Annotated in this window: 410 protein-coding genes, 16 tRNA genes, 9 pseudogenes and 1 riboswitch; of the genes and pseudogenes, 215 read left to right on the top strand and 220 right to left on the bottom strand. The window is 64.9% G+C overall.

Features of this window, described 5'->3' with window-relative positions:
- Positions 1–607 precede the first annotated feature (607 nt).
- Positions 608–4,012 carry an autotransporter outer membrane beta-barrel domain-containing protein gene (locus tag AC1AUD_RS02175; protein ID WP_476571617.1) on the top strand — a complete coding sequence of 1,135 codons (3,405 nt, stop codon included), beginning with the start codon at positions 608–610 and terminating at the stop codon, positions 4,010–4,012.
- An 86-nt stretch (positions 4,013–4,098) separates the two neighbouring features.
- Here AC1AUD_RS02175 and AC1AUD_RS02170 read toward each other — a convergent pair whose 3' ends face one another.
- Positions 4,099–5,982 carry a DUF5696 domain-containing protein gene (locus AC1AUD_RS02170; RefSeq protein WP_476571769.1) on the bottom strand — a complete coding sequence of 628 codons (1,884 nt, stop codon included), beginning with the start codon at positions 5,980–5,982 and terminating at the stop codon, positions 4,099–4,101.
- Positions 5,983–6,186: 204 nt separating this feature from the next.
- Positions 6,187–7,824, bottom strand: a complete 1,638-nt coding sequence (locus AC1AUD_RS02165) for a peptide ABC transporter substrate-binding protein (RefSeq protein ID WP_476571615.1) — start codon at positions 7,822–7,824, stop codon at positions 6,187–6,189.
- A gap of 344 nt (positions 7,825–8,168) precedes the next feature.
- On the opposite strand from AC1AUD_RS02165, the gene hpf reads away from it, so the two are divergent.
- On the top strand, positions 8,169–8,822 hold the full coding sequence (gene hpf, locus AC1AUD_RS02160; RefSeq protein ID WP_476571613.1) for a ribosome hibernation-promoting factor, HPF/YfiA family: 654 nt from the start codon (positions 8,169–8,171) through the stop codon (positions 8,820–8,822).
- A 236-nt stretch (positions 8,823–9,058) separates the two neighbouring features.
- The gene (gene secA, locus AC1AUD_RS02155) at positions 9,059–12,004 is read left to right on the top strand and encodes a preprotein translocase subunit SecA (protein WP_476571611.1); all 2,946 of its coding nucleotides are present in this window, start codon (positions 9,059–9,061) and stop codon (positions 12,002–12,004) included.
- Positions 12,005–12,084: 80 nt separating this feature from the next.
- Here secA and AC1AUD_RS02150 read toward each other — a convergent pair whose 3' ends face one another.
- On the bottom strand, positions 12,085–13,929 hold the full coding sequence (locus tag AC1AUD_RS02150) for an AAA family ATPase (RefSeq protein ID WP_476571609.1): 1,845 nt from the start codon (positions 13,927–13,929) through the stop codon (positions 12,085–12,087).
- Positions 13,930–14,056: 127 nt separating this feature from the next.
- Here AC1AUD_RS02150 and trpD point away from each other — a divergent pair, with 127 nt between their 5' ends.
- The 3 genes from trpD to AC1AUD_RS02135 all read left to right on the top strand — a co-directional run bounded on the left by trpD (position 14,057) and on the right by AC1AUD_RS02135 (position 20,317).
- Positions 14,057–15,112, top strand: a complete 1,056-nt coding sequence (trpD, locus tag AC1AUD_RS02145) for an anthranilate phosphoribosyltransferase (RefSeq protein WP_476571607.1) — start codon at positions 14,057–14,059, stop codon at positions 15,110–15,112.
- Between the two features lie 254 nt (positions 15,113–15,366).
- A complete protein-coding gene (locus tag AC1AUD_RS02140; RefSeq protein ID WP_476571605.1) occupies positions 15,367–18,735 on the top strand; it encodes a DUF5107 domain-containing protein in 3,369 nt (1,122 codons plus the stop codon).
- 250 nt (positions 18,736–18,985) lie between these two features.
- Positions 18,986–20,317 carry an ABC transporter substrate-binding protein gene (locus tag AC1AUD_RS02135; RefSeq protein ID WP_476571604.1) on the top strand — a complete coding sequence of 444 codons (1,332 nt, stop codon included), beginning with the start codon at positions 18,986–18,988 and terminating at the stop codon, positions 20,315–20,317.
- A gap of 421 nt (positions 20,318–20,738) precedes the next feature.
- Here the strand turns inward: AC1AUD_RS02135 and AC1AUD_RS02130 are convergent, their stop codons facing one another.
- Entirely contained in the window at positions 20,739–23,084 is a 2,346-nt protein-coding gene (locus AC1AUD_RS02130) for a beta-galactosidase (RefSeq protein WP_476571603.1), read from the bottom strand.
- A gap of 146 nt (positions 23,085–23,230) precedes the next feature.
- Positions 23,231–24,850 carry an ATP-binding protein gene (locus AC1AUD_RS02125; protein WP_476571601.1) on the bottom strand — a complete coding sequence of 540 codons (1,620 nt, stop codon included), beginning with the start codon at positions 24,848–24,850 and terminating at the stop codon, positions 23,231–23,233.
- Positions 24,851–25,280: 430 nt separating this feature from the next.
- On the opposite strand from AC1AUD_RS02125, the gene AC1AUD_RS02120 reads away from it, so the two are divergent.
- Complete coding sequence (locus AC1AUD_RS02120) at positions 25,281–28,124, top strand: glycoside hydrolase family 2 protein (RefSeq protein WP_476571600.1); 2,844 nt, start codon at positions 25,281–25,283, stop codon at positions 28,122–28,124.
- 112 nt (positions 28,125–28,236) lie between these two features.
- On the opposite strand, the gene AC1AUD_RS02115 is transcribed toward AC1AUD_RS02120, so the two are convergent.
- Together AC1AUD_RS02115 and AC1AUD_RS02110 are read right to left on the bottom strand one after the other, a co-directional pair.
- Positions 28,237–28,785: an aldose epimerase family protein gene (locus tag AC1AUD_RS02115; protein WP_476571599.1), complete on the bottom strand. Its 549-nt coding sequence runs from the start codon at positions 28,783–28,785 to the stop codon at positions 28,237–28,239.
- Positions 28,745–29,395, bottom strand: a complete 651-nt coding sequence (locus AC1AUD_RS02110; protein ID WP_476571597.1) for an aldose epimerase family protein — start codon at positions 29,393–29,395, stop codon at positions 28,745–28,747. Before AC1AUD_RS02110 ends, AC1AUD_RS02115 begins: the two co-directional genes overlap by 41 nt.
- A gap of 226 nt (positions 29,396–29,621) precedes the next feature.
- Between AC1AUD_RS02110 and AC1AUD_RS02105 the strand changes: the two genes are divergently transcribed.
- The 4 genes from AC1AUD_RS02105 (at position 29,622) to AC1AUD_RS02090 (ending at position 32,938) form a co-directional block, all read left to right on the top strand.
- On the top strand, positions 29,622–30,470 hold the full coding sequence (locus tag AC1AUD_RS02105; protein ID WP_476571595.1) for an AraC family transcriptional regulator: 849 nt from the start codon (positions 29,622–29,624) through the stop codon (positions 30,468–30,470).
- Positions 30,467–31,168, top strand: a complete 702-nt coding sequence (locus AC1AUD_RS02100) for an HAD family hydrolase (protein ID WP_476571593.1) — start codon at positions 30,467–30,469, stop codon at positions 31,166–31,168. Before AC1AUD_RS02105 ends, AC1AUD_RS02100 begins: the two co-directional genes overlap by 4 nt.
- Positions 31,169–31,259: 91 nt before the next feature.
- Entirely contained in the window at positions 31,260–32,762 is a 1,503-nt protein-coding gene (locus tag AC1AUD_RS02095) for a glycoside hydrolase domain-containing protein (protein ID WP_476571591.1), read from the top strand.
- Positions 32,741–32,938 (top strand): hypothetical protein, encoded by a 198-nt coding sequence (locus tag AC1AUD_RS02090; RefSeq protein ID WP_476571589.1) that lies wholly within the window; start codon positions 32,741–32,743, stop codon positions 32,936–32,938. Before AC1AUD_RS02095 ends, AC1AUD_RS02090 begins: the two co-directional genes overlap by 22 nt.
- A gap of 90 nt (positions 32,939–33,028) precedes the next feature.
- On the opposite strand, the gene AC1AUD_RS02085 is transcribed toward AC1AUD_RS02090, so the two are convergent.
- On the bottom strand, positions 33,029–33,583 hold the full coding sequence (locus AC1AUD_RS02085; protein WP_476571587.1) for a hypothetical protein: 555 nt from the start codon (positions 33,581–33,583) through the stop codon (positions 33,029–33,031).
- A 55-nt stretch (positions 33,584–33,638) separates the two neighbouring features.
- On the opposite strand from AC1AUD_RS02085, the gene AC1AUD_RS02080 reads away from it, so the two are divergent.
- A complete protein-coding gene (locus AC1AUD_RS02080; RefSeq protein ID WP_476571586.1) occupies positions 33,639–34,349 on the top strand; it encodes a lysophospholipid acyltransferase family protein in 711 nt (236 codons plus the stop codon).
- Positions 34,350–34,572: 223 nt separating this feature from the next.
- On the opposite strand, the gene AC1AUD_RS02075 is transcribed toward AC1AUD_RS02080, so the two are convergent.
- Positions 34,573–36,810 carry a Stk1 family PASTA domain-containing Ser/Thr kinase gene (locus AC1AUD_RS02075; RefSeq protein WP_476571584.1) on the bottom strand — a complete coding sequence of 746 codons (2,238 nt, stop codon included), beginning with the start codon at positions 36,808–36,810 and terminating at the stop codon, positions 34,573–34,575.
- Between the two features lie 127 nt (positions 36,811–36,937).
- The gene (locus tag AC1AUD_RS02070; RefSeq protein ID WP_476571582.1) at positions 36,938–38,026 is read right to left on the bottom strand and encodes a polyprenyl synthetase family protein; all 1,089 of its coding nucleotides are present in this window, start codon (positions 38,024–38,026) and stop codon (positions 36,938–36,940) included.
- 200 nt (positions 38,027–38,226) lie between these two features.
- Here AC1AUD_RS02070 and AC1AUD_RS02065 point away from each other — a divergent pair, with 200 nt between their 5' ends.
- The 9 genes and pseudogenes from AC1AUD_RS02065 to AC1AUD_RS02025 all read left to right on the top strand — a co-directional run bounded on the left by AC1AUD_RS02065 (position 38,227) and on the right by AC1AUD_RS02025 (position 52,452).
- Positions 38,227–38,961 (top strand): DUF4192 domain-containing protein, encoded by a 735-nt coding sequence (locus AC1AUD_RS02065; RefSeq protein ID WP_476571580.1) that lies wholly within the window; start codon positions 38,227–38,229, stop codon positions 38,959–38,961.
- A gap of 148 nt (positions 38,962–39,109) precedes the next feature.
- A complete protein-coding gene (locus AC1AUD_RS02060; protein WP_476571578.1) occupies positions 39,110–40,489 on the top strand; it encodes an RNA polymerase sigma factor in 1,380 nt (459 codons plus the stop codon).
- A 66-nt stretch (positions 40,490–40,555) separates the two neighbouring features.
- Complete coding sequence (locus AC1AUD_RS02055) at positions 40,556–42,928, top strand: DNA gyrase/topoisomerase IV subunit B (RefSeq protein ID WP_476571576.1); 2,373 nt, start codon at positions 40,556–40,558, stop codon at positions 42,926–42,928.
- A gap of 165 nt (positions 42,929–43,093) precedes the next feature.
- Positions 43,094–43,633, top strand: a complete 540-nt coding sequence (locus tag AC1AUD_RS02050) for a DUF2975 domain-containing protein (protein WP_476571574.1) — start codon at positions 43,094–43,096, stop codon at positions 43,631–43,633.
- Positions 43,633–43,857, top strand: a complete 225-nt coding sequence (locus tag AC1AUD_RS02045) for a helix-turn-helix domain-containing protein (protein WP_476571572.1) — start codon at positions 43,633–43,635, stop codon at positions 43,855–43,857. The genes AC1AUD_RS02050 and AC1AUD_RS02045 overlap by 1 nt, the downstream gene beginning before the upstream one ends.
- A 107-nt stretch (positions 43,858–43,964) precedes the next feature.
- Complete coding sequence (locus tag AC1AUD_RS02040; RefSeq protein ID WP_476571570.1) at positions 43,965–45,218, top strand: MFS transporter; 1,254 nt, start codon at positions 43,965–43,967, stop codon at positions 45,216–45,218.
- 263 nt (positions 45,219–45,481) lie between these two features.
- Positions 45,482–50,743: pseudogene (locus AC1AUD_RS02035) on the top strand (Lhr family ATP-dependent helicase); the annotation flags it as partial.
- 741 nt (positions 50,744–51,484) lie between these two features.
- On the top strand, positions 51,485–51,967 hold the full coding sequence (locus AC1AUD_RS02030; RefSeq protein WP_476571568.1) for a LytTR family DNA-binding domain-containing protein: 483 nt from the start codon (positions 51,485–51,487) through the stop codon (positions 51,965–51,967).
- A gap of 44 nt (positions 51,968–52,011) precedes the next feature.
- Positions 52,012–52,452, top strand: coding sequence for a DUF3021 domain-containing protein (locus AC1AUD_RS02025; protein WP_476571566.1), 441 nt, complete (start codon positions 52,012–52,014; stop codon positions 52,450–52,452).
- A gap of 238 nt (positions 52,453–52,690) precedes the next feature.
- Here the strand turns inward: AC1AUD_RS02025 and AC1AUD_RS02020 are convergent, their stop codons facing one another.
- The 8 genes and pseudogenes from AC1AUD_RS02020 to AC1AUD_RS01985 all read right to left on the bottom strand — a co-directional run bounded on the left by AC1AUD_RS02020 (position 52,691) and on the right by AC1AUD_RS01985 (position 59,602).
- Entirely contained in the window at positions 52,691–53,056 is a 366-nt protein-coding gene (locus tag AC1AUD_RS02020) for a VOC family protein (protein ID WP_476571564.1), read from the bottom strand.
- A 109-nt stretch (positions 53,057–53,165) separates the two neighbouring features.
- Complete coding sequence (locus AC1AUD_RS02015) at positions 53,166–54,008, bottom strand: serine hydrolase (RefSeq protein WP_476571767.1); 843 nt, start codon at positions 54,006–54,008, stop codon at positions 53,166–53,168.
- Between the two features lie 59 nt (positions 54,009–54,067).
- A complete protein-coding gene (locus AC1AUD_RS02010) occupies positions 54,068–55,453 on the bottom strand; it encodes a hypothetical protein (RefSeq protein WP_476571562.1) in 1,386 nt (461 codons plus the stop codon).
- A 74-nt stretch (positions 55,454–55,527) separates the two neighbouring features.
- Positions 55,528–58,257, bottom strand: a complete 2,730-nt coding sequence (locus AC1AUD_RS02005) for a DNA gyrase/topoisomerase IV subunit A (RefSeq protein ID WP_476571560.1) — start codon at positions 58,255–58,257, stop codon at positions 55,528–55,530.
- 56 nt (positions 58,258–58,313) lie between these two features.
- Complete coding sequence (locus tag AC1AUD_RS02000; protein WP_476571781.1) at positions 58,314–58,544, bottom strand: hypothetical protein; 231 nt, start codon at positions 58,542–58,544, stop codon at positions 58,314–58,316.
- Between the two features lie 26 nt (positions 58,545–58,570).
- Positions 58,571–58,936, bottom strand: a pseudogene (locus tag AC1AUD_RS01995) (HipA domain-containing protein); the annotation flags it as partial.
- 118 nt (positions 58,937–59,054) lie between these two features.
- A pseudogene (locus AC1AUD_RS01990) lies at positions 59,055–59,318 on the bottom strand (HipA N-terminal domain-containing protein); the annotation flags it as partial.
- Positions 59,315–59,602: a hypothetical protein gene (locus tag AC1AUD_RS01985; protein WP_476571558.1), complete on the bottom strand. Its 288-nt coding sequence runs from the start codon at positions 59,600–59,602 to the stop codon at positions 59,315–59,317. The gene AC1AUD_RS01985 and the pseudogene AC1AUD_RS01990, both read right to left, overlap by 4 nt.
- A gap of 87 nt (positions 59,603–59,689) precedes the next feature.
- On the opposite strand from AC1AUD_RS01985, the gene AC1AUD_RS01980 reads away from it, so the two are divergent.
- Positions 59,690–61,207, top strand: coding sequence for a C69 family dipeptidase (locus tag AC1AUD_RS01980; RefSeq protein ID WP_476571556.1), 1,518 nt, complete (start codon positions 59,690–59,692; stop codon positions 61,205–61,207).
- 144 nt (positions 61,208–61,351) lie between these two features.
- Here the strand turns inward: AC1AUD_RS01980 and AC1AUD_RS01975 are convergent, their stop codons facing one another.
- The 3 genes from AC1AUD_RS01975 to AC1AUD_RS01965 all read right to left on the bottom strand — a co-directional run bounded on the left by AC1AUD_RS01975 (position 61,352) and on the right by AC1AUD_RS01965 (position 64,754).
- The gene (locus AC1AUD_RS01975) at positions 61,352–61,657 is read right to left on the bottom strand and encodes a YhbY family RNA-binding protein (RefSeq protein ID WP_476571554.1); all 306 of its coding nucleotides are present in this window, start codon (positions 61,655–61,657) and stop codon (positions 61,352–61,354) included.
- A gap of 82 nt (positions 61,658–61,739) precedes the next feature.
- Positions 61,740–64,112, bottom strand: coding sequence for an energy-coupling factor transporter ATPase (locus AC1AUD_RS01970; RefSeq protein WP_476571552.1), 2,373 nt, complete (start codon positions 64,110–64,112; stop codon positions 61,740–61,742).
- A gap of 3 nt (positions 64,113–64,115) precedes the next feature.
- Positions 64,116–64,754: an ECF transporter S component gene (locus AC1AUD_RS01965; RefSeq protein WP_476571550.1), complete on the bottom strand. Its 639-nt coding sequence runs from the start codon at positions 64,752–64,754 to the stop codon at positions 64,116–64,118.
- Between the two features lie 4 nt (positions 64,755–64,758).
- A riboswitch (FMN riboswitch) is annotated at positions 64,759–64,896 on the bottom strand.
- A gap of 110 nt (positions 64,897–65,006) precedes the next feature.
- Here AC1AUD_RS01965 and AC1AUD_RS01960 point away from each other — a divergent pair.
- From AC1AUD_RS01960 to AC1AUD_RS01950, 3 genes are all read left to right on the top strand, one after another.
- On the top strand, positions 65,007–66,035 hold the full coding sequence (locus tag AC1AUD_RS01960; RefSeq protein ID WP_476571548.1) for a glycosyltransferase family 2 protein: 1,029 nt from the start codon (positions 65,007–65,009) through the stop codon (positions 66,033–66,035).
- Between the two features lie 188 nt (positions 66,036–66,223).
- Positions 66,224–66,991 carry a polyphosphate--glucose phosphotransferase gene (gene ppgK, locus AC1AUD_RS01955; protein ID WP_476571765.1) on the top strand — a complete coding sequence of 256 codons (768 nt, stop codon included), beginning with the start codon at positions 66,224–66,226 and terminating at the stop codon, positions 66,989–66,991.
- A 128-nt stretch (positions 66,992–67,119) separates the two neighbouring features.
- Positions 67,120–68,298, top strand: a complete 1,179-nt coding sequence (locus AC1AUD_RS01950; protein WP_476571546.1) for a pyridoxal phosphate-dependent aminotransferase — start codon at positions 67,120–67,122, stop codon at positions 68,296–68,298.
- Between the two features lie 93 nt (positions 68,299–68,391).
- Here AC1AUD_RS01950 and AC1AUD_RS01945 read toward each other — a convergent pair whose 3' ends face one another.
- From AC1AUD_RS01945 to AC1AUD_RS01935, 3 genes are all read right to left on the bottom strand, one after another.
- Entirely contained in the window at positions 68,392–69,195 is an 804-nt protein-coding gene (locus AC1AUD_RS01945) for an ATP-binding cassette domain-containing protein (RefSeq protein WP_476571544.1), read from the bottom strand.
- 18 nt (positions 69,196–69,213) lie between these two features.
- Positions 69,214–70,890, bottom strand: a complete 1,677-nt coding sequence (locus tag AC1AUD_RS01940; RefSeq protein WP_476571542.1) for an aryl-sulfate sulfotransferase — start codon at positions 70,888–70,890, stop codon at positions 69,214–69,216.
- A 125-nt stretch (positions 70,891–71,015) separates the two neighbouring features.
- Positions 71,016–73,274, bottom strand: coding sequence for a hypothetical protein (locus tag AC1AUD_RS01935; protein ID WP_476571540.1), 2,259 nt, complete (start codon positions 73,272–73,274; stop codon positions 71,016–71,018).
- 137 nt (positions 73,275–73,411) lie between these two features.
- Here AC1AUD_RS01935 and AC1AUD_RS01930 point away from each other — a divergent pair, with 137 nt between their 5' ends.
- The 3 genes from AC1AUD_RS01930 to AC1AUD_RS01920 all read left to right on the top strand — a co-directional run bounded on the left by AC1AUD_RS01930 (position 73,412) and on the right by AC1AUD_RS01920 (position 80,789).
- The gene (locus tag AC1AUD_RS01930; protein WP_476571763.1) at positions 73,412–76,681 is read left to right on the top strand and encodes a tetratricopeptide repeat protein; all 3,270 of its coding nucleotides are present in this window, start codon (positions 73,412–73,414) and stop codon (positions 76,679–76,681) included.
- Between the two features lie 44 nt (positions 76,682–76,725).
- A complete protein-coding gene (gene ligA / locus AC1AUD_RS01925; RefSeq protein ID WP_476571538.1) occupies positions 76,726–79,461 on the top strand; it encodes an NAD-dependent DNA ligase LigA in 2,736 nt (911 codons plus the stop codon).
- Positions 79,462–79,679: 218 nt separating this feature from the next.
- On the top strand, positions 79,680–80,789 hold the full coding sequence (locus tag AC1AUD_RS01920) for an Mrp/NBP35 family ATP-binding protein (RefSeq protein ID WP_476571536.1): 1,110 nt from the start codon (positions 79,680–79,682) through the stop codon (positions 80,787–80,789).
- Between the two features lie 64 nt (positions 80,790–80,853).
- Here AC1AUD_RS01920 and AC1AUD_RS01915 read toward each other — a convergent pair whose 3' ends face one another.
- The 6 genes from AC1AUD_RS01915 to AC1AUD_RS01890 all read right to left on the bottom strand — a co-directional run bounded on the left by AC1AUD_RS01915 (position 80,854) and on the right by AC1AUD_RS01890 (position 86,203).
- On the bottom strand, positions 80,854–81,831 hold the full coding sequence (locus tag AC1AUD_RS01915; protein ID WP_476571534.1) for a cation diffusion facilitator family transporter: 978 nt from the start codon (positions 81,829–81,831) through the stop codon (positions 80,854–80,856).
- Between the two features lie 71 nt (positions 81,832–81,902).
- Complete coding sequence (locus AC1AUD_RS01910) at positions 81,903–82,565, bottom strand: ABC-2 transporter permease (protein ID WP_476571532.1); 663 nt, start codon at positions 82,563–82,565, stop codon at positions 81,903–81,905.
- Positions 82,566–82,583: 18 nt separating this feature from the next.
- A complete protein-coding gene (locus tag AC1AUD_RS01905) occupies positions 82,584–83,306 on the bottom strand; it encodes an ABC-2 transporter permease (protein WP_476571530.1) in 723 nt (240 codons plus the stop codon).
- Complete coding sequence (locus AC1AUD_RS01900) at positions 83,303–84,214, bottom strand: ABC transporter ATP-binding protein (RefSeq protein WP_476571528.1); 912 nt, start codon at positions 84,212–84,214, stop codon at positions 83,303–83,305. Before AC1AUD_RS01900 ends, AC1AUD_RS01905 begins: the two co-directional genes overlap by 4 nt.
- Positions 84,215–84,279: 65 nt before the next feature.
- On the bottom strand, positions 84,280–84,654 hold the full coding sequence (locus AC1AUD_RS01895) for a GntR family transcriptional regulator (RefSeq protein WP_476571527.1): 375 nt from the start codon (positions 84,652–84,654) through the stop codon (positions 84,280–84,282).
- Between the two features lie 244 nt (positions 84,655–84,898).
- Positions 84,899–86,203 (bottom strand): class I SAM-dependent rRNA methyltransferase, encoded by a 1,305-nt coding sequence (locus tag AC1AUD_RS01890; RefSeq protein ID WP_476571525.1) that lies wholly within the window; start codon positions 86,201–86,203, stop codon positions 84,899–84,901.
- A gap of 137 nt (positions 86,204–86,340) precedes the next feature.
- On the opposite strand from AC1AUD_RS01890, the gene AC1AUD_RS01885 reads away from it, so the two are divergent.
- On the top strand, positions 86,341–87,186 hold the full coding sequence (locus AC1AUD_RS01885) for a Fic family protein (RefSeq protein WP_476571523.1): 846 nt from the start codon (positions 86,341–86,343) through the stop codon (positions 87,184–87,186).
- A gap of 98 nt (positions 87,187–87,284) precedes the next feature.
- Here AC1AUD_RS01885 and AC1AUD_RS01880 read toward each other — a convergent pair whose 3' ends face one another.
- From AC1AUD_RS01880 to AC1AUD_RS01855, 6 genes are all read right to left on the bottom strand, one after another.
- A complete protein-coding gene (locus tag AC1AUD_RS01880; RefSeq protein WP_476571521.1) occupies positions 87,285–87,707 on the bottom strand; it encodes a type II toxin-antitoxin system VapC family toxin in 423 nt (140 codons plus the stop codon).
- Complete coding sequence (locus AC1AUD_RS01875) at positions 87,688–87,984, bottom strand: AbrB/MazE/SpoVT family DNA-binding domain-containing protein (RefSeq protein WP_476571519.1); 297 nt, start codon at positions 87,982–87,984, stop codon at positions 87,688–87,690. Before AC1AUD_RS01875 ends, AC1AUD_RS01880 begins: the two co-directional genes overlap by 20 nt.
- A 260-nt stretch (positions 87,985–88,244) precedes the next feature.
- Positions 88,245–89,702 (bottom strand): type I glutamate--ammonia ligase, encoded by a 1,458-nt coding sequence (gene glnA / locus AC1AUD_RS01870; RefSeq protein ID WP_476571517.1) that lies wholly within the window; start codon positions 89,700–89,702, stop codon positions 88,245–88,247.
- Positions 89,703–89,949: 247 nt separating this feature from the next.
- On the bottom strand, positions 89,950–90,750 hold the full coding sequence (locus tag AC1AUD_RS01865) for a DUF4191 domain-containing protein (protein ID WP_476571516.1): 801 nt from the start codon (positions 90,748–90,750) through the stop codon (positions 89,950–89,952).
- An 83-nt stretch (positions 90,751–90,833) separates the two neighbouring features.
- Positions 90,834–92,318 (bottom strand): FAD-dependent oxidoreductase, encoded by a 1,485-nt coding sequence (locus tag AC1AUD_RS01860; protein ID WP_476571514.1) that lies wholly within the window; start codon positions 92,316–92,318, stop codon positions 90,834–90,836.
- A 188-nt stretch (positions 92,319–92,506) separates the two neighbouring features.
- Positions 92,507–93,112 (bottom strand): DUF3043 domain-containing protein, encoded by a 606-nt coding sequence (locus AC1AUD_RS01855; protein ID WP_476571512.1) that lies wholly within the window; start codon positions 93,110–93,112, stop codon positions 92,507–92,509.
- A 113-nt stretch (positions 93,113–93,225) separates the two neighbouring features.
- On the opposite strand from AC1AUD_RS01855, the gene AC1AUD_RS01850 reads away from it, so the two are divergent.
- Positions 93,226–94,593: a M20/M25/M40 family metallo-hydrolase gene (locus tag AC1AUD_RS01850; protein WP_476571510.1), complete on the top strand. Its 1,368-nt coding sequence runs from the start codon at positions 93,226–93,228 to the stop codon at positions 94,591–94,593.
- 14 nt (positions 94,594–94,607) lie between these two features.
- On the opposite strand, the gene AC1AUD_RS01845 is transcribed toward AC1AUD_RS01850, so the two are convergent.
- The 3 genes from AC1AUD_RS01845 to AC1AUD_RS01835 all read right to left on the bottom strand — a co-directional run bounded on the left by AC1AUD_RS01845 (position 94,608) and on the right by AC1AUD_RS01835 (position 96,752).
- Entirely contained in the window at positions 94,608–95,789 is a 1,182-nt protein-coding gene (locus AC1AUD_RS01845) for a sensor histidine kinase (protein WP_476571508.1), read from the bottom strand.
- The gene (locus AC1AUD_RS01840; protein WP_476571507.1) at positions 95,774–95,935 is read right to left on the bottom strand and encodes a hypothetical protein; all 162 of its coding nucleotides are present in this window, start codon (positions 95,933–95,935) and stop codon (positions 95,774–95,776) included. Before AC1AUD_RS01840 ends, AC1AUD_RS01845 begins: the two co-directional genes overlap by 16 nt.
- Positions 95,936–96,059: 124 nt before the next feature.
- Positions 96,060–96,752 carry a LuxR C-terminal-related transcriptional regulator gene (locus AC1AUD_RS01835; protein WP_476571505.1) on the bottom strand — a complete coding sequence of 231 codons (693 nt, stop codon included), beginning with the start codon at positions 96,750–96,752 and terminating at the stop codon, positions 96,060–96,062.
- 266 nt (positions 96,753–97,018) lie between these two features.
- On the opposite strand from AC1AUD_RS01835, the gene AC1AUD_RS01830 reads away from it, so the two are divergent.
- The 22 genes from AC1AUD_RS01830 (at position 97,019) to AC1AUD_RS01725 (ending at position 120,980) form a co-directional block, all read left to right on the top strand.
- The gene (locus AC1AUD_RS01830) at positions 97,019–97,636 is read left to right on the top strand and encodes an ECF transporter S component (RefSeq protein WP_476571503.1); all 618 of its coding nucleotides are present in this window, start codon (positions 97,019–97,021) and stop codon (positions 97,634–97,636) included.
- Complete coding sequence (locus AC1AUD_RS01825; RefSeq protein ID WP_476571761.1) at positions 97,633–99,210, top strand: ABC transporter ATP-binding protein; 1,578 nt, start codon at positions 97,633–97,635, stop codon at positions 99,208–99,210. Before AC1AUD_RS01830 ends, AC1AUD_RS01825 begins: the two co-directional genes overlap by 4 nt.
- Positions 99,207–100,037 carry an energy-coupling factor transporter transmembrane component T family protein gene (locus AC1AUD_RS01820; protein ID WP_476571501.1) on the top strand — a complete coding sequence of 277 codons (831 nt, stop codon included), beginning with the start codon at positions 99,207–99,209 and terminating at the stop codon, positions 100,035–100,037. The genes AC1AUD_RS01825 and AC1AUD_RS01820 overlap by 4 nt, the downstream gene beginning before the upstream one ends.
- A 162-nt stretch (positions 100,038–100,199) precedes the next feature.
- Positions 100,200–100,844, top strand: coding sequence for a LuxR C-terminal-related transcriptional regulator (locus AC1AUD_RS01815; protein ID WP_476571498.1), 645 nt, complete (start codon positions 100,200–100,202; stop codon positions 100,842–100,844).
- Positions 100,823–102,088 carry a sensor histidine kinase gene (locus AC1AUD_RS01810; RefSeq protein ID WP_476571496.1) on the top strand — a complete coding sequence of 422 codons (1,266 nt, stop codon included), beginning with the start codon at positions 100,823–100,825 and terminating at the stop codon, positions 102,086–102,088. Before AC1AUD_RS01815 ends, AC1AUD_RS01810 begins: the two co-directional genes overlap by 22 nt.
- A 53-nt stretch (positions 102,089–102,141) precedes the next feature.
- Positions 102,142–103,008, top strand: coding sequence for a TrmH family RNA methyltransferase (locus AC1AUD_RS01805; protein WP_476571494.1), 867 nt, complete (start codon positions 102,142–102,144; stop codon positions 103,006–103,008).
- A gap of 107 nt (positions 103,009–103,115) precedes the next feature.
- Complete coding sequence (gene pheS / locus AC1AUD_RS01800; protein ID WP_476571492.1) at positions 103,116–104,183, top strand: phenylalanine--tRNA ligase subunit alpha; 1,068 nt, start codon at positions 103,116–103,118, stop codon at positions 104,181–104,183.
- 6 nt (positions 104,184–104,189) lie between these two features.
- Positions 104,190–106,811 (top strand): phenylalanine--tRNA ligase subunit beta, encoded by a 2,622-nt coding sequence (pheT, locus tag AC1AUD_RS01795; RefSeq protein ID WP_476571490.1) that lies wholly within the window; start codon positions 104,190–104,192, stop codon positions 106,809–106,811.
- Positions 106,812–106,923: 112 nt separating this feature from the next.
- On the top strand, positions 106,924–107,667 hold the full coding sequence (locus AC1AUD_RS01790) for a DUF4190 domain-containing protein (protein ID WP_476571488.1): 744 nt from the start codon (positions 106,924–106,926) through the stop codon (positions 107,665–107,667).
- A gap of 121 nt (positions 107,668–107,788) precedes the next feature.
- A complete protein-coding gene (gene argC / locus AC1AUD_RS01785) occupies positions 107,789–108,880 on the top strand; it encodes an N-acetyl-gamma-glutamyl-phosphate reductase (RefSeq protein ID WP_476571487.1) in 1,092 nt (363 codons plus the stop codon).
- A complete protein-coding gene (argJ, locus tag AC1AUD_RS01780) occupies positions 108,877–110,049 on the top strand; it encodes a bifunctional glutamate N-acetyltransferase/amino-acid acetyltransferase ArgJ (RefSeq protein WP_476571485.1) in 1,173 nt (390 codons plus the stop codon). Before argC ends, argJ begins: the two co-directional genes overlap by 4 nt.
- 269 nt (positions 110,050–110,318) lie before the next feature.
- A complete protein-coding gene (gene argB / locus AC1AUD_RS01775) occupies positions 110,319–111,272 on the top strand; it encodes an acetylglutamate kinase (RefSeq protein ID WP_476571483.1) in 954 nt (317 codons plus the stop codon).
- Positions 111,262–112,566, top strand: coding sequence for an acetylornithine transaminase (locus AC1AUD_RS01770; RefSeq protein ID WP_476571481.1), 1,305 nt, complete (start codon positions 111,262–111,264; stop codon positions 112,564–112,566). The genes argB and AC1AUD_RS01770 overlap by 11 nt, the downstream gene beginning before the upstream one ends.
- Before the next feature lie 32 nt (positions 112,567–112,598).
- Positions 112,599–113,564: an ornithine carbamoyltransferase gene (gene argF, locus AC1AUD_RS01765; RefSeq protein WP_476571479.1), complete on the top strand. Its 966-nt coding sequence runs from the start codon at positions 112,599–112,601 to the stop codon at positions 113,562–113,564.
- Positions 113,561–114,067, top strand: coding sequence for an arginine repressor (locus AC1AUD_RS01760; protein WP_476571477.1), 507 nt, complete (start codon positions 113,561–113,563; stop codon positions 114,065–114,067). Before argF ends, AC1AUD_RS01760 begins: the two co-directional genes overlap by 4 nt.
- 104 nt (positions 114,068–114,171) lie before the next feature.
- A complete protein-coding gene (locus AC1AUD_RS01755; protein ID WP_476571475.1) occupies positions 114,172–115,410 on the top strand; it encodes an argininosuccinate synthase in 1,239 nt (412 codons plus the stop codon).
- Positions 115,411–115,569: 159 nt separating this feature from the next.
- A complete protein-coding gene (gene argH / locus AC1AUD_RS01750) occupies positions 115,570–117,057 on the top strand; it encodes an argininosuccinate lyase (RefSeq protein WP_476571473.1) in 1,488 nt (495 codons plus the stop codon).
- Positions 117,058–117,511: 454 nt separating this feature from the next.
- Positions 117,512–117,706, top strand: a complete 195-nt coding sequence (thiS, locus tag AC1AUD_RS01745; protein WP_476571471.1) for a sulfur carrier protein ThiS — start codon at positions 117,512–117,514, stop codon at positions 117,704–117,706.
- A gap of 55 nt (positions 117,707–117,761) precedes the next feature.
- Positions 117,762–118,643: a thiazole synthase gene (locus tag AC1AUD_RS01740; RefSeq protein WP_476571470.1), complete on the top strand. Its 882-nt coding sequence runs from the start codon at positions 117,762–117,764 to the stop codon at positions 118,641–118,643.
- Positions 118,644–118,656: 13 nt separating this feature from the next.
- A complete protein-coding gene (locus AC1AUD_RS01735) occupies positions 118,657–119,424 on the top strand; it encodes a HesA/MoeB/ThiF family protein (protein ID WP_476571468.1) in 768 nt (255 codons plus the stop codon).
- 157 nt (positions 119,425–119,581) lie between these two features.
- Positions 119,582–120,178 carry an HD domain-containing protein gene (locus tag AC1AUD_RS01730; RefSeq protein WP_476571467.1) on the top strand — a complete coding sequence of 199 codons (597 nt, stop codon included), beginning with the start codon at positions 119,582–119,584 and terminating at the stop codon, positions 120,176–120,178.
- Positions 120,179–120,185: 7 nt separating this feature from the next.
- Complete coding sequence (locus tag AC1AUD_RS01725; RefSeq protein WP_476571466.1) at positions 120,186–120,980, top strand: putative ABC transporter permease; 795 nt, start codon at positions 120,186–120,188, stop codon at positions 120,978–120,980.
- A 19-nt stretch (positions 120,981–120,999) separates the two neighbouring features.
- Here AC1AUD_RS01725 and AC1AUD_RS01720 read toward each other — a convergent pair whose 3' ends face one another.
- Complete coding sequence (locus AC1AUD_RS01720; protein ID WP_476571464.1) at positions 121,000–122,838, bottom strand: DUF975 family protein; 1,839 nt, start codon at positions 122,836–122,838, stop codon at positions 121,000–121,002.
- Positions 122,839–122,991: 153 nt separating this feature from the next.
- Here AC1AUD_RS01720 and tyrS point away from each other — a divergent pair, with 153 nt between their 5' ends.
- From tyrS to AC1AUD_RS01695, 5 genes are all read left to right on the top strand, one after another.
- Complete coding sequence (gene tyrS, locus AC1AUD_RS01715; protein ID WP_476571462.1) at positions 122,992–124,314, top strand: tyrosine--tRNA ligase; 1,323 nt, start codon at positions 122,992–122,994, stop codon at positions 124,312–124,314.
- A 121-nt stretch (positions 124,315–124,435) separates the two neighbouring features.
- A complete protein-coding gene (locus AC1AUD_RS01710) occupies positions 124,436–126,412 on the top strand; it encodes a tetratricopeptide repeat protein (protein ID WP_476571460.1) in 1,977 nt (658 codons plus the stop codon).
- Positions 126,413–126,426: 14 nt separating this feature from the next.
- Complete coding sequence (locus AC1AUD_RS01705; RefSeq protein WP_476571458.1) at positions 126,427–127,458, top strand: HAD-IIA family hydrolase; 1,032 nt, start codon at positions 126,427–126,429, stop codon at positions 127,456–127,458.
- Positions 127,455–127,646, top strand: a complete 192-nt coding sequence (locus tag AC1AUD_RS01700; RefSeq protein WP_476571456.1) for a hypothetical protein — start codon at positions 127,455–127,457, stop codon at positions 127,644–127,646. The genes AC1AUD_RS01705 and AC1AUD_RS01700 overlap by 4 nt, the downstream gene beginning before the upstream one ends.
- A 56-nt stretch (positions 127,647–127,702) precedes the next feature.
- Complete coding sequence (locus AC1AUD_RS01695) at positions 127,703–128,440, top strand: TlyA family RNA methyltransferase (RefSeq protein ID WP_476571759.1); 738 nt, start codon at positions 127,703–127,705, stop codon at positions 128,438–128,440.
- Positions 128,441–128,482: 42 nt separating this feature from the next.
- On the opposite strand, the gene AC1AUD_RS01690 is transcribed toward AC1AUD_RS01695, so the two are convergent.
- The 3 genes from AC1AUD_RS01690 to AC1AUD_RS01680 all read right to left on the bottom strand — a co-directional run bounded on the left by AC1AUD_RS01690 (position 128,483) and on the right by AC1AUD_RS01680 (position 131,487).
- On the bottom strand, positions 128,483–129,157 hold the full coding sequence (locus AC1AUD_RS01690; RefSeq protein ID WP_476571454.1) for a hypothetical protein: 675 nt from the start codon (positions 129,155–129,157) through the stop codon (positions 128,483–128,485).
- 151 nt (positions 129,158–129,308) lie between these two features.
- A complete protein-coding gene (locus tag AC1AUD_RS01685) occupies positions 129,309–129,962 on the bottom strand; it encodes an NAD-binding protein (RefSeq protein WP_476571452.1) in 654 nt (217 codons plus the stop codon).
- Positions 129,963–130,023: 61 nt separating this feature from the next.
- Positions 130,024–131,487, bottom strand: coding sequence for a TrkH family potassium uptake protein (locus AC1AUD_RS01680; protein WP_476571450.1), 1,464 nt, complete (start codon positions 131,485–131,487; stop codon positions 130,024–130,026).
- A gap of 145 nt (positions 131,488–131,632) precedes the next feature.
- Between AC1AUD_RS01680 and AC1AUD_RS01675 the strand changes: the two genes are divergently transcribed.
- From AC1AUD_RS01675 to aroA, 4 genes are all read left to right on the top strand, one after another.
- Positions 131,633–132,559 (top strand): NAD kinase, encoded by a 927-nt coding sequence (locus AC1AUD_RS01675; protein WP_476571448.1) that lies wholly within the window; start codon positions 131,633–131,635, stop codon positions 132,557–132,559.
- 8 nt (positions 132,560–132,567) lie between these two features.
- On the top strand, positions 132,568–134,373 hold the full coding sequence (gene recN / locus AC1AUD_RS01670; RefSeq protein ID WP_476571446.1) for a DNA repair protein RecN: 1,806 nt from the start codon (positions 132,568–132,570) through the stop codon (positions 134,371–134,373).
- On the top strand, positions 134,370–135,056 hold the full coding sequence (locus AC1AUD_RS01665) for an HAD family hydrolase (protein WP_476571444.1): 687 nt from the start codon (positions 134,370–134,372) through the stop codon (positions 135,054–135,056). Before recN ends, AC1AUD_RS01665 begins: the two co-directional genes overlap by 4 nt.
- A 93-nt stretch (positions 135,057–135,149) precedes the next feature.
- Positions 135,150–136,490, top strand: coding sequence for a 3-phosphoshikimate 1-carboxyvinyltransferase (gene aroA, locus AC1AUD_RS01660; protein WP_476571442.1), 1,341 nt, complete (start codon positions 135,150–135,152; stop codon positions 136,488–136,490).
- A gap of 267 nt (positions 136,491–136,757) precedes the next feature.
- On the opposite strand, the gene AC1AUD_RS01655 is transcribed toward aroA, so the two are convergent.
- From AC1AUD_RS01655 to AC1AUD_RS01645, 3 genes are all read right to left on the bottom strand, one after another.
- On the bottom strand, positions 136,758–137,984 hold the full coding sequence (locus AC1AUD_RS01655) for an acetate/propionate family kinase (protein ID WP_476571440.1): 1,227 nt from the start codon (positions 137,982–137,984) through the stop codon (positions 136,758–136,760).
- Positions 137,985–138,119: 135 nt separating this feature from the next.
- Positions 138,120–139,790, bottom strand: coding sequence for a phosphate acetyltransferase (pta, locus tag AC1AUD_RS01650; RefSeq protein ID WP_476571437.1), 1,671 nt, complete (start codon positions 139,788–139,790; stop codon positions 138,120–138,122).
- Positions 139,791–139,925: 135 nt separating this feature from the next.
- Positions 139,926–142,403 (bottom strand): phosphoketolase, encoded by a 2,478-nt coding sequence (locus AC1AUD_RS01645; RefSeq protein WP_476571435.1) that lies wholly within the window; start codon positions 142,401–142,403, stop codon positions 139,926–139,928.
- Between the two features lie 493 nt (positions 142,404–142,896).
- Between AC1AUD_RS01645 and guaA the strand changes: the two genes are divergently transcribed.
- Positions 142,897–144,459, top strand: coding sequence for a glutamine-hydrolyzing GMP synthase (gene guaA / locus AC1AUD_RS01640; protein ID WP_476571433.1), 1,563 nt, complete (start codon positions 142,897–142,899; stop codon positions 144,457–144,459).
- Between the two features lie 617 nt (positions 144,460–145,076).
- Here guaA and AC1AUD_RS01635 read toward each other — a convergent pair.
- Complete coding sequence (locus AC1AUD_RS01635; protein ID WP_042433222.1) at positions 145,077–145,490, bottom strand: helix-turn-helix domain-containing protein; 414 nt, start codon at positions 145,488–145,490, stop codon at positions 145,077–145,079.
- Positions 145,491–145,630: 140 nt separating this feature from the next.
- Between AC1AUD_RS01635 and AC1AUD_RS01630 the strand changes: the two genes are divergently transcribed.
- From AC1AUD_RS01630 to AC1AUD_RS01620, 3 genes are read left to right on the top strand one after another with little or no spacing between them, the layout of a single operon-like run.
- Positions 145,631–145,834 (top strand): hypothetical protein, encoded by a 204-nt coding sequence (locus tag AC1AUD_RS01630; protein WP_042433219.1) that lies wholly within the window; start codon positions 145,631–145,633, stop codon positions 145,832–145,834.
- A 1-nt stretch (position 145,835) separates the two neighbouring features.
- The gene (locus AC1AUD_RS01625) at positions 145,836–146,906 is read left to right on the top strand and encodes a site-specific integrase (protein WP_042433216.1); all 1,071 of its coding nucleotides are present in this window, start codon (positions 145,836–145,838) and stop codon (positions 146,904–146,906) included.
- Positions 146,907–146,911: 5 nt separating this feature from the next.
- Positions 146,912–147,337 (top strand): plasmid mobilization protein, encoded by a 426-nt coding sequence (locus AC1AUD_RS01620; protein ID WP_042433213.1) that lies wholly within the window; start codon positions 146,912–146,914, stop codon positions 147,335–147,337.
- Positions 147,338–147,340: 3 nt separating this feature from the next.
- Here the strand turns inward: AC1AUD_RS01620 and AC1AUD_RS01615 are convergent, their stop codons facing one another.
- The 5 genes from AC1AUD_RS01615 to AC1AUD_RS01595 form a co-directional block, all read right to left on the bottom strand.
- Positions 147,341–148,120, bottom strand: a complete 780-nt coding sequence (locus AC1AUD_RS01615) for an HNH endonuclease family protein (protein WP_052297779.1) — start codon at positions 148,118–148,120, stop codon at positions 147,341–147,343.
- A gap of 63 nt (positions 148,121–148,183) precedes the next feature.
- Positions 148,184–150,103, bottom strand: coding sequence for a tetracycline resistance ribosomal protection protein Tet(W) (gene tet(W), locus AC1AUD_RS01610; RefSeq protein ID WP_476571429.1), 1,920 nt, complete (start codon positions 150,101–150,103; stop codon positions 148,184–148,186).
- Positions 150,104–150,747: 644 nt separating this feature from the next.
- Positions 150,748–150,939, bottom strand: coding sequence for a hypothetical protein (locus AC1AUD_RS01605; protein WP_042433209.1), 192 nt, complete (start codon positions 150,937–150,939; stop codon positions 150,748–150,750).
- 15 nt (positions 150,940–150,954) lie between these two features.
- Positions 150,955–151,167, bottom strand: a complete 213-nt coding sequence (locus AC1AUD_RS01600; RefSeq protein ID WP_172596416.1) for a YlcI/YnfO family protein — start codon at positions 151,165–151,167, stop codon at positions 150,955–150,957.
- A 177-nt stretch (positions 151,168–151,344) separates the two neighbouring features.
- Positions 151,345–151,614, bottom strand: a complete 270-nt coding sequence (locus AC1AUD_RS01595) for a hypothetical protein (RefSeq protein WP_042433205.1) — start codon at positions 151,612–151,614, stop codon at positions 151,345–151,347.
- 545 nt (positions 151,615–152,159) lie between these two features.
- On the opposite strand from AC1AUD_RS01595, the gene AC1AUD_RS01590 reads away from it, so the two are divergent.
- The 6 genes from AC1AUD_RS01590 to AC1AUD_RS01565 all read left to right on the top strand — a co-directional run bounded on the left by AC1AUD_RS01590 (position 152,160) and on the right by AC1AUD_RS01565 (position 156,909).
- Positions 152,160–152,531: a YraN family protein gene (locus AC1AUD_RS01590; RefSeq protein WP_015540326.1), complete on the top strand. Its 372-nt coding sequence runs from the start codon at positions 152,160–152,162 to the stop codon at positions 152,529–152,531.
- Between the two features lie 203 nt (positions 152,532–152,734).
- Positions 152,735–153,499: a ParA family protein gene (locus tag AC1AUD_RS01585; RefSeq protein ID WP_042433200.1), complete on the top strand. Its 765-nt coding sequence runs from the start codon at positions 152,735–152,737 to the stop codon at positions 153,497–153,499.
- Positions 153,486–154,442, top strand: coding sequence for a ParB/RepB/Spo0J family partition protein (locus AC1AUD_RS01580; protein ID WP_042433197.1), 957 nt, complete (start codon positions 153,486–153,488; stop codon positions 154,440–154,442). Before AC1AUD_RS01585 ends, AC1AUD_RS01580 begins: the two co-directional genes overlap by 14 nt.
- Before the next feature lie 210 nt (positions 154,443–154,652).
- A complete protein-coding gene (locus AC1AUD_RS01575) occupies positions 154,653–155,099 on the top strand; it encodes a CopG family transcriptional regulator (protein ID WP_042433194.1) in 447 nt (148 codons plus the stop codon).
- Positions 155,087–156,358, top strand: coding sequence for a relaxase/mobilization nuclease domain-containing protein (locus tag AC1AUD_RS01570; RefSeq protein ID WP_042433191.1), 1,272 nt, complete (start codon positions 155,087–155,089; stop codon positions 156,356–156,358). The genes AC1AUD_RS01575 and AC1AUD_RS01570 overlap by 13 nt, the downstream gene beginning before the upstream one ends.
- Positions 156,355–156,909, top strand: a complete 555-nt coding sequence (locus tag AC1AUD_RS01565) for a hypothetical protein (RefSeq protein ID WP_042433188.1) — start codon at positions 156,355–156,357, stop codon at positions 156,907–156,909. Before AC1AUD_RS01570 ends, AC1AUD_RS01565 begins: the two co-directional genes overlap by 4 nt.
- A 98-nt stretch (positions 156,910–157,007) precedes the next feature.
- On the opposite strand, the gene AC1AUD_RS01560 is transcribed toward AC1AUD_RS01565, so the two are convergent.
- The 21 genes from AC1AUD_RS01560 to AC1AUD_RS01460 all read right to left on the bottom strand — a co-directional run bounded on the left by AC1AUD_RS01560 (position 157,008) and on the right by AC1AUD_RS01460 (position 177,960).
- On the bottom strand, positions 157,008–158,945 hold the full coding sequence (locus AC1AUD_RS01560) for a tellurite resistance TerB family protein (RefSeq protein WP_042433185.1): 1,938 nt from the start codon (positions 158,943–158,945) through the stop codon (positions 157,008–157,010).
- Between the two features lie 246 nt (positions 158,946–159,191).
- Complete coding sequence (locus AC1AUD_RS01555; protein WP_144744822.1) at positions 159,192–159,923, bottom strand: class B sortase; 732 nt, start codon at positions 159,921–159,923, stop codon at positions 159,192–159,194.
- Between the two features lie 72 nt (positions 159,924–159,995).
- Positions 159,996–162,737: a VaFE repeat-containing surface-anchored protein gene (locus tag AC1AUD_RS01550; protein WP_042433180.1), complete on the bottom strand. Its 2,742-nt coding sequence runs from the start codon at positions 162,735–162,737 to the stop codon at positions 159,996–159,998.
- Between the two features lie 12 nt (positions 162,738–162,749).
- The gene (locus AC1AUD_RS01545; RefSeq protein WP_476571423.1) at positions 162,750–163,040 is read right to left on the bottom strand and encodes a hypothetical protein; all 291 of its coding nucleotides are present in this window, start codon (positions 163,038–163,040) and stop codon (positions 162,750–162,752) included.
- A gap of 18 nt (positions 163,041–163,058) precedes the next feature.
- Positions 163,059–163,208: a hypothetical protein gene (locus AC1AUD_RS01540; RefSeq protein WP_476571421.1), complete on the bottom strand. Its 150-nt coding sequence runs from the start codon at positions 163,206–163,208 to the stop codon at positions 163,059–163,061.
- 109 nt (positions 163,209–163,317) lie between these two features.
- Positions 163,318–164,319 (bottom strand): VirB6/TrbL-like conjugal transfer protein, CD1112 family, encoded by a 1,002-nt coding sequence (locus AC1AUD_RS01535; protein WP_238318253.1) that lies wholly within the window; start codon positions 164,317–164,319, stop codon positions 163,318–163,320.
- A gap of 2 nt (positions 164,320–164,321) precedes the next feature.
- Complete coding sequence (locus AC1AUD_RS01530) at positions 164,322–165,041, bottom strand: hypothetical protein (protein WP_476571419.1); 720 nt, start codon at positions 165,039–165,041, stop codon at positions 164,322–164,324.
- 9 nt (positions 165,042–165,050) lie between these two features.
- Positions 165,051–166,652: a C40 family peptidase gene (locus tag AC1AUD_RS01525; protein ID WP_476571417.1), complete on the bottom strand. Its 1,602-nt coding sequence runs from the start codon at positions 166,650–166,652 to the stop codon at positions 165,051–165,053.
- Between the two features lie 2 nt (positions 166,653–166,654).
- A complete protein-coding gene (locus AC1AUD_RS01520) occupies positions 166,655–169,132 on the bottom strand; it encodes a VirB4-like conjugal transfer ATPase, CD1110 family (protein ID WP_042433167.1) in 2,478 nt (825 codons plus the stop codon).
- Entirely contained in the window at positions 169,101–169,508 is a 408-nt protein-coding gene (locus tag AC1AUD_RS01515) for a PrgI family protein (protein WP_258770650.1), read from the bottom strand. The genes AC1AUD_RS01520 and AC1AUD_RS01515 overlap by 32 nt, the downstream gene beginning before the upstream one ends.
- 30 nt (positions 169,509–169,538) lie before the next feature.
- On the bottom strand, positions 169,539–169,754 hold the full coding sequence (locus AC1AUD_RS01510; RefSeq protein ID WP_006234636.1) for a hypothetical protein: 216 nt from the start codon (positions 169,752–169,754) through the stop codon (positions 169,539–169,541).
- 84 nt (positions 169,755–169,838) lie between these two features.
- A complete protein-coding gene (locus AC1AUD_RS01505; RefSeq protein ID WP_476571413.1) occupies positions 169,839–171,656 on the bottom strand; it encodes a VirD4-like conjugal transfer protein, CD1115 family in 1,818 nt (605 codons plus the stop codon).
- Positions 171,653–172,204, bottom strand: a complete 552-nt coding sequence (locus AC1AUD_RS01500; protein ID WP_042433157.1) for a hypothetical protein — start codon at positions 172,202–172,204, stop codon at positions 171,653–171,655. Before AC1AUD_RS01500 ends, AC1AUD_RS01505 begins: the two co-directional genes overlap by 4 nt.
- Positions 172,205–172,260: 56 nt before the next feature.
- On the bottom strand, positions 172,261–172,749 hold the full coding sequence (locus AC1AUD_RS01495) for a hypothetical protein (protein ID WP_476571411.1): 489 nt from the start codon (positions 172,747–172,749) through the stop codon (positions 172,261–172,263).
- 246 nt (positions 172,750–172,995) lie between these two features.
- Positions 172,996–173,784, bottom strand: coding sequence for an ATP-binding protein (locus tag AC1AUD_RS01490; RefSeq protein WP_451918455.1), 789 nt, complete (start codon positions 173,782–173,784; stop codon positions 172,996–172,998).
- Positions 173,785–173,798: 14 nt separating this feature from the next.
- Entirely contained in the window at positions 173,799–174,314 is a 516-nt protein-coding gene (locus AC1AUD_RS01485; RefSeq protein WP_451918454.1) for a hypothetical protein, read from the bottom strand.
- A 5-nt stretch (positions 174,315–174,319) separates the two neighbouring features.
- A complete protein-coding gene (locus AC1AUD_RS01480; protein WP_042433145.1) occupies positions 174,320–174,568 on the bottom strand; it encodes a helix-turn-helix transcriptional regulator in 249 nt (82 codons plus the stop codon).
- 78 nt (positions 174,569–174,646) lie between these two features.
- On the bottom strand, positions 174,647–174,865 hold the full coding sequence (locus tag AC1AUD_RS01475; RefSeq protein ID WP_075844147.1) for a helix-turn-helix domain-containing protein: 219 nt from the start codon (positions 174,863–174,865) through the stop codon (positions 174,647–174,649).
- A gap of 738 nt (positions 174,866–175,603) precedes the next feature.
- Complete coding sequence (locus AC1AUD_RS01470; protein WP_042433139.1) at positions 175,604–176,023, bottom strand: YjdF family protein; 420 nt, start codon at positions 176,021–176,023, stop codon at positions 175,604–175,606.
- A gap of 504 nt (positions 176,024–176,527) precedes the next feature.
- The gene (locus AC1AUD_RS01465; protein WP_476571407.1) at positions 176,528–177,487 is read right to left on the bottom strand and encodes an Abi family protein; all 960 of its coding nucleotides are present in this window, start codon (positions 177,485–177,487) and stop codon (positions 176,528–176,530) included.
- A 113-nt stretch (positions 177,488–177,600) separates the two neighbouring features.
- Positions 177,601–177,960, bottom strand: coding sequence for a hypothetical protein (locus tag AC1AUD_RS01460; protein ID WP_476571405.1), 360 nt, complete (start codon positions 177,958–177,960; stop codon positions 177,601–177,603).
- Positions 177,961–178,109: 149 nt separating this feature from the next.
- Between AC1AUD_RS01460 and AC1AUD_RS01455 the strand changes: the two genes are divergently transcribed.
- From AC1AUD_RS01455 to AC1AUD_RS01420, 8 genes are all read left to right on the top strand, one after another.
- Positions 178,110–179,132, top strand: a complete 1,023-nt coding sequence (locus AC1AUD_RS01455; protein ID WP_476571403.1) for a ribose-phosphate diphosphokinase — start codon at positions 178,110–178,112, stop codon at positions 179,130–179,132.
- Between the two features lie 96 nt (positions 179,133–179,228).
- A tRNA-Gln gene (locus AC1AUD_RS01450) sits at positions 179,229–179,299 on the top strand.
- Between the two features lie 68 nt (positions 179,300–179,367).
- On the top strand, positions 179,368–180,753 hold the full coding sequence (glmU, locus tag AC1AUD_RS01445; protein ID WP_476571401.1) for a bifunctional UDP-N-acetylglucosamine diphosphorylase/glucosamine-1-phosphate N-acetyltransferase GlmU: 1,386 nt from the start codon (positions 179,368–179,370) through the stop codon (positions 180,751–180,753).
- 42 nt (positions 180,754–180,795) lie between these two features.
- Complete coding sequence (rsfS, locus tag AC1AUD_RS01440) at positions 180,796–181,224, top strand: ribosome silencing factor (protein ID WP_476571399.1); 429 nt, start codon at positions 180,796–180,798, stop codon at positions 181,222–181,224.
- Positions 181,221–181,916: a histidine phosphatase family protein gene (locus AC1AUD_RS01435; protein WP_476571397.1), complete on the top strand. Its 696-nt coding sequence runs from the start codon at positions 181,221–181,223 to the stop codon at positions 181,914–181,916. The genes rsfS and AC1AUD_RS01435 overlap by 4 nt, the downstream gene beginning before the upstream one ends.
- A gap of 181 nt (positions 181,917–182,097) precedes the next feature.
- Positions 182,098–182,170: transfer RNA gene (locus tag AC1AUD_RS01430), tRNA-Ala, on the top strand.
- Positions 182,171–182,247: 77 nt separating this feature from the next.
- Positions 182,248–182,323: transfer RNA gene (locus tag AC1AUD_RS01425), tRNA-Ala, on the top strand.
- Between the two features lie 95 nt (positions 182,324–182,418).
- Positions 182,419–182,931 carry a GNAT family N-acetyltransferase gene (locus AC1AUD_RS01420; RefSeq protein ID WP_476571395.1) on the top strand — a complete coding sequence of 171 codons (513 nt, stop codon included), beginning with the start codon at positions 182,419–182,421 and terminating at the stop codon, positions 182,929–182,931.
- 167 nt (positions 182,932–183,098) lie between these two features.
- Here the strand turns inward: AC1AUD_RS01420 and AC1AUD_RS01415 are convergent, their stop codons facing one another.
- Positions 183,099–184,019, bottom strand: a complete 921-nt coding sequence (locus tag AC1AUD_RS01415; protein WP_476571393.1) for a glycosyltransferase family A protein — start codon at positions 184,017–184,019, stop codon at positions 183,099–183,101.
- A gap of 197 nt (positions 184,020–184,216) precedes the next feature.
- Here AC1AUD_RS01415 and AC1AUD_RS01410 point away from each other — a divergent pair, with 197 nt between their 5' ends.
- A complete protein-coding gene (locus AC1AUD_RS01410) occupies positions 184,217–184,819 on the top strand; it encodes a MarR family winged helix-turn-helix transcriptional regulator (protein WP_476571391.1) in 603 nt (200 codons plus the stop codon).
- On the top strand, positions 184,816–186,060 hold the full coding sequence (locus tag AC1AUD_RS01405) for an MFS transporter (RefSeq protein WP_476571389.1): 1,245 nt from the start codon (positions 184,816–184,818) through the stop codon (positions 186,058–186,060). The genes AC1AUD_RS01410 and AC1AUD_RS01405 overlap by 4 nt, the downstream gene beginning before the upstream one ends.
- Before the next feature lie 85 nt (positions 186,061–186,145).
- Here the strand turns inward: AC1AUD_RS01405 and AC1AUD_RS01400 are convergent, their stop codons facing one another.
- Entirely contained in the window at positions 186,146–186,829 is a 684-nt protein-coding gene (locus tag AC1AUD_RS01400; protein ID WP_476571387.1) for a pentapeptide repeat-containing protein, read from the bottom strand.
- Between the two features lie 62 nt (positions 186,830–186,891).
- The gene (locus tag AC1AUD_RS01395) at positions 186,892–187,878 is read right to left on the bottom strand and encodes a hypothetical protein (protein WP_476571385.1); all 987 of its coding nucleotides are present in this window, start codon (positions 187,876–187,878) and stop codon (positions 186,892–186,894) included.
- Between the two features lie 388 nt (positions 187,879–188,266).
- Here AC1AUD_RS01395 and AC1AUD_RS01390 point away from each other — a divergent pair, with 388 nt between their 5' ends.
- From AC1AUD_RS01390 to AC1AUD_RS01365, 6 genes are all read left to right on the top strand, one after another.
- Positions 188,267–188,671: a pyridoxamine 5'-phosphate oxidase family protein gene (locus tag AC1AUD_RS01390; RefSeq protein ID WP_476571383.1), complete on the top strand. Its 405-nt coding sequence runs from the start codon at positions 188,267–188,269 to the stop codon at positions 188,669–188,671.
- 119 nt (positions 188,672–188,790) lie between these two features.
- Positions 188,791–189,150, top strand: coding sequence for a hypothetical protein (locus AC1AUD_RS01385; RefSeq protein WP_476571381.1), 360 nt, complete (start codon positions 188,791–188,793; stop codon positions 189,148–189,150).
- Positions 189,151–189,279: 129 nt separating this feature from the next.
- Positions 189,280–190,854, top strand: a complete 1,575-nt coding sequence (locus AC1AUD_RS01380; protein WP_476571379.1) for a S10 family peptidase — start codon at positions 189,280–189,282, stop codon at positions 190,852–190,854.
- A gap of 127 nt (positions 190,855–190,981) precedes the next feature.
- Positions 190,982–191,998, top strand: coding sequence for a VanZ family protein (locus AC1AUD_RS01375; RefSeq protein ID WP_476571376.1), 1,017 nt, complete (start codon positions 190,982–190,984; stop codon positions 191,996–191,998).
- Positions 191,999–192,065: 67 nt separating this feature from the next.
- Positions 192,066–192,767, top strand: coding sequence for a uracil-DNA glycosylase family protein (locus AC1AUD_RS01370; RefSeq protein WP_476571374.1), 702 nt, complete (start codon positions 192,066–192,068; stop codon positions 192,765–192,767).
- A 72-nt stretch (positions 192,768–192,839) separates the two neighbouring features.
- On the top strand, positions 192,840–193,661 hold the full coding sequence (locus tag AC1AUD_RS01365) for a DUF1287 domain-containing protein (RefSeq protein ID WP_476571372.1): 822 nt from the start codon (positions 192,840–192,842) through the stop codon (positions 193,659–193,661).
- A gap of 69 nt (positions 193,662–193,730) precedes the next feature.
- Here AC1AUD_RS01365 and AC1AUD_RS01360 read toward each other — a convergent pair.
- The 6 genes and pseudogenes from AC1AUD_RS01360 to AC1AUD_RS01335 all read right to left on the bottom strand — a co-directional run.
- A pseudogene (locus tag AC1AUD_RS01360) lies at positions 193,731–194,198 on the bottom strand (excinuclease ABC subunit UvrA); the annotation flags it as partial.
- A gap of 131 nt (positions 194,199–194,329) precedes the next feature.
- Positions 194,330–195,428: pseudogene (locus AC1AUD_RS01355) on the bottom strand (excinuclease ABC subunit UvrA); the annotation flags it as partial.
- A 195-nt stretch (positions 195,429–195,623) separates the two neighbouring features.
- Positions 195,624–196,583: pseudogene (locus AC1AUD_RS01350) on the bottom strand (excinuclease ABC subunit UvrA); the annotation flags it as partial.
- A 2-nt stretch (positions 196,584–196,585) separates the two neighbouring features.
- Positions 196,586–197,812 carry a THUMP-like domain-containing protein gene (locus AC1AUD_RS01345; protein WP_476571370.1) on the bottom strand — a complete coding sequence of 409 codons (1,227 nt, stop codon included), beginning with the start codon at positions 197,810–197,812 and terminating at the stop codon, positions 196,586–196,588.
- 45 nt (positions 197,813–197,857) lie between these two features.
- Positions 197,858–198,364, bottom strand: a complete 507-nt coding sequence (locus AC1AUD_RS01340) for an LURP-one-related/scramblase family protein (protein ID WP_476571368.1) — start codon at positions 198,362–198,364, stop codon at positions 197,858–197,860.
- Between the two features lie 113 nt (positions 198,365–198,477).
- A complete protein-coding gene (locus AC1AUD_RS01335) occupies positions 198,478–199,395 on the bottom strand; it encodes a DMT family transporter (protein WP_476571366.1) in 918 nt (305 codons plus the stop codon).
- A 241-nt stretch (positions 199,396–199,636) separates the two neighbouring features.
- Between AC1AUD_RS01335 and AC1AUD_RS01330 the strand changes: the two genes are divergently transcribed.
- The 28 genes and pseudogenes from AC1AUD_RS01330 to AC1AUD_RS01195 all read left to right on the top strand — a co-directional run bounded on the left by AC1AUD_RS01330 (position 199,637) and on the right by AC1AUD_RS01195 (position 228,703).
- Positions 199,637–200,587, top strand: a complete 951-nt coding sequence (locus AC1AUD_RS01330; RefSeq protein WP_476571364.1) for a magnesium transporter CorA family protein — start codon at positions 199,637–199,639, stop codon at positions 200,585–200,587.
- Positions 200,588–200,738: 151 nt separating this feature from the next.
- Positions 200,739–201,524, top strand: coding sequence for a transporter substrate-binding domain-containing protein (locus tag AC1AUD_RS01325; protein ID WP_476571362.1), 786 nt, complete (start codon positions 200,739–200,741; stop codon positions 201,522–201,524).
- Positions 201,525–201,557: 33 nt separating this feature from the next.
- Positions 201,558–204,521 carry a leucine--tRNA ligase gene (leuS, locus tag AC1AUD_RS01320; protein WP_476571360.1) on the top strand — a complete coding sequence of 988 codons (2,964 nt, stop codon included), beginning with the start codon at positions 201,558–201,560 and terminating at the stop codon, positions 204,519–204,521.
- Between the two features lie 752 nt (positions 204,522–205,273).
- Positions 205,274–205,468: pseudogene (locus AC1AUD_RS01315) on the top strand (ComEA family DNA-binding protein); the annotation flags it as partial.
- Positions 205,469–205,668: 200 nt separating this feature from the next.
- On the top strand, positions 205,669–207,318 hold the full coding sequence (locus tag AC1AUD_RS01310) for a ComEC/Rec2 family competence protein (RefSeq protein ID WP_476571358.1): 1,650 nt from the start codon (positions 205,669–205,671) through the stop codon (positions 207,316–207,318).
- A gap of 36 nt (positions 207,319–207,354) precedes the next feature.
- Positions 207,355–208,356 carry a DNA polymerase III subunit delta gene (gene holA, locus AC1AUD_RS01305; RefSeq protein WP_476571356.1) on the top strand — a complete coding sequence of 334 codons (1,002 nt, stop codon included), beginning with the start codon at positions 207,355–207,357 and terminating at the stop codon, positions 208,354–208,356.
- A gap of 71 nt (positions 208,357–208,427) precedes the next feature.
- Positions 208,428–209,021 carry a tRNA (adenosine(37)-N6)-threonylcarbamoyltransferase complex ATPase subunit type 1 TsaE gene (tsaE, locus tag AC1AUD_RS01300; protein ID WP_476571354.1) on the top strand — a complete coding sequence of 198 codons (594 nt, stop codon included), beginning with the start codon at positions 208,428–208,430 and terminating at the stop codon, positions 209,019–209,021.
- A 47-nt stretch (positions 209,022–209,068) separates the two neighbouring features.
- On the top strand, positions 209,069–209,866 hold the full coding sequence (gene tsaB, locus AC1AUD_RS01295) for a tRNA (adenosine(37)-N6)-threonylcarbamoyltransferase complex dimerization subunit type 1 TsaB (protein ID WP_476571757.1): 798 nt from the start codon (positions 209,069–209,071) through the stop codon (positions 209,864–209,866).
- 19 nt (positions 209,867–209,885) lie between these two features.
- A complete protein-coding gene (gene rimI / locus AC1AUD_RS01290; protein ID WP_476571352.1) occupies positions 209,886–210,563 on the top strand; it encodes a ribosomal protein S18-alanine N-acetyltransferase in 678 nt (225 codons plus the stop codon).
- Positions 210,560–211,603 carry a tRNA (adenosine(37)-N6)-threonylcarbamoyltransferase complex transferase subunit TsaD gene (gene tsaD, locus AC1AUD_RS01285; protein ID WP_476571350.1) on the top strand — a complete coding sequence of 348 codons (1,044 nt, stop codon included), beginning with the start codon at positions 210,560–210,562 and terminating at the stop codon, positions 211,601–211,603. The genes rimI and tsaD overlap by 4 nt, the downstream gene beginning before the upstream one ends.
- A 156-nt stretch (positions 211,604–211,759) precedes the next feature.
- Positions 211,760–211,832, top strand: a tRNA-Asn gene (locus tag AC1AUD_RS01280).
- A 33-nt stretch (positions 211,833–211,865) separates the two neighbouring features.
- A tRNA-Asn gene (locus tag AC1AUD_RS01275) sits at positions 211,866–211,938 on the top strand.
- Between the two features lie 229 nt (positions 211,939–212,167).
- Positions 212,168–213,325: pseudogene (locus tag AC1AUD_RS01270) on the top strand (HipA domain-containing protein); the annotation flags it as partial.
- A gap of 168 nt (positions 213,326–213,493) precedes the next feature.
- Positions 213,494–213,715 (top strand): hypothetical protein, encoded by a 222-nt coding sequence (locus AC1AUD_RS01265; RefSeq protein WP_476571348.1) that lies wholly within the window; start codon positions 213,494–213,496, stop codon positions 213,713–213,715.
- Positions 213,712–214,035: a hypothetical protein gene (locus AC1AUD_RS01260; protein ID WP_476571346.1), complete on the top strand. Its 324-nt coding sequence runs from the start codon at positions 213,712–213,714 to the stop codon at positions 214,033–214,035. Before AC1AUD_RS01265 ends, AC1AUD_RS01260 begins: the two co-directional genes overlap by 4 nt.
- 237 nt (positions 214,036–214,272) lie before the next feature.
- Entirely contained in the window at positions 214,273–214,707 is a 435-nt protein-coding gene (locus tag AC1AUD_RS01255; RefSeq protein ID WP_476571344.1) for a hypothetical protein, read from the top strand.
- Positions 214,708–214,986: 279 nt separating this feature from the next.
- A complete protein-coding gene (locus AC1AUD_RS01250) occupies positions 214,987–215,280 on the top strand; it encodes a type II toxin-antitoxin system Phd/YefM family antitoxin (RefSeq protein WP_476571342.1) in 294 nt (97 codons plus the stop codon).
- Positions 215,270–215,629, top strand: coding sequence for a type II toxin-antitoxin system YafQ family toxin (locus AC1AUD_RS01245; protein WP_476571340.1), 360 nt, complete (start codon positions 215,270–215,272; stop codon positions 215,627–215,629). The genes AC1AUD_RS01250 and AC1AUD_RS01245 overlap by 11 nt, the downstream gene beginning before the upstream one ends.
- A gap of 288 nt (positions 215,630–215,917) precedes the next feature.
- On the top strand, positions 215,918–217,516 hold the full coding sequence (locus tag AC1AUD_RS01240) for a sugar transferase (protein ID WP_476571338.1): 1,599 nt from the start codon (positions 215,918–215,920) through the stop codon (positions 217,514–217,516).
- 227 nt (positions 217,517–217,743) lie between these two features.
- Positions 217,744–218,613, top strand: a complete 870-nt coding sequence (locus AC1AUD_RS01235; RefSeq protein ID WP_476571336.1) for a DUF4422 domain-containing protein — start codon at positions 217,744–217,746, stop codon at positions 218,611–218,613.
- Between the two features lie 125 nt (positions 218,614–218,738).
- Positions 218,739–219,815 (top strand): acyltransferase family protein, encoded by a 1,077-nt coding sequence (locus AC1AUD_RS01230; protein WP_476571334.1) that lies wholly within the window; start codon positions 218,739–218,741, stop codon positions 219,813–219,815.
- 320 nt (positions 219,816–220,135) lie between these two features.
- The gene (locus tag AC1AUD_RS01225; RefSeq protein ID WP_476571332.1) at positions 220,136–221,416 is read left to right on the top strand and encodes an O-antigen polymerase; all 1,281 of its coding nucleotides are present in this window, start codon (positions 220,136–220,138) and stop codon (positions 221,414–221,416) included.
- Complete coding sequence (locus tag AC1AUD_RS01220; protein ID WP_476571330.1) at positions 221,413–222,474, top strand: glycosyltransferase family 2 protein; 1,062 nt, start codon at positions 221,413–221,415, stop codon at positions 222,472–222,474. Before AC1AUD_RS01225 ends, AC1AUD_RS01220 begins: the two co-directional genes overlap by 4 nt.
- On the top strand, positions 222,471–223,580 hold the full coding sequence (locus AC1AUD_RS01215) for a polysaccharide pyruvyl transferase family protein (RefSeq protein WP_476571328.1): 1,110 nt from the start codon (positions 222,471–222,473) through the stop codon (positions 223,578–223,580). The genes AC1AUD_RS01220 and AC1AUD_RS01215 overlap by 4 nt, the downstream gene beginning before the upstream one ends.
- A 181-nt stretch (positions 223,581–223,761) precedes the next feature.
- The gene (locus AC1AUD_RS01210) at positions 223,762–225,027 is read left to right on the top strand and encodes an oligosaccharide flippase family protein (RefSeq protein ID WP_476571326.1); all 1,266 of its coding nucleotides are present in this window, start codon (positions 223,762–223,764) and stop codon (positions 225,025–225,027) included.
- Positions 225,028–225,348: 321 nt separating this feature from the next.
- The gene (locus AC1AUD_RS01205) at positions 225,349–226,344 is read left to right on the top strand and encodes a nitroreductase family protein (RefSeq protein ID WP_476571324.1); all 996 of its coding nucleotides are present in this window, start codon (positions 225,349–225,351) and stop codon (positions 226,342–226,344) included.
- 129 nt (positions 226,345–226,473) lie between these two features.
- Positions 226,474–227,028, top strand: a complete 555-nt coding sequence (locus tag AC1AUD_RS01200) for a hypothetical protein (RefSeq protein WP_476571322.1) — start codon at positions 226,474–226,476, stop codon at positions 227,026–227,028.
- Positions 227,029–227,374: 346 nt separating this feature from the next.
- Positions 227,375–228,703 (top strand): hypothetical protein, encoded by a 1,329-nt coding sequence (locus tag AC1AUD_RS01195; RefSeq protein WP_476571320.1) that lies wholly within the window; start codon positions 227,375–227,377, stop codon positions 228,701–228,703.
- 166 nt (positions 228,704–228,869) lie between these two features.
- Here the strand turns inward: AC1AUD_RS01195 and AC1AUD_RS01190 are convergent, their stop codons facing one another.
- Both AC1AUD_RS01190 and AC1AUD_RS01185 read right to left on the bottom strand, forming a co-directional pair.
- Positions 228,870–229,412 (bottom strand): hypothetical protein, encoded by a 543-nt coding sequence (locus tag AC1AUD_RS01190; RefSeq protein ID WP_476571318.1) that lies wholly within the window; start codon positions 229,410–229,412, stop codon positions 228,870–228,872.
- Positions 229,405–230,598 (bottom strand): AAA family ATPase, encoded by a 1,194-nt coding sequence (locus AC1AUD_RS01185; RefSeq protein ID WP_476571316.1) that lies wholly within the window; start codon positions 230,596–230,598, stop codon positions 229,405–229,407. The genes AC1AUD_RS01190 and AC1AUD_RS01185 overlap by 8 nt, the downstream gene beginning before the upstream one ends.
- A gap of 589 nt (positions 230,599–231,187) precedes the next feature.
- On the opposite strand from AC1AUD_RS01185, the gene AC1AUD_RS01180 reads away from it, so the two are divergent.
- The 3 genes from AC1AUD_RS01180 (at position 231,188) to AC1AUD_RS01170 (ending at position 234,860) form a co-directional block, all read left to right on the top strand.
- Positions 231,188–231,328 carry a hypothetical protein gene (locus tag AC1AUD_RS01180; RefSeq protein ID WP_476571314.1) on the top strand — a complete coding sequence of 47 codons (141 nt, stop codon included), beginning with the start codon at positions 231,188–231,190 and terminating at the stop codon, positions 231,326–231,328.
- Between the two features lie 701 nt (positions 231,329–232,029).
- Positions 232,030–233,031, top strand: coding sequence for an endonuclease/exonuclease/phosphatase family protein (locus tag AC1AUD_RS01175; RefSeq protein WP_476571312.1), 1,002 nt, complete (start codon positions 232,030–232,032; stop codon positions 233,029–233,031).
- A 386-nt stretch (positions 233,032–233,417) separates the two neighbouring features.
- Entirely contained in the window at positions 233,418–234,860 is a 1,443-nt protein-coding gene (locus tag AC1AUD_RS01170; RefSeq protein ID WP_476571755.1) for a tyrosine-protein kinase domain-containing protein, read from the top strand.
- Between the two features lie 6 nt (positions 234,861–234,866).
- Here the strand turns inward: AC1AUD_RS01170 and AC1AUD_RS01165 are convergent, their stop codons facing one another.
- Positions 234,867–235,043 carry a hypothetical protein gene (locus AC1AUD_RS01165; protein ID WP_476571310.1) on the bottom strand — a complete coding sequence of 59 codons (177 nt, stop codon included), beginning with the start codon at positions 235,041–235,043 and terminating at the stop codon, positions 234,867–234,869.
- A 121-nt stretch (positions 235,044–235,164) separates the two neighbouring features.
- Here AC1AUD_RS01165 and AC1AUD_RS01160 point away from each other — a divergent pair, with 121 nt between their 5' ends.
- Positions 235,165–237,027, top strand: coding sequence for a DUF4012 domain-containing protein (locus AC1AUD_RS01160; protein ID WP_476571308.1), 1,863 nt, complete (start codon positions 235,165–235,167; stop codon positions 237,025–237,027).
- Positions 237,028–237,108: 81 nt separating this feature from the next.
- On the opposite strand, the gene AC1AUD_RS01155 is transcribed toward AC1AUD_RS01160, so the two are convergent.
- The 4 genes from AC1AUD_RS01155 to AC1AUD_RS01140 form a co-directional block, all read right to left on the bottom strand.
- Positions 237,109–237,660 (bottom strand): arsenate reductase/protein-tyrosine-phosphatase family protein, encoded by a 552-nt coding sequence (locus AC1AUD_RS01155; RefSeq protein WP_476571306.1) that lies wholly within the window; start codon positions 237,658–237,660, stop codon positions 237,109–237,111.
- An 88-nt stretch (positions 237,661–237,748) separates the two neighbouring features.
- A complete protein-coding gene (locus AC1AUD_RS01150) occupies positions 237,749–238,282 on the bottom strand; it encodes a hypothetical protein (RefSeq protein ID WP_476571304.1) in 534 nt (177 codons plus the stop codon).
- 319 nt (positions 238,283–238,601) lie between these two features.
- Positions 238,602–238,823 (bottom strand): helix-turn-helix transcriptional regulator, encoded by a 222-nt coding sequence (locus tag AC1AUD_RS01145; protein ID WP_476571302.1) that lies wholly within the window; start codon positions 238,821–238,823, stop codon positions 238,602–238,604.
- Entirely contained in the window at positions 238,813–239,238 is a 426-nt protein-coding gene (locus AC1AUD_RS01140; protein ID WP_476571300.1) for a hypothetical protein, read from the bottom strand. Before AC1AUD_RS01140 ends, AC1AUD_RS01145 begins: the two co-directional genes overlap by 11 nt.
- Before the next feature lie 210 nt (positions 239,239–239,448).
- On the opposite strand from AC1AUD_RS01140, the gene AC1AUD_RS01135 reads away from it, so the two are divergent.
- Positions 239,449–240,150, top strand: coding sequence for a M23 family metallopeptidase (locus AC1AUD_RS01135; RefSeq protein ID WP_476571298.1), 702 nt, complete (start codon positions 239,449–239,451; stop codon positions 240,148–240,150).
- A gap of 62 nt (positions 240,151–240,212) precedes the next feature.
- The gene (locus tag AC1AUD_RS01130) at positions 240,213–242,024 is read left to right on the top strand and encodes an AMP-dependent synthetase/ligase (protein WP_476571296.1); all 1,812 of its coding nucleotides are present in this window, start codon (positions 240,213–240,215) and stop codon (positions 242,022–242,024) included.
- A gap of 97 nt (positions 242,025–242,121) precedes the next feature.
- On the opposite strand, the gene AC1AUD_RS01125 is transcribed toward AC1AUD_RS01130, so the two are convergent.
- Positions 242,122–243,777, bottom strand: coding sequence for a substrate-binding domain-containing protein (locus AC1AUD_RS01125; RefSeq protein ID WP_476571294.1), 1,656 nt, complete (start codon positions 243,775–243,777; stop codon positions 242,122–242,124).
- A 145-nt stretch (positions 243,778–243,922) separates the two neighbouring features.
- Entirely contained in the window at positions 243,923–245,143 is a 1,221-nt protein-coding gene (locus tag AC1AUD_RS01120; RefSeq protein ID WP_476571292.1) for an NADP-dependent isocitrate dehydrogenase, read from the bottom strand.
- Positions 245,144–245,284: 141 nt separating this feature from the next.
- Between AC1AUD_RS01120 and AC1AUD_RS01115 the strand changes: the two genes are divergently transcribed.
- The 6 genes from AC1AUD_RS01115 to tsf all read left to right on the top strand — a co-directional run bounded on the left by AC1AUD_RS01115 (position 245,285) and on the right by tsf (position 251,862).
- Positions 245,285–246,403, top strand: coding sequence for a GuaB3 family IMP dehydrogenase-related protein (locus AC1AUD_RS01115; protein WP_476571290.1), 1,119 nt, complete (start codon positions 245,285–245,287; stop codon positions 246,401–246,403).
- A gap of 135 nt (positions 246,404–246,538) precedes the next feature.
- Positions 246,539–247,204 carry a hypothetical protein gene (locus tag AC1AUD_RS01110; RefSeq protein WP_476571288.1) on the top strand — a complete coding sequence of 222 codons (666 nt, stop codon included), beginning with the start codon at positions 246,539–246,541 and terminating at the stop codon, positions 247,202–247,204.
- Between the two features lie 64 nt (positions 247,205–247,268).
- Positions 247,269–249,377 (top strand): AMP-dependent synthetase/ligase, encoded by a 2,109-nt coding sequence (locus tag AC1AUD_RS01105; protein WP_476571286.1) that lies wholly within the window; start codon positions 247,269–247,271, stop codon positions 249,375–249,377.
- A 3-nt stretch (positions 249,378–249,380) separates the two neighbouring features.
- Positions 249,381–249,866, top strand: coding sequence for a peptide deformylase (locus tag AC1AUD_RS01100; RefSeq protein ID WP_476571284.1), 486 nt, complete (start codon positions 249,381–249,383; stop codon positions 249,864–249,866).
- Between the two features lie 238 nt (positions 249,867–250,104).
- The gene (rpsB, locus tag AC1AUD_RS01095; protein WP_476571282.1) at positions 250,105–250,926 is read left to right on the top strand and encodes a 30S ribosomal protein S2; all 822 of its coding nucleotides are present in this window, start codon (positions 250,105–250,107) and stop codon (positions 250,924–250,926) included.
- Between the two features lie 84 nt (positions 250,927–251,010).
- Positions 251,011–251,862: a translation elongation factor Ts gene (tsf, locus tag AC1AUD_RS01090; protein WP_476571280.1), complete on the top strand. Its 852-nt coding sequence runs from the start codon at positions 251,011–251,013 to the stop codon at positions 251,860–251,862.
- Between the two features lie 90 nt (positions 251,863–251,952).
- Here the strand turns inward: tsf and AC1AUD_RS01085 are convergent, their stop codons facing one another.
- Positions 251,953–252,210, bottom strand: a complete 258-nt coding sequence (locus AC1AUD_RS01085; RefSeq protein WP_476571278.1) for a hypothetical protein — start codon at positions 252,208–252,210, stop codon at positions 251,953–251,955.
- Between the two features lie 138 nt (positions 252,211–252,348).
- Here AC1AUD_RS01085 and AC1AUD_RS01080 point away from each other — a divergent pair, with 138 nt between their 5' ends.
- From AC1AUD_RS01080 to AC1AUD_RS01070, 3 genes are read left to right on the top strand one after another with little or no spacing between them, the layout of a single operon-like run.
- Positions 252,349–252,717: a DMT family transporter gene (locus AC1AUD_RS01080; protein ID WP_476571276.1), complete on the top strand. Its 369-nt coding sequence runs from the start codon at positions 252,349–252,351 to the stop codon at positions 252,715–252,717.
- Entirely contained in the window at positions 252,714–253,223 is a 510-nt protein-coding gene (locus tag AC1AUD_RS01075; RefSeq protein WP_476571273.1) for a YbaK/EbsC family protein, read from the top strand. Before AC1AUD_RS01080 ends, AC1AUD_RS01075 begins: the two co-directional genes overlap by 4 nt.
- A 33-nt stretch (positions 253,224–253,256) precedes the next feature.
- Complete coding sequence (locus AC1AUD_RS01070) at positions 253,257–253,862, top strand: pyridoxamine 5'-phosphate oxidase family protein (RefSeq protein WP_476571271.1); 606 nt, start codon at positions 253,257–253,259, stop codon at positions 253,860–253,862.
- A gap of 98 nt (positions 253,863–253,960) precedes the next feature.
- On the opposite strand, the gene AC1AUD_RS01065 is transcribed toward AC1AUD_RS01070, so the two are convergent.
- Positions 253,961–254,647: a nitroreductase family protein gene (locus AC1AUD_RS01065; protein WP_476571269.1), complete on the bottom strand. Its 687-nt coding sequence runs from the start codon at positions 254,645–254,647 to the stop codon at positions 253,961–253,963.
- A gap of 197 nt (positions 254,648–254,844) precedes the next feature.
- On the opposite strand from AC1AUD_RS01065, the gene pyrH reads away from it, so the two are divergent.
- The 22 genes from pyrH to AC1AUD_RS00955 all read left to right on the top strand — a co-directional run bounded on the left by pyrH (position 254,845) and on the right by AC1AUD_RS00955 (position 277,604).
- Positions 254,845–255,594 (top strand): UMP kinase, encoded by a 750-nt coding sequence (gene pyrH / locus AC1AUD_RS01060; protein ID WP_476571267.1) that lies wholly within the window; start codon positions 254,845–254,847, stop codon positions 255,592–255,594.
- Between the two features lie 79 nt (positions 255,595–255,673).
- Positions 255,674–256,228 carry a ribosome recycling factor gene (gene frr / locus AC1AUD_RS01055; protein WP_476571265.1) on the top strand — a complete coding sequence of 185 codons (555 nt, stop codon included), beginning with the start codon at positions 255,674–255,676 and terminating at the stop codon, positions 256,226–256,228.
- 124 nt (positions 256,229–256,352) lie between these two features.
- A complete protein-coding gene (locus tag AC1AUD_RS01050; RefSeq protein ID WP_476571263.1) occupies positions 256,353–257,339 on the top strand; it encodes a phosphatidate cytidylyltransferase in 987 nt (328 codons plus the stop codon).
- A gap of 15 nt (positions 257,340–257,354) precedes the next feature.
- A complete protein-coding gene (gene rlmN / locus AC1AUD_RS01045; protein WP_476571261.1) occupies positions 257,355–258,551 on the top strand; it encodes a dual-specificity RNA methyltransferase RlmN in 1,197 nt (398 codons plus the stop codon).
- A 157-nt stretch (positions 258,552–258,708) separates the two neighbouring features.
- Positions 258,709–259,479 (top strand): imidazole glycerol phosphate synthase subunit HisF, encoded by a 771-nt coding sequence (gene hisF, locus AC1AUD_RS01040; protein WP_476571753.1) that lies wholly within the window; start codon positions 258,709–258,711, stop codon positions 259,477–259,479.
- A 21-nt stretch (positions 259,480–259,500) separates the two neighbouring features.
- Positions 259,501–259,884, top strand: a complete 384-nt coding sequence (gene hisI / locus AC1AUD_RS01035) for a phosphoribosyl-AMP cyclohydrolase (RefSeq protein ID WP_476571259.1) — start codon at positions 259,501–259,503, stop codon at positions 259,882–259,884.
- A 46-nt stretch (positions 259,885–259,930) separates the two neighbouring features.
- Entirely contained in the window at positions 259,931–261,490 is a 1,560-nt protein-coding gene (gene trpE, locus AC1AUD_RS01030; RefSeq protein WP_476571257.1) for an anthranilate synthase component I, read from the top strand.
- 265 nt (positions 261,491–261,755) lie between these two features.
- Positions 261,756–266,243: an immunoglobulin-like domain-containing protein gene (locus tag AC1AUD_RS01025; RefSeq protein ID WP_476571255.1), complete on the top strand. Its 4,488-nt coding sequence runs from the start codon at positions 261,756–261,758 to the stop codon at positions 266,241–266,243.
- 154 nt (positions 266,244–266,397) lie between these two features.
- Positions 266,398–268,488 (top strand): bifunctional indole-3-glycerol phosphate synthase/tryptophan synthase subunit beta, encoded by a 2,091-nt coding sequence (locus tag AC1AUD_RS01020; RefSeq protein WP_476571253.1) that lies wholly within the window; start codon positions 266,398–266,400, stop codon positions 268,486–268,488.
- A 33-nt stretch (positions 268,489–268,521) separates the two neighbouring features.
- Positions 268,522–269,391, top strand: coding sequence for a tryptophan synthase subunit alpha (gene trpA / locus AC1AUD_RS01015; RefSeq protein ID WP_476571251.1), 870 nt, complete (start codon positions 268,522–268,524; stop codon positions 269,389–269,391).
- Between the two features lie 9 nt (positions 269,392–269,400).
- Positions 269,401–270,336 (top strand): prolipoprotein diacylglyceryl transferase, encoded by a 936-nt coding sequence (gene lgt, locus AC1AUD_RS01010; protein ID WP_476571249.1) that lies wholly within the window; start codon positions 269,401–269,403, stop codon positions 270,334–270,336.
- A 72-nt stretch (positions 270,337–270,408) separates the two neighbouring features.
- Complete coding sequence (gene rpe / locus AC1AUD_RS01005) at positions 270,409–271,077, top strand: ribulose-phosphate 3-epimerase (RefSeq protein WP_476571247.1); 669 nt, start codon at positions 270,409–270,411, stop codon at positions 271,075–271,077.
- Positions 271,078–271,152: 75 nt separating this feature from the next.
- Positions 271,153–271,416: a phosphoribosyl-ATP diphosphatase gene (locus tag AC1AUD_RS01000; protein WP_003826436.1), complete on the top strand. Its 264-nt coding sequence runs from the start codon at positions 271,153–271,155 to the stop codon at positions 271,414–271,416.
- 106 nt (positions 271,417–271,522) lie between these two features.
- Positions 271,523–272,374, top strand: coding sequence for an ATP phosphoribosyltransferase (gene hisG / locus AC1AUD_RS00995; protein ID WP_476571244.1), 852 nt, complete (start codon positions 271,523–271,525; stop codon positions 272,372–272,374).
- Between the two features lie 40 nt (positions 272,375–272,414).
- Positions 272,415–273,038, top strand: coding sequence for a CDP-alcohol phosphatidyltransferase family protein (locus AC1AUD_RS00990; RefSeq protein ID WP_476571242.1), 624 nt, complete (start codon positions 272,415–272,417; stop codon positions 273,036–273,038).
- Positions 273,035–274,009: a DUF881 domain-containing protein gene (locus tag AC1AUD_RS00985; RefSeq protein ID WP_476571240.1), complete on the top strand. Its 975-nt coding sequence runs from the start codon at positions 273,035–273,037 to the stop codon at positions 274,007–274,009. Before AC1AUD_RS00990 ends, AC1AUD_RS00985 begins: the two co-directional genes overlap by 4 nt.
- Complete coding sequence (locus AC1AUD_RS00980; RefSeq protein ID WP_476571238.1) at positions 274,010–274,342, top strand: small basic family protein; 333 nt, start codon at positions 274,010–274,012, stop codon at positions 274,340–274,342. It abuts the gene before it with no gap.
- Between the two features lie 93 nt (positions 274,343–274,435).
- Entirely contained in the window at positions 274,436–275,266 is an 831-nt protein-coding gene (locus AC1AUD_RS00975; RefSeq protein ID WP_476571751.1) for a DUF881 domain-containing protein, read from the top strand.
- A gap of 5 nt (positions 275,267–275,271) precedes the next feature.
- Positions 275,272–275,709, top strand: coding sequence for an FHA domain-containing protein (locus tag AC1AUD_RS00970; RefSeq protein WP_476571236.1), 438 nt, complete (start codon positions 275,272–275,274; stop codon positions 275,707–275,709).
- A gap of 89 nt (positions 275,710–275,798) precedes the next feature.
- On the top strand, positions 275,799–276,455 hold the full coding sequence (locus AC1AUD_RS00965; protein ID WP_476571234.1) for a MerR family transcriptional regulator: 657 nt from the start codon (positions 275,799–275,801) through the stop codon (positions 276,453–276,455).
- A complete protein-coding gene (locus AC1AUD_RS00960; protein WP_476571232.1) occupies positions 276,452–276,835 on the top strand; it encodes a hypothetical protein in 384 nt (127 codons plus the stop codon). Before AC1AUD_RS00965 ends, AC1AUD_RS00960 begins: the two co-directional genes overlap by 4 nt.
- A gap of 100 nt (positions 276,836–276,935) precedes the next feature.
- A complete protein-coding gene (locus AC1AUD_RS00955; protein ID WP_476571230.1) occupies positions 276,936–277,604 on the top strand; it encodes a hypothetical protein in 669 nt (222 codons plus the stop codon).
- Between the two features lie 232 nt (positions 277,605–277,836).
- Here the strand turns inward: AC1AUD_RS00955 and AC1AUD_RS00950 are convergent, their stop codons facing one another.
- The 10 genes and pseudogenes from AC1AUD_RS00950 to AC1AUD_RS00905 form a co-directional block, all read right to left on the bottom strand.
- Entirely contained in the window at positions 277,837–278,589 is a 753-nt protein-coding gene (locus AC1AUD_RS00950; RefSeq protein WP_476571228.1) for a gamma-glutamyl-gamma-aminobutyrate hydrolase family protein, read from the bottom strand.
- Positions 278,590–278,740: 151 nt separating this feature from the next.
- Entirely contained in the window at positions 278,741–279,457 is a 717-nt protein-coding gene (locus AC1AUD_RS00945) for an HAD hydrolase-like protein (RefSeq protein ID WP_476571226.1), read from the bottom strand.
- Between the two features lie 60 nt (positions 279,458–279,517).
- Positions 279,518–279,865, bottom strand: a complete 348-nt coding sequence (locus AC1AUD_RS00940) for an RNA polymerase-binding protein RbpA (protein ID WP_476571224.1) — start codon at positions 279,863–279,865, stop codon at positions 279,518–279,520.
- 101 nt (positions 279,866–279,966) lie between these two features.
- Positions 279,967–282,624 (bottom strand): annotated as a pseudogene (locus AC1AUD_RS00935) (DEAD/DEAH box helicase).
- 131 nt (positions 282,625–282,755) lie between these two features.
- The gene (locus tag AC1AUD_RS00930; protein ID WP_476571749.1) at positions 282,756–283,073 is read right to left on the bottom strand and encodes a hypothetical protein; all 318 of its coding nucleotides are present in this window, start codon (positions 283,071–283,073) and stop codon (positions 282,756–282,758) included.
- Between the two features lie 2 nt (positions 283,074–283,075).
- Positions 283,076–285,016, bottom strand: coding sequence for a helix-turn-helix transcriptional regulator (locus AC1AUD_RS00925; protein WP_476571222.1), 1,941 nt, complete (start codon positions 285,014–285,016; stop codon positions 283,076–283,078).
- Positions 285,017–285,172: 156 nt separating this feature from the next.
- On the bottom strand, positions 285,173–286,600 hold the full coding sequence (locus tag AC1AUD_RS00920; protein WP_476571747.1) for a UTP--glucose-1-phosphate uridylyltransferase: 1,428 nt from the start codon (positions 286,598–286,600) through the stop codon (positions 285,173–285,175).
- A gap of 190 nt (positions 286,601–286,790) precedes the next feature.
- A tRNA-Pro gene (locus AC1AUD_RS00915) sits at positions 286,791–286,864 on the bottom strand.
- A 114-nt stretch (positions 286,865–286,978) separates the two neighbouring features.
- Entirely contained in the window at positions 286,979–289,117 is a 2,139-nt protein-coding gene (gene der / locus AC1AUD_RS00910; RefSeq protein ID WP_476571220.1) for a bifunctional cytidylate kinase/GTPase Der, read from the bottom strand.
- Entirely contained in the window at positions 289,114–289,884 is a 771-nt protein-coding gene (locus tag AC1AUD_RS00905; protein ID WP_476571218.1) for a pseudouridine synthase, read from the bottom strand. Before AC1AUD_RS00905 ends, der begins: the two co-directional genes overlap by 4 nt.
- Before the next feature lie 129 nt (positions 289,885–290,013).
- Here AC1AUD_RS00905 and AC1AUD_RS00900 point away from each other — a divergent pair, with 129 nt between their 5' ends.
- Positions 290,014–291,111 carry an MIP/aquaporin family protein gene (locus AC1AUD_RS00900; protein WP_476571216.1) on the top strand — a complete coding sequence of 366 codons (1,098 nt, stop codon included), beginning with the start codon at positions 290,014–290,016 and terminating at the stop codon, positions 291,109–291,111.
- Here AC1AUD_RS00900 and AC1AUD_RS00895 read toward each other — a convergent pair.
- From AC1AUD_RS00895 to AC1AUD_RS00830, 14 genes are all read right to left on the bottom strand, one after another.
- Positions 291,028–291,312, bottom strand: a complete 285-nt coding sequence (locus tag AC1AUD_RS00895) for a DUF3017 domain-containing protein (protein WP_476571214.1) — start codon at positions 291,310–291,312, stop codon at positions 291,028–291,030. The two genes, AC1AUD_RS00900 and AC1AUD_RS00895, sit on opposite strands and share 84 nt — an antisense overlap.
- Positions 291,313–291,444: 132 nt before the next feature.
- Positions 291,445–293,064, bottom strand: a complete 1,620-nt coding sequence (gene purH / locus AC1AUD_RS00890) for a bifunctional phosphoribosylaminoimidazolecarboxamide formyltransferase/IMP cyclohydrolase (RefSeq protein WP_476571212.1) — start codon at positions 293,062–293,064, stop codon at positions 291,445–291,447.
- The gene (locus AC1AUD_RS00885; RefSeq protein ID WP_476571210.1) at positions 293,012–294,457 is read right to left on the bottom strand and encodes a cell division protein PerM; all 1,446 of its coding nucleotides are present in this window, start codon (positions 294,455–294,457) and stop codon (positions 293,012–293,014) included. The genes purH and AC1AUD_RS00885 overlap by 53 nt, the downstream gene beginning before the upstream one ends.
- Complete coding sequence (sucD, locus tag AC1AUD_RS00880; protein ID WP_476571208.1) at positions 294,454–295,380, bottom strand: succinate--CoA ligase subunit alpha; 927 nt, start codon at positions 295,378–295,380, stop codon at positions 294,454–294,456. The genes AC1AUD_RS00885 and sucD overlap by 4 nt, the downstream gene beginning before the upstream one ends.
- On the bottom strand, positions 295,380–296,591 hold the full coding sequence (gene sucC, locus AC1AUD_RS00875) for an ADP-forming succinate--CoA ligase subunit beta (protein ID WP_476571206.1): 1,212 nt from the start codon (positions 296,589–296,591) through the stop codon (positions 295,380–295,382). Before sucC ends, sucD begins: the two co-directional genes overlap by 1 nt.
- Before the next feature lie 103 nt (positions 296,592–296,694).
- Positions 296,695–297,276, bottom strand: a complete 582-nt coding sequence (locus tag AC1AUD_RS00870; protein ID WP_476571745.1) for an adenine phosphoribosyltransferase — start codon at positions 297,274–297,276, stop codon at positions 296,695–296,697.
- Positions 297,276–297,692: a preprotein translocase subunit YajC gene (yajC, locus tag AC1AUD_RS00865; protein ID WP_476571203.1), complete on the bottom strand. Its 417-nt coding sequence runs from the start codon at positions 297,690–297,692 to the stop codon at positions 297,276–297,278. Before yajC ends, AC1AUD_RS00870 begins: the two co-directional genes overlap by 1 nt.
- Before the next feature lie 53 nt (positions 297,693–297,745).
- The gene (ruvB, locus tag AC1AUD_RS00860) at positions 297,746–298,816 is read right to left on the bottom strand and encodes a Holliday junction branch migration DNA helicase RuvB (protein WP_476571743.1); all 1,071 of its coding nucleotides are present in this window, start codon (positions 298,814–298,816) and stop codon (positions 297,746–297,748) included.
- A gap of 54 nt (positions 298,817–298,870) precedes the next feature.
- Positions 298,871–299,497, bottom strand: coding sequence for a Holliday junction branch migration protein RuvA (gene ruvA, locus AC1AUD_RS00855; RefSeq protein WP_476571201.1), 627 nt, complete (start codon positions 299,495–299,497; stop codon positions 298,871–298,873).
- A 50-nt stretch (positions 299,498–299,547) separates the two neighbouring features.
- Positions 299,548–300,132 (bottom strand): crossover junction endodeoxyribonuclease RuvC, encoded by a 585-nt coding sequence (gene ruvC, locus AC1AUD_RS00850; protein WP_476571199.1) that lies wholly within the window; start codon positions 300,130–300,132, stop codon positions 299,548–299,550.
- A gap of 5 nt (positions 300,133–300,137) precedes the next feature.
- A complete protein-coding gene (locus AC1AUD_RS00845; RefSeq protein ID WP_476571197.1) occupies positions 300,138–300,896 on the bottom strand; it encodes a YebC/PmpR family DNA-binding transcriptional regulator in 759 nt (252 codons plus the stop codon).
- Between the two features lie 189 nt (positions 300,897–301,085).
- Complete coding sequence (thrS, locus tag AC1AUD_RS00840) at positions 301,086–303,116, bottom strand: threonine--tRNA ligase (protein WP_476571195.1); 2,031 nt, start codon at positions 303,114–303,116, stop codon at positions 301,086–301,088.
- Positions 303,117–303,266: 150 nt separating this feature from the next.
- A tRNA-Gly gene (locus AC1AUD_RS00835) sits at positions 303,267–303,342 on the bottom strand.
- A gap of 195 nt (positions 303,343–303,537) precedes the next feature.
- The gene (locus AC1AUD_RS00830; RefSeq protein WP_476571192.1) at positions 303,538–303,909 is read right to left on the bottom strand and encodes a VRR-NUC domain-containing protein; all 372 of its coding nucleotides are present in this window, start codon (positions 303,907–303,909) and stop codon (positions 303,538–303,540) included.
- A gap of 99 nt (positions 303,910–304,008) precedes the next feature.
- On the opposite strand from AC1AUD_RS00830, the gene AC1AUD_RS00825 reads away from it, so the two are divergent.
- A complete protein-coding gene (locus AC1AUD_RS00825; protein ID WP_476571189.1) occupies positions 304,009–304,614 on the top strand; it encodes a hypothetical protein in 606 nt (201 codons plus the stop codon).
- Between the two features lie 188 nt (positions 304,615–304,802).
- On the opposite strand, the gene AC1AUD_RS00820 is transcribed toward AC1AUD_RS00825, so the two are convergent.
- The 33 genes from AC1AUD_RS00820 to AC1AUD_RS00660 form a co-directional block, all read right to left on the bottom strand.
- Positions 304,803–305,234: a hypothetical protein gene (locus AC1AUD_RS00820; RefSeq protein WP_476571186.1), complete on the bottom strand. Its 432-nt coding sequence runs from the start codon at positions 305,232–305,234 to the stop codon at positions 304,803–304,805.
- Positions 305,231–305,563 (bottom strand): hypothetical protein, encoded by a 333-nt coding sequence (locus tag AC1AUD_RS00815; RefSeq protein WP_476571184.1) that lies wholly within the window; start codon positions 305,561–305,563, stop codon positions 305,231–305,233. The genes AC1AUD_RS00820 and AC1AUD_RS00815 overlap by 4 nt, the downstream gene beginning before the upstream one ends.
- A gap of 14 nt (positions 305,564–305,577) precedes the next feature.
- Complete coding sequence (locus AC1AUD_RS00810) at positions 305,578–306,138, bottom strand: hypothetical protein (protein ID WP_476571182.1); 561 nt, start codon at positions 306,136–306,138, stop codon at positions 305,578–305,580.
- On the bottom strand, positions 306,135–306,686 hold the full coding sequence (locus AC1AUD_RS00805) for a hypothetical protein (RefSeq protein WP_476571180.1): 552 nt from the start codon (positions 306,684–306,686) through the stop codon (positions 306,135–306,137). Before AC1AUD_RS00805 ends, AC1AUD_RS00810 begins: the two co-directional genes overlap by 4 nt.
- Entirely contained in the window at positions 306,683–306,868 is a 186-nt protein-coding gene (locus tag AC1AUD_RS00800) for a hypothetical protein (protein ID WP_476571178.1), read from the bottom strand. Before AC1AUD_RS00800 ends, AC1AUD_RS00805 begins: the two co-directional genes overlap by 4 nt.
- Before the next feature lie 2 nt (positions 306,869–306,870).
- A complete protein-coding gene (locus tag AC1AUD_RS00795; RefSeq protein ID WP_476571176.1) occupies positions 306,871–307,200 on the bottom strand; it encodes a hypothetical protein in 330 nt (109 codons plus the stop codon).
- Between the two features lie 39 nt (positions 307,201–307,239).
- The gene (locus AC1AUD_RS00790; protein ID WP_476571174.1) at positions 307,240–307,746 is read right to left on the bottom strand and encodes a hypothetical protein; all 507 of its coding nucleotides are present in this window, start codon (positions 307,744–307,746) and stop codon (positions 307,240–307,242) included.
- A gap of 9 nt (positions 307,747–307,755) precedes the next feature.
- A complete protein-coding gene (locus tag AC1AUD_RS00785) occupies positions 307,756–308,403 on the bottom strand; it encodes a hypothetical protein (protein WP_476571172.1) in 648 nt (215 codons plus the stop codon).
- A complete protein-coding gene (locus AC1AUD_RS00780; RefSeq protein ID WP_476571170.1) occupies positions 308,403–308,534 on the bottom strand; it encodes a hypothetical protein in 132 nt (43 codons plus the stop codon). Before AC1AUD_RS00780 ends, AC1AUD_RS00785 begins: the two co-directional genes overlap by 1 nt.
- 65 nt (positions 308,535–308,599) lie before the next feature.
- Positions 308,600–309,046 carry a hypothetical protein gene (locus AC1AUD_RS00775; RefSeq protein WP_476571168.1) on the bottom strand — a complete coding sequence of 149 codons (447 nt, stop codon included), beginning with the start codon at positions 309,044–309,046 and terminating at the stop codon, positions 308,600–308,602.
- Positions 309,047–309,146: 100 nt separating this feature from the next.
- Positions 309,147–311,114 (bottom strand): nuclease-related domain-containing protein, encoded by a 1,968-nt coding sequence (locus AC1AUD_RS00770; protein WP_476571166.1) that lies wholly within the window; start codon positions 311,112–311,114, stop codon positions 309,147–309,149.
- A gap of 15 nt (positions 311,115–311,129) precedes the next feature.
- Positions 311,130–311,486: a hypothetical protein gene (locus AC1AUD_RS00765; RefSeq protein WP_476571164.1), complete on the bottom strand. Its 357-nt coding sequence runs from the start codon at positions 311,484–311,486 to the stop codon at positions 311,130–311,132.
- Between the two features lie 495 nt (positions 311,487–311,981).
- Positions 311,982–312,704 carry a hypothetical protein gene (locus tag AC1AUD_RS00760; protein WP_476571162.1) on the bottom strand — a complete coding sequence of 241 codons (723 nt, stop codon included), beginning with the start codon at positions 312,702–312,704 and terminating at the stop codon, positions 311,982–311,984.
- A 24-nt stretch (positions 312,705–312,728) separates the two neighbouring features.
- Positions 312,729–312,905 carry a hypothetical protein gene (locus AC1AUD_RS00755; protein ID WP_476571160.1) on the bottom strand — a complete coding sequence of 59 codons (177 nt, stop codon included), beginning with the start codon at positions 312,903–312,905 and terminating at the stop codon, positions 312,729–312,731.
- A 54-nt stretch (positions 312,906–312,959) separates the two neighbouring features.
- Positions 312,960–313,190: a hypothetical protein gene (locus tag AC1AUD_RS00750; protein ID WP_476571158.1), complete on the bottom strand. Its 231-nt coding sequence runs from the start codon at positions 313,188–313,190 to the stop codon at positions 312,960–312,962.
- 9 nt (positions 313,191–313,199) lie between these two features.
- Positions 313,200–313,442, bottom strand: a complete 243-nt coding sequence (locus AC1AUD_RS00745) for a helix-turn-helix domain-containing protein (RefSeq protein ID WP_476571156.1) — start codon at positions 313,440–313,442, stop codon at positions 313,200–313,202.
- Positions 313,439–313,963, bottom strand: a complete 525-nt coding sequence (locus AC1AUD_RS00740) for a hypothetical protein (RefSeq protein WP_476571154.1) — start codon at positions 313,961–313,963, stop codon at positions 313,439–313,441. Before AC1AUD_RS00740 ends, AC1AUD_RS00745 begins: the two co-directional genes overlap by 4 nt.
- Positions 313,960–314,229, bottom strand: a complete 270-nt coding sequence (locus AC1AUD_RS00735; protein WP_476571152.1) for a hypothetical protein — start codon at positions 314,227–314,229, stop codon at positions 313,960–313,962. Before AC1AUD_RS00735 ends, AC1AUD_RS00740 begins: the two co-directional genes overlap by 4 nt.
- Entirely contained in the window at positions 314,226–314,462 is a 237-nt protein-coding gene (locus tag AC1AUD_RS00730; RefSeq protein WP_476571150.1) for a hypothetical protein, read from the bottom strand. Before AC1AUD_RS00730 ends, AC1AUD_RS00735 begins: the two co-directional genes overlap by 4 nt.
- Positions 314,459–314,662 carry a hypothetical protein gene (locus AC1AUD_RS00725; protein ID WP_476571148.1) on the bottom strand — a complete coding sequence of 68 codons (204 nt, stop codon included), beginning with the start codon at positions 314,660–314,662 and terminating at the stop codon, positions 314,459–314,461. Before AC1AUD_RS00725 ends, AC1AUD_RS00730 begins: the two co-directional genes overlap by 4 nt.
- Entirely contained in the window at positions 314,655–314,861 is a 207-nt protein-coding gene (locus tag AC1AUD_RS00720; protein WP_476571146.1) for a hypothetical protein, read from the bottom strand. The genes AC1AUD_RS00725 and AC1AUD_RS00720 overlap by 8 nt, the downstream gene beginning before the upstream one ends.
- A 73-nt stretch (positions 314,862–314,934) precedes the next feature.
- Positions 314,935–315,795 carry a hypothetical protein gene (locus AC1AUD_RS00715; RefSeq protein ID WP_476571144.1) on the bottom strand — a complete coding sequence of 287 codons (861 nt, stop codon included), beginning with the start codon at positions 315,793–315,795 and terminating at the stop codon, positions 314,935–314,937.
- A complete protein-coding gene (locus AC1AUD_RS00710) occupies positions 315,780–316,541 on the bottom strand; it encodes a hypothetical protein (RefSeq protein ID WP_476571142.1) in 762 nt (253 codons plus the stop codon). Before AC1AUD_RS00710 ends, AC1AUD_RS00715 begins: the two co-directional genes overlap by 16 nt.
- 3 nt (positions 316,542–316,544) lie before the next feature.
- On the bottom strand, positions 316,545–316,835 hold the full coding sequence (locus AC1AUD_RS00705) for a hypothetical protein (protein ID WP_476571140.1): 291 nt from the start codon (positions 316,833–316,835) through the stop codon (positions 316,545–316,547).
- Positions 316,819–317,676, bottom strand: coding sequence for a hypothetical protein (locus AC1AUD_RS00700; protein WP_476571138.1), 858 nt, complete (start codon positions 317,674–317,676; stop codon positions 316,819–316,821). The genes AC1AUD_RS00705 and AC1AUD_RS00700 overlap by 17 nt, the downstream gene beginning before the upstream one ends.
- A 43-nt stretch (positions 317,677–317,719) precedes the next feature.
- Positions 317,720–319,114 carry a DEAD/DEAH box helicase gene (locus AC1AUD_RS00695; protein WP_476571136.1) on the bottom strand — a complete coding sequence of 465 codons (1,395 nt, stop codon included), beginning with the start codon at positions 319,112–319,114 and terminating at the stop codon, positions 317,720–317,722.
- A 15-nt stretch (positions 319,115–319,129) separates the two neighbouring features.
- Positions 319,130–320,074 carry a DUF6273 domain-containing protein gene (locus AC1AUD_RS00690; protein ID WP_476571134.1) on the bottom strand — a complete coding sequence of 315 codons (945 nt, stop codon included), beginning with the start codon at positions 320,072–320,074 and terminating at the stop codon, positions 319,130–319,132.
- A gap of 74 nt (positions 320,075–320,148) precedes the next feature.
- On the bottom strand, positions 320,149–320,943 hold the full coding sequence (locus AC1AUD_RS00685) for a DsbA family protein (RefSeq protein ID WP_476571132.1): 795 nt from the start codon (positions 320,941–320,943) through the stop codon (positions 320,149–320,151).
- A complete protein-coding gene (locus AC1AUD_RS00680) occupies positions 320,940–321,164 on the bottom strand; it encodes a hypothetical protein (protein ID WP_476571130.1) in 225 nt (74 codons plus the stop codon). Before AC1AUD_RS00680 ends, AC1AUD_RS00685 begins: the two co-directional genes overlap by 4 nt.
- A 163-nt stretch (positions 321,165–321,327) precedes the next feature.
- Positions 321,328–321,633, bottom strand: a complete 306-nt coding sequence (locus AC1AUD_RS00675) for a pyrophosphohydrolase domain-containing protein (RefSeq protein ID WP_476571128.1) — start codon at positions 321,631–321,633, stop codon at positions 321,328–321,330.
- A gap of 2 nt (positions 321,634–321,635) precedes the next feature.
- The gene (locus AC1AUD_RS00670) at positions 321,636–321,938 is read right to left on the bottom strand and encodes a hypothetical protein (protein WP_476571126.1); all 303 of its coding nucleotides are present in this window, start codon (positions 321,936–321,938) and stop codon (positions 321,636–321,638) included.
- Between the two features lies 1 nt (position 321,939).
- Positions 321,940–322,131 carry a hypothetical protein gene (locus AC1AUD_RS00665; protein ID WP_476571124.1) on the bottom strand — a complete coding sequence of 64 codons (192 nt, stop codon included), beginning with the start codon at positions 322,129–322,131 and terminating at the stop codon, positions 321,940–321,942.
- Positions 322,128–322,658 carry a hypothetical protein gene (locus AC1AUD_RS00660; RefSeq protein WP_476571122.1) on the bottom strand — a complete coding sequence of 177 codons (531 nt, stop codon included), beginning with the start codon at positions 322,656–322,658 and terminating at the stop codon, positions 322,128–322,130. The genes AC1AUD_RS00665 and AC1AUD_RS00660 overlap by 4 nt, the downstream gene beginning before the upstream one ends.
- Before the next feature lie 269 nt (positions 322,659–322,927).
- Between AC1AUD_RS00660 and AC1AUD_RS00655 the strand changes: the two genes are divergently transcribed.
- Positions 322,928–323,386 carry an HD domain-containing protein gene (locus AC1AUD_RS00655; protein WP_476571741.1) on the top strand — a complete coding sequence of 153 codons (459 nt, stop codon included), beginning with the start codon at positions 322,928–322,930 and terminating at the stop codon, positions 323,384–323,386.
- A complete protein-coding gene (locus tag AC1AUD_RS00650; protein WP_476571779.1) occupies positions 323,334–323,540 on the top strand; it encodes a hypothetical protein in 207 nt (68 codons plus the stop codon). The genes AC1AUD_RS00655 and AC1AUD_RS00650 overlap by 53 nt, the downstream gene beginning before the upstream one ends.
- Here AC1AUD_RS00650 and AC1AUD_RS00645 read toward each other — a convergent pair.
- The 28 genes from AC1AUD_RS00645 to AC1AUD_RS00510 all read right to left on the bottom strand — a co-directional run bounded on the left by AC1AUD_RS00645 (position 323,513) and on the right by AC1AUD_RS00510 (position 342,993).
- Positions 323,513–323,896: a hypothetical protein gene (locus AC1AUD_RS00645; RefSeq protein WP_476571120.1), complete on the bottom strand. Its 384-nt coding sequence runs from the start codon at positions 323,894–323,896 to the stop codon at positions 323,513–323,515. The two genes, AC1AUD_RS00650 and AC1AUD_RS00645, sit on opposite strands and share 28 nt — an antisense overlap.
- Positions 323,897–323,918: 22 nt before the next feature.
- Positions 323,919–324,809 (bottom strand): hypothetical protein, encoded by an 891-nt coding sequence (locus AC1AUD_RS00640; RefSeq protein WP_476571118.1) that lies wholly within the window; start codon positions 324,807–324,809, stop codon positions 323,919–323,921.
- A gap of 116 nt (positions 324,810–324,925) precedes the next feature.
- Entirely contained in the window at positions 324,926–325,150 is a 225-nt protein-coding gene (locus AC1AUD_RS00635) for a hypothetical protein (RefSeq protein WP_476571116.1), read from the bottom strand.
- Complete coding sequence (locus AC1AUD_RS00630; protein ID WP_476571114.1) at positions 325,147–326,622, bottom strand: hypothetical protein; 1,476 nt, start codon at positions 326,620–326,622, stop codon at positions 325,147–325,149. Before AC1AUD_RS00630 ends, AC1AUD_RS00635 begins: the two co-directional genes overlap by 4 nt.
- Before the next feature lie 4 nt (positions 326,623–326,626).
- Positions 326,627–327,022 carry a hypothetical protein gene (locus AC1AUD_RS00625; protein WP_476571112.1) on the bottom strand — a complete coding sequence of 132 codons (396 nt, stop codon included), beginning with the start codon at positions 327,020–327,022 and terminating at the stop codon, positions 326,627–326,629.
- Positions 327,019–327,222, bottom strand: coding sequence for a hypothetical protein (locus AC1AUD_RS00620; protein WP_476571110.1), 204 nt, complete (start codon positions 327,220–327,222; stop codon positions 327,019–327,021). The genes AC1AUD_RS00625 and AC1AUD_RS00620 overlap by 4 nt, the downstream gene beginning before the upstream one ends.
- The gene (locus AC1AUD_RS00615; RefSeq protein ID WP_476571108.1) at positions 327,219–327,599 is read right to left on the bottom strand and encodes a DUF3310 domain-containing protein; all 381 of its coding nucleotides are present in this window, start codon (positions 327,597–327,599) and stop codon (positions 327,219–327,221) included. The genes AC1AUD_RS00620 and AC1AUD_RS00615 overlap by 4 nt, the downstream gene beginning before the upstream one ends.
- The gene (locus AC1AUD_RS00610; protein WP_476571106.1) at positions 327,596–328,087 is read right to left on the bottom strand and encodes a YpsA SLOG family protein; all 492 of its coding nucleotides are present in this window, start codon (positions 328,085–328,087) and stop codon (positions 327,596–327,598) included. Before AC1AUD_RS00610 ends, AC1AUD_RS00615 begins: the two co-directional genes overlap by 4 nt.
- Complete coding sequence (secE, locus tag AC1AUD_RS00605) at positions 328,084–328,278, bottom strand: preprotein translocase subunit SecE (RefSeq protein ID WP_476571104.1); 195 nt, start codon at positions 328,276–328,278, stop codon at positions 328,084–328,086. The genes AC1AUD_RS00610 and secE overlap by 4 nt, the downstream gene beginning before the upstream one ends.
- Positions 328,275–328,412: a hypothetical protein gene (locus AC1AUD_RS00600; protein ID WP_476571102.1), complete on the bottom strand. Its 138-nt coding sequence runs from the start codon at positions 328,410–328,412 to the stop codon at positions 328,275–328,277. Before AC1AUD_RS00600 ends, secE begins: the two co-directional genes overlap by 4 nt.
- Positions 328,413–328,471: 59 nt before the next feature.
- Positions 328,472–329,566: a sortase gene (locus tag AC1AUD_RS00595; RefSeq protein ID WP_476571100.1), complete on the bottom strand. Its 1,095-nt coding sequence runs from the start codon at positions 329,564–329,566 to the stop codon at positions 328,472–328,474.
- Between the two features lie 23 nt (positions 329,567–329,589).
- Positions 329,590–330,660, bottom strand: a complete 1,071-nt coding sequence (locus AC1AUD_RS00590; RefSeq protein ID WP_476571098.1) for a hypothetical protein — start codon at positions 330,658–330,660, stop codon at positions 329,590–329,592.
- Between the two features lie 124 nt (positions 330,661–330,784).
- Positions 330,785–331,537: a hypothetical protein gene (locus AC1AUD_RS00585; RefSeq protein ID WP_476571096.1), complete on the bottom strand. Its 753-nt coding sequence runs from the start codon at positions 331,535–331,537 to the stop codon at positions 330,785–330,787.
- Positions 331,538–331,566: 29 nt separating this feature from the next.
- Positions 331,567–332,244, bottom strand: a complete 678-nt coding sequence (locus AC1AUD_RS00580; RefSeq protein WP_476571094.1) for a DUF5067 domain-containing protein — start codon at positions 332,242–332,244, stop codon at positions 331,567–331,569.
- 3 nt (positions 332,245–332,247) lie between these two features.
- Positions 332,248–333,576 carry a preprotein translocase subunit SecY gene (gene secY / locus AC1AUD_RS00575; protein WP_476571092.1) on the bottom strand — a complete coding sequence of 443 codons (1,329 nt, stop codon included), beginning with the start codon at positions 333,574–333,576 and terminating at the stop codon, positions 332,248–332,250.
- 115 nt (positions 333,577–333,691) lie between these two features.
- Positions 333,692–333,764: transfer RNA gene (locus AC1AUD_RS00570), tRNA-Arg, on the bottom strand.
- Positions 333,765–333,827: 63 nt separating this feature from the next.
- A tRNA-Gln gene (locus tag AC1AUD_RS00565) sits at positions 333,828–333,900 on the bottom strand.
- Positions 333,901–334,093: 193 nt separating this feature from the next.
- Positions 334,094–334,167, bottom strand: a tRNA-Gln gene (locus AC1AUD_RS00560).
- Positions 334,168–334,517: 350 nt separating this feature from the next.
- Positions 334,518–334,607: transfer RNA gene (locus AC1AUD_RS00555), tRNA-Ser, on the bottom strand.
- Positions 334,608–334,721: 114 nt separating this feature from the next.
- Positions 334,722–334,794: transfer RNA gene (locus AC1AUD_RS00550), tRNA-Thr, on the bottom strand.
- A 160-nt stretch (positions 334,795–334,954) separates the two neighbouring features.
- On the bottom strand, positions 334,955–335,821 hold the full coding sequence (locus tag AC1AUD_RS00545; RefSeq protein ID WP_476571090.1) for a hypothetical protein: 867 nt from the start codon (positions 335,819–335,821) through the stop codon (positions 334,955–334,957).
- A gap of 538 nt (positions 335,822–336,359) precedes the next feature.
- Positions 336,360–336,430 (bottom strand) — tRNA-Gly (locus AC1AUD_RS00540).
- Between the two features lie 95 nt (positions 336,431–336,525).
- Positions 336,526–336,600: transfer RNA gene (locus AC1AUD_RS00535), tRNA-Arg, on the bottom strand.
- Between the two features lie 324 nt (positions 336,601–336,924).
- Positions 336,925–336,997: transfer RNA gene (locus AC1AUD_RS00530), tRNA-Lys, on the bottom strand.
- Between the two features lie 330 nt (positions 336,998–337,327).
- Positions 337,328–337,400, bottom strand: a tRNA-Arg gene (locus AC1AUD_RS00525).
- Positions 337,401–338,243: 843 nt separating this feature from the next.
- Positions 338,244–338,774, bottom strand: a complete 531-nt coding sequence (locus AC1AUD_RS00520) for a hypothetical protein (RefSeq protein WP_476571088.1) — start codon at positions 338,772–338,774, stop codon at positions 338,244–338,246.
- Positions 338,775–338,972: 198 nt separating this feature from the next.
- Entirely contained in the window at positions 338,973–339,731 is a 759-nt protein-coding gene (locus AC1AUD_RS00515; protein WP_476571086.1) for a hypothetical protein, read from the bottom strand.
- The gene (locus tag AC1AUD_RS00510; RefSeq protein WP_476571084.1) at positions 339,715–342,993 is read right to left on the bottom strand and encodes an FtsK/SpoIIIE domain-containing protein; all 3,279 of its coding nucleotides are present in this window, start codon (positions 342,991–342,993) and stop codon (positions 339,715–339,717) included. Before AC1AUD_RS00510 ends, AC1AUD_RS00515 begins: the two co-directional genes overlap by 17 nt.
- A 75-nt stretch (positions 342,994–343,068) precedes the next feature.
- Between AC1AUD_RS00510 and AC1AUD_RS00505 the strand changes: the two genes are divergently transcribed.
- Positions 343,069–344,358 carry a hypothetical protein gene (locus AC1AUD_RS00505; protein ID WP_476571082.1) on the top strand — a complete coding sequence of 430 codons (1,290 nt, stop codon included), beginning with the start codon at positions 343,069–343,071 and terminating at the stop codon, positions 344,356–344,358.
- Between the two features lie 60 nt (positions 344,359–344,418).
- Here AC1AUD_RS00505 and AC1AUD_RS00500 read toward each other — a convergent pair whose 3' ends face one another.
- The 7 genes from AC1AUD_RS00500 to AC1AUD_RS00470 all read right to left on the bottom strand — a co-directional run bounded on the left by AC1AUD_RS00500 (position 344,419) and on the right by AC1AUD_RS00470 (position 349,632).
- A complete protein-coding gene (locus AC1AUD_RS00500; RefSeq protein WP_476571080.1) occupies positions 344,419–345,177 on the bottom strand; it encodes a PIN domain-containing protein in 759 nt (252 codons plus the stop codon).
- On the bottom strand, positions 345,174–345,437 hold the full coding sequence (locus AC1AUD_RS00495; protein ID WP_476571078.1) for a hypothetical protein: 264 nt from the start codon (positions 345,435–345,437) through the stop codon (positions 345,174–345,176). The genes AC1AUD_RS00500 and AC1AUD_RS00495 overlap by 4 nt, the downstream gene beginning before the upstream one ends.
- 83 nt (positions 345,438–345,520) lie before the next feature.
- On the bottom strand, positions 345,521–346,354 hold the full coding sequence (locus tag AC1AUD_RS00490) for a tRNA(His) guanylyltransferase Thg1 family protein (protein WP_476571077.1): 834 nt from the start codon (positions 346,352–346,354) through the stop codon (positions 345,521–345,523).
- A gap of 41 nt (positions 346,355–346,395) precedes the next feature.
- Positions 346,396–346,692, bottom strand: coding sequence for a hypothetical protein (locus AC1AUD_RS00485; RefSeq protein ID WP_476571075.1), 297 nt, complete (start codon positions 346,690–346,692; stop codon positions 346,396–346,398).
- A 128-nt stretch (positions 346,693–346,820) separates the two neighbouring features.
- The gene (locus tag AC1AUD_RS00480; protein WP_476571073.1) at positions 346,821–347,120 is read right to left on the bottom strand and encodes a hypothetical protein; all 300 of its coding nucleotides are present in this window, start codon (positions 347,118–347,120) and stop codon (positions 346,821–346,823) included.
- Positions 347,121–347,160: 40 nt separating this feature from the next.
- Entirely contained in the window at positions 347,161–348,756 is a 1,596-nt protein-coding gene (locus AC1AUD_RS00475) for a PD-(D/E)XK nuclease family protein (protein WP_476571070.1), read from the bottom strand.
- 327 nt (positions 348,757–349,083) lie between these two features.
- Positions 349,084–349,632, bottom strand: a complete 549-nt coding sequence (locus tag AC1AUD_RS00470; RefSeq protein WP_476571068.1) for a hypothetical protein — start codon at positions 349,630–349,632, stop codon at positions 349,084–349,086.
- Positions 349,633–349,755: 123 nt separating this feature from the next.
- Between AC1AUD_RS00470 and AC1AUD_RS00465 the strand changes: the two genes are divergently transcribed.
- Together AC1AUD_RS00465 and AC1AUD_RS00460 are read left to right on the top strand one after the other, a co-directional pair.
- On the top strand, positions 349,756–350,508 hold the full coding sequence (locus AC1AUD_RS00465; RefSeq protein WP_476571066.1) for a MinD/ParA family ATP-binding protein: 753 nt from the start codon (positions 349,756–349,758) through the stop codon (positions 350,506–350,508).
- Positions 350,505–350,966 carry a hypothetical protein gene (locus AC1AUD_RS00460; protein ID WP_476571064.1) on the top strand — a complete coding sequence of 154 codons (462 nt, stop codon included), beginning with the start codon at positions 350,505–350,507 and terminating at the stop codon, positions 350,964–350,966. The genes AC1AUD_RS00465 and AC1AUD_RS00460 overlap by 4 nt, the downstream gene beginning before the upstream one ends.
- Here the strand turns inward: AC1AUD_RS00460 and AC1AUD_RS00455 are convergent.
- Positions 350,910–351,863 (bottom strand): hypothetical protein, encoded by a 954-nt coding sequence (locus tag AC1AUD_RS00455; RefSeq protein ID WP_476571062.1) that lies wholly within the window; start codon positions 351,861–351,863, stop codon positions 350,910–350,912. The genes AC1AUD_RS00460 and AC1AUD_RS00455 overlap by 57 nt on opposite strands.
- A gap of 45 nt (positions 351,864–351,908) precedes the next feature.
- Here AC1AUD_RS00455 and AC1AUD_RS00450 point away from each other — a divergent pair, with 45 nt between their 5' ends.
- Both AC1AUD_RS00450 and AC1AUD_RS00445 read left to right on the top strand, forming a co-directional pair.
- The gene (locus tag AC1AUD_RS00450) at positions 351,909–354,251 is read left to right on the top strand and encodes a hypothetical protein (RefSeq protein ID WP_476571060.1); all 2,343 of its coding nucleotides are present in this window, start codon (positions 351,909–351,911) and stop codon (positions 354,249–354,251) included.
- A 42-nt stretch (positions 354,252–354,293) separates the two neighbouring features.
- Positions 354,294–355,388 (top strand): hypothetical protein, encoded by a 1,095-nt coding sequence (locus AC1AUD_RS00445; protein ID WP_476571058.1) that lies wholly within the window; start codon positions 354,294–354,296, stop codon positions 355,386–355,388.
- A gap of 84 nt (positions 355,389–355,472) precedes the next feature.
- Here the strand turns inward: AC1AUD_RS00445 and AC1AUD_RS00440 are convergent, their stop codons facing one another.
- A complete protein-coding gene (locus AC1AUD_RS00440; RefSeq protein ID WP_476571056.1) occupies positions 355,473–356,573 on the bottom strand; it encodes a DUF2637 domain-containing protein in 1,101 nt (366 codons plus the stop codon).
- Between the two features lie 1,671 nt (positions 356,574–358,244).
- Between AC1AUD_RS00440 and AC1AUD_RS00435 the strand changes: the two genes are divergently transcribed.
- Entirely contained in the window at positions 358,245–360,635 is a 2,391-nt protein-coding gene (locus AC1AUD_RS00435) for a bifunctional DNA primase/polymerase (protein ID WP_476571054.1), read from the top strand.
- Positions 360,636–360,702: 67 nt separating this feature from the next.
- Positions 360,703–361,314, top strand: a complete 612-nt coding sequence (locus tag AC1AUD_RS00430) for a hypothetical protein (protein WP_476571052.1) — start codon at positions 360,703–360,705, stop codon at positions 361,312–361,314.
- Between the two features lie 87 nt (positions 361,315–361,401).
- Here AC1AUD_RS00430 and AC1AUD_RS00425 read toward each other — a convergent pair whose 3' ends face one another.
- From AC1AUD_RS00425 to AC1AUD_RS00410, 4 genes are all read right to left on the bottom strand, one after another.
- Positions 361,402–362,382 (bottom strand): class C sortase, encoded by a 981-nt coding sequence (locus tag AC1AUD_RS00425; protein WP_476571050.1) that lies wholly within the window; start codon positions 362,380–362,382, stop codon positions 361,402–361,404.
- A 4-nt stretch (positions 362,383–362,386) separates the two neighbouring features.
- Complete coding sequence (locus AC1AUD_RS00420) at positions 362,387–364,075, bottom strand: isopeptide-forming domain-containing fimbrial protein (RefSeq protein WP_476571048.1); 1,689 nt, start codon at positions 364,073–364,075, stop codon at positions 362,387–362,389.
- A gap of 129 nt (positions 364,076–364,204) precedes the next feature.
- Entirely contained in the window at positions 364,205–365,101 is an 897-nt protein-coding gene (locus AC1AUD_RS00415) for a DUF6273 domain-containing protein (protein ID WP_476571046.1), read from the bottom strand.
- Between the two features lie 116 nt (positions 365,102–365,217).
- Positions 365,218–366,138, bottom strand: a complete 921-nt coding sequence (locus AC1AUD_RS00410) for a DUF6273 domain-containing protein (protein WP_476571044.1) — start codon at positions 366,136–366,138, stop codon at positions 365,218–365,220.
- Positions 366,139–366,354: 216 nt separating this feature from the next.
- On the opposite strand from AC1AUD_RS00410, the gene AC1AUD_RS00405 reads away from it, so the two are divergent.
- Both AC1AUD_RS00405 and AC1AUD_RS00400 read left to right on the top strand, forming a co-directional pair.
- Positions 366,355–367,275: a hypothetical protein gene (locus AC1AUD_RS00405; RefSeq protein WP_476571042.1), complete on the top strand. Its 921-nt coding sequence runs from the start codon at positions 366,355–366,357 to the stop codon at positions 367,273–367,275.
- A 32-nt stretch (positions 367,276–367,307) separates the two neighbouring features.
- Positions 367,308–368,255: a hypothetical protein gene (locus AC1AUD_RS00400; protein ID WP_476571040.1), complete on the top strand. Its 948-nt coding sequence runs from the start codon at positions 367,308–367,310 to the stop codon at positions 368,253–368,255.
- A gap of 9 nt (positions 368,256–368,264) precedes the next feature.
- Here AC1AUD_RS00400 and AC1AUD_RS00395 read toward each other — a convergent pair whose 3' ends face one another.
- From AC1AUD_RS00395 to AC1AUD_RS00385, 3 genes are all read right to left on the bottom strand, one after another.
- Entirely contained in the window at positions 368,265–369,524 is a 1,260-nt protein-coding gene (locus tag AC1AUD_RS00395) for a phage tail tip lysozyme (RefSeq protein ID WP_476571038.1), read from the bottom strand.
- Positions 369,525–369,605: 81 nt separating this feature from the next.
- Positions 369,606–370,055, bottom strand: coding sequence for a hypothetical protein (locus AC1AUD_RS00390; RefSeq protein ID WP_476571036.1), 450 nt, complete (start codon positions 370,053–370,055; stop codon positions 369,606–369,608).
- A 16-nt stretch (positions 370,056–370,071) separates the two neighbouring features.
- On the bottom strand, positions 370,072–370,869 hold the full coding sequence (locus tag AC1AUD_RS00385) for an ssDNA-binding protein (RefSeq protein ID WP_476571034.1): 798 nt from the start codon (positions 370,867–370,869) through the stop codon (positions 370,072–370,074).
- Positions 370,870–371,023: 154 nt separating this feature from the next.
- On the opposite strand from AC1AUD_RS00385, the gene AC1AUD_RS00380 reads away from it, so the two are divergent.
- Positions 371,024–371,914, top strand: coding sequence for a hypothetical protein (locus AC1AUD_RS00380; protein ID WP_476571032.1), 891 nt, complete (start codon positions 371,024–371,026; stop codon positions 371,912–371,914).
- A 78-nt stretch (positions 371,915–371,992) separates the two neighbouring features.
- Here AC1AUD_RS00380 and AC1AUD_RS00375 read toward each other — a convergent pair whose 3' ends face one another.
- From AC1AUD_RS00375 to AC1AUD_RS00345, 7 genes are read right to left on the bottom strand one after another with little or no spacing between them, the layout of a single operon-like run.
- Positions 371,993–372,322 carry a hypothetical protein gene (locus tag AC1AUD_RS00375; RefSeq protein ID WP_476571030.1) on the bottom strand — a complete coding sequence of 110 codons (330 nt, stop codon included), beginning with the start codon at positions 372,320–372,322 and terminating at the stop codon, positions 371,993–371,995.
- Complete coding sequence (locus tag AC1AUD_RS00370; protein ID WP_476571029.1) at positions 372,298–373,065, bottom strand: HNH endonuclease; 768 nt, start codon at positions 373,063–373,065, stop codon at positions 372,298–372,300. Before AC1AUD_RS00370 ends, AC1AUD_RS00375 begins: the two co-directional genes overlap by 25 nt.
- Before the next feature lies 1 nt (position 373,066).
- Complete coding sequence (locus AC1AUD_RS00365; RefSeq protein ID WP_476571027.1) at positions 373,067–373,198, bottom strand: hypothetical protein; 132 nt, start codon at positions 373,196–373,198, stop codon at positions 373,067–373,069.
- Complete coding sequence (locus tag AC1AUD_RS00360; RefSeq protein WP_476571025.1) at positions 373,195–373,995, bottom strand: hypothetical protein; 801 nt, start codon at positions 373,993–373,995, stop codon at positions 373,195–373,197. The genes AC1AUD_RS00365 and AC1AUD_RS00360 overlap by 4 nt, the downstream gene beginning before the upstream one ends.
- 16 nt (positions 373,996–374,011) lie before the next feature.
- Positions 374,012–377,437: a hypothetical protein gene (locus tag AC1AUD_RS00355; protein ID WP_476571023.1), complete on the bottom strand. Its 3,426-nt coding sequence runs from the start codon at positions 377,435–377,437 to the stop codon at positions 374,012–374,014.
- Between the two features lie 27 nt (positions 377,438–377,464).
- Complete coding sequence (locus AC1AUD_RS00350; RefSeq protein WP_476571021.1) at positions 377,465–377,854, bottom strand: hypothetical protein; 390 nt, start codon at positions 377,852–377,854, stop codon at positions 377,465–377,467.
- 9 nt (positions 377,855–377,863) lie between these two features.
- The gene (locus AC1AUD_RS00345; RefSeq protein ID WP_476571019.1) at positions 377,864–378,229 is read right to left on the bottom strand and encodes a hypothetical protein; all 366 of its coding nucleotides are present in this window, start codon (positions 378,227–378,229) and stop codon (positions 377,864–377,866) included.
- A 93-nt stretch (positions 378,230–378,322) separates the two neighbouring features.
- On the opposite strand from AC1AUD_RS00345, the gene AC1AUD_RS00340 reads away from it, so the two are divergent.
- Genes AC1AUD_RS00340 through AC1AUD_RS00325 form a run of 4 tightly spaced genes read left to right on the top strand, consistent with a single transcriptional unit; the run spans position 378,323 to position 380,748 of the window.
- Positions 378,323–379,333 carry a hypothetical protein gene (locus tag AC1AUD_RS00340; protein WP_476571017.1) on the top strand — a complete coding sequence of 337 codons (1,011 nt, stop codon included), beginning with the start codon at positions 378,323–378,325 and terminating at the stop codon, positions 379,331–379,333.
- On the top strand, positions 379,330–379,629 hold the full coding sequence (locus AC1AUD_RS00335; protein WP_476571015.1) for a hypothetical protein: 300 nt from the start codon (positions 379,330–379,332) through the stop codon (positions 379,627–379,629). Before AC1AUD_RS00340 ends, AC1AUD_RS00335 begins: the two co-directional genes overlap by 4 nt.
- Before the next feature lie 15 nt (positions 379,630–379,644).
- Complete coding sequence (locus tag AC1AUD_RS00330; RefSeq protein WP_476571013.1) at positions 379,645–380,013, top strand: hypothetical protein; 369 nt, start codon at positions 379,645–379,647, stop codon at positions 380,011–380,013.
- A 3-nt stretch (positions 380,014–380,016) separates the two neighbouring features.
- Entirely contained in the window at positions 380,017–380,748 is a 732-nt protein-coding gene (locus tag AC1AUD_RS00325; RefSeq protein WP_476571011.1) for a CHAP domain-containing protein, read from the top strand.
- 122 nt (positions 380,749–380,870) lie between these two features.
- Here AC1AUD_RS00325 and AC1AUD_RS00320 read toward each other — a convergent pair whose 3' ends face one another.
- A complete protein-coding gene (locus AC1AUD_RS00320; protein WP_476571009.1) occupies positions 380,871–386,783 on the bottom strand; it encodes an SdrD B-like domain-containing protein in 5,913 nt (1,970 codons plus the stop codon).
- 84 nt (positions 386,784–386,867) lie between these two features.
- Between AC1AUD_RS00320 and AC1AUD_RS00315 the strand changes: the two genes are divergently transcribed.
- Positions 386,868–387,503, top strand: a complete 636-nt coding sequence (locus AC1AUD_RS00315; RefSeq protein WP_476571007.1) for a C40 family peptidase — start codon at positions 386,868–386,870, stop codon at positions 387,501–387,503.
- 118 nt (positions 387,504–387,621) lie between these two features.
- Here AC1AUD_RS00315 and AC1AUD_RS00310 read toward each other — a convergent pair whose 3' ends face one another.
- The 6 genes from AC1AUD_RS00310 to AC1AUD_RS00285 all read right to left on the bottom strand — a co-directional run bounded on the left by AC1AUD_RS00310 (position 387,622) and on the right by AC1AUD_RS00285 (position 391,326).
- On the bottom strand, positions 387,622–388,518 hold the full coding sequence (locus AC1AUD_RS00310) for an HNH endonuclease family protein (RefSeq protein WP_476571005.1): 897 nt from the start codon (positions 388,516–388,518) through the stop codon (positions 387,622–387,624).
- A gap of 24 nt (positions 388,519–388,542) precedes the next feature.
- The gene (locus AC1AUD_RS00305) at positions 388,543–388,839 is read right to left on the bottom strand and encodes a hypothetical protein (protein WP_476571003.1); all 297 of its coding nucleotides are present in this window, start codon (positions 388,837–388,839) and stop codon (positions 388,543–388,545) included.
- 59 nt (positions 388,840–388,898) lie between these two features.
- Entirely contained in the window at positions 388,899–389,756 is an 858-nt protein-coding gene (locus AC1AUD_RS00300) for a tyrosine-type recombinase/integrase (RefSeq protein ID WP_476571001.1), read from the bottom strand.
- Positions 389,744–390,598, bottom strand: coding sequence for a hypothetical protein (locus tag AC1AUD_RS00295; protein WP_476570999.1), 855 nt, complete (start codon positions 390,596–390,598; stop codon positions 389,744–389,746). Before AC1AUD_RS00295 ends, AC1AUD_RS00300 begins: the two co-directional genes overlap by 13 nt.
- Positions 390,599–390,736: 138 nt before the next feature.
- Positions 390,737–391,099 (bottom strand): helix-turn-helix domain-containing protein, encoded by a 363-nt coding sequence (locus tag AC1AUD_RS00290; RefSeq protein ID WP_476570997.1) that lies wholly within the window; start codon positions 391,097–391,099, stop codon positions 390,737–390,739.
- Between the two features lie 23 nt (positions 391,100–391,122).
- Positions 391,123–391,326 (bottom strand): hypothetical protein, encoded by a 204-nt coding sequence (locus AC1AUD_RS00285; protein ID WP_476570995.1) that lies wholly within the window; start codon positions 391,324–391,326, stop codon positions 391,123–391,125.
- Positions 391,327–391,491: 165 nt separating this feature from the next.
- Between AC1AUD_RS00285 and AC1AUD_RS00280 the strand changes: the two genes are divergently transcribed.
- The 22 genes from AC1AUD_RS00280 (at position 391,492) to AC1AUD_RS00175 (ending at position 412,163) form a co-directional block, all read left to right on the top strand.
- Positions 391,492–391,668, top strand: coding sequence for a hypothetical protein (locus AC1AUD_RS00280; protein WP_476570993.1), 177 nt, complete (start codon positions 391,492–391,494; stop codon positions 391,666–391,668).
- 52 nt (positions 391,669–391,720) lie between these two features.
- The gene (locus AC1AUD_RS00275) at positions 391,721–391,942 is read left to right on the top strand and encodes a hypothetical protein (RefSeq protein ID WP_476570991.1); all 222 of its coding nucleotides are present in this window, start codon (positions 391,721–391,723) and stop codon (positions 391,940–391,942) included.
- A gap of 370 nt (positions 391,943–392,312) precedes the next feature.
- Entirely contained in the window at positions 392,313–393,500 is a 1,188-nt protein-coding gene (locus AC1AUD_RS00270; RefSeq protein WP_476570989.1) for a type I-E CRISPR-associated protein Cse1/CasA, read from the top strand.
- The gene (gene casB / locus AC1AUD_RS00265; protein WP_476570987.1) at positions 393,497–394,033 is read left to right on the top strand and encodes a type I-E CRISPR-associated protein Cse2/CasB; all 537 of its coding nucleotides are present in this window, start codon (positions 393,497–393,499) and stop codon (positions 394,031–394,033) included. Before AC1AUD_RS00270 ends, casB begins: the two co-directional genes overlap by 4 nt.
- A 39-nt stretch (positions 394,034–394,072) precedes the next feature.
- Positions 394,073–395,197 carry a type I-E CRISPR-associated protein Cas7/Cse4/CasC gene (gene cas7e / locus AC1AUD_RS00260; RefSeq protein ID WP_476570985.1) on the top strand — a complete coding sequence of 375 codons (1,125 nt, stop codon included), beginning with the start codon at positions 394,073–394,075 and terminating at the stop codon, positions 395,195–395,197.
- A gap of 4 nt (positions 395,198–395,201) precedes the next feature.
- Positions 395,202–395,819 carry a type I-E CRISPR-associated protein Cas5/CasD gene (gene cas5e / locus AC1AUD_RS00255; RefSeq protein WP_476570983.1) on the top strand — a complete coding sequence of 206 codons (618 nt, stop codon included), beginning with the start codon at positions 395,202–395,204 and terminating at the stop codon, positions 395,817–395,819.
- Entirely contained in the window at positions 395,816–396,403 is a 588-nt protein-coding gene (gene cas6e / locus AC1AUD_RS00250) for a type I-E CRISPR-associated protein Cas6/Cse3/CasE (protein ID WP_476570981.1), read from the top strand. The genes cas5e and cas6e overlap by 4 nt, the downstream gene beginning before the upstream one ends.
- Positions 396,404–396,897: 494 nt before the next feature.
- Entirely contained in the window at positions 396,898–397,821 is a 924-nt protein-coding gene (locus AC1AUD_RS00245) for a hypothetical protein (protein ID WP_476570979.1), read from the top strand.
- 22 nt (positions 397,822–397,843) lie between these two features.
- Positions 397,844–398,800 (top strand): HNH endonuclease family protein, encoded by a 957-nt coding sequence (locus tag AC1AUD_RS00240; RefSeq protein WP_476570977.1) that lies wholly within the window; start codon positions 397,844–397,846, stop codon positions 398,798–398,800.
- Positions 398,801–399,313: 513 nt separating this feature from the next.
- Complete coding sequence (locus tag AC1AUD_RS00235) at positions 399,314–399,988, top strand: hypothetical protein (protein WP_476570975.1); 675 nt, start codon at positions 399,314–399,316, stop codon at positions 399,986–399,988.
- Between the two features lie 25 nt (positions 399,989–400,013).
- Complete coding sequence (locus tag AC1AUD_RS00230) at positions 400,014–401,963, top strand: hypothetical protein (RefSeq protein ID WP_476570973.1); 1,950 nt, start codon at positions 400,014–400,016, stop codon at positions 401,961–401,963.
- Positions 401,950–402,783, top strand: coding sequence for a hypothetical protein (locus tag AC1AUD_RS00225; protein ID WP_476570971.1), 834 nt, complete (start codon positions 401,950–401,952; stop codon positions 402,781–402,783). Before AC1AUD_RS00230 ends, AC1AUD_RS00225 begins: the two co-directional genes overlap by 14 nt.
- 86 nt (positions 402,784–402,869) lie before the next feature.
- Positions 402,870–403,784: a DUF6273 domain-containing protein gene (locus tag AC1AUD_RS00220; protein ID WP_476571739.1), complete on the top strand. Its 915-nt coding sequence runs from the start codon at positions 402,870–402,872 to the stop codon at positions 403,782–403,784.
- Between the two features lie 71 nt (positions 403,785–403,855).
- A complete protein-coding gene (locus AC1AUD_RS00215; RefSeq protein WP_476570966.1) occupies positions 403,856–404,335 on the top strand; it encodes a hypothetical protein in 480 nt (159 codons plus the stop codon).
- A 56-nt stretch (positions 404,336–404,391) separates the two neighbouring features.
- Positions 404,392–405,063 (top strand): hypothetical protein, encoded by a 672-nt coding sequence (locus tag AC1AUD_RS00210; RefSeq protein WP_476570964.1) that lies wholly within the window; start codon positions 404,392–404,394, stop codon positions 405,061–405,063.
- A gap of 86 nt (positions 405,064–405,149) precedes the next feature.
- Positions 405,150–406,031: a DUF6273 domain-containing protein gene (locus AC1AUD_RS00205; protein WP_476570962.1), complete on the top strand. Its 882-nt coding sequence runs from the start codon at positions 405,150–405,152 to the stop codon at positions 406,029–406,031.
- A gap of 61 nt (positions 406,032–406,092) precedes the next feature.
- Complete coding sequence (locus AC1AUD_RS00200; protein WP_476570959.1) at positions 406,093–407,421, top strand: hypothetical protein; 1,329 nt, start codon at positions 406,093–406,095, stop codon at positions 407,419–407,421.
- A 102-nt stretch (positions 407,422–407,523) separates the two neighbouring features.
- Positions 407,524–408,414 carry a DUF6273 domain-containing protein gene (locus AC1AUD_RS00195; RefSeq protein ID WP_476570958.1) on the top strand — a complete coding sequence of 297 codons (891 nt, stop codon included), beginning with the start codon at positions 407,524–407,526 and terminating at the stop codon, positions 408,412–408,414.
- A 44-nt stretch (positions 408,415–408,458) separates the two neighbouring features.
- Complete coding sequence (locus AC1AUD_RS00190) at positions 408,459–409,910, top strand: hypothetical protein (protein WP_476570957.1); 1,452 nt, start codon at positions 408,459–408,461, stop codon at positions 409,908–409,910.
- A gap of 1 nt (position 409,911) precedes the next feature.
- Complete coding sequence (locus AC1AUD_RS00185; protein WP_476570956.1) at positions 409,912–410,229, top strand: hypothetical protein; 318 nt, start codon at positions 409,912–409,914, stop codon at positions 410,227–410,229.
- A gap of 44 nt (positions 410,230–410,273) precedes the next feature.
- On the top strand, positions 410,274–410,984 hold the full coding sequence (locus tag AC1AUD_RS00180; protein WP_476570955.1) for a hypothetical protein: 711 nt from the start codon (positions 410,274–410,276) through the stop codon (positions 410,982–410,984).
- Between the two features lie 36 nt (positions 410,985–411,020).
- Positions 411,021–412,163, top strand: a complete 1,143-nt coding sequence (locus AC1AUD_RS00175; protein WP_476570954.1) for a hypothetical protein — start codon at positions 411,021–411,023, stop codon at positions 412,161–412,163.
- A 10-nt stretch (positions 412,164–412,173) separates the two neighbouring features.
- Here AC1AUD_RS00175 and AC1AUD_RS00170 read toward each other — a convergent pair whose 3' ends face one another.
- A complete protein-coding gene (locus tag AC1AUD_RS00170; RefSeq protein WP_476570953.1) occupies positions 412,174–412,374 on the bottom strand; it encodes a type II toxin-antitoxin system RelB/DinJ family antitoxin in 201 nt (66 codons plus the stop codon).
- An 85-nt stretch (positions 412,375–412,459) separates the two neighbouring features.
- Here AC1AUD_RS00170 and AC1AUD_RS00165 point away from each other — a divergent pair, with 85 nt between their 5' ends.
- From AC1AUD_RS00165 to AC1AUD_RS00155, 3 genes are read left to right on the top strand one after another with little or no spacing between them, the layout of a single operon-like run.
- Entirely contained in the window at positions 412,460–412,945 is a 486-nt protein-coding gene (locus tag AC1AUD_RS00165; protein ID WP_476570951.1) for a type II toxin-antitoxin system RelE/ParE family toxin, read from the top strand.
- Positions 412,942–413,217, top strand: a complete 276-nt coding sequence (locus AC1AUD_RS00160; protein ID WP_476570949.1) for a helix-turn-helix domain-containing protein — start codon at positions 412,942–412,944, stop codon at positions 413,215–413,217. The genes AC1AUD_RS00165 and AC1AUD_RS00160 overlap by 4 nt, the downstream gene beginning before the upstream one ends.
- A 60-nt stretch (positions 413,218–413,277) precedes the next feature.
- Positions 413,278–414,366 (top strand): hypothetical protein, encoded by a 1,089-nt coding sequence (locus AC1AUD_RS00155; protein WP_476570947.1) that lies wholly within the window; start codon positions 413,278–413,280, stop codon positions 414,364–414,366.
- Positions 414,367–414,368: 2 nt separating this feature from the next.
- Here AC1AUD_RS00155 and AC1AUD_RS00150 read toward each other — a convergent pair whose 3' ends face one another.
- Positions 414,369–414,557, bottom strand: a complete 189-nt coding sequence (locus tag AC1AUD_RS00150) for a hypothetical protein (RefSeq protein WP_476570945.1) — start codon at positions 414,555–414,557, stop codon at positions 414,369–414,371.
- Positions 414,558–414,650: 93 nt separating this feature from the next.
- Between AC1AUD_RS00150 and AC1AUD_RS00145 the strand changes: the two genes are divergently transcribed.
- From AC1AUD_RS00145 to AC1AUD_RS00120, 6 genes are all read left to right on the top strand, one after another.
- Positions 414,651–415,136 (top strand): type II toxin-antitoxin system RelE/ParE family toxin, encoded by a 486-nt coding sequence (locus tag AC1AUD_RS00145; protein WP_476570943.1) that lies wholly within the window; start codon positions 414,651–414,653, stop codon positions 415,134–415,136.
- 128 nt (positions 415,137–415,264) lie between these two features.
- Positions 415,265–416,506, top strand: coding sequence for a zinc ribbon domain-containing protein (locus tag AC1AUD_RS00140; RefSeq protein WP_476570941.1), 1,242 nt, complete (start codon positions 415,265–415,267; stop codon positions 416,504–416,506).
- A 201-nt stretch (positions 416,507–416,707) separates the two neighbouring features.
- Positions 416,708–416,977: a helix-turn-helix domain-containing protein gene (locus AC1AUD_RS00135; protein WP_476570939.1), complete on the top strand. Its 270-nt coding sequence runs from the start codon at positions 416,708–416,710 to the stop codon at positions 416,975–416,977.
- Positions 416,978–417,103: 126 nt separating this feature from the next.
- Positions 417,104–417,274: a hypothetical protein gene (locus AC1AUD_RS00130; protein WP_476570937.1), complete on the top strand. Its 171-nt coding sequence runs from the start codon at positions 417,104–417,106 to the stop codon at positions 417,272–417,274.
- 61 nt (positions 417,275–417,335) lie between these two features.
- On the top strand, positions 417,336–419,021 hold the full coding sequence (locus AC1AUD_RS00125) for a hypothetical protein (RefSeq protein ID WP_476570935.1): 1,686 nt from the start codon (positions 417,336–417,338) through the stop codon (positions 419,019–419,021).
- A 42-nt stretch (positions 419,022–419,063) separates the two neighbouring features.
- Positions 419,064–420,254 (top strand): hypothetical protein, encoded by a 1,191-nt coding sequence (locus AC1AUD_RS00120; protein ID WP_476570933.1) that lies wholly within the window; start codon positions 419,064–419,066, stop codon positions 420,252–420,254.
- A gap of 81 nt (positions 420,255–420,335) precedes the next feature.
- On the opposite strand, the gene AC1AUD_RS00115 is transcribed toward AC1AUD_RS00120, so the two are convergent.
- Entirely contained in the window at positions 420,336–422,657 is a 2,322-nt protein-coding gene (locus AC1AUD_RS00115; protein WP_476570931.1) for an RICIN domain-containing protein, read from the bottom strand.
- A gap of 128 nt (positions 422,658–422,785) precedes the next feature.
- On the opposite strand from AC1AUD_RS00115, the gene AC1AUD_RS00110 reads away from it, so the two are divergent.
- The 3 genes from AC1AUD_RS00110 (at position 422,786) to AC1AUD_RS00100 (ending at position 425,123) form a co-directional block, all read left to right on the top strand.
- Positions 422,786–423,364: a hypothetical protein gene (locus AC1AUD_RS00110; protein ID WP_476570929.1), complete on the top strand. Its 579-nt coding sequence runs from the start codon at positions 422,786–422,788 to the stop codon at positions 423,362–423,364.
- Between the two features lie 219 nt (positions 423,365–423,583).
- A complete protein-coding gene (locus AC1AUD_RS00105) occupies positions 423,584–424,114 on the top strand; it encodes a type IV toxin-antitoxin system AbiEi family antitoxin domain-containing protein (RefSeq protein ID WP_476570927.1) in 531 nt (176 codons plus the stop codon).
- Positions 424,095–425,123: a nucleotidyl transferase AbiEii/AbiGii toxin family protein gene (locus tag AC1AUD_RS00100; protein ID WP_476570925.1), complete on the top strand. Its 1,029-nt coding sequence runs from the start codon at positions 424,095–424,097 to the stop codon at positions 425,121–425,123. Before AC1AUD_RS00105 ends, AC1AUD_RS00100 begins: the two co-directional genes overlap by 20 nt.
- 132 nt (positions 425,124–425,255) lie before the next feature.
- Here AC1AUD_RS00100 and AC1AUD_RS00095 read toward each other — a convergent pair whose 3' ends face one another.
- The 3 genes from AC1AUD_RS00095 to AC1AUD_RS00085 are packed head-to-tail and all read right to left on the bottom strand — an operon-like array spanning position 425,256 to position 427,428.
- Positions 425,256–425,645: a hypothetical protein gene (locus tag AC1AUD_RS00095; protein WP_476570923.1), complete on the bottom strand. Its 390-nt coding sequence runs from the start codon at positions 425,643–425,645 to the stop codon at positions 425,256–425,258.
- Complete coding sequence (locus AC1AUD_RS00090; RefSeq protein WP_476570921.1) at positions 425,642–426,109, bottom strand: hypothetical protein; 468 nt, start codon at positions 426,107–426,109, stop codon at positions 425,642–425,644. Before AC1AUD_RS00090 ends, AC1AUD_RS00095 begins: the two co-directional genes overlap by 4 nt.
- Positions 426,110–426,132: 23 nt before the next feature.
- A complete protein-coding gene (locus tag AC1AUD_RS00085; RefSeq protein ID WP_476570919.1) occupies positions 426,133–427,428 on the bottom strand; it encodes a hypothetical protein in 1,296 nt (431 codons plus the stop codon).
- Between the two features lie 112 nt (positions 427,429–427,540).
- On the opposite strand from AC1AUD_RS00085, the gene AC1AUD_RS00080 reads away from it, so the two are divergent.
- From AC1AUD_RS00080 to AC1AUD_RS00070, 3 genes are all read left to right on the top strand, one after another.
- Positions 427,541–429,121 carry a competence protein CoiA family protein gene (locus AC1AUD_RS00080; protein WP_476570917.1) on the top strand — a complete coding sequence of 527 codons (1,581 nt, stop codon included), beginning with the start codon at positions 427,541–427,543 and terminating at the stop codon, positions 429,119–429,121.
- Positions 429,122–429,166: 45 nt separating this feature from the next.
- Positions 429,167–433,660, top strand: coding sequence for a hypothetical protein (locus AC1AUD_RS00075; RefSeq protein ID WP_476570915.1), 4,494 nt, complete (start codon positions 429,167–429,169; stop codon positions 433,658–433,660).
- A gap of 461 nt (positions 433,661–434,121) precedes the next feature.
- The gene (locus tag AC1AUD_RS00070; protein WP_476570913.1) at positions 434,122–434,520 is read left to right on the top strand and encodes a hypothetical protein; all 399 of its coding nucleotides are present in this window, start codon (positions 434,122–434,124) and stop codon (positions 434,518–434,520) included.
- On the opposite strand, the gene AC1AUD_RS00065 is transcribed toward AC1AUD_RS00070, so the two are convergent.
- A complete protein-coding gene (locus tag AC1AUD_RS00065) occupies positions 434,447–434,920 on the bottom strand; it encodes a hypothetical protein (RefSeq protein WP_476570912.1) in 474 nt (157 codons plus the stop codon). The genes AC1AUD_RS00070 and AC1AUD_RS00065 overlap by 74 nt on opposite strands.
- Before the next feature lie 364 nt (positions 434,921–435,284).
- Positions 435,285–435,965 (bottom strand): hypothetical protein, encoded by a 681-nt coding sequence (locus tag AC1AUD_RS00060; RefSeq protein WP_476570910.1) that lies wholly within the window; start codon positions 435,963–435,965, stop codon positions 435,285–435,287.
- A 219-nt stretch (positions 435,966–436,184) separates the two neighbouring features.
- Between AC1AUD_RS00060 and AC1AUD_RS00055 the strand changes: the two genes are divergently transcribed.
- Positions 436,185–438,377 (top strand): RICIN domain-containing protein, encoded by a 2,193-nt coding sequence (locus tag AC1AUD_RS00055; protein WP_476570908.1) that lies wholly within the window; start codon positions 436,185–436,187, stop codon positions 438,375–438,377.
- A gap of 99 nt (positions 438,378–438,476) precedes the next feature.
- Here AC1AUD_RS00055 and AC1AUD_RS00050 read toward each other — a convergent pair whose 3' ends face one another.
- Together AC1AUD_RS00050 and AC1AUD_RS00045 are read right to left on the bottom strand one after the other, a co-directional pair.
- Positions 438,477–438,749, bottom strand: coding sequence for a hypothetical protein (locus AC1AUD_RS00050; protein WP_476570906.1), 273 nt, complete (start codon positions 438,747–438,749; stop codon positions 438,477–438,479).
- 16 nt (positions 438,750–438,765) lie between these two features.
- A complete protein-coding gene (locus AC1AUD_RS00045; RefSeq protein WP_476570904.1) occupies positions 438,766–439,374 on the bottom strand; it encodes a hypothetical protein in 609 nt (202 codons plus the stop codon).
- Between the two features lie 324 nt (positions 439,375–439,698).
- On the opposite strand from AC1AUD_RS00045, the gene AC1AUD_RS00040 reads away from it, so the two are divergent.
- The 4 genes from AC1AUD_RS00040 to AC1AUD_RS00025 all read left to right on the top strand — a co-directional run bounded on the left by AC1AUD_RS00040 (position 439,699) and on the right by AC1AUD_RS00025 (position 452,594).
- Positions 439,699–445,851 carry a hypothetical protein gene (locus AC1AUD_RS00040; protein ID WP_476570902.1) on the top strand — a complete coding sequence of 2,051 codons (6,153 nt, stop codon included), beginning with the start codon at positions 439,699–439,701 and terminating at the stop codon, positions 445,849–445,851.
- Between the two features lie 210 nt (positions 445,852–446,061).
- Positions 446,062–448,413, top strand: a complete 2,352-nt coding sequence (locus AC1AUD_RS00035) for a hypothetical protein (protein WP_476570900.1) — start codon at positions 446,062–446,064, stop codon at positions 448,411–448,413.
- Positions 448,414–448,510: 97 nt separating this feature from the next.
- A complete protein-coding gene (locus AC1AUD_RS00030; RefSeq protein ID WP_476570898.1) occupies positions 448,511–452,107 on the top strand; it encodes a coiled-coil domain-containing protein in 3,597 nt (1,198 codons plus the stop codon).
- A 100-nt stretch (positions 452,108–452,207) separates the two neighbouring features.
- A complete protein-coding gene (locus tag AC1AUD_RS00025) occupies positions 452,208–452,594 on the top strand; it encodes a hypothetical protein (protein WP_476570896.1) in 387 nt (128 codons plus the stop codon).
- On the opposite strand, the gene AC1AUD_RS00020 is transcribed toward AC1AUD_RS00025, so the two are convergent.
- Both AC1AUD_RS00020 and AC1AUD_RS00015 read right to left on the bottom strand, forming a co-directional pair.
- Positions 452,586–452,870, bottom strand: coding sequence for a hypothetical protein (locus AC1AUD_RS00020; protein WP_476570894.1), 285 nt, complete (start codon positions 452,868–452,870; stop codon positions 452,586–452,588). The genes AC1AUD_RS00025 and AC1AUD_RS00020 overlap by 9 nt on opposite strands.
- A 15-nt stretch (positions 452,871–452,885) precedes the next feature.
- Complete coding sequence (locus AC1AUD_RS00015; RefSeq protein ID WP_476570892.1) at positions 452,886–453,875, bottom strand: hypothetical protein; 990 nt, start codon at positions 453,873–453,875, stop codon at positions 452,886–452,888.
- Positions 453,876–454,037: 162 nt separating this feature from the next.
- On the opposite strand from AC1AUD_RS00015, the gene AC1AUD_RS00010 reads away from it, so the two are divergent.
- Both AC1AUD_RS00010 and AC1AUD_RS00005 read left to right on the top strand, forming a co-directional pair.
- Positions 454,038–455,393, top strand: coding sequence for a hypothetical protein (locus tag AC1AUD_RS00010; RefSeq protein WP_476570891.1), 1,356 nt, complete (start codon positions 454,038–454,040; stop codon positions 455,391–455,393).
- A gap of 9 nt (positions 455,394–455,402) precedes the next feature.
- On the top strand, positions 455,403–457,376 hold the full coding sequence (locus AC1AUD_RS00005) for a hypothetical protein (protein WP_476570889.1): 1,974 nt from the start codon (positions 455,403–455,405) through the stop codon (positions 457,374–457,376).
- The last annotated feature ends 478 nt before the right edge of the window (positions 457,377–457,854 follow it).

Genomic DNA, 457,854 nt, shown 5'->3' with positions numbered 1-457,854 from the left:
ACCTCAAGGGCTTCCGCTTCGGCGGAAGCCCTTTTGCGTTCCGGCTTCGCTTGGACCGCGCTGTCGCGATTCCGATTTTTTCACCCGCTTCCCGCACGTTTTGAGCGACCGCGGTGTCGTCACGGCTGTCGATGATGCGCCTCGCCATCCGCTGGCATATGACTGTCTCCGCCTGTTCGTAACTCCACCGGGGCTCGTGCATGACCTTGCCAAGGTTCGTGCGGAACTCCGCCGGGTCCGTACGGAACTCTGTTGGATCCATACGGAACTCTGCCGGGTTTGTGATATCTGGTGTAACAAACCTGACGGAGTTCCGTACGGGTCCATCACGGTTTCGTACGGACCCGGCGGAGTTTCGAACAAATCTCGCGGAGATACGGACAAACCCGATGGTAATTGGGCATACCGCTGCGGAAGGGGTTGGCGCTCGCTGTCTTCGGATCCCGATGTGGGAACGAGGGCATGGCTACTTTTGGGGAGGGGAATGATATATATCGCTGATACGCCGTTCATGCCCGGATTGGCGTTTTCGTGCCCGCTGGTTGCGGGGGGGGGGCAATGGCCCTAGGCTGGGAGCTGTTTGATGGCTTGAGCTGAAGGAGTTGCCATGGCCGGTGTTCGATGGGGATTGGCTCGCAGGGTTGTGGGTGCGTTGGCCGCCGTGGCGACGTTGGCGTCGCTGGCCGTCGGCTCTGTTACGGCGATGGCCGCTCCCGCCGATCCTTCCCTTGCGGGGGAATCGGCATCCAACGCCGAGGCCCAGCCCACTAATCCTTCCCTTACAGGGGAGGTGGCGCACAGCGCCGGAGGGGTAGACCCCACGTCCGGCACGCAATCCACGTCCTCCGCGATCGACTGCACGTCAACAACTCCGGTCCGGATCGGCACGCCGGAGCAGTTCATGGCGTTCGCCGACTGCGTGAACAATAACAAGAACGTATCCCTCAACGCCATGTTGACCGCCGACATCGATCTGACCGGTGGCGCGTATGCGGGTTTCACTGGCGTGGGTACTCGTGTTTGGGCATATTCGGGTGTGTTCGATGGTGCCGGTCATACCGTCACGGTGAATATCGATGCCCCTGACACCAGTAATATTGGTTTGTTCGGCCGGGTCGGTCCGGACGCGCAGATTCGTGATGTGACGGTGACCGGCTCGGTTGTGGGCAGTCGCTATGTGGGTGGCCTAATCGGCGAAGTATCGCCCTACGGCAGGGCCGGGGCTGCCGGCGAGGTCGTTGTGGAGCGTGTGCGTAACATGGCGACGGTGCGGGGAACGCGTGATGTCGGTGGCATTGTTGGTTCGGCCTATGGCAATCCGTCTTCGCCCCTGCGGTTGATGGTGCAGAATTGCTGGAATTCGGGAACCGTCACAAGCACAGGGGAAGACGGAGTCTCTGCCGGCATCGTTATGGCCACAGTGAACGACATGATTGTATTGTCGGTTTCGGGATGTCTGAACACCGGTTCGGGCATGGGGAATGCGATTGCGAATTATGTGTACTCGGGCTTTTTGGAGAAAATGACGTTCGAGCGTAATTATTCGTCGACGGTGGCCCCGTATGAGGGCCAGGGCGCCGCGTTGACCGCCGGCCAGCTGAAGTCCGGCGAGGCGGCGTGGCTGCTCAATGGGGAGAAGTCCGATGGTGTGTGGCGGCAGAACCTTGGTGGCGATGATGCTGATGTGACGCCGACCCTTGACTCTACCCATGGCGTGGTCCACAAGCGAGCGGATGGCACCTTTTCCAACTCTCAGGAGAAGGAGTCAGGTGATTTCGTCGTGTCTCCGGAGGACGGCGGTTGGTCGTTCGTGGATGGCGTGTTGACGTTCACCGGTGCCGGCCCCTACACGGTTTCGATGAAGCCCGACGCGGCGACCACCACGAACCGTATCGTCGCCGACCCGGGGGCCAATGGCACGGTGAATCTGACGATTGACGGCTTGAACAGCGCGCCGTCGGTCGGTGCTCCGATCGGAGTCGCTGCCAAGAGCACGCTCAATCTCACGCTCACGGGTAGCAGCACGTTGCGGGGACCGGGCGATTATATCGGCTCCCACAGTTTCCCCGGTGTCCATGTGCCGGATTCTTCGACGCTGGTGATCTCGGGGACGGGAGAGATGATTGCCGTGGGTGGTGAAAATTGCGCCGGCATTGGCTGGTGTGCCAATGGGGCTAGTGGCTCGGTGATAGTGACCTCGGGCACGGTGACGGCCAAAGGCGGTACGCAAGGTGCTGGCATTGGCACAGGTCAAGATGGCAGAGTGGGGTCAGTCGTAGTCTCCGGTGGCAATGTGACGGCTGTCGGAGGAACGTATGGTGCTGGCATTGGCGGAGGTCTTAGTGCTCCTGGCGGTACGGTAGCGGTACTTGGTGGTGTGGTGACTGCCACTGGCGGGTCTGTGGCTGAAGGCATTGGAGCAGGAGCTGGCAGCGAGCCTCAAGGCTCGTTTGTGACTTCTTCCCAAGAAGGGATGCCGGGCAATGGCGTGGTGTTTGCTTCATCGATCGGTGACCAGTCGCAGAAGGAGGCATGGTCTGGCGTCATTGCCGAGGGTAATGCTGGCAGGGTGTATGGTTCGCCATCGCCGGATTCGTTCGAGATCCCTGCGGGTACGACGCTGACAGTGCCATCCGGTGCGACGTTGGGGCTTAAGTCCGGCGTGACGATCGAGGACAACGGCTCGATTATCGTCGAGGACGGGGCAATCGTGGATGCCGGTGGCGTGTTCGCAGGCGGCGGCAAGTTCCTGTGGAGGATGACGCCGGCTGAGTCGAATATCGTCGTGCCGTCTGGTTGGACGAGTGATGACACGGATCATAACGCGGGCAACGCGTTGACGGAGGCCGCGAGGTTGCCGAAGGGCGCGGATACGGATGCGTTTGAGCGTGGCGGCCAACGGTTCGAGGTTTCGTTCGCGGATGGCTGGTCTGGCCCGGCGTTGGAGTATTCGTCGGATGAAGGCAAGACATGGGCCGATACCTCCGAGGCGAAGCAGAGTGGTTCGTACCGGTTGAGGTTCTCGAAGTCCGGCGTGGATTCGGTGTATTCGACGGTGTTCGTGGTGTCGGAGCAGTCTCCCGACCCCGAACCTGGCCCTGATCCCGATCCCGGCCCGACTCCTGATCCGGGTCCGGAGCCCGGGCCGGAGCCCGAGTCCAAACCTGGTCCCGGTGGCACCACGGTTCCCGGCGGCTCGACCACGAACCCGGATGGTTCGGTGACCATTCCCGGCGGTTCCACGGACAAGGGCGAGGTCACCCTGCCCGGCGGTGGTGGCACGGTCATGGTTCCTGGTGGTTCCGTGGTGAATCCGGATGGGTCGGTCACTGTTCCCGGTGGGGCGGGTGACCGGGTCGAGATCACGTTGCCTGGCGGCGGCACCGTCGTGGTTCCCGGTGGCTCGGTGGTGAACCCGGACGGCACGGTGACGCCTCCGACCTTGGACGCCGGTCCGGTCGTGGCTCCTCCCGCCAAGGGCGAGGTCCTGCGTCTGCACGCCGGTTTGGATGGTTTCGGTTTCCTCAAGAGGCAGGCCAAGGTCGGTGGGCGGATTGATTTCACGGAGCCTCTGGCGACGTGGGGTTATCGTTCGCGTGAGATCACGCGCCATCCATCGAAGGGCCGTGCGTGGTTGTCGTCGGTGCATTACCAAGGTGACGAGCCCGGCACCCATGAGTTCGATGTGTCGTACACGATGCCTTCCGGTGGCACCATTGTCGTGACGTACACGGCTGTGGTGACCGGTGATGACAAGCCTGATGATAACAAGCCCGGCGAGGGCGATAATCCCGGTGGGAACGGTGGCCAAGGTGACAAACCCGGTCAGGACGGCGCTCAGGGTGGACAGACCGGCCGCCCCGGCCAGAACGGCTCCGGCGCCAGCGCGTCGGCTTCGGGGGATAAACCGACCGCCCTGTCCCGCACCGGCGCGTCCGTATCCGCCATCGCGCTGGCCGCGTTCCTGCTGGCCTCCGCCGGTGTCGTCCTGCGTGTGCGTCGCCGTATCTGAGCGGGTTTGTGCTCCCTTTGATGGGCTGAGCCATGAGACAAGCACCTCCGGCGTTTGCTGCACGGCTCAGCCCATCAAAGGGAGCGTCAGGCGATGTCGTAGGTCTGGGCCTTGAAGTCGACGGTCACGGTGGTGCCGTCGGCGAAGGTCGTTTGCTGCACGGTCACGTCGTTGTCGACGAATTCGAAGCCGGTCATCTCCAGCATGCCGACTCGACGGTGCAGATCGCACACCGTCTGGCAGCGGGCGATGTCGTCCTCCAGACGGGCCTTGGCGGCCGCGTCGCCGGTATCGCCGTCGATGCCCGCGTAGGCGGCGTCGCGGATCAGATACGGCGCGCCGCCGTTGAGCAGCGCGTAGAGCATGTAGTCCTCGCCGCCCTCGATGCGGTCCATCATCCACGGCTCGATCACGCAATCGTGCCACACGAGGTTCTGCAACGGCACCGGCACGCCCTCGCGGGGCGCGGCCGGGTCGCGCATCTGGAAGTCATAGGGCGCGTAATGGCAGAACACGAGCGAGCCCATCGCCCAATCCGAAACCTCTTCGGAGGAGGTGAGGATGCCGTGCGCGAGCAGCCATTCGAAGCACTGGGCGCGCATCTCGAGGCATTCGCGACGCGTCATGCGATGCTCCGGGGCGGCGCATTCGTCGCCTTCGTTGCAGGTGAACACGTCGAGGTAGGTGCAGTCGAGTTTGACACCGTTTGCCGCGATCTTGCGGTAGTTGCGCTTGACATAGTCCGGCGCGAAGCGGGCGCACAGATAGGTCTGGTGTCCGCCCGCCCACCTCGCATGCTCGGGAATCGTGCCGTCCGGCAGACGGACCGCGTTGCGCGGGTCGAAGGTCTCGGCGGAGAAATAGTAATCGCGGTATTGGTCGTGCAGGCCGAACATGAAGCCGCAGTCGTGCGCCGTGTCGGCCAGCTCTTTAAGGCCTTCCCAGCCGCCGGCCTCGCGGCAGGCGGGCAGATAATCGGGATGGCTGTTGTCGTAGCCGGGCTGGCCCCAGCCGTCGAGGTGCATGAACAGATTCGTCACGCCCAGCTCCCTCAGATCGCGCAGCTGCCGCGCGCGTTCTGAGAACGTGACGAGATTCTGGTTCTTCTCCGGATGCTCGGCGTCGTAGAGCCCTGAATCGGGTTGCACGAGCGTCTTGGCGCCCACATGCATCCACATGCGCCCGGTGAGGTCCCTGACCGACGGATTGCGCGCGGCCTTCTCGGCCAGCGTGCGCAGATGGCCGTGCTCGTCGGCCCACGCGCGGTAGGTCTTGGCGATGCCGGTCACGTCGGTGTCGCCAAGGAAACGCATGCGCACGACGCGCCGGTAGTCCATGCGTCCCAACGAAGGTTCGAACCATGTGCGCACATGCGTATAGGGGCCGCCGGCCGGATGATCGGCGTGATATCCGGCGTTCCACGGCGTCTCGCAGATCGCGATGTACCCGGCCTTCCCGCGCAGCTGCGCGAACCAAGGCATGTAGCCGCCCTCGGTGCCGTAGCGCCCGTCGAAGGCGATGGGGGAGAGGGCCGTCGGCCAGTCGTTGGGGATCATCGTGCCTTGGCAATGCGTGATCAGCGTGCGCCAGTCGGCGCGCGGCTCCTCGAAGGCGAAGGGGGCGGGCCAATCCACGCGGGTGACAGCCAGTCCGTCCTCGCACAACGGCGCCCATTCGAAGACCACGTCGCCCGACGAGGCCTCGATCCATACGAAGGTCTCGAAGGAATACGCCGTGTTCGCCACGCTGACGAAACGCGAGACGATGCCTTCGCCGGTGCCGAAGGAACGGCGCTCGTGGGTGACGGAGGCGGCCGACCCGACGAAGGACAGCGGCGCGTCGTGGCCGGTGGCCGTGAGCGTGGGCATGGCGCCGGGAAGGGCGTCCCATCGCTCGCCGTCGCGTGTGATGGACAGGGCGAGCGTCGTCTCGTCGTAGTCGAGCGAGGTGCCGGAACAGGTGAGGGAGATCATATGGTTTGCCGCCTTGGGAATGATTGTCGGAAAGGATATGGGGATAGGGGTACATCGTCGCGTGGAAGCCGTGGGATTGGCGAAAGTCCCGCGAACGGACCGGTCCCGGCCAGTGTACGCCGCGCGGGGCGCGCATCGGACGGGACCGGTGTCTGTCGTCGCCGGGAGCGTCGACGACGGGGATCTGCGGCTATGCCGCTGTCAGTTCTTCGTCATATTGGTGAAGAGAGGGCCGCCGCTGTAGTCGAAACCGACGTTGGTGATGTTCTTGGTGCTGACGGCCACCGCGTTCTCGTTCCACAGCGGGATGGCCGGCAGATCCTGCAGCAGGATTTCCTCGCCCTGGCGGTAGTAGTCGTCGGCCTGCTCCGCGGTCGGGGAGGCCAGCGCCTTGTCCATCAGCTCGTCGAAGGCGGGGTTCTTGTAGTTGCCGTTGTTCGAGCCCTTGCCGTCGGCCGCGGAGCTGGCGTAGAGCGTGACCAGGTAGTTGTCGGCGGAGGGGTAGTCCGGACCCCACAGCGAGGTGAACGCCGCGTTGATCTTGCCGGAGTCCACCAGTCCGTAGAACTCGGTGGAGGTGGCGGAGGGATCGCCCTTCGCATCGATGCCGAGCGTGTTGGAGATGTAGTTGCACACGGCGTTGACCCAGTCCTTGCCGCCGCCGTCGGAGGCGTAGGCGATCTTGAAGGTTCCGGACCATGGCGAGATCTCGTTGGCCTTGGCCCACAGCTCCTTGGCCTTGGTCGGGTTGTATTCGAGCACGTCGTTGCCCTTGAGATCCTCAGAATAGGCGGAGAGGGTCGGCGCCAGGAAGTCCTTGGCGGGGGTCTTGATGCCGTTGAAGATCTTCTTGGTCACGGTCTTGCGGTCGATGGACATGGAGATGGCCTGGCGGCGCAGATTGCCCTCCTCGGAGCCCTGCTGGAAATGCTCGAGCGATTCGGGGATCACGAAGGCCTGCGCGTTGGCGCCCGACTGGTTGTAGGCCTTGAGCGTCGTGTCATTCTGGAAGGACTTGGCGCTGTTCGGCGGGATGATGTGCGTGAAGTCGAGATGGCCGCCCTGCACATCCGCATAGGCGGAGACCGGCGAGGTGTAGATGCGGAACTCGAGTCCGTCGTTCTTGGCCATGCGGTTGCCCTTGTAGTCGGGGTTCTTCTTCAGCACGATGCTCTTGTTGTGGTCCCAGCTGACGAACGTGTAGGGGCCATTGGTCACCGGCTTCTCGCCGAAGGCCTTCATGTCCTTGAAGGCGGATTCGGGCAGCGGCGTGTAGCCGTGCGATCCGAGCTTGGCCGGCAGGGCCGAGTCGGGCTGGGAGAGCTTGATGACGATGGTGTCGTCGTCGGGCGTGGACAGGCCGGAGAGCGTGGCCTTGGGATCCTGGGTCTTCTGCAGCTCGTCATAGCCCTGGATGGTGTTGAAGAACGTGGCCGAGCCCTGCGCGTTCTTCGGGTTCGCCGTGTAGTTCCAGGCGTCCACGAAGGAGTGGGAGGTGACGGGCGTGCCGTCGGAGAACTTCCATCCCTTCTTCAGCGTGATCGTGTATTCGGTGGCGTCGTCGTTCGGCGTGATGGTGTCGGCGACCTCGTTCTCGATCTTGCCGCCCTTGCCGAAGCTGGTCAGACCGGCGTAGAGCTGGTCGACGACCTTGCCGCCGCCGGCCTCGGTGACGGCGCCGCCGGTCAGGCCGTGCGCCGGCTCGGTGCCATAGACGCTGACGATGTTCTCCTCGGCCGAGTCGGAGCCGGAGTTTCCGGCCCCGCAGCCGGCCAGCGCAAGCGCCGCGGCGCAGATGGCCGCGCACGCCGGCAGGAAGCGGCGATGGCATGTGATCATGATGTCCCTTTCGTTGGCAATGTGCTGATGCGGAAGCGGAGGGCGCACAACACATATGCCGCGCTTCTTTTAAGGCAAGGTAGTTAACCAATATGTCGCGCGCATGTCGTCGCCCACCATGCGGGACGGGAATGGGGTCGTATGCGGCGCGTCGCCATATGGCACAAGGATTCCCAGGGTGCCGCGGACGCTGGTCGAATACGTCGTCGGAAGAAAAGCGGCGTGTTATGGCGCGTTTTCCTTCCCGAAACAGACAATTCGGCTACAATGAGACGTACCCGCTCGGCGAAGACGCCGGGACGGAACGCATATAGCGGTGCGAGCCGCTTGAAAGGGAGGTCACCATGGAAATCGTCGTTACCGGACGTCACACGCAGATCAAGCAAAGGTTCCGTGATGTCGTCGAAAGCAAGATGAATCGTGTGACCGCTATCGCCCCGGACGCCCAGCGCGTCCAGATCGTGCTCACGCACGAGGGCAATCCGAGCCGAGCCGATTCCGCCAAGCGCGTGGAGATCACGGTGATCGCGGGCCGCACCGTGGTGCGCGCCGAGGCTTCGAGCACCGATGAGTTCAGCGCGCTCGACATGGCTCTCGACAAGCTGACTCTGCGTCTGCGCCGCACGCGCGACCGTCGCAAGGACCATCGCCGCGGATACACCAACCCGGTGCCGGTGGACATGGGCGTCATCGAGCCGGAGCCCGTCGAGGAGCCGGTCGAGGAAGTCAACAACAGCCCCGAGGCCGCCGTCGCCTCCGACCTCGGACCGGGGGAGTCCGTCGAGGTCCAGGTCGGCGACACGCCGATTGTCATCCGCCGCAAGCTGCACATCGCCGAGCCGATGAGCATCGACGAGGCCCTGTATGAGATGGAGCTGATCGGACACGACTTCTTCCTGTTCGTCAACAAGGAGACCAACCGTCCGTCCGTCGTCTACCATCGCCACGGCTGGAGCTACGGCGTCTTCGAGATCGACACTCCGGAGAACGTCGCCTGACGACGAAACCTCAGGACGCACACGGGAGCCCCGCACCGAACGAAGGTGCGGGGCTCCCCGCGTATGAGCGCGTTTCCGGCGCTTCGGGCTCATATGAATCCCAGATATCATATAAATCTTCGTAAAAAGGTCGAGAAAATCCGTCTTCGTCGGATACGGCGGGGTATCCTCGTCGAGGAATTCATTGCGGCATATGGAAAGCCGCAACCGCAACGACACGGAAGGTGGTCACCCGAGTGGTAGACATCGTTGACAAAGCCCTGCGCATGGGCGAGGGACACCAGATCAAGAAGCTCGAGGGCGTGGCCAAGGCCGTGAACGCGCTCGAGGACGAGATCGCGGCGCTTTCGGACGACGAGCTCAAGGCCCAGACGGGCAAGTTCAAGGAGAAGCTGGACAACGGCGCCAAGCTCGACGACATCATGCCGGAGGCCTTCGCCACCGTGCGCGAGGCGTCCAAGCGCGTGCTGGGCCAGCGTCACTTCGACGTGCAGCTCATGGGCGGCGCCGCCCTGCACTGGGGTAACATCGCCGAGATGAAGACCGGCGAAGGCAAGACGCTGGTCGCCACGCTGCCGAGCTACCTCAACGCCCTCGAGGGCAAGGGCGTGCACGTCGTCACCGTCAACGACTACCTGGCCAGCTACCAGAGCGAGCTCATGGGCCGCATCTACCGCTTCCTCGGCATGTCGGTCGGCTGCATCATCACCGACCAGAAGCCGCCGGAGCGCCGCAAGCAGTACAACGCCGACATCACCTACGGCACGAACAACGAGTTCGGCTTCGACTATCTGCGCGACAACATGGCGTGGGACCGCCATGAGCTCGTGCAGCGTGGCCATCACTATGCGATCGTCGACGAGGTCGACTCGATCCTCATCGACGAGGCCCGCACGCCTCTGATCATCTCCGGCCCCGCCGAGGGCGACGTGACGCGCTGGTACCGCCAGTTCGCGCGTCTGGTGCCCAAGCTGAGCCGCGACGAGGACTACGAGGTCGACGAGAAGAAGAAGACCGTCGGCATCCTCGACCCGGGCATCACCAAGGTCGAGGACTTCCTCGGCATCGACAACCTCTACGAGCCGGCCAACACCGCGCTGATCGGCTACCTCAACAACGCGATCAAGGCCAAGGAACTGTTCCTGCGCGACCGCGACTACGTCGTCACCGGCGGCGAGGTGCTGATCGTCGACGAGCATACCGGCCGCGTGCTGCCGGGCCGCCGCTACAACGAGGGTCTGCACCAGGCCATCGAGGCCAAGGAGAACGTCGAGGTCAAGGCCGAGAACCAGACCTTCGCCACGATCACGCTGCAGAACTACTTCCGCATGTACGACAAGCTGTCGGGCATGACCGGCACCGCCGAGACCGAGGCGGCCGAGTTCATGAGCACCTATAAGCTGGGCGTGCTGCCGATCCCGACGAACAAGCCGATGATCCGCCAGGACAAGGACGATCTGATCTTCCGCACGAAGAACGAGAAGCTCATGGCCATCGTCAGGGACGTGGCCGAGCGCCACCACAAGGGCCAGCCGGTGCTGCTGGGCACCGCGTCGGTCGAGAGCTCCGAGCTGGTCTCCTCGCTGTTCAAGGAGGCGGGCATCCCGCACCAGGTCCTCAACGCCAAGCAGCATGAGAAGGAGGCCGCGGTCGTCGCGGTCGCCGGCCGCAAGGGCGCCGTGACCGTCGCCACCAACATGGCCGGCCGAGGCACCGACATCATGCTCGGCGGCAACGTCGAGTTCCTCGCCGACGCCAAGCTCAAGGCCGAGGGCTATTCTCCGGAGGACACCCCGGAGGAGTACGAGAAGCGCTGGGCCGGCACCCTGGCCGAGGTCAAGGCGCAGGTCAAGGACGAGCACGAGGAGGTCACCGAGCTCGGCGGCCTGTATGTGCTCGGCACCGAGCGCCACGAGTCCCGCCGCATCGACAACCAGCTGCGCGGCCGTTCCGGCCGTCAGGGCGACCCGGGCGAGTCCCGCTTCTACCTGTCGCTCGAGGACGATCTGATGCGCCTGTTCAACACGCAGCTCGTGGCCCGCGTCATGGCCAAAGGCATGCCCGAGGGCGAGCCGATCGAGGCCAAGAGCGTGTCCAAGGGCGTGCGCACGGCGCAGAAGGCCCGTGAGTCCCAGAACTTCGAGATCCGCAAGAACGTCCTCAAGTACGACGATGTGATGAACAAGCAGCGCACCGTCATCTATGCCGAGCGCCAGGCCGTGCTCAAGGGCGAGGACATCCACGAGGACATCGAGCAGTTCATCTCCGACACCGTCGAGTCCTACATCAAGGGTGCCAACAATGGCTCCGACAAGCCCAAGGACTGGGATTGGGAAGGCCTGTTCAGGGCCCTCGCCTCGGTGGTTCCGACCAAGGTGACCCTCGAGGATGCCAAGGCCGCCGCCGAGGGCAAGAAGGGCGAGAAGGCCGTCGAGGCCGTGCGCGATCTGATCGTCGCGGACGCCAAGGAGACCTATGCCGGCATGGAGACGACGCTGGGCGCCGAGGGCTTGCGTCAGCTCGAGCGCCGCGTCGTGCTCGCCGTGCTCGACCGCAAGTGGCGCGAGCACCTCTACGAGATGGATTACCTCAAGGACGGCATCGGCCTGCGCGGCATGGGCCAGCGCGACCCGCTGGTCGAATACCAGCGCGAAGGCTACCAGATGTACAACTCCATGATCGAGGCGATCAAGGAGGAGTCCGTCCAGCTGCTGTTCCACGTCGACATCAAGCAGATCGCCGAGACCCAGGACCTCGAGTCCGAGAAGGATGAGGACGCTGCGGTCGAGACGGCCGAGCAGTCCGCCGGCATCACGCTGGCCGCCGAGGGCTCCGCCGCCGACGCGGCCGAGATCGCCTCCGGTCCGGACGAGGACGGTGATTCCGCCGCCGAGGCCGAGGCTGTGGCGGCTGAGCCCGCCGCGCCCGCCGTGGCTGACGCCGAAGCCGAGGAGGACGGCACCGATGTCGTGCGCGACGAGGACGGCAACCCGGTGATCGTGGGCCCGGCCCCGATCAGCCATGCCGAAGGCAAGGTCCCGGCCTCCAAGAAGCCGAAGAGCGAGGAGCTCAAGACCCCGTGGTCCGATGGACGCACCTTCCCCGGCACCGGCAAGAACGCCCCGTGCCCCTGCGGCTCCGGGCGCAAGTACAAGATGTGCCACGGCCAGAATGAGGCGTGAGCAGTCTGACTGACTGACGCAATTGGGCGGCATCTGAAAGGGTGCCGCCCAATTGTTGTATGAACAGGGAATCGAATCCGTTACGCGCGCTCGCATACGGCGGCGCACTGGCGGCCGCCGATGGCGATGCCCCAGCGTAGGCGTCCGCGCGCGTTATCCGGCAGCGCGGCGTCGTATTGCCGATCCTCGATTTGGTGCAGCGCCTCGTCTGCCTTGGAAGTGAGACTCTGTCCCAAAGCCTCCGGGGACTCGCCGTCCGCCGGCCTTACGTATTTCAACTCGATGGTGATTACCGGCCTTGGCCCGGGAGCGGCGAACATCGAGCCGAAGGTGCCGGGAAGAGCCGGCTCCAGGCGCAGGTCGTAGCGTCCATAACCGGACTCACGGTTGGACAGAGGATCGCCATAGCCCCGGATGCCGAAGCACAGCCCCATGAGCAGCATATGGCAGGAGTTCTCCGACACCACGTCGAAGCTCGACGTCGAATCGCGCAGAATGCCGTTCAGCTGTTCGACCAATGTTTCGGCATCGCCACTCGCCAGCGCGTCGTGGAATTCATACAAACGTTGTTGCGCGCCCATGGAGGAGACGAATCGACCGATGATCTCATCGCGGTAGAGGCCGGCGATCTCCAGATCGGGGATGCGCAGGCGGCGCGCCAGATTGGTCTGCCCCGGGAATCCCGTGTCCTCGGTGGTCAGGTAGCCGGCCAGATACAGCATCGACCACACCGCGTCCCTACGCACGCCGAGGTCGGGGAACACCACGCTCAGATCGAGCGGCGCGGCGACGACACCATCGGGTTGCATGAGGTCGTAGATCTGGCTCAGCGTCTTTTCGTCCGCGTGATGCAGCAGGTCGCCGATGACGCCGTTGCTTGAGGTGTTGCCCCAGTAGTTGTCGGGTGTGCAGTCATTGTCAAGGAAATTGAGCACGCTCCATGGGTTGTAGACATCCTGTCGGCCGAAGCGATAGCCGTCATACCATTGGCGGGCCGTGTCCATGCATTCCGTGCCATATCCCAGATATGTCGCCAGCGCGGCGACCTCGGCCTCGGTGAAGCCGTAGCGTTCGTCGAACTGTGTGGACAGCGTCGTGTTCACCACGAGATTGTTGAGATCACTGAAAATCGACTCCTTGCTGATGCGCTGCACGCCGGTCAGACAGGCGAAGGCAAGCATGGTCCCGGCGTTTTTGAGCGGTCCGGTCAGCCAGGTTTTGATGAAGGTGACGGCCTCGTCATAGTAACTGCCCTTCGGCGAGGAATACGCCGCCATGATGGGGGCATCGTATTCGTCGAGCAGCAGCACCACCGGATGCTGGTGGTGCCGATATAGCATCGACACCAGCCTTTGCAGGGATGAGAGCATATCCTCCCTGAAATCATCGGATGTCGAGCGGGACAAAATGCGCTTGAAATACGCCTTGTCGTCCTCGGAAAGGGCGTCGCTGTCCAGAAGATAGCGGTGGCGCGCGTATTCATCGCCGATCATATGCACCAGCGAACCGTAGGTGTCGGCCCACGTCAGTCCCTTCGCGGTGAGCATACTGAGGTTGACGACCGGATACACGCCCTGATGGCTGCGGTATCGGCCGTCGTCGGCTTCCCACACATCCGTTCCCTCGAACCAATCGGCGTGATTGCTGCCGTCCGGGGGAAGCTCGAAGAATGCCCTCATCATCGAAAGGTTCAGCGATTTGCCGAAGCGGCGCGGACGGCAGAACAGGGTGGCCGAATATCCCGAATCCAGCACGTCGGCGATGAGCCCGGTTTTGTCCACGAACACGGAGACGGGCGCGACCGAGGCGAAATCGCCGAAGCCGATTGGCAGTCGTTTGCGGCCGGTGCGGTCCACGATACATGCGCCCGGCATGCGCCACACGCCGTTGCCCCGCGATTCGAGCGTGACGTTTTCCCCGACCATCGGCACCTCCGTTTCCTTCGGCTTCCAGTGTAGACCGAATGGGTTGCTTCCGTCATATGGACCGGCGGGACGGGCGCAACATGGGGCCGATAGAATATGCGGCAGCAATGCCAAGGAAAGGGGCGTCATGGCCGACATCACATGGAAGTCGATATTGGGCAAGCTCGTCGGGGGCGAGCACTTGAGCGCGGAGGAATCCGAATGGTTCGTTGACGATCTGATGCAGGGCAACGCCAACCCGGCCGCCGTGGGCGCGGTGCTCGCCACTCAGCAGCAGCTCGGCCTGACCGCCGAGGAAGTGAGTGGTGCCGCCAAGGCCATGGTCGCGCATGCCGTGCCGCTCAAGGTCTCGGGGGAGTGCACCGATATCGTCGGCACCGGTGGCGATGGCGCCGCCACCGTGAACCTGTCCACCATGGGCTCGGTCGTCGCGGCCGCCGCCGGCGTCAAGATCGTCAAGCACGGCAACCGTGCCGCCTCCTCGAAGTGCGGCGCCGCCGACTGCCTGGAGACGCTGGGACTGCCGCTGGGCCTCGATCCCAAGGCCGTGGGCGAGGTGGCCGATGAGGTCGGCATCACCTTCGCCTTCGCCAAGACCTTCCACCCGGCCATGCGCTTCGTCGGTCCGATCCGCGCCGCGCTCGGCGTGCCCTGCGTATTCAACGTGCTGGGCCCCCTGACCAACCCGGCCAATCCGAAGCATGTGGCCATCGGCTGCGCCAAGCGCGCGATGAGCCCGATCATGGCCGCCGTCTACGCTGCCAACGGCCAGACCGGCATGGTCTACACCTCCTCCGAAGGCCTCGACGAGCTCGCGCCCACCGGCCCGGTCTCCGTCTGGGAGTTCCGCGGGGATGGCAAGGTCACCGAAACCGAATTCGACCCGACCGTCGAACTGGGCCTCGATCACGTCACCATCGCCGATCTCAAGGGCGGCGAGCCCGAGGTCAACGCGCAGGCCGCGCGCGATCTGTTCGCCGGCAAGGACGTGCCCTTCCGCACCACCGCGCTGCTGAACGCCGCCTCCGCCATCGTCGCCGACGGCCATCAGGTGCCCGCCGACGGCACGCTGGGCGAGCGCTTCAAGGCCGCCTACGCGCTGGCCGAGAAGGCCGTCGACTCCGGCGCGGCCGCCGATCTGCTCGGGCGCTGGATCGCTGCCGCCAAGGCCAAGGTCGCGTGAGTCCAGGCTGGGTTAGAGATCTGGGAACGTTTTTCATAGTCCTCTCGGCATTGCCGTTGCTCCGGTAAGTGGAGCTTGGACAATGCCGAGAGGCTTTTTGATATCGCTGATGCCATAAGCACTCCGGTAAGCGCAATAAATCGATATCCGCAAGCAATAGTTCTATAAAAACCCATGGCTCCCGGCCGTATCGTTGAAGCAGGAAAACACAGAAGTTGTTCCTAACCGGCGAATAGCGAATAAAAGGAGCAGACATGGCAGAGCATTTCGCGGACGCGCAGACCGTCACCGCCAAGGACACCAAGCTCGTCATCCCGACCTACGGGATCGGCGCGCCCGACAAGAACCCCCAGTTCATCGAGAAGCGCGTCTATCAGGGCTCGACCGGCAAGGTCTACCCCTATCCGGTCGTCGAGTCCATCAAGGACGAGAAGGAGGACAAGGTCTACAAAGCCGTGATCCTCGAGAACGAATACCTCGAGGTCACTGTGCTGCCCGAACTGGGCGGGCGCATCCAGTATGCGAAGGACAAGACCAACGACTACGACTTCGTCTACCGCAACGATGTGATCAAGCCCGCGCTCGTGGGCCTGACCGGTCCATGGATCTCCGGCGGCATCGAGTTCAACTGGCCGCAGCACCACCGCCCGACCACCTATCTGCCCGTCGATTACAAGCTCATCGACCTCGAGGACGGCGGCAAGGGCGTGCAGTGCCATGACGTCGACCAGATGCACGGCACCGAAGTCGTCACCACCGTCGCGCTGCACCCGGGCAAGGCGTATATCGAGATCACCGGCGACCTCTACAACGGCACCGCCTTCCCGCAGACCTTCCTGTGGTGGGCGAACCCCGCCGTGCCGGTCAACGACCATACGCGCACCGTCATGCCGCCGGATGTGACGGCCGTCATGGACCACGGCAAGCGCGACGTGTCCCGCTATCCGATCGCCACCGGCACGTATTACAAGCACGACTATTCCGAGGGCGTCGATATCGGCCGCTACAAGAATGTGCCGGTGCCGACCTCCTATATGGCCGCCGGTTCCAACTACAACTTCGTGGGCGGTTATGACTACGGCGTGGGTGCCGGCATCCTGCACGTCGCCGACCATCACATCAGCCCCGGCAAGAAGCAGTGGGTGTGGGGCTGCGGCGATTTCGGCCAGGCCTGGGACCGCAATCTGACCGACGAGAACGGCCCCTACGCCGAGCTCATGACCGGCGTCTACACCGACAACCAGCCCGATTTCACGTGGCTCAAGCCCTTCGAATCCAAGAAATTCACGCAGCACTTCATGCCCTACAAGGCGGTCGGTCTGGTCAAGAACGCCACGCTCGACGCGGCCGTGAATCTGGAATTCGGGCCCGTCGATCCGGCGCGCGCCGCGGGTGAGACCGAGGGCGTCGATGGGCAGGGCCTGGCCGATGGACAGGGCCGTGTGACCGTGTATGCCACGCATGTGGTCGAGGCCGCCCGCGTGGTCGTCGCCGCCAAGAACGGCACCATGCTGTTCGAGGCCACGCAGAAGCTGTCGCCCGTGGACACGCTGACCGCCGAATTCTCCACGGAGGGCATCGAAGCGACCGAGATCACCGTCACCGTGATCGACGCGGCCGATGGCAAGGTGCTGGTGGACTACACGCCTCAGCCGGCGAAGATCGACAAGATCCCGGATCCCGCCGAGGCCGCGCTCGAACCGGCCGAGGTGCCGACCAACGAGGAGCTGTTCCTGACCGGCCAGCATCTCGAGCAGTACCGCCACGCCACCTATCTGCCCGACCCGTATTATCTGGAGGGCCTGAAGCGTGATCCGGGCGACGCGCGCATCAACAACGCCTACGGTCTGCTGCTTATGCGCCGTGGCGCGTTCGAGGAGGCCAAGCCGTATTTCGAGAAGGCCATCGAACGCCTGACCCGCCGCAACCCGAATCCCTATGATTCCGAGGCCTACTACAACCTCGGCCTGGTCGAGGTGTTCCTCGGTGAGGACGACAAGGCCTTCGACGCCTTCTACAAGGCCGCATGGGACGACGCCCAGCAGGAGAACTCCTTCTATTGGATGGCCTGCATCGCCGCCCGCCGCGGCGACTTCGCGGAAGCGCTCGATTATGCTGAGCGTGGTCTGATCAAGAACGTGAAGAACCTCAGGGCCCGGGGGCTCAAGGCCTATCTGCTGCGTAAGCTCGGCCGCACCGCCGACGCCGCCGCGGCCGTCGCCGAGAACCTCGCCCTCAACGCCTTCGACTATGTCTCCGGCTTCGAGAAGTTCCTCGCCGACGGCGATGAGAGCAGCTTCGGCCTGATGCGTGGATTCGCACAGAACTATCTCAAGGCCGCCCGCGATTACGCCGCCTTCGGCGCCTATGAGGAGGCGCTTGCGATGCTGGCGCGCGCCGATCAGAACGATCCGATGGTCAACTACTACGAGGCATACTATCGGCATCTGCTCGGTGACGAGGCCAAGGCGTCTGCATTGGTCGCCGCCGGCGAAGCCGCGGACTCGGCCTATTGCTTCCCGAACAAGCTCGAGGACATCGCCGTGCTGCGCTACGCGATCGAACTCGGCAAGCAGGGCTGCGTGACCGTCGCCAAGGCCCCGTATTACCTCGGCTGCCTGTTCTACGACAAGCTGCAGTCCGACGAGGCGATCGCGCTGTGGGAGGCGAGCGAGGCCGCCGACCCGAGCTTCCCGACCGTCCACCGCAACCTGTCGCTGGCCTATTACAACAAGAAGGGCGACAAGGAGCGCGCCTCCGTCGAGATGGAGGAGGCCTTCCGCCTGAACACCGCCGACAGCCGCGTGTTCCTGGAGCTCGACCAGCTGCACCGCACGCTCGGATGGAGCTACGAGCAGCGACTGGAGGAATTCGAGAAGCATCTTGACGTGGTCGAGGGCCGCGACGACCTCACCATCAAATACCTGACCGTGCTCAATCTGACCGGCCACTATGCCAAGGCCTTCGAGCTCATGGGCGCCCGCCGCTTCCATCCGTGGGAGGGCGGCGAAGGCAAGATCACCACGCAGTATCGCATTGCGCTGACGCTGCTGGCCAAGGACGCGATGAAGTCCGGCGACTGGGCGCGCGCCAAGGAGCTGCTGGTCGAGGCGCAGACCTATCCGCACAACCTCGGCGAAGGCAAGCTCGAGGGGCAGAAGTACAACGATCTGCACTATTACCTCGGTCTCGTCGAGCGCCATCTCGGCAATGAGGAGGCCGCGCGCGAGGAGTTCCGTCTCGCGACCATCGGCCCCGACGAGGTGAAGGGCGCGATGTATTACAACGACCAGCCCGCCGAGATGATCCTCTTCCAGGGCCTGGCCCACAAGGAGCTAGGGGAGAAGGGCGCCGCCAACGCCCGCTTCTACCGCCTGCTCGACTTCGGCGAGCAGCATCTGGACGACAAGGTCAAGATCGAATACTTCGCCGTGTCCCTGCCGGACTTCCTGATCTATGAGAAGGACTACACCAAGATGAACCGCATCCACTGCGAGTACGTCATGGCGCTGGCCAACATCGGCATGGGCAACGCGGACAAGGCCTCCGCCCTGCTCGCCGAGGCCCTGAAGGAAGACCCCAGCCACATCCAGGCGAACCTCTTCACGACGCTGTCGCAGTGAGTCCGATCTAACTGAAGCATGCCGGTTCCCAAGGCCATCCACTCTGGCCTCGGGAACCGGCGTTTTCATGTCATATGCATAGGGGCTCCTAGCTATTTCTCTCTTTCTGAGAGTCGCAATTTTGCGATATGGGACGGCAATAATAACAAGAAAAATGGTGATTTTCAGCCATATCGTTGAAGCATCCGGTAACGAAGCCGGTGATGAACGGGCTATATCGCAAACCTGCGAGTAGTGAAAAGGAGTAACGATGAAGTTCGCTAAGAAAACGTTGGCGTTGGCGCTGACCGGCGCGATGGCGATGTCGATGGCCGCCTGTGGGTCGGCCAGTGGTGGCGACGGTGCCGCCGCCGATGCCGGCGACGCCAGCAATCCGACCAAGATCCTCGTGTGGAGCTGGGAATACTCGATCAACGATGATGTGGTCGCCGCCTTCGAGAAGGAGCATCCCGAGATCGACGTCGACGTGCAGTCCGTCGGTGGCGGCGAGGAGACCGTGCTCGCCTTGTCGAATGCCCTGTCCGCAGGCTCCGGTGCGCCGGACCTTGTGCAGGTCAACTACAACACCTTCCCGCAGTATGGGCTCGACGGCTCGCTCGAGGACCTCACCCAGTTCGGCATCAAGGACCTCATGGACGATATGTCCGCGGGTGTGACGGGCTCGATCACCAGCGGAGACAAAGTCGTCGGCGTGCCCTTCGGCACCGGCCCGATGGCTCTCTTCTACAACAAGGAGATCTTCGACAAGGCTGGCGTGAGCGAGGCGCCGAAGACCTGGGACGAGTATTACGAGGCGGCCAAGAAGATCCATGCCCTTGGGCCGAACTACTACATCACGAACGATTCGGTCGAGGCGGATATCATGCATTCGCTGCTGTGGGCCTCGGGCGGCTACCCTTATCAGATCGACGGCGAGAACATCACCATCGACTTCGACAAGCCCGAGATCACGAAGTTCATCGAATTCTGGCAGAAGCTCCTCGACGAGGATCTGGTCGACACCAAGACCCGCTGCTGGACCGAGGAATGGTTCAAGGGAATCAACGACGGTACGATCGCCTCGATCATGTCCGGTGCCTTCATGCCTTCCTCGCTGACCGGCAGCTCGGCGGATGTGGCCGGCAAGATGCGCGTGGCGACCATCCCCTCCTGGGACGCGGCGAATCCGACTAGTTCCGAGGCCGGCGGCTCCGGCATGGGCATCCCGACGGGCACCGACCCTGCCAAGGCCAAGGCTGCCTACACCTTCGCAGAATGGCTGTTCAACGGCAAGGGCGCTGACCTGCTTATGGAGAATGGCCTGTATCCGGCCAGCATCGCGAAGAGCACCGAGCAGTCGTTCCTGGACAAGGAATACGAGTATTTCGGTGGACAGAAGATCAACGAAGTGTTCGCCGAGTCCGTCAAGACCGTGAACGAAGGCTGGCAGTTCCTGCCCTATGAGCCGCATGCCGAGTCGCAGTACCGCGACATCATCGGCAAGGCCTACACCGAGGGCGGCACCATCGAGTCGAAGCTCCCGGAGTATGTCAAGACGATCGTCCAGTACGGCAAGGACCAGGGCTTCAAGGTCAACGAGTAGTTCTTCTCCTTCCTCCTTCCCCAAGGTGCGGCGCCCAGTGCGCTGCACCTTTTTTGTTCTGGTTCCTCCAAGTGCCGACGCTTTTTGAGGGTTCTTGGCGCTCCGTCGTATTCTGTTGGTTGTTTTGGGCTTCTGTTGGTGGATGAGCGCGGAATCTGCGAAACCACTCGGACTGGAACTGGCGGAATTCCGGGGTTTTGGATTGCCAACGGAAGCGTGGCCGCGCGGGACATTGCCAACAGAACGCCAAAACAGCCAACAGAATCTCCCTCGGACATCCCGTGACGTCCCTTTGCCGGCATCTGGCGTCCATGCCGTCGTGCCGTCATGCTGTGGCCGGGTGCCGCATCCTAAGGGGCTTACGGGAAAGGCCGGTCCGTTCCACGGAGGAACGGACCGGCCTTCGTTCAATCAGGTTTTTCTACGCTTTGCGGAAATCCGTCACGTAGACGGGGTTCGCCTCGATGGATTCGAGCGAACCGATGATCCGTTCGACGTTCTCGGAGCGTGCGGCCATCGCGGACTCGACGTTCACATTCGCTCCCTCCTTCAGCGGCGTGATCACCAGCGTGAGCCTGTTGCCGTTGGCGGCCAGCAGTTCGGCGCTGTCGCGCAGGCCGACCTCCCACACATCGCCATTGGCGAAGTTGTCGCTGATCAACGTGTTGCCGCAATACAGCCAGCCGATGTCGCCGGAATAACGGATCCTGAGCATCACATCGGACACGCCCGCTCCGCCCGCCTCGACGGTCTTCACTCCATCCAACGCGGCGGACGGCAGCTCGATGACGTGCCGTAGGTCGTTGACGTGATGCACCGTCACTTCGATGTCACGGGGCTCAAGGTCGCGGCGGTCGGTCGCAAGATATCCCGTGGGCATCGTCGTCACTTCGATGGAGGCCGAGCGAGACTCGACCCTGACCCCGCCATCCGCCATGGCCCAGGCGTCCGAGTCTTGGCTGGCGAAGGCCAATGCCTCTCCGTTGAGCACGCTCATGCGGTCCGCCAGCGCGCGGCTGACGCACACCACATCGACAGTAGCCGCGTCCTTGCCGGCTCCGGCTCGCACGGTGAATCGCTCGCATTCCAACGACCCATCCACGCGGCGCACCATGCAGCCCTCGTCGGCTCCGGTGACGTCCGTTCCGCCGTCAACATGCGTGCCGGCCGCGAAGGCGAATCGTGCGTCGTCCATGCCCTCGGGGCGGAGGAACACGAAAGTGCGATGGTCGGCGCCTGGCATGCGGATGACGGTGACCGGCTGCATGGTCGCGTGCCGCAGCGTCACGCCGTCGAGGTCGAGGTCGAAAGGCAGCACGCAGTTCTCATCGGCGGCAAGCCCGATGCCATCGATGGTGATCCCAGAACCGTCGGACAAGGTCAGCGACACCGACTCGCCATGCTTGGCATGCGTCGTGGCGTGATCCTGGAAGTTGTTGATGAACACGAAGCCGCGCGTCCCATCGGTGCGCACGCACCAGCGCAGCGTGTCGAGATCGGCGGGGTCAATGCGCTCCTGTCCTTCCGGAACCGCCACCCGCATCGGGCACAGCGTGTCGGCGAAGGCCTGCGTGAACAGGTGCAGCGACTTAAGCCGGCGATAGGATTCGCGCACCTGCCCGAATTCGCCGATGGCCGCCTGGAAATCATAGGAGCGCTTCGGTGTCTGGCCCTCGTTGAGATAGACGCCGTGCCCCAACGGATTGGTGCCGCCGTGGAACATGTAGTATCCGAGCACATTGCAGCCTGAGGCGATCTTGATATTCGCCATCGCGTCCACCGATTTCAGCGGCAGGATGAAGCGGTAGTTGTAGGAGGAGAACATGCCTCCGCCCATCTCGCAGCAGGCATAGGGGCGTTCCTCCGGCGGATAGGTCGGGTCGAATTCCTCGCCGCGCGGGCAATCCGCCGCATGGAAATTGCGGTAGATGAACTCGTCGGTCAGCGGATGCTCGGTGGCGTTGTCGCCCTGCCAAGGCTGGAAGAAGAGCCACGGGCGGTAGGCATATCCGCCCCAGAGCGGCAGCACATCGTCCGGCAGCGGAGAGCCGCCCCAGCCGGTGCAGGTGTAGAACGGCACCGCGATGCCGGCCTCGGCCGCGATCGAGCGCAGCGCCTCCATATAGGCCATGCCGTCCGCGCCGACCGGCAGCCATTCGTCGCTGATGCCGGTGGTCATCTCCCACGGGGCGGTCGAATGCATGTATTCGTTGTCAAGCTGGGCGCCGATGATCGGCCCGCCGTCCTTGAAATAGAGCCCCTCAAGCTGCTCGGCGATGCGGGCGTAGAGTTTGCGCGCGAGGTCGAGGAAACTCGGGTCGGTGGAACGGACCTCGAAGGGCTTGGCGTGCAGCCAGTCGGGGATGCCGCCGTTGCGCACCTCGCCGTGGTCGAAGGGGCCGAGGCGCACGATGGCATGCATGCCATGCCTGCCGATGAGCTCGATGAAGCGGCGCAGGTTCTTGTTGCCGGAGAAATCCCACTCGCCCTCGCGCTCCTCGTGATGGTTCCAGAAGATATACGTCGACACGACCGTGATGCCGGCCGCCGCCATCTTGCCGAGCTCATCGTCCCAACGGTCGTCCGCGAGACGGGAATAGTGGCATTCGCCGCACACGCCGAAGACCGGATGCCCGTCCTCGGTCATGAAATAGTTGGTGAAATCGATGTCATGGCCGTCGGGATCGACCGCGTTCCCCTCGATGGCGATGGGGAACCGATGGATGTCCTTGGGGGCGAGCCCGGCGAGATCCAAGTGGTTCGGCATTGATGCTCCTTGCTTGCAGGCGCGGCTCCGCGTCGATGCCGCGCCTGCCTTGATGGTGCGATTATTTTTCAGCAATAGGATACGATGCGTTTCCTTGTGTACGCATCGTCCAGTTGCCCAATGGTGTAGAAAAAATGCCGTCCATTTCACGCCGTCCGCCGCAGTCGATACGCCTGCTTGGGGCTGCGTGCGGGTTCGGTGCGTTCGATGACGCCATCCGCCAGCAGTTTGCGCAGACGGTAGGTCGCGGTGGATCGCGGCAGTCCCAAGGCTTGCGCCGCATCCGGGGCTTGGACCGGCTCATGCTCGGCGATGAAATGCAGCAGCGCCAACTCGGCGGGGGAATAGCGGGACAAGTCCGCGGCGCTGATTCCGCCGGGCCATGCAAGGTCGTCGATCTCGTCGAGGGGAGAAGGGCGCTGGCTTGGCAGACGGTAGATGCGGGCGCTGCCTTCGCCGCCGTATTCCGGAAGATGCCGCCCGGATGCCGGTGATATGTTCTGTGACGTCCCCAAACGCCGAACATTGCTATGGAAAGTGAGTGCGAATGACGAAAGGCTGTCCTTCGCCTCGGGGCGGCCATTGCCATTGCGTTCCGTTAGTGCGGTCATGAGCTGGAATCCCGTGCCCCGGTTCTCGGCGACGTATCCGTCGCGGAACGGCGTGATCTCCAGCAGTGCGGACAACGTCATATTGCGTGTGGCGGAGACGCCGCTTTCGCCCAGCGTGTCAACGGTCACGCCGCCGTAGAGGCCGCCGGGGCTCAACACTTCCAGTCGGTCGGCGAACATATTGACCTGCACCTGCGCGCCCTGGGCCATGGGGGAGTAATCGCGGTGCATGATGGCGTTGACCACGGCCTCGCGCACCGCGTCGGGCGGATATTCGGGCAGGTCCCGTCGATATCCGTCGACCAGCACGCCGCCCACGCGCATATTGCGCTGCACGCGGTCGAGGATGTCGGCGAGGATGTCGGCGATGGGGCCGACCGCAGTGAGCGCATCCGAGTATTTCACGCCTCGCGCATCCGCCTTCGTGCGCCCCGGATAGAAGGCGAAAGTGACATTGAGGCGTGGAAAATATTGCTGTGGGAATGTCCCGAGTGCCAGCAATCCCGCCAATGTGGGGCGCAGAACGCCGAACTCGTCGGCGCGCAGGACTCCAAGCGCTTGCAAAGCGGCGTCATCGTCCAGCGAAGCGAAGATGCGGGGACGGCTGGCTCGTTGGCGCTCGAGTATCCCCGCCATGAGATCGTCCCGAAGATCGGCTTTGGTCGCGTCCTCCACAATGCGTTGGTCGTGGCGGGGCTGGCGGCGTTCCTCCATCAGACGGTCGATCTCATATCCGGTGAGTCTGCGGTCTCCATCGCCGACTCGCACATAGGAGCCGTTGTAGGCGCCGCGAGAGGTCACATAGCAAGGCTTGTCCAACGGATTGAGTTCCGGGATCGTGGCGACGACGACGGGGCTTCCCTCGAACATCAGCACTTCGATCAGCGGTTGGATGGCGGGCGTGAGCTTCTGCCGGCAAGCCTGGGCGAGGGCGTCGGCAATCGGCTGCGCCTGAAAGCCTTCGGCTGGATGAAATCCCAAGCGCTCGGACACTCCGAGCACAATGACGCCGCCCGAGCCGTTGGCGAAGGCGGAGATCGTCTCGACCATGGTCCTCGGCAGTCCGCCCACGGCCTCTTTGACCTCCACCTGCTGTGAATCCGATGAAGCGAGCCTCATGTCGCGCATCATCCGCGCCAATCCCATCGCGTCCATGTGTCCCTTCCCTGAAAACATAATAAATACATGTCAATCATAACAAACATGTTTAATATGTTGGGTGTGCGAGCAATGGATGCCTGGTGTTTCTTGTGGGTGTCAAATAGTGCGTTCGGGGAGGTGCTGATGCCAAAGCGATGAGGCCAGTATTGAATGATGGCTATTTTCTGTGGTTTTAAGACTGAGGAAGCCGTGAATATATGGAGAATGTGGTGTTGTTGAGCGAATGGTACGAGCAACTTCTCTCTATCCAAGAGCAATTTCCCATGTTTTGTGAGGCCGGTTCTGTCCTACTCTGGTAGAGATGCACTGTATTTTGCAAAGACGACGAAGAGATCATGTCCTTGTTCAGGTCGCGGCATCTCAAGGAGGAGACATGGAGCGTGCCGATGGAGCGTATCGACGGATCGTGCAAGGGAGCACTGATATGACTGATATGACAATCGATTTGAGCGGGCGGTGGATGTGCCGTCTGGATTCGGAGGACCATGGGCTGGCGGAGCGCTGGCAGGGTGCCGATGCATGGCGGGTTGCGGATGACGGGGCCGGTGAGATCGGTGGCGCGGCGGAATCTCCGATGGTTCCGTTCATTGTGCCGGGGACGGCTGGAGCCAATGGCCTTGGCACGGCCTATGAGCCGCCGGAACCGTTGGCGGTGAACGAGGAATGCATGCAATCGCTGCGCCAGCGGCATGATTACCTCGGCGCGCTGTGGCTGGCGCGCTGGGTCGATATGCCTGCCAATATTTCCGTCGGGGCGTGCGCCGAGCTGTTCCTTGAACGCGTGATATTCGGCTCGATGGCTTGGCTCGACGGCCACTATGTTGGCGAGGACGACAGCCTGGCCACGGCGCATCGGCATGACCTGACCGACTTCGTTCGCCCCGGTGCGCGCCAACTGCTTGTCGTGCGCATCGACAACCGCGATCTCAAACGCCTCGGCACGTGGGGCAGCTCCTACACCAACGAGACGCAGTCGATCTGGAATGGCATCGTCGGCGAGGCTTCGCTGCGGTTCCGTTCTAGCGCCGTGAGCGATGTGCAGGTGTTCCCCGATGTCGCCGCGAACGCGTTGACCGTGCGATTCGACCTCGGCGCTTCCCACGGCGCTGTGCCCTCGACGATATCCGTCGTCGTCCGTGACTCGCAGGGCTCCGTCGTGGCAGAGCTTGCCGATGCGCCCGTGCAAGCCGGGCACAATGCGATTCGGGTGTCTGCGCCCGGTCTTGAACCATGGAACGAATTCCATCCCACGCTATACACGCTCACGGTCGGCGATGCCGAGCCCGTGCGTTTCGGCATGCGCACTCTCGCATCCGGGCCGGACGGTCTGACCATCAACGGGCGCGGCATGTTCCTGCGCGGCAACGTCGAATGCTGCGTGTTCCCCGAAACCGGGTTCCCGCCCTGCGACGAGGCCTCTTGGGAACGCATGTACACCAAGCTCAAGGCGCTCGGCTTCAACCATGTGCGCTTCCACAGCTGGTGCCCGCCCGAGGCCGCTTTCGCCGTGGCGGACCGCATGGGGCTCTATCTGCAGGTCGAAGGCCCGGTCTGGCTGGATGCGTGGTTCGACGATCAGGTCGGATCCCACGCCGAACACTACGGATTCATCCGAAGCGAACTGTGTCGCATTGTGCGCGACCATGCCAATCATCCGAGCTTCTGTCTGTTGGCCTGCGGCAATGAGCTCAGCGGCGATTTCACGCTGCTTGAGGACATTCTGCGCGAGTTGCGCGAACAGGACGGCCGCGTGCTGACGACCCTCACCTCGAACACCGTCGACTTCGACCGAGCGCCGAGCGATGTGGACGACTGCTATGTCGGCGTCTCCTACGAGCGCAAACCCATCCGCGGCCAATATGACCTCGACGGCATGGTCGGCGGCACCGCGCTCGCCTACGATCCGGCCGTCGCCGCCGCGCCGTTGCCGTTGGTCTCGCACGAGGTCGGCCAATACGTCGTCTTCCCGGATATGAAGGAGATCGATGATTACACCGGAACCCTCGAGCCGGTGAATCTCACGGCCGTGCGCGCCGACCTCGAAGCCAAGGAACTGCTGCCGTTGGCCTCCGAATTCACCCGTGCCTCCGCGCATCTGGCGCAGGCCATGTATCGCGCCGACGTCGAATCCATGCTGCGCACCCGGGGGCTGGCCGGCGTGCAGTTGCTGTCGTTGCAGGACTTCCCGGGGCAGAAAACCGCCACCGTCGGCCTGCTCAACGGGTTCTGGCAGGAGAAAAGCGACGAACCCATCGATTTGCATTGGGGGCCGGTGACGCCGCTGGCCATCATGGACCGGCTGCGCTATCGGGCGGGCGAAACGCTGCATGCCGATATCAAGGTCAGCAACTTCGGGCCGTGCGACCTGCCGGCCGGACGATGGGATTGGAGCCTTGTCCCCGTCCTCGGCGATGGTTCGGACGATGCGGATGCCGCGCCCGTCGCCGCCGGTTCATTTGATGCGCCGGCCATCGCGCAGGGGCGCCTATCCGACGTCGTCGGCACGATCGACGTGCGGCTCGACGGATGCGCGGACCGACGCCTGCGGCTTACTGTCCGCGACGGGCGGGGGAGCGCCGCCAACAGCTGGGATGTCTGGGTCTTTGGCATGGAAGATGCGACTGGGGACGAGGGCGGGACCGGCTTCCGTTCCCTGCTCGCCGACGATATCGTCGTGTCCACCTGGTTCGACGACGATATCCGCGCCGCGCTCGACGGGGGACGCACCTGCGTCGTCCTCGCCGATCCGAATGCCATGCGCGTCGACCCGGCCGGCGGCGAGTTCTTTCCCGTGTTCTGGAGTCCGATGCATTTCCCGAGCGTGTCGCCCTGTGGCATGTGGTGCGAGGCCGGTTCCCCGGCGTTCGCCGGCTTCCCGACGGGCCGATACGCCGACCTCAACTGGAAGGATCCGCTCGAGCATTCCTTCTCGATGGACATCACGTCGCTGCCGCGCGATTTCCGTCCGCTGACGACCGTGGTGCCGAACTTCGCGACGATCGCTTGGCGCACGAATATGTTCGAATGCCAGGTCGGCGAGGGGCGCCTGTTCGTCGTCTCCATCGACCTCGATTCCGGCCTGCCGTCGGTGCGCTCGCTGGCCCGCAGCCTCGCCGCACATATCAACGACCGCGGTTTCGTGCCGGAGCAGAGGCTTGAGGCCGGTCAAGTGGCGGACCTCTTCATCGATCCGGAAGGTCCCGAGGCACAGGCGCGCGGCCGCCTCAGCATCGACGCCCTGCGCATCCCGCGCGACATCCCCGAGTGACGGATTGGAGTCGGCTTCGATGAGTCACTGACGTCAGCCTTCATCCGAGAAGTGCGCCGAGTCCCATATGGAATTCGGCGCACTTCGCCATTCAGGGCCTTTCGCGGCCCTTTCACGCTGAGAACCGCCAGCGGATCGTCATGCGGCGGCGCTCGCCGGCCCCGAGCAACGGGGAGGGCGTGGCGCCGCCGTGTGTGTCGTTGATGGCGTTGGGCACGAAGCTGGGCTCCAGTGCGATGCCGGCCGAGGGGCCATAGGCCATGCTGTTCCGGGCGGGGATGTGGTCGAAGAAACCGGCGGAATAGAGCACCAGCGCCGGAGCATTGCAGCTGAGCTCCATGCGGATGCCGCTGCGCTCGCCGGCCAGGGTGGCCATTGGGAAGGGAGTGGCGGCACTGGCCGCATAGGCGCGAGCGAAATCATAGACATGGTTGTAGCCGCGGCCCATCACGAGTTGAGAGTCGGTCAGCGCGCTGAGGAAGTCCGAGCCGTCGACTGTTTCCTGTGCGGCCTCGTGCATCTTGTCCGTGTTTTCCGCGATATCGCGGAAGATGTCGTCTCCGCTGCTGTTGCCATCGCGCCCCAGCATCGCGTCACGCAGCCTCCGCCCCTCGCGCAGGTCAAACGGCGTGCCATCGACCGGCACCGGTTCGAGCGGCAAAAACGTCTCGTCGCTGGGGGAACACACGTCCCGCGTTCACGCGCAGCGTGTGCCCGAGCGCGCTGCGACCGTCGCCATTGAGATTCCAATAGATATGCGAGGTGGGATTCCACACCGTCGCGCAATCGGTCTGCGCCTCGATGGTCAGTTCCAGCGTGCGCCCGCCGACCAGCGCATAGGTCGCCTCGACCCGCAGCGTGCCGGGGAAACCTTGGCTCAGATGCGGGCTGGTCAACCGCAATGTCACGCGGTCCGCGGCCAGCGTCTCCTCGTCGATAATCCAATCCTCATGCTCGAAACCATGCGGCCCGCTATGGCTGTTGTTCGGGCCGTCGTTGGCGGCGAGCGGATATTCCTTGCCGTCGATCACGCACCGCGCCCCGGCGATGCGCCCGGCATTGCGGCCGACCACCGCGCCCATGCACACGGCATCGTTGCGATATGCCGCCTCGTCGGCCAATCCCAGCGCCACATCCACGGGTCGTCCGTCCGCGTCCGGCACCGTCAGCGACGCCAACCTCGCGCCGTGGGCGAGGATGCGCGCCGTCATATCGTCCGATTGCAAGGTCACCGCGTGCATGCCGGTGCGGCGCTTCGCGTCCATGCCCATATCCGCCTGCCTTCCGTCAGTCCATGGGGTATTCGTGAGCCTAACACGTCCGTCCTGCCGCAGGGGAGCCGCGCATTGCATAGGATTGCGCGATGATATAGGAATATTGCCATGTCTTATATGGCATATCCCGTCGAAAAGCCTTGACAAAGCTGAGTTACGCTAGACTTAGGTACACAGGATGCGTGTCATTCCTGCTGTGCCTTTTGCGAAACGGAGGTCGCTCATGAAACCGGCCGAACATCATATCGACGTCGAACAATCGGATTTCGTCATCCACATGCCCTCCGCCATCGCGCGCCGCACCTTCCTCTATCTGCTGCGCTCCGGCGAATTCAGCTACGAACCGGGATATCGCCTCGAACGCAACACCTTCGACAGCTTCCTCGTCATGTATGTGCGTTCCGGCTCGCTTGACATCAGGGTTCCGGCTGGCTCCTTCCGCGCCAAGGCCGGTGATTTCGCGCTCGTCGACTGCTATGACCGGCACTCCTATGGCACCGACGAGCCCACCGACGTGCTGTGGATGCATTTCGACGGGACGATGGCGCGCGCCTACGTCGACCTCATCACCGCTAAACTCGGCCCCGTCTTCAGCCTGCGCAACCCCAACTATGCGATCAGCCGCATGCAGCGGATCGACGAACTGGTGCGGGAGAAAACCGGTTTATCCGAGGCGCGCATGGCCAAATACATCACCGATGTGCTGACCGAATTCGCCGCCGAACAGGAGCCCGGCGCGCCCGCCCGCCAATCGCAGGCCATCGAGGACTCCATCGCCTACATCTCCGCGCATCTGTCCGAACCGCTGACCGTCGAGGAACTCGCCGCCCGCGCGTTCGTGAGCGAATACCATTTCATCCGCGTGTTCAAACGGGAGACCGGCACCACGCAGCACGCCTACATCGTCGACGCGCGCATCCACGCGGCCAAATACCTGCTGGTCAACAGCGACGCGCCATTGAAGCGCATCTGCGAGCAGTGCGGCTTCTCCTCGACCTCGGTGTTCTGCGCCTCGTTCAAGCGCAAGGTCGGCACTTCGCCGCTCGACTACCGCGAAAGGAACCGGGGATGAGCGGCGCCATGCTCACGCTGCCGATGCCCGCCGCGGTGCTCTTCGATATGGACGGCACATTGGTCGATACGGACGGACTCTGGCTGGCCGCGGAACGCGGACTCTACCGCGAATGCGCGGCTGGTGGGGGAGCGCTGCCCTCCGCGAATCTGCCGGCCGAGGCCGAACGTGCGTTGGAAGGCGCGAGTCTGCCGGAATGCGCCCGCGTGCTGCGCGAGGCCGGGGTCGATCTGCCGGCGAAGGCCATCGAGGAACGATTGGTTGCGTCCGTCGAACGCGAGTTGACCGGCAGCGCCATTCCTTGGGCCGATGGCGCGATTGCGTTTCTGGACCGGCTGATTGCGGCGGACGTGCCTTCGGTGCTCGTCACCGGCACGCCCATGCGCATCGTGAGGCATGTGCTTGCCTTCGCGCCGGCTGGTGCCTTTTCCGCCGTGGATGGGACGACGCTGGCCATCACCGGCGACAGTCCGCTGCCCGCCAAGCCCGCGCCGGACCGATACCTCGAGGCCGCGCGCATGGCCGGGGCTCCCATCGAACGCTGCCTGGTCGTGGAGGATTCCGGCACCGGCATCCGCGCCGGGCTTGCCTCGGGAGCGCGGGTCGTGGCGCTGACCGCGTTGGCGCGCACCCCGGCTCCGTCGGATCCGCGGTATCGGCGCGTCCGTGACTTCACCGAGCTGAGATTGGGCGATTAGAGCCCGGCGGCGCTCCCGCGCTCCTTGGGTGCGTTTGATACCATCGAACGGCGCGGCGATGTCGCACGCAACGGCGTAAGAAAGGATCCCCATGCCGGTCTATGAGGTCGTCCCCGTGTCCAGTCTCGAGAAGATCTTCCCGGACTCCGATCCCTCCGCCTGCGACTCGCTGGGCGTCGTCCAAGGACTGACCGGTGAGACGGTCTCCTTCCAACTCGCCTATCGCGTGCGCCGAGCCGGTGCCGCGCCCCGCATCGACGACACGACCGCCCGCGTCGAGGTGGCCGGCGCGCTCGCCGAACGCGTGCGTCTGCGGGCTGTGCGCGCCGTGCCGGTCGAGTTCGCCGCATATCCGCACTCCGACGACGCCTTCATATCCCATGATCCGGGGCTCTACCCAGACCTGCTCCAGGACACGGACGGACTGGTGGGCGGTGTGCCCGGGCTGTGGCGCTCGCTGTGGATCGACGTCGAACTGCCGGATATGGCGGATACGGCGTCCGGCGACAGCGTGCTGTCCTTCGCCTTCGTGCCGCTCGGGGAGGGGGAGAGAACCCACGTCGACGTGACGGTGCGCCGCATTCCCGCCGCCTTGCCCGAGCAGACGCTGATGCACACCGAATGGCTGCACGCCGACTGTCTGGCGCAGTATTACGGCGTTCCGGTGTTCAGCGAGGAGCATTGGCGCATTCTCGAGAATTTCATCTCCCTCGCGGTGCGCCGCGGCATGACGATGGTATACACCCCGCTGTTCACGCCTCCCCTTGACACGGTCGTCGGCGGGGAGCGTCCGACGACCCAGCTGGTCGGCGTCGAGCGGCACGGGGACGACTGGTCCTTCGACTTCGCGCTGTTCGAACGGTGGGTGGCGATGTGCCGGCGCCGCGGCGTGCGTTGGTTCGAAATGAGCCACCTGTTCACGCAGTGGGGCGCGGCGCACAGCCCCAAGATTGTCGCGCTCGTCGACGGCGTCGAACGCCGCGTCTTCGGCTGGGACACCGACGCGACCGACCCCAGGGGAGCATATGCGGCTTTCCTCGCGGCCTTCCTGCCTGCCCTCGACCGCGAGCTCAAGACGCTTGGCATCGCCGGCGACACCGTCTTCCATATTTCCGACGAACCGAACGCCGACAACCTGGACACCTATCTGAAAGCCAAGGCGATCGTCGCCCCGCATCTGAAGGACTACCGGGTGATGGACGCCCTGAGCCACATCGAGTTCTACCAAAGCGGCGCCTGTGAGCATCCGGTGCCCGCGGCCGATGCGATCGAACCCTTCGTCGAGGCCGGCGTCGAGGGCCTGTGGACCTATTATTGCTGCGCCCAGTCGCGCGACGTGCCCAACCGCTTCATGGCGATGCCCTCATGGCGCAATCGTGTGCTCGGATTCCTGCTCTACGCCTACGATCTCGCCGGATTCCTGCACTGGGGATACGACTTCTACAACACGCAGTATTCGATGCGCCCGATCAACCCCTACGTCGAGCCGGCCGGGCCGGAGGGATTCCCCGCCGGCACGCATTCCTCGTCTACCCGGGGCGCGGGGGCATGCCCGAGGAATCGATACGTGGCATGGTCCTCGCGCAGGCGATGAACGATCTGAGGGCCTGCCGCCTGTTGGAGTCGCTCAGGGGACGCGAATTCACGCTCGCGCTGATCAACGAGGGCTTGGACGAGCCGATTCGCTTCGCGCATCACCCGCATTCCGCCGCATGGCTGTTGGACCGGCGGCGCGCCGTGGATGAGGCCATCGCCGCCGCATTGGCATAGCCGGCTGCCGCGCCGTGCGATGACAGTGCCCATGGCGCGGCAGCCGGCCCGCGGACGGTGACCGGTGACGGCCGATGAACTTGAGACGCCTCAGACGCGTGCCCCGTCGTCGAACTCGTCCTCGCGCGTCTGGGTGTGTCCCTTGTGCTGGACGATGAGACCGGCCGCGCCCAGCAACGCCGCCACTCCGAATATCGTGCCCAGCAGACCGGTGAGCATCGGCACGAACACCGAGGCGATGACGCCCGCGATGCCGGCGACCAAAAGGATCCAGAACACGAGCTTGGAGCCTTTGACGCGGCCGATCTGTGGATTCGGCGGCACGAAGTCATCGCCGTATCGGTCCATCACATCGTCGGTGTCCAGCCAGCTCGAACCGGTGAAATCGCGCGGGCCGCGGGATCTGCCTCCGCCGGCGAAGGCATCCGAGGTGAGGTCATTGACCGACAGCAGCGCCTCCTTCTCCTTGCGCTCCGCATGACGCTCGAAACGACGGGCCGAGGAGGAACCGGCCACATCCTTGAGGTCGTCCCTGTGCCCGGCCTCGAACGCCGCCCACGCCGCGTCGAGATCGTCGCCGGCGCCCATCCCCGGCGTGGGACGCTCCTGCGGTTCGTTGCCGTTGCTATTGTTGAGGTCAGTCATAGGCACCACTCTAATCAGGCGTGAGGGCAATTGCGCCGGGGAAGGAAGCGCTACAGTGCTGTACTGGTTCTTCGTCAAGGGATTCGGCTGGCTCGCCCGACTGCGCCTGGGGCCCACCGCCAAGGGACTTGAGAACGTGCCGCGCGAAGGCGGCGCCATCATCGCCGCGAACCATCTGGCGGTCATCGACGACGCGCTGATTCCGATCACCTGCCCGCGCATGGTGCATTTCATGGGCAAGGCCGAATACTTCGAGGGCAAGGGCTTGAAGGGCCGCTTCAAGAAGTGGTGGTTCAGCTCCGTGGGCGTCTTCCCCGTGGACCGCTCCGGCGGCAGCAAGTCGCTCGGCGCCTTGGCGCACGCCCGCGAGATCATCGAGGACGGACACCTCTTCGGCATCCATATCGAGGGCACGCGCAGCCCCGACGGCCGACTCTACAAGGGGCACACCGGCGTGGCCAAGCTTGCCTTGGAGACCGGCTGCCCGATTGTGCCGGTCGCCATCATCGGCTCCGACAAGCTGCAGCCGGTCGGCACCGTCGTGCCGAAGAAAGGCAAGACCCAGGTCATCTATGGCCGTCCGATCGAGGTCGAGGCCAAGAATCCCAAAGCTATCACGCATGACGACCTGCGCTCGCTGACCGACCGGATCACCGCCGCCATCGCCGCGATGAGCGGTCAGGAAGTCGTCGACGAATACGCCCAGACGGTCAAGGCCCGACTCAAGGAGCAGGCGGCGAGCCGCGATTCCGAAGGAAACGCATAAGCGCAGCGCGCGAGGCGGACGAAGATGAAGCCCTGTGGGCTTCCGTGCCGCCGGAGCCATCCTTATACGCAACCTCTAGGTGTCCACAACCCGTCACATAGCGTCACGACACTCAGAATAACGGCGTGTTGTTCTGAAATTTGTTCCACTGACGGGCACTCAGCGGCACAAACTTCAGAACGATGGTGTGTCGTTCGGAAATTTGTGCCACTGACACCGAACGCTAGAGCAGCGACGCGTACATCTTCAGCGTGACGACGGTAGGCTTGCCGTTCTCGTCGCGCAGCCTCACCACGCTGCCGCCCGAGGGGTTCTGGGAGGCCACGGTCTTGTCCTTGGAGCTGTCCAGCGTGATCTTGGCCTGCTCGTCGATGCTCACCGTGAAGCCCAGCTGCTCCAGCGCCGACTTCGCGGCCGAGGCCTTCTGCCCCACGTAGTTCTGGATCGTCACGGTTTCCGGGCCCTTGGAGACGACCACATCCACGCTGTCGCCCCATTTGAGCTGCGCGCCGGCCTGCTGCGAGGCCGAGATGACCTGTCCGGCCGGGATCTTGTCATCGAACTGCTCGGTGATGTTGGCCGTGAGCTTGTTCTCGTCGAAGGCCGCCTGCATGTCGTCGCGTGATTTGCCCACCACATCCGGCATGCTCACCGGCATCGGTCCCTTGGAGAGGATCACGGTGATCGCCTCGTTGTGCTTGAGCCTTGCCCCCGGCTCCTGGTCGATGGACACCAGCGTGCCCTCCGGCTTGTCGAGCGAATACTCCTCCTTGGCCTCGTCCCGCTTGACGTTGGTGAAGCCGGCGCGCGTCAGCGCACCGATCGGATCCTTGCCGTTGGTCGAGTTGGGATCCGTGATGTCCTCGGGAATCGTCGCCATCCGCACGCCCCGGGAGACGGTGACGACGACCTTCTCGCCGTTGCGTTTGCCCACGTGCGCGCCCACATCGGCCGGATCGGTTTTGATGATGCGTCCCTTGGCGACGTCATCGCTATAGGCTTGCCTGACCTGATATGGAATGGCCGCCACATCAAGCGTGGATTTATAGGATTGCCAATCCGCGTCCGTGACCGGGCATGCCTCGCCGTCCGCGCAGTCGATGTCGGTCGGCTGCGGCAGCGTCCAATAGCTGCCCGGACCGAGGTAATACCACCACGCTCCGCCGCCTCCGCAGGCGCCGAGCGCGAGTACGACGGCCAAGGTGATGGCCAGCGGCTTTTTCCAGCGCTTCGCCGGTTTATCGGGGGAGCCACCCGGAGTGCCCGGAATATCGGGGGAGGAAAGGCCGATAAGGCTGGTGGCATTCGTGCCGTCGCCGGCCAACGTGATGGCCTGCGTGGCGGCCGCGGGACCGTCCGCCGGCATGGTGCGCGTCATCTCGACCTGCGGCGCGGGCAGCGTCTGCGTGGCCGAGGGATCGGCGGAAGAGGCGGCTTCCTCCGCAAGGAATGCCGGCACATGCCCAAGCGTCTGCGTGGCCGCTGGCTCGTGCGGCGGCACGGGGGCCGCTCCCGCCATCGTGCGCGTCGTATCATCCGCGTCGGGATCGGAGGCTGCGCCGACCGTGCCATTGCCCGAAGGCTCCAGACGATATTTCCACGCCTCCATATCCAGCGTGCCGCTCAACCGGCGCAGCTCCTCGTATGCGGCTGAGGCGTCGGCCGGGCGCGCCCCGACCTCGCGCGCGGTCAGATGCGCGATGAAGCCCGCCACCCCGGCGTCGATCCCGGGGAAGGGGCCGGTCACCGACGGCACATCCTCGTGGACGTGCTTGAACACGAGCGTCACCGGGTTGTCGGAGACGAAGGGCACCTGCCCGGCCAGCATCTCCCAGGCCATGATGCCCACCGAATAGAGGTCGCCCTGGGGCGTCGCCTCGTTGCGCTCGATCATCTCGGGCGCGAGGTAGGCGGCGGTGCCGAGCAGCATGCCGGTCGAGGACAGCGTCGCCTGCGAGGCCGCCTTGGCCAGCCCGAAATCGGTGATCTGCACATGCCCGCGGTCGTTGATGAGGATGTTCTCGGGCTTGATGTCGCGGTGCACGACGCCGGCGTGGTGCGCGGCGGCGAGTCCGTCGAGCGTCTCCATGACGATGCGCAGCGTCTCGCGCACACTGAAGGTGCCCTGCGTGTTCATCTCGTGCCGCAGGTTGACGCCGTGGACGTATTCCATGACCAGATAGTCCAGGCCGTTGAATTCACCGGTGTCATAGACCTGCACGATATGCGCGTTGGCGATGGCCGCCGCCGACTTCGCCTCGCGACGGAACCGTTCGACGAACTGGTCGCGGTGCGGGCCCCGCGCCAGCTGCGTGTGCATGACCTTGATCGCCACGGTGCGGTCCAGCCGTTCGTCGACGGCCTGATAGACCGTGGCCATGCCGCCTTCGGCGATTCTGCGGACGATGCGATACCGTCCCTCGATCGTCTGCCCCACGGGCGCGTTCGCGGCTTCACTCATAGTCTCTTGCATGGCCTTATGTCACGGGTTCCACTGATTCCCTGCCCAGTCTACACGCGGAGCCGGTGGCACGGGTGCGCCTTGCTGCGCGGTTTCTGTGAGGGTTTGGCCGGTCCGGGGCCCGGAATCATCTCGGGCGCGCGTCGTCCGGGATGAAACGCGCGCAGGCGCCGGTCAGCAGCGCCTTGCCCGCATCCGTCAGAGCCATGGAGTCGATGGCGGTCCGCGCCTCGTCCCACAGCCCCGCGATGCGTCGTCTCGATGCCGCGATCGCGCCGGTGGAGGCGAAGAGGTCCATGACGCGGCGCACCTGCGCCTCGTCGCGTTCCGGGGCCGTGAAGGCGTCGGTCAGTTCTGCGCGCCCGCCTCTGTCCGCCGCGCCAAGGGCATCCGCCAGCAGCACGGTGCGCTTGCCTTCGCGGATATCGCCTCCGACCGGTTTGCCGGTCGTCTTGCTGGAGCCGGTCACGTCGAGCAGATCGTCGGCCAGTTGGAATGCGATGCCCAGCGGCGTGCCGACGGCGAGGGCCGAGCGCCGCGCCTGACCGGTTTCGACGCCGGCGGCGAGCAGCCCCAGTTCGATGGGCATGATCGTCGTATAGCTCGCGGTCTTCCAACGGAACACATTGAGCGAGGCGTCGGCCAGCGCGGCCGGGTCGTCGAGCGGCGTCATCTCCACCGCCAGGTCGAGCACCTGGCCGAGCTCCACCTCGCGGTGCATGGTCAGGAAAGCCGGGACGATGCCCGCGCCGCCGCACGGCTCCGAGAGACGGCTGGCCGCGTCCACGGCGATTGACACGCTGGCCGTGGCCAGCAGGTCGCCCAGCATGATTCCCAGTCCCCGGCCGATCGAAGCGCTGCCGGTGGCGCTTGCGAAGGCCCGGTGCGCGGAGGGCTTGCCGCGGCGCAGATCGGATTCGTCGATGATGTCGTCATGCACCAGCGCCGCGGTCTGGAACACCTCGATCGCGCAGGCCAGGTCAAGCATCGCTTCATGCGAGTTTGCGGAACCTTCGGCGGCATCGTATGCGGCCAGCGCCAGCAGCGCCCGCAGTCGTTTGCCGCCTTCGCTCGAGGCGATGGCCTGTTTGGTCACCGCCGCCATCGTCGGAGCGCAGGCATCGGCCACCCGCCCGCCGTCCGGAACGCGCGCATGATGATCCACCAGAGTGGCGATGCGTGCTTCGATCAGGTCCAGGTCCGTTGCGTCGGTCATGGTCCTAAAGTTATCCACAAGATTTTCGAATCGCAAGAACCGCGTGGTTCCAACGAAAACAAGCCTCCGACCACAATGGCCGTTTTTCCTTGCGTTCGAGGGCCGGCGTCGGGCATACTCGGGACGCGGCGCGCGGAAGGCGTCCGCACGATGGTCCGTTCCGGGCCGTCGGAAGCGATCTTGAGGTCAAGGAGGACCCGATGGAACAGGACAACGATATGGACATGAAGACGCGTGCCCGGCATGCGGATGGCCAGACGGACGGCCGGCGCGCCGCGGGACGGAGACGAAGGGAACGTCATGCGGCGCCGGGGAAGGCGCCGGAAACCGTGCGCATGCCCGCCGACGATCCCTTCGACGAAGAGACGATGGAGACGATGGCACGCGAGTTCCGACACGATAGACGGGCCAACGGCCCCGGTCGGGCGGACGCGGATTGGTCCCTCGTGCCGATGGACGAGTGGCTGGGGCATCTCACGGGCTGTTCCTCGGCCATGGAGGACGAGACTCTGGCGGCGCTTGTCGTCGTCATGACCGAGACGCTGTCGATGCGCGACGCGCTGATCCTGTCGATGATCGCCGATGGCGAGTGCGATCGCGAGGAACTGCTTGGCTTCGTGGCGCGTCCGCACGATCCGCTGTGCAAGCGGCGCATGCATCTGCTGCTGTCCGAGGGCTTCGACGATCCGTTGCGCGCGCCGGACGAGGAACGCTGCCGCCTGGGCATCGACCTGCTCGGTCATGCGGCCGTCCGCGCACCGGTGCGTTTCGCCGTGCAGCCGCTCGCCGTCGTCGCCTATGTGCTGTGGTGGATGGGAGACGGCCGTGCCGTCGAGGCGTCCTTGCAGTGCCTGGCGTTGGACGGGGAATGTTCGCTTGCGGCGATTGTGTTCGCGGCGGCGCACCGGGGAGCATGGCCGGCGTGGTGCCGTTGACGGGGTCCTGTCGCTCGGGTGCGGGAATGGAGAGGGGAATAATCGTCCGCGTCAGATGGTTTACTCTCATAGTTGACGATTTGCCCTTGCCAGAAGTGCGCCCATATGATATGGCGTTTCTGACAGGAGCCCATGCAGGAGGTTGAGTTTGGCCACCAAGGAAACCAAGGCTGCCGATACCGAGGCGGAGACCGCCAAGAAGACCACCGCGCGCAAGTCCGCCGGCAAGGCGTCGGCGAAGAAGACCGCCGCCAAGAAGAACGCCCCGAAGACGGCCAAGGCCTCCAAGTCGGAGAAGACGGCCAAGATCGAGGATCCGACGGTCGACGACCAGGAGCTTCAGGAGGACGAGGATCTCGACGAGCCCGTCGGGGAGGATCTGGACGAGGACCTCGACGACGTCGACTCGGACACGGATGCGGACGAGGACCTCGACGATCAGGACGAGGACTCCGACGAGGATGCCGAGCCCGAGGACGACGACGAGGAGGAGTCCAAGCGCAAGGAGCCCGAGACCCCCAAGGAAAAGGGCGCCTTCGTCGTGCGCGACGACGATGACGACGACAACCTCACGCCGTCGGGCAATCCGAAACGCCGTGTGATCGCGGCCGGCGCCACCGCCGATCCTGTCAAGGACTATCTCAAGCAGATCGGTCGCGTGAGCCTGCTGAACGCCGAGCAGGAGGTCGATCTCTCCGAGCGCATCGAGGCGGGCCTGTATGCCCAGCATCTGCTCGACACCGAGGGCGAGGGCATGGAGTTCGCCCGCCGACGCGAGCTCAAATGGGCCGCCAACGACGGCAGGAAGGCCAAGGACCATCTGCTCGAGGCCAACCTGCGCCTCGTCGTGTCGCTGGCCAAGCGATACACGGGCCGCGGCATGCTGTTCCTCGACCTGATCCAGGAAGGCAACCTCGGCCTGATCCGCGCCGTCGAGAAGTTCGACTGGAAGAAGGGCTTCAAGTTCTCCACCTATGCGACGTGGTGGATCCGCCAGGCCATCACCCGCGCCATGGCCGATCAGGCGCGCACGATCCGCGTGCCCGTGCACATGGTCGAGGTCATCAACAAGCTGTCGCGCGTGCAGCGCCAGATGCTGCAGGACCTGGGCCGCGAGCCCACGCCCGACGAGCTGGCGCGCGAGCTCGACATGCCTGTCGAGAAGGTGCAGGAAGTGCAGAAATACGGCCGCGAGCCGATTTCGCTGCACACCCCGCTTGGCGAGGATGGCGATTCCGAGTTCGGCGATCTCATCGAGGACACCGACGCCATCGCGCCCTCCGACGCGGTTGCGTTCTCGCTGCTGCAGGAGCAGTTCAAGCAGGTGCTCGAGACCCTGTCCCCGCGCGAGGCCGGCGTCATCAAGATGCGTTACGGCCTTGAGGACGGCCAGCCCAAGACCCTCGACGACATCGGCCGTGTCTATGGCGTGACGCGCGAGCGCATCCGCCAGATCGAGTCGAAGACCATGTCGAAGCTGCGCCACCCGTCCCGCTCCCAGACCCTGCGGGACTTCTTGGATCAATGATTGGCGGATGTCCTCCCTCTGATGAGGGAGGACATATTGGATTCATTCGTATATAGATAGGTGATCATGCCCACAGAAGAATACGGCGCGAAGGATCTTGCGGTCCTCGAAGGGCTGGACGCGGTGCGCAAGCGCCCCGGCATGTACATCGGCACCACCGATTCGCAGGGCCTGATGCACTGCCTGTGGGAGATCATCGATAATTCCGTCGACGAGGCGCTTGCCGGCTTCTGCGACGATATCGTCGTCACGCTGCACACCGACGGTTCGATCACCGTGGCCGACAACGGGCGCGGCATCCCGGTGGACGTCGAGCCGAAAACGCATCTGACCGGCGTCGAGGTCGTGATGACCAAGCTGCACGCGGGCGCCAAATTCGGCAATTCCTCGTATACCGCCGTCGGCGGCCTGCATGGCGTCGGCTCTTCCGTCGTCAACGCCCTGAGCTCCCGACTCGATGTCGAGGTCGATCGCGGCGGCAAAACGTATCATATGGCCTTCCATCAGGGCCATCCCGGCATTTACGATGATCCGGTCGGCGAGGACGGCGCGCCCCTGCGCGCGCCAGGCAACGCGTTCAAGCGCACGCGCAAGAACAAGCCCACCGAACTCGAGGTGATCGGCAAGGTGCCGCCCAAGCGCACCGGCACCAGGGTCACGTATTGGCTTGACCCGGAGATCTTCAACGAAACCGCCGAGTTCTCGTATGAGCAGCTCATCGAGCGCGTGCGGCAGACGAGCTTCCTCGTGCCGGGGCTGAAGATCACGGTTGTCGACGAGGCCATCGAAGCCACGGGCGATGCCGCCGTCGACGAGATGCGTGAGGTCGACGAGCCGGACGAGCGGGATTTTTCGACTGCGCTCGCTGACGCTCGCTCCGCTCAGCATGACGGTGATGCGGACGGTGACGTTCCTGTCATCCTGAGCGAAGCCGAAGGATCTCCTACCGTCCCTGACGATGCTTCCGCCGCTCCTGTCATCCTGAGCGAAGGCGAAGCCGGAGTCGAAGGATCTCCTTCCATCTCGGCCGAAGCCGTCTCCACCCCCGCCCACGCCCGCGTCGAGGAATTCCTGCATACCGGCGGCGTCAAGGACTTCGTCGACTTCCTCTCGAAGGGCGAGCCGGTCTCCGACATCTGGCGCATCCAGGGCGAGGACACCTACGAGGAGGAGACGCAGAGCGTCGGCGATGGCGGCGAACTGCACGCCGCCAAGGTGACCCGCACCTGCGGCGTCGACATCGCCTTGAGATGGGTGAACGGCTACGACACCGTCATGCGTTCCTTCGTCAACATCATCGAAACGCCCGGCGGCGGCATGCACGTCGACGGCCTGATGAACTCGATCACCAAGCAGGTGCGCAAAACCGTCGAGGCCAACGCGCGCAAGCTCAAGGTGAACCTCAAGGACTCCAACATGCGCATCGAGCGCGACGACATCATGGCCGGACTCGTGGCCGTCGTCACCGTGCGCATCGCCGAACCGCAGTTCCAGGGCCAGACCAAGGATGTGCTCGGCACCGCGCAGGTCAAACCTATCGTCACCAAGATGTCCGACCAACAGTTCGGCGAGATGATCACCGGCTCCAAGCGTGGCTTCAAGGATCAGTCGGGCCGTGTGCTCGAGAAGATCGTCGGCGAGATGCACGCGCGCGTGCAGTCGCGCAAGGCCAAGGAGGTCACGCGGCGCAAGAACGCGCTTGAATCCGCCTCGATGCCGGCCAAGCTCTCCGACTGCCAGCCGGGCAACGACGATGTGGCCGAACTGTTCATCGTCGAGGGCGACTCGGCACTCGGCACCGCCAAGGCCGCGCGCAACGCCGGCTTCCAGGCGCTGCTGCCGATCCGAGGCAAGATCCTCAATGTGCAGAAGGCCTCGATCACGCAGATGCTGGCCAACAAGGAATGCGCGGCGATCATCCAGGTCGTCGGCGCGGGTTCCGGCGCGAGCTTCGACATCGAGCAATCGCGCTACCACAAGGTCATCATGATGACCGATGCCGATGTGGATGGCGCGCATATCCGCATCCTGCTGCTCACGCTGTTCTATCGCTATATGCGGCCGCTGATCGAGCATGGCTACGTCTACGCCGCCGTGCCGCCGCTGCATCGCATCGCGCTGACCGGCCCGCGCAAGGGGCAATACATCTACACCTATTCCGACGACGAGTTGGCCGACAAGCTGGAAGAGCTTGATGCGCAGCATATCGGCTACGCCGAGGACATCCAGCGATACAAGGGCCTGGGTGAGATGGACGCCGACCAGTTGGCGGACACCACGATGGATCCGCGCACTCGCATGCTGCGGCGCATCCGCATGGAGGACGCCGCGCAGGCCAGCGAGATCTTCGACCTTCTGATGGGCGACGACGTGCCGCCGCGCAAGGCCTTCATCGTCGACAATGCCGACGATTTCGACCGCTCCAAGATCGACACCTGATGCAATCGGCCGTCTGGTTTACGGCCGCCGCGGAGGAACGGGGACGGAGACAATGCGCTTCCGTCCCCGTTTTCATATGCAGAGGATATATCGGTTTGCCAAAATATATCGAATAACAATATAATAATATTGTTATTCGATATATTGTAGGCAAAGGAGGCCGTAATGGATGTCCGTGAAATTGCGCCTAGCCCATCCGTCGTCGCCGCGCTCAGGGTGTTTATTGTGGCGGGGGAGCTGCTGTGTGTGGCGGGGCAGTGGATGCTGTTCCCGTTGTCCGCGGCGGTGGTCGAGGTGGCGCCGGAAACCATGCCCGCCCTGTGGCCGTATCGCGTCGCGGGACTGCTCGGCATCCTGTGCGTCGAAATCGCCTTGGCCGCGCTGTTCTCGCTTCTGGCGATGGTCGAGCGCCGCGATGTCTTTTCCGAGCGTGCGGTGCATTGGGTCGATCTCATCATCGGCTGCGCCGTGATGGAAGGGGTGTTGGCGTTCGGCGTGCTGGCGGTGGGCCTGTTCTGGAGTCCGCGCGCCGTCGACCCCGTGACCGGCGTCGAGTTTGGCGCGAGTCTGATGATGCCGGCTGTTGCGTTGGGATTGGTTGCCGTGGCGGCGCTTGCCGCGGCGTTCGTCATGCTGATGCTTGTCATGCGTTCGCTGCTGGTGCAGGCCACGGCGCAGCGGCGAGAACTGGATGCGGTGATCTGATGGCGATTCGTGTGAACCTCGATGTGATGCTCGCCCGCCGCGGCATGGGGGTGGGGGAACTTGCCGAACGTATCGGCATCACCCCGGCCAATGTGTCGATCCTCAAGAACGGGCGCGCCAAGGCCATCCGTTTCTCCACGCTTGACCAGATCTGCCGCGTGTTGGAATGCCAGCCCTCCGACCTGTTGGAGTGGGTGTCGGAGTCAAAGGAAGATCTCGGCTGACCGACCGGTTGGTAGTCTAGGGGATGGTTTAACTTACCTAAGTAAAGAATATACCGTGTGGCGGCATCGAAGGCCGATGCCCGCCCATAACACAGGGGAGTGTGCCGATGGTCAACCTTCTGCTCGCCGTGATCTATATGGCGTTCATCTCGCTCGGTTTGCCTGACGCGTTGCTTGGTTCCGCGTGGCCGACGATGCATCAGGAGTTCGGCGTGCCCATCTCGTGGCAGGGCGGAATCTCGATGATCATCTCCGCCGGCACGATCATCTCGGCGCTGCTGAGCGACAGGCTCACGTTGCGGTTCGGCGCGGGGCGCGTGACCGCCGTGTCCGTGGCGATGACGGCGGTGGCGTTGATTGGCTTCTCGGTCAGCCCGAACTACTGGCTGCTGCTGCTTATCGCCATCCCCTATGGCTTGGGCGCGGGTGGCGTGGACGCCGCCCTCAACAACTATGTCGCCGTGCATTATGAAAGCCGGCATATGAGCTGGCTGCACTGCATGTGGGGCCTTGGCGCCTCCGCCGGCCCCTACATCATGGGATTCGCGCTGTCCGTCGGCCAGGGCTGGCAGTGGGGATACCGCTATATCGGCATCATCCAGGTCGTGCTCACCTTCCTGCTCTTCCTCTCGCTGCCGTTGTGGAAGAGCCGCAAGGGGGCGACCGTCGAAAGCGCTGCCACTTCTTCTTCCTCCTCCTCTGTCGCCGCGGGCGATGCCTCTGCCTCTTCTGTCATCCTGAGCGAGCAAAGCGAGTCGAAGGATCTTCCCGCCGCCCGCAAGCCCCTAGGCATCCGCGGAGTGCTTGCGATCCGCGGCGCCAAGGAAATCCTCATCATGTTCTTCTGCTACTGCGCGATCGAAAGCACCTGCTTCCTGTGGACCAGTAGCTACCTGGCCGTGGGCCGTGGCTTCGACACCGTCGCGGCCGCCAGTTGGGCCGGTGTGTTCTACCTCGGCATCACCGTGGGGCGCTTGCTGAGCGGTTTCATGACCATGCGCTTCGATGATCCGACCATGATCCGCATCGGACAGGCCCTGCTCCTCGCCGGCGTCATCGTGGTGCTGCTGCCGCTGCCGGGCATGGTGCCGGTGCTGATCGGCATCGGACTCATGGGCTTGGGCTGTGCGCCGATCTATCCGTGCGTCATCCACTCGACGCCGGGATATTTCGGCGAAGAGAACTCCCAGGCCATCGTCGGTGTGCAGATGGCATGTGCCTATACCGGCTCCATGCTCGTCCCGCCGCTGTTCGGCCTGATCGCCCAGTATGTGTCGATCGCCCTCTATCCGTGGTATGCGCTGGTGTTCCTTGCCCTCATGTTCGTCATGCACGAACGCCTGCGCAAGCTTCGCGGCTGATTCGCGTTCATCCTCCCTCTGATGAGGGAGGTGGCGCGCGAAGCGCGACGGAGGGAGAGGTCGCAGTTGCGCGCCGAGGAATTTCTCCCCCAGTCGGCTCACGCCGCCAGCCCCCTCTAGAGGGGGCATAGTGGTTTGCGTCCTCCCTCTGATGAGGGAGGTGACCGCCTTCGGCGGCCGGAGGGAGAGAATCTGCGAAGGGGAAAACTGCCGGAAAATCGACTCCGGTGTGCCCCATCTCCCACTTCGCTATAATCGAACATATGTACGAAGGCATAGGAGAATTCTCGCCGCCCACAAGGGCCTGGTTCTCCCATGCCTTCGGCAAGCCCACCGAAGCGCAATCCCGCGCATGGCCGGCCATCCGTTCCAGTCGCAACACGCTGGTCATCGCGCCCACAGGCTCGGGCAAAACCCTTGCCGCCTTCCTGGCAGCCATCGACCGACTCATGGCCGAGCGAACGCAGAGTGCTAGATCTCCGCAAGAAGAGGTCGGCACCCAGTCCATTGACAGTCCAGCGCCCAAGGCTGGCTCACGATGCACATCTCGGAACGGGCGTCGTCATGGCGTCCGAATCCTCTACGTCTCGCCGCTCAAAGCCCTCGCTGCGGATGTGGCCAAGAACCTCATGCGCCCACTGGAAGGCATCGCCGCCCAATGCGAGGCGATGGGACTGCCTACTCCGACGGTTACGGTCGCCACGAGGTCGGGTGACACGACGCCCGCCGAGCGTCGGCGCATCGCCGCGCATCCGCCGGACATCCTCGTCACCACGCCCGAGTCGCTGTATCTCATGCTCACGTCCAAGGCGCGCGAAGCATTGAGCGGCGTCGAGACCGTCATCGTCGACGAGGTGCACGCGCTCGCCGGCACCAAGCGTGGTGCGCATCTGGCCCTGAGTTTGGAACGGCTCGACGAGTTGGTCGCGCGGAAGCGGGGCTCGCGCGTGAAGGGCGTGCCGGAGGTCACGTCGGAATCCGGCTCGGGCGAAACCGGTCACTCGGAATCTGCCAAACGGTGTGATGATCGGTCCGGGGGAGAGGCTCCCAATCGTCGTGTTCAACGCATCGGATTGTCGGCCACCGTGCGGCCGGCCGATGAAGTGGCTCGTTTCCTCGGCGGCACACAGCCGGTCGAGATTATCGACGCTGGAACCAGTCCGGCGATGGATCTCAGGATTGTCGAGCCCCTGGCCGATATGCGTGATCTCGCCTCCGCCAATGTCAAACATCGCGCCGGCGGAGTGGATGGAGATCGTCCCGATGCCAAGCCTATATCGGGCGTCACCCCGGCCATGCGCAGACTCGCCGCGCGCCGAGGATTGGCCAAGCCTGATGGTGACGGCATCGGCTACCAGGCTGTGGTCGGCATACGCGGTGGCGTGGCGCGCATGCCGGCGGGGCCGCATGCAGACGGAGATCGCTCTGAGTGGTCTCCTACGAACGACCGACAGTCTGGATCCATCTCCGTTCCGGCCATCATTGGAGCGCCCGGTGATGGCATGGGTGGAATGGGGCCGGCTGCCGACGGCGCGGGCTCATTGGGTGGTGGCGCCAGCGCGTCGGAAAGCAGTGGCGGTTCGATATGGTCCGTCGTCGAACGCAGCGTACTCGACGAGATTCTGGCTCATCGGACCACTTTGGTCTTCGTCAACTCGCGCGGACTCGCGGAAAAGATCACCGCGCGCCTCAATGACCTCTACGCCAAGCGTCGTCATCCGCAGGATTCCAAGGATGCCATGCCATACGATGCGACTGAAGAAGTTACGTCAGACCTGGCGTCCAGCGGCATATCCTTCTCTTCGCCTATGCGTCCAATGTCTCCGATGTCCCACGGCGTATCGGGAATCGTGGAGGATAAAAGCTCGCCGGAAGGCCGTGAGGGATTTTCCAGACATTACGACGCCGTTGTGGGCGGCACCATGCAACTGGTTGGTTCGCATGGAACGGATGACGCCATTGCCATGGCTCACCACGGCTCCGTGTCGAAGGACCGGCGCAAACGCATCGAGGAGGATCTGAAGCACGGTCGGTTGCGTTGTGTGGTGGCGACCAGCAGCCTCGAACTGGGCATCGACATGGGCTCGGTCGATCTGGTCATTCAGATCGCGCCACCGCTTAGCGTCTCCAGCGGTCTGCAGCGCGTGGGACGTGCCGATCATCGCGTCGGAGGCGTCTCGCATGCATTGTTCTATCCCTTGACCCGTGAACAGATCATTGGTGCCGCGGCCTCCGTCGAAGCCATGCGTGAAGGCGATATCGAACCATTGTCCATTCCACGCAACCCGCTTGATATTCTCGCCCAACAGACCGTGGCCGCCGCCGCGATGGATGACCTCGATCCGAACGAGTGGTATGCGGTGGTGCGTCGTGCCGCGCCTTTCGCCAATCTCGAACGTTCCGATTTCGACGCGGTGATGGGCATGATGACCGGCGCCTATGATGCCGAAGATTTCTCCGCCTTCCGCCCGCCGCTGGTGATGAACGAGGAGACGGGCGTGATATCTGCGCGCCCGGGTGCGCAACGATTGGCCGTCACCTCCGGAGGGACGATTCCTGACCGGGGCCTCTACACGGTGGTCCTGCCCGAGGCGGACGCAGACAAGGGGCCGAAACGCGTCGGCGAACTCGATGAGGAAATGGTCTACGAGTCGCGCGTCGGCGATGTCATCACGCTCGGCACCTCCACTTGGCAGATCAAGGAGATCACACGCGACCGCGTCGTGGTGACGCCAGCCCCAGGGCGAACCGCCCGCCTGCCATTCTGGCATGGCGAAGGCGCCGGCCGCGACGCCGGCTTCGGCCGCGTCAAAGGCCGTTTCCTGCGCGAAGTCGCCGCCGGATTGGCTGTTGACTCTGTCATTCTGAGCGAGCGAAGCGAGTCGAAGAATCTCCTTCCGGAACCCGTCCGCACCCATCACTTCGACGAACCCACCGAAGCCAGACTCCTCGCCGACGGCCTAGACACCAACGCAATCAACAACCTCGCCTCGCTACTGGCCGAGCAGAAGGCATTCACCGGAATCGTGCCTTCCGACCGAACCCTGCTCATCGAATGTTGTCCCGATGAGGAAGGGGATTGGCGCGTCATCCTGCACTCGCCCTACGGCCGGCGTGTCCATGAGCCATGGGCGATGGCCGTGAGCAATCGGTTGAAGCAACGCTATGGCTTCGATGGCCAGACCTATGCGGCCGATGACGGCATCATCGTGCGCTTGCCGGAGGGGGCGGCCGGCGGCGTCTTGGGCGAGAAAGAAGGTCGTGGCAACCCCGTGACGACGCGATTCGTTGACGCCGATTCATATCTTCCCATCCCTGCGGACTCCGCTTCCGGGAAGATCGCATCGAACGACGCAGCGATGCGACAACATACCGCGGCATGGCTGCGTGACCTGTTCCTCTTCGACCCGGATGATCTGACCCGCGCCATCGAAACCCAGGTCGGTGAATCGGTGCTGTTCGCCGCACGGTTCCGCGAATGCGCGGCGCGATCGCTGTTCCTGCCGCGCGAACGCCCCGGAAAGCGTGTGCCCTTGTGGCAGCAGCGGCTGCGAGCCGCGCAATTGCTCAATGCGGCGCGCACCCGGCGCAATTTCCCACTGCTGCTCGAAACCGCGCGTGAATGCCTGCGAGATGTCTACGATCTGCCTGCCCTACGCGAGCTGATGACCGCGCTCAAAGACGGTTCCGTTGCCTTGACTGCGATTGAGACACAACAGCCTTCGCCTCTCGCCGAGAACCTGCTGTTCGGATACGTGGGCCAAGTCATGTACCAATACGACGTGCCGCAGGCCGAGCGTAGCGCGCAACTGCTATCGGTCGGCCCCGAGGTGCTCGAGCGTCTGCTTGGAGACGCTGATCTATCCACGGTGCTCGACCCCGAAGCCATCGTCGAAGTAACCGAGGAATTGAGCGGCCGTACCTTCTGGAACGAACTCGCTCCCGATGACGTGACCGGGCGCGTCACCCGATACGCCAAAACCCACGGCCCCTTCACCGCCGACGAAGCAGTGCAAAGTCTCGGTCTCCCGGCAGCCGATATCGTCCATGAACTCGACCGTCTCCTCGCCCAGGGCGATCTCATTCAAGCCCGCTTCACCAACTCGTCGCTTTCCATGGCAGAAGCGTCGTCAGATCCGATTTTGTCGGCGCATCCGACTGGGGGAGAGGATCTGCCGGGCAAAGCCGGAGGGATAATGCCAGATCAAACCTCCTCCACCCCCGCCCCACTCCAATATCTCCACAAAGAAGTCTTCCGCCGCATCCGCGCCCGCTCCCTCAAACGCGCCCGCGAAGCCATCAAACCTGTCACCCCCTCAACATTCCAACGCTTCCTCTTCGACCGCCAAGGTATAGGGCCCGCCGGCGAACCGCGATACGAAGGACTCGACGGGCTGATGCGCATCATCGAGCAGCTGGAGGGAATCGCCCTACCAACACCCGTATGGGAGACGGCCGTGTTCCCCGCGCGTGTGCGAGACTATCGGCCGGCGATGCTTGACGAACTCATCGCTACCGGCGACGTCGTATGGGTCGGCTCGGGCGATGCCAAGCCCGGTGCGGCGGGCGCGGTATCGTTCCATCCCGCCGATTCTTCTGAACTGCTTTTTTCCAACCTTGCCCAGGATGATGTCAATATCAGCGACGGCGGCGATGACCGTGCAGCGCGCGATGTAATCGGGCGAAGCAGTGGGAGCACTGCCAACCATGGGAACGGTGAGGCTTCTCGTCGAGCCGCCGCAGGCCTTGGTGCGTTGCCAGACGCCATTCTCGACGTGTTGGCCGGGGGAGGAGCATGGCGCGCCGACCAGTTGGCGGCAATGGCACGTCGTCGCTGGAATGAACTTGCTCCCGAAGTGAATCCTGATACCGGTGAAATCGTCGCCAAGCCATGGTCCGACCAACAGTTTCGGGATGCGCTGTGGTCTCTGGTCTGGCGGGGAGCAGTGACCAATGGTTCTTTCGCACCTGTGCGGGCGATGGCAGAAAGCCAGAGCCGCGGTGGCGCTCGCACGGTGCGCGCCCCGTTGCGCGCGTCGCGACGTCGCGTGCGCATCGCCGCGCCCGCCACTGCATCTGATATGTCCGGTCTATGGATGGCAGTCGGCGCCATGAACGGGAACGTGGAAACAGGTTCGCGCGAGACCATGTTGCATGCCACCGGTATGACGCCCGACGCCGTGGCGAGACTTGACGGAGCTTACAGAGATTCCTGTGGCCCTGCGCAGGATGAAAGCAACATGCCGGCGGACGGCACCCAGCACGATCAAACATCCGATGCGCGGGAACGACGCGTGCTGGCCCTTGTCGATGTGCTGCTCGACCGATATGGTGTCATCGCATCGCCATTGGTGGCCGAGGAAGTGCCCGGTGGATTCTCCGCGCTCTATCCGGTGCTCAAGCGCATGGAAGAGCGCGGCACGCTGGTGCGGGGCATGTTCGTGCAGGGCTTCGGCGCGGCCCAGTTCGCCGCCAAGGAAACCGTGGATGTGCTGCGCGGATTCGCCAAGGACCGCAGCGAGTCGGCTGATGGTTGTGGAAGAGAGACGGTGCTTGCGATCAGCGTACTCGACCCGGTGAGTTTGGCTGGCGGAACCATCCCCTGGCCCACGACGCCTGAGGTCGCGACCAAACCCGCCCGCCGCGCCGGTGGCATCGTCGTCTATGCCGGTGGAACTCCGGTTGTCTATGCCTCAGCGAAATCGCGGCATTTGACGGTGCTATGCGGGGGAGATCCTTCGACTCCGGTGCTTCGCACCTCCGCTCAGGATGACAATAAAGAGATGTCGGCTGGCGTTTCCGCTCGGGATGACGGTAGGGAGATGCCGACCGGTGGCTTTGCTTGGAATGGCGGTGAGCCCAATCCTGTCATCCTGAGCGAAGGGAGCGGAGCGACCGAAGTCGAAGGATCCTATTCTCCAGTTATTATGGACGCCGCCATCACCGCGCTGATCGATGCCTTGCTTCGTGCACAACCCGGGTCATTCACCCTGTCTGACGTCAATGGCCAAGCACTGACTTTGCGCAACCCATATTTTGCCGTATTGCGCCGGGCCGGGTTTGCCCCCAGCCCGCAGGGCATGACCTTCTATCGCTGAACACGCTGGCTCGTTGCATAGTTCCATCCCCTTGGTCGCGCGCCATTACCGTTCACCGCAGCGAACCGACCGTTCGCCGTAATCAGCGCGACAAACCCGATCCCACGGCGGTACCTTGAAAATGTCGGAACACCAACCGGCAAAACCAGAGAAAGAGAGCGTGACAACATGGATGTGGACGTGATCGTTGTTCCCGAGACGACGCATGAACACGCCACCATCGAGACCCGTCGCGTGGACGATGCGGTGTCACGGGTGGCGGACGAACTCGCCCGCTGCGGCGAGCACGCAGGCACCGTTCAGATGCGCGAGCAACGCGCCATGCTGCGCGATGCGGTGCTCGCCCAATCCGGCGACTCGATGGTGGTGCTGCGCCTGAAGGACATCCTCATGGCTCGGGTCGAGGATGGACGTGTGGTGCTACATACGGCCAAGCAGACATTCCGCTCGGCCCAACGGCTGTATGAACTTGAAACACGACTCGGCACCGGATTCGTGCGGCTGTCCAAATCGGTGCTGGTCAATCTCGATGCTATTGAACGCATCGAGCCCGGATTCGGCGGCTCCGTCAGCGTCAGATTGTCGAACGGCACCGTCGAATGGATATCACGCCGCTGCCTGCGCGGATTCAAAACCGCGCTGGGCATGTGAGCGAAGATGCAGGCCCTATGGGCATCGAACGAAAGGACGAAGACATGAACAAGAATATGATGGGCATGGCCCTCAAATGTGCGTTTAACAGTGTTAGTGTTGCCTGCATTATCGTCGTGGCGATGCAGGGCATTATCGGCGCGGCGGCCGGAACTCCAGAGGGGGAGGCTTTCGTGAGGCAAGCCGTGGCCGCGTTGCTGACTGGTCTTGGTTTCGGCCTGCCCTCCACGCTGTTTTATATGGATCGGGTCGCGCTATGGGCGAAGTTGCTGGCGGTCTATGGCATCGGTCTGACCGTGATGTTTTTGGCCGGCAGCTGGGCCGGCTGGCTCCCCCAGCAGCAGGGTGTGGGGGCCGTCATCGGCACGGCATTGATGATGGTGGCGTTCAGCCTGGTGACCGGCGCGATATGCGGATTGACGTTCAAAAAGGATATCGCGGCCATGAACAAGCGTTTGGCCGAGCGCCGTCAGCACCGCTCCTGATTTTCCGGGCGTACGGTTTGTCGCAGTTCGACGAGGCCTGTGCGCATAAACGTACGGTGAGCAGCTGTCAGAATACGTTTATGAGCAGTCCGACGGAGCCTACGCGACGAAACGTACGTTGAGAAGCCGTCAGCGTACGTTTGTACGCAGATGGTTCGTCGGACTGCTTACAAACGTACGCCGGGGTTCGCCGATGGCTGCGTGGCATCGGCGAACCCCAGCAGACTCCGGCGAGTTGTCAGGAATTGATGACGGCCTCGATGTTATTGCCTTCGGGATCGTGCACGAAGGCGGCGTAATAGTTCGGGCCGTAATGCGGGCGCGGGCCTGGGGCTCCGTTGTCGGTGCCGCCGTTGGCCAGTCCGGCCGTGTGGAAGGCGGCGACCGCATCCGTATTCGGCGCGTGGAACGCCACATGCACCGGCGCCACCGCATCATCCGCGCCGGCCGTCGAGACGAATACGCTGGAGCCGTCGCCGACAGCGAACTGCTGCACGCCCGGGAACGCCACGCCGCGCGCATATCCCAGCGGAGCCAGCGCCGCGTCATAGAAGGCCACGGCCTTCTCGAAATTCCTCACCTTGATGGTCATATGATCGATCATGCGATCCTCCTTGCCATTGCGGACGGCGCCGATGCCATCCGTCGGTCACCACTTTAGTCAATGTCGTGCTGCTTTGCTGGTAATCCAAGCGACCGGTGGGTAGTGAATATCACAGCGCGTCGTATATCACTGCCGTGGCCTTGGCGATCGCATCCCATGACGAGCCCTCGGTCAAAACCACGATCGTGAAATCGCCTTTCGGCGTGTAGATGATGCCCGCGTCGTGGAGGAAACCGCCGAGGAACCCCACTTTGTCGGCGACTCGGGTCACGCCACGTTCCGCCATACCGGCCGGAATGCCGTTGCGATGGCGTTGCCTCTCCAACAGGGACAGGATGCGCGTCGTGGAATCGCTCGAAAGCAACGAGCTGCGGTAATACCCTTGCAACACCAACGTCAGATCGGTGGCGGTGGTCGTCACGTGATTGGAACTCCAGACCGTCGAGACGGCTCCCAAGGCGTTCACCTGCGCGGTCATGCCCGCGTTGCCGACCACATCGGTCAACCATGCCACCGGGCATGTGTTGTCGGAATCGACGAGCATCGTCTCCATGCAACTGTCCAGCGTTTTGCCTGCCAACGGCGTGTCCCAAGACATCGCGCCGGTTTCGACGGCACTCGCCATCGAATAGGCCGTGAACAATTTATAGGTGCTGGCCGCGGTGAACGTCTCGTTCGAATCGATGTCCACCCGGACCTTGCCATCGGCGGCATCGGCGACTAGCACCGCATATCGGGAGCCGTCGAACACGGTGTCCAGCTGGGCGCGGATATCGGTCATCTCCGCCTCGGATGGGCGCGGGCCCAGTGCGATTGGCTCGACATCCGGTATCGGAATCACCGGCAGCGGCGCGGCAGTGCGCGTGGTCGCGGCACCGTCAGCGTCGTTCCGGGGATGTGCGGTGATTGTCCAAGCCACAATAACGAGGGCGATGATCACCAGCGCCGTCACGAATGCCAATAGAAGTCTCCGGGGATGCTTGTCCGTGCCCCCAATCGCACGCCCGGCCATCACGCACCGCCTTTGCCGGTGTCGTCCGCATCATTCGCGGCATCCGTATTATCCGTGTCATCCGCATGGAACAGAATGCCCGTCGTCCCATTGCCGTGCAACGCTCCTTTGGCGATGCTCCCATCACTTTGCCGGTAGGCCATCCAAGCCATGCCGTTCGCGCCCAGATACACGGAACCCGCCTCATTGCGCAGCAGCCGCCCCTCGCGCAGATCCCAGACGAACGATTCCGGACGCACACGTTCGTCGCCGTATCCCTCCAGTGGATCGCCGAGCCATGTCAGCCAGCGCGACGATGCCTGCGCCGACTCGATCCAGTGCGCGGTGAACAGCGGCGTCGTCTGCCGGGACTTCAAATCGACCTGCATAAGCGTGCCGATGGTGTCCCGCTCCTGCTTGGGATGGCGACCTGTGAAGGTGATGAACAACGTCGTGCCGTTGGAGGCCAGATCGTTCATGACTCTGTCCGCGCCGCGCGTTGACGCCACGATGGTTTTCGTCGCCGCGGCCATATCGAGTTCGATTAGCGTCGCGTCCTGCGAGGCGAGGTCGCGCAACAGGTAATACCAGCGCCCGTTGGCGTGGACGAGGGAGGTGCAGAACGAGTCCTCGACCGGAATCAGACGCTCAGTGGCGAAGTCGAGGAAGGCGAGCTTGTATCCATCGCCGCCGTTGGCGGGATAGTTGACCATGATGCCGTCGTCGCTGATGGCGGCGGCGGAGGTGCGCACCATCGGCGCATCTTCGACGGAAAGGATGGTGCTGGTCGTCCGTTTCTTGATATCGAACAGCAGATATGCGGCGCGCTGCGTGTCTTGATTGTATTGTTCGAAGACGGCACGTCGTTCGCTGGCGGCGAGGATGCGCAGCGCATCGAGTTCGCCCGTGTCGGCGACGCTGTCGACGATGCGGAAGACGTTGTCTTCAAGATCGTATGCCGCCAAGGACATCCGCTGGCCGGTGTCGTCGGCGGCCGTCGTCTGTCCGAAGAGCTCGTTGCCGTCGGACAATACCAGCGGCGTGAAATCGATGCTTTCGGGCCATCCATGAGTGTCCGAGCCGAGGAACAGGTCGGCCAGATTGCCTTGAGGCAACGATTCGAGGGCGGGAGCCGGAGCGTCGCTGATGGCAAGGGCGCGGCCATCGCGTTCGACGGGGGTTATATCGGCGTAACTGTCGAGATAATGCGGCGGGGGCCGCCCTTTGTGCGACTTGGCGGAGGAATCGACGGATTTTGCAGCCCTACGCGTTTGAGAGGCATTGGAAGGTCCGCACGCGGTCGTCGCGCACAGCATGGCCACCATCGCCAAGGAAACTATGGCGCGTAAGAAATGCTGTGCTCTACGCATGGTGCCCACCTCATCGACATTGATGGATACATCCATGATATCCATCGTGACGAGGTGGGCACCATGTCTCGGGCCGGCGATTCGGCGGGCCCGTGGCCCGCCGGCGGCCATCAACCGATGAAGGCGATGGGGGCGGCCAGATCGGTGCCGGAGGCGTCGCGTCGCATATCGGGCTTGGGCAGTTCGACGGGGGAGTGGCCCAAGGTGGAGGCATGCAGCGGGTAGAGGCCCACCCATGCGAGGATCAGCGTGTTCTGGCCCTTGAGGAAGCGCTGCGAACGCACGCCGCCCGTGGCACGGCCCTTGGTCGGATACATCTCCAACGGGGTGACCTTCGCGGCGCCGTTCTCGGTGCCGGCAAGGGCCTCGTCGTCACCGGCCACCGTGAGCACCACGGCACCCGAAGCCGAGGACAGTCCGTTCTCGCCCTCCTCGTAGGTCCATGCGATTTTGCCGGCGGGGACCACATTGAAGGCGGCCACATGCTCGCCCTCGGCCAGTCGGATGCCGGCCATGCCGCCCGCGGTGCGGCCCTGCGGGCGCACATTGGAGGCTTCGAAGGTCAGCAGCGAGGAATCGGTGGAGATGAACACCAGTCGGTCCTGATCCTCGGCGGGGGCGGCGAAGACGATCTCGTCCCCATCCTTCAGATCGATGACCGGCCAGGAATCCATGGTCGTCGGGGCCTCGCGGTTCCAGCGCTTGACCACGCCGTTGCGCGTGCCGATAGCCAGCGTCGGCAGGGACGCCGCGCCATCCGCGCCGTCAGTCGAAGAGCCGTCCGAACCATCCGCCGTATCACCGTCGGAGCCGCCCGCAACGCTCATCGCAATCGCGGTGATTACCCGTTCGCCATGCACAGGCTCGGTGCTTTCGGTCTGGCCGATCAGCTCGTCGGCCTTGACCCCGCCCTCCAACGACAGCACATCGGAGGCGGGCAGCGACGGCAGGTCGGCCACATGCGCGAGCACCAGACGCCCGGCCGAGGTGACCAGACCATACGAGGCCAGCGTCGAGGTGCGGAAGATCGAGATGATCTCATCATGAGAGGCGCGCGCATCCGAGGCGGAGCGCGACTCCCACACGTCCAAGGCCGAGGTGCCGGTGCGCGCGATCAGCCCCGAGGCGCTCATCATCACCACGCAGGGCTCGTCGTTCAGTTGCAGGGCAGCCGCCGCGGCCTCGTCCTCGCCGGCCTTGCGCGCCGCGGCAGCCGCAGCCACGCCATCGGCCGCCGCCGATACGGTGGCCGCCGAACGCACGGCCTCCATAGCCGCCGCCGACGTTCCTGAATCGTCGCCCAAGGCGCTGACCGGCGTCAGCGAACCATCCGGTCCCTCGTCGAGCAGCACGGTGCGCCGGGGAGTGCCGTATTTCGCCACGGTCTCGTCCATCTCGGAGACAACCACACGGTCAAGCTCCTCGTCGGAGGCGAGGATACGGTCAAGCTCCTCGATGCGACGGCGCAGATCGTCGCGCTCCGCCTCAAGCTCGATGCGGCTCATACGGGTCAGTCGACGCAAACGCAGATCGAGAATATATTGCGCCTGGATCTCATCGAGGTCGAAAACGACCATCAACCGGCTCTTCGCGGCATCCGCATCCTCGGAGGAACGGATGACCTGGATCACCTCGTCGATATCGACCATCGCCAGCAGCAGGCCCTCGACCAAATGCAGACGTTCCAACGCCTTGCGCTTGCGGAACTCGGAGCGCCGCCGCACCACTCGCCGCCGGTGGTCGATCCAGACCTGCAGCATCTCCTTCAAGCCCATGGTGTGCGGGCGGCCGTCGACCAGCGCCACGTTGTTCATCGTGAAATTGTCCTGCAGCGGCGTGTGCTTGAACAATTGCGCGAGCACGGCGTTCGGATCGAAGCCGGTTTTGATCTCGATGACGATGCGCGTGCCCGAGAGACGGTCGGTCAGATCGATCGCACCGGAAATGCCTTCCAGCTTGCGGTTCTTGACGCCTTCGGAGATGCGTTCCAGCACACGTTCGGGGCCGACCATATACGGCAGTTCGGTGACGACGATGGCCTTCTTGCGCGCCGTCACATTCTCCACATGGGTTTTCGAGCGCGTCGTGAGGGAGCCGCGACCGGTGGCGTAGGCATCGCGGATGCCGTCGCGGCCGATGACGATGCCACCGCCCGGCCAATCCGGTCCCGGCACATAGCGCATCAGTTCCTCGAGCGTCGCCTCGGGATGCTTCATGAGATGTTTGGCCGCGTTGATGACCTCGCCGAGGTTGTGCGTGGCCATGTTCGTGGCCATACCCACGGCGATGCCGGAGCCGCCGTTGACCAGCAGATTCGGGATCGCGGACGGCAGCACGGTCGGCTCGGAGAGTTTGTTGTCGTAATTGGGAACGAAATCGACGGTGTCCTCGGCGATATCGGCGTTCATCGACAGGGCCGCCGGTCCCAGACGGGCCTCGGTGTATCGGGAGGCGGCCGGACCGTCGTCGAGCGAACCGAAGTTGCCGTGGCCGTCGACCAGCGGCAGACGCATCGCGAACGGCTGCGCGAGGCGCACCATCGCCTCGTAGATCGCGGAATCGCCGTGCGGATGCAGCTTGCCCATCACCTCGCCGACCACGCGCGCCGATTTCATATACGGCCGGTCGGGCGTCAGGTTCATCTGGCCCATCTGATAGACGATGCGCCGCTGCACGGGCTTCAGGCCGTCGCGGGCGTCGGGCAGGGCGCGCGCATAGATCACCGAATAGGCGTATTCGAGGAACGATTTGCTCATCTCCTCGCCCAACGGCGTCTCGACGATATGTTCCTTCACCGTGCGCGGATCGAAGGCCGGCTGCGCCGGTTTGCGATGTGCCATGCGTGCTCCCTTACCGATATCCAACCTTTCTAGGATACCGAAGCCGCCGCCCAAGCTTAGGCTATGCGGGCGCTCCCCGTCGAGCGGAGGACCGTCTTCTCGTACCGTGCGCGCAAGTCGTCATCCCCTATGAGCGCGGCTGCCTCGGGCAGGTGGTTGAGGATCGAGGCCACCGTTTCGTCCAGCATGCGCGAGATCCGGTCGGAGTCGAGTCCGTTGCGGTCGGCGAACCGCATCCAATCGTCCCTGGAAACCTGTTCGGAGCGGTCGACGCCGTTGATGGGCATGGCGAGCGTGTGGCCGGCTTGTATTTGTCTTCCGGGAGCAGTCCGAGCGCCTGGAGCAGGTCCTCGCAGCGCAGGCGCCGGATGCCCGTCCCGTCGATGGCGCGGTCGAATCGTTCGATTATGTATGTGCTTTTGCCGGAGAATGTTTCGATGCCATGCGAGGGCGTGTCGATGCCGCATAGCATGGCGAGTGTCATACCGGCGTTCTCCAGACCCATGATGCCGGGGAAACTTCTGCTGTCCGGCTTGAAGAGATGAGTGGATGGCAGGATGGTGTTGGACCAGAACCAAGTGTCCGCGACACGCGCGGCGGCGAATTTGCCCTGCGCCCCGGCCAGGGAGAAGCGTGCGTCCGGGTCGTGGTGGAACCATGAGACGGGACTGTTCTCCACCGCCGCGATGCGCGCGGCGATGTCGTCCTCCTCCGCCCTCACGACGGGCGTGGCGGCGGGCGTCGGCTTTATGGTCCTCCGACGAAAACACGAGTCCACCTGTCGAATCGGTGCCGTCCAGCAGACTGAACGCGTCGGCGGATTTGCCGCCTTGTGCGCGCATCATGGCGAACCTGGCTCCGCTGTTTTCGGGCAGCAGGTTCTCGAGGAACGCCTCGGGTGCCTGCTCGTTCCAGCCGCCCTCCCGGGGCAGACTCAGGCTTATCGGGGTGCGAGGCGCACTGGGGGCATATTCGAATGTGATCGTCCGTTTGCGTTGGACGAACGTGCCGATCTCATGACCATCGTCGTCCCACACATTGAGGATGCGCGTCTTTCTCATCGGGCGGCGCATTCCGCGGGCAACGCCGACCATTCGAGGTCAAGCGTCCTCAATGCGGCCATTGTGTCGACGAGCGGCGCATGTCCGTCCATCAGGAGGGCTTCCGCCGACTGGAGGGGGATACCCGCCCGCGAGGCCAGCTCGTAGGCACTGACGTGCTGTTGCGCGAGGAGGATGCGCATCTTCGCCGTGCTGTCGATGAAATGCCGGGCCGGGCGATGTTTCGCATTCCTGAACGCCATGCGTGACATGGGCGTCGGCCTGTCCCACTTGGTGTAGTCCATGGCGTCCTCCTTTCCAAGACCAGCATACATGCGGTCCAAGCTCGGAGAGAAGCGCCGCACGTCCCGCCCGCGGATAGAGTGGGAGCCATGTCATGCACCACCATTCTCGTCGGCAGGAACGCCAGCATCGACGGGTCCACGCTCGTGGCCCGCAACGACGACTCCGGTTCCGGCCGCTATGATCCCAAGCGTTTCGTCGCCGTGAACCCGGTCGACCAGCCGTGCCATTACGTCGCCGAAATCAGCCATGTCAGGATCGATCTTCCCAACGATCCGTGCCGGTATGCGATCGTGCCCAACGCGCTGCCCGGGCGCGGCGTGCTCGCCGAAGCCGGCGCCAATGTGCGCGGCGTGGCGATGAGCGCCACCGAAACCATCGCCGTCAACGAGCGCGTGCTCGCCGCCGACCCAATGGTCGAGCTGAAGCCTGCGGCCGACGGCAAACCCGAGATTCCCGGCGGCATCGGCGAGGAGGACTTCATCACGCTGGTGCTGCCGTATGTGAGCACCGCGCGCGAAGGCGTGCGCCGGCTCGGCGCACTGCTTGAGGAATACGGCACCTACGAGGCCAACGGCATCGCGATATCGGACGGCGATGAGATCTGGTATGTCGAGACGATCGGCGGACACCATTGGATCGCGCGCCGCGTGCCCGACGACTGCTATGCCGCGATTCCCAACCAACTCGGCTTGGACGACTTCGACCTGGACGACGCGTTCGGCGAGGCATGCGAGCATATGTGCAGCGCCGACCTGCGCGAATTCATTGCCGACAACCGTCTTGACACGGCCATGGAGCCGAACGATGGGCATATCAATCCGCGCCACCTGTTTGGCACCTGCACCGAGAAGGACCATATCTACAACACGCCGCGCGCCTGGTATATGCAGCGCTTCCTCAACCCCTCCGAGGACTGGGATTCGCCGACCGCCCAATATGGCCCCGAATCCGACGACATCCCGTGGTGCCGCCGGCCGGAACGCCGTGTGAGCGTCGAGGACATCGATTTCCTCATGGCCTCGCATTTCGAGGGCACGCCCTTCGATCCCTACGGGCGCAAGGGCGACGATCGCACGCGGCGCATGTATCGTCCGATCGGCATCAATCGCACCGGCCACTGCGTGACCTTGCAGATGCGCGGATACGAGCCGCTCGGTCGTCGCGCCGTCATGTGGATCGCCTATGGATCGGGACCGTTCAACGCGTCCGCGCCGTTCTATGCGAATGTGACCGACACGCCCGCATATCTGAGGGATACCACCGGCGAGGTGAGCACGGATGCGCTGTATTGGTCGATGCGCATCGTCGCCGCGCTCGCGGACGCGCATTATGCGGATAACTCGAATGCGATCGAGCATTACCGCGAGGATGTGATGTCCTTCGGGCATCGGCTTGTGGCCGAAACCGATAAGGCGCTGGGCGAGCGGGACGGAGATGCTGACGCTGCCGATGCTGTTGTGGTTGATGCCGCTGCGCCGACGTTGGAGGATGCCAACGGGCGGATGGCGGGCTACCTCAGGACACGTACGGCGAAGTTGCTGGACGAGGTGCTGTATACCTCCAGCAATCTCATGCGCAATTCGTTCAAGATGTCGGATAGGTAGGGAATGCGCGCCGAAGGAAGAAGAAAGGCCTCGGCGCGAGCTTGTTGATATCAGTGCGATAGCGTGAGGGCTGGATTCCAACGAATCCAGCCCTCACAGTTTATACGAAGTCATGCAGGAGAGGCAAGGATGCCAGCCTGCGCCTCACTCGCGGACGAGACGGATATGCTCGATGTCCTTGCGCTTCGAGCGGCGGAAGAGCACGAAACGATTGCCGATGGTCTGCACGACCTCGGCGCCCAGGCGCTCGGCAAGTTCGGCGGCCGCCTCCTTGGCGGTCAGGCCAGAGCCGTCCTGCACGGCCATTTTGACGAGCTCGCGCTTCTCCAAGGTCTCGTCAGCCTGCCCGACCAGCGTGTCGGTGACGTCGTTCTTACCGACGAACACCAAGGGCTTCAAGGTGTTGGCGAGGGCGCGCAGCTGCTTGATCTGCTTCTTGGTCAATGCCATATGAGAGTTCCTTTGCAATCGTGATGTGCCGCCCAGCCTACACGCCGCCCGGCATATGCGGCGGGCGAGCCGCCGGTCGGAATCAGAGCGTTATGCCGAGCGTGGCTAGAACGGATAGATAGGCGAGCGTTATGACGGCGAAGACGATATCGCGCGTGCGGACCGTCATCTCGCGCCATGGCGTGCGCCGCGCACCCGCCTCATAGCAGCGCGCGTCGAGCGCCAGAGACAGATTGTCGGCGTGACGCAGCGTGCCCGCGAACACAGGCACGACGATTGCGGTCAGTGCCTTGAGCCTGCTCACCGGCGAACCGGTTTCGATGGAGCCGCCGCGCGCCGACTGCGCGTCGATGATTGCGCGCGTCTCGTCGGTCAGCGTGGGCAGGAACCGCAATGCCAGACTTGTCACCAAGGCGATCTCCTGCGTATGCACGCCGAAACGGGTCAGCGGTGACAGCAGCGAGGCGAGTGCGTCGGTGATTGCCGTCGGCATGGTGGCGGCGAGGAAGACCGCGCCCATCAACACGACCAGCATGAAACGACAGGCATAGAGCAGTGCGATGCGCGCGCCGTCGTCGGTGATGGACAGCCATCCGAAGTCAAGCAATGGTGTGCCGGAGCGCACGACGACGAGATTGACCAAGCCCATCAACATGACCAATGTCAAAATCACGCGAGTCGAAGCCAGCAGCCGCAGCGGACTAAGCCGCGCGGCGGCTGCAAGCCCCACCAGCATCACCGTGCCAAGCGCCAATTGCCAGAGGTTGTTGATGGCGAAGGCCGAGAACATCATCACCAGGAAAGCGACGAGTTTGACGCGCGGATCGAGCCGTGACAGCAATGGGCCGCGGCAGGCTGTGTCGCAATCGTTTGACGATTGCGTGGGGTGAACTACATCCATATGCACGACGCGGTCGGCCAGCGTATGTGCTTCAGAAAGCGAATGCGTGACGATCAGTATGGCCACGCCACGCGCCTTGAGATCGCGCACCAGTTGGGCGATGCGTTCGCTGGCCTTGGCGTCAAGCCCGGCTGTCGGCTCGTCCATCACCAGCACCTTCGGCTCGCAGGCGACGACCCCGGCGATGGCCGCCAGACGCTGCTGCCCGCCGGAGAGATGGAAGGGCGAGCGGTCGGCCAGATGCGCGATACCGAGCAATTTCATCGCATCCTCGGTTCTCGCGGCGACCTGGGTGTCGTCCAGCCCTTGGTTGCGCGGTCCGTAGGCCACATCGTCGCGCACCGTCTCGGCGAACAACTGCCGCTCGGGATGCTGCATCACCAGTCCGAGCGTGCGGCGCAGGACACGGGTCCGCCGCCGGGGAAGTGGCTTGCCGTCGTGTGCCACAATCGTCTCGCCGACACGGATCGAACCGGCGTCGGGCCTGTCAAGCGCGGCGATCAGCCGGGTGAGCGTGGATTTGCCCGAGCCGTTCGTGCCCATCAACGCCACCACTTCGCCCGGGGCGACGGACAAGGACACATCGTCCACGGCCGGCCGCTCGGCACCCGGATAGGAGAACGAGACATGCGATATCTCCAAAGCAGGAGTCGGAGAGGAGGGGGGAACCGGTTCGGTGAGGAATCCGGAATCAAATGCTGCGGAGTCTGTCAGAGCAATATCCGGTTCATGAGTCTGGGTAGTTGTCCTGTCGAGTGACTGGGCAACTATTGCGTGTCCGTCGGATGCGTAGATCTCGACTTTCGCCGTGAAACGAGCGGGTCGCGGCGAGGCTACGTTTCCGCTGTCCTCGACGATATGCCCATGCTCAAGCCGCACGATGCGGTCCGCATGCGCGAGCTCTTCGGGATGATGGGTGACATGCACGATGGTGGTGCCCATGGTCTGCAATCGGTCGAGGATGCGCATCACCTCGGCGCGCGCGGCCGGGTCGAGCATCGCGGTCGGCTCGTCGAGCACCAGCATGCGCGGACGCATCGCCAACATGCCTGCGATGGCGATCCGCTGCTGCTGGCCGCCGCTCATACGCGTCGGATCGTCATGGCGGTGCGCGGCCATACCCACCGCATCAAGCGCATGCGCGATACGCCCCGCGATCCGGGCGCGCCCAATCCCAAGGTTCTCCGGGCCGAAGGCCACGTCATCCTCGGTGCGCGTGGCGACGATCTGATCCTCCGGGTTCTGGAACACCGCGCCGATGCTCCGGCGCGCCAAACGGTAGGCGTCGGCGTCCGGTCCCTCGGCATCGAACACCAGATGCCCGGCCAAACGCACCTCGCCCGCATCCGGCGCAGCGAGACCGGCGATCAGCCGGGCCAGCGTCGACTTGCCCGAGCCATTCGCCCCGATCAGGCAGATGCGCTCGCCGGCGGCGATATCCAAGGACAGATCGTCAAGCGTCCAACTGGCGCCGCCATCATAGGAAAAGCGCACATGTCGCAGCCGCGCTCCCGCGCCAACGACGGTCGCGGCATCACGTTCGCCGGTATCCATCGTTCACCGCCGATCAAGCAGCGTGGTGACGGGCTTGTATATCAGGAACGTCACCACCGCGTGAATCGCGAACTTGATGATATTGAACGGCAGCAGAATCGGCACGATCATCGCCGCGACCTGCGCCATCGTCATATGCGCGTAGAGCGGCGTGACGATGAGATTGCCGGTGATCGCGGCCACCAGTGCAAGCACAACGCCGACCAGGATGCCGATCAAAGCGCCGCGCCGCGAACGCATCCGCCGGTAGATGAGCGCCGCCGGCACCGATAGCGCCAACGCGACCAACACCGCCATCAGTGAGCCCCACGGGTCGGCGAACATATGCGGCAGGAATCCGAGCGTCGATACGATAACCGCGGCGGACGGGCCGAAGGCGAAGCCGGCGATCAGGCAGACGATGCCCGACGGATCGTATTTGAGCCACACGGCGCCCGGGAACAGCGGCACCTCGATAAAACTGACGGCCATCGTCAGCGCGACGAACAGCGCGTACATCGCGATGCGCTTGGTCGACCAGCGGCCGGCATCGGCCACGCCCGTCGCGTGCGTGCCGGTGGCATGGTCGTGCGCATGCGGAGGTCGTGCGGATTGCGGAGACCGCGTGGGTCGTGGCGATTGGGTATGCGAAGACATGCTCATACGAGCTCCGTTTCTTTCATCCGGACTATGACCGTTGGCTCCGGAATCGCACCGGATCGGCCGCCGAGGCGGCTCGCGGGCTCCCATGCGCCGAGCGCATGGCTACCGCCAGTAAGGGATTGCACCTTCCCTGAAACTTGTTCGACCACATATACACGCCCGATATGACGGATGGATGCCACGGGCCGCTATGCGGGACGCGCCGGCGGACGCTGCGCGCGCATGGCCGCGTTCGGTGCGACAATGGGTCACATGACCAATGAGAAGCGCACGGGACGGCATGCCCAGTCCACCGGCATCGACAAACTCGCCATCGTCGTGGTGACCTACAAGCGTCAGGAGCTGCTGGCGACGCTCTTCGAATCGATCGAGTCGCTTGAACAGGCGCCGTGGCGCGTCGTCGTCGTCGATAACGAGCACAGCGACACGACCGCGGATATGGTTGCGGATTTCGGCAGGAAACTCACCGAGCAGTGGGGCCGCACGGTGGCCGACCGCTCTGGCAACCAGGAGCGCGTCGTCTATGCGCCGCAAACCGACAATCTCGGCGGAGCCGGCGGCTTCTCGGCGGGTGTCAGGAAGGCCTACGACCTCGGCGCCGAATGGTTCTGGGTGATGGACGACGATGTGGCCGTGCTACCCGACGCCATCGGCAAGCTCTCGCGCTGGACGCCGCGCCACGACGTCATCCAGGGCAGCCGTTTCGACTATGACGGCGGTCCGTTCTACTGGCAATACGATTTCATCGTGCCGCTCGGCATCCCCAATCCGATCGCTCCCGCGGCCTTCGGCAAGGCCGGATATCGCACGATGAACACACTGTGCTTCGAAGGCGGCCTGTTCCGCCGCAATATCGTCGAGAAAATCGGCCTGCCCGACCCGCGGTTCTTCATCTATTGGGACGACACGATGTATGGCTACCGCGCCAGCAAGGTCACCAATCCGATCGTCGTGCCCGATGTGATCCTGCGCCGCACGCGTCAGATCGGCAACTGGGATATCGCCGGCGTGCGCCAGCTCAACTCGACCTCCGATATGAACCGTTACCATATCATGCGCAACCGCGGCTATATGGCCCGCTATTTCATGGCCTACGGTGATTATCGCCCGCTGGCCTTCGCCCTCGGCACCGCGGCGACCTTCGCCAAGGAGCTGATCCGCCTGGCCATGGTCGACCGCGAGCATCTCGGCAGCGGCATCAAGGAATTGGCGCGCGGCTGGAGGGATTCGCGCAAGCTGCTGCACGAGCCCGGCTGGCAGCCGATGCCGCCGCTCAAGTAGCCGATATGGGGAGTCATTTGGTCGGCTGAAAAGCGGTTTCGTCGGCTCTTTGTCCGTGTGAGCGTTAACGAAACACCGGCGGTGCGTAAAACCGGTTCGAGAACGCCGGTTTTGGGGACCTGTGTGCGCTACAATGCCCCAGTACCGGTTCGATACCACCAAAATCCATATCCCCATGGAGGTCAATGATGATTGAAACTGCACAGGCATTCGGCGTCGATATCGGCGGATCCGGCATCAAGGCCGCTCCCGTCAATCTCGAGAAGGGCGAGTTCGCCGAGCCGAGGCTCAAGATCCTGACCCCCGAGGTCTCCACCCCGCAGGCCGTGGCCGACATCGTGCGTCAGCAGCTCGAGCACTTCCAGGTCCCCGAATCCGCTCCGGTCGGCATCGCCTTCCCCGCCCCGATCAAGCCGGGCCAGCCGCTCGACTTCATGGCCAACCTCGATCAGTCGTGGATCGGCGTCGACGTGACCGCCGTGTTCTCCGAGGCATGCGGCCGCCCGGTCGTCGTCGTCAATGACGCGGACGCCGCCGGCCTGGCCGAGCAGCAGTTTGGCGCCGCCAAGGGCGAGGACGGCCTGGTCATCGCCACGACCCTCGGCACCGGCATCGGCACCGCCCTGATCTACAACGGCGTGTTGGTCCCCAACACCGAGCTCGGGCACATCATCCTCGACAAGAAGCATCTCGATGCCGAGAAGTACGCCGCCTCCTCGGTCAAGGATCTTGAGGCGCTGAGCTACAAGAAGTGGGCCAAGCGTCTGACCAAGTACTACGGCCTCATGGAGACGCTGTTCAATCCCGACCTCTTCGTCGTCGGCGGCGGCGTGAGCAAGGACAGCGATAAGTTCATGCATCTCATCGACATCAAGACCCCGATTGTGCCCGCCGTGTTGCGCAACGAGGCCGGCATCGTCGGTGCCGCCTATTACGCCAGCACCAAGCAGGCCTGAGCAATCGCCTGAGACGATTCCTCGACGGCGGCGCGCCGCGCACGACCCATCGGTCGGATGCGGCGCACCGCCGTTCGTGTATTCTTCCCTGCCGACGGTGGAGGGGCCGCGCGAGTAAAGTGGGGGCCATGAGCGTGCATTTCTCCTCGCGTGTCGACATCAGCGAACCCAATCCGATCGCGGCGGCCGAAGCCCGGGCCAAGGCCGAAGGGCTTCCCCTCGGCAAACTCAACGATTCGAATCCCACGCGCCATGGGCTCGCCCCGGCATCGTTGCCGGAGGAATACGCCGCCGAACCGCGTGGTCCGCGCGCGGCGCGCGAAGCCCTCGCGCGATTCATCGGGGGAGCGTCTGGACGGGCCCTCGATCCCGACCGCCTGTATGTGCTGTCCTCGACCTCGCAGGCATATTCCTGGCTGATCAAGCTGCTGTGCGACGCGGGCGACGCGGTGCTCACGCCCAAGCCCGGATATCCGCTTATCGAATCGATCGCGCGCCTCGAATGCGTGGACGCGATCGAATACCAGCTTGTCTACGACGGCTCGTGGACCATCGACTTGGGCGAGCTGACCGCGCTGCTCGACGGGCCGGACGGGGCTCGCATCCGCGCGATCGTGCTCATCAATCCCAACAATCCCACCGGCTCCTATGTCAAGCCCGTCGAACGCGAGGCCATTGTGCGTCTCGCGGCCGAACGTGGCCTCGCGATTATCGCCGACGAGGTCTTCTTCGACTACGCACTCGATCCTTTGGAAGGCAACGCCCGGCTGGCGGGGGAGGATGGCGCGCTGGTCTTCGCGCTCGATGGTTTCTCCAAAACGCTCGCCGCCCCGCATGCCAAGGTCGGTTGGATCGAGGTTTCCGGGCCTGGGGACGAGGTGGTCGAGGCGATGCGCCGCCTCGACGTGATCGCCGACGACTATCTGCCGATGAGCACGCTGATCGCCCGGCGGATTCCGGAGATGCTCGAGTCCGCGCCCGCGCAGACCGCGCGTGTGCATGGGCGCGTGCGGGACAATCTCGCGACGCTCAAGGCGATGCTCGCCGCCGATGAGCATGGCCTGGTCGATTTGCTGCGCGCCGAGGGCGGATGGAATGTGCTGCTGCGCGTGCCCGCGGTGCTCGACGAGAACGAGCTGGTGCTCCGGTTGATCGCCGACCATCGGCTCAGCGGCCAGCCCGGCTATTTCTTCGATATGACCTCGAACGGCTATCTGGCGATTTCCCTGCTGCCCGAGCCGGAGGAATTCGAGGGCCATGTGCGCGCCGTGCTCGACACGGTGAACGCGATGATCGAGGAAGGCTGAGCCATTGGTGCGTGGCTGAGGCGGGGCTCAGCCACATCAGGCCGCGCACCGGCAAGTCCGGTAGAAGCCTGAGTATGGCGGCATGCGCCGTCCTTAACGCTGCGAGCCCGCCTTCATCTCCTCGAAACGCCGCCGCACCAAGTCGTCATAGAAGGCGACGGCCTCGTCGGGCGCGCCGTCGAAGACGACATGCTTGTCGTCGAGCACCAGCACGCGTTCGACCGCATATTCGGGGCGCGTCGCCAATCCCATGTCGTGCGTGGCGAACACCACCTGCCGGTCATAGGAGAACAGCGCCTTGGCCACATGCGCCGCGCCGCGTTCATCCAGTCCCTTGGTCGGCTCGTCGGCCACAATCGCGGCGGGGGAGTGTGCCAGCGCCGCCACGATGGCCAGCAGATGCCGCTGTTCGGCGTTGAGTTCGCCGGCGCCGCGCCGGGCCATGTCGGACAGGCTGAAATGCGCGAAGAGATCGCCGACGATCGCGTGACGCTCGGATTCGGGGAATCCGGCGCGCTTGAGTTTTTCCTCGACGGCCTGGCCGATGTCCTTGGCCTGCATGAACGAGTTGGGGATCTCCTCGCGCCGCACGCGACCGACGACCTGTTCAAGCCGGCGCTTGTCCCGTTTGGCGGCCGGATCGATGGTCTCTCCGCCGCCGAACAGCGTCACCATGCCGCCACTGGCCAGCAGCGTGCCATCCAGCAGACCAAGCAGCGTGGATTTGCCGGAGCCATTGAGCCCGACCACGGCCACGCGTTTCTCGGAGATCATCAGCGTCGTGGGCGTGAGCCCCACGGTGCCGTCGACATAGGTGTGCGAGGCGTGGTCGAGCGAGAACCCAAGCGATGCCGGCGCCGGCTTGGCGCGTCTGGTGAACAATCCCATGCGCACCATTCTAGGCGCGCGGGAATCTCAGGCGAAATAGAAGCCCTCGAAGCCGTATTGGTAGACGCGGTAGATATAGCTGGTGCTCAGCGGCATGGCATACTGCGCCAGCAGCGTGCCGTCCTCGTCGTAGGTACCGATCAGCCCCTGCATGCCCGAGTCGATGAGCACATGGCCGTTGCCCAGCTCCTGCGCCGAGCTCACATACGGCGAGTAGGGCACGTCGAAGGCCGTGGTCTCGGTGTAGGTTCCGGCGTTCTCATCGACCAGATAGCGGCGGTACTGCGAGTGCGAGCCCTCGTCCTTCGCGCTTTGCGCGGTGGAGATGCCGTCGATGACGGTCCATTCGAAATCGGGGCGGGTCATCGCATAGCCGAAGTTGTTGTCGAACATGTAGAGGTAGTACTGTCCGTCGGCAAGCGAGGGATCGTCGTCGTCGACGGTGATCGAATGCTGGCCGCCGGTGTCGGGGAAGTCGCCCTCCTTGTCGAGGAACAGCGCCTGGTCGTCCTCGAAGCCGTCCCATACGCTCGGCTCGCCGATCATGTATTCGACCTTCGGGTCGGTTTCGATGTCGGCGACCTTGATCATCGTCGAGGTTTCGCGGGCGGAGAGCAGCGCCGAGCCGTCGTCCATGAGCTGGATCGTGTTGAAGTGGATCCAATCCCAGCGGTTCTTGGCCGTCGGATCGGATTCGTCGATGCCGGAATGGTCGGTGGAGGCCTTGTACTCGGGGAAGATCTCGCCGAAATCGACCAAGCGGGTCACCTCTCCGGAATCGGTGTCGACCTTGATGACCTGATCCTGCACGGCATGGTCGTCGCGCCCTAGTTCGGTGGCCAGGGAGACGATGTTGCCCTCGTCGTCGAGCTGATAGTCGTGGTGGAGGATGAACTGGTCACCCAAATCAATGATCTTCTCCAGCTTGCCGAGCCGGTTCATACCGACGAAATGCTTGGTCGAGGCGGAGAACCACATGAGCCCGTCGTCGTCGAACAGCAGCCGGTGCGAGCGGTAGTAGAGCACCGGCACCTCGCCGCGCAGCACGCCATCGGTGTCGTAGTAGAACATGAAGTCCTGCTCGTTCGAATCGTTGCCGAGGACCGCATAGAGGCCGTCTCCGAGGTCGGTGGCCTCCACCTCGCCGGCGGTGCGTTCCAGACGGACGCCTTCGTTGCCCAGCAACGAAGGTCCCTTGCGTGTGACGGTGCGCTCGATGGAGGCGCCGTCCTCGGATTCGATCGAGAAGGTGATCGTGTTGGTTTCGTCCGGGATCAAACCGAGCACCAGGAACTCGTGTTCGGTTGCGGTCGCCTCGCCGTCGGCGTTCGCGGCGGTGCGCGTGAAATCGGGATATCCCTCGACGGAGACTGTGTAGGTGACGGCGGCGGGATCGTCGGTGGTGAAGTAGACGTAGAGCGAGGTGGTGTTGGTGCCGTAGGGATTCTCCTCGAGCACCATATCGTCGACTCCATGCTCGCCGTCGGCCTTGAGGTCGGCGAGCCGTTCGTCGGCCATCTGCTGGTAATCGGCGGTGTAGACGTTCTCGACGGCGGCGTTGAGCCGTTCCACGCGCCGCTGCCTGACGCCTGCGGTGACGTCCTCCTGGGTCGCCATGCACATCAGTGCCGCGATGATGATGGTCAATGCCGCGGTGCCCCAGCGGAGGACGGCGCGACGGGTGTGTTGCATAGGGGTGGCCATGGTGAATTCTGCTCGTTTTCGGGGTCGGATACGCCTATGGATAGTATGCCGCGTGCCTTGGAATTGCATGGCGTGCCCGATGTGCGGACCATGCGAAGAAACCGGGCGTTCGCTGGGAGGGGTGGCTAGAGCAGCCGGAACCAGGCGGCGACCTCGTGATAGAGCGCCGGGGCGCCGTTGAGCAGTTCGTCGGAACGGCCCGGGGTGAAGCAGCTGAGCGCGGTGAAGGTCGCGACGGCCAGCAATAGCGCCAGCGCCGTCCAGCGCCAAAGACGTGTGCGCAGGGATGACATATGGATCGCGTCGGTGACGTCGGCCGCGGCGGATGCGGGGACATCCGTCCAATCGCGCCGTCCGTCGACCAAGGCCAGCAGCGCGGGCAGCGAAGCCAAGGCGAACAGCCAGCCGAAATCGGCGATATACCGCCATCCAAGTCCGCCCTTGAGCGTGTCGATGACGACCAGCGCCAGTCCCAGCACCAGACAGGAGACGGCGAACGGCCACTGTCCGCTTGCCCGCATCCGCCGACGCAGGAAGGGCGCGGCGAACGCCAGCGCCACGAACGGGCACAATACGAACAGTCCGCCGACCATCGGCTCGGCATAGGCCCACTGCGGCATCGGCGTCGGGCTCAGCGCCACCCACGGGAACGCGTCTGTCAAACGCAGCGGAAGGAACAGATAATATCCGATCGTCACCGGCACATCGGCAAGCGGTTGCGTGAAACGCGTCATATCGGTGACGGTCATCTGATAGCGCTCGCCGAAATCCAGGGGAGAGCCGAAACGGGCCACATTGTAGGCCAATACCGGTATGGCCACGGCCAAAGCGGGCAGCAGCACGGCGGCCGGCGCGCGCAACGCCTGGCCAAGATGCGCCGTATGCGAGCGGATGTCGCGGATCAAACCGGCGATCTGCGTACGGAAGATCGCGAATCCCAGCAATGCCGACAGGGCGAAGGTGGGGCGGCAGCCGATATTCGCCGCGATGCACAGCGCCCCCAATGCGAGGCGGGGGAGGGACAGCGGGCGTGCGCCCGACACCGACCAACGGTCCGATGGGGTCAGCGGCGGGCGCGAGGTGTCCGCGCCAAGCCACAGCCACAATCCCAGCGTCGTGAACATCAGCGAGGCGGCCATCGGCACCGAATAGAAATTCGTGCGGAACCACAGATACGGCGCGTTGGCGCCGAACAGGAACACGGCCAACGCGAGGATTGCGGCCGCCAGCGGCGTCGACGGCGCGATGCGGGAGACCAGGCGCAGCGTCAGCAGCGAGCCGAACAGCAGGAAGCCGAACATCAGCAGCGGCACGGCCGCGCCCGAGGGCAGCATCAGGCCGCCGTCGACGAACAGCGAGGTGATTGCGCGGTAGGGAACGAACAGCAGCACGGCCGGCAGCACGCCGAAATAGGAATACCAGTGGCCGTCGTGGAAGGCGTAGTCCCAGTAGAGCGGAGTGGCGCCTTGGGCGAGCAGCTGGTCGCGCATGCCCACATCATGCGGGGCGCCGGCGGCCGCCAGCGCATCTGGCACCGGCAGGTCCAGCCAGGCGTGGCCGGCCAGCAATGCGTCGGCCACATGGCCGTATTGATCGAAGTCATAGGTGTAGTCGCCCGGTTTGTGGAACACGAGCGGCGAGGCGAAGACGATGGCCCGCCCCACGGCCACGGCGGTCAGCGCGGCGCAACCCGCCATGCAGGCGGCGAATGCGAGCCGCTGCGCGCGAGAGGCGGGATCGAGGCGGATGCGCCAAAGCCTCGAACCCGGGCGCAGCAATGCGACCGCCAGCGCCACCGCGAGCATCACCGCCACGCGCGCGAAGGAGAACTCGAAGGGCACGCGCACATTCGCGCGCACCGCTTGTACCGGCAGCAGCGTGCCGGCCGGCTCCTGGAACCACACGCGCAGCGTGCCCGATCCCTCGGCGCGCACATAGAGCGAGCGCGGCGCATCGATCGACACGGACTGGGCGTGGCCCGCATGCCCCGGCGCATCAAGGCGCAGCGTCATCATCGAGGTGAGATGGAGGCGTGCGACATCGTCCGCATCATCCTCGGACTGTTCGGAGGCGAGGGCCTTGCGCTCGCGCTCCATGGCGGCGCGGTCGACGGCGTCGACGCGCGCATAGCCGGAGGTGCCGTCGGCCTCGACGGCCAGCCATGCGCCGGTTGGATCTACGACCTCAAGCAGCCCGGCATCCGTGCGATTGAGGCCCGGCCCCAGCTGGTTCGACGCGGAGGCCGTGTCCGTGCTCGCGCCCACCGTCGACCAGAACGGCATATTGAACACGGCGCACTCGAGCGCGAGGGCCGCCAGCAGCACAAGCAGGGCGGCCAAGGACGTGCGGCGGCGTCGGCGCGGGGCATGGAGAGAAGCGGACACGTCATTATTCTATAGGCTGCATGTCGTGTTGCATTGGGACAATGGGCCGCATGTCACGACACGAACCACACACGAACGAGCCTGCCCGAGCACCGAAGGCCGACCTGTTCGCCCGTGTGGGACGGGCGTTGCGCGGCATGCGCAAGGGGACGGGCGCCGCTGCCGCCGGGGGGCGGGCGGCGGGCGGCGACCCGATAGCGGGAACCGTCGAGGCCATGGCCTCGGGCGGCGACCCGGTCAAGGAACTGGCCCGGCGCGCCACTTTGCTCGGTCCCCTCGTCAAGCGCCATGTCATCGAAGGCATCGACGGCGTGCCGGAGGGACTGTCCCTCGGCTGGGCGCAACTGCCCGCCTCCAAGGGCCGCGGATTCTCACTCGGCCTGTTCACCGACCGCAGTCACTTCGCGCAGATCGCGCTCGCCGACGACAAGGGACGTGTGTTCGTCGGCGCCGACCCCGCCATGGACACGCACGGCATGGAGCCGCGCTTCCTCTTCGGCAAGGAAGGCACGGTGACGATTCCCGACGGACCGCGCATCGGGCACGAGCCGACCGCAGGCGGAGCGGCGCCGCATATGGTCGAGGCCGTCACCGGCGGCGTGGTCGGGCGCGACTTCTCCGGACGCCTCGTGTGGCTGGCCTCCTGGATCAAAACGTCCAACCGGTATTCCCTCGAACAGCTGCGCGTCGACCTGCCCGCATCCAGCCGCATCGGGCTCGAATACCGCGACGCCGTGGCCACGGCCTTCTTCGCCGCCTATATGATGCCGCAGATCAACGGCCTGCTCATCGGCTTCGGCTCCGGCAACATCTTCCGCAGACTCAACCGCGAAGCGCCGATCGGCGCGATCCGCCGCTGCGTGCGCGACACGCTCGAGGCACGCGCCCACGGCATGCGCGCCTCCGGACTGGAGGACCATTTCGCCGACCTCATGCGCGAGGCCGGCGCCCTCGACGACGATCCCGGCATCCAGGCCGTGCATGGCGCCGAGCCACTGCACCTCTACACATCCAGCTACTCGGGCTGCTATTTCTTCGCATGGAGCGCGCAGATGGCCGTCGGACCGGCCCTGAAGGCTCTGCGCATCGAAGGCAATCTCAACCGCTTCGCCGCCGTCAGCTCCTGGCTGGAACGCAACGCGCGCATCGGAGTGGGCCCCACCGAGGACACCGTCACACGAGCCGAGGCCGCGCAGATCGACATGGCGCTGCTTGAGAATCCGGCCCTGCTGGCGTTGAAACCCGACGAGCGGCCCGGCCGGGGCTTCGATCCGGTCCACGACGACGGCACCGGCGCCGCCTACCGTCTTGTCGACGAGGCGCGCAAGGCCGCCGCGCGCATCGCGGCCGACCATCCCGATCCGGCCGGCGGCGCGCAAAGCGGCGAATGGGTGTGCCGCCAATCGCTGTCCACGCTGATCCGCCGTCTGCGCCTGCCCTATCGCTTCGACGCGGAGTTCCGTCTCGATCTGGGACGGGGCAGCGCCGCCATAGCCTTCACCACTGCCGGCGCCTCCATGATGCCGGAAAGCCGCTATGACGAGTCCAGCCATGGATGGCGTGCGTTGGACGGGGCCGAACGCGCTTCGATGAGCGCCGACTACAACCTGCGCGTCGGCCTGATGATGGCCGCGCTGGCCTTCGGCACCGATGAACGCGTGCGCCAGGTCAGCCTGCACATCGATTCCATCGGCCTCGAGGAAGCCGTGGCGGAACAGGACTCGGCGATCAGCGAGCTGATGGGCGAGGCGCTCAATGCCTTCGAACGCATGCGCGTGGGAGACCCGGGCGCCTCCGGCGGCAAGGCCGACCCCAAGGACGGCGATGTGCATGGAGACCCGACCCGGCCGATGCATCTGATCGGCGACACGACCGGCATCGAGGAGCCCGGCGTCGACGACGCCCAGGGCGACCATGATTCGTTGGACAGCCAGTTCGAGGATCTGATGCGCGGAGCCGACATCGACGACATGGTGTTCTCCGCTCCGCTGGACGGCGCCAACGCGGTGCGAGGGGAGTCCGGTTCCGGCGACGGTTCCGGCGCTGACTCCACGCCCGCCGATCCGATGAGCGCGCTGCGAAGCAACCCCACCGTGCGCAACCTCGTCACCGTGACCCTGCCCAGGGACGCCTTCCTGACGCGTCTCAAGGAGACCGGGCTGACCGATCCCCTGGACACATACCGCCTGTTCGACGCGGCGCTCGACATCGACGGCCGTGGCGCGCTCGTTCCCCAGGACGCCGGCTTCGATATGCATGACGCTAGATTCTCTCCCGTCGGCTCGCAGGAGGAACCCGAGCTGATCGACAGACGTCTGGAAGACGACGTGGCCCGTGTGCTCGGCGCCGATGACGCCACCGGACTGTCCATCCAGCGCGCCGACCTGCTGCAGCGCGCCGTCGCCGATTTCCACCGGCTCGCCGCCGACCAAGACCTGGCCTCCGTCGCCAAGGCACAGGAGGCCATGCGCATCGTCGGGCGTTTCGCGGATCCCGAGCTGACCGCGCTCGCCCCGCAGGTGACCCGTGCGCTGATCGATGGCGAGGACACCCCGGACCTCGCGTTCCCCCTGTCCGACGAACTCGACGGCGAACGGGTCAAGACCCGCGACCTGCTGTTCTCCGGCCGCGCCGACCAGGCCTTCGAAACGGCCGAGGCGGCGCTCAAGCGCCTCGACGCGATGTTCGACGCCCCCGGCGGCGTGCCACGGTATTTCAACTCCTATGCGGAGCGCGTCGTATACAACCGTCTGTTCGCCACCGACGGCGAGACCACCGTGCTCATCCCCGACAACCTGTTCTACGCGCATATGGAACTGGCCGACGTGCTCGCCCAGATCAAGGGGGTCAAGGCCGCGCTGCCGCACCTGAACACCTTGGTCAAATACGCGCCCGCCTATCCGCTGTCGCATATGAAGCTCGCCGTCCAACTCGCCCGCGTCGAGGACTGGGATTCGGCGCGCGCCGCCTGCCTCAACGCGTTGCGCGTCGCCCTCGACCGCGACGACGCCGCCTTCGCCTACTATCGTCTCGCCTACGCCGAATGGATGCAGGACCGCTTCGCCACCGCGGCGGCGGCCTATATCATGTCCGACCATATCGCCCCCGGGCAGATCGGCGCCCTCGAAAGCGAGTTGCAGGAGCTGGTCGCGCGCGCCGACTCGCAATGCATTCCCGTGCCTGAATCCGTCGACGCGGCGGCGGCGACGCTCGCCGCGCACGACCTGCCCGTGTGGCCGCACACCGAGGTCGCCTCGATTGTGCGCGACGCGGCGCGCGTCTGCGTCGACCAAGGCATGTTCGTGCCCGCGCGCACGCTGGCGTTGGCCGCCGCGCGCATGAACGACGGCGACGACGGGGGAGTGGACGTGGTGCAGGCGCAGTTCCTGCGCTCGCTCAACGCCTGAGATTGTGGACGTCCGGGGTTGCCGGACGCAGGGAAGGAACGCATATGACCGACGAACAGCTGGCCTGGGATTTCGATGCCCTCGACGGGGATGGGGACCAAGCGCCGCTTACCGCGGACACCGGCATCGCCGCGCTCGTGCCCGGCTCGGCCGCATGGATCGCGGCGCTCGGCCCCGGCGACGAGGATGCGAGGCGCCTTGACCGTCTTGACGTGAGCGGCATAAGCGCCGAGGACGCGGCCCGGCTGTGGGCGCGCGTGGCAGCTTGGGTCGAATCCGATCAGATCGCGTATTACATCGACGACGCGCCTGTTTCCTCCGACGCGGCCTATGACGCGCGCATGCGCTGTCTGCAGCGGTTGGAGGCGGCCTTCCCTGCGCTCGACAATCCCTCCTCGCCCACCCGCAGGGTCGGCGGCAGCTTCTCCAATGACTTCGCCTCCGTGCGCCATCCCAGCCGCATGATGAGCCTCGACGACGTGTTCTCCCTCGAGGAACTGCGCGACTGGTACGATTCCGTGCGCCGCGACCTTGACTGGGCGGACGGGCGCGCGCTGCCGATGAGCTGCGAGGTCAAGATCGACGGACTCGCGCTGAACCTCATCTATCGAAACGGCGTGCTCGAACAGGGCCTGACGCGCGGTGACGGCGTGACCGGCGAGGACATCACCCTGAACGTGCGCACCATCGGGTCGATTCCGGCGAACCTCGGGGGACCGGCCGAGGATGTGCCCGAATTCGTGGAGATCCGCGGCGAGGTGTTCATGCGCTGGGACGATTTCCGCGCCTTGAACGAGGAGCAGGAGGACGCCGGGCGCGCGCCCTTCGCCAACCCGCGCAACGCGGCCGCCGGATCTTTGCGTCAGAAGGATCCGCGCATCACCGCCACCCGGCGGCTCAGCTTCTATGCGCATGGCATCGGCCGCCTCGACTGGGGAAGCGGACGTGACGCCGACTCACACGACGAGATCAACGACCAGTCCGAGGCCTACGCGCTCTACACCAAATGGGGAGTGCCGGTTTCGCCGCATAACCGCGCCGTGACCTCCTTCGATCAGGTGCTTGACATGATCGACTATTACGGCGAGCACCGCGGCGACATCGAGCATGCGCTCGACGGCATCGTCGTCAAGGTCGACGACTTGGCGTTGCAACGCACGCTCGGCGCCACCTCGCGCGCTCCGCGCTGGGCCATCGCCTACAAATACCCGCCCGAGGAGGTCAACACCGAGCTGCTCGACATCACCGTGCAGGTCGGGCGCACCGGGCGCGTCACCCCGGTCGCCGTGTTGAAACCCGTGTCCGTGGCCGGCTCCACCGTCGCGCGCACCACGCTGCACAATCCCTTCGAGGTCAAGCGCAAAGGCGTGCTGATCGGCGATGTCGTCGTCGTGCGCAAGGCCGGCGATGTGATTCCCGAGCTTGTCGGACCGGTGATTTCGGCCCGCGAGGGGCGCGAGGAGCAGCTGCGTGAATTCGTCATGCCCACGCACTGTCCGTCCTGTGGGGCGCCGCTTGCCCCCGCCAAGGAAGGCGACAAGGATATCCGCTGCCTGAACGTCGAATCCTGCCCTGCGCAGTTGACCGAGCGCGTCATCTCCCTGTCGATGCGCAAGGCCCTCGACATCGAGCATCTGGGCGAGCAGTCCGCCATCGCGCTGACCAATCCCGAGGAGAACCGGCCCGATTCGACGGCGACCTATGCGCCGAATATCACCGAGATCCTTGTCGGGCCGGGTGAGGAGCCCGACCCCTATGAGCCTGTCGCCGGCCTCGAACTGCCCGCGCGGCAGACGCCGGTGCTGAGCTCGGAGGCCGGCCTTTTCGCGCTCAAGGTCGAGGATCTCAAGGATGTGCGTGTCTGGCGCGAGGCGCCGGTGATCGAGGTGCGTGAAACCGTCGACGACAATGGGCGCAAGCGCAAGGTCCGCCGCCGCATCGGCGGGTCGGGCCTGTGGCATCAGGTGCCCGCGTTCTGGAGCGCGCCCGCGCCGGCGCCCAAGGCCAAGGGTGAGGCCAATGGCGTATCGGCGGAGGCGGATGGGACGCGAGGCGTCGTCGGCGCCGATGCTTCCGGCGGCATCGGCGTCCCCGTCCGGGACACGCGGACATATCTCGGCTACGATGTGCCGGCCGATGCGGTCGTCGTGCGCGAGGAGCGCAAGGTGTCGCGCAAGGGCGGCACCACCATCGTGCCCGTCATCGTCAAACCGATGGAGAACACGCGCAAGATGCTTGACGAGATCGACAAGGCACGGCACGCCGATTTGTGGCGCGTGCTCGTCGCGCTGTCGATCCGTCGGCTCGGCCCGCCCACGGCCCGTCTCATCGCCTCGTCTCTGGGGTCGTTGGACGCCATCGCGGCGGCAAGCGTCGAGGACCTGATCCAGATCGACGGCGTGGGACCGGAGATCGCCGAATCGGTGGTCCGTTGGTTCGCCGCCTCGCGCGAACCGGGCGACTGGCGCGGCGAGACCCTGCGCGCCTGGCGTGCCGCCGGCGTCGGCGTGGGCGATGCCGAGACCAGTGCGCTGCCGCAGACGCTGGCGGGCAAAACCATCGTCGTCACCGGTTCGTTGGAAGGCTTTTCGCGCGATTCGGCCAAGGAGGCCATCATCGAACGCGGAGGCAAGGCCGCCGGCTCGGTCTCCAAGAAAACCGATTATGTCGTCGTCGGCGCCAACGCCGGTTCCAAGGCCGCCAAAGCCGAGGAACTCGGCATCCCGATGCTCGACGAGGCCGCCTTCGAACGGCTGCTTGACGGCAGCTACGAGGAGTAGAGCCCCTGTAAACGTATGAGACCCGGCACTCCTGGGCTCACAATCCCCCTGTCATCCTGAGCACTGAGCCGTTAAGCGGAAGCCCCATTGGGGCTTCCGTAGGCGGAAGGGAGCGGCCGTGGGCCGCGACGGACAGGCGAAGCCTGTCAGCGAAGCGCGAAATCGAAGGATCTTGTCTGCCCCTTGCCACGTCATGCCATGAACGATACAGTGGCAGGGTGGCTGATACCAACGAAATTGAACGCGAGCTATTCACACGCCTTGGCGCCGTCATCGACCCCGAACTCGGGCGTTCGGTGACCGACCTTGGCATGATCGCCGGCATCGAAGTGGTGCCGGCGGACGGCGATATTATCGACGTCACCGTGCGTGTGGAGCTCACCGTCGCTGGATGCCCGCTGAGCGACGCGATCGTGACGCGTATCAACCAAGCCGTTTCCTCATATCCGGGCGCGCGTCTTGTGCCGCATATCGAGGTGTCCTCGATGAGCGAGGACAAACTCGCCGATCTGGTCGCGGGCCTCAAGGCCGAGCGGCGTGCCAATCCCTTCACCAAGCCGGGCGTCAAAACCCGTGTCTTCGCCATCGCCTCCGGCAAGGGCGGCGTCGGCAAATCCTCGGTGACCGCCAACCTCGCCGCCACCTTCGCCGCGCAAGGCCTCGATGTGGCCGCCATCGACGCGGATATCTACGGTTTCTCGCTGCCCCGCCTGTTTGGCGTCGATGCGCAGCCGACCAATTTGAACGGCATGCTGATGCCGGTGACCGCCTGGGGCGTCAAACTCATATCGATCGGCATGTTCGCCGGCGCCGACCGGGCGATCCTGTGGCGCGGCCCGCGCCTGCAACGCTCCCTGGAGCAATTCCTTTCCGACGTGTGGTGGGGCGAACCCGACGTGCTCCTGCTCGATCTGGCGCCCGGCACCGGCGATATGGCGATTTCGGTCGCCCAGACGCTGCCGAACGCCGAGCTGGTCGTCGTCACCACGCCGCAGCCCTCGGCCTCCGAGGTGGCCGTGCGTTCGGGATTGGTCGCACTCCAGGTGCCCATGAAGGTCCGCGGCGTGGTCGAGAACATGAGCTGGTTCCCCTATGAGGGCAAGCGGCTTGAGATCTTCGGCGCGGGCGGGGGAGCGCGCGTCTCCGAGCGTTTGACGGCCGCCCTGGGCCATGACGTGCCGCTGATGGCCCAATTGCCGCTGATTCCCGAGCTGCGGGAAACCGGTGAGGCCGGTCGCCCCGCGGTGCTGGATGCCGACGGACACTTGGCGGATACGGACCTTGCCCGCCGCTTCGTGTCCCTTGCCGATCAACTGATGGGCAAATAACATATCGCCTCCCAATAGACCATCAATAGGCCATATTGGGAGGCGCTTGCGGACGCAACCTAATTTATCGCTGCGTCGTTGCGGCGGGGCGCCAGATGTCGGGTTCGACGTAGATCTCCCATTCGTACCACGGCAGCTGCGTGCGGACGCTGCGTTCGATTTTGTCGACGGTCTGGACGTCGTAATCGCGGTCGAGCTTGGAGGTCTCGACCTTGAGACAGAGCAGCACGGCGTCTTCGTCCATATGGATCGCCTGCAGATTGATCAATCGGTCCACGCCCGGCGTGCCCTCGACGGCCTTGGTGACCATGGCGCGGGTCGTGGGGTCGATGTCCTCGCCGATCAGCAGCGAGCCGGATTTGAAGGCCAGCGCTGCGGAGCCGACGACCAGCACCAGGCCGACCATCATGCCGCCGATCGCGTCGTAGAGCTCGTCGCCGGTGAGAATCGACAGACCGACGCCGAGACCGGCGAAAGCCAGGCCGATCAAGGCCAGCGTGTCCTCCATCATCACGGCGGCCAGTTCGGCGGACTTCGTGCGCCGCCAGAAACCGAACAGCGAGCCCTCCTCGACGCGCACGCGGGCCATGCGCTCGCGCGCCTCGTGGATCGACGTGTGCAGGCCGTAGCCCTCGAGGCAGGCGGACACGGCGACGACGGCCAGCGCTGCCAGCAGCTCCACCGGTTCCGCCTCGCGGGGCAGCGTGCCGTCCAGCAGGCCGACGAGTTTGCCAACGGCCTGCGACACGGCGAACACGCCGCCGACGAAGAACAGCAGCGTGGCGACGATGAAGCTCGCCAGATACTTCACGCGGTGCAGTCCGAAGGGATGGTCGCCGCCGGACTTGTGGTCGGAGGCCTTGTCGCCGGCCATGAGCACAAGTTCGTTGGCGCAGTCGGCTACCGAATGCACGGATTCGGAGAACATCGACGAGGAGCCGGTGAACGCCGCCGCCGCGAACTTCGCGCATGCCACGCCGATGTTGGCGAGCAACGCCGCCTTCACCGCCGCTCCGTTGTGTTTGCCTTTGTCGTCGACCATATTGTCGTCCCTCCCTTTTCCGCGCGGCATTATAGGCCGTTGGATCGGGGAAACGTGCGCGAATGGCCAGACTATAGTTCGCGTCGTGCGTAGCAGCGGACGGCCAGCGCATACGAGACCGGGATGGCGATGGCGAAGGCGGTGATGCACAGCAGGGCCAGCCCCCAGGCCGGCAGTTGCGCCACCGCCTGGATCGGACCGGGAAGGAAACGCTCGAGCAGAATCGCCGCCCATACCAGCACGCACGCGGCTGCCGCGGACAACTGAATGGACTTCTCGAAGCCCGCGGAGGCGAAGCAGAACGGCAATTGCACCACCACCAACGCTAGGAACATCGCCGCCGACATCGGCAGCATGGCGAAGCCGACGGCGATATCCAAGCCGAAGAACAGCCCGGCCAGCAGGTATTCGACGCAGCATTCCCCGATGGCGAGCAGCACCAGCAGTCCCGCCGCCAGGTATTTGCCGCGCACCTGGTTGCGGCGGTTCACCGGCATCACGGCCGCCAAGGCCGAGGCCTTCGCCGAGCCGTTCAGCGCGAACAGCCCGGCGAGGCACAGCAGCCAGAAGAACATCGTGAGGAAGGTCATCAGCATATAAGCCAGTGGCGCGTTGCCGATCAGTCCGATCAGGCAGCAGGCCAGCGGCAGCGCGAACGACGCCACGGTGGCCAGGGGCCGCTCGTCGGACATCGCGTGCAGATCAGTGCCCAGGGAGAGCAGTGTCCGGTTCATGGCAGGGCCCTCCCGTCATCACAGTTCCTTGGCGCGGTAGATGCGCACCGAGCAGAGGATGGACACGCCCAGCGCCGCCGCCACCGCCGCCACGGAGGCCAGGATGGATGCCACGGCATGATCGCTGAGCCATGCCACGGCCTCGATCAGGCCGGCGATCGCCGATTCGGGCAGGATGTCGGTCAGGGCGATGAATCCGAACAGGGCCGCGAAGAGCGCGATCATCGCCGCGATGATGGCCTTCTGCGCCGGGAATCGATAGAGCAGCGGATACATCAGCGATTCCACGAGCACGAACGGAACCAAGGCGCCGAAGACGATCCCCGTGTCCGCATCGGACCACAGCATGCCGGCATCCGCTCCGCGCATGGCGTTCATGATCAGCGCGCAGACGCCCAGTTCCGCGGCCATGACCACGCCGACCAGCGCCATGAACAGATATCGGCCCAGCACCTGATGGACGCGGCTGACGGGGATGACCCCGTTCATCCAACCGCTCTTGCCCTGGGATTCGTAGAAGAACACATACATCGCCGTCATGGCGAACATGCCGCAGCCGGCGCCGGTCAGCACGCCGAACGGCATATCGGATGGCATATTGTCCGACGAGAACCCCATCAGCGCGGCGAGCGCCGGCAGCAACAGCACCATCAGGAGGGCGGTGTATTTGCCGCCGCCCAGCCCGCGCTGGATATCCAGCCGGCATACGTTGACGATGGCGCGCACAGTATTGCGGTTCATCGTGCCACCTCCTTTGCATTCGTGGCGGCGCCTTCGGCGTTGGTCAGGCGGATGATGTCGTCGATGGAGGCCGGCTCGATGACGAGCTCCGCCTCCCCCGGCAGCTTGGGCAGGTTCTCGGCGCGCACCAATGCGTCGAAGCCGGTGCCGTAGGAACGCACGCCCTCGGCCGCGGCGCGCACCGCCGCCAGTTCGGCCGGCCCGCCCTTGACCACGCGGAAGGAGTCCTCGAATTCGTCCTTGGGGCCGCTGTAATACAGCCGTCCGTTCGTGATATAGGTGATGAAGTCGGCCGCGCGCTCCAGATCGGCGGTGATATGCGTGGAGAAGAGCACGGAATGCTCGCCGTCCTCGATATAGGCGTGCAGCGTGTCCATGAGTTCGTCGCGGGCCAGCACGTCCAGGCCGCCGGTTGGCTCGTCGAGGATCAGCAGCTTGGCGTCGTGGCTCAGCGCCACGGCGAGCATGAGTTTCATCTGCATGCCCCGGGAGAGTTCCTTGACTCTCTTTTTGCGCGCCAGTCCGAAGCGTGTGAGGTAGGTGTCGAAGGCGGCCTTGTCCCATGCCGGATACATCGGCGCCATCACCTGCTCGACCTTGTTCACGGTCCAGGTCTCGAGGAAGAAGGAGCTGTCGAAGACGACGCCGAGCTGTTCCTTGATCTCCTCCTCGTGCGCGATGCCGTCGAGTCCCAGGACCTCGATCGAGCCGGCGTCGCGGCGGATCATGTTGAGGATCAGCTTGATGAGCGTGGATTTGCCCGCGCCGTTGGGGCCGATCAATCCCATGATGTAGCCGGTCGGCAGGTCGAAGGTCACGTCGTCCAGCGTGAAGCCGGAATCGTAGTGTTTGGTCGCGCCCGTGACGGACAGCGCCGTGGGCGCGGTGCCGGGAATATCGTTGGTCATGATGGATCCTTCGGATGTCTTGGGGCCGCGGACCGTTCGCCGGATGGTGGTGCGGTGTCGCGGCCTTATGCCGATGCGTACGCCTCGTCGAGCATGTCGCGCAGCTGGGGGAGCGGTATGTCGGCGGCCTTCGCCGCGGCGCATGCCTCGCCAAGGGCGGAGCGCGCCTGGTCGGCGAGGGTCCTCCGCATGACTTCGTTGCCTCGGTCCATGACGAAGCTGCCCTTGCCCTGCACGTTGTTCACGATGCCCTCGTCCGCCAGTTCGTTGTATGCCCTGGTGACGGTGAGCACCGACACGCGCAGTTCCTTGGCCAGCTTGCGCAGGCTTGGCAGCGCTTCGCCCGCCTTGAGCTCGCCGTTCAGGACGGCGGCTCTGATCTGCGTTTTGATCTGCTCGTAGATGGGTTCGCCGGACACGGATGAGATGATCAGTTTCATCTGCGTCCCTTCTGGTTGGTTATGGTTGTCGACGTGACGGCTAACTGTTTAGCTGTCATATAAAACAGTATCACAGTTTGGGTCCAACTGTTACGGTGTGTCGTATAACAGCTGGTGAGGCCGGGAATATCACCGTTTGAAAGCGTGCTGGCGGCGCGCGGATTACGCGCGCCGCCAGCGAACGAACGATGGACGGTCTTTCTTGGCACGCATACGAGCCACTTGTTTGCGTGCCGGGGAAGGCTCACACCACTTGGAAGATGAAGAACTTCAGATAGTCCGTTTCGGGAATGCCCCAGACGATCGGATGGTCGGGGGCCTGCTGGCGCTCCTCGATCTGACGCAGCTGCACGCCGGCGTCGCGCGCCGCCGAGAACATCATGCGGCGGAAGCGGTCCACGTCCATGAAATGCGAGCAGCTGGCCGTCGCCAAGTAGCCGCCGCGCGGCAGCACCTTGAGCGCGCGCAGGTTGATGTCCTTGTATCCGCGCGACGCCGAGTCCACCGTGCGACGCGACTTCGTGAAGGCCGGCGGATCGAGGATGATGAAGTCATAGTCCTCGGCATGGCGCGCCTCGAGTTCGGTGAGCAGCTCGAAGACGTTCCTGACCTGGAAGTCGATGGCCGTGCTGTCGGGGCCGAAGCCGTTGAGCTGGGCGTTGCGCCTGGCCATGGCGATGGCGGTTTCCGATATATCCACCGCGGTGACGTGTTCGGCGCCGCCCACCGCGGCATTCAGCGCGAACGAGCCGGTGTGCGTGAAGCAGTCGAGCACGCGGCGGCCATGCGCGAGCCGGGCCACGGCGCGGCGGTTGTACTTCTGGTCGAGGAAGAAACCGGTTTTCTGTCCGTTGGCGAAATCGACGTGATAGCGCACGCCGTTCTCGGTGAATTCGGTTTCGGTCGGCCCGTAGGCGTCGGTGTCCGGATCGGCGGTGGCGTTGGCCCCGGCCTCCAACGGCGCCTCCAACGGCCACCATCCGCATGTCGGCTCCAGTCCTTCGTGCGAGCGGGCCGCGACATCATTGCGCTCGTAGATGCCGCGGATGGCGACGCCTTCCTCGCGCAGCACACGGACCAGCGCGGGGAACACCACGGGCTTCAGCACCTCCATGCCGCGCGAAAGCGTCTGCGTGACGAGCACATCCTCGAAACGGTCGACGATCAGCCCCGGGAAGCCGTCCGCCTCGGAGAACAGCACGCGGCATGCGCGCGCGTCGACGTCGCCCAAGGTCTGCATGCGATACTGCCATGCCCAACGCACCTTGCGCTCCCAGAACGCCGCGTCCATGCGGTCGTTGGCGTTTCGAGTGACCAGTCGCACGCGAATCTTCGAGGTCAGCGAGATGAATCCGGTGCCGAGATACGCGCCCTTGGGATTGACCACGTCCACGAACGAGCCGTTGGCGATGTCTTCCTGCGCGCCCTCGCGGCCGTTGATCTCGACGCGCTTGATCTCCGCGTCATACACCCATGGATGCCCGCCGCGGATGGCACGCTCCGCCTTCGCGGACACGGTGAGACGGGGATATGCGCGCTGGGATTTCATAAAGGCTCCTTGCCCATCGAACGGCAACAGGGATGGCTGCGATCAAACGCCAATATTGTACCCCGTGGCGTTCCTATCGGATGATCCAACCGGAGAGCGGGGCGCGAATATCACCGTTGGATGGGATACTAAGCGATATGGATGAGCGGCGGGAAAGCATCGCGGAACGATTGCGCGCGGAACGGGACAATCGCGAGAGCCATGGCCTGTATTATCTGACGCAGGTGATGCTGGCGTTCAACTCGAATCATATGGAAGGCTCGACGCTGAGCGCCGAGCAGACGGCCCAGATCTTCGAAACCGGTGCGTTCCTGTCGCACTCGGGCAATGAGCGGGTGCGTGTCGACGATGCAGTGGAGACCGCGAATCATTTCACCGCGTTCAGCTGGCTGCTCGACCATATCGACGATCCCGTGGATAAGCGGCTGATATGCGGGCTTCATGCGATGCTCAAACGCGGCACACGGCAGGAAGCCGATCCCCGGCGATATAACGTCGGCGGTTACAAAACGCGGCCCAACGTCATCGGCGCGCTCGCGCAAATCAAGACCGCTGCGCCCGAGCGGGTTCCCGCATGCATGGAGCGTGTGTTTCAAGCCTGCGCGGCGCTCGAAGACGATCCCTATGACATCGCGAGCATGCACTGGATGTTCGAACGCCCCCATCCGTTCAGTGACGGCAACGGCAGGGTCGGGCGCTTGGTGCTCTTCAAGGAATGCCTGCGCATCGGTACCGTTCCGCCGTTGATCCGCGACGAGAACCATAACCTCTATGTGCGCGCGTTGACCAATTTCCCCGAGCAGCCGGGCTATCTCGTCGAGCTGCTTCTCAACGAGCGCGATTTCTATCAGGATGCCTTCATCGATCGCTTCGCGCGTGGCGAGCTGGCGTACACCTATGCCGACATGTGGAATCCCGAAACAGTATCCGAGCGCCAGCGCCTGGATCAGGCCTTCGCCAGTCGCATCGATGATTACGAGTGAACAGAATGAGCGCAGCCTACCGCCTGCTCTCATGTACCTGATACCTGTTTGTGCGAACTCTGGTGGTGTTGTACGGAGTACTCGAGCGGAATGAGGTTTCAGCCTTTTCGCAACAGGTCGGTCGCTTCGCTGGCGGTGAGGCGGGGGATGAAGGAGTGCTTGAAGGCGCGTTTGTCGTAGGAAACGATTGCGTCGACCTGCAGGGCTTCGGCGGTGGCGCGTACGAGTCCGTCTTCGTAATCGGGCTCGTCGGAGTCCAAGGATGCTCTGACCAGTGGCGTGGTCAGGTCCACGAGATCGCATACGTTGGCGACGGTGGCGATGGCGGCCCGAGCTTGCTTCTCGTTCATGTAGTGCGAGTGCAGGGCGTAATACACTTCGTTGAGCGTGGATGAGAGCACATACACGCCGCAGTCCTGCCTGAATGCCTCATGCAGGAACGACGACACATCGTCGTGCATTGGCGAGTCGGGGTGCAGCCAATAGACCAAGGCGTTTGAGTCAAGGAAGAAGGATCGCATCGACTCTCCTTGCTTTGCCTTGTTCAATCAGCGTGTTTGCATCCGTATCCCTGTTCCAGGCTGGCAGATGCTGGGCGCGGATGGCCCGCTCGGCCTCCAGAAGGCGTTCGAGTCGCCTGGCTTTGTTGTTCTTATGGAAGGTGAGCACCACCACGCCCGGGCGAGGCGAGGAGATGTCATATTCCTGTCCCACTTCAACCCCGGCTTGATCGCGCGTGGCCTTGGGGATGAAAGCGGCCGCACTGTTGCCGACCTTGGTGAGTGTTGCCTGCGCCATGATGCCTCCTAGGTTTAACGCGTAAAACTCAGTGTATCACGGTGCTATGAGACGTTTTTTGTCGGAGGCGAAAAGAATGGGGTAGGTCGTCATATTCATGGATTCCAAGGACATTCCCCTCGGGACTTCGCTTGAAATGACTGGGAAGGACGCCGTGCTCTCGCTTGAATGGCGGGAAGGACGCTCGCTGTCGCGCTGTGCGCTGAAACGCAGAAACCCCGGCGAAAACCGGGGTTTCTGCGTTTCACATCGGCTATCTGTCAGATGTGGTAATAGAGCTCGTACTCGAGCGGGGTCGGGGCGAGGCGGGCCATGTCGATCTCGCCGCGCTTCAGGTCGATCCACGTCTCGATGAGGTCCTCGGTGAACACATCGCCGGCGGTCAGGAAGTCGTGGTCCTCCTCGAGGGCGTCCATCGCCTCGGCCAGGGAGGCGGGCACCTGCTTGATGCCGGCGTGCTCTTCGGGCGGCAGCTCGTAGAGGTCCTTGTCCACGGGAGCCGGCGGCTCGATGTGGTTGAGGATGCCATCGAGGCCGGCCATGAGCTGGGCGGAGAAGGCGAGGTACGGGTTGCAGGAGGGATCCGGCGCGCGGAACTCGATGCGCTTGGCGGCGGGGGAGGTGCCGGCCAGCGGGATGCGGATGGCGGCGGAACGGTTGCGGGCCGAGTAGACCAGGTTCACCGGCGCCTCGAAGCCCGGCACCAGACGGTGGTAGGAGTTCAGCGACGGGTTGGTGAAGGCCAGCACGGAGGAGGAGTGCTTGATCAGGCCGCCGACATACCAACGGGCGATGTCGGACAGACCGCCGTAGCCGGTCTCGTCGTAGAACAGCGGCTTGCCGTCCTTCCACAGGGACTGGTGGCAGTGCATGCCGGTGCCGTTGTCGCCGGCGATCGGCTTGGGCATGAAGGTCACGGACTTGCCGGCCAGGGCTGCGGTCTCGTGCACGACGTACTTGTACTTCATCAGGTCGTCGGCCGCGTGCTGCAGCGAGTTGAAGCGGTAGTTGATCTCCTGCTGGCCCGCGCCGCCGACCTCGTGGTGGCTGCGCTCGAGGATCAGGCCGACCTTCTGCAGATTGGCGACCATGTCGTCGCGCAGATCCTGGCTGTGGTCGACCGGCGGCACCGGGAAGTAGCCGCGCTTGACGCGGTTCTTGAAGCCGATGTTCGGGGTGCCGTCCTCCTCCTCGTCGACGCCGGAGTTCCACGGCGCCTCGATGGAGTCGACCTCATAGAAGGAACGCTGCATCGAGTTCTCGAAACGCACCTTGTCGAAGAGGAAGAACTCGGCCTCGGGGGCGAAGGAGGCGGTGTCGGCGATGCCGGTGGCCTTGAGGTAGGCCTCGGCCTTGCCTGCGACCTGACGCGGGTCGCGGGAATAGGGCTCGTCGGTCAGCGGGTCGACGATGGAGAAATCGACGACCAGCGTCTTGTGCTTGCGGAACGGATCCATATAGGCGGTCTCGACATCCGGAACCAGCTTCATATCGGATTCGTTGATTGCCTGGAAGCCCTGCACCGACGATCCGTCGAAGGGCATGCCGTCGGTGAAGGCGTCCTTGAGGAATTCGCTGGCCGGCACGGTGAAGTGCTGCTGCACGCCGATCAGGTCGGTGAAGCGCACGGAGACGTATTCCACGCCTTCCTTGTTGATAAGGGCCTCGGCATCGGCCTTGGTCTTGAGTTCGTCGGTCACGGGACCGCTCCTTTCCATGGGAACTTACGCTTCATAAGACTATTCCGCGTCGTTTCACCGGCTCGCAACTTGGGTTACGAGAATGTTTCGTTGAGCGCTGAATTGCATTGACAGGCGCGATATCACGCCTTCCGGGAGCGCGGTGACCTGTCAGACGGCGGTGCCCGGCTCTCGCATGATGGACGCGGGATATACGACGGTGCCCCGGAAACCGCAATGATTTCCGGGGCACCGTGGGGAAAGGCAGTGCGCGCCTCGCCGAAACTCAGCGCCCGCGCATCGCGCGACGGCTGACCTTCTGCGGATGCGTCGGATCGATGCCCTTGGGGATGCCGTATCCGCTCTTCGCCAGCAGCGTGCGCAGACGGTCGTTGAGCGTCTCGAGCTCGGCCTTGGTCAGCATGAAGCGGGTGTGGGGGTGGATCTTGTCCATGATCGCGCTCTTGTGCTTGAGCGGCAGAAGGGTCTTGGACTTGGTGACGGTCTTGCGCACGTCCTTGAGTCGCGTCTGTCCCTCGCCGGTGCCCACGTAGATGCGGTAGACCGGGATGTTGGAGCCGGCGGTGACGCCCTTGATCGAGTGCTCCTGGCGGTCCATGGCGCGCTCGACGCGCGAACGGGGGCCCTCGGCGATCAGGAAGATGCCGTTGTATCCGGTGCCGCGCCAGATCGCGTCCTTGGTGCGCGGATCCATCCACACGGGCTGTTCGGGGAAGTTGTATCCGGCCTTGTTCATATTGCCCAGCACGCTGACCGCGGCGCCGGGACGGCCCTCGATCTGCCGGTATCCGACCGTGTCGGCGCGGCGAGTGAGCGTCATCGTGGCGAACAGCAGGCCGAGCATGATGGCCGTGATCATGAGGAACACCCACGTGAGCACCTGCCACTTGAAGACGATGCCGAGGATCACGAAGACGACGACGGGGGCGAGGAACGCCCCGGCCAGCCACAGCGGCAGCTGCGGGTCGTCCTTGTGCGTGTAGGCGTAGATCTGCTGGATCTGCTTGATCAGCTTGGGCTTGCGGTCCTTCTTGTCCGTGGCCTTCTTCGCGTCCTTGTCCGCCATGTTCTTCACACTCCTCGTCCGTGTCGGCACATACTGGTCATCAGTCTAGCAGTCGGGCGCCACCGTTCCGTCCGGCGTTGCGCTCAGCGCGTGTGCAGCGGGCGTCCGTCCGCCTTGAGCAGCGCCTCGCCCAGCGTCTCGGCGAAGGTGGGATGCGGGTGGACCAGCCGTGCCGCGTCGGCCAGCGGCACCCGGTTGCCGACCAGCTGCTCGGCCTCCGCGATGAGGTCGGAGGCCACGGGGGAGACGATGTGCACACCAAGCACCAGCCTCGCCCCGCCGTCGGCGGGCACACCGGTGACCACGGACATCGAGCCGCTCGTGCCGCCCATCAGCATGCGCGCGTTGCCGAGCATCGGATACGCGCTCTGCTCCGCGTCCGTCACATCGGTCCGCGCCCGGGCCTCCTCGAGAGTCAGCCCCACGCTGGCGGCCTCGGGGTGCGAGAAGACGATGCGCGGCACCGCCGTCTCGTCCACGGGCTTGGAGTCGAGTCCGGCGATGGCCTCGGCCACCGTGATGCCCTGCATGAAGGCGCGGTGCGCGAGCGCGTTGCCGGGGGTGATGTCGCCCACCGCCCACACATGCTCCGCCGAGGTGCGGCCAAGCGGGTCGATCTCGACCAGTCCGTGCGCGTCGAGCGTGACGCCGGCGGGAGCCAGCCAATCCATGTCGGTGTTCGGATCGCGGCCGATCGCGGCCAGTGCGATTTCGGCGGATGCCTTCCGCTCCTCGTCCCCGCGCATGCAGCGCACCGTGGCGCCGAGATTCTCGCCGGTCTCGACCTCCGTCACGCCTGCGCGGTCGATCACATGGACGCCTTGGCGTTTGAGCTCGCGGGTCAATGTCACGCCGGTGCGCTTGTCCCATCCGGAGAGCACGCGGTCCTTGCGGATGACCATCGTCACGTCCACGCCGGCCGCGTTCCACATCGAGGCGAATTCGACGGCCACCGCGCCCGCGCCGATCACCACCGCGCTCGAGGGGAATTCGTCGAGCTCAAGCGCCTGCGTCGAATCGATGAGCGCCCCGTGGAAGGGGATGCTGGGCAGCGGCCGCGGCCGCCCGCCCGTCGCCAGCACGACATGGGACGATTCGAGTTCGATGCCGTCTCCGGAATTTTGGGATACGCCGGCCTCCTCGAAGCGTTCGACCGCTTCCATCCCCGGCGAGGGGGTCAGGGGCACCGCGCGCGTGCCGGTCCCGGCGTCCCCTGCAAGCGCCGCCTGCGCCCGGAACACCGTCACCCCGCGGTGGGCGAGCAATCCGGCCAGTCCCTTCGTCATCGTGTCGACGATATGGAGCCGGTAGTCGCGCAGACGTCCGTAGTCGATGCCCTCCACGCGCGCGTTGACGCCCAGCTCGGCCGCCCTGCGCACCGTGTCGATGGTGTGCGTCGCCGTGATCAGCGCCTTCGAGGGGATGCATCCGCGGTTGAGGCAGGTGCCGCCCAGCGCCGCGTCACGCTCGACCAGCGCGACCCTCATCCCCAGCTCGGCCGCCCGCAGCGCCGTCGAATAGCCGCCCGGGCCCGCGCCGATGATCGTCACGTCATATGAATCGTCCATATGCATCCCTCTCCTTTGCGTCGGCTTGTTTTCCCATTATCCACGGATATGACGAAGCCCCGGTCGGAGGCCGGGGCTTCGTGCTGGTTGCGTTTTGGTATAAGGATGGCTCCGTCGTCGAACAGCCCACCGGGCTGTTCTTCTCCTCGCGCGTGACAGCTTGTGCGATTTTGAAAAAATCGCGGCTGTCACGCGGGCCAATGCCCGCGCTTGGGGTAGCGGGGCTTGGGCAGGCGCCAGCGGCGCATCTGGATCGCGCGGCTCCATGCGTAGGAGGCGGAGCGTGTGCCGCGGGCCACCGAGGCCTCGCCGAACTTCTCGATGAGCTTCTTCTTGAGCTTGCGCCACATCAGCGCGATATCGATGATGACGGCGATCAGATACAGATACATCACCAGCATCGTCGCCAGCGAGGCCTGGGGCCAGACCACGGTGATCAGCATCGAGCCGATGAGGATCACGAAGGCCGCGGGGATGAAGAACTCGCCGATGTTGAAGCGTGCGTCCACATAATCGCGGATATAGATGCGCCACGGCAGACGCTCGGCCTTCGGCATGCGGTTGATGTCGCCCGAGCGCATCGCCTCGTATTGCTCGTTCTCCTTTTCGCGCATACGGGCCTTGGCGGCCTTCGCGCTCGCCTTGCGGTCCGTCGGCACCAGAGGCCTGAGGTTCTGCGCCTGCGCGGCCTTCATCTTGGGGGTGGCGTGGCCCTTGCCCGCCGTGGGCGCCGGCTTGGCCTCCTCGATCGGTGCCTGGGACTCTTCCTTCTTCTTGAACGGGTTCCATGTCATGCTTTGAGGTTACGGTGACTGAGAGACATGAGCCCCGCGCGAACGGCGCAATCAAGCCGTTTCCCAAGGCCCTTGGCGCCGCGCGGGACCTAGGTACCAAAGGAGCGAACGCCATGAACCATCCCCTGCAGGAAGAGCTGCGAGCGCGCGTCGAGGACGATTGGGAGCGCATCGTCGATCTGATCGACCGCAAGATAGCGTTGAAGTCGGTGTCGGCGGAAGGCATCGCCGGCGAGCATATGAGGAGGTCCGCCGAATTCGTCGCCGAGGAGCTGCGCTTGGTCGGCGTCGATGCGCGCGTCGTCCAATCGACCAATCCCGACGGCACCCCGGGCGCCTGGGAGGTCGTCGGCTCGAGGATCGTCGATCCCGACGCACCTACGGTGCTGCTCTACGCGCACCATGACGTGCAGCCCGTGCCCGACCCCGCCCAGTGGGACACCGAGCCCTTCGTCGGCACCGTCGTCGGCGACCGTCTCTACGGGCGTGGCTCGGCCGATGACGGCGGCGGCATCGCCATCCATTCCGGGGCCCTCAAGGCCCTGGGCGATGACCTCAAGGTCAATGTCAAGGTATTCGTCGAGGGCGAGGAGGAGATGGGCTCGCCGAGCTTCATCCCCTTCATCGAGGCGCACCGCGACGAATTTGACTCCGATGTGATCGTCGTGGCCGACTCGGGCAACTGGTCCGCCGAGATCCCCTCCCTGACCACTTCGCTCAGGGGCAACACCAGCGTGGACGTGCACGTCAAGGTGCTGCACCACCCGGTCCACTCCGGCCAATACGGCGGCCCCATCTTCGACGCCTACACCAGCGCGGCGATGCTCATCGCCTCCATGTATGACGCCAACGGCGACCTCAACGTTCCGGGGGTCGCGGCCGAGGAACCCGTCGGCGGCCTGCAGCGCGATCTCGACGAGTCCGATGTGCGCCGCGACGCCGGTGTGGTCGACGGCTATCGACTCGCCGGCACCGGCTCGCTGGCCGCGCGCCTGTGGACCAAGCCCTCCGTCACCGTCATCGGCTTCGACGCCCAGTCGGTCGAGGGCTCCTTCAACGTCGTGGCCCCCGAGACCACGTTCCGTCTGTCGCTGCGCACGGCCCCGAACCAGCGCCCCGAGGAGGCGCAGCGCGCGCTGAGCGACTTCCTCGTCGCCCACGCGCCCTTTGGCGCCGAAGTCACCGTCACGCCCGGCGAGAACGGCATGGGCTGGGCCATGGATCCCGATGCCGTGGCCACCAAGGACGCGCTCGCGGCGATGGAGGAGGCCTTCGGCGTCGCTCCCGTCAACAAGGGCGAGGGCGGCTCCATCCCCTTCATCCCCGAGCTGCAGCGCATCTTCCCCGACGCGCAGGTGCTGGTCACCGGTCCTGAGGATCCGAAGGCCAACGCGCACAGCCCCAACGAGTCGATCTCGTTGCCGGGCTTGAAGCACAATGTGCTGACCGAGGCGTTGCTGCTGGCCAAGCTCGGCGCCTGAGCCCCAGGCGGCGCTCAGCGCAGGGGAATCCATGCCATGAGCGTCCACATCCGATCGTCGCGGCGCGTCTCGAATGTGCCGCGACGATTCTCTATCGCACGCCGGAAATGGCGCAGTCCGTGCCCGGCGCGCGTCCGCCTCGCCGCGCTTCCGCCCGCCGGCGCCGGGGATGCGACGGCGTTGGTCTGTCTGATCGTGACGCCGGCGTCGTCGATGACGACGCGCACCGCATATCCGCCGTCGGGCGCGCCGTGCCGGCTGATGTTCGCATAGAGCTCCCTGATCAGCGCCAATGTCGTGTCCATCGGCAGCCCGTCGGATGCGTCCGGCGCAAGGGCTGCGTCCCGGGGCGACGGATGGGTCTCGAGCGTGCCGTGCCCCGCGAACCCCAAGGCCTCCATTCTTTCGTCCTGCCGCATCAGCTCCGCTCTCAGCGCCTCGAGATGCGGCGGCCCCATCTGCTGGTCGCGCTCGTCCGGCACGCCGCCCTCGCCCTTGCCATCGAGCCGGTCGATGATCCGGTGCACTTCTGCAAGCGCCGTCATCGCGCCTTCGTTGATCGCCTCCCAGTCTCCCTCGCGGGCCTGGCCGCCATGGCGCATGCGGTTCTGCGCCATCCGCGCGATCAGCGACAGCTCGCCGGTGAGTCTGTCATGCAGTTCCTGCGCGACGCGCGCGTTGTGATTGGCCACCTCGAGGCGTCGGCGGTATTCGTTGCGCTGCTCCCGCTCCTCGAACAGCGCCTCGCGCCAACGCAGCGCGCGTCCGGCCGTCACGGCCAGCGCGTAGGGGATGACGAAGCCGGGAAGCTCGACCATGTCGAGATCATTGGTCCCATGAGCCCCGGCCATATGCGTCAGCTGGCAGACGCTCAGCGCCAGGGCCAGCGCGATGGCCGTCCGGTTGCCGGTGTCATAGGAGAGCACGGCGAGCGCATAGAGCGCGCCCGTCATCGAGAACGGGTCGATGGCCGGCACCAGCATCGCCGTGGCGCCCAAGGCGAGCAGCAGCGCGCACGAGATGCGCGGCAGCAGAGGCGATGCGGCGATCAGCGCCAGTTGAAACCATGACAGCGGGTGGTCCGCCGTCAGACGCCCGTCCGAGTGGAACTCCCATGCCAGCAGGGCGAGCATGGTCAGTGCCAGTCCCACTCGGAGCGGGCCCCGTGCGACGAGCTTGGTCACTTCCAGTTGCACAACCAGGACAGCCAGCCCGGGCAGTAGAAGAACAGCTGCGCGCTGTCCGCGCCCTGCGCGGCGTCGGGGGAGGTGACGGGATTGTCGGCGGCCGGGGCGCCGGAGAGGGCGAGCGCGGCGGTCAGCAGCATGCTTGCGATATGCATGGTTCTCTTCTTTCCATTGATGGTTTCGTGACGCCCGCGCATTTGTGTCCGCGGGCGCAGCCCATTGTCGACCCGCAGCGGGGCCGGATGCGCCACGGCATACACGAATGTGGTATATGCCGTGCTATTCGAGGGGAGAAAGCCAGACCGCCACGGCTTGCGTCGAGGAACCAACGCCGAGTTTGACGCAGGTATGCTGCATATGCTTGCGGACGGTCGCCTCGGAGATGCGCAGCATGTCGCCGATTTCGCGGCAGGTCATGCCATGCGAGCGCAGCTCGAGGACCTGCTCCTCGCGCGCCGTCAGCAGATGCTCATTCGCGGGTTCGGCCGCGAGCCTGGCATGTGCCAGCGATGGCGACTCGAAGCCCGGGGCCACCACGCCGCGGGAGGCGTCGATCATCGCGCGGGCCAGGGGCGTCTCCTCGTTCTTGCTCGCCAATGCCTGCGCGCCGGCGTCTCGCGCCTTGTCCCGGTATCGGTTGAGCGAGAAGCTCGTGATGGCCAGAATCGGCAGGCAGCCGTTGGCACGTCTGATGTGCCGGCAGGCGCTTGGCCCCTGCAATCCCTCCAACGACATGTCGAGCACCAGCAGATCGAGCTCGTCGGGCCGCTCCAGGCATCGGTCGACCGCCTCGAGCGCGTCCGTGCATGTCCAGACCACCTCGGCGCGCGGCACCAGATCCCGCGTCATCTCGACCATCGCGTCCAGCGAGCGACGGTCGTTGTCGACGATCGCGATGCGTCTGGACCCCAGCGTGACGCCCGCCGCCGGCCTGAGCACGTGGGATCGCGGCTTCTCCTTGGACGCCTGCATCGGCCCCTCCTTCTTCATCCGCCTCAATACCCCCTGCGGACACCCCCATCATAGAAAGCGGGCCGACCTTCGTCCGCGGGTGTGGCTATCGTTCCTGCCTGACACGGGAGCTGCCTGGAGTTCGGCGGCTGAGAGGAGGTCGAAAGACCTCGACCGATGGAACGTGACCGGATAATGCCGGCGCACGGATTTGTCGCTCTTTCCTTATGCCCGTGCCTTGCCATCGCTCCGGAGATTCCGGACGAATCCACAGGAAGGCACAATCCATGGTTGACACCATTGCCAAAGCCAATGTCAAGTGGCGCGTCGTCGACATCGTCGTCGCCGCCATCATCGCCGTCGCATCCGGCGTGATCTTCTCCGGCTGGGATCTGATCTACAAGATCCCGTCCACCGCCCTCGACCTGCTGCCCGGCGCCTCGGGCCTGGTGGTCGGCATGTGGCTGTTCGCCGCGCCGCTCGCCGCGCTGATTGTGCGTAAGCCCGGCGCCGCGCTCTTCGCCGAGATCATCGCGGCCTGCGTCGAGTTCTTCATCGGCGGCGGCAGCATCTTCGGCATCACCGGCACTCTGATCGTCGGCATCTCGCAGGGCCTGTTCGCCGAAATCGGCTTCGCGGTCTTCGCCTGGCGCAAGTGGAGCCTGCCGGTGGCCGCGCTGTCCGGCGCGCTATCCGGTCTGGGCAACTATATCTATGAATTCAGCCCGATCGGCAGCCACGTCGCCTTCGGCTTCGCAAGCTCCTACGGCCTGGTCTACCTGGTCACCACGCTCATCTCCGGCGCGCTGATCGCCGGCGCGTTGATGTGGGTCGTGCAGCGCGCGCTCGCCGCGACCGGCGTGCTTGACCGCTTCGCCTCCGGCCGCTCCGAGGCCCGCGTCTGATGGCCGAGGCGGCGGGCGTGAGGGCCCGGGGCTGGGGATGGCGGCACGCCACGCGGCGTGATTTCGCGATCCGCGGCCTCGACCTCGACATCGAGCCGGGCGAGCATGTGATGCTGCTCGGCGCCTCGGGCGCCGGCAAAAGCACGCTGATGGCCGGCATGGCCGGGCTGCTCGGCGGATCCGAGGAGGGCGAACAGGCCGGCGAGCTCACGATCGACGGGCTCGAGCCCGCCAAGGCGCGCGGGCGCGTCGGCCTGGTGTTGCAGGACCCGGACTCGCAGGTCATCCTCGAACGCGTCGGCGACGACGCGGCCTTCGGCTGCGAGAACCTCGGCGTGCCGAGGGAGGAGATCTGGGCGCGTGTGCGCTCGTCGCTTGATCTGGTCGGCCTGGGCGACCTCGATTTGGATCGTTCCACGCGTCACCTGTCCGGAGGCCAACGTCAGCGCCTCGCCCTGGCGGGCGTGCTGGCCATGCGTCCCGGACTGCTGCTGCTCGACGAGCCCACCGCCAACCTCGACCCCGAGGGCGTGCGCGAGGTGCATGACGCCGTGGCGCAGGTGCTCGAACGCACCGGACAGACCATGGTCGTCGTCGAACACCATATCGATGTGTGGCTTGACCTGATCGACCGGGTCGTGGTCATTGGGCCTGCGACCGGGGACACGCATGTCAGCGCCGTGCTGGCCGACGGCGCGCCCGACGAGGTGTTCCGTTCGATGGGCGCGCGCCTCGCTGCCGGCGGCGCCTGGGTGCCGGGGCGCGTCATCCCCGACTTCGCGCGCAAGGGGAGCGGGGACGCCGTGGCGTCGCGGGATGGCGCGCGGGAGACCACGCGGGGCGCCTCGCCGGCCGTCTCGGAATCAGTCGGCGATCTGGGCGCTCCCCGGTCCGCGGACGGCCCCGCCCTGTTCTGCGAGGGCCTGTCCTTCGGCCGGAGCAAGGCGCTCGGCTCGCATCTTGACCTGGGCTTCATGCCCGGCGAGGTGACCGCCCTGATGGGGCCCAACGGCGCGGGCAAATCCACGCTCGCTCTGACCCTCGCCGGCCTGCTGGAACCGCTGGACGGCCATGTGCGCGTCGCCCCGTGGATCGCTCAGGGCGCGCATGGCGACGAGCCGAACCGATGGAAAAGCCGCGAACTGCTTGGCCGCGTCGGCATGGTCTTCCAGGAGCCCGAGCACCAGTTCGCCGCCTCCCGCGTGGTCGACGAGGTGGCCATCGGCCCGAAATCCATGGGCAAAGGCGCCGGGGAAGCGCAGGAGATCGCCCGGACGATGCTCGAACGCATGAATCTCTCCCGCTTCGCCGAGGCCAACCCATACACACTGTCCGGCGGCGAGAAGCGCCGGTTGTCGGTGGCCTCGATGCTCGCCGCCTCTCCCCGCATCGTCATCATGGACGAACCCACCTTCGGCCAGGACTTCACGACCTGGACCGAAATGGTCCGTTTGATCGCCGGCGTGCGAGACCAAGGCGTCGCCGTCATCGTCGTCACCCATGACGACGCGCTGGTCGACGCCCTTGGGGCCCGCCGGCTCGTCTTCGACTTCGCCAAGGAGGACGCCGCATGAGCGCCGTCGAAACCATCTCCGTCATTCCCAGGTCGGCGCGGCACGAGCCTGTCCGCTCCTCGTCGGCCTCGTGGCTCGTCGCCAAGGTCAATCCGGTCAGCCGCGTCATCGGCGCGTTGCTGCTGAGCCTGCCGCTGTTGATGAGCCTCGACGTCGTCTCGGCCTCCTGCGCGCTGGCCATCGAACTGACGCTGCTGTGGATCGGCGGCGCGGCCCCATGGCTCGTGCTGCGGCGCACCTGGTTCGTGTGGATCGCCGCCGTCACCAGTCTCGTTCCCGTGCTGCTCTACGGCAACGGATGGGGGCATGTCTACGCGCGGTTCGGCTGGATCGTGATCTCCGAAGGCTCGCTCTATCTCGCCTTCGCCACCGCGCTGCGTGTGCTGGCCGTCGGCGTGCCCGGCGTCTTCCTCATGCTGGGGCTCGATCCGACCGATCTGGCCGACGGACTCGTGCAGATCCTGCGTCTGCCGCAGCGTTTCGTCTATGGCTCGCTCGCCGGCATGCGCATGTTCGCGCTGCTGCGCGACGATTGGAACGCCCTGGGCCTGTCGCGCCGTTCGCGCGGGCTCGGCGACGGGGGCGCCGTGCGCCGTATGCTCTCCCAATCCTTCGGTCTGCTGGTGCTTTCCATCCGCCGCGCCAGCAAACTCGCCACGGCGATGGAGGCGCGCGGCTTCGGCGGGCGGGAACGGAGCGCGGCGCGCGTCAGCCGGCTGCATCCGGTGGACTGGCTGTTCTATGCGATATGCCTGGCCGTGCCATTGGTCGCCATGGCGATATCCGTCAGGGCCGGGTATTGGCGTCCGTCCTTCTCCGGGCAGTGACATGGCCGGGGACGGTTCCAACGCCCGTATATCCCCTTTCCGGTATCAAACGCCGTGATGCGTCGGGTCGGCGCCCGGCGCTGCTATAAACTTCCCACGGACGATTGCAGCCGTCTTCCCCCGTATGTTTCCGGGGGGAACGTGAAGTGACAGCGGAAGGACATGGCGTTGGATACCGAGATCACCGTCGGCATCGTGGACAACGACAAATTCGTATTGCCGAGTCTTCGGACCAGCATCGGGGAGCTTATGCCCGAAGCCAAGGTCATTTGGGTCACCATGGACGGCGGCGAGGCGGTGAGCAACTGCCTCAACGCGGCCACCAGACCCAGGGTGTTGCTTGCCGATATGAGCATGGAAGGCGTTTCCGGCATCTCCGTGTGCCGCCGCATCCGCACCCGCATCTCCAAGGTGGGGATCCTCGCGATGACCGCGTATTCCCTCGACAAATACAGCGAGAAGGCGTCGCTGGCCGGCGCGCAGGGCATCGTCGGCAAGGCCGACGAACAACGCATCGTCACCGCCATCCGCACCATCGCCTCCGGCGGCACCTGGGGCGACGGCTTCGAATCGCCGCTGACCGCGCATGTGCGGCTCAAGAACCAGTCGGGGGCGCATGCCGTGCTCACCGACCGCGAATTCGAGATCATGGATTCCTTCGCCGCCGGCATGTCGATCAAGGACATCGCCTCGACGCTCAACATCACGCCCGAAACCGTCAAGAAGCACGGGCAGCGCGCCATGCACAAGCTCGGCGCCAACTCGCGCTGGCAGGCCGTGGCCATGTGGCTCAACGCGGAGGCCTGACGTTGCTCGATCCCCACAGGCCGGGCAGCGCGCCGCTGTTCGTGAATCCTTTGCAATCGCGTTCCCGGCTTGGACAGGCGCTGTCCGTTGCATTGGTGTTCCTGTGGGAATGGTGGTTCCATGAACCGGCCACGCCGTTGGCGGCGGCGCTTTCGGCGCTGTCATTGATCGCCCAGATCGGCACCTGCGTCTTCCCTGTGCCCTGCTGCCTGGCCGTGACCGCCATATTCGTCACGACCTATGTGACCGGCGAGGTGAGCGGCCCCTCGCAGCTGCTCGGATTGGGACTGGCCGTCGGCACGCTGGCCTTCGACATCCGCCTGCGCTGGGTGCTGGCGCTGAGCGTGCCGATCCTCGGCTCGCTGCTCTACCAAAGCGTCTTCCTGCCGATGCAGGCCCTGCACACGGCGCACAGCGATGTGCCGGTGCTCGCCTTCCTGCTGTATCTGGTCGTGTTCTTCGGCTATTCCTCGCGCCAACGCGCCGAATACATCAACGCCAAGGTCGAGGCCGAGCAGGCCGCCGAGCTGCGGCGCCGCGTCGATGTGGCGCAGCTGATGCACGATTCGGTGACCGGGGACCTTTCGAATATCGCCCGCGTCACCCAGCGCCAGATCAGGGTGACCGATTCGGAGGCGGACCGCGAGGTGTGGCGCACCGTCAACAGCCGCACCATGCGCGTGCTGGACAGCGTGCATGCGGTGATCCGCCAGCTTTCCGACGACCCGATGCGCGACAGGGACGATGCCGGGGCCTCGAACGGCGTGGGCGAGGAAGCCGAGGGCGAGGATTTCATGCCGGCGCTGCGCGAATGCGTCAGACAGAACGTCAAACGTTTGAAGGAAGCGGATTTCGAAGGCAAGGTGCGCATCCTCGACCATGCGCATTACCATCGCGCCGACGATCCGGACGATGTGGCCGAACGCAGCGCCAGCGTGCTGCGGCTGGTCGACGAATTGTTCGCCAACATCATGCGCCACGGCGTGCCCGGACCCGATTCCTATCAGGTGAGCATCACCACCGAGGACCGTCAGATCGAGGTCGTCTCCGTGTCCCATATGCCCGCCGACGGAGACGGACGCGACGGCATGGACGCCGATTTCGCCGCCTCCCTGCCCGGCGGCAGCGGCCTGCGCTTCCATCGCGAGCAGATCGAACGCCTGGGCGGCGTGCTGTCCGCCGACGCCGAGGACGGCGACTGGATCGTCTACGCGCGCATCCCGCGTTTCCCGCGCGGCGAGTGATTCGAGGGCGGCGCTTCGGCGCACCGGCGGCGGGATGCGATAGGCTGAGGGATATGCCGATTCACAGCCATATCCTTGACAATCCCCGCGCCGACCGCGTGCGCCGCCTGGCCGACCTGACCCGTGCCAAGGGGCGCGAACGCTCCGGCCTGTTTCTCATCGAAGGACCGCAGTCTGTGCGCGAGGCAGTGGCATGGAAGCCGGGGATGATCCGCGATCTCTATGTGCTGGCCGAGGAGGAGGACGATGCGTATGTCGTCGCCGACCCGACGCTCGAGGCGATCGTCGAATCCTCCCAATCCGACGGGCGCGACATCTACGTGCATCTGGCCAGCGCCGAGGTGATGCACCGCATCAGTCCCGACGCGCAGGGCATCGCGGCCGTCGGCGAGGCGTCGGCGATGGAGGTCGCTCCGGATGACGTGATGCTGGGGGAGAGGCCGCTGGTCGCCGCGTTCTGGCAGGTCAGGGACCCGGGCAACGCCGGCACCGTGATTCGCGCGGCCGATGCGGCAGGATGCGCGGCCGTGGTGTTCGTCGACGCATGCGTCGATCCGCTCAATCCCAAGGTCGTGCGATCCACCGCAGGCTCGCTGTTCCATGTGCCGGTGCTTGGGATGTCCGTCGATGGCTTCCTGGACTGGGCGCGGAACTGCGGTCTGTCCGTCGTCGCGGCCGATGTGCACGGCGCCGACGGGCTGGTGCCCGAGGCGCTGCCCGATATGCTGTCCGACCCGGCCGCGGCCAAGTCGCCGACCGCCGTGCTCTTCGGCAACGAGGCGCGCGGGCTCGAGGACGGGCTGCTGGCGCGCATGGACCGCATCGTGTCGATACCGATGTATGGCAGGGCCGAATCCCTGAACCTCGCCACCTCGGCGGCGGTGATGCTCATGGGGATGGCCATGCGGCGGGAAGCGTAGGGTTTTCTCCCTGCGCCCGGCGGCCCCAAGTCCCGGGGCAATGGAAGAATGTCACGCGGTAAAAACGCTGGGATAGCTAGAGTTTTCAAGCAAACGAAAGGGTTCCCTTGGCAGAATCACTGGTGTTCGACGCCCAGGCGGTGACCGATGCGGTCGCCGAAGGCATCGAGAAAATCGAACGGGCCACGGGCCTTGACGAACTGAAGGCCATCAAGACGCAGTACGCCGGCGCCGACTCGGCGATGACGAAGGCCAGCAAGGCCATCGGCGCGCTGCCCAAGGACGAGAAGAAGGAGGCGGGGCAGCTGCTGGGCAAGCTGCGCGCCGACTTCGGCCGCGCCTTCGGCCCCAAGGAGACCGAGCTCAAGGCCAAGGCTGAGGCCGAGGCGCTGGCCGCCGAAACCGTCGACATGACGCTGCCGGTGAACCGCCGGCCGCTCGGCGCGCGCCATCCGCTCGCCCGCCTCATGGAGGACGTCGAGGACTTCTTCACCTCGATGGGCTGGCAGATCTCCGCCGGCCCCGAGGTCGAGACCGAATGGTTCGACTTCGACGCCCTGAACTTCGGCCCGGACCATCCGGCCCGCCAGATGCAGGACACCTTCTATGTCAAGGGCAACCAGGCCAAGGACGCCGCCGGCTTCGTCGGCTCCAACATGGTGCTGAGGACCCAGACCTCCTCCGACCAGGTGCGCGCGCTGATCGACAAGGGCGTGCCGCTCTACATCGCCAGCCCCGGCCGCGTGTTCCGCACCGACGAGCTCGACGCCACCCACACCCCGGTCTTCCACCAGTGCGAGGCGCTGGCCGTCGACAAGCATCTGACCATGGCCGATTTGAAGGGCGTGCTCGACAAGCTCGCCGTCGCCATGTTCGGCCCCGACGCGAAGACCCGTCTGCGCCCGAGCTACTTCCCCTTCACCGAGCCCTCCGCCGAACTCGACCTGTGGTTCCCCGACAAGAAGGGCGGCCCCGGCTGGCTCGAATGGGGCGGCTGCGGCATGGTGAACCCGAATGTGCTCAAGTCCGCGGGCATCGACCCGAACGTCTACACCGGCTTCGCCTTCGGCGTCGGCCTCGAGCGCACGCTTCTGCTGCGCCATGACATCAACGACATGCACGACCTCGTGGAGGGCGACGTGCGCTTCAGCAAGCAATTCGTGATGGGGGAGTGATTCGACATGCCCATGATTGACATCGATTGGCTCAAGGACCACGTCGAGGTTCCCGAGGGCCTCACCTACGAGCAGCTGGCCAAGGACCTCGTCAAGGTCGGCCTCGAGGAGGAGGAGATCCACTCCTCCCAGGTGACCGGCCCCATCGTCGTCGGCTATGTCGTCGACGCCACCCCCGAGCCGCAGAAGAACGGCAAGACGATCAACTGGTGCCATGTCGACGTCGGCGAGGAATACAACGACGTCGATGAGAACGGCAACAAGGTGCCGCGCGGCATCATCTGCGGCGCGCCCAATATGAAGGCCGGCGAGAAGGTCGTCGTGACCCTGCCCGGCGCCGTGTTGCCCGGCGATTTCAAGATCGAGCCGCGCAAGACCTACGGCCATATCTCCGACGGCATGTGCGCCTCCGAGCGCGAGCTGGGATTGGGCGACAGCCATGACGGCATCATCCTGCTGCGCGAATACGGCTTCACCCCGGCCGAATACGAGGCCCTGAAGCCCGGCGACGACGCGATGCATCTGCTGCATCTCGATCAGCCGCTGCTGGAGATCAACATCACCCCCGACCGCGGATACACGCTGTCCTATCGCGGCGTGGCCCGCGAATACCATCACTCCACCGGTGCCGCCTACACGGATCCGGCGATCGCGCTGGGCAAGAAGGCCCCCGTGGCCGCGGGCGAGGCCTCCGGCAATGCCCCCGACATCCAGGTGGAGATCGAGGACAACAACCCGATCCACGGCGTGCCCGGCTGCGACCGGTATTACGCCCGCGCCATCCATGGCTTCGACCCGACGGCCCACACCCCCAACTGGATGCGCCGCCGCCTGATCCGCGCCGGCATGCGCTCGATCTCCCTGGCCGTGGACGTGACCAACTACGTCATGCTCGACCTGGGCCAGCCGATGCACGCCTACGATCTCGACAAGATCGCCGCGCCGATCGTCGTGCGCCGCGCGAATGCCGGGGAAACCCTGGTCACGCTCGACGGCAAGGAACATAAGCTCGATCCCGAGGATCTGCTCATCACCGACTCTCCCGACGGCAACCGCGCCTCGCGCGTGCTCGGCCTGGCCGGCGTCATGGGCGGGCTCTATGGCGAGGTGACCGCCGACACCAAGAACATCCTGCTCGAGGCCGCTCACTTCGACCAGGTGTCGATCGCGCGTTCCGCCCGTCGCCACAAGATCCCCTCCGAGGCCTCCCGCCGCTTCGAACGCGGCGTCGACTCGCAGCTGCAGTGCGCCGCCTCGCAGGAAGCCGCCGAACTGTTGGTGAAGTATGGCTCCGGCAAGCCGAGCGACCGCCCGACCGATGTCAACCGCACTGCGCGCCGCAAGGCCATCCATTTCAAGGCCTCCGAGGTGGCCCGCGTGGCCGGCCTCGACACCGATGTCAACAGCATCTCCGATGTGCTCACCGACATCGGCTGCACCGTCGGCGGCGGCGGCAACGGCGAGTTCTCCGTCACCCCGCCCTCCTGGCGTCCCGACCTGAACGAACCGTGCGATCTGGTCGAGGAAGTCGCCCGTCTGGTCGGCTATGACCAGATTCCGGTCCATGTGCCCGCGGCTCCCGTCTCGGGTCACGTCGGTTTGACCGACGACCAGCGCCGTCATCGCGAGATCGCCAACGAGCTGGCCGAATACGGCATGGTGGAGACGCTGAGCTATCCCTTCGTCGGCGACGAGGACTACAAGGCCTTCTCCTATGATCCCGAGGCCGTCAAGCCGGTGAGCGTCGAGGTCGCCAACCCGCTGGCCGGCGACCGCCCGTTCCTGCGCCGCGAGCTGCTGCCGACCCTTGCCGGCACCGTGCAGCGCAACCTGCGCCGCGGCATCGACAACGTCGCGCTCTATGAGCTCGGCCACGTCTATCTGTGGGATCCGAACGCGCCCGCCATCCCGGCCCTGCCCGGTGGCCAGCGCCCCACCGACGAACAGCTTGCTGCGCTTGACGCCGGTCTGCCCGAGCAACCCGAGCATGTCGCCGGCATCATGGCCGGACTGGCCGAGGACACCGGTTGGCTGGGCGACAAGCGCCCGGTCGACTGGTCCGATGCCGTCGAGGCCGTGTGCCGTCTGTCCGATCGACTTGGCGCTGGGCTTACGCTCGACCAGCCCGCCGACGCCTCCGAGGTCCCGGCCCAGTGGCATCCGGGGCGCTATGCGCGCGTCATGGCCGGTGCCAACGGCGATGTGGTCGTCGGCCATGTCGGCGAGCTGCACCCGCATGTGAACGAGGCGCTCGGCTTCCCCGCGCACACCGCGGCCTTCGAGATCGATATGACGGCCCTGTTCGCCACGCTCGATGGCAAGCCGGTGCAGGCCAAGCCGATCTCCACCTTCCCGCCGGTCAAGCAGGACCTCGCCTTCACGGTGCCCGCCACGGTGAGCGCCGCCGAGCTTGAGGCCACGATCCGCGAAGCCGCCGGCGACGCGCTTGAATCCATCGAGCTGTTCGACGTGTTCACCGGCGACCAGCTCGGCGAGGGACTCAAGTCCCTGGCCTTCGCCGTGGTCTTCCGCGCGCCGGACCGCACGCTGACGGCCGAGGATTCCGAGGCCATCCGCGCGGCCATCGTCAAGGCGGCCGCTGAGATCGGGGCGCAGCTGCGCGCCTGAGCGCTGAACGCTGGCGACGGGCGGCGGGGCGAGTTTTTGATAATCGTCCCGCCGCCTGCTGCATATCTGCCGCCCATAATACTGATCCTTTCCGTTTGTAAGGAGAATACGGATGAGCGAACCGCAACAGCCGGAATACGGCCAGACCAAGCAGCCCGAATACGGGGCCATGGCCGGCCAGTATCCGGGATACGATCCGTATCTCTACGGGCGGCCGGAGCCGGAGGCGCAGCCGGCCAATGGTGACGCCAACGCGGGGCAAGGACAGAACCCGAACGGCACTCCCGGCACTTCCGCGAATGGGGGATACGGTGCGTATGGCGCGCCGGGATATGGGCCGAACCAAGGCAATTACGGTCAGTCCGGTCCCTATGCCGGCCAACCGCAGAACCAGCCCATCCCCGGACAGAACGGATATCCCTGGCCCGGCCAACCGGGGCAACCCACCCAACCCGGCATGCCGATGCAGCCGGGACAACCGGGACAGCCGGCCAACGGCAACCAAGGCCATCGTTTCCGCTACGGCATCGACGTGGACGACCCCAACCAGAATCCGCTGTACGGTCACTGGGATCTCTACGCGATCATGTCGCTGGTGTTCGCGATCTTCTTCTCCGCCGTGCCGCTGCTGCCCGCGCTGATGGGCGCGATGGCCATGTGGCGCACGCGCACCTTCCATATGAAGGGCTTCGGCCTGGCGCTGGCCGCCGTCATCATCAACGTGCTCACCACGCTGATGACCCTGTGGCTGATGGTCAACGGCATGTCCGCCGGCGATTTGATGTCCCAGCTCACCGGTGGTTACGGCGGCTCCGGGGATTCCGGCTCCACCGACGACGGTTCCCTGACCGCCTGACGGCCATCTTCTTTCGATTCGTTCCCACGAACCGCCGGACTATTGCATAATTATGCAATAGTCTGCATATCTTTGTATACTCGTCGTATTCCATTGCATACGGTATCGAAGGAAAAGGGATATGGCGAAATACACGGTGGCCGTGGCCGGGGCCACGGGATATGCCGGGGGCGAGGCGCTGCGCATACTGGCGGCGCACCCGGATTTCGAAGTGACCTGCGTGACCGGGCATTCCTCGGTCGGCGAGTCGATGTCGCGGCATATGCCGCATATTCCGCAGCTTGCGGGATTGGTCGTCGAAGACACCACGCCCGAGGTGCTGAACGGCCATGATGTGATCATCCTGGCGCTGCCGCACGGTGCCTCCGGCGCGTTGGCGGCCCAGCTCGACCCGGATGCCGTCGTCGTCGACCTCGGCGCCGATCACCGTCTCGAGCAGCAGTCCGCTTGGGATGAGTATTATGGCGGCGATTTCTATGAGCATTGGGCCTATGGCATGCCCGAGCTGTTGCTCGGCAAGGATGCCGATGGTCAGTATCAGCGCCAGCGTGCGAATCTCTCCGGCGTCAAGCGCATCGCCGGGCCGGGCTGCAATGTCACCGCCACGACGCTGGCCATGCAGCCGGGTGTGGCCGAGGGATTGGTCGGCAAGGACATCGTCGCCGATCTCGTCGTCGGCTATTCCGGCGCCGGCAAGGCCTTGAAGCGCGTCAATCTGCTTGCCTCCGAGGCGCTTGGCTCCGCCGTGCCCTACGGCGTGGGCGGCACCCACCGCCATATCCCCGAGATCCTGCAGAACCTCGCGCATGCGGAGGGCAAGGATGGCGCGGCGGCCGGCGAGTTCACGCTGGGCTTCACCCCGGTGCTGGCGCCGATGTCTCGCGGCATCCTCGCCACCGTCTCCGCGCCGATGAGCGAGAAGGCGCTTGCGATGAGCGACGAGGAGATCCGCAAGGTGTGGGAGAAGGCCTACGCGGGCCAGGACTTCATGAACGTGCTGCCCGCAGGCATGCTGACCGCCACCGGCAATGTGCTCGGCTCCAACGCCGCGCACATCCAGGTCGTCACCGACCGCAAGGCCGGCCGTCTGATCGCCTTCGCCGCCATCGACAATCTCAACCGTGGCACGGCCGGGCAAGCCGTGCAATCACTGAACATCGCCTTGGGCCTGCCTGAGGACCAGGGCCTGACCAAGATTGGAGTCGCACCGTGAGCGTCACATTCGCACAAGGATTCGCCGCAGCCGGCGTCACGGCTGGCATCTCCGCCGTGGAGGGCAAGAAGGACCTGGCGTTGGTCGTCAACAACGGCCCTCTTTCCGTCGCGGCCGGCGTGTTCACCTCCAACCGCTTCTGCGCCGCCCCCGTGCAGTGGAGCCGCAAGGCCGTCGCCGATGGCGACATCAAGGCAGTGATCCTCAACTCCGGCGGCGCGAACGCCTGCACCGGCGAGGCCGGCTATCAGCAGTCCGTCGCCACGGCCGAAACCGTCGCCGAACTCGTCGGCTGTGAGCCGGGCGAGGTGGGCGTGTGTTCCACCGGCCTGATTGGCGAACTGCTGCCGCTTGACAACGTGCTCAACGGCGCGAAGACCGCCTTTGGCACGCTGGCCGATTCCGCCGAGGCTGGCGCCGACGCCTCGCACGCCATCATGACCACCGACACCAAGCCGAAGACCGTCGAGCTGACCGGTTCGACCGGCTGGAGAATCGGCGGCATGGTCAAGGGCTCCGGCATGATCGCCCCGCAGCTGGCCACCATGCTGTGCGTCATCACCACCGACGCGGTCGTCTCCGCTGGCCAGCTCCAGGCTGCGCTGACTGCCGCCGTGGACACGTCGTTCAACCGCATCGATGTGGACGGCTGCATGTCCACCAATGACACGGTGCTGCTGCTCGCCTCCGGTGCCTCCGGTATCGAGCCGGACCCCGACGAGTTCAATGCCTTGGTGCGCGAGGCCTGCGCATCCCTGGCCCGTCAGATCATCGGCGATGGCGAGGGCGCCAGCCATGACATCCGCATCGCCGTCACCGGTGCCACCACCGAGGAAGCAGCCTTGGCTTGCGGACGTGCCGTCGCCGCCTCCAACTTGCTCAAGTGCGCGATCAGCGGCAACGACCCCAACTGGGGGCGCATCGTCAGCTCCATCGGCACCGTGCCGCCCGAGGTCGCGCCCTACGACCCCGAACAGGTGACCGTCGACGTCAACGGCGTGCGCATCTGCGAACACGGGGGAGCGGGCCGTGACCGCTCCGAGGTCGACATGACCCCGCGCGAGGTGCATATCGACATCAATCTGAACGCCGGTGACGCCGAGGCCGTGGTGTGGACCGACGACCTCACCCACGAATACGTCCACATCAACGCCGACTACGAAAGCTGAAAAAGGAACTCATTCGTCATCCGCTAACGCATGTTGACAACGTTGCGAGGGGCGGCCTGCCGATATTCGTTATAAGACCGTAAAGACTTGGCTAGCTGAACCGTTAAGCGGAAAGCCCGGTGGACTTTCCGCAGGTGAGGCGAGCAGCTATGCTGCGAGGCCCGCGTCAGCGGGTGCCCGGAGCGTGTCGTTAATGAATATCGGCAGACCACCCCGGGCGGCGGGCGGAAGTCATCGGACGTGATTACACGAATAAGAAAGAATTGGGAATGACACAACTGAAGGGGCCGGGATATCATCTCGACGTGCATACGGACCTCAACGCCAACCAGAAGGCGGAGGTGCTGATCGAGGCGCTGCCTTGGCTGGAGGAATTCGCCGGCCAGCGCATCGTCGTCAAATATGGCGGCAATGCGATGATCGACGACCATTTGAAGCAATGCTTCGCCGAGGACATGGCCTTCCTGCGTCAGGTCGGCCTGCATCCGATCGTCGTGCATGGCGGCGGACCGCAGATCTCCCAGATGCTCAAGGCCCTCGGCATCAAATCCGAGTTCAAGGGCGGTCTGCGCGTCACGACCCCCGAGGCGATGGATGTGGTGCGCATGGTGCTGACCGGCAAGGTCTCGCGTGAGCTCGTCGGCCTCATCAACGCGCATGGTCCGCTGGCCGTCGGATTGTCCGGCGAGGACGGCGGCCTGTTCTCCGCCATGCAGCGCCATCCGATCATCGACGGCAAACCCGCCGACATCGGCTTGGTCGGCGACGTGGTGTCGGTCGACGCCTCGGCCGTTGAGGATCTGGTGGCCGCCGGGCGCATCCCCGTCGTCTCGTCGGTCGCACCCAACGAGGACGATCCCACCGAAGTGCTCAATGTGAACGCCGATTCCGCCGCCGCCGCGCTGGCCGCGGCCGTGGGCGCCCGCAAGCTTGTCATCCTCACCGATGTCGATGGCCTCTACGCCGACTGGCCCGACCGCGATTCGCTGATCGGCCGCATCGGCGTCGAGGACCTGCGCGACATGCTGCCGAACCTTGAGTCCGGCATGAGGCCGAAAATGGAGGCATGCGTGCGCGCGCTCGATGGCGGCGTGCCGCAGGCCCATATCATCGACGGCCGCAAGCCGCATTCGATTTTGAACGAGATATTCACCACCGCGGGCATCGGCACGATGGTCGTTCCCGAGGATGGCGTCGAGATGAGGAGCTCATATGACCACTGAGACCACGAACACCACCGGCACGCTCGGTCCCGAGGGCCAGCGCTGGATCGGTGAATACGAGGACGTCCATATGCACGTCTTCGGCACGCCGTTGCGCGTCATGGACCACGGCGAAGGCGTCCACGTGTGGGACGTCGACGGCAACAAGTATCTGGACTTCCTTGCCGGCATCGCCGTCAACTCCATCGGATACGCGCATCCCAAGTGGGTGGCGGCCGTCGCCGAACAGGCCGGCAAGGTCGCGCACACCAGCAACTACTTCGCCACCGAGCCGCAGATCAAGCTCGCCGAGCGTCTGATCAAGCTCGCCGGCGCGCCTGAGGGCTCGCATGTCTACTTCGGCAACTCCGGCGCCGAGGGCAATGAGGCGGCGATCAAGCTCGCCAAGCTCTACGGCCGCACGCTGCAGGGGGCCTCTCCGTCCATCGGCGGCAAGCCCGCCCGCATCCTTGCAATGACCAACGGATTCCATGGCCGCACGTTGGGCGCGCTGTCCGCCACGTGGAAGCCCGCCATCCGCAAGCCCTTCGAGCCGCTGGTGCCCAGCGTCGAATTCGTGCGCGCCGGCGATCAGGTGGCCCTGCACGAGGCTTTCGCCGCCACGGGACTCGGCTCCTACGGCAAGGGGCCGGTCGCCGCCGTCATCCTCGAGCTCATCCAGGGCGAGGCCGGCGTCAGGCCGCTGGGCGCCGACTATGTGCGCAAGGTGCGCGAGCTGTGCGACATCAACCACGCGCTGCTCATCATCGACGAGGTGCAGACCGGCATCGGGCGCACCGGGCACTGGTTCGCCTTCCAGGACGAGGCGCTGTCCGGCGGCGTCACGCCCGATATGGTGACCTTCGCCAAGGGCGTGGCCGGCGGCTTCCCGATGGGTGGCATGATCGCCTTCGGCTCCAAGCTGTCCTCGCTGTTCACCCCCGGCTCGCACGGCTCCACCTTCGCTGGCAACCCGCTCGGCGCGGCCGCCGCGCTGGCCACGCTCGACGTGATCGAATCCGACGGCCTGCTGGGCAACGCCATCGAACGTGGTCGTCAGCTGCGCGAAGGCCTCATGGCCTGCGGCAATCCGCTGTTCGTCTCCACCCGCGGCGCCGGCCTGCTCGACGCCGTCGAACTCGCCCATCCCTGCGCGCATGCCGTGATGGACTGGGCCCTGAACCACGGTCTGATCGTCAATGCCGTGCGCCCCGACGCGCTGCGCTTCGCGCCGCCGTTGATCGTCACGGCCGACGAGATCGACGAAGCCATATCCATCCTCGCCAAGGTTCCCACCGACCTGGCAGACGACTGACGGACAGTCCGGTTACTGAAAGGAACACCATCATGACCCCCACTCTGCGCCATATGCTGCGCGACGACGACCTCAGCCATGACGAGCAGCTTGCGGTCCTCGAACTGGCCATCAAATTCCGCGCCGACCGTTTCTACCATCGTCCCTTCGAAGGGCCGCAGGGCGTCGCCGTCCTCTTCGACAAGCCCTCGACCCGCACCCGTTCCAGCTTCTCCATCGGCGTCGCGGAGCTCGGCGGATATCCGCTGGTCATCGACAAGTCCGGCTCCCAGCTGGGCCGCGGCGAGCCCATCGCCGACACGGCGCGCGTGCTCGACCGCATGGCCTATGGCGTCGTGTGGCGCACCTTCGAGCAGTCGAACGTCGAGCAGATGGCGCAGTACTCCACCCATCCGGTGGTCAACGCGCTGACCGACGACTTCCATCCCTGCCAGATCCTCGCCGACTTCCAGACCATCGCCGAGCATCGCGGCGGCGTCGACAAGCTTGAGAACCAGACCATCGCCTATCTGGGCGATGCGGCCAACAACATGGCCAACTCCTATCTGATCGGCGGCGCGGTCGCCGGCATGGATGTGCGTGTGGCCGGTCCCGAGGGCTTCCTGCCCCGCCCCGACATCGTCGAGGACGCCAAGCGCCTCGCTGCGGAGAACGGTGGATCAATCACCGTCACCACCGACCCTAAGGCCGCTGTCGACGGCGCCGACTGCGTGTTCACCGACACGTGGGTGTCGATGGGCGAGGAAGCCGAATATGCCATTCGTTCCAAGCCGTTCTGGAACTATCAGGTCAACGACGAGCTCATGGCGCTGGCCAAGCCCGATGCGATCTTCCAGCACTGCCTGCCCGCCTATCGTGGCAAGGAGGTCACCTCCTCGGTGATCGACGGGCCCGCCTCCGTGGTGTGGGACGAGGCCGAGAACCGTCTGCACGCGCAGAAGGCGTTGCTGACCTGGCTGACCGGCATGACCCGGGGCGACGAGGACCTGCTCAAGTGACCGATTCGAACGTGCCCCTGCAGCGGCCCGCCACGCGGGCCGCTCGCCTGAGCGCCATCGAAGAGGCCCTGGTCCGGCATGTCGTCACCTCGCAATCGCAGCTCTCCGAGATCCTGGCGGGCGAAGGCATCGAGGTGACGCAGGCCACGCTGAGCCGTGACCTCGACGAGATGAACGCCGCCAAGACGCGGCTCGCCGACGGCACCATGGCCTATGCGGTGGGGGAGTCCGCCCTCGAGACGCATGCCCTCAACGCCCGGGCCGAGTCCCAGATGAGCCGTGTGCTCTCCGGATTGGTCACCTCGGTGGCCGCCGCGCGCAACCTCGTGGTCGTGCACACGCCCTCGGGCGCCGCGCAATACGTGGCCAGCGTCATCGACAAGCAGCCGGTCGAAGGCATCCTCGGCACCATCGCCGGTGATGACACCGTCATGGCGATCTGCGCCGACGATGACATCGCCGACGAATGGAGCCGATGGCTCGTCACCTTGGCATCCAAGTGATCTGATTCTCCTCCCTCTGATGGGGAAGATGAATATTGCATAAATATACATACCTCTGTATATACTGGTTCCAACGTTGAAATATCGTTCAGAAAGGGTCAACCATGACCGATAAGAACCGTCTTGTCCTGGCCTATTCCGGTGGCCTCGACACCTCCGTCTCCATCCCGTATCTCAAGGAGCAGACCGGCAAGGATGTCGTCGCCGTCTCTCTCGACGTCGGCCAGGGCGGCGAATCGCTGGAGACCATCAAGGAACGCGCCCTCGCCTGCGGTGCCGTCGAGGCCTATGTGGTCGACGCCCGCGATGAATTCGCCAACGAGTACTGCATGCAGGCCCTCAAGGCCAACGCGATGTACGAGGGCGTCTACCCGCTGGTCTCCGCCATCTCCCGCCCGCTGATCACCAAGCATCTCGTGCGCGCGGCCCACCAGTTCGGCGCTGACACCATCGCTCACGGCTGCACCGGCAAGGGCAACGACCAGGTGCGCTTCGAGGTCTCCATCATGTCCATCGATCCCACGCTCAAGGCCATCAGCCCCGTGCGTGATTTGGGCCTGATGCGTGATTTCGAGATTCAATACGCCAAGGACCACAACCTGCCGATCGAGCAGACCGAGAAGAGCCCGTATTCCATCGACCAGAACGTCTGGGGCCGCGCCATCGAAACCGGCTTCCTCGAGGATCCGTGGAACGCGCCGACCAAGGACTGCTACACCTACACCGATGACCCGGCCTTCCCGCCGGTCGAGGACGAGGTGACCATCGAGTTCAAGCAGGGCGTGCCCGTCAAGATCGACGGCCGTGACGTGACCCCGCTGCAGGCCATCGAGGAGATGAACCGCCGCGCCGGCGCCCAGGGCATCGGCCGCATCGACCTGATCGAGGACCGCCTCGTGGGCATCAAGTCCCGCGAACTCTACGAGGCCCCGGGTGCCGTGGCCCTGATCACCGCGCATCAGGAGCTCGAGAACTGCTGCCTCGAGCGCGAGCAGCACCGCATCAAGCGTGACCTCGACAAGCGTTGGGGCGAGCTGGTCTACGACGCGCAGTGGTTCAGCCCCGCCACCCAGTCCATCAACGCCTTCATCAACGACACGCAGAAGTATGTCTCCGGCGAGATTCGCATGGTCATGCACGGTGGTCGCGCTGTCGTGACGGGCCGTCGTTCCGACTCCTCGCTCTACGACTACAAGCTCGCCACCTATGACACCGGTGACAGCTTCGACCAGAAGGCCTCCAATGGCTTCATCGCGATCTACGGCCTGCCCAACAAGACGGCCGCCGCCCGCGACATGAAGTTCGGCAACGGCATCGAGGTGCCGGACAACACCGTCGAGTGACGCGCCATCGACTGCGCGTCACCTGAACTACCGAGCCGTGAAATGGACAGTCCAGTGGACTGTCCATAGGCGAGGGGAGCGTCCTGCGGGACGCGACGTGGCGAAAGCATCCGTTTCCAAGGCTCCCACCCGGGAGCCTTTCTTGTACAGTAGGGATTTATGACTGAAACTAACGCATCCAACGAACATCTCGCCCTGTGGGGCGGCAGGTTCAGCTCCGGGCCCTCCGCAGCTCTCGCCAAGCTCTCCAAGTCCACCCAGTTCGACTGGCGTCTGGCCGACGATGATATCGCCGGCTCCCGAGCGCATGCCCGTGCGCTGGGTCACGCCGGACTGTTGACCGATGATGAGCTCACGCGCATGGAGGCCGCGCTCGACGAATTGCAGCGCCACGTCGACGACGGCTCCTTCGCGCCGGTCGAGGACGACGAGGACGAGGCCACCGCTTTGGAACGCGGTCTGCTCGCCATCGCCGGCGACGAACTCGGCGGCAAACTGCGCGCCGGCCGTTCGCGCAACGACCAGATCGCCTGCCTGATCCGCATGTGGCTGCGCCGCCACGCCCGCGTCATCGCCAGCGAGCTCGCCAAGCTGCTCGAAGCGCTGATCGCACAGGCCAAGGCCGCCGGCGACACCGTGATGCCCGGCCGCACCCATATGCAGCACGCCCAGCCGGTGCTGCTGGCCCACCAGCTCATGGCCCACGCTTGGCCGTTGATCCGCGACACGCAGCGCCTCGCCGACTGGGACGCCCGCGCCGACGCCTCGCCCTATGGCTCCGGTGCCCTCGCAGGCAACACGCTCGGTCTCGATCCCGAGGCCGTGGCCCGCGAACTCGGTTTCTCCCGTGTCACCGACAACTCCATCGACGGTACCGCCTCGCGCGATGTCGTGGCGGAATTCGCCTTCGTCGCCGCGATGATCGGCGTGGATCTCTCCCGCCTCTCGGAGGAGATCATCATCTGGAACACGCAGGAATTCGCCTTCGTGACGATGGACGACGCCTATTCCACCGGCTCGTCGATCATGCCGCAGAAGAAGAACCCCGACATCGCCGAGCTGACGCGCGGCAAGGCGGGCCGCCTCATCGGCGACCTGACCGGGCTGATGGCCACGTTGAAGGGCCTGCCGACGGCATACGCCCGCGACTTGCAGGAGGACAAGGAGGCCGTCTTCGACCAGGTCGACACGCTTGAGGTGGTGCTGCCCGCCTTCACCGGCATGGTCGCCACGATGCGCTTCGACCACGACCGTCTGGAAGCCGAGGCTCCCACCGGCTTCGCGCTGGCCACCGACATCGCCGAATGGCTGGTGCGCCAAGGCGTGCCGTTCCGCCACGCCCACGAACTCTCCGGCGCATGCGTCAAGCTCGCCGAAGGCCGCGGAGCGGAGCTCTGGGATCTGGCCGACGAGGACTTCGCGGCCACCTTCGACGGCTTCCTGTCCGCCGACAAGGCGCCGGCCGTGCGTGAGGTGCTGTCCACCAAGGGGTCCGTCGCCGCACGTCGAGGCAAGGGCGGCACCGCACCCGAGCGCGTCGCCGAGCAGCTTGCCGACGCCGAGACCGCGCTTGGCGCTGTGCGTTCCTTCGCCGAGTCCGTGTCCGACGGACCGTCCTTCAAGGCTGCGGGCAGCCTGAACGCATAAGCGTCTGAGCATATAGGCGATAAGCCGCGTGGCATACCGATGTCGCGCGGCTTTGTCTTTAACGGAAGAAATCGCTTTTGGCCTATAACCCTCGCTTTTGACGGAAAGGGGCCGCTGATTGCAAGTGACGATGCCTGCACTCGGCGTTAAGCGAATCTTCCGACATCGTCCGGGATACGGACTAGGGTGTGGCATAACGCGAACGGGAGCCGCAAGGCTGAGAGGAAGCGCACGCTTCGACCGGGGAACTTGACGCGGGTCATGCCGCCGTAAGAATCGCTGTTCATGGGTTCTTCCCACTGGGTTTCCCAACTCCTCCGCCTTCGGCATTCCACGCGCATAATTCAGCCGTGCGGCAGCCGTCGCATGGTCGCATGACGGGGTTCATGGATGGGCGCACCACTTAGGGTACGGCTTCTTCCGTGCACCCTTTTTTGATGGATATGGAGGGGATATGCAGGTCAACGGACAGCAGGTCGCGCTTGACGAGCCGGTCAGCGTCGCGCAATACCTCGCGGCGAATGGATACCGCGACGAGCGCGTCGCCATCGAGCTCAACGGAGAGATTATTCCACGCGAACGCCGCAGCGAGGCGATGCTCGACGACCAGTGCGTGCTGGAGATCGTCCAGTTCGTCCAGGGCGGCTGAGCCGCGCGCCCACACGACATCCCAGCGATAGAGCAACGATATGAAGGACCGGAATATGAATATCAATCCAGTGACCGAAGCCGGCGTCGACGCGACGCCGCTGCCGCCCCAACCCGTCGTCGTCAATCCGGTCGGCGGCCCCGCCCCGGAGCTTCCGGGCGCGATCCTGCCGACGATTGACAAGCCGCTGAACCTCGGCGGGCACGAGTTCACCTCGCGCTTCATCCTCGGCTCGGGCCGATATGACCTGAACCTCATCAAGGCCACGGTCGAGCATGCCGGCACGCAGATCGTCACGATGGCGCTGCGCCGCGCGCAGACCACCGAGAACTCGGTGCTCGACTACATCCCCGAGGGCATCACGCTGCTGCCGAACACCTCCGGCGCGCGCAACGCCGAGGAGGCCGTGCGCATCGCGCGTTTGGCCCGCGAGGTGTGCCACACCGACTTCGTCAAGGTCGAGATCGAGCACGAGACCAAGTACCTCCTGCCCGACAACGCCGAAACCATCCGCGCCACCGAGATGCTGGCCAAGGAAGGCTTCGTTGTCATGCCCTATATGTTCCCCGACCCCATCGCCGCGCGCCAGCTCGAGGAGGCCGGCGCGGCCGCCGTCATGCCGCTTGGTTCGCTGATCGGCTCCAACATGGGCCTGCGCATGCGCGACTTCATCCGCGTCATCATCGACAACGCCAACGTGCCGGTCATCATCGACGCCGGCATCGGGCGTCCCAGCCAGGCGGCCGACGCGATGGAGATGGGCGCCGACGCGGTCATGGCCTACACGGCCGTCGCCTCCGCCGGCAACATCCCGCTCATGGCCGAGGCCTTCAAGCATGCGATCGACGCGGGTCGCGCCGCCTATCTGTCCGGACTCGGCAAGGTGACCGAAGGGCATGCCGTGCCCTCCAGCCCCACCAGCGGATACCTGCACTGAAAGGAGTCGCCGAATGCTTTCCGAACAGCAGCGCGAACGCTATGCGCGGCATCTGAACCTCGAGGGCGTGGGGGAGAGCGGCCAGGAACGGCTGATTAACTCGTCCGCACTGATCATCGGTGCTGGTGGGCTCGGCTCGCCCGTATGCCTTTATCTTGCGGCGGCCGGCGTCGGACGCATCGGAGTCGCCGACGACGATGTGGTGGAGGAGACGAATCTGCAGCGTCAGGTCATCCATACGACCGCGCGCGTCGGCATCGCCAAGGTCGATTCGGCCGCCGAATCGATGCGGGCGCTCAACCCCTCCGTCACGGTGGAGCCGCATCGGATGCGCGTGGACGCCTCCGTCATCGACGCGCTGATCGCCCGATACGATGTGGTGATCGACGCCAGCGACAATGTCGCGACGAAATATTTGGTCAACGACGCCTGCGTGCGCGCGGGCAAGCCGTTGGTCCATGCCGGCGTGGTCGCCTTCACCGGCCAGGTGATGACGATCCTGCCCGGGCGGGGAGCCTGCTACCGCTGCCTGTTCCGCGACGAGCCGCCCGCCGGATCGGTGCCCACCTGCAAACAGGTGGGCGTGCTGGGCGCGGTCGTCGGCGTCATCGGCAGTCTCCAGGCCGTCGAAGCCATCAAACTGCTTGCCGGCGTGGGGGAACCATTGGTCGGGCGCCTGCTCACCGTCGACGCCCTGACCATGGTCGTGCGCACCGTCCCCCTGCCTGGCCCCAGCGCCGATTGCCCGGTGTGCGGCGGGCGGCAAACCGTTGCGGATTGAGGCTTCGGTCGCCTGATGGCTGGCTGGCGACCGTGGAATGCATGACGAATCGTTCCACAGGACGAGTGTGGGAGGGAACCGGCTCGCCGTAGAATCGGCGTAGATGGTGGCCTTATGCCGCATGTGCCGACGGCCACCGGCCGACGCGCGGATACGGATGAGTGGATCGGGGAGCAAACACGTGCTGAGCAGAACGCAGATCAGACGGCTGGTCGCCCACCATGGGCGCGAGGTCCTCGAACACGAGCATATGGCCGTCGAACGCGCCTGCTACCAGCATGGCGCGGTCACCACCTTCGCCCATTCGATCCGCGTGGCCTGTCTGGCCGTGTGGATGGCCGACCGGCTGCGCCTGTGGCGACGGGTTGACCTGCGCTCGCTGATCCGCGCCGCGCTGCTGCACGACTATTTTCTCTATGACTGGCACGATTGGGACGGCGGCGCGCACCGCTGGCATGGCTTCACCCACGGAGGGGCAGCCCTGCGCAACGCGATGCGCGACTTCGATCTCAATCCCGTGGAGCGCAATGCCATCGCCAACCATATGTTTCCGATGACGCCTGTTCCGCCCCGCCACATCGAAGGCTGGTTGGTGACGATGGCGGACAAGATCAGCGCCACACGCGAAACGTGCAGTCTCGAACGCTTCGGCCGTCCGGATCGGCCTGCCTCCGGCATCGGCACCGCAGGCGCATCCGCAGATGACTCGCAGCCGAATCGAACCGCCCGGCGCATGGGTCCGGCGGGACGGTGATGCGTCGATGCTTCTGACGCTGGAATATCTGTTCCTTTGGTTCCTGTGCTATGCCTTCGCCGGATGGGTGTATGAGTCGATCCTCGTCTCCGCGCAGGAGCGCCGCTGGGTGAACCGCGGGTTCCTCAACGGGCCGCTATGCCCGATATACGGCGTCGGCGCGGTGCTCGCCTCCGTGCTGCTCACGCCGCTGAAAGCGCATCCGCTGCTGATATTCGCCATCAGCGCCCTTGGCGCAAGCGCGCTCGAATACGCGACCTCATGGGCGATGGAACGCCTGTTCCACGCCCGGTGGTGGGATTACTCGAATTTCCGGTTCAACCTCAACGGACGCATCTGCCTGCTCGGAGCGGTGGTGTTCGGCGTCGCGGGCGTGCTCATCGTCGAGATCGTGCATCCGTGGCTCGCCGAGCTCACGCATACGCTGCCGCTGCCGGCGCTGCACGGGCTGTGCTTCATCGCCTTCGTGCTCATCGCCTGCGACTGCGCGGTCACCGTCGCCGGTCTTGATGGCTTCGAACGGCGACTGGCCGCGCTCGGTGAATTCGTGCAGGAGCAGGCGTCCAAGGCCGGCGGCACCGTGCAATGGGGGCGCGGGGCCTTCGCAGACAGACTGCATGGCTGGTCCGGCACGCCACACGACAACATCCATGATCTCGCCGAACATCTGCGGCATGCCGCGGCCGGCATATTGAACCGCCAGCAGCGGCGTATGATCGAGGCCTTCCCGCATTTCACCACGCTGGAGAACGGCAAGGTGGTCGAGACGTTGCGCGAATTGCTGCGCCACAGGCGGCGTTAGACGAGGTCCATGCGTTCCGTCACCGCGGTTGCGCCAGCTCCGTCAGTCCCGTTGGTTTCGCCGGCTCCACGCCCTGCGCTCCTCGATAATCGGTGATGCCGGAGCCCGCGTTGGGATGGAAGGCGGAATAGGCGTAGTCGCCGCAATAGAGCACCGCCAGCACGACGACGATGGCCGTCAGCGCGCGCGTATTGACGCGTGACAGCAGATCGTCAAGCACCGGTGCCAGCATATAGGTGATCGCCAGACCGCCGAGCCCGAAGACCAGCAGGCCCTCCGCGCAGATACGGCCGTTGAGATTGAGGAAATATCCGGAATAATCCCACCAACGCTGGCCATGCGTGCGCTCCAGCCACCACGAGGAGAAGTATTCGAGCGCGCCGCAGAGCACCACGGTGCCGACGAACAGCAGCGACGGCCGCTCGCGCAGACGCCTCAGCACGATGAGGATGATGAGCCCGCCGGTGCCATAGATCGGCAGCCAAGGGCCGTGCAGGGTGCCTCGGTTGACGAAGCCGCCCTCGGTGATGAAGGCGAGCGTCACCTCCCACACCCAGCCGACGAAGCAGAAGATGAAGAACATCGCCGCCAGATGCACGATTGTGTAGCTGCGCTGCGGCCCGGGACCTGTGGCACGCTCAAGGCGGAACGGCATCTCGACCGGCGCGAGACGGCCCGGATATGTGCGGCCCCGCAGCACGTCGAGGCCGGAGGACAGCGCGTCAAGCCGCGCCTCATGCCGCTCCCATGCGGCCACCTCGCCGTCGGGGCGCAGCAGGATGCCGAACCAGCGCGCGAGCCAGCCCGTGAACCCGGCCGGGCGCACCAGATGCATGCCCTCGACGCCCGCGCCGGCGGTGTCCCGGACCACATCAGGATAGGCGGCCGCCACCAACTCCGGATCGGGCTTGGCGAACAGCGCCTCGTCGCACAGGCGCTCCGATCCCGGCATGCGCCGCGCACGCGCCTCGGCTCGCAACCGCGCATACCATTCCGCGAAGAACGCCGCCCGATAGCCGTTCGCATAGAACACATTGACCAAACCAAGCGTGAGCAAGCCGGCCAGCCACCAGCCGAGGAAGCTCAGATGCGCCACGAAGCACTCCCATTTGTGCCCGCGCATCATGCGCCGTGACAGTGTCACCGCTTCGGCGGCGCCCACCGACGGATTCTCGGCGACGATATAGGGCACGAGAAAATACGAGAAATATTTGATGACGCCGCCCACGATGGTCAGCGACCACAGGTAGAACCACACGCTTTTGACGAGCATCACCCACGCCATATGCCTCCAATGGCGGGTGTGCAGCGGGTAGAGGAAGCGCGTCGGCGGCACCTTCTCGTAGGTCCGCGCCTCCAAGGCCATGCGGCGGGCGACGATGCGATAGGTCTCTCGCACGAACAGCCAGACGAAGCAATAGACGGCCAGACTGACGGCCACCAACAGGCCGACCGCCACGCTATGCGAACGCAGCACCGTGCGCGCCGAATCCAGCACCGACAGCACCACGGAGCCCGAGGAGAATGAGTTGAGCGCCTGCGCGAACACGCCGCGGGAACGGCCGAACATCGGATTCGTGTCGGCCCGGGCGATCTCGCGCTCGTTGGCGGCGACCTGATCGCGCGCCGCCTGTTCGTCGCCGCCGACGATATCCTGCACCAGCAGCTGCAGCTGGGACTCGGCCGAAAGCCCATCGGCGGAGGAGACGCTGGATTCGCTGCTTTGCGCGCTGACCGCCCACATCGTCGTGCCGTATTCCACGCCGAGGAAGGCCGCGAACAGACACACCACGACGAACATCCAATAATGCCGGCGCATCGTGTCCCGGGCCCGCGCCTTCAACTCCCTGCGGTCCATATATTCCTCAAACCTCTCCGGTCGCCTTCGCCGTCACCACCACCATACCGGACGCCCCGCGCCGCCCACCCCGTGCTGTCGGTGTGTCCTGAGAGACTTGAGGGCGCGCAAAAGCGCGAAATCATCGACAATTCGATAGGGAGAATCACAGGAATGTCTCACGTCACCAACTTCAAGGAAGCCGGGTTCGACACCCTGCTCGACGAATTGGAATGGCGCGGGTTGATTTCCCAGTCCACCGACCGGGATCGACTCGCCGAGGCACTGAACGGGGAGCCCATCACCTATTATTGTGGCTTCGATCCGACCGCCGCCTCCCTGCATATCGGCAACCTCGTGCAGCTCATCAACATGCGCCATCTGCAGCTGGCCGGGCATCATCCGATCGCCTTGGTCGGCGGCGCCACGGGGCTCATCGGCGACCCGCGCCAGTCCGGCGAGCGCACCCTCAACCCCAAGGACGTCGTGGCCGGCTGGGCCGAGCGCCTGAAGCGCCAGATCGGCGGCATCCTCGAGACCGAGGGCGACAATCCGGTGCGCTTCGTGTCGAACTACGACTGGACCGCGCAGATGACCGTCATCGACTTCCTGCGCGACGTGGGCAAGAACTTCCGCCTCGGCACGATGCTCGCCAAGGACACCGTGGCCCGCCGCCTCAACTCCGAGGAGGGCATCTCCTTCACCGAGTTCAGCTACCAGGTGCTGCAGGGCAACGATTTCCTGCACCTCTTCGACGAATTCGGCTGCACGCTCGAGCTGGGCGGATCCGACCAGTGGGGCAACCTCACCTCCGGACTCGACCTGATCCACAAGGTGCGCGGCGCGGACGTCAACGTGTTCACCTCGCCGATCATCACCGATGCGAATGGCAAGAAGTTCGGCAAATCCGAGGGCAACGCCGTGTGGATCGACGGCACGATGCTCAGCCCCTACAAGTTCTACCAGTTCTGGTTCAACCGTCCCGACGTGGAGATGGAGAGCCTGCTGAAGGCCTTTACCTTCCTGCCCAAGGCCGAGATCGAGCGCTTGGTCGCCGAATCGCAGGAGAACCCGGGCGCTCGCGAGGCGCAGAAGGCGCTCGCGTGGGAGGTCACGAGCTTCGTGCACGGCGAGGCCGCCACGCAGGCCGCGATCGATGCCTCCGCCGCGCTGTTCGGCCGCGGCGGCGATCTGAAGGCCATCGACGCGGACACGCTCGCCTCGGTGCTCGACGGCTTCAAGGTCGTCGACGAGGCCGGCGAACACGTCTTCCCGAAGGCCCAGGCCGGCGACCGCGTGATCGACGCGGCGCAGGCGGCCGGTCTGTTCAAGACGGGTTCCGAGGCGCGCCGCGCCATCAAGTCCGGCGGCGTCTATCTCAACAACGAGCGCGTCGAATCCGACGATGCCACGCTAGGCGAGGCCGACTTCCTCCAGGGGCGCTTCGCGTTGATCCGGCGCGGCAAGAAGGCGCTGGGCGCGGTCGAAAGCCGCTGAGCGCATCATTCGCATCCATATATCGTTTCGCCGTCCTGGCCCCGCGCAGGGGGCTTTGGTTCCGCGCCTTGGCCGGACGGCCCATCGGCAACACATCTATCCATAGGACGAAGGACAAGACATGGCACAGGATCACAATGGCGGCAACGGCGAGCATCGCGGAGGCTACCGCGGCCACGGCAACGGCCAGGGCAACGGCGGGCGTCGATACGGCTCCGGGCGTCCCGGCAACCGCGGGGGGAAGGGCTTCAAGCCGCGCCGTGACGGAGAGCGCGGCGGCTACCGCAAATTCGACGGCGAGCGCCGCGAAGGAGGCCAGGGCGGCTTCCGTCGCGATGGCGACGGCGAGCGCCATTATCGCAAGGACTTCCGCCGCGACGGCGAGGGCGGCGAGCGCCGCGAGGGCGGCTACCGCAAGGACTACCGCCACGATGGCGAACGCCGCGGAGGCTACCGCGGACATGGCGATGGCGAGCGTCGCGAGGGCGGCTATCGCAAGTCCGGCGGCTTCCATAAGGGTGGCTTCCGTCGTGATGGCGAGCGTGACTTCCATCGTGACCGCCGCGACGGCGACCGGGACTTCCGCCGCGAGCGCAACACCGGTGAGGGCGGCGAGGAGCGCCGCGAGTTCCATCGTGGCGAGGATCGTCGCGGATTCCGTGACAACGATCGCCGCGGCTACCGCAAGGGCGGTCAGGGCGGCTTCCACAAGGGGCCGCGCCGTGACGGCGAACACGGCGGCAATCCGCGCTACCAGCGCGATGATCGCCGCGATTTCCATCGCGATGACCGCCATGAGGAACGCGGAGAACGTCGTGACTATCATCGCGATGACCGTGGCGATCGCCGCGATTTCAAGCGCGATGATCGTCGTGACTTCAAGCGTGACGAGCGTCGCGACAACCGCCATAACGAGCGTGACGAGCGCAGCGAACGCGGCGAGCGCCGCGAGTTCAGCGCCGAGGAGAAGCGCGAATACCGCGAGGGCAAGCGCCAGGACTATATGTCGCGTCCGCGCCGCAATTCCGACGGCACGATGAGCTTCCCCTCCCAGAACCCCTACACGGACCGTCGTCCCGGCGAACCGAAGATGCCCAAGGGCATGGAGTGGTCGATGCTCTCCAAGGACGAGCGCGAGCGGTTGAAGGGCCTGAGCAAGGAGCATGCCGAGAACATCGGCCTGCACATCCTGGCGGCTTTCGCGTTGATCGACGACGATCCGGACGCCGCGCTCGCGCATGCCAAGTGGGTGGCCCGTCAGGCCTCGCGCATCGATTTCGCGCGCGAGACCCTGGCCTTCGTCGCCTACCGCATGGGGGACTACAAGACGGCGCTGCGCGAGTTCCGCACGGCCTTCCGCATGAACGGATATCCGGATTACCTGCCCTTCATCGCCGATTGCGAGCGCGGCGTGGGCGACCCGAAGAAGGCCGTCGAACTGGCCGTCTCCGACCAGGCGCGCATGCTGCGCGGCGACGCGAAGGCCGAGATGTTCCTTGTCTACGCGGGTGCCCTGGGCGACCTCGAGCACTGGGACAAGGCCATTGAGATCGCGCATACGCTGGGACGTTCCAAGGGCATCTCCGGCGGCTACCGCATGCGTGCCGTGCAGGCCGAGCAGCTCTTCCTCGAGGAGGCCGGCCGCTCCGACGAGGCCATCGCGCTCGACCAGCTGCTCGACAAGCTGGAGCTGCAATACGCCGACATGGACGAGGACGAGGAAAGCGACGAGGTGGTCATCGACCACGACCTCGAGCATCTCTATGGCGACGAGGACGAGCTCGCCGAGCTCGGCATCACCGAGGACGACGCGCAATACGCGCCGGACGACGAGGACGAGGACCTTGACGACGCGGAATACGAGTCCGGGGACGAGGAGTCCGAGGGGCCCGTCGAATCGGCCGAGGAGACGCGTGCCGATGCGGTGGACGCGGACGCCGTGGCGGCCGATGCGGCCGGCGAGGACACTGAAAAGCAGACGGATGCGGACGATGAGACCGAGGCGCCGGCCCTCGAGGCCGAGGACGGTCTTTCCTCCGAAACCGATCCGGCCGATCCCGCCATCGACGACGCGGCCGATCCGGCCGACGCTCAGTGAACCGGGGTCGGAATATGACTCGTCTGCTCAAATCCACCGGACTGCCGGTCTGCCAGGCATATGCCCTGGCGCTGCTCGACCTCGATGGCGTCGTCTACCGGGGCAAGAACCCCGTCGAACATGCCGCCGACTCGATCCGCGCCGCCGAGAAGGCCGGCATGGTCATCGAATACACGACCAACAACTCCTCGCGCTTCCAATCCGTCGTGGCCGATCAGCTGCGCGGCTTCGGCCTTGACGTCGAGCCGTGGCAGATCATCACCTCCTCGGTCGTGGCCGCGCGCATGGTCGCGCGCGCCGTGCCGGCCGGTTCCAAGGTGCTGGTCGCCGGCGCCGACCACCTGCGCCAGGAGGTCGCGGGCCAGGGACTCGAGGTCGTCGATTCGGCCGCGGAGAACCCGGCCGCGGTCATCCAGGGATGGTTCCCCGACATCACTTGGCGGATGCTCGCCGAATGCGCCTTCGCCGTGGAGCACGGGGCCACCTATCTGGTGACGAACCGGGACCTGACGATTCCGCGCGAGATGGGCATCGCCCCCGGCTGCGGATCGCTGATCGAAGCCGTGATCACCGCCACCGGCGTCCAGCCGGTCTCCTCGGCCGGCAAACCCGAATCGGCTATGTATGACGAGGCCCGCATGCTCGCCGCGCGCGACGGCGCCGAACCCGTCGCCAAGGAAGCCTGCCTGGCCATCGGCGACCGCCTCGACACCGACATCGAGGCGGGCAACCGCGGCGGATACGATTCGCTCGCCGTGCTGACCGGCGTCACCAATCCGCTCGAACTGACGCTTGCCCCCGCCCATCTGCGCCCCACCTACGTGGTGAAGGATCTGCGGGGCCTGCTCGAGGCCCAGCCCGAGGTCACGCGCGTGGCCGACGGCTTCGCCTGCGCCGGAGCCACGGCCCGCGTTGCCGACGGCGCGCTGTCCGTCTCCGACCCGGGCGACATCAACGCGTTGCGCGCCGCCCTCTGCGCCGCATGGCAGGCCGGCGACGACGGCACGGACCTGGCGGCCCTGACGATGCCGGATTGGACGCTGTGATGCCCTATGATGGCGCCGCGGAGCAAAGCGGCGCGACCGGCAGGAGGGACGGCGGGGAGCGCGCGCCGTTGACCGAGCGATTCCCCCGGCTCGCCCGTCTCGACGAACTCGATGACGAGGCGCGCATCGCGGCCCTCCAGGGCGCGCTTGACGCGCTCAAAGGCGAACTGGACGGGCGGCGCGCATGAGCGGCGCGCACACCTCGGCCGGTGCCGGTGCCGGTGCCAGTGCCAGTGTCGGCGCCATGCGCCTCGATGCGGCGTTGGTACTCCGCGGAATGGTCGACACCCGTTCGAAGGCGCAGCGCCTCATCCGCGCCGGCCATGTCACGCTCGACGGCAGAACCGTCACGAAGCCCTCGACGGCCGTGACGGCGAACGATCTCCTCGACGTCGACAAAGGCGACGACTATGTCTCGCGCGGTGCCCTCAAGCTCGTCGGCGCCTTCGAGCGCTTCCAAGGCGACGGATTGGCCGAGCCCGAAGGCATGGACTGCCTTGACATCGGCGCTTCGACCGGAGGCTTCACCCAGGTGCTGCTGCGCCGCGGGGCCCGGCATGTCGTCGCGCTCGACGTCGGCCACGGCCAACTCGACCCGAGGGTCGGCTCCGACCCGCGCGTCACCGATATGAGCGGCGTCAACATCCGCGACCTGGAACCCGCGGACCTGCCCTATGCCCCGGCCATGGTCGTCTCCGACGTGTCCTTCATCTCATTGAGGTTCGTCATCCCGGTCGTCGCGCGCATCGCGGCGCCCGGCGCCCACATCGTGCTGCTGGTCAAACCCCAGTTCGAGGTCGGCCGGGGCAACCTCGGCAAACATGGCGTCGTCACCGATGAGGCGCTGCGACGCAAGGCATTGGAGGACGTGGCCGAATGCGCCCGCGCACAGGGTCTGACGGTCGTGGCGAGCGCTCCCTCCCCGATCGAGGGCACGCATGGCAACCGGGAATACCTGCTCTACGCCAAGGCGGGGGAGTGACGTCGTTCCCCTCGTCGCCCGGCCGCATCCGGAGCGTCTCCGCTATGCGCGCAGCCGCACGCGTCGGCCTGCGCCGCATATGACCGTCGCCGACGAGGACCAGTCCATCCCCAGGCTCTCGGAGCAGTCGATGCGTTCGACGCGGCAACCCTCGCGCAATGATATGATGCGCGCGGCCAGATGCCCGCAGACCAGTCCCTCGGCGTCGATCCGTCGGGCGGCCAGACGTGTCAGCATGCTCGTCGCCGCATAGTCTCCGGCGCCCAGACGGAACAGCAGACGGCTGGGCAGGGGGCGCAGCTCGAAGACCCGCGAATCAAGCGTCCGTCCGCGCAGCACGCCGTTGACCTCCGTGCTCTGTGCCGTGATCGAGGAGGCGTCCGTGAGCCGTCCGTTGACCCGCATCGCGCCGGCGCAGCGTATGACGCCCAGGCATTCGACGGAGCCCACGAGATCCATTCCGTCGCAGTCGATGCCGCCGTCCACCACCATCCTGCCATGGCCCCGGACCCGGCCGACGACCATATCCCCATGGCATCGCACCGTGCCGCCGTCCAACGTGAGCCGGCCTCCCTCGATGCGCGGCGCGTCGAGCGTGCCTTCGGCGACATCAAGCGCGTCGAAGACGACGCCGTCATCCAATCCCGCGTTTCCCGTCACCGTCAGCCGCCCATAGACGCCTTCGGGCACGCGGCCGTCGCCCACGTTCAGATCCATATCCCCGTCCTCCCATCCCACGGCGGAACAGGGCCGGCCGTGGGGCACAGAGGTATTATCGGGCGCGACGTCCGCGCGAAATGCCGTCGGAACGGCCCCGGAGGATATGGTTCGGGTCGATTTCGATGTGATTCGCGAATGCGGGGAGCGCTCAGCCGGCGATGAAACGGTCGATCTGCTTGGCGGGGCCGGCCAGGATCAGCTCGTCGTTGCGGTGCATGACTAGCTCGTTGGCGCCGTATTCGAAATCACGGCCCGGCGCCTTGCGCCCGACCACGACGATGCCATAGCGGTCATGCACCTTCGCGTCGGCGATCGACATGCCCACCACATGCGCGGGAGTGTGCACCTTGACGACCGTGTGCGGGCCCTCGATCTCGATGTAGTCGAGATAGTCGCCGGCCACCAGATGCCCGACGCGCTTGCCGGCGTCGGTCTCGGCGTTGATGATGTGCCGCGCGCCGATGCGCTGCAGGATGCGCGCATGCTCCTTGGACACCGACTTGGCCCACAGGTCGGCGATGCCCGCGTCCAGCAGGTTGCCGGCCGTGATCACCGAGGCCTCGACGCTGTCGCCGATCGCCACGACGGCCGTATCGAAATCGGCCGCGCCGATCTGCTCGACGGCCATCACATCGGTCATATCGGCCTGCGCCGTGGGAAAATACGCCGACCAGCGGGTCGTCAATTCCATGTCCCTATCGACGGCGAGCACATCCTGGCCCATCTGGTCGAGCGTCGTGGCCACCGCGCTGCCGAAGCGGCCCAGACCGACCACCAGCACGCTTTTGCCGTGTTCCGACATATCCGTTTGCCTCCTGTATGCGTTCTTTCAGTATGCCTTATGCCTTGCGCGCCCGCCCGCGTCAGCCGACGACGATCGACTCGACCGGATATCGCACCGCCTCTGGCGCGCGCGGCTGCGAGATCGAATAGGCGATCGTCATCGGCCCGAGCCGTCCCACGATCATCACGAAGGCGAGGATCAGCAGGGAGGCGGGGTTGTCGGGATTCGCCACGCCCACCGTGTATCCGCCGAGGCTGAAGGCCGAGCAGGTCTCGAACAGCGCGTCGGTCAGCGACCTGCCGGTCACCAGCATCAGCGACACCGAGGAGACGACGATCAGCGCGAAGCATGCGGTCGTCACACTCACCGCGGTCATCGTGATGCGCGTGGGGATGCGGCGGTGGAAGGCGTTGACGTCGTGGCGGCCGGTGAAGGCGGTGCGGCAGATGAGCAGGATCACCGCGAAGGTCGTCACGCGGATGCCGCCGGCCGTCGACGAGGAGCCGCCGCCGATGAACATCATGCCCGACATGAACACCTTCGTCTCCTCGCTCACCTGCGGCACCCACGACAGGTCGAAGCCGCTCGAACGCGGCATCACCGCCGCAGACAGGGCCGAGCGCAGCCTGGTCGAGGCGTCGGCGTTCTTGAAGAGGAACGGATTGTCCCATTCGGAGGCGAGGAACCAGATCAGGGACACGGCGACGAGCGCGAAGGTGGTGACCAGGGTGAGCTTGGTGTGCAGCGTCCAGCGGCGCGGGGAGAGCCGCAGCCGGGCGGAGCGCACGAGGTTGAGGATCACCGGGAAGCCGAGCGTGCCGATGAAGGCGGCGACGAGCACCGGCAGTCCCACCGCCCACGAGTTGACGTGCAGGCCGGCCGCGTCCGGCGTGAAGCCGGTGTTGTTGTATGAGGAGACGGCGTAGAACAGCGCCTCCCAGGCCGTGGCGGACAGGCGGTAGTCGTTGATGCGCAGCAGGCCGGGGAACAGGGCCACGAAGGTGATCGCCTCGATGGCGAAGGTGGTGACCATGACCACGGTGAGCACGCCGCGGACCTCGGACAGCTTCGTCGTGCCGAGCTCATTGGCGGCCAGCACCCGCTGCTGCACCTTGATATGCCGGCTGATGCCAAGCGTGATCAGCGAGGCGAAGGTCATCACTCCGAGCCCGCCGAGCTGCACGGAGATCAGGATGATGGCCTGGCCGAGCGTGGTCCAATGCTCGGCCGTGTTCACCACGGGAATGCCGCAGGTCGACAGCGCGGAGACCGCGGTGAAGAACGCGGTGACCAGGTCGGTGGATCCCTCCTCGCGCGAGGATGCGGGGATGAGCAGCAGGCCGGTGACCACGGCGATGAGCAAGACGTAGTAGATCAGCGACAGGCGCCCCGGATGGGAGAACAGATGGTAGGTGAGGCTGCGCTTGCGCGGGCGGCGCTCGTCGGCCGCCTGCTGCTGGAAATTCTCGTCGGCGAACCACCAGGCCAGCCCTCGCGAGGCCTCGCGGTTCGCGGACGCTTCGTCGAATAGCGGATCCGCCATCAGCGGTTCGTCTCCTTCGCCTCTCGTTCGTGACATGGGACATTGTAGGAGCCCGGGGGCTATGTGTCATCCCGGGCCCTCGGAATCTGTTCGATGCCTCGGATAGGATGGGCATGTTTGTGACGGCATATCGGAAGGGACGCGCATGGCGGTCAGACGGCATGCGGTGGTGGTGACCCACCCCAGACTGCGTGAAAGCGGCACCGTCGTGTCGGACGCGGTGGAGCGGCTGCGCAACGCGGGATTCGAAGTGAGTGTCAACGACGGCATCGCGGCGGGGGAATACGGCGCCAGCACGCAGGTCGTGCCCGAGGACACCGAGATCGTCGTGGTGCTGGGAGGCGACGGCACGATACTGGGGGCCGCCGAGCTGGTCCATTGCACGCGTGTGCCGATTCTCGGCGTCAATATGGGACATGTCGGCTTCCTCGCCGAATTCGAGCGTTTCCAGATGGACGAGGCGATACGCCGCGTCGCCGCGCGCGACTATTCGATCGACGAGCGCATGATCGCGCATGTGGACGTGTGGCTGCCCGGAGCCGACCGGCCGATCGAGGATTGGGCGCTGAACGACATCACCTTGGAGCGCGCCGACCGCGGCAAGATGGTCGAGCTGTCGATCCGCGTCGACGATGTGGAGATGAGCTCCTTCGGCGCCGACGGCGTGATCGTCTCGACGCCCACCGGCTCCACCGCCTACGCCTTCTCTGCCGGCGGTCCGATCATCTGGCCCAATGTCAAGGCCCTGCAGCTGGTGCCGCTGGCCGCGCACGCCCTGTTCGCCCGTCCCCTGGTCATCGGCGCGGACTCCGCCTTCACGCTGGATATCCTCGATGACTCCACCTCCGACGGCTGGATCTGCTGCGATGGCCGGCGCCAGCGCGCCCTGCCCAAGGGCACGCGCGTCGAGGTGCGCGCCTCGCGTGACACACTGCGGCTGGCCCGCCTCTCCGGCGCGCCGTTCACAAGCCGTCTGGTCTCCAAATTCGATCTGCCGGTCGTCGGCTGGCGCGAGCAGGCGCGTGGCGACGATGCGCGCCACCACGGGCGCCGTCTCCCGGCGGAAGGCTGAGACGCGCGATGCTCGAGGAACTCTCCATCCGCAATCTGGGCCCGATTCGCTCGGCCGTCATCACGCCGGCGCGAGGCATGACCGCGATCACCGGCGAGACCGGCGCCGGCAAATCCATGCTGCTCTCCGCCGTGCGCCTCGTCTCCGGTGACTCCGCCGATGCTGGGCGCGTTTCCGAAGGCGCCGACGAGGCATGGGCGCAGGCCGTATTCGCGCTTCCCGAGCTTGCCGGGGAGGCGGATGCCGCCCTCGAGGAGCATGCTGAGGCAAACACCGGCGCCGGCGCAGACGGCATCGAGGCCGGTGTGGGCGCGGCTTTGGCGGCCGCCCGACAGGCCGGTGTCGAGGCCGAGGACGGCGAGCTGTTCCTGTCGCGTTCGGTGCCCGCCTCCGGGCGCTCCCGCGCCGTGCTCGGCGGACGCACGGTGCCCCGTTCGGTGCTTGCCGCGGTCGCCGGCGAACTGATCACGATCCACGGCCAGTCCGACCAACTGAAGATCGCCTCCGCCGCGCGTCAGCGCGACTTCCTCGACGATGTGGCCGGCGACCGGACCGAGCTCGAGGCATATCGCGCCGCCTGGCGCGCGCTCAAGGCCATGGACGAACGCCTGGAACGGCTGCGCGACCAGCAATCCGACGCACGCCAGCGGGCCGACTATCTGCGCGAATCCATCGCCCGCATCGACCGGGTCGATCCCAAGGCCGGCGAGGACGAGGATCTCAAGGCGCGCCGCGCCCGCATCGAGAACGCCGAACAGATCGCGCGGGGGGTCTCGCAGGCTCTGGCCGCGCTCGATGCCTCCCAGCTCGACGTCGATGCCGATGGCGAAGGCGCCTCGGCGTTGATCGGACGGGCAGCGCAATCCCTGCGCGCCATCCATGTGGACGACGGGACCCTCCGCACGTTGGCGGACCGGCTCGACGCGCTCGCCTCCGAACTCGAGGACGTGGTCTTCTCCCTATCCGGGCAGCTCGATGGCGAAGGCGGCGAGGGAGACCTCGACGCGCTCAACGCGCGCATCCATGAGCTGGGCGAACTCACCCGGCGGTTCGGCCCCACTTTGGCCGATGTGATCGCATGGCGGCAGCGGGCCGTCTTCGAGGTCGAGGATCTCGACGCCTCGCCCGAGAAGGTCGCCGACCTCGAGCGGGAACGGGCCGGGCTTCTCGACGAGGCGCTGTCCGCCGCCGATGCATTGAGCCGGGCGCGCGCCGGCGCCGCGGCGGATCTGGCCGCCAAGGTCACCGATGAGCTGGGGTCGCTGGCCATGGCCGGCGCGGCGCTGGAGATTCAGGTCACGCCGCGCCAGGGCGACGGCGCGCTCGATGCGCATGGCCGCGATGACATCGCGTTCCTGTTCACCCCGTTCCCCGGCTCGCCGAAGCTGCCCATGGGACGGTCGGCCTCCGGCGGCGAGCTGAGCCGTCTGATGCTCGCCCTCGAATTGGCGGCCGCCGACCGGCGTCTCGCCGAGCCAGGCGAGGGGCACGACGTGCCGTCCATGACCTTCATCTTCGACGAGGTGGACGCCGGCGTCGGAGGCAAGGCGGCGGCCGAACTCGGCGCGCGTCTGGCCACGTTGGCACGTTCGGCGCAGGTCATCGTCGTCACCCATCTGGCGCAGGTCGCCTCCTGGGCGGACGCCCAGTTCGTCGTGGCCAAGGGGCGGGGCGACGACGGCGTGGCCACCGTCGTGACCGAGGCGAGCGGCGAGGAACGGGTGCGTGAGATATCCCGCATGCTCTCCGGCACCGAAACCGAGGCCTCCCTCGATCACGCCCGCGAACTGATCGACGAATGCAGGCTGCCATGACGCGGATCGACGACGCCACCCATATCGACAACACGGGCAAGGCCGCGATCTTCGACCTCGACGGCACGCTGCTCGACTCGATGGGCGTGTGGGACCAGGTCGATATCGACTTCTTGTCCCAGCGTGGCATCGATGTGCCGGACGATTATTCGGCCAAGGTCGCCTCGATGCAATTCCGGCAGATCGCCGAATACACGATCTCCCGCTTCCACCTGCCCGACACGCCCGAGGCGCTTATGGACGAATGGGATGAGATGGCCCGGGTCATGTATGCCACCGTCGTCGAGGCGAAGCCGGGCGCGGTCGATTACCTCAGGCGGCTCAAGGCCACGGGAGCGCGTCTGGCCGTCGCCACCTCGCTGCCTCCCGCGCTGCGGGGGGCGGCCATGGCGCATGTCGGCATCGACGGTTTCTTCGACGAGGTCGTCTCCGTGGATGACGTCGGCGACGTGGGCAAGGACCATCCCGACGTCTATCTGCTAGCGGCCTCGCGCCTGGGCGTCGAGCCCCGCGACTGCACGGTCTTCGAGGATCTGCTCGTGGCCATCCGTTCGGCGCGGTCCGTCGGCATGCGCGTGTGGGCCATGCAAGACGATTCCTCGGCCGGAGATTGGCCTGCCATCTGCGAGGAGGCCGACGGCATCCTGTTCGACGGCTTCGACCGTGCGCCCATGGCGCTGTAGCCGACTGGCCGGCCCGGTGCCCGCCGATTCCACGGGCGCCTCCGCTTCCCTCAATATGCGGCTTGTGCCGTGCGGCCATTACGATGGGGAGGCATGAGCGAATCCAAGGGCCTGTGGCCCGCGCCGCATGCCGTCCGTCCATTGGATGCGACGGTCCGGGTGCCGGGCAGCAAATCGTTATCGAACCGTTATCTCATCCTCGCGGCATTGGGCCATCGACCGGTCACTTTGGTCGGACTGCTGCGCTCGCGGGACACCGATCTGATGATCGGGGCGCTCGAGGCGCTCGGCGTGCGCTGCGAGGCCGATCCCGCTACGCCGACGACCGTCACCGTCACGCCGCCCGATTCCGGGCGCTTCGTCGGCGGTGCCGACGTCTTCTGCGGACTGGCCGGCACAGTGATGCGCTTCGTGCCCGGACTGGCGTTGCTGGCCGACGCCCCGGTGCGTTTCGACGGCGACGAGCAGGCCTATGCGCGTCCGATGAAGCCGGTGCTCGATGGGCTCGAGCAGCTTGGCGCACGCATCGACTATCATGGCGCCGAAGGCCGTCTGCCGTTCACCGTCACGCCACCGGCCTCGCTGCCGCAGCGTCGGGTCATCGTGTCCATCGACTCGTCCGGCTCCTCCCAGTTCATCTCCGGACTGTTGTTGGTCGGCGCCCGCATGCCGGGCGGCCTGGAACTGCGCCACACGGGGGAGAGGACCCCGAGTCTGCCGCATATCCGCATGACCGTCTCCGACCTCGGGGCCGCGGGAGTGGATGCCTCCGCCGACGAAAAATCGCGTGTGTGGAGGGTTGAGCCGGGCGCGGTGCAACTGCCCGAACGGGTCGTGGTCGAGCCCGACCTGTCGAACGCCGCGCCGTTCCTCGGCGCCGCGCTGATCGCCGGCGGCACGGTGCGCGTGCCGAACTGGCCGGAGGCCACCACCCAGCCCGGCGGATTGCTGCCCGGATATCTGGAGTCCATGGGCGCCAGCGTGTCCTTCCCGACCGATGCGACCGGCACACGGCATTGCGAGGTAAGCGCCCCCGCGGACGGCGTCATCCATGGCCTGGGGGACTTCGACCTGACCGCCGCCGGCGAGATCGCCCCCTCGCTGGCCGCCGTGCTGGTCTTCGCGGACAAGCCGACGCGCATGGTCGGCATCGGCCATCTGCGCGGCCACGAGACCAACCGCCTCGAGGCATTGGTCACCGAGATCGCCCGCGTGGGAGGACAGGCCCGCGAGCTTCCGGACGGCCTGGAGATCACGCCGGTGGCGCCGGGGGAGTTGCATGGCGCCGATATGGAGACCTACGCCGATCATCGCATGGCCACCTTCGCCGCGATGCTCGGCCTGCGCATTCCGGGCGTGCGCGTGAGAGATGTGGCCACCACGCGCAAAACGCTGCCCGATTTCGTGGATATGTGGTCGTCCATGATCGCATAGCGATCATATAAGACGACCACGCGAGGCGGAATAAGGAAGCCTCTCCGTTAGCCTGCGAAGGCCACCTCTCTCTGTCATCCTGAGCGGAGCCGCAAAGCGGCGTAGTCGAAGGATCTCGACGGGGATCCTTCGACTCAGGCCCATGGCCTTCGCTCAGGATGACAGGGAGGGCTGGGCCCTGCTCAGGATGACAGGGGAGGCTTCATAAAACCAAGAAAACCGCCCCGGTGAGGAGCGGTTTTCTCGATATTACGGCAGCCTAAAGCTTCAGGCGACCTTGTTGCCGTAGCTGTCCTCGCCGGCCTCGGCGATGGCGGCGGACTTGCGGGCGATGGCCAGCTCCTCGTTGGTCGGCACGATGGCGATGATCACGGAGGAGTCCGGGGTGGAGATGATGCGCGGCTCGGAGGAACGCTCCTCGTTCTTCGCCTCATCGAGCTTGACGCCGAAGGGGGCGAGCTTGTCGCACACGGCCTTACGCACCCACGTCGCGTTCTCGCCGACGCCGGCGGTGAAGGTGATCACATCGCAGCCGCCCATCTGATAGGTGTAGTTGCCGATGTAGCTCACGATGCGGTGCGTGTAGATGTCCAGGGCCAGCTGGGCGTCCTCGTTGCCTTCCTCGGCCAGGCGATGCACCTCGCGCATGTCGCCGTAGCCGGTCAGGCCGGTCAGGCCGGACTTCTTGTTGAACAGGGCGTCGAGCTCGTCCACGTTCATGTGGGCGTTGCGGATCAGGTGGAAGACCACGGCCGGGTCGATGTCGCCCGTGCGGCCGCCCATGACCAGGCCCTCGAGCGGGGTCAGGCCCATGGAGGTCTCGACCGGCTTGCCGGAGACCTCGGCGGAGGCGGAGGCGCCATTGCCGACGTGCAGGACGATCTGCTTCAAGCCTTCGGCAGGCTTGCCGACGATCTCGGGCACGACGGAGGAGACATATTCGTGGGAAGTGCCGTGGGCGCCGTAGCGGCGGATATGGTACTTCTCGGCGATGTCCTTGTTCAGGGCATAGGTGCTGGCGGCCTTCGGCAGCTGGAAGAAGAAGGAGGAGTCGAAGACGAAGATCTGCGGAACCTCGGGCAGCAGCTGGCGCATGACCTCGGCGCCCTTGGCCTCGGGGCCGTTGTGCAGCGGGGCCAGCACCGCCAGATCCTTGACCTGGCCGATGGTCTTGTCGGTCACGAGGGCCGGCTGCGGGAAGATGGAGCCGCCCTGGACCACGCGGTGGCCGACGGCCACGATGCCGGCGTCCTTGAGGTTCGGACCGAACTCGTCGAAGAAGCCGAGCACGCGCTTGAGGCCCTGCTCGTGGTCGTGGATCGGCTCGGAGAGCTTGTGCTTCTCGCCGTTGACCTTGTGCGTGTAATCGCCGTCAATCGGCTCGCCGATCTTCTCGACGAGGCCCGAGGCGAGGGCGTCGCCGGATTCAAGGTCGACCAGCTGGTACTTGATCGAGCTGGAGCCGGAATTGATGACAAGGACGGTTTTTGCCATTGTGGGCATCCTCCATTGTGATTGCTTGTTCCGCTGGCACGCGGATTACCGTTGATTAGATTACTCTTGACTTGCTACAAAACAGCGCTCCCCATATGGGGAGCGCCGATGTGCGCAATGGATGCGATTGGAAGATCACTGCGCTTCGATGGCGGTCAGGGCGATCGTGTTGATGATGTCCTGGACCAGGGCGCCGCGGGAGAGATCGTTGACGGGCTTGTTGAGGCCCTGCAGCACCGGGCCGATGGCCAGCGCGCTGGAGGAGCGCTGCACGGCCTTGTAGCCGATGTTGCCCGCGCACAGATCGGGGAACACGAACACGTTGACATGTCCGGCGACTTCGTTGCCCTTGGCCTTGGTGGCGGCCACGGTGGGGGACCAGGCGGCGTCGAACTGGACGGAGCCGACCACAGGCAGCTCGGGCGCGCGTTCCTTGAGCAGACGGGTGGCCTCCTCGACGAGGTCCACGTCCGGGCCCTTGCCGGAGCCGAGGGTGGAGTAGGAGAGCATGCCGACCTTCGGGTCGATGCCGAAGGCCTTCGCGGTCTCGGCGGACTGCAGCGCGATTTCGGCGAGCTGCTCGGCGTCGGGGTTGAGGTTGATCGCGCAGTCGGCGAACACGGCCACATGGTCCTTGAAGCACATGAGGAACGCGCCGGAGACGAGCTTCTGGCCGGGCTTGGTCTTGATGACCTGCAGAGCCGGGCGCACGGTGTTGGCGGTCGAATTGATCGAACCGGAGACCAGTCCGTCCGCATAGCCGAGCACGACGAGCATCGTGCCGAAATAGCTGGCATCGGTGAGGGTCTTGCGGGCCTGCTCCTCGGTCATGCCCTTCTTGGCCCTCAGCTCGCACAGCTTGGCGACCATGGGCTTAAGCACGGTTTCGTCAGCCATCGCCTGGAAGCGGGCGCGCTCGAGATACTTGAGTCCCAGTTCAGTGCCGCGTGCGAGGATCGCCTCACGGTCACCGACGATGATGAGATTGACGATCTCGCGCTCGAGCAGATAGTCGGCGGCGCGGATGATGCGATCCTCCTCGCCCTCCGGCAGCACGATGGTCTTCTTGTTGCCCTTGGCCTTGCCCAGCAGGCTGTGCTGGAAACGATATGCGGTGACGGGGAAGTCCACGTCCGTGTCGAGCGCGCGCAGCACCTCCTCGGTGGGCACATGCGCCTGGAATGTGGCCAGTGCGTCGGCCGCCTGCTCGCGGGTGGTGAACGGCGTCTGCGGAATCGTCCACACCGGCAGGCCGTACTTGGCCAGCGTCTGCTTGACGGAGACGGCATGGCGCGGCTCGCAGCCGGTCACGAAGATGCCGAGCACCTTGTTGCCGGCCTTCTCCATGCCTTCAATCGACAGCTGCACGGTTTCGTCGAGCTCGTGGGGCCAGCGGTCGATCGTGCAGACGGCGAGGAACACCCCCGCCTGTAGGTCGGCGGCGATGTTGGCGTTGAATTCGTAGCTCGTCGGGTCGTTGACATGCGAGCGGTCGGTGCCGACGATCAGCGCGGCGTCGGCACGGGAGACATCCATCGCGTCGTCGAATTTAGCGACGATATCCCCGCGGGCGGCGTCCTTGTCGCGGCGCACCTCGTGCACATCCAGTCCGGTGGACAGGGTCACACCAAGACCGGCGTTGGACGCGTCGAGCAACACGGGAGTGAATTCGTCGTGGTTGGAGACCGCGGGACGGAAGACAGCGGTCTTGTATTTGGTGGTAAGGGCCTTGAGCACGCCGTAGGCAACGACGTTGCGCCCATTGGCGCCTTCCGGGCTTGCGATATAGACGCGGGTGACGGTCACGATGTTGGTCTCCTTTGATGACAACTTGTTATATGGACCAACACCATATTCTACACATGCAAAAGGCCCGTGGGCGTGAACCCACGGGCCTTTTGCTCGGATCAGATCAGCGGATAGGATCCGAGCAAGGTGTTATCACTCGTTGTCGCCGGCGGTGGCGGCGGTGGCGGTGACGGCGCCCTGCTTGTCGGTCTTCACGTCGGAATACACCCAGTCGGTGTAATCCGGGTGATCGTAGCCGTTGTCGACCGCGAACTGGAAGGCTTCGGTGCGGAAGGCCTCCAGCTTGTCGATCTCGGCGGCGTACTTGTCGGCATCGATCATGCGCAGGGCCTCGGCCGTGAGCGCATAGCGATCCATGTCGTTGACGCGAACCATGTCGAACGGCGTGGTGGTGGAGCCCTGCTCCTTGTAGCCATGCACGTTGAAGTTGTCGTGGTTCGGGCGGTCGAAGATCAGGCCGCGCACGTCGTGGGCATAGGAGTGATAGGCGAACAGCACCGGCTTGTCCTCGGTGAACAGCTCGGCGAAGTCCTTGTCGGAAATCGCCTCGTCGTTCTCCTTGGTGGACTGGAGCTTGACCAGATCAACCACGTTGACGACCTTGAACTTGATGCCCATCTTGTTGAGCATGTCGGCGGCGGCCATGATCTCCTGGGCCGGCACATCGCCAGCGGAGGCGAGCACGACCTGGGTCTCGTCGTTGTTCTTGGCGGTGGAGGCCCACTTCCACTCGGCGGCACCGGCGGCGAGCTCCTCACGGGCCTCGTCGAGGGTCAGCCAGGTGGCGGCCGGCTGCTTGCCGGCGAAGATCAGGTTGATCTTGTTGGTGGACTTGTAGCACTTCTCGGCGACGGCCAGCAGCATGTTGGAGTCGCAGGGGAAGTAGATCTCGGTCACGTGGTCGTTGTTGAACGTCTTGTTCAGCATGACGGAGGAGACGCCCGGATCCTGGTGCGAGAAGCCGTTGTGATCCTGACGCCACACGTGCGAGGAGACCAGCAGGTTCATGGAGGCGATCGGCTTGCGCCACGGAATCTCGCGGACGGTCGCCTCAAGCCACTTGGCGTGCTGGTTGAGCATGGAGTCGATCACATGCACGAAGGACTCGTAGGAGCTCCAGATGCCGTGACGGCCGGTCAACAGGTAGGCCTCGAGGAAGCCCTCGCACTGATGCTCGGACAGCTGCTCGACGACGGCGCCGGAGTGGGCCATGTGCTCGTCGACCAGCGGGGAGATGTAGCCGGCGTCCCACTGCTTGTTGGTCACCTCATAGGCGGCCTGCAGACGGTTGGAGGCGGTCTCATCCGGTCCGAAGATGCGGAACTGGCCCATGTTCTTGGCGAGCACGTCGCGGGTGTAGGTGCCCAGGCGACGGGTGGCCTCGAGCTGGCCCCAGCCGTGGCCGAACTCCTTGACTTCCTTGACCTCGTAGTCGTCGAGGGTCGGCAGGGCCAGATCCTCGCGCAGCACACCGCCGTTGGCGTTCGGGTTGGCGCCGATGCGCAGCTCGCCCTTGGGCATGAAGGCCAGGACGTCGTCCTTCACGGCGCCGTTGGCGTCGAAGAGCTCCTCGGGCTTGTAGGAGGCCAGCCAGTTCTTGAGGACCTGGAAGTGCTCCTCGGTGTCGCGGGCGGAGGCCAGCGGGACCTGGTGCGAACGCCAGGAGCCCTCGGTCTTCTTGCCGTCGATGAACTTCGGGCAGGTCCAGCCCTTCGGCGTGCGGAAGATGATCATCGGGTAGAACGGGCGATGCATGTCGTCGGTGTTGGCGGCGGCCTTGATGTCGCAGATCTCGTCCCAGATGGCCTCGAACAGCTCGGCGAAGCGACGGTGGATGGACATGTGGTCCTCGTCGTCGAAGCCGGCCACGAACTCATAGGGCTCGTAGCCCATGCCGTGGAAGAACTCGTGGAGCTCTTCGTCGGAGATGCGCGACAGGATGGTCGGGTTGGCGATCTTGTAGCCGTTGAGGTGCAGGATCGGCAGCACGATGCCGTCGGTGCGCGGGTTCACGAGCTTGTTGGACTGCCAGCCGGTGGCCAGCGGGCCGGTCTCGGCCTCGCCGTCGCCGACGATGGCCGGCACGAACAGGCTCGGGTTGTCCATCACGGCGCCATAGGCGTGGGACAGGGCGTAGCCCAGCTCGCCGCCCTCATGGATGGAGCCGGGGGTCTCCGGGGCGAAGTGGGACGGGATGCCGCCCGGGTAGGAGAACTGACGGAAGAACTTCTGCAGACCAGCCTCGTCCTTGGTGATCTTCGGGAAGGTCTCGGTGTAGGTGCCGTCCAGATAGGACTGGGAGGTGCCGGCGGGGCCGCCGTGGCCCGGGCCCATGATAATCACCGTGTTCTGGCCGTGGTCGGCGATGAAGCGGTTGATGTGGCCGATGAGGAAGTTCAGGCCCGGGGTGGTGCCCCAGTGGCCGACGAGGCGATGCTTGACGTCCTCACGGGTGAAGGGCTCCTTCATCAGCGGGTTGCTGCGAAGGTAGATCTGGCCGATGGACAAGTAGTTGCTGGCGCGCCAGTACTTGTCAACGCCTTCGAGGGCCTCCTCGGAAACCGGAGCGTTCAGCTTCTTCCAGGGGGTGCCAATAACAGGATTCGTCATGTGTACTCCTGTACTCCTGCACTGTTGTGCGATTGATATTGTTGGTAGGTCGCGTGGTTCCCACAAGCCTTGCGGCGTCTAGGAACCGCGTTCCCAATCGCCTTACATGATATGTGGTGAAGGCGACTTCTGGCCGTTTATTTGCGGGTGTGTTTGAAAATGTTTGCTATTTGTTTAAAAAAGTTATAAAAAGATGGCCGTGTTGTGAATATGAATTTTTCGTGTCGATGACAAGAAAATGGCGTGATTCCAGCGATATCAACTGATTCCCATGGTTTCGAAGCGTTCGTTTCGAAGTGACGTCAGCCGGCGTGTTGGCGGGGAAACGAGCGCAAATGTGCGGTTTTCGCCATCCCCGCGTCGTGCCCGCTCCGCGTGCCGCAATGTCTGCGAAGACCGCCATAATCGAAGGCATCGGCCCACCTGTATCCCACACCTTATATATAGGGACATGGGCGAGCCCACATCCACCGAAGTTTCGAAAGGGAGTCCCATGGCAACAGGACCGGTGCTCGTCGTCGATTTCGGCGCGCAGTACGCCCAGCTCATCGCCCGCCGCGTGCGCGAGGCAAACGTCTACTCGGAGCTCGTGCCCCATTCGATGCCCGTCGACCAGATGCTGGCCAAGGATCCCCAGGCCATCATCCTGTCCGGCGGCCCCGCATCGGTCTACGAGCCCGGCGCGCCGACCATCGACACGAAGATCTTCGAGGCGGGGGTCCCCGTGCTCGGCATCTGCTACGGCTTCCAGGTCATGGCCCATGAGCTCGGCGGCGACGTCGACAAGGCCGCCCTCGGCGAATACGGCAAGACGGCCACCGTCATCGACGACGCCACTGGCCTGCTCGCCGGCTCCCCGGCCGACCAGAGCACATGGATGAGCCACGGCGTGGCCGTCACCTCCGCGCCCGCCGGCTTCGAAGTGCTCGCCCACACCGAAGGCGCGCCCGTCGCCGCCATGCAGGATCCCTCCCGCAAGCTCTACGGCGTCCAGTGGCATCCCGAGGTCAAGCACACGCCTCTCGGCCAGGAGCTCATCGAGACCTTCCTCCACGACTGCGCCGGACTTGGGCGTGACTGGGACGCCTCCTCGATCATCGAGGAGCAGGTCGCCAAGATCCGCGAACAGGTCGGCGACGCCCAGGTGATCTGCGGCCTGTCCGGCGGCGTCGATTCCTCCGTGGCTGCCGCGCTCGTGCACCGCGCGATCGGCGAGCAGCTCACCTGCGTCTTCGTCGACCACGGCCTGCTGCGCAAGGGCGAGGCCGAGCAGGTCAGGCGCGACTTCGTCGAGGCCACCGGCATCAAGCTCATCGCCGTGGATGCCTCCGAGGACTTCCTGACCGCCCTCAAGGGCGTCTCCGAGCCCGAGCGCAAGCGCAAGATCATCGGCGAGAAGTTCATCCGCACCTTCGAGAAGGCCCAGCGCCAGGTCATCGAGGAGGCCGGCGCCGCCGGCAAGGAAGTCAAGTTCCTCGTGCAGGGCACCCTCTATCCGGACGTCGTCGAATCCGGCGGCGGCGACGGCGCGGCCAACATCAAGTCGCACCACAACGTCGGCGGTCTGCCCGAGGATCTGAAGTTCGAGCTCGTCGAGCCCCTGCGCACCCTCTTCAAGGACGAGGTGCGCGCCATCGGCACCGAGCTCGGCCTGCCCGACGAGATCGTCTGGCGCCAGCCGTTCCCCGGCCCGGGCCTCGGCATCCGCATCATCGGCGAAATCACCAAGGAACGCCTCGACCTCCTGCGTGAAGCCGATGCCATCGCCCGCGAGGAACTCACCCGCGCCGGCCTCGACCGCGACATCTGGCAGTGCCCCGTCGTCCTCCTGGCCGACGTCCACTCCGTCGGCGTCCAGGGCGACGAGCGCACCTATGGCTCGCCCATCGTCCTGCGCCCCGTCTCCTCCGAGGACGCCATGACCGCCGACTGGTCCCGCGTCCCCTACGACGTCCTCGCCCGCATCTCCACCCGCATCACCAACGAATGCCGCCAGATCAACCGCGTGGTGCTCGACTGCACCAGCAAGCCCCCGGCAACCATCGAGTGGGAGTAGGCCGATAGGGTTCTGACCTGCATTTTTGAGTGCCGCGCTGTGCCGCTGAGTTTCGTTTCGTACGACAGTCATGGCAAAGCCACCGGCGACGGCGGTGAGTAAATACGATAATCTAGCCTCCGCTCCCATGTTGGAACGGAGGCTTTTTCTTTGCCTATTTACTCCCTTTCACCTGCGATTTCGCCATTTACTCCCCGTATTTCAAGACGGCAAAGCACTGGGCGGTATTCGGAGGAATGGGAGTAAGGATTCATCCCAAATGAGTAGACGCGCGGTTTTTGTCCCCGAGGACGAAACGAGGCCGTTTCGGGGCCCGTGAAACTCAAATCGAACTCAATAGGCTTTTCGGCGGTCTCCGCACGGCGTTTCCCCAGGTCGTTAATGGGGAGTAAAGAATCTCACCGTCTCAAGGAAAACGGGAGTAATCAGGGGAAATGCCGCGGCGTGCTGTCGCGTGCCGTCATATAAGCCACCGCGTCATTTACTCCCCAGGAGCGCCGAAAATGCCTTGACATGCAATGGGGAGTAAAAACTCAGCAGACGCAGGAGCGGGCGGAGCTCACCGCCTAGCCTGGCGTCCTGATTCGGTTGCGCTGGTTGCGAAATGCGGGGAGCCGCTACAGCGAGGCTTTCCAGCCCTCGTATTCGTCGGCGTCGATCTCGCCGTTCTCGAGCTGCGCGCGCTTCTCGGCCCACAGCTCGATCGCCATCGCGGCTTTGGGAGCGTGCGGCGCCTTGGGGTTCAGGGAGAGGCCCGAGCCGTCGGCTGCGGGAACGATGCCGAAGGAGTCCTCGAGCCGCACGAGCAGCGACATGAGGTCGCCCGCGGTCTCGACGCCGTAATCCTTGAGGGCGTTGACGGAAACGCCGAGCGCGGCGGAGATGGACTCGAGCAGCTCGGGCTTGACGGCGCGGATGCCGCTCTCGTAATGGCGCACGGCCCCCTCGGTCAGACCGACCGCCTCGGCGAGCTGCGCCTGCGTCATGCCGCGCAACTTGCGGTACCGCCTTATGTTCTCGCCTACGGACATGCGCCCTCCTCCTGGAATTACGTACCCGCACATCTTATCAGCGTACGCAAATGTACGCAATTCTATTGACAGTACGGATGCGTACGTTTACTCTCAATCTGTAAACCGTACATATACGTACGCTGTTGATTGGAGGAGCCATGGACGAGAAGGTGGCGAAGACGCCGAGGCCTCACATGCTAGACGCCGACGAGGTCGCGGAGCTGCTGAGGATCAAGAAAGGCAGCGCCTACGAGGTGATCAGGAGGATAAACGCCGAGCAGGAGGCGCGCGGGCGCGTGGTTATCCGCGGGCGCGTCCGAAGCGACGTCTTCGACGCACTGTACTTCCCGGAGGTGGACTGACATGCCCGTGTACAAGGATGACAACAACGGCACGTTCTACGTGCAGTGCTACTACCGCGACGCCCGCGGCTCGAAGCGCCACAAGACGAAGCGCGGCTTCTCCTCCGAGGTGGAGGCCGCAGTGTGGGAGAGCCAGTTCAAGAGCCTTAACGGCGGGGCCATGGACATGACGTTCTCCGAGTTCGTCGAGGTGTACGCCTCCGAGGTGAAGCCGCGCATACGCGAGCACACGTGGATCACCAAGGAGTACATCATCAACGACAAGCTCGTGCCGTTCTTCGGGGACATGCGCATGTGCGACGTGAGGCCGATCGACGTCATCAGGTGGCAAAACGAGCTCACCGAGCACCGGGACGCCGACGGGAAGCCCTGGGCGCCGACGTACCTGCGCACGGTGAACAACCAGCTCAACGCCATCTTCAACCACGCCGAGCGCTACTACGGCCTCACCGACAACCCGGTGCGCAGGGTCGACAAGATAGGGTCGAAGAAGGGCGGCGAGATGCAGTTCTGGACCAAGGACGAGTACCTGAGGTTCAGCGAGGCCATCATGGACAAGCCTCTCTCGTTCCACGCCTTCGAGCTGCTCTACTGGACGGGCATCCGCTGCGGCGAGCTCCTGGCGCTCACGCCGTCCGACTTCATGCTGGAGAGCTCGCGGCTGCGCATCAACAAGTCGTACCAGAGCCTCCACGGCATGGACACCGTGACCGACCCCAAGACGCCCAAGTCGGTGCGCACGATCGTCATGCCCGCCTTCCTGCGCGACGAGATGGCGGACTTCATCGAGATGCGCGACGACGTCGCCCCCGACGAGCGCCTGTTCGCCGTGACCAAGCACTTCCTGGCCCATGAGATGGAGCGCGGGTGCAAGGCGTCTGGCGTGAAGCGCATCCGCATACACGACATACGCCACAGCCATGTGAGCCTGCTGATCGAGATGGGGTTCTCCGCGCTTGCCATCGCCGAGCGCATGGGCCACGAGGCGGTTGACATCACCTACCGCTACGCGCACCTGTTCCCCACGAAGCAGGACGAGATGGCCGCCGCGCTCGACGGGGCGAGGGGGTAAGAAGGATGCCGTGCGAGAACAGCGCCCGCAAGCGCAGCAAGACGATGGCGTTCCGCTGTACGCCCGAGGAGCACAAGCTCATATGCGAGATGGCAGCTTGGAGCGGCATGAGCAGGCAGGACTACATCATCGCCAAGCTGACCGATACCAAGGTCGAGGTGAAGCCCTCTGTGAGCGTTCAGAAGGCGCTGAAGGACACGATGACGGAGTTGGCCAAGGAGGTCCGGCTGGCGGCCTCCTACGGCGAGCTGAGCGAGTCCCTGCAGCAGAGGATCGAGCTCGTGATGAGGTTCTTCCTGGCGCTCGGCGAGGGGGTTGAGGCACCAGTGACGGAAGCGCCACCGCAAACCTCGCATTTGGAAGAGCCGACAACATCCGTCATGGATGCGGGCTCCGACACCGCAAGCATCTTCGAGATGGGGCGCATGTAAGGTTTAACGCCAGACCTCCAACGCCTTGTCCGCAAGCCATTCGGCGCGATCGGCGATATCGCCCTCGTCCCAAGACTCCTTCTCCAGGGCGCCGGCCATGGTCGCAAGGCCGGCGGCGCAGAGGGCAAGACCGTCCTTGTATCCCTTTCCCTGCTTCTTGGTGGGCCAATCGGCATCGCGGATGGAGGCGTTAAGGGAATGCGTGATGATGGCGAGGTTGCCGAGCGTGAGGAGCTTCCTGTCCCTTCGCGTGGCAGCCTCATCGTCGAGGGCTCCCCATTTGTTGCGCCACTTCTTGGGCATCATGTGTTCGAGGGTGTACTGGTTGAACCCGAGCAGGGCCGTGCTGCTCATGTCTGGGCGAATGGCGCTTTCCAGCAGATAGAGAACGCCCTTGGACTGAAGGTTGTACAGACACGATTCCTCGAACGCCCTTCGAACCTCGTCATCGCCGGGCATGTACGTCGTCGCCTCTTCGTTGGCTTCAAGAGCCTTCCTCAGCGTCTCCGCGTCCTTCACCTCGTTCAGGATCAGCGAGGTGAACAGCCTGTTGTAGTTCTTCGTGGTCGCCTGAACCAGCGTTCGGCGGACGATGTAGCTCTCAAGCAGGGCGAAGACCTCGGATTCCTCGCCCGAAGACTCCGCGTTCTTGCGAACGTAGAGCACGTACGGGATGAGCGTCGAGTTCTTGAGGCCGAATATCAGCACGTTCAGGCGCTCGACGCCGGGAGCGGAGGGGATGTCCGCGTCGCAGTAGCCGGGGTCGAACGTGGACTCGAACACCTCGTGATTTTATCAATGATATTTCGCAATAGCCAGCAATGAACGCTTGCATTGCGCAAGACGTTACATTATCTTCTGAAACATATAGCGCACCTTGTCCAGGCGGCTGTTTGGACGGCGGGGCTGGATGACTGGCTTGCCGACAGCGGCCTGATACCCTTTCAGTTCTGTAAGGCATACGCTCTGCCCGTTGGTGTAAAAGGCCAGATCAGTACGGTATGCCTGTATACAGCGGGCGGGAATCTCGCCAGTAAAGACAACTTCATCCTTTTTTACCTGGGCCGTTTCGATGGTGGCACAGTATTTCGGTGCATCATGATAAGCCCTGGAAAGATATTCCCGGGGCGCATAGAGGGTGAAGGAGAGATAAGGTTCCAGCAGTTGCGTCCCTGATTCCTTCAATGCCTGTTCCAATACAATCGGGGCCAATGAGCGGAAGTCCGCCGGCGTGCTGACCGGACTGTAATAAAGCCCGTATTCAAAGCAAATCTTACAGTCCGTTACGTTCCAGCCGAACAAGCCCTGCTCCAGCCCGTAACGGATACCATCCCTGACAGCGTTTTGAAAACTCTGGTTCAAGTATCCCAGCGAAACCCGGCTCTCGTATTGTACACCGGAGCCAAGCGGGAGTGGTGTAACAGACAGTCCGATGGATGCCCAAAACGGGTTGGGCGGCACCTCGATATGGATGGTGTGGCTGGCTGCTTTGAGCGGCCGCTCCATATAAATGACGGTGGGTTCCTTTACCACTGTTTCAAGCTTGTATTTTTCCGACAGCAAAGCGGAAACAACCTCCAACTGCACCCGGCCCAAAAAAGAAAGAATGATCTCATGGGTGATGGAATCCACCTCGTAGCGCAAAAGCGGGTCAGTATCCGCAAGTTGCGTAAGAGCGTCCAGCAGCCGTTCTCTTTGCGCTGCCGTTTTCGGCGCAATCGACGTCCGCAGCATGGGGAGGGGGTCCTCACGCCACCTTTTACGAGGGAGCCGGGTTGGGTCCCCTAATACATCGTTTAACCTCACGCTGTCGCTGGGAAGGATAACAATTTCACCCGGATAAGCGGTGTCTGTCCGAACAATTTCCCCTTTGGATGGAATACGCATCTCTGTGATTTTCAGCTTTTCTCTCCCGGCCAGGGCCACCGTATCCCGCAGGCGCAGCGTTCCGCTGTATAGCCGTAGATAGACACGCCGCTGGCCGCAATCTGTATACTCCACCTTGAAAACGCTGCCGCATAGGGCGGCGCTCCCCTGTTCCCCAATCGGTTGGAACAGCCCTGTCACCGCATCCATCAACGGTTGAATGCCAAGGCCCTTTTTGGCGCTGCCATAATAGACCGGGAACAGGGAGGCGTCTTGAACCCGCCGCTGTTCCTCCCGCACAAGTTTTTCCCGGCTGATTGGTTCTCCTGCGATATACTTTTCCAATAATTTATCGTTATTTTCGATGACCGCATCCCATGCTTCTATGTCGGTATTTTCCTCCAGGACTATTTCCGGGGACAGCGACACCGTCTGCTTGATGATAATATCGGCGGAGAGCTTATCCCGAACAGACTGAACCACGCTCTGCAAATCAACGCCAGCCTGGTCGATCTTGTTGATAAAGATAACGGTGGGAATGTTCATTTTCCGCAGGGCATGGAACAGAATACGGGTCTGGGCCTGCACGCCATCTTTAGCGGAGATCACCAAGATGGCCCCATCTAAAACAGCCAAAGAGCGGTACACCTCCGCCAAAAAATCCATGTGGCCGGGCGTATCCACAATGTTGACTTTACATCTGTGCCACTGGAAGGAAGTGACTGCCGCTTGAATGGTAATCCCACGCTGCCGCTCCAAAAACATGGTGTCCGTCCTCGTTGTCCCTTTTTCGACGCTCCCCGGTTCTGAAATGGCTCCGCTGGCATATAGCAGGCTCTCCGTCAAGGTCGTCTTTCCAGCGTCTACATGGGCAAGAATTCCAATATTGATTATTTTCATGTGATTGTCCTCCCTTTACTGCCCCGAAGGGCATAAAATCCCCAGCAGTAAAATACTTTTACCACTGGGGATGATAATTTGCGGACATACACATATACAGCATACACCTGTTTGTGAGTGCTGTTTTTGGGGATATGTCAAAATTGATAAGGCAAAAGTATTCTTAAATTGGGTACAAAAAACTAAGCTCCTACAAAAGGGACTATCATAATCCTTTGTTCCCACTATTTGATTATAGTTTTATTTAAGAATACCTTGCCGCATATTTTTTACTCCTTTTCTGGAATTGAATTATTATATCACATCAGTTTTAGGAAAACAAGTATCTAAAAGAAATTTTTCTTCCCCTTATATGTAACAATCATACCGGCTTCCTAACGTTCAGAATGGTTTCTACTGTCTGCTGCGGTGTTTGGTTGGAATTGTCCAGCCAAAAGCCGATCCGTGGTGTTGTCTGCATTTTACTAAATACAAATTCAATGTATACAGAAAGAAATATATAAGGAGTGGGAGGGATTCCGCCGTAGTCGGCATTGTAGGAAAATCCAAAAGTTTAGATTTTCTCAAAATGCTTATCTTTTGGTCTTTGGTTCGGAATAGTGTAGTGCTGGCGGTCTATCTATTGTTTTCGGTTGCTTGCTTCTTTACCGTACATGAGCATTCTCGACGGTCATCTCGTCATCGCCCATGTAGCCGTCGCCTAGGGCCTCGTATTCGTTGTCGGCCCATATGATGTTGCGCCCCGTAGTGCGGTCGCACAGCAACGTCTTGAGAATGAAAGTCGGGTATCGGCGGTCGAAGGACTCTATGAAGCCTTCGACCGAGATGTCGTGCATTGGCTCCGTCACGGGCTATTGTCCCTTCTTCGCGAGCTCTTCGATCATGCAAGTGCGCACAAAGGCGGAGAAGCTCATGCCGCGAAGGGCAGCCTCCTCCTTCGCCGCGTCGCGCAGGGTGTCGGGGATGCGCAGGGTCACAGATACCTGGTCGCCGTTTACCAGGAAGCTCCTGATCTCGGTCTCGCCGGGGTTACCCTTGATGAGCTCCTTATAGCCATTAGACATTCGCGCCTCTATCCCTCGAAATGCAATACAAATGCGTTTTCTGAATTATAACGCAGCGGTACGCCGCGGCACTGGGAATAGGGGGACATCAGCCGCTCGGACACAATGCGACACCGGGCGGCGGAGAAGATCATCCGGCCGGAATCAAGGAACAGTTTCCGGACCGGGTTTCGTTCCTCAGTTATCGCGCGGTTTGACTTTGGCCCGCTCCTCCGCATAGAGGACCTCGTTCTGAGCCTCCAGGATGCGCGCCGCGTCGCCGATGCGCTCGGCACACCTCTCGCTTATAGACCTCAGGACCAGGATCCCCTCGACGTCGAGCGGGTCCAGCTGGTCGGCGTGAGCCAGGGACTCGAGCAGCTGGTCCAGGCCCCTCGCCAGTCTCCCGGCATCGCACACGGCATCGATGAGCTCGATGCGCTCCAACTTCTCTTCGTGGCTCAACATCAGCTCGCCTCCTTCTCTCAACAGACGTGTCGCGCAGCACCGTAGCCGTTCCATGCGGAGAACCATCTCGCTGCCCACGGTCCCGTGCACATATCGACCGCAAGCGGCGCGGGAAAGCCATCTGTCCCGACTCATACCGCGGCACCACGACTCGGGATCCCGCCTCCGTCCCCGCCGCGACGTCGTCGCCAAGTCCCGCGGGAGCCCAGGACCGCCGACGGGCCGCATCCCATGCCCGGAGGGTTTCGGCGCCCACGCCCGATTCCATGCCGCACGCCTCCGCCCCTCCGACCCGAAACTCGCCCCGGCGCTCCTTGGACGCGCAGGGTCGCACGCCGGCAGGCGGCCCGCAAGGGCCGCGACACTTTTTCGGGTTCTTCGCCCCATGCGCTGCGCGCGCGAACAACGCGAAAAACTGACGTCGGGAGATTTCTATAACCACGCCCGACTTCGCTTCCTCCCTTGCAGGCACGCCCGCGCTGCATGCGACTCACGCGGCGCAAGGCACGCCACAGGGGCGGGCCTCAGAGTCTAAGGAGCAAGGCATGAACGACATGAAGGAAAAGGCGATGGGCGCGGTCAGGGCCTTCCTCGAGCGCAAGGGCTACGAGATCGTCGACGAGGCCTGGCAGGGGCCCGAGGGCATCGGCGGGATCGACCTCGTGGCGGTGGACGAGGACGGGACCCTGGTCTTCGTCGACGCCACGGTCCGGATCGGAACGGACGGCTTCCCCGAGGCCCACAGGGCGCGCGGGCTGCGCGAGGCGCTGGCGGCGACGTGGCTCGCGGGGAACAGCGACGACTACGCAGACACCCCGGTCCGCTTCGACGAGGTGGCGATGATGGTCGTCAAGGAGAACCGAGCGCTCCTTCGCCACCACATCAACTGCTTCGGCGAGATGGAGCCGCTCTCCTAGGCGGCGCGCCCGGCCCCGGGCTCCCGGGGCCGGACTTCCCCGAAATCCGACCCTGTACCACGAAAACGTACATATACGTACGTTTTCGTGGTACACTCCGCTTGTCGGACAAATTCGTACGGTTTTGTCCCGACGCTCCGAGACTCGGGGCGCGCCGGACCGGATGCGGCGAGGCGCGCCCCACGCTAGAGAGGACGCGACCCATGCGCACGATAGCCATTTCCAACTACAAGGGAGGCGTCGGCAAGACGACGACCGCCGTCAACCTGGCGGCCATCTTCGCCGCCCGGGGCCTTCGGACCCTGCTCGTCGACCTCGACCCGCAGGCGTCGGCCACCGACTTCTTCGGCCTCTACGACCGCGCCGCCTCCGAGCGGCGCACCTCGGTCGAGCTGCTCTACGGCGGCGCGCCCGTGGAGGAGGTCGCCTACGCCGCCGGGGAGGGCCTCGACGTGGTGGCCTCGACCATCGACCTCGTCGACCAGAACGAGATGCTCCTGCGCGAGCAGCGCCTCAAGTTCGCCCTCGACGACGCCTCGGGCTCCTACGACGTCTGCCTCATCGACTGCAGCCCCGTGATGCGCAGGCTTGCCTTCAACGCCTACCTCGCCGCAGCGGAGGGCGGCATGGTCGTCATCCCCGTGAAGCTCGACTCCACCGTGATGCGCGGCACGGCGCTCACCGTGGAGGCGACGCGCTCCATTTCAGACGCCCTGCGCATGCCCACGCCCAGATGGAAGATACTGCGCACCTGCGTGCCCGGCCGCATGACCAACGCCGAGGCCACGGGCGCGGCCGTGCTCGACGGGTTCTTCCCGGGCGAGCAGTTCGAGACGGTCATACACGCGAGCAGCAAGGTCTGCGAGGGCAGCTGGCAGTGGAAGCCGGTGGCGGCCTTCGAGCCGGGGAGCCGCCCCGCGCGCGACTACGAGGCTCTCGCCGACGAGGTGTCCCGTGAGCTCGCCTAGCCAGGTGGCCGCGGGCTTCACCATCACGGGGCTTCTCGACGGCGCGTCGCGCACCCGCGGGCGCTACCCGGTGTCCGAGATAGCGGTGGCCGACATCGCCGACCACCCGGCGAACGCCGCGTACTCCATGGACCCGGCCGGCATAGCCGAGCTCGCCGAGTCCATACGCGAGGACGGCCTCACCGACCTGCCGCTGGTGCGCAAGGTCGGCGACGGCTCGTGGCAGATGGTCTCCGGGCACCGCCGCAAGGCCGCCTACGCGCTGCTCGCCAAGGACGACCCCGCCTACGAGAGGATGCCCTGCCGCGTGATAGAGGGCATCGACGACGAGCGGGCGGTGACGCTGCTCCACGCCGCGAACTACTTCACCCGCGCGCTCACCGTGACCGAGCGCGCCGCAGCGACCGAGGCGCTCAGGGGCGACGCCGTGCGCCTGCGCTCCGAGGACCCGTCGCTTTCCGGCATGCGCGTCGACGACGTGAAGGCCGCCATCATCGAGCGGCAGACGGGCCGCAAGGTCTCCGGCAAGACCATCGCGCGCGAGGAGAGGCTGGCCCGCCGCATCGCCGAGGACCTCTCGCCCGAGTGGGCCGCCGAGGCCGACCGCGGCAACCTCAGCGCCGAGGCGGTGCGCTCGCTCGCGGGCATGCCGAAGGAGCGCCAGGCGGAGATGCACGCCGCCATGGAGCCCTGGCGGCGCACCAAGCGGGAGCTCTCCGACTACGTGAGGAGCGAGAGCGAAACGCAGGCCGGCCCCGACGGGCGCATCGCGAAGGCCGCGAGGCTCGTCGCCGACTTCCTGGAGAGCCCGCCCGAGAGCCCGAGCGCGGCCGACCTCTCGCTGCTGCGCGAGATGGCGCTCATGACCGCCCCGTACGCGGATGCGGGCAGCGATGCCCGAAAGCGCCGCAGAAGGGCCTCAGGTTCGAAATCCAGCAAGTAGCCTATGGCGTCCGACATCGCGTCGGGCGTCCATAGCACTTGGGGACCGGGCGGCTTCGGACCCGTCATGCCGCGGGCCGTTTGGGAGCCCGCTTTCGCGAGGCCCGGTCCCAGAGGCGGCGCCCGGGCCGGGCCACCGCCTGCGGGGGATCCCCCGCGCCCCTAGAGAGACGCGCCCGCCGCGCGGCGGGCCCGAGGAAAGGAATCCGCCATGGAAGAGGAAGCCGGCGCCGCCAAAGGCAAGGAGCGCCGCGTCACGTTCCGCATGGAGGGAGGCGACTACGACGCGCTCTGCGAGCGGTGCGAGCGCGCCGGCCTCAGCAAGTCAGAGTACCTGCGCTACCTCGTTCGCATACCGCTGTCGACGGAGGCCAACGCTGGAGACGAGCACCGCATACTCGTGGACCGCAGGGCCCTTTGGTCGATGTCTCGGGAGCTCACGAAGTGGGGCTACCACTACAACCAGGCAGTGCACGCGATGAACCTCATCAACTTCCACGCCCGCCACGGGCACGTCGACCGGGACCTCGTCGCGGAGAGCATCCCGACGATCGAGCGAGAGCTCGCCGACGTGAACGGCGCGGCCCGCGAGATGGCGGCGGAGCTCGGTCGCATCGGTGCCGACTCGCTCGTGGAGGGCTCGCCATGCCGATCCTGAAGCCGATAAGCGGCCACGGCTCGACGGGTGGCATCCGCCGCTACCTCGAGAAGGGAGGCCGCGCCCTGGCGCGCGACCTGTTCAACCTGAGCTACGACGAGCGCGATGCCGGCGCACTGGGAAACGAGGCCAAGGAGGCCTGCGCCTGGGACGCCGAGATGGACGCCACGCGCGCCGCCTTCGGCACGGACGCCCCCTGGAGGGGAAAGCCCGCGCGGACGTTCAAGCACTTCGTGCTCTCGCCGGACCCCGGCGACGATATCGACCTGGCGGCGCTGCGCGAGCTCGCGTGCTCGTGGGCTCTCAAGCACTTCGGCGACCACGAGATCGCCATCGTGTACCACGACGACAACGCCCGCGGCATACCGCACGCGCACATCGTCGTGAATAACGCCAACCTCCGCACCGGCTACCGCATGCAGACCCAGCACCCCGAGGACCTCAACCGAGACCTGCAGGACATGGCGCGCGAGCGCGGGCTGTCGGGGCTCTCCAACGACCGAGCTCCCGAATCGCCGTCGAAGGCGCGCGGGCGGGCAGGTGCGGGCGGGCCCAGGAGCCGCAGGAGCGTCTACCTGGGCCGGGCCGAGAAGGAGATCATGCGCTCGGGCGGCTACTCGTGGGTCGGCGACATCCGCGCCCGCGTCGCGCTCGCCAAGACCACGGCGCGCGACGAGGCGGAGTTCCTCGGCGTCCTCGACGCCCTGGGCGTGCACGTCGCCGACAACTCGGCCAAGGCGCGGCGGGACGACTGGGTGTTCAGCCTGGCCGAGGAGCCGTCCAAGAAGGTCAGCGGCGAGCGCCTGGGGTTCGTCTACGGCAAGGAGATGCTCCGCCGGCGGTTCGAGCGCGGGGGCGCCTACCGTCCCACGGACGCGAGCGCCGCGCGCATCCGCGAGGCCGCCGAGCGAGCCCTCGAGCTCAACGACCTCTCGGAGCTGAGCAGGCTCTCCTCGGCGCTCGAGACCTGCGCGAAGTTCGACGTCGAGTCCATCGAGGAGTTCGGTCTCAGGATGGCGACGCTCGAGCGTCGCGGCCAGGCGGGCGGCGAGGGCTACCGTCGACTCGAGGCGGCGCGCGACTACATGGCGATGAACGAGCTCATGCCGCTCAAAACCCGCTACGGGGACGATCGCGGGCGCGGTGCTGCCGAAGGAAGCTCGCGCGACGGGCGCCGCGAGGACGAGCAACAGCGCATCCTCGCCGTCGAACGCCAGCGGGCCCAGCAGGAGCATCGCAGGGAAAGGGGCCGGAGATGATGGTGAGGATAGAGTACGAGGGCGGCAGGACGACGCTGTTCGACACGCTCTCGTTCACGGAGGGCTCGCCGTTCTCCGGCGCGAACATGCTCACGGAGTTCGAGCTCGAGATGCGCGAGGAGCCCGAGAAGGGGCTCTGGCTCACGGCGAACTGGCACCAGGTGCGCGACGACTGGCGCGCCGAGGCGCCCGCGGACGGCATCCCGGCCGCGCGGAGGTCCCGCGGGTGGCGCTTCATGCTGGCCTCGGAGGCAGAGCTCGGGCGCGCCCGCCGCGTCCTGCTCGACGGCGACGAGGCGTTCGCCCGGGTGCGAGGGTACCTGTGCGACGCGGCTGCAATTTCCGCTTGCTACCGCGAGCACGTGGGCCCTCCCTCAAAACCGCTGAAGTCGCAGATAAGGGACCTTCAGCGCGCGCTGGGGAGGGCGGAGGTCCCGGGCGTGCCGGATGAGCTGGCGAGGCTGCTCGCGGAAGAGAAGGAAGAGGGCGCCGACGAGGGCGCCCGCAAGGTCAAGGAAGATTGGGGTGACGTCGATGAAGAGGCTTGGTAGGTTCCTCATGGCGGCGCTTAAGGTCACGCTGGGCTTTTTCGTCTGGCTGTTCCGCGCCGTGTTCAAGTGGGTGATGTGAGAACGAAGGCACCTGGTGCCTAGAGTAGCCCCTTGGCTCGCTCGTCGTAGATCTTGTCAAGCTCCGATTGGAGGAACTCCTCTTTGAGCTTGGCGACGAAGCGAGCATCCGAGAACAGTCGGTAGACGAGCACCGCCGCGCCTCCGAGATCGAGACACTTGGGGTTCTTCGTGATCGATGCCTGCACGATGCTGCTCGAGGTCGCGATGGTGTCGGAGATGAGGATGATCTTCTTGGTGCGCGCCTGGTACATCTCGGTGCAGTAGTCCGACCCGTCGTCCTTGAATATCAGGGAGCAGCCGTGGAGCGCCGCTATCAGCCAGTTGATGAGCACCGTCATGCCCGCCTGCATGCCGACTTTCAATATGTCGCCGGTGCTGACGTATTTGGTGAGGGCCTCGGTGTGCGCCTTGTCGAGGACGAGGTTGGCGAACGGGATCTGTATCCCGCACGGCGTGTAGAGGTCGGTGCCGATGTGGACCAGCTGCTTGATCAGGGCCGCCGCGGCGGCATCCGGCTCGCTCACGATGCGCCTTCCCGCCGCGACCAGCATCTCCACGGTCCCGGTGGGCGCCCCGATCAGCGGGTTCTTCCCGAATGCGTCGTAGGAGACCGAGTAGGTCGCGGGGATCCGCGCGCCGATCCCGAAGACGTTGGCGTCCTTCACGCAGGTGATGCTGTTCGTCATGATGTTCGAGGTCCCGAACACGAGGCCGAGCACCGGGTCGTGGCCGAGGGTCGCGAACCGGTGGTTCGCCCCCTTGAATATCTTGAGGTTCTCAGCCTCGTAACGTGTCGCGTCGTACGGCACGCCTCGCGAGGAGAGGATGTGGCTCTTGGAGGCGAACAGGCGGCCCGATTCCGCCGGAGCCCCGTCGTCGAAGCCCGAGAAAACGCGGCCCTGGAAGCTGTGCAGGGCGTCCTCCTTGGCGTTGCCCGCTCCCGCCCGCTCGACCTCCGTCAGGGAGTTGATGACGAGCACGCGGGCGACCTGGAGCATGGTCGCGGCGACGACGAAGGCCGCGTCGGCGTCCTGCAGCCTCGTCCGCTCCTTGAACTCACGGTCAATGCGCTCGAGGCTCTCGCCGTACTCGCGAACGGATTTCTCGACTGCCTGCTCGGCCCAGTTCTCGTCAACCGCCACGCATGCCGCCCTCGCGGCCATGTAGTCGGCGAAGAGCCTGCAAGCGTGCTCCTCTTCCTCCGTCACCTCGCCGTCCGCCGCCGCGGCGACCTGCAGCTGCTCGGCGATGGAGCCCAGCGACACGATGCTCACGTTGTCCAGGCAGTCCTTGACTTGGTCGAAGGACAAGCCCTCGTTGTCCGCGATTGCCTGCACCTTCGCCTTCACGTCGTCCGGAAGGCCGCCGTCCAGCTTGAGGTAGTCGAGGCCGTCCTCGAGCCACTCCTGCTCCTCATGGGAGAAATCGCCGTCGCAGCGCATCAGGAAGCAGAGCGTCGCCACGTAGGCGTAGATGAAGTTGTAACGTTTCTCGCCCGCAAGGTAGGCCCCCTGCTTGATGCCGTCACGGAACCCCTTGATGCGCGCCTTGCGGAGGCGCGCGGAGAACGAGTTCTCCTTGATGGCGTTGATGCCGCCCTCGACGGTCGACGCCGCGCCGGATGCAAGGGACGACGCCCCCTGGGCCAAACCCATTGCGGCGCCGACGGCGATTCCGCCTACCGCGTTCGCAGCCCCTGCGATCGCCTTGCCCGCATCGGACGACGCGATCTGCTCGCCGGCGCTCGACACGCCTTCCGCAGCCGAGCACATGGCGCTTCCGACGGCTTCGGATGCCGAGGCGGCCGTATCGACGATGGCGTTCCCCGCGCCCTCGGCCGCATTCGCGACGCCTTTGGCGGCGGACTCGACAGTTGCCGATGCGCCTTTTGCCACCTCTCCTGCGGCGTGCGCAGCTTGGGACAGGGCTTCCCCGAGATCGAATTTGAGCGCCATCCTGTATCTCCTGACGTAAACGAACCTTGTGTAAGGCGCTCATGCGCAGCCGATGCAACACGGCACGCACGACACGTCTCATGTGCTCTTCATTATCCCACCATGTGCAAGCCCCTCGTCCGACGGAGCGAGGGGCTTGATCGTTCGGTTCAGTTGCGATTTCGTTTTTCGGCAACTAGTCCCGGTCGTCGTCGCCGACTGCGCAGCATGCGTAGGCAGTGAGCGTGAGGAGCCCCATGAGGAGCCCTATTCCGAAGGGCGCGAATCCCATCCTTCCACCTCCTTCGCGTAGACGACGGTGCGCGAGTTGCTCGTCTGGTAACTGCACGTCACGAAGGCCCAGGCCTGCGCGACGTCCGACGGCTCTTCCAGGACGACCTCGCACCGGGACAATTTGTCCCCGAGGTAGGCGTCGAGCTCGGCCGCGTCGGCGAAGTCGGTCCGCTTGCCCTCCGAGCTCGCGTCGACCACGTCCACGGCGAAGACCTCGAGCTCGATCTCCTTCTCGCGGGTGTAGACCCGGATGGTGCGGTGCCCCTCGGCGAAACCGCGCGACGAGTACTGCGCGAGCGGCGCGAACATGGTGCCGTCGGACATGTGGTGCCCGTAGACGATGACGAGCGGGCTCTCGGCGCCCTGCGCGCACCCGGCGTCGATGTAGGGAGCGCCCCATGCGGATCTTTCGCCGCCGACGTCGTGCGTGAGGTAGAAGTCGGGCGATTCCTGCCGGCCCTGGACGATCGGGTAGTCGACGGTCGTGCCTGGCACTCGCACCCATGCGACGACGGAGGCGGGAAGGGCGTCCCAGTCGATTCCGCCTCCCGTCTCTTTCACCTCCATAGTCGCGTCCTCTTCCGTTGCGGGTACCTCGTGCACCCCGTACGGGTTCCTCTCGGGCTGCGGCAGGACGGCGAGCGCCGCCAGCGCCAGCAACGCCACGGCGACGGCGAGCGCCGTGGCGGCTTTCCCTTTGTTCATGTCCTCCCCCGTTCGCAGGGGAGGCCCCGGGCGGGCGCCCAGGGCCTCCGGCTCGGTATCGATGCGGCGCCGCTACTCTTCCGGCTCTTCGGCAGGCTCTTCGGCTGCCGCGTCCTTGCTTGCGCCGGCCGTCTTGCGCTTGCGGTACGCGAGCGCTCCGCCCGCGCCCGCCGCAGCTGCCAGAGCGATGCCCGCGGCCACGGCGTAGCCGGTGCCGTCGGGGGCGTCGGCCCCGGTCTTGGCGTAGGGCTCCTCGGGGACCTCGGGCGTGTCGGGGTTGTCCACGACGACGCTCTGCTCGGCGGAGTCGATGTCCTCGTGGGTCGCGACGACGTTGCCGGCGGAGTCCAGGACCTTCTCGAAGACGACGAGCTCGTCTCCCTCGGCCAGGCCCTCGGTGTCGAACTCGAAGGTCACCTCGACGGTGCCGGAGGGCGCCTCGGGCTCGAAGGGCGTGCGCGCGGTCACCTCGTTGCCGTCCTTGTCGAGGAACGGCTCTCCGGTGCCCTTGTCCATGAGCGTGCCCACGGCGATGTATGTCTTGCCGGGGACGAGGCCCTTGTAGGCCACCGTGTCGACGACCTTGGCCTTGCCGGCCTCGATTACCTGGTCGCCGTCGGCGGCGTCCGCCGCCTGGGTGCCCACCTCGACGGCGACGTGGACGGTCTGTCCCTCGTCGGAGAGGTCCGCATGCGACGCCACCTCGGCACCGTCCTTGCGAAGGCTCTCGAACACGACCAGGTCGCGGCCGCCGAGCAGGCTCGCGTCGAAGGAGATCTCGACGTCATGGCTGCCGGTCGAGAGCGCGGGCTCGAACTGGGCCTTGGCCTCCACGGGCTTGCCCGAGGCGTCGGCCACGGGCTCGCCGGTCGCCTTGTCGACGAGGGTTGCCGAGAGCTCGTACGCCTCGCCGGCCTTCAGCCCCTCGTAGGCCACCGCGTCGACGACCTTGGCCTCGGCGTCGGCCGAGACGTCCTTGTCGCCATCCGCCCCGTCCTTTGCCGTGGTGGAGATGCGCGGGCCCTCCTGGTCGTCGAGGCCCATCCACACGGCCTTCGCGACCGTCGAGTCGCGCTCGATCCAGAAGCTCCTGGTGATGAGCTCGAGGCCCTCGTTGGCCTCGCAGCGCAGCTCGGTCATGGTGTAGGCGCCGTACGGCAGTGCCGCCAGCGAGTCGTCGACCGGCGCCGAGGAGCCGTCCTCGCCGAGCGAGAACCAGATGCCGGCCTTCGGGTCCATGTCGGCGGGCTCGATCGGGCCCTCATGGCCGAGCAGGGCGTCGTTGGCGTTGGTGTCCCTCGAGTGCCTGTTCCAGCTGCTCGCGGTCGACGCGTCGCCGTTGCGGTCCGTGACCAGCACGTGAATCTCGCCGGTGGCCGCGTTCTCGATGGCGAACGGGACCATGAGGCCGGCGTTGTCGGCCTCGCTCTTCTTGGAGAGCTCGAGGTCGTTGCGCACCACCTGGTCGCGGAACTCGAGCGCGGCGCCGTCCGCGGAGGCGCTCACGATCTCGCCAGCGGCGCGGACCTCGAAGGTGCGGGGCTCGCCGTCGGTCAGCAGGTAGCTCCCGTTCGTCGCCGTCTCCCGCACGTCGTAGGTCCCGTACGGCAGTGCGTCGGCCGCGGTCTGCGCGGTGTAGGCGCCGGCCTCGTCGTTCCATGCGGTGGTCAGCGTGGCCACGGCCTCGCCCGGCTCGCGCCACTCGCCGTCAACGAGGACCTTGTGCGCCGAGCGGTTCGTGACGGTGAACTCGATCCCGTCGAGGCCGGGGTGCTCGCCAGGCGCCTCCTTGTGGCCGCTGCCCGCGAGCGCCTCGGACGCCTGCAGCTCCTTGTCGGACTTGGTCACCTGCACGCCGCCGCGGAAGACCTCGTCGGTCACGGGGTCGCCCGTGAGGTCGCGCACCTCGTCGGCCTTCACGGTGAACGTGACGGAGGCGTCGCTGGCGTCGTAGCCCTCGGGCGCGCCGGACTCGACGATGCGGTAATTGCCTGCGGGAAGTGCGTCGGCGCCGGTCGCGGCGACGTGCGACCCGTCCTCGGGCGCGGTCTTGATCGTGGCGCATACCTCGCCGTCGGCGTAGTACTTGCCGCCGACCAGCACGTAGCGGCCGGTCTCGTTAACGACGGAGAAGCTCGCGCCGTCGAGCGAGGCGTCGCCCTGGGGCTCCGCGCCCGCCTCGGAGTCCGTTTTGGCGACCTTGACTCCGCCCGTGGACCAGCTGAAGCTCACGAGCGTCTGGGAGCCGCCGCCGGTCCTGACGCAGAACGCCTCGAACCCGGCGGATACCTTGCCGGCGCCCGCCTTCATCTTGGCGAAGGTCCCGCCGATCAGCTCGGATTTCGCCCAGGAGGCGAACTCGGCGCTCGTGCCGTGCGTGGCAGCCGACTCGGACCCAGAGTAGGCGTAGGCGATGAGCACATGGCTCGCCGCGGCGTACTTCGCGTCGTCCCAGCCGCCGCCGTCGTACCAGCTGCCCGGGAACATCGACGCGTCGAAGCCGGGAGAGCCGAACGAGTACCAGATCGCCGCTGTCACGTCGCCGCTCGGCACGGGGCTCGTCGAGTAGGAGCCCGGCGCGGGCGTCGGGGACGAGGGCTCGGCGCAGTAGGCGATGTTGCCGTCGGCGCTCATCCACGTGGTGGCGAAGCCGCCGTAGGGGATCTTGCCGCCGATGGACACGTCTACCGTGCTCGGCGCGGCGTAGGCGGGCGAGGCCGCCACGGAGGCGAGCAGCGCCCCCGCCGCCAGGATGAGCGCCATGGCGCATCGGAGGAGCTTTTCCTGCAGGGTGCAGTCTTTCGCTGCGTTCATCTTTCCGCCTCCCTATCTCTCGACGCTTCGCTGTGCGCGGGGCGCCTCGTGCTCGGCGGCGCGGCTCGCCTGGCGGGCGTGCTCGGCGCGCTCCGCGAGGTAGCGCGAGCGCCCTGCGTCAACGGCCTCCTTGAGCTGCGCCGGCATGACCTTCACGGTGTCCTTGACCGCGCGGCCGCCCTCGTCGAGCTCGGGCTGGCCGTCCGGGCCCATCACCGTCTTCCTCAGCCACACCTCGCGGTTCGCGAGCAGCGGTATGTCTCGGAAGTCGGCCCCCTTGAAGCGGCTCTCGTTAACGAACATGGGGCTGAACTCGTAGCCTCACACGTCCACGCCGTCGACGACGGTGCCCTTGGGAAGGGTCGCCGAGTTGAAGGTCCTGGCCTCGCCGGTCGCGCGGTCGGTGTACTCGATGCCCTCGCGCACGAAGCTCTTGTGCAGCGAGAGGTACACGTTCTTCCTCTCTTCCATGTCTTTCCTCCTTTTCGTTTTCAATCGGTCCTTGTCTTCATCCGCCGGGACGCGTGCCCCGGCGCGGCGCCCCTATCTCATGGCGACCGCCCCCTTCCTCGCTTTTCCGCTAGAAGCCGCTCACGATGTCGCGCGCCCAGGAGCCGCTTTTCACGAGGGCCAGGATGAGCAGCGCGCACATGGCCAGGTACTGCAGCGCGTAGGTGAGCCCGTTTGCGACCGCGTCGGCCGGGGTGCCCGTCCCGGGGTTCGCCCCGGTGAGCCCGCCGAGCACGAGCGGGAACGATATGAGCAGCACGAGGATGATGACGCCGGCGATGCAGACCGCCCCGAAGCTCTTCAGGTAGCCGAGGCCTATCTGGCGCGTGGCGTCCATGCCGAGGAACGCCAGCGGGATCGGGGCGAACGCGGCCATGATGTAGAGCTGGAGCGCGCGGGCCCAGCAGACCACGAGGGCGACGACGTAGGCCGCCAGCACCACGACCCAGCTGATGAGGCTCACGACGAGCATGGCGATGAGCGACGGGATGTCGTCATCGGTGGTGACGACGGACACCTCGGGCAGGTCGAGCGCGCCTCCGGCGCCGAAGAGCGCCTCGACTCGGTCGATGGCGAGCCCGCAGACCTCGTAGATCGACGCCATCAGGTCGAAGCTGTTCTGTATGAGGAACAGGAACACGGCGAAGAACACGAGGAGGAAAACGACCTCCTTGACGCCGGGAAGGCTCTGGCTGCCGTCCATGCGCTGGGAGATCTCGATGAGCTTCAGAGTGAAGACCAGGCCGAGCACCCCGCACCCGATCGGCAGGATGGCAGCCTGCCATACGCCCCTGGCGACGTCGTGCATGGTCAGGTCGCTCGAGCTCGTGAGCATGTGCGCGAAGTCGGCCGAGAGGATCCCGTTCGCGCCGATCGACCCGAGCACGCCCGTTTGCGCCTTGAACATCCAGTTGCAGCAGTCGCGCAGAAGGCCGCACAGCCACTCGTTGACGTCCCCGGCTATGTCGGCGTATGCCGGCTGCGCGGGGACGAGCAGGAGCGCGCAGAGGGCGAATGCCGTCGCGGCGGAGATGGCGAACGCCCTTCGGCGTTGCGATTCAAGCGCCCGCACGGCTACATCGCCTCCAGCGAGCCGCCGCGCGAGACCACGGTGACCACCGTCGAGGCGGGGTCGTCGAGCGTGAAGGTCGTCGACGCGACGTTTCCGGCGTAGTCGAGCCACACCTCCTTGTCCCAGGTGGCTCCCGTCGCCTGCGGGGACACCTCCGCCGCCTTCCTGGCGACGGCTTCCTCGATGGCGGCGACGTCTGCGCCAAGCGCCTCGGAGAGGCGGTCGTCGGTGCCGGTCACGGAGAACGCTCCGACTTGCGCCTTCTGGGGCACGTAGGCCTGCGTCAGGAGGTCGCATGCCAGGGTGCGGGCGCCCCCGTCGCCCGAGACCTGGATGAGCGACAGGCCTCCCGCCTTATCGCCGGTTCCCTTGACCTCGATGGGTATGCTGAGCACGCCGCCGGCCTCGGAGGGCTCCTCGGCCGAGAAGAACCAGGCGCGCTCGGTGCCGCCCGCGCTCTCCACCATGGCGCCCTCGACGATCCGCAGCGTGGCTGTCGGGTCGTCGGCGCCCGTCCATGCGGTGTTCCAGAGCGCCTCGGCGCCCGAGGTGGCCTTCCCGGTTGCCGCGTCGGCGCCTGCAGCCGCGGGCTGCTCTTGCTCCTGTGGACTATCCTGCGCGCCTTCCTGCGGGGCGATGGCGCAGCGCGCCGCGCCCGCGCCGAGCGCCACGGTGAGCGCGCTTGCCGCGACGGCGGCCATGACCCTTGACTTTCCCTGCATTGGTTTCTCCTATCTCGCGGTGAGCGCGCAGCTGAAGCTGCCGATGCCGCTCGCTATGCGGCACACGTCGCCCGTTCGCGGCTCGTGTATGTACCTGTCGTCGCCGATGTAGATGGCCACGTGGCCCGAGCGGTAGAGGATGTCGCCGGGCTTCGCCTCCGAGAGCGGTATGCGCCTGAGCTCCTCGTACTGGGAACCCGTGTAGTGGCTTATGCGGATGCCCGCCTGCGCGTAGCAGTATTGCGTGAGTCCGCTGCAGTCGAGCGCCTTGCCGGGGGTCGAGCCTCCCCACACGTAGGGCACGCCGAGCTGGCTGTACGCCGCCTCGACGATCGCGTTCCCGCTCGCGGATGCGTCCTTCAGGTCCTCGACCGTCATGGAGTCGAACCTGTAGAGGCCCCATTGCGCCATGATCGACTTCAGGGACTCGACGTAGGACGAGTCGGTCGCCCAGCCGGCGTCCTTGAGCCCCTCGGCCATCCTGTCCGAGTCGCGCCTCTCGACCGCCTCGCGGATGAGGGCGTTGCCCGAGTAGCGCTCCGCCTGCAGGAAGACCCTGCTGCGGAAGCGGATGCACTCGGCGTCGCCGGTGAAGCGGATGAAGCTCGCCGTGATCTGGGTGTGCTCGCCGGGCACGTACTCCTCGCTGGTGGCCCAGTTCGCCTTGCCGGCCACCTCGGGGCAGCCCGCGTAGCCCGACCACCACTTCATGCCGAAGAGGTTGTGGTCGCGTTCTGCGAGCTGGCTCATGCGGTCGCCCTGGCCGGACTCCTGGATGATCTGCGCTATGGTGCAGCCCGCCGGGTGCCCGTACTCCTCCTGGCACTCGAGCGCCGCCTCGACCATCTCGTAGGTGATGTAGGGCGGCAGCCCCTCGAGGCCCCGCTTGGAGGCCGCGTCGTCCCAGAAGCCGAACAGCGCGCTCAGCAGCTGCGCGACGGCGAGCGCGCAGGCGACGAAGGCCACGATGCCGGCCACCGCCCCGAGCAGGGCGGGCGCGGCGCCCGAGACCGCGCCCGCGATCGCGGAGGCGGCGCCCTTCGACCCCGCGGCGCGGGCCGCCTCGCCCGACGCCTGCGCGGCCGCCTGGGCCGCCTGGTGCTTGGCCGGGGCGGTCGCGCCGGCTGCCTCGGGGCCGCGCGCGCCTCCCTTTGGGGCGCCGAGGGCGGTCGCCGCCTTGCGGCTGCCTTGGGCTGCTTTCTTCGCCTTCCTCTGCCGCAGCCTTCCCGCGGCCTTCTTGGCCGCGCGCCCCGCGTCGTACATGCCCGAGGCGCCCTCGAGCTCCTCCGAGTCGTCGAGTTGGGAGACGGCCTCCCGGGCGATCGCCAGCTTCGCCGCCTCGACGCGCGAGCGCATCGCGGCCGCCGCGCGCCGGTCGCCGGCGGGTTGGGACAATTTGTCCCCGAGCCCGCCTTCCGGGGCGTCGGGCCTGGACGGGCGCCCCTTCGCCGTTGCGGCGGGGCCTCCCGCCTCGTCGAGCGGGCCGGCTCCCTCCGAGACGTTTCCCAGGGCGTCGCGCTCGGTCTCCGCGACGTCGCCCGCGGTGAGCACGTCGCGGCGCCGCGCCCCGACCACCTCGAGCATCCCGCCGCCCTCGCTCGGGACGGCCATTCCTATTCCTCCGCCTCTCGCGCCGCCCGGCGCATCTCGCGCTCGGCGACCTCTGCGGGCTTGGTGTTCCACAGGTCGTAGAGCGGGCCTTTCGGGAAGTCGTCGGTGATGGGCACGCGGATCCCGGCGCTGATGAGCAGCCCCTCGCCGGGCTTGACGGCGTCGCCGATGTAGCCGCGCTCCGTGGCGGAGAGCTGGAGCATCTCCGCCCATGCGTCGAGGTCGGCGGTGGACTGCTTGTGCAGCAGGAAGAACTCGGAGTTGAGCACCATGTCGCGGGCCTCGGCGTTGGCCAGCATGTGGCTCGTGTTCTGGCTGATGCCGGTGCAGATGAGGCCGAACTTGCGCCCCTCGCGCCACAGGCGGGCGAAGTACTCGACCACCGTCGGGTGCGCGAAGAGGCTCTGCACCTCGTCGATGTAGAGCCAGGTGTAGTTGGGGCGCGGCGGCGTGACCATCACGCGGTTGCGCACCATCTCGAGCGCCGTGATCATGCCGAACACGCGCATGTTCTGGCCGAGGCCGTGCATGTCGATGTTGGTGATGCGGTTGTCGAGCGCCACGTTGCTCTGGCCGTTGAAGAAGGAGAACGCGCCCTTCACGTAGCGCTCGTAGCGCAGCGCGATGTCGGCGGCCTCGGGCTCGGGCTGAGCGAGCAGCGCCGCGTGGAAGTCGCCGAGCGTGGGCAGGCGGCCGTCCCTCGCGCACTCCCGGTACGCCTCGCCGACGCAGCGGGCGATGATCGAGCGGTCGCGCTCAGGCAGGCCCTCGCGGCCCTCGGCCATGAGCGCGCTCGAGAGCGCGAGCACCGCGTCGGTCTTGTACGCGAGCTTGGCGGCGTCGGCGCGGTCCGCGACGTCGGCGGTGTCGAGGGGGTTGAGCACCGCCGAGCATCCCGGGGCGAGCTCGACGTTCGCGCCGCCGAGCGCGCCGACGAGGTTGCCGTACTCGCCGGCCGGGTCGAAGATCACGACCTCGTCCTCGGGGTGCGCGAGAACGGTGTTGGTTATCTCGCGCTTGACCGAGAAGCTTTTGCCCGAGCCGGGCTTGCCGCACACGAAGCCCATGGGGCTCGCCAGGCGCTTGCGGTCGCACAGCACCAGGTTCCCGCTCTCCTTGGACTGCCCGTAGTAGCCGCCGCCCGCCTCGTCGAGGCTCTGGCTGGCGAAGGGCATCTGCATGGCCACCTGCCCCGTGGTGAGGTAGCGGCTCACGGTGACGTGGTTGTCACCGAGCGGGAGCACCGAGTTGAGAGCCTGGCGCTGCCGGAAGTGGAGCGGCTCGAGGCCGATCGTGCAGCCCTGCGCGACGCTCGTCACCTGCTGGACGCGGCGGTCGAGCTCCTCGAGGCTGTCGGCCCAGGTGTAGACGAGGCCTGTGTAGACGAACAGGCGCTCGGACTTGTTGCGCAGGAAGTCGAGCAGCTCCTCGGCCTCCTCCTTCGAGAAGCGCAGCTCGGGCGGCAGGATCTGGTAGTCGTAGCCCTTCTTCACGGCGCTCATCTGCTCGTCGATGATCTCCTTGTCCATCCAGTCGATCTGGCGCTTCACGAGCGCGAGCGCCTCGCTCTGCGCGATGGGCTGCACGTGCAGCGTCACGTTGAGCGGCAGCGGCAGGTCGATGATGGAGGCGAGGTAGGTCTCCTCGATGACCGACCCGAAGCTGCGCACCGCGAGCACCGCGCCGTAGCGCCCGTCGCTGCGGAAGCAGTCGGACCTGCCCTCGGGCTTGAAGTCGAGCGTGGAGGGCATGACGAAGTCCTTCGTGCGCGCGCCCGACGTCGGGGACAATTTGTCCCAGGAGAACTCGAAGCGCGACCCCGGGCGCAGCTGCCCCTGCAAAAGCTCGAGCCTCTCGGCGCCGTCGAGGGCGCGCGACGAGCAGCGTATGCGCGCGAGCGTCTGCTCCACGTCTCCCCGGATGCGCGCGAGCTTGGGCACCGCGGCGTCGACGTCGTCGGCGCCCACGGCGTAGGTCAGGTAGCGGTGGCGCACGAGGTTCGAGACGCCCTCGCGCATCTTGTCGTTGAGGATCCGGTTGTACTCTTCGGCGAGCCCGGAGGTGGCGCGCTCCCCGGGCTCGAAGAAGACCTTGCGGCCGACCTCGTCGGCGGGGATGGGCGCGTTCACGACCTGGAGCTGCACGTGGGAGTCCGCCGGGAAGTAGTTGAACAGCGAGCTCATCACGGTGAAGGCCGTCTCGCGCGCCTCCTTGCGCGCGGACTGGTAGCTGATGTCGGAGAACTCGACCGTCTGGCTGAACATCCCCGGCATCACCTGGGCGATGCCGTCCCTGTACATGGCGTCGTAGCCGACGTAGGCGGCCATCTCGCTCGAGCGGTCGCGCTCCCGGCGGCGCCTCTGCCGCTCGGCCTCCGCGCCCTTCGAGGCGTCCTTGCGCCCGCCCGTGCCGCCGAGGAGCAGCCCGAGGGTGCTCGGGCGCTTCGGCCTATTCTCCTTGTTGGTTCTTGCTCGGCTCATAGAGCTCGGCTCCTTTCTTCCTTGCCCTGCGCCTCGCGCGACGTCCCGGGCGGCCCGGGCGCGGCGAGCCCTCGGGGAGGCTCCCGGCGAGGCAGGGCTCGTACGCGAGCAGCTGCGGCGAGAGCTCGTGGGCCGCCAAAAGCGGCAGCAGCTCCTCGGCGCGCATGCCGAAGGGCCGCCAGAACCCGGCGAGCCAGAACGGCATGCTGCAGAGCATGATCGGGAAGGCCGCGTCCGCGACGTCGGCGTGCAGGCCCAGGTGGACGAATGCCGCCGCCCCGACGGCGCTGCCGAAGCCGAGCGACACGCATGCGAGCGTGCGCAGGCTCATCTTCCCGACGATCTTCTCCTCGTACTCGCCGATGTCCTTCTGCACCGGTATCCTGAGCGCCATCCGCGACGCCCCCTATGCCGGCAGCCAGGACGTGTCCAGCTGACCGAAGTAGACCGACGCGGCGATGATGATCGCGCCGCCGGCGATGGTGGATATGGCGGTCGCGATCTGCGGGCCGCCCTGCTGCTCCCTGATGGCCAGGCCGAGCGAGACCGCTCCCCACACGACCAGGAAGCCGCCGAGGAAGGTCACGCAGCCCGACACGAGCTTGATGACGTTTGCGAGCATGCTGCTCTCCTTTGCTTTCGGTTGACGATGTTCCTTGCTGTTCCTCCCCCGCGGCGGGGGAGGCCCGCGCCCGCCGCGGCCCCGTCACGAGTTGCCTTCCTTCTGCCTGCGGTACTCCGCGAAGTCGAACGGGCCGCGGCGCGCGGCCTCCTCGAGCAGGCGCGAGCGCGGGTGGCGCTCGAGCCGGTACTTCCGGTCCATGAGCGGCATGCACCCGTTCACGAGCACGAGCGCGTCCTCGCGCGGCATGCGCGCCACCTCGGCGGGCTGTATGAGGTCGCGCTCGGAGATGCCGCGGTTCACGGTCCGGGTCCAGCCGGCGCCCCGCGAGTCGCTCTGCGTCTCGCTCGCCACCGTCTGTTTGCCGGCCATCTTGCTGATCTCCTCGTTGGTCTCGTTCGCCTTTCCGCCCAGGTAGAGCAGCGTGTCGCAGGCGTTCACGATGGTCTCGGCGTTGTTGTCGCCGTAGGTCTCCTTCAGCTGCGAGAGAGACTGGGCGATCATCGAGACGGCGATGTTCCGGCTGCGGGTGACGGCGATGGTCCGCTCGAAGTCGGGTATGCGCCCGATGTTGGCGAACTCGTCGAAGACGAAGTGCACCGTCGTGGGCAGCGAGCCGCCGTGCGCCTCGAGCGCCTCGGCGCAGAGCGCGCTCACGGCTGTGTCCATGAGCAGGGCGAACAGGAAGTCGAAGGTCGAGTCGGTGTCGCTCATGGACGCGAAGAGCGCGACCTTGGCGCCCTCGTCGCCCATGTGGGCGAGGCCGAGCTCGTCTTTGGAGGTGAGGTCGCGCACGGCGCGGATGGACAGCGGCTTCAGGCGGACGTTGCAGCTCGAGAGCATCGACTTCATGGTGTCGCCGGCGGCCACGCGGAACTCGCGGTAGCTCGCGAGCGCGAAGTCGTCGGGGGGCGCGGGCTCGCGGACCTTGACCCACTCCCACGCGCCGTCCTCCTCGGCGAAGACGCGCAGCGATCCGCCCTCCGCCGAGGCGCCGCCGCGCCTGACGTAGCGCTCGCCGGTCTCCAGCTCGCGGAACACCATGTCGAGCGGGCTCATGTAGCCCGGGTCGTCGCGGGCGTCGGCGAGCGAGAGCAGCGTGAGCAGCCCGTCGAGGTTTCGGTCGGCAGGCTCGCAGTGCATGACGAGGTAGGCCGTGAGCGCGGTGTAGACCAGGCGCTCGGCCTTCTCCCAGTAGGGGTCGCCCTTGTGGTCGGCCTCGCCCTCGGTGTTGGCGACGATGCCGCGGGCGAAGCGGATGACGCCCGCCTCGTCGCGTATGTAGGCTATGGGGTTGAAGCGCATCGAGCGCGTGAAGTCGATGGTGTCGAACGCGCGGATCTCGTAGCCGAGCTCCGCCAGCGCGCCGCCCATCTCGCGGATGAGCGTGCCCTTCGGGTCGGTCACGAAGAAGCTGGCGTTGGCCTGCAGGAGGTTCGGCTTGACGTAGTAGCGCGTCTTGCCGGTGCCGGGTCCTCCAACCACGAGCACGTTGTCGTTGGTGTCGGTGGAGAGGTCGAACCTGCGGCTCACGAGGCGGATGCGCGCGTTGTCGGTGAGGATGATGTTGTTGTCGGGGTCCTTGGCGTCGCCGAAGGGCGCGATGTCTTTAGGCGTGGCCCACCTGGAGCTACCGTGCTCCTCGCCGTCGCGCCGGGCCCCCTTGGTCCCCAGTGAGCGGGCCCAGGCGATGAGCGCGCCGCACGCGCAGGCGGTCCCGGCGCACAGGGGAAGCGCCTCCGCGGAGAAGACGCGCCCCGCGCGGAGCGCTGCCGGGATCGCCGCCATGGCGGCCTCCGGGTCGAGGATCGGGTTCGCGCCCGACGCCGCGATTGCCGCGGCCGCGAAGTCCCCCGCGGCGAACGCCGCCGCGGCCAGCGCGGCCGCCGCCTGCCACCTCATCTCTCGGGCCCCTCGATCTGGCGCGGGCCGCGGTCCCGGCCGATGCCCTGGCTGTGGGCCCTCGACGCCTCGCGCGCCCGCTCGGCGCGCTCGGCCAGCCGCTCGGGCGCCTGGCGCCTCTCGGCTATCTCGGAGAGCCTCTCCCTTGCGCGCTCGGCGGCCTTTCCCGTCTCTTGCTCGAGCTGTCGGAAGGCCTCGTCGACCTCGGGGGCGTCCTCCACCTTGAAGAGCAGCCAGTCGCGGCCCCCGCCGGGGATGATGTGGTGCTCGACCGACGCGGCGCGCAGCTTGTCGGAGACGACCTCCTTGATCGTCGCGTACTCGGGAAGCCCCGAGAGCTCCTCGAGGCTGAGCTTCGCGTAGGTCGGCGCGCCGTCGGCCGCGATGGCCTCGGCGCGCCCGCCGGCGATGGTCCCGCGGATTCCCGCGAGGCGCTCGGAGAGCTCCCTCGCGCTGCGCGCCATTGCCTCGGCGCCGGCCTCCTGGCCGATCCTCAGCATCCAGTCGAGCAGCTTGCCGCCCGCCTCGTCCCCGTAGTCGCTCGCCATCCCGCGCCTCCCTTCCAGTCGAGATGAAAAGGGGCGCCTTCGCGCCCCGGTCGTCCCTATTCGGCCCCGACGGCCCTCTCGCGCGCCATTGGGGCGCGGGCTTCCTGCCCGGCGTGCGCGCGGCTCGCCTCGCGGGCGGACGCGGCGCGCTGCGCCAGCGGCTCGGGAGCCTTCTCGTGCAGATGGGCCCACTCGCCGCTGCGGCACTGCTCCGGCGTCGCCTCGCACATGTCGCGCATGGCGCGCTCGAACCGCTCGGGCTCCTGGGCGATGGCGCCGAAGCTCCAGCTCTCGAAGCCGGTCCACGCGTCGCCGTCGCGCTTGAGCGTCCACCACTCGTCGCCGCCGTTCACCTGCTGGATGAACGCGAGGTCGCGGTAGCAGAACCCCTGGCGTATGGCCCAGTTGCCCGAGCCGAGCGCCTCGCGGAGCCTGTCGACGCTCTCCGTGCGGGAGAACTCGTAGGGGTACTCCTCGAGGAACGGGTCGTCCTGCCAGTCGAAGCCGCCGACCTTGAGCCAGCCGTTCTCCTGGCACTTCTCCACGAGCCCGTCGTGCTCGCGGCCGGTTATCCTCTCGAAGCCGTCCATGGGCCCTCCGCCTTTCGTTTGTTGCTTGGCGGGCGGCGTCCTCGCGATGGGGGCACGGTGCGAGTCGGAGCAGGCGTGCGTGCTGGCGCGTCGGCGCCGCCCAAGACGTGTATAGCGATTTCGATTGCGGCGGCGACCGGGGCCGCCCGCGATGGGTCGAGCTGGGTCGAGCCGTCCGCGCCTCCACGGGAAGCGCACAAGCTAGCCGAGCCGGCGCCTGTCCCTTCCGCCCAGGTAGACGGGCCTGCAGGTCTGGGAGATCCTGCTCGCGATCGCCTCTGCCGTGACGCGCTCGCCGCGCCTTGCGAGCCTGTCCGCCAGCGCGCCCGGCGCGTAGTTCGACGTGACGATGGTCGGGCGCATGTCCTCGTAGCGCGCGTCGAGCACGCTGAACACGGTGCCGACGGACCATTCCGTCGCGTCCTCCTTGCCGAGGTCGTCGAGCACGAGGACGTCGCACTTGGCGTACCGCGCGACGGCGGCCTCGGTGCCGCCCTCGTCGAACGTGGCCTTCACGCGCTCGAGCATGCCCTTGGCCGTCGTGAAGGCGACGTCGTAGCCGGCCTCGGCGAACAGCCTGGCCATGGCGGAGGCGGAGTGCGTCTTGCCGGCGCCGACGCCCCCGTGTATGTAGAGCCCGGCGCCCCCGTTGCCCGCGAACGAGGCGATGTACTCGGCGAACTCGGGGCGGTCGGCCTCGGCGGCCCGGTAGCGCCTGGGGATGCCCGCGCGCGAGAGCGCCTTCTCCCGGCGGGCGGCCTCCTCCTTGGCGGCGAGGGCCGCGCGCCTTCGCGCCTCGGCCTCCCGCTCACGAGCCGCGCCCTCGCACGGGCAGGGGGCGGCGGAGATCCAGGCGACCCTGCCCGCCAGCGCCGCGCCGAGCGGATCGAGGGCGGCGCCGCAGTGCGGGCACGCCCTCGGCTCCGGCTCGTCGAAGGAGAGCCCGGCCGCCCGGGCCTGCTCCAGGGTGATGAGTCCCGCTCGGTCCATCGGGCGCCCCTTCCTTATCTTCTGAAGTCCTTGTTGTCCCTTTTGCTTATTGGGTGGCAAATCGTCAGGGGTTTCCCTGTCATCTCGTCAGGGGTTCGGGCTGCGAGCCCTGACGGTTCGTCACCCTTGTTCGCGGCGAACCCTGTCATTTCGTCACCCTTTCGCGCCGGGAACCCTGACGAACCGTCAGGGGTTGCCAGCGCTCCGGGCGGCAGCCTCTCGCGCACGATGCGGTACCGCTTGGTGGCGTGCCCGCGTGCCGGGGCGTGCACGCCGCACTCCTCGATGAGGCCCCGGTCGAGCAGGTCGCGGATGGCGCGGTGGACGCTGCGCTCCTGCACGTTGAGGAAGCGGGCCAGGCCGCCCTTGCTCTCGAAGTAGCCGCACCCGGCGTCGCAGAAGCCGAAGATGCGCGCGTAGACGAGCAGGGGAAGGCCGGAGAGGCCCAGGTCCGCCATCATGAAGTGCCGTACCGTCGTGAACTCGCGCGGGGAGGGGCCGTCGCGCCCCTTCGGGCCTGTGGCCGCCATCGGCGCTAGCCCCTTCTGGGCGAGCCGACGACGCTGTTGCGCTCGACCCATGCGACGAGCTCGTCGTGCAGCACGATGCCGTCGCGAGTCTTGCCGCCGATGTAGCGGATCGGGAACGGGTCGTCGGGGTCCTTGGCGAGCCGGTACATGGCGTCGCGGCTGATGCGCAGCATCGCGCACGCCTCGTCGGCGCCGAATATCGCGTTGGTCGATGCGATGAGCCTCACCTGGCTCCTGCTAATGCTCTTGGTCATGGTCGTCCTCGAGCTCCTTTCGTCTCGAGGCTCCCTCGCGTGCCCGGCCGCGGGCGGCTCCTGGGGCGGTCGCCGCCGTCATTTCCTGCCGCTCCTCGACTCGATGTAGGCGTCCACTGACGCCCTCGACACCAGGAGCTTCCTTCCGAGCCTGTACGAGTCGATCTCTCCCGACCAGATGAGGTCGTATGCCTTGTTTCGGCTCGCCCTCATGTACTCTTGCATCTCGATTACCGTCATCCATTCGTCGCGATCTTGGCTTCCCTCGGGCGCGGCGCATTCGGCTGTGTGTGCCATGGTTCCTCCAATCTTCCCGTGCGGCACCGCGCGAGCACACCGCACGGCACCGTGTCCCTTTTCGTCTGCGCGACGATTGAACCGCCTGATGTCGATTGGTGAGCACGGCGGGAGCGGAGACGGGTCGAGATGGGTCGAGCTGGTCGTGCCTTCACGAAACGGCCATGAGCCGCGTGCCTTAGCTCTCAGCTAAGTCCCTGAAAAGTAAAAGGCGCCCATGCGGGCGCCTGCCTAGTAGCTGGAGTTGTTCGGTTGTGGTCGGAATGCTCGTCTTCCGCGGTGCTGTCGTCCGGGGTCCGGCATCTGTCGTTCGCCTCTTCTGTCGTGTTTGATGTTGCGTGTTATGCGAGCGACCTTGCGCGGGCCTGCTGGCCCGTTGCCCCAGGTGCACCCGGATAAATGGTACCCATCCGTTGGAACATGGACATCGCGGGAGGGCTGTTTGGGCAAGCTAGGATGGATGAGCGGCTGGGTTCTAAATGCAATAATTCGAGCTAAAGGGCCTTGTACTCTCTTTTGTAAAACGCGAGGGTGCAATAAACTCGACGATCCCCCTGAACCTTTTCTGAACGAATCGGCTCTTAGGCGGTATGACGCGACACGCATCGGTAGTGCTCGGACTGGGTTAGTCATCGAGTGGGTATAGAACATACGTTCTGTATAACGTTATAGCACCAGGTGGCAGGCGTAGTTTCAATCGAAGCTACGCCTGCTGCTATATATGGGTTGATGGTGGTATCAATGACCGCGATGCTTCTGTTTGCGCTTCAGTTTTCGCTGCTCGAAGCGCGCCTCCGCCTCATCCGCGCGACGCTGGCTTCTTGCTTGAGCCGATTTCCGCTTCATCGTCTCCCGCTGATTCGCGAGCGCCTGCTGCGCCTTGGTGCTCATCGCCGGCTGCTTGAGGGCTTTCGCCGCCTCGCGGGCGCGTCGCTTGGGGTTCTTCGCGGGCTTGCTCGCCTCGGCCGGACCGTGGCAGAAGAACGAGAGCTTCGCCCATTTGCTGACAACGAATCGCAGGATCTCCTCATTGGACGGTTCTGCGCCGAAGACGATGCGGGCGGCGCCGTATCTGCCGTCCTCGACGTGCTCCGCCAGCCCGACCCAGAATTGGCCGTCGTGATATACGGTCAGGGTGGACGACACGCTGATCTGCATGGCTGGTTCCTCCTTTATGTAGATGACCATGCAGAGAAGGGACAACCAAGGAGGCAGGTTACTGATGCGGACTCCCGCACGCCCACGACTACCCGACGGGGACTGTGTTTTCATCTCTGGTGCCCGCATTGTAGCACGCGCGGATTCACGATGTTGATTGCCGGCGCCTAGACGGAGATGAAGGCGGTTCGATCTAGGTCAAGCCGGTCGCTCGTTCATGAAGCGGCCGATTCCCTGAAAATAAAAGGCGCCCACGAGGACACCTACAGGCTATCTTCGAACTACTTGGTTGGGGCAGACGGAGGAAAAAAATAGGGCAGAATCGCTCTCACGATCCCGCCCCGCAAACCCGAGGGTTTCTAACTGGCTCCATTATTCCGGGCTTCTCAGTTCTGTCATTGACCCAGGTATCATCCGTCTCCTATAGCGAGTGAATATAAAAATAGGGCAGAGTCGCTTGCGCAAGTCCGCCCCTAAAACCGTGAAGGTTTTGCTATCTGCAGGCTATTCTACCAACCCGAGCGATTCTGTCAACCTGCGAAGGAACTCGAGCGCGGAGCGAGCTGCGGCGTCGGGCCCCTTGTCGGGCAGCGCCTCGGTTTCGCCGTCGGCCCTGGCGAACATCTCGGCGAGCTCGGATGCGGCGCGCGAGCGCGAGGAGCCCTCGGGTACCAAGCCGGAGTGCGCCACGAGCACGGTCGCGACCTCCTGCATGGCCGTATTCCCCATCCACTTCCTCCTGGTCGCCTTGGGAATCCCCACGGCGGCGACCCTTCGGGAGACGCCGCTGGACGCCGAGCCCCGGGCGGCGCCCCTCTCGGCGAAGCAGTTGATCAGGCACGAGCCGTGCGCGGCGCAGTTGCGGGACTTCACGCGCTTGAGGTCGTAGTGGGAGGCCTCGAGGCGCCTGTCGCCCCATCGCCTGGCGCAGAAGCGCACGAAGTCGATGAGGGTGCCGAACGAGGTGAGCTCAAGGAAGGCCCAGGCAGGCATGTCGCCGGAGTACTTCGCGTAGAGGCTCGAGCTGTAGGGGCTGCGGCCGCTCATCTTGAGCTCGCGCAGGCGGTACTCCCTGTTTGCAGTGGTAAGCGATGCCATGTAGTCGGCCACGATGGCGTAGCCGTCCTCTCCACGGTCCTCCATCTCGCGAAGCAGTGTCACCTTCTGGAAATGCTCGATGTCGAGCGTCATGCCGAGCAGGGCGTGGCGCAGCTCCTGGTCGAGCGCCGCGAGCAGGCGCAGCTGGCCGAAGTCGAGGTCTACGTAGCGGCCGTCGCGCGGGCCTCCCTCGTATTTCGAGAAGAGTTTGCGGTAGGATGCGAGCTTGAAGAAGTTGCACTTGTCGCGCAGGTAGTCCGCGGCCTCTTCCTCGGAACACAGTTCGAAGGCTACGCCCTTCTGCTTGAGGTGCTCTATCTGCTGCTCGATCGTGAGGATCGGCTTCCTATCGTGGGGTTCGGCCATGCTCGGTCTCCTGTCATTGATTTGAGAATCCTATTCTACCAGCATGTTTGCCCTGAATCCTGAAGGCCCGTTCGCCAACTCATAAGCAAGCCACCTGAGACTACTCACTTTGTTCACGAATGGCGAAGACCTGCGACCTGGGGTTTTGCAAATGGCGCGCAAGCCACCCGCGTTAATTCACTTGCGATTGCAGCTGGCGGCTTGCGGGCAAAAGGGCGGTTGAGTTTCAAAACGGGCGTTTTCGGCGCCATCGAGCCTCCAAAGGCGACCCGCCGCGCACTTTGGGACAAAAACAAAAACTCAAAGCCCTGAGTTTGAAAAAAGTTTTTGAGGTTGTCCCAGCTTTTGTCCCCGAAGCCGACGAAACGCGACATCGCGTCATTCGGCGGCACGCGTTCCGTGTCGATGCCGAAAACTGGGTGTAACTGGAGTGACGGGACGGCAGAACCGACGCCATCGAGTGGGAGTGACATTCGCGGTGAAACCATGCCCCCTCTGACGAGGGGGCTTCCGCGAAGCGGGTGGGGGAGAGACACATAACGGAACCCCACCCGCCAAACCCCAGAGTCGCAACAAACCGTTATATTGAAAACGCAACCTCCGAAACCTCAAGTTGGGAGACATGGTGAGCGCAATCCTCGAAGGAAAGCCCGACAAATCACTGATACTGGTCACCGGACGCACCTATCCGAAGCTGGCGGCGGACGTCGCCGAACAGCTCGGCATCGACGTGCTCGAGACCACGGCATACGACTTCGCCAACGGAGAGATGTACGTGCGCTACACTGACTCCGTGCGCGGCTCCGACGTGTTCGTGATCCAAAGCCACGCCGACGACGTGAACAAGGCCATCATGGAGCAGCTCATCATGATCGACGCGGCCAAGCGCGCCTCCGCCCGCTCCATCACCGCCGTCTGTCCGCTGATCGGCTATTCGCGGCAGGACAAGAAGCACCGCGGCCGCGAGCCCATCTCCTGCCGCCTGATCTTCGACCTGCTGCGCACCGCCGGCGCCGACCGCGTCATGTCCGTCGATCTGCACGCGGCGCAGTCCCAGGCCTTCTTCGACGGCCCCGTCGACCATCTCTTCGCGATGCCGGTGCTCGTCGACTACATCCGCGACCGCTTCGCCGGGCGCCTCGACAACGTCGCCGTCGTCTCCCCGGACGCCGGCCGCATCCGCGTGGCCGAGCAGTGGGCCCAGCGTCTCGGCGGCGGACCCCTCGCCTTCGTCCACAAGACCCGGGACATCACCCGTCCCAACCAGGCCGTCGCCAACCGCGTCGTCGGCGAGGTCGAAGGCAAGGACTGCGTGCTTGTCGACGACCTGATCGACACGGCCGGCACAATCGCGGGCGCCTGCAAGGTGCTCAGGGAGGCGGGCGCCGCCTCCGTCACCGTCGTGGCCACGCACGGCGTGCTCTCCGGACCCGCCGTCGAACGGCTCAAGGGCTGCGGCGCCTCGGAGGTCGTGCTCACCGACACCGTGCCGATCCCCGAGGAGAAGCGTTGGGACGGACTGACCGTCCTGTCCATCGCCCCGTTGCTCGGCGGCGCCATCCGCGCCGTCTTCGAGGACGGCTCCGTCGCGCGGCTCTTCGACACCTATCCCGAGCACCACGGTCAGGGCTTCCTGTTCGCCTGACGGCGCGGCATCCGCCGACCCGCCGGACCACCGCACAGCGCGGCGATGACGGGTATATGGTATAAATGAATACTTGGCGGGCCCCAAGCCCGCCGATCCCCCATGGTGTAATGGCAGCACACGGGTCTTTGGAACCCTTTGTCTTGGTTCGAGTCCAGGTGGGGGAACGAATATGGGCGGTCCGATTCACCGGAGGGTGATTCGGCCCGCCTTTCGTCTGTGAAGGAGAAATCCAATGGCATCATTGTCCGCCGCGATCGTCCTCGCCGCGGGAGAAGGCTCCCGCATGCGTTCCGCCAAACCGAAGGTGCTCCACGAATTCGCCGGCCGCACCTTCCTCGAGCGGGTGATGAGCGCTGTGTCGGCGCTGAATCCCGACACGCTGGCCGTGGTCGTTCACCATCAGGCCGAGCGCGTCTCCGAGGCCGCGCGCAGCTATGACTCCGGCGTGCGCATCGTCGCCCAGGACGACATCCCCGGCACCGGGCGCGCCGTGCAGTGCGCGATGGCGCAGCTGACCGCGGAAGGCCCGCTCACCGGTCCCGTGCTCATCGCCGCCTCCGACATGCCGCTGCTCGACGCCGACACGCTCGAGCGGCTCGTCGATTTCCATACCGAAAGCAAGAACGGCGCCACCGTCCTGACCACCAACCTCGACGATCCCACCGGATACGGCCGCATCATCCGCGACCAGGAGGGCAACGTGCTGCGCATCGTCGAACAGGCCGACGCCAATGCCTCCGAACTGGCCGTCCATGAGGTGAACACCTCCGTCTATGTCTTCGAAGCCGATGTGCTGGCCGACGCCATCGCCGCGCTCGACTCCGACAACGCGCAGGGCGAGTTCTATCTGACCGACGCGCTGGAGACCGCCAACGAAAGCTGGTCCGTCGGCGCCTTCGTGGCCCCCGACCCCCTGAGCGTCGAAGGCGTCAACGACCGCGTGCAGCTCGCCGCGCTCGCCAAGGCACATAACCGCCGCATCTGCGAGGACTGGATGCGCCGCGGAGTGACGATCCTCGACCCCGAGACCACATGGATCGAGGACGAAGTCAAGCTTTCCCGCGATGTGACCGTGCTTCCCGGCAGCTTCCTCAAGGGGCACACCGTCGTCGGCCCCGAGGCCGTCGTCGGCCCCTACACGACGCTGATCGATGCGACCGTCGACACGGGCGCCGTCGTCGAACGCTCCCGCGTGCAGGAATCCCATATCGGCGCCGGCGCCAACATCGGACCGTGGACCTACCTGCGCCCGGGCAACGAGTTCGGCGAGGGGGCGAAGGCCGGCGCGTTCGTCGAGATGAAGAAGGCGCATATCGGCAATGGCACCAAGGTCCCGCACCTGTCCTATGTCGGCGACGCCGAGCTCGGCGACAACACCAACGTCGGCGGCGGCACCATCACCGCCAACTACGACGGCGTGCACAAGAACCGCACCGTCATCGGCTCCGGCTGCCATGTCGGCGCCGGCAACCTCTTCGTCGCGCCCGTCGCCGTCGGCGACGACGTGACCACCGGCGCCGGCTCCGTCGTCCGGCATGACGTACCCGACGGCACGATGGTGTATTCGGAGAACACCCAGCACAACATCGAGGGCTGGAAGCCCGCCTGGGAACGCTGATCCATCGCATCCCAGGGTCGTCGACCCATTGAAAGGAGCCCCATGCCCGCCCTGCCCGAATCCATCGCCTCGCTGCGCATCGCCGCCGCGGCCGCCGACCGTCTCAAGGCCACCGACATCGTCGCCTTCGATGTGTCCGACCTGCTCGGCATCACCGATGCGATGATGGTCGCCGGCGCCTCCAACGAGCGCCAGGTGCTCGCTGTCGCCGAGGAGATCGAAAAGGACCTCTACCTGAAGGACGGCGGACGCAAGGCGCGCTCCCGCGAGGGGCTGACCGAGGGGCAGTGGGTGCTGCTCGACTTCGGCGACTTCGTGATCCACGTCATGCACGACGAGGCCCGCGCCTTCTACGGTCTGGAACGCCTATGGCGCGATCGGCCAGCCATCGATCTGGGTCTCGGGCATCCGGAGCATGCGCGGACGGATGCCGCCGACGCGGCGGATCCCATGACGGAGGGCCAGGCATGAGCGCGCGGCATGTCCGTTCCATCGTCCTCGTGCGGCATGGACGCACCGCATACAACGCGGCCCATCGGCTGCAGGGGCAGGTCGACATTCCGCTCGACGAGGTGGGGCGGCGGCAGGTCGAGATCACCGGCCGTGCGCTGCGTGAGCTGTATGTGAATCGTCGGCCCGAGGTCACCGGCCGGCTCGTCATCTGCTCCGACCTTGGGCGGGCGGCGGCCACCGCGCATGCCTTCGCCGACCCATTGGGACTCGAGGTCCACCCCGATGAACGTGTGCGCGAACGCAGTTTCGGCGATTGGGAGGGGATGTCGGTCGAGGAACTCGCCGAGCGCTATCCCGAGGACTTCCGGCTGTGGGCCGAGCATCGGGGCGGCGAGATGCGCCATCACGCCGAGTCGAAGCAGGCCGTGGGCGAGCGCGGTTGCGAGGCCATCGAGGACTGGGCCTCGCGCGCGGGGGCGGACACCGACCTCTTCGTCTTCTCTCATGGCGCCTGGATCTCCCAGACGCTGCAGCATCTGCTTGGCATCGACCATGCCGATCCCACCTATGCCTCGGTCATGGGTATGCGCAACGCCCACTGGGCGCGTCTGCTGCCGATGGATCTGTCTGACGGCGGGCTGCGCTGGCGGCTCATCGATTACAACCATGGGCCGGCCGAGGCCGACACCGATCAGTGGGAGCGGGTGTAGGGCGCTCGCGCGTCCGGAAGACCATGTTCCGTGCCTATGCCGTTTGTGGCTGCAATGCGGGAATGGTCTCCTTATTTCTGGGAATTACATGCCTGGGATATGCGCGACACGCGGTGTTTTGGTTTTTCTGCGGTTTGTTGTAATGTATCAAAGGCTTCGCAAGGAGCTGATAAAAGAAAATGGGGCTATGGCGCAGCTGGTAGCGCATCTCCATGGCATGGAGAGGGTCAGGGGTTCGAATCCCCTTAGCTCCACGAGGAAGCCTTCACTGGTTTCTCAACTGGTTCGCAGTGGGTTCGTCGGAACTCATGTGGGCCGGATAACTTCATACGGGGCTATGGCGCAGCTGGTAGCGCATCTCCATGGCATGGAGAGGGTCAGGGGTTCGAATCCCCTTAGCTCCACCATCCGAAACCCTTTGTGTTAGCGCAAAGGGTTTTCTTGTATTCGCTGAAATGACGATGATACTGTTTCTCCGCGGGGGGGGGGTATCATATGCGGCATGGAATTGATTGAGACTTGGGTTGGGGAGCCGGAACGCACGTATTCGCTCTTTCAGAAGTTCACGTCGGATGAGAACGGGTTCGAGAACCCGGCCGCCGGCATGGGAAAGATTGAGTTCGCGGCATATGTGCGCGGGCTGAAGGACGAGGCCGAGGGCGTGGGCTTGCAGCCCGGCTGGGTGTCGGCGACCAAATACATCCTCGTCGATGACGAGGGGGAGTATGTCGGCATCGTCAACCTGCGCCACGAACTCACCGATGCATTGAGGAACGGGGCCGGGCATATCGGATACGGCATCGCGCCCGAATATCGCGGCCATGGATATGCGACCGAGGGGCTGCGGCTGGCGTTGATCGAGGCGCGCGAACACTTCGGCATCCGGGAGGCCTACCTCTCGGTGCGCAAGGACAATCCCGCCTCGCTGGCCGTCCAGCGCCACCTTGGCGCCCGCATCGACCACGAGGACGACGAGGAGTATTACACGCGCATCGACACCACGGCCGTCGCCTAGGCACCGTCGGCGTCGTCCGGCGCCGAGCCGCCGATGCCGACGCATGTGGCTGTATGGAACTTCCAGTCCAGAGCATGTCCGTCGTCGACGGCTCGGTCATGCGAGGAACGGGATATGCCCGCGTGCGGGAATGCGCGGGGTTGGGGCGGATGCGTTTGGATGACGGATTACACGCCGGCGGAGCGGAGTCTTACTGCGGCGGCCATGCCGCCGTCGCCATAGGTCGGATGGGCCATGAAATCCGCGGAGCCGGGTTCGGCATCCGGGCCGGATACGATGTCAGGGCGATTGCGCACCGCGCGCTCCCAACGGTTGAGCCGGTCGATGGAGATCGCCTCGATGCCGCACAACGCATCCGCCACATGCGCGCGATAGGATTCCCGATGCTTGCCGATGATGAGGCGCATAAGATCCAGCCGCTTGTCCATGCTGGTGATATTCGGCGACGTCGGCGCCGTGCGATATTCGATTAACGGCTCGGGCACGATATCCACTGACGCTCCCTCGCCGCCCGCTTCCAGCAGGGACAGCGAGCAATCCCAGTCCTCGAAACCGGAGCGCATCGTCTCGTCGTATCCGCCGGTTTTCCCATACACGTCGCGGCGTATCAGGCAGGTCGCCGGGCAGCAGTTGCGCGCCAGGAACGCTTCGATGCGCCCGCCGGTCGGCCGCACCTCGGATTCCAATATGCCGAACGTGGACATCCAACCGGATGCGGTCACGGTCATCGGATTGGCATCCAACTGGGCGGCGGTCCGTTCGAGGAACGGCGGCTTGAGCCGGTCGTCGCCGTCCAGCACACAGACGTAGCGGCCGTTCGTGGCGCGGATGCCCGCGTTGCGCGCGGCCGAGGGGCCTGCGTTGGATTGACGGATGACCCTGAGCACGACGCCTGCCGACGGATTGAACTCCCGCTCCAATTGCGCCAGCATCTCCAGCGATACCGGATCGGTGGAGCCATCGTCCACGACGACGATTGAATCGGGTCGCAAGGTCTGCGCCGCCGCGGACATGACGGCCTCGCGGATGAACAGGCCTTGGTTGAAGCTCGTGACGACGACGTCGATGCCGGTGCGCGTGTGATTCATGGGACTAGCCTACATCCTGGCGCCGGTTTCGTAGGCAGGGCAACGGGGAGGGGCGGATGCTGGCGGGATGTGTATCGTTCGCGTCTCCACGGCGTCATCGGTTGCGTCGTGCATGCGGCTGGCGTTGGGGACAGGGTGTGGTTAACTACCATGCTTGTGTCCAATATGGGACACAATGTTATGTGAAAGGACTATCGATGAACGAGGTCGTGGAGCAATCCATCGCCTTCGAACAGACGCTCAAGAAGCGGGAGGATGCCTATCGCCGCTACGCGGCGGCGCTGGGCCTGACCAACACCGAACTGTGGGCGCTCGATGCGCTGTGGCGCGCCGGTGGCGAGGCCGAGCAACGGCATCTATGCAAAGCGTGGCTGTTTCCCAAACAGACGGTCAGCCATGCATTGGCGAAACTGGGGGCGCGCGGATTGGTGACGTTGGACCCGATCGAAGGCACTCGTGGTGGCAAACTCGCACGCCTGACCGAGATGGGACGGGCATATTGCGAACATGAGCTTGCCGATCTGGTCGCAGCCGAACGCGACAGCTTCGCGCAGTTCACGGTGCAGGAACGCGTCGCGCTTGTCGACCTGTCACAGCGCCAATGCGACGCGCTGGCGGAGGCCGTCGCGCGCTTCGTCGTCTCGCGCTCAAGCGGGACAGGCGACCTGCACGTGGATGGATCGGATGATGCGATGCGATTCGTGTATGGCGTGAATGAGGCGACGCAACCGGTAAACGATGCGGAGGAGACGGATGCAGACGCTGAATCCAAGGCGGCTGCAGGAAAGGAGAACCAATGACCCGCGCGACCTCATCCACCTGGCTGTTGGTGCCCCAACCCCGCCTCGGCATGCCCGGGCTCGTGGGCCTGCTGGCCGTGGCGAACACCATCGTGCCGCTTTCGCTCGATATGTACACGCCCGCCGTGCCCTCCATGCCGTCCCAATTCGGCACCACCGCCTCGCTGGTCAACCTCACGATCCTCGGGTTCTTCCTGTTCTATGCGATCGGTCTGTTGGTCTTCGGCCCCTTGAGCGACAAATGGGGTCGCAAGCCGGTGCTGGTCGGAGGCATGGCCGCATACACCATCGGCAGCGTGCTGTGCGCCCTGTCCTTCGATATCTGGATGCTCATCGGCTCGCGCGTGATCGAGGCGCTGGGCGCAGGCGCGGTGACCGCCGTGTCCACCGCCCTCATCAAGGACTGCTTCGCCTTGGGCGTGCGCGCCAAGATCCTCTCCCTGCAGCAGGTCATCGCCGTCATCGGGCCGGTCGCCGCGCCCCTGCTCGGCGGCTTCATCATCCGCGTCCTGCACTGGGAGGCGACCTTCTGGACGCTTGCCGTCATCGGATTGGCATGCACCATCGCCGCCCTGATGCTCGCCGAAAGCCTGCCTGCGGGACGTCGCAACACCACCGGCGTGCTGCGCTCGCTGACCAAGCTCGGCGTCGTCGCCCGAGACAAAGGCTTCACCTCCTTCCTGCTGTCGGTCGCGATGATCAATGTGCCATTCATGGGATACGTGGCCGCCGCCTCCTACATCTACGTCGACCGCTTCGGCCTCGACGAACAGATGTACGGCGTGTTCTTCGCTTCCGCGGCCCTCGTCGGAGCATTCGGTCCCGTCGTCTACCTGCGCCTGTCGAAACGCATACCACCGCTGCGCTTCACCTACCTGCTCATGGCGATGGCCGCCGTGGGTGGTGCGCTGATGCTGGCGGTCGGGGGAGCGGGGCCGGTCGCCTTCTGCGCCACGGCCATCATCGTCGGATTCGTCGAAGCGGCGATGCGCCCCTACACCACCGACATCCTGCTGCGTCAGCATGACCGAGAGGCCGGCTCCGCCAGTTCCCTCATCAACTTCACGCACACCGCCTTGGGATGCGTGGGCATGTGGGCGGTCATGCTGCCGTGGCCCGGCTACGTCGAAGGCATCGCCGCGCTCACCCTCGGTTCGATGGCCGTCGCGCTTGTCATCCTCGTGCCCTTGTCACGCTCCGCTGCCGCACCCAGGGGATTGACCACGACGCCGCAGTCATAAGCGACGTGGGCATACGGGGCTGGGCGATGCCAGCTGGTGAAGAACGACCGTGCGACGCATGCGTTCATGCGCATCGCACGGTCGTTCACCGCAGACGGATGCCGATGCTGGCGGCGAAGGCCGGGGCCAGGTCGGCGATTTGGTCGAGCGTCATCGTCACGCCATGCAGATATTCCACGTCTTGGATCTCCTCGAGTTTCGCGCCGCGCAGGTCCACGTCGGCGAGGGACGCATGACGCAGGCTCAGCGAGCCGATGGAGGTGCCGGGGAAGGCGACGCGGGCAAGCGTGGCGTCGGCCGCGTCGAACTGGTCGATCCGGCAGTCGCGGAAGACCACGTCGCGCCATTGCGCGGCGCGCAGATTGAGATATCCGATGCGGCAGCCCTGAAACTCGACCGAACGCAACACCGATTCCATCGCATCCATCGAACCGAACCTGCTGGATGCGAATCCGCTGGAAAACATCGAGGCGCCGACCATCGACAGCCTCACCATGCCGCAGGCGTCCATATCTGTTCCCGTCAGCTGCGCGTGGTCGCATGCGAATGTGCCAAGAGACAGTCCCTCGAACGCGCAATCGAGGAACGATGCCAACGTCGCGTCAAGTCGCTCGTCCACCTCCATGCGCTGTCCCTCGAAACGCAGCGTGTCGAAGGAGCCCTCCTGTTCGATCGAAAACAGGCGGGCGTCGCGGCGTTCCGCGGCGGGAGCACGCGTTGGGATACGGGGTGCCTTCGTCTCGGCGTCGCGTCGTTGTGTCTGTACCATCGCTTCGTTCCTTCTTCTTTCCGTCGCGTGCGTTGATGGATGTGTCGCTGGCTCGCGCGGGTTCAGCGAGTGGCGGCTGCTCCCGCGTTGGCGTTGGAGGAGCCGGGGCCAACGGCACCTGTGGAGCCGTGGGATTCCGTCTTGCCGGGCGCATTGTTCGTGCCGGAGCCGTTGCTGCCGCTGGTGCCGTTTGGCTGGGTGGAACCCGTGCCGTCTGCGCCGGAGTCGCCCGTGTCGGAATCGCCTGTGCCGGCGCCATCCGTATCCGTGCCATTGCCGGCGGAGGAGGATTGGTCGCCAGGAGTGGAACCCGTTGGGCCCTCGGAATTGCCGCCGTCCTTGTCATTGGTGGTGGCGTTGTCGTCGGTCGTGTCGCCGTGTGCCGCGTCGCCATCGGTGTTGGAGGAATCGTCGCCGTTCGCATCGTCCCTTTCGGGAAGAGGAATCGAAGGCTGCGGCTCGGGATGCTGGACGGTCTGCTGGCTGACCAGATCGCGCACGACGCTATCGGTGCCCTGCCCGTTCGTGAAGGCTAGGATGACGCCTGCGGTGATGCCCACCGCCGCCAACGCGCTTGCCACCGCCACAATGATGGCGATGCGCTTCGTGCGTTCCGCACGTTTTGCCGCATCGGCGAATCGGTCCGTGGCACCTTGCGACGCGTCGTATGAGTCTGCGTCATGTCCCGAGGACGACACAAGCCGAGGTATGCGCGCCGTGGCATCCGTCGTTTCATCGGTTGCGTCTTCCTCTGCATCATTGGCCTGTGCCGCCGCATCATTGGAGCTGACGCGCGCATCATTCTCCTCGTCCGCGTCGTCCGCGTCATCCTGCGGTGCCATGCCCGCGGCGACCTGCAGCTTCTCCGACGAGGCATGGATGATGTTCTTGTATATCTGCGATGCCGCGGCCGAAACGATGGAGCCAACGGCCACGCCGATCACCGAACCGGCGATGCCGATCTTCGCCGACAGCAGGAACGAGGTGACGGCGGCGAGCGCGCCCGCGCTCAGCTGCGAAACCGATATTCCATTGAAAAAATTCCTCACGGCCTCGACCGTAACGCATGTGGCTTGCAATCCACTGAACGGATGGTGAAAAGGCCGCGTATCGTCACATCCTTTCCGCTGTGAGGGGAGTTCCATCGCGAAATATGTGAGGTTCTTCACAAATGCCTATATTGAGGCGCGGAGGCGCTAAAATACATAACGGTGGGAAGGCTCCACGAGGTTGGGGTTTGCTTGCTCCCGGGTTGTGGTATGGGCTGCGGGGGCGAGAACGGGGAACCTTCCGCGCATTTCCCCTTCGATTTCGCTACGTCGTATGTTTCGTGATGTTAGTCACAACAGACGGCTGCCGGGGCCGGAACCCGGTCGGCGCGCCAGTTGCATGCAGTAGTGTGGGGAATGACAGAACATCGCGTGAAAGGACGCACATATGGCAACGCTCACCGCTGAGATGAAGGAATTCATTGCGAACAACCTCGGTTGGGTCGCCACCATCGACAGGGACGGCCAGCTCGACCTCGGCCCCAAGATGAGCCTGTTCGCGCTCGACGACAGCCACATCGCCTACCACGAGCGCACCGCCGGCAAGACCTTTGAGAACCTGAAGAACGGCTCCCCGCTGGTCATCGCCTTCGCCAACCTCGCCGAGAAGAAGGGCTATCGTTTCCGCGGCAACGTGACCCTGCACTCCGACGACGCCATCTACGACGCGCAGGTGAAGGTTGCCGAGGAGAAGGGCACCAAGGTGCCGGCCGTCATCCCCGTCCTCGAGGTCATAGAGATCCAGGACCTCGCCTCCGGCGCCAACGCCGGCAAGACCATCGTCAAGGACTGATCCCCGACTCTTCCCTCGAGGGCCCGCGTCGTCGCCGATGACGCGGGCCCTCGCATTATCCCTTCGTGCTTCTAGAATGACCCCTCGCATATCGACCGTTATGGGGATGGAGGCAGGGCATGATGACGCAATCCAGGAACAAGGGGTATTTCGCCTACGCCGAGCTGTTGTTCACCTTGGCGATGATGATGTGGACGACGGTGTGGCACACCGAGGCGACCGACCTCAACCGCACGCCGCGCATCATCGAGCTCGTGCTTTTCGCCATCATCGGCGTGGCATGCATCGCCATCGCCGTCATCAAGGGCCGGCTCAACGCCAAGGAGATCCCGTGGCTGTGGAAGGCGGCCGCCGGCTATTGCGCCGGCGTGCTGGTCGTGCTGTTCGCGCTCGGTGGCTTCTCCGTCGTGCGCATTCTCGCGCTTGTGGCCTGGGTCGTCTACGAGATCTTCCTGTACCGCGCCGCCAAGCGTCGGTAATCGTCGTCTCCGGGGTCCGCTCGCAGCGTCGAACGTCCGCATCGTATGCGGAGCGTCGCCATGCGGAGGGATGGCGCGGTCTATAGTTGGCGTGACGGCGCGAACGACGCGCCATGGAAGGAACGCGACATGACCGACGGGAACGCAACCACGCTCAATGACAGGAACGACGCAGCCCGACAGCCGGAGACGACGCTGCCGGAGGACCGCGAGCATACGACGCGGCATACGCTTTCGCTCGACGGGCGGAACCTCACCTACGACGCGACCGTCGGCACCATCCGCATCGACGGAGCGAAGACCAAGCCGGCCGCCAGCGTCTTCTACGCGGCCTACGACCTGATCGACGAGTCGACGGGCGAAGCCGATTCCACGCGCCCCGTCACCTTCGTGTTCAACGGCGGGCCGGGATCGTCCACGACCTTCCTGCTCATGGGCTCCCTCGCCCCCAAGCGCATCGACCTGCCCGACGCGGCCGCCGTGCCCGCCGCGCCATATGCCCTTGTCGACAATGCGCATACGCTGCTGCCGGACTCCGACCTCGTGTTCATCGACGCGCCCGGCGCCGGTTTTTCGCAGATCCTCGACAAAGCCAAGGGCGAGCTGTGGGGAGTGGACGGCGACGCCAAGGCCTTCAGCGCGTTCATCCGCGCCTATCTGAGCAAACGACGCCGCTGGAACTCGCCCAAGTATGTGCTCGGCGAATCCTATGGCACCACGCGCGGCGCCGCGCTCGCATACCGTCTCCAGCAGGATGGCGTCGCGTTGAACGGACTGGTGCTCATCTCCAACATCCTCAACTACGAGCATGTGTTCGCCACCTCGGACCAGTTCTACGTCGGCTATTTCCCGACCTACGCCTCCGTGGCGCAATACCATGGGCGCGCGGGGAAGGGCGTCGACCAAGCCGAGTTCCTGCGGCAGGCGCGCGTTTTCGCCAACGGGCCGCTGCGCCTCGCCCTGTCCGCCGGCGCGTCGCTCGACGGGGAATCCAAGCGTCGTGTGGCCGCTCGCTACGCCGAGCTGACCGGTCTGGACGCGGGATACGTCGACGAATCCGACCTCAAGGTCATCGATATGCGCTTCCGCAAGGCACTGCTGCGCGACCAGGACAAGATCGTGGGCCGTTACGACGGGCGTGTGGCCGGCTATGACCTCGACCGCATGAACAGCATGGAGACCTTCGTCATCGACGACGAATATCTGAACCCCGCCTATTTCGCGCTGTGCAACGCCTACCTGCGCGACGAGCTCGGCTGGGACGGGGACTGGGAGCGCAAGGGCTTCGCCGACATCGAATGGGACAAGCCCACCGAGGACACCAGCTGGAATTGGTGGCACACGCAGCCCGAGGGCTTGCCGGCCGAGGAAGGGCACACCATCCCGTTCCCCAACGTCATCCCGGATCTGGCCGCGGCCATCGCCCATCAGCCGTTAATGAAGGTGCTCGTCGGCAACGGGCTCTACGACCTGTGCACGCCGTTCGGACAGACCGAATACGACATCGACCACCTGGGACTGCCGGCCCCGTTGCGCGGCAACGTCGCGTTCACCTACTATCCGGCCGGCCACATGCTCTACAGCTCCGAGCCGGCCCTGGCCAAGTTCACCGCCGACCTGCGTCGTTTCTATGCCTCCGACGTCGCGGATCTGCCTGCGATGAACGAACGCAACGCCACGCCCGTCGAAATCGACCTCGATTGATGGGGCGGCCTCATCCATGCGGATGAGGCCGTGGCCGGGTCTCTTTGGCGACATGATGCCTGCGGACGATGCCCATGCGCGTCCGCAGGCCGTACTGTGAAGGCATGACAAGAGAGGAGAGACGAATATGACATCCTTTCTATCCGAATTCAGTCAGCCGTTCCTACTCGCGGTGGCCTGCTGGCCGTTCGCCTCGCTGCTGCTGACCCTGCCGGTGCTCGCGCTGCTCTACCACCGCGACAACAGGCTGCGCTTCTCCGCGGTGCTCACCGCCTATCTGGTCGTGCTCTACCTGCTGGGCTTGGCATGCTTCACGCTCTACCCATTGCCGGCCGATCCGGTCGCCTACTGCGCCGCGCATCATCTTTCCCCGCAGCTCAATCCCCTCCAATTCATCGATGACGTCGCCTCCGACGGGCTGACCGCGATCCTGCAGATCGTCATGAACATCGTGTTCTTCCTGCCGCTCGGCTTCTTCATGGGACGCACCTTCCGATTCCGGCTGCGCGTGGCTTTGCCGCTCGGTTTCGCCGCGTCATTACTCATCGAAACCGCCCAGCTGACCGGCATCTTCGGCCTGTTCCCGTGCGCCTATCGTCTCTTCGACGTCGACGATCTCATCTGGAACACCTCGGGCGCGCTGATCGGCTTCGCGGCGGCCATGCTGGTCAACCGCGTCTTCCCGGTCACGGTGCTGGAGGATGACGTCATCACCGACCGGCCGGGCTTCATCCGCCGCACCATCGCTTTCCTCATCGACCAGATGCTCGCCTCCGTGATCTCGCTGCCATTCTCGTTCCTGGTGTTCGCCGGCTTGGCCGCGCTTGGAGGGGAGCGCGTGTGGAGGGCGGGGTCGGTCGGATCGATGGCGGTGTTCGCGCTCTCCTTCGCCGTGCTCGAGATCGTCGTGCCATGGCGACGCGGCGGGCGCACGCTCGGCGGCGGATTCCTGCGTATGAGCGCGGAGACCAAGCCTCGCCAGGGTGCCGCGCGCGTCGTGTTCTATGTTGCGCGATTCGTCTCGTTGTACGCCGTCACGTTGTTCGGGCATTCGGATCTCTCCCCATGGCCGCAGCTGTGGGTGCTGTTCCTACTGGGTTTCTGGGTGGTCATGCGTCGTATGCCCTATGACCTGTTGCCCTAGCCAAGCTCGCGTCCGGGCTATCCTAGGAGCCGTGAATACAGGGATGACATCAGGTGGCGCAAGGCCCATGACGACGGGACACGTCGAACATGACTTCGGCCCCGTATGGGACGCATCGTCCCGCGTGCTGGTGCTTGGTTCCATGCCCAGTCCGAAATCACGCGAGATGCGGTTCTACTATGGTCATCCCCTCAATCGTTTCTGGCCCGTGATGGCCGCCATATTCGGCGACTGGTCATGCCTGACGGAAGCGCAGCGCGAACGGATGATGGGGGAGGGCATGCCACTGCCATCTGAATCGTCGACTGTGAGCGGGGCGGAGTGGGCGGATGCCGCGCCTGATGACGCGGACAAATCCGATTCCGCGGATGCTGCTTCTGCCTGCGTCGTCGGCTCGTCTTCAACGGGCATCGATGCTCTTGTCGCTGCGCGTCGTGCCTTCGTATTACGCCACCACGTCGCCCTTTGGGACGTCATCGCCTCCTGTGACATCACCGGAGCCTCCGACGCCTCCATCCGCAACGCCGAACCCAACGATCTGCCCGCCGTCATCGCGCCGTCAAACATCAGGCACGTCTTCACGACCGGAGCCAAGGCCGCGCAACTGTATCGACGGCTATGCGAACCGCGGCTGCAAGCCGCCGTATTGACGGACCTATCTATGACGCAGCTGCCCTCCACCAGTCCCGCCAACGCCGCCATGCGACTGCCCCGCCTCGTCGAGGCTTACCGCGTCATAGCCAACGTTGTTAGCGGCGAGGATAGTTGATTGGCACAGAAGGAACCAATCGCGCAGCATATGCATTGGTCGGATGACCCGACCGGGAAGGGGAGCGGGGGCATGGCACAGCATGATTCCGGTGCATTGACGACCCATGATTCGGATACTCGTCGGAAGGGGGCGCGTAGGCGTCGCGCCGTGGTCATCACGCTGGTTGCTGCGTTGTTCGTCGCTGCGCTCGCCGGCGGAGCCCTATGGATACGCGGCGGCGCGACGTTCCCGCTATTCGGCGGACATGTGGCAGGCATGATTACCGGCGAGAGGGGCGTCATGTCTGCGGATGACGCTGAGCAGCACTATCCCCTCCAACCCAGTGCGACGGATTATGACGGCGACGGCGTGGATGATTACACAGATATCTTGCACGGCGCGGCTGCCGACTCCAAGGCGCGACCCGCTTACGACGACGGGTATTACCAAGGCGGCTACCCGCCGGCGGACAAGGGTGCCTGCACCGACGTGGTATGGCGCGCCTTCCGCGAGGCCGGCTATGATCTCAAAGCCATGATCGACGCCGACGTCGCCGCCGACCCCGCGTCATATGCCGGCGTGTCGGCCGCCCCCGACCCCAACATCGACTTCCGCCGCACCGGTGTGCTCGACGTGTTCTTCGCCAAATACGCCCAGACGCTCACCGCGGACACCGCGGACAAGGCCGCTTGGCAGGCCGGCGATATCGTCGTCTTCGAACACACCCGCCATATCGGCGTCGTCTCCGACAAACGCGACGTGAACGGCATGCCGTTCATCCACCACAACATGGGGCAACAGAACCGTGAAAACGATTACCTTGCCTTCCGCACCCACATGGCCGTCACCGGCCACTACCGTTTCGACGCCTCGCGGATTCCCGCGAGCGTTCTCAAGGCTTGGGAGGGATGAACGAACGCGGCGTGAGATGCCTTATGTCGCGTTCGGCACGGCTATGGAAGCTTGCTGTCATGGATATGTTCAGCGCAATCGCAGATAGCGCCCGGTGAGGGAACCGGAATCCGCGGCGATGTGTTCCGGGGTGCCGACGGCGACGATGCGGCCGCCGGAGATGCCGCCGCCCGGCCCCATGTCGATGATCCAATCGGCGTTGGCGATCACGTCGAGGTCATGTTCGATGACGATGACGGTGGCGCCTTCGGCGACAAGACGGTCGAACACGCCCAGCAGCACCTTCACGTCCTCGGGATGCAGACCGATCGTCGGTTCGTCGAAGACGAACACCGCGTCGGCCTGGGCCCGTCCCATCTCGCTGGCCAGCTTGAGCCGCTGCGCCTCGCCGCCCGACAATGCGGGCGTGGGCTCTCCGAGTGTGAGATATCCCAATCCCAGGTCATGCAGTGTCGTAAGACGCGTATGTACCTTCTTGAGCCCGGTGAGCAGAGGCAGGGCTTCGTCCACGTTCATCGCCATGAGCTCCGGCAAGCTGTGCGGCATGTCGATGTCGTCAGCGGCGGTTCCCTGCGTCGTGTTGCCGAGAGAGTCGTTGTCCGCCGCGCGTAGAGCCGTCGTCCGCGATGTCCCCGTTCTGGCGGCGAACGAGCATCGGATGCGCCCGATCTCCGACGCATACCGCGAACCACGGCAGTCGGGACATTCGATGTCCACGTCGGGCAGGAACTGCACGTCAAGCGATATCGATCCCGTGCCATCGCAGGTCGGGCAGCGCAGCCGGCCGGTGTTGTAGGAGAAGTCGCCGGCCTTGAGACCCGCTTCCTTGGCCGCGTCGCTCCGGGCGAACGCGCGCCGCAGGTCGTCGTGGATGTCGGCGTAGGTGGCGACGGTGGACCTCACGTTGGCTCCGATTGGCGTCGCGTCGATGAGATTCGCGCGCGCGATGCCCGCGGCCCCGATCGAACGCACATGGGGCGGCAACGGTTCGCCGGCGACATTCGCCTTGAGCGCGGGAATCAACGACTCCAGCACCATCGTCGTCTTGCCCGAGCCGGACACTCCGGTCACCGCGACCAGTCGGCCGCGCGGAATATCCACTGACAGCGGCCGCACGGTATGTAATACGCTGGTCTCCATATGGATGCGACCTGACTCGAACATCGCCGTTTCCTCCGCACGGCGTCTCACCCGCATGGCCGGAGCGGGCGATGGAACCAGCGGCGCGCCCTCGGACACGTCGTGGCCCGCCAGGGGCAGGAACGGCGCGATGCGACTATCCGGATTCGCGGCGACCGCGCTCACCGTGCCCTGCGCGATGACGCGACCACCCTCCGTCCCGGCCCGCGGACCCATCTCGATGAGATGGTCGCAGGCCGCCAGCACACGCGTGTCATGATCGACCACAACCACCGAATTGCCATCGGCCTTGAGATCGCGCATCACGCCCAGCAAACCGTCGACGTTCGAGGGATGCAGACCGATCGACGGCTCGTCCAGCACATAGAGCACGCCGGTCGTACGATTGCGCACGGCGCGCGCCAATTGCACGCGCTGACGCTCGCCAGTCGAGAGCGTCGCGCCCGCACGATCGAGCGACAGATAGCCAAGCCCCAGTTCCAAGAGACGACGCGCCACATCGAGGAAGGATTCGGCGATATTCGTTGCCATCGGGCGCATCGGAGCGGGCAATGTCGCGGGGACGCCGCGCACCCATGCCACCGCGTCATCAAGTGTCATGGCCGTTGCCTCGGCCAAGGTGATGCCGTATGCGCGTAGGTCGGGCGTCGTGTTATCGGGAATTGCGTTGCTGGGTGTTTCATTATCGGGCGTCGTGCCGTTGGAAGCCGCATCGTCCGACGTCATTTCATGAGGAGTCATCCCATTCGCAACTACATGACCTGGTACGCGACGTTGACCGGTTTCCTCGGCGAGCTGCCCCTCATCCGTCCATATGGCGCCGACCCGCGGTGCCCGGGCCTTGTCCGACAACCGCGTGCCTCCGCAGGCCGCGCAGGGGCCCTCCTTGAGGAACTTCGAGACGCGTTTGAGGCCCTTCTCATCCTTGGCCTTCGCCAGCGCGTTCTCGACGGTGTAGACGGCGTTGAAATACGTGAAATCCAGTTCGGCGAAATCGTCGCCCTTCTTCGGCTTGTAGAGGATATGCTTCTTGACCGCAGGCCCCTCGAAGACGATGCGACGTTCCTCGTCGGTCAACTCGCGGAAGGGCACATCGGTGCGCACGCCCATGGCGCCCGCCACCTGCTTCATCAGGTCCCACATCAACGAACCCCATGGCGCCACGGCACCCTCGTCGATTGTTTTGGAATCGTCCGGCACCAACGAGTCCCGATCCACCTCGCGCACGACGCCGGTGCCGGAACACGTCGGACAGGCGCCGGCGGAGTTGAAGGCCAATTCCTCGGCGCCGGGGCCGAAGAACGATGTGCCGCATGAGGCGCATTCCAAGGCCTGCTCCGCGGCGACGCCCAGGGACGGCGCATGATAGGCGCCACAATGAGGGCAGGGATGCGCGCCGACGCGCGAGAACAACAGGCGCAGCGAATTGAGCAGCTCGGTCATCGTGCCGAAGGTGGAGCGCACGCCGGGCACACTCGGGCGTTGATGCAGCGCGAGCGCCGCCGGCACATGCAGCACACGGTCCACGCTGGCGCGTCCCGCCTGCGTCAGCCTCCTCCTCGTATAGGTGGACAGTGCCTCCAGATACCGTCTCGACCCCTCCGCATAGAGCACGCCCAACGCCAGCGAGCTTTTGCCCGAACCGGACACGCCAGCCACGCCGGCCAGCTGTCCCAAGGGCACATCCACATCGATGCCTTTGAGATTGTGCACTCGCGCTCCACGCACCTCGATGCGGTCGGGTGCGGCGGAGCCGTGGGATGTCGGGGGAATGTCGGTCATGGTTACCTCACCTTATGTGTGCGGAGGATGATATGACGCCCCTCGCCATCAGTCGTGGCGAACAGGTAGGCGTCGCCGCCGTCCTTGAGCCGGAGCTTCTTGCGCAATTGCGCGACGGACAGCGGGGAATTACGTGACGTGATGTTGGCATGCGTCAGATCTCCCAACGCTTCCTTGAGATCGCGTTTGTTCATCGTGGCGATTCGCTCGATGGTGAAGGCCCGCCCGGGAAAGTCTTCGATAGGCTCCGAGGAGACGAACACATGGCTGTTCGGAGCGACCTGACGCGCCTCGTAGCGCGCTTCGAGCAGGTCGAAGCATCCTGCCTTCATCACCGAGGCATTCGGCTCGTACAGGAAATGCCAGTCATCCTGCCCCATGTCGGGAAGAACTGTTGCCTTGGGTTCCTCCACGACGCAGGCCTGAGGCACGTCATACTGAAATTCGACGATGTCGCCGTCCTGCACGCATACGACGCGCGGCGCATCGTGCCGTCCGCGGTCAAGCACGAGCAAAAGCTCCTTGCATTCGTTGCCGGTCGAAACGATATGGACCTCGGCGACATGTCCGTCGAAATCGTCGACGGTGCGATGCCAGTCGAGCATGGGGGAGAGCTTGACCATGACATGCGGCGCCTTGTCCAGCAATGCGGACAGCAGGGCGAGCGCGTCGGGTGTGCAATCCGAAACCGCGTAGGTGCGCGCTCCATGCGCGTCACGTCGCGCCGGGTCGAGATAGATCAACGACACCGGCTCCATGACGCGAAGGTATTCGGCGGCATCCGCTTCGATGACCTCGACCTGATCGAGCCCCAGCGCCGCCATGTTGTGCCGGGCCAGCTCGCACAGATGGGGCTGGCGCTCGACATAGGTGGCCTTGTCGAAACAGCGCGCCAGATACGAGCAATCCACGCCAAGGCCGCCGGTCAGATCGACCAGGGATGTCTCCCCGCCGGCCTCGGCTTCGGCGAGACGACGCGCGACATCGGCCTTGTGCCGCGCCGTCGCCTCGGAGGAGCACTGCTCCATCGACAGATGCGGCGGATACCATATGCCATCGCAGGCCGCCCATTCAGGCAGCTTCGTGCGCGCCGTGTTCCATCCGGCGATCTGCTCCAGCGCCGCCGTCATATCCACCCCAGGCCCCGGCTTGGCATGCAGGGCGAGTTCTCTTGTATCTTCGCCGCGATGCGCGCGCGCAAAAGCGAGTGTCTCCTCGTTCACCATCACATTCCCATTCTATGGGCGATGGTGCGTGTCAGTTGGCCTTCGCTGTCACAGGGCGGTCGTCGCCACGTCGCTCGCGTCGTTCTCGTCGGCCTTGACCTTGTCAATGGCCACGACGATGGCTACGACCAGCGCCTCCAACGCGTCATCGAGCACCGTCACCTCGTAGGAATCTCCCCAGCTCAACCAACGCTGAGCCACCTGCGCGACGACCTGACCGCCGCGACGCACCTCGAAGTGCATGTCCCACCAATCGCCCTCGACCGTGAGACCCTGCGCATCAAGCCGATACTTCGGTTTGAAGAACGAGAACTCCTTGTCGATCGACGCCACCTGCACGCCATTCACGAGCACGTCGAAATGCGGCAGCAGGCTGAGGACCTTCTTCTCGATCACCGCCACCTCGGCGCCATAATCCGCATCGACGATGCGGAACGTCTTCGGAATGCGCAGGAAACTGCCCTCCACGTAATAGCGCGGAGAGCCATTGGCGTCGCTGACCGTGAACTGCTCGGCGAGCGAGAACACCTTCTGCTTGATGTAGAGCCGCTTCATTGGAACCCCTTTCCCAGTCACAAGGAACTCCCCTCAAGTCTACTGTCGCGAGTCGGCAGCGTCGCGGGTTTGTACGCGGACGTCGACCGGTCGCGTCGTGTCACCACTGAGGGTCAGTCGCGCTTGGTGACGACGCTCAACAGCACGGCGGTGAAGATCAGCGCGAATCCGATCAGCGAATTCCATCCAAGGCGCTCGCCCCAGAACAATGCGGAGAACGCCACGGCGAACAGGGATTCGGTGCACATGATGATCGAGGCGCTGGCGGCCGGCACGTGCGCCAGGCCGATGTTCTGCATGATCTGCGCCATCGTCGTGGCCAGAAGGAACAGGTAGAGGAAGCTCGCCATCACATCCGGGGCAAGCCAGTCGGCCGAAGGCCGTGGCTCGGTGAGCAGAGCGCCGCCCAGGAACAGCACGCCCGCCACGGCGAACTGCACGAACGTCACCGCGATCGGGTGGAATTCCCTCGAGAACACGCCCAACAGCGTCAGGTTGAACGCGAAGATCAGCGCACACGTCATCGTGAGCACGTCGCCCACGCCCAGCGACAGGGAACCGGATCCCGGCTTCAACGCCACGAAACCGACGCCGGCCAAGCAGATGATGGCCGCGACCAGATTCACCAGACGGGGCTTCTGCCGGCACACCACCCACGCTGCGAACGGCGTGATCACGCAATACGCCGCGGTCAGGAAGGCGCTGCGTCCCGGGTCTATGGAGGTGAGTCCTATCGTCTGCGTCGTCATCGTGCCCCAATAGGTCAGCCCGACCAAGAGCGCTGGCACGATGATTCGACGGTTGAGATACGGCAGGATGGAACGGTGGAACAACGCCATCATCACCAGGCAGGCGCCTGCCAGCCGCAAGCCCATCAGCCACATCGGCGGGATGGCCGAAAGCGCCACCTTCGCCGTCAGATAGCTGCCGCCCCACAACGCCGCGCAGCACAACAACATCAACCGCGCCAGATTCGGCGGGAAACCACGCGACGCCTTGCTGCGCAGCTGGCGGAACGAAGGCAACCTCATCACCTCATACCATCCTTCGGATTGCGATCCATCCGCGTCCGGAAACGGGCCACGCATACCTTAGCGCACGCGGGGCGGCTCTGCGGCCGCGTGTCGCGTGACGCCCACGACGCCGGACACGTCGCGGGCCGGGAGGAACGAAGTCGGGCCCGGTGGGCTATCCTTGGCACTTGGCATAAACGAAAAGTCACCGCATAAGGGAAGCGAACCGCGGCACACGGTGGAAGGCGGGTGAGAGACGATGTTGAGGATGTTCAGCACCATCAACGGACAGGTGGAACAGGTCGACAAACCGGAGAACGGCTCATGGCTGTGTTTGAGCGAACCCACCGACGTGGAGCTCGCCACCGTCGCCTCGCAGACCGGCGTCGACCTCGCCGACCTACGTGCGCCTCTGGATGACGAGGAGCGGTCCCGCATCGACGTCGAGGACGGCTACACGATGATCATCGTCGACATCCCCACCGTCGAGGAACGCGGCGGACGCGACTGGTACGAGACCATCCCTCTGTCGATCATCGTCACCGAGAACCTGCTCATCACCGTGTGCATGCAGGACACGCCCGTCCTCCACCCCTTCATGGAGGGTACGATTCGAGGCTTCAACACCTACATGCGCTCGCGCTTCATCCTGCAGATCCTCTACCGCAACGCCACGATGTATCTGCGGTATCTGCGCATCATCGACCGCGAATCCGACAAACTCGAACTCAAGCTGCGCCACTCCATGCAGAACCGTGAGATCGTCATGCTCATGGAGCTGAGCAAGACCTTGGTCTACTTCACCACATCGCTCAAATCGAACGAAATGGTGATGGAAAAGCTCAACACGCTGCAGCGCATCAAGCAGTATCCGGACGACGAGGACCTCCTCGACGACGTCATCACCGAGAACAAACAGGCCATCGAGATGGCCAACATCTACAGCGGCGTTCTCGCGAACATGACCGACGCCTTCGCCTCGATCGTGTCCAACAACCTCAACAACGTGATGCGCATCTTCACGATCATTTCCATCACGCTGTCCATCCCCACGCTGATCTTCTCGATGTACGGCATGAACTTCGACGGCGGCATGATGGGCATGCCCTTCACCGACAAGCCATGGGGATTCGGCCTCATCATCCTCATCTCCGTGGCCATCTCCGCGCTGGTGACCTGGTTCCTCACCCGCTCGCGCATGTTCAAGTGACGGCCGAGGAACGAAGCCCATGGCGTCACCTGCCATGCGAGGGGAAGGCGACATGACCCACCAAGCATCCCACGACGCGAACACACAACACGCGCGATATATGCGATGCGCCTGCGTCGCACATCGCATACGACGCGCGCGTCATCGCGTCGTGGCATACCTCGCCGCCCTCACGCTCGGCGTCGTCCCGGCGCTCGCGGGCTGCGGACAGCTGCAGGTCAGCACCGTCACCGGCACTCCCGAAGGGCCCACCATCGCCATCGGCGTCGCCGCCGACGAACCGGGCATGGGATACTGGCATGACGGCGGATACTCCGGTTTCGAGGTCGACGTCGCCACATACGTCGCCAAGCAGCTGGGATATTCCAGCAAACAGATCATCTTCAAGCAGGTCCGTCCCTCGACCCGCGCACGCATGCTCGCCGAATCCACGGTCGACATGGTCGTCGCCGGCTATGCGATGAACGGGGAGCGGGAGAGCGAGGCGGATTTCGCCGGCCCCTATCTGACCGTGGGCAGGGACCTGCTGATACGGGATGACGACGTGGACAAGATTAGCCGCGTCGCCGACATGTCGGGGCGCGCCGCATGCGTCGTCGACCCCGACGCCGCCCAGGCGCTCGCCGTCGCCGCTCCCGGCGTGCAGGTGCGGGAACGCGACTCCTACCCGCAATGCGTGACAGCGCTGATGATCGGCGAGGCCGACGCTGTGGCCGCCGACGACGCGGTGCTCTCCGGTCTGATCGAGGACAAAGGCAACGGCTACCTGTCGCTGGTCGGCGACCAATACGGCGAGGTGGATTATGGCATCGCCGTCAAGGACGGCAATGCGCAGCTTGCCGGCAAGATCTCCGCGGCGCTGGACAAGATGAAGGACGACGGCACCTACGCGACGTTGCTGGACAGGATGCGAGAGGAGACCGGATACCAAGGGTAAGACTGTCCACCAACGCGGCTATTTTGCTGACTTATGAGTGACATCGAGACCCAGAACGCAACCGACGAGCCCCGTTTCCGCTACAACGCGAAGCTCGCCCAGGACATCGAAACCAAATGGCAGACCAAGTGGGACGAGGAAGGCACCTTCTGGGCCGCGAACGTCTCCGGCGATCTCAAGGACGGCAAGGGCCGCAACGCCGAGGGACGCCCATCGTATTTCGCGATGGACATGTTCCCTTATCCCTCGGGCAAGGGCCTGCACGTCGGCCATCCTCTCGGCTATCTCGCCTCCGACGTGATGAGCCGTTACCACCGCATGAAGGGCGAGAACGTGCTCCATGCGATGGGATACGACGCCTTCGGCCTGCCCGCCGAGCAGTTCGCCGTGCAGACCGGCCAGCATCCGCGCATCTCCACCGAGGCGAACATCGCCAATATGAGCCGCCAGCTGCACCGCATGGGCCTGTCCTTCGACAACCGCCGCACCTTCGCCACCATCGACCCCGGCTATGTGCGCTGGACCCAGTGGATCTTCTCGCGCATCTATGACGCCTGGTATGACCCCGAGGCCACCAATCCCTCCGGTTCGAAGGGCTCCGCCCGCCCGATCGCCGATCTCGTCGCCGAATTCGAATCCGGCGCCCGCGCCATCCCCGGCCATGAGGCCGACGGCAAGGCCTGGGGCGACCTCGACGCCGCCGAACGCGCCGACATCCTCAACGGCTTCCGCCTCGCCTATATCTCCAAGTCCCCGGTCAACTGGTGCCCGGGCCTGGGCACCGTGCTCGCCAACGAGGAGGTCACGGCCGAGGGCAAGTCCGAACGCGGCAACTTCCCGGTGTTCCAGCGCGAGCTGCGCCAGTGGTCCATGCGCATCACCGCCTACGGCCATCGCCTCATCGCCGACCTCGACGGTCTTGACTGGCCCGAGAAGGTCAAGCTCATGCAGCGCAATTGGATCGGCGAATCCCACGGCGCCTCCGTGCACTTCACCGTCGAGACCCCGGCCGGCGAGCGCGACATGGAGATCTATACGACGCGTCCCGACACCCTGTTCGGCACCACCTTCGCCGTCGTCTCCCCGGAGCATCACCTGCTCGCCGACGTGCCCGCCGAATGGCCCGAAGGCACTCCGGAGGACTGGAAGGGCGGCTACGCCACCCCCGTCGAGGCCGTGAAGGCCTACCGTCTGGCCGCTGAGGCCAAGACCGCCAAGGACCGCGTCGACGAGGCCGGCGAGAAGACCGGTTTGTTCACCGGCCTTTACGCCGTCAATCCGATCACCGGCGTCAAGCTGCCGTTGTTCACCGCCGATTACGTGCTCATGGACTATGGCACCGGCGCCATCATGGCCGTGCCGGGCGGCGACCAGCGCGATTATGACTTCGCCGTCAAGTTCGGGCTGCCGGTGATCTACACCGTCAAGCCGCTGCCGGAATCCGGCGACGACCTCGCCAACTACGAGGGCAAGGCGCCGTTCGTCTCCCACGACGGCATCGTCATCAACTCCGCCGTCGAGGCGACCGCTGCCGACGGCAAGCCCCTCGACATCAACGGACTGCGCGTGGACGACGCGATCGCCAAGGTCAACGAATGGCTGGAGGCCGCCGGCGTTGGCAAGGGCACCGTCTCCTACCGTCTGCGCGACTGGCTCTTCTCCCGCCAGCGCTACTGGGGCGAGCCCTTCCCCGTCGTCTACGACGAGGATGGCGTCGCACATCTGCTGCCCGACGACCAGCTGCCCGTCAACCTGCCCGACGTGCCCGACTATTCCCCGCGCACCTTCGACCCGATGGACGCCGAATCCAACCCGGAGGCGCCGCTGAGCCGCAACGAGGACTGGGTGAAGGTCACGCTCGACTTGGGCGACGGTCCGAAGACCTATTGGCGCGACACCAACACGATGCCCAACTGGGCCGGTTCCTGCTGGTATTACATGCGTTACCTCGACCCGACCGACACCAAGCATATGGTGGAGAAGGACGAGTTCGACTATTGGATGGGGCCGAACCATTCCAAGTACTCCGGCGCCAGCGGCGGCGTGGACCTCTACATCGGCGGCGTCGAGCACGCCGTGCTCCACCTGCTCTACTCCCGCTTCTGGCACAAGGTGCTCTTCGACCTCGGTTATGTGGATTCGGCCGAGCCGTTCCACAAGCTCTTCAACCAGGGCATGATCCAGGCCTACGCCTACACCGACGACCGCGGCCAGTACGTGCCGGCCGACGAGGTCGTGGAAGGCCCCGCCGGCGCCGACGGCGAGCCGACGTTCACCTGGAACGGCGAGCACGCCAACCGTGAGTTCGGCAAGATGGGCAAGAGCCTCAAGAACATCGTCACGCCGGACTATATGTATGAGAACTACGGCGCCGACACCTTCCGCCTCTATGAGATGAGCATGGGCCCGCTGGACGAGTCCCGTCCGTGGAACACCCGCAACGTCGTCGGCGGCATGCGTTTCCTGCAGCGCCTGTGGCGCAACGTCATCGACGAGGGCACCGGCGAGGCCCACGTGAGCGAGGACGCGCCGGATACGAAGACGCTGAAGCTGCTCAACAACACGATCGCCGACGTGACCGTGGAGATGGAGGCGATGCGTCCGAACACGGCCATCGCCAAGCTCATCGTCCTCAACAACCATCTGACGACGCTTGATGTCGTGCCCCGTGCCGCCATCGAACCGCTGATCCTCATGCTCGCTCCCATCGCCCCGCACGTCTGCGAGGAACTGTGGGAGAAGCTCGGCCATGGTGAATCGCTGTCGGCCGCCCCGTGGCCCGTCGCCGATGAGCGTTACATTGGCCAGGACACCGTCACCGCCGTCGTGCAGATCAAGGGCAAGGTGCGCGCCAAGCTCGAGGTGTCGCCCGACATCGACCCGGCCGAGCTCGAGAAGCTCGCCCTTGAGGCCGTCGCCGCGCGTCTTGGCGGCAAGGAGCCGCGCAAGGTCATCGTCAAGGCCCCCAAGATCGTGTCGATCGTGCCCGCCGAGTGAGTCGAGCGATTCCGGCGCGATAGACGCGGCAGACGCAATAGGCCCTCATCCTAACAAAATGTGGATAACCGGTCCTCCGACCACAATGGTCGGTCGGACTGGACAGTGAACGCCCATGGTTCCATCGTGGAATCATGGGCGTTCCATATGACAGGAGACGCCGCGATGCCGCGGCGAGACTGCCGCATGCGCCGACGCATAAGCGGAACGCCCACTCGCCATCCTCGTCGTCCCCCTTGCCTCCGCTGTCTCCGCCGCCACCTCCCGCCATGCCAGGTAACGGACAACCACGAGTCGCAATGGCGACCTTGGAAGATCTATCCGGAGTCCATGAATCGGATGGCGCCGAGAGAAACGCAAGGCAGGAGCATGCCGCGCCGCGGTTGGGATTCTCCCCACGGCATGCGCTGATCGCCATGCTGTTGCTGCTCGCCGCCCTATCCGCGAGTCTGACCATGCTCATCAAACAGTCGTTCACGCTTGCGCAACTGCAGAATGAAGCACCCGCGGCGTCAGTGCATCGGGATATGGGACATGCGAAGGGCAAAACGGATGCTGACGGGGAGGCCGGCGACAACGGCGTGGCTGCTGGGGATGCAGGAAACGATGGAAAAGCCGATGACAACGTGGGCGACGGAAATACCGGGAATACTGGAAACAACGGAACCGAGCAGGGAACCGGACGGGGCGCTGAGGCGCCGGCTCCTGCACCGACGTCGCCGTTGCCTCGCTCGCCGACCGAAGCGGATGACGGACTGGTGGATCTCAATACGGCCACCCTCGCCGAGCTGGACACCATCACCGGCGTCGGTCCGGTTCTCGCCCAACGCATCATCGACCATCGTGCGCAGATAGGGCGTTTCTCCAGCGTCGACGAACTTCTCGATGTCAAAGGCATTGGTGCCAAGACGCTCGAGAAACTGCGACCGCAGGTGACGGTGCGATGAGTGGAAGAGAGCACGGTCGGAACAGCCGCTTGCATGAAGGCGCGGACGGCGGCGGCATGGACAGAGGCGGCGCAGACAGGGATGCTCCAGGTGGGGAAAGCGTGCGCCGCATGGAAAGCGGCCGCAATGACATGCGACTGCTGCCCGCGGCTTTGTCGGCGTGGACTGCGAATCTCGCCGCGCATGCATTATTCGAGCGCATGACGCATGTTTCCGGAGCCGAAGGCAGTGGTGCGGGCGAAGGCGGAGCATTCGCCGATACTCCGACGCCGTGGTGGCTCATCATGGCCCTTGGCATATGCGTTGGAATGGTCGCGGCCTGTCTGATGCTGCGAGCGGGACGTATATTGCGCGTATTGACTCCGGCTCGGCGTCATATGCTTGCCCGTGCCGGCTTGGTGGCGTGCTGTGCGGCGGCCATTGCCGCGATGTCTGCTGTGGCCGCCGATCTGAGGACATGGCATGACCCGGCGAGCGCCATCGTGCGGGCGGGCGGCGCGAGCGTGCAGGCCACGGTCCATATCGACGAGCCAGTGCTCGCCTCGAATATGCGTGATGCGGATTGCCAAACCGATGTTTCCCTGAGCGCACTCACCGCGGAGGGCATGGTCCAGCCATCCCATGCCCGCGTGCGCGTCTACGCCGATGCCGTCAATTGCACCAAGCTGACGCGAGGTGCGACGCAACGTCTCATCGGCGATCTCGAGCCAGCGCGATTCGGTGGGATGTCGATCTGGCTGAGGCTCGGCGGAGACGCCGCGGTCGAAACACTGAAGCCTCCCTCCGTCATGGATCGGACGATTCACCATATTCATGAGCGATTCCTCGACCTGACCGGCGACCTCGACGACCAAGGGCGTGTGCTGGTGCCGGGACTGACGCTTGGCGTGCTCGGGCAGGAGCGGTACATGGGCATCGATGGTGACGAGAACAAGATGCCCGATCCCACCTACGCTCGTGCCTTGGAGGAATGCTTCCGCCGTTCCGGCATCATGCATCTGATGGCGGTGTCCGGCGGGCATTTCGTGCTGATAGGCGCGCTGGTGCGTCGTCTGTGCGCGCTTGTGTTGCTGCCGCGTCGTCTGGTCGCCGTGATCGTCGCCTTGTCCATGTGGGCGCTTGCCGCGCTGATGTTCCCCTCCGATTCGGTGACGCGTGCCTTGGTCATGGGTTTCTTCTCCGCGGCGGCATTCGGATTGGGGCGGCGTCCGCAAGCCTTGTCGGCGTTGTGCTGGACCGTCGTCGGCACGTTGATCGTCGCTCCGGAGATGGGGCGAAGCTTCGGCTTCGCGCTGTCCTGCGGCGCCGTGCTCGGCATCGTCTTGTCCTCCCATCCCATCGCAACCGCCCTGTCCCATGTCATGCCGAAGGCCGTCGCCGATATCGCGGCCATGACCATAAGCGCGCAGATGTTCGCGCTGCCGATACAAACCCTGATGGAGCCCGGATTGCCGCTGGCTTCGGTGCCCGCGAATATCCTCGTCGCCCCCGTCGTGGGTTTCGCCACCATCGCAGGGCTATGCGCATTGATGACGGCATGGTGGGCGCCGGCGATTGCGCTCGTTCCTGTTCGGGTGGCTTCAGCGGGCACACGCGTCATGGAACGATGCGCCACATGGCTTGGCGGCGAGCAATCCATGGTGGTCCCATGGGCCGGTGGCGTGGCGGGCGCGGTGCTTATGGTCGCAGTGGAAACGGCGATCGTCATGACATGCATGGGCATGGCGCGCCTCCGGGCCAGGCTCTGTATGCCGGACGACGGCTCGGAAGGCATGAACTTCCGTGTGACTCCGGCCGACCGCATGCGCCAATGGTGGGAGGATACGCGGCGCATGATGGAAGGCGAATGACGGGGTGTTGTCCAGCACTGCGGCGAGATTGTGCATATGGCAAAAGCAACGACGAACGCGCCGGTCCGGCTCGTCATGGGCGGCGACGCCTATCTGAACGACCAAACCGTGCGCGAGCTGTGCTCCAAGGCGCTCGAACGGCGCCCCGACGCCGAACTCGTCGAGCTCGACGCGGTCAGCGCCGACCGATATGCCTTCGACGAGGCCGTGAGTCCCTCGTTGCTGTCCGACACAGCCGTCGTCAAGCTGACCGGCCTGCAGAACGCGGATGAGAAACTCGGCGATGCCATCGTCGAATATTGCCGCCAAGCGTCCAAGGATCCTGCCGAATCCAGCGTCGTCATCTGCCAGCACGAGGGCGGGGTCAAGGGCAAACGACTCGTGGACCAGCTGCTCAAGGCGGGAGCACGCAAGGAGGATGTGCCCGACCTGAAGAAGCCCGAGGCAAAGCTCAACTTCGTCATGTCGCGGTTCGAGCAATGCGGACGACGCGTCGATCCCGCCGCCGCGCAGCAGCTGGTCGCCGTCTTGGGGGACCGCACCGGTGAATTGGCCGCCATGTGCGCGCAGCTCTGCTTCGATTTCGACGACAATCCCATGGGCCTCGACCGCGTCAACCAGTATCTGACCTCCAATCCGCAGGTCACCGGATTCAACGTCGCCGACCGCGCCGTGGAAGGCAACGCCGCCGACGCCATCGTCATGATGCGCTCCGCCGTCGAACACGGCATCGATCCCATCGCGTTGATCGGCGCGCTGGCCATGAAACTCCGCACCATCGCCAAGGCCTCCGCCGTGCGCTCCGGCGCCATATCCCAAGCCGAGGCCAAAACCAATCCGTGGGTGCTCAAAAACGCGATGCGCCAGCTTTCCGGATGGAGTTCCGAAGGCCTCGGACGCTGCATCCGCACGCTCGCCTGGGCCGACGAGCAGAGCAAAACCAACGGCGGCGATCCCGTCTATGCGCTGGAGCGCAGCATCGAACTCATCGCCAGCAAGGGCGCCGATCCGCGCGGCAGGGCGGCTCAGTACCGATAAACGACGCGCAGCGTGGCTACAGCGCAAGGCAACCATTCCATAATGCAATCGCATCATTCCGCAACATAACTATGAAGAAGGCAGGAACCTCGGTGACAACTCTTTCGCATCAAGTGCCCACCGACGACGCCATGCGCCGTCTCGGCGCCAACGTGGCACGACTGACACACGGCAGCGATGTTATCCTCCTATCCGGTCCGCTCGGCGCCGGCAAAACCACATTCGCGCAAGGCTTCGGCGCGGGCCTTGGCATCGATGGCCCCATCGTCTCGCCGACCTTCACCATCGCCCGCGAACTGGACGGCCGTTTCGCTGACGGCACTCCGGCGCATTTCGTGCACGTCGACGCCTACCGGCTCGGCGGTTCGTCCTACGCGCCCGGGCAGGACAGCGTCGGGCGGCTGCTCGACGAATTGGAATCGCTCGGCCTCGACGAGGAGTTGGAGAACCCGGGCGAAAGCACCGTCGTGCTCATGGAATGGGGCGAGCAGATGGCGGCCGCATTGGCGCCGGAACGTCTTGAGGTCCATATCGACAGACCGCTCGACCCCGCGGCGTCTGTCGGAAACGACCCGACCAGCGAGGGGACTAGGATTGTTCGTTTGGTGCCGGTCGGCGGCGATTGGGAGACGCGACTCACCGGCCTGGAACGGAGCATGCAGTGAGCGGAGGAGCGATGGACGTAGCGCAGACCGAGCGGGTCACGGGGACCATGGGCAACATACTCGTCATCGACACCTCATACGGCTCCACGGTCGGCATCGACGAGCCGATCGTCGAAACCGATTCGCGCACGCATGTCGAACGACTGCAAGCCAACGTCGCGAAGGTCGTCGCCGACGCCGGGCTGGAACCGTCCGACCTCGACACCATCATCGTGGGCACGGGGCCCGGCCCTTTCACCGGGCTGAGAGCCGGCATCGTCACCGCGAAGGCGCTTGCCTTCGCCACGGGGGCGCGTCTGATCGGACGCGACATCCTTTCCCCGCAGGCCCGTTGGAACCGCATGCGTCGCAAGGAGATTGGTTCCCTCGGCGACCTGTGCTCGCCTATGCGTCGGATAGTGACGCTTGCCGTCAACGATGCGCGACGCAAGCAGTTGTACTTCCAGCTGGAGGAGACGTCGGTGGACGATGAAGGACATCACGATGTGCTCATCGACATGGACATCGACTATCCGGTCTCCATCGTGCAGCGGGTCAACGAGGTGATGGACCGTTACGCGCGCGACTACGAGGACGCGGAGATTATCGTGGATGTGATCGGCCACGGGGCGGCCAAATACGCTGATGCGTTCGCGGGGCTGCGTCATCTCGGCGATATCTGCGACGAGTCGGTGCTGGATCAAGGCGAGCGTGGACTATCGCTGTTCGTGATCGATGCCTTGATGGCGCATGACGCGCAGCTCGGCGCGCCGGTCGAGCCGTTGTATCTGCGTCGTCCCGATGCCGAGGTGCCCAATCCACTCAAACATGTGCTCGGGCATTCCGGCGTCACCAAGGCGAACTGAAATCGCAGGTTGATCGCATATGGCAATCGTTGCATTGAACGAACTTGACCGTGACACCGTGGTGGCGCGTTTCGCCGAGCTTGAGGCCGAATTGTTTGGCGCGGGCGCGTGGAACGCGCATATGGTGCGAGAGGAACTCGACGCGCCGGCGCGTACCTATCTGTTCGCGGTTGAAGATGCTGCTGAAAGGGATCCTTCGACTCCGGCGCTTCGCGCCTCCGCTCAGGATGACAGAAAGGATGACGTTTCCTGTCGTCCCGAGAGCCATACCGTTTCTTGCCACCCTGAGAACCATACTGTTTCTTGTCATCCTGAGCGGAGCGAAGGATCTCACCCCGTCATTCGGGGTTATGCCGGCTACTGGTATGACGGCGACGACGCGGAGCTGATGACCATCGGCGTCGCCAAGGACGCCCAGCGCCAAGGTATCGCCTCGGCGCTGTTGGACGCGCTGATTGCCCGTGCCCGGGCCCAGGGCGCACGCCGCATGTTGCTCGAGGTGCGCGTCGACAACGATCCGGCCCTCGCGCTCTATCAGCTTTTCGGTTTCGAACGCATGGGCCTGCGCAAGCGGTATTACCAGCCCGGCAACATCGACGCTTACACGATGAGCCTCGATCTCGATCCGGCGGAACCGCGCGTCGTCGGCTTCCAACCGTCGCAACCCGTATCGCAGCAGCAAGGAGAACAAGCATGAGCGATCCCATCGTCCTCGGCATCGAATCGACCTGCGACGAGACCGCCGCCGCCATCGTCGAAGGGCACACTCTGCGATCCAACGTCGTGGCGTCCTCGATGGAGGAACACGCCCGATACGGCGGCGTCATCCCCGAGATCGCCTCGCGCGCGCACGCCGAGGCCTTCGTGCCCTGCGTGAGCCAGGCGTTGGCCGACGCCGGGCTCGAACTGTCCGACGTGGATGCCATCGCCGTGTCCGCGGGTCCCGGCCTTGCAGGGTGCCTTGCCGTCGGCGTGTCCGGCGCCAAGGCCCTTGCATGGGCCTCAGGGAAGCCGCTTTACGGCATCAACCATGTCATAGGGCACATCGCCGTCACACAGCTGCAGTTCGGCCCGTTCCCGGCCGACACATTGGCCCTTATCGTCTCCGGCGGGCACACGTCGCTGCTGCACGTCGCCGACGTCGCGCGGCATATCGATGTGGTGGGAACGACGCTTGACGACGCGGCGGGGGAATGCTTCGACAAGGTCGCCCGTCTGCTTGGCTTCCCCTACCCGGGCGGCCCCCACATCGACCGGCACGCGCGTCAGGGCAATCCCAAGGCCATCCATGTGCCCCAGGGGTTGACGCAGGGCCAGGCAGGCGCGAAGCATCCCTATGACTTCAGCTTCTCCGGCGTCAAAACCGCCGTCGCCCGCTGGATTGAGACCGAACAAGCCGCCGGGCGCGACATCCCGGTCGATGACGTGTGCGCGTCGTTGGCCGATTCCGTGGCCTCGGTGCTGGCGAAGAAGGCTATGCGAGGCTGCGAGCAATACGGCGCGGATACGCTGATCGTCGGCGGCGGATTCTCCGCCAATTCTCAACTGCGGGCCAAGCTGCTTGAGGTCGGCGAGGAACACGGCGTGAAGGTGCGTATCCCGGAGCTCAAGCTGTGCACTGACAACGGCGCGATGGTCGCCATGCTCGGCGTCAACCTCGTTGAGGCCGGCGTCGCCCCCAGCGCGCCGGATTTCTCCATCGACTCCGCCATGCCGCTGACCAAGATCTCGATGTGAACGTCGGGCGTCACGTCGCGCCGTATAAGCCGTCTTGGTGGTAGCCTCGCAACGCGACGTCTGGCGCGACATGCCGCGCGCGTGTCGGATTTGCATTATCGCGCAATCAGGGTATTATCTATGACTTGTGCGCCGGAGAAATCCGGAAAGCAGAATTCCTGCGTAGCTCAGTTGGCAGAGCATCCGACTGTTAATCGGACGGTCACTGGTTCAAGCCCAGTCGCAGGAGCTTGATCTGGCTCGCCAGACCATAATTGAATATTCCTGCGTAGCTCAGTTGGCAGAGCATCCGACTGTTAATCGGACGGTCACTGGTTCAAGCCCAGTCGCAGGAGCTTCCAAGGCCTCTGCATCAGCGGAGGCCTTTTTCGTATCCGGCGAGACGCCATGCGTTCAACCTGCGGCAATATCCCGAAGCGCCTGGGTGCAATGCTGGTCGTTCTGCCTGAGAAAGATCATCGAAGTTACTGAAGCCATTGCGCCTAATATGCGCATTGCTTAAAGGTAGAATCCTTATGAGCTTTAAGAATAGGTGCGAAGACGGGAAGGAAAGGAGCAGAAGGCATGCCGCATAAGCTACTCATGTGCAGAAATCATCCGGTCCTCTTGTTTGAATACGATTCCGCCACTGGCCGGGCCTGCACCACAGGAGAGGTTCTCGATGCGGAGCGTCTGCCGTTGGAATTCACCACCCATGGCAAGCTGGCACTGTATGCTTCACGAATTGACGAGTGGTGGAAATCTCGCGCTATCCCAGCCACACGCGACGGCATCCGCAGGGTGCTTGAGTCCCTTGGCGCATCCTCGACAAAAGAGTTGCTGGACCGTTCCTATGGGCTGAGTTTGTCGGATCAATATTGGGTCAAGCATGAGGATGATCCGGTCTTATGGGAAGACATCAACTTCTTCGACAACCCCTTTGACGAGGCACTTGGCGAGATTCTGCTCACCTCGTACTCCTCATCTCACGACATCAGTTTTCATGCGCCCGACGTGTCCACAGGCGGTGATCTTCCCAAACGCTGGACAGTTGACAAGACCACAGGAAAAAGACTTCTCATCAAATCCGGCCGTACGGGTCAGGAACCTATGAATGAGGTCATCGCCTCAAAGCTCTGTGCCCGCCTTGGTTTTTCCGCTGTGTCATATTCCTTGGGCCGGAGTGATAATCGCCTGGTATGCATGTGCGAGGACATGCTTACCGATCATGAGGAGCTGGTTTCCGCCTGGCAGGTGCTTCAGGCCGCGAAAACGAACAACGGACTCAGCGCGCATGATCAGTGGATTCACGCTGCCGTAGGCTTCGGCTGCGAGGAGGAAACTGTGCGCGAGGCGACGGAAGAATGGCTTCTGGTTGATTTCCTCATGCGCAACACCGACCGGCATTACAACAACTTTGGTTTGATCAGGGACGTTGAATCCCTTTGTGTCCGTCCCGCTCCGATTTACGATACCGGAGCGTCTCTGTGGAGCGGCGAAATCGATGTCGATGGGCGTGATTGGTTTGCCAAGCCGTTTTACGCTGCGACTGGCAAACCTTCTGCCATGCGCCAGCTCAGGCTAATAGAGAACTGGAATCGATTTGATCTCGATTCCCTGTCGGACTGGCCTGATGAGGCAATCCACGAGCTATCGCATATGCATATGTTCGCTCCCGAGCGCCTTGTTTCCATCAAGGAACAGCTCGACAAAAAGATTGAAATTCTCCACAGGGTGAAAGAGCGTTAAAACGTGAGTTGCTAGCTTGTCTGAAGGTGAATGACCGTAACTTGTCTGAGCTTTGCGGCTAGAAAGGTCGCCGACGAAGACTTGTGCGAAGCATAGGTGGCGTTCTTGGTCTCCGTACGGTGCGCCGGTAGAATCTATATTGGAAGAAAGGCGGTGATCGTTATGACGGCTATTGAATCTTTGCCGGGGTATACCGAAGCCGAAGCAATGGCGGTTCGACGGGGCAATAACATCGTTGATCTGCTGAGCGCTTACATGCTTGGCTACGCCAAGGGCGCGATGCCTGATTACATGTCGGAGACGCCGCAACCTGGCGATACCGTGTTGCGCAGTGAGGCTGACTGGGCAGCGTTGCGCGACGAGTTGCATGGTGATGCTAGGTGAATACTATCGTTGCCTTTTCCGCTGAGGGCAAGCGTGATTTGAAGCGGTTGGCACGATGGCGACCGTCATATGCAGATGAATTGCTGGATTTGCTGCATGATGAGCTAGCTGTGTATGGACGTGTGCCTGATTCGTATATGCCACATGTGTTGGATAATCCACGTGAACCATATAGCGGTGCGCTTGAGTTTCATTTCATGGATGATGTGCTGGTGGTGTGTTATCCGCCGGTATCACATGGTTTCGTACGTGTCCTCCATATTTGTACGCATGCTGAACTCAAAGCCGGTAGATGTGGGGATGAATGTCCTCGAAACTGAGACCTATATTCGTTGATTTGATTTTTCAGACAGTGGCTGGATCAAGTGATTCCACTACGCTGATAAAACCGCCCGTAATTATCGCCAAATTCAATTCTGATTACGCATGGGTTATGATGAATTAACGTCGAGAATTTTCTTGTATATTTTCGACGTGTGTCATCCGGTTTATCGAATGACAATAAAAGGCGTGATATGCGTCGAAACGACGCGTGATTAAAGGATTAAGGAGTGGATATGGCTTTCTCTTTGCAAGGTTTTGAAGAAGTGGCGCTGACCGAGCCGGTGCCCGAGGTCAGGATGACCGTGACAGACTCCGTGATCCGGTTCAACAAGGGCACTGCCGAGGCGCTGGGCTGGCCTTCGCACGTGAAGGTGCTGGTGAACTCCCGCAAGAAGGAGATCGCCGTGCAGGTGTGCGACGCGGGGGAGTCCAACGCGATCAAATTCAGCAAGCCGGCCGACAAGCAGACCGCCTCGGTGGCGGTCAAGGAACCGAAGGTGCTTGCTGCCGTGCTCGAGTATCTTCCGCTGCCCGAGGCTCCCGAAGGCGAGGTCGCCTATCAGGCGATCGACGGCATCGTGCTGAACGACGCCAAGGCAGCCGTCTTCGCCGTGGAAGACGCCGTTGCCGGCACGATGAAGCGCCGCGGCCGCAAGAAGGCCGCCTGACGGGCGTCCATAGCCAAGATATAACCAAGCCGTAGCCGTCCGGCGAATCCGCCGGGGCAAGGCTTGGGAACAGATTCGAAGCGGTGCCACAACCTCCAAAAGGTTGCGGCGCCGCTTTTGAAATATGCGGATATCAATTCTCGAGGTTTGTAACTAGGCAAAACAGCTATTAACGACATCGCCTCATGCAATTAGGGCGTTCCGCAGGTTGTCGGCCTTTCGTTGCGTGTGTATTCTGGTATATGATTCACCTGTGTTTTCTAGTGATGGAGGCGCGACATGGCTGTGATGACGGTGCCGGTGGATGCGATGTGGTCGGTGACCGATCTCTCCCGTGGCGGGGTGTCGAAAGCGCTAGACCAAGTGGCCGATGGCCATCCCGTGACCGTGCTGCGCAATAACAGGCCTGCGGGCTATATTCTCAGCCCGCAGGATTACCAGCGCATCGGCGACATGGAGGACGAGCTTCGCGAACTGCGCAACGCAGAGGCGCGTAGGCAGGTGAGGGACCGTGAGTATGGCCCGTCTTTTGACAACGTTGACGACCTGATGGGCTATCTCAATGCGCTCTGATCGTCGATATCGAATTACCACCATTGCTGCGTTCCGCCATGACTATAAGGATCTGCGCAAGAAGCATTATGATATGGAGCTCCTGCGACGGCCGTTTTCCCTTCTAGCCGCCGGTGATATGGAGACGATGCGCCGCGAATACCGCGACCACGCTCTGACCGGCGCATGGCAGGGGTTCCGCGAGTTCCATGTCCAAGGCGATTGGCTGGTCACATATTTCGTGGATGGCGACACGATCACGCTGGTGCTGGCCCGCACCGGCTCGCATGACGAGCTATTCGGCTCAAAGATGGGCCGCAAAGAGACTCGTGCCATGCTCAAGGCCCCGCGCAGAACTCTCGGGGACTGACGCAAGACACATATTCGAAGCGGTGCCGTAACCTACCAAAAGGTTGTGGCACCGCTTTTTTCGTTGCGTGCCCAGGCGTCGTCGCCGCCGGAAACATCATCCGTTCCCCTCGAAAATACAGCCACCACGGGGGTTAAGAATCCACTTTCATCGGGGCCCTCGGCGGTATACCCCCGTGGGCTGCGACACGCTATGCATAACCATACGTGACAAAAGGTCCACGGCGACGTTATTCTTAAGCTCTGTAAAGAATTAGGGGTAAAGAGAAGCTGCAGTATAGGGGGTGTTATGACCAGCGATGCCCGTTACGGACGGATGGTGGCCCAGCCGCTGTCCGACGCTCGCAAAGACACCGCCCGCACCGGTATCCGCCATGTTCTGTATTGGCGGTTCTTCATCAATCTGGCGCTGATGCTCATCGATGCGTCGATGTATATCTTCGCCGGCGCCACCGTGCTCAACCTGCGCGGCGAGGCGGGCCCGCTCCATTCGGAGCGCTTCGGCTTCACCCTCTCTCCGGCGGTGTATCTATTGGTCGTCGCCTGCTTCTGGATTTGGTCACTCAGGACGGTGGGCGTCTATCACCGGCATGTCATGGGCGACGGATATCAGCTCAACGCCCTGCTGGTCAAGGGCATGGTGGTGTGCTGGGTGATCCAGTGCGCCATGAACTTCTTCTTCGATTTCAGCCTGACGCTCACCTCGCTGTGCCTCATTGTGCTGTGCGGATGGCTGGTGACGATGGTCGAACGCATGGTGTCGCGTTGGTTCATCACCAGCAGCCGCAGGAAGGGACAGTACGCGTATTCGACCGTGCTGGTCGGCTCGTCCGAGGGCATCGCCCGCATGCTGCGCTTCTTCGCCAAGCGCCAGCAGCTCAACTACCGCCCGGTGGCGGTGTGCCCGATTTGTCTCGATCCGCGGACCGAGGCTATCGAGGCGCTGCCTTTGTTCGGTAACGGGACCGACGGAACCAGCGGAGCGGAAGAGACGGACCTCCGCCAGCTGATGGTCGACAGCTGGGGCGAACCACTGCCCGTCGTCACCTACAGCGGCAACCACTTGGCCGAGGACATCGTCGCGCTCGACGCGCAGACTGTGATGGTCTGCGACACGATCTCCCGCTATTCGGATGTCTACAACACGTTCTCGGTGCGCATGGAGTCGCTCGGCCTGGAGGTCGCGATGCTTGCCTCCGCCGCCGACACCTCGAACCACGAGATCTCGGTGCGCTCGATCCAAGGCACCACGATTATCACGCAGCGCATGCCGCAGTACACGCCCGCCGCAAGGTTCGCCAAGCGCGTGTTCGATGTAGTGGTGTCCCTCGTCGCCATCGTGTTGTCGTCCCCGATCATGTTGGTCACTGCGCTGCTCATCAAGAAAGAGGACGGTGGGCCGGTTCTGTATTCGCAGACCCGCATCGGTCTGCAGGGCAAGCCGTTCAAGATCCACAAGTTCCGTTCGATGCGTGTGGACGCCGACAAGTATCTCGCCGAAGTGGCTGCCGCCAACGGACAGGCTTTGGGTGCGCGTGTGAAGATCAAGAAGGACCCGCGCATCACCAATATCGGGCATATCATCCGCAAGACATCCATCGACGAGTTGCCGCAGTTCTTCGATGTGCTGATGGGCACGATGTCGGTGGTCGGGCCCCGGCCTCAGCGCGAGTTCGAGGTCGCCGAATACAGCGACGTCTTCGCCACGCGTCTGCTGGTCAAGCCTGGCATTACCGGTCCTTGGCAGGTGTCCGGACGCAACGATTTGTCCGATGAGGAATCCGAAGCACTCGATGTGGCGTATGTGCAGGATTGGTCTGTTCTGGGCGACATCATTTACATCCTGCGGACCGTTGGCACCGTTCTGCACCCGAATGGAGCGTACTGATGAACATGATTGTCGGTTCGGACGATTTCGGTGACCGTACTCGTGACAAAGATGAGTGAGTTTTTTGATGTCAGTAGTGGTATTGAATCAGCACTCTAGATTTTATCGTCTAAGTGTGCGGACCGGGAAGCTCATGCGAATTAATTCGTGATATTTGCATTGTGGGAGAGGGGTATCTCCCATAGCTATTTAGTAATTTACCGCCGGACATTCAGGAGGATTTGTTCATGGCAGAGCGTGAAATTACTGTCGCAGTGGTGTCGCACAAGCTTTATCGGATGCCGAACGATCCGGTATATCTGCCCCTGCACGTTGGGGCGGCGCTGCACCCGGACATGCTGAGTGATTGGGCGCAGGATAACACCGGTGAGAATATCTCTTCACGGAATGGCAAATATTCCGAACTGACCGGATTGTACTGGCTGTGGAAAAACTGCGACTCGGATTACATTGGATTGGTACACTATCGCCGGCACTTTGCCTCTCCGAGCAGGAAAAGACGCACGTCGAAGGACCGTTTCGATAGGGTCGCTAGTGGCAGTGAGCTTGAGTCATTGCTGCATGATGTCGACATCATCGTGCCAAGGCATCGGAACTATGTGATTGAAACGATCTATTCCCATTATGCGCACACATTTCCTGTGGAGCATCTGAACGCAGCGAGAGCGATCATTGCAGAACGCTGCCCAGGATACCTTACAGCTTTTGACCGTGTCATGAAAGGCACGAAAGCTCATATGTTCAATATGTTTGTCATGCGGCGAGATTTGCTGAACGAATATTGTGCATGGCTGTTCCCGATTCTTTTCGAATTGGAGAACCGCATTGACGACTCCCCGTATGATGCGTTCAATTTGCGTTATTCTGGCCGGGTCTCTGAGATGCTGCTGGATGTGTGGCTCTATGGCCGCGAGCTGTCTGGACAAGCTGTGGCTTCCAAGGATTTCGATGAAGACGGTGCGGAGGCAAAAGTCGACGGCCATGTCCGCGTTGCCGAACTCCCCGTCGTCAGTCCGGAGCCAGTCGATTGGCCTGCCAAAATCATTGGATTCCTCAATGCCAAGTTCTGTGGCAAGAAATACAGCAAAAGCTTCTGAATGCCTGGCCGTCTTGCACGGCGATCAAGAAGAGTCGACTGATGCAGAATAGGAGCAAATCGAGGGTATAGGGGGCTTCTTGAAAGAAGAGTTGTTGTCAGATGCGCTAAGAAGAGGTGGATTGCATGAGAAAGTTGTCCGGAGAAGCTGTAAAACGTCGCGTGGAATGGATTGACATTGCGAAGGGACTCGGCATCGCATTGGTGAGTTTCGGCCATTTGCGCAATGGTGATGGCCAGAGCGTATGGTTGCCGGAACTCGATGGGACAATCGACGCCATCTATCTGTTCCATATGCCGATGTTCTTTTTCCTTGGCGGATTAACATTTAGCAAAAGAGGGGGGTTGCGGCAGTTCCTGCTGCGAAAGGCTCGGACACTGCTTATCCCGTACTATGTTTTCTCGCTGTACTTCTTGGCAAAACCTCTTGCCGTTGTGCTGGTTCCTCAATTGCGACAGACGTTCCAGAGTGGACACGACTATCAGATAGGGCACCAGCTTGTCGATGTGCTGGTCATGGGCAATGGCCTGTGGTTCCTGATGGCGTTTTTCGTCGGCGAGGTGCTGATGTACGGACTGAGTTCGTTGGCGGAACGCTGGGGCGGAAAAAAGATTCTGGCAGTGCTGGGACCTATGCTGATCGTGGCATACGCATTATACGCGTCTGCTTTGCAGGCTCCGGCGTTGCCGTTCCAGATTGACCGTGGCGTGCAGATTGCCGGTTTCATATGCCTGGGCGTAGCGCTGAAAACACGGTTGATGGCGATATCGCGTCGAAACGCTTCGATTTGGGGCATGGTCACGGTCGTTGTATTTATCCTCTTGGCTGTGACCGAAGGCATGTTTGAAAGTGCATTGCCTTTTGGCACGCACTGGATCATCGTGGTTTTTGCCTCTGTTGCTGGAGCCATTGGATTCTCTTTGGCATGTGCTGCGGTCGCGCATTGTCGGATTCTTGCCTACGTCGGACGAGACAGCCTAGTCTACTATGCGCTCAATGCGTTGACCTTAAACATCGTCAAGGTGGGGTTGTTTCGCATCATTGGGATTAATGCCAGTACATGGCCGTTTGCCGCTCAGCTTGTTATTGGTTTGGTCGCGACAATGCTTGCGCTTGTGATTCTGGCAATAGCCAATGCAATCATTCAGCGCTGGCTGCCATGGATGCTGGGCAAGCCTTGGTCTCAACGACGGTTGAAGTAGGAATGCGTATGCGATTTCCTGTGATTTTAATGAAATTGAAATTATCAGCAAAGTATAGATAATTCTCTGTGGTAGAAGGAGCTTTAATCGTGTTTCTATTAAGAATCTTATTGTGTAGCAGGAGTTTAAAAGCGAGTTGGAAAAAATCTTTACCTTGCGATAAACGTTGATATCCAATTAGTAAAGTGGTGACTCTAGAAAGATTGGATATTAATGCGAGTAAATAAAACAGTGAAAGTATCTTAATCTTAGTAATGCGGCTGAGGTCACAGAACTGATGATTTGAGTGTCTTATGTGATGAAAGGGAGACTGAAGGAAGATGATATGGCTGATAATGCTTATCGGATTATTGATTCTGGTATGTAGCTATCTATTGTTTAAAAATCCCTGTAGTCCCGCTTTTATTTTCACTAGTTTATGGATTTTGATAACGAGTCTTGCTTCACTAAGTTTGTTTGGATTTAATGGATATAGTGAAAAAAGTGTTTTTCAAATTTTTGTAGGCATGATTTCTTTTGCTGCTGGAGCATTGCTAATTGATCTAAAAAAAAGAAATGTTCTACTGGGCGTAAAAAATGTGAAGCATAAGAAATTATATCTTAATACAAGATTGCTAAATTTCGTGTTGGTATTAGTTTGCATAGGATCGCTTGCCTCGCTATATTATTCACTACACGCTTACAGCAGTGGGAGTTCTCTCAGTGATGTTAGGGGCTCCTTAATGGGGTATAATGATAATCAACTTATATCAAATTCGTTTTTGAGCGGATTTATTAACTATTTTGTTGGTCCGGCAAAAAAAGTTCTTATACCTATCGCTGTTTATTATTTCTTTAAAAGAAAGAATATGAAATTTGTGCTAATTACATTTGCTACAGTAGTATCAGATGCGATATCGAGTGGCGGGCGAATAATGATTCTATATACCGTCCTTATGTTTGTAGTAGCCTTCTTTTATTTTCGCGATTCTATTTCGGTTGGTAGTAAAAGAAAAATCTTGTTTATTGCGGTAGCCGGTCTCGTGGCTCTTATCTTTATGACTGCGATTCGCTCTTCTAGCAGCGTATTGCGCTCAATATATTCCTACTTTTCGATTTCTGTTCCACTTTTAGAAAAATATTCGACATCGTTTGAGAATGCTGATTTTTATGCGTTTGGTGGGGCAACTTTCTATCCTTTTTTGTACTGTATTAAATTTTTGACAAACATTTTTAATGTTAATTCTGAATATTTAGATAGCTTGTCGACTTATGTTGCTTATCCACAAGATACTTGGGTCAGAGGATTGTTTCCGACTGGAGACTTTAATGCTTTCTCTTCTTTGTTCTATTATTTTTATATGGATTTTAGAATATGGGGGATAATTATTTTCTCTTTTATCTACGGGTTTGTGTGCAATTATATTTATGTAAAGGCGTTTGTAGAAAGAAGTGATTTATCATTTTTACTTTATTTAATGATTGTTCAATCGCTTTTTGGTTCATTTATTATATGGCAGATTGGCAATACTAAATTTTTTGTCGCTTTACTTATTTTGATTGTTCTGCGACTAAAGGTTAAAAATTTTAATCGATTTATACGACTTGGAGCTAAACATTGAGTTTTAATACATCTTATGTTAATCTTATTGTCCCTATATACAATGTTGAAGGACTACTTGAGAAATGCGTGTATAGTCTTGTCTCGCAAACTCATCTTTCAACTCGCATAATTCTTATTGACGATGGGTCTACTGATAATTGTCCTTCGATCTGTGACTTGCTATCAAAAGAAGATAAACGTATCATTGCCTTGCATCGACCTAACGGTGGGCTATCTGCAGCGCGCAATATGGGGCTTGATTACCTTTTTACGATGCCTTCCGACGAACGTGGCAGTTATGTGGCTTTCGTGGACTCCGATGACTGGGTTGAACCAGATTATATTTCTTCGATGCTCACGACGCTTGAGGATACAGGTGCGGATGCGGTTCAATGCGGCCATTACATCTCATATTCATCTGCTCATGAGGAGGACAAAAACTCAAATCATAGTACGACAGTTATGAATCGTGCACAGGCCATTGAAAGCCTATGTCGCAACGGGCTTTGGGATGTAACCGCTTGGAATAAGCTATATCGGCTTGACTTGTTTGAGCACGTTCGTTATCCGGAAGGGCTTCTCTACGAAGATACAGCTACCACATATCGCATCACTCAGCTATGTCATAAGGTGGCAGTGAACATGACTCCTAAGTACCATTATGTGCAGCGATATTCCTCGATCGCCAATGGAACCGCTTGGAAAGACAGCAAACTTGATTTCATCCAAGTTGGCGATCAGATGGCCGAATGGGTAAAGACTCATTGTCCTCAACTTTCTGACGCTGCGATTGAAAAGCAAGCATTTGTCAGGCTTTCAACTCTTTCGCAGATGGTCAACACGGGCTATCGAGATAAAAGAAAAATCAGGGAGCTCCGTCATGAGATTCTCCAGTACGCGCCTACAGTGCTGCGGGACTCCAGAGCGTCAAAGCGGGACAAGCTAGGTATATTAGCTTTAATTCCAGGGTACTGGTGCTACCGAGCAATCTGGAGCCGGTATTACGCCGTCAAGCGCAATAAAGCAACTGTCGATAAGACAGCTCAATCCGACATGAGAGGAAAGAACCAACTATGACTACAGCAGCCGTTATCACCCTGCATCAGGTCTGCAATTATGGGACCCAGTTGCAGGCATATGCCACGCAGGAAAAATTGCGTGAATATTTTGACGACGTGGTATTCGTCGATTACCGGCGCCGAGATACCTATGGTCTCGGATTGCTGCAATCCTTCGCAAAAGGTAATCCGGTGCGCGCGCTTGCCATTCTTCCCACGTTGCTTTACTGGAAGAAAGTGTTTGGCGGATTTCGGAAACGACATCTGAAACTCACCAAGCGTGTGTACCTAAACGAAGTGGATTTCAAGGACTTCCAAGACTTCGCCGATGTCTATATTTCAGGCAGCGATCAGGTCTGGAACTCCGGATGGAATGGCGGTGTGATTCCTGCATTCTATTTGAGCTTTGCTCCGGACGGCAAACCCAAGTATGCCTACGCCTCCAGTTTTGGTAGAGCCAATCTGGACGAGCAGGAAATTGCCGCATCGAAGCCTTATATCAATCGTTTTGATGCCATCACTGTTCGTGAAGAAAGCGGACTGCATATCTTGCGAGACCAGTATGGCTATGCCGGGGATGCCGAACGGATCTTGGATCCCACGCTCGTCATGCCCGCTGAGTTTTGGCGTAAGGTGGCTACTCCTCGTCGTATCAAGGGCCGATATATCTTGGTCTACAATCTCAACCGCAATCCTGAGTTTGATCAATATGCCGAACGGCTCTCCGAACGTACCGGACTGCCCATATACCGGTTCTGCACCAGGCTTGATCAGGTGCTACGCAGCGGCAAACCGCTGGTCATGCCGGAGATTTTCGACTTTGTGTCGCTAGTGGATCATGCCGACTATGTGCTTACTGACTCGTTCCATGCAACGGCATTTTCCATGAACATGGGGACCGAACCCATTTGCGTCTATCCGGACAAGTATTCGGGACGTCTTTCGGAATTCCTGAGGCTGGTGGACGCGGAACAGCGGCATGCACATGGCTATGACGATTTCGATGTACTCAATCGCTCGACAGATTTCACCAAAGTCAATTGCATTCTTGATTCCGAGCGTAAGAAGGTCGATGACTATCTGACTCGAATGAAGACAGAAGTTGAAAATAAGCAACTTACGTAACCCAGTCATGATTGCATGAACGATTCATCGCGAAAAGTATTTTCATGGATGCAGCAGTTACATCAGATTCCAGCTAAGAACTATCACTGGTCTCAGTATTGCTTCCGGCCCATCGTACCCTCCTTACTTGGAGTTATACGTCAAACAACATCGCCCATTTCATAGAAAGTAGCGTGTCTGAGTGAGCTCAATAAAGCAGAATAAACATAACGGTTCTAGAATATTCAAGAATGCGTTCTTCCTGTATGGATTAACTTTCTCGAATTATTTTATTGGACTGCTTCTTTTCCCGTATCTTTCACGTGTACTGAGTGTCGAACGATTTGGCGTGATAGGTTTTTCAACATCATTTTGTTTGGTCTTTCAGATGATTGTGGAATATGGATTCCAGATTTCCACGACGGCCACTGTTTCCCTGTATCGTGAGGATAAAGCCAAAGTCTCGAGGATTATCTCCACGATGACCTACGCCAAGTTGTTACTCTCCGTGGTGGTGATGGCGGCCTTCGTGATATGCGCTCTTACTATGGGATCAGTTCGTGACCATTGGACAATTGTTTCTATGTTTTTTGTTGATTCGCTTGTCAAAGCGCTATTGCCAGATGCATATTTCCGTGGCATTGAACGTATGAAGGATATTACTATTCGTGCCGTTTTTGCTAAGTCCGGTATTCTGATTATAACCTTGCTTTTGGTGAGAGGCGATGATAGTCTCATCATTTATCCGATATCGATGATTGTGTGCGATTTCGTGGCTTTGATGTGGTCGTTCCAATTATTGCAACGCGACGGTATAACAGCGACTGCCAGCACATTCCGCGAAATCTGGACTGCTATCAGCGAGAGCTTCTGGTTCTTTGTCTCCAGAATATCTGTAAGCCTTAATGGGTCTCTTGGATCCATTTTCCTTGGACAGCGGTTTACTCCGGAGTCGATTGAAATGGGCCTTTACTCTGGCGCTACGAGACTTTCCACGGCTGGCGAACAGCTTATTCCTCCGGTTGGCGATGCGTTGTATCCCAATATGATGAAGCGGAAAAACTATAAGTTGTTCTATCGTATTGTGATAGTCGGCGGTTTCGTCTGGTTTATCGCTTGCGCGCTTGTGGCGTTTTTAGCAGCTCCATTGTGTGCGTTTGTCCTCGGTCCTCAATATTCGGATGCCGGAATATATCTACGCATACTGATGGTTGGGGTGTTTCTGGGTTTCTATAGCTTCATGTTCGGCTATCCGGCGCTTTCTCCAATTGGGAAAGCGACATGGGCGAATGTGGCGATTATGGTCAGTGCTGTCGTCAATTTCACTGCATGTGCAGTCCTCTGGCTCACCAATAACATCACTCCGCTGTCGGTCTGCATTGTGTTTGCCAGCACGAATGTAACCGTTCTTGCGGTTCGGCTTAGCGCGTTCCTGCATTTCCGGTACCTTGCCAAAGATGCCGGGTGAGCGGCTGATTTGGGATTTTGGCTATAGGAGAGATCTCGGATTGGTCTACGCCGCATTCTCTTATCCAAGAAGTGGCGTAGACCCTAAAGGTGCAACATATCTGTCTGATTGATCTGTGTCACCGATCTTAGCCTGCGATCATCTTTTCTGTTTACGCGTTCAACGGCCTTCGCCGCGTCCCTTTACGGGACCATGCGTGGAGTAATCGCCTGGATTCTCATCAGCATATGCCCCCCCCCTATTGTCTTGGTAGGGGGGTATATTTTTTTCGATTTTGTTGTGGATGTAATGATCGGGGCTATTATGGGCGTAAAAGCGTTGATGAAGAAGATTTTGCCTGCTCCCGTTATCGAGGTGCTGAAGAAAGGAAAGAGGGCGGTCGATTCCAGGTACCTTGCGTTAGCGGGTGCAAAGCGATTCCAGAAGTGGTCTGCATATGCCGATCGCGGGGATGTGCCTCGGATGGAACCGCTATTGACGTTCTTTACCCATCAGCTTGAGAAGGGATTCACTTACGACACCTATCAATATGGGCGGAGTCGTGGGGTCCTCAAATCAATGAGCGATTTGATGGCCCGTATCCGTCGCGTCGATCCGCATTACCAGACAAATGTGACTTATCGCGAGGCTGTGGCGGCATTGGGAGAGTATCGGCGACGGCATCTTGCCGCCAATAAGGACATCTCTTTTATGTCTCAGATGTTTTCTGCGGAGTTGAATAAGGAGATCGAAGCCTCTTCCCAGCATGATTATCCAAGTACCGAGCTGCTGCTGGCCGGGAAGGAAGACAATGCCAGAGTGGGCTTCGTCGAACTGGTGGAACGTCGTCATGCGGTTCGCACCTACGCGGATAAGCCGGTGGTCCGAGCGGATCTGGAGAAGGTCGTCGAGATTTCGTTGCGCACGCCCTCGGTATGCAATCGTCAATCTGTGCGCGTCCGCATCATCGATGATGCGCAGACTATCGGTGCTGCCCTGAAGATTCAGGGAGGCTTTGGCGGATACGCGATGCCACCGGCGCTGATGCTGATCACTTCCGACCTTCGCGCGTTCATGGGGCCGCAAGAACACAATGAACCTTTTGTAGATGGCGGTTTGTTCTCGATGTCGTTGCTCTATGCGTTGGAGGCTGAACGTTTGGCCGCCTGCCCGCTCAATGCTATGTTTGGTGCAAAGGCGGATGTGGCCATGCGCAAGTTGCTGCATATTCCCGATAACGAGGTTTTCGTCATGTTCATCGCTATCGGTCATTTCCGTGAGACCAGTCGAATTTGTCTCTCGCGCCGTTTGCCATTGGAACATGTGCTGTTGCAGTAGGCGCCTGGTTCAGGCCATCCGACTTTTCTAAGTAATGGCCTGCTTGCTGCGCGTTGTGCCAAGCAGGTCATCGCCGTCTCGGAAGGCACGTGGGAGGACACGACCAGTTGGGAGTCGTTCTTCCAGAACATGATCGAACGGGGCATCAAAGGGCGTGCGCCTGGTGGTGGGCGCGCGCTCGGTCGGCGGACCCCGGGCGAGGCATACAGGGCCAAAGGCAAGGCTCTGCCAGATTCCGAGCTCGCCGCCAGAACACAAGCCAAGCTTGACGAGGAACAGGCGGCCAAACCACAGCCCTCGCTATCCAAGACGTCGCGCAGGAAACCTGTCCTCAAGGACGCGAGGACCGAGCTGACATGTGCGGACGTTACCGTTGGCCCTAAGACGCACAAGATCGACAGGCACGGCTGCATTGCGCAGAACGGCATTGCCGGCATGCGGCGGATCCTCAACCTCGGCAGATGCGTCGCCGGGCGCATAGCCGAACTGCTCATCGACCACGGGCAAGCCATCGTCACCGACCTCGAGACCGGCGAGATCCTTACTGACCAGACACTCGGCACCACTTGCGAATATCAATACTGCGTACTAACGGACAGTGTCAATGATGCCCCACGACGATGTAAAGCATGCCCCAGGAGATGCGTCAACCATGCCCCAAGACATCACAAGTCCACATCTTGAACTATATACCCCCGAAAATATGTTTTAGAGGGTATGTAGTTCTTTTTCATTCTTGAATTGACATATTGGTTGCGCATGCTGACAGGAAGCCAGATGTCGCTCACCCCTAATGGTAGAGCGGGATGGGGTGTCTTCGCTTAGTTGCATGAGACAAAGAGGGGAGTTCAAGTGGCATCGAAAGACAGTGAAAGATGAACGTCCACAATGGTGAACGATGCTTCTAAACCGACCGTTCGACATTGGTATCCTTGGCTGGATTCCGTGAAGGGAATCGGCATTCTCTTTGTGGTGATGGGGTATACGTGCACCTAGGTGCCGCTGTTCCGGTGGATTTACTCCTTTTCATATGGCGTTATCCGGCACGTATACCGTAAAAGTCTATCGGCATGGAGAAAGTGATTTTCATCTTTATGAGGAGATGGACAGGCGGGAGCTTACCGAGATCTTCCAGGCCTCGGAGCAAGACGATGCTTGGAACGATGAGCGCAGCGATGATAAGGAACTTGTGAAGAGTCATGTGAGACTGAACTGGCTATGCACAGCGCTTCGTTTCAAGCAGTTCGCGCACAAACACGCGTGCCTGCGCTCGTCGGCATTTTTGATAGCCAAATTCCCGAAGGACATGAGGGCAACCCAGTTGTCTGATAGGGGTTGCTACGACAGCTCTGTCATTAGTGGAGATGGAATCTATTCATCGCTTCATGTGCGGCGTCAAAATTACAATGACGCAAAGTTAAAGACGTCTCCGACCACCACGTGTTGGCTCATACCCCGCTTTCGCTGTGTCGTTCCGGTGTTGGCCATGGTGCCCGTGCAGATTTTGTTGTGGTTCATGTACGGCATGCTTACCGGTGGGTTCCAATGGGATGATTCGTCACGCTCGGTACTCTGTGAAAGTAAGTGGGCTGACAAAACCGTCGATGCTCTCATCGCTATCCTTGTTGTGCAAATCGCTATCTCGGTTTTTATAGCGGTGCCGAACGAGAGTGGCCTGCTTACCCGCGTGATGCGAATACCTCGGTTCTGCGCGATCGCGATGATGCCGCTGAATCTGTGGATGTTGTATAACGTCGTGATCGGGCCGGGACAATTGGCTGGCCTGAAATCATGGGGACTCATCCCGGAGCAGTGGATCGACGACCTTGCTGTGAAGCTGGACCTACTGAACGGCGATACGAATCTTCTGGCTTTTGGTTCCCTGTGTTTCGGCTGTCTGCTCATCATGGTGATGCTGACATATGTGTGGACGCGCTCTGCAGGCAGGGACATGCTTCAAGATTTGCCATCTGACGCGAGGAAAGAACTCAAGCGGTGGCAGCGGCTCGTGTTCAAACGGTGGGATAGGGGCTGTTTGTTGTTCGTCCTCTTAGTGGTGATGCTGGTCCCTCCATGTCTTACCCTTACTAGGGTCTGCGGATTCTGGGCATGGCTTGGAATTGAATGGCCGCGGTTGGTTCTCATTGTGCCGATGCTGATCGCTGTCATGTGGTGCATGCATAGAAAGAACCACAAGAAGACGCTGGGGCAAGGGCCATTTCTGCTGGCGTGCGTCTCCCTGTTCTTCTATGGCGTTGTAAGTGAGTACTACAGCGTGTTCATGCCATTCGCCGCTTCGATGATGTTGGCTGCGGTATTGGGCGATTGGCTGGCAGGGCCACGTTACAAGACGAGTTAGCAAGGAGGGGGCGTCATGAACAAAGACGATGTCTGTGCCTCCAGCATGCCGAGAAACCGCGGCTCAACCCCCTCAATCCCTTATTGAACAATACGCTGGATTCTTCGCCACCGCTGGCGACCGAGAAAAAGTCCGAAGACATCAGTTTTCTGAGGTTTCTGCTGTCTTACTTTGCGAGCAGCTGCTCAAGACCTTGTTCGCCGGAGTCATATCGGTGAGTGCGAGCATATGTCAGGATTGCATGACGAAGGTCTTCAGGGTCAGCCCAGAACGCTCGAGCGTCCTCGTATCGCTTGATTCTGGACAAGTGAAGATCCTCCTTGCAGAATACGCTCGGTTTCTTGCCTGAACGGCTCCACTGATCGTAGGCATCCAGATGATGGATCACGAGGATTTCTATCTCCGGCCGCGTGAGCAATGTCTCCACGGTGGCCTTACCTTCATAGCCTCGTTTCAGGATGAACTTCTCGTTGCGCGAATCCAGAAGCCTAACGATGCGTAATGGCCTGCCACCGTAGTTGAAGTTCAGAAAACGTTCCGAAATCGCGGATCCACTCCTGCTCGTGGTGTAGGGTTTGCCCGTCTCCGGGTTCTCCACAATACGGCTCGCGGGAATCGCAACATCGCCAGATTCAATCAGCGTTTCCAGAATCGCTGCCTCGGCGCTGCCCTCGCACACGAACAGCACATGTCGTCCGTCATCACGCATGAACCACGCTCCGCACATAATCCCGGCACTCCCTCACTGCATCGCTCGACGGTGCCGTGCCTGTCACCAAGTCCGCGAAAAAGGCGACGCTTTTCCTCACGTCGCTTCGGTTCAGCGCATCCGCTAGATGGGCGAGTCTGAAGCTTTGCCCATCTGGTCGGACAGCGAACCAAATATTGTCCTTCCTGCTGAAATGATCCAATAGCTCGGGATAATGCGTTGTGAAGACCAAAACGGAACCCTTCGGATTGGTGGACGGGGAAGCAAATAGATCCATGAGGGTGAACACCAGCTGCTTGTTGATGCTATTCTCAATCTCGTCAACCAGCATATATCCGCCTTCGCGCAGCACATCGAGCGCACGAGTCAGCAGGTAACCGCCGCGGATGGTTCCCGCAGAGACCATATCCAGCAGCGTCATGGGATTGAGAACATATTGCTCTTCCCTCTCGCGGAACTTTAGTGTTGCCTTATCGTCATCCAACCGCATTTCTTCAATCGATGGGTCGAACAGTTGAAGCACTTCATGGGCAGGGTTGGCGGCAACACGTCGCTGCATCAACGGAGTGAGCTCAGCGGCAGTCGTCATCTTCACGTTCTTAAGCAACGCCGCCGCGATGGAACGATCCTGAGGCAGATAATCCATCGTCTCTTTAGATAACTCACCTGCGACGCCAGGCTCACCAAAGCCTCGAGTCGTCACTACCTTCCAATGTTCCTCCAGGGAGAAGTCGAAAGCTTTGGCGAGCATGGCCTTGCTCATTTTGCCGGAAAACACGCGCAACCGCTCTCGCTGGAACGACAATGGATGACGATGTCCTTCCGAACCGTGGGACAACGTGGACTCCAGACGGTATACCTTGGCTTTATGCGCGAAGATAACGTCTGTACGTACAGGCTCGCCCATCATGCCAACTAGGGGAGCCAAATCGTCTGAAATCTGGCTCATCGCCGCCCCTTGCAGCATCATAAGAATTGTATAAACGGCCCTCAGTATGGTTGTTTTGCCCGAAGCATTCAGGCCAGCAACTCCCACGGCGTTGAGGATGCGGATGGGGGAGCTTTCCCCTAGAACCCTACTGGTGAACACAGTGTTGCGCACGTTGTCCGTGGCATATAGATCCATCGATAGACGTCCGCCCTCAAACAACGGCAAGCCATCAATCCTAAAACGCAATACTCTCATGTCGGCTCCTCTTCACATTTTTTTCGTGTAAACATACTATCACAGTCCTCTCGGGAGCATACTGGCGACGTGTCTCACATTTTGAACGTGAAAAGCGTAGTGGTGGGATGTCCCTATGTCTTGGGGTGGTGCCGTTTTGTTGGACTTCTTTGTTCCTGCTGTTTGATTATGACGCGAGACCGAGCCCGCGCTGACCGCAGAGGGCGGCAGCGCAACGGGAGAGGCGGCGGACACGACAACGGCTACAGCACCGGCATCCAGAAGAACAACCAGACGACCCGGCCAGCGGCCTCGGCTTCTACATCCGCAAAGGGCATGTTCGCTAACCTGGGCAATGGAATCTAAAACACCACGTTTAGTTCCTATAGGCCTTAATCCGGTTCTTGGCTTGTGCAAGATGAAAATGGCCATCCTCTCGCGGAGGATGGCCCTGAATGCAGTTGCACTATAAGCATGAAGGAGTCAGAAGTCAATCTTGCTGGTGTGGAGCAACGGGAATACGAGAATCATATCCGTCAGGCGATCACGAGACCAGGAGGTGGCCCTCTATGAAAGCCACGACCGCTGAGGAATTCGGCAGAATCTGTCGATGACAGCGAGGAGGACGCTCGATATGAGCACCGTCCACCGTTCGAACCGCGAGAAACTGAAGGCCGAGAGCATGCAACTGCCCGAATGGCTCGTCAACATGCTCGACTGGGAGGTCAGTCGCTGCGGACCGTGTGGTTGAAATCGCTTACAAGGCTGTATCGATACCGGTATGTGCGGCGAATTGGATAAGCCGGTAGGGCTCTGATCAATCGGTCAATCCAAGTGTTGCGCCAAGGTGACGCAGTGCCGGCGTCCGATGGCGATGCCCCAGCGCAACCGTCCCTGCGCATACTCCGACAGGGGGCGTCGTAGCCCTTTGCCTCGATCTGGTCCAGAGCTTCCTGCGCTTTGCGCTCTAGGGCAGTCTGCAACGCCGCGTCGTCATCCGGGCATTCGTCTTTGGCTAAGAATTTGAATTCCAACGTGATTAGCGGTAGGTTTTTTGGGCGCGATAAATGAAAATCCGGTGGTATTAGGGGCACCGGGCTCCAGCCGAAGATCGTATCGTCCGTAGCCTGCCTCCCGGTTCGAGCGCGGAACGTCGTATCCGGGCACGTCGAAGCACAAGCCAGTGAGGAGCATGTGCAGGGAATTCTCCGAAACCATGTCGAAGGCCGACACCGAATCACGCAGTATCCTCGCGCGCTGCGTAGATTTTCCTTATATATCCGCCGTTCGGCGCGGAATGGGTCCATGATGGGCGCCGTCGTATTCGTCGATAAACTTCGGCTGACGGGCGGTTGCGGTAGGTTGCTGGATGTTGGGTTTGCGGATTATCCGGAAGGGGAGTGAGGGGCCGTGGCATGTGAGTCGCGTCGTTATCCCCGTTTCCGGCGTCTCGTGTCCCGCGCACTTGGGCCGCTGACCTTGGTGGTCCTGGTCGCGATGTCCATGCGCATGGTGTCCGATGGTTTCGATGGAATCCCCTATGTGCCGATCGTGGTGGCCGCGATGCCATGGCTCGCCGTCGTATCACTGGTGGTGGGGCTGACGGCACTGGTCATGCGTCGTCGCGCGCTCGCGGCCATCAGTGCCCTGTGCCTGCTGGTGCAATTGTTCTGGCATTGGGGCTTCCTCGTGCCCACCGACCGTCTGCCTGCGACGGCAAGCCCCGCAATGGTGAGCAGTGCGGCCGGACGCATCGACGACGGCATCGCGCGGATCATGACGCTTAACACGCACAATGGGCTCGCCGATCCGGAGGCCATCGTTGCCTTGGTGCGTGAGGAACATGTCGAAGTGCTTGCACTCCAGGAACTTAAGGGCGGCATCGTCCGGGAGCTTGACGACGCGGGTTTGGGCAAGGTCCTGCCGCACAGTGTCGTGGGGCATGTCTCCGGGGATGACAATGGCGGCGTCAATGGTCTGTGGAGCCGCGCGCCTATGTCGGAGAAAACGACGGGTCTTATCTCGATTGAGGCGTCGTCCGTCCCCGCCGGTTCCATCGATCTTGGCGGACGCGACGTGTGGTTCGGCGCCGTCCACCCGTATTCGCCGCGTCCATCGAATCGGGAACTATGGGGTCGTGGCCTTGACGAGATATCGCGGCTCGGTCATGATGGTCGCACCTACGTGCTCATGGGCGACTTCAACTCCTCGTGGGATCATCCGAGTTTCCGCGCTCTGCTCGGCGACCGCTTCGTCGACGCCGGACAGCGCGCGGGAGAAGGCTTCCATATGACATATCCGGCCGATCGTACTTTCCTTGGACTGTCATTGCCTCCGTTGGTGGAGATCGACCACATCGTGCACGACCGTGACGTCATCGTCGGTGATCTGGAGACGCGACGTGTCCTGGGTTCTGATCATATGGCGCTTCTTGCCACTGTTGCCGTGCGTTAGCAACGACGCGTTGACAGGGGAGACGACGGGAGAGAACGCGGCAGCTGAGCAGACCCCCACAAGTGCGTTTGGTGGAGTTCTACGGGGCAATGTTTGTCTATGCCCCCGAATGGCGTCAATATGAGTGCTATTGCGGCTGAAAATCATCCCCCTTGTGTAGCATAACGGGGGGCCCTTTCGAGGGGTGGGTGTGCATGTCGCACAAGTCATTCGAGAACGGAGAGATCTTGGCATCGCAGGTCATGAACGCCGATCAGACGGATCCGAACGAGAACACAACGGCGGGGGCACCGGGCGAAGGCGTGACAAGCGTCGCGTCTGCCCCGGGCACCGGCAACGCGGGCGGTGCCAATGGCCAGACCGAAGCCGCCGTCATGGACGAGGGCATGACCATCGCCGACCTGCTGCGCATCGTGGGCAAGCATATCGTCGCCGCAGTCGTGACCTTCTTGGTGGTTGTCGCGGGCGTCGTTGCCTACACGTTCATGACGCCCAAGCAATACACCGCCGAGGCGCAGCTCTTCGCGGCCTATGCCACCTCGGCCGACCCCTCCGGGACCAGCAGCGAAATCAGCCAGATGCAGACCGGTGGCACCTATATCGCTTCGCAGATCAAGAGCTATCCCACGTTGGCGAAGACGGAGACCGTGCTGAGCCCTGCGCTCAAAGCTCTAGGAAACGACGACCTGACCATGGACCAGTTGGCGGGCATGATCACCATCACCAATCCGGATGACACATATGTGATCGAGCTGTCCGCGGTGAGCCGTGACCCGCAGCAGGCGGCTGACACGGCCAATGCTGTGGCCGATTCGCTGTCCAAGGTCGTGTCCGGTTCCCTCTATGGCACCCACCAGTCGCCGGTCCGCCTCTCTGTGATTCAGAAAGCGGATGTTCCCGCCGGCGCCAGTTCGCCCAAGGTGAAGCTGAACCTCGCCGTCGGCATCGTGGCGGGCCTCGTGCTCGGCGTCGTCGCTGCGCTGCTCCGCGACATCCTGTCGCGTCGTATCCGCGACACCGATGACCTGCAGTCCGTTGCCGGCGACGCCAACGTGATGGGGCTGATCCCGCAGGATGACAAGCTCTCCGAGACGAAGCCCATCGTCATCACTTCGCCCGACAGCACCATTGCCGAGGAATTCCGTCGCATTCGCACGAACCTCTCGTTTACCACCTCCACGACGGAAGGCAATAGCCGACTGTTCGTGATCACCTCCGCCGGGCCGTCCGAAGGCAAGACGACGCTGGCTGTGAACATCGCGGCCGCCCTCGCCGAGAACGACGCGCGCGTGCTGCTCATCGACGCCGACCTGCGCCATCCCTCCGTGGCCGATCGCATGGGCGTGCAGGGCAGCGTCGGCTTGGCGCACGTGCTTTCCCGCCAGGCGAGCGTGAAGGACGCCGTGCAGCGGTATTGGAAGCCCAATTTCCATGTGCTGCCTGCCGGCCCTCGTTTGCAGAACGCGTCGGTGCTGCTCAACTCCGACATCATGAAGGCGCTCATCAACCAAGCGTTGCGGCAATACGACTATGTGATTATCGACACGTCGCCGATGAGCATCGCCAACGACGCCGCCGTGTTCGGCAAGATCTCCGGCGGCGTGATGATGGTGGTGAGCAAGGACATCGCTTTCAAGCGTTCCCTGAGCGAGATTCTGCGTCAGTTCGCCACACTGAACGTGCCGGTGCTGGGCTTCGTGTTCAACCGTGCCGATGTGCGCAAGCGTCGTGGCGGCGATTATTACTACTATTACTATGCCGAGGACGATGCTTCCAACCCGCGCCATTCCGATACACAGCGCGGGCAGAAGAACAGGAAAGCGAGATAGCGCTTCTCAGCGGATGGCGAACACCCACCACACGCAGGTCGCGGCCATGGCGGCATACAGCAGCGCCACGGCGATGTATCCGCTGCGGCGTACAAGCCGCTGGTGCAAGCGTTGACGTTTGAACTGCCTGACCTCCTGAGGGGTCATATGACGGCGGTGAAGCGTATGGAAATCTTCTTCCATGCTTGGCATCGTGCGAGTCCTTTCCCAAGGTTTTTCGGGAATGTGAAGCCGAGTATACACCGGGCCGTGTGGCCAAGACCTGAAAACGCACGAGCGAGACGCGCGGATGAAGGAGATTGGTATGTCTGAGATTCCACAGACGCAGACCCCGCACATACAGGACGATTCCCCGCGGAGCCCGCAACGTCGCCGCCGTCATCATCACCGCCACCATTCGGCATGGATGTCTTCGCCAGTGGCGCGTGGAGCGTCGTTGTGCCTTCAGGTGCTCGGCTGGGCCGTGATCGTGGCGGTTCCGATCATCGTGATGTGGATGTGCGTCTCCTCGGTAGTTGCCAAGAACAGCGTCGAACAGGCCGTCCATACGGCGTCTTCGCTCCAGACGACGCTGAAGGATGGCGACACCAAGGCCGCGGCCTCTTCGGTCGATGAACTGGCCGGCCATATCGAGGACGCCTATGGGCAGACGAAGCAGCCGGTCTGGTGGATGGCCGCCCAACTGCCCTATGTCGGCCAGGATGTGACGACGGTCCGTCAGACGGTTTCGGTGATGCATGACGTCGCCGAAGGCGCGCTTCCACAGCTGATCCGGGTGCTGCGAACCGTTGATCTCAAGGCGATATCGGTCCAAGGCGGCACGGTGCGCATTCCGGGCCTCGCCGACGCCGCGGACGATCTCGAGGCCGCGTCCGCCGTCGTCACCCGTGCTGATGCCGATATGCAGCGAGTGCCAGGCATGCGTTTCCAACGGCTCAATGACATGCTGGACCAAGGCAAGAAAAGCTTCGATTCCTTGGCCTCTGCGCTCGATTCCGTGGCGAAGGTGTCACGTGTGCTGCCCGCGATGCTTGACCTTGATGGCGCCGGCGGAGGAGAACGCACCTATGTGGTCATGGCACAGAACAATGCCGAATTACGCGCCACAGGCGGCATCCCGGGGTCGCTGGGGCTGCTGCACGTCAGCAACGGCGCGTTGAGCCTGGACCCGTTCGTTTCGGACGCCGACTTTGACGTGCTGTCCGATGGGGCCATCGCCCTGACTGGCGATGAGCGGAATCTCTATGGCGACAAAATCGGCCGTTGGATCCAGAACACCACGCTCACCCCCGATTTCTCCCGGACCGGTCAGATCGTCAAGACCATGTGGGAACGGCAGTTCGGAGGGCACGTCGATGGCGTGTTGTCCATCGACCCGGTGCTGCTGCAACACATGCTTTCCGTTACCGGCGCGGTCACCGTCACCGACGGCAGCTATACGATGACGCTCGACGGCTCGAACGCCGCCACCAAGCTCATGAACCAGGTCTATCGTGACCTGCCGGTGGAGAGGCAGGATCCGTTCTTCGCATTGGCGGCGAAAACCGCCTTCCAACACATGTTGGATTCCAGCCGGAATGATCCCATGGCGCTGGTGCGCGCCTTCGTGGAATCGGCCCAGGGCGGCCATTTCCATATATGGAGCGACCATGAGGATGAGCAGAAGGTGCTTGGCGCCTCTCAGGTCGGTGGCGCGTTGCCTCGCAGCGAGACCGATCCCGTGGCAGGGTTGTTCTTCAATGATTCGTCCGGCTCGAAGATGGGGACCTACCTCAAGCGCGACGTGTTACTGAGCTTCGAGAAACGACTTGCCAACGGCAGCCGCCAATATGTGATGGATGTGACGCTTACCAACACGCTGTCCGCCGACAGCGTCGCCTCGACGCCGGAGTATGTGCTGGGCATGAATAGCGACGGCACCGCGTCCGGTGACATCGGCGAGATCATGTATGTCTATGCGCCGGCAGGCGGCAGCATCCTTGACTGGCAGTTCCCCGACGGCTCGGGATTCGACATGACGGCGAGCCATGATGGGCTGACTTTGGGAATCAAGCAAATCAAGCTCAAGCCGGGGGAGAGCATTCGGTTCACGGTGCGGTTCCAGAGCTCGCCCAAGGCTGCCGATGTGCCGATGCAACTGCGTCAGACGCCCCCTGCCGTGCAGTGATTGTTCGCGAATCGTCCGACGCTTTACGAAAGGTTGTCGGGCGATTCCCGGATGTAGCCGGTCTTGACGGACCGGCTGGCGTCAATGGATGATCGCGGAGGCGATGATGCCGGTGCCGCGATCGATTTCCCCATACACGTCGCGGAAGACCTGTTCGCTCTGACGATGTGGATCCGTCGTCTCCTTCGCCTTGGGCAGGAAAGGACGGACCAAGGAAGCGTTGTCGAGGATGCTGTCCAGTCGTTCCTGTGGGTCGTTCCCCGCGATGCCTTGCGAGGTCGGCAACGTCGCGCAGATATTGACGAAATCGTCGAACAGGAAGGTCCTGCGATTGGCCAGCGGATTCTGTCCGAGTATCGCGTCGATATGCGCCCGTTCAAAGCACAGGATGAGATCGGCTCTCCTGCTGAGCGCGGCATCCATCACGGTGGAACGGTGCGCGGAGACATCGATGCCGTTGTCCTGCAGAAGCCGAACCGCCATCGGGTCGGCGGGGTGAGACGGATATCGTAGTGTGCCGGCGCTCGACACGGTGATGCCGCTGACCCCCAATCCGGCCAACGTAGCGCGCATGAGATATTCCCCCATGACGGAGCGGCACTGGTTGCCGGTGCAGACAAACAGAATATGCATGATTTCCCCTTCATATGACGAATGGGAGACAGAACCGACGGGTTCCGTCTCCCATATGGATGTTGTGTGCGGCTAAACGCCCGTCGTCTCAGCGGCGGGCGGCCGACTTGCGCACGGCGAACAGGGCCAGGCCTGCGGCGACCAGCAGCACGACAGCCACGCCGTAGGGGGCCACTGCCATGCCGGTGTCCGCGGTGGTGCCTGCGGTGCCATTGGTAATCGTGCCGTCGTTGCCGGCGGAGGTGCCGGCGCTCGGCACGGTGATGTCAGCCGTGAGCTGCTCGCCGTTGGCGCGCGTCACAATGGCGGTTACCGTCTTGCCGGCCTGACCCTCCTTGAAGATGTAGCGCAGGGTCAGGGAGCCGTCGGCCTTGGCGTTGACGGTCTTCGTCTTCTGTGCGATGGCCACGACGTCCGCCACGATGTCGTCGTCATAGGTCACGGTGACGGCTTCGTTCGGCTCGAAGGTGCCCGCGGGCCACGACACGGTGGCGGTCGTGCCGGAGACGGTGACGGTGGGCGGGTAATCGTCCGCCAAGGCGGTGTTGGTGGCAAAGCCCATGCCGAACAAGGCGGCGATGGCGGCCAGGATGGCGATGATCTTCTTCTTCATATGATTCATATCCTTCTGTATGGGGGTGATGTTGTCGTACCCCCGTCGGTCCATAACTATACCAACGTCAGGCCTGTTTTTGCGGCGAATCGGGGGAGCGGGATTCTTGTGATTGCCGCGACGTGACAATGATGTCGCATGATGTGACGGGGGTGTCTCGTGCGAAAGATTGAGCCGTCCCCCTTCAGGTGGGGGCTAAACCCTTATGTCGCAAGGAATTGCGTTTGCCGGAGCTGCGCGTGGCGTCGTTCTGGACACTTGGTCTCACAATGTGAGACGACGGCGGGTGCCGGCGGATAGGACCAAACGTGACGATGCCGTTTGCCTGCTATTGCCGTTCTCGTTGCTCGCCGTATTCGTCATCGAAGCTGAACAGCTCCTCCACCGTGGCGTGGAGGGCGTGTGCGAGGTCCATGGCAAGACGCAGCGATGGGCAATACAGGCCTTGTTCGAGTCGGCCGATGGTTTCGCGGCGGACGTTCACCATGTCGGCGAGATCGGATTGCTTGAGCCCCTGCTCAAGGCGACGGATCCTCAGACTAGTCTTCATCGACGTCCACCTCGATGCTCCCCCTGCGCTCGAGGAACATATAGCGGGCATCCGAAACAGCCAGCGTGCCTATGGCCAGCGTGGGCAGCAGCATAGGGGAGACCCCGTGACGCACATGAGTGAACAGCGGCATCAACGTCAGGGCGGATCCGATGAGGATCATCGCGGCAATAAGCGTCATCAAGGCGAAGGTCATCGCCTCTCCCTGATGCTTGTCGGAAAGCTCGTCGTGGCGCGGGTTGCTGCGGTCCAGCACAATCAGCATCCACACTTCGCCGGCGACCCAGACCAAGGCCACCGCCATGGTGACCAGCGTGCCGGCCAAGTCGTTGCGTAGCACCAGTGTCAGTGCGCACGACAGCGTGCCGACGATCTCCACAATCATGCGAAAGGCGATGTAGCGGTTGAGTGACATTCCTGATTCCGCCTTCCCCGCGTGGCGTTCTTGGCCGATAAGACAATATAGCACGGGTGGCCCCGTTAACGGGGGTATGGGGGTGTGGATAACTCAGCCTCCGACCACAATGGTCGTTTGGACTGGACAACGACCCCTGCGCCCGCTCAAGGTGGATTCCAAACGTGTCCGCAAGGGGCGGACCAAGCACGGGACAAAGGAGCCAAGATAATGGACAGCGACCGCAGACGACGCATGCAGGCGATACGTGAGCAGGAGCAGAAACACAAGGACAAGCAAGGTCAGACGATGGCAAGTCTGCTCGGCGCATGCACGATGCTCGCCATGACCGTGGCGGTTGCGGTGGGAGGTTTTCTCGGGAGCACAGAGGAAAGCCAAGCCGAGGCCGCGACGGACGCCTCCTGCATGGAAGCCGTCCCCGGCAGGCCCTTGGCCGTTGCGGCGTCGTTTCCCGTTGCGGACAGTGATGACGAACGTGACGATGAAACAGCGACACAATCAGGATGCGAGGCGTCGATGGCATGGCCTGTTGCCAAGCCGGAGATACTCAGCGCCTTCACCGCGCCCGCGCATGACTACGGTCCGGGGCATCGCGGCATCGATTTGGAAGCAAGCGTGGGCGACGTGCTCACCGCTCCCGCCGACGGTGTGATCTCCTTCGCGGGCAGGGTGGCCGGCAAACGAGTCGTCAGCATCAGGCACGGCGATTTCATCCTCACTCTGGAGCCAGCGGCGACCACCTTGGTTCGTGGCGCACCGGTGCGCAGGGGAGAGCCGTTCGCCACGGTGTCGAGGGGATCCGACCATTGCGACGACGGCTGTGTACATTGGGGCGTCCGGCGGGCGCACAACGATTACCTCGATCCCGCCTTGCAAGTCCAACGGCGCAGGATAGTCCTCAAACCCCTGTGATGGTGGCCCGGACATGTACAATCCGAAGTTGGCAGCTTTCGCAGTCTCGTCGGAGGAACGTCATGCAGAAGGAATACACGCGCGAGTTGAAGGAACCGATCGATGACGATAGGAACCTGTTCTCGATCCTCGATCAGAGGGCCGAGCGCACGCCCAATGACTCGCTGGTGGAATACAAGGCCCCGAACGGGGAATGGACCTCGTTCAGCGCCGTCGAGTTCCGTGACAAGGTCATCGCACTGGCCAAGGGGCTGATCGCCCGCGGCATCCGGCCGGGCGACGCTGTGTCGGTGATCTCCCGGACACGCTGGGAGTGGACGGCGCTCGACATGGCCATCATGTCCATCGGCGCGCTCACCGTGCCGGTCTACGAGACGAATTCCGCGGCGCAGATCAAGATGATCTTCAACGACAGCCGCGTGAGGATGGTCTTCGCCGAGAACGACGCGCAGCGCGACAAGGTCGAGTCGGTGCGCGACCAGTGCCCGACGTTGGGCGACGTCCTGGTCATCGACCTCGGTGCCATCGACACGATCGAGGAATACGGCCGCTCCGTGAGCGACGAGGAGTTCCGCGGCCGCGAGTGCGCCGTGCGCGGGTCGGATCTGGCGACGATCGTCTACACCTCGGGCTCCACCGGCACGCCGAAGGGCATCGAGCTGAGCCATGCCAACTTCGTGTTTATCACCTATTCGGGCGTCAGGTCGATGCCGGACATCGCGATGAGGCCGAACGCCAGGTTGCTGCTGTTCCTGCCGCTGGCGCATGTCTTCGCGCGCTACATGCAGTTCTTCTGCTTCGCGGGCAATGTCACGCTCGGTCTGTCGAGCAATCTGAAGACGATCCTCGCCGACTTCGGCGCGTTCAAGCCGACCTTCATCCTCGCGGTGCCGCGTATCTTCGAGAAGATCTACAACGCAGCCTCCCAGAAGGCTGGGTCGGGGCTCAAGGGTCGCATCTTCGCCGACGCGACCACCGTGGCGCGCGAGTGGTCCCGCGTTCAGCAGGCCGGCGACAAGATGCCGTTCGGACTCGGTCTCAAGCACCGGCTCTATGGCAAGCTCGTCTATTCGTCGATCATGCAGGTCTTCGGCGGGCATGTCGAATACGCGGTCTCCGGCGGCGCCCCGCTCGACGCGTCCATCGCGCATTTCTTCAACGGCGTCGGCCTGCCGCTGCTCGAGGGATACGGCATGACCGAGACCTGCGCGCCGTCCTGCGTCAATCCGACCAGCGGATATCGCATCGGCACGATTGGACTGCCGATGCAGGGCGTGTCGATGGGCATCGACGAGGACGGCGAACTGTGCGTCAAAAGCCCCGCCGTCTGCGTCGGCTACCACAACCATCCTGAGATTGATACGCAGCAGATCGTCGACGGATGGCTGCACACCGGCGACCTGGGGTCGATCGACGACGACGGCTTCGTGTCGATCACGGGGCGCAAAAAGGACCTCATCATCACCGCCGGAGGCAAGAACGTGAGCCCGTCGGAGCTCGAGGCCTCGGTGATGACCTCGCCGGTCGTCAACCAGTGCGTGCTCGTGGGCGATCGCAGGCCCTTCGTCGCCGCCATCGTGGCCCTCGACCTGGCCGAGACGAACACCTGGCTCAAGGCGCAGGGAGCGTCGCCCGTGTCCGACCTGACCGCCGCCGCGAACAACCCGATCGTGCGCGCCGAAGTGGAGCGCGCGGTCAACCAGGCCAACGAGCTGGTGTCGCGCGCCGAGTCCATCCGTAAGTTCGAGATCGTGTCCGACGACTTCACCGAGGCCAACGGCATGGTCACCGCCAGCCTCAAGGCGCGGCGTCAGGCCATCACCGAGCATTACGCCGATCTCATCGACGGCGTGATCTACGCCGGCAAGCGCTGATCTTCGGATCCTGGATTCGTCATCGACGAACGGGCGTGGCCTCCAAGCCAAGGAGACCACGCCCGTTTGCTATGTGCGGCGGATGCGGAGCCGTCGGTCACAGCCCCGCGTCGGCCGGCGTGATGTAGCCGGGGTCGATGAGCGCGGATTTGAGGTTGGAGGCGCTGACGGACAGCAGGTCCTGCGTGACCGTGGGCACGTTCTTGCGGCCCGCAACGGTCGATGCGCCCACATAGGACAGTTCGTCGAGCGACTGGCCACGATTGAGGCGCACGCTCACCTGGGCGATGTCGGTGGCCAGCGCGTCGCGGTCCTCCAAGCCGGTCATCCACTGTTTGCCGTTGACCACCGAGGGGATGTCGGCAAGATAGGCGCCGTAGCCGGTGACGATGGGCCAGCGCGTCGCGTCGTCGTCCGCGTCGTTCCCACCGGAGACCTCGGTTTCATCGGTCTGCGGCGACTTGGCTGGATCGGGTACCGCGGAGCGTCTGAGGTCCTTGCGGCCGGTGATGTTGTTGACGATGCCGGAGATGGTGATCGAGGGATTGATGTCGGCGGCGGATCCGGTGTATCCCATGTCGGCCAAGGCCTTGGCGACGCCGGAGGCGACGAAGTCGTTCATCGCGATGACGCCATCGATGCGGGTCGTGGATTTGACGCCCTTGGTGTATCCGAGGCGGGATTCGAACACGGCCTGGACCTGCTGCGTCTTGCGCGCGTCGAAGGCGACCGAGCGCCAGTCCCCGGCGGTGGTGTCGGCGCTCAAAGCGCCGGAGGGGCTGACGGCGCGATGATCCTTGAAATAGGGCTCGAGCACCGACCAGGCGCCGGCGAACGCTTCCTGCGCGAAACTGGTGTCCGCGGACTCGCTGTCATAGGGAAGCATGATCTCGATGGACTTCGGATTGTCCCTGCTGGCCTTCGCCAATTGCAGTTTGCCGACCAACTTCATGGCCTGCGTGGCTCCGATGGTCTCGGCCGTGGACATGCGCACGAAGACGTCGGGAACGACGCCCTCGACGTCGTTGGCGAGCATCACCACATGCATGCCGGATTCCTTGGCGAGCGTCAGCGCGGAGGAAAGGCGTTCCACTGCCTCGCGTCGCTCGGCGTCATCCGTGTCCGTTGCGGCGTCGGCTGAGTCTTTGGCCGCCTCGTCGCTCGCGGCGTCGGCGTCGGTTCCGTCCGCGTCGTTCGTCTTGGCGCCATCCGCGGAAGCGTCGTCCGACTCGTCCTCCGCTGCATCGCGCGCGTCGTCGACGCCGATATGACGGCTGACATAGTCGCCGTATTGTCTTGTCGCCGCGTCGGTCTGCGCCGCCGGCGCGATGACAATCGTCGTTCCGGAGGCTTTGGACGCCGTTCCATCATCGGCTTCCCGTTTGGCGTCGGATCCCTGTGCGTCATCCGACCCGGAGGCATGCTCGACGACATAGTCCTGCACGTCGCGGCTTTGTTCGTCCAGGCCGTCGGATGTGGACACATCGATGTTCTTCGCATCGACGCCGGCCTGTTTCAAGGCATCGGTGACGGCGGGCGTCAGCTTGGCCCATTTGTTCAGCGGCGTGTGCTGGGAGAGCGTCAGTCCGTCCGAGGGAACGAACAGCGCGACCGTCCCGGCGTCGGCGGTCGGCGTGGGGGATGCCCGCTCCGCGTCGTCCTGTCCCGCGCAGGCGGATAGCGACAGCGTCAGTCCGGTCGCCGTGGCCAAGGCAATGAGCCGGACTATGGTCGGGATGCCGCGTCGGGCCATGGATGTCTCCTTCCTCGGGTCCGTTCGCCGGACCGTGCGATGCCGATGCTGGGTTCGTACCCCGTCGATTCTAATAGGGCGGACATGAAAGCGGCCTGAACGCCCCGCTGCGGGGGAGTTCAGGCCGCTGGCGCCTGGCGTGGCTTTACTCGGCCAACGCCTTGGCCAGGTTCTCGTCGAGGGCGTCCATGAAGCCCTCGGTGTCGAGCCACGGCTGGTCCGGTCCGATGAGCATGGCGAGGTCCTTGGTCATCTTCCCTCCCTCGACGGTGGAGACGATGACCTGCTCGAGCGTCTCGGCGAAACGGCGCACCTCGGGCGTCGCATCGAGGTCGGCGCGGTGCTTGAGGCCGCCGGTCCACGCGAAGATCGAGGCGATCGGGTTGGTGGAGGTCTTCTCGCCCTTCTGCCAACGGCGGTAATGACGCGTCACGGTGCCGTGCGCGGCCTCCGCCTCGACGGTCTGTCCGTCCGGCGTCATCAGCACGGAGGTCATGAGTCCCAGCGATCCGAAGCCCTGCGCCACGGAATCGGACTGCACGTCGCCGTCGTAGTTCTTGCAGGCCCAGATGTAGCCGCCGTGCCACTTGAGGGAGGAGGCCACCATGTCGTCGATGAGGCGGTGCTCGTAAGTCAGGCCCGCCGCCTCGAACCTCTCCTTGTATTCGGTTTCGAAGACCTCGGCGAAGGTGTCCTTGAACTGCCCGTCGTAGGCCTTGAGAATCGTGTTCTTCGTCGACAGGTAGACCGGATAGTGGCGCATCAGGCCGTAGTTGAAGCAGGCGCGGGCGAAGCCCCTGATGGAGTCGTTGACGTTGTACTGCACCTGCGCCACGCCGCCGTCCTCGCCGTAGTCGTAGACGACGTGCTCAATCGGCTCGGAGCCGTCCTCCGGCGTGAAGGTGACGGTCAGGCGTCCGGCGCCCGGCACCTTGAAATCGGTGGCCTTGTACTGGTCGCCGAAGGCGTGGCGGGCCACGACGATCGGCTTGGTCCATCCTGGCACGAGGCGCGGCACGTTGCTCATCACGATCGGCTCGCGGAAGATCGTGCCGCCGAGGATGTTGCGGATCGTGCCGTTGGGGGACTTCCACATCTTCTTGAGGCCGAATTCCTCGACGCGCGCCTCGTCGGGCGTGATCGTGGCGCATTTGACGCCAACGTGCTCGCGTTTGATGGCATTGGCCGCGTCGATGGTCACCTGGTCGTCGGTGGCGTCGCGGTTCTCGAGCCCCAGGTCGTAGTAGTCGAGGTCCACGTCGAGATAGGGAAGGATCAGACGGTTCTTGATGTCCTTCCAGATGACGCGGGTCATCTCGTCGCCGTCGAGTTCGACGACCTTGCCTTCGACCTTGATCTTGGCCATGCTTGCTCCTTATTGCGTGTGCGTATGGATTGGCCCATTATTAGCGCGGACATGTTACGGATGCCGCGCGCGTTCGGCTATGTGGACGTTCTGCGCGCGCGGCGGGTCCGTTTGACCTGTGCCGGTATTAGCCTAGGGGGCATGTCTCAGGAAATCGAAATCGGATTGGGCAAGAAGGGCCGCATGGCCTACGCGCTGGACGACGTCGCCATCGTCCCCTCCCGCAGGACCCGCGATGTCAACGACGTGAACACCTCCTGGCAGGTCGACGCCTATGAGTTCGACGTGCCGGTGGTCGGCGCGCCGATGGACTCGGTGACCTCTCCCGCCACGGCGATCGCCATGGGCCGCCTCGGCGCGCTCGGAGTGCTGGACCTCGAGGGTCTGTGGACCCGCTACGAGGATCCCGAGCCGCTGCTCGCCGAGATCGCAGGCCTGCCCGCTGACCGGGCCACCGCCCGCATCCAGGAGATCTACGCCGAGCCGGTCAAGCCGGAGCTCATCACCCGCCGTCTGCACGAGATCCGCGACGCCGGCGTCACCGTGGCCGGTTCGCTTTCCCCGCAGCGCACGCAGCAGTTCTATTCGACCGTCGTCGACGCCGGCGTGGACCTGTTCGTGATCCGCGGCACCGTCGTCTCCGCCGAACATGTCTCCGAGGACCATGAGCCGCTTAACCTCAAGAAGTTCATCTATGACCTCGATGTGCCGGTCATCGTCGGCGGCGCGGCCAACTACACCGCCGCGTTGCATCTGATGCGCACCGGCGCCGCCGGCGTGCTCGTCGGATTCGGCGGCGGCGCCTCCTCCGCGACCCGCCAGACCATCGGGGTGCAGGCGCCGATGGCCACCGCCATCGCCGACGTCGCCGAGGCACGCCGCGACTACATGGACGAGTCCGGCGGCCGCTACGTGCAGGTCATCGCCGACGGCGGCGTGGGGGACTCCGGCAGCTTCGTCAAGGCGCTCGCGCTGGGCGCCGACGCCGTCATGCTCGGCGCGCCCCTGGCCCGTGCCAGCGAAGCGCCCGGCAGAGGCACGCACTGGGGCGCCGAGGCCCGTCATCAGACCCTGCCGCGTGGCTTCCGCACCGACGTGGGCACGGTCGGCACGCTCGAGGAGGTGCTGTTCGGACCCAGCCATGTGGCCGACGGCACCACCAATTTCATCGGCGCGCTGCGTCGTGCGATGGCATCCACCGGCTACGTGGACGTGAAGAACTTCCAGCGCTGCGGCGTCGTCGTCAGCCCGCGCCGCTGACATCGTCCGGTCGATCCGCGACAGGGCCCCGATACACGGATGTGGTATCGGGGCCCTTGACATGCGTGTGCGTCTGGTGCTTCGGTGGAATCGGGCGGCCCGATGAGGGACATGGGGCCCGGCCCGAGGGAAGAAGTGACGAAGATGGACGAGACCACCGGATCCATGGACGACGCGCGTGACGGAAGGGGCATGGCGCCGGGCGACGGTCCCGACGATGACGGTCGCGGAGCCGGAGCATGGGGCGCGGAAGAGGAACCGCCGAGGGATCCGACGGTCCCCGACCCGCTGGAGCCGTCATACGACGCTCCGGTCGGTCCCTTCCATCCCTGGCGGCGGGATCCGCTGCCTTCCGACGACGGCTTCATCAGCGTCGAGATGGCGCAGAGACCGGTGCCTTATCACATCGCGCGTTGCTTTCCCAAGGGCGCCGGGGACGAGCGGATTCCGCAGGGGCAGGCGCTGGCGTTGTCCACCTGCCGCATGGCCTGCATGACCGCCGACTTCGTGCGGGGTCGGCTGCCCGGCTCCATGCTGCAGCGCGCCTTCGCCGCGGCCTGTCTCAAACGGCTGCAGACCATGGCCTATCTGATCGACAACCACATGGCCACGCACCCCGAGCTCAGGGCGAGGCTGTGCCTGCTGCCGGTGATACCGCATTGGATAGACGGCATGCTCATCAGCCCGAGCGCCTTCGAAGTGACCGTCCACATGACCATCGGGCCCGAGCACTATTGGGTCAATCTCAAGCTGCGTCTGATCGGATGCCGCTGGATGTGCACCGTCGCCGACATCGGATGACCGGCATCCGGCGCGTCGCCGCGGACGGCGCGTTGAGTGGACCGGGGCACCTATAGTGGGGAGTATGCTGCGTGAGTATATTTCCGATCCCGGTTACGTCACCACCGAGGACGACACGATTTTCTCCCTGCTCGCAGACCGGGCCCACGACGATCCGGACGACCTCATCGCGCAATGGCAGGACGACGAGACGCGCCAATGGCATGACGTGACCGCCGGGCAGATGCTTGCCCGTGTCCGCGAGATCGCCAAGGGCCTCATGGCACTCGGCGTCGTGCCCGGTTCGATGGTGGCCATCTACGCGGCCACCAGCTATGAATGGGGCGTCGTAGACTTCGCCTGCGCGGCCATCGGCGCCGTGAGCGTGCCGATCTACGAGACGGACTCCGCCCGACAGGCCGCCGCCATCATCGCGGACACCGCGCCGGCCATCGCATTCGCCGGCGACACCGCCCGCGCGCAGACCCTCGAGCAAGTGCGCGCCGGCCAGCCGGGGCTCGAATACGTGTTCAACTTCAAAGCCGATGGCCTTGACGCCGTGGCCGACTTCGGCGCCAACGTGGCCGACGAGGATCTCGACCGCGCCATATCGCGCGTCAAGGCCGACGACATGGCCACGATCGTGCACACCTCCGGCTCCACCGGCAAGCCCAAGGGTGCGATGCTCTCGCACCGCAACTTCACGCATATCGTCAAGAACGGCTACATCATCCTCGACGACATGCTCTACCAGCCGAACCGGCTCATGCTGTTCCTGCCGCTGGCGCACTGCTTCGCCCGCTACATCCAATACGTCGCCATCGGCGGACACGGCGTCGTCGGCTATCTGCCGGGCGCGTCGCATCTGCTCGCCGACCTGCGCTCCTTCAAGCCCACCTATCTGCTCGGCGTGCCGCGTGTCTTCGAGAAGGTCTACAACGCCGCCTCGCAGAAGGCCGGCATGGGGCTCAGGGGGCGCGTCTTCGCCAAGGCATACCGCCACTTCGTGCAGTGGAGCAAGGACGGGCAGTCGGGATCCGGCCATTCGCTCGCCGCACGCCTTGAGCATGCGTTCTTCATGCGCACGGTCGGCTCGTCGGTGCGTTCCGCGCTCGGTCCCAACCTCAAGTACCTCGCCTGCGGCGGCGCGCCGCTGAACGCCGACCTCGCCCACTTCTTCAACGGCATGGACGGCATCACCTTCATCCAGGGCTATGGCATGACGGAGACCGCGGCGCCGATGCTCGTGTGCTGGGCCGAGGACAACGAGGTCGGCTCCGTCGGCAAGCCCGGTCCCGGCATGGGCGTGCGCGTGGATGACGGAGGCGAGTTGGAGCTCATGGGGCCCAACGTCTTCCTCGGCTATTACAAGCAGCCCGAGATGACGAAGGAGGCCATGACCCCCGATGGCTGGATCAGGTCCGGCGACCTGGGCCAGATCGACGACAACGGCTATGTGTGCATCACCGGGCGCAAGAAGGACATCATCATCACCGCGGGAGGCAAGAACGTCAGCCCGGCGCCGATGGAGGACATCATCGGCACCTGCCCGATCGTCGACCACGCCGTCGTCATCGGCGACGGCCGCCCGTTCATCGCGGCGCTCATCGAGCTCGAACCCGACATGACGCGCTCGTGGCTGGCCTCGCAGGGCCTTGACGAGGATATGCCGATGTCCCGGGTCGCGGACAACGACGCGGTGCGCGCCTATGTGCAGCAGTTCATCGACCAGGCGAACGCGAATGTGTCGCGCGCCGAGTCGGTGCGCAAATTCGAGATCCTCGACGGTCAGTTCCGTCAGGAGGACGGAACTCTGACGCCGAGCATGAAGGTCGTGCGGGCCAAGGTGCTCGAGCGCTACGCCGAGGTGATCGAGGACGTCATCTACGCCCCCAAGGCCTCCGGCCGCCCGATGCCGGCCACGGCCCGGATCATCGACCGGACCACCGAGACGGTGCGCCAGGTCTCCGAATCGATGCGTCAGGCCGGCGAGGACATGCGCCAGGCGGGCGCCGACGCCGGTCCCAGGATGCGCCAGGCATATGAGCAGGCCAAGGCCAATGTGTCGGATTCGATTGCTAACGTGTCCGGCAGAATCAAGCGGCAGAACGAGGGGGACGCCGCGCCGGACGACGCGGCGGCCTTCCCGGACGTCCAGGAGAACGAGACCACCGAGACAAGCGAGGAGCGATAGACCGTGGCGAACCGTGAGATCCGAGTCGTGCCCGACCCCGTGCTGCGCACGCCCTGCGACGAGATCAAGGAGATCACCCCGGCCGTGCGCCGTCTGGTCGACGATTTGCTCGAAACCGTCGACGATCCGGGGCGCGCGGGCCTGTCCGCCAATCAGATCGGCGTGAGCCTCAGGGCCTTCTCCTACAACATCGACGGCAAGATCGGCTACGTGCTCAACCCCGTCCTCGAGGAAACCAGCGGCGAACAATATGGCGACGAGGGCTGCCTGTCCGTGCCCGGCCTGTGGTACAAGACCCGCCGCGCCGACTATGCGCGTGTGCGCGGCATCGACCTCGACGGCAAAACCGTCGTCCTCGAGGGCCGCGGCATCTTCGGGCGCATGCTGCAGCACGAGACCGACCACCTCGACGGCCATGTCTATCTCGACCGCCTCGAGAAGGAGGAGCGTCGCGCCGCCATGCGCATGCTGCGCGCGGCCCGGCGGTGATTCCGCGCGACATCGGCGCCGTCTCACGTCCCCTCCGCCGTGTATCCTTTCGCTTCGTGTGTGCCACCCCGGTCACGAACGCAGTCGCAGGCGTTACGGGCCAACCGATATTGTCAACCGGCACGCATGCATATCGCGTCATGCCAGCGACGGCCTGTGTCGGTCGGCGGGTCCTCGGATCCGTTGCACGCAGGTGCGCATGACCAGGCAAGAACCGACAATGAAAGGTAGCATTACCATGGCTCAGATCAATATGAGCGACATGCTGAAGGCCGGCCTCCACTTCGGCCATCAGACCCGCCGTTGGAACCCGAAGATGAAGCAGTACATCCTCACCTCCCGCAACGGCATTCACATCATCAACCTGTTCAAGTCGCTCGACATGATCGACAAGGCGTACGACTTCATCAAGACCACCGTCGCCCACAACGGCACCGTGCTCTTCGTCGGCACCAAGAAGCAGGCCCAGGAGGCCGTTTCCGCGCAGGCCACCCGCGTGAACATGCCCTATGTGTCCGAGCGCTGGCTCGGCGGCATGCTGACCAACTTCCAGACCGTCTCCAAGCGCGTGAGCCGCCTCAAGGAGCTCGAGGAGATGGACTTCTCCGACGTGCGTGGCTCCGGCCTGACCAAGAAGGAGCTGCTGCTCCTCGAGCGCGAGAAGGACAAGCTGAACAAGCAGCTGGGCGGCATCCGCAACATGTCCCGCACCCCCTCCGCGATGTTCGTCGTGGACATCAACAAGGAGGCGCTGGCCGTCGAGGAGGCCCACAAGCTGGGCATTCCGGTCGTCGCCATCGTCGACACCAACACCGACCCGGAGTCCGTGGATTACCCGATCCCGGCCAACGACGACGCGATCCGTGGCATCGAGCTGCTGACCAGCCTCATGGCCGACGCCGTCGCCGACGGTCTGCTGGCCCGTGGCGCCAAGGCCGCCAAGGCCGAGGGCGAGACCGCCGAGCAGCCGATGGCCGCTTGGGAGAAGGAGCTCCTGGAGAACCAGGGCGAGCAGCCTGCCGAGGCTCCGGCCTCCGCCGAGGCCCCCAAGGCCGAGTGATCATCGTCGTGTCTGTGGGACGGGCGCGAGTGCGTTCCACAGACACGACGCGCAATGCACGCTTACATAAGTAGGGAGAACAACATGGCAGCTATTACCGCCGCTTTGATCAAGCAGGTGCGCGAGGACACCGGCGCCGGCATGCTCGACGTCAAGAAGGCCCTGACCGAGGCCGAAGGCGACGTGGCCCGCGCGAAGGAGATCATCCGCGCCAAGGGCATCGCCGCCGCCGGCAAGCGCGAGGGCCGCAAGGCCCAGGAAGGCACCATCGCCTCCAAGGTCGTCGATTCCGCCGCCGGCCAGACCGGCTATGCGATCGAGGTGAACTCCGAGACCGACTTCGTGGCCAAGACCCCGAAGTTCGTCGAGTTCGCCGACACCGTGCTCGGCTACGCCGTGGCCGCCGACGCCTCCACCGCCGAGGCCGTGAACGCGGCCGCCGCCGCGGATGGCACCGTCGAGGAGTTCATCAAGGAGGAATCCTCCACCTTCGGCGAGCACATCAAGGTCGGTCAGGTCGCGAAGGTCTCCGGCGAGCACGTCGAGATCTACGCCCACAAGAAGTCCGCCGAGATGCCGCCGAGCATCGTCGCGATGATCGCCACCGACAAGGCCGGCGCCTCCGTCGCGCACGAGGCCGCGCTGCAGATCTCCGCGATGGGCGCCAAGTGGCTGACCCGTGAGGACGTTCCGGCCGATGTGGTCGAGTCCGAGCGTCGCGTCGCCACCGAGAAGTCCCTCGCCGAGGGCAAGCCCGAGAAGATCGTCCCCAAGATCGTCGAAGGTCGTCTCAACGCCTTCTTCAAGGAGGTCGTCCTCCTTGAGCAGCCGTATGTCAAGGATGGCTCCAAGACCGTCGGCAAGCTCTTCGAGGAAGTGGGCGGCAAGGCCCTCGCCTTCGCCCGCGTCGAGGTCGGCAAGGGCGAGGAGGCGTGAGCATTTAGCTCGCTCTGAGTCCAACGCAAGGGCCCGCGTGTTCCATCTGGAACCGCGGGCCCTTGCCGTATCGCTGTTTCGACGCGGCGGTCAGCGACGCATTTCGCGCAGAGCCGCCTTGACCGCGCACTTGGTCGCGAAATACCGGCCGATGCAGCTCGCCGTTATGACCACGGCATAGATGCCCAACGCGAGCGCGGCGCCGATGATGGCCTTGCGGTCGCCGCGCACGATGCGTTGCGCCGCGTCAAGCACATCGTCGGGTTCCAACGGCTGCGTGTCCTGGGCCTCGTTCGTCGCCTCCGTCGCGTCGTCGTCGACGTGGATCGTGTCGTTGTCATCAATCATCGTGGACTCCCTTCGTTGCGCACGGATGCATGCGAGCACCCTTATCCCACTGAGGGTTACGGGACGTATTGATTTCGCGGTCCGGGCGGATGGATAGCGTGTGGGACGGAGCGCACGCAAGGTGAAAGGTCCGATGACATGAGAAAGGCCGATGCCATGAATCCGATGCTCGTCACATGGTTGCTGTTATTCGGTGCGATTGGATGCGAGATCGTCGCGACGTTATCGCTCAGAGCCTCGGAGGGCTTCACCAAACTCGCGTGGGCGCCGCTGGTCGTGGCGGGCTATTGCCTGTGCTTCTGGCTGCTGTCCCAGACGCTCAAACGCGGCATGCCGGTCGCGCTGGCCTATGGCGTCTGGTCATGCGTGGGCATCGTCGTCACCGCGATCCTCGCGCATTTCCTGTTTCGAGACGTGCTCAATTGGCAGATGTTCGTCGGCATGGCGATCATCATCGTCGGCATCGCCGTGCTGCAATGGGCCACGACGCTGGGAGCGGCGGCATGAGCGCGGCGGAACATCTGTTGGACGGTCTTGGCATCAAGCACGTCGTGGTGGAGCATCCTCCGATTTTCACCATTGCCGAAGGCATCGATGCCGGCGTCGTCGCGCAACTGGGAGTGCCGGTGGAGCATCTGGTCAAATGTCTGCTATTGCGCAACACCCATGACGATTTGTTTCTGGCTGTTGCAGCGGGAGAGGGGCGCGTGGACCTCAAGGCAGTGGCGCGCTGCGTCGGCTCGACGCGACTGAGCTTTGCCAATGCCGAGACAATGCATACGACGCTTGGATCGGAACCGGGTTCGGCTTCCCTGTTCGATTTGTACGATAACGATCATGCCAGCGACGTGCGTGTCATTATCGACGAGCGCATCCCTGGATTCGAAGGCGACATCGGCTTCCACGACGGAGGCAACACGCGCACTTTGTTATTCGAAGCTGTTTCGCTGCCGCGTGTCGCCAAAGCCATTGACCCGCTCTGTCGATTCCTTCCTCTGCACACTGTGCAATGATGCGGAAGGACGATCTAACGAGGGGATCCATAGATGCGGTTTGAACACAATGCCAAGCCTGCGCGACGCGAGCATGAGCACACGGAGGCGGGACATCACCGCGCGATGCGGAGGGCCGACCGGGAGGTGACGGATGCGGCGCGCATCGGCGAGATCATCGCGCGCTGTGACATCGTGCACGTCGCCTATGAGGACGCGGAGGGGCTGGCCGTCGTGCCGCTCAACCTCGCATATGAATATGACGCTGAGACCAGAGCACTCACGCTATGGTTCCATTCCGCGCCGCGCGGACGCAAGATGGATGCGATGCGCGCCGCCGGCAACGCCCTTCCCGTGGCCTTCGCGATGGAAACCGACTGCGAGGTGACCGAGGGACGGACGTTGTGCAACTGGGGCGAGGCCTTCGCCTCCGTGGCCGGCACCGGTGTCGCATCGCTTGTGGACGATGACGACCTTGAAACACGATGCAAGGCATTGGCCTTGTTGATGGCGCATGCCGCGCATATCGATCACGCGGAGTTCACCGATGCGCAGGTGCGCGCCGTCGCCATCTGGAAGGTCGCCGTCGACCATCTGACCTGCAAGGTGCGTCCCAAGCCTTCGCCTGTCCACATGCGTTCGGAAACACCCATGGAATAGTCGCGGCGAGTGACCTTAGGACGGTGTCGCACCGTCGACGACTGACGAGATACCGTGGTGGCCGGATATCGGCTGGAGCTTGCGTAACCGGGCGTCGCTCAGGCCCATGTGAAATCGGCATCGCCGGCGCCGATCTCGAAATGCAGCTTCGCCACGCCCAGATCCACTCCGGGGCACGGGCCAGGCAATGCGCGGGCCGTCACCGTGCGACCATCGGCTTCCAAGCGGAAGGTGAATTCCTGACGCCCCAAGGCGGACGGCGCGAACATCACCGTCTCGATGCCCCTGCGGAACCATTCTGGAACCGGCTCCTTGGTGGCGGTCGAAGCGATTTGTTCAAAAGGCTTGGAACGATGCGGGCGGCCCGGTCTGGCGCCATGGCCAAGCGCGATCACATACCGAGGTAGGGGAGTCATGGCGTCGTCCGTGTCGTTGCCGGCGGCTTCGCCGGCCAAACCATCGACGCGCGCCCAGCAGGTGTCCAGTCCCAGCTGCGTGGCACGCAGCATCACCTGCATGCCGAAATATCCGCATCGTTCATCCCAATCGGGCGCGTCATCCGGGAAGAGCGCGACATAATCGCGCACGCCGCGGAAGGCTCCATAATGCGTGCGGAACGCGGCGAATCCATCGGCGTCGTCAAGCACAAGCCGCATGTCGAGATGGCCTTGGAGACGGCAACGGTCCACGGCGTCGCGCAGATCCTCGGCCTGCTCGGCCGTGATCGACTCGCCTGTGTGCATACGCACCGCATGCCGTGCGCGCACCGCCTCCTCAACGCTCATAACCGGCGTCATATCCCCGTCCTTTTGCCTTGCGAACAATCCAATATCGCATGATACGCGTTGGTATCCGTCAGAAGGGGACAACCCGTCGGCATACGCTCGAATCAAGACTGACCGCGCGTCGCAACCGGAGGCGTCGCGAATTGCGGATATGCTTGGAAATCGGTAATTTCCGCCCTTTTGGAGAAAGGCAACGAATGACTGGCGAAGACGCAGGCGACAGCCCCCGCAGGGTGCTGCTCAAGCTTTCGGGCGAGGCGTTCGGCGGCGGTGCCGTCGGCATCGACACCACGGTGGTGCGTCGCATCGCCGAGGAGATCGTCCCGGCCGTCAAGCAGGGGGTCCAGGTCGCCATCGTGGTCGGCGGCGGCAACTTCTTCCGCGGCGCCGAACTGCAGCAGGCGGGCATCGACCGCTCCCGCGGCGACTATATGGGCATGCTCGGCACCGTGATGAACTGCCTGGCCCTGCAGGATTTCCTCGAGCAGGAGGGACAGGCCACCCGCGTGCAGACCGCCATCACGATGGGGCAGGTCGCCGAGCCCTATATCCCGCTGAAGGCCATCCGCCACCTTGAGAAGGGACGCGTCGTGATCTTCGGCGCCGGCGCCGGCATGCCGTATTTCTCCACCGACACCGTGTCCATCCAGCGTTCCCTCGAAATCCATTGCGAGGAAGTGCTCATGGGCAAGAACGGCGTCGACGGCGTCTACACCGCCGACCCCCGCAAGGATCCCGAGGCCAAGCGCTTCGAAACCCTGAGCTACAACCGCGCGCTTGTCGACAACCTTGCCGTCATGGACGCCTCGGCCCTGTCGATGGCACGCGACAACAAGAAGCGCATCCGCGTCTTCGGCCTCGAGGGGAAGGGCAACGTGACCCGCGCCCTCATCGGCGACGAGATCGGCACGCTGGTGTCCACCGCCGACTCCCGCGTCGCCAGCTGAACGCGGCGCGGATAGGCCTGCATAATCCAACCCAACACTTAACCCATCACATAACCACATCCCCGAAGAAGGAGCACATATGGCAACCGTCGTCGACCAGGCCAAGGAACAGATGACCAAGACCGTCGAGAACACCAAGGAGAACTTCGCCGGCATCCGCACCGGCCGCGCCAACCCGGCGCTGCTCAACGGCATCGTCGTGGACTACTACGGCGCGCCGACCCCGCTGAAGGCCGTCGCCACCATCGGCGTGCCTGAGCCGCGCACCCTGTCCGTCACCCCCTTCGACGCATCTCAGGCGAACGCCGTGGAGAAGGCCCTGCGCGATTCCGATCTCGGCGCCTCCCCACGTCGTGACGGCAACGTGATCCGCCTTACCATGCCGGAGCTCACCGAGGAACGTCGCAAGGAATACGTCAAGCTCGCCAAGGAACGCGCCGAGGACGGCAAGGTGGCGGTGCGCAACATCCGCCGCAAGACCAAGGAAGGCATCGACAAGTCCGTCAAGGACGGCGATATGGGCGAGGACGACGGCGATCGTCTGCTCAAGGAGCTCGACAAGGTCACCAAGACCATCACCGACGAGATCGACACCCTGCTCGAAGCCAAGCAGCAGGAGATCATGTCCGTCTGAGACGGATTGCGGGGCTCCCTTTCACGAGCCCGTCACCACGGGGCTTTGCGGCTGACCGGCACACGGATGCGTCGCAGGGCCCCGATATGTTTTCGACTCGGAAAAGAGCGACGGAAGAGGAACGATGGATCGCAGCGAGCAGTTGCACGACGGGGCCGAGGAGGCCATCGACAGCATCAACAAGAAAACCGGGCGGAATATGCCGCAGGCCATCGGCACGGCCGTCGTGCTCATCGCCGTCATCCTCGCCTGCCTGCTGATACGCATCGACCTGTTCGTCGCGCTGGTCGTCGTATTCATGCTGCTGGGACTATGGGAGCTGCGCGTCGACTTCGCCACCGTCGGACTGCATATCCCCGTGCTGATGCTGTGGATATGCTCGGCGGTCACCCTGTTCGCGACGTATTACTCGCCATATCACCTCGCCACGATGGCATTGTGCGTCATGGCATCATTGTTTCTCGTCGCGTTGGCGGCCACCGCCAAGCTGAGCTTCGGCAACCGTCTGTCGCTGGCCGTCGCCGGCAAACTGTCTGCATCCGACGCCAAGGCGCGCACCGAATCCTCGTTCAACCACGACGGCGGCGAACAGCACCATAGCCGGCTGAGCCATGTGGCTGTCTCCATCCTCACCGTGCTCTACGTCCCGCTGCTCGCCTCGTGCCTGATCCTTCCGCTGACCTTCGGCGGGCATCCGGTCGCGCATGCGATCTGCCTGGTGTTCCTGCCCGCCCTATCGGACACCGGAGGCCTGTTCTTCGGCGCATGGCTCGGCAAGCACAAGCTGTCCCCGCGCATCTCTCCCAAGAAATCGGTCGAGGGATTGGGCGGTTCGATTCTGTTCGCGATGGTCGGTGCCTTCGCCGTCTTCGCATGCACCTACGACGCCTCACTGTGGGCGTCCCGTTGGTGGGTGCCGGTCGTCATGGGCGTGCTCGTCGGCGTCGTCGGCACCTTCGGCGACCTGTGCGCTTCGATGCTCAAGCGCGACATCGGCATCAAGGACATGGGGCATCTGCTCAAGGGGCATGGCGGCGTGCTGGACCGCGTCGATTCTATCCTCATGTGCGCGCCCTTCGTCTGCGTGCTGCTGTGGGCGACCGGTCTGTGACAGGGAGGAAAACGCATGACGACGCATGATGACGCACCTGAAACCGGCATCACTGAAGGCGGCACCTCGGGCGCCTTCCGCGACGTGCTGTCCCGCGACCATACCCGTCGCGGCAAGCCGCCGCTGCATTTCGCCGATATGACCGACGCCGAGCGTATCGAGAAGGCGAAGGAGCTCGGCCTGCCTAAGTTCCGCGTCAAGCAGCTGGCGAACCACTATTACGCGCACTTCGACACCGATGCCGCGCAGTTCACCGATTTCCCCGCCTCCGCCCGCGACAAGGCGGCCGAGGCGTTCTTCCCCGAGCTCATCCACGAGGTCACCCGTCAGATCGCCGACGAGGGAACCACCGTCAAGACGCTGTGGCGGCTCTTCGACGGTTCCCATATCGAATCGGTGCTGATGCGCTATCCGACCCGGACCACGCTGTGCATCTCCTCGCAGGTCGGCTGCGGCATGGGTTGCCCGTTCTGCGCCACCGGCAAGCTTGGCTTGACGCGCAATATGTCCGCGGGCGAGATCGTCGAGCAGGTGCGCGTCGCGGCGCGTATGATGCGCGATGGCGAGGTCGCCGGCGGCCCGGGTCGCCTGTCCAACGTCGTGTTCATGGGCATGGGCGAGCCCATGGGCAACTATCGCTCCGTGCTTTCCGCCGTGCGGCAGATCTCCTCGATGCCGCCGGAGGGCTTCGGCATCTCGGCGCGCAATATCACCGTCTCGACCGTCGGCGTCGTCCCCGGCATCCGCAAGCTTGCCGCCGAGGGACTGCCGGTGCGTCTGGCCGTTTCGCTGCACGCTCCGAACGACGAACTTCGCGATGAGCTCGTGCCGATGAACCAGCGCTTCAACATCGCCCAATTGCTCGATGCGGCGCACGACTATTGGCTCGCCTCCAAGCGCCGTGTCTCCATCGAATACGCCCTGATGCGCGGCATCAACGACCAGGCCGAGCACGCCCGCCAACTCGCCAAGCGGCTCAACCACTACGGCGACAATTGGGCCCATGTCAACCCGATTCCGCTCAATCCCATCGAGGGCTCCCGCTGGACCGCCTCCAAGCCCGAGGACGAGCGACGTTTCCTCGAGATCCTGCATGACGCCGGCATCACTGCCACACTGCGCGACACCCGGGGTCAGGACATCGACGGCGCCTGCGGCCAGCTCGCCGCCAAGACCAAGGAAGCCAACGCGGCCAACGCCGCCGCACGCTGAACTGCGCCCATGCGTGGGCTGTGTCCGGAGTCCTAGCCGCGTCCCCTATGCGGACGCGGCGCGTGCTTGTAACGGAAAGTCGGTAGGCTGGGGAGCCGATGCGTGAGCCCGGTCGGGCGAACGAAACATGATGAACGAACCTAGCAGGGGAGTGGATATGACGTTGGCGGTGCGAGTCATCCCATGTCTGGACGTCGACGCCGGCCGCGTCGTCAAGGGCGTGCATTTCGAGAATCTGAGGGATGCCGGCGATCCGGTCGAACTTGCCGCCGAGTATTACCGCCAAGGTGCCGACGAACTCACCTTCCTCGACGTGACCGCTTCCAGCTCGCGACGTGGCACGATGATCGACGTGGTCAGCCGCACGGCCGAGCAGGTGTTCATCCCCCTGACCGTCGGCGGCGGCGTGCGCAGCCCCGAGGACGTCGATTCCCTGTTGCGCTGCGGCGCGGACAAGGTGGGCGTCAACACGGCGGCCATCAACGATCCCACGCTGATCAGCCGCGTCGCCGACCGCTTCGGCAATCAGGTGCTGGTGCTATCGGTCGACGCACGACGCGAACGCGGCGAACAGCACACCGCCTCCGGCTTCGAGGTCACGACGATGGGCGGGCGCAAATCCACCGGCATCGACGCGATCTGGTGGGTCAAACGGGCCGAGGAGCTGGGCGCGGGGGAGATCCTGCTCAATTCGATGGACGCCGACGGCACGCAGCAGGGCTTCGACTTGGAGATGATCCGCGCGGTGCGCCGCGAGGTGAAGATTCCGATCATCGCCTCGGGCGGAGCCGGCAAGGTCGAGGACTTCCCTCCCGCCATCGAAGCGGGCGCCAACGCCGTGCTGGCCGCGTCGGTGTTCCATTTCGGCACCCTGACGATCGGTCAGGTCAAGGACGAGCTCAGGAAGGCCGGATACACGGTCCGCTGACGGACACGAAGGGACTTGGATATGGAATATGACAACTCCACGACGCTCGATCCGCGCATTGCGGCCCGTCTCAAACGCGATGACAAGGGTTTGGTCGCCGCCGTCATCCAGCAATACGACACCCGCGACGTGCTGATGGTCGGCTATATGAACGACGAGGCATTGCGACGGACGCTGACGACGGGACGGGTCACGTTCTGGTCCCGTTCTCGTCAGGAATACTGGCGCAAGGGCGACACGTCGGGACACGCGCAGTACGTCAAGGCCGTTTCGCTGGATTGCGATGGCGATGCGCTGCTCGTCGAGGTCGATCAGGTGGGAGCCGCATGCCATACCGGCAAGCGCTCCTGCTTCCTCGAGGGCGGCCCCCTGCCTGTGGTGGAGGGGCACCGTCCCGAGGTATGACGGGGACTTGCGAGGACTTTTTTGAGAAGCGTGAAGGAGAAAGCGCATGAGCGAATGCAGCGTTGAGCATCTTGACTGGGGCGGCACCTGGCCCAGTCGCGAACAGTTCCATGACCTTGCCGACGAAGGCTACCGCGTCGTGCCGATCGTGCGCCGCCTGCTCGCAGATTCGCTGACCCCGGTCGGCTTCTATGAGCGCTTGGCCGGAGGCCGCTCCGGCACTTTCATCCTCGAATCCGCCGAATACGGCGGAACGTGGAGCCGATACAGCTTCATCGGCGTCAACTCGATGGCCCAGCTGCGTGCCGATGAACACGGCCGGGCCGACTGGCTGGGCACCGTGCCCGCCGGTGTGCCCACTGAAGGCGACGTCGTTGAGGTCGCGCATGCCGCGCTCAAGGTGCTCAAGGCACCGAGCGTCAAGGGACTGCCGAGCCTGACCTCGGGACTGGTCGGCACCGTCGGATGGGATGCCATCCGCCACTGGGAACCGACCCTGAGGGCCGAGGCCCCCGACGAGACCGGACAAGGCGAGATGACGCTGGCTCTGGCCACCGATATCGCCGTCGTGGACCATGTCTCCGGCTCCGTATGGCTGATCGCCAACGCCGTGAACGTCGACAACCGTCCCACACGCGCCGACGCCGCCTATGACGAGGCGATCGCGCGCCTCGACCGGATGCAGCACGACGCGGCCACTCCCACGCCCGGCGAAGCCCGCGTCAGCGTGCTCGACGCCTCCGCGCCGCAGCCCGAGCTGCGGTTCCGCACCGAGAAATCGCATTACGAGGAGGCGGTCGAGGCGGCGAAGCGTCATATCATCGATGGCGACGTGTTCCAGGTCGTCATCTCCCAGCGTCTTGACATCGATTCGCCCGCCGATCCCTTCGATGTGTATCGCGTGCTGCGCACGCTCAACCCGAGTCCCTACATGTATTTCATGTCGCTGACCGACGCCAAGGGCCGCGACTTCAACGTCATCGGTTCCAGCCCCGAGACACTGATCAAGGTCGATGACGGACATGCGATGACCTTCCCGATCGCCGGCTCGCGCCCGCGCGGCAAGACGCCGGAGGAGGACGAACGTTTGGCGCGCGAGCTGCTCGACGATCCCAAGGAATGCTCCGAGCACATCATGCTCGTCGATTTGGCGCGCAACGATCTGTCGAAGGTGTGCCTTCCGGAAAGCGTCGAAGTCGTCCAGCTGATGGATATCAAGCGCTTCAGCCATATCATGCATATCTGCTCGACGGTCACGGGCGTCGTGGACCCTTCGCTGACCGCTTTCGACGTGTTCAAGTCCGCCTTCCCCGCGGGAACGCTGTCGGGCGCGCCCAAGCCGCGCGCCGTCGAGATCATCGACGAGCTGGAGCCGGCCGACCGCGGCATCTACGGCGGCACCGTCGGATATTTCGATTTCTCCGGGAACATGGACATGGCCATCGCCATCCGCACCGCGTTCTTGAGGGACCACGAGGCCAGCGTGCAGGCGGGCGCGGGCATTGTGCTCGATTCCGTGCCGGCCAGCGAGTGGCAGGAGACGCGGAACAAGGCCGAGGCGAGCGTCGAGGCCATTCAGATCGCGGCCCAACTCAGAACCCTGTGACTGGGGGGTTATCTGACGTCCCTTGCTCCCTCTGATGAGGGAGCTGTCAGGCGACAGCCTGACTGAGGGAGAGAATGCCCCGCTGGCGGTGGTGGCTTCCCTTTCTTTGTCATTCTGAGCGAAGTGAGCGTAGCGAACGGAGTCGAAGAATCTTTGTCGGCCCTCGCAGCTCCGCGTCCGCGAGGCCCGACCCGCCCGCAAAGTTGCGGGGGGGGCAAAAGACCTAGGGTGGCTGGTGTTTGCCGGGTTGAGCGAAGGAGTGGCTATGAGGGGCGATCGTTTGGGTGTGTTGCGTGGTGTCGCGGGCGTGGTGGCCGCGGCGGCGACGCTGTTGTCGCTGTGCATGGTGCCCGGCACGGCGGTGGCGGTGGAGGAGCCCCCTGCCGGTGGGGCGTCCCCGGTGATGGCCGCCGCGGCTCAGGCCAGGAAGACGACGCCGTATGTGGACGCGAACGGCAGTCAGCAGAGCGCCGAGGCAACCGTGGTGACGGGTTCAAGCACGACGTGGACCGATGGCTGGTATGTGGTCGAGGGCAATGTGACGATTTCCAGTCGCGTGACGGTCACCGGTTCGGTGAGCCTGATCCTGGCCGACGGCGCCTCGTTGACCGCTTCGCGGGGCATCACGGTTGAGGATACCAATGTGTTGTCGATCTACGGGCAAACGCAGGGCAGCGGCAGCCTGACCGCTACTGGTAGGAGTAATCAAGCTGGCATTGGTGGTGGAGGCACTCGTAAAAGTGCCGGCACGATATCGATTGCAGGTGGTGTGATTACGGCGAATGGTGGAAGTAGGGCTGCCGGTATTGGCGGTGGTTCGGATGGTTCCGGTGGAACGATAACGATCAGTGGAGGCGTCGTCACGGCGACTGCGGCGACAAACTATGGTGATCCTGCTGCCATCGGTGGAGGGGCATATGGCGATGCCGGCACGATTACGATCACCGGTGGCACCGTCACGGCTACGGGAGCTGGAAAAGGCATCGGCTCTGGTGCGCAACACAGAGGAGGAAGCATCGCCATTTCCGGCGGGCAGGTGACGGCGAACGGCATCGGCACCGGAAGCAACGGGGCCTCTGTTACGACGACCATCACCGGCGGGATTGTCTACTGCACCGATACGAGCAATGGTGGCATCAACACAGCCAATAAGCCGAAGTGGACAGGCCTTGTCGCCGAAGACGGGAAGAATCTGACGTTGTATGGCGGCACGTTCACTGTGCCGGCGGGTATGACGTTCACGGTGCCGTCGGATACGACGTTGACGGTGCCGTCGGGTATGACGTTGACGCTCGGCCACAACACAACGATTACGAATGAGGGCACGATTGTGGTCGAGCCTGGCGGTGCGATCGATGATTCGGCTGGCGGCAAGTTCGCGGGGAACGGCAAGTTCCTGTGGCAGGTGACGCCAGCTAAAGACAACATCGTCACGCCGGCCGGTTGGACGTATGACGACTCGGATCATGCGTCGGACATCCTGGACAAGGCCAAGGTTCCGCAGGGCGCGGGCACCGCTACATATCAGCGTGGCGGCCAGCAATTCGATGCTTCGTTCGCCGATGGCTGGACCGAGCCGTCGTTGGAGTATTTGGAGAATGGTACGACATGGAACGGAACCGCTGAGGCGAAGAACATTGGTTTATACCGGCTGAAGTTCGCCAAGGACGGCGCTGACACGGTGTATTCGTCCACGTTTGTGGTATCGAAGGCGGATTCCGCATTGAACGTGGTGGTGAAGAACGGTGATACAGCGTCGACGGACTTCACATATGGCGACACGCTCACGGTGGAGGTGACGCCGAAGGCCAGTGCTTCGACCCGTGAGACGGCAGATCCCGGAGCGAATCAGGCGTCGCTGTACGAGTCCGACGGCCCGACGCTGCTGGCGGGTCCGGTCGCTGCCAATAGCGACGGCAAGTATGTGCTGACCTATAACACTTCCGGAAAGCAACTGAAGGTTGGCACGAGCAATCTGCTGGTGAAGTTCGGTGGCGACGGCAATGTCAAGGCGTCCGAGACCACGTTTCCGAGTGTGAATCTGTCGAGGAAGCGGTTGACGGGCGCGAGTGTGGCGGAGTCGGCCTGGAAGTCGTATGACGGCACGACGGAGTTCAAGGGTCGTGCCAATGTGGCGTTGTCGCCGAAGCCCGGCGAGGTGTTGGAAGGTGACGACGTGCAGTTGTTCGCCGAAGGCACCGCCGCGTCGGAGAATGTTGGCACGTATGAGTTCACGGCGACGGCGGTGTCGATTTCGGGCGATCAGGCCGGATGGTATGAGGCTCCTGATGCCAAAAAGGTGTCTGGCATGGTGACCATCAAACAGGCGAAGCCGAACGATCCGTCTAAACCGGAGATGGCGTCGCGTACGGCCACGTCGGTGACGTTGAATGAGATCAAACCGTCGTATGCCATCACGACTCAGAAGGGTTTGAAGACCCAGTACCGTGTCAATGAAGGCGATTGGCAGGATGTTACGGAGTTTGCCAATCTCGAGGCCGCCACGATGTACGAGTTCGAGGCGCAGTTCGTGCCTGATTGCAACGAGAATTGGTGGGGTACTAGTGGGACTTCCTGGTTGGAGGTTGCGACGAATTATGCGGCGCCTGAAGTCGAGGCTGTGAATGCTCCGAATGATGACGGCGTTGGTGTGCCGACGCTGCGGGTGAAGGATGCGGTGGACGGGCTGACGTATCAGTATGCGAAGGCCAATGCCAATTTATCGCAGGACAGTTCCTGGATCGCAATGAAGGCTGGCGTGGCATCGAATGCGGATGAGACTACGCCGGTTGCGCCGGGCACTGAGTATGTGGTGCGCGTGAAGGGCTCTGATGATGATATTGAGAAACCTGGAACGTCGGCACCGTCCGATCCGGTGACGGTGCCTCGCACGGCGACTCTGAAGGTTGACCCGTCTTCGCTGTCGTTTGAATACGTATACTCGGGTGCGGCATCTGCCGGTCAGCAGGTGACAGTGAAGAACACCGGCAATTTGGCCGCCACGGATGTGAAGGTCGAGCTGAGCGGCGATTCGGCGTTTACGCTGGGTGGTTCGCTTGCCAATTCGATTGATTCCGGTAAGGGGTCGTCGTTCACTGTGTCGCCGAAGGCGGAGCTGTCCGCCGGTCGCTATGAGGCGAAGGCAACGGTGACGTATAAGGGCGCGAATGACAAGACGGCGACGGTCGAGGTGCCGTTGCGGCTGGATGTGGTCAAGTCCAAGGTGGGTGTGACGCTGACCACCAATCAGACGTCCGTGACGTATGGCGATAAGGTGTCGTTCCAAGCGACGGTGACGCTGACCGGGGCATCCGGGAAGTCCCGTGCCGCGAAGGCGGATCCGGTGTCTGGTCAGGTGGCGTTGTATGTGGATAACACGCCGGTGTCGAAGGAGCATAAGGCCGCGGAGAATGGCAAGCCGGTGACCTTGGAGCTGGACACCACCAATCCGGAGGTGAAGCGGCTGCTGAGCAAGTCCCGCAATCTGTCGGTGACGGCCCGGTTCATCGCCGATAACGACCGTGATGGCGGCCAGTCCGGCCCGGTGAAGGTGACGGTGAACGCGAAGGCGCTGACTCATGCCACGGTGGATACGACGTCTCCGGCTGTGTCGAAGACGTATGATGGCACGGCCGTATTCAAGGATGTGCCGTTGGCGAAGCTTTCTGAGGCCAATGGCGTGGTTGGCTCGGACGTCGTGTCGGGCGTGGTGTCCGGTGAGGCGGTGGGCGCGGATGGCAAGGCCGATGCGAACGCGGGGAAGCGTTCGTTCGCGGCATCCACTATCGTGCTGTCGGGCGCGGATGCCGCGTGGTACACGCTGGCGGCTACGGAAGTCTCCGGCACCGTGTCGATCACGAAGGCGACGCCGGGCAAGCCGTCGACGCCGACGGTGAAAGAGCGTACGGCTGACTCGGTGACGTTGAACACCATCGAGCCTCCGTCCGGTTTGAAGACCCAGTATCGCGTCGATGGCGGCGATAAGTGGCAGGATTCCCCGGAGTTCAAGGGGTTGGATGCTGCCAAGGCGCATGTGTTCGAGGCGCGGTTTGTTGCGAATGATAAGGCCAATTGGGAGGACGGTTCCCCGTCCGACCCGTTGACGGTGTATCCGCAGTCCGTGGTGTTGAACCAGATGCCGTCGATCGCGGCGTCGGATCAAACGATCACGGTGGGCGACGCGTTCGATCCGAAGACGGGCGTGACGGCCAAGGATGCCGAGGACGGCGACCTGACCGCCAATGTCAAGGTTGAGGGCGAGGTGGATACGAGCAAGCCGGGCGAGTACCACTTGACCTACACGGTGTCGGATTCGCAGGGCGCGACCGCGTCGAAGACCGTGACCGTGACGGTCAAGGCCAAGGAGCCCGAGCCGGGTCCTTCTCCGGATCCGGGTCCGTCTCCTGATCCCGGGCCGACTCCAGATCCTGGTCCTGACCCCGACCCCGAGCCGACTCCTGACCCCGATCCCGATCCTAAGCCGAACCCGACTCCAGAACCAGAACCCGAGCCGACTCCTGAGCCTGAGCCTGAGCCGTCTCCCGAGCCGAGTCCGACACCGGATGCCCGGCCTGGCCAGTCGGGTGGTTCTGAGAACACCCCTCAGTCGGGCGCGCCGACGCCCGACCTCCAGAAGGAGCGGCCAACGGATGGCTTGGCGCGCACGGGCGCCGCGATTGTCGGTGTCGCCGGCGTGCTGGTGCTGCTGGCTGTGGCTGGCGTGGCGCTCGCCCTGTCCCGCCACCGTCGCTAGCCGTGTGGAGCCCACGCGCTCTGGCGCTGTGCTATGTGCTCCCTCGTCAGAGGGAGCAAGATGCCACCTTGACAGCATGTGGAATGGGGCGGCAGTGGGGAGCGGCATCGCGCTAGGCTGTGCGAGGTAAGTCTCTTCAACCCAAAGGGGAAGCATGTCCGTTTTGGATGAACTGGTCGCCGGGGCGCTTGAGGACGCCAAGGCGCGTGAAGCCCGGATTCCACTCGACGAACTCAAGGCCCAGGCCGCTACGGCCCCGGCTCCGATCGACGCCCGCCGATGGCTCAAGCAAGACGACGGCATCCCGGTCATCGCCGAGATCAAACGCGCGAGCCCGTCCAAGGGACATCTGAGTGACATCCCCGATCCTGCGGCATTGGCCCGCGAATACGAGGCTGGCGGAGCCTCCGCAATCTCCGTGCTCACCGAAGGACGCCGCTTCCTCGGCAGCCTCGACGACTTCGACAAGGTGAAGGCCGCCGTGCATATCCCGGTGCTGCGCAAGGACTTCATCGTCACCGACTATCAGGTCTGGGAGGCCCGCGCCCACGGCGCCGACCTCATCCTGCTCATCGTCGCCGCCCTTGACGACGCGAGCCTGAGGCATCTGCTCGACCTCGCGCATGAGCTCGGGATGACAGTTCTCGTCGAAACGCATACCCGCGAGGAGATCGAACGCGCCGAGGCGGCCGGGGCGAAGGTCATCGGCATCAACGCCCGCAACCTCAAGGACCTGAGGGTCGATGTGAACAAATACAACGAGCTGGCGGCGAACTTGCCGGCAGACGTCATCAAGGTCGCCGAATCCGGCGTCTTCGGCGCCGTCGAGGTCGAGGACTACGCCCGTGCCGGAGCCGACGCGGTGCTGGTCGGCGAAGGCGTGGCCACCGCCGACGATCACAAGCTTGCAGTGGAACGACTAGTGAAGGCAGGAACACAAGTGAAGGCATCCGAAACCACCCCGCTGAGCCAGCATGAAGGCCCGTATTTCGGCCAGTTCGGCGGCCGTTATGTGCCCGAGGCGCTGATCACGGCCCTCGATGAGCTCGAGCGCGTCTACGACGAAGCCAAGAAGGATCCGGAGTTCCAGAAGGAGTTCATGACCCTTCAGGAGCGCTATGTGGGCCGTCCGAGCCCGCTGACCGAAGCCCCGCGCTTCGCCGCGCGCATCGCCGAGAAGGTCGGCGGCATCGAGCCGCGCGTGTTCTTGAAGCGCGAGGACCTCAACCACACCGGCGCGCACAAGATCAACAACGCCCTGGGCCAGGCCCTGCTGGTCAAGCGCATGGGCAAGACCCGCGTCATCGCCGAGACCGGCGCCGGCCAGCATGGCGTCGCCACCGCCACCGTGTGCGCGATGCTCGGCCTCAAGTGCCGCATCTACATGGGACAGATCGACGCACGCCGCCAGGCCCTCAACGTCGCCCGCATGCGCATGCTCGGCGCGGAGGTCGTCGAGGTGACCCTGGGCGACCGAATCCTCAAGGACGCGATCAACGAGGCCCTGCGCGACTGGGTGACCAACGTCAAGGACACGCATTATCTGCTCGGCACCGTCGCGGGCCCCCATCCCTTCCCATCCATGGTGCGTGATTTCCAACAGATCATCGGCATCGAGGCCAAGCATCAGTTGCAGGAATGGTATGGCATCGACCATCCCGACGCGGTGTGCGCCTGCGTGGGCGGCGGTTCCAACGCTATCGGCGTGATGAACGCCTTCCTCGACGACGAGCGCGTCAACCTCTACGGCTACGAGGCCGGCGGCCACGGCCCCGAGTCGGGCGAGCACGCGATCCGCTTCGCCCCCGGCACCGGCGAACTCGGCATGTTCCAGGGTGCCAAGAGCTACCTGCTGGAAACCACTGAGGGACAGACCAAGGACACCTATTCGATCTCCGCAGGCCTTGACTATGCCTCCGTCGGCCCCGAGCACGCCTGGCTCAAGGAAATCGGTCGCGTCAACTACTCCTGGGCCACCGACGAGGAGGCGATGAACGCCTTCCGCGACCTGAGCCAGACCGAGGGCATCATCCCCGCCATCGAAAGCTCGCACGCCGTCGCCGGCGCCTACAAGGCCGCCGCCGATCTCAAGGCCAAGGGCATCACGCACCCGGTGATGATCGTCAACATCTCCGGCCGCGGCGACAAGGACATGGCCACCGCCGGCAAGTGGTTCGGCTATCTGACCGACGAGCAGGCGGCCGCCCTCGAGGTCACCGGCGCCCACGGCACCGACGTCGCCTGAACACACGAGTAACGCGCGAAGAATCGAGAGACAATGAGCAACGAAACAACCACCCCCTCCGGCCAGCCCTTGGGCATCAGCCATAAGCCCAGCCAGTGCGAGACGATGTTCGACCGTCTGCGCGGCGAGAACCGCGCCGCCTTCATCGGCTACCTGCCCTACGGCTTCCCCGACCCCGAGCACTCCGTCGACGCATTGCGCACGATGGTGAACCACGGCGTCGACGCCGTCGAGATCGGCCTGCCGTATTCCGATCCCGTCATGGACGGCCCGGTGATTCAGGCCGCCAGCCAGATCGCCCTGAACGCGGGGGAGACCATCACCCGTGTCTTCGAGGCCGTCGAGGCCGTCGCCCAAGCCGGCGGCGTCCCCTTGGTCATGAGCTATTGGAACCTCGTCTACCACTATGGCGTCGAGCGCTTCGCCCGAGACTTCGAGAACGCCGGCGGCGCGGGCCTCATCACCCCCGACCTGATTCCCGACGAGGCCGGCGAATGGATCGAGGCCTCCGACCGCCACGGGCTCGACCGCATCTTCCTGGTCTCCCCGGATTCCGCCGACGAACGCCTCGCCGTCGTCGCCAGCAACGCGCGCGGCTTCGTCTACGCCGCCAGCCGCATGGGTGTCACCGGCGAGCGCGACACGCTCTCCTCCTCCCCGGAGGCTCTGGTCGCGCGCACACGCAAGGCCGGCGCGAGGAACGTATGCGTCGGCATCGGCGTGTCCACCGCCGAGCAGGCCGCGAAGGTCGCCTCCTACGCCGATGGCGTGATCGTCGGCTCCGCCCTCGTCCACACGCTGCTCAACGACGACGACCGCACCGCCCGCGACCCCAAGGAAGGCCTCGCCCTGCTCGCCGCCAAGTGCGACGAACTCGCCGCCGGCGTGCGCAACGCACGCTAGGATACCGGTATGAACCTCGCATATATCCCTTCGCCGACGTTCTCCCAGTTCCATATCGGACCGGTGACAATCCACATGTATGCGATCTGCATACTCATCGGCATCTGCTTCGCCGTGTGGATCCTGACGGTCCGCTGGAAGCGCGTCGGCGGCACCTTCGACCAGGTGCTCGACACGACGCTGGTGACGGTGCCGTGCGCGCTCGTCGGCGCGCGCCTGTATCACTGCATCACCACGCCCGAGCAGTACTTCCCGCCCACCGGCGACCTGACGAACATCTTCAAGGTGTGGGAAGGCGGCATGGCCATCTTCGGCGGCGTGGGCGTCGGCGCGCTCGTCGCCTTCCTGTGGTGCCGTCACAAGCACTACCCCTTCGCCATGTTCGCCGACTGCCTTGCGCCCGGCCTCATGGTCGCGCAGGCCATCGGACGCCTCGGCAACTGGTTCAACCAGGAGCTCTACGGCAAGCCGACCACGCTGCCCTGGGGTTTGAAGCTCAACGACGCCGACACCATCGGCAAAACCGAGGTCTGCTATCAGGGCACCGCATGCCCCGACGGCGCGGACACGCTGTTCCACCCGACCTTCCTCTACGAGGGCCTGTGGAATCTTGTGGGAGCCGCCGCGATCGTCTGGCTCGGCCATCGCCTCGCCACCACGCTCAAGGCAGGCCAGCAGTTCGCGCTCTACCTGATGTGGTACGGCCTCGGGCGCACGTGGATCGAGAACATGCGCATCAACTATTCGACCGTGATCCTCGGCGTGCGGACGAATGTGTGGACCGCCGTCATCGTCATGGCTCTGGGCGCCGTCCTCTTCGTCGCCCTCTGGAAGCGGGGTCGCAGCACCGCCGACCTGTCGCGCCTGCTGACCGCCGTGAGCGCCGACGAGCTCGAGCGCGCCCGTCAGGAGGAGGAGCAGGCCCGGGCCAGGCGCGGCAAATAAGCGGCGAACGCACGGTGAACGCCCGGCCTGTCGCCGGCCGAATATACCAAGGAAAGGTTAGAGTAGGAAACCATGAAGAAGATTGAAATCGCCCCCAGCATCCTGTCCGCCGACTTCTGCAATCTCGAACGCGACCTCAAGGCCATCGACCATGCCGACCTCGTGCACGTCGATGTGATGGACCATCATTTCGTGCCGAACCTGACGCTCGGCGAGCCGATCGTCAAGCGCATCTGCGAGGTGACCGACCTGCCGGTCGATGTGCACCTGATGATCGAGGACCCGGACCGTTGGGCCCCGGAGTACGCCAAGCTCGGTGCCTCCTCCGTCTCCTTCCATATGGGCGCCACGCATGCGCCCGTGCGCCTGGCCCGCCAGCTGCGCGAGATGGGATGCAAGGCCTGCTTCGCCGTGCGTCCGGCCGAGCCCGTCGAACCGATCTTCGACATCCTCGACGAATTCGACATGATCCTCGTGATGACCGTCGAGCCCGGCTTCGGCGGCCAGAAGTTCCTCGACAACCAGATGGCCAAGGTGCGTCGTCTGCGCGACGAGATCACGCGCCGCGGACTGTCCACGAAGATCCAGGTCGACGGCGGCGTGAGCCCGAAGACCGCGCATATCGTGGCCGAGGCTGGCGCCGACGTGCTCGTCGCCGGCTCCGCGGTCTATGGCGCCGAGGACCGCGCCGAGGCCATCGATTCGATCCGTGAGAAGGCCGCCGCGGCATACCGCGACTGAATCTCGACATGGAACGCCGCCTTACGCTGCGCCGCAACGTAAGGCGGATATGAGGAAAAGGAAACCGCAAGGAATATGAAGACTTTCGAATCGCTGTTCGCCGAGCTGAGCGAAAAGGCGAAGACCCGCCCCGAAGGCTCGCTGACCGTCGACGAGCTGGACAAGGGCACGCATTTCATCGGCAAGAAGATCGTCGAGGAGGCCTCCGAGACGTGGATCGCCGCCGAATACGAGGGCGCCGACCGCACCGCCGAGGAGATGAGCCAGCTGCTCTACCATGTGCAGGTCATGATGATCAAGCACGGCTTGACGCTCGAGGACGTCTACAAGCATCTGTGAGGCATGCGCGATATCCGTGCGTCCGGCCCCGCGGGACGATTCCCGTGGATCGCCGGCGTGCGGATGCCATGCATCCGAAAAACACGCATACCGGGGGAACACTGTTATGTTGAGAATCGCCGTGCCCAACAAGGGCATGCTGTCCGAACCCGCGTGGAACATGCTCGCCGAGGCGGGCTATCGTCTGCGCACCAATCCGCGCCAGCTCGTCGTCGAGGATCCCGACAACGACGTTGAGTTGTTCTACCTGCGCCCGCTGGATATCGCGGTCTACGTCGGCCGCGGCACCATCGATGTGGGCATCACCGGACAGGATTTGCTGAAGAACTCCGGCACCGAGGCGCTCGAGCATATGCCGCTTGGCTTCGGAGCCTCCACCTTCCGTTTCGCCGCGCCCAACGACTCGCCGATCAGCGAGCTCAAGGACATCGACGGCAAGCGCGTGGCCACCTCCTTCGACAAGCTTGTGCACGATTACCTGGTCGAGCGCGGCATCCAGGCCGAGACGATCCATCTGGACGGCGCGGTCGAATCCTCCGTGCAGCTGGGCGTCGCCGACTTGATCGCCGACGTGGTCTCCACCGGCACGACGCTGAAGAACGCCGGTCTGCGCATCTTCGCCGATCCGATCATGCATTCCGAGGCCTGCCTGATCCGCTCGCCGCGCCTTGAGGAAAGCGATCCGCGCCTGACGATTCTCTCGCGCCGTCTTGAAGGCGTGCTTACGGCCCAGCGCTACGTGCTCATGGACTACGACATTCCGGTCGAGAAGGTCTCCGCCGCCGTGGCCGTGACCCCCGGCTTCGAAAGCCCCACGATCTCGCCGCTGCACGACAAGCAGTGGGCCGCCGTGCGCGTCATGGTGCCCCGTGCGAAGGTCAACCAGCTCATGGACCGTCTCTACGAGGTCGGCGCACGCGGCATCATCGTCACGGCGCTGCAGGCCTCCCGCATGTGAGCCGCCGGCGAACACGACACGTCGGGTACAATCGGACACGATGAGCGAACACAACGAGAACGCGAGCTACAGCCCCGAGGCACGGGACGTCTATCTGACCGTCCCCAATCTCATCAGTGTGCTGCGCATCCTTTCCATCCCGATCGTCGCATGGCTCGTCACGCGGCATCAGATGGTGCCTGCGCTCATCGTCTTCGCCATCGGCTCCATCTCCGATGGGCTTGACGGCATCCTGGCCCGCAAGCTCAATCAGGTCTCCAAGATCGGCCAGCTGCTCGACCCGATCGCCGACCGACTGCTCATCCTGTGCTCGGTCGTGGCCCTTGGCATCAGCGGCATCATCCCGTGGTGGATGATCATCATCATCGGGCTGCGCGACCTGTTCATGGCCGTGCAGGTGCTCTGGCTCGCCCAGTACGGTTACGGCCCCCTGCCGGTCCATTTCGTCGGCAAGGCCGGCACGGCGCTGCTGATGATGTCCATCGTCGCGCTGATCGTCGCCGACCTGGGCACGGGCTCCTTCTTCGCGCTGCTGCATCTGGCGGCCCTCGCCGCCGGCATCTGGGGCGTGTTCCTGTATTGGATGGCCGGATACATCTACTTCCGTCAGGGCGTGACCGTGCTGCGCGAGGAGCTGGGGCACGGCGGCAAGGCGCGCGCATGAGCGGCGACGGGGGCAGGGCGCCCGCTTCGTATCCAATCGCCGGCCAGCCGCCGCGGCGTCCGCGCACGGCCTTCTCCCGGGATTTCGCCGCCCTGGCCTCGCATCATGCCGCTCCGCCGACATTGTCGCTGGGGGAGGAGAGCCGGCGCCGGCGTGTGCGCCGCGACGCCTCGTTGCGCCTGATCGATGATCTGACGAATCTGTCGGTCGATCCGATGTTCGGCGATTCCAAATTGGCGGCCAAGCCACGTTCCGCCCTTGACATATGGGTCACGCGGGCCGTTGTCTTCGTGCTGTGCATCGCCGTGGGATTCGCCGGCAGTCTGTTCGTCCAGCGTTTGCACGCCGACCCCCGCAAGGCCGTGCGCACCAGCCTTGCCTCCGACCTGGAGTCGCAGAGCGCCAAGCTCGATGATCTCAGCCGCGAGGTCGAGACACTGCGAGGGAAGGTCGAGCGGCAATCCCAGCGGCATGCCGGCACCGCGCTCAGCGACACGCAGCTCGCCGACGAAATGACCAATGGCATGCTTCCCGTGAAAGGGGAGGGCATCGTCCTGACGGTCGCGGACCCGATCGCCACCGGCGACAAGGAGGGGTCGTTGCCGCGCGACGGCGCTGGCACCGAACGCATCCGCGTCATCACCGACGCCGATCTGCAGCAGTTGGTGTCCCTGATGTGGGGCGCCGGCGCCGAGGCCATCGCCATCAACGGGCATCGTCTGGGCGTGCAGACCTCCATCCGCGCCGCCGGTTCGTCGATTCTGGTCGGCGTCTCCGCCGTCACCAGCCCGTATGCGATCGAGGCGATCGGCGACAAGGACGGACTGGCGCGCGCCATGGGATCCGAGTCTCTGCCGGGCTTGTACGATTCCTATAAAGAGGCCGGCATTTTTCCCCAGATATCGAAGTCGAATGCGATTACACTGGGAGCTGCGGTCACCGGAGAACTGACGTATGCGAGGAGGAACTAGATGGCAGCGGTGCTCGGACTGATCATCGGTGTGGTGATCGGCGTGTTCGTGCGGCCGGACATCCCGGTCGTGATCCAGCCGTATCTGCCGATCATGGTCATCGCCGCCCTCGATGCGCTGCTCGGCGCCGCCCGGGCGTATTTCGAACGCTCCTTCCATGACCGGGTCTTCGTCATCTCCTTCGTAGCCAACGTCGTGACCGCGACCCTGCTGGTCTTCCTCGGCAACCAGCTGGGCGTGGGCTCCCAGCTGCAGACGGCCGTCATCGTCGTGCTCGGCATCCGTATCTTCTCCAACGTGTCGGCCATCCGACGCTTCATCTTCCGAGGCTAGGCCATGGTCGAGGATATCGAGGACATCGAAGGAACCGGGGACGCCGGCAGCCCCGCGGGCCGGGCCGACGGCAAGGAGGACACGGTCACCCGCATGCGCGAGCGGCGGCAGACCGACCGTCGCAACGACCGGATGGAGACGGGGTCCTTCCCGCGTGTGCGCCGGAGGACACCAAGCAAAGCCAGGGGATCCAAGGACGGCGGCAAGGCCAGGGCCGCCAAGCGGGACCTCAACGCGAACGCCACGCGTGCGCGTCTGGTCTCCAGTGTGCTTGTCGCGCTGCTGTGCGCGTTGCTCGGCTTCGGCTATATGTCGCAGATCAACAACCCCACCTCGACCTACGAGACGATGAGCGAGGACGAACTCAACCGGCTCATCGGCGAGACCAGCACGCAGATCGGCAACCTCGAACAGCGCAAAAGCGAACTGACCCAGCAGCTCAACACGCTGAAGAACGAGGCGGACAAGAACGAGGCCGCGCGCAAAATCGCCAGGCAGAACGAAGAGACCAGCGGCATCCTCTCCGGCAGACTTCCGGCCAAGGGCGAGGGCATCGTCATACGCATCGGCCGTGGCACGAAGGAACGCATCGACGCGACGACGATGTTCAACCTCATCGAGGAGCTGCGCAACGCCGGCGCCGAGGTCATCGCGCTCAACACCGTGCGCGTCACCGCCCGCACCTACGTGGCCGACGCCGAGGGCGGACTCGTGTCCGACGGCATCGAGCTGCGCGCGCCCTATGTCGTCAAGGCCATCGGCGACCAGCAGAACCTGTCCAACGCCGTCAATCTGGCCGGTGGCGTCGGTTCGCGCCTCAAGGTCAAATTCGGCGCCAGCGTCGACATCGAGGCCATGGACGAGGTCGTCATCGATGAAACCAGCGATGCTTCGCAATATCAATACGCAAGGACGGTACAATAGCGCTTATGACTGATCCGATTCCCACCGCAGGCGAAACCACCATCATCGGTATCCCCGCCATCCATATTCCCGTCACCTCGACCGGCGACCGTCCGCTGACGCAGGAGGACCTTGACACCATCGCCCGTCTGTCCGACGGCACGGCGCTGCTGATCTCGACCAGGGGAGCGGTGTCCGGCTCGCGGTATCTGCTCGACGAGGACGAGGTGAGCGTCGGCCGCGACCCGCGCGCCGACATCCTGCTCGACGACTCGACCGTCTCCCGCGCGCACGCGGTCTTCCATCGCGTCGCCGGCGGCTTCGAGGTCGTCGACGCGGGCAGCCTCAACGGCACATACGTCAATCGTCAGCGCGTCGAGAGGGCCCGTCTCAACAACGGGGACGAGATCATCATCGGCAAGTTCCGGCTCGTCTTCTTCACCAAATCCGCCGTAATCTCGTGAACCCTTCACAAAGCCGGTGTTAGTCTGGTCCCGGACATGGAAATCGCACCGGTGTAATAACACCAGCGTCACTTGGAGAGGGGAGCGGCATGGACGAGAACCGCACAGCCATCGGGCTGCATCTGCATATCCCGCTTGAGGAACGCGATAACCTCAACGAGGGCGCGGTGCAGGGCTTGCTGTTCGTCACCACCGATGACGAGGCTCCCAAGCGCGGATACCGTGGCACCGTCGCGTCGAAAGCCGCCGGCATCACCTACCGGCAGCTGGATTATTGGGCGCGCAAGCAGATCGTCGAACCGTCGATCACGCCGTCCCACGGCTCCGGTTCGCGGCGGCTGTATTCCTTCAAGGACGTGGTCATCCTCGCCGTTTCCAAGAAGTTGCTGGATGCCGGCGTCAACCTCGTCAATGTGACCACCGCCATCGGGTTCCTCTCGCAGCGCACCACCGCACAACTGGAGGACGTCACGATCATGTGCGACGGCCAGGAGGTGCATGAGTGCACGACCAGCGAACAGATGGTCGACCTGCTGCAAAGCGGCAAGGCCGTCTTCGCGATTTCCGTCGGTTCGCTGTGGCACCAGATCAAGGACGCGCTCGAGCACGAGGATTATGTCGATCTTGAGGCCGCGCCCGCTGGCGTGGCGTCCGGGCGTCCGATCGACGAGCTGACGATGGCCCGCATGCGCCGCAAGCTCGAGGCGCAGCGCCAGGCGCGCGCCGAGCACAGGCAGTCCGCGTGAGTTCCCTGGTCCAAGCCATTCCGGCCGGCCTGTGGTTGGTCGGAATGCTGCTGTCGTTCTTCGTCATCAACATCACCGTCGTCCGCAGCCGGTATGGAGCGGGCCGGCACCCCGTCGTCCGCCCGGTGACATGGGGGATGGTCGGCGTGCATCTGGCGTCCCTGCTGTGTTTCATCGCGTCGTTCGCCGCCTTGGCGCTTGCCCGGAACGGACTCGATGTCGATGTGTTGGACTTCTATGCACATGTGCAATGGCCTGCGCTGGCCGTGGTCTTCGTGTGCGTGCTTGCGCAGGATGCGCTGATGTATCTGCAGGCGCGCCGTGCCATGCGCACCCAGATGGATGAGACGCTCGGACACACCGCACGTCGCGTGGGATGATGAGGATGCCGTGGCATGGAGGCTGCGGCTGCCGTTCCTTCGGAAGATTGTCCGGTTGATGTGTGCAAACACCAATCGATGGCGAGGAAAGGAACACATCATGTGGATTGAATGCGAAGGCGCCGAAGTCATGGGCGGTTATGAATATGCAATGCAGCGCCTTGACACCATGCAGTTTCTCACGGCTAAGGAGAACATCGACGACACCTCCGACAATGAGCTGAATCTGATCAGGGAGATGCTTCATTCCCCGGTTACGGGGGAGTGGACGAATGATCCCGACAAGGCCTTGAAGGCCGAGTCGTTGAACGGAGGCATGATCAGCGAGTTCGAGGTGGCGTCGACGTCGGTTGCGGATTGGAACTCATGGTGGGATTTTCCGGCGTTCCGGGAGGGGGTCGAGGAGAGCGATTTCGAGGGATACACGGAGGATCGTGCCTGGGAGTTCAGCCAGCGGTTCCTCAAGCCCGGATATCGCTTGGTGCGCATCCCCTTCGTCAATGACGGAGATCTGGACGAGCTTGAGGACAGCGTCTTATCGACGGACTTCGACACTCTGGAGGAATACGAGGCCTACAGACGCGAACATCCATCGCGATTCTACAATTCCGTCGATTACTTCGACTATGCGAAGCTGCGCGACGAGGTCTTCGGCCACGAGGCCGCCATCGCGGCCCCGGGAGAACCGGTTCCTCCGGATGCTCCTTGGTCCGCATGTTCCGCCGAGGAATTGAAGGATCGGTTCGGCCTGCCCGAGTGGGCTAGGTAGAGAGTTCAAGGTCGGTCAGTCAGGAGTCATAGGCGCCTTTTGTTGTTTCGTGGCGGTGGGCACGGGACACTTTGGCGTCATTCCGCGGATCTGCAATGGTTCGCTTTTGAGACCTCTTCAATTGTCCGATAAGGTATGTTATGTCAGATTAGTGATTGAAAAAAACAATGACACCCAATGACCGACTGTCCTGCCTTGACTACTCCGTGGGCGTTGACGATGACAATCGATATCAATCGCGACAAGCGTCGACGAACGTGTCGAACAGTTTTTGCGAACGCTCGTCGACTTTGTAGAGGAATTCCGGATGCCATTGCACGGCCCATAGGAATCGACTGGCGGGCCGATGCATCGCCTCTATGATGTCGTCCGGCGCCGTGGCCATGACCTCGAAGCCATCTGCCAACTTGCGCACCGCCTGATGATGGTAACTGTTGACCGTGATTGTCCGTTGCCCTTCGAACAGTTCCGCCAATGGCGTGCCGGACGCAAGCGCCACGGTATGCCCGAAGGTGTCGTAAGGCGGTTTCGTCATATGATGCTCGACGGCGCTGGGATGTTCGCTGGGAAGATCCTGCCATAGCGAGCCTCCGAACCAGCGGTTGATGAACTGAATGCCGCGGCAGATGCCGAACACCGGCTTGTCCAGCTTCGTCACTTCCTCAAGCAGCAGCGATTCCATCCGGTCCCGCTCGATGCTCAGCGCTTCGGAGCGTCCTGCGACGTCGTTCGTGTCGACATGCCTCTCATCGATCGTGTTTCCCGGCCTCACCCAAGGTCCGACGTCCGGCCCTCCGGTGAACAGAAAACCATCGAACAGTTGCGCGCAGCGCCGGATGCCGGCTGGGCCCGCGCTCAGGGGCAACATCACCGGCACGCCGCCGGCCCGCTCGATTCCCTTCATGTATCCGGGCAGCATCCACAGACTGTCTCGCTTGTAATCCATCAAAGGAGTCAATGCGATCAGCGGACGGTCGACAGTCATATGAATCTCCTTGCTTATCGTGGCTTGCTATTCTCCACCATAGCTCCCCATGGCCATCCGCTGTTAACGGCCTTTTATAGGGATTCAAAAAGTCCGTTTCTCGTCATGAGCGGAAAACGGACTTGTAAAACTTGCAAATGAAGAAATATCTTCAGGCGAAGTATTCGTTGACGGCGGAAGCAAGCTGATCCACGGCATCGATGATGCGGTAGCAGCCATGCCCGGTGAGTTCGCCGTCCTCGGCGTAGCCCCAGGCGCACCCGAGGCAGTCGAGTCCGCAGGCCTTGGCGCCGTCGGCATCGGTCCAGCGGTCGCCGACCATCAGCGCGCGGTCGCCGGCGGATGGATCGAATCCGATGTTCTCGAAGCAGTATCGGATGACCTGGTCCTTGTCGAGACGCGAATTGTCACGGCTGGCGCCGTAGATGCCGTCGACCATCGGCGTCACCTTGAAGCGGTCGCAGATCGGCTTGGCCTGGTATTCCGGCTTGCAGGTGGCGACGGCCAGATAGTAGCCGTCGGTCCTCAGCGCGTCGAGCTGTTCGGCGATGCCCGGGAAGACAGCGTTGACATAACGCCCCGGGACCTTGGGACCGCCGGGATTGTTGGGATCGTCGAAGACGGTGCGGTTGGCGTAGAAGTCGCGGTAGATCTCGACGCCGCGCTCCAGCTGGTCGTCGGGCACATGGTTGCGCTCAAGCGATTGGATGATGGCCGGGCCCACGAAACGACGCAACTCGGCGTCATCGGGCATCGGCTGGCCCAATTCCTCGAAGACGCCGCGCACCGAGGCGATGATGCCGGGCGCGGAATCGGTGAGCGTGCCATCGAGATCGAGCAGCACGACCTTCCTGCCATTGCGGGTCATACGACTCCCCCATTTCCTGTCAACGAAACACATTGCCGGAACATATCCCGCCAGTCTGGCTCACTCGTAGTCCGGGAACCAGCCTTCGCGGTGCATGGTGAGGCGCTTGTCGAGCAGGACCTTGAGCTCCTCCTCGCTGCGGCGCTCGAGCAGCATGTCCCAGTGGGTGCGCGCGGGCTTGCCTGCGTCCTCTCCGGCGTGCTCCTCGTCGCCCTCGCGATGGGCGATCTGCCCGCAGCGGCACTCCCAGTCGTCCGGAATCTCCGCGCCCTCGGCGAAGGGCAGAATCGTGCGATGGCCCTTCGGACAGATATAGGCCACGTCGCTGCGCGCGGCGAAATCGACGTTATCATCGGATTCCAACGACTTCGCGCCGATGCTCATGCCTCTCAGGCTTCGTTCCGCCATTCCCTTTTCCTCCTTTTGCGTGACGTACCCACGCTACAAAACAGTTCGGACGTGTCTGCCATCGGCGCAGCGGTTCTTCGAAGCGCCGGAATGCCAAGTGATTATTCGACGCCGGAATATGCGACGATGCCCCGGTTGACCAGGTCGGTCGCCTCGCGCGCCGTATCGGCCAGGGAAGCGTGCTCCTGCCCGAGCCAGGGACCTGTCACGGAGATCTGCTGGAGCACATCGGCCAGCCGTTTCGCATTGCGCACGAAATCGCCGCCGGTCAATTCGGTGCCCCTGAGGACGGTGGACAGATCGTCTCCATCGGCCCAGTCATAGATCACGTCGACGATGCCGAAATCGAGCTTCGCCAGAGGCTCGAGTCCCATGTCCTCGCAGAGCATACCCACCTGTCCGTGCGCATGTGACAGGGCCTCGGCGGCACTCGCCACCGGTCCCCTCGCGCCGCCCGGGTAGCGGCGCGGCTCTCCCCCGCCGCTTCGGCGCGCCTCGTAGACCAATCCCGACAGCACGGCCGCGAGGGCCGCCGGAGGCAGCAGGTCGAAGGCGCCCGAGAAGATGGCCTGCGCGAGCACCAGATCCTGCTCGCTGTAGAGACGGCGCAGCAACTGGCCCCGTTCGGTCAGCGACAGTCGTGTGTCCGCGGCGTAGCCGGCGCGGCGTCCGCCGAAGACGTCCATGGCATCCGCGATGGGTGCGGCATCCCCGCCGTTCTCGCGGCGCAGATATCCCAGCTGCTCCAGCACCGCGCAGATGCGGCGGTCGAACTGACGCGCCACCTAACCGGTGCGCGAATCGTATCGATTGCGCACGCGGGCCAGTTCGCGCGTCTCGCGCGCCCAGCGGTGGCCCCAGGTCAGATGCCGCTTCAAGTCCGGGCAATCGCGGCACGGATGGTTCCGCTCGGCGTCGCGCAGTTGCTCGATCCGCCGGTCCAGCTCGCGGAAGGCGGCTTTGCGCGCCTTGTCGGAGCCGAAGACCTCGCGTTTGAGCCGGTTGCGTTCCCCACGTTCGAGGTCCGTCAGACGCATGCGGATGTCCATGAACTCACGGAAGTCGCCGTGTTCGCAGGCGAAGGCCTCTTCATATCCGGCCAACGAACGGGATAGCGTATCCATCTGCGCCTCGAGCGCTCCCGCGGACTCATTGGCCTCCCACTGCGCGAAGGAATGGTCGAGTGTGACGCGGGCGGTCGCGTAGTCGCTGGAATTGAGCAGGTTGACGGCCATGTTGAAGGTCGGACGGAAACTCGAATGCAACGGATAGACGCGCTTGGAGGACAGGGCTGCCGCAGTGGCGGGCACGAAGTCCCGGTGGTCGACGACGACCGCGTGCCCGATCGTGTCGATGCCGCGGCGGCCTGCACGGCCGGTCAGCTGGGTGAACTCCCCCGGCGTCAGCGCCACATGGCCGGTGCCGTCGAATTTCTCGAGTTTCTCGACGACGACGCAGCGGGCCGGCATGTTGATGCCAAGGGCCAAAGTCTCGGTGGCGAAGACCACCTTGACCAGACCCTCCTCGAACAGACGTTCGACGATCTGCCGGAACAAGGCGACCATGCCGGCGTGATGCGAGGCGAAGCCCTCCTCGAGGGCGAAGCGGAACCGTGCGAAACCAAGCGCCTTCAGATCCTCGCGGCTCAGCTGGCCCTCCACCATCTCGTCGACGATGGCGCGGATGCGGCGAACCTCGTCCTCGTTCGTGAGCTCCAGTCCCGCGTCGAGGCATTGGTCGACCGCCTGGTCGCAGCCGTTGCGCGAGAAGATGAAATAGATGCCGGGCAGCATTCCGAGGAAGTTGAGTTCGTCGACGACGGCCCAGCGGCGAGGCATATGGCGCGTCGGCCTGTCGCCCCGTCCGCCGCGCACCGCGGCCGGTCGGTGTCCGCGGGCGCGCCAGCCGCCGTGGCCGCCTCGCCGGTCCATGCCGTCCACTCGTCCCTTGGCACGTCGCGCCGCCGCGCGGTCGAGCTGGTCGAGGCGGGAGACCAGCGTGGCGTTGAGCGCCGTGGTCTGGTCTCCGTTCTCGTCGCGGCGGTAGAGGTCCAGCAGCTCGGGTTCCGTGCGGTCGTCGGCCTGCACCAGCACATGCTGTTCGAGCGGCACTGGGCGGCGTTCGGAGACGACCAGCTTCGTCGAGCCCCTGACCGAGGCGATCCACGCGGAGAAATCCTCGACGTTCGACACGGTTGCCGACAGTCCCACTATCCTCACGTCGGCGGGCAGGTGGATGATGACCTCCTCCCACACGGGTCCGCGGAATCGGTCGGCCAGATAATGCACCTCGTCGAGGATGACGTAGCGCAGGGCGCCGAGCGTCGTGGAACGCTCGTAGAGCATATTGCGCAGCACCTCGGTGGTCATCACGACGATATCCGCCTCGGAGTTGATCGAGGTGTCGCCGGTGAGCAGGCCCACGCGGTCGGCGCCATAGATGGCGACAAGGTCGTGGTATTTCTGGTTGCTCAGGGCCTTGATCGGCGTGGTGTAGAAGGCCTTGACATTGCGCTCCTGGGCGAGGAAGACCGCGAAGTCGGCCACGACCGTCTTGCCGGCGCCGGTGGGCGCCGCGACGAGCACATTGTCGCCCGCCTCGAGCGCGTCGTTCGCCTGTTGCTGGAAATCGTCGAGTTCGAAGGGCAGCGTCGAGGCAAATCGGGCGGCCGCGGAAGACGCGTGCCGTTGGCGTTTGCGGAAGGCCGCGTATCGTTGCGCGGGCGATTGTCCCGCCCCGTCTTGGTGGTTTCGTGCCATATCAGTGTTCCCGTGTGATTCCGTGCTGTGCGTGTCGCTGTACGTGTCATGCGCGCCCGCGCATGTGGGGTTCCTCCGTGCGACGGCGCCGATGGCGTCGATTGCGGCTGGACGGGCCGGAGCCGCCCGGTTCAGTCGGCGTCCCGCATCCAGTCGGCCCACTGCTCGACGTGACGCTCGCGGCGGCGCATGCGCCGTTCGACCACACCGGCATGCGCGTCGGCATATCGTTCGGCCGCCTCGGCCAGGGGCTTGGTGAACAGCGGCGCCTCGTCGGCGCGTTCCGCCGGAACGGGCTCCCCCATCGCATCAAGCCGTTCGGACAGACGCCCGCCGACTTCGGAAAGGGAAGCCAGTCCGCGCATCGCATGCAGGGCCGCGTAGACGACGCCGGCGACGAGCATGGCGAGCATGAACAGCGCCAGGACGAGCCAGATCCACCAAGGCATGTTCACCGACCGCCGTCCGCGGTGTCGAAATGCCCCAGGCTCAGCTCGCGCTGGGCCCGCGCCACGATCATCGTGCGCAGCGTCTCGGGCGCGACGGCTGTGATATGACGGGCGTGCGCGATGCAGAAGGCCACGAACCATGAATCGGAGGAGACGGTCAGATGGACCTTCTCGCCGGCGCCGTCGCTTTCGACGGTCGCGCCGGGCAGCGAGGAGACGAAGCTCAGATCCTTGCCGTCGGTGACGAACATCGCCTCGGTGCCGTTGTCGAAGTTCCACTTGCGCAGCTCGCTCACCGGCACGTCGGGGACCTCGAAGGCTTCGGTCGGCTCAATGATATGGGCCTGTTCGATGCGGGCGACGCGCAGCGTCTGCCAGGTGCGGGGCTTGCCGTTGGATTTGTTGACGGTCGGGTTCTTCTCGACCAGGTCGAGCTTGTCCTTGGGCGCCACCTTGGCGACGTCGGTCCACACGGCGGCATAATATACGCCCTCGTCGACGAAGAGCTTGGCGGGCGCGACCAGCTTGCGCCGTGTGCGGCCCGCGCCGTCGGTGTATTCCATCTCCATCAGGGAGCCCTTGGAGATGGCGCGCTTGACGATCGAGAAGTTGCGTGGTTCGAGTTCGTATCCGGTCAGCGACAGCCACGGGGTCTGCCCGGGGCGCACATGCTGGCGCAGACGTTCGTAGAGGGAAAGCGCCTGCGCGCGCTGCTCGTCGGGCAGCAGCGGGGATCGCGCCAGATAGCTGGCGGAGGCGGTGAGCATGCTCAGATACTGCTGCGAGATGCCCGCCAGGCGTTCCAGTCCCAGCGAATTGGTGGCGGAGACGATGCCCTCGGCGTCGAGCAGCGACCAGTCGATGTCGAAGAACTGGCTGCCGGCCATCTCGCCGTCGTCGGAGACGGTCGTCAGCGTGTTGATGTCCTTGTGGATGATCGCCACGCGCTTGCGGGCCTCCTCCTCGGTGCGCGAGTGGCCGATGAAGCGCTCGGCAAGCTCGGCCAGGGAATACTCCTCCCCCAGATGCGCGGACAGGAAGAGCATGAGCCGCAGACGCCGGTCGACCTCGCTGCCGGTCTGGAACGCCGAACCCGGTTTGCGGGCATGCGCCTTGGACAGCTCGTCCTCGTCATCGGATTCGCCCCGGTTGATCGAGGAGACGACGACCGTGGCCTTGGCCCCCGATTCGCTGTCGTCGGCCAGCGCGAAGGCCGAGGCCGCGTCGAGACGGCGGTGGAAGGCATCGGCGGCCTCCTGGGGGCTGACGATGACGGCGCCGGGATGCTCGAGCACGAACATGGCCAGATCGTCGGAATCGGTGTAGGCGACGTTGATGTGCTCGCCGTCCACGTCTACGGTGGCGGTGAACTGGCGCGAGTCAATGACCTTGACCAGTGCGTCGGGGATGGTCTGCGTGCCCAGTCCGGGGGCGATGGAGTCGAGTCCCAGCCCCGGTATCGGGGTCTGGGGCACGCGCGGGGCGGTGCGCGAGGCATGCTGCCCCGACTGCGACTGGGCCTGCTGGTCGTTGGACTCGGATGCCATCGACATCGAGCGGGCCAGATAGTTCGCCGCGGCGAGCACGGGCAGGTCCTCGGGCTTGAAGATCATGCGCACCCTGGGCTCGTCCCCCAGCTGCAGACGGTAGGAGGCGAAGTCCTGCCCCTCGGACTTCGAGGAGTATTCGGGCTGACGGGATTCGATGGCGATGCCCATGGCCGCGAGCTTGGCGCGGTCGCGCTGGAATTGCTTGGCGAAGGCCGCCTTGGCGGCCTGGTCGGCCAGCTCGCCGTACGAGTCGGCGTATGCCTTGACTCGCTGGGCGATCTGCCGGGAGGTGAGCCACTGGGGGAACGCGGATGACAATACGGCGAGCACGTCGAGTTCATGCTTGCCCCACTTGTCGGAAAAACGCCGCCTTCCGCTGCTACCCTCTGCCATTAGTCCTCACGGTTCGTTAATGTGTAATTTTATATGCGACGAATCGCACCCGTATCTATATTACGGTGTCGAAGACGCGAACAGGGTCATTTTTCAAAAAATGACCCTGTTTTCTTCATGGCGCGTATTTTCGGCGTCACCACACGATGAGAACGCTCACACCCATTCGTCCGGTTCAATCCCCTGCGGGCCCACATATTCGCCGTTCGGCACATAGCTGGGCTTGTCCGGGTCGTCCAGCACCGCGTCCGCGAACATGACCACATTCCGGCCAAAGGTCCAGTCGCCCCGGATCGTCACCGAGGCCGCGGCGGCCAACGACGGCACTGAATACGGGAACCGCTCGTCGAAATCGTGGATGTTGCGGTAGTACCGCGGATCCAGCTCGATCTTCGGGAAGATGTAGTTGCCGTCCTCCATCTCATACGAGTCGGTCAGATGGAAGCGGTCGGAACGCAGGATGAACAGATCATCGGTGGTTTTGACCGGCAGGAAGCGCATACGGTCGACCTGCACGCAGATCGCGCCGTCGAACAGGGACACGGCCGCGCCCATCGCCGTCTCAAGCTGCACGACGGGAGTGGATTCGGAATCGGTCGGATCGACGGTCTTGTGGTTGCGGATCACCGGCAGCGGCAGCACGCCGTCGTATTCGGCGAGCTTCTCCTTGAGGGCGTCGATGCGCACCCAGATCGAATTCGTGTTGAAATACGGGTGCTTGTCGATGTTCTGAGCATCCGCCTTGTCATCGGGATGGACCTGGCTCATCTCGCGCAGCATGAGACGGCCTGTGGCCTTGTCACGCACGATATGGCCGCCCTTGCGGTCGGCCCAGGTGCGCGTGGCCACCTCGATCATGATGGGCGCGCCGGTGTTCTCGAAATGCTGCGCCAGCGTGCGCGAGGGGCGGGCGCCGAGGTTGTCGGAGTTCGAGATGAACAGGTATTCGAAGCCGCGTTCGGACAGCACATCGAGCAGACCCGATTCCCAGATCGTCGAGAACAGGTCGCCATGGCCCGGCGGGCACCATTCGAGGCCCGGATCGGCGGGCCACAGGACCGGCTCGCCGGTGGCGGCGTCGAGCTTCGGCTCCTGATGCTGCATGATCTCCATCGGCACCTGCTCCTGGCGGAACTTCGGGTGCTGGCGGAGCACTTTCATCGTGTCCGCGGAGGTGCGGAAGGAGTTCATGAACACCAGCGGCAGCTCGACGTTCAGGCGGGTGCGGGCCGTCATCACCTGACCGATGATGATGTCGATGAAGCGCATCTGCTTGGCCTTGTGGCGGCGCACAGGCAGCAGTGACTTCGCGCAGTCGAGACCCATCGAGGTGCCGAGTCCTCCGTTGAGCTTGATGAAGGCGGTTTTGGCGAAGGCATCCACGGCCTTGTCATGGTTGATGGTCTTGTAGACGTCGTGGAAGCTCGGCACCCGGGTCAAAGGCTTGACATCCTCCTCTCGGATCCAAGTCGACTCCTCCTCGTGGCGCCACACGTTGTAGAGATGATGGAACTGGTTGATGGCCGTTTCACTCATGCCGGCATCGCGCATCTTCGCGGCGGACTTGTCGAATGCGTCGTCCATAGCGGTCACTGGTGTCCTCCTTGTGCGGGAACGTTCCCTGTCTTCAGGATGCCTAGCTAGTTTACCCCCGTTTTTGGTGTGGAAGCAGTCATTCAAGGGGGTTAACAGGGGTATCCTCGGCGGCAGGCCACGGGTTATGTGATATATGAAAAACCGGAATCCACATCATACGTGGATTCCGGAACTTCAGTCGGGCCAGCGGGATTTGAACCCGCGACCCCTTGACCCCCAGTCAAGTGCGCTACCAAGCTGCGCTATGGCCCGAACATTGCTTTTCGCAACAGTTGGATAACTTACCACAACCAGCGGAATAGTCAAGGGCGGGCGGCTTCGGTGTGTTGCGCTGCGCATGAGAGTCCATACGCAGCGCAACACACGTTATTTGCGCTTCTTCTTCTCGCGGATATTGACCGAGATCTGCACCGGCGAGCCCTCGAAGCCGAATTCCTCGCGCAGGGAGCGCTCGAGGAAGCGGCGGTAGCCATGCTCGAGGAAGCCGGTGGCGAAGATCACGAATCGCGGCGGACACGTCGAGGCCTGCGTGGCGAAGAGGATGCGCGGCTGCTTGCCTCCGCGGATCGGATGCGGATGCGCGGCCTGGATGCGGCCGAGGAAGGCGTTGAGCTTGCCGGTCGGGATGCGCTTGTCCCAGGATTCCAAGGCGGTGCGCATCGCGTCGGCCAAGCGGTTGGTGTGCCAGCCGGTTTTGGCCGACAGGTTCACGCGCTGCGCCCAGGTGACGCGTTCGAATTCGGTGGTCCACAGCCGCTCGAGGCGCTGCTTATCGAATTCGTCCATCGCATCCCATTTGTTGAACACGAGCACGATGGCGCGGCCGGCGTCCACGGCGGAGCTCATGACCTTGAGATCCTGGTCCGAGATCGGCACGGAGGCATCGAAGAGGACCAGCGCCAGTTCGGCGCGCTCGATGGCGGCCTGCGTGCGCAGCGAGGAATAGTATTCGGCGCCCGTGAGCTTGTGCTGGCGGCGTTTGATGCCGGCGGTGTCGATGAACATCCAATCCTCGCCGTCGACGCGGATGATCTCGTCGACCGGATCGCGCGTGGTGCCGGCGATGTCGGAGACGACGGCGCGTTCCTCGCGCGCGAGTTTGTTGAGCAGCGAGGATTTGCCGACGTTCGGCTTGCCGACCAGCGCCACGCGGCGCAGACCGGAGGGCGTCAGATAGCCGGAGGTCTTCTCCGCCTTCTTGAGCGAGTCGATCGCCGCGTCGAGCAGATCGCCCACCCCCCTGCCGTGCATGGCCGAGATCGCATGTGGCTCGCCCAAGCCGAGTTTCCAGAACTCGGCGGCCAGATATTCGCCGTCATGGTCGTCGATTTTGTTGACGGCCAGCGTCACCGGCTTGCCGGAGGCGCGCAGCATCCTGACGATCCGCTCGTCGGTGTCGGTCATGCCGGTCTGTCCGTCGACGACGAGCACCACGGCGTCGGCCAGATGCACGGCCACCTCGGCCTGCGAGGCGATGGCCGAGTCGATGCCCTCGACATCCGCCTCCCAGCCGCCTGTGTCGACGAGTTTGAAGTCGGTGCCGGCCCATTCGGCGTCGTAGCTGACGCGGTCGCGTGTGACGCCCGGCGTGTCCTCCACGACGGCGGCGCGGCGGCCCAGGATGCGGTTGACCAGCGAGGACTTGCCCACATTCGGGCGCCCCACGATGGCCAGCACGCCCACCTGCCTGGGGCCGGGGGCGGCCGAGGTCGTGGCACCGTCCTCCGCGCCCTCGATCAGCGCCTCGTCGCCCTCGTCGAGCTCGTAGTCGTCGAGGTTCGCGGCGTAGCGCTCGTATTCCTGCTCCTCGATCGCCTGGTCGACGAGGCCGACGAGCGCGTCGAGGGTCTGCGAGAAGTCGAGGTCGGAGTTGTCGAGGGTCGTCACGCCGTCGGCCGCCTCGGTGAAATTCGTCACCTTGGAATCGGCTTTGTCACGGGCGGCGACGTCGTCGGCTCCCACGCCCGTGCCCGCGACCGCCTGTCCGGTTCGGCGTGCCTGACGCACCTCCTCGCGGGCCGTGAGCAGCACGCGCACCTCGGCGTCGGGGGCGACGACCGTGGTGATGTCGCGGCCTTCGGCCACCACGCCGAGCCCTCCGGAGAAGGAGTCCCGGTCGGCCTCGCGCGCGATGTAGGCGCGCTGGGCCGCGATCAGCACATGCCGCACCGGGATGATGTTCGAGACCTTCGAGACATGCGAGGAGACCTCGGCGGAGCGGATCGCCTCGGAGATGTCCTCGCCGTCGGCGCTCACGCCCGGGGCATCGGGATCGACGGAGATGTCGAAATGCCCCTCGGTGAAGAACTCCCCCACCGCCTCGGTGACGGTTCGCTCATCAACGCTTTCGGCGTCGAGATCGATGCCCCGCTTCAGGCACCACCATGCGCAGGCACGATACATGGCGCCCGTGTCGAGATAGGCGAAACCGTAGTATTTGGCCAGCGCCTTGGACGTCGAGGATTTGCCGACGCCAGCGGGCCCGTCGATGGCGACGCGGATCACAGGCCGACCTCCTTCTGCAGGGAACGGATCTCGGTCTGGCTCAGGACGCGGTAGGACCCGGGCTTGAGCTCGCCGAGCTTGATCGGGCCGATCTGGGTGCGCACCAGGCGCTTGACCGGGAAGCCGATCGAGCCGAAGATGCGGCGCACGATGCGGTTCTTGCCCGAGTGCAGCACGACCCTGACGATCGTGGTGTCGCGGTTCGAGTCAATGATCGAGCAACGGTCGAGCTTGATCCACCCGTCGTCGAGCTGCACGCCCGTGGTCACCAGCCTGCGGCACACGGTGCCGGAGATCTTGCCTTCGAGCGTGGCGATATACGTTTTCTCGACCTCGTAGCGGGGATGCATCACATGCTGCGAAAGCTCGCCGTCGTTGGTCATGAGGATCAGGCCCTCGGAATCGTAGTCGAGGCGGCCCATGTGGAAGATCCGCTCGTATTTGTCGCCGACGATGTCGCGCAGCGTGAAGCGGCCCTTGGGATCGTCCATCGCGGACAGCACGCGCTTGGGCTTGTTCAGGGCGAGGGTGACGTGGTTCTTGTTGACATGCACGCGCGAGCCGTCGACGCGCACGCGCTGGCGGTCCGGATCGACGCGGGTGCCGAGCTCGGTGACGAGCTCCCCGTCGACCTCGACGCGTCCGTCGGTGATCATCTGCTCGCATTTGCGCCTGGAGCCGAAGCCCGCCTGGGCGAGCAGCTTCTGCAGACGGATGCGGTTGGTGTCGTCATGCGCCTTCGCGGCGCGGGAATATGCGTTTGGCATCGTTCTCCCAACGTGGCCGGATATGGTATCAGATATTCCACACCATCCTAGCGGACGGGGCTGATACACTTGGGCCTCGTTCGGCGGGGCTCGCCCCGCGACCCGAAGGAAAAGGAACAACGGATACGCATGACTGACATGCTTGCAACAGATACCGGCGCACAGACCGCTGCGACGCCGGCGACGGACTTCACGGATGACATGGGCATGGATGTGGATATGACGCCGCAGACGGCGGGGACAACGCCGACGGCCGGCCATACGAACGGCATCACGGCGGACTCGGGCCCGTGCCTCGCGGTGCGCGTCGGCGCCGAGCTGGCGGGCAGCTTCTTCGTCTGCTTCGCCGTCTATGCGCTCGCCTCGTTCGGCTCGGCGATCTTCGGCATCAACATGGCCTATGTGGCCGTGGCGACCGGCGCGGCCTATGCCGCCGTCACCTTCGCGCTCTCCCGCGTCTCCGGGGCCCAGCTCAACCCGGCGGTGACGCTGGCGGCGGTGCTCACCTCGAGGACGAAGGTGCTCGACGGCGCGCTGTATGCGGTGTTCCAGCTGGTCGGCGCGCTCGCCGCCGGCGCGTTGGTGCGCTTCCTGCTGCCGACCTCCGAGCAGATCGCCAGCAGCATCTGGTTCACCCCGATGGTCAACGGATATGACAAGAACTCGGTGACCTATGCGACGATCGGGCAGTATGGCATCAGCTTCGGCATCTCGCAGGCCATCGCCGTCGAGCTCATCGCCTCGCTGATCATCGTGGCCGTCGCGATGGCCACGCTTGGCTCCAAGCGTCAGGCGCCGGCGATGGGTCTGGCCTATGGCATCGGCGCGGGATTCACCTTCCCGGTGACCAACGCCGCCCTGAACCCGGCGCGTGCCACCGGCATCGCGGTGTTCGCGCGCGACGCCGGCCTTCAGGACAATCCGCTCGGCCAGCTGTGGGTGTTCTGGCTGTGCCCGGTGCTTGCCGCGGCTCTGGTGGCCCTGGCGATGATCGTGACCGAGATGATGCGCGACGCCGCCGCGAAGAAGAAGGCCGTCGCGTCCACCGAGGCCGCGCAGGCCGATTTCATGATGAACGGCGCCGATGCCGCCGAGGCAAACGTCGCTGCCGCCGATGCCACCGGATATATGCCGGCGCAATCCTCACATGATCAGGCCGATGCTCAGGAAGGTGCCCAGCAGGCCGAGCCCCAGGGCGATGCCGATGAAGGCGTCGAACGGCACTGACCGGATCTTCCACGGGCTGCGTTCGCGCAACACCAGGCGAATCAGCCCGCAGACGATGGCCGTCACGGCAACCAGAGCCGTGGCGGCCATCGTGTATCCGAATACGGCGAGCACCGTGGCCAGCACGACGACGCAGGCCACGCACCATTCGAACCACGGCTTGCCCTCGTGGTCCTCGGAGACGTATGGGTGGTTCTTCATGCTGGCTCCTTGGGTTGGCTTTCTGTGAGTTTCGGATTGCGAAACGTCCGTGTGGTCGGGTAAGTAGCCACACGGACGTTTCTCTGTGGTCATCGACGAACAGTCCACTGGACTGTTCGTCTGGGCTGTTTGTCAGTGGAAGAAGTGGCGGGTTCCGGTCAGATACATGGTCACGCCGGCCTTCTTCGCGGCCTCGATGACCTCCTCGTCGCGGATGGAGCCGCCGGGCTGCACGATGGCCTTCACCCCGGCCTGCATCAGCGTCTCGGCGCCATCGGCGAACGGGAAGAACGCGTCGGAGGCCGCCACGGCGCCCTTGGCGCGCTCGGCGCCATCGGCCAGCGTGTTGGCGCGTTCGACGGCCAGATGGCAGGAGTCCACGCGGTTGACCTGTCCCATGCCGATGCCGACCGTGGCCTGGTCATGCGCCAGCAGGATCGCATTCGACTTGACGCAGCGGATCGCGCGCCATGCGAAGACGAGGTCCTTGACGGTCGCCTCGTCGGCCGGTTCGCCGGCGACGAGCTTCCACGCGTCGGAGGCGTCGCCCGGGGCGTCGATCAGATCCATGTCCTGCACGAGCAGACCGCCGTCGATCTGCTTGAACTGCGTGCGGCGCTTGGCCGGGGACGCGACCTTGAGGATGCGCAGGTTCTTCTTCTTGGTCTGCAGCAGCTCAAGCGCCTCAGGCTCGTAATCCGGGGCGACGATGACCTCGGTGAAGATCGGGCGCACGCCCTCGGCCATCTCCATGGTCACGGTGGTGTTGCAGGCGATGACGCCGCCGTAGGCGCTCACCGGATCGCAGGCGTGGGCCTTGCGGTGCGCCTCGGCCGCGGTGGCGCCGATGGCCAGGCCGCAGGGATTGTTGTGCTTGACGACGGCGACGGCGATCGCGGGAGCGAAATCCCACACGGCGCGCCACGCGGCGTCGGCGTCGACGTAGTTGTTGTAGCTCATCGGCTTGCCGCCCAGCTGCTCGGCATGCGCGAAACCGGTCTGGTCGAGCGGATCAAGGTAGAGGGCCGCCTGCTGATGGCTGTTCTCGCCGTAGCGCAGCGTGTGCGCCAGATCCCACGTGCGGGTGAAGGCCTTCGGGAACTTGTCGGAGGCCTCTTCGGTCTCCTCGTCGGCGACGATGCTGTCGGGCTTGGGCCAGTGCTTCGCCGTCCACTCGTTGATCGTCGCGTCATAGGCGGCGGTGTGGGCGAAGGCCTTGGCGGCCAGCCATTCGCGCTCCTCCAGCGAGAAACCGGTGCCGTCGGCCACACGACGGGCCACCAGCGCATAGTCGGCCGGATCGGTGACGATGGCGACGGTGGCATGGTTCTTGGCCGCGCCGCGCACCATGGAGGGGCCGCCGATGTCGATCTTCTCGATCACATCGGCCTCGGAGGCGCCGGAACGCACGGTGTCGGCGAACGGATAGAGGTTCACCACCACCAGATCGAAGGGCTTGATGCCGAATTCCTCGAGCTGCCTGGCATGCTCGGGATTGGTCATGTCGGCGAGGACGCCGGCGTGGATGTAGGGATGCAGCGTCTTGACGCGTCCGTCGAGGCATTCGGGGAAACCGGTCACCTCGCTCACCTCGGTGACGTTGACGCCGAGTTCGGTCAGTCTCTTGGCGGTGGAACCGGTCGAGACGACCTCGGTTCCGGCCTTGACGAAGGCCTCGGCGAGTGTTTCGATGCCCTCCTTATGGAAGACGGACACCAACGCGCGTTTCAGCGGTCGGTTCGTGGTGGTCATCTGGTTCCTCCTTGTGTTGTGATTGTGACATGACGATGCGGGGCCGGGGCGTCATATCCCCTCCGTCCGTGCTGTCCTCCGTATCCCCGGTTTTGCCGGCGGCATCCGCGTCGGATGCTTCGGCCGTGTCCGACGCGCAGGACGGGGAAGGGGACGGGGAACGGCGGATATGCGACGCCAACCAGCGTATCCCGAAAATCGACGCGACGCCAACCAGCGTCAATCCCCAGGCCATCAGCAGGCCAAGGGCGGTGGGGCGGGCAACCGCGCGGGTGGAGTCCATCACGTCGACGCCCACATGCGCGAGCCTGAGCTGGCCCAGGGCGCCGTTGCCCAGGGAGAACATGAGGGTCGCGCCCAGCGAGACGATGACGGAGGACAGGCAGAAGGCGCCCGCCGGATAGGCCAGGGACAGCACGAGCTCATGGGCGTCGATGCGCCCCGGGCCGGCCAGGCGGAAACCGAAGCAACGTCGCGAGAGAACGCCCCACAATCCGGCCACGAGCCCCGAGACCAGTGGCAGCAGTACCAGCGCGGTGCGCAGCCACATGGCGTCGATCGGCCGGGGCAGGATGCCGAAGGCAGGCACGGCCGGAAGGCCGGAGGATTGACCGATCCACAGCGTGAAATCCGCGAGCTGACCGATGACGAAACCGGAACCGAACAGCCAGGAGACCGCCCACAGCGCGACGTTGGGCAGCCATGCCAGGCACAGCACGCTGGTCAGGATCCGCGAGCCGGTCTCCATGCCGGACATCGCGAACACCTCGCCGACGGCGTCGCGGCCCGCGATGGTCCAGACGATGACGGCGATCAATCCCATGGCCTGATATGCCAGCAGCAGCGCGGAGCCCGTGAACGCACCGAGACGCAGCGCGCGTCTCAGATCGGCGCCCACATGGTCCCGCGCGTAGTCCCGTATGCGTTCGACGAGCACACAGGAAGGAACGACGGCAAGGGCATAGCCGATGGTGAACACCAGCAGGCCCTTTGCGGCGGTCAGCCAAGCCGGGTCGACGGATTCGACCGTCAGTCCGGAACGAAGCCACAGATCGACCAGCACCCAGACGATCGCGCCCGCCGGATATCCCGAGGGCGCCGCCTTGAGCCTCAATGCCAAGGCACGTATGAGGGCGATGAGCAGAACCGTGGCCAGCAATGGCGTGAGCGTCAACGTGATGGGGCCCGAGACGAAGCCCGAGCCCTGCGTGAGCAACACCACCGCCTTGGTCAGCGCGACGGAACTCGCGGACAGGTTCTCGCCACCCTCCTCCATCGATATGACGAGCAGCGTCAGGGCAAGGAACACGCCGAGGCTCACGGCATAGACGAGCATGGAGACGAGGGCGACGGCCGCTCCCCTGACGATCCGGACGCTGCGACGTGGGGTCATGCGATCGAATGCGCGGCCAACGTCTCGCGCATGATGCGCGCGGTCTGTCCGGGGGTGCGTCCGACACGGATGCCGACGGCCTCCAGGGCCTCCTTCTTGTCCTTCGCAGTGCCCTTGCCGCCGGAGACGATGGCTCCGGCATGACCCATCTGCTTGCCCTCGGGGGCGGTGAAGCCTGCGATGTAGGCGACGACGGGCTTGGTCATATGCTCGGCGGCCCATGCCGCGGCGTCCTGCTCGGCCGATCCGCCGATCTCGCCGATCATGACGACGGCCTTGGTGGCCTCGTCGGCTTCGAAGGCCTGGAGCGCCTCGACCAGCGTGGTGCCGACGATCGGATCGCCGCCCGCGCCGAGGCACGCGGTGAAGCCGATGTCGGAAAGCTCACCCATCAGCTGATAGGTCAGGGTGCCGGACTTGGAGACCAGACCAAGCGGGCCACGGCCGACGATGCCGTCGGGGATGATGCCGAGATTGACGCCATGGGAAGCGGGGTCGGAGGGCAGCGTGATCAGTCCCGGGCAGTTCGGCCCGATCACACGCACGCCGCGGCGCAGCGCCAGCTCGACGAAGTAGGCCGAGTCGGCCACCGGGATGCCCTCGGTGATGACGACGATGAGCTTGATGCCGGCTTCGATGGCCTCGACCACCGCGTCCTTGGCGAATCGCGGCGGCACGAAGACGACGCTGGCGGTGGCGCCGGTCGCCTCGATGGCCTCGGCGCAGGAGCCGTAGACATGCACGACGGCATCCTCGCCATCCTTGGCGCCGGGGAAGGTGACGTCGATTCCGGCCTTGCGAGCGTTGACGCCGCCGACGATGTTGGTGCCGGCCTTGAGCATGCGCGCGGTATGCGTCATGCCCTGGTGTCCGGTCATGCCCTGAACGATGACGGGAGCGCCGTCCTCAACGAACAATGCCATCAGAGTTCCTCCTCCTTCGTCGGCTCCACGACGGTTTGCGTCGCAAGGCGCGCGGCTTCGCTGGCCGCCTCCTCCATGGTTTCGGCGACGTGGATATTCGGATTCCTCGCCTCGGAAAGGATGGACAGGCCCTCGGCCGCGGCGTTGCCATCGAAGCGCACGACCAGCGGCTTGCTCACCGCGAGCTGCTCGAAGGCTTCGAGGATGCCCCGCGCCACCTGCTCGCAGGAGGTGATGCCGCCGTAGACGTTGACGAACACCGACTCGACCTGCGGGTCGGAGAGCACGATCTCCAGGCTTTCGGCCATGACCTCGGCCGAAGCGCCGCCGCCGATATCCAGGAAATTGGCGGGCTTGACGCCGGTGCCCTGCTCCTCGCCGGCGCCGGAGACCGCGTCAAGCGAGCTCATCACCAGTCCCGCGCCGTTGCCGATCACGCCGACCTGGCCGGTCAGATGCACATAATGCAGTCCGTGCTCGCGGGCGCGCTGCTCGAAGGGGTCGGGCTGGATCGGATCGGTGAAGCGGGACCATCCGTCGTGGCGGAAGGAGGCGTTGTCGTCGAGCGAGATCTTCGCATCGAGCGCGCACAGGCTTTTGGAGCTTTCATCGTCGGGATCGCCGATCTTGGCCAGCGGGTTGATCTCGACGAGCGTGGCGTCGTTCTCCTTGAAGCAACGCCACATCTTGAGCAGGATCTGCGCGGCCTGGTCCACATCGGCATGGTAGAAGCCGATGCTTTCGGCCATCTTGGTCGCGGCTTCGAGATCGAAATCCTCAAGCGCGTCGATATGCAGACGCTTGACGGCCTCGGGATGCTCGCGTGCGATCTCCTCGACCTCGGTGCCGCCGTTGGCGGTGGCGAGCACGTCGAAATCGCGCGAGGCGCGGTCCACGGAGATGGAGACATAGTATTCGTGCAGGATGTTCTTCGCCTCGGCCACGAGCACGCCGGCCACTTTGTGGCCGTGGATGGTCATCGGCAGGATGTCCTCGGACTTGAGCACGGCGTCGTCTCGGTCGTGGGCGAGCTTGACGCCGCCCGCCTGTCCGCGGTGGCCGATCTTGACCTGTCCCTTGACCACGCATGGATATACGAGCCTGTCAGCGGCCTCGGCCACCTCGTGCGAGTTCTGCGCGTAGATGGATTCCGGCGTGGGAATGCCCTGCTCCACCAGCAGCTCGCGCGCCTGGTATTCATACAAATCCATGGATTCGCCTCTTCCTGGCCCCGTGGGGACCATAGCGTTTGTGTTCAATGCATGGCGAAGGATGGCGGTGTGGCCGACCATCTCCACACGAGATTCGCCGGAACTAGGCCGGCATGGTGACGAGAGTGGTGATGGGAGCATCCCCAAGCTGGGACACGCCATCAAGGCCCTCGAGGCCCATCATGAAGCTGTAGCCGACGACTTTGCCTCCGGCTTTGGCGATAAGTTCACTCGCGGCCTTGGCGGAGCCGCCGGTGGCAATGAGATCGTCGACGAGGATAACCCGCTCCCCCGGTTTCAGGGCGTCCTTCTCGATCTCGGCCTTGGCCGTGCCGTATTCCAAGCCATATTCGACCGCATAGGTTTCGGGCGGGAGCTTGCCGGCCTTGCGCACGGCGACGCAGCCCTTGCCCAGTCGGGTGGCCAATGCGGCGGCATAGAGGAAGCCGCGGGCCTCAAGTCCGGCCACGGCATCGAATTCATCGACCGGCACAGGAAGGGTCTCGGCCATCGCATCGACGAGGATCCTGAATCCCCGGGGATCGGCGAACACCGGCATGCAATCGCGGAAGTGAATGCCTTCCTTGGGGAAGTCCGGCGTCGTGGTGATCAGGGACACCAGATACTCGGCATCCTCCCGGCCGACGGCCGCAAGATCCTTGATAACGATGTCGCTGGTCATAATCACTTGGCCTGGGCGTCGGTCGTGGTCTCGGCGTTGCCGGCCTCGATCGCGTCGATCGGCTTCTGCGCTTCGTCGGAGGCCTCGGCATCGGTCGCATCCTCGGTGGGCAGCGGGTTGTCGTTCTCGTCCACCGCGTCATCGGGGATGTAGGCGGGGCGCACGTATTCCTTGCTGATGGCGTTGAAGGTGAAGCGCATGTTGGAACCCTCGGAATCGATGACGATCTCCTCATACTGGGTGTCCACGGAGACGACCTTGCCGATCACGCCGCCGATGGTGATGACCTCGGTGCCCGGCTGGAGGTTGGCGCGGAAGTCCTGGCGCTCCTGCTGCTGCTTCTTGGCCTTCTTCGACTGCCACCACATCATGCCGCCCATGAGCACGACGATGACGATGAGAAAGATGCTGCTCTCCACGAGGTCTCCTTGCGATATGTTTGTCAAATCGTTGTTAAGCCAACCACCACATACTAGAAGAGCTTGCTGACATCATCCCTCGGGTCGCGGGGCGTCAGTCCGAGGTGTTCCCAGGCCTTTTGGGTGGCGACTCGGCCCTTCGGCGTGCGTATGAGGAAGCCTTCGCGCACCAGATACGGTTCGCACACCGTTTCGACGGTCTCCGACTCCTCGCCGACCATCGCCGCGAGATTGTTGAGGCCGACCGGGCCGCCGTCGAAATTGCGCACGATGGCATTGAGCACGGCGATGTCGAGACGGTCGAGACCCTCGGTGTCGATCTGATAGAGCGCCAGCGCCTCACGCACATCGTCCGGATCCACCTGGGGCAGGTCGTGGACGATGGCCCAGTCGCGCACGCGGCGCAGCAGACGGTTGGCGATACGCGGCGTGCCACGGGATCGCCGCGCCAGTTGCGAGGCCGAGCCGCTGTTGAGATCAAGGCCGAGCACACCTGCGGAGCGCTCGATGAGTTTTTCCAGCTCCTCATGCGGGTAGAAGTCGAGGTGTGCGGTGAAGCCGAAGCGGGCCCGCAAAGGGCTCGGGAGCATGCCTTCGCGTGTGGTGGCGCCGATGACGGTGAATCGGGGCAGCGTCAGCGGAATCGAGGAAGCGCCCGGCCCCTTGCCCACCATCACATCGACGCGGAAATCCTCCATCGCGATGTAGAGCAGTTCCTCGGCCGCGCGGGGCAGACGGTGGATCTCGTCGATGAACAGCACCTCGCCGGCGTCGAGTGAGCTCAGGATCGAGGCGAGGTCGCCCGCATGCTGGATCGCCGGGCCGGAGGTGACGCGGATCGGCACGCCAAGTTCGTTGGCCACGATCATCGCCAGCGTGGTCTTGCCCAGACCCGGAGGCCCCGCCAGCAGGATATGGTCGGGCGGCACATCGCGTTTGCGCGCCGCGTCGAGGAACAGTTGCAGCTGGGCTTTGAGCAGGGGCTGACCGATGAACCCGTCGAGGGCATGCGGGCGCAGTTCCTCGTCGCTGACCGGCTCATTGCCCACGGGCGAGGCCGACACCATGCGCAGCGATTCCTCGTTCGCACCGCGGTTCACGCTGCGCTCGTCCATCTCGTTCATGTCGTCCACGTCATCCATTCCTATCAGATCCGTTGGCAATATGCGCCGCTGCCATCAGCGGCCCCTGTCCAGCGAGGCCAGCGCGAGTCGGAGCACGCGCGGCACGTCATCGGCTGCCAGAGGAGTGGGGATGGCATTATCCTCGCAGGCCATGCGCACCGCATGCTCCGCGTCGGTCTGACGCCAGCCAAGTGAGATCAGCCCCTCGACCACTTGGATCGAACCGACGTCCTCGGGATCGCGGCGCTCGGCGATCGGGGCCGCCTCGTCGTCAAGACGCGTCAGATCGATCGACCCCTTCAGCTCGAGGATGATCTTCTGCGCGCCCTTCTTGCCGAGCCCCGGAGCCTTGGCAAGCGCCGTCGCGTCTCCATCGGCGACCGCCTTGGCCAGCTGGGAGGGATTCAGAGTCGAGAGCAATGACAATGCCACCTTCGGACCGATGCCCGACACCTTCTGCAATTGCAGGAACATGCGCTTTGACGCGGATTCAAGAAATCCGAACAGGGTGATGGCATCCTGCGAAACCGCCATCGAAGTGAAGACGGTGGCCTCGCGCCCGGCATGCATCTTCGATAGATCCGACGAGGTCATGCGGACCTCGTAGCCCACTCCCCCAACGACGATCAACGCCATGGCGGCGTCCACCGCCTCGACCTCGCCCCGCAGCAGCCCAATCATATGTCCTCACTTTCGAACACCTGTTCGACAGTGTATCGAAAGCTGCTGACCTACATCCCTCGATCCGGCGAACGCCGGGAGCGATTGGCCCGCTGCGCGGCTTGGGTCCACTGCCGTTGCGCAGGGGTCAGATGTTGTTCGCGTTCGCCTCCCTGCAACGCCCCGGCGGGTCGCAGCGCATGGCAGATGGCCAACGCCAACGCATCGGCGGCATCGGCGGGCGTGGGCATGCGGTCGAGCCCGAGGATGCGCGCGACCATCCGCTCGACCTGCACCTTCTCGGCCTGTCCGTTGCCGGTGATCGCCAGTTTCGCCTCGGTCGGCGTATGCAACGCGACCGGAATCCCCCGCTGCGCGGCGGCCAGCATCGCCAATCCCGCGGCCTGCGCCGTGCCGAGCACCGTGTTGCGGTTCGACTGCGCGAACACGCGTTCGATCGACACCGCGTCGGGCGCGAAGCGGTCGATCTTCTCCGCCAGCCCGTTATATATGGCAAGCAGTCGCAGGTCCTGCGAGACATCCGGCGCGGAACGCACCACATCGACGTGAATAAACGAAAGCCGGCGGTGTGCGCCGGCTTCGATCACGCCGACCCCGCAGCGGGTGAGCCCGGGGTCGACGCCAAGGATGATCACGAGGATTACTCTTCCTCGGCGAGCTGTTCCATCACCTCGTCGGAGGCGGTCCAGTTCGCGTAGATGTTCTGCACATCGTCGAGGTCATCGAGGTTGTCGATGAGCTTGGAGACCTTGCGGGCATCCTCGAGCGTGAGCTCGATCTCGTTCTTCGGAGCCATGACCAGATCGGCGGAATCATACTCGAAGCCGGCGTCGACCAGGGCCTGACGCACGGAGTGCACGTCGGAGGGATCGGTGACGACGACGAACATCTCGCCCTCGTCGGTCACGTCCTCGGCGCCCGCCTCGGCGGCCTTCTCGAACAGGTCGTCGAAGTCCACGCCTTCGGACGGGATGGCGATCTGGCCCTTGCGCTCGAAGTTGAAGGACACGGAGCCGCTGGTGGCCAGCGAGCCGTTGCCCTTGGTCAGGGTGGAGCGCACTTCGGCGGCCGCGCGGTTGCGGTTGTCGGTGAGGCACTCGATGATCAGGCCCACGCCGGCCGGCGCGTAGCCCTCGTACACGATGTCCTCGTAGGTCTTGCCGCCGGCTTCCTCACCGGAGCCGCGCTTGACGGCGCGCTTGATGTTGTCGGCGGGCATGGAGGCCTTCTTGGCCTTGTAGATGGCATCGAACAGCGACGGATTGCCGTCCGGGTCGCCGCCGCCCATGCGGGCCGCGATCTCGATGTTCTTGATGAGCTTGGCGAACAGCTTGCCGCGCTTGGCGTCGATGGCGGCCTTCTTATGCTTGGTGGTCGCCCACTTGGAATGACCCGACATGTTCCCTCCGTTCGGGTTTAGAGAATGGCAAACGAACTGATTGTATGGCGATAAAACGACAAACAATCACCAACCCTGCCGACGGTGAACATCAGGGAAAACGAAGCCGGGATGGCCGCGACAATTCGTTTGCGACCATCCCAGCCGGGCTTTGCCCGACAGTCCGCCAGCAGGGACTTAGATTGGGGATCAGGCGATGGCAGCCTGGTAGTCGTCGGCGCTGTTGATCTGCGCGCGCACGGCGATGGCCTTGAGGATACCGGCCTTGGCCTCCTCGACCGGCACGCCGTTGAGCTGCGAACCGTCGCGGAAGCGGAAGGAGACCGCGTTCTTCTCCGCATCCTCGCCGCCGACGATGATCGTGAACGGCACCTTGGACTTGGAGGCGTTGCGGATCTTCTTGCCGAAGCGGTCGTCGGACCAGTCGATCTCGCAGCGCACGAGGTTGGACTCAAGATCCTCGACGAAGGACTTCAGATGGTCGCCGAACTCGTCGGCCACCGGGATGCCGGTGACCTGCACGGGGGCGAGCCACGCCGGGAAGGCGCCCGCGTAATGCTCGAGCAGCACGGCGAAGAAGCGTTCGATGGAGCCGAACAGGGCGCGGTGGATCATCACCGGGCGCTGGTGGGTGCCGTCCTTCGCGATGTATTCGAGCTGGAAGCGCTCGGGCAGGTTGAAGTCGAGCTGGATCGTCGAGACCTGCCAGGTGCGGCCGATCGCATCGCGGGCCTGCACGGAGATCTTCGGGCCGTAGAACGCGGCGCCGCCCGGATCGTCCTTGAGCTCGAGGTTCGAGTCGCGCGCGACCTCGGCCAGCGTGCGCGTGGCCTCGTCCCAGATCTCGTCGGAGCCGACGTATTTGTTCGGATCCTTGGTGGACAGCTCCAGATAGAAGTCGGTCAGGCCGAAGTCCTTCAGGAGGTTCAGCACGAAGGTGAGCAAGTTGGTCAGCTCGTCCTTCATCTGCTCGCGGGTGCAGTAGATGTGGGAATCGTCCTGCGTTAAGCCGCGCACGCGCGTGAGTCCGTGGACCTCGCCCGACTTCTCGTAGCGATAGACGGTGCCGAACTCGAACAGGCGCAGCGGCAGCTCGCGGTAGGAGCGCTGGCGCGCCTTGAAGATCAGGTTGTGCATCGGGCAGTTCATCGGCTTGAGGTAGTAGTCGAAGCCCTGCTTGACCACATTGCCGTCGGCGTCACGCTCTTCGTCCAAGCGCATGGCCGGATACATGCCGTCCTTATACCAATGCAGATGGCCGGAGGTCTCGTAGAGGCCGCCCTTGGTGATATGCGGGGTCTGCACGAAGCTGTAGTGGTGCTTGCGGTGCATCTCGCGGGAGTAATCCTCCATCGCGTTGATGATCGCGGCGCCCTTCGGGTGGAAGACAGCCAGACCGGGGCCGATGTCGTCCGGGAAGGAGAAGAGATCCATCTCCTGACCCAGCTTGCGGTGGTCGCGCTTTGCGGCCTCCTCGATGCGGGTCTGATAGGCCTTGAGCTCGTCCTTGGAGAAGAAGGCCACGCCGTAGATGCGCTGCAGCATCGGGTTCTTCTCGCTGCCGCGCCAGTAGGCGGCGGCGGAGCGCTCGATCTTGAAGGCCTTGATGAAGCGGGTGTTCGGCAGGTGCGGTCCGCGGCACAGGTCCTTCCACACCACATTGCCGTCGCGGTCCACGTTGTCGTAGAAGCTCAGCTCCTTCTCATCGATCTCGGTGGCCGCCTCGGGGTCGAGGTGCGCCTCCTTGTCCTTGATGAGCTCGAGCTTATAAGGCTGCTCAGCCTCCTCGGCCAGCGCCTCCTCCTCGGTGACGGCGCGGCGGCGGAAAGACTGGGAGGACTTGATGATGCGCTGCATGCGCTTCTCGATCTCCTTGAGGTCCTCCGGGGTGAAGGGGCGCTCCACGTCGAAGTCGTAGTAGAAGCCGTCCTTGATGACGGGGCCGACGCCGAGCTTGGCATCCGGGAACAGCTCCTGGACCGCCTGGGCCATGACGTGCGTGGCGGAGTGACGCATGATGTTGACGCCGTCCTCGGAGTCGAGGGACACGGATTCGACCGTATCTCCGTCGCTCAGGGGCGTGTAGAGGTCACGCAGTTCGCCGTTGAGTCGGATGGCGACGATGTTCTTGTCGTCCGCGAAGATCTGGGTGCCGGTGTCGGTTGCTTCCACCTCCTTCGCCTCGCCGTTGACCGTGATGGAGATGGTAGCTTGCGCCATGATATGTCCTTTGCTATCTGGACCCGCGTTACCAATGTGCAGGTCTGGACTGTGGTTGTGACAGGTCAACAATAGGACCGCGGGGTGACAAAAGCGGGAACGCGGGAAAGCCTGAGAACATATGAAAAAACCTCGCTTTCGCGAGGCTTCTGGAGCGGACAACGGGACTCGAACCCGCGGTCTCAACCTTGGCAAGGTTGCGCTTTACCAACTAAGCTATGTCCGCAAGGACTGTGAACCAGTCGGGATGAAACCATCCCAGTGGGCGATGTAGGAACCCAAACAAGCATTCCGACACGCCTCGAAAATCAACGATCTTCGGTTGTCTGTCACAGCGCGGCTGCCTTGCGGCAACGAAAGGAGACATTACACCCCGTCCCGCCGCCACGCAAATCGACGTGCGGCATACCATGCGGCACACCTACTCGCGCAACGGCTCCGCCGGCGTGTCGGCGGACAGCACGTCGAGGAACGCTTCGAGGGGCATCGGATCGGACCAATCGCACACGGGAGCCCCATCCCCCGTCGGAGCCGGCGCGCCCACCCGCCGGCCATCCCACACGCGCGCGCGGAACCCCAGTCCGATCAACCGGAGCATGACCGCCAGTTGCAGGCAGCGCGGATGCCCGCCCGGACGCTTCAACTCGACGAACGCGATCCGCCCGCCCGGCATCAACACCATGCGGTCGGGCACGCCAGCCACCCCCGGCACGGCCAGCTTCCAGCACACCCATCCGCGCCCCGCGCAGGCGCGGCGGAACGCCGCCTCGACCACCGACTCACGCTCGGACACGACGGACCTCCCATCCCCTCGACATGACACGGGGATGCGTCCGCCAGGCATAGCGGGGGAACGAAGGACAATCCTCCATATTGGAAAAGGAGCGGATACATGGGCGGCAAGGAGCAGGCGCGAGAACCGAAGGGAACTCCCACTGGAGGCCGTTGGGCGAAGGGCGACGGGGCGCACGGGGACGACAGCGACCTCACCCCGCCGGCGTTCGGACGGGAATACGCCAACGCGGACGGAAGCGCCACATACGTCACCCCCTACGGGAGCGTCACCTCATCCCAGCATGACGCCGTCACCCCGTCGGGACGGCGCGTCAAGATCGAGGACAAGGCGGGCGACGACGTCGACCAAGGCCCATGGGAAAGCCACGTCATATCCTGCCGTGACGACGGCACGGGCTGCATGCTCGAACTCGAGAACAATCAGCCCGCCGACCAGCGGACCATGGAGCGCGTGGACGCGACCATGGGCCTGATGAACCGGGCCAAACGACTGATGAACGAACGCCGCGACCCAACCGTGGACGCGCCCGTCACAGGCCTGCGCCTCCACGTCGACCAGGAGGGACGCAAACAGCTCATCGCCTCCTACGGGCCCGCGCCCGCCGGCCCGCTCCTGCCGTTCGGTAGGAAGGCCTCCGCATGGCTGGACGCGCGCGACAGGGAGAGGGGCGGACTGCTCGACCCCACGCAATACGGGTTCTAGGCGGTCCTACGCGTAGGATACGGGACCATGGGCGGACCCGGAGCCAACGGGGATCGGCCCGCCCGGACAGGGGCGGCCCTCCCTCTCCTTGTTCCCACCACGACCGGCCGCGGGGCCGCCCTCTTCCCGACCTCCGCAGATAAACGACGCCCGCCGGCCTCATCCGGGGATGATGCGGCGAGACGCAGTCACCAGTCGCGCATGATCTGCACGGGCCGCAGTCCCTCGAGGTCCACATGCCCGTCGTCGGCGAACCTTTGGAAGTCGGCGGCGGTGAACTCCCCGCCGTTCTTCGCGTATTCGAACATGATGTCCCGCAGATCTTCCACGAAACGTTCGTTGCGTTTGCACCAGGCGGCCACCCGGCATCTCAGGGTCTCGCGCGCCTTCCTCTTCGCCCGGGGCATCGACTTGTAGCCCCATGCGGCGTGCGCGTTCCTGGCCGTCTTGTATCCGTATCCCTGCGCGTCGTCCAGTATCTCCCCGGTCCCGGCGTCCACGATCTGCCAACGGGTCTCCGGCCAGGCGAAATCGTATCGGCTTCCGGGCTCGTCCGAATGTTGTATGACTTCGAACGGCATGGCCTTCACCGGACGCGCCTTCCGTGTCTCGCCGTTCACGCGATCCGCTCCCAATCGTCCTTCGGCCACTCGTCGCCCGCACATATGAACGCATCCGGGGTCTCCTCCACGAGGCGCACGTCCGCGACGATTCGGCCATCTTCGCTGCAATCAGCCTGCAGACGGATGCGCCCCTCCCCCGGCCTGTCCGGCAGGCTCGCGTTTTCGTAAGCGTCCAGCCAGTAGTCGACGGCCATCGGGTCGATCAATGCGATGTGATCTCCAATTTTGACGGTGCGGACGGGTTTGAATCGGAACAGGTCGCCGTTCGCCTTGTCCCGGAGCGTCACGTACCCCTGACCGTCGCATTCCATGTTCTCCAAATCCATCGTCGTCTCCTTATTCACTCCTGCAACATGTCCCAGAATGCGTCCCGGATTCGCGCATACTGATCGTCGCTTGCGCGCGGTCCTTCGTATGGAAGCATGTCGGCGAACTCGATCAGTCGTGTCCTCGTTTCGAGCGTCATGTCGAGCCTGCATCTCACGTCCTGCGCGCCGCTCTCCTTCGAACCCAGCAGCTGGCGGCGCACCCATCCGCGGGTGGCGCGCATCACCGTGACATGATGCTCGGCGCCATCGCCCCACGCATCGATGACCCGGCATGCGAGGTCGAGGTCAAAGTCGGTCTGCAACCGTATCCACCGGGTCGTGTACGCGGCCCGCAGGCAGAGCCACCATTCGCGGGGCACGTCGTCATGCCGCCGCCCCTCGGGCAGCCGGGCCGCCATGTAGTGCGCCGGACAATTCGCCTTGAACCTGGGCATGCCCTCGACCTGAAGCATGAGCCGGCGGGCCGTGCGCGCGTCGACGCGCGTGTAGTTCGCGCCGTATTTTCGCCAGCAATCCGGGGTGAATGCGTGGATGCGCCCGTGCCCGTCGGCGGCGTAGATGTTGCGGGTCATACGTCTTCCCCGTCGTCCGTGTCATCGGGGAAGACGGAGAACACATGGTCGACGCGCACCTGTCCGTCATCGTTCCATGCAGTGTATCCGTCTCCGTCCGGAGTCTGAAGCACGCGTACGCACGTGCGGTTCCCGTCTGCCTTCGCATGGGCGGCGAGCCCGCGGATCTCAGCCAGATACGGGTACATGTCGTCCGGTCCGCCCATGTCGTCCATCTCAAGCAGGTCGACGGCCGGGTCGGCGTTCCCATGCCGCAGGGCGAGCGCGATGTTGGCGGCGCCCTCCTCCAGGCTGCAGGCCGCGTCGAGCATCGCCTCCGCGACGAACAGTCTGGCGAGGAGCCTGTCCCCGGGGTCCAGTCTGTCTCCGAGCGTCGCCATGGCGTCCTGGAACGTGTCGTGGAACAGGTTGGCGAGCTCATGGCGGAGTCTGCGGACATCGTCCGCATCATTCCAGTCGGGCGCCGCAACCAGAGGCTCGTCGTATGATTCCGGCGTGTCCACCGGGTCGCCAGTGTGGTCGGTGAACGTGAAGCCGTGCGGAATCATGCCGTCTCCCCGTCGCCGATGATCTCGTAGTCGGCGGAGACGAGCTCGAGGTCGGTGTCCGCCCGCGACTCCCAATCGTCCCTATGAATGTCGATCCACTCCTCCATGTCGACGTCGTCGGGCACGTCGAGTTCGAACGTGGTCTCGAGCGTCTGCGTGTAATGGATGCTTACGGTCCTCATGGTCAGGCTCCTTCTTGTGTCTCGTCGTTGGTGAATGGGTATGAGACGGGCACCTTGCAACGCCGGTACTCCTCGTACAGGCCGGGCCAACGCTCCGGATGCTTCAACTGGGCGCGCAGCAGGCGGTCCAATTGGCCGTCGTCGAAATCACCGGGCATGTGCCGTCCGCCGGACTCGAACACGATGCCCATCGGACCGGTCACCAGCCACCATTCGCCGGCATCCGCCCTCCACAGGGTGAACAGGGCGGATTCAACCCGGCGTTCGCGGGCCTTGCTCCACGCACCGATCACATGCGGGAACATGCGGTGTTCGATGGGCGCGTCGACCATATCGGTGGGCTCCTCGGTGGCTGGGTTTCGTCACCCTGCTCATGCGTCCCCGTTTCCGACCGGCCTGCCGTCGGCGTCGTAGAGCGTCACATGCCCGTCCCCATATTCGAGGACACCGGCCTCGAGCCTCGTGCCCTGTATCCAACTGGCCTTGTACCTGCCCGCCAGAGGGATGGCGTCGCACGTGGAGTCCCGGTCGGCGCAGCCGGAGGGACGGGTCGTCCGCATGCCACGGACCTCCAGACGTTCGACCCCATACCTCTCCTCCACGGTCGAGACAAACGAAGCCTCGGGGCTCCCCTCGGTCCTGGCGATCATCCAGGACAATGGTCCGCCGACCGCCAGGACGATCGCCGCCAGGGCCACGGCGAAGATGGCGCCGGCGCCGATGGTCTTCCACCAATGTTCCTCGCCCCACTCCTCGTGGACGATGCAAAGGAACGCGACGAGCGCTCCCGTCGCAGCGACGGCGAACAGGAAGGACATCATGGGATGCGATGCATACTGGCCTTCCGCCTGCCGTATCCAATCCGAAACATCGATCATTCTTCGCTCCTAACTCTCCGGACCGTCCGCCGCGGGATCGCGGGGTCTGGGCGCGCGACCCTCCCGCCCGCGGGAATCGTCGCCCGTCTCCATGCTGAGGGTGACGCCCGTGTATGCGTCCGGGTGGCGTGCGAATCGTTCGATCAGAGCCATCTGGGGGCGGCTTATGCCGGTCCGATGGTCCGGGCCGACCATGAGGATCGGATGCTCGGGTTCCAGGTCTTGTAGTTCGGCAAGCGCGTCGGGCGAGCATTCCACGTCGTCCACCCAGACGATCGGCCGGCCGCCGGCCTTCGCGTACATGCGCACGATATCGAGCTTGGGGATCCACTTGGCATGGCGGCTGTGCCCGTCGCGCAATGGTTCGAACGCGAGCATGGGCCAGCCGAGCTTGGCATCGATGGCGATGGTGTCGGCCTGCCAGGTGGACAGCCAGCGGATGTCGAGCACGTCCTTCTGCATGAGCCTGAGTAGTCGTTCGGCGAGGTCACTGTTCCAGCGGATGCCGACGCGCGTGGGCTCGCCGGCGACCATCACCGTGGGGAAGCGGGTGTTGTCAGGCTTGTAATGGCGTTCGGGATCCCATTTGAAATGGTGCGCGTACCCGTAGGGGTTGATCACTCCGTCGAAGTCGAGAAGCATGAGGGGCCGTGCCATCACGCCGCCTCCGAACGTTTGCGGATGGCGAGGCGCCGGCTGGCCCAGTCGCGTAGTTCCCTGACCTCTTCCCATGTCAGGCGGCGCAGGTCGTATTCATGGCCGTCGGAGTCCATGAATGTCAAGGTCACGTGCTTCATGTTGTCGCCGACTAGAAGCGTATGGTCGGCGAGAATAAGAGCGTCCCCCTTGGTCCTCACCGTCCGGTCTCCGTGTCTTCCCCGCCGAGGTTCACGCTGCCTCCTGCCTTGAAGTCGATGCATCCCGTGTCCCAGAGCATCCAGAACGCGTCGCGGGCCGTGTCGGACCCGTGCCTGGCCTCGACCATGGGAATGAGGTCGGTGACGTTCATCGCCCCGTTCCATTCGAGCAGGGCGACGATCGTGTCCATCGCCGCCGACTCCCCTTCGGACACGGGCGGACGGGCGGGAACATCCTCCCCCGCCGGTTCCCCGTGCCGTGCGCGTGCGGCGAGCCGGCGTTCGCACCAGTCCCTGACGAGCCGCAGGTCCGTGTCGTCGAGCCGGTGCTCCGTGAGCACTCGCCCCGTATCGGGGTCGAAGCTGGTCAGACTGGCTCCGTCGATCGTGTCGCGCAGCATCAGCAGATCGTCGTCCACAAGCGTGATGTCGTTCATGGCCATTCCCGTGTTCCTCTCCGTGTTTTCTTCGTAGCCTTCCACGGACATGCGTCCGACGGACCATCCCATGGAGAGAAGCGGCCCGGCGGACACGGTGATGGCGTCACGCCTTGTACCGGCAGATGCGATTGATGCGGTCGACGACCCTGGGATCCACCGGCTTGCTGGCGAACCCGCGCTCGAACTGTGCGGCCCGCCATGCCATCCACTGGTCGATCGGGCGGGCGAGCGCATCGCCCGGCCATCTGGTGCCTTGCTGTGTGGCGGGGATGCCGTGCGGGGTGCGCGCCAGGAGCGCGACCGCATCGACCTGCGTGCAATCAAGGTCCTTCAACAGGAGTCGGACCGCGTACCGGGTCCATCCGAGGTTGCGGCTCGCCGGATACGATTTGCCGTCGTCCGTGCGCAATTCCCATGGGGCGGCCTGCGTCCGTGTGACGACGGGCGGGCAGGTCAGCAGTCCGCCCGTCCGGGACGGCTCGCAATGCTTCAAATCGAGGAGTATGACCTGGTCGTCGTAGGCGACGATCGCATCCACGCCCGTGCCCCCGGCCCCTTCGAGCGGGTTGTCCACGTCGAACCAGACGCACACGTTCCCATGGTCCAGCAGACCATGATGGAGCATGGCCTTGGCGAGGCCAGCGCCTCCGCGCATGTCCCCGTCCCCATCGTCCCTACGATCGCACGGCAGGCCCACGACCTTCGCCTTGCAATCCGACAACAGGGCGGGCAGGTCCGCGTCGTCGATCCCATACGTGTCGTCGGTCTCACCGCTGGCCTTGGACCCCGGTTGCATCGCCCACTTCAAATCAGTGTGCCCGGTCATCCACCAGCCCTCCTTCTCCGTGTCGGCGATGACCGGCAGGCCGGGCAGGCGGATCACGGGAATGTTGGGCGCAAGCCCGACGGAACCGGTGGTCTCCGGTATGCCGGAAGCGGCCGGGACCGCGATGGCGTCCGCATGCGCGGCCGTATCATGTTCCGGCTTGGACTCCTCCCGTTTGGCGGAGTCGGGTTCCGTCTTGGATGACGCGTTCATGGCGGGCTGGGGATCGTCGGTTTCGCGGATGCTCCTGCTCGCGTTCCCCTTGTGTTTCCCACCCAGGAGTTGGGCGACGGTGCGGGTCGCCCTCTCCCCGGGCTTGCGCTGCTCCCACTCCGAGTCCTTGACGAGCCCGTCGAAATAGTCGGTGATTTGGTCGGGCACCGGCATGGACGGCTCCGCCCGCAGTTCCATGAGGAGCTCGCGGATCCAATTGTCGGCGTTGCGCGCGTGGATGTCGCCCGGCCAGCGCGTGCCCTTCTGCGTGCCAGGCACGCCGTGCGCCGTGCGGGCGAGCAGCACGTACGCCTGCAGGTCGACGGTCGGACCAAGGTCCCTGCCGATCGACTGCTTGGCCCACATCATGTTGCCGCTCGCCTTGTACGATTTGCCGCCCGTGGTCAGCAGCGTCCATGGCGCCGACTCGTACCGGCCGTTCAGGTTCGGGCATTGCAGCGTCTCGCCGAACCCGTCGGGCGAATAATGCTTCGCATCCAGCAAATACACGACGCGGCCATGGGCGAGCACGATGTCGATGTCCGCGTCGCCCGACTCGTCGTTGGGGTTGCGCAATGAGTACCAGACGCGCACGTCGGGGCGGTCCATGACGCCGGAGGCGAGCAATGCCTTGGCGATGCTGCGCTCGCCCGCCTGGCCGGACCATTGCCGCGCCTGGTCGAAGCCGCTGTCGGACAGGCCGCTGCCGGGCAGGCCCTTGACGCTCGCGATGCAATTGTGCAGCAGATAGTAGAGCTGTTTGTCGCTGATCCCGTAGGTGCCATCGGTCTCACGGCTGGGCTGGTCCCTCTGGTCGCGCAATGATTGGTCTTGCGGATCGTATCCGGTGGTCCGTTCCGCCGTGGTGTTCATGTACGGCGTGGGCGCGTGTGATCCGGTCCGCGTCTTGTTGGTTTTGGCGCCGTCGCGTCCGAGCCACATGAGCCATGCGAACAATGCGATGATGCCCCAGATCCAGTGTCCGTTGAGGAACAGGAGGATCGCGATGATGAAGAGGATGGTTGCGATCATGCCGGCCGCTATGCGTCAGGCGGTGGCGAGGTATTCGATGGCCTGGTCGCGGCTGGGGAATCCTTCGTATGGCGCTCCGGGCAGGTCGACGCGCCAGAACCTTCTGCCGCAGACCATGTAGGCGCGCGCCTGTCCGATGGGGCTGATGCGCATGCGCGTGAAGAACAGGTCGCGTGGGGAACGGTCGTTCACCCATACGCTGGCGACGCCGGGCACGTTGTCGAACCATGTGACGATCACATCCCCGCGGATCTCGTAATGGTAGGAGTCCCAGAAGCGGCGTGCGAGCAGCCACTCGTCGTCCAGTTGCCCCAACGGAGCGTCGGTGAGCCGTTCGCGTTCCGATTCGTCGAAGAGATGCAGTGGTTTCACATCCGGTCACATGCGTCCGCGGAACCGGCGCCCATGCCGGTCGGCTGGCATCGTGCTTTTCCCCGGTTTTTCGCGCGCCCTGTTTTCCGACCTTCGATAGGAGAGTGATTGGATGATGTTTTAGCGTTGTGGATGTGTGTTCGATTGGTTGCGGTTATTGGCTTTGTCTGCTTTTGGATCGTTGGTTCTCTTTTGTTTCTTTTTCGTTGTTGCGGTTGCGTTTGGTTCGTGGGTTTCGGTGGTTTCTTATGTCGCGTGAGTGGGCGGTTGCGTTGGGTTGTTTTTCGAAGGTACGTGAGGGTGGATTGCTTTGCTTTGGAGGCGGGAATCGAATGGCCCAGGTCTTCGGATGTGACGCGGGAATGTGGGGGAAAAGAGAAAGGATTGGCGGGAGGGGAAGATGGGAGAAAAGGGAAGGCGGGAGGGGAAGGCGAGGAGACGGGAGGGCCGGCTTGCGCCGCGCCCGTTTCCCCGCGCCCTCCGCGCGCCCGGGGGTCACGCTTTCTCGAGCATGCGCCTCACACGGTCGCGTAAGATCCCCGGGTTCGCGTTCCGGTCCAATGTCATGCGGTCGCCCCACTGTCTGCCGTCTCGTTCGGTCTGGAGGGTGACGAGGGCGTCGTCCTTGCGCACGTTCACCGCGACGCCCGGCCTGCCTTTCATGGTGGCGTGGCATGCGCGCGGGTCCGTGGGGTCGGGGGTGGCTTCGAGCATGGGGTCGCGTTCGATCAGGATCGCGAGGTCGCGGCCGAGCATGCCGTCCAGGTCACGTTCCTCCGGTCGCGTCGACGTGAGTCCGGGCTCCCGCCTCGGGTCGGCGGCGGTGCCGGCCTGGAGGAGCCGTTTGGTTTCGTCGCGCAGCATGCGCGGGGTGGCGTTCACGTGCACGCGGCGCACGCCGTCGTCCGTCGTGTCGCCGCGGGTCGCGTCAAGGATGAGCCAGTCGCCCTCCCTATGGATGGTCGCCCACTTGCCGTTGGCGCCATCCATGCGGATGATGGATCGTTCGGGATCGTGCGGGTCGGTGTGCGCGTGCAGGATCGGGTCGACGTTGATCAAAGGGTTCCAGTCGTCCGGATGGATGGCATGCTCCAATCCCCTGGCATCGACCTTCTTTTCGCGCGCCACCTGCCGTTCGTGCCGTTTCTGGCTGACGAGCGTGCTGGCGAACAGCACGGCGATGATGGCGGCGATGATGAGAATGATTCGGATGTCCATGGGGCGCGGCTATGCGCCTCCATGTCAGCGCATGGCGCGCACGCACGCGTACATGAGCAGGGTCATGGTGCCCGTGACGAACATGAGCGACAGGAGGATGGTCGGCCATCCTGCCTGCGCGTGCCACATGGTCACGCCGCCGACCATCGCCATGACGATCGCGGCGGTGAGAATGATGGTGCGGATGGTCTTCGGGTCCATGATGCTTCTCCTTGGCTGAGGCTTGTCATGGACCCGTATGCGTCCCCGAATCGGTCAGAGCATGCCGCGCAACCAGAGGACGACGGGCAAGGGGACAGCGATCAGGCATATGGTCGCAAACGTGATGCTCAGCCAATACAGGACGCTCCACCAGACCGCCTCGAATCGTCCCCGGTGCGGGTTGCGCACTGTCTCCATGGCGGCGCCGCTGAACACGGCGGCGATGGCGAGGAGAAGCCGGCATACGGCGGCGAGCATGAACGTGGAGAACAGTGCTGTGGTCATGTGATGTGATTATGCGCCCATCTTGTCGAGTTCACCGGCGACTGCGCGCAACAGGTCGGGCATCGACCAGTGGAGCGCGTCGGCGAACCGTTCGAGCGTATCCCACTTGGCGTGCTTGCTTCCCGTCTCGATCGAGCTTAGCCACCCGGGGGTCGTGCCCATCTCCAGGGCGACGTCCTTCAGTCGCAATCCCAGTCTCTTGCGTCGTTCGCGCAGGACGAGGCCGGTGGCTTGGCGCAGCGGGTCGGTCACCAATCCTCCTCCCGGCGCAGCACGCGCCCGTCGTCTTCGACCAGCCAGGCGCGCAATCCTCTGACGATGAGCGTGCATTCCATGGTCCTGCCACGGCGGGCGACGAGCGCGCGCAGTCGCCCGGAGGCGGGGTCGCGGCGGATGCGCAATGCCTCGACGTGCCATGCGCGCTCCAGGTCGGCGGGCATGCTCCCATAGGGGCGGCCGGTCGACCAGAGGACCAGGATCAGGACGAAGTCCACGAGCGAAAGGATGCCCGGGATACACGCCCCGGGCTCGTGGACGAGCCATACGGCCAACGGGACGAACATGATGGCGAGCATGGCGATCGTGCGAGGCATGGGCCATGGGCGGGTCAGTCGCGCCGCGTCCGACATGGGCGTCTTCGCTTCCGGGATCATGGCGTCCATGGGTTCGGAAGGCGTGGTTTCGCGCGTGGGTGGGGCGGGCGGCGTCTCGTGGAAGCGTGTGGTCTCCATGTCGTCCTCGAGGCGTGCCTGTAGTCGTTCGGTGTCGTTCAAGTGAGCTCCTTCAGGAATTCGTCCAAGCGGATTTCGATCATGCGAGTGGTCTCCCAACCCGTGACGTCCGTGTAACGGATGGTCAGCATGTCGGGCTCCCAGTAGGAGCAGGTGTCGCAGTATCCGTCATCGTGCGCGGGCTCGTATTCGTACCCGGTGACGGTCATGGGCATCGCCTCGTAATCGTCGGGATCCCGCTCCCATTGGCGGACGAGCCAACGGCACATGGCCTGCAGTAGTCGTGTCTGGAATCCCTCGCCGCTCATCGGAGTCCCTTTCGGCCCGGGCGGAGGGCGACGGTCATGCCCGCGGAGAATGCGAGCATCGCGGCCGCATCCGACTCCCATGTCCATGAGCCCGTCACGGCCGACCTGATCGCGACGATCAGCCAGCAGGCGCAGAGCACGCCGGACGAGACGCGCGGCCATCCTGGCCCGTCCTTCGACAGGACGAACGGGAACGCCAACGTCAGGAGTTCGATCAGTCGCGCCGGGTTCATGCGGTCTCCTCCGTTTCGAGGCGTCGTTCGAGTTCGACGGCGAATGCCAGCGCCTTCTCCCAGCCGGCCTGGTATCCGGTGAGGAACGCGGGTCCCTGTCCCGATGGGACGAGGCTGGGTTCGGATTGGAGGCGGTTGACGGCCATGGCCTGCACGTCGGGCCGGCCCGTGTCGTCGACGAGTATCAGGGTGTCAGGCATTGCGGCCTTCGATGCGTTTGACGCGCGCCTGTCCGGCTTCGGTCAGGCGGATGGCCTCCCTGCCGAGGAGCGTGCGCCACCAGACGGCGAGTCCGCCGTCGACGAGGCGGCGTGCGATGCCGCGCGTGTGGTCGTCGATCTCCGTGTAGCCGCCGCGGTGGAACGCGTTTTTCAATAGTTCGTCTCCGGGACTGTGCATGAGTGTTTCTCCTTGCGGTGATGGTGTTCGTCGGGTTCTGCGCGTTGACGCGGGGTATGTGCGGCCCGTGGTCCTATGCGTTGCCTTCCTCCGCCCGTATGCGTCCCCGCCGGGGGATGTTGGAGCCGTTGGAGTCGTGGATGATCATGCTGTCCGCATCCACTCCTTCGAGAGCCCGTTCCCGTTGTTCGAGCAGGATGCGCGCGTCATGCCAGTGGACGCGCCCGTGGTCGACGTCGAGGACGGGCATGCCCGTTACGTGTTTGGCGGATGCGCCGCGGATGCACGATGTGCCGTTGCGGTAAAAACGCCGGTAGTAGAGGGCGCATTCCAACGGGGTCCAGTCGGTGATGCCCAGTTGGCGGCGTTGATGCCTGGAGTCGTACATGCCGATCCTGCCTTTGACGGTCAGGGATTGGCCGAGGTGGATGCGCACGACGCGGTCCCCGGGCGTCTGGAGACGGTTGGCGAACAGCCAGATGTGCGTGTCGATGATCTCGGGCCGGTTCTCCAGTATGCCGTCGTCGCCTTTGGTCCATACGCGCGGGGAGAGCAGGCAGATGCGTGTGATCCGGGAGCCTTCGCACCGGAAGTCGACGACCTCGCCCTCCAGGCGGACCATGCGCGCGTTCCGTTCGACGAAGGAATTCGCGTTCAGCAGGCCGCTGCGCGTCTTGGAACGCTTGCGTTTCGTCCACGCCTCGTACAGGCGCAGGTTGCCGGCCTGCAGGAGGATCGCGTCCGTTTCGTCCGCGACCGCGTATGGGAGTCCGGGCAGTGTGATTTGTTCGTCCGCGTCCAGCACGGGGCTCGCCTTGTGCCCGTCGGGCATGAGGCTCATCGTCAGCCTGGGCTCCCCGTCCACGAGGGACGGCGTTTGGAGGCGCGACGGGTCGGGAAGCAATGGGTTGAACGCCATCAGTCGGCCCGCCATTCGACGTGCGTGGCGGACAGGTCGAGCCGGTCCAATGCCTCCTGGTCGATGTCGAGCAGCGGGCTGTGGTCGTCGGACTCGAGGTCCATGCCGCAGGTCAGCCAGCGCGAATGGCATGCGGAGGAGCGTTCGAGCACGGTGCCGGCGTCGACGGTATCCCGTGTGTCATCGTCCCGCCACGTGCCGTCGGCCTGTTTGGTCCAGCCCTCGTAGGTGAAGCACTTGTCCTCCAGGATGCGTTGGGCGGCGATCCTCATGCCGGGGTCGAGCAGCGTCAGGCGGATGATGGCGCCTCCGTCGCCTGTGGCCTCCACTCCGGGCGTGCACGCGGCCCGATGGAGCCACCATGCGCGCATGGTCTTCAACAGCGGTTCCAGGATTTCGCGGACGCGGGGCATGGTCTGGCGCAGGGGCATGTCGCAGGTCGTGTCGCGGAACATGTACTTGTACCAGTCCAGGTGGAAGGTTTTTCCGTCGCCGAGGTGGATGTCGAGGTTCGGCTTCTCCATCTCCGCCCTTTGCTCGGGAGTGTCGGCGTCGCCCCACCAGTAGGCGCGCGTCTCCACCATCACCCCGCCGTCCGGGGAGCGCAGGACCATGCCCCGGTCCGTCGCCTCGATGTGGGCGTCCTCGGGCGCGTGCTCCACGCCGTCCACGAGTCGCCCGTAGCAGTCGACGCCCAGGAGGGTGAGCATGCCGCCGAGTTCGAGCATGTCCTTGCCGTAGCGCTGTGGTTCGTGGCGCATCGCTCACTCCCCCCTGCGGTGGCGGCGGGCCATGAGCCACGCCTCCACCGCCATGCGCCAGTCGGCGCCGTCATGTTCGCCGCCCTCGAGGCTCGCCGCCTCGATCCGCTCCGGCGCGCAGCGCACGAACAGGCCGTCCGCCTCGAACACCAGGCGCCCCAGCGGGTCGGCGCGCAGTTTGAAGTCGATGTCGGGATAGCATCCCGTGACCTCCATGGCGCGCATGACCGTCACCGCCGTGACCGGGCATTCCGCCGCGGACGCGGCGGCGAGGATGTCACTTGTCGACGGCATCCGGCGCCCCCTCCTCGCGTTCGGCGGTCTGCCCGGTCACGGCGAACGTGCCCAGGTCTGTTTCGTCGCGCAGGATCGCCAGGGCGTCGGCCTTCGCGTCCTGTTCGTCGTCGCCCGTCACGCTGACCGTGATGGACAGGCCACGCCGGTCCGGGTCGACGGCGAGAGCGCCCGCCCATGGGGCGAGCCGTTCGACGATGTCCTCCAACGTCTCGTCGTCGATCCTGTGGTCGAAGCGCAGGCTGGTGTCGACCTGCCAGCCGGGGTCGTGCACGAACATGTCGCACTGGGGGCAGGCCCAACCGCCCGTGGGGTGGTCCCAATCGTCGCGGACCATTGGCCCGCCGCATGCGGGGCAGTCGCGCGATTCCACGGGAGTGGCGTCCGCGGGTCGGGCGCGCAATGCTTCGATGACCCGGTTGACGAGCCGTTCCACGTCGATGACGCCAGACTGTTCCCCGTCGAGGAGGATGAGCGCGTGCCCGTCGACGGGGCGTGGCCGCAATGCCCGTAGGTCGGCGAGCCACCCGCCGGGGAGGATGGCCGTGTCCATGAGCGTCCGGACTGCGCGGCGGCGCGCGTCCTCGACTCGCATCCACTCCTGTTCGCGGTTGGTTTTCCACCGGCTGGCGGCGCGTTCGATGCGTTTGCGGCCGATGACCTCGGGGCCTATCCCGTGCGAGCGGAAGATGTCGACGATCTTCTCGCCCGCCGCGCGCCGTCGCCGGAATTCCTCCTGGAATTGGGGCGTGTAGTAGATGCGCTCCCCGTCCGCGCCGCCCAGTCGGGCGACCGCGTCGGATGCGAGCACGCGTTCCTTGTCGAAGGACACTGCGGCCATGAGTCTTGCTCCTCTTATGTAGGGAATGCCGGTCCGAAGGGTTTCATGCGTCCGCGTGTTTGAGTTCGCCCATGACCGCGTCCTGCAGGCGGGCGCGGCCGGCGAGCACGTCCGTTTTCCTCGCGTCGATCGTGTCCGACTCCAGGAGCCGGTGGATTTGCACGGGCATCGACTGGCCCTGGCGTAGGAGGCGCGCGTTGGCCTGCATCCAATCCTCGAGGCTCCATGTCAGGGACAGCCAGACGATGATGTGCCCGCCCTTCTGTAGGTTCAGTCCGAACCGGGCGCTCGCGGGGTGCGTGGCCAGCAACGGTATCCCGCCTTGGTTCCATTGGTCGACGACGCCGGGTTCGCGCACGTCCCTCACTGCGGGGAAGCGTTCCTTGAGCCGGTCCATTTCGTCCCGGTATTGGTAGAACACGAGGATCGGCTGGCCTCCCGCCCTCTCGACGATCCGCTCCAGTTCGTCCATCTTCACGTCGTCCAGGCGGAGCGCGGGCCCGCTGGGGTGGCCGTCGGGCCCCGTGTCGGGGTAGAGGAGGCCGGCGGTGAGTTGGCTGAGCTTGTTGGTGGCGACGGCCATGTTGGCGGCGGTCACCTCCTGGCCTTTCAGGTAGGCGACCAGTTCCTCTCGTAGCTGCTCGTAGTGGATGCGCGTGCGCTTGGGCATGTCGAGCCAATGGTCGATGACGGTCTTCTCGGGCAGGCCGGGCAGTTTGTCCTTGGCGAGCATGGTCAGGCAGAACGGTTCGATGGCGTGCATGATCTGCCCGTAGGCTTCGTCCTTGGCCGTCCATTCGATGACCTGGTGCTGCGCGTTCATCCTGGTGGCGGTGAACCAGCGCGACCGGTATTGGGTGATCGTCCTTCCCAACGCCGCGCCCCCGTCCAATAGGTGGCATTGGGCCCACAAATCCATGAGGCCTTTGGCGGCGGGGGTGCCGGTCAGTCCGAGCGTCCATCGCAGGTCCTTGCGCCGGCGTTTGAGGATGCGGAAGCGTTTCGACCCCGGGTCCTTGAAACCGGTGAGCTCGTCGATGACGATCCCCGTCCATGGCCAGTCGCGCATGTTCCTGTCGAGCCAGGCGATGTTCTCCTGGTTGATGATGGTGACCGTCGCGTTCCGGTCGAGGGCTTCGCGCCGTTTCCTAGGGTTGCTGGATTGCGTGCAGGCGACCGCCCAGTCCAGGTCGTGCATGGAGGAGAATTTTTCGAGCTCGTCCGGCCACGTGTGCAGGGCGACCGTCTTCGGCGCGACGATCAGGAAACGCGCCCCGGGATACTGGGCGTGCAGGACGTCGAGGATTGCGATCGTCGTCAACGTCTTGCCAAGTCCCATGTCCAGGAACAGGCCGGCGCCACCATGCCGGCGGAACGCGTCAAGGGCGAAACGGACCGCCTGGGCCTGGTACGGGTGAAGAGTGATGTTGCCGGACATGCCGGCATGCATGCGTCAGAGACAGAACGCGGGCGCGACGGCGTACCGGTAGGTCGTGTAGTTGCTGCCGTCGCGAGGGTCTCCGTTGGATCCGACCAGGGACGCTTGGTTGGCTTCGAACCAGTCCATGGTTCGCGTCCATGCGCGTTCGTCGAACGAGCCCGCCGGCTTGGCTCCGGATGACGTCGCCCACATTCCGTCTATGACCGTGTTGGCTTTGTGTGTCACGCCTTTTATCTCAAAGAATTCGTACTGGCGCCCCTCCGATAGCATCGCAGGGATGCCTAGAGGCTTGCTCGCTTCCGTTGGAAAAGGTCCGCCGAGTTCGACCGTCGATGCCAGCCATAGCTTATCCGCCGTCGCGGAGGGCATGGCCCCTTCTCTGTTCCCTTTCGTGTTGTTTGTCATCTTGACGACCGGCTCCACCGTCGTCTTCAACGAATCGGGCATTGAATTCCAGATCTCGCCGGAATTCAATGACGTGCGAAGCCCGGTGTCGCGCCATCCGCCTCGGGAGGCCTTCGACTGGGAGCACTGGAACAGATAGTCGTTATAGTCCGCATCAGGAAGGGCGCCATTCATGCAATATGCCGCAGGCAGTGAATTGACCGTCTGGAACGTCAATCCCGCCTTGCCCGTGCCGTCGGCCTTGTCGTCGTGGAGGATGCCGATCAGCCGCACGGGCATGTCGACGATCTGTCCCTTGTCGGCGATGGCGGTGCTCGCGACCTTGAGCGTGCCGCGTGTGTCCGCGTCCATCGCGGCCTTCATCTCGTTGTAGAAACGGGAGTTCTGCCCGTTGGCGTTCAGATCCTCGGCGATGGTCTTCAATCCCTTGGCGGAGTATCCCGCGTAGCAGAAGGCCGAGCTTCCGCACGATTCAGGCTCCGCCGCGGAGGCCGTCGCACAGTTCAATCCCGCCGCCAGCAACAACACTGTCGAGACGACGGCGACTCCCATCTTCAGTCGTTTAGTGATCGTCGCGGGGGGGGGTGATGGTTTTCGGGTTGCTCATACCCCTCCCCTATGCGGTCTCACTGTTCGGCGAGTTTCTTCTCCAACGCTTTCGCGAGGTCGTTGCCGGCGGTCGTGAGGTTCCAGTATTCGCCGTCGATGGTGATGGTGGGCGAGCTGAACCCGTCCTGTCCGGGCGCCCAGAGTTCCTTGCGTCGGAGGGTGAGCCGGTTGACGGCATCGAGCCATTGGTCGTATTCGTCGCCATCCCCGTCCAACAGTCTTTCGTCGACGCCCGCCCTGGCGGCCTGTTCTCTCAGTTGTCTGTCGGTGACGGTCTGGTATCCGGCGCCTTCGGACGGCTGGAAGTCCTTCGCATACAAGCGTTCCATGAGCGTCAAAAGGTGTGCGGAGTCGGGGTCCTTGTCGCTGACCTGGAGGATGAGGCGGGCGGCGCGCGTGGAGTATTTGTCCTTGGTGCCCCATGAGGCCATGTCGCCGAAGCTGAGGAAATGCAGGTCCAGGTCGATCCGCCCCTCCCGCATGAGTTGGATGAGCGTGGGGTCGAGTCCGCGGCTCACCTCGCCGCAGCCCGGGCACAGGAAGTCCATGTACACGGCCACGGTGCGGGCGCCTTCGGTGGGTTTGCCGTATCCGTCGCGGCCGATGAGGATGCCGCCTAGGTCATCCGCATGTTTCGGCCGGACCCTCACGTCGGACAAATCTATCGGCGCGGGATCGGACGGTTCGCCCGTGGGCTCGTTGGCGTGCCGCCAGAGGGAGGGTCCCGTGAGAAGCGTGACGAGGGTGACGATGATGGCGACGATGGTCCATCCCGGGTGGATGGGATTGGCGTCCTTCGGTTTGAGGTTCATGCCGTCCGGTCATGCGTCCATTCGGCGATTGCGTATGAGACGATGATGTCCCCGCAGGAGATCGCCTTCAATAATTCCGCCACCGCGCAGACCCCGCGGGCGATCTCCCGTTCGTCCGGCTCGTGGTCGGGTTTGCTTAATATGGCGACGGCTTTGCCTTTGACGATGTTGTTGGTGAGCGCGCGGTCTAGTCTCTGGTCGAAGTCCATGTAGCCCATCATGGCATCCGATTGTCGGGAGAATGGCCGTCGGATACACGAATGGCGTATCCTGCATCCAGTCCCGCTCGCCTATAATGGCTGACACTGACTGGTGTTTTTTGAGGTCCGAGACCTTGTGCCTCTGAGATCTACCAGAGGCCGGGAGAGCACTCCCGGCCTCATTTCATCGGACGTATCCCTTGCGCCTGTTCTTCTCCATGCATTCGCGCATGCCCCGCTCCAATTCGGTCTCGTCGAGCCCGTAGGCCTCGGCCATGTTGACGAGCACCGCGACGACATCGCAGTATTCGCCGACCAATAGGCGGCGGTTGTCCTCGCCGTTGGTCGTTCCGTCTGGTTGTGTGGTCCAGTTCTTGGCGGCGGCGACAAGTTCCGCCGCCTCCTCGGCGAGTTTGTCGGCGAGCCACTCCCGGTCCTCGGGTTTGAGCCTACCGAACGGGTCCACATTGGGCAGATGCTTGTTCGCCATGGTCACTCGTTTTCTTTGAGGAGGTTGTCAAGGATGTCGCCGGCTTCGCGGGTCATGTCGTCGACCTGCTGCGATTGGAGTTCGCGCATGCGCCCGTCGGGGTTCGTGCGGGCGAGGCCGCGCATGATGCGTCCGAGCTCGCCGAGGGTCCGCCACGCTGCCCCCTCCCCCACTTGGCGTGATTCCAGGAGGCCTTTCTCTTCGAAGCCGAGGCGGACGGTGGGCCTGTGGTTGAGGCGGGCGGCCTCGCCGGCCTCGTAGGCGATCCTTGCGAGTCGTTGGGCGTCGGAGTATTGGCTGCACATGCTAGTCTCGGTTTCCTTTCCGTTGCCTGCGGTTATTGGCTCCGGCCTGGTAGGCCTGGCGCATGATGCGCGCCCGCCGTTCGTCCTGGCTCATGGGCAGGGCCTTGCCTTCCAGTCCGGCTTGGTAGGCCTTGCCGGCGAGTTGTCGCTCATAGGCGGTGATGAATGTGAGTCCGTGCGTGTCTTCGCTCATGCCTGTCCTTCCTTCGAATCCTGTTCGCGTAACAGCCGGTAGAAGCCGACCCACCTGGGGTCGCCGTGGTACAGGCGTGGTCCGCATTCCTGCAGGCTGCCGATGGGCTCGTCCAACGGGAGGAGCCCGTCCCAGAGCATGTCGCGCATGGTCAGGCGCCGCCAATACGGGCCGACCAATCCGTCCGGCAGGTGCTCGAACAACCGCATCCAGAATGCGGGCGCATCCTCATCACGGGATTGTTCGGCGTCCCATCGCCATGCGGTGGCGAGCGTGAAGTCCATGGTCACGGGGTCGCGGGCTTCGAACCAGCCGTCGTCGACGACGGGCGCGGGCATGTTCAATGCCGCGATGGCCGACGCCCATTCGGGATTGATGCGAGACTCCGACCCATACAAGTGCCTGGCGTGGCCGACGATCGCCTCGCGTGACGCCTCGTCCAACCGCGCCGCGTTCAGTCTGATGACTTCGGCCACATCGTCGCTGGCGCCGGTGTTCCGGCCCATCGCATACCTGGCCGCGCTCACGCATAAATGCCGGACGGTCGGGCCGTCCAATCGGACTCGCGTCGAATACGTCCACGCACCCATAGGTTGGCTCCCTTCGCATATATCCAAGCTCCATCGTCGCGTATGCGTCCGCGCATCGTGCCGGCGAACGCGGGACACGAGAGGCCCGTATAGGCGGACGCTTCCGACGAATAGCCTGTGGATAACGGACAGATTAGATACCGTTGAAACCTAGGAGGAGGGCCGACCGGCTTTCGTGTCGCCGTCGAGCTGTGTCGCAGGAAAGGATGCGGGGGGGGGTGCGTGATGTCGAGGATCTGATCCAGGAGGCGGAGAGTCTTCTTGATGGTGACGATGTGAGGGCCTATGACATTGAGCGGGCGCACGCGTTGGCCTTGCTTGCGATCGCAAAACAGCGAATACCGGGGGCGACGGCTCCCGGCGAAGGATCGTTCACCGTGTCGCGTGCCGCGCATTGCCGTGGCGTCGCCCTGTTCATGCGCACCCATGCGCCCGCCCTCGGCCTGGACGCGGACGAAGCCGCGTTGTGCGGATGGCTGCATGATTTCGGCTACATGTCCGGGGACAACCGCACCCATGCGCGGATGTGCGGCGAGCTCTTGCGGCGACAGGGGGTATGCTCATTGGCGCGAGGTCCGCGACCATGGGGCGCCCGAAGGTCTCGTCACTCCGATGGGCGTGCTCCTGAACATCGCCGACATGAGCGTCGACTCGCAGGGCGATGAGGTCGGGTTCCGACGGCGCCTCGATGACGTGGCCGGCCGATACGGAAAGGACTCGGACCAGTGGAGGGAATGCGCGCGCATGGTCCGGCTATTGAAGGAAACACCGGAGTGGAGGACGATCGCCGGTCAGCGTTCGACCGGCCTGTACCCGTGATAATGCATGAGGTGCCGGTCCCATTCGACGCGCGGCCATTTGCTGAGCAACAGGACGGTGACGATCTGGCTCCACCTGTAGGACTCGTCCTCGAACAGCGCGCGTTCGCCGTCCCATTCGAAGCGGAGGCCTTCGTCGGTCTCGTACCGGCCCGGCTCGGGCGTCCGCAGTCCTTCGTAGCACATGCTGTCCTTGCCTAGGGTGAGCAGGCCGAACATGCCCATGGCGGTCACCGTCGCGGATTGGCTGCCCGGCGTATGCTCGTCACACACATACAGGTTCCTGTCCCCTGCCTGGATGAGGTCACCCGGTCGAAGATCATCTGGGTCGATATGCTGCAGCGTCTGATATCGCATGAGTCCACGCTATGCGGCGACGTTAAAGGCAGAAGGCAGGCGAGACGCCGCGGCGGTAGGTCGAACTGCATCTGTAGCTGGGGTCGCCGTTAGAGTCGACTAGCAGAAAAGCGCCGGAGAATTCGGGATAGAGCGAACGCTCCCACGTACCTATGTCGCCGGCTCCGGCGGGCCGGCTCCCAGACAGAGAGACCTTCAGCGTGTTCAGGATTGTGTTGCCCGAATAGTTGTTGGTGACGCGGCCGTTGTAGAACTCGTATTGGGAGCCTTCCTGGGACAGGGCCTGGAATCCATCCTTGCCCTTCCATCCGTCGTATGGGGTCTCCACGTATTCCCGGTAGGAGACGAGCCATAGGCTGTCCCCGCTGCCGGTGGCGACGGCCCGCTTGTAATGCCCGGTGTTGTTCGTCGGTTTGACGACCGGCTCCACATTGTCCCGAAGGTCGGCGGGCATGCTCTCCCAGATCTCGCCGCCGTTCATGTTTCTCCGCAGATCGCTGTCGCGCCAGCCGCCCGTGGCCGTGCTCGAGCCGGAGCAGTATGCCCGGGAGTCATCGTCCGGCATGTCGCCGTTCATGCAATACGCCCTCGGCAGGCTGTTGACGGTCTGGAACGTCAGGCCCGCCTTGCCCGTCCCGTCCGTCTTGTCGTCGTGGAGGATGCCGATCAATCGGACCGGCATGTTCACCTGTTTGCCGTTGTCGGCGACGGCGGTGCTCGCGACCTTGAGCGTGCCCTTCGTGTCCGCATCCATCGCGGCCTTCATCCGGGCGTAGTATTGCGAGTTCTCGCCGTTGACGCTCAAATCCTCGGCGATCGTCTTCAATCCCTTCGTCGAGTATCCCGCGTAGCAGAAGCCGGAGTCCCCGCCGCACTCTTCGGGCGTGGCCGCGTAGGCCGTCGCACAGTTCAATCCCGACGCCAGCAACAACGTCGTCGCGACGGCGGCGAGCCCGGTCTTCAGATACCTAAACGCAATGGGGGGGGGTGATGTTTTTCCAGCTGTTCATGCCCCTCCCTATGCGCGAATCAGTCGTACCGGTCGGATGCGAGCGCGAGGACGAGGGTTGTGAGCAGGCTGGCCATGCCGAGGATGCCCGCGGCCATGGCCGCCGTGTCCCACGCGTCCAATGGGTGAGTGGACGCGGCGAGGGCGAGCATGAGGAGGAAGAGGGCGATGCCGAGGATCAGGCCCCATGGTCTGAATCTGTCGCCGTCGCCCACCCAAAGGGCTGCGAGCCTGCGCGCGTTCACCGCGTCTCCCCCGTGTCTTCCGCGCGCCGAGAGAGCTCGTCGAGCAGTCGTTGGATGCGTTCGCGGATCTGGCCGGCGTTCATGGACGACAAGTCGTCCGAATCCGATTCGATGTCGCCCAATGATGGCTTCGAGTCGTCATTCGTACCGTTTTCCCCGTCCTCGTCGCCGTCGAGCCGGATGGTGCCGTCCCGGGCGATGGTGGCGCGGTAGAGGACGGTCTGGGCTTTGCCGATGCTCGCGGTCCATGTGCCGTCCTTGGCGGGCGTGACTTCGAAGACCTTCAGGCCGGTGGCCTTGTAGCCTTCCAGGATGTCGCCGGTGATGCTTTGGGCGACCGCGCTGTTCGCCTGCCGTGGCGTGGAGTATTTGCCGACGGTCAGCGCGTTGAGTCCGCCGGCTTTCACGGTGGGCGTGCTGGCGCCGGTGGCGAGGGCGACGATGCTGTTGGACGAGCCGGGCATGGTCAAAGGGGTCACGTACTCGCCTTTGCCGCCGGTCGTGGCGAGGGTGATCTCGCTGCGGTTGGCTCCGTTGGGATCGTCCTCGTCGCCCATGGTGGTCCTCCATCCCGCCCGGTCGAACACCATGTCCCACCATGATCCCGTGGAGCGCAAAGCCTGCCGTTGGCGGGCCATGAGGCTCATCGGATACGAGGGGCCGGGCACCTTCGGATCGTCCGTCACCGTCAGCTCGCCGCTCCTGCCGTCGTAGACGGCGGTGCCGCCGTACGCCTTGTGCGGGTAGGGGAAGCCCACCGTTTTTGTCAACGGGACGACGATCCTTGGCGTGTCCCCGTCGCAGATGGCGTATGCGTCGTCCTTGTCCCACGTGACGGTGAGCCCGGTGCGGCGTGCGATCAGCGCGTCGAGGCTGTTGTTCGGCCAGATGCCCGACAGCTTCCTATCCGCCTTGTCATTGAACTTGCAGAAGGAGACGTCCTTCGCGCTGACCGCTCCCTTCAACGGAATGCGCATGACCTGGACCGCCTCGTAGCCCGTGGCGAAGCCGCGCCGCTCCACGCTCGCCGTCCACACGCCCTCCGTCGCGAGATAGGTCTTCGGCTCCCTCTGGTTGCCGGTGGTGGCGCCCAGGTTCCTGGAGCTGACCTGGTCGGCCACATCCCACGGGGCGCGCTCCTCGAAAGACAACGAGCCGGCGTCCCCCTCCACTCTGACGCTTTTGAGATACGCCCTGTCGGTCACATAGGAGGCGGCCGCGGTGGACCCGAGGGCGACGACGAAGGCGATGCCTGCGCACGCGATGGCGGGCACGATCGAACACCACTCGTCAGCCGCGTACAGGCCCGCGCCGATGATGACGAGCGCGAATATCAGCCACCAGTGGGAGTAGGCGAGCGTGACGAGCGCGTGCGCGACAGGGCCGAGCCACCACCAACACAACGCCCCCAGTATGAGGACCGTCAGGACGACGGCGATGACGATCCTCGGAAAATGTTTTCCCGAAGCCATGCGGTCAGCTCCTTTCGTCCACCCGGTAGTCGGGATGATGCAGGCAGTAATGGAGGATGCCGTTGAGCCACGCGTAGGCGCCCGTCCATGAGCCCCATCCGTTGGGAGCATCGTAGGCGGTGAGCGCCCGCCAGTCCGCGTTCCCGATCTGTTTGAGGGCCCGTTCTATCCGTTCGGCGCACTCCCTGGCGGAAAGCCCGTCGAGGTCGTGGATGGGGTTGACGTGGTACTTGGAGAAGAATTTGCTCAGGTTGTACGTGTAGTTGAAATAGGCTCCGGGGCATTCGCCGAGGTGCCCATGGCACGCGCCCTCCCAGTCCAGCTCCTCCCGGAGCCATCCGTGCTCGTCGCGCTCGCAATTGTCGTATCCACGGGGCGTGATGTACAGGTCGTAGCTCATCGGCGGGCCTCCAGTTCCCTTGTCAGGTGTTCGGCCGTGAGGGCGAGCTGCTTGAGATCGTTGACGGTCAGGAAGATGGTGCTCCAGTCATCGTCCTCGTCCAACCGGATGCTGACGGACGCGGTCTTGTCATTCTCTCCAAGTCTGAGCGAGACCTGTCCCATGCAGTCGTCCACATGCCATTCGTCCAGATCGATCATGCTACGGCCTCCCCGCGCGCCCTCAGATGACGCAGCGCGTCCACGGCCTCCGGGATCGGCCGCCCCTGCCTGAGACAGGTCCAGAAGCCGCTGGCGCCCGCCCAGTCGACGAGGATCAGCTGGTCCAACAGTCCGGCGACGCCCGGCACCGGGGCCGGGTAGATGGGCGCGGTCGGCGCCAACGGCTCCCGTTGCGCGTGGGCGCGCTCCAGGTACCAGATGGCTTTGTCCAGGTCCTCCAACGGGCGGCCCTTCAAACGGTGCCGCCAGATGTATTTGATCGCGTTGCCCACGCAGAACGAGTAGCGGCCGGATAGTTCGATGCATTCGAAGGGTCCGGCCTCGTAGTGCGCGGGATGGTTCACATTGTCGGTCATCGGTTCCTCTCCTTCTCCCCCGCCCATGGGGCGAGGGCCGTGAGCAATGTGGCGAGGGTCGCGTCGTGGATGCCGGGCGACTTCGATTCGCGGCTGCCCGCCACATTCACTCGGCAATCCCCGGGGACGGTCGAGTGTCCGAGGAACCGGGCTACGCCCTCCAGATCCTCGGGATGCGTGACGAGCGTGGGCTTGCCCAGCAGTCGGGCCTGTTCGATGGCGAGCAGGCTGCCCCTCGTGGGACGGCTGGGGTCGGGCACGAGCACGAGAAGCATGTCGGCGAGCGCCACGTTCATGCGGGTCCTGGCCGGGTATCCGGCCACGGGGCTCTCCCTCAGCCGGGGATACCGGTGTTTCAGGTCGGCCCGGTCCTCGCACAGCCATCCGTGCGGCGCCCACCCCTCATACGGGAGGTCGAGGCGGAGGGCCGCGTCCAGCGCGGCCCTATCAACGCCCGATTGGCCGCCGGATATGATGACCGGTCTCATCCGAACACCCTCAAAGTGAGCTGGCCGAGGCCCATGTCGGTGCCGAACGCGAACAGCATGAGCAGAATGACGAACACGAGGCCCGCCAGGCTCCAGCCGGCCCATTGGCGGACGGTGGGGGTGACGGTCTTCCCGAGCTCGCCCATCACCTGCCTGACGTACAGGCCGATCGTAAGGAACGGGTTCTTCATGCGATCCTTCTTTCCATGAGACGGTTGGACTCCATGCGCGTCCGGATTTCCCGGGCTTCGCGCATGGTTCGGCGGATGATGATGCTGAGGTTGATGCGCGCCGCGCGGCGGCGCATGCTCCTGGTGAGGTCCATGACGGGTTTCCCTTCCACTGGATGTTTTCCTTTGGACTGGAAACCCGTATGCGTCCGGATCACTCCACCTGCGGGTGCGGGGTCGCGAGGAACGGCACATGCTGCGCGACCCACGGGCACGCCCACCGCCAGGAGAGGAACATGAGCGCCGCCAGCAGGAGGAAGAGCATGAGCGTGCGCCCCACGGCCCGGATGCGGGGACGTGCCGGGAACGGGGTCGGCTGGACACGCCACAGGAGGGTGAGCGGACTCCATGAGGCGGGCGCCGCCCTCAGGTTTTTCCACCATGCCTTACGCGTGGGGATCCAGACCATGACGGAGAGGATCAGCCAGATGGCGAGCAGGCCGAGGCCCATGACGCCGGTGACGGGCAGCCCCACCCGGCGGCCCACCGTCTCCACGACACGTTTGACGTGCTCGCCGGGCGTGCGGTGTTCGGAGGCGAGGCTGGCTGGCATGCCATCCTCCTTGGGGATCCAGCCCGCGTACTGGCCATGGACGATGTAGCGTTGGGGCGGATCCTGGACGACGAAGACCGGCCAGCAGGTCGTCAGGGTGACGCCCCTCTCCACGCCCGCAGCCTGGGGGGCGATGACCTCGACGGCCGTCTTGTCGACGATCCTGCTCGATGTGACGTGGTAGACGATCCACATGTCGCCGGTCTCGATGATGATGTCGTCGCCGGGCTGCAAACGGTTGATCCTGCCGAAGTCGTCCAAAGTGGCGTGCCCGGCCAGCGCCATGTTGCCCTTGCCTCCGGGCATGGCGGTGCCCTTGTAGTGTCCGACGCCCAGGTTGTTGAGCACGTCGAGCCCCGTGCCTTCCTGGATGGGCTTCCTGTAGTCGACGCCGAGGCGGGGCAGTCGCAGGTAGGCGAACAGGTCCCCGTTCGACGGCTCCCCCATCGCCCGGGGCAGGGGCTCCTCGCGCAATGGGGCGGTCTTGTCGTGGGTGACGGTTTCGAATTCGGTTTTCTGCGCGCGTTCGATCTGTCGGCTGACGGTCGCCGTGTCGAGGCCCGCCCCCCAGTACTGCCATGCGACCTGGTAGCCCGTGAACACGCAGGCGAGCAGGCACAGGCCGGACACGAGGTCGACGATCAGCGTGCCCACGCTCCGTCGCACGGCCCTGTGGCGTGGCCTGGACGGCTCCATGCGCATACCCCTTCTTTCCCCGTTCACTGCTGCTCCACCGCCCCGTAGTCGGCCGCGTTCCCGTCGCCATCATCCTGGGTGCCGTCGGCGCCGCCCCGGCCCGCGTCCTGCCGATCCTCCCCCTGGAGGCGGGCGACCGCGTCCTGCGCCTGCCGGCTGGTGAACCCGTTCTGTTCGAGGGCGTCCGCGAGCTGGCTCCAGGTCAATGAGCCGGCCGCCTGCAGGCGGCGTCCGGCCTCGGTGGCGTTCGCGGTCCAGTCGACGGGAAGTCCGTCGACGGTGCTTTGGGCGAGGTCCTGCGGGTATCCGGCCTGGACGAGCCGTTCCGCGACCTGGGTGGCGGACAATGGTCCGTTGGTGGAGATGATCCGCCGCGCTTCCTCCTGTGCGAGCTGCGTCTGCTGCTCCTGGAGGGCCTGCTGGCGGTCCTGTTCGGATTTCGCCTTCCGCTCCTCCTCGAGCCGCTTCTCCTCGCGCGTCTTCGCCTCGTCCTCGGCCTTGCCGGTCTTCGGCTCCTCCGTCTTCGATTCCGTCGTCCCTGTCGTGGCCGTCCCATGCGCGATGGGGGCCGGGTCGTGCGGGTGCGGGAGGAGTCCCGTGGCCGACAGGACGAGCATGAGCGCGCATGCGAGTCCGACCGTGATGAAATGGGACGCCCACACGTCCACGCGCCGCCACCACGGCTTCATGGTCAACGGCAGGTGAGGCATGGGCGTGGGCGTGGCGGGACGGCGCTGATTCAACTGGGCGGCCATGAGCATGCCCGTCTGCGGATCGTCCGCCTCGAGGGTCCACGGACTGCGCTCGCATTCCCTCGCGTTCCTCGGCGCCTTGGGCGTGGTCCCGTCGGGCAGGAGGGGCGTCAGGAGCAGCCAGTGCTCCTGTCCGTCGTCGCCGTCCATGTCGAGGATGCGCGCGTCCACGAGGCTTGCCAAGGGGATGGCGGTCAGGTCGTTGCGGTGCAGGCGGCCCATGAACGGGGGGCGGCGGATGACCGCGGTGTCCCCGTCGACGAGCAGGCGGCCGCCGCTCGTGTCCAGGCGTTCGGGCGGCACGGTGACCGGGGTGAGGATGCTGGTGGCCTGCGTGTCCATGTGGTCCAAGGGGAATCAGCCTCGTTCCTTCAAAATCTTGTCGGATGGTCTCATGGGGGCTATGCGCGCCCCCGGAACGCAAAGGAGGGTGCGGCCCATTGGCGGACCGCACCCTCCTTTACGCTTAGTTCTTGCCGTCGAGCATGCCCGCGACCCGGCCGACGAGGTCGCGGATGGAGTCGACCGCGTCCAACGCCTGCCGGCGCCGGTCCTCGGCCTGGGCGACGCGTTTGTCGCATTCCTCGCCGACCTGCCGTTCGTGCTCCGCGCACTTCCGGTCGGATTCCATGGCGCGCTCCTTCGCCATGTCGGTGATGTTCCGGGCGGTCTCCTTCGCGCTGGCGAGCATCTGGTCGACCTGGGTCTTCGCGTCCGCCCGGTCCTTCTCCATCTGTTCGGCGGCCGCCCTGGCGTTCTCGGCGCTTTCCTTGGCGAGACTGTCAGCCTTCGCCTGCGCCTCGCCGACGATGGACTGGGCGCGTCGGGTCGCCTCGTCGACGATCGCCCTGCCCTTCTCCTTGCAGTCGTTCATCAGCGCCTGGGCGCTGGCGCCGAGGCTTTCCAACGGATTGTTGGCCTGGTGGCGGAGCCGTTCGTTCTCCGCGGTGAGGGTCGCGACCTGCTGCTCGAGCTTGGAGACGGCGATCTGCTGGCTGCGCGCCGCGTCCGTCAGGTCGTCGATCCGGCGGGCGGAGGCCATGTTCTGCCGTTGCAGGAAGGCGATGGCCTTGTCCACGTCCTCCGTCTTGTAGCCGCCGCCGAACGTGGTGCGGGGCAGGTCCAATGGGGCGGGCCGCATGTCGCCGCCCATGCGGATGAGCTGCGTGCTGTCGTCGCTTGCCACGGTGCGCGGCAGGCCGGTGATCGGATCGGTCATTGTTCTTTCTCCTTGGGTTTTCGTGGGGGTCAAAGCGAGTATTGGACGCTGATCCTGCCCGTCAGGTTCGTGTCCAGTTCGATGGTGACGGGCGCCGACGGGTCCGTGAGTTCGAACACGCGTGTGAGGGTGACGGTCGTGCCGGGCTGCACGCTGGGCATCCGGTCGTCCACCCATCCGTCGGGCTTCGACGGGTCGGCGGGGAGGATGCTCGCATTGTCGAGTTTCACGCCGTTCTGATAGGCCTCGGCCGTCATGCCGGCCTGCAGGCCTGTGTTGTCCTGCGTGATGTTCGTGTCCTCGTAGGTGAGCATCGCCAGCGTCTTGCCCTTGTGCTCGACCTGTTTCAGGGATGCGAATCTGATGTGCTCCCGCGGGGAGCCGATCCCCCAGTCCGCCTCCAGTTGGGAGCCCTCGGCGGGCGCGTACTCCTTCGCCGCGGGCTTCTCCTTGGAATCGGATTCCTTAGCGGCGTCCGCCGCCCCGCTGGCCTTGTCGGCGTGTTCCGTGGACCGTCCCACGTGGGCGGCGAGGTCGCGGACCGGCTGGAGCAGCGGGGCCGCGGGCGTGAGCAGGGCGGCCATGAGGGCGAGCATGCTCGTCGCGAGGGCGAGGGCGGACAGGACGATGGGCAGCCTGTCCCGCCTGGGCTTGGAGCGGCGTCCCCTGTGGCGTCCCGTTTCCACCGGGTTCTGGTCATCGGCCATGGGTCACCTGCCTTCGGCGTTCTCGAAGAGGAATCCGGCGTACTGGAACTGCTCGGTCTGGGCCTTGGCCTGGCGCAGGGTGTCGAGGCCGACGCCCGCGATGATCAGGATGGTCGTGCCGCCGAAGGGCAGCTGCGCGTTGAGGCCGAGCGCCATGATGAGCACGGTCGGAATCAATGCCACGAAGAGCAGGTAGACGGCGCCCACGGTGTTGAGGCGGTTCATCACGTAGCTCAGGTAGCGCGAGGTGGCGCTTCCGGCGCGGATGCCGGGGATGAAGCCGCCGTAGGACTTCATGTTGTCCGCGGTCTCGTCCGGGTTGAACGTGATCGACGTGTAGAAGAAGCAGAAGAACACGATCATCAGCGCGTAGAGCGCGATGTACCACACGGAGGTCGTGTTCGCCAGGTTCGCGTTGATCCACTGCACCCACGACTGGTCGGACTTGCCGAACTGGGCGACCAGGGTCGGGATGGCGAGGATGGACGAGGCGAAGATCGGCGGGATGACGCCGGACATGTTGATCTTCAGCGGCAGGTAGGTGGAGGAGCCGCCGTACATCTTGCGGCCGATCATGCGGCGCGTGTACTGCACCGGGATGCGGCGCTGCGACAGCTCGACGAAGTCGACGAAGATGAGGATCACGACGAGCACGGACACGACGATCGCGAACTTGGTCCAGTCGCCGTCGGTGCCGTTGGTGCCCCAGCCGATCTCCCACAATTGGGGCAGGAAGCCGGAGCAGATGGACATGAAGATAAGGACGGACATGCCCTGGCCCAGGCCCTTGTCGGTGATGAGCTCGGCCATCCACATGATCAGGCCGGTGCCGCCGGTCATGATGAGCACCATGACGACGAGGTTCCACACGGAGCCGTCGGGGATGACCTGGGAGCACTGGTAGTTGAACAGCGCGCCGGAGCGGGCGGTGACGAGGATCGTCGTGGACTGCAGCACCGCAAGGCCGATGGTGAGGTATCGGGTGTACTGCGTCAGCTTGGCCTCGCCGGACTGGCCCTCCTTGTGCAGCGCCTCGAAGCGCGGGATGACCACGCGCAGCAGCTGCGTGACGATGGAGGCGGTGATGTACGGCATGACGCCCAGCGCGAAGATCGACAGCTGGAGCATGGCGCCGCCGGAGAACAGGTTCACGAGTCCGACGAAGTTCTCCTGGTTGCCCGACAGGTTCGAGATGCACTGCTGGACGACCTTGTAGTCGACGCCCGGAGTGGGGATGAACGAGCCGATGCGATAGATGATGATGATGAACAGGACGAAGAGTATCTTCTTGCGCAATTCCTTCGTCTTCAGGGCCTGGATTAGCGTCCTCACCTTGGGTGTCCTCCTTGGGGCGCGCGTTGGCGCGCGTGTGAAAAAGTTCCGCCCCGGTCCATATGCGTCCACGGGGACGCCCTGGGCCGGGGCGGAGACGGTTTTGGCGGGAATGCGCGTCCGGCGGGATTCGAACCCGCGGTCTGCCGCTTAGGGGGCGGCCGCCTTGTCCACTGGGCCACGGACGCGAAAAAAAGGGAGCGTCCGTCGGCCGTGGACAACAATGCGAAAAGAAGGCCGACGGGCGCCTGTTGCCCCGCGTGGATTCGAACCACGATAACCGCATCCAGAGTGCGGCGGACTGCCTGGTTGTCCTACGGGGCAGGGCGGGAGGCCGGATTGGATTTCACCGGCAACGCCAAGGCCACGGTCAATGTTCTGACATGCCCTTTGGGCGTACCCACGGTTCGGTCGCCGACCGGCTGGCTGGGCCCCGTGGTGCGATTCTCCCCGCGTGGTCACGGAGAATGTTCCGCCACTCCCATCGGTCCCATCGGGGAGCTACCCCTATGGAACCTGGTTCCTCCGGCTGGACTCGGACCAACTCGAACGGTTCCAAAGACCGTTGTGCTGCCATTACACCACGGAGGATTGCGCGCGGACCGTCCGGACACCGCTCGGGTGCCTGCGGATCGACCCCGCGAACGCCGGCCGTTCCTTCGCGTCCTTGGCCGGCGGATGTCCCCGCTATGCGGGTACGGGTGAATGGGGAGGCCGGAATCGAACCGCCTGCGGGGATTCCCGTCCCCTGGCGCACCAATGCGCCCTCTCCCCGTGCCGGCTCTTCGAGGCGTCCGGATGCCTCGCGCTGTCCCGCACGTATTCCGGCGGGCGTCGTGGCCCGCCGCGGCTTCGGCGGGTCCCCTCCCCCGTCGCCCCATGATCGGCTGGGATGCGGGGAGGCGTCGTTCCGACGTCACGATCATGTCGGAGCGACATCGCGGAGCCGGTGGGATTCGAACCCACGGGCCGGCGCCAGGCCGGCCAACACCTTAGCAGGGTGCCCCTTTCGACCACTCGGGCACGACTCCGGGACGGCATCGTGGAGGATGCCATGGGAAAAGCCCATGCGGGGGAACGCGCATATGCGCCGAAAGGACGCGCCGCGGGGGCGTGATCCTTCGGAGGAACCCGCATGGGCTTCGAGCCGGGCACCGGAATCGGACCGGCGACCTGCCGCTTACGAGGCGGCTGCTCTGCCTACTGAGCTAACCCGGCGTTGCGGGGCGTCCGGCGGCCGGCCTCCGGCCACTGTCGGACGGGATGGGCCCGCCCCGAGGATGCCCCTCGACTGGCATCGCCGCTATGCGGCGACGATGCCGAAGACCGTCGCGCAGCCTGTGCGACGGCTGCCGGCCCCGGGAGGGGGCCGTGCGCATCAGGCCACGGGCTCGATGCGCACGTCGTGGTCGAACTGTTCCGAACCATAGTATTTGCAGGTGCTCAGCCATGTCCCGTAGTTCACGAACTGGGTCGCCTTGTCGCGTTCCTCGCCCGTGATCCGGTACCGTCGCCCGTTGACCAGCACGATGGCGTTGGTTTTGGAGGCCGCGTTGTCCAGCCAATCGGAGCCCGCGTACCTATGGTGACCGTAGACATGCACGTCGTCAGCTGGGTCAGACGTGCCCTTATCCCAAGTGTCGTCAAGCCAGAGATCTGTGTGGCGCAGGCTGTCCGTGAGCCGTTGGCATCCGGCGAGGTCCACCGCATTGCAGGAGGCGCCCGTCCGGATGCTCTTGTACACCGGCAGGGTGGACCAGCTGTCATCGGCGACGCCAAAGCTCACGCCCTCGTAGTTCCATCCCGCCGACACGAGCGCGTTGCGCTCCCCCAGACTGGCGGTGATCATGTGGTCGCCGTTCGCCGGATTGTAGACGCGCCAGACGGTCGCCCCTCCGTCCGGATAGTTGAACGCGATGCCCTCGTCCCGCCAGCCGGCACGGAGCAGAATGTCACGTTCGCCGATGCTGGGCGTGAACAGGTGTCGCCCGTTCCCGTAGAGACGGTATGCCGGCTTCCCGTCGGCCGAGCTTTGGAATGCGATGCCCTCGTCCCGCCAGCCAGCCTTCCTGAGGTTCTGGTATTCGACCGGGTTCGTGGTGAACAGGTGGTCGCCGAGGGCCGTCGAATACAGGCGGTGGACGGGAAGGGCGGCGGCCTGCGCGCCGGGCGTGGCGATGAGCGGGGCCGCCAGTGCGACGACCGCGGCGATGGCGGACAGTGCTTTTGTTCTAGGTTTGTGCATTGCTCTCCTTATGAAGATCTGCGTCGCGGCGCGTGACCGCGTTAAGGGGATGCGGCGGGACTCGGACCCGCGGCCTCGGCTTGATGCCGCGCTCTATCCGTCTGAGCTACGCACCCCGGTCCGGCCACGGGGATTCCACCCCGTTGCCTCATAGGCGGAGGAATGTCTTCGCCCGACCCTCTGGTTCCAGCCACCGGCTGGTGTTTGCGCCGTCCCGGGGGATCATGGGATGGCGTCTCCCCGCGGCTGCCAGGCCCGGGAGGCACTCGGCCGGCTGGCATCGGCCTTTGTCGAGCGTCGCGTGGACGGGATGGGATTCGAACCCATCCAAGGCGACCGTCTTCGTCCCGTCCACCGTCGCGCGGAACGGCTCGGGTCTTCCGCGCGGCTCATACGCAACCCTGGGGGATGCGCGACCATGGTTTTTGTTTTACGAGCCGGCTGGTGGCGGAACATGGGATTGAGTTCCGCCGCTTCCCCGCGACTGTCCAAGGTCCGGGGAGCCCTCCGCATGCTTGGAACATGTTGGGAGCCCGCGTGCGGATGACGGGGGTCGAACCCGCGATCCATGCTTGGGAAGCATGTGTGATGCCGTTTCACCACATCCGCTTGTTTGCCGGCTGTTCTGCGCGCGTGGTCTAGCCGGCGATGCCACCGTATCCGTTGGTTGTGCGCTTGCCGTCGGCCATGATGGCCGGCGTCCGTGCCTTCGGCGGGATTCGGACCCGCGGCAGGCCGATTAGAAATCGACCGCTCTGATCCATCTGAGCTACGAAGGCGGGATGGTGTGGCGGCGCTGGAGGGTCTTTGTCGGTCGGAGAGTATTGCCGGCCTGGACCCTGCATCGTTCCCCTGTCCCGCGCGCCCGTGGGAGTCCTTGCGGACGGTGCGCGCGTGGCGTGGACGGGGTGGCGTTGACGCCGCCGTCACCCGTTTCCTGAGGCGGGCGGGCATGCCGGAATGGCGTGGCATGCCCTCCGTCGATACCTTCACGGGGACGGCCGGGCGGGGCTTCCACGCCATCGGATCATCCGCCCGTTCCGAAGCTGAGGGAAGGAACGGACGTTCCCGTTGGCTTGGATGCTCGGCCCCGCCGGCCGTCGTGCCCCCTGCGGGGTTCGAACCCGCGACCCACGACTTAAAAGGACGCTGCTCTGCCGATTGAGCTAAGGGGGCGCGGCGTGTCCGCCGGACGGGCTTTCCCATCCCGTTGCGGCGGCGGACACGCCCTTTGGCGGCCTGTTTTTCGCGCCCGGCCCAGACCGGGGCCGGTGTGTCATCGCGGTTTCGCGCTTGGACCATCCCATGCGGGGACGGTCCCGTGCCTCCCGTCGGAGTCGAACCGGCGTGACGCCGCCCCTTTTTTCGTTTTTGCGTGGTGGAAGGGCCTGCATGCGATGGGGCGGCGTGTGGCGCGGCCCGGAGAACGCCGCGCGGAGGCTTGGAGGGGGTCGGGCCCGTCCCGCCCTAGGAGGGAGCGTTTCGTCGGACGGGCCCGTCCCCGAGTGCCTTCGATGGGATTCGAACCCACGACCTTCCGCTCCGGAGGCGGACGCCCTATCCGCTGGGCGACGAAGGCGGTGCCGCGCGGTTGGGACACCGGGGCGCGGCGGGCCGGCTGAAAGGAGGTGACGGATCATGGCCCGGGAGGGGTTTCCCGTCATGTCTGTCCCCGCGCGCCCGTCCTGTGAGAAGGAGAGGAGGAGGGGCGGTCCGGCGGGCGTGCGCGCGGTGATGCCGGACCGTCACGAATGATGTGGGAGGGCGCTGGCGGGCCATGGCGGGACAGGAGCTCCCGCCGGTTGACGATATGCCCGCCATCGTTCCCCCTTCCCGTTCCATGCCATGAGGCGGGAGGGGGTGGCGTTGACGCCGTTCCCACCGGGCGTCCCGGATGGGGGTCGCACCCATCCGGCCCTCCGTGGGGAGGGGCCGGCCTCCCTGTGCTTTGGGGGCCGGGACGTGCCGTCCGGAAAGCCTATCGATCATGTCGCCGGACGGCGGTGTTGTGTGGTTGAGGGATTCGCCATGCCTTCCGGGACGGTTCCCCGGCATGGCGTGGGGAATCATGCTCCGTCCCGTAGGACCCCCGGTGGGATTCGAACCCACTCGTCCGCCCGCCCGAATCGGGGCGCGGGGGTCTGACGCCCCGGGCTTTTCCGCTCTCACCGGACCCGGGGCCTGCCGGACCGAAGCGTCGCATGGTCTTGCGGCATGCTCCCGTGCGGGACGCGTGCTGCCATGCGACGGGTGGTCCGTCGAAGATTCTATGTGCGCTATGGAGTTGTCAAACCGGCCGTCCGCGCGTGCCGCCATGGGGCGGGCCGGGGGCCGAGGTCTCGTGTGGAGGCCGCGCCGTGCGGCCGGCTTCCGGGGACTGGTATGCGTCCGCGCCGCGCCGTTCGGCGTGTCGCCAGTGTTTTCAACGGTTGAGGAGCGTGGGGATGCGCAGCGCGCGCGGCTCGCCCTCCAGTCCTCCGGGGCGGATGCCGCGCAGGATGAGGAATGCGACGGTGGTGGCCAACGGGCCGGGGTTCTGGCTGGTGACGGCCATGCACATCTCGGCCCGGTCCGCGTCGCCGGCGAGCCACGCGGCGAACGCGCGCGTCTCCCACATGAGCCTGTCGTCCGGGCCGGCGGTCTCGCCGAGCCGCCGGTCGACGCGGTCGAGCATGCGTTGGTCGGGCTGGTAGAGCGGGTCGGCGAGCAGCCGTCCGACGACGTCTCGCGCCGGGTCGTCGCCGCGCAGGATGGCGCGCATGCGCTCCACGTCCATATGCGGGTCGACGAGTCCGGTCCATGCGGCGTTCTCGAAGCCGGGCAGGCGGAACGCGGCCCTCAACGGGGTCGCGTCGACGGGCCACACGCGCCCGCGCGGCGGGTCGAGGAGTTCGTGCCATGCGGTCAGGGCGGGGCTCTCCCCGTCCATCCTCTCGTTCAGATCTGGTTTCATACCGGCCCCGTATGCGTCCACGCGCATGCGCGCATAGGAGGAGTCTCGTCGTCCCCGGGGCGTCCGATCCCCATGCCGGAGAAATCCTTTCCGGACCATGGCAGGGAAGGCGGGCGAGCATGGCGGCGGTGGGTCCCGCCCCTTCTAGGGCCATGCGCTCGCAGCCCGCCTGCGCCCCGGGACGGCACCATCCTTCTTTCAGCGCATGCGGAACGACCGGGCGAGCGCGCCCAGGCCGCGCAGAAACGTTCCCATGGCGCGCCCCAGACGCCGCCGTCGGCGGTCGCGCGGGCGGACGACGCGCCTCCCGGCCTTGGACGCGGGGATGGCCGCGCGTCCCTCCACGGCCCGCGCGCGCGCCTGTCGGCGTCGCCGGACGCGCCGCATCATCGCGTCCAGCCTTTTCTCGCGCAGGCGCTCCGCCTTGCCGGGATCCCACGGCCTGCCCCTCTCCTTCCCCGACGGGGCCGGCTTGCCGTCGTCCTCGCCGGTGCCTGCGGGCGGCACGCCCATGCTGGTGCGCTCCACGACCGGCTTCGGCCTGGCGCCCGTCAGATCGGGTTCGTCCACCCACACGTCGGGCTCGCCCTCCTCCCATTGGCCGCCGTTGGCGACCAGCGTGCCATGCACGCCGCCGGGCAGGGGCAGGTCGGAGTATGTGACGCCATGATGCCCCTCGTGGTCGAGCCAGAGGATGAGCATGCCCTCCTCATGGCCGTTGGCCTTGAGGAGGGGTCCGTCGGTCAGGCACACGATCCGTTCGGGCGCCCAATCCGCTCCGGTGGCGGGGTCGCGCCGCCCGTCGGCGGCGAGGGCGAGCAGACCCTCGTGTCCGGGCGGCAGCAGGTCGGGCAGGTCGCCGTCGCCGTGCGCGCCCCGCCCTTCCTTCCTCCATTCGCCGCCCTTGGGCGTGCCCCTGGGTTGGCGCGGCCGCCCCCTGTCAGAGGATCCACTCATCGTCGTCCCCCTCCCCCAGGTCGACGCTGACGGGCATCGACGCCTGTTCCACGACGGGCTGGTCCATGACGCCGACGAGCCTGGGCGGCACGGGCCGGTATTGGCCGGCGTCCACGGGCCGGCGGTCGGGCAAATCCCCGCAGTTGGCCTCCAGTTCGCCGCCCTTGCCTCCCCACCATGCCTGGAACATGTCGAGGGGGCGGCCGAGCGGCTGGTACATGCCGCGGCCCTTGGGGAAGCCGCCGGTCCGGTTGGTCTGGCGGATAAGCCGGTGAGCCTCCTTGACGCTCATCTGGTCGACGTTGCCGGCGGGCTCCCCGTTGCCCAGGAACACGCGGCCGAGCATCGCCTTGCAGGCGCCCGCGTCGGGCAGCAGGTCGAGTTGGCTGGCGTTCAGCTGCTGCGCGTCCAAAAGGAGGATGATGCCGGCGCTGCGCGCCTGGCGCAACAGGACGCTCACGTCCAGGCCGATCGCGCTGCGGACGCCGTTGGCCCATTCGATGCGCGTGTTCTCGTTGGCCACGTCCGGATCCTCCTGCGGGTTGTCGAGTTTCCGCCGGTCCTTCTGCAGGAGGCTGTTGAACTCGGCCACGTACAGGAGGATGCGCTCCGGCCTCACGTCGGCGGGCAGGTTGTCGAGGTCGCCGCCCCCATGGTTCTTGATCAACTGGACGCGCCGGCGCATCTCGACGACGGTCCACCGGGTGAGAGCGGCCGTGTCCTCCAGGGTGTCGGCGAACCCGGCGAGCTTACGGCGGATGGGCCGCAGGTCGTTGCAGCCCTTGCTGGGGTCGGCGGCCAGGACCGTCCAGCCGAGGCGCAGGGCCATCTGCACGATGGTGACGGACACGCTGCTCTTGCCGGAGCCGGTCGTGCCGGTCGCCAATAGGTGCGGGGTGTCGTGCGTGTCGAGCCATGCGGGCTCGCCGTCGTCCCTGACGCCGAACGGCAGCATCCACGGCCGCTCCGGATCCAGGACGGTCCAGTCGGCGTCCGCCCTGGCGGGCAAGGGGTCGTCGCGGCCCAATAGGAGGAGCGTCCGGTCGGAGCCTTTGACGGGCAGGCTCTTCGCGTATGCGAAGCCGGCGGCCGCCTGGAAGCGTTCCAAACGGTCCAGCAGGTCCTGCCCGGACAGGCCGGGCGGCGCCTTGAACTCGATCCGGTCGAACACGCCCTGCCGTTCCGCCGTTTCGACGGTGGGCGTGCGCCCGTCCTTCGTGCAGGCGCCGGCCTCGGCCCACGCCTGACCCCACGCCAAGGCGAGCGCCTTCGTCCGCTGCCGTTGGTCGCGCCATTGCGCGGGGTCGCCGGCGATCCGGGTGCCGGCCCATAGGACGAGCCTTCCCGCGTCCACCCACTGCCACAACGTGGTGTCGGCGCCCATGAGCGCGTCGAGCCGGGATTGGGCGCGCCGCACGTCGCCGGGCGTGACGCCGCCGGTCAGGACGACGGGCATGCGCCACAGGCACCAATCGTCCCCCATGGCCATGTTCTGGGCGGGGCCGACGAGCGCGGGATGCTTCAATCCGGTGGCGAACGCGCGGCTGGCGAGGATGCGCGCCAGCAATCGGGCCGCCTGGTCGTCGCCGGTCAGATCGCGCAGCTGGGTGGGCATTCCCTGCTGGTCGCGGCCGGCCCGGCAGAACATCATGTAGCGCGCGTAATGCCGTCCAGCCCCGTCGATGGGCAGGATGTCGGCTATGAGCGCGTCGCCGAACGCGGGCCTCAGGTCGGGCTTCATGTAGTCGGTCGCCTGCCCGTCGCTTTTGCCTACGCTCAGTTGGATGCTGGTGATGCTCCACCCGTGGGGGCTGGTCGCCCTGGTCTCGGTCGAGTAGAGGAAGCCGGCGGGCGGGTTGAGCTTGCTGCCCTCCAGGGCGTGCTCCCATTCGGTCCGGTCTCGGGCCTGCCGGTCGATGCGGGCGAGCCGTTCGCGCATGGGCGGGCTGGGCGGACGCTCCTCGCCGATGATCTTCAGGCATTTGGCTTCGTCGAAGTCCATGCTGTCCCAGTCCGCGTCGGCGAGGATCCAGCAGAACCGGTTGGACGGGTCCATGCGCGTCTCCAACCCGTCCAGGCACAGGAAGCGCCCCCATTCGTCCCGCCGGTCGGTGAACCATTGCGAGCCCCGGTCGCCCCACGTGGCGTTGCCGCCCACGATGTCCATGCCCCACGCGCACGGCTTGCCGCCCCTCGTGGCGAGGGGTCCGGCGAGCCGGGCGGCGCCGGGGATGGCGGGATAGCAGGCGCACATGCGCATGATGTCCACGTCGCACCTGGCTTCGAGGCCGACCGGATCCGCCAATTGGAGCATGGGGTCCATGCTTTGCTCGGGGCGCAGGGCGACGATGGCGCGCGTCGGGTCCGTGCCGTGGGAGACGACGCCGACGCGCATCCCCTGTTCGGCGGCCAACGGCTTCAACAGGTCCCTGATGCTCGCGTTCGTCCACGGCAGGCTGCCCTGCGGGCCCGCGTGGATGACGAACAGGCGCTCCCCGTTGTTTCCTTTCCTCGTGCCGGTCACCCTGTCCGGCGGACGGACGGGCGGCTTCTGCAATTGCGCGAGCCACCCGTCCAGGAGACGCCACGACTCCAAATCGTCCCGGTCCTGCCGGCGCGCCTGCCTCAAAGCGGGGATCATGGGCATGAGCATGCCCGTGCCCATGAGCGGAAACAGGGGCTGCCAGAGGCCGAATCCGGCCCACAGGAGGATGCCGGCGGCGAGTCCGGGCAGGGCGCCGAGGAGGATCATGGGGAGGCGTTTGCGCGCCCACGTGACCCGGCGTAGGACCAGGGGCGCGGGCTCCATGTCGAGCCGATGGTCCCGGCGCAGGCTCATCCACCCCATGCCGGTCAGGTACATGGCGAGGAACGACAGGGGCGCGCCCCACGCCTGGCCGTGGCGGACCGTGAGCGCAGCCAGGCCGCCCATGGCCAGGCCTGCGAGCATGTCGGGTCCCGATGGGAGCAGGTCCATGGGCTTGGAGAACCAGGCCTTGGCGCGCCTGTAGGCGCGCGAATCCCGTTTCTGCATGCCCGTCTCCGCCATGGGACGCCCCCACGCGTCCTTGCCGGACAGTTCCGGGGGGCGGGCCATGGCGCGGCCCGCCGCCAGGAGGACGGGGACGAGCGGCCACAACGGCAGGCCCGTCGCGACGGCGAGCATGACGATGAGGCCTATGGCGAGATGGAGGAACGGCAGGGGGCTGGCAGGCGGCTGGCTTGACCGGCTCCGGCCGGTCCTTCTACGAACGGATGGCATGCGCCCCGTCTATGCGAGGGCGGCATAGACGGCTGGCGGCAAGGAAACCCGTTTCAAGGAAAGGAGAGGCCGCTCATGGTCATGGACAGCAAGGGCCGTCTGCACGAGCCGCAGGGCATCCCCACCGGAGGCCAGTACGCGAAGGGAAGCACGGGGCATGGGATGACGGACGACCTGCCGTTGAACCCCATGCTCGCCCGGGCGACGCAAGGCCTGAGGGCGGGCGCGTTGAAGGAGCATGTGGAGGCGAAAAGCGCGGAGGAGACCCGGGGCCTGTTGGACATGGCCGCCGGGGCCGAGGTCACGGCGGACGGCATCGTCCTATACGACGGGGACGGCCAGGTCGTGTTCCGGCAGACGGACGGCACCCCGCACCTCGACTACAAGGTCCTCCGCCGGGACCCGAAGTGCAGGGCGGCGGTCCGCCGCACCCTGAAAAGCGACCTGAAGGACCTGTCGGCCGCGGACCGGCGCAAAACCGTGCAGGCCGCGTGGCGCATGGCCTCCCCCTACGACCGGAGGATGGCGATCGAGAAAAGCCCGGTGCGCCGCTACATCCCCGCGTCCAGCATCGCCAACAGCCTGCGCCACCGGAAGGACCGGGACAAGGCGGTCGGCCTGCTCGTCGCATTGCACTACGAGGATGCCTCCGCGAGCGCGAACGTGATCCGCTCCGGCTACCCGAACAACCGCGACTCGGCGTTCGCGTTCATCAACAAGACGAAGATCCAACGCGACAGGAACGGGCGGGCCATCGTCGGCGACTACACGGACCGTGACGGCAACCCCAAGCACGGGCCCCTGCCCGCCGACAAAGGCGCGGCCGCCCGCTCCTACCTGCGCATGCTCTACCAGCCCACCCGCGGCGTGCCCGACAGGGAGGACACCAAGAGGATCACCGGCACGCTCAAAGAGCTGGGCGACTACGGGCCGGACGTGCAGGCGCAGGCGTTCTGGGAGCTCTGCTACGGCAACGGGAGCATGGGCAATCCGCGCGGCGACCTCGACTACTGCAAGACCCTCGTCGGCCAGGAGCCCGGCAAAGCCAGGGGCGTGCGCCTCCTCGACCGGCTGAGCCGCGGCCGAGGACAAGGCAACGCGGCCCGCATGGCCGCCTACCAGCAGTGCCTCACCCACGAGGCCGCCGTCCGCTTCTGCGCCATGGAACCCGGAGACCAGAGGAAGGCGAACACCATGTTCACCCGCCGCCGGCGCAACAAGGACACCGGGCTCATGGAGGACGTCAAGCCCAGGCGCCTGACGGAGATGCGCTCCTGGATCCGCGCCGTCTACCGGATCAACGACACGGAAGTATCGGACATGCGCGCGCGCATGGACGCGGAGAACGCCTCCAAGGCCGAATAGGGGTAAAGTGCGGGGTGGCGTGGGACGACGGGGTCCGGCGCCACCCCTCACACCCCCATGTCAGAACATGTTGCCGTCGCCGCCCCAGATGCCGTAGACCAGATCCGGCAGATCGCTGTCGTCTCCGCGAGGCACGTTTGTGAAACGGCCCAGGGAATCACGGCCTTGCGTTCCGTGCCAGCCGGCGGTGGAACGATTGGAGAAACGTCGCATCGCCTCCGCGTTCATTTCCTTGCCCAATCGAGATAGGGAGGGAATGTCGGACAACCGTTCGGACAACTCCTTGAGGTTGCGCGGCGGGCGCTGGTATTTGCCCACCATTTCGATGAGAGCATCATTCATTCGACTGGGGTCATCGTGGTACAGATCGGAAAGAAACGCGCCTGGTCGGATTGTTGTGATTCCGAGTTTCCGTAGGATTCCTTCGGTGTCGAAGTCTGAGATGTTGTCGGTGACGAGGCGGTCCGCTTTGCCTTTGATGGCTCCGGCGACCACCGCGGCATCGTCCACGTCGCTCACGTATTCCCTCATGTATTCGACAAGAGGCTCCCAGTCATGGACGAAATACGCCGATGTCGCCATCCGCATCTGATGAAGCCTGTTTTCGAGGCTACGTCGCCGGCGTTCACGGAAGGATTCGTCTTCGATCGGAGCGACTAGATTCTCCAGAAGATTGTCGCGTAGCTCCTGGTACACGTATTCGCTCCAGCGCATCCTGAACAGATTCTTCTCGCCCGTCGCCAATGATAGGAAGATGTCATTGGATAATGCTCCGAAGAGTACGTTTGTATCAAGGAACGCCGTATGCAGTCCGCTCATTTCTGCTCCAGCTCGCGGAACTCCTCGTTAATGGCGATAAGACGGTCCAAATGCTTCCGCTGATCTTCGAAAAACGCCTTGCATTCGTCGACCGCCTCTTCGGTGAAGCGCATCGGTTCACCGGGCAGTGGCTTCAGCAATCCATCCTGAACGTGATATCGCAGATGTTCCACGTCGCACCCCAGACGGTCTGCCGCCTGCTGTTCGTCCAGCGCATCCATGCGCTTGATCCGGTCAGCTATCCTAGTGATCAATCCCATGGTTCTCCTCCTTGCATGGCTATGCTGTGGGGCCTGTTTTCATAAAGTATGCGTCCCGGCATCCCAAAGCCGTGACGACGAGGTCACTCGTCACGTAGTAGACCGAGTGTGTTCGGATATCGTTCCGCGACATCGTCCATGGCGTCGGAGAGCTTCGCCTTCATCGCGCGCGGGGACCGCCGCCACTCGTCCAGCATCGACTCCGTCCGCCAACGGGGCGCGGGCATGACGTCCCATGCGTGGCGTTGCGCCACGTCGCCGTCCGGCAGGTCCTTCTCCCATGTGATGCGGCCCAGGATCCGCCCGTAGTAGTCGCCGTCGTCCATGGGCAGGAGTCCCGTCGTCTCGAGCATGTCCCAGCGTTCGCGCGTGCCCTTGCCGAGCAGGGCCTTGTGTCCGAATTTGGCGACGGCCATGCTCGAGATGGCGTTCCTCATCGAGTCGAGGCGCCTCCACGACAGATAGTCCTTCACGTCCTGGATGGTGCGGATGGCGATGATCCGCGCGTCGAACGCCACGTCCCGCCCCATGGCGATGCGTTGCTTGGACCGGATGCCGCAGCATGCGAGCGATTGGACGAATCCGACGGCGGCCGAACTTGCCATGACGGTCAATAGTTTCTCCACGCGACCGTTGAACGGCAGTCGGCGCGTGTCCAGGATGACGCTGATCTCGTCGGACTGGATGTACGCGAGGATGATGCCGTCGGGCATGCTCCGGGCGATCGCGCGGGCCGCGTCGTCCATCGCCCGCGTGAACTCCGGGTCGAACGGCTTCTCCAAGGTCCGGGTGAGTGTATGGAATGCGCGTCCGTCGACGCGGACGACCGCATACGGGTAGGCGCTCCAGTTGATGTGATGGCTGAAATCCTCTTCGAGCCGTTTGAACCGGTCGCCGAGCTCGTCCCTGCGTGCCATTGGTCTTCCTTTCGTCGTCGTTTCCGACGGAGTCCATGCGTCTAGTCGAGCCGTCCCTCGGCGAAATACCTGAACGCATCCGCTTCCGGCATGTGCCTGGCGACCGCGCGGATGATCCGCAGGTCGTCCTCGAGGAATAGGGCCCTCCCTCCGCGTCGGAACGGCCGTTCCTGCGCGGCCGCCCATGCCGCGAACTCCCCGACCGTCATGCCGCGCGCGTGCTCCTCCGCGATGATGGCGAGGGCGTCCCTGGTGGCGGTCGTGCTGTATGCGACGGGCCGTTTGCGGCCCTTCGCATGCCATTCGACGTCGCCCGGCGGCAGATGGTATCCGCCCATGCCCCGTCTCCTTTCGTCTTCGAATACGGAAGGACCCCGCCGTCCCCGCCCCGTGCCGTGTCGCCGTCGTGCGGCGCCCTAAGTGGCGTGGGTCGGGTTCGGCGGGGTCTCCCCCGTCATGCCGGGCCTTACCAGGCTTCGCCGCCCGGCTGGCCGTCGTCCTCGAGGTCCTCCTCGTTCACCCATGTGCGGGAGACGATGCGGTACCCGTCGTCAAGCAGAGGATCGCCCTTCTCGTCGTCCGTCGTCAGGCCGTTCATGTCGGCGAGCGCCAGCGCCATGGCGGGCGTCTCGACCCATGTGGCGTTGTCCTCGTCGTCCTCCCATGAGGCGTCCAGGCCGTCCATGTCCGCGTCGAACAGGTAGGCTCCGTCCTTTTCGCGGCGCACCGCGTATTCGATGCCGCCGTTCTCATCGGTTCGGGTCATGCTTTCTCCTTTGTTCTTCCTTGTTTCCGGTGGTGTCAGATTATGCGATCAGACGGCGCATGGCCGTCAGGCTCGCCGCCGCCAGACGCGCGTCATGGCCGATCCGCTCCAGCACGGCCGGCAGGCCGGGCTTGGGATCGGTGCGGGTCCACCAGTCGTCGCCGTCCATGACGATGCGCAAAGCCCTGTCCGCGTCGCGGCACAGGCACGAGTCCATCCAGTCGCACAACGCCTTCCTGTCGGGCGTGCCCTGGGCGAGGCCGGGGATGTCGGGCACGAGCGTGGCCCCCCATGTCTGCCGGGCCACGCACCACTGGGCCTTCAGCAGGGCGACGAGCGTGGCGTCCACGTCCCGCGGCGTGGGGGCGATCAGTCCGGCGCGCGCGGCGGTCAAAGTCAGGTGGACGGTCCCGTACCCGTCGGGGTTGAGCACGCGGTCGGCGCCCATGCTGGGCGCGCTTGGACGCCGGCATTCCACCATGGGCGGGGTGGGCGCGGGCATGGGAGCGGGCGCCGGCGAGGGGGCCGTCGCTTCGCGCGGGGGCTTGACGCCCCACTTGTCCAGCGCGGCCCTCGCGCCGGCGTCCGCCCACGGGTCCTCGATCGGTTCCGCCATGTCATGCTCCTTGCGTTCTCCGTTTGCGGCCGCGTCTTCGGTGGGGGTCGCGGCCCTGTCGACGGGTTCATGCGTCCCCGCCGGGTGGAAGCCGTCGAACAGGGTCGAGTCCACGTGGACGAACCTCTCCGGATCCCTCGGCAACTGCTCCTTGGCTGCGGCCGTGGCCTTCGCGCCCCTGACGACGGCGAGGGGGCAGTTGTTGGCGAGCGGACACCATGCGCACAGACCGGACGGCAGGAGCGGGTACGCGCCCTCCCCTATGGCCCGGTTCATCATGGTCCACGCGTTGCGCAGGCGCAGGCCCGTGTCCATCATCGCCTCGCCGGACAGGTCGGCCGGGTGGAAGGCGCGGTGCTCCACGTACACGTCGCGCGCCCCCCTGACCCCGCACACGCCCGCCGTCTCCAACAGGGCCTTGTAGACGCGCAACTGGTCGGCGTGGCGGCGCTTCCCGTCGGCGCGCGTGGGCACGCTCCCGGTCTTCCAGTCGACCACCACGCCCGATTCGTCGCGGTAGTCGACCTCGCCGCGCATGGGGATGCCCCACACGTCCGCGTCCACCCGCTGCTCCATGGCCGCCGGCTCGGGCGTATGCTGCAGCGCGTCCGTCAGGCGGAAGCCCGCCAGTTTGCGGGCCGCCGCGTCCGTCCAGTCGGCGCGCGTGGCGGGCGTGCCGTCGGGCTTGGCCGCATTGGACGGGATGGGCTCGTCCTTCCACGGCTCCGCGCGCCGCTTCTCCTCCAGCAGGTCGACCGCTTGGTCGGCCAGCGCATGCCAGTCGGGCTCGTCCACATCCGGCTCCCGCATCGCCAGTTCGAGGCTGGCGTGCGCCAGGGAGCCGAGCACGAGGGGCGATCCCCACGGCCGCTCGGGCGGGATGAGCCTGCCCGCGGCCCACCGGCCGGGGCAGCTCATCCACGTGTCGAGGCTAGAAAAGCTGGCCCTGCGTGAGGCGCGCACCCCGTCGACGGTCAACGTGCGCCGTCCGGCGTCGAATTCGAACGTTTCCTTGCTCATGCCCCCGGGATGCGTCCGGACGCCACGCGTACTCGAGGAGCCGCCACGGCTGCACGTAGCGGCGGCCCGCGTATTCGAATCCGAGCCCCTTGGGCAGGTGCGCGACCCTCGGGCTGATGAGGCGCGCCATCTCCTCCGTGTCCAGGGGCACGTTCAGGTAGCGCAGCCAAGGCAGGCGCGTGCGCGCCCGCTGGACCGCGGCCAACGGGTAGCATCCCGCCCGGTCGGGCTGCGGGAACATGCGGTGGTCGCACAGCAATCGTATGAACCGTTCCGGCACGTCGAGGAAGCGGGCCGCCTGGCCGGGGGACAGGACCATGGGCTGCATCAGTCGGCCAGCCCCCTCACCCGCTCCAGGTCGAGCGTCGGCGCCGCCAATGCCAATGCGACCGCCAGGTCGGTCTGGCTGCCCCGGACCTTCAGGCTCAGGCTCGGGTCGAGCGCGTTGGCCGCCTGGGCGGCGGCGCGCAAAGCGGCGGGCTCGCGTTCGGCGAGCATCATCAGCATGACCGTGCGCCGCGCCTCCCCCTTCTCGCCGGCCGCGTCCACGAGCACCCCGACGCCCCTGCCGGCCCTGCCTTCGATGATCGCGAAGACCTGCCGCGCCTCGTCGTCGCCCGCGACGTCGGCGACGAGCCTTTTGACGTCCGGGTCGTCCAACAGTCGGCGCGCGTCGAGGATACGGCGCGTCTGGGCGAGCGTGGGAGCCTGGGATCGCGCGCGGGCGGGCTTCGATGCGGCCGCGCCGGCGGGGGCGCCTTCGCCCCCCGGCTCCGCCGGGGCCTCCACGGCCGGCTCCCGCGGAGCGGGCTCCGGCGGGTTCCATCCGCCCTCGTCCATGCCGGTGGGCTGCCACTGCGAGTATTCGTCCGTCATGATGGTCGGACCATCCTTCCAATCGGGGCGCGCCCCACCATGGGGCGCGCATGCCATGCCCCCGCTATGCGGCCAAGACCGGGGATAAGCACGCTCCGCGCCGTCCGCGCATAGCGGGCCGGCATGCAGGCATCCATCATCTTCGTGACCGGCGGCACCGGCGGCGTGGGCAAGAGCAGCTGCGCGCGCATGCTCGCCCAGGCGTGCGCCCTCGCCGGCGCCAAGACCGTGCTCGTCGACGGCAACCCCGGCCAGCAATCCCAGCGCGTCTTCCTGAACGTGCGCGACGACCAGGGCCTGGAGGACGTCCGGTTCAGCAGCGTCATGGACGCGGTGCTCCGCCCGTCCGAAGTGAACGCGAGGTTCGCGTTCCTGCCCGGACCCCTCGACCCGTTCCACCCCAGGACCATCGACCGGTACGGGGAGGCATTGGTCGCCCTGCGCCCCAACTGCCGGCTCATCATAGTGGACGCGGACCGCACCGACCCGCGCCAATGGGACGACCAGACGACGTTCAGCGGCGGCATCATGCGCCCCTTCCTCACGTCCGGACAGGCGAGGCTCGTGTTCAGGATCGGCCAGACCGGCAGCCAGTTGGACGACGGGCTCGCCGCCCTGGACGCGATCCGCATGCCCGGCCAGACGCTCGCCATCAGCCAGGTCCCCCAGGGATTGAAGCCCAAGCCCGCCCGCCAATGGAGGCAACTGTTGGACGGGCTCGCCCAATACGGGGGCGCCGACCAGTGGGACCAGGCGTCCCTGCGGCTCATAGACGCGGGCAGGCGGGGGTGGCCGAAGGGCAGGGAGCCCGCATGGCTCAAAAACGCGATGCGCTTCAGCCTCGGACAATCCAAGGGCAAGGACGCGGACCGGTGAGCGCCGTCGACCCGAGGACGGGCCTGGACGCGCTCGCCCGGGCGCGCGGACGACGCGCCATGATGCTCGTCCGACTGCGCCGGCTCGCCGAGACCGACGGGCGCGCCTGCCTGCCCGCGCTCATCGACGCCTGCCAGGACGATCCCGCCATCCTGCGCCTCAGGGCGTGGCGCGCCGACCAGGCGGTGTTCGGCACGGGCCGCACGAAGGCGTTGAGGCACGTCGAGACGGCCGCCCGATGGTGCGGCGCGTCCGACGGCATGCCCCGGCCCGGCGACGTGACCATGGGCTGGATATTGGACGCGCGCACCCAGGGGGCGCGCCTGGCCGCGTGGCTGCTCGCCATCGGCCTGGACATGGGCTTCCAACTGACCGGACCCGACCCATACCACGGGGGCGGCTCACACGCCGAGCAGACGGGCGGCGACCGTGCCCAGCCGGCACAGGACCTGCCATGACGTGTCCAGACCCTCCAGATCCCGCACATGGTCCAATTCCCGGTTGAACGCCGCCTCGTCCAGACGGCGCGCATGCCCCTGCAAAGGCCAGTACAATTCCAGCAGACGCCCCCAATGGGCGGGCAGCATGCCGGCGGCGAGCCTCCTGCGATGCGGGGGCACGGGCTCCAGCATGAGCCCGGCCGCCACGAGCGGCTCCACGTCGTCGAGGCTGGGATGCCAGAAGCCCGCCCGGCGGGCCACGTCCAGCGCGTCCCCGGCGCGCCTCGCATGCTCGTCGTGACGCTCCGGCGCCGGCAGGCCGTCCAACGCGACGGCGGGCCCGTCCTTGTCCCCCTCCTTCCTGCCTTCGATGCGGTCGAGCATCAGCCCCCTCAAGCCGCCGACAGGACGGGGCACGGTCAGACGCGGATGCTCGTCGAACAGGCTGGCCACGTCCGACTGGGTCACGCTCCGGCTCGACCGGTCGTCCCACACCGGGTTCCACCCCTCCTCGTCCTCCCGGCTCGACGCGTCCGACACCTTCTCGAACAGGACGCGCCTCGCGTTCCTCAGGGCGACCTGCCGGGACAGTTGGCGCGCCCACGCGCAGAAGCTCGTGCCCAACAGGGGCGTCCACATGTTGTCCATGTTCCATTGGCTCGCCTTGCTGCTGATCGCCTGGCCGAGGATCTTCTCCACCAGCTTCTCGCGCGTGTACGCGACCATCGTCGCAGCCCGCTGCGCCTGCCCGGGGAACAGGGGGCGCACCGTGTCGTCCACGATCATGCTCTCGTACAGCCATTCGGCGACCTTATGCCGCTCCGGGCTGCCGAATTCCAGAGCCTCGTCCGTCCAATCCAACGCGCGGACCCTCGCGTCCAGTTCGGCGCACCGCGCCTCGTCATAATGCCTCACGCACGCGCGTCATGCGTCCACCACGCGCGGGCATAGCCGGCGCGCATGATCGAAGAGCATTGGTACGAACTCATCCCCGCCCCCGACGACGGGGCGGACGACCAGACCAGGTTCCTCAAACGGGCCCGCAGGGCCGCCGACGAACTCGGCCTGACCGGCAGGCCCGGCCTGTCCGACTGGTGGAAGGACAGGGACGACGGGCTGATCCTCGTCGCCCAGGGCGAACGACGGTGGATCATGGTCCCCCGGGGGGAGCGCGCCGCCAAGGCGTTCGCCCACGCCGCCCGCGCCACCATCCGCGCCTGCGAGAGGCCCGGCTTCCTCGACGAGGAGGACGGTGGCGTGACCGCGCACGCGCTCGCCGCAGCCAGCTCGACGCTCTCCAGAAGCGCGCGCGACGACCAGACCGACGACAGCGACGTGCGCCTCGACCCGCCCGAGGACGGGTGGACGGGCGTCAACGTGCGCAGGATCGCATGGCTCGAATCCAACCGGAACAACGACTGGCTCGCCGACGAGTTCAACAGGCAGGCCGACGACTCGAAGCTGCGAGGCGAAGGCCTTTCCGTGTGCAGGGTCGTCGCCCACGCGCCCGACCGCACCCAGGCCCTGGAGCACGCGCGCAACACCGCCAACGCCTTGGATCTCGGATTGACTCCCGGCATCAACGCGCACATCAGCCACCCCGGGCTCGGCCTGCCCCTGATCGGAGCCATCCTCATCCTTCTGGGCCTCATGGGCGCGGCCCTCGGCCTCAACCCGCTCCTACCCCTGACCGGACTGCCGCTCCTCGCATACGGCATCCACAGGCGACGGAACATAGGGCCCGCCGGCAGCCTCATGCAACGCCCCCGCCACCGCTGGTGGCTCGCCCGCACCCGCCGCGCACAATCCAGCGATCTGAAGACACGATCCGCCGGCGACGACCAGAACGTCGGGCGCAAACACCGGGTGAAGGCGTACGCGTTCCAACGCAGCACGTTCCCCCTGCCCGCCGGCGCGCTCGCCGCCATCGGCACGCCGCCCGCCCGCCTCGCCGCCGCCATCAGCGGCCTGACGCCCGTGCCCGACGGGCTCGCCCGGGCCGACGGCATGCCACTGGGGCTCGGCGACGACAATAGGCTCGCCCGCATCCCCCGCGCCGCGCACTACGGGGGCGTCGCCATCCTCGGCGAGGCCGGAAGCGGCAAATCGAACCTCATGCACGGCATGCAGGCGTGGATGCGCGCCCACCACGGTCCCGGCGACTGCATGGTCATGATCGAAAGCAAGGGGTCGGCCAGCCACCCCATCCTCGACAGGCTCGTGCCCGGCATGCAACTGGTCGACGTGAGCGACCCCACCACCCCCATGGTCAGCCTCCTGGGCGACGGGGACAACGCCGCGAAGGCCGCGCGGTTCGCCGACCTCATGCAACGCGCGCTCGGCGACCAGCAGGTCGGCCCCCAGTCGCGCATCCAGATCAAGGACGCGACGCACGCCGCCCTCGAAGGACTCCGGGCGCCAGGATACGCGCGCCGCTGCCAGACGCTCGGCATCCAGCCCGCCCGCGACTGGACCGACCTCGCGTCACGCCTCTGCTGCGCCGACGGACCAAGGGAGGCGCGCCTCCAGGGACAGGCCATCCGGTTGGAATGCGACGACCCCACGGTCGGCGCGGCCCTCGACCGGCTGCACGGCGGCCAACGCGCGGACGGCAAACCCATCCTGGCGGACGGCCGGCTCGCCGAACTCCTGCGCGCCCCCATGAACAAACTCGACCTATTGCGACAGGAGCCCGCGCTCGCCGGACGGCGCCCCCAGGTCACATGGGGGCAGGCGATCGCCCACCACGCGATCCTCATGGTCAACATCGGGCCCGCCGTCCGCGCCCGGCAGGACGGATCCCACGCGACCATGCCCGACAACACGCGCCGCCTCGTCGGCGCCATCCTCTTCCAATCATTGCGCGACGAGGTGGAGCGCCGTTGCGTCGACTGGCAGAACCAGGGGCGGGCCATGAGGGTCACCGTCGACGAACTCACCGACGTGACCGGAGACGACCCCACCGGCACGGACGCGGGAGGCGGCGGCGCCACCATCCGATGGATGCGGGAGCGCGGACGCGCCTACGGGGTGGAGCTGACCATGGGCACGCAGAACCCCGGCCAACTGTCCGGCCCCCTCCTGGACACGTTCCTCGGCATGATGACCCTGTGCAGCTTCACCCTACGCGCCCAGGCCATGGCCGAGAAGACCGCCGGGGACATGGGGCTCGACCCGGGGGTGCTGAAGGGCATGCGCGTGCACGACATGGCCGTCCGCACCGTCGACGCGGACCTGGCGGGCCTGCCCACGCTCGTCCTGAGGGTCCCCCACTACGACGCGGGCGAACACACGGACGCATGACACGCGGCCGACAACACCCAACCAAAGACAAGGGGGCAGCCCATGAGGGCATTGATCGACAGCAGGGAGCTCGCGCGCGCCGCCGGCCACGTCGCGCGCGTCATCGACAAGACGGGGCAGGCGGCCGGCATGGCCATGTCCATCACCGTCACCGACACGCAGACGATCCTCGAGGCCACGGGGCCCCGCGGCTGGTCGCGCAGCCAGGTCGACGCGAAGGGCATCGAACCCGGGCAGACGGTCGTCAACGGCCTGTGGCTGACCGCCATGAGCGGCGCCCTGCCCCAAGGCGAGACCGACATGGAGGAAAGGGACGGCAGGCTCCGCCTCTCCTGCGCGGGCGCCAGCCTCGACATGAGCCCCATGGGCGGGGACCTGACGCCCACGGCGCCCACGCTCCCCCAGACCCGCGGCCTGCCCGACGGCACCCTGGAACGCCTTGGACAGGCCGTCGCCCACTGCCTCGGCAACGATCCGAACCTGCCCGTCCTCACGGGCATCCGCCTGGCCGCGAAGGACGGGATCCTGACGGCGACCGGCACGAACCGCGTGTGCGCCAGCCAACTCGCCATGCCCGCGCCCGGACTGGACGACATGGACGCGATCGTGCCCGGCGAATGGCTCGTCCGCAACGCCAAGGGCGCCACTGGCATCGGCGTCGACGCGCACGCGTGCGCCGTCACGGGCGAACGCGACGCGGACACGAGCCCGGTCATCGACGGCCAATACCCCAACATCGACAGGCTCTGGCCCACGCCCGGGGACATCGAACAATCCGCCACCGTCGACAAGACGCGGCTCGAGGCCGCGTGCCGCCTGTTGAGGACCGCGTGGACCAGCGGCGGCCTCACCACGCCCATCCGGCTCGAACCCCAGGGGGACGCGCTCGTCCTGCGATTGTCCGACGAGTCGACCGGCGCCACGCAACGCCTCGACGCGACCATCGAAGGCACGCTCCGGGACGACGCGCATCCCGTCGTCCTCGACGCCACCTACCTGGCGAACGCCGCCAAGGCCACCGAAGGGCAGACCGTCACCATCGGCATCCGCACAGGCGCCGACCGCATCCCGCCCGTCCTCCTGACCGGCGAAAGCGAAGGCCAGCGGCAACTGATCACACCCATCACCATCGGGTGAGGAAACCCGGTAAAAACGAAGGGGGCGGGGACGGATCCCACGAGGGGAACCGTCCCCGCCCCTTCCATATCCGCCGGAGGCGGCTCAGGCGAGCAGACGCTCCAGACTCGACGACATGCGCTCGCGCCACGCGTCCGACAGGCCGTCCCCATCCAACGGCAGCGAAGCCGAAGGGACGACGGCGGAAGCCGGCGCCGGACCGGACGAAGGAATCCTCCCGGCCCCATCCACGGAGGAAGAGGAGTAGGGAACCGGCTCCGCCACGGTCTTCCCCGACGGAGCCACGGAGACGGCATCCCCCGCAGGCGGCACGACGGCCGGAGCGGGCCCGGCCATGGGGACGGCGGCGGGCATCGACGGCGAGGACGTGAAATCCGGCATCGGCCGCGACTCCCCAATGGACGGGGTGCCGGCCGGAGCCTCGGAGAAGGCCACGGCGGACGGCGCGACCCCGGATGGCTCCGGAACCATAGGATCATCCGCCGCCGGCTCCGGGGGCGCCTGGACGGAAGGCTCCTCCGCCACCCCGACGGACTCCGGGAGCCCCGCCCCGACGCGCGCCCCGGCCTCTCCGGCCGTCCCCATGGGCGCGGAGCCTTCCTCCCGCGATGCGGCGGATTCCACGGGCGACGGTCCGGCCGGAGCCTCGTGACGCGCGGCCGGGGACGCCTCCGGGACCGGGCCGGCTTGGACGGGGACCATGGGCGCCGGGACCACTCCGGCCCGCTCCATCGCCTCCAGCCGTTCCACGCGCGCATCCAGGCTTCGGGCCGCCGCCATCACGATCATGTGGCTGGTCGCCAGCAGGGCGACCGGCGGCATCGCCATCAGGCCGGCCGCCAGCCAGCGCGGCAGCAGGACCCCGTCCACCGGGACCGGCCGGGCGTGCAGCGCGTTGCCGGCCAGGCTGACGAGGCTGAACACGCACAGCATGGCCCACGGGTAGCGCTGCCCGATGCCGCGCGTCTTGAACACCCACGTCGCCCATGTGAACGCCACCACCGGCAGGTCGACGATCAGCGGAAACATCCACGACAGGGCCGGCTGCACGCCCACCGCCACGCCCAACTGCCTCAGCGCGTCGAAGCTCAGCACGAACGCGAGCAGGGCGATCAGCACCACCAGGCACAGCAGCGGCCACAGACGGGCCTCGCGGGCGCGCCCGTCCTCCAACGTGGGATCCATCCGAAACCACCTCTCCCAAAAAAGAACTGCGGGACAATCCGCCATGGCTATGGCGGGCGGCGGGACCGGCGGCCATCCCCGCCGCCCGCGCCACATGGATGCGTCCGCGGACCGCCATGGGAACGGACCGCCAAAGGGTGGGGGCACCCCGAAAAAGGCGTGGAATCGGCATGCAGTCATTGCCTGCAGGTCACTGCTCCGTGACTGCCCGGTGCAGTTGAAAACTGCCAATGGCGAATGAATTTAAACTGCGTCCATGCAGTCATATGCAGTTTAAATGCAGTTATGACTGCATGCCCAGAACCCTTGTGGGAGTAGGGATTGATGGTGATGATGCACTTCAAGCAGTCATTTCCTAAAGGGCCGAAAATGGCAGCCAAAATCTGGGGGCATGTCCGCGCGCGCCCGCGCGCGCGTACGCGAGGAAGGCCTTCCGGGCGGTTTTCGAAGAGCCGGAGGAAGGGTGCATGGTTGCTCCGCCCACCGCCCCGACGGCACGACGTGGACTCCTCCGCGGTCCGCCGTCTCCGCTCGGATGGTGGGTCACGACAACCGGAGTCCGGACCTCCGAGGAGGCGCCGGACGACTTGGAAACATGCCGGGGGCCCGGCGGGGAGCCGGGAAACGCAAAAACCGACACTCTAACGGACTTTCCACCCTCAACATGGACTGGGAGTCCCGTTCGATAGGAAAACCCGTCAGAGGGGCGTCTGGATGCCTTTTCGGGGCAAATCTCCGGAACGTCGATCACGGTCGCTTTGCTGGCTGTCAAGAGGGACAGGCTTCAATCGCGAAAACATGCCGGCCGCCGGGGGGGGGCGTCCGGGCGAAGCGAAAATCGAGGCCCTACGCGCGCGCACGCGCGGGCGCGCGCGGACCTGCCCCCTGATTTTGGCTGCCATTTTCGCCCCTTCAGGAAATGACTGCTTGAAATGCATAACCACCATCAATACCTACTCCCACAAGGGTTTTGGACATGCACTTATAACTGCATTTAAACTGCATATGACTGCATGGATGCAGTTTAAATTCCACCATCATTGATGGTTTTCAACTGCATCGGGCAGTCATGGGGCAGTCACGTGCAGGTAATAACTACACGCCAACTTCATGGTGGTTTTCGACGGCCCCTCCGCTCCTCTGGTCGCCCCTCTTTCGAAGGGACCCCCCGACGGCCACCGGAAGAATGATTTCGCCAGGCCGTGCCATCCTCCCCGGAGGCCGCCCGATCAAGTGGCGGCGCGGCTCGGAAATCCGGCTCCCTCGCGCGAGTGCGCGCGCACGCGCGCGGACCCACCCCCTGATTTTGGCTGCCATTTTGGCTCCATATATAAATGACTGCTTGAACTGCACAACCACCATCAATCCCTACTCCCACAAGGGATTCGGCCATGCAGTTGTGACTGCATTCAAACTGCACATGACTGCATGAGTGCAGTTTAAAATCCACCACCGTTGGTGGTTTTCAACTGCATCCGGCGGTCACGGGGCAGTCATGCGCAGACAGTAACTGCACGCCTCCTTCATGGTGGTTTCCACCCTCTCCCCGGGGTCGCGGCCGGGTCTCTCCGCGTGGACGCATACATGTCCCCCGACGGGTCCTCCGCGCGTCCGACGCATGGGGTCCGCCGGAATTGTCCTATGAGCCCCGACCCTGGGAGGGAGACCGCGATGGCCGAGAAGAAGGATCCGCGTTCGAACGTGGAGCGCGACATGGACCGGTTGAAGACATGGAAGTTCGGGAACATGCCCGGCATCTCGCATGGCGTCAACAAGGTGTTCGCCGGACTGTCGGCCATCGAACCCGGGTTCGAGGACGACGAGGACGGCGCCGACTTCTGCGACCGGCTCGGCCGGTGGGTGAAGATCCCCAAGCGCATGGACGGCCGCCCCTGGTTCCACATGGGATACGCGCAGGCCCTCTGGGACTTCCGCAACGGCGACATGCTCCTCGGGGCCGCGACCCGCGACAAAAGCCGCCAGCTGTTCGTGCGCGACGTGGACGACAGCGGCGACAACGAACGCCTCCAGACATGGCACGCGATCTCGAACATCGCGGACGAATACCACGTGCCCCGCCAGGAGTCGAACCCCGTGTGGGACGCGCTGATGAGGGCCGAATGCCGCAAGCTGGACACGCGCGTCCAGCACGGCGTCAAGTTCAATGACCGCGCGTACATCACCCCATGGCTCGACTTCCCCAAGGGCAACGCGCCACTATTGAAGATCGACCCGGACAAGCCCGCCTTCCACGACCCGTTCGAACTGGTCGTCGACCAGGAGTGGGACAAGACGCTCGTCGGGGAGGCGGTCCGGTTCCTCCGCCAGATCACCGACGGGCCCAACAGCCTCAGGAACCTCCTCCTGATGCCCGCGACCCCGTTCTGCGAACCCTACAAGCACCTGTCCTACGTGCTGGCCGGCGAAGGCGGCAACGGCAAGGGCACCCTGTTCAGCGCGTTCATGGAATCGTTCCCCAAGATGGCCACCAGCATCGACGTGGAGCGGCTCGTCGGCGGAGGCAAGTCGTCCAGCACGCTCATGGAGCAGGAGCCCGCCAAGCTCATGCGCCAGATGTGGGCGTTCGACGAGGACGCGGAAAGCCTGACCGCCCAGCAGACCCCGAGGCTGAAGAAACTGTCCACCGGCGACACCCTGACCGCGCGCAAGCTCGGCCAGGACATGGTCCAGTTCAACCCGCGCGCCACCCTGTGCGTCGCCACCAACCTCGAGTTCGTCACCACTTTGGACGCGAGCATGCGCCGCCGCTTCGTGTTCGTGCGCATGCGCGACGGGCAGGACCCCGACGACCTGGAGGACCTGCGCGAGTTCATCAACGAGAACGGGGCCATACCGTTCCTCATGGCCTCCTGCGAATACTGGTGGAAGGAAGGCGAGCACGGCAAGCGCGACGTGCAGATCGGCATGCCCGAGCAGATCTCGGAGTACGAGCAGTGGCTCGTCGACCGGATCGTGCGCACCGGGTTCGCCGAATCCGACGGCTACCCGCACACCAAGTGGGACGCGCGCAACGCCAACGCCAAGCTCGGGCTGAGGACCGCGCGCCGCGGCGGCCGGTTCGGCGTCGTCGTCGACAGCGAGGACCGGTTCCGCCCCTACCGCGAATACGTCAGGAGCCTCATCCTCGGCGAACAGACCAACGTCACCCCGCCGCCCGCCCCCATGGACGGCCAGGAGGCGGCGCCCCGCCCCGACCAGCGCGGCTTCGAATGCGACTACACGCCCGCCCGCGCCGACAAGAGCGCCATCGGCTGGAAGAAACTGGTCGCCGACCCGGACGCGGACACCATGCTGCCGCCCAAGGATGCGAAGGCGTTCACGTGCGTGCCCCGCCCCGGCTACGCGGTCCTCGACTTCGACATGAACAAGAGCCAGCCGGGCGGATTGGACGGGTGGACGGCGTTCAGCCTCGAGGTGGGCGACTACGGGTCCATGGGCTTCCCGTTCACCTACGTGGTGCGCACCCCGTCCGGCGGCGCCCACGCCTACTACAAGCTGCCCGAGGGCGTCCACCTGAAGGACGCGGTGAAGGCGGGCGGCATCCCCGTGGACATCCGCTCGGAGGGCCGCGGCTATGTGATCGCGCCGGGCAGCCGGACGAACGCCGGCCGCTACGAGGTCGCCGACGAGCACGAGGTCGCCGTGATGCCCCGGCTGATGGTCGACTGGCTGGCCTCCCAGGGGCAGGTGGAGGGCGTGGAACCCACGGAGGCGCCCCGCCCGGCCAGCCCCGCGCCCGCGCCGGGCGCGCAGCATGGTCCGTCGCGCCGAATCGACCCGTTCGCCGGCATGTTCTCCAAGCCCACGCCGGGCCGCACGCCAGGCCAGCCCAAGCCGCCCGTCCTGACGGAGGGCAGCAGGAACAGCACGTTGAGCGCCGACACCTACGGGCGGCTCCTCCACTATCCGCAGGACAGGGAGCGCATCCACGACAACATGCTCCAATGGGGACGGCAGAGCGGCCTCAGGGACAGTGAATTGGAGGCGATCTGGAGGAGCGCGGTCAAGGCCGCCGACAGGGACCGGGCCACGCTGGGCTGACCCCGGGCCTCGGACGCATCCTCCCGGACGGAACGTGAATCGAATCGTCCGGGAGGGAGAAATCGTCTTGGCCGTCGAACTTGAATGGGCCCAAGGGCTCGAACATGTGGAAAGGCTCGCCCAATGGGGGCCGGACGCGCCCGCCGTGGCCGCCTCCTGCCTCGTGTCGGAGGCTCGCGCATGGGGCACGCGCGGACTGACCCCCATGCTGGACGGCATGGACGCGTGGTTCACAAAGGCCGACCCCTCCTCGCTCTCGCACGTGGGCCGCGCCCACCTGGCGCGCGCGCTCGCATGGCGCCTGTCCCGCGACCACGGGGGATGGTCGGAAAGGAAGATGCGCGTCCGCCTCCTGCGCTCCGCGACGCGCATCGGACGCCCCGACCCATTGTTCGACTATCCGGACTCCCCTACGCCCCCGAGGGATGGCGTCGACCCGATCGGGTTCGCGCGGGAGCTCGCCGTCATCGACGCGGACGGATTGACGGCCCGGCGAAGGCCTTCGTTGAAACGCCGTCTGACGGCCCTGGATCCGCGCATGGGCGGCCATGATCCTCTGGGGCGGCTGGCGCTCATGGAATGCCTCGCATGGGCGCTGGCGCACGCGAGGAGCGCTCCCGGAGGCCTGCGCGAACGGTGGGCGCGCGACCTGGACGCGCTCGCCCGCGCCGTCGACTGAACGTTGCGAAAAAACGGGAGGCGTCTCCGGCCATGCGGGCCGGAAACGCCTCCCGTTGACGTTTTGCGGCGATGACGCCGCTTCCGCTCAGACGGCCCTGTGCCGTCCTCCCGTTTTGCCGCCCGCGCCCGCCGCCGCATGCCTGTTGCGGCGGACGACCACGATGGTGACGGTGATGGCGAGCGTCCACGCGGCGAGGATGGCGAGGGCGACGAGCCATGGGAACACCCAGTCGCCCGGCTGGTCCTCCGGATTGGGCGCCGGGTCGGGCATGGAGACGCGCTCGCCGGTGACGACGAGTCGCTGCGTGTTGACCCCGTAGGGGGTGCAGGTCAGCAGGGTGACGATGTCCTTGCCGGGTTGGATCCTCAACAGTTTGAAATCGTCCTGGGTGAACTGGCCGTCGGGCCCGCTGGGGCTGACGACGGTGATCTTCCTGACCTGGTAGGCCATGGTCCTGCCCAAAGTGTCGATGTAGAAGATGTCCCCCGTTTTGCCGCGCCGGAGGCTCAATTGGTCGAACATGACGTGGCTTGCGAGCCCGGTGTGGGCGGTGATGACGCTATTCGTGTTCCGGCCGCCGACGGGCAGGCTAGACCCGTACATGTGTCCGGCGCCCGCGGCGAGCGCGCCCTGGCCACTGCCATGGCGGATGGGCAGGTCGATGTCGAGCCTGGGGTAGCGGACGCGGCTCATGATCCCGTCCTCGGGGGTGGCGAGCAGGTTGTTGTAGGTCTTGTCTTTGGAGGCGATGGTCGCGTCCCCGCTCCACGGGTCCATGGCCTCGCCCATGACCTCCTGGCCGTCCTCGGCCAGGCGTTGGTTGTATTCGCGGGCCTTGGCGAGCTCCTGCTTGCGTTGTTTGGCCTGCAGGGCCTTGACCTGCTCCTCGTGTTGGTCGACGACGTGCTCCTGCCGTTGGTCGTTGAGGATCATGAGCGTGAAGGGGCCGGTCAGGCAGGCGGCGGCGAGCAATAAGGCGAGCACGCCCGCCACGAGACGGACCGGGGACAATGCCCTGGTTCCGCCCGTGGCGGGCGTGCCCCCATGGGTGGCCTTGTGCCTCATCGGGTCAGGCGACGCTCCTGCGGCGCAGGAGCAGGACGCTGCCGCCGAGCAGGGCCACGCCCGCCGTCACGGCGAGGATCAGCCCGTTGGCGCCGGTGGTGGCCATCTCCAGCAGGTTGCGCACGTTCCTGACCTGGACGGTCAGATGGTCGTCCTGCATGCTCGCGTTCTTGCCGTCCACGGTGGCCGAGAGGGCCGCGTCCGCGTTGTCGGCGCCGGGGGTGACGGTCACGGTGACGGTGAACTGGGTGCCCTGCTGCATGTAGCCTTCGGGCACGCCGGTCTCCTCGACGTGGTATTTGCCGGCCTTCAGGCCGGATACGGTGGCGTCGCCGGCCTTCACGTCGGCCTTGGCGGCCGCGTCCGTGCTCGGCGTGTACACGTTGTTGGTGCTGGTGAACTTGATCGGGTCTCCGGTCTTCTCGCCGGCCGCGTTGGTCTCCCACACCTGGAAGGTGGCGCCGTTCAGCGGCTGGTTCTTCGCGTCGACCTTGTGCAGGTTGAACTTGCCGGTGTACACCTTGGTTTCGTTGCCCGGCGTGGTCTCGTGCTGGCCGCTGGCGTTCGGGTTGTTGCCGTATTCGAGCTCGACCGTGTTCGGGTTGCCCTGGCCGCCGACGATGGCGTCCTGGTCGATGGTCGCCTGGTAGGTGATGGTGATGGTCGCGTCGGCGGGGAACTTCGCGTTGCCGGCGATGTTGGACACGAACGCGTCCTTCACCACGCTGCCGAACTCCCATTTGATGTTCTTGCCGTCGACGGTCTGCTTGTAGTCGACGTCCTTCGCCAGGGTCGTGTCACCGACCTTGATGCTGATCGTGTCCTGCTTGACGGTCATGTGGGTCGGCCGGTCGGTGATGGCGAAGTAGCGGGTGTCGTAGCCGGTGGACGCGGGGATCTTCTGCGTGATCTCGAAGCTCACGTCCTTGCCGACCGTGCCCGTCGACTGGTCCAGCTTCTGGTCGCCCTCCACGATCTTCTTGACCGGGTTGTCGACCGGCAGGGTCTTGTAGGTGACCTCGCCCAGCGTGTACGAGCCGGAGGAGGTGACCAGGTTCATGCCGTTGATCTTCGTACCGTTGAGCATCGGGATCGACGCCTCGCCCGTCGCGGTCGTGTCGATGACCGCGTACACGCCCGGCTTCAGGCTGCCGGCCGTCTGCTGGTTCGCGTGCCCCTCGACGGCGGTCAGCGGGGTGCCGTCGATGGCCTTGAACGCCTCGTCCTTGGACAGGGCGGTCAGGAAGTCGCGCAGCTTGCCGGCCCACGGGCTCGTGTTCGAGTCGAGCAGGTTCTCCACGACCCATGCCATCGGGTTCGTTTCGTCGATGGTGACGGTCTTCGTGTCGTCGCCCTTGACCTGGATGCCGTCGGTCTTGTCGTCCGTGTCGAACTGCTTCAACGCGTTGACGATGCTCGCCTTGGCGGTCGTGTCCGTGTCCATGTCGTAGCCGGTGACGTTCGTGCCGTCCGTCTGCGCGGCCGTGTACGAGCCGAGCGGGATGGCCTTCATCGTCCGGCCCGAGATGTCCTGGTCCTCGGCCGCGTTCACCGTGATCGACTGGACCTTCGCCAGGTCCGCGTCCGCGACCGGGGTCGACGTGGCGGCCGGAGCGGCGGAGGCCGACGGGGCGACCAATGCGGCCACCGCGGCCACGATCGCCGTCCACGCGGCGGTCTTCCTCATGTTCATGGGATTCCTCCCTCTTTCCCCTCCCCCACCCCCAGAGGGGCGTGCCGGGAGGATCGGTATACCGTGACGGAACCACCCGACGGGCGTTCCGGCCGGACGGCTATGCGGCGAAACGAGAAGATGGGACCGCTACAGGCAGAAGGCGGGCGCGACGCCGTAGCGGTAGATCGCACCGTTGTAACTGAGATCGCCGCTGGAGTTGATCTGCAGGAAACCGTCGTAGTAGTCCGGACGCGGCGACCGCCCCCACGCAAGCGCGTCGTGAGCTCCGGCGGGCCTCGCCCTGGAAGGGGCGGCCCACAGCGTGTTGAGGATGGTGTTGCCGTTGAAATTGTTGGTCACGCGGCCGTCGTAGAACTCGTATTGGGAGCCGCCCTGAGACAGGGACTGGAAGCCATCCGTGTCCTTCCATCCGTCGTACGGGGTCTTCACGTACTCGCGGTAGGAGACGAGCCAGAGCCTGTCGTTGGTGCCGGTAGCGACGGCGCGCTTCTCGTTGCCGACGGTGTTGTTCGTCGTCTTGACGACCGGCTCCACCGTGTCCCTCAGGTCGGCGGGCATGCTTTCCCAGATCTCGCCGGTGTTCATGTTCCTGCGGAGATCGCTGTCACGCCATCCGCCCTTGTTCGTGTTTAAGCCGGAGCATCGGGTCGTGGAATCATCCGTGGGCATGATGCCGTTCATGCAGTAGGCTCGCGGAAGGCTGTTGACGGTCTGGAACGTAAGTCCGGCCTTCCCGCTTCCGTCCGCCTTGTCGTCGTGGAGGATGCCGATCAGGCGGACCGGCATGTCCACTTGCTGGCCTTTGGTGGCGATGGCGGTGCTCGTGACCTTGAGCACGCCCCTCGTGTCCGCATCCATCGCGGACTCCAGCTCGCCGTAATACTTCGAATTCTGGCCGTTGATGCTGAGGTCCTCGGCGATCGTCTTCAATCCTCGGGCGGAGTATCCGGCGTAGCAGAAGCCGGACTCTCCGCAGGATTCGGGCGTGGCCGCATCCGCCATCGGAACGCTCAGTCCCGCCACCAGCAACAACGCTGTCGCAGCGGCGGCAAGACCAGCCTTCAGATGTCTAAACGCAATGGGGGGGGGTGATGTTCTTCAGATTGCTCATGCCCTCCCCTATGCGCCTCTTCCGGGGGTCAGAGGGAAAAGGCGGGCGCGACGCTGGACCGTTCGAGCGCACTGACGTAGCTGTTGATCTTGCCGTCATTGACTATCAGGAAATAGTCGAAATAGTTCGGATACGGCGACCGCTCCAATGCAAACGCGTTGTTGGTTCCGGCGGGCCGGCTCCCGGAGGGAGCGGCCCCAAGCGCATCGAGGATGGCGATGGCATTGCCGTCATACTTGTCGACGACCTTGCCGTCGTAGAACTCGTATTGACTGCCTTCCTGGCTCCACGCCTGGGCGCCGGGAAGATCCATCCATTCGTCGTATATGGTCTCCGCGTACTCGCGGTAGGAGACGAGCCAGAGCCTGTCATTGGTGCCGGTGGCGACGGCGCGCTTCGAATTTCCGATGGTGTTGTTGGTCATCTTGACGACCGGCTCCACCGTGTTCCTTAGATCGGCGGGCATGCTCTCCCAGATCTCGCCGCCGTTCATGTTCCTGCGGAGGGCGCTGTCGCGCCAGCCGCCCTTGTTCGTCATCCCTTGTTCTCGAAGACAGGACGCCGTGGAGTCGTCGCCTGGCATAATGCCGTTCATGCAATATGCCCGTGGCAGAGAATTGATGGTCTGGAACGTCAGGCCTGCCTTGCCCGAGCCGTCGGCCTTGTCGTCGTGGAGGATGCCGATGAGACGGACCGGCATGTCCACTTGCTGTCCCTTGGTGGCGACGGCGGTGCTCGTGACCTTGAGGATGCCGCGCGTGTCCGCGTCCATCGCGGCCTTCATCTCGCCGTAGTATTGCGAGCTCTCGCCGTTGACGCTCAGGTCCTTGGCGATCGTCTTCAAACCCTTCGCCGAGTATCCGGCGTAGCAGAAGGCGGAGTTCCCGCAATCTTCGGGAGTATCCGCGTATGCGACGGTCCCGTTCAATCCCGCCGCCAGCAACAGCATTGTCGCCAGCGCGGAGAGCCCGGTCCTCAGTCGTCTAGGAATCGCAATGGGGGGGGGGTGATGGTTTTCGGCTTGTTCATGCGGATCGTCTATGCGCGCTCCGCCCCGGTCGTTGACGCGCCGGACGGTTCGCCCGCCAGACGGAGCGCCTGTAGAATGCCCTCCCGAAAACATCCGGCCGCCGGCGGCCGGAATCGGGACGGGAGGGCATTCTCGATGGGCGGACACTACGACGACTGGGAGATGGAATCGCGGGCGCGGGACGCGGAGCGTTTCGCCATGGACGCGGCAAGGGACGCGGCGGACCTGCGCGGACAACTGGACGAGGAGCGCCGTGCGCGCGCCGACATGGAGAAACGCCATAGTCGCGAGATGGCACGTTTGCGCAAGCAGATGCGGGACGAGCGGAAACGGCATGTGGACGCCGAATACTCGAACTGGGTCGCCACCCCGGACGGCGAACGGTTCGCGCATGCGAAGTGGCGGCTTGACCAGGTGTGCGACGAACTGGGAAGGGTCTGCAAGATCTATGCGCGCGACAAAAACAGGGTCAAGAACCAGGCATCCCGGGCGGCCGAGGCGACCCACGACCATGAGGTGGCCGCCGTCCGCAGGAGGGCGAGGCCCGTGAAGGCGGGCGCGGCTCTCGCCGTCGTCCTGTTCATATGGCTGACGCTCGTGTGCGTCGACCGAAAGTTCTTCCAAGGCTACATCTCGAACCGGTATTACGCGTACATCCCCGCCTGCCTGCTCCTCGCCTTCATATCCCTCGTGGTCTACGCGGTCGCGGGCGGCAGCGTCATGGCCGCGGAGAAGAAACGGAAGGAGGCCGGCCTGCAGGCCGCCGTCGAGGAGGAGAGACGCCTGCACCCGTTCGAGGACTGGTCCGAGCCGGGCATCGACACTGCGTTCGACATGCGGAAGCGATGCGAGAGGCTGGTGGACGAAGGGCGTTTCCTGGACGCGTTGGAGGCGATCCGCCCGTTCATGGACTCATCACAGACGATCGAGTGGAGGACATATCCGGACGCGCTGGAATCGATGCCCACGCTGAAGGCGGAGTTCGAGCGCATGCGCGCCGAACGCGAACGGAAGGCCATGGAGGAGCCCGTGCCGGTGGAGGAGCCGGAGTTCTAGGCTCGTTCACGATCCGCGCATATCATGGTGGCATGCGTAGAACCCTAGCCTCCGTTTCCATTGCCGTCCTGCTCGCCATGGGCCTGTCCGCGTGCGGCGCCCAAAACCAGTCCTCGGACTCCCCCGCGTCGAGGCAGTCCACGTCCCAACGATCCGACGCCGTCGAAGGCGCGGAGCCCGTGGACGAGCAGACGTTGATTGACGTGGCCGTGGACACGGAGAAGGCGATGCGCTCCTGGGGGTCGGACTCCACCATCCCCGTCGACCAGCTCACGCAGAAGACCGCCAAGGACGTGCTCGCGACGCTCGACCCCGGCCACGTCCCCTCCAAGCCCGACCTTCTTTCCGGCGTCAGGGGCGAGGACGGGGCGGGTCCGGACATGCCGTGGGACGGGGAATGCCTGTCCGGGCAGCCCTGCGAGGGGTGGACGATGCGCGACTGGATGTACAACGACGCGTACGCGTACGGGGCCAGGTGGGTCGACGGGCCCACGGCCAGGGTGATCGACTCACGCAAGGGCCTGGTCCAAGTGACCGGCACGGTGCGCGCCGTCTTCCTGCAGGACCGCGACACGTTCGGCCAGGCCTCATGGCCGGACAAGGAATGGTACGCGCTCACCCCCTCGTGGAAGGACTACGAGATCGAGGACACCCTCACCATCAGGGACGGGAAGGCGGTCGAATACGTGAACGGACCGTCCGACCCATGGTGGATCAACCCGTGGCTGCGCGCATGGAACGACAGCATGGCGTCCGACACCGACAACGGGACGAGGGTCGCCATCCCCGTCGAAGGCGACCCCCAGGAGACCGAACGCTACATGAACATCAAGCACATGGCCGTCGAGGACTTCCAGACGGCCCCCCGTCTCATGGGCGGCGACACCACCGGGGGAACGCCCGTCGACTGGAGCCTGTGGGACGGGCTGATCAAGCTCAAGCCCACCACCTGCCAGAACCCCGGCGCCTGCCAGGATTGACGCGCCTCCTCACCTCCACGTGTCCTTGCGGAAGAACACGTTCCCGGCCCCCTTGAAGTCGTCGCTGGTGAGCCATCTGGACCCGTATCCGTTCCAACTGCCGCTGCCGCCGTTCGCATAGTTGCCCTCCGAGATGCGGATCCTCCACCCGGACCCGTCCTTGACGACCTCCTCGACGACGGCGATGTGCCCGCACGACGTGTCGCCGCCGAGCGCGCCGCCCATCTGGCTGACCCCGTCCCCCGGTTTGGGGCTGCTGCTGACGGTCCAGCCGGGCGTGGCCGCGAGGTGACCGGCCACGTCGCCGCCGCACGCGGTGTGCCAGTTGGCGACGTCGTGATTGTGGATGAGCCATAGGCGTGTGAGCGCGTACCAGTAGCATTGGTAGTCGGAGAACGTGTTGAACGGGCCGAAGTCCCCGTTCTTGCACACGTGCGCGTCCGTGTCGCACATCCATGAGAAGTCCGAGTGCAGGACGTCGGGAGCTCCTCCCACGCTCCCGTATTCCGCGTCGCCCGAACCGTTGCCGCCCGACGGGTCCTTGCACGCGGCGAGCGCGTTCGACCCGGGAGTGACGGCGGGTTTGGAGCCCTCGACCTTCCCGTCGTTGAGCTTCGCATACCATTCGTCCGCGTATTTCAGCCGCTCCTCGATCGCCGCGTCCGAGTCGGCGCTCACCTCGACGATGTTGTGGAATATCCTGGCGACGTCCCGCGCGCTGTCGGCGGTCTGCATGAGACGGTACGCGTGGTTGTAGTCGCCCGCGAGGTCGTCGATCAGGTGCTGGACCTGGACCTCCCCGTCCGCCCAGCTTCGCCCCTTCTCCTCGGCGAGCTCCACGAGGGCGACTCCCCTGCCGCCGGTCCATTGGATGAAGCCGATGCCCGCCGGCCTTCTCGCCCACGCCTTCGCCCCGTCGTTGTCCGCGTCGTCGGCCCCGTGGCCTTCGGTGGTCCTGTACCGGACGCCGCTCTCCTTGCTCGCGTTGCCGAGGATGCCGGCGATCATCCTCTTCGAGAACTTCAATCCCTTCAGGTCGACGCCGGTGCCGTTGCTGAGCCGGTCGACCACGTCGGGCGCGTTCGACCCGTCCGCGTCGACGCTCGCGCCGCCCGAATCCCCGTCGCCAGTGTCCGCGCACGCGGCGGTGGCCGCGGCGCCCGTCGAGCTCGTGGACCCGGCCATGGGCATGAACATCATGCCTGACATCATCACCATGAGCAAAGGGGTCGCCACCATTGCCCCCAACGCGAGCGTTCTCCTATCCATGGCGCGCAAGCTATGCGAAAAGGGGACGGAAGCCCACGCGAAGGAGGGTCTCCGTCCCCTATTGTCCGGGATGTCCCGGGGTCAGCCGACGGTGCGCACGAGCTTGAACAGGTACGGCAGGCCTGGGGCCGGCCCGTACCAGACGCGCACCATGGGCCATGCCATGAGCGCGGCGGGCAGGGCGGGCTCGTCGTCCACGCTGTCGAGGCGCACGTTGGCGAGCCCGTCCGGGCTCACCCAGGCTCCTGGCGCGCCCTCGACCGGATAGCCGGAGTGTTCGAGCGCCCACAATGCCCACACGTGCCATTGGCTGCGGTCGTATGGGTGCGTGCTGTGGTCCATGCGGTCGAGGTCGCTGCGCTCCAGGAGACGCGAGGCCGCCTCCCGCCCCCACTCGGGGTCGATGCGGGAGAGCATGCGGGACGCGTCCCCCATCAGCCCTTCCAGCAGGGCGTTGTCCATCATGGGGGGCGTGTGCCGGCCCGCGTCCCACAGGACGCGGCCGGACTCATACGGTGTGCTTCGTGTCAAACGGCGCCTCCTTCGCTCACGGGAGCATGCCGGCGAACGCGTCCGCGCCGGCCGCCTGCTGCGGGGCGACGGCCGGCGCCGGGGCGGACGTGTGGGTGGCGCCCGCGAACCCAGTGCCCGCGGCCGGAGCCGGGGCTTGGGCGGGCGTGGAGCCCATGTTCTGCAACGGGTCGACCGGGGTCAGTCCGAACCCGCTGAACGGATCCGTGTCGACGCGGTCGACCAGGGGCGTGCCGTCGCCGGTCTTGAGCACGGCGATCAACGTGGGCTTGATGCCGCGCGACCCGTCGTTGCCCACGTAGGCGGTCAGCCACAGCTTGACGCGCACCAGGGCGCCCGAATACAGGCTGCCGCGGTCCAGGGGGCGGCGGGACTGCTCGTCCAGGAGCGCGTTCTCGGCCGCGAGGTCGCGGCGCGTGCTGACGCGCATGTACGCCTTGCCCTGGTATTCGGGGTTGACCTGCGCGCGGATGCGCCCCGCGTTCTGCCCGTTGCGGATCACATACGTGTCCGCGTCCCTGATGGGCAGTTGGATGCCGAGCGCGCTCAAATCGGCCGGATGCTCGGGCATGCCCTGGAACGGCGGGTTGACCTGCTGTCCATTGCGGTTCGTGTACGAGCGGGTGCGCCCCTGCTCGTACGCGTCCTTGAACGCCTGGTCCATGCGCTCCAACTCCGCCTTGAAACCGGGGTCGTTCTTGTCCCAGATGAGCTCCGCGCTGTACACGCTCTCCCCGTTGTTGTTGGCGCGCGGGGTGAACACGCCGGCCGCGTAGTTGATGACGGCGGGCAGGTTGGTGATGAAATCGGCCATGATGGCGCTCCTTAATGTTCTTCGAATATGCTGTCGTGTGCCTTTGGACCCCGCCGCGATGGCTTCGCGGCATGGCCCGGCACGCACATGTATGCGTCCGCGACTAGCGTCTTGTTTTTGAGGCATCGGGAAGAGACTTCGGAAGGACCCCATCATGCGCACGAACATCCGCCGCATCCTCGCCATGACGGCCGCCACGGCCATGGCGCTGACCCTCGCGGCATGCGGCCAGCCCCAGAACGCGGACGCCGGGGACGCGGCCAAAGGCGACGACCCGCGGCAGGTCGCCGAACAATACGTCAAACTCATCGAGGAAGGCGACCTCAAGGCCGCGTTCAAGCTCACTTTGGACGGCAAGCCCGCCGGACGACTCCTCGAACCCAAGGCCTACAAGGAGGGCGCCGTCGAACACACCCTGAAGGTCCTGCCCGCGGTCGGAAGCACGGCCGAAGGCACCCTCACGGCCGGCGGCAGGGACATGGACCTGAAGATGACCAAAACCGACTCCGGGTGGCGGATCGTCAAACCCACGCCCGACAAATGGTCGTCGCCCATCAGCCGCCGCTGCGACGCGATCCTCCCCCAGGCGGGCACGTTCAACGTGGAATGCGACACCAAATTCGGCCACAGTAGGCTCGTCGTCGAACGGAACCCGGACGGGGACGGGCACGACGTGAGGGACGGCGAATGGACCGGCGTCGACCCGCAGGCGCTCCTGAAGAAAACCGGATACTACCTCAGCTCGTTCACCCGCGAACACGCCCGCCTGACCGACGACACCGGGCGCGACGCATACGTCGACCAGATCGTCGACGTGAAGGCGCACGGCGCGGACCTGTACGTGCGGGTCATGGGAGGCGTCGACGACGATCCCGCCACCAAGTGGGGGTCCCTGACGCCCGTGTGGCTGCGCGTCGCCTTCACCTCCGGCGACTGCGGATGGTCCGACGCGATCGCCTACAACGGGGTTGATGACACGCCCGCCGCGGACCCCGAGCAGGGCATCGACGGCGAGTTCGAGATCACGCCCGAACCGGCCGCCTAGGCATACGGCAGGGCAAAAGCATCGGGGCCGGTCCCCCGTCATATTTCGACGGAGGACCGGCCCCACGTTTTCCCAATCTCACGCTTTGATCGTCGACGGGTCGAACATGCTCCTCTGCTCGACCATGGGCCCGTGGATGTCCGCGGACTCCAACGTGTGGTCGTCGAAGATGGCGACCGACCCGTCCCCGTAGGGTATCCTGTCGCCGGCCGCGGGCACGAGCGCGCCCACCCGTTGGGCGAGCTCCCTGGCCTCCTGGATGCGGCCCATGCCGGCGAGCATGTCGATCTGCGCCTTCGCCTCCCATGCGCGCACGTCATCGTCCTGCGAACGCCGTTTGCGCGTGTACTGTCCCGCTCCCGGCGTGCCGTGCGGCGCGTGCGTCATTCCAAGCCTGTCGACAACCATGGTGACTCCTCCACTGGATCCTGTTCCGCCGTTTCCCGTGATGATGCGGGCACGCTATGCGGCCCGCCTCCCTCCAGTTCGCGCATCCGCTCCGCCTGGGCGTCACGGGCCTCCGGCATGCACCAGCCGCGCAGCCTCGGGGGGAAATAGCGCAGGCGAGCCCTGTAGAGCATCCACGTGGCGAACCGGGTGGGCGTGCGCGCGCTCTTCCTTCTGTTGCATTTGGCGCACAGATCCACGAGGTTCCTCCGGACGGTCGGCCCGCCCTTCGCCCACGGCCACCAATGATCCAACTGCTCCGCCCGCCGCCGGCAGCGGAGCAGGCCGAACAGGAACCGGTTCTCGCACCGGTGCTGGCACGCGGTGTCGATCCACTCCCGGTCCGAATCCGTGAACGCGCGCCGCGTGTCCCGCCACTCCACGTCCCGTGGGGCGCGCATCGGCAGGTTGAACGCGAGCCATACGGCGAATACGGCCGCCGCAACCAGTAGAAGCGGCGCCAATAGGCTCGGATCCGCCCAACCGGGCAGTCCCGGCAGCATGAGCCGCCACAAGGGCGTGTCGTCCGCCCACTCCGGCTGGCTGGCGCGCAGCCCGTCCCGGGTGCGCCCCGCCCACATGGCGACCGCCGGGGCGAGCACGCCCCCGATGGCGGCAAGCGTGCCCGACAGCCACATGAGCATGCGGAACACACGGTACGCGTCCCACATGCGACGCCACCATGCCCTCAGACGGCGCACCATGTCACCATCCCACGAGCGTCAGCACGAGGCCGACGACGATGGCGAGCACGGACAGCAAACCCAGGAGGGGCGCCCACCGTTCCGTGTCCGTGGCGAACTTGGCGCGCTCCCTCTCCCTGTCCTCCCGGCTCATTTGAGCACCCCTTCGGCCGCCTTCACCGTGTCGGGGCTCTCCAACCCCAGGTCCGCCAATTCCCGGAGCATGCCGAGCGCATCGTCGGCGTGCTCCAACACCCATTTGGCGACCTGCGCGGGATCCATGCCCTCCGGGTCGAACAACGGACCGTACTGGACGCGCATCCTCTTCAACATGAGCACCGCGTGCGCGGCCAGCTCGTCCCCCTCCCGCCCGTAGGCGACCGCCCGTTGGGCGGCCAGGACGACGCTGCCAAGCATGCCGACCTGGGCGAGCCTCCTGCCGAGAATCAGATGGTCGGCGACCGGATACCCGTGCGGCCATGCTTCGCGGGCGCGTCCGCGCACCATGTCCCGCATCCGGTCGAAACCCTCGCTCTCCCCCACCCCGTCGAAACGGTTCGCATACTCCAACACCTGCGCCTCGTCCTTCGGCGCATCCTCCAGGGGCGTGAACCAGACGCGCCCGTCCCCGCCCCGTTGGATCAGGCGCAGCGCGTCCAACGCGACCACGAGGCGCATCTGGTAGGCGCCCATCGGCTCGCCCGGCCGGCGCATCCAAATGGTGGCGGGCAGATACGGGTAGGGAAGCGTGAACAGGCCCGCGAGCCTGGTGCGCTCCGAGCCGGCCCCGGTGGGCGTGACCACGGGGATCGGACAGGAGGGCAGCGTGTACACGAGCCCACGGTCCGCCTCCCCTTCGCCCAGGGTCATGCCCGCCACGAGGGCGAGCGCGTCGTCGGCGACCGTCGGGTCGCCCAGCCAGTACGGGGAGATGTCATTCAACGTGTCCATGCGCGCCTCCTATGCATCAGAAGCCCTCGCCGCCATACGCGTCGCCCCACGGGTCGTCCGGCAGGGGGATGTCCGCGGCCGGGGGTTCGACGGGATCCGGCGTCGGCTGGGATGGGACGGGCTCCTGCGGCATGGGCTCCGCTTCCTCCCTGTCCAGCCGTTCGGCCTGCCTGCGGTCCTCGCGGTCCCTGTGGTTCAGCTCGATGATGGGGACGTTCGCGGCCCGCGCGGCCTGCCAGTCGGCGCCCGCCTGCGTGACCACCGCCCACTCCTTGCCCTGCGCGGCCCCGCGTTCGGCGATCTTGTGGTAGACGCGGCCCGCGGCCGCGGCGAACGGCACGCCCATCCGGTCCACGGCTCCGGCGAACGAGGAGCGCGCCGACTCGGCGGCCCTGTGCGCGCGCTCCGGCAGGGATTGGGCGAAGCCGACGCCCGCCTCGATGCCGCGGCGCGCGAACCCACTCTCGCTGCGCAGCGTGTGCACGCCCATGATGCCCGCCAGGGCGGGCGCCGCGGCCGGGCCCATCAACGCGACGGCGCCCGCGCCGAACGCGACCGGATGCCTGGCGACGAAGTCGACCGCGCCCTTGCCCAACGGGGCCACGACCTTCGACGCGACCGCTCCCGTGAGCCGGCCGACCGAACTGTCCGCGACCCTGTGGGCGACGCCTCCCGCGAAGTCGCGAGCCTGCCCGAACTTGTCGGCCACGCGGGCGCCCTGCCTGCCCATGAAGTCGCCGACGGCGCCGGCGGCAGTCCCGACCCGGCCGAACGTGTTCTCGTAGACCTTGCGCGCGCCCGACGTCAACTGGGGGTGGTTCTTCTGGAAGCTGCTCCTGACGCCCTCCATGAGCTTCTCCCGGTCGATCGCGTAGCCCTGTCCGGCGGCGAGGCGGAACGCCTCCCCGGACGATCCCGCCATGCTTGCGGCCTGTCCGGCCGAATATCCCTCGACGTAATGCTCCTGACGGTTCCCGGCCGCGTAGTCGGCGATGTCATAGCCGGCGCCCGGGCTTGCGAACTGCTTCTCGAACTGGGCGCGCTTCTCCCTGCGCGACCAGTCGGGGTGCGCGGCCTCGATCTCCTTCCAGATGTCCTCTCGTTTCCTGTCCTCCGCCTGTCGTTCGTCCACTTCCAACGGGTCGAGCGACCCGTCGGAACGGTAGGCGGGCATGCCGTCCTCGTCCACGACCTGCGGGTCCGTGCCCTCCAACGGCATGTCGTCCGCCTCGCCGGCCGGCCCGTCGTCCCCGTCCGGCGTTTCCACGGGATTGCCATCCGCATCCAGCTGCGGGTCCAGGGTCTCCTCGGCGGGCCGGTCGCCCCGCGGATCCTCCTGTCCGTCCATGGCGGCCTGCTCGGCCTCCGACGGCGCGTGCCCGCGCTCCTGTCCGCCCGCGCCGGCCCGCGGCTTGTCGTAGTAGGCTTCGCGCCGTCCCTCGCCCCATCCGGCGGCGGCCTTCGACAGGATGCCGCCCCTGCCCTGGGCCGCGTGCCCGGCCGCGGACAGGGCGGCGGCGATGCCGCCGCCGGCCGCCAGCCCCGCCACGCCGGCGGCGAGCATGCCCGCGCCGGTCTTTATCCCGTTGAACATGCCCAGGCCCATCATGCCGCCCAGGCCCTGCGCGCTGAACGGGTCGCCGATCTTCCACACGCTGACGCACAGCCATCGGACGAGCTTCACGTACACGAACGGCAGCAGGAGGCTGGCGATCGTCAGAGAGAGGACGGTGCCCGCCGTGTTCGACTGCGCGTCGACCAGTCCCAGGACGCTGAGGCCGACGTTGACGAACATGGCGCCCACGGCGGCGAACAGGCCGATCAGCACGGTGCCGGCGCACGTGCCCACCAGCCATTTGCACGCGTTGCCGACCGCCCGCCTGCCGGAGTCGGGGCTGAACGCGTAGAACAGGGCGCCCAGGTAGACGCCGCCTGCTGCGGCCATGGCGGCCATGCCCATGACGATGATCTTGAGCATGCCCACGCCCACGCCCCACACCAACAGGGCGACGAGGCCGGCGAGCACGAACAGGATGCTGCCGCCGATGTCGCTCAACGTGGTGCCGCCCTGCTGGAACTTGATCGTCTGGATGGCGGCGCTGTTCTGCTCCTGGCTGCCGTTGTTGTGCGCCTGGGCGACCGCCTGCCAGTTCGTGGAATTGTCCACGTCGAACTTCTCCGCCAGGGCCCGGAGGGGACTGTCCTCCGACAGGGCGGGGTCGTCGCCGCTGGGCTTGACGCCGTCCGGATCGTCCGTGTCCGAGCTTTGGGCGACCATCAGCTCGTCCGACGCTCCCCCGTCGCCGCCCTTGGCGGCCAGCGCGGCGCGGCATTGGGCGACGATGCTGCCCTTGTCCGCGCCGCCCACCTCCATGCCGCGGCCGTCGCCTTCGATCGCGTTGACGAAACCGAAGCCCTTGCGGATGCCCGGCCCGTACTGTCCGCCCTTCAACCCGCACACGTCCCACATGGTCGTGGTCCGGTCGACCAGCTTCGAATCCTGGCGCCCGTCCTTCTCCCCCTTCGTGAACGCGTAGTCCGGGTTGAAGGCGAGCGCCCGCCCGTTCGGCTGGAACGCGGCCACGCCGCTCGCGTCCTTCGTCAGCCGGGCCTGCTGTTCGCCGGTGGCGCCCGCCCGGTATTCGAGGATCCTGCAGAACACCTGCGTGCCGTTCTCGCCCGGCCCGTACTGGGCTCGCGCCCAGATCCTCAATCCGGTCTCCTCCCACATGAAGCTCAGGTTCTCGAGGATCGCGCCGGCCGCGTCGTCGTCCCCGCCCTCCGATGGGGTCTTGGACGCCTCCTTGTGCAATTGGGCCACGTAACGCTGGCAGGACAGTTGGTCCTCCGTATGGTCGTTCGACAGGAACGTGCCCGACCGGGAGAACGACTTCGACAATTCGCCCGTGACGCCCTGGCCCGCGTTGACGAGCACCTGGTGCGTGGTGCCCGCCAGCCAGCTGGGGGTGAACACGGCCTGGCTGCCTTTCTCCGGATCGTCGTTCATGTGGGCGGCCGACTGGGCGCCCATGGCGATGAACACGGTCAGGCCCACCAGGAGCGCGATCAGCCGGCGGGTGAGGGCTCGCGTGCCTTGGCCGCGCCACACGTACCAGCAGCCGGCCACGAGCGCCACGAGGAACGCGAGGCTGATGATCGTCCACGTGCCCGCGGTGAGCGCGTTGTAGATGGTGCCGGCGAACAGGTCGGCCGCCCTGCCGAATTTGTCGAGCGCCTTCTGGCTGTCCGCCGCCTTCTCCAACCATGCGGCGGCCGCCCACAGCTGGTTGCCCATGGAAAGGAACACGCCCGAGATGTTGTTGGGCATGCTCTGGAACCAGCTGGTCGGGTTGAACAGGCTCAGGTCGTCGACGCGGCTGGTCAGGCCTCCGATCGAGTCCGACCAGCGGAGGATGGGGAGATACTGCAGGTCGTCGGCCATGCTCGCCGTCCAATCACTAAACAGGGGTTATTTCAGGTCCACGGGATGGTCGTGCAGTTCGCGGAACCCGTAGTCGTTCGGACTGAACACGCGGTCCGAGCCGGGCAGGATGAACCCGCCGTCCACCCTTTTCGCCCGGTTCATCAACCGGTCGAACCGGCGCAGCGTGATCTCGCCGTTCACGCTGCGCTTCCGGCTGAACATGACCAGGCTCAGGATGCCGCCCAGGGGGATGAGCAGCCACGGGATCCACCCGCCCGTCAGCATGCGCAGCCCGGTCGCGGGCAGGGCCCCGGCGGCCAGGCCGGCGAGGAACAGGAGCACGTCCGTGCTGCGCACCCAATGCCGGCCGCCCAACCGGAGTTCGTCCACCTGCGCGACCCTCAGGCCGCTCAACCGGGTCAGGTCGAACAACATGCGCGGCCCTTAGAGTCCGGCGACCTTGAAGATCACGTCGAGGATGATCTGGCCGAACAATGCGATGATCTGGCCGAACGCGGGCACGATCTGCTTCGGCGCGATCAGGATGACGCCCAGGGCGATGCCCGCCGAACACCACATGACCGAATGCTGCCCGTTGTACATCATCTGGCCGATGCCCGTGTTCGGCCACCACTTGCGCATCACCAGCAGGATGATGCACACGGCGATCACCACGCCGCCCAGGAACACGCACACGCCCGCCAAAGCCGTGTTCGCGAACAGGTTGTTCACGAAGCTCTCCAAACCGGTCTTCACCGGCTGCACGATCTGCGGGGCCGCCGCCAACGTGATCACGTCCTTGCCTTCCATGGGACTCACTCTCCTTCGCAACGGGCCCCATCCCCCTCTCGGGACGGGGCTTCCGGCGCGCCCCCTATGCGGCGAGGCGCATAGGGGGCGCGCATGGCACGGAAGAAAAGCGCGAAGGCGGACTCCCAATGGGATCCGAGGAAACGGGACAGGAAGGAGCCCGACCCCAACCGGCAGTACCTGCGATTGGTGGCCCGCAAGCTCAACACGGGACGCGGGCTCGCGTTCGCGAACCTCGCGCTCGTCATCGTCGTCCTCTACCTGCAGTTGAACCCCGCGCCCGTCCAAATGGAGACGCCCGCCGCCAGCCTGGATCCCATGGGCAAGCAGTACGCGTGGGCGCGCACCGAGGAATGGCTCCAAAACGGGCTGCCCCTCGGCGCGGAGCCGCGCATCGTCTCCTGGGACGGCAGCAAGGCCAGGACCGTGAGCGACGGCAGCAAGGACGTCAAGGCCCGCAGGCACGACCTGACCGTCGACACGTCCAGGGGATGGTGGAAGGTCCACACCGTCATCGAAGCCGACGGGAGCATGCTCGGCTACCCCACCGTCGAACGCGTCGACATGCCATTGAGCGGCGGCACGCCCGACACGGGCAAGGAGTGGACCGGCGTATTGCGCGAACTCGACCAGTCGGAGGCATTGACGAAGGCCCTCACGCAATGGGGCGCCGCCATCGTCGGCAAGGACAACGACCTGCTGACCGTCCTGATGAAGGACCCCGACCCGGACGCGAAATACGCGGCCCTCGCCATCGGCGAGGCCAAGGACACGCGCATCGACAAAGCCAACTATCTGAACGAAGGCAAGGTCGACAAGGACGCGCAGCAATCCGACAGGGCCGTCGTCAGGGTCACCGTCACCCTCGCCGCGCAGGGCGAGAACCTCGCGGAGACCCAGATGAGCTTCGACGTGAAGATCGCCGACCCGGACGGCACGCCCGCCGTGCTCGCCTGGGGGGCGCCCGGAGACGGCCCCACGCTGAAGGACTATCAGAACCGGTGGGAGGGCGTTCCCCCCGACTGGGAGCAGCAGGCCAAGAAGGACGGGGACGGGGAAACCATTCCGACGGAGGAACAATCCCACCAGGGGGAGACGCGATGATCGTCCACATCCTCGTCCACGGCATGCAAACCGATCTGGAGGTCGAACAAGGCATGCGCTGCGACTTCGACCACCTGCCCGCCGGAAACGCCACCCGCCCCAAGGACGTCAGGCATGCGCGCGGCGCCCTCATCACCCTGGTCGGCAAAAGCGCCGTCAGCGCCGAATACCACGAGCCCGGCGGCCTGTTCCACAACCGGGACAAGACCAGGCGCGTGCGCATCATGCACCGGCCGCTGGGAGCCCGCTTCTGGACCATCGACCCGGTCATCCGCAACCTCAGCATCCACCCCTAGGAAAAGGAAACCGTCATGCCCACGCACATGCTCGAAGCCATCCTCGTCATCACCACGACCATCCTCGCCATCCTCGGACTCATCGCCGTCGTCATCGGCGTCAGGGCGTTGGAGCGGCTCGGCCGCATCCTCAAGGAAGCCGACCCCGGCGCCCACTACACGCCCCGGGAACGCGTCGACTACGTGAAAGGCACCCTGCGGGCCGTGTGGAAGGGCGCGCGCGGACAGGCCAGCCGCATCGCCATGGAATCCCGCGAGGCCCGGCAGGCCGAATACGATAGGATCAGCGACAGCCGCGTCAGCGCCGCAGACGTCGGACTGCGGCTCGAACGGGAACGCCGCCACGCCCGACGCATGGGCGGAGGCATGAAGGCGGAGGACTGACACATGGCGGCACCAAGACATGGCAATCCCACGACCCGACGCGACAACACCAGGCGCAGGCGCCGCCAACGCACCCTCGCCATCGCCATGCTCGCCACGCTCGCCTGCGCGGGCCCCATCCTCGCCGCCAACATGCCCCACGACGCGACCGGCCCCATGCCCGTCGCCGCCGCGAGGGGCGGCGCCACCACCCGGTCGGACACCATGTTCACCACCACGAGCCGCAGCCTCATACGCGACCAGTGGACCATCGGCAGCCAGACCCCCGACGACGGGACCCTCACCCGCGTGCACGCCGCCACCGACACAGCCAGCACGCTCGCGGAGACCCGCGACAAGGACAGCCTCCCCCAGGATTGGAACGGCTCCCACGACACATTGGACACCGGCGTCAACACGTACGCGTACGGGCAATGCACCTGGTGGGCGTACGAACGACGCCACCAGCTCGACCTGCCCTCATTGAGCCACGCGGGCAACGCCAGGGACTGGGCGGCCGCGGCCACGGACGCAGGATATTGGACCGACCACACGCCGCGCGAAGGCGACATCGTCGTCTTCCAACCCGGACAGTCCGGCGCCGACCCCACCTACGGGCACGTCGCCATCGTGGAGCAGGTCCACGAGGACGGGAGCATCACCATCAGCGAAGCCAACGTCAACGGGCAGCCCGGCCCCTTCAAACGCGACATCAAAGGCGACAAGGTCTCGGAGCCCACGTACATCCACTACTGAACATTGACCGGGGAGGCCGGCGCGATCGGAGGGCCGCGCCGGCCTCCCCGCCATATGGAGGGGCCCGTCCCCCGGAATGATTCCGGAGAACGGGCCCCTCTGCTACGGCCGGGGTGGCCGGCTCATTTCCTGCTGCCGCGCAGGAGGATCGCCGAGCCCGCCAGGAGCATGACCGCGGCGACCGCCACGAGCACCACCCATTGGCCCTGGCCGGTGAACGGCATGCCGGACAGCCAGCCCTCGCTCGGGGTGACGCCCGCGTCCACGTCCGTCCAATCCGGTTTCGCCGTGTTCAGCACGATCGTGGGCGACGCCTCGCCGTAATCGTCCTCCCCGGTCTTCGCGTCCGAGTCCGCCCTTCCCGCGTCGTTCGGAATGTCCGTGTCGTTCACGTCGGCCTTGGTGAACGGGCTGCGCTTGACCTGGCTGAACTGTACCGTGTACTCGCCGTACCGCAGGCCGGTGAACGAGTATTCGCCCCGCTCATTGGTTTCGGTCACGGCGACCTGCGCGCCGTCCTTGTCGAACAGGACCACCTGTTGGCCGGGGATGCGCTCCGTCTCATCCGTGTCCCGCACGCCGTCCTCGTCCGTGTCACGCCAGTAGAGGCCGCTGATGCTGCCCTTCGGTGCGCCCGGCTTCACCTGGGTGACGGCGGGGATGGGCACGCCCACCTGGTCGCACGAATCCTCGTTCCCGGAGCTGAACCAGTGCTGCTGGCCGTCGAGCTTGTAGTCGGCGTCCGCCCGGCAGGTGGTGTTGCCGACGATGTCGTCGGTCGTCTCGTCATGCTTCGACGCGTCCGGCAGGTCCGGCGTGGTCTTGCCGCCCGCGTTCGGCGTGCCCGAGTACGGGGTGTCCGGGCTGTCGAACCAGGCCTGGTTGACGGCCAGTTTCTCCGCCTTGTCGCGCTGCACCCTGCCCTTGAAATGGAACACTACCCGGCCGCCCGGCTGCACGGTGAACGGCAGATTGTACACGCGCGTCGCATACCCATCCGCCGTGGTCTCCGAGATGGGCTCGACCGGCACGGCCGTAGGATCCGTGCTCTTGCCCGCGCCCTTCAACCCCGTGTCCACCGGGTTGCCGGAGCCGGTCATGGCGGTCGACCCGTATGCGTCGTAGCCGGCCTCCCGCACCTTGTCGCCGATGATGACCGAATGCTGGTAGCTCATCTCCACCCAGCTGGCGGTCAGACCGGTGTCGGCCGGCGTGGACACGATGTTCCCGGTGATGGCGCTGCCGTTGTCCCAGGCGCGCCCGTCATGCGCGTTTCCGTCCGCCAACTGGCCGTAGCCGTCCCAACCCCACGACCACACGTGGTTCGTGCCCGATTCGACGAGCATGCTCGACAGGTAGCCGGCGCTCACCTGGGTGAACTGCTTGTCGGCCAGCGCCGAGACCTTCGTCGGACTGCTGTTGGACGACGAGCCGCCCTGCTGCCTGTGGCTGTTGGAGGAACCCCACGCCCACACATGGTTCTCGGAGTCGAGCGCGAGGTTATGGTCGTCGCCCGCGTCCGCCATCAGGAACGTCGTGCCGGAGGCATTCGCCGACGCCGCGCCCGAGCCGGAGCCCTGGTACAGTTCGCCCGCCTCCGTGATGCCCAGCCACGTGTCGCCGAACGCCGACAACTGCGCGAACCTCACGCCCGCGTTCACCTCGCTCCACGAGTCCTTGCCACGGCCCGCCATCATGACGCCACCGTCCGTCTTCGCGGCGACCGTGAAGTCCGCGCCCGCCGCGACCGCGGTGAACTGGGTGCCCTGCTGCACTTGGGTAGGCGTGTTCCTGTCCGTCGCGTCGCCCGTGCCCAACTGGCCGTTCGAATCCGAACCCCACACATACAAGGCCCCGTCAAGGCCGACGCCCGCCGAATGCATGCCGCCCGCAGCCAGCTGCCTCCACGCGCCATCGATCGGCAGCGGAGTCGAACTATTGCTCGTGTCACCGGTGCCCAGCTGGCCATACATGTTGTAGCCCGACGCGTAGCCCGCGCCCGACTGGGAATCCCAGTACAACGTGTGGTTCGCAGTCGACGAAGCACGGTCAGCGCCACCAGGCTCAACACTCTCCGTGCCAGCAGTCGCACTCACATCCGACACCATGTCGCTCATGCGATCCGACAACGTGGAAGAAGTCGGGAACACGGAGGTGCCGGACGTCGACTCCGAATCATCGACTCCACCGGACAGACCCTGTACCTTGATGGTCGACCCGTCGGGCTTGACGAGCCACGCGCCGTCGGACGAGGCGACCAACGAGCCAAAGGTGGAGCCCAGCGGGTGGACGCCTGTGGCTGTGGTGATGGAGCCGGTCGCACCCTGTACCTTGATGGTCGACCCGTCGGGCTTGACGAGCCACGCGCCGTCGGACGAGGCGACCAACGAGCCACCGTTGGAATTCAATGGCCAATCGCCTGTGGCTGCGGTGATGGAGCCGGTCACACCCTGTACCTTGATGGTCGACCCGTCGGGCCTGACGAGCCACGCGCCGTCGGACGAGGCGACCAACGAGCCATCGTTGGATTCCAATGGCCAATCGCCTATGGCTGCGGTGATGGAGCCGGTCACACCCTGTACCTTGATGGTCGACCCGTCGGGCCTGACGAGCCACGCGCCGTCGGATGAGGCGACCAACGAGCCTTCGGCAGAATCCAACAGGTTGCTGCCTGTGGCTGCGGTGATGTCCAATGATGGCTCGCTAGTGGTCTTGCCCTTGTTTTCAACGGCAACGTCCCATGTGATATCGCAGTATTGGTCGTCCTTGTTGTCGCCGTCTTTGCATTTGACGCTGGTGGTCTTCTTGTCCAACGTGGCCTTGGGGTCGGGTTTCGCATACCCGTAGTCGACGTGCTTGAGGTCCTGGTCGATGGTGAGGTTGATCCTATCCGAGTTGTCCTTCGCGTCCTCCTTGAGTCTGTTGCTCCAGGAGCGCGTGTTGCTCACGGGCTTCGACTGCCCGTAATAGGTGGTGACGGTGGTCTGCACGCCGTCGTCCGTCACGGTGCCTTCGGAGCGCTTCACCTCGGTCATATAGGATCCGGAGTGCAGGTGGTCGAACAGGTAATACCCCTTGTCGTCGGTGCTGGTGGTGGCGAACGGCTTATCACCGGTCTTGTTGCCATCCTGGTCGACCTTCCACAGGGACACCTCGATGCCGGGGATCGTGTCCTCGTCCTTGCCTTGCAGCGTGTTCTCGTTCCTGTCCCACCAGACGGTGCCGCTGATCGAGCCCATGACGACGACCGATTGGGCGGGCCAGGGCACGTTCTCCGTGCTTGCGTCGACCCTGTTCGCGCCGATCCACAGATTGTACTTGTCCTTCTCCGTGTTCCCGTTCGGCTGGAGCGTCAGGGTGCCGCGGCTGGCCGCCAGGTTCGTGCCGTCCAACGCCTCCGGTTCGCTCGTCACGAGGATCGCCTTCACCTGGGCGCGCTCCGAGTCCGACAATTGGTCCCACGTCCTCCACTCGTACGCGTCCGGATCCTCCGAATTCAGATCCTGCGTGCTGTACTTGAGCGTCGTGCCCGTGGAGTTGTCCGCGTCCAGCGTGGGCTCTCCGGCCAGGGCGAGCGTGCCTTCGAACTTGCTGGACCCCATGTCGTATTCGTTCCACGAGCCGTCCGGACCCTTGTTATCGGCGCCGGTCATCGCCGCATCCTTGTTGGACGGCAGCTTGAGCACGGTGCGCATGCTCCCCTTGAGGTTCGAATCCTTCTTGTAGATGTTCCAATGGAAACGAATCGGATCGTCGATCTCCACCTTCGTCTGGTCGGCGCCCACCACGCCCGCGCTGCCCGAAGCCTTCGACACCACGTAGGACGCGCTCGCGGTCGCCTCCACGGAGAAGCCAGGGATCGTGCCCACCTGCGCGCCGTCCACATGCAGGACGAGGCTGCTCTGCGGGCTGCCGGACGCCTTGTTGGCGACCGTCCCATGCCATTTCACCATGGGCAGGCTCGCCTGTCCGGACTGCGAGTAGGAGGGGGTGACCGGGTTCGCGAGCGTGAACTCGAGGTTGTACGCGCACCCGTCCGAACCGGGCTTGCGGGTCATCTTCCACTGCAGGTTGTCGTTCACCGGGTCAAGGGTGCCCGCCGCCACGCACACCGTGACCCTGGGGGCGAGGGCCGTCTTCGACGACTGCACGTTCAGCACCCTCAGACCGTCGCCGGTGCTCCACGAGACCGTGTCGCCCGGGCGCGCGTCGTCGCGCCGGTTGCCGTCCGGATCCGTGACCGCCACACTGTAGTCGGCGGCCGCGGCCGGAGTGCCGGGGGCGACGATCACGTAATAGTCGGAGTCGATCTTGCTTCCCTCCACGTTCACCGCGTTCGCGAACGTGCCGGTCATCGCGTCGGACGCGGTCACGTTCGACTGGCCCGGGTCGCCGCTCGCCGTCACGAGGAAGCTGATCTCGAGCGTGCCCGCCCCCGCCTCGCCGCCGAACGGCAGACTGTCGGAGAGCTTGACGCGCATGCCGCGCGCCGTCTTCGGATCGGGTTCGCCCGTCCGCCATCCGGCCGTCTCGTCACTGGCATCGGCGCGTTTCGTCGTCCATTCGAGCGTGTAATCCTCCGGACTGATGTCGACGCCGCCCATGGTGACCTTCAGGTCGCCCAGCCAGCTGCTGTTCCGATCCCAGTTGTCGCCCATGATGACGTTGCACTGGTCGGCGCATCCGGTGATCCGGTTCGCGTAGGCGTGCAGGATGGTGCGCACCTGGGTGCCTTGGCTGACCTTGTCCGCGTAGCCGGAATGGTAGACGGTCTGGCCGGAGTCGTTCGCGTTCTCGAACGACCGGTTCTCCTCGTCGAAGATCGTGTACCCGTTCGCATCCGGCTTCTCCAGGGTCTTCCAGAAGATCGCGCCCGCCGGCGGATCGTACCGGTCGATGATGGCTCGCGACCAGTTGTTGTTCGCATACGGGTAGCCGCGGATCGCGCCCGTCTTCGCATCATACGTGCTTTCGTCCCGGCCCATGCCGCGGCCCGGCTCGGAGCCGTCGCCCAGGTTCATGAGGACGTCGTCGCCCTCGCCCGTGCTGAAGCTGCCCTCGTCGGTCTCCACGCCGATCGCCAGGTACTGGGTGGTGTCCTTCTCCATCGGCTTCTTCATGTCCGCGTACTTGAAGCTGTAGGAGAGGCGCTTGCCGCCCGTCAGACCGGAGACCTTGATCTTCCCGTTGCTGACGGTCAGGGGCTTGCCGTCCATGGTCCACGTGGTGGAGGCGGGGAATTCGCTCACGTCGATCGTGCCGCTCCACGCGCCCTGCGTGCTCGCGCCATGCGACGAATACCCCTGGTAGTGCAGTTGGACGACCTTCAGATCGAACCAGCCGTCCGCGGTCCCGCCGTCGCTCCAGGAGAGGCGCCGCTCCACGCTGCGCTGGTTGTCGGGCATGCCGCCGTTGTCGACCTCCAGGTCGGCGGCCGGCGCGCTCACCACGGTCACCGGGTCCGCCCGGTACACGGTCTCCTCGCCCCCGTCGCGGCTCACGCCCGCAGTGACCAACTGGTTCTCGACGGCCTTGCCGCCCGTGTCCCTGGCGCGCATGACGACGCTCTGCGTCATGCTCTCCACCGCGCCCGCGGGCACCGTGTACGAGCATGTGTCGCCGGAGCGTTTCGCGGTCACCAGGCGTCCGTTCGTGCAGAAGCTGCCGCCCACGATCGAGTCGAGCATGGGCGCCTGGCTCATGTCGAACCTGACGTCCACCGTGCGTTTGCGGGCCGCCGTGAACTCGAGGCGGATCCGGTATTCCACCGTGTCCCCGCTCGCGACCACGCCGTCCGTCGGGCTGTCGTCGCCGGGCGCGAACCCGTTCTTCGAATTGACGAACGACTGGGCGGCCGTCCCATGCCCGGTGCCGTCCGCCACCTTCTCCAGTTTCGCCGTCGCATACGGGGGCGCCGACGATTCTGCCGCCCGGGCGGGCAGGCTGGCGCCCATCGTGCCCGTGACGAGGACCAGGGGGAGGAGCATGGCGAGGGCCAGCATGAGGCCGAGCGGCCTTGAGGCGTGTGCGCGCATGGACGGTACCTTTCTCGAAGCGAATGGCATTCTGGTCCGGCTCCTATGCGGACACCGGACTCCCCCGCGCATAGGAACAGCGCCGTGAACACAAGACAGGCCATCGTCCCCATCCTCCTGCTCGCGATCGGCATCACCGCCCCGCCCGCCCACGCCACGGAGACAGGGGCCGTCGCATCCGCGCGCAGCTTCCCAGGCATGGAATCCACCCGCACCGATCCGAGGGTCGAGGCGACCGCGGTCACAGGCGAGGGAGACTGGGGAGGCATCGAACGACTGGACGTGCCCGAAAGCCCCAATCCCATCCAACAGGCGCGGGCCGCCAGCCGAAGCTCACAACGAAACACCGCCCCCAGCCAGCCGCTCCGATCCGGCGACCCGGATGCGATCGCCAGGCTCGCCATCCAGCAATCGGGAGCCCCCTACATGGCCGGAGGCAACACGCCCGCCGGATGGGACTGCTCGGGCTTCGTCCAATGGGTCTACCTGCAGGCCGGCATCCGACTGCCCCGCACGTCCGGGGCGCAGGCCACGGTCGGACAGGCCGTGCCCTCGTTGGCCGACGCACGGCCCGGCGACATCATCGCCAACGCGACGCATGCCGCGATATACGTGGGGGACGGGTTGGTCGCCAACGCGCTGCTGCCGGGCCTGGGCACCCAGGTCACCGGATTGAACGTGTTTTATGGCGGCTATTCCATCCGCCGCGTCATCGAATAGGAAGGGGAACGGGGAGTGAACAAGGCGCGCATCGTCTTCGCGGCGTTCATGGCCGCCACCGCGCTGCCCTGCGCCGCCTACCTCATATGGGCGGCCATGCAGGCGGGAATCTGACCGGTCATTGCGCGCGGCATTGGGCGACCGTCGACTCCAACGCCTCCCGCTCGTCCTGGCTGACCGCCAGACCGTACTTGTCCTTCACGCCGATCCTACGCAACGCGAAGTCGCAGCGAGCGGCCGGACCGTCGGGCAGCCACAGTCCATCGGCGGACGACCGTTCATGCGCCTCCACGCTCGCCGCACTGGCCGCCAGCAGGTTCGACTCGTCGTTGGCGAATTCGCGGCGTTTTTTGTCCGACCATGAGCTGGCGCCCGAATCCCACGCCTCCTCCAGGGAGACCACATGGTCGACGAGCACTCGTCTCGACGTGTCGGTCCCATACGTGAACTCGACCCTCTTCCCCGAATACGGGTCCGTCAGCGTGCCCGACGTGACCCGGCACTGCGAGTCCTTCTTCGCATCCTGCAAATCGCGTTCGAGGATCGTGTCCCGGGTCGTCGCCTTCCCGCAACCGTTCGACGCCCAGTTGCCGAACCGCGCCCAACGGTCGAACGACTCCGCGTCGGCGTTGGCTTTCTCCACGCTCTCCGGCTCCGGCAGCGCCTTGGCGAGCGTGTCCGCGCGCGCCCACACATCCGCCATCGACGGCTCGGTTTCGGCATCGGACGAACCGTCATCGGGACCAGACAGGCTCCCAAGCAGACCATCATCGGACGCTTGCCCGCTTTCCTCATCCCGGCCCGACACGACGCCAAGCCACGCCGCCCACTCCTGCGCGCTCGTGGCGCCCGGACGGCCCGGATAACCCCGCGGCGTCGTCAACGCCTCCGTGGTCACGCCCGGATCGCCCACCCCGACGTTGGACGACAACGATCGCCATCCCCCGGAGCTGACCAGCACCACGAGGCATATGCACACGAGCAGGCACGTGCCGCACGCACTCAAAAACCCCATGATCCCGTTCCTGCCGCCCATGGGTCACGCCACCTGGTCGTAGAGGGGCAACTGCACGAGCCTGGCGACCCAGTCGAACAAACCCTGCCAGGAGCCCAGGGAGAACCCGAGGATGCCCGCGAACCCGGAGATCAGGACGATGGCCAGGAGGAAAGCGCACGCGCGCAACGCAAGATCCACCGCACGGAACGACTGGCGGAACGCAAAACCCACCAGGAAAAAGCCCAGCAGGACGGCAAGAAACAGCGCGATCGCGGCCGGCGACAACACGTTGGACCAAAAGGCGCGCCAACCATAGGCGACGATATCGGCGATACTCATGGTACGCCCACTATGCGAGACGGACGCCTCCCCCGGGGAAAGCCCCGGCCCATCCGGCGTCAATCCTCCAGGTAACGCTGCAGGTCCTCGGGCGCCGTCGAAGCCAACGCGCGGCGCCCCATGTCGTAATAGTCGAGCATCCGCCGGCTCGACCAGCCGCCCGACGCCTGGATGTCGACGTCCGGGACGCCGGCATCGCGGCTGAGGGTGCAGAAGGTGCGGCGCAGCGAATGCGGCGTGATGCCCGGCAGGCCGGCCACGAACGCGACCGACGAGACGACCACCACGGCGTCACGATCCGTCATCCTGCGCCCGGCACGCCTGAACACCGGTCCGGCGGAACGCATCCCGAGATGCGCGCGGAGCGCGTCGGCGACCGCCGGGGCAAGGGCGACGCGCTGCATCCAGTCGAACTTGCGGTGCAGGAACACCCACGGGCGGGCGTCGTCATGGAAGTCTCCGGCATCAAGCTCCAGCGTCTCGCCGATCCTCGTGCCGTTGAGCAGAAGCAGCAAGCACAGGGCCACGGTCTGCCCGTCGGCCCGCGTCGCCGCGTCAAGGAACCGCCTCGCCTGCGCGCGGTCGAGGCTGGTGCCCTCGCTATGGCCGGCGAGACGGGGACGCCGCACATGCTCGCCCGGATCATGGCCGATCGCGCCATCCTCGCGGGCACGCCGATACAGGCCGCACACGACCGACAGAGCGGTGGCCGCGGTCGTCCTGGCCTTCCCCTCCCGCAGAAGACACTGCCCGTATACCTCGATGTGGGTGCGCGTGGCCCGACCGGGGTCGATCCGGTTCTCCCGGCACCAGCGCAGCCAGTCGCGCACCCGGTACCTGTACGCGGGCCGGGTGCGCGGGGACAATCCGGCGATGTATCCGGCGACGGCACGGTCGAAATCGCTCAACGCCTCCATACGCGCACGGTCTCCTTCACTATCAGAGGCTTGTCGGCCGGCCCCTTGACATACGGCGGTATCCATTGGCGGCGCCGCAGCGAATGGCCGGGACCATACGCCTGGTCACGCCAGAAGCCGCGCACGATGAACCGGTGCGAGTATCCGCGCCGACCGTCCCCGCCCTCCCCCGGCCCGCCTCCGGCCCCATGGAGGTTCTCTCGCAGGACGAGCATCTTGACCTTGCGGACCTCGGGCTCGTACCGCGCCGGAAGCCTGTCGGACGGCGCCGGACAGGGAAGGGAGACCCGGCATACGCGCGGCTGCGCGCTCAACGCCCATATGGCGCGCAGAAGCATGCCCCACCGCGGTGGGAGCCCCCCATGGGATTCGAAGAGGAACGGCGCCAACGGGATGCCGGGATCGTAGTCCCGCACGCACCCCGGGTCGCTGGTGTAGGGCAGCACGCCGGTCGGCAGCCTCTCCCCGTCGGCCGCGTGCGCCCGCCACTGGATGGCGTCGATGGACACCTCGCCATGCCCGCGCGCAGGGAAGTCGGCACGGTATTCGGCCGGCAGGCCTCCCTCGAAGACGACCAGTCCGGTCGGAGACGGAACGTCGACCTCGGGAAGCCCGCCGTCGCGCGCCGCCTCGACGGCGAGCGCGGCCATGTCGCGGCTGACCCACCATATCGGGGCCGAGGCGAGCGCGTCGGCCGCATCCCATGCCTCGTCCAGGATCCGCTCGTAGGCGGACGCGTCGGCGCCGCGCAACGCCTGCCGCGCGTCCCTCGCGAGCCTGTCGCGGATGTACGGCAGCCATATGGGCGTCAGCCGCGGCCTGCGCCCGTTCTTCCTCCCCATGGTCAGACCTGCGCGCCGTCGGCGCGCCCCTCCGGCCATGCCCGACCGGTCCCGGCGCGGCCGGCCTCTCCGCCGGCTGTCGTTCGTCGCATCGTCCGGCATCGGCCGCGGCATACGGGGGTGGGCCCGTGCGATGCGCTATTCCTCGTTCTCATAGGGGTCCTGTTCGTCGTCGTAGAAGAGGATCCTCGCTCCGGATCCCTCGTGGACGCGCTGGGCGACGGCCCTCGTCCATGCCGCCGGCATCATGCGCCCGTCGCGGAAGCGGTCGTTGCGCGCGGCGCACACATAGTCGCCGCGCAGGGCCACGCCGCGCGCAACCTCCTCGTCGAACCTGCGCTTGAGGTCCGTGATCTGCCGGACGATGCGCTCGGGCGGGCACAGGGTCCGCTCCCAGCGTTTGACGCTGACCTCGGACACGTCCCAGCGTTCGGCGAGCCAGCGGGTCGTCAACCCCATCGATTCGCGGAGGCACTTGAGCTCCGCCGACGTCATGGTCATGTCGGACCTCCTCGACCCGGGTTTCAGTCTTCGTTCTCGACGGAGATGTTCAGGAAGGCCTCCGCGTCGCCGGTGTGCTCGTGGCCGAGGAACCGGCGGATGCGGTCGATGGCCTCGGCGACGCCATCCTGCGTGGCGTCGAAGATCTCGTCGAGCTTGTCCCCGAGGTCGCGGCGGTCCTCGAGGACGTAGGTCCTGTTGGTGGTGTTGTCGGTGAGTCTGATCATTTTCGGAGCCTTTCCCGATCTTGCGGGTCTGGTCCCGCGCATCCCCGGCGCCTTCGACGATAACACGCTATGTACCAAAAAGGTACACAGCGTGTCGCAGCCATTCGCCACACGCCGGCGACACGCATCCCGCCCGGACGGGGCGCCCCGCATAGACGGCATGCCATGGACGAACGCCACGATGGCAACGACAACGACCGGAGACCCAACGGACCCAATCCCATCCTCGTCGTCATATGGATTCTCGTCGTCGCAGGCCTCGTCCTCGCCGCGCCAACGCTCGCACGATGGGACCCCGGCGACAACCGGCCGCAGGACGGGACCGTGCAGACCGAGATCTAGGGGACGCATGGGAAACCCAGACGACAATCCCCCAGAGAGAAGGACGGAAACCATGACCGCCATCGACCACAACGGACTCACCCCGCGACTGAACGAACTCATCGAACGCGAGGTCAACCGCATCCACGGCCAACGCCACGACACCGACCCCAGCATCATCCGCCGCGACCTCCGGCAAATGGTCAGCACCCTCACCCTCGACCCCGACGGCGACGAAGAGGACGGCATCAGCCTCCTCGAGGGAAGGCTTTCTCCCGTCGCGGCAGACGTGTGACCGCCTCCAGCACTAAAGGCAAAATGCCTTATCGGGAATCAAGACAAGCTCTATTCGCATAATATTTGAGTCTTTTCCCCACGCCCGTGGGGATGCCCCCTGCATGAGGTGCAGGCGCAGCTTGCGCAGGCTCTTTTCCCCACGTCTGTGGGGATGACCCCATGCGAGCCACATCCTATGCACGAGGGGCTTGCTTTTCCCCACGCCAGTGGGGATGACCCCTGGGTGTAGGAGTCTTGGTCTGGAAAGAGCGTCTTTCCCCCACACCCGTGGGGATGCCCTCGATGGCATGCATCGGCGATTTTCCCCACGCTCGCGGGGACGCTCCACTCTGACGAGGTTCGCTCCGGCCCGACGCATGCGGTCAGGCATGATATCATCGTTCATTCTCGTCGATCAGCCGTGGCTGCCAACGGTCGGGCTCGACGGCACGCGCCGCGACCTAAGCCTGGACAGCCTGTTCCGGAACGCCGGCCGCATCCGGCGCCTCGATCTGGCGGACCCGTTGGAACGCTTCGCCATCACCCGACTCCTGCTCGCCGTCATGTACGCGGCCGACGTGGACAACACCACGCCCAGCCAGTACCTCGACGAGCATCGTGAACTGTTCGACATCATGGACCCCGACCGGCCGTTCATGCAGATGCCCGGCATGCGCCCCGCCGGCAGGGACAACACGCTCGGCATCACCCGCCTCCACCCGTTGCTGTCCCGCCCCATGTGGCGCCCGTTCGACGCGAGCAAACCCACCGACCCCGCCACCACCGCGCGCCTGCTCGTCACCTGCCACCAGTACGACGCGGCCGGCATCCACACCGGCATGACGGGCGACCCCAGCCAGAGGAACGGCAAAAGCTACGCGAAGGGCGTCGCCCAGGCGGGAGGACTGTTCCTCATCCACGCCGAAGGAGACACGCTCGCAGAAACCCTGGAACTCAACCATGTGCCCGACGGGTCGGGAAGCCGACCCTTCTGGGAGACCACGCCAGGCTACGGGGACCCCAAGGACCCCATTGCCGTCGGATGCGCGGGCTCCTACACGTGGCCCTCACGCCTGATCAACCTCGACTGGGACGGAGACGGCATGTGCCGGACCGCCTACGTCACCAACCACTGGCACGCCACCTGGCACGACAAACTCCAAATGCCCGGCATGAAAAGCAAGCCGTTCCCCACGGGCGAGCCGTGCGCGTTCCGGCGCGAGGACGGGAAGTCCGGCGGGTTGAAGCCCGCGCGAAGCATGACGGGCGACCGGACCCCATTGTGGATGCGTTGGGACAGGCTCATGGACCACGCCCTACGACCCCCAGTCGTCGACCATGCGCTCCGCCATCACGACAGCCTGGTCTTCGAGACACTGGCCGTCCAATGGGGATCCCAGGACAGTTGCGTGGCCGGCCTGCGCAACGACAGGCTCACCATCGGCAAGGACATCCTCCAAGAAGACCCGACCAAGATCGTCGAAGCCGGACGCGCCCTACGCAAGACCCTCCCCCGCACGGAGGCCGACCAGGCCATGGCGGAATGGATCGCCGGCGGAAAGCATCCGACGGCATGAGCGTCATCGAGACACGGTTCCTCGACCAGGCCCATCGTCGCCTCGACCGGCTCCAGGACGCGTACCTGGAGGACCGGCCCGGCGCGCGGGGCGACCTCGCCATCATCCGCCGCGCCTGGCCGAAACCCACGGGAAGCGACCCCGAGGCCGCAAGGCTCGTCCTGGCCGGCATCACTCCCTTCCACGCGCCACGCAGCCTGCGCGACGCCACATGGGACGCGTTCGGACTGTACGCCATCCACCAGCAAAGCATCCACGGCCAGGGCATGCACGAGCCGGGCCGGACCATGGGCGCGATGCTCGCCCGGCTCATCGAAGAGGACCCTGACTGTCGGACGGACATCGACCGGCTCCTCCACGCGCGCGACACCCGGCAGGCAAACCTATTGTGCCGGCCCGTCATCGCGCTCATGCGCGTCCACCGGATGCCACTCGACCATGCGCGTCTCGCATGGGACCTCCACCGGTGGAACGATCCGAGACGGCGCCCCAAGGTCATCGCCGAATGGTCCCGCGCCGACGCGGACGCATGAGACCCGTCGCACGATCCACGACACAAAAGGAGCCCCATCATGGCGCGATACGTCGAAATCCACATCCTCCAGACCCTGCCGCCCGCATGCCTCAACCGCGACAGGGACAACCAGCCCAAGACCGTGCGCTACGGCGGCTGGACCCGCATGCGAGTCTCCAGCCAGGCATGGAAGCGCGCATGCCGGCAGGCGTTCAACGAACGGTTGAAGCCGGAGCAATTGGGCAAACGCAGCCGCGAATTCACCGGCATGATCCTCGACCGGCTGCCCGAAGACAAACGCGGGCATGAGCGGACGGTCGACGCGTGCCGCCAGCTGATCGCCACGCTCGGCATCCCCGAGGACGCGGACCGTCCCGGACAGACCGCCGCCGTCCAGTTCATCGGCGAACGCCAATGGCAGCGTTTCGCCGATCTGATCGCCGAAACGCTCGACGAGGAGGATCCCATCCAGGCCGTCAAGGACCGGAAAAAACAAGCCCGCGACATCTTCGTCGACGAGCACAGCGTGGACGTCGCCCTGTTCGGGCGCATGAGCGCCGGCGACGACACCGAAGCCAACCGCGTCGACGCCGCCTGCCAGGTCGCCCACGCCATCGGCATCACCCCGTCCGACATCGAATACGACTTCTACACGGCCATCGACGACCACTCCGGACAGGCCATCGAACCCGAGAATGACGGAACGTCCACCGGCGCCGCGCACCTGAGCAGCACCGGATACACCACTAGCACCGTCTACCGGTATGCGTGCATCGACGTCGACCAACTGGCCCGGAACCTCGCCGGCGACACGGACGCCCTCCGGCAGGCCATCGCCGCGTTCCTCGACGCGTTCGCCACCAGCATGCCTACCGGCAAGCAGAACGCTTTCGCGGCTTTCACCCTCCCCGACTTCACCGCCATCGACATACGCGACGACCGGCCCGTCAACCTCGCCGCCGCATTCGAACAACCCATCCGCCGCGACACGATCCCCACCGCCACGCGACGGCTCCTCGAACAGTGCGACGACTATCTGAACACGTTCGGCCTGCACGAGCCCGCCATGTGGATCACCGCCACCCGACAGGCCATGCAAGGCCTCGACGAAGACCAGCAGGATATGCCCATCCCCCTGCCCGATGCCATCCGCGAAGCCGCCGACCGGGCCGTGGAGGCATGACGGCATGCCCACGCTCCTGATCACACTCCAGGGACCGCTCCAATCATGGGGCGGCCCCGACGGCTACCAGCGGCGCGGCACCATGCCGCGCCCCACGAAAAGCGGCGTCATCGGCATGCTCGCCGGCATGCTCGGACGCCCCCGCGACACGGACAACACGGATCTCGCACGCATGCGCATGGGCGTGCGCGTCGACAAACCCGGCCGGATCCTCGACGATCTGCAGACCATGGGCCGCAAACCCCACGGCGACCATAAGCCGCTCCCCCTACAGGACAAGACCTACCTCATGGACGCCAGGTTCACCGTCGGACTCGAGACAAACGACGTCGCCCTGCTCGACCGACTGATGGACGCCATCGCACGGCCCACGCACCCACCCTACCTAGGACGCCGCTCCTGCCCGCCCGCAGGCCCCATCCCCGCAAGCATCCACCCCGATGCATTGGAGGCGGCGCTCGAAGACCACGGGCACGACCTATGGGTCGAGGACCCGGCGGGCGGCATCCTCGAATGGACGCACCCATTGCCCAACCGTAGGTTCGGCGCCACCGCCATGCGACGCATCCCCGCCCGCGGGGACGTCGACTTCTTCCAGATCGTCAAGGAGGCCACGCGATGAGTCTGTTCGCCAAAGCGACCCTCGACCCCTATAATCCGACCGTCAGACGCCTGTTGTCCGACCGGCAGGCGCTCCACGCCGTCATCGCCGCAGCGACCGACGGCAGCGAGCGCCCATTGTGGCGGCTCGACGGGGACCGCATCTGGATCACGGGCGACCGGATCGACCCCGACCGTCTCTCCGTGCGACTCGGCGGAGCCATCGTCCGCGTCACCGACTACCAGCCGTTCCTCGGCCGGCTTGAGGCCGGGCAACGCCGCGGCTTCTCGATCGAAGCCAACATCGTCCGCACCAATCCCATGAGCGGACGACGCGAACCCATCCGAGACCCGCAGAAGCAGACCGAATGGCTCGCCCGACAATTCGACAGGAATAGCCTGAACCTCGTCGATTCCAGCGTGCGGACGAACCGCGCGCTGCGCTTCCAACGTGGCCGACAGACAGTCACCATCCAGGCGACCCTCGTCGAAGGAACCCTCGACATCACCGACCCACGGGACGCGGTTCACGCGCTCCTCACCGGCATGGGCAAGGCGCGTGGATATGGCATGGGCATGCTTCTCCTGCGCGGGCAGGAAAGCTAAAGCAAAACGTTTCATTCCGCCTTAAGACAGACTTGATTCCTTGAAAAACTTAAGTCCCTTCCCCGCGTATGCGGGGATGCTCCCTCCTCCGCGGTCAACGTGCTGGGCAGCGCCAACCCTTCCCCGCGTATGAGGGGATGCTCCCGCGCGCACGGAGCCGTTCCACGCGCCCTCCTTCCCTTCCCCGCGTATGCGGGGATGCTCCTCCCGACTTTTTACTTTTCCGTCAGGAATGGCTCTCTTCCCCACGCACGTGGGGATGCTTCTCCCGTCGTCTGCGCTCGCACGCTACCGTCCGGGTATACTTCCCCGCGCACGCGGGGTTGGCCCAGTCCGGCTTCTCCACGTCTTTCTCCACACATGTGGGGACGATCCCGCGCCAGACACTTCGTCCAAATCGAGCCACACGTTTTCCCCGCATAATCGGAGATTATTTCATTCATCAGGACGCATAACAGAGGAAATGCGTTCCATTGGAAGGAAGGTTCCCCGCTATGGCATCATCCGATGTAATCCAGCCGGTTGCCCAACGAGTCAGCAGTATCGAGGATGGCGCGAAGCTCGCGCGAAGACTCGACGCCCCATTGCGCAAACCGCTGCTGATCATCACCCCGTTGCTGTCGTCGCACCAACCGCACATCGACCCGGTGGAGGCGGCCCGTCGCCTGCCGAACGCGGATGTCGTCCTGCTCGACGGCATGGCGACGGACGGCTTCAACCGGCTGCGCGACGGGGAGGGCGCGTGGAACGGCAGCGTGCGGGCGTTCCTGCCGGGCGGCCGCACGAAATGGTGGGGCGCATCCGCGTTTCCGCCCGAGGAGATGCTCGACGCGATATGCGCGTGGATAGACCCGAAGCCGGTCAAGGGCGCGCCGAAGCATCCGTTGTTGGATAGGATCAACGTGTTGGAGAACAGGGTCCGCCAACTTGAGGAGGAGAACAAGGAACTACGCGGACAAGCCACCGATGCCATTGCGGTCGACGATGCGTGGTTCGCGGATCCTGCGCAGGCCATGGACCTGCGCATACGAATCGCATGGGCTCGACGAATACCCGCCGGCGACAAGGAAGCCCTTGCCCTGCCCGCCCGTTGGTCATACTCTCCCATGTTCTTCCAGTCGATGCCCGAAAGCCTCGACCCGATGAAGACGGCCGACATCATGGTGGAAGCCCTCACCGGTCTGGATACGAGTAGTCCCGCCCGCCGCCTGCACATGCTGCGCAGGACCGCCGTCGGCGGCAGCGGATACGAGACCGGCGACTGGGGCAAACCCATATGGCGGTCCAGCTACGGCGCGTACGCCACATCACCCTCCCTGCACTACACGCGCGACGACCACAATGACATCGTTTTTTTGGAGGCAGGCCTGCACGACGACAACCTCTCGGGAAGGACCGCGAAGACCAGCCGCAGATGAACGGGGACGCATAGTCCGGGACATGAGCACACGTTCGAAATTCCTCCCCATCATCCTCGCCACCGTCATGCTGTGCGCGCTCCCCACGCCCGCGCACGCGGCGCCCACGGGGAGCGTGCCCGCGGGACAGGACGCGGCGCAAGTATTGTCCACCCTGCCGGTGCGCGACCAAGGGCATGCGGGCTCGGACCGCAAGAAGCATGATTGGAACCAAGTCGACGGCCGTCAGGGCTCGTTCAACACGCGCGACCTCGTGCTCGAGCGCGACATGGGCAACGTGGAATACAAGTCGAACGGGCGCGTCAAGTCGGGCACGTTGAAGGACCCGTACACGAACACGGTCATCTCGTTCGAGAGCGGTTCGGGCGCGCAGCATGACGGCGGCATCCAGATCGACCACGTGGTCGCCTACGCGGAGGCGTACAACAGCGGGCTCGACCAGTACGACGAGGCGACGCGCGACCGGTACTACAACGACCCCGACGTGCTGCTCGCCGTCCAGAACAAGGCCAACACCACCAAGAGCGACAAGGACGCCGCCCACTGGCAGCCCGACAACACCGGGTTCGCCTGCCAGTACGCGAGCCTCCAGATCGGCATCAAAGCCAAATGGGGACTGAGCGTCGACGCGACGGAACGACAGGCCCTCTCCTCCACATTGGCGGCATGCCCCGGCCAGCAGATCATCGCCACCAATCAGGTGCGGGGCATCATGGACGGACTCGACCAGCAGCCCCAGCCCGACGACTCGAAGCTCCCCACCGTCACCAGCCCCGACGCGAACACGGGCAATGGCGTGCTCGACGGACTGGGATCCCTGATCGGCGGAGGCAAGGACGACGAAGGCTCCGGCCAGGACCATGATGCGAAGGCCGACGGCGGCATGTGGACGAGCACGACCACCGGCATCATAGCCGTCGTCGTCCTCGTCGCGGGACTCCTCATCGGCGGCGGACGAGGCGGACGGCGACGCCGCTAAGCCCCGGGCGCGCGGAGGGGCGCGGGCGGATCGGCGCGGCGCAAGCCGGGTTCCCGCCTCCCCGCCTTCCCCTCCATTCTTCCCCATTTCCCTTCCTTCTCTCTCTCTTGCTTTCTTCTCCCATCTCATCCGAAACCTGGGCCATCGAATCCTCCTCCACATTCAAGGCAAAACAACCCGGCCCCACGCACTCCCCAATACAACCAAACGCAACCACCCGAATACGCGACATAAGAAACCGACCAAAGAAACCCACGCACCCAAGGCAACCACAACAACGAAAAGAAACAAAAGAGAACAAACGATACTACGCAAACAAAATCAATAACCGTAATCAATCAAACACAAACACAAATCATCATCCAATCACTCTCCTATCGAAGGTCGAAAAACAGGGCGCGCGAAAAACCGGGGAAAAACACTATTCCAGCCGACCGGCATGGGCGCCGCCGAACCACGCCTTCCGGACGCATCCATCCGAGAGAAGACTATCCAACGGAACAGGAGGCCCAAATGCCCGGACTAGCGGTCACCTTCCAGACCGTCACGCTCGACGAGACGCAGGACCCGTGGCTCGCCTGCGCCGCCGGCGCGCTCCGCCTCGCCCACGCCACGCCCGAGCAACGGGACCATGCTCGCGACATGATGCGCGCCGACTGGCGGCCCACCATCCGGCATCTCACGCACATCCCCATCCCCACGCCCAAGCCGACGAGCGATGACTGGCGGTGGCTGCGCCAACACCCGTTGACGCTCGGCATGGACGCGATCCCCTGGGCGGACGCGGGCGAATGCGCGCGCCAACAGGTCGCCAACGACCAGCCCATCGGACTCGCCGGAGCCCGCGCCCTCGCCGTCGCCATGGGCGCGCACGTGGCGCGCCACCACCCCCACGAATGGGCCGTCGCCATGACGGCGCTCATGCCCGGCCGCGCGCGCGGACTCGCCGACCAACTCCCCTTGGACCCGCGGCTCGGCTGGGAAAGCCGGCTCGCCATCCCCGACACGCTCTACCCCGGGTCCACGGGCGTGGACGCATGCAAGGTCATGGCATGCGAGGACATGCAGGAGTGGGGCGCGCGGACAGCGGCGAACGACACGACCGTGACGCAGGTGGACGCGCGCACGTGGCCCGCGTTGGATCGGCTGAGCCTGCGCGGCTGGTGGAGGGACGAGCCCGATTTCTAGGCGTGTGCGCGCATAGACGCGCCGCATGCTTCAATTCGAATGCCATTACCCCGCGCAGGTGCCCACCAGGGACGGTGGGAAGGTCGACTTCCATCCCGAGTCCGACGGCAGCCACCGCGAACTCTTGGACCGGCAGATCGCCAAGTTCAAGGCCAGGAACCCGGATGCGAAGAACGCGCAGTTGGAGTCCATCGACAAGGACCGGCGGGTCGCCATCCTCGTCGACCGGTCGGTCGCGGTCATCGAACAGGAGTCGCCCGACCGCAAGCTCGTCCAACTGGAGGCCAGCCAGCAGAAACCCAGCATGGGAGACAAGGTCGCCACCCAATACGAACGCCGCCTCGCCGGCTTCAAGATGACCGAATTCCGCCCCTACGAGGGGCTTGCCGTGTTCGAAAAACTCACCCCCGAGCAGGCGACCGCGCGCGGCCTGCTGACCGCCGCGCTCGGCTTGAAACCATGGGACGCGAAGCTGGAGCCCACCGAGGAGACCGACAAGCAGGGGCGCCACGGGTGGAGGGTCACGCTCGGACAGGGCGTCGTCTACCAGCCCAGCAAACACGACGGCAAAACGCAGGAGGCATGCGAGCAGATCGGCGCCTACGGATGGTGGTTCGAGGCGGACGCACGTGCCGGAATCATCGTCATCCACCCTGGCGAACCCGCGAACTTCGAGAAGGCCCATCCCCTGCCCGCCGACACGCTGGGCGACGCGAAGTGGCGGGATAAGACGCCGTTCGGCGTGCTCCTGCCGAAGGCGGGCAGCCTGCCGTATGACACGGCGTGCGTCGACTGGCGCGAGGGCGCGTTCCTGCTGGCCGGAGGTTCCGGAGGATCCGGAAAAACTGTCTTCGCGAACGCGCTGCTCGCGGAGCAGATCGCGCAGGGCGTGGACCTGACGATCATCGACACGAAGAGCAAAAGCACCGACTATTTCTGGGCGCGCCCGTTCGTCAAACCCGGGCACTGGGGGTGCGAGAGCGTGTTCCAGGCGGCTGGCGTGCTCAACAACCTCGTCGCGGAAATGGACCATGGGGAACGCGCGAAGGCGTGGGCGGAGAACGCGTGGCAATCCTGGTACGACATCCCCGACTGGGCGAAGGAGAAATTCCCCATCCACGTGATCGTCGTCGACGAATACTCGTCCCTCGTGGACGAGCAGGCCGCGGTCAAGAGCATCCCCAACCCGGACAAGATCCTCCCGCCCATCATCCGCCAACAGTACAAGGGGTACGCGGAGTATCTGATCCGCTACAACGTGACCCGCATCCTGCGCCTCGCCCGGTTCATGGGCTACCGGCTCATGCTGTTCAGCCAGACCATCAACGACAAGAGCGGCCTCGGCCCCACGATCCGCGACCTGTTCCAACAGCGCGTCGCCATGGGCCCCAACCCGTCCGAAAGCCTCGAGAAGGGCGTGTTCCACGACCTGCCCGGAATGCCCAGCGTGCCCGCCCATATCGTCGAGTCGGGACGAGGCAAGGGCGTGGGCCGCGGCGAGTTCGAGGGACTCGGGTCGCGCATCTTCAAGACCTGGTGGGCGGGCCGCGACGGCATGGTGGACACGGAATGGTACGGGCGCACGCTCGCCGGCATGGGCTTCCTGCCCGACTGGGTGGACCGCGACCGGTACTTCAACACGATCGGCAAGCACGGGCCCGACGATCCGATCGACGCGCAGTACATGCACGAACTGACGGACCGCATCAGTCTCCCGTTGGACAAGGCGATCGCCACCGACCAAATCCTCTCCGAGCTGCGGAACGCGCTCGCTGACGCGGAGGCGAACTTCGGTGGTGGCGGCGATGATGAGGGCGAACCGGCGTCTTCCTCTGAGTCCTCTCCGTCGGGCGGAAACGATGACCCCGCCCCTATCCCCGGCGCTCCGCCGGCCCCGGTACCGTCCGCTTCCGGCGAGGGCACGCAGGTGATGGACGTGGAGAACCTGGCGAGGTTCATGCGTGGCCGCGGCTAAAGGGTGGGCGGTCCAATTCGACATCGCCAGGTCGATGTACATGGGAGTGCTGGACGAGGATACGGTCGAGGAGAGGGCCAGGCGCCGCGCCAGGTTGCGCCGTCATGGCCGGAGCGTGTGGCGGCAGGCGAAGGCGAACGGCGCGCACCGTGTGGACCGTTTCGTCATGGTCGTCATGGTGGCCGGCACCGGGGAGCCTCCCATGCTGGCGGTCGAGACGTTGAAGCCGCTGGTGGACGCGGGCACGGACGTGGGATTGTGGCCGGACGACGACCCGTTCCACCGAGTCCTCACCCTGTATGCGAGGGATCCGAACTGGTGTCCGCGCGGCCGGGTGCGCGTGAGCGTCGCGGTCATCCCGTTGGCGCCCGTGGATGGTCCGCCGGGCTGCATGCTCCGCCTCACGCCCGGTGCGCGCGCCGCGCTCGTCGGACTAAGCATCCCCGACCGGTCATGGTTGACGAGCAACATGCGCCTGCCCGTCCGCCAACGGCAGGCGAGGCAGAACCAGGTGATGCGGCAGGCGGCCCCGCTGTGGAGAGACAAGAGTTTGCCTGGACAGGTCGGACTCCTCGTCGGCGTGCGCTATCCGGACGCGCGGCGGGAATGGGTCGGCGACCCCGATAATGTCGCGGAGACTTTGACCGCCGCGTGGGGCGCGGGCGCCATGCTCGGCACGGTCCCCAGGGAACCCATGTTCACCGGCTTCTACCTATTGGACGGGCAGGCGGATCCGCACGAGCATGATCTCGCGATGCTCGCCTACACGTTGCCCGAACGGTTCGACCTGCTCGGCGGACTGCTCGGACAGGGCGCATAGGACGGATGCCATGGATACTCTGAAGACACTCACCCCCCCCCATTGCGTTTAGACATCTGAAAACCGGACTCGCCTCATTGACGACGATGCTGTTGCTGGCGGCGGGATTGAACGGCGCGGCAGCCTACGCGGCCACGCCCGAAACGTGCGGCGGAGTATCCGGCTTCTGCTACGCCGGATACTCGGCCAAAGGATTGAAGACCATCGCCGAGGACCTCAGTGTCAACGGCCAGGGCTCGCAGTATTACGATGCGATGAAGTCCGCGATGGACGCGGACACGAGGGGCACGCTCAAGGTCACGAGCACCGCTATCGCCGACAATAGCAAGCAAGTCGACATGCCCGTGCGATTGATCGGCATCCTCCACGACGACAAGGCCGATGGTACGGGGAAGGCGGGCCTGACGTTCCAGACCGTCAACAGCCTGCCAAAGGGTTACTGCATGAACGGCGTCATGCCGGACAATGGTTCCTCGATCCGATGCTACGGCTCGGACACGAACGCGGGCGGCTGGCGGGACAGCGGTCTTCGGAAGAACATGAACGGCGGCGAGATCTGGGAGAGCATGCCCGCCGACCTGAGGGACACGGTGGAGCCGGTCGTCAAGATGACCAACAACACCATCGGAGATTCGGAACGCTCCGTCGCCACTGGCACCATCGACAGGCTCTGGCTCGTCTCCTACCGCGAGTACGTGAAGACCATGTACGACGGATGGAAGGATTCCTCCGGCGCGCAGGCATGGAGCCAGGAGGGTTTCCAATACAGGTTCTACGACGGCCGCGTCATCAACAATTACAGCGGCAATGCCGTTATCGACAAGCTCTGGGCCGCCCCCTCCGGGAGGCAGCCCGCCGGATCCATCAACATGTTTGCGTGGGAGCGCTCGTCGGATCCGGGCGACTCCAACCGTTTCCTGCAAGTCAACTCCAACGGCGACCCCAGCAACCGCAACACTGCGGCCTACCGCCACAGAGTCGCGCCTGCCTTCTGCCTGTGATTCCTTTTATCGGGACGCATCTCCGCGTACCATCGGCGGCGGGCGTAATGGATGACGGAGGAGCATGCAGCGTGAGGACGTTGACGAAATTGGAGAGTCTGGCCTATAGGGAGCGGACGAACATCATCTGGAGCATCGCCAGACTCGTCGATCCTGCCATCGACTACCCGTCCGTATGGACCATCGCCGACACTAGGCGCGTGCCGCCCCGCATGCCCGTCGACCGGGCGATGAATGTGATCGAATCGATGCGCGCGTGGGACCGTATGATCGCGCTCAACGAACGTTCGTTGGACCAGGAGACGTTGGACGAGTACGCGTGGCTGCTTGACATGGACGACAGGCCTCGTCTCCCGGAGGATGCCGACGAATCGAGCCTTCTTTCCATGCTATGGTCTGTGGACAAACGTCTTGCCGTGGTCGCCATCAACCATCTGCTCCTGCATGCCAGAAATGGATTGTTCGATCCCGCCGCGGACATGCCCGACCCCGTTCACGTTCCGTGGGATGAGCTGGCGGAAGGATATGTGCTGACTGAGGACGACTACTGATCCGCCCATCCTGCGCGCATAGCCTCCGCCCATCCAAGGCAAGGAGGAGGCTGGATATGGTCACGGACAGCAGGGGCCGTTTGCATGAGCCGAAGGGCGTGCCGACGGGCGGTCGTTTCGCAAGCGGCAACTCCGGGAGCGGAGTGACGGATGATCTTCCCGCTCCCCCAGTCTTGGAGCCGAGCCTGTACGAGCGCACGTGCCGCCTGTCGCCTGGCGAGCGTTCCAGGGTGCTGCGGGGCATGGTCCGCGACTCGCAGAGGAACGGGCTTATCTCCGACCGGTTCAAGGTCAGGGTGAGCACGGGCCGGGGTCCGGATTGGCGCGCTTACGTGACGCTAACCGTGCCCAAGGGGGAACGCCGGTATGCTCCGAGCCGCCGCGAGGCGGACGAATGCCGTGCGCGCGAGGGCGAGCTCGCCTACCTGCATGCGGACGGCAGGGCGATGCGCGCGATGATCGAACGGTGCGGCGGGAGCGCGTCGCGCGAACAGATCGACATGATGGCGGCGGATATCAACAGGCGGCTCGAAGAGGATCCGGATTCGCTGAGCCGCGAGGACTACGAGTGTCTGGTCGAACGGCCGGACGTGCGCGCCGCGCGACGCGAATGCGAACGGATCGCAGGCCAGCTGACCCGGGACGACAGCGACCCCATGCACGACTACTTCGACATCGACGGGATCGTCACCGTGGATGTGGTCGAGGACGACGAAGCCGCCGCATAGCCGGACCGCCATGGACATGCTGAAAACACTCACCCCCCCCCATTGCGTTTAGGCATCTGAAGACCGGTCTCGCCGCCGTTGCGGCGATGCTGTTGCTGGCGTCGGGACTGGGCGTCCCGACGGCGCATGCCGCGACGCCCGAGACGTGCGGGAGCTCGGACCTCTGCTACGCCGGATACTCCGCCAAGGGATTGAAGACGATCGCCGAGGACCTCAGCGCGAACGGCGAGGAATCCCGGTACTACAAGACGATGATGACCGCAATGGACGCGGACACGAGGGGCACGCTCAAGGTCACGAGCACAGCCATCGCCGACAATGGCAAGCAGGTCGACATGCAGGTCCGCCTGATCGGCGTCCTCCACGACAACAAGGCGGACGGGACCGGCAAGGCGGGGCTCACGTTCCAGACGGTCAACGCGCTGCCGCGCTCGTACTGTTTCGCCGGCGTCATGCCCGACGCCGATCCCGGCTCATGCAAGGGTGGCAATATCTCCGGCGGATGGCGGGACAGCGCGTTGCGAGGGCTCATGGACTCGGGCGAGATCTGGGAGAGCATGCCCTCCGCCCTGCGGGACAATGTGGAGCCGGTCGTCAAGATGAGCGACAACGACCGCAGTTCCGGCGGCGCGGTGGCGACCGGCACCGTGGACCGCCTGTTCACGCTCTCCTACCGTGAACTGGTGGAGACCGTGTACGACGGTTGGGCAAGCACTCCGTTCATCGGGCAGGAGGGCACCCAGTACGGGTTTTACAAAGGCAGAGTGACCGACAACCATGGGGTGAATGAGATCCTCGATTCCTTGACCCAATCCCCCTCCGGCAAGGATTACGGCGATGGCTGGACCCGAAGCCTGCATCCGGCCGGCACCGGCAGGGTCATCCATGTGGGCAGCTTCGGCATCCAGGCCTGGATGGACATCACGCCCGAATATCGCTATGGCATCGCGCCCGCCTTCTGCCTCTGACCCCTCCCTGTCGCATAGATGCCTTCGATTTCTTTGACGGATCGAGGAGGAACGGAGAACCATGGTAACGGACAATAGGGGCAGGCTGCATGAGCCGAAGGGCATTCCCACGGGAGGCCGGTATGCGAGCGGTGGCAATGGGCATGGTGTGACGGACGACCTGCCCGTCGTCCCCGCATGGGATGGGAGTGACGGCGGCGCGGTGGCGGAGAGCCTGCGCAACCAGGTCCATGCTGTGACGGCGCGTTTCGCGGCCGCGCATCCGGAGCTTGGGGAGCGTGGCTTCAAGGCCGTGCGCGAGTTGGACGATTGGCTCAGGGATGCGGACATCGCATACGGCGACGAGGATTCCGACAATAGGATGCTGGTGAGCGTGTGCGGACAGGGCACGCCCATGATCGAGGACACGATCCGCGAATCGTTCGACGGCATCAACATCCACGTCAGGGACAAAGAGGCCCTGAAAGCCGCGCATCACGAGCGCGCCGTCGCATTGAACAAGGCGATGGCCGCGAACACCACGGACTGGGGCGTCATCGCAGGCCAATTGCGTCACGAGGACCCCACGGTACGTGCCGCCGCAGCAGGAAACCCAGCCATCCGCCCCGAGGACATGGACCATGCGAGCGCCGACCGCAACCCCATGGTGCGCGAGGCCGTCTACGGGAATCCGATACGCCGCGAACTGTACGCGCAGACCGTGGGAACAGTGGACACGCTGATCGACCGACCAGGGCGCATCCCCAAGGCGGACCTCAAGAATCTGGATGGCGAGACGGCGCATCTGATCGGCCTGGTCCGCAAGGCGCGGCGTGCGAGCCTGCGCGATCAACGGGAGTTGGAGGACGAGCTAATCGCGTGGGCGAAGGTGGAGCGCCCCCTGTCCGACTCTGAATTCGAGGCGATCTCGCACTGCACGCCCGCCTTGTACAGCCTTGCCAAACGCGAGGATCTGGACGGTGAGCGCGTGCGCACGCTCCTCTCCCATTCGAATCAGGAGCCGCCCATCGGCCGTTGGCTCGCCTCCGGCAAGAAGATGAGCGACAGCGGATGGCGGCAGGTCGCCGAGTCGGCCACGCCGGAGATGTCGGCGGACCTGGCCAAGAACCCGGACTATCCGCATGCTCAGCGGCTGGCCGAGGACTGGTGCGCGCAGGTCGAGAAAGCCAACGCGGGGAACAGCGTTGAGCCTCGCCCGTGGCGGCCGCGCACCGGGCAATTGCTCGCCCAACGCTCCGACATCGGAGGACGGACACTCGCACGCGTGCGCGAATGCAACAAGGTGTGGTCCGAATACGCGCGCCGCGAGAACGAACGCAACAAAATCATGGACCGGGAGGCCCGGACGCGCTTCCACCCGGACCCCGACTACGCGCCGCAATACATGTGAGACGGGCCGCATAGGAGGAACGCCATGAGCAACCTGAAAAACATCACCCCCCCCCCCATTGCGTTTTCTAGATTGAGAACCGGCCTCGCCGCCATCGCGACAATGCTGTTGCTGGCGACGGGGCTGGGCGTTCCGGCCGCGGGCGCGACCGAACCTGAGGAATGCGGGAGCTCGGACTTCTGCTACTCCGGATACTCCGCCCAGGGATTGAAGACCATAGCCAAGGACCTCAGCGTCAACGGCCGGAACTCGCGGTACTACGAGCAGATGAAAGCCGCGATGGACAAGGACACCCGCGGCATCCTCAAGGTCACGAGCGCCGCCATCGCAACCAAAGGACAGCAAGTCGACATGCCGGTCCGCCTGATCGGCATACTCCACGACGACAAGGCCGACGGAACCGGGAGGGCCGGACTCACGTTCCAGACCGTCAACAGCCTGCCGAGGGCATATTGCATGAACGGCGCCATGCCGGGCAACGACTCCACGGAGCGGTGCTCCGGCACAAACGTCAACGAAGGCGGCTGGCGTGACAGCGATCTTCGCGAAAACATGAACGGCGGCGAGGTCTGGGAGAGCATGCCCGCGGACCTGAGGGACGCGGTGGAGCCGGTCGTCAAGCTCACGAATAACACTGTCGGTGGATCAAGTCGTTCCGCGGCCACGGCCACAAACGACCGCCTGTGGCTGCAGAGCGGCGACGAATTCTCAAAGCCCTGGTCGGATCCATCCAATCCCTCCGTCGGCAAGGAGGGATTCCGTTACGAGGCATATGGCGACGAATCCTTTTCCGACATAACCTCTGGTTTCTGGCTGACCTCTTCCGGAGAGACGCCTGCCGGAGCGTATTCGCTGAACGCAGACGACGGCGCGTGGCTGCGATCCCCCGCCCGGAACTACTCCTTTCATTTTTCAAGGATCTCCTCATGGGGATGGACGACCGACGACAACGCGCTCTGGCGGCACGGGGTTGCTCCGGCTTTCTGCCTCTGATCCGCGCATAGCCTTCGTCTCATCGAGATGAAGGAGCCAGGATCATGGTCGTGGACAGCAAAGGCAGGTTGCATGAGCCGCAGGGCATTCCGACGGGAGGCCGGTATGCCAGCGGTTCGTCCGGCCATGGGATGACGGACGACCTGCCCGCTCCCCCGGGTTCCGGCCGGGACATCAACGAATCGTTCCGGTCGATTCCAATCCGCGCATTCCAGGACACGCGCGCCTGGGTGCATGTGGAGCGTTCTGACGGCAGTGTGTGCGACGGCGAGGTGAGCGCATTCCGTCTGGAGGACGGAAGCATGGTCATGCTGGACGGGAACGGGCGTCCCGTCATGACCGGCGGTGACGACGGGCACAATCAGCCGGCGGATGATGTGACCCGCCTGCGACTGACCAGCCAGGCGGAGAAATACCATATCCTCGACAAGGCCGACCGGACGGCCGGAGGCATGTCGGATGCGACGAAACGCCTCCTGTCGCGCACGAAAGACCCGCAGGTCATCCAAGAGGCTTTGGATAAACACGACATGCACGCGGACTGGTGCCTGTCCTCCAATCCGAACCTCGACCCGGGGCAGGTCGCGGGTCTCATCGACCGGTATCCGGAGTGCAGCGGGGAGCGGGCGCACATGATCGCCGGCGCCTGCCTCAACCCGCTGACCATGAGCGACGACCGTTTGCGCGGCATCATGTTCGACCACACCCTGCGCTCCAAGGAGTATCCGGCGGAACGCCGCAGCGTGTTCGCGGGCAATCTCGCCCGCAATCCCATGGCCGACGACCGGACGCTCGATTATCTGAACGGCATGTGCCGCGCCTACGGGGTGAAAAGGGCCATCGCCCGCAATCCGAACGCCAGCGACGCCACGCTGGCCGCGACCGTCCGCTCCTGCAAGGACGAGAACACGAAACAGGCGGCGTTGAGGAACCCGAACTGCGGGCCGGACACCATCCGCGCAGTCATGGACGCCACCACCGACCCGCAGACCAAACGCGACGCGGTGAGGCACGAACGATGCCCGGGCGATGTGGCCGACAGGGCCGCCGGAAGCGACGATGGGTACCTCGTCGAGGCGGCCGCCCACAACCCGAATCTGAGCCCAACCGGCGTCGACGCGATCCTTAAGAAGTCCGAACACAACGACAACGTGCGCCGGGCAGCCGCCCCCAACCCGCGCATCGACACTGAAACGCTCGCCAAGTGGATCGACAGAGACGATTCGATGACCGACATCGGCGTCGCCCACAATCCCAACGCGACCCCGGCGATGCTCGCCCGACTCGTCGCCCGGCACCAGGACCGGGCCGGCAAAGGGAGCCTCGACAGCGCGAACATCTGCAGGGACATCGCCTCCAACGAAACCGCCGGCCTCGAGACCCGGCGCAAGGCAGCGAAGGCGGCTGGCCTCGACTGGGAGGACGTCAGGAACAGCACGGCGACGGGGATCGCGAACCCGCGCCGATACTGGGCCGAACGAAGCGTCGAGGCTTAGGATGAGCCCGTCCGACCCGCGGCTGACGGGCGAGGAGTGCCTTGCGTTGGCACAGGACGGGGACGAGCCGGTCATCCTCGCATTGCTCGCCAACCCCGCGAGCCCACCCCACCTCCTCACTGATTTGGCGCGGCGCATGAGCGCGGCTCGGGAGCGGGCCCTCGCCTCGAACCCGCGCATCCCCTTCATGTTGGCGCGCATGCTCGCCGAACAATCCCACGACGCGGGGACGCTGCGCATCCTCGCCGCCAACCGGGGCGCGGACCCAAGGATCCGCGGACACGCGCAGCGGCATCTCACGCTCCTCGGACCCGCATAGCCCACGGGCATCCCATTCCCGGACAAAAAACGGAGGAGACCATCATGACGGTTGACGCGCAGGGCAGGATGCACGAGCCGAAGGGCATCCCCACGGGCGGCCGATACGCGGCCGGAAGCACGGGGCACGGAGTCGTGGACGATCTTCCCGGCATGCCCGACGTAGAAGGGCGGGTCGGAATCGAATGCGAGGAATGGCTGAACCAGCCGCATGAGGATGATGCGCGCCAATACTGGCGGGAGGGCGTCGGCGTCTGCGACGGCGCGCGCATGCGCGAGGACTTCGCCGACGAAGTGACGGAATGGCCCGGAAACCATTTCGACGACCCCACCGGGATCGACCAAGAAAAACTGGACGGACGATACTCCGATTGGCTTGCTGAACACAAGCATCGGGGCGACGTCACGCCCCTCGACCCGGTGGAGGAGCATCGGCCATGGCCCGTGCGGAACGAAAAGGCGCGGGCGCTTGCGGACCATGCGTGGAGGCGGCTCGAGGACGGCCTCTACGACCCGTACACGAGCGTGGACGACCAACGCTTCCGCCAGCGGCTGGGGGAAGACCACGACGTGTCGGCCGCGTTCGCGAACAAATGCGCCGAAGCCCTCCACATCACCCGCCTGTCCGGCAACGCGCTGGACCTCGCGATGGCGCGGGCCCGGACGGTCCGGGAGCATGGCGGCGATCCCGCGAAGGCCATGCGGAGCATGTTCGCCGCGTACGCGAGGACCTGGAATGGACCATCCGTCGCATAGAAGCCTCTGGAACGCGAAAGACGAAAGGAGACCATCATGACGGTCGATGCGCAGGGCAGGATACACGAGCCGAAGGGCATCCCCACGGGCGGCCAATATGCGAGCGGAGGCACGGGGCACGGGGTCGTGGACGACCTGCCCGACATGCCCTCCCCCATGGGCGAAAGCGAACAGGCGAAGCGGGCGTGCGACGAATGGCTGTCCCGCGGATTCCCCGACGACGACCACCTGTACCGGACGGAGTCCAACGAGGTCAAGAGCGGCCGGCATCTACGCGAGATGTTCGCCCGCCAGGTGGAGGCGGATCCCGACGCGTACCGCGGCGGCGACGGCGGACTGGACCAGGCCACGATGGACGACGAATACGGCACATGGTTCTACGAGAACGTGCAGAGCCCCGCGGACGCCGCGCGGGAGGATGCCCGCAACCCGTGGAACGTGGACGACCCGGAGGCCCAGGAGCGGGCCGACCGGCTCTTCCGCAGGATGGACGACGGCGCCTATTATCCGGAGGAAGACTGGGACGAGCTCGACGGCCGCCTCTCCGACCTGGGGTGGGGGCGTTCCGACGACGAGCGGCCGTTCCAAGCGTATGCGAACGCGTGCGCCAAGGGCTTCCACCTCGACCGGTTGCCGCAGCCCGCGTTGGACCGCGTGTACGCGGAGGCGCGCAAGGGACTCGACGCGGAATGGGATCACGAAGGCTCCCCCGCCCAAATGGTCTACGACAGGTTCGCCGACTACGCGGAGTTCTGGAACATGGCGAACGGGCGCGGACCGGACCAGCCGGAGGGCGGCGCCGGCCCGGTGGAATCGCGCGCCCCCTGGACCGTGGACGATGCGGGGATGCAGGAGGCCGCGGACCGCGCGTTCGAACAGGTGGACGATGGCGTCTACGAGCCCTACGGGGACGGGGACGACTTCTCCTACCGGATGCAACGGCAGTTCCAGTCGCGCTCCGCCAGTCCGATGCCATTCCGCGCCTACGGGAACGCGTGCGCCAAGGGCTTCCACCTCGACCGGCTCCCCCAGCCCGCGTTGGACCGCGTGTTCGCGAAGGCGCAGGAAGCGGCGCGGGACGGGGACAGGGCCGACGTCCTGGAGGCGTACGACGTGTTCGCCGACTACGCGGAGTTCTGGAACCTGGCGAACGGACGCGAAGCGGATCAGACGAAGTAGAGGAACGGTTTCAGGAGGCGTCGGCCGGCTTGTCCGCGAGTTCGGCGGGCGCCTCTATGTCGAACGGGATTTTGTTCTGGACGACGAGCTGGCGCATCGCCATGTTGCAGTATTGGCTGAGGCCGAAGCCCATGGCCTTGAGTCGTTTCTTCGCTTCGTCGCGTAGCTCGGGGTCGACGCTGATGGTCGTGATCTTCGCCGTTCTGGGCATGGACAAACCACCTCTACTAAACGATTAAGTCAAGCCGCATAGGGGCCTTTCGGAAAACATATGCGTCCACCGAAAGGACCCCGGCATGAACCGTCGAAAACAACGCCGCCAACCCAAGGGCACGCCCGCCGGAGGCCGATGGGCAAACGAAGGCGGCGGACACGGAGACATCAGCGACTTGCCGCCCATTCCCTCCACGGCGACGGATCTGGACGAACCCTTCTCTGGATCCGGATACGGGCCTTACAGGATCGACTCCACACGGATACGCGGATGGTACGAGAAACTTGCCGACCAAGACCAAATCAAAGTCCGCGAGGCGATGAGGCAACTGTCCCAATCAGGCCCGCATACGGGAGCCCCGTATGTCAAGCTCATCAATCATGCGAGACACCACAACCTCAAGGAATTGCGCCCAAGACCGGGAAGCATGAGGATATTGTTCTATTTCGATCCGGTCAGCAACGCCTATATGTTGGTAGCAGGAGACAAACGAGGACAATGGGACGCATGGTATCAAAAGAACATACCGGTCGCGGACAGAATCATCGACGAAAGGAGCCTGCGATGACATCCAAGGAAGAGCGATTCCATGAATCCTCCATGCATTGGCTCGAAGGGTTCAAAGCCATCAAGCGCGTGCGCGAGGCCAAGGGCTGGACCCTCGCCGAAGTCGCCAAGGAAAACGGTTTCTCCGTGGAAGAGCTTCAATACATCGAAAACGGCGAGATCGACTTGTTCACCGTCGACACGTTCGCCATGTACGTCAGGGCCCTCGGCGGTCACGTCGGATACGGATACGAGCTCGAAGGCGAGAAATACCCGTTCACACCGGAGATCTGAACATCCCCTTCTCCTTCGCATAGTCTCCTTCCGTTCCACTGGAATGGAAGGAGACTTCATATGGTGACGGACGCGCAGGGCCGTTTGCACGAGCCGAAGGGCATTCCCACGGGCGGCCAGTACGCGGCCGGAAGCACGGGGCATGGGGTGACGGACGACCTGCCCGCCATGCCCGCGGATCTCGACGAGGCGTCCAGAGTGGAGGCCGCGTGCAACGACTGGCTCGCCCGCCCCCACGGGGACGATTCCCGGATGTGGCGGATGGAGGACGGCGAGGTCCGGGACGGCCATTGGCTGCGCGAGATGTTCGCCGGCCAGGTCGAGGACGATCCCGACGCGTACTGCGACGACCCCGGGGAACTCGACCAGCGTCGTTTGGACGACGAATACCGGGTGTGGCTGCGCGAACACGAATACCATGACATGATCGAAGCCGCGGACCCCGTGGCGGAGGGCATGGGCGACCACGGGATGCAGCGCGGGTTGCGCCTCATGATGGGAGGCCGGGCCGACGACCTGCGGAGCGTGGACTTCGACCTGCCCGACGGGACCACGCTCCGTGGATGGGCGTTGGACGGCGGGCGCGTCGACCGGGACCGGCTGCCGGCTGGCTGGCACGCGTATTCGGTCACCGAGGACGAGACCGACGAACCGGACCCCGCGTGGGGCGGCGCCCCGCAGGACGCGCCCTATAGGACCGTGATGGGCATCAGGGAGCGTGCGCTCGTCAACCACCGGATGGACATCCTCACCACCCGCAGCCTCGACCTCGGCCAGGCGGACGTGTTCGTCGACGGCGACGAATGGGGGTTCGGCGACGACAGGCTCGCCTCCACGGACCCCTACGACGTGGGCCGCCCGGCGCAGGAGCGGGCGGACGATGCGCTCCGCCAACTGGAGCGGGACGACGACGAGCGGGCCGCCGACCGGGTGATGGCGGACTACGGGCAGGGCAGGGACGCGTTCTCCAACGCGTGCATCCGTTCCACGGGACTGGACGACCTTCCCATGGAAACGATCGATTTGATGCGGGAGCGGGCGGACCGGAACGCATATCTCGCCGAGCGCGCCGACAATGCGAGCCCCGCCCACGCCTACCATGACACATTCAAGGCGTTCGCGGACTTCCGCAGGGCGTTGGGGAAGTGAGTTCAGGAGGCGTCCGCGGGTTCGGCGGGCGCCTCCATGAGGAAGGGCACGCGCCGCTGGACGACGAGCTGGCGGAGGGCCATGTCGATGTACTGACTGAGACCCAGGTTCAGCGATTCGAGCATGGGGCGGCTTTGCTCCCGCAGGTCCGGGTCGATGCTGATCGAGGTGACGACCGTGTGGCGGCTCATTCCAAGACTCCAATCCGTAGCGAAGCAGTCAACAAAAGTCTCCGCATAAAGGCCTTTCGCAAAACATATGCGTCCAGCGAAAGGACCACAGACGTGAGCCGACGAAACCAACGCCGCCAGCCCATAGGCATTCCGACGGGAGGACAATGGGCCGACCAGGGCGGCAGACACGGAGACGTCAGCGACCTACCGCCGATACCGGGTACTCCGGTCGATCTCGACGAGCCCTTCTCCGGACCCGGATACGGCCCTTATCGAATCGACTCCACTCGAATATGCAAATGGCATGAGGGGCTTTCCGAGTCCGATCAGACCAAGGTCCGCGAAGCCATGAAGCATCTTTCCCAATTGGGGCCGGCGTTGAGACGGCCCGTCGTGGGAAAAATCGTCGGCTCCCGTCATTCGAACATGAAGGAGCTTCGACCTCTATCATCGTTCATCCGGATACTATTCCTATTCGATCCAGAATCCAAGGCCGTCATGCTGGTGGCCGGAGACAAGCGGGACGCATGGAACAAATGGTATGACAGAAACATTCCGATCGCGGACGACCTTGCGGACGAAATCTACCAGGTTTAGTGAGAGTGCTCCCGCCTCTTTAGGCGGGAGGTGAATCGCGTCTGGCTTTTTCCGGGGGGATGGCGTGCGGACGCATGGGTGTCGTCGGGTAATCGTTTGCCCGCCGGATCGCGGAGGTGACGGGAGGGATGCCGTTGGACAGGTCGGCTTTGTGGGTGCGTAGCCAGAGGATCAAGTCTTCGCGGCGCAGGACGCGCGAACGGCGCAAGAGTCAGGAGTGCCGGACGTTCACGGTGAAGGTCGACTACCGCAAGCTCACGGCCGCGCAGAAAGAGGCTTTGAACGGCCTGTTCCGCGACGCCAGGCACCTGTACAACGACGTGGTGTCGGCGGAGAGCGTCAAGGGCTACGCGATCCCGTCGACGGTGACGGTCACGCTGCCGGACGGGACGCGGGAGGAGCGGAGACTCGACCATATCGGCGTCCAGACGAAGCAGGGCATCGTCCAACGGGCGAAGGACAACGTCAAGGGCCTCGCCGGCTTGAAGAGAACCGGCCGGAAGGTCGGCGCGTTGAGGCCGGTGAAAAGCGTGGACAGCATCCCGTTGAAGCAGTTCGGCAAGACCTACGCCATCCATGGCAACTACATCCGGGTCGAGAGGATCCCCGGGTGGATGCACGCCACCGGCATGAGGCAGATCGCAGAGGGTTGGGAGCCAGCCAACGCGAAACTCCTGCGCAAAGCCAGCGGCTATTATCTTGCCGTCACCTGCCATAGGGACAAGACCGGCTCCGCCGAGATCCGCGAGCCGGAGATTCCTCTTGGAGGCATGGACGCGGGCATGAAGACGGACCTGACCGAATCAGACGGCACCGAGACCAACCGGCGCTATCCCGACACCGGCAAGGCCCGGTATTGGGCTCGTCGCATGGGCAGACGGACCAAGGAATCGAAGGGTTGGAGGGAGGCGAACCGCCAGTACCGCAGAGAACAGGAGCGTCTCCGGGCCCAGAGGACATGCGCGGCCCGCGAGGAACACCGGCGTCTCGTCGCGGGCCCGACACCGAAGTACGGGACCCTCGTCGTGCAGGACGAGCGGATAGCCTGCTGGAACAAACGGTATGGCGGGGCGAAGCTGCATGGCGGCATCCTCGGCCGCCTGTACGCCATGCTCAAGACCGACCCGCATGTCATCGTCCTGGACAGATGGCAGCCGACCACCGCATGGTGCCGCCTGTGCGGAAGGCGCACACCCACCCCTCCCTCCGAGAGGATATGGCGTTGTGCATACTGCGGCGCCACGGAGGAACGAGACCTCCACTCAGCGCTCAACATGATCGCTCTGAAGGACAGGCCGTTGGGCCACGGGGACCTGCGCAAACCCAGGGACGCTCCCATCGGACCCCACTGCGCCTGCAGGGCCTTCTAACCCACGCACATCCCGACAACGCCAAGCCAACGACCGGCATCACAGGATGACCCCGTGAACGGGGTCGCGGTAGCATCGCCAGCCACGATCCGCCCACACATAAGACCAAAGGAATCCAACGAGACTCCCGGCAATGGGGCGAAACCCGCGAAGCCGCCACCTCTCCGAGGTGGCGTGTAGTTCACGGAAAGGATAAACGGCATGGATGAGAACGAATACCATAAGGCGACGCAGCATTGGCTGGCTGGAATCGAAGCCATCCGCAAGGCCCGCGAGGCCAAAGGATGGACCATCGTGGAAGCCTCGAAACAAACACGCTTCCCCGTCGAAATGGTCCGACTCATCGAGGATGGAATGATGGATGAGGTTCCGATCGACGTCTTCGTCGTCTACGTGCGGGCCCTAGGCGGCCGCGTCGACTACGGCTACACGCTGGACGGAGTCCGCTATCCCTTCGCAGTGGAAGAATGATCGACAAAAGAGGAGCCTGCGATGTGGCATCCGAAGAAGAGCGATTCCATGGGTCCTCCACGTATTGGTTCGACGGCTTCAAGGCGTTGAAGGCGTCGCGCGAGGCCAAAGCTGGGACATCCCCGAATGATGGAGGAGACCGGCCTGTCCGAGCAGGCGGTCCTCGACATCGAGGGCGGGGAAATAGACTCCATTGCCATCGACGGCCTGGCCATGTATGTGACGGCCCTCGGAGGCCATATGGGATACGGGTATGAGATCGACGGCGAGGTCTACCCGTTCACTCCCGAGGTGTGACGGCCTTTCCCTTCTTCGCATAGCCTCCTCCCGTTCCACTGGATTGGGAGGAGGCTTCGTCATGGTGAGGGACGCGCGCGGCCGCTTGCATGAGCCGAAGGGCATTCCGACCGGCGGCCAATATGCGAGCGGCGGCAACGGGCATGGGGTGACGGACGACCTGCCTCCCCTGCCCGGCATGGAGGAACCAGCCGCTCCCCCGGAGCCACGCGAGAGGATCGTCACCCTGCTGGCCGACCGGCTTCCCCTGCGCGAGGACCGCAAGGGGAAGGTGCCCGCGGTCGGTCCGGACGAGGACAGCGTGCGCATCCAGTCGAAGCTCGCGAAATACCTGAACGACAACTTCGAGGGCGACCGCGACCAAGCCAACAAGCAGGCCATCGAAAACCTGTGGGGCGAAGCCCATGTGCTCGACGACGCCTGCGATTTCGGCGTGAACCCGCGATTGACGGGCGAAGCGCGGGAGAAGAGCGTCAATGCCTGCCGTTCCTTGGTCGACATGGAGACGGCGCTTCTCAAGGAACGCACCAACTCCGAGGTCCGCACCTACTGGGACGGCACCCGCGTCGTGTTCGTCACCGACGCGAGGAAGGCGGGCGTGACCAACAAGCCCACGGCCTCGTTCACCCGGAACGGCCTGAAGGTGCGCGTCGTCGACTTCGGCGACCTGCAGGCCTGCGACCAGGTCATCGACCGCATGGGATTGATGGATCCGGATGTGCGCCGCCGCGCCATCATCGGACTGCTGGACAACGACAGAAGGAACCTCCTCGTCGCCAACCTGTCACGCCCGGCCGGCCTCGCGAACGCGCACATGTACGCGGCCAGCGGCGTCTGGGACCGCATGTGCGCGCGGGCCGGCGTGGAGAACGAACCATACTCGATGCCCGGCGGGGAAGGCGACTTCGAGGCGCACGCGCCCGCATTGGAGGAGTACCTGGAGCATACGAAGGCGAACCTCGAGCAGATCGGCTGCATCAAGGACGCGAAGCAGGCGGGCGGCCATCTCGCCGACGTGCGCAGTCGTGACCTGCCCGAACAGTACAGGACGACGGTGCTCGCCATGCTCCGCGACGAGACCGACAGCGAGCGCAACAAGGCGTTCGCCAAGCGCGCCAGGACGGCGCACAGCGCGACCGTGGAGGAGGATAAGAGGAACCGGGATCCGGAGCATGACCGTGCGGGCCGTGAGAGCGAGTTCGCGAAGGATTTCGATCGGATCGAGGTGGATGACAGCGTCGACCTCGGCAAGTTCAGGCGATTGGGGGCCGAATACGCGCGGTACAAGAGCCTGATGCCCAGGGAAAAGGTGCGCGCCACCTTGCGTTTCCGCATGACCGGGCGGCACCGGGCTACCGGCGTGTATTCGACCGACGCGCACGGGTTGCACAACATCGCCGTCGACCCCAGGCACCCCTCGTCGTTCACCCATGAATACTTCCACCACCTCGACTTCACCAACGATCCGAAGGGCAGGCAGGTGAGCATGGACCCGGATTTCCGGCGGATCGTCGACCACTACCAGGCGACGGTGGACCGTAGCCGGATCAGCGGGGATCCGGACCGGTATCTGGCTCCGACGGAGATCTTCGCGAGGGCGGGCGAACTGTGGATGAGCGAACGCGCGAAAGGCTCCCAAAGTAGTTTCCTGGACACGCCCGACGCGTACGCCGGGCAGTTCGACTACCAGCCATTGAATGACATGAAGGACGAGGTCATGGCGTTCATGGACCGCCATTTCGCATAGTCCCGGCCAGATGCCAGAACAACGGAACCGAAGGAGAGGATCATGGTCACGGATAGGAACGGCATGAGGCACGAGCCGCGCGGCATCCCCACCGGAGGCCAATACGCGGGTGGGGACTCAGGGCATGGGGTCGTGGACGACCTGCCCGCCCTTCCCCCGGCCGATATGCCGCGAGAGGCCGACTGGCCGCGGAAAATCCTCGGCATGGACTACACGGAGGATGATCTGAAGGCCGCGCTCGACGAGCACGCGGAATTGATGGCCGAGGGTGAGAACGTGGATGAGATCACGCACATCCGCTTCGCCGGGCTCGAGCGCATCCAACTATTCTACCGTGGCGACGTGGAGGGCGAGGAGCACGGCGAGTACGTCACGAAGAGCCAGTTGAAGGACGTGATCTCACGCCGGCGCGAACAAGGGTTCGACCTGATCCCCGACCGGTGGACGCCCAAGGACTACCAGGAGGCCGAGAAGCATCTCGAGGCGGTGCGCGACCAGCTGACCGCGATGAGCGAAAACAACAGGAGGACGCGCGCGATCGCCCCCTACGAGCAGTGCGTGCAGGTCAACGAATACGGCGACTACATCACCATGGAGCAGTTCGAGAAGGCGTTCCCCACGGACCTGGCGAAAGCCAGGTACAAGGCGTGGGAGAACCAGTACGAGTACAGCCACTGGTTCGAAGGCATGTACATGGACTCCATCGATGATCCCGTGAGGCTCGACCAGTTGGAGAAGTCCAGCGAACTGTGGGATTCCGACAGCAACGAGGGCTGCTACGAGACCGAATGCACGTGGGGCGACGACGGCGACTATTGGATGGAGGACAGGGGCGGGGAGAATCCGAGGACCGCTTTGTTCGAGAAAGGCAGCGAGTCCGATGTCGAAGCGGAATACCCGGGCAGCCGTGAGATCCGCATCCAGGGAGAGAACATCATCGGCCGGGCCATCAAGAACAGGCCTGACCTGGTCGGATTCAAGGACAAACGCTACGAAGGCAACAGGATGGGCTGGCGGTCCGACAAGTACGTCACGAGCCGCGTCGTCCTGCTCGAATACGACCGCAAGCATGGTTCCTTCGTGGTCACGACCAGGGACGCGACCCTCCCCGGGGTCGATCCCACGGGGAAAATCAGGGTCCACCGGGCCGGCGACCATGACGGCGACCTCAAGCAGGCGTTGAAGGCGGCCAGCGAGGACATGGTCGGACGATTGACGGCGGACGTGTGGTGAGCCGGCAGCCGATATGGGTCGGCCCCGGTCAGGAGGAACGCTCCGAACCGGGGCCGACCCATATCGGATGACTGCGTGGAATCAGCCCCGGATGATGGCGTCCGCCCGCCGCAGCATGGCCGCCATGTCCTGCCGGATGATGGGCCTGCCCACGCCGAACGACTTGTCGGGCATGCCGGTGGTGATCCCGGTCTCCTGCGCCCAGGCGACGGCTTTCGCGTGCGGGGTCGCCTCGTCGACATCAGTGAACGAAGCGGCCTTCGCGGGCTCCGGGGAACCGGCGAGCCTCCAGAGCATGGCGACCGCGTCCTGGCGTTGGATTGGGCTCATGCCCCTGAAGGTGCCGTCCCCGTATCCGGCAATGATTCCTTCGGCCGTGGCCCAGTCGATGTCCGTTTTGTGGGGTGTGGACTCAGTCACATCCGCGAAGGCCTTCGACGTCCCTGCGTTGTCCTTGCCGCCGGCGAGCCGGTGGAGGAACGCGGCATAATCCTGTCGCGTGACCTGCGAGGCCGGACGGTAGGTGCGGTGCGCGTCGTCCTCCCACCAGCCGGTCGAAATGCCATTCGCGTCCATCCAGTCGATGCTCTTGGCGTGGGGCGTGCGGGAGTCGACGTCGGTGAAGCCCGCCTCCCGCTTCCTGTCCTTGCCCTGTCCGAAGGCGATGCCCTCGTCACGCCATCCGTTCCTGACCGCGTTGTCCAATTCGGGTTTGCTGAGGGTCCACAGATGGTCGCCGGTGCCTGGATCGTAGCCCCGGTAGATGGTGGGGTCCGTGGTCTTGTAGCGGAAGGCGACGCCTTCGTACCGCCACTTGTTCTTGACGAGGATGTCGCGTTCGTTGACGCTCATGGTCAGGTGGTGGCGCCCCGTCGCCGGATTGTAGAGGCGGTAGACTTCGTCGCCGGCGCCGCTGTCCTTGTCCCATGCGTGGAAGGCGATGTCCTCGCCCTGCCAGTCCTTGCGCACGAGGCTCGCGTACTCTCCGAGGCCCATGGTGTACAGGTGCTCGCCGGTGGACGGCTTGTACAACCGGTAGACGGGCGACCGGCCCTCCTTGTCCTTGTCGCCGGACGGCAGGCCGATGGGCGTCCATTTCTGCGCGTTGGACCCGTTGGCGGTCCATGTCTGCACGTTGGCGCCGTTGCTTGAGGTTCCGCCGTTGACGTCGAGCGCCCACTTCGGGTTCGCGGCCGACAGGAGCCGGTATGAGCCGTCCCCGTCCTTGACGGCGATCCACTTCTGCCCGTAGGTGCCGTTCGCGTTCCATGTCTGCACGTTCGCCCCGTCGTAGGCGACGCCGCCGTTCACGTCGAGGACGGTCCCGTAGGAGGAGCGCAGGGTCACGTATCCCTTGTCGTCGTGGGACACGTCCCACCATTGGGCGCCGCCCCTGTTGTCCGACCATTGGTGGACGTTCGCCCCCTGCTTCGGATTGGCGCCGTCCACGTCGAGCATGAGCCCGGTGCCCGCCTTGAACCGGTAGGTGCCATCCGCCAGGTCCGTCTTGTGCTGGGCGGCCTGCCGGTCGACCTGCGCGCGGTCCACCCGCTGCGCGTCGACCATGGCGATGTACTGGTCGAACATGGAGAGCATCTGCGCGCCCGTGTAGGAGCATTGGTCGCCGTAGTACTGCGTGTAGTTCCATGCGACGGTGTTCGGCGCATACGGGTAGGCGCCGTCCCTATAGGTGCTGATCCCGTAGGCGCTGCACGTCAGGTTGGGGCGGGTCATGTTGATGTAGTGTCCGTTCATGTCGTCGCCTGACGACACCCATTCGCCGTTCCTCCGGTCGTAGGCGGGACGCTCCTCGTCCACCCAGCGGCGCACGCTCGTCGGATACCCGTCCTCGTCGTACAGGGTGGACGCCCATTCGAGGTTCTCCCCGTACATCCCGTGCCCCTGGTGCTCGGGCAGGTAGGCGGCCTGGTTCGCATGCTGCTGGGCCGCGCCCAGGAGACGGAACCCGGCCCTAAACCGGTTGATCCGCTTGTTCGGGTCGTCGCATTTGCGGCCTTTGCCGGCGGGCAGGTCCGCGCGGCAAGGCTCGTTCGTCATGCCCTGCAGCGTGGCGCTCGCGTCGTCGAGGAGCTTCAGGGCGGCGCGCGTGTTCTCCACGCTGGTCGCATCCCCTTCGGCGCCGAACCGCGTCTTGGACGCGTACTGGCCCTTCCCGTTGAACTCGTTCATCGCGTCGTTGGCGAGCCGACGGTCCAACGCGTTGCCGCCGTGCTGCGCGGTCCATGCGAACCATCCGTAGCTGGACCGTTTCGCCTGGTCCGATAGGCGGTTCCAATCCCGGATGCTCCCATCGTCCGCCAAGGCCGCGGGCGAGGCCACGAGGCAGGTGGCCGTCATGGCCATGGCGCCCATGAGGGCGAGAATCCTTCTCTTCGATCCCATTGTCGTTGCGTTCCTTCTATGTTGCGGGCCGGGATACGCACCCTGCGCATCCCCTTGCCCGCATACGGGCATGCGTCCGCAGGGACGCATACGTGCCGCCGGACACGGGATCGAAGGAAGGAGACGGGATGGCTTCGAAACGCGACACGGCCGCGCTGCGCGCCCACCGCCTGTGCGCCTCCTACATGAGGGACGACGGATGGTACGACGAACGGCGCATGATGCTCGACTACGAGCGGGGCGCCAGCGCCAGGGTCATGCAGGCCGTCCGCAAGTGGAACAATGGACTCGCGGACCGGATGGACGACTGGATCGAGGGGCACCCCGGCGACGTGGAGGGCATGTTCTCCATCCTCGCCGACAGGCAGGAACGGTTGAGGGAGTTCGACCGGCTGCTGGACGGAGCGGGGCGGGGCCGTCCATCGGGCGACGCGCCCATGCCCCCGGAGTCCGGGACCGTCCATAGTGGGCTTTGCTCCCCCGACGATCTCCGTCGTCTTTTCCCGGTGGACCATGCGCGTCGTTTGGACGAAACGGACAAGACGATATGGTCCGACCATCTGGGCGAGCCACGGCTCGTGCTCATGCCCGCCCACGGGATCCTCTTCGAAACCGGATCATGCAGAAGCGAGGACACGGAGCTCACGCCCGACGACATCGACCGGATCATGGAGGCGAACGGGCTAACCGTCGTTAGGGAAGGCTAGGGAAAGGTTCGGGGTCCGGCGTCAAAACGATGCCGGACTTCGACCTGCCTTCTGTAAAGGGGCATTTGTTGGCCAGGAGTCGTTCGACGTCCTTGCGGGCGATGACCCATGTCTTGCCGACCCTGATGGCGTGAAGTCAAGCTCTGGAATCCTCAGTTTGCCGCTTTGACGGACCTCGCCGTATAATGTAACGAACCGTGACAGAATAGGGAGGTTCCGATGGCCTCAGTGCCAGAGCTTTTGAAGCCCATCGCCATCAGACGCAACGGCGTCATCACCGTGGGAGATGCGCGCGACGCGGGGGTCACGCCGGAAGCGTTGCGCAGGTGGGCCAGCCGCGACCCCGACGTGGACTCGTCCGGATACGGCATCTACGTGTGGTGGCTGGACGACGAACGCATCGACTGGTCCATACTCCCCCTGGAGAAGGCCTACGCGAGGGCCGGACGGGACGCCGTGCTCGCGGGGAAAAGCGTGATCGAATACAAGAGACTGGGCACCATAGGCAACGAGCCGTTCACCTTCATCGTGCCCAGGCGAAAGCGCAGACGCGAGGGATACAGGTTCATCGTCGGCAGAAAACCAAGCAAGACAACCACCACGAGAGGCATCCCCTCCACCACCGTCCGACAGGCCCTCTGGGACACGAAGGGCTCCATCGACGGCGACAAATGGGAGGAAATCGTATCCGACGCCGCCCAGCGCCACTACATCGACGACAAGGAGAAAGATGCCCTTCTCGCTTGGTGACGGCAAACCGCGATCGTCCCGCAAATTCCAGCAGCTCCTCCAACGAAAAATCAACAGCCTGCCGGAATCCTCCCAGTCCGCGGCGTTCACAAAACTCCAGAACGCGATCCTCTCCCAATTCCTGACGGACGAGGAGATGGTCAAGGGCGGCGCCGCCATGTCACTGCGCATGGACGTCCTGCATGTGCGCAAATCCCGTGACTTCGACATGACAGTCAAGGACATCGAGACATTCGAGCAATCCATGGCGGACCGTCTCGCCGAGGGATGGGAGGGATTCACCGGCAGCATCGAACCACAGCGGAGAAAGAAAGGGCCGAACCCGCTCACCGGGATGCGCCCCTACACCATCCGCCTCATGTACCTGGGACAGCCGTTCTGCACATTCGACGTGGAGGCATCCCCCGACCTTTCCGGCTTCATGCGCAACGCCATGAAAGACGCGGACCAGGAGACGCTGGCCCTTCTCAAGGAGCTGGGATTCCATCCGACGACCCCTCTTCTCATCAGCCCCGCCGACCAATTGGCGGACAAGCTGCACGCGGTGAGCAAGCCCGTGGACCCAGACAATCCGCCCCGCGCACGCGACCTCGCCGACATCGCGCTGCTGGCGAAGATCGACGTGCCGCCGCTCGACGAGCTCAGGGAGAACGTGCGCCTGATCGAAAGGACCCAGAAATCCGTTCCGCATGCGGCCACCATGCTCGACGCGGGCAGGAAGCCCGAATTCCGCGAGGTCTTCGACGAAGGCAAGATCAGCATGCCCTTCGACGAATGCTGGGACACAACGCAGGAACTCCTCAAACAGGTCGACGTGAACCATCGCAATGAGTGGCGAGCTTACTGGGACAGACTCAGCGCCCTACGGCATCCCGTGATGCCCTTGCTCGAAGAGGAGGCGGAGGAATTGGCGCGTCTCGAAGGCAGGGCCGCGCCCGTCTCCGCCGGGAGACAGGGACATAGGCCTCGGGGCGCGGCCGGCGCCGGCCAATGGGATTTCAAAAGGTAGCAGCAGAGCGGCATCCTTGTCATAAAGGTCTGGCTCCGTCCCGCAGAAATCCAGGGTCGCACCATTCCCATCGCAAAAGTCCGTTGAAGAGTTTCCAAGACTACTGCCGGGGCGAAGGCGCGGCACCCGCCGCTAATCTTCCTCCGTCTGTGCGAGCATGCACGCGACCATGGGGTCGCCCCACTGGGCCTGCACCTGGGAATCATGGTCGAGCCGCAGCCTTTCCCTGACCGGGGCCGGCAGGTCTTCTCGCCGGGCAAGCCTCCGCCTTACCCTCGCCTCCCTGTCGGCGGCGAGCAATCCCATGGCCTCGGGGCCGAGGCTTGGGTTCGAGGCGAGCATGACCCTCACCCGCGGATCGGGGTCCCTGGCGAGCCTTGACTGGATGTCCGCATCCAGGCCGGGCATGCCGGCGACGGCGGCGCGCACTCCCGGGTCGGGGTCGAACGCGGCCTCGCGCAGGCGGATCGCGCCATCCCACACCATGTGGACGCGCGCCACCCAGTCGTCGGATCGTCTCACTTGAAAGTCCGGTCGACGCTCTCGTTGCTCGTCGCGAACGTGTCGCGCACCTTCACCTTCACGGGATCCTGGGGCTTGTCGGTCCCGTATTCGAACGTCAGCTCGCAGGCCTGTCCGACCGGGCAGATGGTCCGGGTGGAGGAATCGTCGCCGCGCGCCAGCCACTTCTTTCCCTGCCCGGCGCGGATGGTGAGCGTCTCGTCGAACGACTGGTCCCTGGTCGTCGCGTTCGTCCATGTCACGCTTACGGTCACATGGTCCTTGCCGCGTTTGATGGAGTCGATGCTCACATGCCCGGACTCCAGGTCCGCCTGGGCGCCGAGGCTCACCGGCTTCGACAGGGCCTCCGTGTCCGCCGTGGACGAGGATGCGTGCCACGCCCACGCGCCCACGGCGATGCCGGCGACCATGAGGACGGCGAGGAGGATTGCCAAGGGTTTCGCATGATTCTTGATGAACGTCATGCGGAACCATATGCGTCCAGGGACTACTCCTCCACGGGCTCCGCGTTCTCCCCGTGGATGAGCTCCAGTTCGGCGCGCATGTGCAATGCCTCGGCGGGCAGGCTCTCCACCCTCGCCAACGGGGGCATGCCCGGGTCTGGCAGCTGGTCGGGCATGGGGAACACGCCTTTCGCGACGCCCTGGATGACCGCCATGATGCCGCGCGCATGCTCCAACGGGTTGGATGCCGCCCAATGGGTGGCGGGCACGGTCTTGCCGTGCGCATCGAGGGCGGCGACGGCGAGCATCCTTTGCCTTTGCGTCTGATTGTCCGCGTTCGTCTTATTGCAGGCGTCATCCCACTGGCCGAGTTTCCTCCGCCAATCCCAGTACGCGCGGCGCGCCTCCTTGAGCTCGTCCGTCTCCCCGGCCTTGGCGGCCTCGTACTGTTCGATTTCCGCCTCGTGGGCCTCCTTGCGTTCGCGCCACGCCGCCTGCTTCTCCAGCATTGCTTTGCTTGGCCTGTAGAAGATTCTGGCAATGATCCGGGAGAGCGCATATCCGACGGCCATGCCGGCGGGCACGGCCACCAGGTTCGGGTCGGCGAGGTATCCTCCCGCGACGGCGCCGCCTATCAGCATGAGCAGGCTCGTGCCGCAGCCCAGCATCTCCGACGGCATGACCTCCGTGAATTCCCCTGGTTTTTGGGGTTCCGGCGTCTTCGCCGCGTCCGGCACGTCCGGCTCCATGGGCCTGGCGGGCAGGGCCTTCGGCTCGTATCGCTCCGCGAACAGGCGCCTTGCGTTCAGTTCGTCGTCCTTTTGGCGTGCGACGCCCATGCGTTCCGTGTATTGGTCGATGAGCCTGAGGGTGGCGCCGGCCCGTTTCGCCCATTCCAGGTATTTCGCGCCCTCCGGGGTCTGCCTCCATGAGGCGAAGCCCATGCCGATCTGCGTTCTCGTCTGTTCGCGGATCGTGTCGCGGACTTCGCGGATGGCGCCGGTCTGTTCGCCGAGCAGCCGGTTCGTCTCCGACACGTTGGCGCGCAACGCCTCCAGGGAGCGGCGGCTCTGGTCCGCGATCTGGTTCGACCGCTTGGACAGGGCGACCAGCTCCTCCTGGGTGACGCCGATCTCCTCCAGACGCCGGTTCGCCTCCCGTTGCAGGCCCAGCGCTTCCTTTTGGAGCCTGTTCGCCTCCGCCTGTCGGCGGGCCTGCACGAGTTGGGCACCCAACTGGGCCGCGGCGAGCATGTTGCCCTGTTCGGCCAGCCTGTTGCCGTACTCGGCCTTCGCATCAATGTCCTGCGCGATCTGCCGCACATTGCGCCCGTCGTCCATACGCTCCTCCTGTCGGACTTTTCTCCCTGAGACAAGGACGATACGCGCGCACAGGGAAGGACGCGCCGACGCATGGGCGCGGGCATGAGGAAACGATTACTGGACGGGTGCCGTGGATAAGGCCATCCTCGTCGCCGATGATGGCCGGGAGAGGATCGTCCACGCAAGCGCCCTCTCCCCGGCCGAGTTCGAACGCCTAGCCCAACTGCAACGCCAGCGTGGCAGGGAGGGATGCCTGTTCTCGCCCGACTCCCGGACGCCGCTCGTGTGCAAGCGCCGCTCCCCCGACCTGATGACCGCGGGCATGCGGCCGCGCTGGTTCGCGACTTGGCCGGGATGCGCGCCCACCCTGCAGGACCGGTTGCGCGCCGCCTATGAGGCGGGCGAAACCGAACTCCACGACAGGCTGAAATGGTTGTACCGGGATGCGTGCGCCGCCGCCGGACTGGAGGCGGACGTGGAGCATATGGCGTCGGACGGCTCGTGGATCGCCGACGTGTGGGTGGAGGGAGCGCCCCTCGCCTCTCCGGTCGCCTTGGAGATACAGCATTCCAGGCAGACGCCGCCCGACTACCGGACCCGCACCCTGCGCTACCTGGAGGCGGGCGTCGAATGCGTCTGGCTGGACAACAACCTCGACCCCAGGCGCATGTCCCACGACAGTCCCCTCTGGGACCTCGACTATGATCTGCCGCTCATGGGCAACGCCACCCGCCTCCCTTTGTCCGACGACGGCAACGTGTTCTACCGCCATCGATGGCATACGCCCCATGATTTCGTCCGGGACGTGCTGCAACGCATGAGCGTGCGAACTATTGACCTCGAGGACCGGCTCGGACATCTGAGGGCGCACCTGTACGGCGAGCCCGAGGGACGGCCCCGGCACGAACGGAAGATGCGGGAGAAGCGCGAGGCCGAGGAGCGGGCGGATCGGCTCGAACGCGAACGCAGGGCATGGGAGGCCGCCGTCCGACGATGGGAGAAGGCGATCCGCGCGTTGAGACAGATATGGGAGTGGACCGCCGAATGGCTGGACGGGGAAGACCGTGCCATGCTGGCGCGCATGATCGACACCTCGATGCCCGACAGCATCGAAGGAATCGACTCGACCATCGACCAATGGAAGACGCTGCTGTCCGCCCGCAAGGGCGCGTTCGAGAAAGCCGGGCAACGCCGCGAAGCCGATGAACGGGCCAAGCTCAGGCGCAGGGAGGAGCGGAGGATCCGCCGGGAACAAACCCGGGACGAACGCCTCCATGCCGAATGGGAACGCAAATGGAAGGAATACGGTGACGGCCTGCCCGAACGATGGAGGCGGGAAGCCGCGGAGCGCGAACGCGGCCGCATCGACTGGCTGAAGGAGACGCGCCAAGCCTCCGACCCCGGTCAACAGGAGTACATCGACCAACATCCGCTCGTCGAGGTCACGCCCTCCCGGCATGCCGTCTGCCCCAAGTGCGGGCACGAGTGGGCGCTCGCCGGCCAGAACGAACGGTGCGACGGCATGGCGCGCCTCGACTGCGATCCCACAGGCGGCGGACGATGGACATGCCCCGACTGCTTCCGGCCCCTGGGAGAATACGACGGGCCCGTGGACCCGCTGCTCATACCCGTCGAACGGTGGCCGCCGACCATGGGCAGACCCACGGAATTCCAGTCAACCAACGCGGGGAGCCATCTTCTGTCCGCATAGCATCGCCGCCGGCATCGGACTTTGCCATCAAAGAAAGGGCTCCGCATGGTCTCCAGAATCGTCGCCACCGCCACCGCCGGACTCGCCATCCTCACACTCGCCACACCCATACCCCAGACCGCCATCGCCGCGAACATCCAGAACACGAACGACACGGGGATCATGGCCGCCTCCTCCAGGTACTCCATCGAGGATCTGAAGGGCGTGTCCGCTTTCTATATCGACCATTCGGATGGCGGTACGATTCAGCATCCTGTGGAAGGGTTCGACTACCGCAAGGCGGGCCCGTACTTGTTCCCGTGGGATCCGCAGAACAACATCCACATCGGACTTCGTCTTCCTCAGCAATCGCAGGGATGGACTCTTCGGACAAGCAATTATGCCGAGACGAACGGCGAGGTCCGTGTGGAAAAGACCATTGTCGCTCCCGACGGCACCACCATCATCAACTACGTGTTCAAATTCGGATTGCCTGCTTCGTTTGATACGAAGCAGTTGGATTCGATCATTCCGACGGTGAATGACGAGCCCCTATCGGGTTGGGACAGTGGGAAGACTGAGTATGATCTGCGTTCCGACCTGCCGGAGGATGGTGTGCTGCGCCTGTCGGGCGAGCCGGCGGGTTGGAAGCGGAACGTGTACGAGACGAAGCTGCCGGACGGGCGCGGCATGGTGTCGGTCGACTGGACGAGCCCCAACAACCTCACGTCCAAGACCTACTGGTTCTACGGGGTCAAACTGGGCGACCCCGGATTGGGCGACCTGGCCGCCTTGAAGGCCACCGCCGGCAACAAGACGGTCAATGGGTTCGACTACAGGAAGACTGATTACACGGTGGCGCGCAAGGCGGACGTGCAATTGTCGCGGATCCCCGCCGGATGGACCGCCGAGACCAAGGCCAGCGACTATCGGACCGAAATCACGTTGAAAGCCAAGGCGAACGGGTACAAGAGGACGTTCGCGTTCTCCACGCCGGTGAAAAGCCGGAGCGTGAGCGTCGAATCGGGCGACCAATGGACCCTGAGCCAGGATGCGAAGGACCCGTTCGTCTGGCGGCTGCGCGACACTCCGACCGGCGATAACACGATTCCCGCCGTCACCCTCGCCACGATGCCCGACACGCTGACCGTCACCACCACGCTTGACGACGGCAAGGACACGATCGTCAAGGACACGATCGGCCGTTTGAAGGATCCGGTCGGCCGGGCCACCGGCTACACGGACCCATTGACTGGCGAACGCGTCGACACCACCACATGGCGGTACACGGGCTCCAACGTGACCATGGACGTCAACCAAGGCACGAAGACCCTCGTCGAAGCGCGCACCGCCACCATCAACGGCATGGACTACCCGCTGGCCAAGAACAAGCAGGGCGTGTGGATGGCCACAGTCACCACCACCGGCGGCCTGCCTGGGAACACGGTGGACGTGACCGTCCACAACAACAAGGACCTCAAGAAGGTCACTCTCACGCGCACCAGCCACACGGATTCGAACGCGGTGTATTCGAGCGACGACGGCAAGACGCTGCTCACCGTCAACCACAAGGACTGGCAGGCGCCCGCCAGCGGGCTCGAAAACGTGAAGGCCATCCTGCCCGACGGCAGCCAGGTCCCCGGCTTCGACCCGGTCAAAGGCGGCGACTTCCCGGTGCCCACGGGCACCGCCGGCGTGCGCCTGACCGGCATCCCGTCCGGCTGGACCGCCGTCCCCCTGACCGACGGGCGGATCGGGCACACGCTCACCGACCCCGACCGCACGTTCAGCATCACCTACACATTCACGCCCTCCGAGACGCCCGGCCCCTCCTACAGCAAAGAGGATCTGAAGACCGTGGTCGCGAAGGCCGACGGCAAGACCATCCAAGGGTTCGACCCGGTCAACGGAGGCACGTTCCAGGTGCCCTACGGCACGAAGAAGGTCACGCTCGAGAACATCCCGCAGGGCTGGACAGGCACGCCCCTCGGGGACGGGCTCGGATACACGATGACCAGCGGGGACGGCAAACTCACCGTCACCTACGAATTCCAGGAAGCCGCCAAGGAGCCCAGCCTCCAGGACCTCAAGAACGTGGTCGCGAAGGCCGACGGGAAGACCGTCCAAGGGTTCGACCCGGTCAACGGCGGCACGTTCGCCGTGCCAGCCGGCACCAGGACGGTCACCCTCGAGAACATCCCCGACGACTGGATCGACACGCCCCTGGAGGACGGGCTCGGCTTCACCCTGGCCAGCAGGGACGGCAAGCTGACCGTCGAATACCGGTTCACGCCGGAGCAGGAGCCCGAACCCGAGCCATCCTACAGCGCGCAGGACCTCAAGCAGGTGGTTGCGAAGGCCGACGGCAAGACCATCCAAGGCTTCGACCCGGTCAACGGCGGCGAGTTCACGGTGCCCAACGGCACGAAGAAGGTCACGCTCGAGAACCTGCCCGACAAGTGGACCGCGAGCCCATCCGCGGACGGCCTCTCGTTCACCGTCGTCAGCCCCGACGGCAAGATCAGCGTCTCCTACCGGTTCACGCCCGAACAAACGCCGGAACCCTCCTACAGCGCGCAGGACCTCAAGCAGGTGGTTGCGAAGGCCGACGGCAAGACCATCCAAGGGTTCGACCCTGTGAACGGAGGCATGTTCACTGTGCCCGCCGGCACGAAGAAGGTCACGCTCGGCAACGTGCCCGACGGATGGAACGCCGTCCCCTCCCAGGACAACCTCACGTTCACCGTCACCAGCCCAGACGGCAAGGTGACCGTCGAATACCGTTTCCAGGAGGCCATGCCCTCATGGAGCGTCGACGACCTCAAACAGGTGACCGCCCTGGCGGACGGCCAACCCATCCAGGGCTTCGATCCGGCGGGCGGCGAATTCACGGTGCCCGCCGGCACCAAGACGGTCACGTTGAAGGACGTGCCCCAGGGGTGGACGAGCGAACGGCTGACGGACGGGCTCGGTTTCACCGTTTCCAGCCCCGACGGGAGCGTGACAGTCACCTACCGGTTCACGCCCGCCACGCCCGCGCATTCGCTCGACGAACTGAAGGCGGTCACCGTGCTCGCCGACGGCAGGCACGTCCAGGGATTCGACCCCACCCGGGACGGCACGTGGACCGTGCCCGAGGACACGGAACAGGTCACTTTGACCGGACTGCCGGACGGCTGGACCGCCGCCAGGCTCGACACGGGCCTCGGATTCACCGTGTCAAGCGAGGACGGCCTGTCCGTCGTCTGGCGGTTCCAACCCAAGGCGCATGAATACACGGCCGACGACCTCAAGGGCGTGACCGCGTGGGCCGACGGCAAGCAGATCCAAGGGTTCGACCCGGTGAAGGGCGGCACGTTCGAGGTGCCGGCCGGCACCGGAAAGATCACGTTGAAGGACATCCCCGACGGGTGGACCAGCATGCCCACGTCGGACGGGCTCGGCCGCAGGCTCACCAGCCCCGACGGCAAGGTCGGCGTCTCCTACCGGTTCCGGGAGAAAACCGAGCCGGAGACGAAGCCCACGCTCAACGACCTGAAGAACGTGACGGTCGCGAACGCGAGCGTGCCCGGCTTCGACCCCGTCAACGGCGGCTCATGGACCCTGCCCAACGGCGTGAAACCCGAACTGTCGGGCGTGCCCGCCGGATGGAAGGCCACCACCGTCGAGGACGGGCACGGGTGGAAGGTCACCGTGTCCAACGGAAGCCTGAAGGCGGTCTACCGGTTCGCGAACGAATACGGGCCCGCCGATCTGACCGGCGTGGGCCTGCATGCGGACGGCAAACCCGTCCAAGGGTTCGACCCCACCACGGCCACCCAATCCACGACAGTGGGCATGACCGCCACGCTCACCCTCCACAACCTGCCCGACGGATGGACCATGGACGGACTGACCCTGACCAGCCCCGACGGCAAGTACGCGATCGAATACCAGGTGGTCCGCCAATGGATGCGCACGGACCTCAAGGACATGACCGTCAGCGTGAACGGACGGCCGATCAAGAACTTCAACCCGCTAAAGGACGGCCCGTGGACCATCCCCACGCAGGGCGACCCCACCGCCGCCGACCTACCCGACGGACTGACGGCCACGTGGACGGCGGACGACAGGGGCGGCAGCCTCAAGGTGACCACGGGCGACGGCACAGTGGTCGCCGAATACCGGTTCGACCGGCAGACTGACGCGGACGACGGCCTCGGGGACGTGACCATCCTCGTCAACGGCAAACCCGTCGACATGAAGCCCGGCGCGACCATCCGGGTCGGCAAGGACGCGGCCATCCGCTTCGACAACCTGCCCGACGGGTGGACCGCCGCCAGTCAACGGGATGGCGATGTGGAGACGTGGACGTTGACCGGCCCGGACGGCAGGTCCGTCGTCTATCGGTTCGAGCATGCGGCGGCCGATAGCGGGGATGGTTCGGACGATTCCGCCGAGGAAAACAATCCCGCGGGGATGCTGGCCGACACGGGTGTGCGCGCGGGCGGCCTCGCATTGCTGGCGGGATTGTTCGCCGGTGGGCTCGCCATGCTGGGATGGCGGCGGCGCAGGGCCTGACGCTCCTATATATAAGGGCGTGGTTCGGAGGGACATCGTGTCTCCCCGAACCACGCCCCTCCTCTTTCCGATAGTGGACAAGGGGGTCGTCTGCCGGCGGCCTGCGTCAACGTGGACGCGTATCGTGCGGTCATGTGAGCGAGGAATATGTATTGCATCCGTTCCACACGGGTCTGAGGGGTGTCTTCGATCCGTCCGACCGCGCCTTGGTCCCCCTGTCGCAATGGAAGAGGGTCGCAAGAGAGGACGATTCTGGTTTTCTGAGAATCGAGGCTTTGCTGAAGGAGCCCGTGGACGGGCATCGGTGCAGGCTTCTTCTGCATGGGGACGGGTTCGGCGTCCTCGCATGCGAACAGGGCGCTTATGACGACGCCTCCCACGTTCGCGCTGTGACCGGGACCGGGTTCCAGTTTCTCGCGGGGACTGCATATGAGGTGCGGGCCAGGATTGGAAGCGATGACATGCTGGTGTCGACGGAAGGGCGCTCCGGCCGCGTTTCCTTCGACCCCGTCGAGCAGGACAGGCATATCTCCATGCCTTCCGCGTTCACGGAACTCATGGATGCGAGCATCATGCGCGCCCGATGCCTATACGCGCGGCTCGCGGCGGACATGATCCTGGTCGATCCCCATCCCCAACGGCTCCGGGCGATGTGGGACGGCTTCGCCAAGCCCATGCTCCGGCCAGTGTTCCTATCGGAATCGACCGACGCTCCCTTGGCAAGGCTCCTCGGCGTGGACAAGGAAAGGGACCGGGCGGAACGCATGGTCCCGATGGTGGACACGCTCACGCCGACCATTCCTCCCGCCCCGTCCCTGAGGACCGTGGCCCGGGCCGTGGGCGACGTGCTGTTTCGCTGACCCTCACCTTCGCCGTGTTCGAGAACGGGAGGAGGGTCACATGGAGTCTGAGTTCGCGCAGACCATGCGCCCGGTCGTCGCTGGCGACCGCGAACCACGGGTCCCATCCGTGGCTCTCGCCCCACAGACAGGGCGCCCGGAGGACCGGCTCCAACTGCGCCATGTACGAGTCCATGCGCTCATACAGGCGGCGCTTGCGCCGACGCCACATTATCCTCGCCCACGACACGCACAAAGGCGCCGCCGGCAGCCATGCGAAACGGCCGTTGCCGGCCAGGAGCCATACGGCGAATATCAGCGTGCACACGCAGGTCAGCCGGACAAAGGAATGGCCGGCGAGGGGATACGGGGAGGGATCCTCCGGGGCCGTCAGCGTGACCTCGACGGGAAGAGCAACCATGCCCCCGCCTATGCGTCGCCCCATCAACCGCGGGGACGCATACGCCTAGTGAACGAAGCCGGGACACGCCCCATGCGGGACGCGACTCCCGGGCCGGGCGGGGGCTCGCCCCGGCAGGCCGCGTCAACGTGGACGCGTGTCGTGCGGGCATCGGAACGATGTCATTCGGCCGGTTTTTCCCTGTCGGATGCCGTCGACGCATATGGGGCGTCCATGGCACACGGCAGGCTGAGGAATTTCCTGGAGAGTTTCGACCCCCGGCTCCTTTCGGACGTGGGCGTGATGGACGAAGACGAGGCTCGCATGGTGGGAGAGAGTCTGGCGCGTCTGGCGAAACGCGAGGACACTCCGGCGGATCGTCGACTCATCCGACGCGCGGTGGCAGCGAGGTGGATCGACGGGAGTCTTGTAAGGGATCTGAGGAAAGCCAGAGCCATGAGAAACCCTCCCGCATGGTTTTCCTCTCATTCCGGCAAAGACTGGCTTCATCCCGATGATGGAAGAGATACCGCAGGCGACGGGAGTAAATGAATCTGCATGGCATCAGCAAGAAACGCCAAATCGGATGCCTGTTCGCTTCCGGATATTCTCCATGTGCAACAGAGGCGACGCTGATTGCTTTGAATCTTTTGCGCGGATGCTTATCCGCTCCCGATTCCGTCTCGACCATGACCTGAGCGAGTCTCGATGGTTCATCCAGAAGACCAGGGCCGTATATGGCGATGCGGATGCTCCTATCCTGGAAATCCTTTGCATGGGCCTTGGGGACATGCCGTCCTTTTACATACAGCGCGACTCGGCAACGGTAGCCCTTGGCCTGCAAGGAAATCGGATCGGCACCTCCGTCACTGATCACTTCCATCACAGCGTAGGGCTCGATGGCATCCGAAAGATCGCTGTTCCATATGACGGTTTCATCGGGAACGTAATCAAGGCGTTCAAAGCTGAGCAAAATCGAAGGCTCGCGACGTATCGACCGAACGCTGGTGAACAGACATAACAGCAATGAGACGCCAGACATGCTCAGGGAAATCACGTCAGCCAAATCCACATGACGAAAATACTGCAATTGCCAATGTGGCAAATACGTTTCATCGCCTTTCGAGACGCCTATGCAATTCGCGGACGCATGCAATGGGTGAACGAAGCCGGGACACGCCCCATGTGGGACGCGACTCCCGGGCCAAGCGGAAACTGACTAGACTAAGCCACAATCCCCCCGCGCGAGGGGTTGCGAAGCGGAAACAACACTAGGAGAACAGAGATGAAGAACAACAGGATACGCGCAGGCCTCGCCGCCTTGATGGCGGCGGGCTTGCTCGCCGCCACGCCCGGCATCGCATTCGCCGACGACACGACGCCACAGGATGCTGCCGGGGCGAACGACGGGATTATGGTCGCCTCCTCCAGGTATTCCGTTGAGGATTTGAAGGGTGTGTCCGCGTTTTACATTGATCATTCGGATGGTGGCACCATTCAACATCCTGTGGAAGGGTTCGACTACCGCAAGGCTGGCCCTTACTTGTTCCCATGGGATCCTCAGAACAATATTCACATTGGCCTGCGCGTTCCGCAGCAATCGCAGGGATGGACCCTTCGGACGAGCAATTATGCCGAGACGAATGGCGAGGTCCGGGTAGAAAAGACTCTCGTCGCTCCCGATGGCACCATCATCATCAACTACGTGTTCAAATTCGGGCTGCCTGGATCAATCAACACCGGTAACCTCTCCCAGGTTCAGGCGTGGAATGCGGACGGTTCCTCGGTGGGCTTCTCCCCCAGCGTCTACGAGTACCAGGTCAACGGGAACGTGACGTTGTCGAACCTGCCCTCGGGCTGGCAGGCGCGCATCAGCAACGGGGGCGGCGTGGGCAGCGTGTTCTTCATAGACCCGAACGGACTCGCCTCCAAGGACTACTACTTCTACGGCGGCGACGTCATCCTCGGCAACAAGCCCACCCCGGCACCGAAGCCGGACCCCAAGCCCGACTATTCGCAGATCGATTCCCTCGCCTCCCAACACAAGGCCGACCTGAAGGACGGCGAGTTCCTGTTCTCCCCCGCCTCCGGCGGCACGCTGGACGTGTCGGGCGGCAGCAAGGCATCGGATGCGAACGTGCAGATCTGGCAGGCGAACTGGTCGGACGCGCAGATGTGGACCGTGTCCCACGACGCCCAGGGCTACGTGACCCTGGCGAACAAGGGCAGCAACCTCGTGCTCGACGCACACGGCGCCAAGGCCGCCAACGGCACCAACATCGCCCAGCACGGTTCGAACGGCGGGCGCAACCAGAAATGGATCGCCGTCAAGAACCAGGACGGCAGCTACACGTTCCTGAGCGCCATGAACCCCCGGTTCGCGCTCGACGTGGCCAACGGAAGCAACGCGAACGGCACGAACGTCCGGCTCTGGACCTCCAACGGATCCAACGCGCAGAAGTGGCGGACGAACGCGTGGCCGACGGCTGACAAGGACACCGAGGGACGCAGCCCCGTCTACCGCCTCTACAATCCGCGACTGGGCGAGCACCTGTGGACGATGAGCCTGGCCGAATACAAGAAGCTCGTCAGGAACGACGGATGGAGGGGCGAGGACACCGCCTTCCACGCATGGGACAAGGACTCCAACACCGGCGACGAAGTGTACAGGCTCTACAACCCCCGCTCCGGCCGCCACCACCTGACCATGAGCGTCGGCGAACGCGACTCGCTCGTCAAAGGCCACTGGCGGTACGAAGGCATCGCCTTCCGATACAAGACCACCGACCCCACCATCTGGCGCGCCTACAACCCCGGCAACGGCGACCACCTATGGACCCTCAGCAAGAACGAATACGACAACACCACCCGCAACGGGTGGAGGGGCGAAGGCATCGCATTCGGCCAGGGCCGCGACAAGGCGAGGGAAGCCAGCTTCACCGACGTCGACGGGTCGACCCCGCACGCCCAGGCGATCGATTGGATGGACGGGAAGGGCATTTCGACCGGCTGGTGGGAGGATGACGCGAACCGCGCCTACAGGCCCTCCACACGGGTGACCCGCCAGGACTACGCGGCGTTCCTCCACCGCCTCGCCGGAAACAAGACCAGCGCCAGCACCGCGAAAACGTTCACGGATGTGACCGAGTCCACTCCGCACAAAGCCGACATCGACTGGGCCACCGCCGAGGGCATCATCACCGGCTACGGGGACAACACGTTCCAAGGCATGAGCCCCATCCAGCGCCAGGACGCGGTCGCCATGCTCTGGAGGCTCGCCGGCAGCCCCGAGCCCACGAAGGCGGCTTCGTTCACCGAAGTCAACGAGTCCACCCCGCACGCCAAGGCCATCGCATGGGCCCAGGAATCGGGCGTCGCCACCGGCATGCCCGACGGCAGCTTCGGCGTCGGCAAACCCATCATCCGCCAGGACATGGCCGCCATGCTCCAACGCGCCGACACAATCGTCAACGCCTGAGGCTGACCAAAAGGCAGAGAAAAGGCCTCGGTCTCTCTTCACCATAGAAGGGGAACCGAGGCCTTTCGCCTATCCGCTTATATCTGGCAAGCGGAAACGTCAGATGGACGGCCACTGATTCGTGCCCACATTGGTCGCGATGATGACCGCGAAGGACAGTGCGGCGATCGCGGCCAGTATCTCGAGGACGATGCGGGCCACCCCCCATGGGTCAAGCAGATAGAGACAAGAGGAAAGTATGTATAAGGGCCAATAGGCGACCGTCACCTGGACGAGGCTGTCCTGGCCACACATGGCAAGCATCACGATGTATCCGATCACGCCAGGAGCGGTCAGCAGGAACGCGTAGCGCAGATAGTAAAGGAAACCCATGCATGGGAATCATGCGTCAGCGTATTCGCCACGACATGATGAACAGCCATGTTAGAAGCAGGATCGCAAAACCCAGGCCTACTATTCTCCCTAGGTCCAGGGAGCTCCAATCGTAGAAGAACAAGCCCGCCACGGTGGCGACGGAGACGATGAATACCATCCACGAGGTCGCGTTGTCCGCCATTCTGTTCGCGGACTCATTGCTGGCCTCCACGTATCCTCGCATGGCTTTCGCATAATCCTCGATATTCTTCCAACGTGAATCCTCCGCGGACAAGAGGGGCGACATTCGGCTCCATGAGATGCGACCCCTGTAGGCGGACAGCGATCTGACCGCGGTCATGCCCAAAGGCGACTCGGAGACCATGTGCATCAACGCCTTGGTCTGCGCAAGCAGCAACGACATGAGGTTTTCCGACACCTTGCCCGTAAGATCCTCCTCCCCAACCGTCTCGGAGCGCGTTCTGGAGTGGTCCAGTATTGCGTTCCGCAACGGCTTGCGGAAGACACGGCCCGAGGTGCTGCCAAGACCATCGAGGATATCCCCGATCTGGCTCCAGAACCTTCTCGATTCGTGGTCGCAGACCACGAATCCCAGGGCCGTGTCATCGATGCATATGGTCATATCGTCCTTGCGAAGCCAGATGCAGCGCTCCGGTTCCGGGAACCGGGACAGAGGATCGCATTCCTTCCAATCCATCTTCCTCAGTTTTCGAAGCCTGCTCCCCCTGGTCCTTCCCACCGGTGGCATGTATCCGAGGTCGAAGCAGACAAGCTCATACAATCATGCTCGCCACGTTACGCGCCCTTTTCCACGCGTCCCTTGTTCTGTCCGCATAGCCTCCGCCCGGTCTTGGCCGACGGCTTGCTGTTTTTTGCCGCCGGCATGGAGGCCGGCCCTAGTCACGCAGGGTGCGTGGAGGGTTTCGCAGGACCATAGGGAGGTTTCATGCGAGTCAAAGACAGTAAACGCGAGGGCGGCGGCGTGTTGGGCCGGCTGGCCAAGCGTGCGCTGGGGGCCATGGTCGCGTTGGCGACGCTCCTGGGCGGCATGCTGGTGACCGGCACGGCGAACGCGGCGGGCCGCCTGCCATCCACGGGAGCCTCGTTCGCGGGCACCGTGTGGCACACCATCTACGGTTTCCCGGGCGTCACGTTCGACAGCCCGCTGGGACCGCGAGACGTGGGCATCATGCGCCGCGACATCGTCGACGGACATAATCTCAACTACTACTGCCTCGAATGGGGCGTCGACTATGGCGGCGGTCCCGTCGGCGGCGGCACGGTTTCCGATTACGGCATGAGCCCGGATTTGTACCGGATCGCTTTTCTGGCCCAGAAGTACCGCGATTCGAACGATCCGGTCATCCACGCGGCCATCGGCTTCCTCGTGCACGACAAGCTCGACCAGACCATGAACACGTGGCAGGGCTCCAAGGCGTTCATGCCCCAGCAGGCGGTAGACAAGGCCAAGGAACTGTGGGCCGAAAGCATCGTGGCCGACAAGCATGCGGAGGTCCAGTACAAATACACGACCGGCCAGCGCAAAGGGACCTACGAATTCACCGGGCTCCTTGATGCGAACAACAACCGGATCGTCGGGGAGAACGTGACCTTGCAGATCACCGGTCCGGCCCAGTGGGACCAGACGAAGGGCGACAAGATCACGTTCCAGTCCGGAGCCCAGCCGCAGACGTTCGCATGGACGGCGACCGGCGACGGCACCGTCAAGGTAGACGTGATGGTCAACCGCCCCCAGGGACAGAAGTACACGTGGCCCCAGCAGGACTTCTTCTTCGTCAATAAGGAAGCACAGTCCTCCCTCGGCAACATCTCCTTCCAGGTGAAGAACAAGTTCGATCTGAAGGTCACGACGGAGGCGTCGAACAAGTTCGAGCATGCGGGCGACACGCGTCCCGTGCATGACACGATCCACATGGAGGGCGCCGACGGGTTCGAGGACGAGGAGATCACGGGCACTGTCATCCTGAACTGGGATGGCAATCCGGTCGACGAGACGGTCGACCAGAAGGTGGAGAAGAAGTTCACCACGAAGCTCGTGCCGGAGATCCAGAGCCCGGAGTTCACTCCATCCGATTTCGGGTGGTCGAAGTGGCGTGCGGGCCGCTACTGGTTCGACGTGGTCATCCCCCAGCAGGGGCACATGGAGAAGGCCGTCGACACCGACGACCGGGAGCCGTCGGAGACGTGGGTCGTGGACGCGCCCCACATCACCACCGACGTGTCGAAGCGGGTCGTCGGCCTGAACGAGAAGTTCTACGACACGATCAAGATCGCAGGCCGCGTGGCGCGCGGCTCCTATGTGAAGGTGCAGGCGTATTCGGCGGTCCCCGACCTGCCGGACACGTCGGTGCCGCTCCTGTTGGACGAGCGGATCGACATCACCGACAAGCAGGCGGACGAAAGCTCCGAACAGGGGTCGTTCACGATCCAGACGAGCAAGATCAGCAGTCCGACCGAAGGCTACGTGTACTTCAAGGCGACCCTGTTCAACGAGCGGGGCGACCAGCTCGACAGCCACGACCTGGGCATCGAGACCGAGACCGTGCACGTGCTGCCCGTCGTCCTCACCTCGCAGGTGACCAAGGAGCAGGTGACGTTCGACCAATGGTTCGGCGACCGGGCCACCGTGACCGGCATCATCGAACCCGGCAGCTACGTCGTGTTCAAGGCCTACGGGCCCACGCTCATGGACCCGATCCTGCCCGACGGCACGGATAACCCGGCCGTCACCGCGCTGACGCCGCTCTACACGTATCGTGTGGACGTGACCGACAAGCAGGCGGCCGACAGCCATAACCGTCCCCAGACCTTCTACTCGAAGGCCAACAAGGATGGCAGCAGCGACGACTACGAGCGCTCCACCATGGTGTCCAGCAATGACACGCAGGAGGGCGGGTTCGTCTACTGGAAGGCCACCCTGTACGGGCCGGACGGCAAGGAGCGCGCCACCCACCAGCTCGGCATCCCCGAGGAGACCGTGCGCGTGGAGATGCCCACCATCACCACGCAGGTGAGCGACGCCGACGTATCGGTCGGCGACGCGTTCCACGACGTGGCGACCATCCGCGGCAAGGTGCCGCGCGGCAGCTACGTGACGTTCACCGCCTACGAGGCCGTGCCCGGCGACAGCAAACCCAACGAGGAGGCCGGCAGGATTTTGGACGAAGCCAGGGTCGACATCTCGGACCAGCAGTCCGACCAGTCGAACGTGAAGTCCGAGTTCGACGTGGTCAGCCCGGACGCGCACTCGTGGAAGTCCGGCACCGTGTACTGGGTCGCCACCCTGCACGCCCCGTCCGGCCAGGTGCTCGACAAGGGCAATCTGGGCGAGGAGACCGAGAAGGTGCGTGTGCGCGGCGGCGGCATCATCACGTCCCACGCGCAGGAGATGGGCGCCGTCGGCGGCCAGTTGTACGACGAGGTCACCATCTACGACGAGACCGTCGGCCACGAGGGCAACGGGTCCGGCAACTCGCATGACAACGCGAGCATGATCCCCGACGACGCGTATGTGATCGTGCGCCTGTGGCGCAACGACGGTCACAACGGACAGACGAAGGGGCAGATGGTCGGCCAGATCCGCCGCGACGTGGACCAGTCGAAGTTCATCCCGTTCGAAGAGGGCGGCGAGGCGATCGACGGGCGCACCAACCGGCGCGGCTACCAGACCATCAAGGTCACGGGCGAACAGTTCACCGTGCCCGACTGCCCGGCCGACGGGTACGAGAACCCGGGCCGGTACAATCCGTGCGGCGCGGGCATGTACTATTTCACCGCCACCCTGTACGGGACCGACGGGGCGACGCTCGACTACCAGGACTTCGGCGAATCCGGTGACGCGACCGACAAGGGATACCCCTCCGAGGAGCGCACGCCGGTGCAGAAGTACGAGACCGAGCGCGCGAAGAAATGGTTCAGCGTCAACTCGGACAACTACGCCGACAATACGATCAGCAGCTACGACATGCTCAAGCAGTGGGCGTACCAGGAGTCCGACGTGGACACCGGCAAGCTGATCGGCCAGACCGACCCGGGCACGCGCATGCGCTTCGAGATCTGGCGCGAGGACCCCGAATCCTCCAACGGCGACACCGACGTGAAGGTGTGGCAGGGCAAGGACTGGGCGCTCCCCGCCGTCAAGAGCGACATGGTGGGCTCCGCCAGCGTGAAACGCGACTGGCAGAAGCTCAAGAGCGAGACCGTCGACCTGAGCGACAAGGCGCTCTTCCCGGCCGGCACCTACTACTACCGGGCCATCATCCAGAACCCGGGCGTGGACACGAACCCGGCGGGCAACGAGTCGACGGACCCCGAGTACAATCCGATCGTCGACGGCAACAAGAACATCGTCTGGTATGACGCGAAGCGCGTGAAGGCGGAGAGCTTCGACATCCTCGAAGCCCAGTCCAAGAGCGTGGAGCCCCTGTGGACCAACACGATGCGAGTCGCCGACACGATCACCCTCACGGGCGTCATCCCCGAAGGCTCGAAGTACGAGGCGGAGATCTGGAAGGCCACCGAAGGATTGGACGGCCAGGTCACCGGCAGCGAGAAGGTCGCCAGCACCGGCCAGCAGCCCATCCCCGCGAAGGCCCTGGGCGACCACCGGATCGACCCGGTGACGTTCACCACCAAGTGGGTGGACAATCCGGGCGTCGGCTCCTACCAGTGGCGGTTCAAGATCTGGACCCCGGACATGAAGGGCGGGGCGCCCGAACTGAAGGACGGCTCGTTCAAGCCCGTGTCCGGCGGCACCACCGCCGACGACGCGGCCTACCTGGACGAGAACTGGCAGTCGGTCCCGCAGGACCAGGCGTCCAAGAAGCCCACGAACCTGAACGGCTACAAGGACCGTTGGCTGATCTTCGACGGCACCAAGGTCAGGGACGAGCATTTCGAAATCGTCCGCATCTCGACCGACGTGACGCTCGCCCCCACGTGGACGGACCCGATGATCAGCGGCGACAAGGCCGTGGACCCGGCCGGCAACAGCCAGACCACCCCGGACGGGGAGCATTGGGTCAACGTGAGCTACGAGGGCGCCGACATCAGCGACCACGCGGTCATCGAAGGCCACATGCTCGCCGGCTACCAGCTCGGCTACACGCTGTGGAAGCGGGCGCCGGGCGACGACCCGTCGAAGGACGAGAAGATCATGAGCACGCTCACAGGCGTGCTGCGGGAGGGCGCGACCGACCACAACAGCACCGTGTGGCATCTGAACAAGGGCGACTACGGCGACTACTACTGGCAGTTCAACTTCCGCAAGCCCGACGGCAGCGCGTTCGAAACCGACAGGGTGTCGGACGGGGAGACGAAGGCCAACGACGCGGCCAAACGCGTCAAGGCCGAGTCGTTCCACGCCGTGAGCATCACGACCGCGACCTACGATTGGGGCGCGGTGGCGAACAAGGTGTGGGACACCGCGTTCATCCACGGCAAGCTCCCCGAGGACGCGACCATCCGCTTCGACCTGAAGGACAAGGCGACCGGGGAGACCCTCCAGTCGACCAAGCCCGTGAAGGTCGGACACACGGATGCGAACGGCACCACGAGCATCGAAAGCCAGCACCTCACGCTCAAGCAGGCGGGCGACGTGTACTGGAGCGAGGTCGTCGACCTGCCCGGCAAGCACGACGAATCGTTCCACACGGGACGTGACGACCAGGAGCCCGAATCGCTGCATGGCATCAGCGTCGACACGAGCGTCGTGAGCGAGGTGATGGCCGAACAGTCGAACGTGCACGACACGAGCACCCTGGAGAACATCGCCGAGAACGACCGGCTCATGGCCAGCTGGGACCTGTACAAGGTCGACCAGAACAGCCAGGACCCGTCCAAGGACGAGTATGTGGCGACGGTCGACGGCAAGGGCCAGGCCCTGTCGATGGGCCAGACCGAGGCCGCCAGCCCCAGCTATGACATCCTCGCCAAGTACGCGAAGGGCGACTGGCGGAAGGCCGTCGGCGAATACTACTGGGTGATGCGCGTGTGGGACAAGAACCCGACCGCCAAGGACCATCGGCGCGACCTGTACGGCCAGCCGGGCGACAACGGCGGCGACGACGGCACGTGGGCCCCCTCCAAGCCGACCGTCACCCCGGACGGCGTGAAGCATCCGGGCAAGGAGTACCGGATCGTGCACACCGGCCAGAAGCGCGACAAGGAGGAGACGTTCCGCGTCATCCACGCCGAGACGAAGGCCGTGAGCGAGGACAAGGTCGGCGCCACCGTCGTCGACAAGGCCATCGTGCACGGGCCGGTCGCCAAGGGCACCACCCTGTCGTGGAGCCTCTACCGCGACGACTTCGACCCGAAGACCGCCAAACCGCTCGAAACCCACGAGGATTACGCGACCATCTCGGCCCAGCAGGCGGAGACCGCGCGCAAGACCGGCAGGGTCGAGATCCCCGGCCCCGAGTTCAAGACCGACAGGGTCGGCGCCTACAACTGGGTGCTTAGCCTGAAGCGGCCCGAGAAGGCGGACGAGCCCGGCGACAAGTCGGACCCGGACAACGACGGCCTCAAGGACACGGTGGAGCCGGACGCGATCTTCACGGACACGCTCGGCAACGCCAAGGAGACCACGCAGATCCTCGAGGTCACCACCAGCGCCCAGTCGAAGGCGCAGGCGAACGTCTGGTTCCATGACACCGCGCTCATCAAGGGGCATGCGGTCGCGGGCACGCAGGTCGAGTTCGAACTGTGGCGGCGCGCCTACGACCGGAACGGCAGGCTCCTGCCCGTCGAACAGGACAAGCACGTGCTCACCACCAGCAGGGTCACCCTGAACGGCGGCGAGACCAGCGTGGACTCCCCCAACGTGAAGGTCGCGGTCAACGGCGACTACTACTGGGTGGAGAAGGTGTACAGGCCCACCGACCAGACGAACCCCAAGTCGCCGGTCGAGGACCAGCCGTTCCACGTGGGCGCCAAGCGCCTGCCCAACGAGACGACGGTCGTCAGGGGCGGCCTGCCCGCCACGGGCGTCGCCGGACTGGCCGCCGGCCTGATGGGCGTGCTCCTGCTCGCCGGACTGGGCCTCGCGGTCGCCCACAGCAGGCGGCGCAACGACTGACCGTCCCGCGGGCGTGACACGGCGCAGGTTTCCCTAGACCATGCGCCGCGCGCCCCCGGGGCGCGAAGCCCCCTGGAAGGGGCGGCGGCCGGAACCGATGTTCCGGCCGCCGCCCCTCCCCTTTATTCCCGGAAACACGCGGCGGCCATCCCCCCGCCCGTGGCCGCATAGCCGGGCCGTCGCAAACCGAATGCCATTGGAAAGGACATCATGGCTCCTCGCAAACTCACCATCATCACCGCCTCGCTCGCCGCGATCGCCAGCATGGCCGCCGCGCCCGTGGCCGCCATGGCCACCCCGGCGCCGGACGGCGCCAACCTGGACGGCATGAACGTCAGCACGGTCGCCGAACGGGCGACGGCGCCCGCCGCCACCCTGAAGGACGGGCTGACGATCACCCCCATGAAAATCGACTTCACCCAGGACGTGCATGACGCGGAGGGCCACCTGTACGTGCCCATCACCGTGAAGGTCACGAACACGACAGCCAACGACGAGACCCTGAACCGGGCCACCACTTTGGGCGGCGGCCTCGGCAAGGAGGCCGTGTGGGACAAGGACCACACGCCCCAGCCGGCGGACATCAGCCAGTTCAAGGCCGTCGCCGGCCAGGACGCGGCCGATGACGCGGTCGCCAAGCCGGGCGACAACACGTTCACGTTCGCCTTCCAGGTCGACGACTACAACGGCCTCTACCTGACCGCCTCGGATGCGAACGGGCGCGTCCAGGGCTACTGGAACTTCGACAAGAACGGCGACTACCAGACCGCCCCCCTCGTGGAGGACGGCGATCCGAGCGCCCTGAACGGCCTGCGCGTCGCCTACAAGGTGGACGGCGACGACCAGTTGTACACGCCGAGCGGCTTCGACCCGACCAAGACCGGCGAATGGCACATCGCCAAGGACGGCAGGCTCGTCGACCTCGAGGACAAGGCGTACGAGAACGCCGCCCTCATCCAACGCCTGAAGGACGCGGGCTGGCAGTACGTCGTCAACCAGCGCGCGGACACCACCACGTACACGTTCACCATGGGCGCCACGAAGGTCGAATGGCGGATCGTCGCCGACCTCGACTCCCCGGCCAGCCAGGCCCCCGACTCCCTGACCGACGCGATCACCATCACCGCCGGCACGCAGTCGTTCCACGGAGACCAGTTGAAGGACGCGAACCTGGCCGTCAAGGACGGCAGGCCGGCCTCCGTCAAGGTCACGGGCGTGCCGGACGGCTGGACCGTGAAGGACGCGGCCGCGCCGGGCACGCCGCAGAAGGTCGACTTCAAGGCGTACGGGTTCACCGACGCGGAGCAGGCGGCCCTCGGCAAGCTCGCCGCCGACGACAAGGACGGCAACCCGAGCGCCCTGTTCGACCCGACGGTCACCGACACGTACGCGGGCGCCGACAGCGGCCGTCTGACCTTGGAAAGCGCCGACGAGACCATCACCGTGAGCGCGGGCAGCATGGTCGACAAGGACGGCAACCCCACGCAGGACGAGAAGCTGATGGTCGCGGAATCGTTCATCGTGCGCGGCGCGGAGAGCGGCAAGACGCTCATCCACACCATCCACTACAAGGACGCGCCCGAGGCCGCGTGGACCATCGACCAGTCCAAGTACGGCGAGGACGGCGTGACCGTCACCCTGACCGACGGCGCCAACGCCTACTCGTGGAACCTCACGTGGACCGCGAAGGACGACGGCAAGAACGACGGGACGGTCGATCCGAGCGTGCTCGCCGAACTCGAGGGCATGGGCCTGGAGGCCGACGGCAAGCCGGTCGACTCGTTCGCTCCCACCGACCCGAGCAAGGTCACCCAACTGGCCGGCAGGCCGGGCAGCCTGCGCCTGACCGACGTGCCGGACGGGTGGACCGTCGCGGAGAAGGCCGAGCCGGGCACGGTCATCCCGGGCACGGACACCCTGGACGCGCGCATCACCGCCGTCACCGTGTCCAAGGACAATGCCTCCGACGTGGAGGCGGACGCGAAGGGCGACGCCCCGCAGGCGGGCACCGTGTTCCTCACCATCCACGCCGCGAACACGGGCGACGAGGACAAGGACCTCAAGGACCTGACCGTCTCCCAGGATCCGCTCGGCCTGCAGCGCGTCAACGGGTTCGACGACAAGACGGCCGTGCCGGACGGCTTCCAGGCGGACGCGGACACCATCGTCCCGGCGGGCGGCGAGACCACGGTCACGCTCGCCTACGCGCTCTACGACGATTCGAGCGACCTGACGGTCGGCCTTGACGGCATGAAGGACAAGGCCACGCTCCCGCTCGAGGACATGGACGCCGCCGAAGACACGGAGGCGGGCGTCGTCACGATCGACCCGGCCGCGCTGAAGGCCAACGGCGCCACCATCCACCTGACCCGCGATGCCTCCGACGACAACGTCGCCTACCAGGTGTCCTGGCCCGACGCCGCGAACGGCAACGCGGACAAGGGCAAGGACAACGGCATGGATGCGCTGGCCGAGACGGGCGTCGCCGGCGGCGTGATCGCCGGCATCATGGGCCTGCTCGGCCTGGGCGGCATGGGTCTGAAGCGGCGCAGCCGCGAGTGACCCCTCGCATGAAACCCCTTCCCTAGGATCCCCCGCGGGGGCGGGGCCCGAAAGCCCCGCCCCCGCCCTCATATCCCCTCCGCACAACGTTAAGGAGATGACCGGTTTGAACCCGATCCCCACCACCAAGACGACCGCCATGCTGGCGGCCGTGGCCATGCTCGCCACGGGGCCCCTCGCCCTCCCCGCGACAGCCATGGCCGAAGACATCCCATCCACGTTCCAGTCGCGGGCCGCATTCCAGCCGGTCACCGTCGACGGGCTGACCGTCGACGCGATAAGCGCGGACCTGACCGGAGTCAAGGACCATGACGCGGCCGACAAGGGCGTGGGCGTGGTCGCGCTCGCTTTGAGGAACACGACCGACAAGGCGATCAGGCTCGCGGAACGGTTGAACGTGACCGCGGGCCAGAACGGCGTCGACCTGGCGGAAGGCTCGTGGGACGACGCGCATCCCATGCCCGACGGCGTGACCATGCTCGCGGACGCGACCATCCCCGCGAACACGGAGAACCTGACCGTCAGACTCGCCTTCCAGGTCACGAACCGCGACGCGATCGACGTGACCCTCAAGGGGTTGGACGGTTCGACGCTCGCCACCCAATCCTTCACGTCGAAGACCGTCAGCGAAGCCAGGACGAAACTCGACCAGGCCATCGCGGCGGGACAGGCGCGCCTCGCGGACGGCGTCGAATACACCGAGGCGTCCCGCACGGCGTTGCAGACCGCCGTCACCCAGGCGCAGGGTCTCGCCGGGGATGCGACGGACGAGGCGTGCGACAACGCGAGGCAGGCCATCGAAACCGCGGTCGCGGGACTCGTGGAGCAATCCTCCGCCGACCTGGACGCGGCCATCGGCAAAGCCGAGCAGGCGGAGCGGAACAAAGCGAAGTACACCGCCGACTCGTGGACGCCCGTCCAATCCGCGTTGGATGCGGCCAGGGGGCTCGGAGACAAGGCGACCGGCGAGCAGAAGGCGCAGGCCGCGCAGACGTTGGAGGCGGCGTTCGCCGGCCTGGAAAGCCAGGCCCACTCCGATCTGAACGAGAGGATCGGACAGGGGCGGGCCCTGCTCGACTCCGACCGGGATTGGACGGACGCCAGCCGGACGGGCCTGGAGACCGCGGTCACGCAGGCGGAGGGCACGCTCGGCGAACCCGGCGACCTGACCGCCGACGCGGCGCGCCAGGCGGCCCGCAAGGCCCTCGAAACGGCCATCCAAGGCATGGCGACGAACGCGCAGCAGAAACTGAGGGATGCGGTCAAGGCGAACGAGACCCGGCATTCGAACCGGGCGAAGTACACGCAGGCGACCGCCGACCCGTTCGAAGCCGCCTACGCGGACGCGAAGGCCAAGCAGAACGACGGGACGCTCACGGACGGCGCGTACGACGACGCGCGCATCCTATTGGAGACCACCGCCTCGGCGCTCGTATCCAAGCAGTGGGACCGTCTGGACGCGAGCGTCACGGCCGCGCAGGCGGCGTTCCAAGGCCAGGACTGGACCGACGACACGAAGACCGTCTACCAGACCGCGCTCGACGCGGCCACGAACGCGTTGGAGGGCGACAGGCAGGACCTGAGCCTGGACGACGCGCGGTCCAGGGCCGCCGACACGCTCGACAAGGCCGTCGAAGGCCTCGAGACGAAGGGGCAGAAGGACCTGCGGGACGCGTTGAAGGACGCGAAGGCCAAGAGCGGCAAGCAGGCCGAGAAGAAAGGCGAAGCCTACGCGAAGGACTCCTACGAGGCGTTCGAACAGGCCGTCAGCATCGCGGAAGGCATCCAATCCAACAAGGAGGCCACCGACGAGCAGCGCCACGCGGCCGCCGCGAGCGTCCGCAACGCGATCGCAGGCCTCGTCGTGGCCTCCTGGAAGGTCGACGGCACCAAACTCGAAGCCACCGCGGACGGGTTCGCCGGACACATCAAGGTCGACAAGGCCACGGCCACGCTCACCGCCACCGGCAGCGACGACAGCACCGTCAGCCTGCCCATCGCCGGAACCATGGACGAGCATCCGCTCCTCGGCGTGACCGTCACCACCGGCACGTTCGCCGGCGGTCCGAACATCAGCGTGGAGGCCGAATGGACGACCGGACGGGAGATCACCGCGGGAGACGGCAAGGTCCGGTTCGAACTGACGGACGGCATGTGGACCGCGCGCCTCGCCAACACCACCCTGGATGAATCCAACAAACCCGCCGTGGACACGGTGCGCCTCTCCGACGGGACCACGCTCACGTTCACATGGGCCGAACCCACCACCACGCGGGGCGGCAACGACATCCTCTACGTGCAGCGCGCCGGCGTCGCGCAGGGCGAGTCGACGGGCGGCACGGCCCGCGTGCTCATGGACGCGCGCCGCGGCTACCAGCCGACCGCCGGCCTCACCCTGGAACGCACCGGCGCCGACGGGAGCACGCAGACCCTGCCCATCGCGGACGCGAAGGACGTCAAGGACCTGCCCGCGAGCATCGACATGCCCACGCTCGCCCACACGCTCGCCGGCGACGCGTACAGGATCGCCGTCAAACACGGCGCCGACGTGACCGACCCGACCATCGAACACGGTTTGGAGGCGGGCGGCGTGCGCACGTGGACCGTCACGTTCCCCTACCGGGCGCAGGACGGCACGCAGGCGTCGAAGACCATCATGGTGCGCCAGGCGTTCGAACAGGCGCCACGTCAGAGCGACAACCCCAAGGCCGCCCTCGAGGGCATCCAGGTCAACGGGAGGCTGATCGACGGGTGGGATCCCGACGTCCTCGAATACACGATCACCGCGCAGGGGGACGAACCCTACAGGGTCACGCCCACCCCGAAGACCGGCCAGTTCGTGTCGGCCGGCGCCCTGCGCCAAACCGCGTACACGAGCGTCCAGGAGTGGACGGTCAGCATGGACGGCCAGTCGCGCGTCTACCGGGTGACCGTCGTCCGCCCCCACACGGAGCAGACCGCCGACGAGGAATTCGCGCCCGAAGCATCCAAGGACATGGGCGGCGACGCGACGGCCCCCTCGGAGTCGACCGCCACGCTGAAAAGCATCGGCATCCTCGGCAAGGACGGCAGGTACGTTCCCCAGGAGTCGGACGAGTTCCAGATCCCCGAGGGCTCGAGGCTCGCCTACGAGTCCTACGAGGGGCAGACCGTCGTCGAATCCAAGGAGCGCGTGCGCGGCATGACCTGGCGGCACACGTTCGACGTCCTGTCGCCCGACGGCGCCACGTCCGGCACGCGCACGGTCACCGTCACCTACCTGACCGAACGCACCCACCGGGCCGAGCTCACCGGCATCATCGTCGACGGCCAGCCCGTCGAAGGCTTCAAACCGGACCAACGCGAGTACACGGTCAAGGTCAACGACCCCAACCAGTACGTGGCCAGCCCCCGGTTCGACAAGATGACCGGCATGAGCGTCAGCACCGTGAAGAAAGGCACGGACAGCATCATCACCGTCACCAGCGCCGACCTGCTCCGACAGGCCGAATACACGGTCCACGCGGAGCGGAAACCGTCGAACCCATTGGCGGAGACCGGCGTCAAGGCCGGGCTCACGCTCATCGCCATCGCCATCCTCGCCGCCCTCGGCCTCGGCGGCGGCATGCTCGCCAAACGGCTCAAGGCCCGCAGGAGCGGCGGAACCGGGACGGAGCCGGAGCGGCCGTCCGGCGACACCACTCTGGAAGCCTAGCGATCAGCCTCCGGTCCTTTCCAAAACAAGGGCCCGTCCTCCCCGGCTAGGGGAGGACGGGCCCTCTTCGAACATGATCCGGGGACGCATGACAATGGCCATGAACAGCAGAGCGAAGGAAATCCCCGCAAACCTCGGCGTCGGCGCGAAGGCCGCCGCCCGCTACATGGGACAGGGCGGCTGGTACGACGTGGACATGATGCTCGCCGACTGGCGGACGGGCGACCACGAGACCCCGCTGCGCGCCGTCGAATGGTGGAGCCCCACCCTACACCGTCAGATGATGGCGTATCTGCGACGCCGCCCGTGGGATGAGATCGGCCTGTTCCGGCTCGTCCGCGACCGGCAGGAGCGCATGGGCATGCCCATCCTGCCCCCGGCGGACGGGAACGGGAAACGCCGCCGCCGCAACCATCATGCGAAGGCCGACGCGGCGGCCGTGGACGCGGCCCTGGTGCGCCTCCAACTCGCCAAGCCCTCACTCTGAGCCGACCATGGGCGCGCGGCGCGCCGCCGCCAACGACAGGCGCACCATGCCCCAGGCCTCCTCGAACGACAGTCCCCCGCCCAGGCGCGACATCACCTGGAGGGCCGCCGACAGGGCGAGCCTGTCCGACTCATCCAACCGTGCGAGCACACGGCGCGCCCCGTCCAGCACGCGCAGATCCTCCTCCAACGCCTCGTGCGCGTCCAACAGGAGGCCGGCCGGCTCCCGGTCCATCATGCGCGCCGCCAGGTCCACGCGCGCCATCACATCATCCATGCGCGCCCGCATGCGTCACCCCAGCCACAAACCCTCCAACCGGGTTGGCAGCCGCCACGAGCCCGCGCCCGGCAATCCCAGACGCTCCCCCAGACGCTCCATGTCCGCGCGCATCCACCCGGACGGGTCCGGCCTGCCCTGCGGCATGGGAGCGTACCCGTCGTCGCATCGGACCGCCGTCATCCAATCCCGGGCGCGGCCCGCATGCTGGCGGGGCCGGCCGGCGCACAGGCGGCGCAGCGTCGGCTCCAGCACCATGCCGGGGCTCGCGTCCAGCCAGCACACGTGCGTGTCCTGGCAGCCGGGGTGGGCGAGCATCCGGTCCCACCGGCGGAACTTGGCCTCCAGGCTCTGGTTCGCGCTGGCGGTCAATTCCACGCACACCACCTGCCCGGAACCGTCGACCAGCTGGAGGTCGGGGCCGCCATGCCCCATGAGCGGATCATGGGCGAGCAGGTCGAAGCGTCCCCACGCCTCCCCGCACGTCAGCCAGCCCGCCTCACGGGCGTGGATGGCGAGGCTGGCGCAGATGAGGTTGTGCCGGTCGTACTGGCGCATGCCGCGCAACGGGCCGGGCCCCAGGGACGCGGTTTCGACGGGCGTGAACCCCAGGTCCGCCAGGTCGGGCGCGATGTCCGCGTGGGCGGGCAGGCGGACGGCCATGAACATGGCGGTCCTGGGCGAATAGCCGCCGCCCAGGTCGATGCGGACCGGGAACCCCAGGTCCACGAGCCTCAGGCTGGCGAGGGAAAGCCAGGCGAGGGCTCGCGGCCCGGCCGGCAGTCCCGGGTCGAGCGCGTGCGCCTGCCGGGTCGTCAGCGTGCGGTGCGAGTGCGTCAGGCCGAGCATGCGCAGGGCGGGACCCCTGTGCGAGTCGAGCCATGCGCGCGCCGTCGTGGGATCGGGCAGCCATGCGGGCGGGGCGGCGAGCCGGCAGTCCCACCAGTTGAGGCTCGTGCCCGCCTGCCACCACGTGGGGTCGAAGGGGTCGAATTCGTCGCTCATGCGCCGGGTCTATGCGCCGGTGTCCGAATGGCGGACATGCCGGGAGGCGTTGCCTCGCAACGGTTCCCGACCTCCGCGTCCGTTCGCCGCGGGCGTATGCGTCGAACGGACGCATACGGGTCATTCGTGGACACCAAGAAGACAACGCCTGCGCGCGGAAGCATGGCGATAAGCACCCATGACTACGAGAGGATCGTGCGACGCGCCGCCGACCCCCATCGCCCCAACAGCAAGGCCAACCGGCTCGACAAGCTCCTCAGAAACCCGCCCCGCAGCGAGGAGCTCGTCATCGAATGGATCGAGGAGCAGGCCTGCAAATGCCTCGCCAAGGGCCTGACCATGACGCCCGCGCTCCTGACGAGCATCTGCAACCGGATCAGCCTCGAGGTGCTCATCCACAAAGGCCTCGACGTGCCCATCCGCCTCGTGCGCGCCGCCAGCCGCTACGGCACGCTGCGCGCCCGGATCGAACAGGAGACGGGGCACGTCGACCCGCGCATGGAGCCCCTCATCTGGAACCGGGCCATCGACCGGTACATGCGCGAACAACAGGCCAAGCTCGAAGAGGGAAGCATCAAGACCATCACCACGCTTCCCTACGCGGACGGCACCAGCCCCGTCACCGGCAAACCGCTCGCCGGCGGCGGACTCCACGGATGGAGGCAGGCCATCGGAGAGCGTTCCGCGGACAGGATGCTCTCCTGCGACAGCGACCAGGACTGGCTCAACGCCAGCCACGAGCACGATCCCGACGGCACGTTCAGACCCGACGCGCAATGGATGCAGGAGCACGGCATCACCCGCCAGATGGCCATGCGCCTGACCGACGGGGAGCTCGAGGCCATGGGCATCGACCCCCGCGCATGGCATGACGCCGACCCCAGGGGGCGCGACGAGAAGACCCTCGCCCTGCTCCTCGGCATCGACCCGCTGGCCGCCATCCTCCATCACCGGCATCCCGGCGACCCCACGGGCGCGCTCGCGACGCTCGGCTGCCCCCCGGACACGGCCGTCACGCTCGTCGAATGGGCGCGCCTGCGCCTCGACCATCCCGCCGCCGGCCGGGAGGACACATGGACCATGGCCTGCCGGGCCACCCACAGCCCCATGGCGGGGGCGGACGGCCTGCGCGCGGCCGAACGCATGCTCCAGGCCATGGTCGACCGGGTCACGTGGACCGCGCGCGGCATCGACCGGCTGACCGGAGGCGTCGCCGACCAGTTGGCGCCCGTGCTGGGGGACGCGCGCAAAGCCCAACGGCTCGCCGACCGGCATCCCGGCATGGACGCGGCCCGCATCCTCGAAACCCTCGGCATCGACCCCATGCTCGCCCGCACCGGCCTCGCCTACCAGCGGCTGCGCGGCCGGCACCCGGGCATGGACCCCCGGAGCGCGTGGGCGCGCGCCGCCGAGGCGAACGGATGGCGTGACGACGGGAGGGGACTGTCCGACTGGCTGATCGCCATCGAAGCCCTCCGGCCCGTCGGACCAAAGGCGAAGGCGGGCATGAAGGCATAGCGGGAACGCATGCCCTTCAACCCATTCGCCCAGAAAGACGACGACACGAGGCCCCGCCCCCGGGACACGACCGGGAGCGGGGCCTCCACGTCCCCACGCCCCGTCGAAACGACGGCGGACACGGGCGAGGCCTTGGACGACTGGGACAAGGCGTGGATGGGCGCGGCGCCGTCGGCCGACGCATCCGAAACCGCCGCGGCGGCACCGGACAAGGAGACCGGCGACAATGCCGTCGAGGACGACGGGTGGGACTCTGCATGGGCCACGCCGGCACCGCGGGAGGACCAGGGCGATGATGCCGGGGACGAACACGACGACGCCATCGTCGAGGACGACGAATGGGACGCGGCATGGGCACCCACGGGCCCGCAGGAGGCCCCCGGCGGCGAAGGCGGCGAAGACGCCGGCGACAAGGGCGACGAGCCCGCGGAACGGCCGGAAGAAAACTATCCTATGCCCGCCGGCGACGGTCCGGCCGCCCCGGGGAGGGAAGCCTCCATGGACGACGCCGGCTGGGACTGGGCGGAGCCAACCATGGAGGACGACCCCGCCATGGACAAGGACGACGACGAGGATGCGGGCGTCGACTGGCGGAACATGATCACCGGCGCGGGGGCGCCCGCCGCCGACGCCGGCTTCGACTGGGGCGACAGCGCGGACGACGACCGGGACGGGAACGACGGGGAGGAGGACTCCCCCGCGCCAAGGCCACGCAACCCGTTCAAACGCCTCGCACACCGCCGCGCGGACACGCACGAGGCCGTCACGTCCGACGACGAACAGAACGAACCCGACCCCGCCGACGGAAACAAGGAAACCTCCGACGGCAGGCCGGAGGACATGCAGGCCACGGCCGACGCCGGCTGGGATTGGGACGAACCCGACGACCGGGACGACGATGCGGACACGCACGCGGCCGACGACGAGGACGGGGAGCCCGACGGGGAACCGGAGGCCCGGGATGCCACGACCGGGGACGAATGGGACTGGGACGAGGAAGCCGACGACGAAGAGGAGACCGGGCATCCCCGCGGTCCGGGCGTCCCCGCGCGTCTGCGCGCCCTCCTCCACCGCAGGGACGACGGATGCGGAGAGGCGTCGGAAGATGGGGAGCCGGACAATCCCGACGAAGAACCGTCGGACGACGAAAACCCCCGCGAAGACGACTGGGAAGACATCCTCGACCCCGACGAAGAATCCGACGGTCCGGGCATGCGCCTGCCCGGTGGAAAAGCCATCATAGGACTCGTCGCAGGCCTCCTGACGGTCGGACTGTCCATCGGGGGCGTCTGGGCCTGGCATGGCCACCAAAAGGCCATGCAGGCCCGGCAGGAACGCCAGACCGCATGCGAGGCATACGCGCGTGCGCGCGCCGACTGGACCGGCCTCGCCCGGCAGGCGGAACGACTCGACGTGGAGACCGGCAGTACTCCCGCCAAGACCTGCCCGGGGGACCCCGCCAAGGCGAAGAGGAGCCTGGAGGAGGACGTCGACCGGCTCGAGGACGGGATCGCGAAGGCCGCAGGCGAACAATGGGAGAAGACCGCCGCCACCCTGTCGAAGCTGCCCAAGGACAAGCCGTCCGCCGGCAAGTCGACGCTCGCGAAGGCCGCGGCCCTCGCCAAGCAGACGCCCAGGGACGCGGACGGGCTCAAGGACCTCGAACGGGAGGCGAAGACCATCCTCGACCAGGCCGCCAAAGAGCAGAAGGCGGCGGACGACGCGAAGAGGAAAGCCGACGAGGAGGCGAAGCGCAAGGCGGACGAAGAGGCGAGGAAGAAGGCCGAGGAGGAGGCCGCAAAGCGGCAGCAGGAGCAGGCGGCCACGCCGGCCCCCACATACACCCCTCCCTCCTATACGCCCACATACACGGCGCCTACCCCCCAATACACAGCCCCCCAACAGACCACCCCAACTACCCCCTCTACGCCGACGCCGGCACCCCAGCCCGCGCCATCCGGAAACACCACCAGCGACCTCTGACGGATGCCGCGCCCATCCACGGCGGATGAGACGGGCGCGGCACCCGGAACGAAGACGAACCCGCTCCCAGAAGGCAGCGGGGCGAATTCCCCGCGGCCCAACCGGGCATGGCGCCCCCGGTCGAATCCGGGCATGACGGAAGCACGGGGGGCATGGATGCTCCGGCCGCGGAAACGCCGGGACGCCCTCGTCTCCGGATCGTCGGCCAACAGCCACACAACGGATCGGGGAAGGCTTCGACGACCGCCCGGCGGAACGGGGCTCCGGGGAGAGGCCACCGCCACGAGGGGCGGCGGGTCGCCGGGAACGGGCCTCCATGGAGGAGCAGGGGCCGCCAAAACCATCCACGCGGAGGACGTGTAGTCATTGCCCGCGCATCACCGCCCCGTGACTGCCTGGTGCAGTTGAAAACCACCAACGTTGATGGAATTTGTAACTGCACCCGTGCAGTCATATGCAGTTTGGATGCAGTCACGAC

The sequence above is a fragment of the Bifidobacterium sp. LH_730 genome (assembly GCF_056355835.1).
Note: the sequence above shows the minus strand (reverse complement) of the source record. Positions and strands in the feature narration are given on the sequence as shown.

What these genes read in the sequence shown, in the direction of transcription:
- AC1AUD_RS02105 (WP_476571595.1), top strand. Translation starts at nt 29,622, where the DNA reads ATGAAACCGGCCGAACATCATATCGACGTCGAACAATCGGATTTCGTC.
- argC (WP_476571487.1), top strand. Translation starts at nt 107,789, where the DNA reads ATGGCGAAATACACGGTGGCCGTGGCCGGGGCCACGGGATATGCCGGG.
- AC1AUD_RS00955 (WP_476571230.1), top strand. Translation starts at nt 276,936, where the DNA reads ATGTGGATTGAATGCGAAGGCGCCGAAGTCATGGGCGGTTATGAATAT.
- aroA (WP_476571442.1), top strand. Translation starts at nt 135,150, where the DNA reads ATGAGCGAATCCAAGGGCCTGTGGCCCGCGCCGCATGCCGTCCGTCCA.
- AC1AUD_RS02130 (WP_476571603.1), bottom strand. Translation starts at nt 23,084, where the DNA reads ATGCCGAACCACTTGGATCTCGCCGGGCTCGCCCCCAAGGACATCCAT.
- AC1AUD_RS01685 (WP_476571452.1), bottom strand. Translation starts at nt 129,962, where the DNA reads ATGTCGGAACACGGCAAAAGCGTGCTGGTGGTCGGTCTGGGCCGCTTC.
- AC1AUD_RS00160 (WP_476570949.1), top strand. Translation starts at nt 412,942, where the DNA reads ATGACATCCAAGGAAGAGCGATTCCATGAATCCTCCATGCATTGGCTC.
- rlmN (WP_476571261.1), top strand. Translation starts at nt 257,355, where the DNA reads ATGACGACGCATGATGACGCACCTGAAACCGGCATCACTGAAGGCGGC.
- AC1AUD_RS00370 (WP_476571029.1), bottom strand. Translation starts at nt 373,065, where the DNA reads ATGGTGCGCCGTCTGAGGGCATGGTGGCGTCGCATGTGGGACGCGTAC.
- AC1AUD_RS01860 (WP_476571514.1), bottom strand. Translation starts at nt 92,318, where the DNA reads ATGGACGATTCATATGACGTGACGATCATCGGCGCGGGCCCGGGCGGC.
- trpE (WP_476571257.1), top strand. Translation starts at nt 259,931, where the DNA reads ATGAGCGAATGCAGCGTTGAGCATCTTGACTGGGGCGGCACCTGGCCC.
- cas7e (WP_476570985.1), top strand. Translation starts at nt 394,073, where the DNA reads ATGGCGCGATACGTCGAAATCCACATCCTCCAGACCCTGCCGCCCGCA.
- AC1AUD_RS00220 (WP_476571739.1), top strand. Translation starts at nt 402,870, where the DNA reads ATGCTGTTGCTGGCGGCGGGATTGAACGGCGCGGCAGCCTACGCGGCC.
- AC1AUD_RS01065 (WP_476571269.1), bottom strand. Translation starts at nt 254,647, where the DNA reads ATGAGCGTTGAGGAGGCGGTGCGCGCACGGCATGCGGTGCGTATGCAC.
- AC1AUD_RS01880 (WP_476571521.1), bottom strand. Translation starts at nt 87,707, where the DNA reads ATGCGATCCTTCTTCCTTGACTCAAACGCCTTGGTCTATTGGCTGCAC.
- AC1AUD_RS00705 (WP_476571140.1), bottom strand. Translation starts at nt 316,835, where the DNA reads ATGCCGTCGACAAGTGACATCCTCGCCGCCGCGTCCGCGGCGGAATGC.
- AC1AUD_RS00670 (WP_476571126.1), bottom strand. Translation starts at nt 321,938, where the DNA reads ATGTGCAGCCAATACTCCGACGCCCAACGACTCGCAAGGATCGCCTAC.
- AC1AUD_RS01155 (WP_476571306.1), bottom strand. Translation starts at nt 237,660, where the DNA reads ATGCATATTCTGTTTGTCTGCACCGGCAACCAGTGCCGCTCCGTCATG.
- AC1AUD_RS00240 (WP_476570977.1), top strand. Translation starts at nt 397,844, where the DNA reads ATGAGCACACGTTCGAAATTCCTCCCCATCATCCTCGCCACCGTCATG.
- AC1AUD_RS00040 (WP_476570902.1), top strand. Translation starts at nt 439,699, where the DNA reads ATGCGAGTCAAAGACAGTAAACGCGAGGGCGGCGGCGTGTTGGGCCGG.
- AC1AUD_RS00710 (WP_476571142.1), bottom strand. Translation starts at nt 316,541, where the DNA reads ATGCGCCACGAACCACAGCGCTACGGCAAGGACATGCTCGAACTCGGC.
- AC1AUD_RS01020 (WP_476571253.1), top strand. Translation starts at nt 266,398, where the DNA reads ATGTCCGTTTTGGATGAACTGGTCGCCGGGGCGCTTGAGGACGCCAAG.
- AC1AUD_RS01665 (WP_476571444.1), top strand. Translation starts at nt 134,370, where the DNA reads ATGACGCGGATCGACGACGCCACCCATATCGACAACACGGGCAAGGCC.
- AC1AUD_RS00235 (WP_476570975.1), top strand. Translation starts at nt 399,314, where the DNA reads ATGCCCGGACTAGCGGTCACCTTCCAGACCGTCACGCTCGACGAGACG.
- AC1AUD_RS01405 (WP_476571389.1), top strand. Translation starts at nt 184,816, where the DNA reads ATGACCCGCGCGACCTCATCCACCTGGCTGTTGGTGCCCCAACCCCGC.
- AC1AUD_RS00385 (WP_476571034.1), bottom strand. Translation starts at nt 370,869, where the DNA reads ATGGCCGATTTCATCACCAACCTGCCCGCCGTCATCAACTACGCGGCC.
- AC1AUD_RS01655 (WP_476571440.1), bottom strand. Translation starts at nt 137,984, where the DNA reads ATGGCAAAAACCGTCCTTGTCATCAATTCCGGCTCCAGCTCGATCAAG.
- AC1AUD_RS02085 (WP_476571587.1), bottom strand. Translation starts at nt 33,583, where the DNA reads ATGACTGACCTCAACAATAGCAACGGCAACGAACCGCAGGAGCGTCCC.
- AC1AUD_RS00610 (WP_476571106.1), bottom strand. Translation starts at nt 328,087, where the DNA reads ATGAGACCGGTCATCATATCCGGCGGCCAATCGGGCGTTGATAGGGCC.
- lgt (WP_476571249.1), top strand. Translation starts at nt 269,401, where the DNA reads ATGAACCTCGCATATATCCCTTCGCCGACGTTCTCCCAGTTCCATATC.
- AC1AUD_RS00945 (WP_476571226.1), bottom strand. Translation starts at nt 279,457, where the DNA reads ATGACCCGCAATGGCAGGAAGGTCGTGCTGCTCGATCTCGATGGCACG.
- AC1AUD_RS00175 (WP_476570954.1), top strand. Translation starts at nt 411,021, where the DNA reads ATGACGGTCGATGCGCAGGGCAGGATACACGAGCCGAAGGGCATCCCC.
- AC1AUD_RS01540 (WP_476571421.1), bottom strand. Translation starts at nt 163,208, where the DNA reads ATGGAAGAGAGGAAGAACGTGTACCTCTCGCTGCACAAGAGCTTCGTG.
- AC1AUD_RS00150 (WP_476570945.1), bottom strand. Translation starts at nt 414,557, where the DNA reads ATGAGCCGCCACACGGTCGTCACCTCGATCAGCATCGACCCGGACCTG.
- AC1AUD_RS01115 (WP_476571290.1), top strand. Translation starts at nt 245,285, where the DNA reads ATGTCTCAGGAAATCGAAATCGGATTGGGCAAGAAGGGCCGCATGGCC.
- sucD (WP_476571208.1), bottom strand. Translation starts at nt 295,380, where the DNA reads ATGGCATTGTTCGTTGAGGACGGCGCTCCCGTCATCGTTCAGGGCATG.
- AC1AUD_RS01265 (WP_476571348.1), top strand. Translation starts at nt 213,494, where the DNA reads ATGACGGCTATTGAATCTTTGCCGGGGTATACCGAAGCCGAAGCAATG.
- AC1AUD_RS00375 (WP_476571030.1), bottom strand. Translation starts at nt 372,322, where the DNA reads ATGGTTGTCGACAGGCTTGGAATGACGCACGCGCCGCACGGCACGCCG.
- AC1AUD_RS01830 (WP_476571503.1), top strand. Translation starts at nt 97,019, where the DNA reads ATGGTTGACACCATTGCCAAAGCCAATGTCAAGTGGCGCGTCGTCGAC.
- AC1AUD_RS00305 (WP_476571003.1), bottom strand. Translation starts at nt 388,839, where the DNA reads ATGAGTATCGCCGATATCGTCGCCTATGGTTGGCGCGCCTTTTGGTCC.
- AC1AUD_RS00680 (WP_476571130.1), bottom strand. Translation starts at nt 321,164, where the DNA reads ATGATGGGCTACATGGACTTCGACCAGAGACTAGACCGCGCGCTCACC.
- glnA (WP_476571517.1), bottom strand. Translation starts at nt 89,702, where the DNA reads ATGGAAAGGAGCGGTCCCGTGACCGACGAACTCAAGACCAAGGCCGAT.
- AC1AUD_RS01725 (WP_476571466.1), top strand. Translation starts at nt 120,186, where the DNA reads ATGCTTCTGACGCTGGAATATCTGTTCCTTTGGTTCCTGTGCTATGCC.
- AC1AUD_RS00405 (WP_476571042.1), top strand. Translation starts at nt 366,355, where the DNA reads ATGGGCGGACACTACGACGACTGGGAGATGGAATCGCGGGCGCGGGAC.
- AC1AUD_RS00350 (WP_476571021.1), bottom strand. Translation starts at nt 377,854, where the DNA reads ATGTTGTTCGACCTGACCCGGTTGAGCGGCCTGAGGGTCGCGCAGGTG.
- AC1AUD_RS01230 (WP_476571334.1), top strand. Translation starts at nt 218,739, where the DNA reads ATGAGAAAGTTGTCCGGAGAAGCTGTAAAACGTCGCGTGGAATGGATT.
- AC1AUD_RS00950 (WP_476571228.1), bottom strand. Translation starts at nt 278,589, where the DNA reads ATGACTGTCGACCGTCCGCTGATCGCATTGACTCCTTTGATGGATTAC.
- AC1AUD_RS00360 (WP_476571025.1), bottom strand. Translation starts at nt 373,995, where the DNA reads ATGGACACGTTGAATGACATCTCCCCGTACTGGCTGGGCGACCCGACG.
- AC1AUD_RS01815 (WP_476571498.1), top strand. Translation starts at nt 100,200, where the DNA reads ATGGCGTTGGATACCGAGATCACCGTCGGCATCGTGGACAACGACAAA.
- AC1AUD_RS00665 (WP_476571124.1), bottom strand. Translation starts at nt 322,131, where the DNA reads ATGAGCGAAGACACGCACGGACTCACATTCATCACCGCCTATGAGCGA.
- AC1AUD_RS01365 (WP_476571372.1), top strand. Translation starts at nt 192,840, where the DNA reads ATGGCACAGCATGATTCCGGTGCATTGACGACCCATGATTCGGATACT.
- AC1AUD_RS00025 (WP_476570896.1), top strand. Translation starts at nt 452,208, where the DNA reads ATGAACAGCAGAGCGAAGGAAATCCCCGCAAACCTCGGCGTCGGCGCG.
- hpf (WP_476571613.1), top strand. Translation starts at nt 8,169, where the DNA reads ATGGAAATCGTCGTTACCGGACGTCACACGCAGATCAAGCAAAGGTTC.
- AC1AUD_RS01075 (WP_476571273.1), top strand. Translation starts at nt 252,714, where the DNA reads ATGAGCGCGGCGGAACATCTGTTGGACGGTCTTGGCATCAAGCACGTC.
- AC1AUD_RS00785 (WP_476571172.1), bottom strand. Translation starts at nt 308,403, where the DNA reads ATGGCACGGCCCCTCATGCTTCTCGACTTCGACGGAGTGATCAACCCC.
- AC1AUD_RS00815 (WP_476571184.1), bottom strand. Translation starts at nt 305,563, where the DNA reads ATGGATTTGGAGAACATGGAATGCGACGGTCAGGGGTACGTGACGCTC.
- AC1AUD_RS00690 (WP_476571134.1), bottom strand. Translation starts at nt 320,074, where the DNA reads ATGGGAGTCGCCGTCGTCTCGACAGTGTTGTTGCTGGCGGCGGGATTG.
- AC1AUD_RS00310 (WP_476571005.1), bottom strand. Translation starts at nt 388,518, where the DNA reads ATGGGGTTTTTGAGTGCGTGCGGCACGTGCCTGCTCGTGTGCATATGC.
- AC1AUD_RS00925 (WP_476571222.1), bottom strand. Translation starts at nt 285,016, where the DNA reads ATGGCAGAGGGTAGCAGCGGAAGGCGGCGTTTTTCCGACAAGTGGGGC.
- AC1AUD_RS00050 (WP_476570906.1), bottom strand. Translation starts at nt 438,749, where the DNA reads ATGGGTTTCCTTTACTATCTGCGCTACGCGTTCCTGCTGACCGCTCCT.
- AC1AUD_RS00135 (WP_476570939.1), top strand. Translation starts at nt 416,708, where the DNA reads ATGGATGAGAACGAATACCATAAGGCGACGCAGCATTGGCTGGCTGGA.
- rimI (WP_476571352.1), top strand. Translation starts at nt 209,886, where the DNA reads ATGGCAATCGTTGCATTGAACGAACTTGACCGTGACACCGTGGTGGCG.
- AC1AUD_RS01575 (WP_042433194.1), top strand. Translation starts at nt 154,653, where the DNA reads ATGGAAGAGGAAGCCGGCGCCGCCAAAGGCAAGGAGCGCCGCGTCACG.
- AC1AUD_RS00760 (WP_476571162.1), bottom strand. Translation starts at nt 312,704, where the DNA reads ATGGACATCCGAATCATTCTCATCATCGCCGCCATCATCGCCGTGCTG.
- AC1AUD_RS00485 (WP_476571075.1), bottom strand. Translation starts at nt 346,692, where the DNA reads ATGGGCGGATACCATCTGCCGCCGGGCGACGTCGAATGGCATGCGAAG.
- AC1AUD_RS00770 (WP_476571166.1), bottom strand. Translation starts at nt 311,114, where the DNA reads ATGATCGCAACCATCCTCTTCATCATCGCGATCCTCCTGTTCCTCAAC.
- AC1AUD_RS01025 (WP_476571255.1), top strand. Translation starts at nt 261,756, where the DNA reads ATGAGGGGCGATCGTTTGGGTGTGTTGCGTGGTGTCGCGGGCGTGGTG.
- AC1AUD_RS00155 (WP_476570947.1), top strand. Translation starts at nt 413,278, where the DNA reads ATGGTGACGGACGCGCAGGGCCGTTTGCACGAGCCGAAGGGCATTCCC.
- AC1AUD_RS00105 (WP_476570927.1), top strand. Translation starts at nt 423,584, where the DNA reads ATGGCCTCAGTGCCAGAGCTTTTGAAGCCCATCGCCATCAGACGCAAC.
- AC1AUD_RS02120 (WP_476571600.1), top strand. Translation starts at nt 25,281, where the DNA reads ATGACTGATATGACAATCGATTTGAGCGGGCGGTGGATGTGCCGTCTG.
- argH (WP_476571473.1), top strand. Translation starts at nt 115,570, where the DNA reads ATGACTGAAACTAACGCATCCAACGAACATCTCGCCCTGTGGGGCGGC.
- AC1AUD_RS01105 (WP_476571286.1), top strand. Translation starts at nt 247,269, where the DNA reads ATGCTGCGTGAGTATATTTCCGATCCCGGTTACGTCACCACCGAGGAC.
- AC1AUD_RS01840 (WP_476571507.1), bottom strand. Translation starts at nt 95,935, where the DNA reads ATGCATATCGCAAGCATGCTGCTGACCGCCGCGCTCGCCCTCTCCGGC.
- AC1AUD_RS01470 (WP_042433139.1), bottom strand. Translation starts at nt 176,023, where the DNA reads ATGCAGATCAGCGTGTCGTCCACCCTGACCGTATATCACGACGGCCAA.
- AC1AUD_RS00345 (WP_476571019.1), bottom strand. Translation starts at nt 378,229, where the DNA reads ATGGAAGGCAAGGACGTGATCACGTTGGCGGCGGCCCCGCAGATCGTG.
- AC1AUD_RS02135 (WP_476571604.1), top strand. Translation starts at nt 18,986, where the DNA reads ATGAAGTTCGCTAAGAAAACGTTGGCGTTGGCGCTGACCGGCGCGATG.
- AC1AUD_RS01420 (WP_476571395.1), top strand. Translation starts at nt 182,419, where the DNA reads ATGGAATTGATTGAGACTTGGGTTGGGGAGCCGGAACGCACGTATTCG.
- hisI (WP_476571259.1), top strand. Translation starts at nt 259,501, where the DNA reads ATGGAATATGACAACTCCACGACGCTCGATCCGCGCATTGCGGCCCGT.
- AC1AUD_RS00100 (WP_476570925.1), top strand. Translation starts at nt 424,095, where the DNA reads ATGCCCTTCTCGCTTGGTGACGGCAAACCGCGATCGTCCCGCAAATTC.
- AC1AUD_RS00730 (WP_476571150.1), bottom strand. Translation starts at nt 314,462, where the DNA reads ATGAACCCGGCGCGACTGATCGAACTCCTGACGTTGGCGTTCCCGTTC.
- AC1AUD_RS01465 (WP_476571407.1), bottom strand. Translation starts at nt 177,487, where the DNA reads ATGGCCGAACCCCACGATAGGAAGCCGATCCTCACGATCGAGCAGCAG.
- AC1AUD_RS00500 (WP_476571080.1), bottom strand. Translation starts at nt 345,177, where the DNA reads ATGAGCGGACTGCATACGGCGTTCCTTGATACAAACGTACTCTTCGGA.
- AC1AUD_RS01600 (WP_172596416.1), bottom strand. Translation starts at nt 151,167, where the DNA reads ATGTCTAATGGCTATAAGGAGCTCATCAAGGGTAACCCCGGCGAGACC.
- AC1AUD_RS01475 (WP_075844147.1), bottom strand. Translation starts at nt 174,865, where the DNA reads ATGGCACACACAGCCGAATGCGCCGCGCCCGAGGGAAGCCAAGATCGC.
- AC1AUD_RS00085 (WP_476570919.1), bottom strand. Translation starts at nt 427,428, where the DNA reads ATGGACGACGGGCGCAATGTGCGGCAGATCGCGCAGGACATTGATGCG.
- AC1AUD_RS00180 (WP_476570955.1), top strand. Translation starts at nt 410,274, where the DNA reads ATGACGGTTGACGCGCAGGGCAGGATGCACGAGCCGAAGGGCATCCCC.
- AC1AUD_RS00285 (WP_476570995.1), bottom strand. Translation starts at nt 391,326, where the DNA reads ATGATCAGACTCACCGACAACACCACCAACAGGACCTACGTCCTCGAG.
- ruvB (WP_476571743.1), bottom strand. Translation starts at nt 298,816, where the DNA reads ATGAACGAGATGGACGAGCGCAGCGTGAACCGCGGTGCGAACGAGGAA.
- recN (WP_476571446.1), top strand. Translation starts at nt 132,568, where the DNA reads ATGCTCGAGGAACTCTCCATCCGCAATCTGGGCCCGATTCGCTCGGCC.
- AC1AUD_RS00505 (WP_476571082.1), top strand. Translation starts at nt 343,069, where the DNA reads ATGGTCATGGACAGCAAGGGCCGTCTGCACGAGCCGCAGGGCATCCCC.
- AC1AUD_RS02050 (WP_476571574.1), top strand. Translation starts at nt 43,094, where the DNA reads ATGGATGTCCGTGAAATTGCGCCTAGCCCATCCGTCGTCGCCGCGCTC.
- trpD (WP_476571607.1), top strand. Translation starts at nt 14,057, where the DNA reads ATGGCCGACATCACATGGAAGTCGATATTGGGCAAGCTCGTCGGGGGC.
- AC1AUD_RS01900 (WP_476571528.1), bottom strand. Translation starts at nt 84,214, where the DNA reads ATGACCAACGATATTCCCGGCACCGCGCCCACGGCGCTGTCCGTCACG.
- AC1AUD_RS01400 (WP_476571387.1), bottom strand. Translation starts at nt 186,829, where the DNA reads ATGGTACAGACACAACGACGCGACGCCGAGACGAAGGCACCCCGTATC.
- AC1AUD_RS00800 (WP_476571178.1), bottom strand. Translation starts at nt 306,868, where the DNA reads ATGAGGACCGTAAGCATCCATTACACGCAGACGCTCGAGACCACGTTC.
- AC1AUD_RS01370 (WP_476571374.1), top strand. Translation starts at nt 192,066, where the DNA reads ATGACGACGGGACACGTCGAACATGACTTCGGCCCCGTATGGGACGCA.
- AC1AUD_RS00065 (WP_476570912.1), bottom strand. Translation starts at nt 434,920, where the DNA reads ATGGTTGCTCTTCCCGTCGAGGTCACGCTGACGGCCCCGGAGGATCCC.
- AC1AUD_RS00985 (WP_476571240.1), top strand. Translation starts at nt 273,035, where the DNA reads ATGAGCGGCGACGGGGGCAGGGCGCCCGCTTCGTATCCAATCGCCGGC.
- sucC (WP_476571206.1), bottom strand. Translation starts at nt 296,591, where the DNA reads ATGGATTTGTATGAATACCAGGCGCGCGAGCTGCTGGTGGAGCAGGGC.
- AC1AUD_RS00805 (WP_476571180.1), bottom strand. Translation starts at nt 306,686, where the DNA reads ATGATTCCGCACGGCTTCACGTTCACCGACCACACTGGCGACCCGGTG.
- AC1AUD_RS01850 (WP_476571510.1), top strand. Translation starts at nt 93,226, where the DNA reads ATGAACCATCCCCTGCAGGAAGAGCTGCGAGCGCGCGTCGAGGACGAT.
- pheT (WP_476571490.1), top strand. Translation starts at nt 104,190, where the DNA reads ATGCCCATGATTGACATCGATTGGCTCAAGGACCACGTCGAGGTTCCC.
- thiS (WP_476571471.1), top strand. Translation starts at nt 117,512, where the DNA reads ATGCAGGTCAACGGACAGCAGGTCGCGCTTGACGAGCCGGTCAGCGTC.
- AC1AUD_RS01160 (WP_476571308.1), top strand. Translation starts at nt 235,165, where the DNA reads ATGTCTGAGATTCCACAGACGCAGACCCCGCACATACAGGACGATTCC.
- holA (WP_476571356.1), top strand. Translation starts at nt 207,355, where the DNA reads ATGGCAAAAGCAACGACGAACGCGCCGGTCCGGCTCGTCATGGGCGGC.
- AC1AUD_RS01310 (WP_476571358.1), top strand. Translation starts at nt 205,669, where the DNA reads ATGACGCATGTTTCCGGAGCCGAAGGCAGTGGTGCGGGCGAAGGCGGA.
- AC1AUD_RS01530 (WP_476571419.1), bottom strand. Translation starts at nt 165,041, where the DNA reads ATGCAGGGAAAGTCAAGGGTCATGGCCGCCGTCGCGGCAAGCGCGCTC.
- AC1AUD_RS00110 (WP_476570929.1), top strand. Translation starts at nt 422,786, where the DNA reads ATGGCTTCGAAACGCGACACGGCCGCGCTGCGCGCCCACCGCCTGTGC.
- AC1AUD_RS01050 (WP_476571263.1), top strand. Translation starts at nt 256,353, where the DNA reads ATGGATCGCAGCGAGCAGTTGCACGACGGGGCCGAGGAGGCCATCGAC.
- AC1AUD_RS01505 (WP_476571413.1), bottom strand. Translation starts at nt 171,656, where the DNA reads ATGAGGTGGCAGGCGGCGGCCGCGCTGGCCGCGGCGGCGTTCGCCGCG.
- AC1AUD_RS01625 (WP_042433216.1), top strand. Translation starts at nt 145,836, where the DNA reads ATGCCCGTGTACAAGGATGACAACAACGGCACGTTCTACGTGCAGTGC.
- AC1AUD_RS02040 (WP_476571570.1), top strand. Translation starts at nt 43,965, where the DNA reads ATGGTCAACCTTCTGCTCGCCGTGATCTATATGGCGTTCATCTCGCTC.
- AC1AUD_RS00425 (WP_476571050.1), bottom strand. Translation starts at nt 362,382, where the DNA reads ATGAGGCACAAGGCCACCCATGGGGGCACGCCCGCCACGGGCGGAACC.
- AC1AUD_RS00420 (WP_476571048.1), bottom strand. Translation starts at nt 364,075, where the DNA reads ATGAACATGAGGAAGACCGCCGCGTGGACGGCGATCGTGGCCGCGGTG.
- AC1AUD_RS01255 (WP_476571344.1), top strand. Translation starts at nt 214,273, where the DNA reads ATGGCTTTCTCTTTGCAAGGTTTTGAAGAAGTGGCGCTGACCGAGCCG.
- AC1AUD_RS00970 (WP_476571236.1), top strand. Translation starts at nt 275,272, where the DNA reads ATGACTGATCCGATTCCCACCGCAGGCGAAACCACCATCATCGGTATC.
- AC1AUD_RS01340 (WP_476571368.1), bottom strand. Translation starts at nt 198,364, where the DNA reads ATGAAGCGGCTCTACATCAAGCAGAAGGTGTTCTCGCTCGCCGAGCAG.
- AC1AUD_RS02090 (WP_476571589.1), top strand. Translation starts at nt 32,741, where the DNA reads ATGGTCCTCGCGCAGGCGATGAACGATCTGAGGGCCTGCCGCCTGTTG.
- AC1AUD_RS01250 (WP_476571342.1), top strand. Translation starts at nt 214,987, where the DNA reads ATGGCTGTGATGACGGTGCCGGTGGATGCGATGTGGTCGGTGACCGAT.
- pyrH (WP_476571267.1), top strand. Translation starts at nt 254,845, where the DNA reads ATGACTGGCGAAGACGCAGGCGACAGCCCCCGCAGGGTGCTGCTCAAG.
- AC1AUD_RS00495 (WP_476571078.1), bottom strand. Translation starts at nt 345,437, where the DNA reads ATGGGATTGATCACTAGGATAGCTGACCGGATCAAGCGCATGGATGCG.
- tsf (WP_476571280.1), top strand. Translation starts at nt 251,011, where the DNA reads ATGGCAGCTATTACCGCCGCTTTGATCAAGCAGGTGCGCGAGGACACC.
- AC1AUD_RS01545 (WP_476571423.1), bottom strand. Translation starts at nt 163,040, where the DNA reads ATGTTCGTTAACGAGAGCCGCTTCAAGGGGGCCGACTTCCGAGACATA.
- secE (WP_476571104.1), bottom strand. Translation starts at nt 328,278, where the DNA reads ATGAAGAACCCGTTCCTTACGATCGGCCTGTACGTCAGGCAGGTGATG.
- AC1AUD_RS01635 (WP_042433222.1), bottom strand. Translation starts at nt 145,490, where the DNA reads ATGTCCGTAGGCGAGAACATAAGGCGGTACCGCAAGTTGCGCGGCATG.
- AC1AUD_RS00940 (WP_476571224.1), bottom strand. Translation starts at nt 279,865, where the DNA reads ATGGCGGAACGAAGCCTGAGAGGCATGAGCATCGGCGCGAAGTCGTTG.
- AC1AUD_RS00845 (WP_476571197.1), bottom strand. Translation starts at nt 300,896, where the DNA reads ATGTCGGGTCATTCCAAGTGGGCGACCACCAAGCATAAGAAGGCCGCC.
- AC1AUD_RS01135 (WP_476571298.1), top strand. Translation starts at nt 239,449, where the DNA reads ATGGACAGCGACCGCAGACGACGCATGCAGGCGATACGTGAGCAGGAG.
- AC1AUD_RS01835 (WP_476571505.1), bottom strand. Translation starts at nt 96,752, where the DNA reads ATGCAGGCGTCCAAGGAGAAGCCGCGATCCCACGTGCTCAGGCCGGCG.
- AC1AUD_RS01975 (WP_476571554.1), bottom strand. Translation starts at nt 61,657, where the DNA reads ATGGCATTGACCAAGAAGCAGATCAAGCAGCTGCGCGCCCTCGCCAAC.
- rsfS (WP_476571399.1), top strand. Translation starts at nt 180,796, where the DNA reads ATGCCCGCCCTGCCCGAATCCATCGCCTCGCTGCGCATCGCCGCCGCG.
- AC1AUD_RS01620 (WP_042433213.1), top strand. Translation starts at nt 146,912, where the DNA reads ATGCCGTGCGAGAACAGCGCCCGCAAGCGCAGCAAGACGATGGCGTTC.
- AC1AUD_RS00325 (WP_476571011.1), top strand. Translation starts at nt 380,017, where the DNA reads ATGGCGGCACCAAGACATGGCAATCCCACGACCCGACGCGACAACACC.
- AC1AUD_RS00005 (WP_476570889.1), top strand. Translation starts at nt 455,403, where the DNA reads ATGCCCTTCAACCCATTCGCCCAGAAAGACGACGACACGAGGCCCCGC.
- tsaD (WP_476571350.1), top strand. Translation starts at nt 210,560, where the DNA reads ATGAGCGATCCCATCGTCCTCGGCATCGAATCGACCTGCGACGAGACC.
- frr (WP_476571265.1), top strand. Translation starts at nt 255,674, where the DNA reads ATGGCAACCGTCGTCGACCAGGCCAAGGAACAGATGACCAAGACCGTC.
- AC1AUD_RS01885 (WP_476571523.1), top strand. Translation starts at nt 86,341, where the DNA reads ATGGATGAGCGGCGGGAAAGCATCGCGGAACGATTGCGCGCGGAACGG.
- AC1AUD_RS01225 (WP_476571332.1), top strand. Translation starts at nt 220,136, where the DNA reads ATGATATGGCTGATAATGCTTATCGGATTATTGATTCTGGTATGTAGC.
- AC1AUD_RS01905 (WP_476571530.1), bottom strand. Translation starts at nt 83,306, where the DNA reads ATGAACCGCAATACTGTGCGCGCCATCGTCAACGTATGCCGGCTGGAT.
- AC1AUD_RS02110 (WP_476571597.1), bottom strand. Translation starts at nt 29,395, where the DNA reads ATGGGCATGGACGCGAAGCGCCGCACCGGCATGCACGCGGTGACCTTG.
- AC1AUD_RS01560 (WP_042433185.1), bottom strand. Translation starts at nt 158,945, where the DNA reads ATGGCGCTCAAATTCGATCTCGGGGAAGCCCTGTCCCAAGCTGCGCAC.
- AC1AUD_RS00685 (WP_476571132.1), bottom strand. Translation starts at nt 320,943, where the DNA reads ATGAACCTCAAACCGAAGGACGCCAATCCCATCCACCCGGGATGGACC.
- AC1AUD_RS00655 (WP_476571741.1), top strand. Translation starts at nt 322,928, where the DNA reads ATGCGGGGGGGGGTGCGTGATGTCGAGGATCTGATCCAGGAGGCGGAG.
- AC1AUD_RS00125 (WP_476570935.1), top strand. Translation starts at nt 417,336, where the DNA reads ATGGTGAGGGACGCGCGCGGCCGCTTGCATGAGCCGAAGGGCATTCCG.
- AC1AUD_RS01435 (WP_476571397.1), top strand. Translation starts at nt 181,221, where the DNA reads ATGAGCGCGCGGCATGTCCGTTCCATCGTCCTCGTGCGGCATGGACGC.
- AC1AUD_RS00410 (WP_476571044.1), bottom strand. Translation starts at nt 366,138, where the DNA reads ATGCTGTTGCTGGCGGCGGGATTGAACGGGACCGTCGCATACGCGGAT.
- AC1AUD_RS01690 (WP_476571454.1), bottom strand. Translation starts at nt 129,157, where the DNA reads ATGGATCTGAACGTGGGCGACGGCCGCGTGCCCGAAGGCGTCTATGGG.
- AC1AUD_RS00320 (WP_476571009.1), bottom strand. Translation starts at nt 386,783, where the DNA reads ATGCGCGCACACGCCTCAAGGCCGCTCGGCCTCATGCTGGCCCTCGCC.
- AC1AUD_RS00090 (WP_476570921.1), bottom strand. Translation starts at nt 426,109, where the DNA reads ATGACGTTCATCAAGAATCATGCGAAACCCTTGGCAATCCTCCTCGCC.
- AC1AUD_RS00045 (WP_476570904.1), bottom strand. Translation starts at nt 439,374, where the DNA reads ATGACCATATGCATCGATGACACGGCCCTGGGATTCGTGGTCTGCGAC.
- AC1AUD_RS01910 (WP_476571532.1), bottom strand. Translation starts at nt 82,565, where the DNA reads ATGAACCGGACACTGCTCTCCCTGGGCACTGATCTGCACGCGATGTCC.
- tsaB (WP_476571757.1), top strand. Translation starts at nt 209,069, where the DNA reads ATGGGCAACATACTCGTCATCGACACCTCATACGGCTCCACGGTCGGC.
- AC1AUD_RS01675 (WP_476571448.1), top strand. Translation starts at nt 131,633, where the DNA reads ATGGCGGTCAGACGGCATGCGGTGGTGGTGACCCACCCCAGACTGCGT.
- AC1AUD_RS00230 (WP_476570973.1), top strand. Translation starts at nt 400,014, where the DNA reads ATGCTTCAATTCGAATGCCATTACCCCGCGCAGGTGCCCACCAGGGAC.
- AC1AUD_RS01195 (WP_476571320.1), top strand. Translation starts at nt 227,375, where the DNA reads ATGGCGTTATCCGGCACGTATACCGTAAAAGTCTATCGGCATGGAGAA.
- AC1AUD_RS01865 (WP_476571516.1), bottom strand. Translation starts at nt 90,750, where the DNA reads ATGGCGGACAAGGACGCGAAGAAGGCCACGGACAAGAAGGACCGCAAG.
- AC1AUD_RS00335 (WP_476571015.1), top strand. Translation starts at nt 379,330, where the DNA reads ATGATCGTCCACATCCTCGTCCACGGCATGCAAACCGATCTGGAGGTC.
- AC1AUD_RS01415 (WP_476571393.1), bottom strand. Translation starts at nt 184,019, where the DNA reads ATGAATCACACGCGCACCGGCATCGACGTCGTCGTCACGAGCTTCAAC.
- AC1AUD_RS01945 (WP_476571544.1), bottom strand. Translation starts at nt 69,195, where the DNA reads ATGGTGCGCATGGGATTGTTCACCAGACGCGCCAAGCCGGCGCCGGCA.
- AC1AUD_RS00010 (WP_476570891.1), top strand. Translation starts at nt 454,038, where the DNA reads ATGGCGATAAGCACCCATGACTACGAGAGGATCGTGCGACGCGCCGCC.
- AC1AUD_RS00475 (WP_476571070.1), bottom strand. Translation starts at nt 348,756, where the DNA reads ATGAGCAAGGAAACGTTCGAATTCGACGCCGGACGGCGCACGTTGACC.
- AC1AUD_RS01480 (WP_042433145.1), bottom strand. Translation starts at nt 174,568, where the DNA reads ATGACCAAGAGCATTAGCAGGAGCCAGGTGAGGCTCATCGCATCGACC.
- AC1AUD_RS00270 (WP_476570989.1), top strand. Translation starts at nt 392,313, where the DNA reads ATGATATCATCGTTCATTCTCGTCGATCAGCCGTGGCTGCCAACGGTC.
- AC1AUD_RS00645 (WP_476571120.1), bottom strand. Translation starts at nt 323,896, where the DNA reads ATGCGATATCAGACGCTGCAGCATATCGACCCAGATGATCTTCGACCG.
- AC1AUD_RS01960 (WP_476571548.1), top strand. Translation starts at nt 65,007, where the DNA reads ATGACCAATGAGAAGCGCACGGGACGGCATGCCCAGTCCACCGGCATC.
- AC1AUD_RS01585 (WP_042433200.1), top strand. Translation starts at nt 152,735, where the DNA reads ATGCGCACGATAGCCATTTCCAACTACAAGGGAGGCGTCGGCAAGACG.
- glmU (WP_476571401.1), top strand. Translation starts at nt 179,368, where the DNA reads ATGGCATCATTGTCCGCCGCGATCGTCCTCGCCGCGGGAGAAGGCTCC.
- AC1AUD_RS01985 (WP_476571558.1), bottom strand. Translation starts at nt 59,602, where the DNA reads ATGGACTACACCAAGTGGGACAGGCCGACGCCCATGTCACGCATGGCG.
- AC1AUD_RS01145 (WP_476571302.1), bottom strand. Translation starts at nt 238,823, where the DNA reads ATGAAGACTAGTCTGAGGATCCGTCGCCTTGAGCAGGGGCTCAAGCAA.
- AC1AUD_RS01550 (WP_042433180.1), bottom strand. Translation starts at nt 162,737, where the DNA reads ATGAACGCAGCGAAAGACTGCACCCTGCAGGAAAAGCTCCTCCGATGC.
- AC1AUD_RS01485 (WP_451918454.1), bottom strand. Translation starts at nt 174,314, where the DNA reads ATGGCGGCCACAGGCCCGAAGGGGCGCGACGGCCCCTCCCCGCGCGAG.
- AC1AUD_RS02095 (WP_476571591.1), top strand. Translation starts at nt 31,260, where the DNA reads ATGCCGGTCTATGAGGTCGTCCCCGTGTCCAGTCTCGAGAAGATCTTC.
- AC1AUD_RS01595 (WP_042433205.1), bottom strand. Translation starts at nt 151,614, where the DNA reads ATGTTGAGCCACGAAGAGAAGTTGGAGCGCATCGAGCTCATCGATGCC.
- AC1AUD_RS01930 (WP_476571763.1), top strand. Translation starts at nt 73,412, where the DNA reads ATGCGCAAGGGGACGGGCGCCGCTGCCGCCGGGGGGCGGGCGGCGGGC.
- AC1AUD_RS00980 (WP_476571238.1), top strand. Translation starts at nt 274,010, where the DNA reads ATGGCAGCGGTGCTCGGACTGATCATCGGTGTGGTGATCGGCGTGTTC.
- AC1AUD_RS01120 (WP_476571292.1), bottom strand. Translation starts at nt 245,143, where the DNA reads ATGGCCAAGATCAAGGTCGAAGGCAAGGTCGTCGAACTCGACGGCGAC.
- AC1AUD_RS01565 (WP_042433188.1), top strand. Translation starts at nt 156,355, where the DNA reads ATGATGGTGAGGATAGAGTACGAGGGCGGCAGGACGACGCTGTTCGAC.
- AC1AUD_RS00380 (WP_476571032.1), top strand. Translation starts at nt 371,024, where the DNA reads ATGCGCACGAACATCCGCCGCATCCTCGCCATGACGGCCGCCACGGCC.
- AC1AUD_RS00580 (WP_476571094.1), bottom strand. Translation starts at nt 332,244, where the DNA reads ATGGCCGATGACCAGAACCCGGTGGAAACGGGACGCCACAGGGGACGC.
- rpsB (WP_476571282.1), top strand. Translation starts at nt 250,105, where the DNA reads ATGGCTCAGATCAATATGAGCGACATGCTGAAGGCCGGCCTCCACTTC.
- AC1AUD_RS00445 (WP_476571058.1), top strand. Translation starts at nt 354,294, where the DNA reads ATGAGGGCATTGATCGACAGCAGGGAGCTCGCGCGCGCCGCCGGCCAC.
- AC1AUD_RS01940 (WP_476571542.1), bottom strand. Translation starts at nt 70,890, where the DNA reads ATGGCCACCCCTATGCAACACACCCGTCGCGCCGTCCTCCGCTGGGGC.
- AC1AUD_RS01180 (WP_476571314.1), top strand. Translation starts at nt 231,188, where the DNA reads ATGACAGCGAGGAGGACGCTCGATATGAGCACCGTCCACCGTTCGAAC.
- AC1AUD_RS01330 (WP_476571364.1), top strand. Translation starts at nt 199,637, where the DNA reads ATGTTGAGGATGTTCAGCACCATCAACGGACAGGTGGAACAGGTCGAC.
- AC1AUD_RS01705 (WP_476571458.1), top strand. Translation starts at nt 126,427, where the DNA reads ATGACTCGTCTGCTCAAATCCACCGGACTGCCGGTCTGCCAGGCATAT.
- AC1AUD_RS01680 (WP_476571450.1), bottom strand. Translation starts at nt 131,487, where the DNA reads ATGGCGGATCCGCTATTCGACGAAGCGTCCGCGAACCGCGAGGCCTCG.
- AC1AUD_RS00545 (WP_476571090.1), bottom strand. Translation starts at nt 335,821, where the DNA reads ATGCACAAACCTAGAACAAAAGCACTGTCCGCCATCGCCGCGGTCGTC.
- AC1AUD_RS01805 (WP_476571494.1), top strand. Translation starts at nt 102,142, where the DNA reads ATGCCGATTCACAGCCATATCCTTGACAATCCCCGCGCCGACCGCGTG.
- AC1AUD_RS01730 (WP_476571467.1), top strand. Translation starts at nt 119,582, where the DNA reads ATGAGTGGATCGGGGAGCAAACACGTGCTGAGCAGAACGCAGATCAGA.
- AC1AUD_RS00775 (WP_476571168.1), bottom strand. Translation starts at nt 309,046, where the DNA reads ATGGCCATGAACGACATCACGCTTGTGGACGACGATCTGCTGATGCTG.
- casB (WP_476570987.1), top strand. Translation starts at nt 393,497, where the DNA reads ATGAGCGTCATCGAGACACGGTTCCTCGACCAGGCCCATCGTCGCCTC.
- AC1AUD_RS00055 (WP_476570908.1), top strand. Translation starts at nt 436,185, where the DNA reads ATGAAGAACAACAGGATACGCGCAGGCCTCGCCGCCTTGATGGCGGCG.
- AC1AUD_RS00275 (WP_476570991.1), top strand. Translation starts at nt 391,721, where the DNA reads ATGACCGCCATCGACCACAACGGACTCACCCCGCGACTGAACGAACTC.
- AC1AUD_RS00990 (WP_476571242.1), top strand. Translation starts at nt 272,415, where the DNA reads ATGAGCGAACACAACGAGAACGCGAGCTACAGCCCCGAGGCACGGGAC.
- AC1AUD_RS00595 (WP_476571100.1), bottom strand. Translation starts at nt 329,566, where the DNA reads ATGGAGCCGTCCAGGCCACGCCACAGGGCCGTGCGACGGAGCGTGGGC.
- AC1AUD_RS01375 (WP_476571376.1), top strand. Translation starts at nt 190,982, where the DNA reads ATGACATCCTTTCTATCCGAATTCAGTCAGCCGTTCCTACTCGCGGTG.
- argF (WP_476571479.1), top strand. Translation starts at nt 112,599, where the DNA reads ATGACCCCCACTCTGCGCCATATGCTGCGCGACGACGACCTCAGCCAT.
- AC1AUD_RS00035 (WP_476570900.1), top strand. Translation starts at nt 446,062, where the DNA reads ATGGCTCCTCGCAAACTCACCATCATCACCGCCTCGCTCGCCGCGATC.
- AC1AUD_RS01890 (WP_476571525.1), bottom strand. Translation starts at nt 86,203, where the DNA reads ATGAAATCCCAGCGCGCATATCCCCGTCTCACCGTGTCCGCGAAGGCG.
- AC1AUD_RS01740 (WP_476571470.1), top strand. Translation starts at nt 117,762, where the DNA reads ATGAATATCAATCCAGTGACCGAAGCCGGCGTCGACGCGACGCCGCTG.
- AC1AUD_RS00400 (WP_476571040.1), top strand. Translation starts at nt 367,308, where the DNA reads ATGCGTAGAACCCTAGCCTCCGTTTCCATTGCCGTCCTGCTCGCCATG.
- AC1AUD_RS01140 (WP_476571300.1), bottom strand. Translation starts at nt 239,238, where the DNA reads ATGTCACTCAACCGCTACATCGCCTTTCGCATGATTGTGGAGATCGTC.
- AC1AUD_RS00600 (WP_476571102.1), bottom strand. Translation starts at nt 328,412, where the DNA reads ATGGACCTCACCAGGAGCATGCGCCGCCGCGCGGCGCGCATCAACCTC.
- AC1AUD_RS00810 (WP_476571182.1), bottom strand. Translation starts at nt 306,138, where the DNA reads ATGACCCGCAACATCTACGCCGCCGACGGGCACGGGCGCATCCACGCA.
- ppgK (WP_476571765.1), top strand. Translation starts at nt 66,224, where the DNA reads ATGATTGAAACTGCACAGGCATTCGGCGTCGATATCGGCGGATCCGGC.
- AC1AUD_RS00330 (WP_476571013.1), top strand. Translation starts at nt 379,645, where the DNA reads ATGCCCACGCACATGCTCGAAGCCATCCTCGTCATCACCACGACCATC.
- AC1AUD_RS01790 (WP_476571488.1), top strand. Translation starts at nt 106,924, where the DNA reads ATGAGCGAACCGCAACAGCCGGAATACGGCCAGACCAAGCAGCCCGAA.
- AC1AUD_RS00585 (WP_476571096.1), bottom strand. Translation starts at nt 331,537, where the DNA reads ATGACCGATCCGATCACCGGCCTGCCGCGCACCGTGGCAAGCGACGAC.
- AC1AUD_RS02000 (WP_476571781.1), bottom strand. Translation starts at nt 58,544, where the DNA reads ATGCCCATCAACGGCGTCGACCGCTCCGAACAGGTTTCCAGGGACGAT.
- AC1AUD_RS02165 (WP_476571615.1), bottom strand. Translation starts at nt 7,824, where the DNA reads ATGATCACATGCCATCGCCGCTTCCTGCCGGCGTGCGCGGCCATCTGC.
- AC1AUD_RS00130 (WP_476570937.1), top strand. Translation starts at nt 417,104, where the DNA reads ATGATGGAGGAGACCGGCCTGTCCGAGCAGGCGGTCCTCGACATCGAG.
- AC1AUD_RS01875 (WP_476571519.1), bottom strand. Translation starts at nt 87,984, where the DNA reads ATGGCGCAGGCAACACTCACCAAGGTCGGCAACAGTGCGGCCGCTTTC.
- AC1AUD_RS01980 (WP_476571556.1), top strand. Translation starts at nt 59,690, where the DNA reads ATGTCATGCACCACCATTCTCGTCGGCAGGAACGCCAGCATCGACGGG.
- AC1AUD_RS01335 (WP_476571366.1), bottom strand. Translation starts at nt 199,395, where the DNA reads ATGAGGTTGCCTTCGTTCCGCCAGCTGCGCAGCAAGGCGTCGCGTGGT.
- AC1AUD_RS00290 (WP_476570997.1), bottom strand. Translation starts at nt 391,099, where the DNA reads ATGACCATGACGTCGGCGGAGCTCAAGTGCCTCCGCGAATCGATGGGG.
- AC1AUD_RS00200 (WP_476570959.1), top strand. Translation starts at nt 406,093, where the DNA reads ATGGTAACGGACAATAGGGGCAGGCTGCATGAGCCGAAGGGCATTCCC.
- ruvA (WP_476571201.1), bottom strand. Translation starts at nt 299,497, where the DNA reads ATGATTGGGCTGCTGCGGGGCGAGGTCGAGGCGGTGGACGCCGCCATG.
- AC1AUD_RS02075 (WP_476571584.1), bottom strand. Translation starts at nt 36,810, where the DNA reads ATGAGTGAAGCCGCGAACGCGCCCGTGGGGCAGACGATCGAGGGACGG.
- AC1AUD_RS00715 (WP_476571144.1), bottom strand. Translation starts at nt 315,795, where the DNA reads ATGGCGGGCCGACTGATGGCGTTCAACCCATTGCTTCCCGACCCGTCG.
- AC1AUD_RS00120 (WP_476570933.1), top strand. Translation starts at nt 419,064, where the DNA reads ATGGTCACGGATAGGAACGGCATGAGGCACGAGCCGCGCGGCATCCCC.
- AC1AUD_RS01695 (WP_476571759.1), top strand. Translation starts at nt 127,703, where the DNA reads ATGCGCCTCGATGCGGCGTTGGTACTCCGCGGAATGGTCGACACCCGT.
- AC1AUD_RS00465 (WP_476571066.1), top strand. Translation starts at nt 349,756, where the DNA reads ATGCAGGCATCCATCATCTTCGTGACCGGCGGCACCGGCGGCGTGGGC.
- AC1AUD_RS00615 (WP_476571108.1), bottom strand. Translation starts at nt 327,599, where the DNA reads ATGACCGACAATGTGAACCATCCCGCGCACTACGAGGCCGGACCCTTC.
- AC1AUD_RS00070 (WP_476570913.1), top strand. Translation starts at nt 434,122, where the DNA reads ATGCTGGTGTCGACGGAAGGGCGCTCCGGCCGCGTTTCCTTCGACCCC.
- AC1AUD_RS02020 (WP_476571564.1), bottom strand. Translation starts at nt 53,056, where the DNA reads ATGATCGATCATATGACCATCAAGGTGAGGAATTTCGAGAAGGCCGTG.
- AC1AUD_RS00975 (WP_476571751.1), top strand. Translation starts at nt 274,436, where the DNA reads ATGCGCGAGCGGCGGCAGACCGACCGTCGCAACGACCGGATGGAGACG.
- AC1AUD_RS01185 (WP_476571316.1), bottom strand. Translation starts at nt 230,598, where the DNA reads ATGAGAGTATTGCGTTTTAGGATTGATGGCTTGCCGTTGTTTGAGGGC.
- AC1AUD_RS00115 (WP_476570931.1), bottom strand. Translation starts at nt 422,657, where the DNA reads ATGGGATCGAAGAGAAGGATTCTCGCCCTCATGGGCGCCATGGCCATG.
- AC1AUD_RS01755 (WP_476571475.1), top strand. Translation starts at nt 114,172, where the DNA reads ATGACCGATAAGAACCGTCTTGTCCTGGCCTATTCCGGTGGCCTCGAC.
- trpA (WP_476571251.1), top strand. Translation starts at nt 268,522, where the DNA reads ATGAGCAACGAAACAACCACCCCCTCCGGCCAGCCCTTGGGCATCAGC.
- AC1AUD_RS00020 (WP_476570894.1), bottom strand. Translation starts at nt 452,870, where the DNA reads ATGGATGATGTGATGGCGCGCGTGGACCTGGCGGCGCGCATGATGGAC.
- AC1AUD_RS01170 (WP_476571755.1), top strand. Translation starts at nt 233,418, where the DNA reads ATGACCATCGCCGACCTGCTGCGCATCGTGGGCAAGCATATCGTCGCC.
- AC1AUD_RS01390 (WP_476571383.1), top strand. Translation starts at nt 188,267, where the DNA reads ATGGCAACGCTCACCGCTGAGATGAAGGAATTCATTGCGAACAACCTC.
- AC1AUD_RS00630 (WP_476571114.1), bottom strand. Translation starts at nt 326,622, where the DNA reads ATGGCTTCGGGAAAACATTTTCCGAGGATCGTCATCGCCGTCGTCCTG.
- AC1AUD_RS02055 (WP_476571576.1), top strand. Translation starts at nt 40,556, where the DNA reads ATGCCCACAGAAGAATACGGCGCGAAGGATCTTGCGGTCCTCGAAGGG.
- AC1AUD_RS00490 (WP_476571077.1), bottom strand. Translation starts at nt 346,354, where the DNA reads ATGGCACGCAGGGACGAGCTCGGCGACCGGTTCAAACGGCTCGAAGAG.
- AC1AUD_RS00735 (WP_476571152.1), bottom strand. Translation starts at nt 314,229, where the DNA reads ATGAGCGGCGAGGGATTCCAGACACGACTACTGCAGGCCATGTGCCGT.
- AC1AUD_RS01950 (WP_476571546.1), top strand. Translation starts at nt 67,120, where the DNA reads ATGAGCGTGCATTTCTCCTCGCGTGTCGACATCAGCGAACCCAATCCG.
- AC1AUD_RS01085 (WP_476571278.1), bottom strand. Translation starts at nt 252,210, where the DNA reads ATGATTGATGACAACGACACGATCCACGTCGACGACGACGCGACGGAG.
- tsaE (WP_476571354.1), top strand. Translation starts at nt 208,428, where the DNA reads ATGAAGAAGGCAGGAACCTCGGTGACAACTCTTTCGCATCAAGTGCCC.
- AC1AUD_RS01710 (WP_476571460.1), top strand. Translation starts at nt 124,436, where the DNA reads ATGGCACAGGATCACAATGGCGGCAACGGCGAGCATCGCGGAGGCTAC.
- AC1AUD_RS01605 (WP_042433209.1), bottom strand. Translation starts at nt 150,939, where the DNA reads ATGCACGACATCTCGGTCGAAGGCTTCATAGAGTCCTTCGACCGCCGA.
- ligA (WP_476571538.1), top strand. Translation starts at nt 76,726, where the DNA reads ATGACCGACGAACAGCTGGCCTGGGATTTCGATGCCCTCGACGGGGAT.
- AC1AUD_RS00675 (WP_476571128.1), bottom strand. Translation starts at nt 321,633, where the DNA reads ATGGCGAACAAGCATCTGCCCAATGTGGACCCGTTCGGTAGGCTCAAA.
- AC1AUD_RS01630 (WP_042433219.1), top strand. Translation starts at nt 145,631, where the DNA reads ATGGACGAGAAGGTGGCGAAGACGCCGAGGCCTCACATGCTAGACGCC.
- AC1AUD_RS02140 (WP_476571605.1), top strand. Translation starts at nt 15,367, where the DNA reads ATGGCAGAGCATTTCGCGGACGCGCAGACCGTCACCGCCAAGGACACC.
- AC1AUD_RS01970 (WP_476571552.1), bottom strand. Translation starts at nt 64,112, where the DNA reads ATGGATACCGGCGAACGTGATGCCGCGACCGTCGTTGGCGCGGGAGCG.
- AC1AUD_RS01240 (WP_476571338.1), top strand. Translation starts at nt 215,918, where the DNA reads ATGACCAGCGATGCCCGTTACGGACGGATGGTGGCCCAGCCGCTGTCC.
- AC1AUD_RS00625 (WP_476571112.1), bottom strand. Translation starts at nt 327,022, where the DNA reads ATGAGCTACGACCTGTACATCACGCCCCGTGGATACGACAATTGCGAG.
- tyrS (WP_476571462.1), top strand. Translation starts at nt 122,992, where the DNA reads ATGTCTCACGTCACCAACTTCAAGGAAGCCGGGTTCGACACCCTGCTC.
- AC1AUD_RS01070 (WP_476571271.1), top strand. Translation starts at nt 253,257, where the DNA reads ATGCGGTTTGAACACAATGCCAAGCCTGCGCGACGCGAGCATGAGCAC.
- AC1AUD_RS00920 (WP_476571747.1), bottom strand. Translation starts at nt 286,600, where the DNA reads ATGGACGACGCATTCGACAAGTCCGCCGCGAAGATGCGCGATGCCGGC.
- AC1AUD_RS00755 (WP_476571160.1), bottom strand. Translation starts at nt 312,905, where the DNA reads ATGGACCCGAAGACCATCCGCACCATCATTCTCACCGCCGCGATCGTC.
- AC1AUD_RS00650 (WP_476571779.1), top strand. Translation starts at nt 323,334, where the DNA reads ATGGGCGTGCTCCTGAACATCGCCGACATGAGCGTCGACTCGCAGGGC.
- AC1AUD_RS01205 (WP_476571324.1), top strand. Translation starts at nt 225,349, where the DNA reads ATGAAGAAGATTTTGCCTGCTCCCGTTATCGAGGTGCTGAAGAAAGGA.
- AC1AUD_RS02150 (WP_476571609.1), bottom strand. Translation starts at nt 13,929, where the DNA reads ATGGTCGGGGAAAACGTCACGCTCGAATCGCGGGGCAACGGCGTGTGG.
- AC1AUD_RS00590 (WP_476571098.1), bottom strand. Translation starts at nt 330,660, where the DNA reads ATGGACACGCAGGCCACCAGCATCCTCACCCCGGTCACCGTGCCGCCC.
- hisG (WP_476571244.1), top strand. Translation starts at nt 271,523, where the DNA reads ATGTTGAGAATCGCCGTGCCCAACAAGGGCATGCTGTCCGAACCCGCG.
- AC1AUD_RS00295 (WP_476570999.1), bottom strand. Translation starts at nt 390,598, where the DNA reads ATGGGGAGGAAGAACGGGCGCAGGCCGCGGCTGACGCCCATATGGCTG.
- AC1AUD_RS01455 (WP_476571403.1), top strand. Translation starts at nt 178,110, where the DNA reads ATGGTGAGCGCAATCCTCGAAGGAAAGCCCGACAAATCACTGATACTG.
- AC1AUD_RS00620 (WP_476571110.1), bottom strand. Translation starts at nt 327,222, where the DNA reads ATGATCGATCTGGACGAATGGCATGTGGACGACTGCATGGGACAGGTC.
- AC1AUD_RS00355 (WP_476571023.1), bottom strand. Translation starts at nt 377,437, where the DNA reads ATGGCCGACGACCTGCAGTATCTCCCCATCCTCCGCTGGTCGGACTCG.
- AC1AUD_RS02100 (WP_476571593.1), top strand. Translation starts at nt 30,467, where the DNA reads ATGAGCGGCGCCATGCTCACGCTGCCGATGCCCGCCGCGGTGCTCTTC.
- AC1AUD_RS00435 (WP_476571054.1), top strand. Translation starts at nt 358,245, where the DNA reads ATGGCCGAGAAGAAGGATCCGCGTTCGAACGTGGAGCGCGACATGGAC.
- AC1AUD_RS00205 (WP_476570962.1), top strand. Translation starts at nt 405,150, where the DNA reads ATGCTGTTGCTGGCGTCGGGACTGGGCGTCCCGACGGCGCATGCCGCG.
- AC1AUD_RS00965 (WP_476571234.1), top strand. Translation starts at nt 275,799, where the DNA reads ATGGACGAGAACCGCACAGCCATCGGGCTGCATCTGCATATCCCGCTT.
- AC1AUD_RS00905 (WP_476571218.1), bottom strand. Translation starts at nt 289,884, where the DNA reads ATGCCAAACGCATATTCCCGCGCCGCGAAGGCGCATGACGACACCAAC.
- guaA (WP_476571433.1), top strand. Translation starts at nt 142,897, where the DNA reads ATGGCAACAGGACCGGTGCTCGTCGTCGATTTCGGCGCGCAGTACGCC.
- AC1AUD_RS00480 (WP_476571073.1), bottom strand. Translation starts at nt 347,120, where the DNA reads ATGACCCGAACCGATGAGAACGGCGGCATCGAATACGCGGTGCGCCGC.
- AC1AUD_RS02025 (WP_476571566.1), top strand. Translation starts at nt 52,012, where the DNA reads ATGAACAAGAATATGATGGGCATGGCCCTCAAATGTGCGTTTAACAGT.
- AC1AUD_RS02005 (WP_476571560.1), bottom strand. Translation starts at nt 58,257, where the DNA reads ATGGCACATCGCAAACCGGCGCAGCCGGCCTTCGATCCGCGCACGGTG.
- rpe (WP_476571247.1), top strand. Translation starts at nt 270,409, where the DNA reads ATGAAGAAGATTGAAATCGCCCCCAGCATCCTGTCCGCCGACTTCTGC.
- hisF (WP_476571753.1), top strand. Translation starts at nt 258,709, where the DNA reads ATGACGTTGGCGGTGCGAGTCATCCCATGTCTGGACGTCGACGCCGGC.
- AC1AUD_RS01590 (WP_015540326.1), top strand. Translation starts at nt 152,160, where the DNA reads ATGAACGACATGAAGGAAAAGGCGATGGGCGCGGTCAGGGCCTTCCTC.
- AC1AUD_RS00450 (WP_476571060.1), top strand. Translation starts at nt 351,909, where the DNA reads ATGATCGAAGAGCATTGGTACGAACTCATCCCCGCCCCCGACGACGGG.
- AC1AUD_RS01245 (WP_476571340.1), top strand. Translation starts at nt 215,270, where the DNA reads ATGCGCTCTGATCGTCGATATCGAATTACCACCATTGCTGCGTTCCGC.
- AC1AUD_RS01000 (WP_003826436.1), top strand. Translation starts at nt 271,153, where the DNA reads ATGAAGACTTTCGAATCGCTGTTCGCCGAGCTGAGCGAAAAGGCGAAG.
- AC1AUD_RS02065 (WP_476571580.1), top strand. Translation starts at nt 38,227, where the DNA reads ATGGAACAGGACAACGATATGGACATGAAGACGCGTGCCCGGCATGCG.
- AC1AUD_RS00195 (WP_476570958.1), top strand. Translation starts at nt 407,524, where the DNA reads ATGCTGTTGCTGGCGACGGGGCTGGGCGTTCCGGCCGCGGGCGCGACC.
- AC1AUD_RS00700 (WP_476571138.1), bottom strand. Translation starts at nt 317,676, where the DNA reads ATGGCCGCAGTGTCCTTCGACAAGGAACGCGTGCTCGCATCCGACGCG.
- AC1AUD_RS00210 (WP_476570964.1), top strand. Translation starts at nt 404,392, where the DNA reads ATGGTCACGGACAGCAGGGGCCGTTTGCATGAGCCGAAGGGCGTGCCG.
- leuS (WP_476571360.1), top strand. Translation starts at nt 201,558, where the DNA reads ATGAGTGACATCGAGACCCAGAACGCAACCGACGAGCCCCGTTTCCGC.
- AC1AUD_RS01235 (WP_476571336.1), top strand. Translation starts at nt 217,744, where the DNA reads ATGGCAGAGCGTGAAATTACTGTCGCAGTGGTGTCGCACAAGCTTTAT.
- AC1AUD_RS01080 (WP_476571276.1), top strand. Translation starts at nt 252,349, where the DNA reads ATGAGAAAGGCCGATGCCATGAATCCGATGCTCGTCACATGGTTGCTG.
- AC1AUD_RS01965 (WP_476571550.1), bottom strand. Translation starts at nt 64,754, where the DNA reads ATGAGCATGTCTTCGCATACCCAATCGCCACGACCCACGCGGTCTCCG.
- AC1AUD_RS01190 (WP_476571318.1), bottom strand. Translation starts at nt 229,412, where the DNA reads ATGCGTGATGACGGACGACATGTGCTGTTCGTGTGCGAGGGCAGCGCC.
- AC1AUD_RS01200 (WP_476571322.1), top strand. Translation starts at nt 226,474, where the DNA reads ATGATCGAACGGGGCATCAAAGGGCGTGCGCCTGGTGGTGGGCGCGCG.
- AC1AUD_RS00245 (WP_476570979.1), top strand. Translation starts at nt 396,898, where the DNA reads ATGGCATCATCCGATGTAATCCAGCCGGTTGCCCAACGAGTCAGCAGT.
- AC1AUD_RS01520 (WP_042433167.1), bottom strand. Translation starts at nt 169,132, where the DNA reads ATGAGCCGAGCAAGAACCAACAAGGAGAATAGGCCGAAGCGCCCGAGC.
- AC1AUD_RS01460 (WP_476571405.1), bottom strand. Translation starts at nt 177,960, where the DNA reads ATGTCACTCCCACTCGATGGCGTCGGTTCTGCCGTCCCGTCACTCCAG.
- AC1AUD_RS01510 (WP_006234636.1), bottom strand. Translation starts at nt 169,754, where the DNA reads ATGCTCGCAAACGTCATCAAGCTCGTGTCGGGCTGCGTGACCTTCCTC.
- AC1AUD_RS00365 (WP_476571027.1), bottom strand. Translation starts at nt 373,198, where the DNA reads ATGAGCCGGGAGGACAGGGAGAGGGAGCGCGCCAAGTTCGCCACGGAC.
- AC1AUD_RS00795 (WP_476571176.1), bottom strand. Translation starts at nt 307,200, where the DNA reads ATGGTCGACGCGCCCATCGAACACCGCATGTTCCCGCATGTGATCGGT.
- purH (WP_476571212.1), bottom strand. Translation starts at nt 293,064, where the DNA reads ATGACCACCACGAACCGACCGCTGAAACGCGCGTTGGTGTCCGTCTTC.
- thrS (WP_476571195.1), bottom strand. Translation starts at nt 303,116, where the DNA reads ATGGCGCAAGCTACCATCTCCATCACGGTCAACGGCGAGGCGAAGGAG.
- AC1AUD_RS01525 (WP_476571417.1), bottom strand. Translation starts at nt 166,652, where the DNA reads ATGGCCGTCCCGAGCGAGGGCGGCGGGATGCTCGAGGTGGTCGGGGCG.
- AC1AUD_RS02045 (WP_476571572.1), top strand. Translation starts at nt 43,633, where the DNA reads ATGGCGATTCGTGTGAACCTCGATGTGATGCTCGCCCGCCGCGGCATG.
- AC1AUD_RS00930 (WP_476571749.1), bottom strand. Translation starts at nt 283,073, where the DNA reads ATGCCTTGGTGGATCTGGCTCGTCCTGGCGCTGTTCATGCTCGCCATG.
- AC1AUD_RS00075 (WP_476570915.1), top strand. Translation starts at nt 429,167, where the DNA reads ATGGTCTCCAGAATCGTCGCCACCGCCACCGCCGGACTCGCCATCCTC.
- AC1AUD_RS02175 (WP_476571617.1), top strand. Translation starts at nt 608, where the DNA reads ATGGCCGGTGTTCGATGGGGATTGGCTCGCAGGGTTGTGGGTGCGTTG.
- AC1AUD_RS01380 (WP_476571379.1), top strand. Translation starts at nt 189,280, where the DNA reads ATGACCGACGGGAACGCAACCACGCTCAATGACAGGAACGACGCAGCC.
- AC1AUD_RS00470 (WP_476571068.1), bottom strand. Translation starts at nt 349,632, where the DNA reads ATGACGGACGAATACTCGCAGTGGCAGCCCACCGGCATGGACGAGGGC.
- AC1AUD_RS00695 (WP_476571136.1), bottom strand. Translation starts at nt 319,114, where the DNA reads ATGTCCGGCAACATCACTCTTCACCCGTACCAGGCCCAGGCGGTCCGT.
- AC1AUD_RS01895 (WP_476571527.1), bottom strand. Translation starts at nt 84,654, where the DNA reads ATGAAACTGATCATCTCATCCGTGTCCGGCGAACCCATCTACGAGCAG.
- AC1AUD_RS00750 (WP_476571158.1), bottom strand. Translation starts at nt 313,190, where the DNA reads ATGACCACAGCACTGTTCTCCACGTTCATGCTCGCCGCCGTATGCCGG.
- AC1AUD_RS00300 (WP_476571001.1), bottom strand. Translation starts at nt 389,756, where the DNA reads ATGGAGGCGTTGAGCGATTTCGACCGTGCCGTCGCCGGATACATCGCC.
- AC1AUD_RS01820 (WP_476571501.1), top strand. Translation starts at nt 99,207, where the DNA reads ATGAGCGCCGTCGAAACCATCTCCGTCATTCCCAGGTCGGCGCGGCAC.
- AC1AUD_RS00520 (WP_476571088.1), bottom strand. Translation starts at nt 338,774, where the DNA reads ATGAAACCAGATCTGAACGAGAGGATGGACGGGGAGAGCCCCGCCCTG.
- AC1AUD_RS02030 (WP_476571568.1), top strand. Translation starts at nt 51,485, where the DNA reads ATGGATGTGGACGTGATCGTTGTTCCCGAGACGACGCATGAACACGCC.
- AC1AUD_RS01915 (WP_476571534.1), bottom strand. Translation starts at nt 81,831, where the DNA reads ATGGTCGACGACAAAGGCAAACACAACGGAGCGGCGGTGAAGGCGGCG.
- AC1AUD_RS01165 (WP_476571310.1), bottom strand. Translation starts at nt 235,043, where the DNA reads ATGGAAGAAGATTTCCATACGCTTCACCGCCGTCATATGACCCCTCAG.
- AC1AUD_RS00185 (WP_476570956.1), top strand. Translation starts at nt 409,912, where the DNA reads ATGAGCCCGTCCGACCCGCGGCTGACGGGCGAGGAGTGCCTTGCGTTG.
- AC1AUD_RS00515 (WP_476571086.1), bottom strand. Translation starts at nt 339,731, where the DNA reads ATGAGTGGATCCTCTGACAGGGGGCGGCCGCGCCAACCCAGGGGCACG.
- AC1AUD_RS00030 (WP_476570898.1), top strand. Translation starts at nt 448,511, where the DNA reads ATGACCGGTTTGAACCCGATCCCCACCACCAAGACGACCGCCATGCTG.
- AC1AUD_RS01735 (WP_476571468.1), top strand. Translation starts at nt 118,657, where the DNA reads ATGCTTTCCGAACAGCAGCGCGAACGCTATGCGCGGCATCTGAACCTC.
- AC1AUD_RS01720 (WP_476571464.1), bottom strand. Translation starts at nt 122,838, where the DNA reads ATGGACCGCAGGGAGTTGAAGGCGCGGGCCCGGGACACGATGCGCCGG.
- AC1AUD_RS01490 (WP_451918455.1), bottom strand. Translation starts at nt 173,784, where the DNA reads ATGGACCGAGCGGGACTCATCACCCTGGAGCAGGCCCGGGCGGCCGGG.
- AC1AUD_RS00895 (WP_476571214.1), bottom strand. Translation starts at nt 291,312, where the DNA reads ATGAAGAACCACCCATACGTCTCCGAGGACCACGAGGGCAAGCCGTGG.
- AC1AUD_RS01130 (WP_476571296.1), top strand. Translation starts at nt 240,213, where the DNA reads ATGCAGAAGGAATACACGCGCGAGTTGAAGGAACCGATCGATGACGAT.
- AC1AUD_RS01570 (WP_042433191.1), top strand. Translation starts at nt 155,087, where the DNA reads ATGCCGATCCTGAAGCCGATAAGCGGCCACGGCTCGACGGGTGGCATC.
- AC1AUD_RS01555 (WP_144744822.1), bottom strand. Translation starts at nt 159,923, where the DNA reads ATGAACAAAGGGAAAGCCGCCACGGCGCTCGCCGTCGCCGTGGCGTTG.
- AC1AUD_RS00720 (WP_476571146.1), bottom strand. Translation starts at nt 314,861, where the DNA reads ATGCACAGTCCCGGAGACGAACTATTGAAAAACGCGTTCCACCGCGGC.
- AC1AUD_RS00510 (WP_476571084.1), bottom strand. Translation starts at nt 342,993, where the DNA reads ATGCCATCCGTTCGTAGAAGGACCGGCCGGAGCCGGTCAAGCCAGCCG.
- AC1AUD_RS00170 (WP_476570953.1), bottom strand. Translation starts at nt 412,374, where the DNA reads ATGCCCAGAACGGCGAAGATCACGACCATCAGCGTCGACCCCGAGCTA.
- AC1AUD_RS00190 (WP_476570957.1), top strand. Translation starts at nt 408,459, where the DNA reads ATGGTCGTGGACAGCAAAGGCAGGTTGCATGAGCCGCAGGGCATTCCG.
- AC1AUD_RS00015 (WP_476570892.1), bottom strand. Translation starts at nt 453,875, where the DNA reads ATGAGCGACGAATTCGACCCCTTCGACCCCACGTGGTGGCAGGCGGGC.
- argB (WP_476571483.1), top strand. Translation starts at nt 110,319, where the DNA reads ATGACACAACTGAAGGGGCCGGGATATCATCTCGACGTGCATACGGAC.
- AC1AUD_RS01645 (WP_476571435.1), bottom strand. Translation starts at nt 142,403, where the DNA reads ATGACGAATCCTGTTATTGGCACCCCCTGGAAGAAGCTGAACGCTCCG.
- AC1AUD_RS00280 (WP_476570993.1), top strand. Translation starts at nt 391,492, where the DNA reads ATGGACGAACGCCACGATGGCAACGACAACGACCGGAGACCCAACGGA.
- AC1AUD_RS00395 (WP_476571038.1), bottom strand. Translation starts at nt 369,524, where the DNA reads ATGGATAGGAGAACGCTCGCGTTGGGGGCAATGGTGGCGACCCCTTTG.
- AC1AUD_RS02010 (WP_476571562.1), bottom strand. Translation starts at nt 55,453, where the DNA reads ATGGATGTATCCATCAATGTCGATGAGGTGGGCACCATGCGTAGAGCA.
- AC1AUD_RS00165 (WP_476570951.1), top strand. Translation starts at nt 412,460, where the DNA reads ATGAACCGTCGAAAACAACGCCGCCAACCCAAGGGCACGCCCGCCGGA.
- AC1AUD_RS00440 (WP_476571056.1), bottom strand. Translation starts at nt 356,573, where the DNA reads ATGGATCCCACGTTGGAGGACGGGCGCGCCCGCGAGGCCCGTCTGTGG.
- AC1AUD_RS01215 (WP_476571328.1), top strand. Translation starts at nt 222,471, where the DNA reads ATGACTACAGCAGCCGTTATCACCCTGCATCAGGTCTGCAATTATGGG.
- AC1AUD_RS01500 (WP_042433157.1), bottom strand. Translation starts at nt 172,204, where the DNA reads ATGGCGAGCGACTACGGGGACGAGGCGGGCGGCAAGCTGCTCGACTGG.
- AC1AUD_RS00140 (WP_476570941.1), top strand. Translation starts at nt 415,265, where the DNA reads ATGCCGTTGGACAGGTCGGCTTTGTGGGTGCGTAGCCAGAGGATCAAG.
- AC1AUD_RS00790 (WP_476571174.1), bottom strand. Translation starts at nt 307,746, where the DNA reads ATGATCGATGTTTCGGATTGGATACGGCAGGCGGAAGGCCAGTATGCA.
- AC1AUD_RS01410 (WP_476571391.1), top strand. Translation starts at nt 184,217, where the DNA reads ATGAACGAGGTCGTGGAGCAATCCATCGCCTTCGAACAGACGCTCAAG.
- AC1AUD_RS00825 (WP_476571189.1), top strand. Translation starts at nt 304,009, where the DNA reads ATGGGCGGCAAGGAGCAGGCGCGAGAACCGAAGGGAACTCCCACTGGA.
- AC1AUD_RS00725 (WP_476571148.1), bottom strand. Translation starts at nt 314,662, where the DNA reads ATGCCTGACACCCTGATACTCGTCGACGACACGGGCCGGCCCGACGTG.
- AC1AUD_RS00900 (WP_476571216.1), top strand. Translation starts at nt 290,014, where the DNA reads ATGACTGACATGCTTGCAACAGATACCGGCGCACAGACCGCTGCGACG.
- AC1AUD_RS01150 (WP_476571304.1), bottom strand. Translation starts at nt 238,282, where the DNA reads ATGAATCATATGAAGAAGAAGATCATCGCCATCCTGGCCGCCATCGCC.
- AC1AUD_RS01385 (WP_476571381.1), top strand. Translation starts at nt 188,791, where the DNA reads ATGATGACGCAATCCAGGAACAAGGGGTATTTCGCCTACGCCGAGCTG.
- AC1AUD_RS02125 (WP_476571601.1), bottom strand. Translation starts at nt 24,850, where the DNA reads ATGGACGCGATGGGATTGGCGCGGATGATGCGCGACATGAGGCTCGCT.
- AC1AUD_RS00885 (WP_476571210.1), bottom strand. Translation starts at nt 294,457, where the DNA reads ATGACCCCACGTCGCAGCGTCCGGATCGTCAGGGGAGCGGCCGTCGCC.
- cas5e (WP_476570983.1), top strand. Translation starts at nt 395,202, where the DNA reads ATGCCCACGCTCCTGATCACACTCCAGGGACCGCTCCAATCATGGGGC.
- AC1AUD_RS01770 (WP_476571481.1), top strand. Translation starts at nt 111,262, where the DNA reads ATGACCACTGAGACCACGAACACCACCGGCACGCTCGGTCCCGAGGGC.
- AC1AUD_RS00340 (WP_476571017.1), top strand. Translation starts at nt 378,323, where the DNA reads ATGGCACGGAAGAAAAGCGCGAAGGCGGACTCCCAATGGGATCCGAGG.
- AC1AUD_RS01855 (WP_476571512.1), bottom strand. Translation starts at nt 93,112, where the DNA reads ATGACATGGAACCCGTTCAAGAAGAAGGAAGAGTCCCAGGCACCGATC.
- cas6e (WP_476570981.1), top strand. Translation starts at nt 395,816, where the DNA reads ATGAGTCTGTTCGCCAAAGCGACCCTCGACCCCTATAATCCGACCGTC.
- AC1AUD_RS02070 (WP_476571582.1), bottom strand. Translation starts at nt 38,026, where the DNA reads ATGACCGACGCAACGGACCTGGACCTGATCGAAGCACGCATCGCCACT.
- AC1AUD_RS01125 (WP_476571294.1), bottom strand. Translation starts at nt 243,777, where the DNA reads ATGGCCCGACGCGGCATCCCGACCATAGTCCGGCTCATTGCCTTGGCC.